This is a genomic window from Klebsiella sp. RHBSTW-00484, from assembly GCF_013705725.1.
Taxonomy (GTDB): Bacteria; Pseudomonadota; Gammaproteobacteria; order Enterobacterales; family Enterobacteriaceae; genus Klebsiella.
On the sequence record NZ_CP055481.1, the window covers coordinates 4,245,605 to 4,706,977 of the forward strand.

A 461,373-nucleotide genomic window follows, 5' to 3' on the forward strand; every position below is an offset into this window, starting at 1 on the left:
GCTGCGGCGGATATCCTGCGCAGCCTGTATGTCGATACTGCACCGATGCGCGGCGAACTTCAGGATATTGAACCAGAACAAATTCACCTGGCGATCAAAGAAGCCCGCGTGCTGGAGCAAAGCGCCGAAAGCGTGCCGGACTTCGGCAAGGCCATCAATATCAAAACTAAGCGTGGCGTGATCAAACCGCGCACGCCGAATCAGGCGCAGTATATTGCCAATATTCTTGACCACGATATTACCTTCGGCGTTGGTCCTGCCGGGACCGGGAAAACCTACCTTGCAGTTGCTGCTGCGGTCGACGCGCTGGAGCGTCAGGATGTTCGTCGTATTCTGCTGACCCGTCCGGCCGTTGAAGCTGGTGAAAAGCTGGGCTTCCTGCCTGGCGACTTGAGTCAAAAAGTCGACCCGTATCTGCGCCCGCTGTACGACGCGCTGTTCGAGATGCTCGGTTTTGAGAAAGTCGAGAAGCTGATTGAGCGCAACGTGATTGAAGTCGCGCCGCTGGCCTATATGCGCGGTCGTACGCTGAACGATGCTTTTATCATCCTTGATGAGAGCCAGAACACCACCATCGAACAGATGAAGATGTTCCTGACCCGTATTGGTTTTAACTCCAAAGCGGTTATTACCGGCGACGTGACGCAGATTGACCTGCCGCGTAGCACCAAATCCGGCCTGCGCCACGCGATTGAAGTGCTGGCCGAAGTCGATGAGATTAGCTTCAACTTCTTCCATAGCGAGGACGTGGTGCGCCATCCGGTTGTCGCCCGCATCGTTAATGCCTATGAAGCGTGGGAAGAAGCGGACCAAAAACGTAAAGCAGAACAGGCCGCCGAGCGCAAACGCGAAGCCCAGGAGCAGGAACACAAATGAGTCAGGTTATTCTCGATTTACAGCTGGCTTGCGCAGATAACAGCGGTATGCCGGATGAGGCGCAGTTTCAACGCTGGGTCGATACCGTTATCCCGCAGTTCCAGGAAGAGTCGGAAGTCACGATCCGTCTGGTCGATGAAGCGGAAAGTCATGAGCTGAACATGACCTATCGCGGGAAGGACAAGCCGACTAACGTGCTGTCTTTCCCGTTCGAAGCCCCGCCGGGCATCGAATTACCACTGCTTGGCGATCTGGTCATCTGCCGTCAGGTCGTCGAGCAGGAAGCGAAAGAGCAAAACAAACCGCTGGAAGCGCACTGGGCGCATATGGTTGTCCACGGTAGTCTGCATCTTTTAGGCTACGACCATATCGTTGACGAAGAAGCGGAAGAGATGGAATCCCTCGAAACAGAGATAATGCTTGCTCTGGGCTATGAGGATCCGTACATTGCCGAGAAGGAATAACCTGCCGCCGGCTTTGCCGGCGACTGGCCGCTATGCCGGACGCTGAGTATACGCGTGACGAGCGACTATTTAACCAACATGAGAACCCATACGACGCCATGAGCGACGACAATTCACACAGTAGCGACACAGTAAACAGCAAAAAGGGATTCTTCTCCCTGTTACTCAGCCAGCTCTTTCACGGTGAACCCAAAAATCGTGACGAACTACTGGCGCTGATCCGTGATTCCGGGCAAAACGATCTTATCGACGAAGACACGCGCGATATGCTCGAAGGGGTAATGGATATCGCCGACCAACGCGTCCGCGACATCATGATCCCTCGCTCGCAGATGATTACCCTGAAACGCAACCAGACGCTGGACGAGTGCCTCGATGTCATCATCGAATCAGCCCACTCGCGTTTCCCGGTGATCAGCGAAGATAAAGATCACATTGAAGGGATTCTGATGGCCAAAGATCTGCTGCCGTTTATGCGCAGCGACTCGGAAGCCTTCAGCATGGAAAAAGTGTTGCGCCCGGCGGTTGTCGTGCCTGAAAGCAAGCGGGTTGACCGCATGCTGAAAGAGTTCCGCTCCCAGCGTTATCATATGGCTATCGTTATTGATGAGTTTGGTGGCGTCTCGGGTCTGGTGACCATTGAAGACATCCTTGAACTGATCGTCGGCGAGATCGAAGACGAATACGATGAAGAAGAAGATATCGATTTTCGTCAACTGAGCCGCCACACGTGGACGGTACGCGCGCTCGCCTCAATCGAAGACTTCAACGAAGCCTACGGAACCCACTTCAGCGACGAAGAGGTCGACACCATCGGCGGACTGGTGATGCAGGCATTTGGTCATCTGCCAGCCCGCGGCGAGTCTATCGAAATTGATGGTTACCAATTCAAGGTCGCAATGGCTGACAGCAGACGTATTATTCAGGTACATGTAAAACTTCCTGATGACGCGCCTCAGCCGAAGCTGGAAGACTAATCCAACGGGACGATTAACCTAAATGGTATTTGCCTCTCTTATTGAACGCCAGCGCGTACGCCTGCTGCTGGCGTTGTTATTCGGAGCCAGCGGAACGCTGGCTTTTTCACCTTATGATTTCTGGCCAGCGGCGATTATTTCGCTAATCGGTTTGCAAGGTTTAACCCTTAATCGTCGACCGGTGCAAAGCGCCGCTATTGGTTATTTCTGGGGGCTAGGCCTGTTTGGTTCCGGGATTAACTGGGTCTACGTCAGCATCGCCCAGTTCGGCGGGATGCCGGGGTCGGTCAACGTTTTGCTGGTTGTTCTGCTGGCGGCTTATCTGTCCCTTTATACCGGGTTATTCGCCGGTATTCTTTCGCGCCTGTGGCCGAAAACCAGTTGGATACGCGTGGCTGTCGCTGCACCGGTAGTGTGGCAAATTACCGAATTCCTGCGCGGTTGGGTATTAACCGGTTTCCCATGGCTGCAATTTGGCTACAGCCAGATTGACGGGCCGCTGAAAGGGTTGGCCCCTGTTATGGGCGTTGAGGCGATAAACTTCCTGCTGATGGTTGTCAGCGGCCTGCTAGTGCTGGCGCTTCTGCATCGTAGCTGGAAACCGCTGATCGCCGCCGTAGTGCTGTTCGCCCTGCCCTTCCCGCTGCGTTACATTCAGTGGTACCAGTTGCTACCGGAGCGAGCCACTCAGGTCTCGCTGGTACAAGGGGATATTCCTCAGGAGATAAAGTGGAATGAGGGCCACCTGGCCAGAACGCTGGAAACTTATCTGGATCTCACCCAGCCGCAAATGGGCAAATCTCAGCTCATCATCTGGCCGGAGTCGGCAATTCCGGATCTGGAAATTAACCAGCAGCGGTTCCTCAGCACGTTGGACGATCTACTACGGTCAAAAAACAGCTCACTGATCACCGGCATCGTCGATGCGCGTCTGAACGCGCAAAATCGCTACGATACCTACAACACCATTATTACCCTGGGCAAAGACAATCCTTACAGCTACGACTCGAAGAATCGCTACAACAAGAACCACCTGGTACCGTTTGGCGAGTTTGTGCCGCTGGAATCGATCCTGCGCCCGCTGGCTCCGTTCTTCGATCTGCCGATGTCCTCTTTCAGCCGTGGTCCTTACGTGCAGCCACAGCTTATCGCGCATAACATGCGTCTGACGGCGGCCATTTGCTATGAAATTATTCTTGGCGAACAGGTGCGCGATAACTTCCGCCCGGATACTGACTTCCTGCTGACCATCTCTAACGATGCGTGGTTCGGCAAATCAATCGGTCCGTGGCAGCACTTCCAGATGGCGCGGATGCGTGCGCTGGAGCTGGCCCGTCCGCTGCTGCGTAGCACAAATAATGGTATTACCGCCGTCATCGGTCCACGCGGTGAAATTCAGGAGATGATCCCGCAGTTCACCCGTGCCGTTCTGACCACTAAAGTCACGCCAACAACGGGCCTGACTCCGTACGCTCGCACAGGTAACTGGCCGCTATGGGCGCTGACTGCGTTATTTGGCTTCGGTGCGCTGTTGATAAGCCTGCGAGTCCGTAGGCAGTAACCTAAATGGGGGGAAGTCCCCCCATGTTCCATTATTCAACGTCAGGAAGACAGGCGACATTGCCAAAGTGAGGATGTCGAACGAGATCCCTCGGAGCAAGCGACTTGTCTCTATCCAACACCGTCAGCGCTTTTGCCCCCAACACATATATCTGCTTACCATCGACTGAAAACCGAACTTGCCTTGCGCGGCTGACAGGGTAAACCCCCACAACCTGGCTCGCATCCACGCTGAGCAGAACGATATATCCTTCCAACCCATAGGTCGATAGCGCGATATATCGACCATCCGGGCTTATCGCTTCAGCAGAATAGATACTTCGGCTGCACCATTGAGCCAGTCGTTTCGGCTGCTGCGATGCCCGGTCAATACGTGAAATCCCCAAGCTATCGGCAAAAATAACATCGCCGTTTTCCGGGCGAAAACCGACAACGGTCGTTGTCCCGTGAGCATCCCCTGCTGGGTAGTCCACCTTCTGCCGGGTATCGGTGTCAATGCGCTCAATATTGCGACTCACCATACCGAGGACCAATAGTGTTTTTTCATCCGGCGAGAGAATTGGCCTTATATTATGACCTCTGCCGTGACCTGACCCACCATAATCTTCCACGGGAATATCGCCAAGCAACTGATATGACGTCAGGTCAATGGCCGAAATGCTGTTGCTGGTGCGATTCATCACCCAGACGCGTTTGCCGTCGCGAGAGATCGCCATCGCGTCCGGGCTACGCCCCGTTGCGATAGTCTGAATGACTTCCCCCGTCGCAACCCGGATCACCGACAGTGAATCCGATTCAAACCCGGTCGCATAAAGCAGCGTTTCATCCAGACTAAGCTTCAGCGCTCTGACCCCCCGATCGCCACAATCGCTACAGCGCCCTTTGTAATTTGCAGCCCTTACCGTACCGGTAAACGTTCTCAGAACCTTACGTTGCTCGAGACTGTATACCGTGATGGTGTTTTTATCCTCAACCGCTGCGTATAGCGTCTTTCCATCCTTACTCAGCGCGATGTCATTGATGCCGGGTATCTCAGCCAGTGTCGTGCCACGGGCCTCTTCATTGCTTACCGGCTCTGGCAGCCTGACCATATACTTTTCGCGTTCATCGGCCAGAACCTGCCTCTTTTGCTGCCGCTCTTTCTCAACGCTGAGAGGATAAAATTCATTGCGCAGGCTCGCTCTGACCTCCAGGTCCGATTCATCAATCTGCTGCTGCGCAAGCCAGGTTCCCCCGAGTAACAAAACGCAGGCGGTACAGAAGAGCAATGTATTCAGAAGTAGCTTGTTACGCGACCCCATCTGAATCAGGACTATCGCAAAACCAATCACTGCTCCGGCGCACAGGCCGCCGACGTGGCTGGCATTATCAACCTCCTGCTGAGTACCGTACAAAAGTGTTAGCACGACCATGCCCAGCAGGGAATATAGCGTCCGGCGATCGTTTTCACTGCGCGTGCCTGGTTCCGCAAAAACCAGCGAGACTATTGATGCACCGGCCAGCCCCATAATGGCGCCGGACGCACCGATGCTGATAACCGCTTGCGGCGGTAAATAAAGAAAATGGAAAACAGTCTCACTACCCGCCCCGCGCTCACTGAGCGCATAGCTGGCGCTCACCAGCGAGCCAAAAGTACCAGATAATAAATACACCGCTACCAGGCGCCACCAGCCCAGTAATCTTTCTGCGCAAGCGCCGATGACCGCCAGAGCGAGCATATTCAAGAACAGATGAGAAAAAGAGCCATGGAGAAAAAGGCTGGAGACCAGGCGCCAGGCTTCACCAGTTAATGTCAGCGCCGCAACATTTGCGCCTAAGTGAATTAGTGTTGTGTTACCCACATCACCACCCACAGATGCCCGAGAAAAATAGCCAAACCAGACCACGTTCAGCGCAATAAGGATAAATGTGACATAAGGGATTTTAACGACAGATAAAATTGTCGATTTGATATGTTGTGAAGGCATTGCGATTTTCTTCCATGAAAAATATAAGCGGGGCTATTTTAACTTAGTTATTAACAAAGACCTATCTGAACATGATGATATTTTACTCACTTTCGCACTCTTCAACTGATTCTGGCACGTCAATTGCAAAATAAATCTTAGAGATGAATCACTTTCGTCTACTGGCAACACGTTCGCACCAACGCAGAGCAAGCGTGGCACGAAAACGGTGCAAAGAAGGATTTACGCCTCTTATTGGTGCGGTATGCTTCGCAAAAATCAACAATATAAGAGCAAAATATTTACATTAAGCCAAACTAAATGCTAACAAGCATATACAAATACTGCACACAAAGATGGCAGCAATAAAAAGCACACACATTCACAATGGGCATCAATAGCGTCAATGACGCTGAGGATAAGGAGTCGGATATGCAATTACGTAAACTCGCCGCAGCAATGCTGGCCATAGGTCTGACCGCCAGCGCGGCGCATGCAGAAGATGCTGCACCTGCCACCGGGCAGGGCACTCTGGATAAAATTGCCAAAAACGGCGTGATCGTCGTTGGCCACCGTGAATCCTCCGTTCCGTTTTCTTACTATGACAACAAGCAGCAAGTCGTCGGCTATTCTCAGGACTACTCCAATGCCATTGTTGATGCTATCAAGAAGAAACTGAACAAACCTGACCTGCAGGTAAAACTGATTCCGGTCACCTCGCAAAACCGTATCCCGCTGCTGCAAAACGGCACTTTTGATTTTGAATGCGGCTCCACGACTAACAACCTCGAACGGCAAAAACAAGCGGCCTTCTCCGACACGATCTTTGTTGTCGGTACGCGCCTGCTGGTGAAAAAAGGCGGTGCGATTAAAGACTTCGCGGACCTGAAGGATAAAGCCGTTGTTGTGACGTCGGGAACGACCTCAGAAATTCTGCTGCATAAGTTGAACGATGAGAAAAAAATGAATATGCGCATCATCAGTGCGAAAGACCATGGCGACTCTTTCCGCACCCTGGAAAGTGGTCGAGCAGTGGCCTTTATGATGGATGACGCGCTGCTGGCCGGTGAGCGAGCAAAAGCGAAGAAACCGGATAACTGGGAGATTGTAGGCACCGCTCAGTCTCAGGAAGCCTACGGCTGTATGCTACGTAAAGACGATCCGCAGTTCAAAACGCTGGTAGACGAAACCGTCGCACAGGCCCAGACCTCTGGCGAAGCGGCAAAATGGTTCGACAAATGGTTCAAAAACCCAATTCCGCCGAAGAACCTGAATATGAATTTCGAACTCTCTGAAGAGATGAAAGCGCTATTCAAATCACCAAACGACAAAGCTCTTAACTAATTAAAAAAACAAGGGGCGGGAAATCCTGCCCTCCCGATTGTTACTACAGCACGGACAGACTATACGGTGGCTGGTCGTTCCCCAGCCGCCGTGAATACCGCAACAAGCTGAGCAACAATCTTCGAGGGTAGCGCTGCTACCCTTTTTTTTCCAGGAGTCATTTATGTCAATAGACTGGAACTGGGGCATATTCCTGCAACAGGCCCCGTTCGGCAACACCACCTATTTAGGCTGGCTTTGGAGCGGTTTTCAGGTCACCGTCGCACTGTCGGTAACGGCCTGGATTATCGCCTTCTTCGTCGGTTCACTATTCGGTATTTTACGCACCGTTCCCAATCGCCTGTTATCAAGTATCGGTACCTGTTACGTTGAACTCTTCCGTAACGTCCCGCTTATTGTGCAATTCTTCACCTGGTATCTGGTGGTACCCGAACTACTGCCGGAAGACCTTGGCATGTGGTTTAAGTCCGAGCTGGATCCGAATATTCAGTTCTTTGTCTCTTCCATGTTGTGTCTAGGATTATTCACCGCCGCTCGCGTCTGTGAACAGGTCCGCTCCGGCATTCAGTCGCTGCCGCGTGGACAGAAAAACGCCGGGCTGGCGATGGGGCTGACGCTGCCGCAAACCTACCGCTATGTTCTGCTGCCTAACGCCTACCGCGTTATCGTGCCACCAATGACTTCTGAAATGATGAACCTGGTGAAGAACTCGGCCATTGCCTCCACCATCGGACTCGCCGATATGGCCGCGCAAGCGGGTAAGCTGCTGGATTACTCTGCTCATGCCTGGGAATCATTTACCGCGATCACCCTCGCCTACGTTTTCATCAACGCAATTATTATGCTGGTAATGTATGTGGTGGAACGTAAAGTTCGCCTGCCAGGCAATTTGGGGGGCAAATAATGTACGATTTTGACTGGAGTTCCATTGTTCCCTCCATGCCATACCTGTTGGCTGGCCTGGTTATCACGCTAAAAATCACCGTTATCGCGATTGTTATCGGGATTGTCTGGGGAACAATTCTGGCCGTTATGCGCCTGTCGAGCTTCCTCCCGCTAGCATGGTTTGCTAAAACCTATGTTAACGTTTTTCGCTCTATCCCGCTGGTAATGGTCCTGTTGTGGTTCTATCTGATTGTTCCCGGGTTCCTGCAAAACGTGCTGGGCCTGTCGCCGAAAACCGACATTCGCCTGATTTCAGCGATGATTGCGTTCTCCATGTTTGAAGCGGCGTACTATTCGGAAATTATTCGTGCCGGTATTCAGAGTATCTCACGCGGCCAGTCCAGCGCTGCGCTGGCACTGGGGATGACTCACTGGCAATCCATGAAACTGATTATTTTGCCGCAAGCATTTCGCGCCATGGTGCCACTGCTGCTTACCCAAGGTATCGTCCTGTTTCAGGATACCTCACTGGTCTATGTCCTGAGTCTGGCAGACTTCTTCCGCACCGCCTCTACTATCGGCGAGCGCGACGGAACCCAGGTTGAAATGGTCCTGTTCGCAGGGGCCGTATATTTTGTTATTAGTCTCAGCGCATCGCTGTTGGTCAGCTGGTTGAAGAAAAGGACTGTGTAATGATTACCCTGAAAAACGTTTCAAAATGGTATGGTCACTTTCAGGTGCTGACCGATTGCTCCACGGAAGTGAAAAAAGGCGAAGTTGTGGTCGTTTGCGGGCCATCGGGTTCGGGCAAATCAACGCTGATTAAAACCGTTAACGGTCTGGAACCCATTCAACAAGGTGAAATCATCGTTGACGGAACCAGAGTTAATGATAAAAAAACCAATCTGGCCAAACTTCGCTCGCGCGTTGGGATGGTGTTCCAGCACTTTGAACTGTTCCCACATCTGTCAATTATCGAAAATCTGACGCTGGCTCAGGTCAAGGTGCTTAATCGCGATAAAGCCGCTTCCCGCGCCAAAGGGTTAAAATTACTGGAGCGTGTAGGTCTCTCAGCTCATGCAGATAAATTTCCAGCCCAGCTTTCCGGCGGCCAGCAGCAGCGTGTGGCGATCGCCCGGGCGCTATGTATGGACCCTATTGCAATGCTGTTTGACGAACCCACTTCTGCGCTTGACCCGGAGATGATTAACGAAGTACTGGACGTCATGGTTGAACTGGCTAATGAAGGAATGACCATGATGGTGGTGACTCACGAGATGGGATTTGCCCGTAAAGTGGCCAACAGGGTGATCTTTATGGATGAAGGGAAAATTGTCGAAGATGCTGATAAAGAAGCCTTCTTCGCTAATCCTCAATCCGAACGAGCTAAAGATTTCCTCGCGAAAATTCTGCATTAAATTTCAGGCGTGTACGTAAAGTACACGCCCTCTCCCCCAGTCATATTCAATATGATTGAATATTAAAGTCAAAATAACCACATTCTATATATCAAATCTCATCTGCAATAATTCACAAACTGAAATAACCAATTCAAATAAAATTCAGGTTTTGCATCGTAGCCTGAATAACCTCGTGTAGCTAACATAGCGCAACTTTTTACAAAGACGCTGAGTATGTCGTTAAGTGATTTATTTTGGTGTTTTATAAAAAATAAAATTTTTAAAGAGTGAGCACCCAATTCGCCTTACTGACAAAATAGCTCCCGAGTCTGAGATAGACAAAACGGGGTATACTTACCAAATGAAACAAATGGACATTGCTTCATGGAAAAAAACCAAAAAAGACTACTCAACGCTATTTTGATTTATCTATTTCTGTCTGCATCCACCTTCGCGAATGTATCCACCAGCCATACCAACCAGACTGAGCAGGATAAAGCACGCCAAAGCGCATTAAAACCTGAGCAACAAGAATATCAGTCATCACGATCTGGTTCCTATAAACATAAATTAGTCTTTCCATCTGAAACAACGTGCCAATATATCAATAAGGTTGACATCATTTCCGAGGATGAAAAACTAACCCAGCGTCTATTAGGTGGCATTGCTATCCAGGCGGAACACCAATGCCTGGGCATTGCAGGTATACGCATACTCACTGCAACCTTACAAAACGAATTAATTACTCAGGGTTATATCACTTCGCTTATTGATGTTCCTTCACAATCTCTGAATAGCGGTATCCTAAAAATTACGCTCACCTATGGTCACATTGGTAACATCACATGGTCTGCGGACAATAAAGCAGCAACCAGCCTATGGAACTCTATGCCCTCTGCCAGCGGAGACATACTAAAGCTGACCGCTCTAGAACAAGGAATGGCTAACCTGCAGCGTACCCCAGGTTCATCAGCTCGAATGAAAATTGTTCCCGGACAAAAAAACGCTGAGAGTGATATTCAACTCGCGCGTAATTTGACAAAGAAATGGCAAGTCGGCGCCTGGCTGGATGACGCCGGAAGTCGCGCCAGCGGACGTTATCAGGGTGGTGGTGCACTTTATCTTTATGATTTAACCCCCCTGAATGACATTTTGTACTTCTCAGCCGGCGGTGACGTTGAATTCAATCAACATGATGATGGTAACCAGAATAGCAGCCTTTATTACTCCATCCCCTTCGGCTACTGGTCATTAAGTCTCTACGGCTCACAGAGTGAATATCTTCAACAGTTTAAGGGTAACTACTCGGTTACTGAATATAAAAGTAAAAACCGTTATGCCAGTGCAACGCTGTCGCGCCTGCTTTCACATACTCGGCAACAGAAAACAACGCTGGATGCCCGCATAGCAAAGAGCACATCGCACTACTATTTTGGCGGTAGTGAACTCAACGTAATGCGCAAGCAAAATCCGGTTTGGGAGCTAACCTTACGCCAGCAGCGTTACTTTGATAAAAAGATCGTCGATGCCAGCCTGGGCGTACAGCGTAGTTTGCCCTGGCTAAGTTCCACGCCCACTCCGGAGGAAAAAGCCGGGCTCTATAGCAAACTTTCACGCGTGGTCCATATGGATATCCAGGCCTTTATGAAATTTGACCTGACAGGCGATCGATTCAGCTACGCTCCGCATATCAGTGCCCAATTTAGTCCTGACATATTATCTACCGATAATAAATTCAATATTGGTAACCGTTGGACTGTACGTGGTTTCGATGGCGAGAATACCCTTTCTGGTAACCAGGGTTGGTACTGGAGCAACGATTTTATTTGGGACACTCCCCTCCCCGGCCAGCAGTTTTATTTAGGCCTGGATATTGGCCATATTATCGGCGAGGAACAATACAAAAAAGGGAAAGTCATATCAGGTGCAGTAAGCGGGCTCCGTGGAGAATTATTATCCACTCAGTATGATTTTTTCATTAGCACGCCGCTCATCAAACCCGATAGCTTTCATACCGATCCGTTTAATCTCGGCTTTTCATTAAAATGGAGATATTAGCACTGTTATTTATTTAAACCCATTGATAGTTAATTTCCTCATCCAATAATATTAAAAGGTATAAACTTAATGTTTAAATTCAAATTTTCTTACGTCATGCTGGCGGCAGCGCTTAGCTCAAGCTTTGTTTACGCCGACCCAACTACCTATACCCACTCTTCTGGCACTAAAGTCATTGATATTGAAAAACCCAATGCGGCCGGTGTCTCACATAACATGTATCGTGATTTTAATGTTGACAGCAAGGGCCTCATTCTCAACAACAGCGCTAACGATCTTAATCACGATTCGCTGGGTAACATTGCAAAGAACAACAATCTGACTGATGGTAACGCCTCCGTTATTCTTAATGAAGTTATCTCAAACAAATCCAGCGCATTGAACGGTTTTATTGAGGTTGCCGGGCAGAAAGCTGACGTCATCATCGCTAACCCAAACGGCATTAGCTGTTCAGGCTGTAGCTTTATCAACACCAATAAAGCGGTACTCACTACCGGCAAGGTTAATCTAAACGACAGTGGAGAAATCAGCAGTTATACCGTCACCGGAGGTGAGTTGACCATTGGGCAAAACGGAATGGATGCCACGAATAGTTATGCTGTTCTGCTCGCAGACGCTATAGCGATTAACGGCACAATTAATGCAAAAAACGCCATAGTCGGTGGTGGAAATTTTACATTTGATAATAGTACTGGCGCAATGACCTCTGCCGGGAAATCCGCCACGGTAATGCAAACATTGTTCCCTGAATACAGCGTCGACATCAGCAATCTCGGCGGTATCAAGGCGAACAGTATTAGTATGATAGGAAACAACTTAGGTTTCGGCGTGCGTAACAAAGGGGCAATCGTAGCGAACAGTAGCCTGGCAATGACCAGCAACGGTTTGCTAACCAACGAAGGTTCCATCACCAGTAATGGTATGATTACTCAAATTGCCTCTGCTGGTAATCTAAAAAATACGGGGAATATATCCACAAAAAATATGACGTTGTTGAATAGCTTGAGTTCGTTAACCAACGAAGGAGCTATTTCCAGTACTAAACAGTTGTTGGTCAGCGCATCGGGAAACATTGAAAATGCTGGAACGATCAAAAGCGAGACAACGCTAAACGTTACCACCGCCGGTAACCTGAAAACAACTTACGGTTCCAATTTGCTCTCCGACAACCAGTTGGTCGTAACCGCTCTTGGCAACATTGATAATGGCGGTTCCACTCGAGGAAAAAATACAATGATGACCTTCGGTGGCAACTCTCTTAAAGTAACTGGAAATATTTATGGTTATGACACCCTGCTCGTTCAGGCTATGAAAAGTAACGAGATGACCTCTGGAGAAATCACCAACTCAGGTACTATGTCAGGAAAAAATGTAACAATTCAGACAAAAGGTACTCTGGCGATAAATGCAGGTCACCTACTTGCCTCTGAGTCGTTAACTACCAATAGCTACTGGTTAAATAACGCCAAAGGTAATATTCGCGGTAATGACGCAACGATAAACTTAAATAACACGGTAACCAATAATACCGGTCATATCATTGGCGACACACTAAATATAACAACGAAACTGGATCTGCTTAATGAAGGTCTTATTCAATCTATGGGGGATTTGAATATTAACACTCAGGGTCGCGGTAATATCATCAACCGTAGCGTGATCTCAGCTGCTGGAACCATGACCCTGGATGCCACTAGGGTCATAAACGGTGGCTATAGCTGCGGTTGGTTCTATCTGAATACTTGTGGAAAAGGTACGCTAAGAGCTAATAAACTGATTCTGAACTCCACCCATCAATATGCCAACAATATGGGCGGAAATCAGTACTTCAAAGTAACCGAAGTCAACACCAAGTAATACGATTCATTAACTATATCTGCTGGCGTTTATCACGCCAGCATTTTTACCTATTCAACCGTATGTGCCGAAAATGACTATCTCCGTAGAGGAGATCCCACTCTGAACCTCTTAATTTGACTAAGATCACGATATACAAACACAGCTACCTTATCCTGCTACTTCTTTTCTTCTACATCGATGAACGCAATGGATAATGCTAACCTTGCTATTGGTATCGATCTCGGTACCACCAATAGTTTAATCGCCGTCTGGCAAAATGGTGCCGCACAGCTCATCCCAAATAAATTTGGTCAATACTTAACACCATCCGTAATTAGTCTTGATGATAACAATCAGATTCTGGTGGGAAAACCGGCAGTTTCACGTAGAACTTCTCACCCCGATAAAACAGCAGCATTATTTAAGCGGGCAATGGGTAGTAATACGAACTGGCAGCTCGGTGATGAGTCCTTTTCCGCACCAGAATTATCTTCGTTGGTATTGCGCTCATTAAAAGAGGACGCAGAAGAGTATCTACAGCAACCGATCTATGATGTCGTCATCTCTGTCCCCGCTTACTTTAGTGATGAGCAGCGCAAACATACGCGCCTGGCGGCTGAACTGGCGGGCCTGAACGCAGTTAGATTGATAAACGAACCGACCGCCGCAGCTATAGCCTACGGGCTACATACTCGCCAGAATACGCGTTCACTCATTTTCGACCTCGGCGGCGGCACCTTTGACGTCACCGTACTGGAATACGCTTTTCCTGTGATTGAGGTCCGTGCTTCTGCGGGTGATAACTATCTTGGCGGGGAAGACTTTACTCGATTGTTGCTGGAGGATGCACTCAAACGCTGGCAACTCGATCCGCTAGAAATCAGCCGTAACGCACGCTCTGCACTCTATAACGAGCTTGAAAGTACCAAGTGCAGTGGACTATTCCCGCTCAGTTGTACATGGCAACATCAGGAACGTTTGCTGGAAATCAGCTGGCACGAAGAGGAGCTGGAGACGCTATGGCTACCGCTGCTCAACCGCCTGCGCGCCCCTATTGAACAAGCGCTTAGAGACTCACTGCTGACGCCAGAACAAATCGACAGCCTGGTGCTGGTTGGTGGAGCGTCCCAGCACGCGCTAGTGCAACGCATCGCCGTGCGCCTGTTCGGTAAAATGCCGTATAAAAACTTCGATCCCAGCACGATTGTCGCCCTCGGCGCAGCCACGCAGGCAGCCTGTCGTCTGCGCCACGAAGATATTGACGAGGTAATCCTGACCGATGTTTGCCCCTATACCCTGGGCGTTGAGGTGTGTTCAAACGGCACTGACGGGGTGTTCTCGCCGATTATTGAGCGAAACACCACCGTGCCAGTATCAAAGGTCGAAACCTATTACACCCAACATCCGGAACAGAAATATATTGAAGTCAGCATCTACCAGGGCGAAAGCCATAAGGTGAAAAATAATATTCTGGTTGATGAGTTGTCTATTGAGCTGACTAAAACAGGGGGCATTCAGGCACTGGATATCCGCTTTAGCTACGATATCAATGGTCTTCTGGAAGTAGACGTTATTTTCCCCGATTCTGGTCAACGGGTATCAAAAGTCATTAACCGTAGCCCTCTACAGCTCAGTCAGGAGCAAATTGACACCAGTCGTGAACGCCTGGAAGCGTTAAAAATTTGCCCCAGAGACCTCTTGATCAATCGGACATTTAAAGCCCAGTTGGAAGAAAAATGGTCCAGAGCATTGAGCGACGAGCGGCAACGTATCGGCCATATCATCACCGAATTTGAAATCGCACTGCGGGAAAACGACGCGCAGGCCGCCGAGAATATTCGCCGGAAAACCTGTGCGGAGCTGGGTATCGTGCAACACCTCGATGTCCCCTGATTTAAGGCGTCTTATCTATATTATGCTGGAGCACACGCTCCAGCAGATTTATAGATCAGCCAAAAAGGTGCAAAATCCGACTCAGTGCCCCAGCGACCAGAAAAATGTAGAAAATCACTTTAATAACGCTGAATACATTGAACGGTTTCGCATTACTGCTGGCACTATCCAACTCATCATTGCCCTCCGCGTCAGCCTCATCAGAGGATGATATTTCTGCGCCCGATGGCATCAGGGCACCAATAATCAGCGCCTCAAAGGGACAAAGATCGTTCGCCATCTGTCTTTCAACCAACGGAAGGTAGTGCTTTGTTGCCAGCGTTTTCTGACGAACTAATAACTCAGCGACCTGGTACAGTGGCCAACGCGGATGCGAACAGTACTGTTTATCAATCTCCGGGAATTTATTTTGCAAAACACGCGTCACAAAACAACGGCTCAATGGCGATAATATCCCGCTATGCAGGGCTTCAGCCCACAGTAAACGCGTGCGGGCGCTGGTGCCGTGGAAGTAAGCCAACTCTTCACCCTCGCTATCCCGCTGCTCATGCCTTTCAACTGCCAGGACCACCAGCGGATAGTCGTCAGGGCGATTCTGGCGGCACCATTGCAGCAGCAGATTATCCATCTGCGTAGACGGCTCCTGTTTCCACAGGGCGCAAAGCCCAGGCAGCAGGCTGTCGCCTTCACCACAATAAACACGCTGAGCATATTCATAATATTGTGGACTAGTATTGTCCGGTTCATCCTCTCTCCACGCTTTTGCGACGGGAATCAGCTCCGGGATCCCCCATTGCAGCGAGCTGTACCAACGCAGCAAACGTCGCTGAAAATTAAGATCATCCGGTACAATCGTTACACCATGCTGATTGATAAAGTGGGAAAAAAACGAGGGATGATTGAAAAAAGATCCTTCCAGAGCAGCATAAAATGCGATGGTCTGATTTTGCACTTCAGCCGGTAGTGCCAATAGCCGCGAATAATCAAATAGATCGCCACGACGAAGGCTATGCAGAAAGTTATCCAGCGTTTCGTTATCAATCTCTTCGCCGCCGTCCTGACGCTCCCAGCCTAACCGCTCCGCCAGTAATCGTAGACAGGTATAAGAAACCGGCCAGGCTTCTTGTGCAATCGCGTACAGCGACCAGCGCAGTCTCTCCACTTGCTTAATAGAAAGCATATTGATCTGCTGGATAAAACGCTGCCAGGCTGCGGGTTGAAAGCGGCGTTCATCGCAGGCCAGCAAATCATGAAACGCCGCCAGCATATCGTTGACTTGCTGCGTATTCGCATCCAGCGCCACCACTGGCGCTGCGGGTTTTTTAGCTTCCTGCAAAGCGCTTTCATAAGCCTGACGCAGCGCTTTAAACCCCTGAGGATCGCTTTCCGGGTGAAACGACGGTAGCAGCGCCAGGTAGGCCTGACGAATAGCATCTGCATCGTTGGTATACTCGATACCAAGAACTTCCCAACATGTTTTCATAGATCGCTAACGTCCTTGAGCGTTTCCGGGCATTCGGGATAATCCACTAATAGCCGCCACGGCAGCGTGGCGTAAAAACTATCCTCTTGTGACACCAGGTCCCGAAACATGCGTTCACCCGCTTTGTCATACTCTTTGCGCGCTAAAAATATTTTCAGCGCCTTCAGATCATCCTCTTCTGGCGATTGCCAGTACAGTCGTCCCAGCGAGTAGGCGGCGTAATACTGCACCCAGCCGCTATAAAAATGCAGCGCCCGAAGATGCACCCGCGATTGCAGCCACAGACTCTCCTCTTGCGTTAACCATTTATTGAGTACACCCACTCGGCACAGAAACCCCATACGAACATAATCCCAGGCGCGTATCCCCCCTTCGCCACAGCACATCGCCGTTTCGGCAACAAACTGCGCGAAAGCGCGCCCTTTGTCACCCAGCCCATCACAGATAAGCGCCTGCCACTCCTGCGGCGAAAAGCGAAACCAATTGCAATAAAAACCAGCCAACTGTGTCGCATGACCATCATCCGTCATGCGATAAACGGTTTGAATTAATTCATCGCGATTTTCAATACCCCAGGAAGAGGCGAGATCGAAAAACTTCATTCCTTCATACATTTTTGGTGACGTGTGTGATGGGGAACAATCGTGGTTCAGAATTTCCATTGGAGTAGAAAGTGCAAATAATAAATATTGATCGTCTTTATTCATAAAGCAGCATCCATTGCTATCGAATTTATATTTCAATCGATAATGATATTTTCATCGTGTTATTCAGCCGTAATATACGGTGAGTATAAATGCAATGGAGATGAAAAGAACGAGCGGCATTTTCTTAAAAATAAAGGCCAATATATTGACGGGAATTATATTGACCTTCTAATTTATTCTGAATTCTACTCAACAACACCCGACGCATATTTATCACGCCGGGCCTCATTATTTATGGCTCGAATGGCCGACGCTGGAACTGATCGTGCCCGCATTTTGGGCAGCGTGGCAGTACATCTGGGGTATAAACCGGCAGATGATAATGGCACTTTTCACATACCAAATTTCCCAGTCCCACCACTTCACCACTGTGGTAAACGCCGTGATGGCTGAGATCCTGAAACACCTCGCGCCACTCAAGCTGAGTTTTATCCGTAATATCCGCTAACTCCTGCCACAGGCTTTCTTTAATCACGCGCATAAAGACGCTATCGGTGAGCTCATCCTGACTCTCTTCATAGCTGAGCGCGAACTCCTCCAGGTCACGTCTGACAGCGCGGATAACGTTCTCGATTTCGCTCTGCGTTAACTCGCCGGACTGGCTGATTTTAACCCTGGCCTGCTCCACCAGCGCATCAATATCGCGTTCTCCATTGCGTAACCGCTCGCTAAGCGTCGACACCAGCTCTCGGTAGAATTGAGCAACCTTGTTCATCATTTCGCCTCCGGTGTGGTTAACTTCTTCTAATAATAGACGTTATTTTCCCGGTGCTTTGCCAGTTAGCCCACATAGTCGTGAAATTTTCTCCGCCGCTTTCATCCATGGAAAGTGTGCGAAAGGCTGTTTTGACGTTGGCGTTTGGGCTATGCTATGCCGATCTGAAATAACACATCCATTGGCTACGCTTTGTAGCTGTATTGAACACAGGACCACTGGCTGCCATGCAAGAGCAATACCGCCCGGAAGAGATAGAATCGAAAGTCCAGCTTCACTGGGACGATAATCGTACATTTGAAGTAACTGAAGACGAGAGCAAAGAGAAGTATTACTGCCTGTCGATGCTTCCTTATCCTTCTGGTCGACTACACATGGGCCACGTGCGCAACTACACCATCGGCGACGTGATTGCTCGTTACCAGCGTATGCTAGGCAAAAACGTGCTTCAGCCTATCGGCTGGGATGCATTCGGTCTGCCTGCTGAAGGTGCGGCGGTAAAAAATAACACCGCTCCGGCCCCGTGGACCTACGACAACATCGCCTACATGAAAAACCAGCTGAAAAAGCTGGGATTCGGCTATGACTGGAGCCGTGAAGTCGCAACCTGCACCCCGGAATATTACCGCTGGGAACAGAAGTTCTTCACCGAACTGTATAAAAAAGGTCTGGTCTATAAAAAGACCTCAGCCGTTAACTGGTGTCCGAACGATCAAACCGTTCTCGCCAACGAACAGGTCATCGATGGCTGCTGCTGGCGCTGCGATACCAAAGTTGAGCGTAAAGAGATCCCGCAGTGGTTTATCAAAATCACCGCCTACGCTGACGAGCTGCTGAACGATCTGGATAACCTGGATCACTGGCCGGACACCGTGAAGACCATGCAGCGCAACTGGATTGGTCGCTCTGAAGGCGTCGAAATCTCCTTCGACGTGAACGAGTATGCTGACAAGCTGACGGTCTATACCACCCGTCCTGACACCTTTATGGGTTGCACCTACCTGGCCGTTGCAGCGGGTCACCCGCTGGCGCAGCAAGCTGCTGCCAACAACCCAGCGCTGGCTGCCTTTATTGACGAATGCCGCAATACCAAAGTTGCCGAAGCGGATATGGCGACCATGGAGAAAAAAGGCATTGATACCGGCTTTAAGGCAATTCACCCGCTGACCGGCGAAGCCATCCCGGTATGGGCGGCAAACTTTGTACTGATGGAATACGGTACTGGCGCAGTGATGGCCGTTCCGGGCCACGATCAGCGCGACTACGAGTTCGCCAGCAAATATGGTCTGAACATTAAGCCGGTTATTCTGGCTGCTGACGGGTCTGAACCTGATCTGTCCGCTCAGTCGATGACTGACAAAGGCGCGCTGTTTAACTCTGGTGAGTTCAGCGGTCTTGATCACGCAGCGGGCTTCAACGCTATCGCTGACAAACTGGCTTCTCTCGGCGTTGGCAAACGTAAGATCAACTATCGTCTGCGTGACTGGGGTGTATCCCGTCAGCGCTACTGGGGCGCGCCGATCCCAATGGTCACCCTGGAAGACGGTACCGTAATGCCAACGCCGGAAGATCAACTGCCGGTTATCCTGCCGGAAGATGTAGTGATGGATGGGATCACCAGCCCAATCAAGGCCGACCCTGAGTGGGCGAAAACCACCGTCAACGGTCAGCCTGCGCTGCGTGAAACCGATACTTTCGACACATTTATGGAGTCTTCCTGGTACTATGCGCGCTATACCTGCCCGCAGTATGACGAGGGAATGCTGGACCCTAAAGCCGCGAACTACTGGCTGCCAGTTGATATTTATATTGGCGGTATCGAACACGCCATCATGCACCTGCTCTACTTCCGCTTCTTCCACAAGCTGATGCGCGATGCGGGCATGGTGAACTCCGACGAACCAGCTAAACAACTACTGTGTCAGGGGATGGTGCTGGCGGATGCCTTCTACTACGTCGGCGAAAACGGCGAGCGCAACTGGGTTTCCCCGAAAGACGCGACCGTGGAACGTGACGAGAAAGGCCGTATCGTTAAAGCCTTCGACCCGCAAGGCCGCGAGCTGGTGTATACCGGCATGAGCAAGATGTCTAAGTCAAAAAACAACGGCATCGACCCGCAGGAAATGGTTGAGCGTTACGGCGCGGATACCGTGCGCCTGTTTATGATGTTCGCCTCTCCGGCAGACATGACCCTCGAGTGGCAGGAGTCTGGCGTAGAAGGTGCTAACCGCTTCCTGAAGCGCGTCTGGAAACTGGTTTACGAACACACCACCCAGGGTGCTGTTGCCGCGCTGGATGTTGCCAGCCTGAGTGAAGATCAGAAAGCGCTGCGCCGCGACGTGCATAAAACGATTGCCAAAGTAACCGATGATATCGGCCGTCGTCAGACCTTCAACACCGCCATTGCGGCGATTATGGAGCTGATGAACAAGCTGGCGAAAGCGCCGCAGGAAAGCGAACAGGATCGCGCGCTGATGCGTGAGGCTCTGCTGGCGGTCGTACGTATGCTCAACCCGTTCACCCCTCATGCCAGCTTTACTCTGTGGCAGGAGCTGGGCGGCGAAGGCGACATTGACAACACGCCGTGGCCGGTCGCTGACGAAGGCGCGATGGTTGAAAATACCACCCTGGTCGTCGTCCAGGTAAATGGTAAAGTTCGTGGTAAAATTACCGTTGCGGTGGATGCAACCGAAGAGCAGGTTCGTGAACGTGCTGGTCAGGAACATCTGGTCGCGAAATATCTTGACGGTGTGACCGTGCGTAAAGTCATTTACGTTCCGGGTAAACTGCTCAATCTGGTCGTTGGCTAAGCGCGGGAGGAAGCGTGCGATATCTGGCAACATTGGTGTTATCTCTGGCGGTGTTAATCACCGCCGGCTGCGGCTGGCATCTACGTAGTACTACGCAGGTTCCAACCGCAATGAAAACCATGATCCTCCAGTCGGGCGATCCGAATGGTCCATTAAGCCGTGCGGTCCGTAATCAGCTGCGTCTGAACGGTATCGAACTGGTCGATGCCAGCACTTTGCGCAAAGATATTCCTTCTTTGCGTCTGGAATCATCGTCGATTCAGAAAGATACAGCATCTATTTTCCAGGATGGCCGTACCGCAGAATATCAAATGGTGATGACGGTGAATGCCAGCGTGCTGATCCCGGGCCATGATATCTATCCGATCACGACCAAAGTCTATCGCTCGTTCTTCGATAACCCGCAGGCGGCATTAGCGAAAGATGCTGAGCAGGACATGATCATCCAGGAAATGTACGATAAAGCCGCGGAACAACTGATCCGTAAGCTGCCAAGCGTTCATGTCGCGGATGTCGAAGCCACAAAAGAGGATGAGAAGCCGGTCGCCACGACCCCAGCATCTTCAACCTCCGGCAACCGCGTCTCCACTACGCTGGGTAACTGATGATTCGGTTGTACCCGGAACAACTCCGCGCGCAGCTCACTGAAGGGCTGCGCGCGGCCTATCTGCTGCTTGGCAACGACCCACTGCTGTTGCAGGAAAGTCAGGACGCAATACGCGAAGCCGCTGCTGCCCAGGGCTTTATCGAACACCACTCCGCCACTATTGATGCCAGCACCGACTGGTCAGCCCTGTTCTCTCTGAGCCAGGCGATGAGCCTGTTTGCCAGTCGTCAAACGCTGCTGCTGATACTGCCGGAAAACGGCCCTAATGCCGCCATCAATGAACAGCTGGCGACGCTTGTCGGCATGCTTCACGACGACTTATTGCTGATTGTTCGTGGCAATAAGCTAACAAAAGCTCAGGAAAACGCCGCGTGGGTGACAACCCTTGCCAATCGTGCGGTACAAGTGAGTTGCCAGACGCCGGAATATGCCCAGCTACCGCGCTGGCTCGCCGCACGCGCAAAACAAAATAATCTGCAGCTTGATGACGCAGCCAGCCAACTGTTGTGCTACTGCTATGAAGGCAATCTGCTGGCACTGGCGCAGGCCCTCGAGCGTCTGTCATTACTGTGGCCTGACGGCAAACTGACGCTACCGCGCGTTGAACAGGCGGTGAATGATGCCGCTCATTTCACCCCTTATCACTGGGTTGATGCGTTACTGGCAGGCAAAAGTAAGCGCGTCCTGCACGTGCTGCAACAACTGCGTCTGGAAGGCAGCGAACCGGCAATTCTACTGCGAACACTCCAGCGTGAGCTGCTGCTGCTGGTGAACCTGAAACGACAGTCTGTTCATACGCCGCTGCGTTCGTTATTCGATAAGCATCGGGTATGGCAGAATCGCCGGCAACTGGTCAGCGATGCTCTCGCTCGCCTCAGCGCCGACCAGTTGCGCCAGGCCGTCACGTTACTGACCCGCGCAGAACTCACCTTCAAGCAGGATTACGGACACTCCGTCTGGCCCGAGCTGGAAAGTCTCTCTTTGTTGCTCTGCCATAAAGCGCTGGCAGACGTTTTTATTGATGGTTGATATGACTCAGTTGCAGGCTATGTACGGCGGCACCTTCGATCCGGTGCACTATGGTCACCTTAAACCGGTGGAAATTCTGGCTAACCAAATCGGTCTGAATAAAGTCATTATTGTACCCAACAATGTGCCGCCGCACCGCCCGCAGCCCGAGGCCACCAGCGACCAGCGTAGGCACATGCTGGAGCTTGCCATCGCCGATAAGCCTTTGTTCATCCTTGACGATCGTGAACTTAAACGTGATACACCGTCATATTCGGCGCAAACATTGCGGGAGTGGCGTCAGGAGGAAGGGCCGAAACGACCGCTGGCCTTTGTTATTGGCCAGGATTCGCTTCTCACCTTTACCACCTGGCACGACTATGAAAGCATTCTTGATAACGTTCATTTGATCGTTTGCCGACGTCCGGGCTATCCGCTGGCAATGGATTGCGAACAAGATCAGCTGTGGCTGGACAAACATCTGACCCACGATGTTGAGCGCCTGCACAGCAGCCCGGCAGGCGTTATCTATCTGGCCGAAACGCCATGGTTTGATATCTCTGCGACAATAATCCGCCAGCGTCTTGAGACGGGTGAATCCTGCGCCGATATGCTGCCAGCAGCAGTACTGGACTATATCCGCCAGCAAAAGCTTTATTGTTGACCCGGCGCTGGCGATGCCGCTGATAAACAGAGTATCGTTGTGCTTCGTCTCTTTCCTCATTAGCGAGGTTAATCATGAAATTATGGTTAGTTCGTCACGGTGAAACCGAGGCCAACATCGCGGGCCTGTACAGCGGGCATGCTCCTACTTCATTAACCGAACGTGGTGTCAGTCAAGCGCACGCCCTGGGAAAGCGCCTTCATGCTGTCCCCTTCCAGCGCGTATTTTGTAGTGAACTCGAACGAACCCAACGCACGGCCAGCCTGCTGCTTGGCGAACGAGAAATTCCCCAACAATATTTTCCCGAACTCAATGAAATGTTCTTTGGCGACTGGGAAATGCGCCATCATAGGGATTTACAGCACGAGGATGCGGAAAACTACGCCGCCTGGTGCGCCGACTGGCAGCACGCCGCCCCCACCAACGGTGAAGGCTTTCAAGCGTTTGCCCAGCGGGTCTCCGGCTTTACCGCCACTCTCCCCCGATATCAACAGCTTGAGCATCTGTTAATCGTCGGTCATCAGGGCGTCCTTAGCCTGTTGATTGCCCAATTGCTCAACATGCCGGCGGCCTCAATGTGGCACTTCCCCATCGAGCATGGCGCATGGAGCATGGTCGATATCCAACCAGATTTCGCCACGCTTCGGGTGCTAAATAGCCAGGCCGTCTGGCTAGCGGAAGAAGAATTGCGCGCAGACCATTGACAGACCAAAGCAGGCTGTTATTCTCCGCAGCCAGGCTGCACCCGCCATTTGAACTTTGCAGAAATTGTTTTACAAAAATGGCGATGCAATCATCGGCGATGGATGGGATGATAGCCGCCTTCACCGCCTGTCTATCGACATTTATCCCGACTTTGTCACCAGTTCGGGTATACTGTCAGGCTGTTTATTATTATCACACTTCACACTCACCCAGGGGGAACTCTTGCAGGGTAAAGCACTCCAGGATTTTGTTATCGACAAAATTGATGACCTGAAAGGTCAGGACATCGTAGCCATTGACGTTCATGGCAAATCCAGCATTACAGATTGCATGGTTATCTGCACAGGCACCTCCACACGCCATGTTATGTCCATCGCCGATCACGTTGTGCAAGAATCTCGCGCCGCCGGTATGCTGCCGCTGGGCGTTGAAGGTGAAGCCGCTGCCGATTGGATTGTTGTGGATCTTGGCGACGTTATGGTTCACGTCATGCAGGAAGAGAGCCGTCGTTTGTACGAGCTGGAAAAACTCTGGAGTTAATGCGTGAAGCTGCACCTGGTGGCCGTTGGCACCAAAATGCCGGACTGGGTTCAGACCGGCTTTAGCGAGTATCTGCGCCGTTTTCCAAAAGATATGCCGTTCGAACTGGTGGAGATCCCCGCCGGTAAACGCGGTAAAAATGCTGACATCAAGCGCATCCTTGAAAAAGAAGGGGAAATGATGTTGGCGGCCGCAGGAAAAAACCGCATCGTGACCCTGGATATCCCGGGGAAACCGTGGGATACGCCACAGTTGGCGCGCGAACTGGAGCGCTGGAAACAGGATGGCCGCGACGTCAGCCTGCTCATCGGCGGCCCGGAAGGCCTTTCTCCAGCTTGTAAAGCGGCAGCGGAACAAAGTTGGTCGCTCTCAACGCTCACATTACCTCACCCGCTGGTTCGCGTACTGGTGGCCGAGAGTCTTTATCGGGCGTGGAGCATTACCACCAACCACCCTTACCACCGTGAGTAATGATGACCAGGGTAGACTAAGCAGCGAATGAAATTACAGAATTCTTTCCGCGACTATACGGCTGAATCCTCGCTGTTTGTGCGCCGGGCGCTGGTCGCTTTTTTGGGGATTTTGCTGCTTACCGGCGTACTGATCGCCAACCTCTATAACGTGCAAATTGTGCGTTACACAGACTATCAAACACGCTCGAACGAAAACCGCATCAAGCTGGTCCCTATTCCGCCGAGTCGCGGCATTATCTACGATCGCAACGGTACGCCGCTGGCGCTTAACCGCACAATTTACCAGTTGGAAATGATGCCGGAGAAGGTCGATAACGTACAGCAGACGCTGGATGCGCTGCGTGACGTCATCGATCTGACCGATGACGATGTGGCGAACTTTAAAAAAGAGCGCTCACGCTCGCATCGCTTTACCTCTATTCCGGTGAAAGTGAACCTTACCGAAGTCCAGGTGGCTCGTTTCGCGGTTAACCAGTACCGCTTCCCCGGCGTGGAAGTCAAAGGCTATAAACGCCGTTACTATCCCTATAATTCCGCCCTTACCCACGTTATCGGCTACGTCTCTAAAATTAACGATAAAGACGTCGATCGCCTGGATAAAGAGGGGAAGCTGGCTAACTATGCCTCGACGCATGACATCGGTAAACTCGGTATTGAGCGCTACTACGAAGATGTGCTGCACGGGGAAACCGGCTATGAAGAGGTCGAGGTTAACAACCGTGGTCGCGTGATTCGTCAGCTTAAGGAAGTCCCACCGCAGGCCGGGCGCGATATCTATTTAACGCTCGACCTGAAACTACAGCAGTATATTGAAACGCTGCTCGCGGGAAGCCGCGCGGCCGTCGTTGTAACCGACCCACGAACCGGCGCGATCCTCGCATTGGTATCGACTCCAAGCTACGATCCGAATCTGTTCGTTGACGGCATCTCCAGTAAAGATTATTCAGGCCTGCTCAACGATCCGAATACGCCGCTGGTCAACCGCGCGACTCAAGGGGTATATCCTCCTGCCTCGACGGTTAAACCCTACGTTGCTGTCTCAGCGCTCAGCGCGGGCGTGATCACTCGTAATACCAGCCTGTTTGACCCCGGCTGGTGGCAACTGCCAGGTTCAGATAAACGCTATCGCGACTGGAAGAAGTGGGGCCACGGGCATCTGAACGTCACCAAAGCACTGGAAGAGTCCGCTGATACCTATTTCTATCAGGTTGCTTACGATATGGGTATCGATCGCCTGTCCGAATGGATGAGCAAATTCGGGTACGGTCACTATACTGGCGTTGATCTCTCTGAAGAACGCTCCGGCAATATGCCTACCCGTGAGTGGAAGCTCAAACGCTTCAAGAAGCCGTGGTATCAGGGCGATACTATTCCGGTCGGCATCGGTCAGGGCTACTGGACCGCAACGCCGATTCAGATGAACAAAGCGCTGATGATCCTGATTAACGACGGTGTCGTCAAAGTGCCGCACCTGCTGCAAAGCACGGTTGAAGATGGCAAACCAGTACCATGGGTACAGCCGCACGAACCGCCGGTCGGCGATATTCACTCTGGTTTTTGGGAAATCGCCAAAGACGGAATGTATGGCGTAGCCAACCGTGGAAACGGTACTGCACATAAATATTTCGCCAGCGCGCCGTATAAAATTGCGGCGAAATCGGGCACCGCCCAAGTCTTTGGCCTGAAAGCCAATGAAACCTATAACGCGCACCGAATCGCAGAACGCCTGCGTGACCACAAACTCATGACGGCATTTGCCCCTTATAACAACCCCCAGGTTGCCGTTGCAATCATTCTCGAGAACGGCGGCGCAGGGCCTGCAGTTGGTACCATTATGCGCCAGATTCTCGATCATATAATGCTGGGCGATAACAATACCAATCTGCCGAGTGAAAATCCGGCGGTCACGGCTGGGGAGGATCAATAATGACGGATAATCCAAACAAAAAATCGCTATGGGATAAAATCCATCTCGATCCCACCATGCTGCTTATCCTGCTGGCGTTACTGACCTATAGCGCGCTGGTTATCTGGAGCGCTAGCGGTCAGGACATGGGCATGATGGAGCGCAAAATCGGCCAGATCGCCATGGGCGTCGTTATCATGATCGTCATGGCGCAGATCCCGCCGCGTGTGTATGAGGGCTGGGCTCCCTACCTCTACATCGTCTGTATTATCCTGCTGGTGGCGGTGGATGCCTTTGGCGCAATTTCCAAAGGGGCGCAGCGCTGGCTGGATCTCGGTATCGTCCGTTTTCAGCCCTCGGAAATCGCGAAGATTGCCGTACCGCTGATGGTGGCGCGCTTTATCAACCGCGATGTTTGTCCACCATCGCTAAAGAATACCGCCATTGCGCTGGTGCTGATTTTCCTGCCCACGCTGCTGGTTGCCGCGCAGCCTGACCTCGGAACTTCGATTCTGGTAGCGTTATCCGGCCTGTTCGTCCTGTTCTTGTCTGGGCTGAGCTGGCGTCTGATCGGCATTGCGGTGGTGCTGGTCGCCGCCTTTATCCCCATCTTGTGGTTCTTCCTGATGCATGATTATCAGCGCCAGCGCGTGATGATGCTGCTCGACCCGGAAACCGATCCGCTCGGCGCGGGCTACCACATTATTCAATCAAAAATCGCTATCGGATCCGGTGGATTACGCGGAAAAGGCTGGCTGCACGGCACCCAGTCGCAGCTGGAATTCTTACCGGAGCGCCATACCGACTTTATCTTTGCCGTTCTGGCTGAGGAGCTGGGGCTGATTGGCGTACTGATCCTGCTGGCGCTGTATATTTTGCTTATCATGCGTGGGTTATGGATCGCCTCCCAGGCGCAAACCACCTTTGGTCGGGTTATGGCTGGGGGTTTAATGTTGATTTTATTCGTTTATGTCTTCGTAAATATTGGTATGGTAAGTGGTATTTTACCAGTGGTGGGGGTACCTTTGCCGCTGGTCAGCTACGGGGGCTCAGCCCTAATCGTATTGATGGCCGGGTTTGGTATCGTCATGTCGATCCATACTCATAGAAAAATGTTGTCGAAAAGCGTTTAAGGGGTTCGCGATGCGTAAGCAATGGCTGGGGATCTGCATAGCAGCAGGGCTGCTGGCGGCATGTCAGAGTGATGACGTTCAACAGAAAACGGTCAGCACTCCACAGCCGGCCGTTTGTAATGGACCAACTGTGGAAATCAGCGGTGCCGATCCACAGTACGAAACGCCTAACGCAACGGCGAATCAAGACTACGAACGCGATGGCAAAAGTTATAAAATCGTCCAGGATCCCTCTAACTTCACCCAGGCTGGTTTTGCCGCTATTTACGATGCAGAGCCGAACAGCAACCTGACCGCCTCAGGGGAAGCCTTCGACCCGACGCAGCTCACCGCCGCGCATCCGACGTTACCGATCCCAAGCTACGCGCGGATAACAAACCTCGCGAACGGGCGAATGATCGTGGTACGCATTAACGATCGCGGACCTTACGGCAACGATCGCGTCATCTCGCTTTCACGTGCCTCAGCCGATCGTCTGAATACCTCGAACAATACCAAAGTGCGTATCGATCCGATCGTTGTCACCCCAGATGGATCACTTTCCGGCCCCGGCATGGCCTGTACGACCGTTGCTAAACAGACCTACGCTCTGCCTGCACGTCCGAATCTCGATGGTGATAACGGCGCGGCCATCGGTCAACCCGCACAAACTGATGTTCATGCCATCAGCAACTCAACTTTAAAGCCAGAAGATAGCACCGGTGCGCCGGTAAACAGCGGCGGGTTCCTTGGCGCGCCAACGCCGCTGAACAGTGGGGTGCTGGAAAGCAGTGAGCCAGTTGTACAAACCGCGCCGGTTACTGCTCCAGGTTCGGTCCAGGGCGGCGTAGCGCCTGCCGTAGCAGCGACTGCTGCGGTAACACCAGCGGCTGCCACCACCAGCGGTGACTTCGTCGTACAGGTGGGTGCCGTCAGCGATCAGGCCCGTGCGCAGCAGTATCAGCAGCGCCTGAGCCAGCAATTCTCCGTACCCGGCCGCGTGATGCAAAACGGCGCGGTATGGCGTATTCAATTGGGCCCATTCAGCAGCAAAGGGCAAGCCAGCACGGTTCAACAACGCTTGCAAAGCGAAGCTCAGCTGCAATCATTTATTACTCGCGCCAACTAAACGCGTCGGGCTGTTGTCCTCCGCTCACCACGCATGACAAAGTCATTAACAAAGTCATGCGCAATGTCGGATGCTGGCCCGCAGTGCATTTGCTATAGTAAGGCACTTTTTTTTAACTCCATCACGGATGCCGTTGTTCAGACCATGAAGACCTCTTTCACCGCTCGTTTACTTGTTACGGCGCTCTCCGTGGCAGCGCTATCCTCAGCTGCCCGCGCCGATGACCTGAATATCAAAACTATGATCCCTGGCGCCCCGCAGATTGATGCCGAATCCTGGGTTCTTATCGATTACAACTCAGGCAAGGTATTGGCTGAAAATAACGCCGATTCCCGCCGCGACCCGGCGAGTCTGACCAAGATGATGACCAGCTATGTTATTGGTCAGGCGATGAAAGCGGGCAAGTTTAAAGAATCCGATCTGGTCACCGTTGGTAACGATGCGTGGGCGACCGGTAACCCAGTCTTTAAAGGCTCCTCACTGATGTTCCTTAAGCCTGGTATGCAGGTACCGGTTTCCCAGCTGATCCGCGGTATTAACCTGCAATCAGGTAATGATGCCTGTGTAGCTATGGCCGACTATGTCGCTGGTAGCCAGGATGCCTTCGTCGGCCTGATGAACAACTACGTTAACGCTCTGGGTCTGAAGAACACCCATTTCCAGACCGTTCATGGCCTGGATGCCGATGGTCAGTTCAGCTCGGCGCGTGATATGGCGCTGATTGGCCAGGCGCTGATCCGCGATGTGCCGAACGAATACACCATCTACAAAGAAAAAGAGTTCACCTTTAACGGGATTCGCCAGCTCAACCGTAACGGCCTGCTATGGGATAAAAGTCTGAGCGTCGACGGCATTAAAACGGGCCACACGGACAAAGCGGGCTATAATCTCGTGGCTTCGGCAACCGAAGGCCAGATGCGCCTGATCTCCGCCGTGATGGGTGGACGTACCTATAAAGGCCGTGAGTCCGAGAGCAAAAAACTGCTGACCTGGGGCTTCCGCTTCTTTGAAACCGTTAACCCGATTAAAGCCGGGAAAGAGTTCGCCTCTGAACCCGCCTGGTTTGGTGATAACGATCGCGCCTCCCTCGGTGTGGACAAAGACGTTTATCTGACTATCCCTCGTGGTCGTATGAAAGACCTGAAAGCCAGCTATGTCCTGAACAATGCCGAACTGCACGCGCCGCTGCAGAAAAACCAGGTTGTTGGCACCATTAATTTCCAGTTGGACGGTAAAACTATCGATCAGCGCCCGCTGGTCGTACTGCAGGAAATTCCGGAAGGCAATTTCTTCGGCAAAATCATTGATTACATTAAGTTAATGTTCCATCACTGGTTTGGTTAAAAATCGAACACTTGAAAGTGTGATTTGCGTCCCCATATACTAGGTATCCTGATAACTCCCACACGTCGTGGGAGTTATTATTTTTTGTTGTAACACCGGAGCTGACATGAAAACCAAACTTAACGAACTGCTTGAATTCCCTACTCCTTTTACTTACAAAGTAATGGGACAGGCGTTGCCGGAGCTGGTTGACCAGGTGGTTGAAGTGGTACAGCGCCATGCACCAGGTGATTACTCTCCGACGGTAAAGCCCAGCAGCAAAGGCAACTACCACTCGGTCTCCATCACGATTACCGCCACACATATCGAGCAGGTAGAAACCCTGTACGAAGAGTTGGGCAATATTGAAATCGTGCGAATGGTGCTGTAAACCGATTCCTTGACCCGGCCTTTGTGCCGGGTAATCCTCTCTTTCTCGCTGTGATATACTCCCCACTCAAGTTATTCTCTCTCTGCGGAGACGTTGTTTTGCAGCACAATAAAATTCTCATCCGCCAACTCGGCCTGCAACCTTACGAACCTGTCTCGCAGGCAATGCATGAGTTCACCGACACTCGCGACGACTCCACCCTGGATGAAATCTGGTTGGTCGAGCATCATCCTGTGTTCACTCAGGGTCAGGCCGGAAAAGCCGAACATGTTCTCGTTCCTGGCGATATCCCAGTGATTCAGAGTGACCGTGGCGGGCAGGTTACCTATCATGGTCCCGGGCAGCAGGTGATGTACGTCCTGCTGAATCTTAAACGCCGTAAGCTGGGCGTACGTGAGCTGGTCACCCTTTTAGAGCAAACCGTCGTGAACACGCTAGCAGAATCTGGCATTGAGTCGCACCCCCGCGCCGATGCTCCCGGCGTCTATGTCGGCGAGCAAAAAATCTGCTCTCTGGGCCTGCGTATCCGTAAAGGTTGCTCATTCCACGGTCTGGCGCTGAATATCGCCATGGATCTGTCACCATTCCTGCGAATTAACCCGTGTGGTTATGCTGGTATGGAAATGACCCAAATGCGTCAGTGGCAGCCGAATGCTCGTCCAGAAACCGTTGCTCCGCAATTGGCCGCGAATCTGTTGGCGCTGCTAAATAATCCACCGTACGAATACATTTCAGTCCGGTAATTATTACGTCCCGTGGTCGCGGGACGTCACATTTCCCTCTCACAACAAATTAAGTCTTTATATTTGCTGTGTATTATCACGAACCAGAATGAGTCTGGTCGCTATAATGATGCTACTCACCATTATCGGAAATATAGAGTGGAAGAAAATAACGCTCCAGCAGAATCAACTGACCCGCAAGACGATCGCCACGGTCGGCAGATGTTCCGCATTTTGCGTAACATAGACCTGAATTTATTGACTATTTTTGAAGCCGTATATGTGCATAAAGGCATCGTTAATGCAGCAAAAGTGCTCAATATCACCCCCTCAGCAATCAGTCAGTCAATCAATAAACTGCGCGCACTCTTCCCCGATCCGCTGTTTATTCGCAAAGGCCAGGGCGTAACGCCTACCGCCTATGCGACGCATCTTCATCAGCATATTAGTCAGGGAATGGAGGCTTTTCTCAACGCGCTGGATTTAACCGGTGATACGCACCAGGAGAGAGTGATAACCATCGCGACCTCTCCGGCTATCGGAGCGTTGATAATGCCGGTAATTACCAAAAAACTGAGAGCCGCCTTTCCTCAGGTATTGCTGCATAATATCGCCATCAACGACGCCGTCAGCCAGCTGAATCAGCGTCAGGTCGATCTGTTGATCGACAGCTTCGCGCACGCCGGGCTGTCGATTACGCATCATGTGTTATTTCAGGATAGTGTGCACATATACTGCCGGGCAGGCCATCCAGCGTTAAAAATGCCGGCAACTCCAGAAAACCTTCGCCAATATGAATTCGCGCTGCTGCAACCTGAGCATCATCGCTATGCGACAATTCTGCGTCGCCTGCATGAACACCTGGGCGAGCGTCGCTGCGGCTTCAGTAGCTACAATTTGTTAACTCAGGCCGCACTGGTCAGCGAAAGCGAGATGCTGGGGCTGATTACTTCCGGGATGTTCTCCCTGGTAGAGCGCATATGGCCGTTAAAAATGCTTGATTTCCCACCTTTACAGGCGGAAAAAATTGATGTTTCGCTACATTACAATAAGCTCAGCGCGCAAGAGCCCTTATTGAAAGAGATTGTAGAGACCATTCGCCAGGCCTTTTAGGTGATAAAGCACGTGAGGGAAAAGCATAAAACAACAACTATTTTACAATTTGCCGTGTTACCAGGCTGCTTTCTGCCCCGCATCAATGGTATACTGCCTGCGCTTAATTCAAAAATAGTTGATAAATACAACATTTTCTTGAATTAATTCGCTTTCCTTCGTGACTTGCAACTGGAACACGCACGCTATGAGTAAACCCATTGTGATGGAACGTGGTGTTAAATACCGCGACGCCGATAAAATGGCCCTTATCCCGGTGAAAAACGTGGCAACTGAGCGTGAAGCTCTGCTCAGAAAACCGGAATGGATGAAAATCAAACTTCCGGCTGACTCTTCCCGTATCCAGGGGATCAAGGCAGCGATGCGTAAGAACGGCCTGCACTCCGTGTGCGAAGAAGCCTCTTGCCCGAACCTCGCGGAATGTTTTAACCACGGAACGGCGACTTTTATGATTCTGGGTGCCATCTGTACCCGTCGTTGTCCGTTCTGCGACGTGGCGCACGGGCGCCCGGTCACTCCAGACGCCAACGAACCGCAAAAGCTGGCGCAAACTATTGCCGATATGGCCCTGCGTTACGTTGTGGTGACCTCCGTTGACCGTGACGATCTGCGCGATGGCGGCGCTCAGCATTTTGCCGACTGCATCAGCGCTATTCGCGAGAAAAATCCGACCATCAAAATTGAAACCCTGGTTCCGGACTTCCGCGGTCGTATGGATCGTGCTTTGGAAATCCTCCAGTCGACACCGCCGGATGTGTTTAACCATAACCTGGAAAACGTGCCGCGCCTGTATCGCCAGGTTCGTCCGGGAGCCGATTACAACTGGTCTCTGAAGTTGCTGGAGCGTTTTAAAGAAGCACATCCGGAGATCCCGACTAAATCGGGTTTGATGGTTGGTTTAGGTGAAACGAACGCCGAAATCGTTGAAGTGATGCGCGATCTACGTCGTCACGGCGTCACAATGCTAACTTTAGGTCAATATTTGCAGCCAAGCCGTCATCACCTGCCGGTACAGCGTTATGTTAGCCCTGATGAGTTCGAAGAGATGAAAGGTGAAGCCATGGCAATGGGCTTTACCCACGCCGCCTGCGGGCCGTTTGTTCGCTCGTCCTATCATGCTGACCTGCAAGCCAAAGGTATGGAAGTGAAGTAATCCGTACCTCGACTGCTGCGTGAAATCTGGTAGCGCAGCAGTTTACTTTTCTGTTCTGCTACTCCCGAAATTCCCCATTGAAATGAATTAACCCAGCGCAGTAACAGTTGGTTGCATCTTTTTAGGCGAAATAACGTATATATAACAAAAAGAGGCCGCAACGACTAACGCTGCGGCCTCTTTGCCGTCCAGGTTCACACCTGTCGGCAGCGTGCTCCCCTCCACCGGGAAGCACGAAGTGAATTACTCTTTATGAGAGAGTTTCTGTGCCGGGATCTCTTCCTCTGCACTGGTTTTCTTCGCACTATCATCGTCATCGTTCATGGCCTTTTTAAAGCCTTTGATGGCCGAGCCCAGGTCTCCACCCAGCGTGCGTAATTTTTTGGTACCAAACACTAAAATAATCAGCGCTGCGACTACCAGCAGTTTGGTAATACTAATCTCACCCATAGCTAACCTTCTTCTCTAATACAAGCTGCGAATACGCCATCATACACGCATACAATTAACGGCTATTTGACGCGCGGACACAATAGCAATCTGTAACAAGGTGAATCAAGCCTTGTTTAAAAAAACGTCATAATAATTGCGGTGGCGCAAAGCGACGATTCTGCAACACCGGCAAGCGTTCCCGAACCAGCTGAAGATAATCAGCTGAAACCTCAGCAAAAATCAACTGCGGCTGTTCTCCCGCCCCAGCGATCGTCGTTCCAAGAGGATCAACAATACGACTCTGTCCAATATTGCGGGTTCCGCACTCACCTGCCGCGATAATATAACAGGTAGTATCCAGCGCCCGCGCCGCCAGCAACGCCGACCAATGATGTTCCTTCAGCGGCCCTTTCACCCACGCAGTGGGTAATATTAAGAGTTGCGCCCCGCTGAGCGCTAGCGACAGCGCCAGTTCAGGAAAACGCAAATCGTAGCAGGTCATCAGCCCGACGCGCATCCCATCAACCTCAATAAGAGGCGGAATTTGCTGTCCGGCATCGACCAACCGGGATTCCTGAATATTGAAAGCATCATACAGGTGTAGCTTCTGATATTGCGCAATAATCTTACCCTGACGTAAAGCCACCAGCGTGTTAGTTGCCCGCCCCTCGCCTGAAGGCACGTGCAAAGTCAGCACCGTCGTCAACACGCTGTTTTTACTTTCCGCCAGCAGTAACTGTAAAAAGCCACCATCCAGGAGTTGGGCTGATTTAACCGATAAATCCGCATCGTTGTCATCTCGAGCAAGTAGCGCTTCTGGTAATACCAATAACGAAGCCCCCCTCCCGACAGCCTGACGCATCAGCACGACGCAAGTCTGCGCATTGGTCATCCAGTCCGGCGTTACGGCAAATTGTCCGGCAGCAACAAGCATCTTTTCTCTCCCATCAGGTAATTCATAGCCAGCAAGGTATTTCGCGCGCTACACTCGAAGTTTAGTATCAATCAATAAACAGGGAATGACCGTGTTGCAACTCCTTTTGGCTGTATTTCTTGGCGGCGGCACAGGCAGCGTTTTACGCTGGTGGCTGGGTATGAAGCTTAATCCCATGCACCACGCTCTCCCCATTGGTACTCTTACTGCTAACCTGCTAGGGGCATTTATTATCGGAGCCGGTCTGGCCTGGTTTAATCGACTGACGGGTATCGATCCGATGTGGAAACTGCTTATCACCACCGGCTTTTGCGGCGGACTGACAACCTTCTCCACATTTTCCGCCGAAGTGGTGTTTCTTCTGCAGCAGGGGCGCTTTAGCTGGGCATTACTGAATATCGTCGTCAACTTATTAGGCTCGTTTGCCATGACGGCAGCGGCATTCTGGCTATTTTCTCAGACAGCAAGCCGCTAACTACAGGCAAAAAAAAACCCGCTAAGAGCGGGTTTTTATATTCTACTGACGCGTTGCTTAGATAGGCATTACGTTTGCAGCAGAAGGGCCTTTGGCACCGTTAGTGATTTCGAACTCTACACGCTGACCTTCAGCCAGAGTTTTGAAACCGTTGGACTGGATTGCAGAGAAATGTACGAATACATCTTTGCTGCCATCTTCCGGAGTAATGAAACCGAATCCTTTGGACTCATTAAACCACTTAACGTTACCTTTAATCTTAGACATCAAAATTACCTTTATATGAAAAAATCGACACTAATACTGTGTCGGGCATCAGTACACCAATTGTGGTACCTTTTGTCCAGCGCAACTTTGCTAAAAAGTGATAAAAGTCTCTATCTTTTTGTAGACATATAACTTTAGTCATTGTTTTTTCAGAATATAGTCCGCTTATCACTTTTGTTGCAATGCAATGCTGTGCTGGTTAAAACTGGATGCGCGCCCACGCAAAGTAAACGTTACCGTTGTTATAGGTACCTGGAATATAGGTCATTTGGAATGTTGCAGGACCGTAACCAATGGAGGCCAGAGGCAGCACAACTGGAATAGGGATATAGTTCCAGTTATCACGCGCCGTTACGCCAAGGGTATAGCCTAAACCAAGATGGAAGTTATCGTCAGCCAACGGACGCCAGGTTTTTTCCCAACCGTAGCCGCCAATGGGCTCCCATTTGTTATAGGAGTCTTTGAAGGCCATGAGGTAAATACCATTCCAGTTCCCTTTATCATCCCAACGCGAAATGCCAAAGCCCGCCCCCCAGGGACGTTCGTTATACTTATCCGTTTTTTCTTTATCGTAGGCGAAACGAGCATGCCAGGTCACCGCCGGTATGAAAAGATCGTACTGCTCAGGTTCATTCCAGGTCTGCGCAACGTTATCACTTAGCGTGTTGTAACCATCGCGCAGCGTTGAGCTAAACGATGCGTTAGCAGTAGCGGATGAGAGCAGCAGTCCCAGGCATCCAAGAAAAAACCATGTAAATCGACTCAGCATTAACACTTCTCTATTACCAGTATCATTTTTAAAGCGGGTTAAGATAGCAAAGATAAACTTAATAATACCTTAACGGAATTAGGCAAACTCTTGATTTGTCCGGTACAAAAATCTGAAAATCATCACGACTGGCGTTTTGGCCACGTCCCCATTGTACGGCAATTAGGGTATTCTCACCGCTTTATTGATTTGCATCAGCGAGTTCTGCCCGTTTTTTAGGCACATTCGCTCACTTAATTTTTTCTTCGCTTTGTTTATCAGCAGATTCTTTGGGTTAATGGCTTAGGGGTAAAAGATGCTTACGCTAGTAGAGATCCTCATCGGGATTGTGGTCATTGTGGGCGTCGCCCGCTATATCATTAAAGGCTATTCTGCCACCGGCGTGTTGTTCGTCGGTGGTTTGGTATTACTCATCGCCAGTGCGGTTATGGGGCATAAGATTCTACCTGGTGATGCAAAGAGCACCGGTTACTCCGCCACAGATATTATCGAATACGTCAAGATTCTGCTCATGAGCCGCGGCGGCGACCTCGGCATGATGATAATGATGCTCTGTGGTTTCGCGACCTACATGACGCATATTGGCGCCAACGACATGGTAGTGAAACTGGCCTCAAAGCCGCTGCGCTATATTAACTCTCCATACCTGTTAATGATCGCCGCCTATTTCGTGGCCTGCCTGATGTCGCTGGCAGTCTCTTCAGCGACCGGTCTCGGCGTGCTGTTGATGGCAACCCTGTTCCCGGTGATGGTCAACGTCGGCATTAGCCGCGGCGCAGCGGCCGCTATTTGTGCCTCTCCGGCAGCGATTATTCTCTCCCCCACTTCTGGCGACGTGGTGCTGGCCGCCAAAGCCGCCGAAATGCCGTTGATAGACTTTGCCTTTAAAACCACCCTGCCTATTTCCATTGTGGCCATCATCAGCATGGCTATCGCCCACTTTTTCTGGCAGCGCTATCTCGATAAAAAAGAAAATGCCTCGCACGAAATGCTGGATGTGAACGAGATAACCACCACAGCCCCTGCTTTTTACGCCATCCTGCCGTTTACACCGATCATTGGCGTACTGATTTTCGACGGTAAATGGGGTCCGGAGCTACACATCATCACGATCCTCGTTCTCTGCATGCTGTTGGCCGCAGTACTAGAATTCTTTCGCGGCTTTAATACCAAAAACGTGTTTAATGGTCTGGAAGCCGCTTACCGAGGTATGGCGGATGCTTTTGCTGGCGTAGTCATGCTGCTGGTTGCCGCAGGCGTCTTTGCCCAAGGGCTGAGCACCATTGGTTTTATCAATGGCCTGATTTCTATCGCCACCTCATTTGGTTCAGCCAGCATTATCCTGATGCTGGTATTGGTTATTCTGACGATGCTAGCGGCGATGACCACCGGTTCCGGCAACGCACCATTCTATGCCTTCGTTGAGATGATCCCGAAGCTGGCACACTCTTCCGGTATCAATCCCGCTTATCTTTCCATCCCGATGCTGCAGGCGTCTAACCTTGGACGAACTATTTCCCCCGTCTCCGGCGTGGTGGTCGCGGTTGCCGGGATGGCAAAAATATCACCTTTTGAAGTGGTTAAACGCACCTCAGTACCCGTTCTGGTTGGGCTGTTGGTCGTTATAGTCGCTACCGAAATTTTGGTCCCGGGCAGTGCTATTCACTAGCCGTGAAACCACGCGAAAAGGCGCCTGTTGGCGCCTTTTTTATGCTTTAATAACTCAATGTTATTAATGACCGTCAGTCATCAGGAATAAAAATGTTCAGGAAGGATTTCGTCGCCATTGCTCTGTTGCTTATTTCTACTCAGGCCAGTGCAGACCCGCTAATAGCAACGCAATACGGCGATTTCGACCGCTACGTGCTGGCCCTCTCCTGGCAAACGGGATTCTGTCAAAGTATGCATGACAAAAACCGTAGCGAGCCGGATGAGTGTCGTTTACAGCAAGAAATCGCAAATAAAGCCGATTTCCTGACCGTACACGGGTTATGGCCCAGCTTGCCAAAATCCATCGCCGCACGCGGCGTAGACGAACGTCGCTGGATGCGTTATGGCTGCGCGACACGTCCACTCCCTAACATGCCAGAAGCCAAAGCCGGAAGAAAATGCCAGGCAGCGGAAACCGGTCTGTCGCTAGAGATGGCGAATAAGCTCAACGGCGTGATGCCAGGTTCCGGTGGCAATTCGTGCCTTGAGCGCTATGAATATGCCAAACACGGCATTTGCTTCGGTTTTGATCCTGATAACTACTTCGGCGCTATGGTTCGTCTGAACGGTGAAGTCAAACAGAGTGCTCTGGGGGTATTCCTTGCACAACACTATGGGCAGACCGTGAGCCGTGAGGGTTTCGATGCCGTAGTCGCGCAAGCCTTTGGAAAACAGAACGTTAAAGCGTTTAAATTAACCTGTAGCGGCAACCCTGCCTATCTGACCGAGATGCAAATCTCGATCAAAGCCGCAGCCATAAATGCCCCACTTTCCACAGATTCATTTTTGCCTCAGCCCCATCCGGGTAATTGCGGTAAGCAATTTGTATTAGATAAAGTGGGTAGCTAAGGGAAGCAAACTATGATGCCGTTATCATAAATTTCATATGGCTCAGCTATTGATCATTGATGAATGTGCGTTTAATCACTTCAAACCGTCGACAAGTCTCAGTATGATGAGAGGACATTAACCCTTGCCATTTTCGGCGAGGGTTTTCTTTTACGGATAGGTTCCTGGATAACATGGAGTATGCGATGACCAGACCCGCAATCATCATTAATGAACTCGATGCAGAACGCATCGACCGACTGCTGGAACAACCGGCTTTCGCCAACTCTCCGGTGGCGGATGCATTGAACGACGAACTGGACCGGGCACAGATGCTCGCCCCGGAAGCCATGCCGCATGATGTCGTCAGCATGAATAGCCAGGTCAGATTTCGCGATTTAACAACGGGTGAAGAACGCGTACGCACGCTGGTTTTCCCCTCTCAGGTCACGGATAGCGCTACGCAGCTATCGGTCATGGCCCCGGTCGGCGCAGCCCTACTGGGCCTGAAGGTTGGTGGTACCATTCACTGGGAATTACCCGGCGGCACCTCAACGCATCTTGAAGTACTGGAACTGCTGTATCAACCGGAAGCCGCAGGCGATTATCACCGTTAATCTCCCTACTGCCTGAGGCGTTTCGCGCTTTATTCAGAGGATGTACTCGCATCCTCTTTCTGCATATTTCACTGTCCTTGCTGCTTTTGACAAATTTTTACGCCCTCCCCTACCCGATCTGACAGTTTTGCGACCTGAATGGCACAATATTCTCCTATAATATGTTGATATAGAAACCAACGAACAAGGAGGAAGCATATGTACAAGACGATCATTATGCCTGTTGATGTTTTTGAGATGGAGCTGAGCGATAAAGCCGTCCGCCATGCGGAGTTTTTAGCCCAGCAGGACGGGGTTATCCATCTCCTTCACGTACTTCCCGGTTCATCAAGCTTCACAATGAGTCGCTTCACAGCAGACCTGCGTCGCTTTGAAGAACATTTACAGCATGAAGCAGAAACCCGTCTACAAACGATGGCCGGGCATTTCAGCATTGACCCGTCGCGAATCAAGACGCATGTCCGTTTCGGCACCGTGCGTGATATGGTCAATGAACTGGCAAATGAAATTAAAGCCGATGTGGTGGTCATTGGTTCACGCAACCCTTCAATCAGCACGCATCTGCTGGGTTCCAATGCCTCAAGTGTGATTCGCCACGCCCATATCCCGGTAATGGTTGTTCGGTAAGTTGAACGTAATTGAGATAAAAAAGAGGCTACCCCAGGGTAGCCTCTTTACTTTGCAGGTTTGGTCTTACTTTATTATGAATTATGCAATCGTAGTGCGAATCAGGTAATCGAACGCGCTCAGGGACGCTTTCGCACCTTCGCCCGTGGCGATAATAATCTGTTTGTACGGTACGGTGGTGCAGTCACCGGCAGCAAAGACGCCCTTCACGTTGGTTTCACATTTCGCATCAATGATGATTTCACCCATGCGGTTACGTTCAACTGCGCCTTCCAGCCAGTTGGTATTCGGCAGCAGACCGATTTGCACGAAAATCCCGGACAGCGCCACGTGATGCTCATCACCGCTAACGCGGTCACGATACTGCAAACCGGTTACCTTACTACCGTCACCCACCACTTCCGTGGTTTGTGCATTCAGAATAATATCGACATTCTTCAGGCTGCGAACCTTATCCTGTAATACCTGATCCGCCTTCATTTCCGGCGCAAACTCGAGCAGAGTCACATGTTCAACTACTCCGGCGAGATCAATCGCCGCTTCAACGCCTGAGTTACCGCCGCCGATAACCGCAACGCGCTTACCTTTAAACAGTGGGCCGTCGCAGTGTGGGCAATAGGTTACACCTTTAGTACGATACTGATCTTCGCCTGGTACGTTCATGTTACGCCATTTCGCACCGGTCGCAATAATAACGCTACGCGCTTTCAGCACCGCGCCGGAAGCGGTCTCAACCTGATGCAGCCCCCCTTCAACGGTAGCCGGAATCAGTTTAGATGCGCTTTGAGAGTCAATAACATCGACATCATATTCATTGACGTGCGCTTTCAAAGCGCCAGCCAGTTTCTGGCCTTCGGTTTTCGGCACTGAGATATAGTTTTCGATATCTACGGTATCCAGCACCTGGCCGCCAAAACGTTCCCCCATCAGGCCAGTACGAATACCTTTACGTGCCGAGTACACCGCCGCCGCCGCACCTGAAGGGCCGGAGCCGACAATCAGCACATCATAAGCTTCACGTTTGTTCAGCTCTTCCGCCGCGCGTTTTTCCGCACCGGTATCGACTTTGGCAACGATCTCGCTCAGCGTCATACGACCCTGGCCAAATTCCTGACCGTTCATAAATACTGCCGGAACGCCCATCACGTTGCGATCGGTGATTTCGTTCTGGAACGTGCCACCATCAATTGCTGTATGCTTGATGCGCGGGTTCAGTACCGCCATCAGGTTCAGCGCCTGAACAACATCCGGGCAGTTATGGCAGGTCAGTGAATAATAGGTTTCAAACTCAAAATCGCCGTCGATATCGCGTATCTGCTCCAGCAAAGTCTGTGCTTCTTTTGAAGGATGACCGCCCATCCACAGCAATGCTAAAACTAAAGAGGTGAATTCATGTCCCAGCGGAGAACCGGCAAAGCGCGGCCCCTGCTGTGAACCCGGATTCGTAATCAGGAAAGAAGGCTTGCGCACCGACAGGCTATTTTCTTCTTTAAAGGTGACTTTGTCTGACAGTTCAGCAATTTCAGCCAGCAGTTCCCTGATTTCTGCCGATTTAGCGCCGTCATCCAGCGTGGCAATCAGCTCAACAGGTTTAGTCAGTTTCTCAAGATAAGCCTTGAGCTGGGTTTTCATGTTGGTGTCGAGCATTTTTAATCTCCTGGGCTTAAAACATCATCATGCAAGCGGCCTGGTCCAGGCTGCCTGAATGCGCTTGCATCATAGTGTTGGAATAAAACGGGCGCGGCGCACCCGCTTGAGGATTAATTCGCCAGTATTTCGCGTGACAGGAAGGCAGCAAGCTTATGAATCCCCGGGAGCTTACATAAGTAAGTGACCGGGGTGATTAAGCGAAGCCAACACACCTGTAGCGCGAAAGACGCTGCGAATTTTAGATCTTACCGACCAGATCTAAAGAAGGAGCTAAAGTCGCTTCACCTTCTTTCCACTTAGCCGGGCAAACTTCACCTGGGTGAGAAGCTACGTACTGAGCAGCTTTGATTTTACGCAGCAGGTCAGACGCATCACGGCCGATACCTTCAGCGGTAACTTCGATTGCCTGGATAATACCCTGCGGGTCGACAACGAAGGTTGCACGATCTGCCAGACCTTCATCTTCACGCATATTCTCGAAGTTACGGGTCAGGGCGCCAGTCGGGTCACCGATCATCGCGTATTTGATTTTCGCGATGGTATCAGAGCTACCGTGCCATGCTTTGTGGGTAAAATGAGTGTCAGTAGAAACGGAGTACACATCGACACCCAGCTTCTGCAGCTCTTCGTAATGGTCCGCAACGTCGCCTAATTCAGTCGGGCATACGAAGGTGAAGTCAGCCGGATAGAAGAAGAAGACGCTCCAGCGGCCTTCGGTATCTTTCTCGGTAACTTCGATGAATTCACCGTTTTTGAACGCCTGGTTTTTAAAAGGTTTGATTTTGGTATTAATTAAGGACATCTATACTTCCTCCGTGTTTTCGTTGAGGTCTAAGTTAACGAATTTTTCCTGACTCGACCAATGCGTTTGCATTATCAAATCAATAAGCGTTATCTAACAACCGGAACAAGACAACTTTGTGAACCTATCAACGCGATCGCAGCCTTACGCCGCTTTTCACATCATATGTTGCTGAAAAGTAAAAAGGCCGCCCAATCAGGCGGCCCCGTTACCTGAAATACCCGCAGGTAGATTCAGCGCCAGGCTGACTGGCTATGTGTTGCGCTCTACACCTTAATGTAACAGCATAGGGATTACATCACCCGCTGGCTTAAAGGGCAATCTCCCCAGCTCCAGGTCCTACCTATGGCTGCAATAGGTTTTACCACTATACTTACTCTTCCCATTGATTTAACAAGGAATGATCATGTTAAAACGTCTGTTTTTCCTCAGTCTTTTACCCTTATGCAGCTATGCCGAGGATCTTCCCGCCCCCGTAAAAGCAATTGAAAAACAGGGTATTACCATCATTAAGTCCTTTGAAGCGCCTGGCGGAGTTAAAGGTTGGTTAGGAAAATATCAGGATATGGGCGTCGCCATCTATCTGACGCCTGATGGCAAGCACGCCATTTCAGGCTATATGTATGATGAGAAGGGTACCAACCTCAGCGAACAGTTATTTCAGAAAGAGCTTTATACGCCCGCAGGCCAGGTGATGTGGAAAAAGCTAGAGGGAGCCAACTGGCTTCTTGACGGCAAAAAAGAGGCCCCTATTGTCCTGTATGTTTTTGCCGATCCGTTCTGTCCCTACTGCAAACAATTCTGGCAACAGGCTCGTCCGTGGGTAGACGCGGGAAAAGTTCAGTTGCGCACCCTCTTAGTCGGTGTCATCAAACCTGAAAGCCCAGCCGCGGCGGCAGCGATTCTTGCTAGCAAAGATCCGGCGAAGACCTGGCACGACTATGAGCAATCCGGTGGTAAAATGCAGTTGGATGTGCCAACGTCCATTCAGCCAGAACAAATGAAGGTACTTAATTTCAACCAACAATTAATGGATGAACTCGGTGCTAACGTGACTCCGGCCATTTACTATATGAATAAAGAAAATACACTTCAGCAAGCGATCGGGCTTCCAGATAAAGAAAAACTACAGATTATGATGGGTGCAAAGTAAGCGTTCTTAAACTAACGCATTCTGCCTGGTTTGCCAGTACACAAAAGGATCTGGCGGAATGCTCTTCTGTGGTATATATTTAGATAAACTTAATGCAATACTTAGTTTTAAATAATAAAAAAAATGAATAATCACACAGTGAATATCATGCAGGCACATAATACTCCCTTTTTTACTCTCGCCAACTTAACAGGACGTTGATAATGGCTAATCTTTACGATCTCAAAAAATTTGACCTTAACCTATTGGTTATTTTCGAATGCATTTACCAGAATTTAAGTATCAGTAAAGCAGCGGAAACGCTCTTTATTACCCCTTCAGCGGTCAGTCAGTCGCTACAGCGTCTGCGAAATCAACTTAATGACCCGCTGTTTGTCCGCTCTGGTAAAGGGATAACGCCCACGACGGTAGGCGTTAACCTGCATCATCATCTGGAAAAAAATCTTAACCAGCTCGAACAAACCATCAATATCACCAATCGTTCCGAGTTAAGAAAACGCCTCGTTGTTTATTCGCCGCAACTTTTTATTACCCCAAAAACAACAAATTTAATTCATATGTTATTAGATGATTCACATCTTCATGTTGAACATCACGATCTTCTGGCGTCGGGGGAATCCGTCGAGAGCTTGCTATCCTACCGTAAAGCCGATCTGATATTTAGTACCTCGTCGCTGTCATCCCGAGCTACTGTGTGCAAACCTGTTCAGGAACTCGAGATTTCGCTTGTTTGCAATGAGAATCACCCGCGATTAGCGTCGCTAACGACAACTAAAGCCATACTTCAGGAGAGCTTCACGTATTATCTTTCTAATGACCTGGGGGCTAAATCCTTTCAGAGTCAGGCCGCTGGTCTTCTGGCTGATAGAAAAATCTCTTTCAGTAGCGACTCCTATATCGCAATTCTTAATGTTATTCAGCAAACTAATTTAATTGGTTTTGTACCCACCTGCATTCTGGAACATATAAGTTTTAGAAATAAATTTAAAATTATAAATACTTCATTCAAAATTCCAACAGTCATGATTTACATGCTCTACAATCGCGTTAACCTTGATGACCCTAATTTCATGAAATTCATCAATGATTGTGAGGCAAATAATATTTTTGCATGATTAACAATTAATCATCATCAATATGAATGACAACTAATATCTTGATTAAGAAAGAAATATAATGTAACTACACAGTATCTTTGATATCAAAGGAATAATGGCTGTGTCTTTTATAAAACTTCCATTACCAGAATCCGTTCTGCAAGCCAGTCAGCAGCGAATAGAGTGGGTAATGGAAAACTTCTCTCGCATTTGCGTCTCCTTTTCCGGCGGAAAAGACTCGACAACCATGCTGCACCTCACCGCGCGGCACGCTCGCCAAGCGGGCAAAAAGATTTGCGTTCTATTTATTGATTGGGAAGCGCAGTTTTCCTGCACTATTGCCCATTGTGAAAAGATGCGCGAAGAATATCGCGACGTTATTGAACAATTTTATTGGGTGGCGTTACCTTTAACGACCCAAAACTCCCTCACGCAATTCAATCCAGAATGGCAATGCTGGGAACCTGGCGCTGACTGGGTACGCCAGCCTCCAGCAGATGCAATTACCGACCCGGATTATTTCCCGTTTTATCAGGTGGGGATGAGTTTTGAAACGTTTGTCCGCGAATTTGCCGACTGGTTCTCGCAAAACCGGCCGGCCGCGGTCATGGTCGGCATTCGTGCCGATGAATCGCTTAATCGATTTATCACCATTTCCTCGCAGCGAAAACTGCGCTTTGCTGACGATAAACCCTGGACCACCTCAGCACCCGGCGGTCACGCGTGGTACATCTACCCTATCTACGACTGGAAAACCGCCGATATCTGGACCTGGTTTAGCAAAAGCGGTCTGACCTACAACCCACTCTATAACCTGATGTACCAGGCAGGCGTCCCGTTACGCTATATGCGGATCTGCGAACCCTTCGGCCCGGAACAGCGTCAGGGGCTATGGCTTTATCATGTATTAGAACCCGAGCGCTGGGCCGCGATGTGTCAACGCGTCAGCGGCGTGCACTGCGGCGGCGTCTACGCCGGGCACGATAATAAGTTCTACGGGCATCGCAAGCTGGATAAACCCGAGCATCATACCTGGAAAAGTTACGCCCTGTTTTTGCTCGATAGCATGCCGGAGAAAACAGCGGAGCATTATCGCAATAAAATCGCCGTCTATCTCCATTGGTATCAAAAGCAAGGGATGATGGATATTCCCGACACCCAGGCGGCAGATATCGGCTCCAAAGACATTCCTTCATGGCGGCGCATCTGCAAGGTGCTATTGAACAATGATTACTGGTGCCGCCAGCTCTCTTTTAGCCCAACCAAGTCTAATCAATATAAACGCTACCGTGAGCGTATGAATCAAAAGCGCCAGCAATGGGGGATATTATGCAACGACAATTAATTCAAGAAATTGAATGCTATCTTCAGTCATTGAGGGGAGAGGAGGAAAAGATTGCGGCACTTAACGCCTTTCGCCAAATTTTACATGAATATAGCCCATTCAAATCACAACCCGTCGATTGCGTATTGTGGGTCAAGCAGGAGACCGTTACGCCTAATGATTACAACCCAAACAACCTTGCTCCGCCGGAAAAAAGGCTGCTATTCACCTCCCTGGAAACAGATGGTTTTACTCAGCCCATCGTGGTGCTGAAACAGGGACAGGAACACTACTCGATTGTCGATGGTTTTCATCGCCACGAGCTAGCCAACGGCAAAGCAGCGCTGAAAAAACGACTGAAAGGCTATCTCCCCGTCACCTGTCTGGAAAGCAGTACCGCTAAGCGCGACTCCCTGATGGCTGCCACCATTCGCCACAACCGGGCGCGTGGGCGTCATCAGATTCATGCGATGTCGGAGATTGTCCAGGAGCTGGCGCATCTCGGCTGGTCTGACGATAAAATCGGCAAAGAATTAGGAATGGATTCAGATGAAGTATTACGCCTGAAGCAAATCAACGGTCTGGTGGAAATGTTCGGCGACCGTCAATTCTCTCAGGCATGGACCGTTAAATAGCTACAAACGACACAGGCGTTCTGCCGCAGCCAGCAGCGTTGCTGGCTGTTTCGCAAAGCACAGGCGAATCAGCTTATGCGGGAACGGGTCAGCGCAGAATACCGACAGCGGGATCGCCGCCACGCCAATTTCAGTGGTTAGCCAGCGGCAAAAACTCACATCATCCAGATCCGAGATTGCGCTGTAGTCCGCCAGCAGGAAATAAGTCCCTTCACAAGGCAGAATTTCAAGACGGCTAGTACGCAGCGCATCAATAAACAGATCCCGACGCTCGCGGTAAAACTCCGGCAACTGACGATAGTGCTCCGGTTCGCTGCGCAGCATATCGGCAATCGCCAGCTGAGCAGGCGTATTGACGGCAAACGTCAGATACTGATGCACTTTACGCAGTTCGGCGCTAATGACGGCAGGCGCCACGCAGTAACCCACCTTCCAGCCGGTCATGTGAAAAGTTTTACCGAATGAAGAAACCGCCACCGCCCGTTCGCGCAGCTGCGGATGCGCCAGCACGCTGGCATGTCCTTCGGCGGCAAAGCAGATATGTTCATAAACTTCATCGCTAATCACATAGATTTCACGATCGGCAATCGCCTGCCACAGGGCGGCAAAATCTTCATGTTGCCATACCGTCGCCGACGGGTTGTGCGGAGTATTGAGGATCACCAGCCGGGTTTTATTGCTGAGGGTCTCGGTGAACTGCTGCCAGTCAACACGAAAATGCGGCGGCTGGAGAGCAATACGCTTGAGCACGCCGCCCGACAGCTCAATCGCCGGGGCATAGCTGTCGTAGCTCGGGTCAAAGCAGATAACTTCGTCACCGGTGCGTACCAGCGCGGTAATCGCCGCATACAGCGCTTCCGTCGCCCCAGCGGTGACGGTCACGTCGCTGTTAGCATCGGGGCGATAGCCATACAGCTCTTCGGTTTTGTCGACTATCGCTTCGCGTAGCGCTGCCACGCCGGTCATCGGGGCGTACTGATTGGCTCCCTGCGCAACATGATACGCCAGCCGCTCCTGCAAAAAGCGCGGGCCATCAAAATCCGGAAAGCCCTGCGACAGGTTAATTGCCTGATGCTGCTGAGCCAGGGCGCTCATCTGGGTAAAAATAGTGGTGCCTAATGAAGGGAGTTTACTCTCAGGAATCAGTAGCTTATTGCTCATTCTTTTTGTACCGTCTGTGATGCTGTTGTTGAAGCCACTATAACACGATGCTAATATTTGGCAATCAAGACGTTTAGACGTCTATACCCGTCATACTTCAAGCTGCTTACGCGTTGGCTACGCTCGTTCACCCCAGTCACATAGTTATCTATGCTCCTGGGGACTCACTCACTTGCCGCCTTCAAGCAACTCGAATTATTTTGGGTATAAATGATAATGTTATTTCGCTTATGATTTAAATGCAGCTATCAACACAACGCCACCGTCAGCACGACCCACCGCTCACTCTGGAGAACTCATGATCCGCGCTATCGTGACCGATATTGAAGGCACCACCAGCGACATTCGCTTCGTCCATAACGTCCTGTTCCCCTACGCCCGCGAACGCCTGGCCGGCTTCGTCACCGCTCAGCAGTTTGTCGAGCCGGTAAAAACCATCCTCGATAACCTGCGCGAAGAGATAGCCGAGCCTGGAGCCAGCACCGCGCTGCTTATCGACACACTATTTGCCTTTATGGATGAAGACCGCAAATCTACCGCCCTGAAGGCGCTACAGGGAATTATCTGGCGCGATGGCTATGTGAACGGCGACTTCACCGGCCACCTTTATCCGGACGTTCTCCCGGCGCTGGAAAAATGGAAATCACAGGGTATTGATCTCTATGTATATTCCTCAGGCTCCGTTGCCGCGCAGAAATTGTTATTTGGCTACAGCGATGAAGGTGATATTACTCATTTGTTCAACGGCTATTTCGATACCCTGGTAGGCGCTAAGCGTGAAGTGCAGTCCTACCGCAATATTGCTGAGCAACTGGGGCACCCTCCTGCCGCGATCCTGTTCCTGTCCGATATCCATCAGGAGCTGGATGCCGCAGAAGAAGCCGGTTTCCGTACCGTACAACTGGTGCGCGGCGACCGTGACCCGGCCAGCCATCATCCGCAAGTTCAGCGTTTTGACGATATTCATCCGGAGCAGATCCCAGCATGAGCGCATTAACCATTTTTTCCGTGAAAGACCCGCAAAACCCGCTCTGGCACAGCACCAACGCCGAAGAGATCCAGCAACAGCTCAACGCCAAAGGCGTACGTTTCGAGCGCTGGCAGGCCGACCGCGATTTAGGCGCGGCACCTACTTCAGAAACGGTCATTGCTGCCTATCAACATGCAATTGATAAGCTGGTTGCTGAGAAAGGCTACCAGAGCTGGGACGTGATCAGCCTGCGCGCGGATAACCCGCAGAAAGAGGTGCTGCGGGAAAAATTCCTCAACGAACATACTCATGGAGAAGACGAAGTGCGCTTCTTCGTCGAAGGCGCCGGTCTGTTCTGCCTGCATATTGGCGACGAGGTGTTCCAGGTCTTATGTGAAAAGAATGATTTGATTTCCGTCCCTGCGCACACGCCGCACTGGTTTGACATGGGGTCAGAGCCGAACTTCACCGCTATCCGCATTTTCGATAACCCGGAAGGCTGGATCGCCCAGTTTACCGGCGACGATATCGCCAGCGCCTACCCGCGCCTGGCATAAGGCCAGAATTTAGTTTCCCGGAGGCGGCAGGCAATTCCGGGCTACCCACCCCGTAGGCCGGGCAAAGCGCCAGCCGCCGCCCGGCAATTCCGGGCGCCTAAGCCCGAATAAACCTTGGCGGATCGAAAGCGGTCACCGGCGGCAGCACCTCGCGCCACGGCTCAATTTCCACCCAGCAACTTTGGGCGCTACAGCCCTGCCCCAGCCGCGAGCTTCCGCGATCTTCAGTTAACACGTTAGGATTACCGTGCTTATCCAGCGACCCCTTTTCATTTGGGTCCAGCGGATCGTACCAGGCCCCGGTCGACATCTGCACTACGCCTGGTAAAATCTGCTCGCTAAGATGCACCCCGGCCAGAATTGCCCCACGGGCGTTATAAACCTTCACCACGCTGCCTTCGCTAATGTCCCTCGCCTGCGCATCCAGTGGGTGCATCCACAGCGGCTCGCGCCCCTGAATTTTTGTCGCCCGGCTCACGCTGCCGTGATCGTACTGACTATGTAACCGGGTACGCGGCTGGCTTGAGAGCAGATGCAACGGCCAGCGCGCCGCTTCCTGCCGCTGCCATGCCGCCTCCGGCTCATCCCACCACGGGTGACCGGGGCATTCACGATAGCCAAATCCGGCGATGGTTTCGGAAAATAGCTCAATCTTGCCGGACGGCGTAGAGAGCGGATAACGCTGCGGATCGGCGCGAAAATCGGCCAGAAATACCTGCGGTTTTTCAGGCGCGCTATATTCCAGTACCCCTTGTTGCCAGAACGCCTCGAACGACGGCAGCTCAATTCCCTCTTCCCGGGCGCGTGGTCGCGACTCTTCATAGATTTGCCGTAGCCACTGTCCGGCATCACGTCCTTCGCTAAAGCACTCGCCGCAGCCCAGCCTTTCTGCAAGGTCGCAGAAGATGGTGTAATCGTCGCGCGCTTCGCCTACCGGCGGGATCTGCGCGCTCATGGCAATCATAAAGCCGTCGTGGCCGCCGCTGCCGATATCTTCCCGTTCAAGCGAGGTGGTGACCGGCAGAACGATATCGGAGAATTTGGCCTGCGCGGTCCAGTACTGCTCATGAACCACGACCGTTTCCGGTCGCCGCCAGGCTTCGCACAGGCGGTTGATATCCTGATGATGATGAAATGCGTTGCCGCCCGCCCAGTAAACCAGGCGAATATCAGGGTAATGCAAATGCTGACCGTCAAACTCATAGGCTTCGCCCGGATGCAGCAGCATATCGGAAAGTCGCGCCACCGGGATCACGCTGTTCACCGCGTTTTTGCCAGCCGGAAGGCGTGGGCCGGAAAACGCTTTACGCGCCGCTCCCGCCAGATTGGTGCAGGCATAGCCAAATCCCAGCCCGCCGCCCGGCGTACCAATTTGCCCCAGCAGCGCGGTGAGCGCTACCGTTGCCCAGTAAGCCTGCTCGCCCTGGCGCGCCCGCTGAATCGACCAGGAAATATTCACCATCGTGCGCTTACTGGCCATCTCACGCGCCAGCGCAACAATCTGCGGAGCGTCAATACCGGTTATCGCCGCCGCCCACTCCGGCGTTTTCGCGACGCCGTCACTCTCCCCCATCAGGTAAGTACGATAAGCGGCAAAACCCACCGTATGGCTGGCGACAAAGCCGCTGTCGTACAGAGATTCGTTAATCAGAACGTAGCACAGCGCCAGCAGCAGTGCGGTATCGGTCCCCGGAAGAACGGCAAGCCACTCGGCGCTCTCCACGGCGCTCAGATCATTACGCACCGGACTGATATTGACGAAGCGTGTTCCCTGCTCCTGCATCTTCTCCAGCCAGTATTTCAGCATATGGTCATTGGCGCCGCCGCCGTTGACCTGCGAATTACGCAGCGGCAGGCCGCCAATCGCCACAAACAGCTGACACTCCCGCGCCAGCTCGGAGAAATGGGTGTGCTGACGGTGCAGCGGGCTTAGCGGCCCGAGAATATGCGGCAGAATACGCTCACCCGCCGCGCTGCTGTAGGTGTTGGTGCTGGCGGTATAGCCGCCGAAGGACTTGAGGAAACGGTGCAGCTGGCTTTGGGCATGGTGAAAACGCCCGGCGCTGGCCCAGCCGTAGGAGCCGCCGAAAATGGCTTCATTGCCGCAGCGCGCTTTGACCGACTTCAGCTCGCGGGCCAGCAGGTCGAGCGCCACCTCCCAACTCACTTCTACAAACGGCTCTTTGCCACGACCCTCTCGCGAAGCCGGGCCATTTTGCAAGCAACCCGCACGCACCGCCGGACGACGAATTCGCGTCTTGCTGGTAATCGCATCGGGGAGCGACTGACCGATACGTGAGGGATTTTTATCCCAGGGTACCGGCGTCACCGTATCAATCTTGCCGTCGCGAGCCTGTACTTGCCAGGTTCCCCAGTGCATCACGGTCAGATTATGTTGTTTTCTCATATTGCCTGTTTTCTTCTTACCCGATAAAGGTCGCCATAATAAAACGCGCGAATCTTGGGAATAAAATACGTATCACCATACAATCTGCTACAGAGAAAGGATTCTCCACGCAGAATAAGTCTGCGTTATTCCAGGATGCGATATATTACAGCGACAGAATAATTATAATTAAGTAGCAATATTTATTTGAATAAATAAGACTTGCAAGCAAATTAAATCCACAAAATAAAAATGGATAAAATCACATCATGAAATATTTTCAGGTTGCAGATGACAAATTTACGTTTTCCTCAGGCAAATCTGCGATATAACATTGTTGATATAACTTAGACATATTTCGTATTTGAGGTTGCATGGCTGTTATTGTCATGCTACTGCTCCGCAGCCACCTCCATCACAGGACCATAATAAGAATGTCGCAGAAAATGAAATTATTGCCCATCGCGCTGGGTCTGCTCTCGCTCGCCTCCGTTAACGCCCTGGCGGCCGATGCCTTATCGCTTCAGGGGAAAACTATCGGCGTCGCCGTTGTCGGCACGCAGCACTTCTGGGATCGTGAAGCCTATAAAGGTGCGACCGAAGAGGTAGAGAAACTGGGTGGTAAAGTGATCGGCGTCGACGGTGGTCGTGACAACCAGGTTCATGCCAATAACCACGATATTTTGCTGTCGCGAAAAGTCGATGCAGTAATTAGCATTCTGGGCGATAGCGCTGTTGAGCCTAAATTCAAAGCGCTGCGCGATGCGGGCATTCCGGTATTTACCGTTGACCACGTTTCAAAATACTCCGTCAATAACACCACTTCCGATAACTACACATTAGGCTCGACCATTGGTCGTTATATGGCCGATGAGCTAGGCGGCAAAGGCAACGTTGCAGTATTTAACGCCTTCTCCAGCTCCCTGCGTATTTGCGGCATTCGTTATGACCAGTGGAAATATGTCCTTAAGGATTACCCGGATATTCATATTATTCAACCAGAGCTGGCTGAACAGTTTGCCAACTCGCCGGAAGATGCGCGTAAGAAAACCCTCGAACTGCTGAGCCAATATCCAAAAGGTAAGCTCGACGCCATCCATGTTGCCTGCTGGGATCAGCCCGCTATCGGTATTGTCCAGGCGCTGGAAGAGACCGGTCGCGATAAAGACGTCAAAGTCACCGCCATCGATGCCGGCCCGGAAACGCTGGAAATCATGGCCGAGCCGGGCAGCCCGTTCGTTGCCAACGTCGCGCAGCAGCCGCACCTGATCGGCCAGACTTCCGCCGATAACGTCGCCCGCTACTTCGACAAGCAGAAACTGCCGGTACAAACCTTTATCCCGGTCGTCCCGGTGAAAGGTCCGCAGGAGGCGAAAGCGGTCTACAAACAGCTGGGATATGGCGAACTGCAGTGATCACTCAATCCACCGGCGGGGCCAATCCCGCCGCTGGTCTGGCGATGAACCAGATCAGCAAAAGCTTCGCCAACGTGACTGCATTAAATGCGGTCACGCTGCTTCTGAACCCTGGCGAAATTCACGGCCTGATCGGCGAGAACGGCGCGGGAAAATCGACGCTAATTAAAATTCTTGCGGGCGTCTATCAGGCCGATAGCGGCAACGCCACGCTCGACGGCGCACCTCTGCCGCTCGGCAATCCGGCGGCTATTGAAGCGCTGGGCATTCGCGTCATTCACCAGGAGCTCAACCTGATCCCGCACTTTACCGTCGCGGAATCGGTGTTCCTCGGCCAGGAGTACCGCACCCGCTGGGGCGCGCTGGACCGACGGCGGATGAATGCCGCGACCGAGACGTTTTTCCGCGACAGCTGGCAGCTGGAAATCAATCCGCGCCGCCTGATCCGCGATCTCAGCCTTGCCGAGCGCAAGCTGGTACAAATCGCCCGAGCGCTGATTGACGGCGCGGCAAAGCTGGTAGTGTTCGACGAACCCACCGCGCCGCTGGAAGCACAGGAAGCCAGCCTGGTCTCCTCTGCCATCTTGCGCCTTCGCGAGCAAGGGATCGCGATTCTTTATATTTCCCACTATCTCAACGAAATCGCCGCCCTTTGCGATCGCGGCACGGTGCTGCGTAACGGCGAGGTTGTCGGCTATCCCGACCGGGACCTCCTGCAGAATACCGATGCGCTAATCAAAATGATGGTCGGGCGCGATATCGAACAGCTCTATACCCCGCGTCAGAGCAGCGCTCAGGCAGTCGATACCGCCGTACCGGTGCTGTCGGTTCGCCATCTCAGCGACGGCACGCAATTAAACGATATTAGCTTTGATATTCAGCCCGGCGAGATCGTCGGCGTGGCGGGTCTGCTTGGCGCAGGGCGCGACGTGCTGGTCGATCTTCTCTACGGCCTGCGCCGCGCCCGTAGCGGCACGATTAGCATCGACGGTGAGTCGAAACGACTGCGCACGCCCTATCAAGCCACCCGCGCCGGGATGGCGCTGGTCCCGCGCGACCGTCGCCATCAGGGACTGATTCTCCCCTTCTCTACCGCCGACAATATTAACCTTGCCTCGCTGCCGGATACCGCCACCTTCGGCTGGGAACACCGAGGGCGGGCACTGGAAAAAGCGCGCAGCTGGATTGAACAGCTCTCCATCCGCCCCGGTCGCCCGGAGCTGCCGGTGCGCTTTATGAGCGGCGGCAACCAGCAAAAGGCGATTCTCGCCCGCTGGCTGGGCACAGACGCGCGGCTATTTATTCTTGATGAACCCACGCTCGGGGTCGATATCGGCGCGCGCAGCGATATTTATCAGCGCACCCGCGAACTGGCGGACCGCGGTCGCGGCGTGCTGGTCTCTTCCAGCGACGCACCGGAACTTCTGGGCCTTTGCGACCGCATTCTGGTGATGTGGCGCGGCGAGCTGGTGGCCAATCTTCCGACCCAGGGGCTGACGCTGGACGCGCTGCTGGTGACGATCAACGGTGGACAGGAACAACAGGTATGAGTGCAGGTATCCAGCGCCGCCCACTTACGGGCATAACGACGCTAATCGAAAAATTCCCCCTGATTCTCTTTTTCGCGCTGCTGGTCTGGCTCAGCCTCCAGTCGCCGTTTTTTTTAAGCTGGCAAAATATCAGCATGATGCTGGTGCAGAGCGTGCCGCTGGCGATCCTCTGCTTCGGCCTGGTCTGCGTCATCGCCGTCGGCGGCGATGATGTGGTCTCCGGCGGCATCGACCTCTCGCTGCCCGCCATCGCAGTACTCGGCGTAGCGCTGCTGAGCCTCGGCATGGCGGAGTGGAATACCCCCTATTTGCTGCTGTTTTTACTGCTGATTGCCGTCTGTCTGGCCTGCGGTGCGGTCAACGCCACCCTGGTGCTGGCGGCGGGCCTGCCACCGCTGCTGGCAACCCTGTCAACCTCCGTCGCCTTCACCGGGCTGACCGACCTGCTGACCGGGCAGCGGCGCATCGCGGTAAACGATCCGCTGATGGTGGCCTTTCGCGATAACGACCTGTTCGGTATTCCCTGGCCGCTTATCTATCTGCTGGCGGTCTTTGCGCTGTTTCAGTTTCTGCTCCACCACTCCCGCTTCGGCCAGCATTTACAGGCGGTAGGCGGCAATCGCGATATGGCACAGATGAGCGGACTCAATGTGCGCCGTTTGACCATCATCGTCTGGCTGCTGGCGGGGATCGCCGCCGGTCTGGCGATTTTACCGCTGCTCAGCCAGGGCTCCGGCAGCTCCAGCGGCACGGCAACGCCATTGTTGCTGGAAACCGTCCTTGCCACCTTTATCGGTGCGGCGTTCTCGCGGCGTCGCGTGGTCACCATCTGGGGCGCGCTGCTCGGCGCGGTGCTGGTCAACGCGCTCTCTAACGGGCTCGGCCTGCTGGGGGTGAACATATTCTGGATGGGCGCGATTAAAGGCGGCCTGATCCTCGTGGTGCTGGCGGCTTCGGCGGTCAGACATAAAGGAGGCAACTGATGAGCCAGTTGACGCTCAAGACCCCATCAACGGGGCAAACCGCAGCGAATCCGCTGGCGTGGCTGTCGCGGGCAGGATTCGGCGTGATTACTCTGCTGGCGATTGCCCTGTTCGGCTGGGCAAATCCGGTTTTTTTGACCTTTGATAACTGGGCGAATCTGCTGCAGGGCAGCGCGATCCTGCTGATTGTGGCGATGGCGATGACCCTTATCGTCAGCGCCGGGGCGATTGATCTCTCCGTCGGCGTGGCGCTTGATTTTGGCGCGGCTTTTGCGCTGGTGGCGCTGAAAACCTGGCACCTGCCGTGGCAGGCTGCGGTCGGCTGCGCGCTGCTCGGCGGGGTGATTATTGGCCTGCTGAACGCCTTCCTGATCCTTATCTGCCAGATTCGCCCGTTCCTCGCCACCCTCGGCACCTGGTTTATCGCCAGCAGCGCCGAGCGCATTTATACCGACGGCGGCGGCTCCATCTCTTATCGCCGGATGGCACCGGAATATCACGATCTGGCAGTCGGCAATATCGCCGGCATTCCAACGCCGGTGGTGATTGTGCTGGTGCTGTGGCTGGCGGCGTGGCTGATTACCGAACGTACACTGTTCGGCAAATACGTTCGCGCTATCGGTCAGAACGGCGAAGCGGCGCGTATCGCCGGAATTCGCGACCGCCGTACCATGCTGTGGGTGCTGGTGGCGGCCTCCGCCCTGTGCGCCGTCGGCGGCGTTATTCTTTCCGCCAACTTGCGCCAGTTTACGCCGCTGGCCGGTCAGGCCTATCTGATGGACGCTATCGCCGCGGTATTTATCGGCACCGCCTTTAACCGACTGGGCCGGGTCAGCATCGCCGGAACCCTCGGCGGCGTGCTGTTCCTCGCGATTATTGATAACGGCCTGAACCTGATGGGGCTTAACTATCTGGTGAAAGATGCGCTGGTTGGCGTGATTCTGGTCGTTGCGCTGGCCCTCTCCTTCTGGCAGGCGCGTCTGCGTCAAACCCATCGTTAAGTGGAGCTCTCATGGCAACCTTTGACGCCGCCTTTGTCGGCCTGACTATTCTTGATATCGCCGGTCGCCCGGTTATCGACATCCCGCCGCGCGGCGGGGTAGCCTTTATTGAACAGATTCGCCTTAATCCCGCAGGAACCGCCGCCGGGGCCAACATTAACGCAGCCAAGCTGGGGATTCGTACCGCAGCGGTGGCCTGTCTGGGCGAAGATGAAAAAGCTGATTTTATCCTCGCCAGCTATGCGCGGCTGGGCATCGACTGCTCGCGGGTCCAGCGCACGGCACTGAAGGAAACGTCAGCGACCATCCTGCCGATTCGTCCTAACGGCGAGCGCCCGGCGCTGCACTGCCGGGGAGCTTCAGATGTCCTTTTCATCCGCGAAGAGGAGTTCGACGCGATTCTTGACTGCCGCTTCCTGCACCACGGCGGCACCGGCCTGCTGGCGGCGATGGACCAGGGGCAAAGCGCCCTTTTGCTGCAAGCGGCAAAGGCTCGCGGCGTCACCACCAGCTTTGATTTAATCGCGCCCAATGAGCACACCCTCGATCTGCTGCGCCCGCTGCTGCCGTCGGTGGACTACTTTATGCCTTCTCTTGAGGAGGCCGCGTATCTCTCTGGACAGGCGCAGCCGGAAGCGATCGCCCGCTTCTTCTTCGAACTTGGCGTCGGGACCTGCATTCTGAAAGAGGGTGAAAACGGCTCCTGGCTGCTGACCCGCGACGGCGCAGTCGAGCATATCGCGCCGTACCGGGTCGATGCTGTCGACACTACCGGCTGCGGCGACAGCTACTGCGGCGGCTTTATTGCCGCGCTGGCCCGTGGGTTAAGCGTCAAAGAGGCATGTGAGGTGGCTTCAGCCGTCGCCGCGCTGGTGGCGACCGGCATGGGATCGGATGCGGGCGTGGTCGATTGGCAGCATACTCAGGCATTTATGGCGGCTAACCGTCGCTGACAAAAAGCGTCGCCGCCGCGAGATGCGGCGGCTAAAAAGGCTTAACGCCACTGATAGAGCAGCGGCTCCCCGGCAACATAACGCTGGAGGTCGGCGGCAATCATCGCCGTATGTTTAGCGATGCTTTCTCTCGTCGCCCCGGCGATATGCGGGGTGATAATCACGTTATCAAACTCGGTGACAAACGGATGGTCACGCCACAGCGGCTCGCGATGGTATACATCCAGCGCCGCGCCGCCCAGCGGGCCATGGCGCAGCGCGTTAATCAACGCTTCTTCATCCACCACCGCAGCGCGAGAGGTGTTAATCAGCAGCGCCCCCGGCTTCATGCTATTCAACAACTGCGCGTTCACCAGGCCATCGCTATGCGCGCCGCTGCTCAGATGCAGGCTGACAATATCCGCCTCACGGAACAGACCCTCAAGCGTCGTTTTCTGTAGCCCCGGCTCGTTGATATCCTCGGCGGCGACAAACGGATCCACCACCAGCACCGCCATGCCAAAGGCGCGGGCGATACGCGCCACGCGGCGGCCAATATTGCCATAGCCGATCAGCCCCAGGGTTTTATTGCGCAGCTCGCTGCCTTTAAACACTTCATAAGGACTTTCCGGGCTGACGTCCCACACCACATCACGGCGCAGCCCGCTCTGGGTGGCCTGGGCGGCGTTCTCGGCGTTAGTGAATTCACCGCGCTTCAGCGCCGCGTGCGATTGCGGAATATGCCGCGCCAGGCTCAGCATCAGCCCCAGCGTCAGCTCTGCGGCGGCGTCCGCGTTGCGGCCCGGCGTATAGAGTACGCGGATATCGCGCGCCTGCGCGGCTTTGGTATCGATATTCACCGGGTTGGCGCGGGTGCAGGCGATAACCTGCAGACGCGGACAGGCGGCAATCACCTCTTCCGTCACATCATCGTAGCTGGTCACCAGTACGTCAGCGTCGTGGGCCAGCTCAATCAGTTGGCCTGCGCTCAGCTTCGGTTTACCCAGCGCCCAACCTTCCACCCGCAGTTCACCCAGTTGCTGAAATGCGCTGAGATCGCCGGCGTGTTCGGCGGTAAAAACAATTTTCATATGCGTTGTTCCTGAGAAATACGTTGAAGCACCTCGTGGCGGGCCTGCCAGACCGGGAGCATCTGCTCGCGCAGCAGGCGATAAACCGGATACAGAGCAGCATAACGGCTATGCGCCTGCGGATTAGGTTGATAACGAGTCTGCTCAAGTGCGGGGTAGCGAGTCAGCGCATCGACGCTGCGCGCCGCCAGAATCGCCGCGCCGCGCGCACTAAGCTCGTTAAAAGTACTGGAGACCACCGTTCTGCCGGTGCAGTCGGCGATAATTTGCAGCCAGGTCGCTGACGCCGCCCCGCCGCCGGTCAGGTACAGCTCACCGCCCTGCGGATAACCCTGAAGCGAGTCGACGATAGCGTAAGCCAGCCCTTCAAATACTGCCCGCTGTAGCTCCGCGCGAGTGGTGTGTTGGCTAATGCCAAAATACCCGGCCCGCGCTTCGGGGCTAAAGAACGGCGCGCGTTCGCCGTTGAGATAGGGCTGCCAGAAGACGCCGCCGCTGCCCGGCTCAACGCTGGCGATGTTCTGTTCCAGTTGCTGTAAATCGGGGTTTAGCGAAATCTGCTGCTGGAGCCAGTCGATGTTTGGCGTTCCGGCCTGCATCGGAAAAAGGTTAATAAAGCTGCCCGCCTCGGTGTGAGTGACGTAGCGCGTCCCCTCGTTGACCGTTTGACGACCGTGGCAAACGATGCCGGTACAGCAGGTAGTGCCGAGAATGGTATAGATGTCGCCGTCGTTCACCGCTCCGCAGCCCAGCGCCGCGCTGCACACGTCGAGCGCGCCAGCCGCCACCGGCGTAGCAACGGGAAGCCCGGTCAGCGCCGCGACCTCTTCCCGCAGCGTACCTGCCTGCGCGTCCGGTGCCAGCAGCGGCGGGAACAGATGGGCTAAATCCGCCAGCCCCATCTCACTGAGCACGACCCCGGATAATGTTCCGCTCTGCTGGTTAAGCAAAGAGGTGCTGGCATCGGTGAGATCCAGCGCCGCAACGCCGGTGAGGCGAAAGCGGATCCAGTCCTTAGCGAAAAACAGATAGCGGGCCGCCGCCAGCCGTTCGGGCTGATGATGTTTGAGCCAGCATAACTGCATGCTGGTGTTGCAGGGTTGCAGATGGGTGCCGGTATCGTCAAAGAAACGGCGGTCAAAACCGGGGCGGTTGAGCAGTTCACTCATAAGCTCGCGGCTGCGGGTATCGCTCCACAGGATACCCGGCCCAACCGGTTCGCCCTCGGCGTCGCTAAGCCAAACGCCTTCGCCCTGCCCGGCAAGGCCAATTGCGCGTAAACGCCCTTTTTGCAGCGCCGGATGCTGAGCAATCTCGCGCAGAATCGTCACCACCGATTGCCACAACTGGGCCATATCCTGCTCAGCGTGACCGTTGGCGGACAGGCGCGGGCCGGTATTCTGCGCCGCGCTGGCGCACGCCTGAAAATGTTCATCAAACAGCACCGCTTTGACCCGCGAGGTGCCGATATCGATTCCGAGATAAAAATCCATGCCTGACCCGTTAGTGGAGAGAAATTTAGTCGCGCTCGTAGCGGCGACGCATCAGCTCGCACTCGAACAGAAATTCCAGTCCTTCCAGCTGACGACGGGCCTCGTTAATGTCTTTGCCCCAGCAGGTCAGGCCGTGGCCGCGCAGCAGGAAGCCGTAACGCAGCGGGTTGGTCTGCGCATAGTCTTCAATGCGCGCCGCCAGGGCGTCGATATCCTGGTCGTTATCGAAAATCGCCACCGGTACGGTATCAAGGTGGCTATGCTGACCGGTCAGGGTTTTCTGCATCTCATAACCCTGCAGCGCCAGGGTGCCGCTTTTTTCAATGCGCGACAGCACGGTGGCGTTGACGGTATGCACGTGCAGCACAAAGTTGGCCTCCGGGAACAGGCGATATACCAGGGTATGCAGGCCGGTTTCGGCGGAAGGTTTACGCCCGGAAGGCGCTTTATTGCTGGCGATCTCAACCTGGAGAAAATCTTCCGTCGTCAGGCTGCCTTTATCGCGTCCCGACTCGCTGAGCCAGCACCAGGTCTCGTCCTGACGCACCGACATATTGCCGCCGGTGGCCGGTGCCCAGCCTTTCGCGCCGATCCAATGACAGGTGGTGACCAGTTGCGCGAGTCTTTCTTGCCACATAGCAGTTCCTTAGTTTAGCGATGTTGATTTGAGAACCTTCACGATCAGGCGTTATTGTTGCAGGCAGTTTGGACACGGACAGCGCGGAACACCCGGAACGTACACGTAGTACGTGAGGAGTGTGAGCACTGCCCAGGTCCAAAATGGCCAATGAAATAGCCTGGAGAAAGGTTCTTTAGCCGTCTAAATGGCTATTTACCCGATACTAACACCACCCGCTCAAGTGAACAATATTTCAGAAAAGACTTACATTAGTAATGGTTATAATGGAATTGCATATGAAATTACTTTTTTAACAATAAAGAAATTGAATGTCTTCATGATGCCAACATTACCGACTACACGTTGCCAAAAAGATAGGGGATCGTTCCGCCAGGAAACGACGCAAAATTGGCATCATTTGTCGATTCAGCCCTCCCAGTAGCTACCGTCTTGAACGTCAAGCGGTAGGTGCGTCGGGTAAAGCGCCAGCCGCCACCCGACAGGAATGCGCGCAATAGCTCAATCCCTCTGCCCCACGGCGGTGCAAAACATGTCACTGTGCACACACTTATGGCAAACATCGGCTAAATAACACCTTTTTATGTGCATAGTGCCCATATATCAGTGTTACCCCTGCCCCGATTTTGTTGGCATATCTCTTGCTACCCCTCTGGCATCGCCATTCGGATAGCCACTTAGAGGTTCCACAATGTCAAACAGCAATGATTTTCCGCTCGTCGAAGCGCCTGCCTCAGGGCGCAAAGGCGTATTTTCGATCTCCATGGTCCTGTTCAGCTTCACCTTTTTTACCGGCACGATGTTCGCGGGCGGTAAGCTTGGCGTCTCTTTTTCGATTGTGAACCTGCTATGGATTGCGGTTATCGGTAACTTTCTGCTGGCGCTATACGCCGCATCGCTCGGCTGGATTGCCGCGCGCAGCGGGCTGAATACCGTGCTGATGGGGCGCTTTTGCTTTGGGGAAATCGGCAGCAAGCTCGCCGATTTTATTCTCGGTTTCGCCGAGCTGGGCTGGTACGCCTGGGGTACCGCGACGGTCGCCATCTCGCTGGTCAAAATCCTCGCCCTGCCCGAGGCGATGACCATTCCGCTGATGATCCTGTTCGGGATCCTGTTCTGCGTCACCGCGCTGGTGGGCTATAAAGGGCTGGATGCGCTGTCGCGTATTTCGGTGCCGCTGATGTTTATTCTACTGGTGATTTCTATGTATCTAGCCGCCCATCACGCCGGTGGCTGGCAGGCGATGACCAAAATCGAACCGGGCGAAACCATGACCTGGTCGGCGGCGATCACCATGGTGTTCGGCACCTTCGCCAGCGGCGCAACCCAGGCGACGAACTGGACCCGACTGGCCAACTCCAGCCGCACCGCTATCGTCGCCAGTATGAGTAGCTTCCTCGTCGGCAACGGGTTGATGATTGTTGCCGGGGCGTGGTGCGCTATCGTCTACCAGCAGGCCGACATTGTAGAAGTGCTGATTTTGCAGGGGCTGTCCGTCGCCGCGGTGGTGATGCTGTGCCTCAACCTGCTGACGATTCAGGGGCCGACTATCTATAACGTCTCGGCTGCCGCCTGCCATCTGCTGCGCAGCGAACGCCGCCGTACCCTGACCGTGGTCGCCGCTGGCGTCGGCATTCTGCTGGCCATTGGCGGGATGTACGAAATGCTGATCCCGTTCCTGGTGCTGCTAGGTAGTATCATCCCGCCTATCGGCGGCGTCATTCTCGCCGACTATTGGTTCTATCGCGGCGGGCGCTATCCGCTGCTGCAAACCGCCCGTTTACCGCGCTTTAACTGGTTGGGGCTCAGTGCCTACGCCGTCGGCGCGGTGGTGGCTTACCTGTCGCCGTGGATTGCACCGCTGGTGGGGATTTCCGTCTCCGCGCTGGTCTACATCGCCCTGACCCGCCTGAGCAAACGCCAGCCCGCCGCTGACTCAGTTGCGGAACAGTAACCATGAGCCTGACGGTCAATGAAATCCTCGCGCTGGACGGACTCTCCGCCATGCGCCTGCGCGCGGGTAAACAGGGCCTCCAGCTGGCAGTTCGCTGGTACTACGTGGCGGAAAATGAAAATATCGCCGAGTGGATCATGGGCGGGGAACTGGTGTTTATCACCGGGATCAACCATCCCCGCGATGAAGACAACCTGATTCATTTACTGATGGAAGGCAAGCAGCGCGGGATCGCCGGGATGGTGATCCTGACCGGCGACGCTTATATCCACACGATCCCGCCGCGGCTGATCGCGCTGGCCGACGAACTGGGCATTCCGCTGATTGAGCAGCCCTATCTGCTGAAGATGGTGATCGTGACCGAGCGCATCGGCACCGCGCTGGTACGCAGCGAGAATGCCCTGCAATCACAGCGCGATATTCTACTGCAGCTGCTAACCGGCGATTATCCCGACCTGCAAATCCTGCACCAGCGCGCGCTCCACCAGCAGCTGGATTTTACCCGCCCGCTGCGGGTGGCGGCACTGCGCCTTGAGGGGATAGCGCGCCTGTTTCGCCAGTTTCCGCCCGAACAGGCCGAAGCCTGGCTCCAGCAGGCCCGCCGCACCGTGCGCCAGCGCTTGCAGCAGCAGCTCAATCAGCAGGGCAACCCTTTTCCGCTGGTCGAGCGCAGCAATATGTTTCTCTTCCTGCTCCCGGATGAGGAAGGCGAGTTTTATCAACAGAAAAAGTGGTTAGAACAGTGGTTGCTGGCGCTGGCGGAAAGCGATGATAAGTTATCGCTGCTGTGCGGCCTTTCCGCACCGGTGCAGCAACTACAGGGCTATCCACGCGCGCTGTCGCAGGCGCGTCAGGCGCTGGATCTTAGCGATACATTGCGGCCGGCCCAACGCATCAGCGACTACCAACAACTGGGCTTTATCAAACTGCTTTCCGCCGTCGGCGACCCCACCCTACTAACCGACTTTATGCATGACACCCTCGGCTGCCTGATCGAACCCGATCGCAAAAGCCCGTGGTTGTTAATGGAGACCCTGGAAACGCTGCTTCAGGAGAGCGGCAACGTAGTCAGGGCCGCCGAGCGGTTGGGGATTCACCGCAACACGCTGCATCAGCGCATCCAACGAATCGAAAAGCTGACCTGCTATCCGGTCAGCCATCCGCAGTTTCATCTCAACGCCTCGGTCGCCCTGGCTATCTGGCGTATGTCGCAAAACCATTTACGGGAACAACCATGAAAATTATTAACGCGCGCCTGCGCCATAAAGAAGCGCTCTATACCCTTGAATTACAGGACGGCCTGATTAAAAGCATCACCGAGCAGGCCGCAGCGCAGGCGGTTGACGCCAGTGATATCGACGCGCAGCAAAAGCTGGTGATCCCGCCGTTTGTCGAACCGCATATCCACCTCGACGCCACCCTGACGGCGGGCGAGCCGGAGTGGAATATGAGCGGCACGCTATTTGAGGGCATAGCCCGCTGGAGCCAGCGTAAAGAGAGCGTCACGGTTGAAGATACGCGCCAGCGCGCGCTGAAAACTATTGGTATGCTGCGCGATAACGGCGTACAGCACGTGCGCACCCATATTGATGTCACCGACCCCTCTCTGACGGCGCTGGAAGCCATGCTGAGGGTAAAAAAAGAGGCGGCCCATCTTATCGATCTGCAAATCGTCGCCTTCCCGCAGGAGGGCATCGAATCCTTCCCCGGCGGGCGCGAGCTGATGACCCGCGCTATCGAGATGGGAGCTGATGTGGTCGGCGGCATTCCGCACTACGAAAATACCCGCGACAAGGGCGTTAGCTCAGTGATGTTTTTGATGGATCTGGCCCAGCGCCACGGCTGCCTGGTGGACGTGCACTGCGATGAAATTGACGACCCGCAGTCGCGCTTCCTGGAAGTGCTGGCGGAAGAAGCCCGGGTTCGCGGCATGGGCGCGCAGGTGACAGCTAGTCATACCTGCGCGATGGGCTCTTACGATAACGCCTACTGTTCGAAGCTGTTCCGCCTGCTAAAAGCCTCGGGGATCAGCTTTATCTCCTGCCCGACCGAAAGCATTCATCTGCAAGGTCGCTTTGACAGCTGGCCGAAACGGCGTGGCGTGACGCGGGTAGCGGAGCTGGACCGCGCCGGGATCAACGTCTGCTTTGCTCAGGATTCCATTCAGGACCCGTGGTATCCACTGGGCAACGGCAATATCATGCGCATCCTCGACGCCGGACTGCACATCTGCCATATGCTGGGGTATGAAGATTTGCAGCGCTGCCTCGATCTCATTACCGATAACAGCGCCCGGGCGCTGTGCCTGGGCGATAACTACGGTATTGCCGAAGGACGTCCGGCGAACCTGCTGATCCTTGATGCGGAAAATGATTATGAAGCCGTGCGCCGCCAGGCCAAAGTGCTGACCTCCATTCGCCACGGCAACATCATTTTGCAGCGCCAGCCGGAACAGATTTGCTATCCAAACTGATGTGTTAAACACCCGGCGGGTTAATCTGCCGGGCTAAAAATCACTGATGCGCTCCGGCCCTGCGCCGCTCACCTTCATCATGGCGGAAAAATGCTGCTGGATAAGCTGCGCCTTGAGCGGCTTAAACTTCGGGTCGTGCCAGTGGTCATGAAATTCATGCGGATCGTTATCTAAATCAAACAGCTCCCCCTCTTCAGCATCGTGATAAACATTCAGCTTATAGCGGCCATCAAAATACATACTGCCGCGCGAACCGATGCTGCCGGGAAAGCCAAGCGCGTCAAAATATTCGCTCAGCACATAGGGCTTATGCTGATGCAGCGCGCTGTCGCCATTGAGCAAAGCGTACAGTGACAGTCCCTGGTTCTGCGCGGGTATCGGTAGCCCAGCACTCTCCAGCAGCGTCGCTGGAATATCTACCAGCTCGACTAAGGCATTCGAGCGCCTCTGCGGCGCGAAACGCTGCGGCCACGAAACGATCAGTGGCACGTGCACCAGCCCTTCATAAAAGCGGCAGCCTTTGTAGAGTAGGCCGTGATCGCCCAGCATCTCTCCGTGATCGCTCATAAAGATAACCAGCGTATTCTGCCGCTGCCCGCTCTCATCAAGCAGCGAGGTCAGGCTGCCGACCAAATCGTCTATCTGAGCTATCATGGCGAAATAGGCCGCGCGAATGGCCTTCGCATCCCAGGATTCCGGCGGCGTGTCATGGCTGCCTTGCAGGCTTTCCCCCTCTACCGCCACGTTCGGATTGACAGCCTTTTTGGTCTGCTGGTCGACCCGCGGAAAGCGCGCCTGATGGGCCAGATCGCTTTCGGCAAACAGCGGTGGGCGAATGGCATCCGCATCAATACGCTGCAAATACGCCTGCGGCGGGTCAAACGGCGGATGCGGATCGTAGAGGTTAATGCTGAGGAACCACGGCGACTGCTGATGGCGGGAGATAAATTCCCGCGCCCGCTCTGTCGCCCAGGTGGTCTGGTGAAATTCCGCCTCAACTCCCGGATAAATCGCGCCCTGCGCGTGGGCGTATAGCGCCTGCGGATCGACGCCTTTCTCTTCCAACCATGTCTGATAATCGTGGCCCTCCGACCAGTCCGGGTGCGGGTGTTGGCTCCAGTAAAACTCATCGTAGCCATCGTCGGGGCGCTGCTCTACGCCGTGCTGGCTGGCGGAAAGATGCAACTTACCAATCAGCCCGGTGCGATATCCCGCCTGCTGAAATGAACGAGGCAACAGATGCAGGTGCTCGGGAAAGCGGCGGTTGCCGTTGCGCTGTATTTGATGCGCAATCGGATACATTCCGGTCAGAAAAGATGCCCGGCTGGGGGTACAGATTGGACTTTGCACATAGGCGCGTTCAAACAGCACTCCGGCAGCGGCAAGGTTATCAATGTGCGGCGTCTGTGCGCCGGGCGTCCCGAGGCAGGAAAGCGTATCCCAACGCTGCTGGTCGGTACATATCCATAAAATATTCGGCTGATTCATGGGCTATCGCTTACTGTTTATGGCCCGCATGTCTGCGGGCTGTCGCTCCGTGGGTTAAACCTCGGAAGAAACATCCTGGGGCGCTAACCCCAGCCGCTCAAATGCTTCCGGCGGCGCATCGTTTTTCGCCATCAGATCACCCATTAACTCGCTAAGCTGCTGCTCAACCACCGGGTCGTACAGCGGGGCGAGCTGCCCCGGGTCCTCAGCCAGGTCGTACAGGCGGGTCTCTTTTTCCAGGAGCGACCCCGGGCCGTAGTTGTTATACATCGGCGAGGTATCGATAACCGGCACTTTCAGCAGTGGAACACCTTTGGTGAAGGGGAAAGGTGCAGCCAGCGTGGTATCCGCCAGCTCTTCGGTGCTAAAACGCGCGGTGATATGCGTCGGCATCAGCGTGTATTGGTAAATCTCCTGCTCGCTGAGGTTTTCCGGGTAGCGGTGGTAGGTATAGCGGCCATCGGTCACGTTGACCGCCCCGCCGAAATAACCAAAGAGAATACCCTCCCGTAGCGCCCGATCCTGCGCCACAACCGGCAGCAGCGAGTGTCCTTGCATCTCCGCCGGCCTTTTCGCGCCGTGAATATCAAGGAAGGTGGCGGCAAGGTCAGGCGTCTGAGTCAGAGCCTGCCTGCGCTGCCCGGCAAAGTGCGCGTACTCAGGATGGTGAATAAACAGCGGAATATGCGCCACCTCCTCGTACATATTCATGCGGTTTTTCGCCCAAAAGTCATGCTCGCCCAGCAGGAAACCGTGGTCGGTGGAAAGCACCAGTGCGGTATCTTTCCACAGGTCGTGTTGATCAAAATAATCCAGCACATCGCCAAGCAGCGAATCGCACAGCGCAATTAGCCGATAGTAATTGGCGCGAAGTTCCTCGCCCTCTTCCGGTAATTCATCGACGCGACCATAGCGCGGCCAGTCAAGAACCGGCCCGGTCCAGTCGGTGTTAATCACATTATAAAAACGCTCCGGGGCGGTAAATGGCTCATGCGGATCGAAGGTTTCAATTTGTAGGAACCAGTTGTCGGCATGACGGTTAGTATCCAGAAACTCCAGGCCACGGGCAAAGCATTGCACCGAGGGAAAGTCTTTCTCTTCGCGGATATACTCCCGGTTGATGATATTGCGCGCTTTTAAATCCCGCCGTCCGTTTGAAAACTGCGAGGGATGGTATTTTTCCCGCAGGCGCTCCCAGTGCGGCTGCACCATCGCCTTCCACGGGTCGCCCTCCTGGCCGCGAATAAACTCAAACGAATCATAACGGTTATGATAGGTCGCGCCGCCATCTTCGAAATAGTGGTTATGATCGGTGATCAGATGGCTGTAGACCCCCTGCTGATACAACAGCTCAGGGAAAGAGTTATCAAAGGGCTCTAGCGGCCCCCAACTACGGTGCAAAAAACTCAGGCGACCGGTCTGCATATCGCGTCTGGCGGGCATACACGGCATGCTGCCGACATAGTGGCGATCGAACGCCACTGAGTGCCGCGCCAGACGGTCAAAGTTCGGTGTTGGCACATGCTGGCCGCCGTAAGGCGACAGAGCCAGACGGTTCAGTGAATCAAACAGCAGGAAGACGGTACGCATTATTGCTCCTTAGTCAGGGGAATTCTTTCGCCGCTTTCGGCATCAAACAGGTGAATGTGGCGAACATCCGGCAGCAGACGGATGCTATCGCCCGGCTGGAGTTCAAGCCGCTGGCGGAAGGTGCAAGTCAGGGTTTCGCCGCCCAGACGGGCGTTGATCAGGGTTTCCACACCGGTGGGCTCGGTAACGTCAACCTCAGCAGGCAAACCATCAGCAGAATTGAGGACAAAGTGCTCCGGTCGGATGGCGTAAATCAGCGCCCTTCCGGCAAGATGTGCCAGGTTATCCGCCAGCGGCAGAAGCAGACCGGAATCGCTGACAAAACCTTCGCCATCGTCAGAAATGCGACCGGCTACGCGGTTGATCTCCGGCGAACCAATAAATGAGGCAACAAACAGGTTACGCGGCTGGTCGTACAGCTCCAGCGGGGTCGCCACTTGTTCAATACGCCCCTGATTCATAATGGCGATCCGATCGGCGAGGGTCATCGCTTCTATCTGATCGTGGGTCACGTAGACCATCGTGGCGTCCAGCTGTTGGTGGAGTTTTTTGATCTCAAGGCGCATATCCACCCGCAGCTTGGCATCGAGGTTCGACAGCGGCTCATCGAACAAAAAGACCTCGGGGTTGCGCACCATCGCCCGACCTATTGCCACCCGCTGGCGCTGACCACCGGAGAGCTCACGCGGATGACGCGCCAGCAGCGGCGTAAGCTGTAGCGCTTCGGCAGTAGCGTTAACCCGCCCGGTAATTTCCTGCTTTTTCACTCCTTTGATCTTCAGCGAAAAGCCCATGTTCTCCGCCACGCTCATATGCGGATAAAGCGCATAGCTCTGGAAAACCATGGCAATATCGCGCTCGCTGGCAGGTATCTCATTGATATCGCTCCCCTGGAGCAAAATTCGCCCATTCTCAACTTCCTCCAGCCCGGCGATCATCCGTAATAGTGTGGATTTTCCGCAGCCGGAAGGCCCGACGAGGACAATAAACTCCCGCTTTTCAATATGCAGATCGATATTCTGCAAGACCGTGACGTTGCCGTATTTCTTATTGACGCTTTCGATTGCAACCGCGCTCATTGGATTTTCCTTTTTAATGTCATGCCTTCACCGCGCCGGACAGTAATCCTTTGACGATAAAGCGCTGGCCCACCACGAGCAGCAGCAGTACCGGAATCGAAACCAGCAGGGATGAAGAGGCCATTTCCGCATAGCGAATCTGTTCATTTTGCGAAAAAGCAGTGATGTATACGGGCAGAGTTCGCGCCTGCTCCGAACTGAGAATTAACGCTATCGGAAAGTCATTCCACACAAACAGCAGCACCAGAATCGTCGTTGCGGTCATACCGGATCTAATCAGTGGTACGAAAACGTAGCGAAAGCGTTGCCAGTGGCTACAGCCGTCAACGCTGGCGGCATCCAGCAGCTCTTTGGGGATCTCGCGGGCAAACGTCACGCCCAGCCAGAGCGCCATGGGTAGCCAGGCGGCCACGCTGGCGATAATGATGGCAATCCGCGTGTCGTAGAGGCCCAACTGGCGAAAAAGATTGAACCAGGAACCCACGAAGGTCACCACCGGCAAAAGGTTGAACAGCAGGCACCAGCCAAGCAGAACCGCCCCTAACGCGGGAGGCAGCTTACGTACGGTGGTTAGCGCGTAGGCGGAAAACAGCGTCACGGCGACGATAATCGCGGTCGTGGTCAGCGTAATCACCACGCTGTTGACGAAATAAGCGCTAAACATCGAGCCGGGGTCGAATAACAGCTCACGCAAAGTATTCAGCGTCGGCGTAAACACAAAACGGGCGAGCAGAATATCGATTTGCTTTTTAAATGCGGTGCTCAATAACCAGATAAAAGGAAACAGCACCAGCACGGCGTACAACGTGATTGCGGCGCCACGACCAGCCGTAAACAACCGGGCGCGCCCGCGTAGCGATAGCAGCATCAGCTTATCCTCCGCTTACGTAGGCTCATCAATACCACCAGCAGCAGAGCAATAATGAAGAAGGTAAACAGGGACATCACTGCTCCCAGCCCCTCACGGTCCTCAATAAAAAAGGCGCGATAAATGGAGTAGCTGACCATCTCGGTGGCAGTGCCTGGCCCGCCTTTGGTCAGCAGATAGATTTCATCAAAGACCTTGAACGAGAAGATGATGCGCAGCATCAGGGTTATCAATAACGCTGGCCACATCATGGGTAAAATAACGAAACGCAGGCGCTGCCAGCGGCTGCAACCATCCAGTTGGGCAGCCTCCAGCACCTCGCGGGGCAACGCCTTCAGGCCCGCAAGCAGCAACAGGAAGGAAAACGGCGTCCAGTGCCAGACATCAACTACAATCACCGATAGAAACGCCAGCGATGGTGTTCCCAGCCAGTCAGGCGGCGTGATATCCAGTTGGCTCAGCACCACGTTAAGCACCCCAGAGTCGTTGTTGAGGATCAGTCGCCACATCGCACCGATTACGATGGGAGAAATCACAATCGGCAGCAGCAGGATGGTAGTCAGTAAACGCGGCTCTTTCTTCATATCGTTAACCGCCAGCGCCAGCGCAAAACCGATAACAACTTGCAGCGTCACGGCAATAACGGAAAACGCCAGCGTATTGACCAGCCCCGGCCAGTAGTAGGGATTGACGAGAAAAGCGCGAATATTATCCAGTCCGACAAACCGGGTGACGGCGCGTCCATCCTGCCAGCTCACCTCCTGGGTGATCAGGCTGAAAAGATGGATCACTGGGGTAACCATCAACGCGGCAATAATGACAATCAGCGGCGTCAATGCTAGCCACGGCCACCAGTCACGACGTTGATACCGCGAATGGGCTATGGACCGGGGCACGGAGAGCGGTTGTCCAGACATAGCGATTATCCTTTGCTCGCGGCATCATCAGGCAGATCCGGCGGAAGCTGCGTTTGATAACCCGCCGCCGACAGCAGCTGATACACCTGATGTGCGGCGGTATTCAGCGCCTTCTCCGCCGACTGTTCACCACTTAGCGCTTTGTAAAGCTGGAGCCCCAGCAGCGCGTTGATCTGGGCGGACTCCTTAACCGGGCTAATAATCTGCGCCTCGGCGGTCGCTTCCGTCAGCGCAGGTAAGAAGTTGAGCGGGTCTTTTGCAACGCCCACCAGGTCGGAACGTACCGGCACACCGCCAGATTCATACAGATATACCTGACTGGCCTGTTCTTCATACCATTTGAAGAAATCCAGCGCCGCCTGCTTGTTTGCCGCCGGAATATTCTGTGGGATACCGCCGACCCAGTGTCCTGCGGCATAAACACCCTTCGCTCCAGCGGGGTGAGGAATAACCGTGACGCCATACTTATCCGTGACGATAGAGCTATCCGGATTGCTCAGCGGGCCCCGGGCCGCCGCCACAATATTCGCCTGCGCGGCTTTCCCGGTGGCGAAAAGCTGAATTAATTCTCCTTGGGTTAACGCACCTGGATTGCTGTAACCGGCTTTTGCTATGGCGATATAGTATTTAAGCCCACGCAACGTTTCCGGGCTATTGAGGATAATATTAAAATCACCTTCGCGCGGATCCTTAAATATCCCACCACCAGCAGAGAGCAGGAAGGGGGAAATATCAAAAACGATATCCTGCGGACCACAGCGAATCAAAAAACCATATTGTCTCGGCGGCTGATGCAGTTTTTTTGTATTCTCGGTTAACTCTTCCCAGGTTTTCGGTGGGGTCAGTCCGGCCTTCTGGTAAATATCTTTGCGATAATAAAACAACTGCGGATTCGCGGTAACCGGGAAGGTATAGAGATCGCCGGATTGTTTATTGAAAACCTTGCGCGCATTGTCCCAATAAAGCGCATCGCCAAATGTCAGCACCTGCTCAGGCAGGCGATAATCGGCCTCAATGCTTTTAATCGGCGTCAAAAAACCGCCACCATAGAACTCACCTAACCAGTTGATATCTATCATAGTGATATCATAGACCCCCTCCTTCGCCCGCACCGAACTGCGAATTTTATCGAGTAATCCGCCGTAGGGTACCGCATCGATACTGACGTTATTTCCGGTGTCTTGATTATATTTTTCGACCGTTTTTTTAAAGCCATCGAGCCATGGCGACTGGTTGATAACGATTTTAACATTGGCCGCATAGGCCGTAGATAAGGAAGGCAACGCCAGCATAGTTAATATCGCCGCGCCGGAAATACGCAAAAAATGGTTTCTTGCCACTGGTTTTACTCCGCAAGTTACAAATCGAACAATATCTATATTCACCCCTGGTAATGCAGATAAAACTATCTTGCGGAAATAATTGCTGTCCATAACGCAGATAGCATAACTTATGCGTCACATGAATATGCTAAAAAAAGAGAGTTTAGCTTTTTGTTTTATAAAGAATTTTTATTTTAGTCGCACACATATCCATATTATTACAATGCTTAGTGAAATAAATGATTAGGAATAATATATATCAAAAGCTGACAGGGAAAGAGCGCCAACCCTCTGCTCGCCCGGGGATTTATGTGGTACCTTCTTACTACTTTTCTATGCCGACGATGGGCTCCAGAGTCGGCATTGGCTCCCTGAGAACAACCCGTACCCTGACACTATGAGCGAAAAAAAATGGATTAAGGCTGAGGACGTTGCCCGACTCGCAGGCGTCTCTCGTTCGGCGGTTTCCCGCACTTTTACGCCCGGCGCGTCGGTAGCGGATAAAACCCGGCAGAAAGTTCTCGCCGCTGCGGAAACGCTCGGCTATCAGGTCAATATCATCGCCCGCACGATGATTACCGGTAGCAGCAATTTTATCGGCATCGTCACCGCCGGATTTGATAACCCGTTTCGCAGCAAGCTGCTGTCGCCGCTGGTTCACCAGCTAGCGCTCAACGGCTTTATGCCGCTGCTGATGAACGCCGACGATCCGCAGCAGCTTGCCCCGTCGCTTAAACAGCTGCTGAGCTACCACGTCGCAGGGGTCATTATCACCTCCGGGGCACCGCCGCTGTCGCTGGCGGAAGAGTATCTGGAGCGAAAAATCCCGGTGACGCTTATCAACCGTCACGCCGACTTAACCGGCTGCGACCGCGTTTGCAGCGATAACGCCCAGGGAGCGAAACTGGTCGCCGATTTATTTACCCAGCGTCAGTGGCAACAGGCCGGGTTTATTGGCGAAAGTCTGGATAACTTCAGCACCCGGCAGCGCTACGAAGCGTTTGTCGCCCATACTCAAGGTATGGACGTTGCTGCGCATTTCTGCGAAAGCGGCGGTTATCAGGCAGGCTTTGCCGCCGCCAGGCAGCTGCTCGCCGAACATCCGCAGCTCCAGGCACTATTTTGCGCCACTGACATGCTGGCGCTCGGCGCGCTGGATGGCCTGCGGGCAGATAACCCCTCCGCGCCCCTGCCGGCGATTATTGGCTTCGATGATATCCCTCAGGCCGACTGGCAACCCTACCAGCTCACCACCGTGCAGCAGAATACCGCCCTGCTCGCCCATCACGCGGTGGATCTACTGGTCACCAGGATCGCCAAATTCAGCCTGCCCTCGCGCCACCGCGAAGTACCAGTGAAATTAATCATTCGTCAAAGCGCAAAATGAAAATTTCATTTTATGCAGATGCGATCACAGAATAATCTTTAAGATCCCTCCACACTCATTTCGCCCTTCGGGGCTATTTTTTACACGCAAAATGCACACGTGTGCAAAATGGAGAATAAGCATGAAACCTCTGGAATCAGACGCTCTGCAAGCCCGCTATCGCCTGGCCTGCGAGCTGGCTAAGGCCGGTGCGGAACTGGCTTTCGAATACTATCAACAGCGCGATCGGCTGGCGGTAGATCATAAAGGCAATGATCTACAGGACGTGGTCAGCGTCGCCGATAAGCGGGTCGAAGAGTTTGTTAAGCAACGCATTATCAGCGCGTTCCCGCAGGATGGTTTTCTTGGCGAGGAGAGCGGAACGCAGATGCCCGACGCTCGCGTGCTGTGGGTGGTCGATCCTATCGACGGCACCAGCTGCTTTCTTAACGGCCTGCATACCTGGTGTCTTTCGCTGGCTATCGTCGCCGACGGCGAACCGGTTATCGGCGTGGTGTACGACCCCAACCATCGCGAGCTGTTCCACGCTCTGAAAGGCCAGGGCGCGTGGCTCAATGACGCGCCTATCACGCCGCATCCGGCAGCCACGGTCAAAGAGGGAGTCATGGGCGTCGGCACGTCGCACCGCGTGACGCCTGCTCTCTTCCTGCCTTTCCTCGATGCGTTGCTCAGCGACGGCGGCATGTTTATCCGCAACGGCTCCGGGGCATTAATGAGCGCATGGGCGGCGGCGGGACGCTTAATCGGCTACTACGAACCGCATATGAACCCGTGGGATGGCCTGCCGGGACTGGTGCTGATGCGCGAAGCAGGCGGCCTCACCAATGACTACCTGGCAGCGGATGGCATTCGCAATGGCAACCCGCTGCTGCTGGCCAGTAAAACGCTCTACCCACAATTAAAAAACATGCTTTGCCACCCATTACCTTAACCCGTATGGGGTCAGGCTTTATCTGATTATGTACTCTACACAACGACAATTTACCCTCAAGGATGAACCACACTAATCAGTCAGGCCTCCGACCTTCGGAGATAACACAATGTCTGGAATTATTGCGTTTTTTCGGGCCTTACCGCCCAAAGCAGGCGTGCAATTTGATGAGAAACGTTTTCGTTTTGTGCGCTGGCAAACCTTTATTGCCATGACCCTGGCGTACGTCACGTTCTACGTGTGCCGACTGTCGTTTACCGTCGCCAAAAGCGCACTGGTTGAGCTTGGCATCACTCCGACCGAGCTTGGTATGATCGGCTCAACGCTGTTTTTTAGCTACGCCATCGGCAAGCTGGTGAACGGTTTTATCGCCGACCATGCCAACGTGGTGCGCTATATGAGCCTCGGACTGCTGCTCAGCGCTGGGATGAACCTGATGATGGGGATGACCAGCAACGCCATGCTGCTGGCTATCTTCTGGGGGATCAACGGCTGGGCGCAGTCGATGGGCGTCGGCCCGTGCGTGGTATCACTGGCGCGCTGGTACGGCCGTAAAGAAAGAGGCACCTTTTACGCCATCTGGTCGACGGCGCATAACATCGGCGAAGCGATGACTTACATGGTGATCGCGGCGGTGATTGCCGGATTCGGCTGGCAGATGGGCTATCTCTCGACCGCCGCGCTCGGCGCTGCCGGGGTGGCGCTAATGCTGCTGTTCATGCGCGACTCCCCGCAAAGCAGCGGCTTTCCGTCGATTAACGTGATTCGCGATGAACCGCTGGAGGAGACCGAAGCGCGTGGCTCGGTGTTTAAAAACCAGCTGCTGGCGCTGCGCAATCCGGCCTTGTGGACGCTGGCGCTAGCCTCGGCGTTTATGTATATCGACCGCTATGCGGTGAACTCGTGGGGGATCTTTTTCCTCGAGCAGGATAAAGGCTATTCCACCCTGGAGGCCTCGGGCATTGTCGGGGTCAACGCTATCGCCGGGATTGCCGGAACCATTATCGCCGGGATGCTCTCCGACCGTTTTTTCCCGCGTAACCGCAGCGTGATGGCCGGGTTTATCAGCCTGCTCAACACTGCAGGCTTTGCGCTCATGCTCTGGTCGCCGCACGGCTACTACACCGATATTGTGGCGATGATTATCTTCGGTGCCACCATCGGCGCATTGACCTGCTTCCTTGGTGGACTGATTGCTGTTGATATTTCGTCACGCAAAGCCGCAGGCGCAGCGCTCGGCACCATCGGTATCGCCAGCTACGCGGGGGCCGGCCTCGGCGAGTTTCTGACCGGGATAATCATCGACAAAACGGCGATTATTGAAAACGGCAAAACGCTATACGACTTCAGTACGCTGTCGCTGTTTTGGGTGGGCACCGGCCTGATGTCCGCGCTATTCTGTTTTACCACCGCCGCGATTGTCGCCAGGCGACACGCGATAGAACGTCAGACTTCATTCTCTTCATAACCCTTTAACCATAAGGAAGATCTTATGATGCCTGTACGACATCAGGTTTTGCTACGCCTGCTGCTTGCCTGTGCCCTGCCGCTGCTGGCGGCCCCGGGCCACGCTGCTGCGCAATATCAACTGGAAAAAGTGGTTGAACTCAGCCGCCATGGTATTCGCCCGCCAACGCCAGGCAACCGTGAGGCCATCGAAGCGGCAACCCAGCGCCCGTGGACTCAGTGGGCAACTCACGACGGCGAATTGACCGGACATGGCTATGCCGCGGTAGTGAATAAAGGCCGCGAAGAAGGCGCACACTATCGGCAGCTCGGCCTGCTGGCGACGGGCTGCCCGGCGAGCGGGGAGATTTACGTTCGCGCCAGCCCCTTGCAGCGCACGCGAGCCACCGCACAAGCGCTGGTTGATGGCGCATTTCCCGGCTGCGGCGTAGAGATTCATCACGTCAGCACCGACGCCGACCCGCTGTTTCAGACCGATAAGTTTGCCGCCACGCAAACCGACCCCGCTCGCCAGTTGGCGGAGGTGAAAGCGAAAGCCGGAGATCTGGCAAAACGTCGGCAGGCGCTGGCTCCGGCAATTCAGCTACTGAAAAACGCGGTCTGCGTTCCCGATAAGCCCTGCCCGGTGTTCGAGCTGCCGTGGCAGGTCGAGCAGAGCAAAAGCGGCAAAACGTCGATTAGCGGGCTGAGCGTGATGGCTAATATGGTCGAGACGCTGCGCCTGGGCTGGAGCGAAAACCTGCCGCTCAGCCAGCTGGCGTGGGGCAACATCACCCGCGCCAGCCAGATAACCGCCCTGCTGCCGCTGCTGACGGAGAACTACGACCTGAGCAACGACGTTTTTTATACCGCGCAAAAACGCGGGTCGATTCTGCTCAACGCCATGCTTGAAGGGGTAAAAGAAGACGCAACGCCGAACGTGCGCTGGCTGCTGCTGGTGGCCCACGATACCAATATCGCCATGGTGCGCACGCTGATGGATTTTAGCTGGCAGCTACCGGGATACAGCCGGGGTAATATCCCGCCGGGCAGCAGCCTGGTGCTGGAACGCTGGCGCGATAGCCAAAATGGTGAGCGCTACCTGCGCGTCTATTTCCAGGCGCAAAGTCTGGACGATTTACGCCGTCTGCAAACGCCAGACAGCCAGCACCCGATGCTGCGCCAGGAGTGGCGTCAGTCGGGTTGCCAGACGACTGATGTCGGGACGCTGTGCCCTTACCAGGCGGCGCTGACGGCGCTGGGTCAGCATATCGACCGGCAGTCCGCTCCGGCGGTAGAGATGGTGCTGCCATAAGTTGAACGCAAAGCTATGGGGGTAGCTTCGCGTGATGCAGATGACAGTATCGTAGGCCCGGTTAGGCGCTAGCCGCCACCGGGCAATTGAGAGAGGTGCGCTTTATCCATCAACGGACGCGAAGCCCTGGAGGCCGCTTCGCGTTTTAACTTAAGCTTTTTCTGCCGCAAACGCCCCGGCTGCAACCTGCGCCGGGGTCACCACGCCAGTATCCAGCACCCAGCCGCTAATCAGCGCCGCAGGCGTCACGTCAAACGCTGGGTTGTAGACCGCCGCGTCTTTCGGTGCCCACTGCACCGCGCCAAAGCTGCCGGCCACGCCGGTCACTTCCGCCGCCGCCCGCTGTTCAATAGGGATCGCCGCGCCGTTCGGGCAATGACGGTCAAGGGTGGTCTGTGGCGCAGCCACGTAAAACGGGATCTGGTGATACTTCGCCAGCACCGCCAGCGAATAGGTGCCGATTTTATTCGCCACATCGCCGTTGGCCGCAATACGGTCAGCGCCGACCCAAACCGCATCGACCTCTCCCTGCGCCATCAGGCTGGCGGCCATCGAATCGGTGATCAGTCGATACGGCACGCCCAGCTCACCCAACTCCCAGGCGGTGAGGCGTCCGCCCTGTAACAGAGGACGCGTTTCATCCACCCATACGTTCGCCACTTTCCCCTGCTCGTGCGCCAGCGCAATCACCCCCAGCGCGGTACCCACCCCCGCCGTCGCCAGACCGCCGGTATTACAGTGGGTTAACAGGCGGCTGCCCGGCGTGACCAGCGCGCTGCCCGCTTCGGCAATATGGGCGCAAAGCTGTTTATCTTCTTCGATCAGGCGCAGCGCTTCCGCTTCCAGCGCCTGGGGATAGTCCTCTTCCGCCAGCGCCAGCTTCATGCGATCGAGATTATTCATCAGGTTTACCGCCGTCGGACGCGCCGCGCGCAGCGTCTCCAGCGCCTGAGAAAGTTCATCGCGGGTCAGACCTCGCTTCCCCAACAGCGCCAGCAGCAGGCTGGCGGAAAGACCAATCAACGGCGCGCCGCGCACCCGCAGGGCGTGAATGTGGTCCACCAGCAGCGCCACGTTATCCGCCGCCAGCCAGCGTTTCTCCTGCGGTAGAGCCTGCTGGTCAAGAATAAAGAGCTGATTTTCGCTTACCCGCAGGCTGGTGGTCTGTAGTGTCTGCATTTAGTTAAATCCCTGTTGCGTTGTTGTATCACATTGTGTCAGGATGGAATCCAGAAGTATAGACGTCTGAACGGCTTAATCAGAATTTTGAGGATCAAGGCAATGTCGCAATACCATACTTTCACCGCCAACGATGCGGTGGCTTACGCGCAACAATTTGGCGGTATCGATAACCCGTCAGAACTGGTGTCCGCACAGGAAGTGGGCGACGGCAACCTCAATCTGGTATTTAAAATTTATGATACCCAGGGCGTCAGCCGGGTTATCGTTAAGCAGGCCTTACCCTACGTGCGCTGCGTCGGGGAGTCCTGGCCGCTAACGCTCGACCGCGCCCGCCTTGAGGCGCAAACCCTGGTCGCCCACTATCAGCACTGCCCGCAGCACACGGTGCAAATTCTGCATTTTGATCCCGAGCTGGCGGTGATGGTGATGGAAGATCTCTCCGATCATCGCATCTGGCGCGGCGAGCTGATTAACAACGTTTACTACCCGCAGGCCGCCAGCCAGCTGGGGGAATATCTGGCCCAGGCGCTGTTTCACACCAGCGACTTTTATCTGCATCCGCATGAGAAAAAGGCCCAGGTGGCACAATTTATTAACCCGGAGATGTGCGAAATCACCGAGGATCTGTTCTTTAACGACCCGTATCAGGTTCACGAACGCAATAATTACCCCGCTGCGCTGGAAGCCGATGTCGCCGCCCTGCGCGACGATGCACAGCTAAAGCTGGCGGTTGCGGTGCTAAAGCACCGTTTCTTCTCCCATACCGAAGCGCTGCTGCACGGCGATATCCATAGCGGCTCGATATTCGTCGCCGAAGGCAGCTTTAAGGCTATCGACGCCGAGTTCGGTTATTTCGGGCCGATTGGTTTTGATATCGGCACCGCCATCGGCAACCTGCTGCTCAACTACTGCGGCCTGCCAGGGCATTTAGGTATTCGCGATGCCGCCGCCGCACGCGAGCAGCGCCTGAACGATATTCAGCAGTTCTGGAATACCTTCGCCGAGCGTTTCCAGGCGCTGGCGGCGGAGAAAACCCGCGATGCAGCGCTGGCTTACCCCGGCTATGCCTCCGCGTTCCTGAAGAAAGCGTGGGCCGATGCCATTGGCTTCTGCGGTACCGAGCTGATTCGCCGCAGCGTCGGGCTGTCGCACGTAGCGGATATCGACACTATTCAGGACGAAGCCATGCGCCATGAATGCCTGCGCCACGCCATCACGCTGGGTAAAGCGCTGATTGTGATTGCCGATCGTATCGACAGTGTCGATGAGCTGATTGCGCGAATTCGCCAGTACGGTTAATCGTTCCCGGGCCACGACGCTAATGCGTCTTGCCCGGGCTACCTGGTCATAGCCGACCGCAAACTTGTAGCCCGGGTAAGGCGTTTACGCCGCGACCCGGGAAGGCAATAAACCACAATCCCCTATCCCAGATACTCAATCACCGACAGCCCGCCGTTGTAATCGGTGCTGTAGATAATCCCCTGCGCATCAACAAACACATCGCAAGACTGAATCACCCGCGGGCGGCCCGGGCGGGTATCCATCATTTTTGCCGGAGCGGCAGGCACCAGCGCCCCGGTTTCCACCGGTCGATAAGGGTTAGAGATATCGTAAGCGCGAACGCCCGCATTCTGGTACGTGGCAAAAATCAGCGTTGAACTGATAAAGCTGCCGGGACGGTTTTCATGCAGGTTATGCGGGCCGAAATGCGCCCCTTTCGCCACATAGTCGGTCTCATCCGGCTGCGGGAAAGTCGAAATACTCACCGGGTTTGTCGGGTCGCGAATATCAAACAGCCAGATCAGCTTCTCGCCATCCTGCTGGTTATCCAGCACCGCTTCATCAAGCACCACCAGCAGATCGCGGTCCGGTAGCGGTAGAGCGGTGTGGGTACCGCCGCCAAACGGCGGGCTCCAGTTGCGATGGCTAATCAGCTTCGGCTGTGCGCGGTCTTTGACATCCAGCAGCGTCAGGCCGCCGTCGCGCCAGCTGCCGTAGGCGGTGTCCCCGGCGATAATCGCGTGATGCAGGGCATAGCGCTTACCTTCGGGCCAGTGCGGAGTTTCCCCCGCCGCCTGATTCATCCCCGGCAGCCACCAGCGCCCGGCGACTTCAGGTTTACGCGGATCGGCCAGATCGATGGTCAGGAAAATATAATCGCTAAAACCGTCGATCAGCGCGGAAACGTAGGCCCAGCGTCCACCGACGTACCAGATCCGATGAATACCGATCCCGTTGAGCGACAGGAAGCTGATTTCGCGCGGTTTATCCGGCGTCGAAATATCAAAAACCCGCATTCCGGCGCTCCAGCCTTTATCCTGCACGTCGCTGACCGTCTCGCCCACCGAGCGGGTGTAGTAAACCTTTTCGTCGGCAAAACGGGTATCGGCAAACAGATCCCGGGCGTTGATCACCAGCAGCAGATCGTCATGGGCCTGCAAGTGGACGTTCCAGGTACCGGGCGGCGCGGCAATGTAATTGACCGTTCGCGGATTTTTCGGATCGCGCACGTCGACCACCGAAAAGCCTTGCGACACCATATGGCCGATGTAAGCAAAGCCGCGGTGCACCATCAACTGGACGCCATCCGGGCGTCCCCCCTGTTCGCTATGCCCAATCAGCCGCATATTGCGGCTATATTCGGGGGTGGGTAATGCCGTCACGTTAGCTCCTGTTGCCGGGTGGCGCTGGTTTTCCCCCTCTCCCCGTGTGAGAGGCCGGGGTGAGGGCACCAGACAGCCACCGGACGCTATTATTTGTTTTTCGCTTCCAGAGTGGCGAACCACGGGGCGATAAAGTCTTCGGTCTGGCCCCAGCCCGGAATAATTTTACCCAGCGAGGCGACGTTCACCGCTCCCGGCTGCGCCGCCAGCAGCGCCTGTGGGATCGCCGCGGCTTTAAAGTCGTAGGTGGCCGGAGTCGCTTCACCAGCAATCTTATTGGCGATCAGACGCACGTTGGTGGCGCCGATAAGCTTCGGATCCACCGCCACGCTCACCTTCCACGGGCTGCCGGATTCGCGCATCAGTTGCAGATCCTGGTTAGAAATATCGATGCTGTAGAGCTTGATCTCGGTGCGGCCATTCTCTTTCAGCGCTTTATAAGCGCCCTGGCTGAAGGCATCCCAGGTGCCCCAGATAGCATCAATTTTGCCTTTCGGGTATTTGGCTAAGATCGCGCCGACTTTGTTGGCGGTATCGCCCTGCACGTCAGAAGAGACGGCGCCAATCGACTCCAGCTCCTTGATGCCGGGATTTTGCTTAAGCAATGTCTGGTAAGCGGCCTGACGGCGCTCCATCGGCGGGAAGCCTGCGACCCACAGCTTGACGATATTGGCTTTGCCGTTGAAGTCTTTCACCAGTTGGCCAAAGGAGAGTTCGGTCAGCGAGGCATCGTCCTGCTGGGTGACGGTCACGCCCGGAATTTCGCCGTTGACTGCGGTATCAAAGACCGAGACTTTGATCCCCGCGTCCACGGCTTTTTTTACCAGCGCGGTGGCGTAAGGGTCGCGTCCCTGGGAAAGAATAATGCCGTCATATTTCTGACTAATCGCCTGGTTAACGAAGTCCTGAAACTTAGCGTCATCACCGTTGCTGAGGAAGGTGCTGATTTTAAAACCGAGCTTTTTACCTTCCTGAATCGCCCCGGAGACAAACTGGGTGGTGTTATCGTCAGAGCCCAAATTACGGATCACCGCGATGCGAATCGGGCCGCTATGTTCGGCAATCGCCGCCGGAACCGGCGTCGGGGTTTCAGCAAAGGCCGCCGCAGAGTTGAATAACCCCAGTGCGATGAGTGACAGCGTTATCTTTTTCATAGTGTTTACCCTGTAAAGTATTAGGTGCGGCGCTGAAAATAAGTCAGTGCCAGCGCGCCAGCCAGCACCAGCCCTTTAATAATGTCCATGGCGTAATACGGCACCGAGAGCATCACCAGGCCGTTGGAGAGCACGCCCAGAATCACCGCCCCCACCAGCGTACCGAGTGCGTTTGGTTTACCGGAACCGGCCAGCGAAAAGCCGATCCACGCCGCCGCGACCGCATCCATCAGATAGCCGCTACCGGCATTCACCTGCGATGAACCGATGCGCGAAGCCAGAAGAATGCCGCCCAGCCCTGCCAGCAGAGAAGCAATGACGTAGGCCGCCACTTTGTAGCGAGTGTTCCGCAGGCCAGACAGGCGCGCCGCTTCCGGGTTGCCGCCGATGGCGTACATCCGCCGTCCGTGAGTGGTAAAAGAGAGCGCCAGCTGGGCGATAACGGTCACCACCAGCATAATGATCACGATAGTCGGCACCTGCCCCAGTAAACCAAACGCTGCCGGAATCGCACCTTCCGCCATATCGCCGCTCGGCAGCACCATGTTTTCGGTGATTGATCCGCCGTAGCTGTAGGTCATCGCCACCCCCTGAATCACGAACAGGCTGGCAAGCGTCGCCAGCATGTCGGGAATACGCAGGATCACGATCAGAAAAGCGTTAAATAGCCCGACTAAAGTACAGAGCGCGAGGGTGATAAGAATCGCCTCGGTAGTACCAAAGCCGTGCCAGACGAACAGCGAAATCACCAGCGCGTTGGCCAGCGAGGCGGTTGATCCCACCGACAAATCAAAGCCGCCAATAGTCAGCGATATCGACACGCCGATGGCGATCACCGTCACGATGGCGATGGATCGCAGGATGTTGATGATGTTAAACGGGTCGAGGAAGTTGTCCGAGGCGAGGCCAAAAACGGCGATCAGCAGAACAACGGTCAGCAACATGCCCCATTTGTAGAGAAAATCAAAAAATCGCTGACGGCCCGATACCGTCGCGTTAACTGTCAGGGCCTTACTCACGCTGCTGCTCCTCCGGTGGAGTAATAAAGAATGTTCTCTTCCCGGGCCTCAGCGCCGGGAATTTCCGCCACGATGCGTCCGTCCCACAGCACGCAGATGCGATCGCACAGGCCGACCAGCTCAGAGAATTCGCCTGAGGCGTAAATCACCCCTTTGCCTTCCCGCGCCAGGCCATCAATCAGATTGAATAGATCCGTTTTGGCTTTCACATCGACGCCTTTGGTCGGCTCATCGAAAATCAGCACGTTGGCGTTGCCGCGCAGCCATTTACCAATCGCTACCTTTTGCTGATTGCCGCCGGAGAGGCGGCGCAGGGTCTGCGCCGGTCCGGAAGTGCGAATACCCACCCGCGCAATGACTTCTTCCGCCCAGCGCCAGGCCTGACGATGACCAAACAGGCTCCAGCGGGAAAAGCTGTTATCGGCGCTGACTGCCAGATTCATCGCCACCGGCTCCTCGATAAAAATCCCCTCTTTGCGCCGCTCTTCCGGCACCAGCGCCAGACCGCGTGCCACCGAATCCGCCGGATCGCGCGGTCGCCAGGGCTGGTTGTTCAGCTCTCCATGCGTCAGGCGGCTTTTGCTGGCACCAAACAGCGCCTTGCACAGTTCCGTTTTCCCGGCCCCAGCCAGCCCGGCAATACCGAGAATTTCCCCCTTGCGCAGGCGCAGGGAGATATCCTGCAACAACCCTTCGTCGTGCAGCCCTTCAACCTGCAGCAGCACCTCATCGCTGTGCGGCGGACGCTTCGGCGGAAAGATATCGCTCAGCTCATGGCCGAGCATCTTCTCGACGATCTGCTCACCGCTCAGTTCAGCCATCGGCCCGCTCTCAATCAGGCGACCGTCGCGCAGCACCGTTAGGGTGTCGCAAATCGCCTTCAGCTCATGAATACGATGCGAGATAAACACTACGCCAATCCCCTGCTGCTGCAGGCGGCGAACCACCGCAAACAGGCGTTCACTTTCGTTTTGGTCCAGCGGCGCGGTGGGTTCGTCGAGGATAAGAAAACGGCAATGGTGCGACAGGGCGCGGGCCAGCAGAATTTGCTGTTTTTCCGCCAGCGTGCAGCTATCGATTGAACGCCGCACGTCGAGGGTGACGTCCAGCTGGGTCAGCGCTTCGCGCGCCAGTTGACGCAGTCGTCCCCAGCGAAAGGCGATCCCGGGTTCCGCCAGCCTGTCGAGCATAATGTTTTCGGCGATGCTCAGGCCCGGAACCAGCGCAACATCTACCTCCTGCTGCACCAGATGAATACCCAGCTGTTTGGCATCGCGCGGCGAGCGAATACTCACCGGCTGATTGTTGATCACCACTTCGCCTTCGTAATGCGCGTGCGTACCGCACAGCACCGCCATTAGCGTCGATTTACCCGCGCCGTTAGCCCCGGTGAGCGCATGCACCGAACCACCCTTCAGGGTGAATGCCACGTTGCTCAGCGCCCGGAAGCCAGAAAAGGCCAGGCTAATGTTTTGCATCTCAAGGCGATTGCCGGTCATCCCCTGTACCCTGTCGATTAATCTTCTGATTTAATGAATTTTTCATAGCCGCCCTTGACTGACAAATGCATAAAAGGCATAAGATAAAGCGAAATAATATTAGCCATCCGGATGTCCAGACATAACATCAGGTTAGCGAAACACAACAAGGACAGCATTTATGAGTCACAGCGATATCCGCGTGGTCCCCGGCCCCGCCAACTACTACTCCCATCCCGGCAGCCTGGCCCGACTGCATGATTTTTACAGCGAAGAGCAGCTTTCACGGGCGGTATGGGTTTACGGCGAGCGGGCTATCGCTGGCGCGCAGGATTTCCTGCCGGAAGCGTTTAACGCTCCTGGAGCCAAAAGAATCTTATTTAAAGGTCATTGCAGCGAAAGCGACGTCAGCGAACTGGCCCGTGAGTCTGGTGACGATCGGTCGGTGGTGATTGGCGTCGGCGGCGGTGCGCTGCTGGATACCGCGAAAGCGCTGGCCCGCCGCCTCGGCTTGCCGGTGGTGGCGATCCCCACCATCGCCGCCACCTGCGCAGCGTGGACGCCGCTGTCGGTGTGGTACAACGATGCCGGTCAGGCGCTGCAGTTTGAAATCTTCGACGACGCCAACTTCCTCGTGCTGGTGGAGCCACAGATTATCCTCAACGCACCGGCGGAATATCTGCTGGCGGGTATCGGCGATACGCTGGCGAAGTGGTATGAAGCGGTGGTACTGGCCCCGCAGCCGGAGACGCTGCCGCTCACCGTGCGCCTGGGCATCAACGGCGCGCTGGCGATCCGCGATGTGCTGCTGGAAAGCAGCGAAACCGCGCTGGCCGACCAGCAGCGCGGCGAGCTGACTCAGGCTTTCCGCGATGTGGTAGACGCGGTTATCGCCGGCGGCGGTATGGTCGGCGGATTAGGCGAGCGCTACACTCGCGTCGCCGCCGCCCATGCGGTGCACAATGGCCTGACGGTGCTGCCGCAGACCGAGAAATATCTGCATGGGACCAAAGTCGCCTACGGCATTCTGGTACAGAGCGCCCTGCTTGGTCAGGAGGATGTGCTGGCGCAACTGGTGCAGGCGTATCAGCGCTTTAATCTGCCGACCACGCTGGCGGCGCTGGAGGTCGATATCAATAATCGCGAAGAGCTGGATAAAGTTATCGCTCATACCCTGCGCCCGGTGGAGTCCATCCATTTCCTGCCGGTTGAGCTGAACGCCGAAACCCTGCGCGCGGCGTTCGAAAAAGTCGAACGCTTCGCCGGTTAATTCCCCCGTTATATTCGCCTCTGCCACCCGGCGGAGGCGCTTTCGAGTCGTCCCGCAAAGCCGATGCTTCTGTCTTCGTAAGATGATGACTCTGCGCTATCGTACCCTCATAAGAAATTCAGAACTTATCTAATAAACTTATTATTTTCTTATATTCAATCAAGGTGTACAGTGGAGGTACATAGCATGATCATCTGGTCAAAAGTTGCAAAAAAGGAACTGGCAAACATCGATTATCGCTATCAGGAGCGAATCAAAAGCAGGTTAGCTGATTTAGGTGACCGCTCAGGTCCGCGGCCCGATGTCAGAAAGTTGACTATACCAGTGAATCACTACCGCCTTCGGGTGGGGGATTATCGGGTCATCTTCACACGTCAGGGGCTGACGCTTAGAGGCCTGTTTATCGTGTCCGTAAAGCGCAGAACCTCAACGACCTATTTGCATGAGGAGAATATGCCATATGGCTGTTCAGATAATTAAGGATGATGAAGGGAAAGCGCAGTACGCCGTGATCCCCTACGACGAATACTTCCATATGTGCTTGCAGCTAGCCGAACTGGATGATGAAACGGAAGCGGATCTAGAAGATATTCCTGTCGAACACGATATCTATGACGACGTGATGCTGCCAGGTAACGTCTGCGACATCATGGATAAAGAGAAAGTCAGCCTGCAGGCTGCCTGGCGTATCCTGCGTGGCCTGTCACAGCAGGAAGTAGCCGATAAGCTCGGCGTGAGCCAGTCTGCGGTTTCCCAGCTGGAAGCTATCGACTCCCGCCCGCAAAAGCGCACCCGCGAAAAGCTGGCGGCAATATACGGCTGCACGCAGGAACAAATCAGCCTGTATCTGCCGAAAGAGGGTTAATTGCAGCAGGTCGTATTCCGGCGTGAAGATTAACGGCTCAAGCTTGGGCCGTTAATCTCATTCATAGCAGAGAAACTATTTCTTGTCTGAACTACAGCTCTGCACCCGCTCCGGGAAAATAGTCTGCAAAGTACTGGAGAGCTTAGTCCATTCGCTGCTCATCTGCTGCGCCTGTTCAGCAGTTAACACTGCGCCCTGTTTCTTAATCAGGTCTGATTCTACTTTGGTGTAATGCACCAGAACGGAATCGACGTTTTTATATTTGTCGCTCGCCAGCATATTCTTCATGGCGTTGATATTGGCAATACCATCGTCGACAAAGACAACGGACTGATATTGACGCTGAGTTTTATCGAGCAAGAAATCCAGAATCACGCCTTTATACTGTCCGGATGACAGCATGATGCCGTTGCCATAAATATAAGAGCGTTTTAGTCGGCCCTCATACAGAGGTGCATCGGTTTCATTGAGCGGTTTAAGCGGTGAAACGCTAAAATTGATACCGTTCTTTTTCAGCTCACGCTCGGTAGCATAACGAGTATCCGGGGCGCGAGAGGTTAGCGCGAAAACGCTGTGCTTTTCTTGCCAGGATTTCATCTGCGCCGCTAACCCAGGATCAGTCAACGTCATGGTGCCGATATTATAAAGCAGCGCAATGGAATCTTCATATAAGCAAGAAACTTTCTGTTCAGCGCTGGGTTTCAGTGGCAACTTATTCGTTTGCCATTGATACCAGATATCGCCACCCACTTCGAGTTGGCTGGTCAGGACCGTATTATCGATATCAAAGACCAGTAAGACATTTTCTGGCTGATAGCGAGAGTCTTTCTCTTGAATAATCTTACCGACGGTTTCATAGGAATCAGATTCAATCGTCGTGACTTCTGCCAGAGAAAAAGGAATATAGCTTAATAAAGATAAAGCAATAGCATACCTGTAGACTTTAATCATAACAGTCCCTTATTTAGTAATATTTAATTTTTCAGCTTAGAATGTATATGTCAAACCCATACGATAACGACCCTGGCGCTCATCGGTGGTTTTGTCGGTACCGCGATAATCAGCAATACTGACGTAAGGTACCCATGAACCAAACTTATAACCGACTTTAAATGACGCGGTATAGTTTTCGTTACCGTTATCCCAGGTAATATAGCCATTGTTATAATAAACAAGGTTCAACTGGTACTGGAAATTGCTATTATCGGGGCGATAATCAACCCAAAGATCGTAACGGCGGTTATTGCGGTCATCGTTACCATAGCCTTTTGATTTGCTGGTAGCTTTATCCATGTCATAACGGAAACGACCGGAAACGCGCCATTCTTTGCTGAAATTATATCCAGCAGATAAACCATACTCGTAGGTGGTCCAGTATTCGGTAGAATCCAACCAGAACATCGGTTCCAGCCAGAAGTTTTTATCATCCAGCGGCTTAAATCGATAAACAATAGAAAGGCCGGAACCGTTGTTATTAAACTGTGACGGATCCCATTTATCTTTATTGCCTTCCTGAGTATTGTAACGCAACTCACCCATTAACCCGATACCATTACTAAAGAAGGTTCCGAATTCAACGCGATCGGCATGGGTTCTTTTCTTATCTAAATATTCGTGACGATAATCGATGAAACCATGCGGTTGTTCAGCATAAACGCTGTGCGCCGCCAGGCCGGTCAATACTAATGCTGTAACTGGAATTATCCTTTTCATTATCTACCCCTTATCATAATTGTCTGGTCGAAGTAAGTTGTTTGTATCGTGTAGCAAACCTGGCGCGGAGCGCTGGCGAATGAGCGGCTTCTCTGCCTTTAGCAAAAAAGGCCACATCATCCTCCGTCACCACTGAGCACACTTTATCTAAAAGCGTTTTCTGTATATCCTCAGTCACAAAAGCGGCTTCAATCGCCATCATCGAAATATCAATCAGTTCTGCACGCTGAAAACCAAATGCGTTCATGGCAAATTGATATTCTTTTGATATATCCGTAGAACAAATACCGGCATCGTCCGTATTAAGATTTATTCTCACGCCGCTATCATAAAGCGCTCTGACGGGATGAGTGCTATTCCCCTGTCGGATATCATTAATCAGCAAATGATTACTGGTTAATGAGACTTCGAGTAATATCTCTTTCTCAACAAGCTCCGCGATAAGCTCCGGACACTCGATAGCGCGAATACCGTGACCAATACGCGAAGCCCCAGCGGCCAGCGCCTTTTTTACACTTTGTGCACCGCAGATTTCCCCGGCATGTAAAGAGCCGCGCAAACCTTGCTGATAGAGCCTGTTAAGAGAAGGAACATAATCACTAAAACGATGTATTCCTTCATGCCCGGCGACATTGACACCAACAATATAAGGGTCAGGGTGGTTCAGAAAAAGATCCACAACCGCAGCCGCTCGTTCTACTCCATCATGTCTGATAAGAACAGCATGCAGGCGGGTGACCGTACCATATTGTTCCTCAGCGTCTTTTATTGCCCGTGCCACCTCACGCAAACAGGCAAGATAATTGCTCTCACCATCGCCGTCGCCAACCTTCATCATATGGTCCGGTGAAATAAGCAACTCACAATAGATCATCCCCGCTTGCGCATTGCGTGAGATGAAATCCGTCGCCAGCAGATAATAATCCTGCGGAACCTGAATTAATGATGAGATAAAGTCATAAATATTAATAAAATGACCGAAGTCTGACTTATCCCAGACATACTCATAATCTCCGGGGATGGCACACTGTTTTATATAATCATTTAATAAAGCAATTCCATTCTTTCGCGACAGGTGGACCGCTAAATTAGCCGTCACCGATCCTTCCAAATGTTCATGCAAAATAACCTTTGGTATTAATAACACTGATATCATCCTTAAATACTACATCATCCAATATATTGCATAATAACGTGATAACCTTTACTACCAAGATAGACACCAACAATACCGATAATTCCCGGCAGCACTGGCGGCGCAGGTATTGGCAGTTTAAAAATGCTAAATATAAGACCTGTGACAATACCGACCAAAAGCGCAATAAACACTTCAGACATACAAAACCCTTGTGTAAAAATAAAGAACCACCGTCCTTAATAAAGGAAAGAAATCCTATGCGTTCAGTTAATCATCTCTACCAGGATTGTTCATTATAAAAAGTATACAATGAAAAATTGGTAGATACCACTACATCGACAGCGTAAGTCGTGACAAAGTTCACATTCAGGAATAAAAGCAAAAAGTACTTATAATACAGTTCATTGACGCTAGTCACTTTTCCATGCTCGGGCTTCAATTGCATCAAAAACCAAAAACCACTACAGTTAATGCATTATTGGTACCAACCACGGAACGAAAAGCATATGTCAGTTTTGTCTTCCCCATCGAGCAATGATTCACAGTCACTAAAATATCTGGATCTGTTCACCATCATTAAAGAAAAAATCGATAACTATGAATGGCCAGAAAATGAAACCATTCCCACCGAACGCGAGTTAGCGGAGCGCTATCAAACCAGTCGTACCACCGTGCGCAAAGCTATCGAACATTTACGCCAAAAAGGGTATCTACATAGCGAACACGGTCGCGGGACATTCGTTCTTCCTGAACTCAGCCGTCGTTCCCAGCGCCAGCTGCATGGATTCACTGATGATATCCTCGCGCGTAAAGGCACGCCGAAGCAGCAGATCCTCGAATTCGGTTTCGTTGCGGTGAATGAACCTATCCGCAATGCGTTGCAACTCTCCAGCCATACCCGGGTTTTGCGTATTAAGAGAGTTCGTTTCGACAATACCACTCCGATGGGCATTCAAACGACCTATCTTCCTATCGATGAAAACAACGCGTTTACCGAGGAAGAGCTACTGGAATTTGGCTCTCTGTATAAGCTCCTCGCCGAGAAAATGGGGCTTGAACTGCTCGAAGCTTATGAAACCATTAGCGCTCGCCAGCCCTCTTCTGCCGAAGCCTCGCTGCTGGAACTCTCCGTTCACGATGTCATTCTGACCTGCACCAGAGTCACGCTATCCATCAATAGAAAGCCGATGGAATATGTCGAAATGATCTATCCAGCCAGCCGCTACTCTTACGAAATCAAAATCACCAAAGACAGTTTTAACCGTAAATAAACCGTCCCCCCTGAGAAATTAGTTGTATTCCCGGGGGGGGGATACTTCGGCTACTTCAGAATATCGTTTACATCCTGGAACAGATAAAACTTAGTGTTCTGATGCGGCTGAAAATTATTATCGGAAACAAATATCAACGTCTTTTTGCCATCAATCAGCGGACCGAAGGTGACACCTTCAATACAATCCGGCGCATTCGTCACATCGGAGAAATCAATCAGTAACTTTTTCACCGCCGGTTGAATAATGCTCCGCTTCTCAACCTGCGCCAGCGATTTAATCTCTTTGATATCCGAGCTTGCCGTCGTGTCAGCCAGCCACACTTTGACGGAGAAATCCCAGTCGTTAAACCCTTCTGATGCATTGCGCCCGGAACGCTCAACCACCAGCAGTTTATTTTCATTAAGTGCTAAAACTTCCGACACGCCGTTATCGTTGATACCAAATTTTGAAATATGTGAAACAGGGTCAACGTTGTAGTGAAAGGATTTTTCCAGCTCGGGCTTCTTATCGCCGCCGTTGTAGCGGAACTTTAAAATCCGCGCCGGGCTTGAGTTCATTGGCGAGGCCAGCGGGCCATCTTGTTTTAACGCCCCTTCTGCCGCGACGAACAGATATTGGTTATCCGGGGTAAACGAAAGTCCTTCCCAGGAAATACCGCTGCGGAACCCTTCCGGGTCCTCTTTTTTACTATCAACCGAATACCCCTCGGGGAAGATAGCACTCAGGTCTTCAACGAATTTGCCGGTTAGCGTGCTTTTACGCAGCGGACTTCCGGCTTCAGAAGTCCAGAGCAGCTGATTTTCTGGCGTAATGACCATCCCTTCCGCATCAACAAACCCTTTTTTAAACGCTTCGCCACCCGCATCAAGAAGATCGTACTGCTGCTCAACGACAACATCCTTAATACCCGCGGCGGAGAGATCGACTTTCAGTTTATAGAAACGCGGCTTACCTTCCGTCGGGGTATTTCGGCTGTCAGAAATCGCATAAAAACGCTGCTCGCCTTCATGCCAGCGAATAGCAGACAACCCGCCAAAGGGCACATTCTTCCAGGCAAACGACGTCGGTATTGTATATTCGCCAAGAAATTTAAGATCGGACTCATTGGCAATGGAGTGCGTTGAAAAACCCAGTAATATTGAAAGTGTGGCACCGGATAATAAAATATTTTTAATATTCAAAACCTACTCCTTTCCTTTTTCGGATGAAATAAATTGGCTAATTTCTTCAATGCTGGCCAAATGTCCCCTGGCACCTATCTGCATAATATTCAGCGCGGCGGCAGCGCTGGCAAACTCAATCGCTGGCGCTAATTTATAGTTATTAGCATAAGTGTAAATAAAGGAGGCGTTAAAAGTATCGCCTGCACCGGTGGTATCAACAACAGGGATTTTAAAGCCCGGATGGCGCGCTTCTTCCTGCTCGGTTACGGCAATCACCCCTGCTGCGCCACAGGTCACCACCAGCGTCGACAGCGAGTATTTCCGGCGTAGTGCATGCAGCACAGGCCATTCAGGGTCGCAATTACAACTGGCGGTAAAACCGTCCTGGTTGAAAATAGCAATATCAGCGAGACTTAATATTTTCGCCAGCTGCTCTTTATCGCTGGCAATGTGTGGCTCAATGTCGACCGCCACCAGGGTATTATGCGCATGAGCATATTGTGCCTGAATCGCATATTTATCGAGATCGCCCGGCATGGTGTACATAATTTTACTTTCAGCAATCGCGGTAAACGCCGTCTGCTGATCCCATTCGCAATTATCCCCCGGAGCATAGATTAATGACTTCTCTCCGCTCTCATCGAGAATAATTATCGCCATATTGGGGTCCTGGCCTGGGTTGATTTTGATATAGCGGGTATCAACACCGTGACGATTAAAGTCATCGACAATCAACTGACCATAGCGATCGTCGCCAGCGCTGGATAATGAAACCACCTTCAGCCCCAGCGTTGACATCATGCACGCGCTATTCGCTACAGTGCCGCCCACATTTTCGGATATTTTTTTGCCAACGACTTTGTCATCATTTCCCGGCAGCCTGGGCACCCGAAAAACCAAATCAATGTTGCCACTTCCGACCGCAACGACATCATATTTTTTCATCATTTCATATCCTCGAATGTAACGCGCTCTCCACCCATTGCGACATAACGCTCCGCCAGTGTTAAAGAGAGTTGGAAAAGCAGCAGCATATTTCGCTGTAAATAATCATGTGCCCTGAAATGCTCAGGAGGCGCAAAGCAATATGACAATGCCCCCTGGCGAGTCAAACGCTGCTGAATAGAGGCGCACAGTAGCTGGTCTTCCTCTTTTTCGGGAAACATGACCACAAGGTGCTGCTGGTTGGCCTGGTTAAGCCTTAGTGCATGGCAATACTCTTCAATCGGCAAAAAATGGGCCTCGATCTGCGGCCCGCAGGCCATCAGATTTGATGCCAGATACGCCATCCCCCAGGTCATTCCATTACCCAGAAAAACCACCCGCCGGGAGAAAAATGCCTCAGCGTGAGTACCCAGCCATGCCTGCCACTGTGCGTTTTCCCAATCCTGAGACAAATGTGGGATATCCACATTTGTCATCTCTGACGCCACCGTTTTCGCCTGAAGAATCCGCTCAGCCAGCCGCATGAGTAAAAACAACGTTGCTGAGCTGCTTTGGGTCGGCATCCCTTTTTTACATGCCTGAGTAAACAGCATTCGCGACGATAATTGAGCAAACGGACTTCCCGGCGAGTTGGTCATCCCTACCACCCTGGCTTTCGTCGTGAGCGCATGAGCAAACGCATCGAGAACCTGGGAAGGTCTGCCGCTGGCGCTAATAACGACAACCAGCGAACCGGCGCTGAAGCGATCCGTCGCTAAACCCAGAAACGTAAACGACTGTACGGCACGACACTGAATCGCCCCACAACGATTCAGATATGCCTCCACCATCAACGCAATAGCATACGAATCACCAGATCCCACGAGGTACAGCTGCTCCAATGAGGCAAAATCAATATCCGCTAATGCCTCCAGGCCATTGGGCTGAAGCTGCATCGCAGATAGCAGACCGGAGATCCCGGCAATTTCTTGCCGGGTGCAGGATAATGGCATGATGACCTTCTCTTCCCTATCCGCTCTCATTTTCCGTTAACCTTTCAGCGATTCCGCAGCCAACTTCGTCAGGCCAGTGGCAATCTCCGGCAGATTAAAGTCGCGACTGTTTACGGAGTTGAAAAACGCATACTGCTCTTTCGGCAAAGCATCGAATCCCTTCCAGGCACCCGCAATTGCCCCGGCCATCGTAGCAATGCTGTCCGTATCGTTACCGACATTACTTGCGGCGACAATGGTCTCCCACGGACGCCCTTCACAGAAGGCCAGCAGGCCAATAGCCGCTGGGATAGACTCATGCGCGGCCACGGAGTTACCGATATAGCCTTCAATCTCATACAGACATTTTTCCAGTGAATCCGCTTCGCGGGCGATTTTTACCGCCAGTCGGGTGCGCATTTCAATGGAAGGACCGGCGACGCAGCGCGCATGTTTTTTCGCCAGCGATTCACCGTAACGCGCGCCTTCCAGGCTGGCATCAATAATCTCATCCAGCGTGGTATCAACCACCATCGCCTGAGAAGTCGCGCCCGCAATCGCACAGGCGCTGGCAATGGCGATATTGGTATCATGCGAGGGGATGCAGGTCAGCAGAGCAAGGTCACAGGCTTTAGTGAGCTGACCCGGATAGATCAATCCAGCGGGGGCCACGCGCATTCCCGCGCCGTTAGTGGTGCCAACATTTGGTGCCTGACGGGTCGAGGTGCCAATACGCCCGATAGTATTGGTCGGATATCCTTCACGTAGCGCTTTGACGACCTGTTCTGTGGTTGGCCCTTTGTACATCGCGTAAGGCATCATATCAGCCCAGCGCAGCAGTGCGGCTTTCCAGTCATCATTGGTAAATTGCCCGTAGCCCGCAGCAATCAACGCTTCCGCTAAAACATACATCTGACTTGAGTCATCGGTGATTAAACCCGCTACACCCTTTAGTGAACCGGCGAAGGTATCCAGTGGCGGCTCGACAAACTTGTCTAACCAACCGCCCCATTTCTGTTTAATCTCATCGATACTATACAATTCCGTCGCCGCACCGAGCGCATCGCCCATCCCCGCACACGCCAGCGCCCCTAAAATCTTGTTGTAAACCACCGAATCACATCCAACTGAAGCCATATAAATATCCTTAATAGTCATAGAGGTAAGAGCCCGATCCGGCTAACTGACCGGTTACTGATTTTGCGCTAGCAGAATCAGGCTCTCATTCATCAATATCGAACCCAAAACGAAAATTGGTAGATACCAATAGAACCAACAATTCTAAGCAATAAGAATGAAAAGTGCGTAATTCTGTGACAAAGTTCAAAATAAATTTCAATATAATTAATTAAATCAATATATTAACAAAATAACCCCTCAATCTCTCAAAAGACATTTATTTTGATTGTGGTAGATACCAATTTGGTGATATTACTTTTAGTGAACTGCGGCGACGCCTCAAAAATTCTCGTATCAGGACATGTGAGACTATGAAACTTTCAATCGGGGAAAAGATTGGCTTTGGTGCTGGTGATATGGCTATTGCTATCGTAATGATGTCGATGGCGATGATTATCACCTATTTCTATACGGACGTTTACGGCCTGACCCCTGGCGATTTGGGGATTCTGCTGATTGGCGTACGCTTTATTGATGCGGTAATCGACCCGCTGATTGGCATGATGACCGACAAAACAGAGAGTCGCTGGGGAAGATACCGTCCCTATCTGCTGTTTTTCTCGATACCGTTTGGGATAACCATCTGGATGATGTTCACCACGCCAGATTTCGACTATACCGGCAAGCTCATCTGGGCCTGGGGCTCCTACATTGCGCTGACGCTAACCTATACGTTTATCTCAATCCCTTACGTTTCATTAATCGGCGTGATTACCGACGATCCTAAAGAGCGCCTGAGCGCGAACAGCTATCGCTTTGTGATGACCAAAATCGCCATGTTTTTAGTCACCATTATCGTACCGATGGCGGCGCTGTACTTTGGCAAAAACAACCTGGCCAGCGGCTACCAGTTGGCAATGGGCTCCATGGGGATTGTGTCGACGCTGCTGTGTATTTGCTGCTTCTTCACGGTAAAAGAGCGCATTACGCATAAAACCGAGCACATCCACTTTCCGACTCAGTTCAAGAATCTGATGAAGAACGACCAGTGGTTGATCCTCGGCGTATCGATAGCGTTAATCATGTTTGGCGGCATCGTGCGTAACTCGGTCGCGGCTTACTACGCCAAGTACTATCTGCACGGCGGCAACGAGTTGATCTCTCCGTTCCTCACCACCGGCGTTGTGGCGTCCGTCATGGCGATGCTGCTGGCCGGGACCATTACCCGCTACTACGACAAAATCAAAATGTTCCGTTATACCCAGTTGCTGACCTTCGTCGCCGGGGTTGCCATGTACTTCGTCGTTGGCGAGCAGAACATTTATCTGGCATTTGTTTTCTTTTTCATCATTACGCTATTGGGTGACATGCAGCTGCCGGTGTACTGGGCCTCTATCGCAGAAGCGGTGGACTATGGCGAAGTGAAAACCGGCACCCGCGTTTCCGGGCTGGCGTTTGGCGGGATCCTCTTCTTCCAGAAGTTGGGAATGGGGCTGGCGGGCGGATTTATCGGCTTTTCGCTGAGTTTTTTCGGCTATCAGGCAGACATCGAGCAGTCGCCGTCATCATTGCTGGGCATCACGTTGATGATGACGCTGATCCCGTCCGTATTTAACCTGATCGTCGGTCTGTTTATGAAGAAATACGTAATTAACGATAAGTATTACGAAGGCATTAAACAGAAGCTGGCGCAGGATGAGTCGGCGTAAAAAAGAAAAGGTGAGACTGATGACAAACCAGGTTTAAAGATTGTGCTCGCGTTTCTGCCGGGCGGCGGCTGACGCCTTGCCCGGCCTACAAAACCCACAATATCAATAAATTGTGCATTTTTCGTAGGCCCGGTAAGGCGCTAGCCGCCACCGGGCAATTCCAAAGAGGTGCACTTTGTCAGCAATCTGAGGCTTCAGAATCTGAAGCCCTTTTTATTAACAGCACTTCGCCCCACCTTTGCCGCCGTAGCGTGCGTCCTGGCGCTCGCGGAAAAACTCTTCGTAAGTCATCGGCGTCTGCTCGGGGTGAGTGGCGCGAATATGCTCGACGTAGTTGTCGTAATCCGGGACGCCGATCATCATTTTCGCCGCCTGACCTAAATATTTCCCTGCTTTCGAAAGGGTATCGAACATATTTACCTCTAACCATTGCCCCTTTCCCATTCAGGAAAGGGGCTAACTCTATTAATGCGCGCGCTTGGCCTGAGTCACCAGGCTCTCAGCATTAGCAGGCATCGCTTCGTACGGTGTCTCTTTCGCCGTCGGTTTGTCCTCTTTCAGCGCCGCCATGGCGGTTTTAATTGAGAACAGCGCCAGCACCACCACAACCACCATAAAGAAGATGGTCAAACCAGCGTCCAGACGGTTGTTAAACACCAGCTGTGCCAGCTGCGATTCGGTGTACTGCGGTGGGATATTGCCACTGTCGATCATCGCCTGGAACTTGTTGGCAATCGCCAGGAAACCGACTTTAGTATCGGTGCTGAACGACTTCTGCCAGCCTGCGGTCAGGGTGCAAATCAGCAGCCAGGAGGTCGGCAGCAGCGCCACCCACGCATAGCGCTGGCGTTTCATCTTAAACAGTACCACCGCGCAGAGCATCAGCGCCATCCCTGCCAGCATCTGGTTGGCGATACCAAACAGCGGCCACAGGGTGTTGATGCCGCCAAGCGGGTCGACAACGCCCTGATGCAGGAAGTAACCCCACGCCAGCACGCACAGCCCCGTCGCCAGCAGGTTAGCCGGAAGCGAGCTGGTTTTCTTCAGCCCCGGGCTTATCACTCCCAGCAGATCCTGGAGCATAAAGCGCGCTGCACGCGTCCCGGCGTCCACCGCCGTGAGGATAAACAGCGCCTCAAACAAAATCGCGAAGTGATACCAGAAGGAGACGTCCATCAGCCCACCCAGCGAGCCGTGCAGGATGTAGGCCATCCCCACCGCTAGCGTCGGCGCGCCGCCCGCACGGGAGATAATCGACTGCTCGCCCACTTCTTTAGCTATCTGGCTGAGGGTATCAGGCGTGATGGTAAAGCCCCAACTGCTCACCACCTGCGCCGCTGACGCCACCACATCGGTGACGCCTGCCGGAGCCAGCACTGCCATCGGGCTGTTCATGGCGAAGTAGACGCCCGGGTCGATAATACAGGCTGCCACTAGCGCCATAATCGCCACGAAGGACTCCATCAGCATGCCGCCGTAGCCAATGAAGCAGGCCTGACCTTCGTTGGCCAGCATTTTCGGCGTGGTGCCGGAGGCGATCAGGGCATGGAAGCCGGAGACCGCGCCGCAGGCGATAGTGATAAACAGGAACGGGAACATACTGCCGCTCCAGACCGGACCGGTGCCATCAATAAACTTGGTCAGCGCGGGCATCGTCAGGGTTGGGCGCATAATCAGGATACCGATCGCCAGACCGACGATGGTGCCGATTTTCAGGAAAGTGGAGAGGTAGTCGCGCGGTGCCAGCAGCAGCCACACCGGCAGGACGGCGGCGATAAAGCCATAGCCCACCAGAATCCAGGTCAGCTGTACGCCGGTATAATCAAACCACGGTGCCCAGGTTGGGCTTTCCGCCACCCAACCGCCAGAGATAATGGCGAATACCAGCATCACCAGGCCAATCACCGACACTTCGCCAATGCGTCCGGGGCGCAGATAGCGAATGTAGATCCCCATGAAAATCGCCAGCGGGATGGTGAAGGCCACGGTGTAAGTCCCCCACGGGCTGTGGGTCAGCGCTTTCACCACGATCATTGCCAGCACCGCGAGGATAATCACCATGATCATAAAGCAGGCCACCAGCGCCAGTACCCCGGCGGTTGGCCCCATCTCCTCTTTGACCAGCTCGCCAAGCGAACGCCCGTCGCGTCGGGTAGAGACGAACAGCACCATAAAGTCCTGTACCGCCCCGGCCAGCACCACGCCCGCCAGGAGCCAGATCATCCCCGGCAGGTAGCCCATTTGCGCCGCCAGCACCGGTCCGACCAGCGGGCCTGCTCCGGCAATCGCCGCAAAATGGTGACCGAACAGCACTTTCTTATCGGTCGGGACATAGTCGAGACCGTCGTTGTGACGCACCGCTGGCGTCATCCGCGTCGGGTCGACCGCCAGCACGTTTTTTGCGATATACAGGCCATAGAAACGATAGGCGATCAGATACACGCAGACTGCCGCGACGACAATCCATAGCGCGTTGATCTGTTCACCCCGGTTTAACGCGATATAACCAAGGGCAAAGGCTCCGATAACGGAGAGCAGTGTCCAGATAAGGTATTTCCCTGAATTATTCATCATTGTGTTCCACAGGTAGGGTAATCAGGATGTTACAATTTGTTTCTAGAACACAATATGGATTTTAACAACTTAGAAACGATGCAGATGTCGCCTTTCGGCAAGGATTTATCTCACATTGCTAGCGAGATCACTTCTGGCAGGAAAATGAATGAAAATGGAGATCGATATTCTGTAGCTGCACCGCGATGTGTTTCCCGGAGGCGGCGCGTTGCGCCTGTCCGGGCTACCCTACCGCAGACGGTTGCAAACCCGTAGCCCGGCTAAGGCGTTCACGCCGCAAGCCGGGAACCGGCGTCCCTCAGCCGAGGACCGCCGTGCCCAGACGGCAGGTGCAGCAGCGCCGTCCACGTTCGTCGAACACTGCAATTTCCCAGCTCTGGCCCTGGCGTCCCAGGTGCAGCGGGCGGCACTCGCCGCGCACTTTGCCGCTGGAAACCGCCCGGTGATGGGTGGCGTTGAGCTCGGTCCCCACCACGCACTGGCCCTCTTCGGTCATCAACCACCCGGCCATTGAGCCGAGGGTTTCCGCCAGCGCCGCCGATGCGCCTCCGTGTAACAAGCCAAAAGGCTGATGAGTACGGCCGTCGACCGGCATTTCAGCCTCCAGCACACCCTCCTCAATCCGGGTATAGACGATACCCAGATGCGCCACCATCGTATTCGCGCTGGTCGCGTTAAGCTCATCCAGCGTTAGCTGACGTTTCCAGGCCATTTATGCCCCCAGCGTTGAGCCACCGTCCACCACGATATCCTGCAGCGTGATGTGGCTGGCGTGACCAGAAGCAAGGAACAGAATCGTATTGGCAATTTCCTGCGGACGGGCGATTTTCCCTAGCGGAATGCCCAGCTTAAACTGCTCGCCGAAACCGCGAATACGCTGCTGTTCAGCGTCGTCGCTGACCCACAGCGTCCGCTGCATATCGGTATCGGTCGATCCAGGAGAAACCAGATTACAGCGCACGCCGCTGCCCGCCAGCTCCAGACCGACGGTCAACGCCAGGCTCTTCAGCGCCGCTTTCGAAGCGCCGTAAGCGCTCATGCCGATACGCGGGGTATGTGCGGCGTCGGAAGCCACGGTGACAATCGCTCCGCCCTTCTGGCGGCGAAACTGCGCCATCGTCTGCTGGAACAGGTTAAACGCCCCGCCGACGTTGACGGCAAAGGTCTGCTGCCAGTCTTCCAGACTCAGCGTATCGGTCGCCCCCATGCGCAAAATTCCGGCGGCATTGACCAGCACATCCAGTCGCTCGATATTATCCAGCAAGCGACCGCAGACCTGCGCCACCTGCTGCGCATCGGCAACGTTCAGCGTCTCGGTGGCGAAAGGATAATTGTCGCCTTCAAACGCCAGGTCAAAACCGGTCACCGTCGCGCCAGCCTCAACAAACGCCAGCGCGGTCGCATAGCCGATGCCTTTGCCCGCACCGGTTACCCACACGTTCTGTCCGTGAAAATCTAATCCAGCCATTATTTCACCTCGCGGGAAAGCAGCGCCCACCAGGCATCAATGGTCGGATTTTTCGCCAGCACCACGAAATCGATATCGCCGTGCACTTTACGCCAGCGGGCGGCGAGCGCCATCATGCGCACCGAATCCAGACCGTAGTCGATCAGGTTTTCATCATCCATTGGCTCGTCGGATTCGTCCAGCAGCGGCAGCACCAGCGCGCGCAGCGCGGCTTTCGACGCCGGTAGCGGCAGCAGCTCTTCGGTCATCACCACCCGACCGGAGCGGCCCGCGACGTATTTCAGCGCCATCAGGTGCTCTTCACGGCTGAAATCAGCCAGCGCATCGGCAACGAAGAACGGCTTAATATCGCGCATAAACGCGTCGGTCGCCGTCGTCATACAGCCGATATGGGCGTAAACACCGGTGATGATCAGCTGGTCACGACCGGCTTCTTTCAGCATATCTTCCAGCGGCGAACGATGGAATGCGCTGTAGCGCCACTTCACCAGTACGGTGTCGTTGTCGTCCGGCGCAAGCGTAGCGATCACCTGCTGCTGTTCCGGCGAGCGGGTCAGGCCCGGCCCCCACATATCGTTCAGCAGTGCGCGGTCCTCATCGCTCTGCTCTTTTGGTTGCGCGGTGTAAAACACCGGAATGTTATTCTGTTTGCAGAAATCGCGCAGGGCAGCGATGTTGGCCACCACTTTCTCCATCATTGCGCTGTTTTCGCCCCAAAAATTGAGGAAGTACTCCTGCATATCGTGGATTAACAGTGCGGCACGTGACGGCTCAAATGCCCAGTTCACTTTGTTCGCCGGGATATCGCTGGCTTCCGGCAGCGCGTAAGCCTGTAATTTAGGAATTGCCATTCTGTCTTCTCCTTCAGCCCAGCTTGCGTTCAGCCAGCCACTGACGTAATTGTTTTTTATCGACTTTGCCCACCGGCGTCAGCGGCAGCGCGTCAACGCACTCCACGCGGTCCGGAAGTTTAAATTCAGCGACCCCTTGTTCACGCAGGAAGCGGCGAACCGCCACCGCGCGCAGAGGTTCTTTGACCACCAGATATGCACAGCTTTTTTCGCCCAGCAGGCTGTCTTCCATGCTGACCAGCGCAACGTGGATCACCGCTGGGTGGCGCAGCAGCAGGTTTTCGATCTCTTCCGCCGCAATCTTTTCACCGCCGCGGTTGATCTGATCTTTTTCCCGGCCCTGCACGGTGATGTAGCCATCCTCGTCAACTGAAATCAGATCGCCCGAGCAGTAGAAACCGTCGGCATCAAACGCTTCGGCGTTGTGCTGCGGGCTTTTGTAGTAGCCGCGGAAGGTATAGGGTCCACGGGTCATCAGACGCCCCACTTCACCGCGCGGCAGCGGATTACCCTCGGCATCGGCCACCCACACTTCATCATCCGGACACATAGGGCAGCCCTGGGTGTTGATAATGCGCTCTGTACTGTCGTTGAGGCGGGTGTAGTTCACCAGCCCTTCAGCCATGCCGAAGACCTGCTGAAGCTGGCAGCCAATTTCCGCCGGAATACGGGCGGCGAGCGTCGCGGACAGGCGCGCTCCGCCAACCTGTAAAAGCTGCAGCGATTGCAGTTGGGCATTGCTGCCGGAGTCATGGATCTCCTGTAGCCACAAGCTCACCGCAGGCGGCACCAGCGAGGTCAGGTTGATTTGGTGTTTTTCAATCAGCGGGAAACACAGCGTGGCGCTCGGATCATGCGCCAGCACCACCACGCCACCAGCAAGGAACACACCTAATGAACCCGGAGAACTCATCGCATAGTTGTGGGCGGCGGGAAGCGCATTCAGATAGCGCGTTTCGGCGCTCACGCCGCACAGTTCATTGCTGCGGCGAATGCTGTAGTCATAGTCGTTATGCGTGCGCGGGATCAGCTTCGGCGTGCCGGTACTGCCGCCGGAAAGCTGGAAAAACGCCACTTCATCGGCAGGCGTCGGATTCGCCACGAAATGATCGGCAGGCTGCTCAATGGCCGCCGTCAGGCTCTGCTCGCCGTTATCGTTCAGCAGCAGCGCCACGCGTACCGACGGATGCTGCTCAACAAAAGCGTTAAGAAAAACATCATCAGCAAACAGCGCATGTTCGCGGTCGGCAATCAGCAGCGCGGGTTCAATCTGGGTGGCATAGGCATTCAGCTCGCTACGTTGATGGCTGAACAACGCGTTAACCGGCGCAACGCCAATACGCAGTAGCGCAAACAGAGTGATATAAAATTCCGCAACGTTACCCAGCTGTACCAGAGCCGTTTCGCCGCGCTTCAGGCCCTGACGTTGTAGCGAGAAGCCAAGGTTATCCACCAGACGGTTGAATTCGCGATAGCTGTACTGTTTGTCGCCTTCGATAATCGCGATGGCGTCGTTTTCCGCATGACGAGTAATCAGATTGGTGAGCGGCAGATCCTGCCAGTAACCTTTTTGCCGATAGCGGGCCGCAAAATCTTCCGGCCAGCGATTAAATTCGATCATCATAGTCCCTTATTGCAAGCCGAATACGTTCAGCATGGTAGTCAATTTGACGCCGGTTTCGCGCCACTCGCCCAGCGGCGAAGAGGCCGGGACGATGCCTGCGCCAGCAAACAGGCGCAGCGTGTGCTGATGCAGACGGGCGCAGCGAATCGTCACCACCCACTCGCCGTTACCTTCGTCATCACACCAGCCGACAATGCCGCCAAACAGCTGGCGGTCAAACGGCTCCAGTTCGTTAATCAGGCGTTTCGCCACCTGATGCGGGAAACCGCTCAGCGCTGGCGTCGGATGCAGCAGGCAGGCCAGCGACATGGCGTTTTCTTTTGCCAGCGCGGTGCCCTGAATCTGCGTCGCCAGATGCCACAGGGTTGGCGTAGTGGTCAGTTGCGGGAAGTCCGGCAGAGAGAGTTCGCTGCTGCGCGGCGTTAATACGGCTTTCATCGCCTGAGTCACCAGGTCGTGCTCATGGCGGTCTTTTGCCGACGCCAGCAGCTTATGCCCCGCTTCGCGATCCAGCACATCGTCCGGCTGACGGCGGGCCGAACCGGCCAGCGGCACCGAGCTAAAACGCGCCCCTTCTTTACGCAGCAGCAGTTCCGGGCTGGCGCCCAGCAGCACGCCGCCGTCTGATAACGGCACGTGGAAGTTAAAGCTGGCCGGGTTCTGGGCGATCAGGCGCTCAAGCAGCGCCCCGCTATCAACCCGTTCACGGGTGGTGATATCAATCAGGCGTGACAGGACAACTTTGTCCACTTCCGGTGTCGCGGTCAGGGCCGCTGCGCGCTCAACCATCGCCATAAAAGTGTCCTGCTCGGGGATTTCCCGACGCTGCACCACGTCCATTGGCGTCTGGCTTGATGCATAACGCGCGGACTGCTGTTTTTCGGTACGAGAAAAATCTTCCCAGCGCTCGGGGATGAACAGCTCGGACGGCTCGTTGGTATCAAACGGGATAGCGCCAACCATCACCGGCTTTGCAATCCCCGCAGCACGCGCCTCTTTAAACGCAGCCGTCATCTTGCTCTGGAACTCACCGGCCAGATTGTCGCCATCGGCGGCGGGATGCGAAAAGCGGCTAAAGCAGCCAGACGTTCTGAAACTGCGGTACGGCGACATAAAGAAGAAGCTTTCCGGCGGCAGGGTCATTTTTTTCTCCCGAACATCCTCAGCCAAAGACGTTTCCATATCATCCTCCAAAAAAACGATAAAGATATTACGAATAATTATCATTTATATTTTGGTTGGCTAACCTAAAAGGTATTGCTCTACATGTCAACCGTACAGATAGCATGTTGTGCTACTTAGACTTGCATCCACGCGGCGCAAAGCTGAAAATGAGAAGCATTTATCACAACTTAATCAGGATGCGAATACGTGAATTTCTCCACCTTTTGCCGCCGTACTCTCCTTGCCAGCGGTCTGGCGATTTTAGGAATTAGCTCAGCGCTGGCGGCAGACTGGCCGCGCCAGATTACCGACAGCCGCGGAACGCATACGCTGGAAAGCCAGCCGCTGCGCATTGTCTCCACCAGCGTGACGCTAACCGGCTCACTACTGGCAATTGACGCGCCGGTGGTCGCCAGCGGGGCCACCACGCCCAATAACCGCGTCGCCGATAGTCAGGGTTTTCTGCGTCAGTGGAGCGATGTGGCGAAAGAACGCAAATTGTCGCGACTTTATATTGGCGAGCCGAGCGCCGAAGCCGTTGCAGCCCAGATGCCGGACCTGATACTGATTAGCGCCACCGGCGGCGATTCGGCGATGACGCTCTACGATCAGCTTTCCACCATCGCCCCGACGCTCATCATTAACTACGATGATAAAAGCTGGCAGGCGCTGCTGACCCAACTGGGGAATATCACCGGCCATGAAAAACAGGCCGCCGGGAGAATTGCTGAATTTGATAAACAGCTGGCGGCGCTAAAAGAAAAGATGAAGCTACCGCCGCAGCCGGTCACCGCGCTGGTCTACACCGCAGCGGCTCATAGCGCCAATATCTGGACCAAAGAATCCGCTCAGGGACAGATGCTTGAACAGTTGGGATTTGACATTGCCACCCTGCCCGCCGGTTTACATGCCAGCCAGAGCCAGGGAAAACGCCATGATATTGTGCAGTTGGGTGGGGAGAATTTAGCCGCCGGGCTTAACGGCAAGAGCCTGTTCCTGTTCGCCGGTGACCAAAAAGACGCCGATGCGATTTACGCCAACCCGCTGCTGTCGCACCTGCCTGCGGTCGAAGGAAAACGCGTTTATCCGCTAGGGACCGAAACCTTCCGCCTTGATTACTACAGCGCCCTGCTGGTGCTGCAACGGTTATCAACGCTCTTTGGTTAACATCATCGTCCCGGCGCATGCCGTCGGGATATCATCAGGCATCATTTCCAACATCATCTCTTTGTTATAAAAACATTTTCTTATTTACATCCAGCCCAAACACCTCATTGCCATCACTCTTTCCTCAGCCGAAATATCATCGTTTTTTGTGTTGTTTTGTGATTAGCCACGGCCGCTGCGTTGCCCGATTATCTGCTCCACACCACTCACGGTGAGCATTCACAGCAAAAGGAAATTAACGTGGCAACCAGCAAACTGATTAAAGGCGATACCCTTACTGAAACCAGCAATGCAGCTGATGGTTTTAACCCGGCAACAGAAGTCAGCGCATACAGCTATACTTCTGCCCGCGTCACCAAACCGGTTTATAACCAATACAAATCCTCTACCACTAAACCAAAGGTATTCGGTTACTACACCGACTGGTCCCAGTACGATGGCCGCCTGCAGGGTGGTGATTCAAAAGATAACCGTGGTCGCGGTTACGATCTGACCAATGTATCCCCTACCGCTTACGACAAAATCATTGTCGGTTTCGTCGGCGTGACAGGCTTCCATAAAGTGGATGGCGCATGGCGTGACGTGGTTGCTGAAGGCGCAGAGCTGTGCGGTAAAGTGCAGTACGAGCCGACTTTCCTCGACCCGTGGGGCGATTTCCAGTCCTACGTTAACGTCGGCCACGATGTCAGCGGTTGGGACGTCGATCCGAAAACCGTCACTCAGTCGAACACCAAAGGCCTGCTTGGCGGCCTGCGTGACCTGCAGGCAAAAGCTAAACAGCAGAACCACGATCTGGTGCTGTCCATGAGCATCGGCGGCTGGACCATGAGTAACGGTTTCCACGAAACCGCTGCTTCTGACGCTGCGCGTAAAGTCTTCGCCAAAGGCGTGGTGAAACTGTTCAAACAGTTCCCGATGTTCAGCGAAGTGGATATCGACTGGGAATACCCGAACCATGAAGGCGCGGGTAACCCGTGCGGTCCGGAAGATGGTGAAAACTATGCCCTGCTGATTGGCGAGCTGCGTAAGCAGCTGGATTCCGCAGGCCTGAGCAACGTCAAAATTTCCATCGCCAGCTCCGCTGTGGTTAAAACGTTCGACTACTCCAACGTGAAAGCGCTGCTGAACGCCGGTCTGTACGGCATCAACCTGATGACCTATGACTTCTTCGGCACTCCGTGGGCTGAGACCGTTGCGCACCACACTAACCTGAAAGCGCTGGAAGAAGGCGGCTGGGCAGTGAACACCATTGTTGATCACCTGTTGTCCGAAGGCTTCCCGGCTGACCGTATCAACGTTGGTTATGCAGGCTACACTCGTAACGGCCGCAACGCCGAACTGGAATCCCTGTCTCCGCTGAAAGGCACCTATGATGCAGGCACCGGTACCACCGTGGGTACTTTCGAATCCGGCACGACCGAATGGTATGACGTGATTTATAACTACCTGGATCTGGAAAACCAGAAAGGCCGTAACGGTTTTAACGTTTACACCGACAAGGTTGCCGACGCTGACTACCTGTACAATCCAGAAACCAAACTGTTTATGTCTCTGGACACCCCGCGTTCAGTGAAAGCCAAAGGCGAATACGTAGCGAGCCTGGGTCTGGGCGCTATGTTCACCTGGACTATCGATCAGGACAACGGCGTGCTGGTTAACGCCGCGCGTGAAGGTCTGGGCTACGAGATCTCTTCTCAAGTCGTTGATATGGCGCCGTTCTACTTTGAAGGTATCAACGTTGAACCGACTGATGAAGAAGAGCAAGAAGAGCAGGAACAGGATCAAGATGAAGAGCAGATTGAACCGTCAGTAAACCATGCGCCAAAAGCGGCTATTGAGCTGATGGTAGTTGGCGGCTCCCGCGTTCGTCTTTCCGGCGAAAAATCGTCTGATGAAGATCAAGACGACCTGACCTACAGCTGGGGCGTGCCTGCGGCTATCGATCTGGCGGACAAAACCACTGCGACCATCGAGTTCAATGTTCCGGAAGTGACCGTGGATACCGAATTCACCTTCACCCTGTTCGTTCGCGATACCTGGGGCGAGCCGTCAACACAGCAGCGCTTTGTGCTCTCCGTTGTCGCCGCTGCTTCCCAGCAGGACGAAGACCAGTCCGAAGAGGATTACGATGATGAGTCAGAAGAAGAGTTGGATGACGAGTCTCAGCAGGAAGAGGATGTGGTACCGGCTGACGAAACCGCACCTAACCCATGGTGGGATGCCAATACCGTCTACGGTGCAAACTGGGGTTCTTTCGAAACCGTAAGCTGGAAAGGCCATAACTACCAGGTGAAATGGTGGTCTCAGGGCAACCAGCCGGACGAGAACTGCGGCCAGGGCGGCATGTGGACCGACCTCGGTGCGTACTGAGCGTTAACCCTCACTGACGAGTGATAACAAGCCCCGGAGCAATCCGGGGCTTGTTACTAATATTGTGCTCGCATTTCTGCCGGGCGGCGGCTAGCGCCTTGCACGGCCTACAAATACTATTGATGGTTTTCCCGGTGGCGCTTCGCTGACCGGGCTACGGGTTCACAGCCGTCTGCGGTCCGGTAGCCCGGGTAAGGCGTTTACGCCGCGACCCGGGGTTTGCAGGGTGCGGGTTTGGTAGCCCGGACAGGCGCAACGCGCCACCTCCGGGAAATGAGCCTAATCTGATACATCGGCGCTGTTTCTTCCCGGCTCGTGCTGCGCTTAGCCGGGCTACGGGTTCACCGCCGTCTGCAGGTTGGTAGCCCGGGTAAGGCGTTTACGTCGCGACCCGGGGTTTGCGGGGTGCGGGTTTGGTAGCCCGATGTGATGGACACCTCCCACCTTACGGCATCAGAACGTGCCAGACTGGAAGTGTTACCTGCAGTCCACAGGAGGAGGTGTCCACCATGAATATTAAACGTATCGGTCTTGACCTGGCAAAAAATGTCTTTCAGATCCATGCTGTGGATCACCATGAACATGTCGTCGTACGGAAATCTCTCCGCCGCGCCCACATGCACGCTTATTTCTCTCAGCTGGCTCCCTGCACCGTCGGGATTGAAGCCTGCGCGTCATCCCACTACTGGGCCCGCGAACTCACCCGCATGGGACATACCGTGCACATTATTCCCCCGAAGTTTGTTAAGCCCTACCTCAGGGGCAACAAGAATGATGCCAACGATGCCGAAGCCATCTGTGAAGCCATCAGCCGCCCCGCCATGCGCTTCGTCGCGGTTAAGACAGAGCGCCAGCAGACTCTTCAGGCTGAGCATCGCGTGCGGGCCAGAGTGATAAAAAGCCGCACGGCGCTGTGCAACGAGATACGGGGCTTTCTGGGCGAATTCGGCGTGGTGCTGCCGGTCGGCATCAGCCAGTTGCGTAAGGCGCTGCCGGAGATACTGTCACAGCAGGAGCAGTGGGATGACCGGTTTATGCGCCTGCTGTGCGAGCTGGCCGAAGAGCTGCGGATGCTGGATGACCGGGTGGCGGGGCATGACCGGCGGCTCGCAGAGGCGGCGCGGGAAGATATCTGCATCCAGCGGCTGATGAAAATAGAAGGTATCGGCGTGATAACCGCCAGCGCGATGGTGGCGTTGTTGGGTGACGCGACGCAGTTTAAGAACGGTCGGGAGATGGCGGCTTATGTGGGGCTGGTTCCCCGGCAGCACTCAAGCGGCGGTAAGCAGCAGCTGGGGCATATCAGCAAGCGGGGTGACAGCTACCTGCGTACGCTGGTCATCCACGGGGCACGGTCAGTTCTGAAGACATGTGCAGGCAAAGAAGACCGGCGGAGCCAGTGGCTGCAGTCGGTGGCGGAAAGACGGAACCGGAATATCGCGACGGTGGCGCTGGCGAACAAGAATGTGCGGATAGCGTGGGCGGTGATGAGTCGCGGAGAAGATTACCATGGCTCACGGGTCGCCGGTTAACCGACGCCCCGTGAGCCATGCAGTAAAAAGAGCAGTAACCCTGTCGTGAGATTGCGAAGCGATTTAGCGTGATGAGTAACCGGTAAGACCAGCACCTGAGAAATCCGGCCTGTCCGAAGGCTCCCTGCGAAGCAAAGCCGATAGCCCGAAAGGAAGCAGGTGCGCAGAACACATCATGGCCCGGGTACGACGGTACCGAAAGAGAGGCCGGATATACGAACGCAACTTACCCTGGTGACTCACACAAAAAATAGCTTGCATCACGGGAGGTGTCCATATACGGACAGGCGCAACGCGCCGCCTCCGGGAAATGAGCCTGATCTGATGCATCGGCGCTGTTTCTTCCCGGCTCGCGCTGCGCTTAGCCGGGCTACGATTTCACCGCCGTCTTCAGGTTGGTAGCCCGGGTAAGGCGTTTACGCCGCGACCCGGGGTTTGCGGGCACGGATTTAACTTTCGCTGACTATCTCAGGGCGCTGAAAACGGCGCAATTCACGCAACAGGCCCACCAGCACAACGCCCACAATGACCAGCGCCCAGCCGCTGGCGCTCGCCGAAGCCACTGGCGTCAGAATTGCACCCAGACCACCGAGCAGCGCCGCGCCAATCGCATCGCCGGTCACGTTCTGCGCCGTCCACAAGCCATTGATGCGTCCGAGCATATTTTCCGGGGTTTGGCTCTGAATCAACGTATATTGCAGCAGCGAGCTTATCGCGCTCAGCCAGCCAAACACCGCCAGGCACAGCGCGCCAAGTTCCCACATCGGCATCAGACTGAACAGCGCAATCGCCACAAACGACCCCACGGTAGACGCCAGCATCAGCGCCCCAGGCTTCGCCGTCTGCGCCAGTTGCCCGCTGGTCAACGCCCCCAGCGCCGCCCCCAGAGGGATCGCGGCGTACAGCAGGCCAATCTGCGATGTCGACATCTGCCAACTTCCGGCCAGCGCCGGATAGAGCACGCGAACCGCGCTCGCCATCGTTAGCAAACCGCCGAGCAGCGCAATGCCGCCGATAAGCGGGCTGTTAAACAGGAATTTCACTCCCGCCAGCAGCGATTTCAGCGGATGTTCACGCGGCTGCGGAGGCGGCGCTAACTGCGGTAAACGCAGCAGCGTCAGAGTGGTAATAAAGGTCCCGGCCGCCGCCAGACCGTAGTTCCAGGCTACCCCACCGGTGGCCAGCAGCAGGCCACCGATCATCGGCGAAATCACCGAACCCAGGCGCACCGTCAGCATGGTGATCGCCCCCGCCTGCATCAGGTTTTCCCGCCCGACCAGCGCCGGAGTCGCCGCCAGCAGCGCAGTCACGCCAATGGAGGCAAACAGGCCGTCCCATATACCCAACAGATAAATTGCAATTAGCGACGGCTCCGGCAGCATGGCGTTCAGACACAGGCCGACGAAGCCGATCCCGCAGGTACCGCGCGCCAGCAGAATCAAGCGCTTGCGCTCATAACGGTCGGCCAGCACGCCGCCCACCATCAGGCCAACAAACATCGAGGCACCGGTTAAGGTGACCGACAGCCCAACCTGCCAGGTCGAGTGGGTCATCATCTGGATTTGTACCGGGATCGCCACGCCCAGCAGGCCAAGCGACAGAATTGAGATAAAGCGGGCGATAAAGACGGCGCGAAAGGCCGGATGAGTTTTCAGCAGGCTGAGATTCAGCAGCCGGGATTGTCGGTTCATGACAGCGCCTTGTTATTATTTTCCATACCATTTTTATGGGTGCACATGCTAACATAACCGAATAGAATCGATAACGATAATTACTATCATTATCATGTCAGGGATGTAAGCCATGTCGTCTTCCATGACCACGGCGCGCGCCTTTGCCGTGCCGGGTCTTTTGATCGTTTTAACCATCGCCGTTGCGCTCAGCCTGTTGATTGGCGCGAAGCCCTTGCCGTTTAGCGTCGTCGTCGATGCTTTTACCGGTACCTGCCAAAGCGCCGATTGCACCATCGTCCTTGATGCCCGACTGCCGCGAACCCTCGCCGGACTGCTGGCGGGTGCCGCGCTGGGCCTCGCCGGGGCGCTGATGCAAACCCTGACCCGCAACCCGCTGGCTGACCCGGGGATCCTCGGCGTCAACTCCGGTGCCAGCTTTGCTATCGTGCTCGGCGCGGCGCTGTTTGGCATCTCTTCGCCACAAGAACAACTGCTGATGGCCTTTTGCGGCGCGTTCGGCGCATCGTTATTGGTGGCCTTTACCGGCAGCCAGGGCGGCGGTCAGCTTAGCCCGGTGCGCCTGACCCTAGCGGGCGTGGCTCTGGCGGCGGTGCTCGAAGGCCTTTCCAGCGGTATCGCCCTGCTTAACCCCGACGTCTACGATCAGCTGCGCTTCTGGCAAGCGGGTTCACTGGATGTGCGCACGCTGCAAACCCTGAAAATCGTCCTGATCCCAGTGTTGATTGCCGGTCTCGTTTCGCTGCTGCTCAGCCGGGCGCTCAATAGCCTCAGTCTCGGCAACGATACGGCGACCGCCCTCGGCAGCCGGGTCGCGCGTACTCAACTGATTGGGCTGCTGGCGATTACCGTCCTGTGCGGTAGCGCCACGGCGGTGGTTGGGCCGATTGCCTTTATCGGCCTGATGATGCCGCATATGGCTCGCTGGCTGGTGGGAGCCGATCATCGCTGGTCGCTGCCGGTCACCCTGCTGGCCACCCCAGCCCTGCTCTTGTTTGCCGATGTGCTTGGCCGCCTGCTGGTTCCCGGCGAGCTTCGTGTCTCGGTGGTCAGCGCCTTTATCGGCGCGCCGGTTCTGATCTGGCTGGTGCGCCGCCAGCCGCGCGGAGATGGAATGTGATTGCCCCTTCTCGCCGCCTGATTTTTAGCTGCCTGCTGCTGGTGATCGCCAGCGTGCTGGTCTCCCTATGGGGGCTCGGCACCGGCCTCGTACCGTTAAGCGTTGAGCAAGTTATCTCCGCGCTGATTGGCGATGCGCCGCGCAACGTCACCATGGTGGTGACCGAATGGCGTCTGCCGCGCGTGCTGATGGCGCTGCTGATCGGTGCCGCGCTCGGCGTCAGCGGGGCGATTTTCCAGTCGCTGACCCGCAACCCGCTGGGCAGCCCGGACGTCATGGGCTTTAACACCGGTGCCTGGAGCGGCGTGCTGGTAGCGATGGTCATGTTCGGCCAGAACCTGGCAGCCATCGCCATGGCGGCAATGGCTGGCGGCATCCTCACCGCGCTGGTGGTCTGGCTGCTGGCCTGGCGCAACGGCATTGAGACCTTTCGCCTGATTATTATCGGCATCGGCATCCGCGCCATGCTGGTGGCGTTTAACACCTGGCTGCTGCTGCGCGCCTCGCTGGAAACCGCGCTCTCAGCCGGGTTATGGTATGCCGGTTCCCTTAACGGCCTGACCTGGGGCAAAACCTGGCCCTCCGCGCCGCTGATTCTGCTGATGCTGGTTTTTGCCGCGCTGCTGGCGCGACGCATGCGGCTGCTGGAGATGGGCGACGATACCGCCTGCGCGCTGGGCGTGCGGGTTGAGCGTTCGCGCCTGCTGATGATGCTGGTCGGGGTGGTACTTACCGCCGCCGCCACCGCGCTTGCCGGGCCAATTTCATTTATCGCCCTGGTAGCGCCGCATATCGCGCGCCGCCTTAGCGGTACCGCTCGCTGGGGCCTGACTCAATCAGCGCTGTGCGGCGCGCTGGTATTGGCGCTCTCTGACTACTGTGCTCAGCGCCTGTTTATGCCTTATCAGTTACCGGTGGGCGTGGTGACCGTCAGCCTCGGCGGTATCTACCTCATTGCGTTGTTAATTCAGGAGTCCCGCAAAAAATGACCGCTGTAACTTCCCGTTTGCGCGGCGACCAGTTGACCCTGGCGTACGGCAAAAAGACCATCGCCGAATCGCTGAACGTGACCATTCCCGATGGACATTTTACCGCCATTATTGGCCCTAACGGCTGCGGTAAATCGACGCTGCTGCGCACCCTTAGTCGTCTGATGACGCCGACCAGCGGTCATGTCTGGCTCGATGGTGAGCAGATCCAGCATTACGCCAGTAAAGAGGTCGCCAAACGCATCGGCCTGCTGGCGCAAAACGCCACCACGCCGGGTGATATCACCGTCCAGGAGCTGGTGGCCCGCGGGCGCTATCCGCACCAACCGATGTTTACTCGTTGGCGCAAAGAGGATGAAGAGGCGGTCAGCAAGGCGATGAAAGCCACCGGGATCACCGACCTGGCGCTGCAAAGTGTCGATACGCTCTCAGGCGGCCAGCGTCAGCGGGCGTGGATTGCCATGGTGCTGGCCCAGGAGACGGCCATTATGCTGCTCGACGAGCCGACTACCTGGCTCGACATCAGCCATCAGATCGATCTGCTGGAACTGCTGAGCGAGCTGAATCGGGAGAAGGGATATACGCTGGCGGCGGTGCTGCATGACCTGAACCAGGCCTGCCGCTATGCCACCCATTTGATTGCCCTGCGCGATGGCAAAATCATCGCCGAGGGCGCGCCGAAAGAGATTGTTAACGCGGAGCTGATCGAGAAGATTTACGGCCTGCGCTGTACGATCATTGAAGATCCGGTGGCCCATACGCCGCTGGTGGTGCCGCTGGGACGCCGGTAATTCCTTTCCCCTCACCCCGCCCCTCTCCCACAGGGAGAGGGAGAAAACCAGCGCTCATTTTTGACATTGGCCCCCAACCACAATTCACAGGTGGAAAGCCACTGCCCGCGCCCTGCCGATCTGTCCCCTCTCCCTGTGGGAGAGGGTTAGGGTGAGGGCTACCCGGCGTTCAATTACCCCAAAATCTCCCTGACTACCGGGCCGATCGCCTCGAAGGCCTGTGGAGAGATAATGTCCACATGGGCGCAATCCTGGCTAAAGACCTCCAGCTCACCAACCCATGGCCCCCAGACCACCTGCGGATCCATTCCAGCCTGACGGGTTTTCTCCGCCACGAACAGCGTCGCTTTACCGTCAAACTTCGCGCTGTGCGCGGTAGTCAGCAGACGTACTGCATCGGCATAGTTGCCTTCGATAACGCTGAATAGCTCGCCGGAAGCCTGCCCCTGCTGAGCGGCAAGAAACGCCTCACGTTCCCGTTCGATCTCCGCCAGCACCTCAGGATCCAGACCGTTAGCCTCTTTTTCCGCCCAGTTCTGCGTTTCCGGCGGCCAGGTATCCAGCAGCCCGAGGAATGCCACCGCTTCACCGCGCTGGCGTAAACGGGCGGCAATACCCTGCGCCAGCGTGCCGCCGAGCGAATAACCGAACAGGTAATAAGGGCCGTGCGGTTGCTGCTCAAGCAAGGTTTGCAGATGATGCTCGCAGACCGCATCCAGATCCGCCGCCGTCGCCATTGGTCCCTGCGGTCGCGGCGACTGAATGCCGGTGATAGACCAGCGCGGGCTTAAGTAGCGCGCCAGCACGCTGAACTGCCAGGCAAAACCGGAAGCAGGATGGAAGCAGAACAGCGTCGGGCCATCGCTCGCTCGCAGCGGCAGGATCGTGTCGAAGCCCAGGCGCTGCGCCTGCTCATCGCTGAGATCCGAAGCCAGCAGCGCGCTCAGCTTGCCGACGGTCGAGGCGACCATCACCTGCCCCGGCGTCACCTGCCGTTCCAGCTCGCGGCCGAGCTGCGCCGCCAGGCGCATTGCCAGCAGCGAATGACCACCTAAAGCGAAGAAATCAGCTTCAATATCGTTTACTTCGCAACCCAGCAGCTGACTAAACGCCATTGCCACGGTGCTTTCAATCCCCGGCTCCGGCGGACGACCGCTGCGCTCGCGGCTTAGCGTCGGCAGCGGCAGCGCTTTGCGATCCAGCTTGCCGTTGGCGCTCAGCGGCAGCTCCGGTAATTGAATCAGCACTACCGGCACCATATGCGGTGGCAACTGTTCCCCCAGCCGCGCTTTGAGCGCTGCGGTATCCAGCGGCAGACCGGATTCAGAAACCAGATAGCCCACCAGCTGACGGGCGTCACCGCCGGTCGCCGCCGCCTGATTAAAGACGCAGGCATGAGTCACCGCCTGCGCGACGTCCGGCAACTCCGACATCACGCGGTCGATTTCGCCCAGCTCAATACGCTGACCGCGAATTTTCAGCTGATCGTCGCTACGCCCGAGATACTCCACCGCGCCGAAATCCCGCCAACGGGCAATGTCGCCAGTGCGATACATGCGCTCGCCCGGTGCGTAAGGATCGGCAATAAAGCGGCTGGCGGTTAAATCAGGACGCCCCAGGTAGCCCTGCGCCAGCTGAATGCCGGTCAGGTAGAGATCTCCCGCCACGCCCGGCGGTACCGGGCGCATCGACGCATCCAGAATACGCAAACCGGTATTCCACACCGGCCAGCCAATCGGCACGCTGGTGCCGGTGACCGCCGCCAGCTCAGGCCCGCAGGCCGGATACCAGCTGACGTCCACCGCCGCTTCCGTCGGGCCGTACAGGTTATGCAGCGGCGCGCCGGTCAGCACCTCCCACTCCCGGCACAGCGCCGTCGGCAGCGCTTCACCGCTGCAGAATACCCGGCGCAGGGTTTGACAGGAGGCAACATTTTCCGCATCCAGCGAAGCAACGAACGCCGCCAGCATCGACGGCACAAAGTGGGTCGTAGTCACGTCGTAGCGGGCGAAGAACTGCTGCATCGCCAGCGGGTCGCGATGGGCCTCCGGCTCGGCCATCACCAGCTGCGCACCGGCAATAAACGGCCACCAAAACTCCCAAACCGAGACATCAAAACTGCACGGCGTTTTCTGCGCCACTACGTCGTCAGCACAGAGCGGATAGTGGTCCTGCATCCACAGCAGGCGGTTGACGATGGCGGTTTGCCCGACCATCACCCCTTTCGGTCGCCCGGTGGAACCGGAGGTAAAGATGATATAAGCGGTATGGTCAGGCTGAGATATGGCCAGCGGTGCAGCGTCACTCGCTTCCAGCGGCTGCTGGTAACAGAGACTTTCCAGGTTAGGGATATCGCTAAAGCGCGCCAACTGATCCTCAGAAGTAATCAGTAGCGATGGACGCGCATCTTCCAGCATCATCCGCAGACGATCGTCAGGATAACCGGTATCCAGAGGCAACCATGCGGCCCCGGCTTCGACAATGCCGTGCAGCGCCAGGGTCAGGAACACCGAACGTGGCAGCGCCACCGCCACGCTATCGCCGGGTTTGACTCCGCGTGCGCGGAGTAATTCCGCCAGCGCCACCACCTGCTGGCGCATCTCGCGGTAGCTAAACTGCCAGTGGGCATCCGCCAGCGCCGGGGCATCCGGGGTTTTCGCTGCCTGCTCCGCCACCAGCGCGCTCAGCGTGGTGAGTGGCAGGTCGATCGCGGTATCGTTCACCTGTTTCAGGTGTTCAGTTTCCGCCGTTGACAGCATATTCGCGTCGCCGCAGCGCAGAGTCGGGCTATCAGCAAACTGCACCAGCAACGCGGAGAGCCGGGCGATATGCCCGCGCAGCGTCTGTTCATCGTAACGCTGCTTATTAGCCAGAATCTCCAGCGACAGACCGCCCGCTTCGTCCGGGAACAGCGCCAGTTCCAGATCATTGACCGGTCCGGTCGCCAGAGTGTGGGTTATCGCCTGCACGCCGTCGATATCCAGCTGATAATCGAAAACTTTTATATTGAGCACCGGGCCAAATAGCGGCTCATCACCCGCCGCCTTGCCGCTGTCGCGAACGATCTGCTCGGCGTCATAGCGCTGGTGGCGGCGCATTTTTTTCAGTTGCCCGGCAAGGCGCGTTGCCAGCTCCGGCAGCGTCTCCTGCGCGTCAATATTGACCGCCAGCGGCAAGACGTTCAGTACCGGTCCGGTTGCGGTTAGCGCCGCAGAACCCATGCGGCGCATAAAGATAAAGCCCGCCGCGTAATCCATTCGGCTGCACAGTCGCCCCAACCACAGGGTGGTCAGCGCCAGCGCCAGATCCGCACGCTGACACTGCGGAGCACTCGCTGCCAGACGGCTAAAGACGCCAGAATCAACCTCCAGCTTCATGCGCCAGATATCGGTGCAGCTCGCCCTTCCCGCCAGCGGCGCGGCAGACAGCGAAGCCGGAGACGGTAGCGCTTTACGCTGCTCCTGCCAGAACTGTTTGTCACGCTGCCAGGCATCGCTACCGTAGTAGCGTTGATACTCATCCACGACTTCCGCAAAAGGAGTAAACGACGAAGCAGGCGTTTCTTCACCCCGCTGCCAGGCGCGATAAATTGCAGCGATCTGGCGAGTAATCGCCGGGAAACTGAAGCCATCGACCAGCAAATGGTGATAACGCTGATACCAGTACCAGCGATTATCTCCTACCCGTAGCAGTTGATGGCAGACCAGCGGATTGCCGCCGTCTACGCGCAGATTCTGCCCGAGATCGGCCTGCATCAGCGCCAGCGCGGCGGCGTGCGGGTCGCTCGCTGCGCGCAGATCCTGATAATCCGGTTCGGCAAACACATGAGTTTCATCGACCCACTGCCAGGCTTCGCCGTTATCTTCACAAAAACGCATGCTGAGGGTATCGGCCTGCGACAGTCCAGTAACAATCGCCCGTCCGAGCAGAACCGGGTCGATCTCACCGCGCAGTTCTACATAGTGGGCGACGCTCCAGGCACCGGGCAGCGTCGAGAGGCGCTCTGCCATCCAGATCCCCGGTTGTGCCGCAACCAGCGGTAAACGAGTGGTCATCATCAGTTCCTTAGGACGCGTGGTGCGCGGGAGTGAGGGTTGACCAGTTCGCCGCCAGCCAGGCATTGCACGCTTCCAGCGACTGCGGCGGGCACTCCACCGCCCAGCCTTCCGGCAGCGAGCAGTGATGTGGCCACAGGCTAAACTGCTGTAATTCATTGCGCAGAATGTAAAACTGCCCTTGCGGATTGTCGAAGGGGTTACTGAATTGCATTTCAAATTCCTCGTAAAGCGCGCTTTGCTACTCTTCGCGGCATAAAGGCTGCCACAGCTGGATTAACCCCGCCGTCAGCCCGCCGCGCCAGCAAAGCGCATCATGCCCGCCGTCAACCTGACGCCAGAAAATCGTCTGCTGTTCCAGATGCGCGAGAAGCGCCTGGTTCGCGCGAAAAATAATCGGCTCGCGAATACCGGCTTCCAGCCAGATTCGCAGCCCTTGCGGGTGTAACTCGCCGCGGCTTAGGCAGTCAATCAGCAGTCCCGTCTGCGCCCCACCGCGATGCGGCCACCAGTAGGAACCGGACTGGCTAAGCACGCAGCCAAAGCGCTGCGGCCAGTAGAGCGCGGCGAACATTGAAGCCAGGCCACCAAAGCTCTGGCCTGCCACCACGGTTCGATCGGCGCGATCGCTGAAAGGGGCCATCTGACGAACTAACGGCAACAGCTCTTCCTGAACCGCCAGCCAGAACGTTTCATTGCAGGGGAGCTCTTCGCCGCGGTGCTGGTTATCAATCACGTCAATCAGCAGATAAACCGCCTGCGGTAGTCGCTCTTCACGGGTTAATCCTGCCAGCGGCGACCATATCGGCATGCTTTCGGCCCAGAACTGGCCATCAAGCAAGACAGCCAGCGGGCGCTCTTGCGGATTCCCATCACCGGTAGCATAAACCCAGATCCGTCGCGTATTGCCCAGGCGCTGGCTCTGCCACTCAATGCAGACCGGCGGCTGATAAGGTTCATCGCGCAGCGCCCAGCCCGGCTGCTCCGGGGCTTCAGGCAGCTCCAGCGCAGACACCGCATGACCGCGGCCGCCCTTCCAGCTTTGTGGATTGAGCGGGTCGGAGATCGCGCGCGGCAGCAGTTTGCGCCAGCCTTCACGCAGCAGCGTGCGGTCCGGGCTATCGCCGTTAAAAAGCTCAGGGGAAAAATCGTTATCGCGCTCGGAGGGAACAAAACAGTAGCTCCCGCGCCAGGTGGGCGAGAGTGTGGTTTGCCAGAACCAGGCATCGGTACCGGGAACGCGTTGCAGCGTCTGCGGCAGCGAATTTTTATGATGATCGGTGACGCCGGTGATGTAAATCCATACCCGCTGGATCGTCGAAGAGGCCTCGCTGCCCGCCGGGTCTCGCCACCAGAACGTCACCCGATACGCGTCGTCAACGGCCTCAATCTGCGGGCCGGAGAGGCTTTGCCACCAGTCGTCACTTCCTGTCTTTTGCATTCCTTTTTTAACCTTATGTTTATCGTGACATTTATCAACAAACGTATCAATAAACGTAATATTTATTGATAATATTATTGATAACTATTTTCATTTGCAATAGCGTATTAGCGCGCTGTGGGAAGCGCGTCTTTCAAAATTAAACATGTCAGAGATGGCTTATTGAGTCAGCGACGGAGTGCCTGTGCCCTCTACTGGCAACATTGATACCGCCTCCCCTCCCGACGGGAAAGGGCTTTTGGGGAAGGTGGCGACGAAAAGCAGGATGTACAATGAATAACAGGATCAAATCCCTGGCCTTGCTGGTCAATCTGGGAATCTATGGGGCTGCTTTTCCGCTGAGCGCGGCGGAAACCTCCTCTGATAGCAAAGCCGCAACCGCTGACGAAACCATGGTCGTTACCGCCGCCGAACAGAACCTTCAGGCTCCGGGCGTCTCAACCATCACCGCCGATGAAATCCGTAAACGTCCGCCTGCGCGCGACGTATCTGAAATTATCCGCACCATGCCGGGCGTTAACCTGACTGGCAACTCCACCAGCGGCCAGCGCGGCAACAATCGCCAGATTGATATTCGCGGCATGGGCCCGGAAAACACCCTGATCCTGATTGATGGTAAGCCCGTAACCAGCCGTAACTCCGTGCGCCAGGGCTGGCGTGGCGAACGTGATACCCGCGGTGATACCGGCTGGGTTCCGCCGGAAATGATCGAGCGCATTGAAGTCCTGCGCGGTCCGGCTGCCGCACGCTACGGTAACGGCGCGGCGGGCGGTGTCGTGAATATCATCACCAAAAAAGGCGGCGATGAGTGGCACGGTTCATGGGACACATATTTCAATGTACCAGAACATAAAGATGAAGGTTCCACCAAACGAACCAATTTTAGTCTTAATGGGCCGATGGGTGGGGATTTCAGCTTCCGGTTGTACGGCAACCTAGATAAAACCCAAGCCGACGCATGGGATATCAACCAAGGGCATCAATCTGCACGAGCAGGAACTTATTCCACTACACTCCCTGCTGGGCGAGAAGGTGTGATTAATAAAGATATCAATGGTTCCGTCCGTTGGGATTTCGCTCCAATGCAGTCTCTAGAGTTTGAGGCTGGCTATAGTCGCCAGGGCAATCTGTACGCGGGAGATACCCAGAACACTAACTCTGACGCGTATACTCGCTCCAAATACGGCGATGAAACAAATCGTATGTATCGCCAAAACTATTCTTTGACTGGATTGGCCCCTATATTTCCATACACTTTTTATCACTTAACCCATGACTGGTTCGTCGCCGCAGATATTCCCGTGGCGAACGATACCCCAGTGCACTATGCGGATGCCATTCGTTGTAATGTTCGAAGGCCTCCGCAAGGTTCTTTACCGCTGTTAACCCGTCGGGTTTCGGCATGATGCTGATGTAATCGCGCTTCATCGTTTTCACGAAGCTCTCTGCCATCCCGTTGCTTTCCGGGCTACGTACCGCCGTATGTTTAGGCTCCAGTCCTACCATTCTGGCGAACTGACGCGTCTGATAAGAACGGTAGGCTGAACCGTTGTCTGTCAGCCACTCAACTGGGGATGTCGGCAGGCTGTTACCGAAGCGACGCTCCACGGCACCCAGCATGACGTCCTGCACGGTTTCACTGTCATATCCACCGTTACTGGCCGCCCAGTAAAGTGCCTCGCGATCGCAACAGTCCAGAGCGAACGTGACCCGCAGTTTTTCACCGTTATCACAGCTGAACTCGAAGCCGTCAGAGCACCACCGCTGGTTACTTTCTCCAACGGCCACTTTCCCTGTATGCGCCCGCTTCGATGGCGGTATTTCCGGTTTACGCTCAAGCAGCAGCGCATTCTGACGCATGATGCGGTATACGCGTTTGGCATTGATCACCGCCATGTCGTCAGTTTCTGATTGTCTGCGCAGCAGTGCCCATACCCGACGATAACCATAGGTGGGCAGATCGCCGATAACGGTATGGATACGGGCCAGCGCGTCAGTATCATCAGGCTTGCGCTTGCACCGACGATCCTGCCAGTCCTTCGACCGACGGGCCATGGCATGCAGTTGCGCACGTGAGACCCGGAGGCAACGACTGACAAGGCTTATTCGCCATCCTCCGGCAACAAGGGCACGTGCGCTATCCACTTTTTTTGTCGGCCATATTCAACGGCTTCTTTTAGCAGCTCGTTTTCCATGGTTTTCTTGCCCAACAGGCGCTGCAGCTCTTTAATTTGCTTCATCGCAGATGCCAGCTCCGACGCGGGCACAACCTGTTCTCCTGCGGCAACGGCTGTAAGGCTGCCTTCCTGATACTGCTTACGCCACAGGAACAGCTGACTGGCAGCAACGCCATGCTGACGGGCGACCAGCGACACGGTCATTCCGGGCTCAAAACTCTGCTGAACAATGGCGATTTTTTCCTGAACACTTCGCCGTCTGCGCTTCTCTGGACCTAAAACATCAATCATTCGGACTCCAACGACTAGTCTAAAAACTAGTATTAAGACTATCACTAACTTAAGTGATACCAACTGTCTGGAGATTCAGGGGGCCAGTCTATTGACATGGAATGGTGGCTGGAATAACGGAGTTACAACCAGTAACTGGGTACAATATGAACACACGCGTAACACGCGAATTCCTGAAGGACTCGCCGGGGGGACAGAAGGCAAGTTCAATGAAAAAGCCAGCGAATCTTTTGTTGATACCGATCTTGATGACGTTATGCTGCACAGTGAAATCAGCATACCTTTCGACCTTTTGGTGAACCAAAATCTGACGCTTGGAACTGAATGGAACCAACAGCGGATGAAAGACTTGAGCTCCAATAGTCAGCCGCTAACCGGTAACAATACTGGCGGTGCGATTCCCGGCGTAGATTCAACAAATCGCAGCCCATACTCAAAAGCAGAAATTTTTTCTCTGTTTGCAGAGAACAATATGGAAGTAACCGAGAGCACCATGCTAACTCCGGCGCTGCGCTTCGATCACCATAGCATCGTTGGTAATAACTGGAGCCCGTCACTAAATCTGTCTCAAGGTCTGGGCGATGACTTTACTCTGAAAATGGGTATCGCTCGCGCTTATAAAGCACCAAGTCTATACCAGACCAACCCAAACTATATTTTATACAGTAAGGGCCAAGGCTGTTATGCCAGTGCCGGTGGCTGCTATCTACAAGGTAATGATGATCTGAAGGCCGAAACCAGCATCAATAAAGAAATCGGTCTTGAGTTTAAACGTGATGGTTGGCTGGCTGGCATTACTTGGTTCCGTAACGATTACCGGAATAAAATTGAAGCGGGCTATGCTCCCATTGACAAAAATGACAGTGGAACCGATCTGTATCAATGGGAGAATGTGCCAAAAGCCGTTGTTGAAGGCCTAGAGGGGACATTAAACGTACCGGTAAGTGAAACGGTGAACTGGACCAATAACATCACCTATATGCTGAAAAGCGAGAACAAAACAACCGGCGATCGCTTATCGATTGTTCCAGAGTATACGTTGAATTCGACCCTTAGCTGGCAGGCTCGTGATGACCTTTCAGTACAATCCACCTTTACTTGGTACGGTAAACAACAACCCAAAAAATACAACTACAAAGGACAACCCGCAGTTGGTCCAGAAACTGCTGAAGTTAGCCCTTATAGCATCGTTGGCCTAAGCGCGACGTGGGATCTAACCAAAAATGTCAGCCTGACCGGCGGCGTGGATAATGTCTTTGATAAGCGTCAGTGGCGCGCAGGTAACGCACAAACAACTGGCGATCTTGCAGGTGCAAACTACATAGCTGGCGCAGGTGCGTATACCTACAACGAACCGGGCCGTACCTGGTATATGAGCGTCAATACTCACTTCTAATTGCTTAGCTTGATCTCCTCCGCCCTCTTCTCATAGAGGGCGGACGGAAGAATCTGCTAACATTCCACGATGCAAATCCAACACTCAATCATTAAGCTTGCCGATCATTCACTTCAGCGGGTGGATTTCGACCCTGCAACTTTTCAGCCTGAAGATCTATTCTGGCTCCCGCATCACGCCCTGCTAACCGACTGCGCCCGTAAGCGGCAGAGCGAACATCTTGCCGGGCGTATTGCAGCGGTTTATGCGCTACAGGAAATGGGAGAGAAAAGCGTTCCTGCCATTGGCGATCAGCGACAACCCCTATGGCCCGCCCCGTGGTACGGCAGCATCAGCCACAGCAAACAGACTGCGCTGGCAGTGGTTTCTGCCCAGCCGGTCGGCATTGATATCGAAAGGATCATGACGCCTTCGCTGGCGGCAGATCTGGAAAGCAGCATCGTCAACGCAGCGGAAAAAAGAGTTCTGGATGACAGTGGTTTACCGCCTGAGCTGGCGCTGACGCTGGCGTTTTCGGCGAAAGAGAGCGCGTTTAAGGCCTGCCATGTGGACGTACAATCCGGAAGAGGTTTTACCGATTTTGAGTTGGTGTATATAAAGGAAGGAATTTTGCTTCTTCGGCTATCCGCTAAAGAGTTTCGGCTGCAATGGATTAAGGCCGGAGAATTTGTTATTACGCTCTGTACGTCATAAAAGGTGCCGTTTTAGACACCGTGCTCGTATTTCTGCCGGGCGGCGGCTGACGCCTTGCACGGCCTACAAACACCACGACATCATCATGTTGCGCATTTTTTGTAGGCCCGGTAAGGCGCTAGCCGCCACCGGGCAATTTCAGAGACGCACATGAAATCAACGCATCTTCTGCGCCAGTTCAGCAACAGAGGCCGCATCAAAACCGTGATGTTTACGCAGCCAGCCGCGATCTGCCGCAGCCGCATATTCACCATCCGGGATCCCCAGGCGCTTGAGCTTAATACCGACGCCCGCTTCCGCCAGCACTTCCGCCACCAGGCTACCCAGTCCGCCGTTGACGTTATGCTCTTCCACCGTAATCACCGCTTTGCATGGCTTCAGAGCTGCCAGCAGCGCGGCGGTATCGCAAGGGCGGATTGAAGGCACGCTCACCACTTTAGCCTGAACCCCGGCATCGGCCAGAATTTGCGCCGCATCGACAATTTCATGCACCGTAGAGCCTGTTGCTACCAGCGCGATATCTTCGCCTTCGCGCAGCGTCACTACCGCACCGGGCACAAACTGATAATTTTCGTCGTGCAGCTCCGGCAACGCCTTGCCATCGAGGCGAATATAAACCGGCCCCTGATAGCGAATGGCGTAATCGATAATCTGCCGACATTCACGCGGTGAAGAAGGGGCAAAAATCTGGATATTACCGAAGCCGCGCATCACCGCCAGATCGTCAATCGCGTGGTGGGTACTCGCCAGCGGGCCGTAGCTGGCCCCGGCGTTGAGGCCAAATAGCTTAACGTTGGTGTTGTTGTAGCAAACGTCGACTTTAATTTGCTCGTTAGCGCGGGAAATCAGGAACGGCGCGGCGTTACAGGTCACCGCAACTTTTCCGCCCAGCGCCAGGCCAGCTGCTGTGCCGACCATGCTCTGCTCGGCGATGCCCACGTTAACCAGGCGGCCAGGGAATTGTTTAATAAACGGGGCGATTTTTGCCGTCGAGGTTGAGTCAGCTACCACCGGCACCAGATCAACACCGCTTTCAACTGCATCAATAAACGCTTCAACCATCACGCTCGCCAGGTGTTCTGCATTACTCATCTTTCAATTCCTCCAGTGCCAGTGCAATTTCTTCGCCTTTCGGTACCCGGTGGTGCCATTCCGGACGCCCCTGGATAAAGGAAATACCGGCACCTTTCGTGGTGTTGGCGATAATAACGTTCGGTTTACCTTCCTGCTTCAGCCCTTCCAGAGTCGCCACCACCGACGCCATGTCGTTGCCCTGGCACTCGGTTACCGTCATGCCGAAGGCTTTCCATTTGTCAGCCAGCGGGTCGGTATTCATGATTTCACGGGTCGGCCCTGCCAGCTGGAGGTTGTTCTTGTCATTAATGATGACGAGGTTATCAAGCCCATAGTGCGCCGCGGCCAGAGCCGCTTCCCAGTTGCTGCCTTCAGCCAGTTCGCCATCGCCGGTAATTAAAAAGATGCGGCGGGAGCTGTTGCTTTTCTTCGCAGCCAGCGCCAGCCCCACCGCAACAGGCAAACCGTGGCCCAGCGCGCCGGTGTTGAGTTCGATGCCCGGCGTTTTTTGACGTACAGGGTGGCCAGGAAGATGAGAGTTGGCATGCTGATAGGTATCCAGCCAGTCAACGGGGAAGAAACCCGCTTCGGCCAACACGCAGTAGTAGCAACCCACCGCGTGGCCTTTCGACTGAATGTAGATATCACGCTGATCGTCAGCAATACGGTCCGGCGCAACGTTCATAATGCGGAAGTAGAGCGCGGTAATCAGTTCAACCTGAGACAGGTCGGCTCCGGTGTGCCCACCCGCTGGGCTGTTGGCATTCAATCTGACGATATGGCGACGAACGGCGCGGGCTTTACGCTCAAGTGCCTGGACATCATAGCTATAGGGATTCATTTAATACCTCTGAATTTATTTTCAACTTGGAATATTTATTCCGTCAGGGACTAAAAAAACCAGACATCCCCAGGCAACGCATCGCAAGGCTTACGCCGCTGCATCATACTCAGGAACATTCTGCCTCCTTACCACCAGGCCTGACTGCGCCTGGGTACTTTTCAGTTGACCTGAAATCACCATGAATATATATTCAATAATGATTCTTTATTCAATTATGCAGCCACTGTTCTGTTTTTGTCCATAGCTGTTTTTGAGGATTGGCGAAAGTTAGATATCCATCACACTTAACTGTCTTTTCTTTTCGCGTATGATGATGAGCTCTAAGATAATGGCTGCACGTAAATGATTTTCGGGGAAATATATGGCTAAGCAGGATGAACAACGGCTATTAGTTAAGATTGCCACTCTTTACTATCTTGAAGGACGAAAGCAGTCCGATATCGCTCAACTTCTCTCGCTTTCTCAGTCATTTATCTCCCGAGCGATTACCCGTTGCCAAAAGGAAGGCGTGGTCAAAATTAGCGTTGTTCAGCCATCCAATATTTTCCTCAACCTTGAAAAAGGTCTCGAGGATCGCTACGGAATTAAACAAGCCATCGTGGTAGATACCGAAGAAGACGCGAACGATCACAACATCAAGCGCGCCATTGGGTCCGCCGCCGCCCACTATCTGGAAACGCGATTACGCCCGAAAGACCTGATTGGCGTCTCCTCCTGGAGTTCGACCATTCGTGCGATGGTCGATGAAGTTCACGCGCAAAATCTGAAGGCCAACGGCGTGATTCAACTGCTGGGTGGTGTAGGGCCGAACGGTAATGTCCAGGCAACGATCCTCACCCAGACCCTGGCGCATCATCTTAACTGCGATGCCTGGCTGCTTCCTTCCCAAAGTATCGAAGGCTCAACGGAGGAGAAAAATCGTCTCATTGCCAGCAAAGATGTCGCCGATGTCATTGCCCGCTTTGACGAAGTCGATATCGCCATCGTCGGCATTGGCATCCTCGAACCTTCGCAACTGCTCAAAACGTCCGGGAACTACTACCACGAAGATATGCTTCAGGTGCTGGCTGCACGCGGCGCGGTCGGAGACATTTGCCTGCACTACTACGACAAAAACGGCAAAGCGGTGTTACGCGATGATGAAGATCCTGTTATCGGCATGGCGCTGGAAAAAGTGAAGAAGTGCCCCAACGTGGTGGCCCTTGCCGGCGGCAGCGATAAGGTTGCGGCTATCAAAGGTGCGCTATCAGGCGGTTATATCGATGTGTTAATTACTGACTACCCCACCGCACGCCTGCTTATCGCGGGTTAACTTCCTCATTCCAACACTTTCCCACAGCCTTTACGCTTTCCCGGAAGCGTAAAGGTAATGCAAATAAATATTTATATTTCAATACGATAAATGCATTAACCTGCTCTCTTTTTCACTCATTGTCAGATGCTCCACCGAACGGATAAGTGTGATTGCCAGCACAATTGATAACTTTTCCTGTAGCCCGATGGGAAGTTTCTGGCTAAGGTATCAAATAAATAATCACTATCGAATATATATTCAGTGATTAAAAAAGTGAAAACGAATTGTCACATCATGGCCTGCTAAGAAGCAATGCGATAAAGAGGAATGCCGACTCTTCCCCCTCCGCGCCAGGACGAAGTGTGACTCAGGAGACTACCTAATGCAGGCAACACGTAAAGAGTTCATCATTGCACTGGACGAAGGCACCACTAACGCCAAAGCCGTCGTGCTCGATAGCCGCGGTGACGTGGTAGTGAAATTCTCGCAGCCGCTGGCGATTCAAACGCCGCGCGATGGTTGGGTCGAGCAATCGGGAGAAGTTCTGGTCGAAGCCTCACTCGACGTTATCGCTAAAGCGGTTGAACACGTGGGTGCAGAGAACGTCGCCGCATTGGCCATCAGCAACCAGCGCGAGACCGCCATCGGTTGGTATCGCCAGAGCGGTAAACCCATTAACGCCGCCATCACCTGGCAGTGTACCCGCAGCGCCTCATTTTGCGATGAACTGCGCCGCGACAACAAAGAGCAGCAAATCAAAACCACCACCGGCCTGCCGATCGCGCCTCTGTTCTCGGCCTCAAAAATGCGCTGGCTGCTGGAATCCATTCCTGAAGGCCGCATGTTGGCAGAGCGCGGAGAAATCTGCCTCGGCACTATCGACAGCTGGCTGCTGTGGAACTTAACCCAGGGCGAAGCGTTCCATTGCGATCACTCCAATGCCGCGCGCACTCAGTTGCTGAACCTGCAAACCGGACAGTGGGATGACGAGATGCTGGCACTGTTCCAGATCCCTCGCGCCGCGCTGCCGGAGATTAAACCTTCCAGCGGATTATTTGGCTATACCCGCGGGCTGAACAATATCCCTGACGGTATCCCGGTGATGGCGATGGTGGGTGATTCCCACGCCGCGCTGTTTGGTCACGCGCTTGGCGAACTGGGCTGCGTTAAAGCCACCTACGGCACGGGGTCATCAGTGATGGCGCCGGTAAAATCCGCACAGTGCGATATCGACGCACTGGCCACCACCATCGCCTGGCACGACGGCGACAGCATCACCTACGGACTCGAAGGTAATATTCCGCATACCGGCGATGCGGTTGCGTGGATGGCCGACAGCACCGGCTTAAGCGAGCTTTCTGATGCCGAACTGGCTCACGAGCTCAATACCCTCCCCGCCTCCGTGGACTCTACGCTGGGCGTCTATTTTGTGCCAGCCCTTACCGGACTTGGCGCACCATGGTGGGATGACAGCGCCCGCGGCGTAATTTGCGGCCTAAGCCGTGGCGTTAAACGCGCGCACCTGATTCGCGCCGCGCTGGAGTCCATCACCTATCAAATCGCCGATGTTGTTGTCGCCATGCGTCAGCAGGATGACTTCCACCTGGCGGCATTAATGGTCGACGGCGGCCCAACAAAAAATGATTGGTTAATGCAGTATCAGGCCGACCTGCTGGGATGCCCGGTGATGCGCAGCGATGTTGCCGAACTCTCGGCGATTGGCGCAGCCCTTCTGGCCCGCAAAGCCCTGACCCCAGGCTCGGTAACCGACCTGAAAGCCTTCTTAACCGAACATAGCGAATTTATCCCCGATATGGCCCGCCACCAGCGCCTGCAGAAAAGATGGCAGGAGTGGCGCCATGCGGTGAACAGAACATTATGGAAACCGGCAACGTCCGCCTGACGCCCACCAGGGAATCTCGTGTGTGACGAACCTTAGAGCCTATCCCAGTAGGCGTTATTGGCGCAGGCAGTTTGAACACGGACAGCGCACAGAAACCGGAGCGTACGCGGAGTACGTGAGGATTTCGAGCACTGCCCTGGTTCAAAATGGCAAGTAAAATAGCCCTAATGGATAGGCTCTTAATCATCAACAAAAGGAGACCCCCGGCCCATAAACTTGATTTTCAGGCCTTACGTTGTTTCACCGTACCCGACAATAACAACCAAGAGAGAAAATTGTCATGAAATTACGTTTAACGCTTTTAACAGCCGCTACCCTGACCGCTTTTTCTTTTGCCGCCCAGGCAGCAGAAAAAGGCACCATCATGATCATGGTAAACTCGCTGGATAATCCGTATTACGCTTCTGAAGCCAAAGGCGCCAGTGAGAAAGCCAAAGAGCTGGGATACCAGACCACCATTCTTTCGCATGGCGAAGATGTAAAAAAACAGAATGAACTGATCGATACCGCCATCGGTAAAAAAGTTCAGGGCATTATTCTGGATAATGCTGACTCTACCGCCAGCGTCGCGGCGATTGAAAAAGCGAAAAAAGCCGGTATTCCAGTGGTATTAATCAACCGCGAAATCCCTGTCGATGACGTCGCCCTTGAGCAGATTACCCATAATAACTTCCAGGCCGGTTCTGAAGTCGCCAACGTATTTGTTGAGAAGATGGCGGAGAAAGGAAAATATGCCGAACTGACCTGTAACCTTGCGGATAATAACTGCGTTACCCGCTCTAAATCTTTCCACCAGGTTATCGACCAATACCCGGATATGGTCAGCGTGGCGAAGCAAGATGCCAAAGGGACGTTGATCGATGGCAAACGCATTATGGACAGTATTCTGCAAGCACACCCTGACGTGAAGGGCGTAATTTGCGGCAACGGTCCTGTCGCTCTTGGCGCAATTGCCGCGCTGAAAGCCGCCAATCGCACCGATGTCGTGGTTGTTGGTATCGATGGTAGAAACGACGAACGCGATGCGGTGAAAGCCGGAACCCTGCAGGCCACGGTGATGCTCCAGGCCCAGGCTATCGCCGCTCAGGGCGTGACCGATCTGGATAACTACCTGCAAAAAGGTGAAAAACCAGCGAAGCAGCGCGTGATGTTCCGCGGGATTCTGATCACTCAAGACAATGCAGACAAAGTTCAGGACTTCAATATCAAGTCCTGAGTTCGGGTTGTTGCGCCCCTACGGGGGCGCATAGGAGAGTATTATGTTTAAAAAAACCTGGCTGGCACTGGCCGTTCTTACGCTTGGAGGCTGCCGTATTGTCTCTCAGCAAGAGCTGGCCGATCTTAAATCCCCGCCCAATCCGCACATGACGAGTATTGATAAAACGTGGCAGGACCAGATCGTTCCGCAGGTCGTTGCCAGGGCTCGTCCCGTTGCCGAGTTGATGACCACCCTGCGCGCGGCGAAAGATTTCGACAGCGCCTGCAAAACGTTAGGCTATCGCGCTCAGGATGAGAATCCATGCGTTTTTTACGTCAAAGTTGAAGGTAATATCAGCAAAATTGATTCTGCTTCCCGTAGCGGAAAAATGACCATTCAGGATCTCAGCGGCAGCAACGTGGTGGTGCAAATTGGCCCAACGCTGCGCGGTACGTTATTACGCGACGGCTATCAAGGTGCCAGCTATCAGGACTTTAACGACCAGGTACTGTTTGGCGAATATGGTCGGGCGATTAACGAACATGCGGTCAATATGATTCAAGCGGCACAGGTGAAAACCGGCGAAACGACACAGGTATATGGCGTGTTTTCAGCCTGGGATATTCCGCAGACCATTCCTGATATTACGCCAGCGAAAATTGTTCGTGCGGGAGGACAATAACATGCAGCGGCAAGAACTCGTCAATTCCCAACCAGTCGAATCTGAAGTTATTATCGAAACCCGCGGATTGTCTCGCGTTTATCCAGGCGTTATTGCCTTAGATAACGTGGACTATCGGGTCTATCGAAATAAAGTAAACGTTCTGATCGGTGAAAATGGTGCGGGTAAATCCACCATGATGAAAATGCTTGCTGGCGTTGAAACCCCCTCCTCCGGTCAAATTATTCTTGATGGTACTCCGGTTACCCTTAGCTCGACTCACCAGGCCGAAAAACAGGGAATCAGCATCATTTTTCAGGAATTAAATTTATTCCCGAATATGAACGTCATGGATAATATTTTCATGGCTAACGAGTTCTTCCAGAAAGGGAAGATCAACGAAAAATATCAATATGAGTTAGCCAAAAAATTACTGGAAAGGCTGGAGCTCAATGTCGATCCCTATACCCAACTTGGTGAATTAGGTATCGGTCACCAGCAGTTGGTTGAAATTGCACGCGCACTTTCAAAGGACACGCGCGTATTAATCATGGACGAACCTACTTCTGCACTCAGTCAGTCGGAAGTCAAAATCCTGTTTAACGTCATTGAGCAGCTTAAACGTCGCGGCGTCACCATTATTTATATTTCCCATCGACTGGAAGAGCTGATGGAAATTGGTGACCACATCACTATTTTCCGCGACGGACGCTTTATCAGCGAGCGCGATGTCAGTGATGCCAGTATCCCGTGGATCATCGAACAGATGGTCGGCGATAAGAAAAAACATTTCGACTATCAGCCCGCACCGAAGGGCGAGGCGGTACTTGCCGTTGAAGGTCTGACGGCGTTACACCACAGCGGCGGTTATAAGCTCAACGATGTGACCTTCACATTAAGTAAAGGGGAAGTGATTGGTATATACGGCCTGCTGGGCGCCGGGCGCACGGAGCTGTTTAAAGGCCTGGTCGGGCTGATGCCTTGCCAGAACGGCAGCGTCCATCTTAACGGTGAAAATATTGGCAAAACTCAGTTTCAGGCGCGGCTTAAAAAAGGGCTGGCGTTAGTTCCTGAGGACCGGCAGGGCGAAGGCGTGGTGCAGATGATGTCGATTCAATCGAATATGACCTTATCTGATTTCAGCCTGAAAGGTTTTCGCCAGGCATGGAAGTGGCTGAACCCGCAAAAAGAGATTGTCAGCGTCAAAGAGATGATCCGCGAACTGGCTATTAAGGTCAGCGATCCTGAACTGCCAATCACCTCTTTAAGCGGCGGCAACCAACAAAAAGTGGTGCTGGGCAAAGCGTTAATGACGCAACCACAGGTTGTTTTTCTCGATGAGCCAACGCGCGGCATCGATGTGGGTGCCAAAACTGACGTTTATCACCTGATTGGCAAAATGGCCCACCAGGGTCTGGCAGTGATGTTCTCTTCATCGGAACTGGATGAAGTCATGGCGCTGGCGGATCGCATCCTGGTGATGGCCGATGGCCGTATTACCGCCGATTTACCGCGTCATGCGGTTACCCGCGAAAAATTAATCGCGGCTTCAACACCTCAAGATTAATCAGGCTGGAATCCATCATGAACCAGAAATATATGATTTATATGTACCTGCTGAAGGCCAGAACGTTTATCGCTCTGCTGCTGGTTATCGCGTTCTTCAGCGTGATGGTACCGAATTTCCTGACCACATCTAACCTGCTGATAATGACTCAGCACGTGGCCATCACCGGCCTGCTGGCCATCGGCATGACGCTGGTTATCCTGACCGGAGGGATCGACCTTTCCGTCGGTGCCGTCGCCGGGATCTGCGGAATGGTTGCGGGGGCATTATTGACCAATGGTCTGCCCTTATGGAACGGCAGCGTCATCTTCTTCAATGTGCCTGAAGTGATTCTGTGCGTGGCTATTTTCGGCATCCTCGTCGGCTTTATTAACGGCGCGGTGATCACCCGCTTCGGCGTCGCTCCTTTCATCTGTACGCTGGGCATGATGTATGTCGCCAGGGGTTCCGCACTGCTGTTCAACAACGGCAGCACCTATCCTAACCTCAACGGGATAGAAGCGCTGGGCAACACCGGTTTCGCCACCCTGGGGTCCGGGACGTTGATGGGGATTTATCTGCCCATCTGGCTGATGATCGGCTTCCTGCTGCTGGGCTTCTGGCTGACCACCAAAACCCCGCTGGGCCGCTATATCTACGCTATCGGCGGTAACGAATCCGCTGCTCGCCTGGCCGGTGTCCCAATCGTTAAAGCAAAAATATTCGTCTACGCCTTCTCTGGCCTGTGCGCTGCGTTCGTTGGCCTGATTGTCGCTTCGCAGCTGCAAACCGCGCACCCAATGACCGGCAATATGTTCGAAATGGATGCTATCGGTGCCACCGTACTCGGCGGAACCGCGCTGGCGGGCGGCCGTGGTCGGGTGACTGGCTCAATTATTGGTGCTTTCGTTATCGTCTTCCTTGCCGACGGCATGGTGATGATGGGAGTCAGCGATTTCTGGCAAATGGTCATTAAGGGCGTGGTTATCGTCACCGCCGTCGTCGTCGACCAGTTCCAGCAGAAACTACAGAACAAGGTCATCCTGATGCGCCGCCATGAAGAGAAACTGGCGACGGCAGGAGCCACCAGCTAATAACGTCTTCATTACCCCGCCGGACGCACTTGCGTCCGGCCTATACAAGGGAAGAAAAAATGCAAAGAAATTTCAAAAACAAAACGGTTGTTATCACTGGCGCATGCCGTGGAATTGGTGCCGGTATTGCTGAGCGCTTTGCTCGCGACGGCGCAAATCTGGTGATGGTTTCTAACGCCGAGCGCGTTCACGAAACGGCGGAAACCTTACGCCAGCGCTATCAGGCTGACATCCTGTCATTACAGGTTGATGTGACCGATGAAGCGCAGGTGCAGTCACTGTACGAGCAGGCGGCAGCGCGCTTCGGCACGATTGATGTCTCTATTCAGAACGCAGGCGTGATCACCATCGACTATTACGATCGCATGCCGAAAGCCGACTTTGAAAAAGTGCTGGCCGTTAACACCACCGGCGTTTGGCTGTGCTGTCGCGAAGCCGCCAAGTACATGGTGAAACAAAACCACGGCAGCCTGATTAACACCTCTTCCGGCCAGGGCCGTCAGGGCTTTATCTACACTCCACATTACGCGGCCAGCAAAATGGGCGTTATCGGCATCACCCAGAGCCTGGCTCACGAGCTGGCACAGTGGAATATCACCGTCAACGCCTTCTGTCCGGGCATTATTGAAAGCGAGATGTGGGATTACAACGACCGCGTATGGGGCGAAGTCCTCAGCACCGAGCAGAAACGCTACGGCAAGGGTGAGCTGATGGCGGAGTGGGTCGAAGGCATTCCGATGAAGCGCGCGGGCAAACCAGAAGATGTTGCCGGACTGGTGGCTTTCCTGGCGTCTGACGATGCACGTTATCTCACCGGGCAGACCATCAATATCGATGGCGGCCTGATTATGTCGTAATGCCATTCCCCGGGTTGCGGCTGGCGCCTTACCCGGGCTACCGGTCGGCACGGTTTGGTAGCCCGGATAAGGCGTTTACGCCGCAATCCGGGAACATCCTCCTGACGTACCACAGGATATTTATTCAGAGAGTAATAACTATGATCGCAAAAGATTTTGCTCAACAACTGTTTAATCTGCAGGACCGCGTGGCCTTCGTGACCGGCGCGGGCAGCGGTATCGGTCAGATGATTGCTTACGGCCTCGCCAGCGCAGGCGCTCGGGTAGTCTGCTTCGATCTCCGCGAAGACGGCGGCCTTGCTGAAACCGTTAAAAATATTGAAGCGATTGGTGGGCAGGCCTGCTTCTATACCGGTGATGTACGCCAGCTCAGCGATCTGCGCGCGGGCGTTGCGCTAGCCAAAAGCCGCTTCGGTCGCCTTGACGTCGCCGTTAACGCTGCCGGTATCGCCAACGCCAACCCGGCGCTGGAAATGGAAACCGAGCAGTGGCAGCGGGTTATCGATATTAACCTCACCGGCGTGTGGAACTCCTGTAAAGCAGAAGCTGAACTGATGCAGGAATTCGGCGGCGGCTCGATTATTAATATCGCCTCCATGTCCGGCATTATTGTTAACCGTGGCCTTGAGCAGGCGCATTATAATTGCTCCAAAGCCGGTGTTATCCATCTCTCCAAAAGCCTCGCCATGGAATGGGTCGACAAAGGGATCCGCGTTAACTCTATCAGCCCGGGCTATACCGCTACGCCAATGAACACTCGCCCAGAGATGGTCCATCAAACTCGCGAATTTGAAAGCCAGACACCAATTCAGCGCATGGCGAAAGTTGAAGAGATGGCCGGGCCAGCGCTGTTCCTCGCAAGCGATGCCGCATCATTCTGTACTGGCGTTGACCTGGTGGTCGATGGTGGTTTTGTCTGCTGGTAAAACCAACTTTGCGTACAAAAATGCGGGGAACCCTCCCCGCATTCTCCCGCCTTAATAACGACTTCAGCAAACAGGCAACAGTTATGTATAGCCACTACCACGGCCTTATTTTTGATATGGACGGAACGCTTTTTGACACCGAACCTTTGCACCGCCAGGCCTGGTTAAGCGTATTCGCCGCTGAAAATATTGTGATTACTGAAGAAGAACTCATCCCGTTTAACGGCTCAGCCCCCTGGCAGGTCGCCAGTCAGGTTGTCGCCTTAAAAGGATTAACCGCCGATCCGTTCTTACTGGCCGATCGCAAAAAGCAGGCCATTGAAAAATTGCTACAGACGGCGGAAATCCAGGCTTTACCCGCGATGGACATTTTACTGGCGTGGCAGGGTAAAAAGCCCCTCGCACTGGGCACCGGCAGCGAGCGCAGTACCGTGGACATTCTGCTTAACCGCTTTAATTTAACCCAGCGTTTTGCCGCTATCGTCTCCGCAGACCGGGTTAAAAACCACAAACCCGCCGCCGACACATTTTTATTGTGCGCCAACGAAATCCAAGTACAGCCAGAACACTGCCTCGTTTTTGAAGATTCCCGTTTTGGGATTGAGGCGGCGAAAAATGCGGGTATGGACGTGATTGACGTTAATACTCTGAGCTAAAAATTATGCGGGGTGGCGGCGCTATTACTTTTAACCGGTCGATTTTCTCTCGCCGTCCATCCTGCTCCCCATCAGCAGAAAAAAGGTGCCTTAAGGTTCCTTACCCAGCCTGCGGATAGGCGGGGATTGCTCCCCGCATACCGGCTACTTCTTCGTTTCGTAAGCGAGAACGGCCTTAAACTCCATACTACGTTCTTTGATACTCAGCTCGCACAGCGAGTCGCGTACCATTAACGTGAATCCCAGCGCTGTCAGACATAACACTATGACAGCCACCAGAGCGTACTTTGTCAGCATCTCGTTGCCTCCATGCGAAGAAGAGGCTACTATCCAACTGCTAGGTTTGGATTGTAGGCCTCAGGTTGATGGGAACATCTCCTGGGGCTTCGTCTTTCTGGATCCTCACCTAATAAGCCTGAACTCAGAAAGCCTCAGGCACCCGCAGTCATCATACCCTTCCCTGCTCACACTACTGTATATTTAACCAGCTAAAATCATTTTTCAGAAAACGTTTAGATTAACTAGATTTCAGGGAAGATCTCATCTTTACGAGAGAAGTGGAAAACTCAATAAAGGCTATTTACGTTAGCGAAAATCTTCCAGTCGCTTCAATTGCCGACCTTCACCATCAAAATTCTCCACCGCCAGCCACGCCCGGCATAATTATCCTTAATAACCCATTGGCATTGGTTATGCTTTTTAAGCATAACCTTATCCGCATTTTGACTTTACGCCTTGGATTAAGCGGCCTAACGTAGCGAAACATCAATAATCACAATAACTCTTTTCAGGGATCGCTCATGACTAAAAAACTGCTGCCGCTGCTGATACTGACCGCATTATCCGCCGCCGTTCACGCCGCCACGCCGCCTGGTACTCTGGTGGTTGCTCAGGGCCTTGATGATATTGTCAGCCTTGACCCGGCGGAAGCCAACGAGCTTTCCAGCATCCAGACGGTACCGAGCCTCTATCAGCGCCTGGTGCAGCCTGACCGCGATAACCCTGAAAAAATCACGCCAATTCTGGCCGAAAGCTGGCAGGCAGATCCGGCGGCAAAAACGCTGACCATCAAGCTCAAGCCCGACGCCAAATTCGCCTCCGGCAACCCGCTGCGCCCGGAAGATGTTATTTTCTCGTATACCCGCGCGGTGACTCTGAATAAGTCCCCGGCGTTTATTCTCAACGTTCTCGGCTGGCAGTCGGATAACATCGCCAGCCAGTTGAAAAAAGTGGATGACCACACGCTGGAACTGCACTGGACCGCCGACGTCAGCCCGGCCGTGGCGCTGAATATTCTCTCCACACCGATCGCCTCTATCGTCGATGAGAAGCTGATCGCGCCGAACGCCAAAGATAATGACTTCGGTAACGGCTGGCTGAAAATGCACTCTGCGGGCAGCGGCGCGTATAAGATGCGGGTCTATCAGCCACACCAGGCCATCGTATTGGAAGCCAACGACAGCACCCCTACCGGTGCGCCGAAGTTAAAAAGCATCATTATTAAAAACGTGCCCGACCCGGCTTCCCGCCGCCTGCTCATCCAGCAGGGTGATGCCGACGTAGCGCGCGACCTCGGGGCCGATCAGATTGCCGCCCTGCAAGGCAAAGCGGGCGTTAACGTTCTCAGCATCCCTTCCGCCGAGCAAAACTATCTGGCCTTTAATACCGCCAACAGCGCCAACCCGCTGCTGAAAAACCCAGCCTTTTGGGAAGCGGCACGCTGGCTGGTGGATTACGATGGCATCACTAAAGACCTGCTGAAGGGCCAGTACTTCGTCCATCAAAGCTTCCTGCCGGTCGGCCTGCCGGGTGCGCTGGACAATAACCCGTTTAAATTCGATCCGGCAAAAGCCAAAGAGATCCTCGCCAAAGCGGGCATCAAAGATGCGCATTTCACTCTTGATGTGGAGAACAAGCCGCCGTTTATCACCATCGCCCAGTCTATGCAGGCAAGCTTTGCCCAGGGCGGCGTGAAGGTGGATCTGCTGCCGGCTGCCGGTAGCCAGGTGTATGCCCGCGTGCGCGCTAAACAGCACCAGGCGGCGATTCGTCTGTGGATCCCGGACTATTTCGACGCCCACTCTAACGCCAGCGCCTTTGCCTACAACGATGGAAAATCCAGCACTGTCGCCGGGCTTAACGGCTGGCAGATCCCGGAGCTGAATAAAGCGACCCTGGCGGCAGTGGCCGAGCCGGATTCCGCTAAACGCCTGGATTTGTATAAAAAAATGCAGGAAGAGCTGCAGCGCAGTTCGCCTTACGTGTTTATCGATCAGGGTAAAACCCAGATTGTGGTTCGCGATAACGTCAAAGGCTATCAGCAGGGCCTTAACGCCGATATGGTCTGGTATGACCGGGTAACCAAGTAACGCCTGGGGCAGGAGCGATCGGGTAGCCCGGACAGGCGCAACGCGCCGCCTCCGGGAACGCAGGCCCCGGTGGCGCTGCGCTGACCGGGCTGCAACAACAGATCGCACCAGCTGATAACACTGTACTTTTATCGACGGAATAACCATGTCTGCTGTTTTACCCACCAGAGCAGAGCGGCGCGCAAAACGCCCTCTGCTCGCGCTATTTCAGGGGCTGCTGACGCTGGCACTGACCCTGCTCGGCCTGCTATTGGTCACCTTCACGCTCTCGGCGCTGTCGCCGGTTGACCGGGTGCTGCAAATCGTCGGCGACCACGCCAGCCAGTCCACCTACGACCAGGTACGCCACCAGCTCGGCCTCGACCAGCCGCTGCCGGTGCAGTTCTGGCACTATCTGGTGAATCTTGCCCACGGCGATCTCGGCGTCGCCAGTTCGACCGGGCAGCCGGTGCTCCGCGACCTGCTCGCTGCCTTCCCGGCAACGCTGGAACTGGCGACGCTGGCGCTAATTATCGGCGCGCTATTCGGCGTTATCGCAGGCGTCCTGTGCGCCCGTTTCGTCGGCTCGCCGTGGGATCTGGCGGTGCGCACGTTTACCCTGCTCGGCAACTCGGTGCCGATTTTCTGGCTCGGTCTGCTGATGCTGGCGCTGTTCTACGCCAAATTGCAGTGGACGCCAGGACCAGGACGGCTGGACGATATTTATCAGTACACCGTTGAACCCCGCACCGGCTTTGCGCCGATTGACACCTGGCTTTCAGGCGATAAAGAAGCGTTTAAAAATGCCGCCGGACACCTGCTCCTGCCAGTGCTGCTGCTGGCCTATTACTCACTAGCAAGCATCACCCGCCTGACCCGCTCCGCCTGCCTGAGCGAAATGAACAAAGAGTACATCCTGCTCGCGCGCGCCAAAGGGGCCAGCGAGATGACCATCCTGCTGCGCCACGTGCTGCCGAATATTCGCGGCACGCTATTAACGGTGATCGCCCTGGCATATACCTCAATGCTGGAAGGCGCGGTGCTGACCGAAACCGTTTTCTCCTGGCCGGGAATTGGTCGCTACCTGACCACCGCGCTATTTGCTGGCGATACGACGGCGATTATGGGCGGCACGCTGCTTATCGGCGCAAGCTTTGTGCTGATTAATAACCTCACCGATCTGCTGGTGCGGCTGACCGACCCGAGGGTGCGCTGATGCCGACTTATCTGTTTTTACGCCGCCTGCGCCGCTCCCCCGCCGCCTTTTGCGGCCTGACGATTGTTGTTTTGCTGCTGATGGTCGCCCTGTTCGCACCGTGGCTGGCCCCGCTCGACCCGAACTGGCAGGACGCCGCCGCGCGTCTGCAAGGGCCGAGCGCACAGCACTGGCTCGGCACCGACAGCTACGGGCGCGATCTGCTCTCGCGGCTGATTTTCGGCGCACGCCCGGCACTTGGGCTGGTGGCGCTGGTCACCGTGATTACCTTGCCCGTTGGGTTGCTGGTGGGGATCCTCTCCGGTTATTACGGCGGTTGGATCGAACGCGTACTGATGCGATTTACTGACGTGGTGATGTCGATGCCGCGGTTAATTCTGGCCTTCGCTTTCGTCGCCATGCTCGGTCCGGGGCTGGTTAACGGCGCGCTGGCGCTGGCGCTCACCACCTGGCCCGCCTACGCTCGCCAGGCGCGCAGCGAAATTCAGCGCCTGCGCCACAGTGATTATCTGGCGGCGGCGGAGATGATGGGCATTCGCGGCTGGCGACTGCTGATCGGCCATATTCTGCCGCTGTGTCTACCATCAGCTATCGTCAGGCTGGCGCTGGATTTGGCCGGTATTATCCTTGCCGCCGCCGGCCTGGGCTTCCTCGGCCTCGGGGCGCGTCCGCCAATGGCAGAATGGGGGGCAATGATTGCCGACGGGATGCAGGTTATTTTCGACCAATGGTGGATAGCCGCCGCCCCTGGCGCCGTCATTCTTATCGCCAGCCTGGCGTTTAACCTGCTGGGCGACGGCCTCCGCGACGTTCTGGAGCCGCAACATGACTGATACCCGACTGACCGTTCAGGGACTCGCCATCGACTACCCCGCCGCCAGGGTAGTAAACAATTTAAGCTTTACCCTCGGCAACGAGCGGCTGGCGTTGGTCGGCGAATCCGGCTCTGGCAAATCGATGACCGCCCGCGCCCTGATGGGGCTGGTGCGCAAACCCGGTGTCGTCAGCGCCGATGCGCTCAACGTGCTCGGGCGCAACGTGTTGACGCTTAACGATCGCGGCTGGCGCGACCTGCGCGGCAACGATATCGCCATGGTGCTCCAGGACCCGCGCTACGCGCTCAATCCGGTGAAAAATATTCAGGCACAGCTGGAGGAGGCATTAACGCTGCATCAGCGCCTCAACCGCCGGGCGCGACTGGAGGCGGTCAAAGCCGCCGTTGCCGCCGTGGGGCTGGATTTACCGGTGCTCAGCCGCTATCCGGGAGAGCTCTCCGGCGGGATGGGCCAGCGGGTGATGATCGCTATTGCCTTGCTCAACAATCCGCAGGTGCTGATCGCCGATGAGCCCACGTCGGCCCTCGACGCCCGGCTGCGTAATCAGATCCTCGAACTGCTGGTGGAACAGTGCGAACAGCGACAGATGGCGATGCTGTTGATTAGCCACGACCTGCCGTTGGTGGCGGAACACTGCCATCGGGTACTGGTGATGTACCAGGGCGAGAAGGTCGATGAGATGGCGGCGCGGGATCTGCCGACAGCGACCCATCCCTATACCCGGACCCTGTGGACCTGCCGCCCGGACGCGCAAACCTACGGCCAGATGCTGCCCACCCTCGACAGAATCCTGGACTTTACGGAGGCGGCGCATGGCGGTCGTTAATCTCAAGGATTTGCAGGTTATTTTTGCTGAAAAAACGGCGGTGTCAGCGGCCAGCTTTGCCGTGGATACCGGGGAGACCTTCAGCCTGATCGGTGCATCCGGCTGCGGAAAATCAACCATTCTGCGGGTGTTAGCAGGGCTACAGCGCGACTGGAGCGGCAGCGTCGAACTGTTTGGCAAAGCCATTACGTCGGGCGTACGTTTTCAGGGCGAGCTGCGGCGCAACGTGCAGATGGTGTTTCAGGACCCGTACGCCTCGCTGCATCCGAACCATACCCTGTGGCGCACGTTGGCGGAGCCGCTGAAGATTCACGGCATCGGCGAGATTGAGCTGCGGGTAACCACGGCGCTGGAACAAGTCGGCCTGCCCGCCGACGCCGCGCGCCGTTATCCGCACCAGCTCTCCGGTGGCCAGCGCCAGCGCGTGGCGATAGCGCGCGCCCTGCTGCTGCGCCCAAAGGTCCTGCTGCTGGATGAGCCAACGTCGGCGCTGGATATGTCAGTTCAGGCGGAGATTCTTAACCTGCTCAACCGCTTAAAGCAGGAGCACGGGATGACCTATCTGCTGGTCAGCCACGATGCCGATGTGATTGCCCATATGTCAGACCGGGCGGCGTTTATGGCGGAGGGCGTGATTCAGCGCTTCTTCGACCGCGAAGCGCTGGTGAACGGTGAACACCGTATGGGATGAGGTTTTCCCCCCTCTCCCTGTAGACTGAAGTATCACTGGAACGGCGATTTTCCCCTCTCCCTGTGGGAGAGGGTCGGGGTGAGGGCATCAGAGCGCACATTTTCCCCTCACCCTAACCCTCTCCCCAAAGGGGGAGAGGGAACTGTCCCTCTGCGAATTGATTCCTACTTCGCCAGGCTCGCGAAACGGGTGAATACTGCATCAAAAATCGCCAGGCCTTTTGCTACCTGCTCGGCGCTGATAGTGCACGGCGGCACCACGTGAATGCGGTTCTCCACCACAAACGCCAGCAGACCGGCCTCGGTTAACGCGCCCTTAATCGCCGCCATATCCCCAGCAGTCAGCGGCGTTTTCTGTTCGCGGCTGCTGACCAGTTCCAGTGCCTGGAACAGACCACGACCGCGGACGTTACCAATAATTGCATGTTTCTCCGCCAGCGCTTCCAGCCCCGGGCGCAGCACCTCGTTGCCCATCATTGCCGCATTCTCCACCACTTTCTCTTCTTTCATCGCGTCAATGGTGGCGACAATCGCCGCCATCGCCAGCGGATGTCCGGAATAGGTCAGCCCTCCGGCAAAGAAATGGTCGTCAAAATAGCGGGCAATCGGTTCGCTAATCAGTACGCCGCCCGCCGGAACATAACCGGCGTTAACCCCTTTGGCAAAGGTCACCAGATCCGGCACGATGCCATCCTGCTCGAAGGCGAACCAGCTGCCGGTACGCCCAAAACCGGCCATCACTTCATCAAGAATCAGCATGATGCCAAACTCGTCGGCCAGCGCCCGCACGCCCTGCATATAGCCATCTGGCGGCACCAGAATCCCGGCGGTGCCCGGAATAGACTCCAGCAGAATTGCGGCAATCGCGGTCGGGCCTTCGCACTCGATCATCCGCCGCAGATGCGCCAGCGCGCGCTGGCACTCCTCCTCTTCCGTCGTCGCGTTAAACTCGCTGCGATAGAGGTACGGGTTGAAGAAATGAACGTGACCGCGCGAATACTCGTTCGGCACGCGACGCCAGTCGCCGGTAGCGGCAATCGCGCTGCCGGTATTGCCGTGATAGGAACGATAGGCAGAGAGCACTTTATCGCGCCCGGTATAGAGTCGAGCCATGCGGATAGCGTTCTCGTTGGCATCCGCTCCGGCGTTGGTGAAGAACACTTTACTAAAGCCTTCCGGCGCCAGCTCGACGATACGCTTCGCCGCTTCGCCACGGGCGAGGTTGGCGGTGGCAGGCGCGATGGTTACCAGCTCTTCCAGCTGCGCTTTCATTGCCGCCAGCACCCGAGGATGCTGATAGCCAATATTGACGTTGACCAGCTGGCTGCTGAAATCAAGGTACGTATTGCCTTCGTAATCCCACAGCTCGCAGCCTTTGGCCCCGGCGATCACCAGCGGATGTAAATTGCCCTGCATCGACCATGAATGAAATACGTAGGCGCGATCCAGCTGCCGAACTTCATCATTGCTTACCGCTACATCGTTCTGTATTGCCAGCTTCATACCCTGCCCTCTCTCATGTCGTTGTTGTTGGCATCATCATTGGCTGCGCCTGAGAAAAACGGATAGAGCCAGTACGGCGAAAATGATGTGACACCGTGTCACATCGCCGCGAGCCGACTGGCCCTGTGCCCACGCGCGCGGCGTTTTTATAGTGGGAGCGACAACCTGCACAGGAGAATGAAATGGCAACGAGCAAAGTGGTGTTTATTACCGGGGCGACCTCGGGTTTTGGGGAAGCGGCGGCGCAGGTTTTCGCCGATGCGGGCTGGTCGCTGGTGCTGAGCGGACGCCGTGTTGAGCGGCTGAAGACGTTAGCGGATAAGCTCAGCGCTAAGGTACCGGTGCATATTATCGAACTCGACGTGCGCGATAGCGATGCGGTCGCCGCGGCTGTGGCAGCACTGCCCGCTGAATTCGCTGATATCACCACGCTGATTAACAACGCCGGGCTGGCGCTGTCGCCGCTGCCGGCGCAGAAAGTGGAGCTGGAAGACTGGAAAACGATGATCGACACCAACGTCACCGGTCTGGTCAACGTGACCCACGCCCTGCTGCCGACGCTGATTCACCACGGCGCGGGCGCGAGCATCATTAATATCGGCTCTATCGCCGGGCAGTGGCCCTATCCGGGCAGCCACGTATACGGCGCCAGCAAGGCTTTCGTGAAGCAGTTCAGCTACAACCTGCGCTGCGACCTGCTCGGCACCGGCGTGCGCGTTACCGACCTCGCGCCGGGGATTGCCGAAACGGAATTTACCCTGGTGCGTACCAAAGGTGACCAGGCAGCGTCGGATAATCTTTATCGCGGCACCACGCCGCTGAGCGCGCTGGATATTGCCGAGCAGATGTTTTATATCGCTACGCTGCCGGACCATATGAATATCAATCGGGTGGAAGTGATGCCGGTACGTCAGGCCTGGCAGCCGTTCGCAATCGACCGGGATTGAGGTTTTGGTAGCCCGGACAGGCGCGCCAAGCGCCGCCTCCGGGATATCTTCATACAGCTGCGGGAATATCTCTGAAACTGCGATATATGCAGCGATGCCCTGGTGCCCGCTGAAATCGGCGAACCGGAGGTCCGAAGACAAGGGCTGGACGCCATGGATGGCGGACAGAGGCGAATCTAGACATGGACAAAATTGCCCGGAGCAATTTTGAACAGCGCTTGCGCTGGCCCCGGAGGGGCGAGTCCCAGGGATGGGACGAGTAGTGTCGAGTTGAGCCGACCGCAGGCTGAGGACCGGGAGGTGAGCGCAGTGCGCAGCACCGATTTCTTTGCGGGACCGCGGGGATTGTAAAGGGGGAGACGGTTTTCTCCCCCTTTACCCGTTCACGTACCGCGGTGAGACATTTTCTGCGAAATAGTGGTGAACGGAACCCCTATAACACCGTCCCGGAGGCGGCGCGTTGCGCCTGTCCGTATATGGACACCTCCCGTGATGCAAGCTATTTTTTGTGTGAGTCACCAGGGTAAGTTGCGTTCGTATATCCGGCCTCTCTTTCGGTACCGTCGTACCCGGGCCATGATGTGTTCTGCGCACCTGCTTCCTTTCGGGCTATCGGCTTTGCTTCGCAGGGAGCCTTCGGACAGGCCGGATTTCTCAGGTGCTGGTCTTACCGGTTACTCATCACGCTAAATCGCTTCGCAATCTCACGACAGGGTTACTGCTCTTTTTACTGCATGGCTCACGGGGCGTCGGTTAACCGGCGACCCGTGAGCCATGGTAATCTTCTCCGCGACTCATCACCGCCCACGCTATCCGCACATTCTTGTTCGCCAGCGCCACCGTCGCGATATTCCGGTTCCGTCTTTCCGCCACCGACTGCAGCCACTGGCTCCGCCGGTCTTCTTTGCCTGCACATGTCTTCAGAACTGACCGTGCCCCGTGGATGACCAGCGTACGCAGGTAGCTGTCACCCCGCTTGCTGATATGCCCCAGCTGCTGCTTACCGCCGCTTGAGTGCTGCCGGGGAACCAGCCCCACATAAGCCGCCATCTCCCGACCGTTCTTAAACTGCGTCGCGTCACCCAACAACGCCACCATCGCGCTGGCGGTTATCACGCCGATACCTTCTATTTTCATCAGCCGCTGGATGCAGATATCTTCCCGCGCCGCCTCTGCGAGCCGCCGGTCATGCCCCGCCACCCGGTCATCCAGCATCCGCAGCTCTTCGGCCAGCTCGCACAGCAGGCGCATAAACCGGTCATCCCACTGCTCCTGCTGTGACAGTATCTCCGGCAGCGCCTTACGCAACTGGCTGATGCCGACCGGCAGCACCACGCCGAATTCGCCCAGAAAGCCCCGTATCTCGTTGCACAGCGCCGTGCGGCTTTTTATCACTCTGGCCCGCACGCGATGCTCAGCCTGAAGAGTCTGCTGGCGCTCTGTCTTAACCGCGACGAAGCGCATGGCGGGGCGGCTGATGGCTTCACAGATGGCTTCGGCATCGTTGGCATCATTCTTGTTGCCCCTGAGGTAGGGCTTAACAAACTTCGGGGGAATAATGTGCACGGTATGTCCCATGCGGGTGAGTTCGCGGGCCCAGTAGTGGGATGACGCGCAGGCTTCAATCCCGACGGTGCAGGGAGCCAGCTGAGAGAAATAAGCGTGCATGTGGGCGCGGCGGAGAGATTTCCGCACGACGACATGTTCATGGTGATCCACAGCATGGATCTGAAAGACATTTTTTGCCAGGTCAAGACCGATACGTTTAATATTCATGGTGGACACCTCCTCCTGTGGACTGCAGGTAACACTTCCAGTCTGGCACGTTCTGATGCCGTAAGGTGGGAGGTGTCCATCACATCGGGCTACCGCCCCGCGACCCGGGATTCACTGTTATCGGCTGCTCTGCAAAAACTGCCTGACGCGCTCGGAATCCGGATTGGTGAAAAACTTCTCCGGCGGCGCTTTCTCAATCAACAACCCCTTCTCAAGAAACACCACTTCATCCGATACCTGACGTGCAAAGTCCATCTCGTGGGTCACCACCACCATGGTGTAACCTTCGGCCGCCAGCGCCTTCATCACGCCCAGCACCTCGTTGACCAGTTCCGGATCGAGGGCCGACGTCGGCTCGTCGAACAAAATCACCTCCGGCGACATCGCCAGCGACCGGGCAATCGCTACCCGCTGCTTTTGCCCGCCGGAGAGCGTAATGGGGTAAACGTCGGCTTTATGCGCCATCCCCACTTTCTCCAGTTGCTGCATGGCAATAGCTTTCGCTTCATCACGCTTCATCCCCTTCACGTGCAGCAGCGCTTCGCTAACGTTCTGCTGCACGGTCAGGTGCGGCCACAGGTTAAAGCTCTGAAACACCATCCCGACCCGCTCGCGGATTTTCGACAGCTGGCGATGGGACATGGCCCGGCCATTATCTTCATCAATACCCAGCCGCTGGCCACTGATGCGCACCTCGCCGCGATCCGGCTGCTCCAGCCAGTTCATGCAGCGCAGCAGCGTCGATTTACCGGAACCTGACGAACCGAGGATGCTCACTACGGTCCCCTTCTCTACCGTCAGGTTGATATCGCGCAGAACTTCAACGTTATCAAACTGTTTAGAGACATTTTTGACGCTTACAGCAGTCGTATCATGCATGGCTCATTCCTCTTCTGGCTCCCCAGGCGCTCAGACGTTTAATCAGCAGTTCCAGCAGAATGCTGACAGCCCAGTAGAGCCCAATCGCGACGATAAAGGCATTAAACGGGATAAAATAAGTGGCCTGCACGCTGTTGGCCGCAGCGGTTATCTCCTGGACGGTGATAATGCTGAGAAAAGCGGTGTCTTTCAGGCAAATTATCAGTTGGTTACCCATCAACGGTAATGCGGAAGACAGGATATTGGGCAGAATAATGCGGCGGAATATTTTGTAGCGTGAAAAGCCCTGCGCCACCGCGGCTTCTATATAGCCACCGGAAAATACCCGGCGCTGACTGCGCAATATTTCAAAGAAATAAGCACCGTGGTAGATAATTAAGGCGATTAATCCGGCGGTCCACGCCTCCATACTGATACCGACTTCCGGTAGACCGTAATAGAGCAAATAGGCCAGTATCAAAAACGGAATGGCCCGCATTAAACTGACAAAGCCAATAATAAGCCGGTTAAGCGTTTTCTTTTGATATTCGGTTAAATAGCACAGCACAATACCGATAATTAAACCGGCAATGGCTGCGGTAATAAATAGCTCAAGGGTGGCGAGTAAACCGGCAATAAAGCTGTCGCGCACCGACCAGATAACGGCCCACTGATTCATAGCACCTCCTGTATTTATCGCGCCAGACGCTTCGCTTTACGCTCCGCCATCCCCTGCAGTTTCAGCAGCAAACCAATAATCACCACGTACAGCAGACCCGCCGCCAGAATCGGCGAGAGAGGCTCATAGGTGACGGAGGAAATTCGGTTGGTGACGCGGGTGAGATCAACTACGCCAATCACCGCAATCGCCGGGCTGCCTTTAATCAGAAACGACATCTCGTTGACCAGCGCGGGCAGGCTCTCAATCCACATTTGCGGCAGCATGATATAGCGGAAGTAAGCCCAGCGACGCATCCCCACCGACTCCGCAGCTTCCCGCTGCTCGCGGGGGAAAGTACGAAAAGCGTTGCGCCAGATTTCGGCGTTGAAGGCCGAGGTATTGAGCGTCAGCGCCACGATCGCCGCGACGTTTTTATCGAGGTTAATCCCGACCGTAGGCAGAGAAAGAAACAGGAACAGCACCAGCGTCACCAGCGGCGTAGCGCGGGCCAGGCTGATATAGACCACCAGCAGCTGATCGATAACCGGTACGCGTAGCATTCGCACCAACGCAATCAGCAGGCCAATCACCACGCCAAAGGCGATGGCGATGGCCGAAATCCAGAGGGTCGTCCATGCGCCTTCAATCAGTAACTGCCAGGAAATTGCATCCATGAAACCCTCCTTCACCTTAACAGGCGGCGGTGACCCGCCGCAGAACACATTACAGACCGGCTAATTTATGAAACTGTTCCGGGCTGGTAATCGCTTCGGTCGGCAGGTCGTCATAGGTTTCGCCAAACCACTTTTTCTGCAGCTCGGCGAGCTTGCCGGTTTCCTTCATGTGGTTCATAAATTTGGTCATATAAGCCAGCAGCTGCGGCGAGTTTTTCGGGATCGGCCATGCCATATAGCCCGGACCAGAAACCGCCAGACCTTTGGCGAATACCTTTGGCTTGGCCTTCGCCAGGTCGTTGACCGAAATAACCACGTTAATCACGTAATCGAGGCGTTTGTTGGCAAGGTCAGCGTAGGCTTCAGGGTAGGAAGGATATTCCACCACCGGCCCCAGCTTGCCGCCGGTTTTCTCCAGCATCGCTTTCAGTTCCGGCAGACGCGCCAGCAGCGCGCTGCCCGCCTGAACGCCCACTTTTTTGCCGCTCAGACTCGCAATCGTATCCAGTGAATTATCGCCAGCGCGTTTGACAAAATAGTGCTGCGCTGACGCCCACGGCGGCGTGAAATCAAAGACTTTCAGACGGTCGTCGGTAATCACCGCGCCGGTTAACGCCATATCGTACTGGCCGGTGGAGACCGCCGCTAATAATCCGGTCCACGGCAGAATGCTCTGATCGACATTGAATTTCGCGTATTTACGTAATTCATCGAGCATATCTTTGTTAAAGCCATCTGCCTGGCCGTTATTCATAAAGTTAAACGGCGCGTAATCATCTTCGGTCGCGACCTTCAGCGTGCCGGATTTTTCTATTTCCGGAAGATCGGCGGCAACTGCGTGATAAGAAAAGGCCATCGCCATAACGGCCCCCAGACACATTGAACCTAATGATTTTTTCATCAATCCACCCCTAATTAATTCGCCAGACGTGTTCATTCCAGAACATGAAAAGGTTTTGCAAAATATGTGCCGACGGAAGTTCCGGTCCGCGACTGATGAATGCGTTTTTACTGTAGGGAGCGTTTTTAATTTCCGGATAGAGCCAGATTCACCGCGTGGATGTGTCAGTCATTTTCAGGATGGTATGGAATTTGCTCCAGTTCATGCACAGAGCGTTCGCGTAAGGAGCTAAGCATGATCCGACACCTGTTACACGTTGATTTCGATCCGCGCCGCGGTTTGCAGGAGCAGGTGCGCGAGACGCTGATTAACGCCATTCTGGGCGGCATTTTTTCCGCCGACACGCCGCTCCCCTCCTGCCGTCAACTGGCCAGCCAGCTGCGGGTATCGCGTAACACCACGGCGCTGGTTTTTGAGGGGCTGGTGAACGAGGGGTATCTGGTAAGCCGCCCGCGCAGCGGGTATTACCTGCACCCGGATTATCAGCACGCTTCCCCTTCCACTGCGCCGGAAGCTGCACCGCATGACGAGAGTTTTGCACCGCGCTGGGGCACGCGGCTGCAAATCACCCCCAGCCAGCAGGAGTCGATTCTGAAACCAGCAGGCTGGATGAACTACCGCTACCCGTTTATCTATGGTCAGCCGGATACCCGCCAGTTTCCGCTGGCGACCTGGCGTTCAGCGGCTAACTGGCTGCATGGCGGGGTGCGCGATCCGGCGTGGGTGGTGGACCATATCGACCAGGACGTGCCGATGCTGATTGAGCAAATCCGCACCCGGGTGCTGCCCAAGCGCGGCATCGTCGCCGCGCCGGATGAGATCCTGATTACCCTCGGTTCGCAAAACGCGCTCTATCTCCTGACCCGCCTGCTGATGTCGTCGAAGACGCGAGTCGGCGTGGAGAACCCCTGTTTTCGCGAGGCCATCAACACCTTCCTGCTTGCCGATACGGATATCGTGCCGCACCCGGTGGATGAACAAGGGATTGTCCTCAACGATACGCCCTGCGATTACTACTACGTGACCCCCGGCCACCAGGTACCGACCGGCGTGGCGATGAGCAAGGCGCGACGCAGTCAGCTGCTGGAGCATGCTGCTCGCCATGACGCGGTCATTATTGAGGACGATTACGACTCGGAAAGTAACTTTATGCTTAACCCGCTTCCGGCGCTGAAGGCCAGCGATCGCAGCGGACGGGTGGTCTACGTCAGCAGCCTGTCAAAGGCGCTGTCGCCAGGTCTGCGGCTGGGCTTTATGGTCGCCGACCCGGACCTGATTGATGAAGCGCGGGCGCTGCGCCGTCTGATGTATCGTCATCCGCCGACCAACATTCAGTATCAGATGGCCCACTTCCTTGCCCAGGGCCACTATGAAACGCATCTGCGGCGCTACCATTACGACTCGGCCCAGCGCTGGGACAGGCTCAACAACGCGCTGCAACATCACCTGCCGGAGTGCCGGATTATTCCCGGCAGCGAGCACGCCAATGCGTTCTGGCTATCCACGCCGGAGCAAATCAATACTCAGCAGCTCACCTGGCGCGCCGCTCATGCGGGGGTGTTGATTGAACCCGGCGCGCGGCATTTTCTCAGCAACGCGCCGCCGGGTAACTTCTTCCGCATGGGGTTCCATGCCATTAACCCCGACGCTATTGAGCAAGGGGTTGAAGTGCTGCGCGGTCAGCTGGCGCAGATGGGTTAGCGGTATTGCTCAAACTCCACGGCGTCGCGAACTTTAAGCAGCGCCGCACGCAGGTTATCGAGAGGAACGGATCCGAGGGCGATACGCAGCGCCTGCGGGACGTGGGTGGAAACACAAAACGGCTCGGCCGTCGAAACGGAAATATTACGCTCCATCAGCGTTTTCACCAGCCGGTCGGCCCGGCTCTCCTCACCCAGAGGCAGCCAAAGAAAGTACGAATCCGGATGGCTTACTAAGGGAAGCGCACCGAGAACCTCACGGGCAACCCGCTGCCGCTGCCGCGCGTCCTGTCGTTTCTGCGTTTCAAAGCGTGCAACCGTGCCGTCTTCAATCCAGGCGCAGACCAGCGAACTCATCAGCGAAGGGGTATTCCACGTCGTGGCGCGGATAGCGCGCTCAATCTCGGGCCGGTAGTGCGACGGGCAGATAACCGCCCCCACGCGCAGACCAGTAGCCACGTTTTTTGAAAAACCGGTGACATAGACCGTTCTTTCCGGCGCATAGCTGGCCACTGGCGGAGGTGGATTAAGAACCAGCCAGGCGTAGGCCGTATCTTCAATAATCAGCAGATCGTGCTGGCGCGCGAGATCAGCCAGCGCCTGTCGTTGGCGGTGATTCAGTACCCAGCCGAGCGGATTATGCAGCGTCGGCATGGTATAAACCGCCCGCACGCGCCGCTGTTGGCATAGCTGATGAAGCGCATGGAGATCCGGTCCCTCGGCGCTACAGGGAATCGCCACCAGCTCCAGATGATAAAGCGCCGCCAGGGCTTTAAAACCTGAGTAGGTTAGCGCATCTACCGCCACTACATCGCCCGGTCGCAGAAGCCCCATCACGGTCACCGCCAGCCCGTGCTGAGCGCCGTTGACGATCAGCACATTTTCCGCGTCAGGAGCAAAGCGGTTGCCGGTCAAATGACGAGCGATAATTTCACGCTCTGCGACCCGCCCGGCATGGGGTTGATAGCGCAGATGAGAGTCAATATCCCCCGCCATCGCAAGCTGCCTGAGCGCCTCGCGCAGCGCATCCCCCTGCCCCGGCAGCGAAGGATAGTTGAAGTTCAGATCTACGACATCGGCAGCTATCACCTGCTGATCGACGCCGTGCCCCGGCGGGAGCGAGATGTCGCGTACAAAGGTTCCGCGCCCGGTTTCACCGCTGACCAGCCCCATTGCTTCCAGTTCGTGATACACGCGCGTGGCCGTGGCCAGCGAGATATGTTCATCTGCCGCAAGGGAGCGATGCGTGGGAAGACGGGTTCCGGCGGGCATCTTCCCGCTATGAATCGCCTGCGCGTAGCGATCAACAATGGCTTTGTATCGGGCTTTCATCGGTGAATGTATCTATGACAATAATTTGATTGTATTATATTGGGCACACTACCATCGCCTCAGACATTGCTCAAGTCAGTACAGCACATCCAATATAGCGAGGTTAGCGTGGTAGATTCAGCGGTTCACAAAATAGATCCGGGGTCATGGTCGGGATGGCTCAACGGTTTACTGGGGGTCATTATTTTTAGCGGCTCGCTGCCCGCGACGCGTCTGGCGGTGCTGGATATGGACCCGTTCTTGCTGACTTATCTGCGCGCCTCTATCGCCGGGATTCTGGCCATCATCCTGGTGGTGAGTTTTCGCCAGAGACGCCCGCGCCTGTCGCAGCTTTTCCCGCTGGTGATTGTCTCATTGGGCGTGGTGATTGGCTTTCCGCTGCTGACGGCACTGGCGTTACGGCACGTTACCTCGGCTCATTCGATCGTTTTTCTTGGCCTGCTGCCGCTAACGACGGCCATTTTTGGCGTGCTGCGCGGCGGGGAACGTCCACGTCGCGCGTTCTGGGCCTTTTCTATTATTGGCAGCCTGTTGGTGGTGGGGTTCGCGCTGATGCAAAATGCGGCAGCTTCGCTCAGCGGCGATCTGCTGATGCTGGCGGCGGTTATCGCCTGCGGCCTGGGCTATGCCGAAGGCGCAAAGCTGACCCGGGAATTAGGCGGCTGGCAGGTGATCAGTTGGGCGCTGATTATTGCGCTGCCTTTTATGCTGATCGCCTCGTTGATGACGCAGCCCGAGTCCTGGCGCGCGATATCAATTTCAGCCTGGGCCGCGCTCGGCTATGTGTCGCTATTTAGCATGCTGATTGGTTTTATCTTCTGGTACAAAGGGTTGGCCATCGGCGGTATCGCCGCCGTCGGACAGCTTCAGCTACTACAACCGTTCTTCGGGCTGGCTCTGTCGGCGGCGCTTTTGCACGAAACCGTGAGCCCAGTGATGTTGGCGGTGACGTTGGGAGTGGTTCTGTGCGTTGTCGGCTCGCGTAAATTTAGCCGCCAGAAGGGGGCCTGGTAGCCCGAACAGGCGCGTCAAGCGCCGCCTCCGGGGTAAATCACCGGTAGCGACAAATATCTTTCTGAAACAACAGAACTCACAGCGATGCCCTGGCGCCCGCTGAAATCGGCGAACCGGAGGTCCGAAGACAAGGGCTGGCCGCCAGGGATGGCGGACAGAGGCGAATCGAGACAGTGATGTCGAGTTGAGCCGACCGCAGGCTGAGGACCGGGAGGTGAGCGTAGTGCGCAGCACCGATTTCCTGGCGGGACCGTGGGGATTGTAAAGGGGGAGACGGTTTTCACCCCCTTTACCCGTTCACGTTCGACAGAAATACATTTTCTGCGGGATAGCGGTGAACGGAATCCATATACATTCCCGGAGGCGGCGCTTGACGCGCCTGTCCGTATATGGACACCTCCCGTGATGCAAGCTATTTTTTGTGTGAGTCACCAGGGTAAGTTGCGTTCGTATATCCGGCCTCTCTTTCGGTACCGTCGTACCCGGGCCATGATGTGTTCTGCGCACCTGCTTCCTTTCGGGCTATCGGCTTTGCTTCGCAGGGAGCCTTCGGACAGGCCGGATTTCTCAGGTGCTGGTCTTACCGGTTACTCATCACGCTAAATCGCTTCGCAATCTCACGACAGGGTTACTGCTCTTTTTACTGCATGGCTCACGGGGCGTCGGTTAACCGGCGACCCGTGAGCCATGGTAATCTTCTCCGCGACTCATCACCGCCCACGCTATCCGCACATTCTTGTTCGCCAGCGCCACCGTCGCGATATTCCGGTTCCGTCTTTCCGCCACCGACTGCAGCCACTGGCTCCGCCGGTCTTCTTTGCCTGCACATGTCTTCAGAACTGACCGTGCCCCGTGGATGACCAGCGTACGCAGGTAGCTGTCACCCCGCTTGCTGATATGCCCCAGCTGCTGCTTACCGCCGCTTGAGTGCTGCCGGGGAACCAGCCCCACATAAGCCGCCATCTCCCGACCGTTCTTAAACTGCGTCGCGTCACCCAACAACGCCACCATCGCGCTGGCGGTTATCACGCCGATACCTTCTATTTTCATCAGCCGCTGGATGCAGATATCTTCCCGCGCCGCCTCTGCGAGCCGCCGGTCATGCCCCGCCACCCGGTCATCCAGCATCCGCAGCTCTTCGGCCAGCTCGCACAGCAGGCGCATAAACCGGTCATCCCACTGCTCCTGCTGTGACAGTATCTCCGGCAGCGCCTTACGCAACTGGCTGATGCCGACCGGCAGCACCACGCCGAATTCGCCCAGAAAGCCCCGTATCTCGTTGCACAGCGCCGTGCGGCTTTTTATCACTCTGGCCCGCACGCGATGCTCCGCCTGAAGGGTCTGCTGGCGCTCTGTCTTAACCGCGACGAAGCGCATGGCGGGGCGGCTGATGGCTTCACAGATGGCTTCGGCATCGTTGGCATCATTCTTGTTGCCTTTGAGGTAAGGCTTGACGAATTTCGGGGGAATAATGCGCACGGTATGCCCCATGCGGGTGAGTTCGCGGGACCAGTAGTGGGATGATGCGCAGGCTTCAATCCCGATGGTGCAGGGAGCCAGCTGAGAGAAATAAGCGTGCATGTGGGCGCGGCGGAGAGATTTCCGTACGACGACATGTTCATGGTGATCCACAGCATGGATCTGAAAGACATTTTTTGCCAGGTCAAGACCGATACGTTTAATATTCATGGTGGACACCTCCTCCTGTGGACTGCAGGTAACACTTCCAGTCTGGCACGTTCTGATGCCGTAAGGTGGGAGGTGTCCATCACATCGGGCTACAAACCGCAGACGATGCCAATCCCTGGCCCTCTACACCGCTCGCGCGTACTGCAACATCACCTGCAGCAGCACGTTGGCTCCGGCCTCAACATGTTCCGGCGAGGCGTACTCAATTTCGTTATGGCTGATGCCGTCCTTGCAGGGGATAAAAATCATCCCGGTCGGTGCCAGATAGCTCATATACACCGCGTCATGACCGGCACCGGATACAATCTCCCGCGCCGGATAACCGAGGCGCTGGGCGGCTCCGGCAATCGCCGCCTGGCAATCCGGGTGGAACGGTGCTGCCGGATAGTGGCTCACCTCTTTCAGGGCCACCTTCAGGCCGCTCTCCTGCTCGACGCAGCCGATAAACTCGCGCAACTGGCGGTCCATCGCATCCACCAGCTCATCGCTAAGATTGCGCATATCAATCGAAAAGGTCACCTCGCCCGGCACCACGTTGCGGCTGTTCGGATAGACCTGCACCATCCCTACCGTGCCGCGCCCCTCTTCGCTGCGTCCGGCAATCGCCACCACCTCCTGCATAATGCGGGTCGCGACCTGTAACGCATCCTTGCGCAGGCGCATCGGCGTCGGCCCGGCGTGGGACTCCTGACCGCTTACCACGCAGTCGTACCAGCGAATACCCAACACGCCCTGCACGATACCAATGATTTTCTCTTCATCTTCCAGAATCGGCCCCTGCTCAATATGCGCTTCGAAGTAAGCGCCAATTGGGTGGTCGCCCGGCGTCTGGCTGCCGATATAGCCAATACGCGCCAGCTCCTCACCCACGGTTTTGCCTTGCGCATCCTTCACGGCGTAGATAGTCTCCAGCGGAAATACCCCGGCAAACACCCCGGAGCCCATCATCACCGGCACAAAACGCGAACCCTCTTCATTGGTCCAGAACACCACTTCAATCGGCGCGTCGGTTTCAATCTCCAGATCGTTCAGGGTACGCACCACCTCCAACGCCGCCAGCACGCCGTAGTTACCGTCAAATTTGCCGCCGGTTGGCTGGGTATCAATATGGCTACCGGAGACAATCGGCGGCAGAGCTGGGTTACGCCCTTCCCGACGCATAAAGACGTTGCCGACTTTATCTACGGTGACGCTCATCCCGGCCGCCTGCGCCCAGCTAATGACCAGATCGCGCCCCTGCCGGTCGAGATCGGTGAGCGTCAGACGACAGCAGCCGCCCTTCGGCGTCGCGCCGATTTCCGCCAGCGTCATTAGCGAATCCCACAGGCGCTCGCCATTAACACGGCAATCGGTGGTCTCTGTCATCGGGGTAAAAAGGACATCACTGCTCATTTCGGTCTCCTTGCATAAACGCGGCGGCCAGCTCAACCAGCAGACGATCGCTGCCGCGTGGCCCTAAAAATGAAATCCCCAGCGGTAAACCGCCCACCTGAGTAACCGGCAGCGTCACCTGCGGACGCTGAGTCATTACGGAAATTAACAGCAGGTCGTGGGACAGGCGGCGAACCGCTTCTATCTCTTCAGCCTGCGCCGTCAGCAGCGGCGCGCCGTCGGGGACCGTTGGCATCACCAGCACCGCATCGCCGAGCTGCGCGTCCCACCAGGCGCTAAAACGCTCGCGCAGCTGACAGGCGGTTTCAAACTGCTCGCGAGTCACCGCTTTGCCCCAAAAGAAGCGTTCGCGCACATCCGGGCCCAATTGCAGGCCGTAGCGCTCAATAGTTTCACCCTGCGCCTGCCACGCTTCGTAGCCCTGAATCTGGCGGAAGGCGAGATAGATCTCGTCCACCTCCGGCAGCGATTCGCTCAAGGGTGAAACCATGCCAAAAAAGTGCTCCAGCCGCTGACGAACCGGTCGCAGGGCCTGCTGGCTGCGCGGCGGCAGACGGGAAAATAGCCCATCATGGCTGGCCAGCCGAACGCGGCTAATATCCACTCTCTCATCACTGAACAGGCAGGCGGCAACGGCAGAAAAGACCTCTGGCGAGCGGGCGAAGAAGCCGCAGGTGTCCATGGTGGCACACAGCGGCTGACAGCCGTCGAGGGAGATTCTCCCGTGGGTCGGACGCTGGCCGTACAATCCGCAATAGCTGGCGGGAGTGCGTACTGAGCCGCCGGTATCGGATCCGATGGCAAAATCACAGGCATCGTTCGATACCGCCGACGCCGAGCCGGACGAAGAGCCGCCGGGAATATGATTGGGCGCGGCCCCGTTGCGCGGGGTGCCATAATGCACGTTGTGCCCGCTCATCGAATACGCCAGCTCGCTGGTATGGGTTTTACCGATAAAGCGCGCACCGTTATCCAGCAGCGTTTGCACCACCGGGGCGGTACGTTTTTTAATTCCGGACAGCGCCAGCAGGTGCGGGTTGCCGCCGCCGGTCGGGTAGCCCGCCACGTCGAACAAATCTTTGACCGCAAAGGTCAGCCCGCTCAGCGGCCCGCTTAAGGCATGCGCCACCGGGTGCGCCGGATAGGGCATAAAGGCGCGAAGGTCATCCTGCATGTTGGTCTCCTCTGTGATTCAGGCGTAAAGCGCCTGGTTTTCAACGGACGCATTCAGCTCCCGCCAGCGATGGCAGCTCACCACATGACGCGACCCTACCTGTTCTGTCGTTGGTTGGCTCTCGGCGCAGGCTGGTCGCGCGTGCGGGCAGCGCTCGGCAAAGGCACAGCCTGGCGGCAGGCGCGAGAGATCGGGCGGCGAACCGGGGATGCAGTGCAGCGCGTCGCCCTTTTTCAGCCCCTCTTTCGGGCGGCTGCCTAACAGCACCTGGGTATAGGGATGACGGGGGCGGTATAAAATATCCTCAATCGACGCCTCTTCAACGATGCGCCCGGCGTACATCACCGCCACCCGGTCGGCAATCTCCACTGCCGCGCCGATATCGTGAGTCACGAAGATAATCGACAGGTCGCGCTGCTTTTGCTGCTCGCGCAGCAGGATCAGGATCTGGATTTGCACCGTCGCATCCAGCGCGGTGGTCGGCTCATCCGCCAGCAGCAGCTGCGGATTGCAGGAGAGCGCAAGAGCAATCATCGCCCGCTGGCGCATCCCGCCGGACATCTCGTGCGGATAGGCGTCGAGCCGCCGCTCGGGGCTGGGAATGCGCACCTGGCGCAGCGCTTCCAGCGCCCGCTCCCGCGCAGCCTGACGCGACAGCCCTTCGTGGCGGCGCAGCCCCTCAACAATCTGTTGTCCCACGGTATAGACCGGGTCGAAGGCCAGCAGCGGCTCCTGAAAAATCATCGCGCAGCGCGCGCCGCGATAGCGCCGTAGCTGCGAAGCGCTCATGGTCAGCACCTCTTCCTTCCCCACCCGCATTGTGCCGGAAAGCACGCTGCTTTTCGGCGGATGCAGGCGCATCAGGGCGCGTAGTGTGACGCTTTTCCCGGAACCGGATTCACCGATCAGCGCCATCACTTCGCCCTTTTGCACATCAAAGGAGACGCCGTTAACCGCGTTGACCGTCTGGCCGTCGCGGCGAAACTCCACCCGCAGATCGCGGATATGGACATAAGCTTCATGCGACATGGCTCACCTCCTGGATGGCGATATTCTGATGCCAGGGCGACGCGGGCTGCGCCATCAGGCAGGCGCTTTGATGTCCTTCACCGACGCTTTCAAGCTTTGGCTTCACCTGCGAGCACACCGCTCTGGCATGCGGACAGCGGGTATGAAACCGACAGCCGGAAGGGGGTGAAATCGGGCTGGGCGGATCGCCGCTCAGCGGGGAGATTAAGGTGCGATGTTGCGGATCCATCGACGGCATCGAGCTTAACAACGCGCGGGTATAGGGATGGGCTGAAGCGGTAAACAGCTGCTCCGCCGGGCCAATCTCCACCACCTCGCCGAGGTACATCACCAGAATGCGATCCGACAGCCAGCGCACCACGTGCAGATCGTGACTGATAAACACATAGGTCAGCGCCAGCGTTCGCTTAAGCTCCTGCAACAATTGCAGCACCTGGGCTTCAACGGATTTATCCAGCGCCGAGACCGCTTCATCAAGAATGACCAGCCGGGGCTTCATCGCCAGCGCGCGGGCGATGTTGACGCGCTGGCGCTGGCCGCCGGAGAGCGCATGCGGATAGCGATGGGCAAAGCGCCCAGGCTCGAGGCCGACGTGCGCCAGCAGATAGCGTGCATATTCGCTGGCCTCTTTGGCGCTAACGCCGTGTACCCGCTGGCCGAACGCGATGCTCTCTTCCATGGTCATGCGCGGATTCAGCGACGCGTAGCTATCCTGAAAGACCATCTGCACCTGACGGCGATACTCTTTCATCGGCAGGCGCGATGAACCGACCTCCAGGCCATCAAAAATCAGCTCGCCGCTATCCTGCTTAAGCAGTTGCATCAGCAGCCGGGCGGTGGTTGATTTACCGCAGCCCGACTCCCCTACTACGCCAAGGGTTTCGCCTTTGACCACCGTAAAGCTAACGTCATCCACCGCCTGCACCACTTCGCGCTTTTTGCCGCCACCGGCAGGAAAATGTTTCAGCAGATTGTTGACCTTCAGCAGCGGCTGAGCCGGTCCGCCAAGGTCGATATTGATAAAGGGTTGCATCGCTTACTCCTTAATCGCCATTGCCGCGCGCAGGCGGTCCGCGAGGATATTGAACGAAATGGAGGTGATAAAAATCATCAGGCCGGGCAAGGCCGCCACCCACGGCTGGGTATAGATTGCCGTGCGCAACGTGTTGAGCATCAGCCCCCACTCCGGCTCAGGCGGACGAACGCCAAGGCCCAGAAAAGAGAGACCGGAAGCGAGGATCATGCACACTGAAATCAGCCCGGTAGAGAAGACAAAAATCGGCCCTAAAACGTTGCCCAGCACCTGCACGCGAATAATAGTGAACGCGCTGGCCCCGGTGGCGCGGGCAGCGTCGATATAATCCATATGCCGCACCTGAGCGGTGACGCTTTCGGCGATACGCGCCACCTGGGGGACAAATACCAGGGTCAGCGACAGCAGCGCATTACCGATGCCTGCGCCCAACGCGCCGGAGAGCGCTATCGCCAACAGAACCGACGGGAAGGCGTAAAACACGTCGACGGTACGCATAATAAGGGTGTTGGTTTTACCGCCCGCGTATCCGGCGATAATGCCGATCGCGCCGCCGATAAAAAAGGCGAACACCACCGGGACAATGCCCATAAACAGCGACAGACGGGTGCCGAGAATCAGCCTTGAGAGCATATCGCGTCCCAGCTCATCGGAGCCCAGCACAAAGCCGTCGGTGCCAATCGGTTTAAGGCGTAAAAACATGGAGGTCTGATAAGGGTCTTTAACTATCAGCCAAGGACCAAACAGCGCCAGCGCCAGCAGGATCAGAATGATCGCGCCGACAAAGACGCCGCCGGGGTCGCGCAGCAGTCGGCTGAACACGCCGCGCCAGTAGCCTTGTCTGGCGACCGTCGTTGCAGAAACGGGAATGCCTTTGGTTGTCACGGTATCCACCATCGTCAGCTCCTCTTAATTCGCGGGTCGAGAGTGGTTTGCAGAATATCCACCAGCAGATTGAGCAGCACAAAGAACAGCGCCAGCACCCAGATGGTGCCCTGCAATAGCGGCAGGTCGCGCTGGAAAATGGCGGTGTTCAGCAGCATCCCGGTACCGGGCCAGGAGAAGACCGTTTCCACCAGAATGGAACCGCCCATCAGATAGCCCACCTGTAACCCCATCACCGCCAGCGCGGTCGGGGCAGCGTTTTTCACCACGTGCAGAAAGATTCGCGACTCGTTGAGCCCCCGGGCGCGCAGGCCGACGATAAACTCCTGGCTAAGAATGTCCGCCACTTGCGAACGCACGGTGCGGGCAATAATCCCGGTTGGGATCACCGACAGCGTAAAAGCAGGCAGCAGCATAAACTGCAGATGTTCCCAGTCCCACTGCCAGCCGACTTCGCCAATCGGCCCGCCGCCGGTCGCCGGCAGCAGCGCGAATTTGACGCTAAAAATGATGACCAGCAGCATCCCCAGCCAGTAGTGCGGCACGCTAACGCCAAACACCGACAGTACCGAAGCCAGGCGGTCGATAATGCTGTTGCGAAAGTATCCGGCGACAAAACCAAACAGGCTGCCCAGCACAAAGCCAATCACCGTCGCCAGCAGCGCCAGGCGCAGGGAGTAAGTCACCGCCGTCATCACTTCGCCAATCACCGGGCGCCCGGTGGCAACCGACATGCCCAGGTCGCCGTGCAGCGCCCGCCACAGCCAGTGAACAAACTGTAGCGGCAGCGGTTTATCAAAGCCGTAGGCCTGCATTAAGGTCTGACGCAGCGACTCCGAGGCGTCCGGCGGCATCACCGACACCAGCGGGTCGCCCGGTGCTATTTGCACCAACATAAAACAGATTACCGCCACCCCAAGCATGGTGGGGACGGCCAGCAGGATGCGATATAGCAGCGTATTGATCATCTCTTGCTCCCGTGACGATTACTCTTTTTTGCTCACCAGACTGAGGTCGATAAACCAGCTTTGCGGCTGTACCACCCCGGTGACGGCAGGTGATATCGCCCGTGGCCCCACGTCGTGGGCAACGAAAAGGAATGGCACCTGATCGACCAGCGCGGCGTGCAGTTCACCGGCAGCTTTATCCATCTCAGCCGGAGTAAACGCGTGCTTCACCGCCGTGGCCAGCTTTTCGGTTTCCGGCGTCGAGAAGTAGCCCCAGTTCGTCGCGACCGGCGGGAAGGCTTTGGCGGTAGAGAAGCGGATCATGCCGAAATAGGGGTCGTTCACCGCGGCGCTGACGTTGATCGCGTCAATCCCCTTCGCGGACGGATCTTTCGCTCCGAGACGCCAGTTGGTAAACAGGGTGTTCCATTCGTTAACTTTGATATCGACGTTAAAGAAGCAGCTTTTCAGGCTCTGCTGGATGTACTCGTTCATCGGCAGCGGCTGCATCTGCCCGGAACCGGATGCCGAGGTGGCGACGGTCACGTGCAGCGGCTTACCAGCGCTATATCCGGCTTCGGTCATCAGCTTGCGGGCGGTGTCCGGGTCATACTTAATCTGAAAAGTAGGCTTACCGTGCCACGGGCTGTCGGCCTCATAGACGCCGGTCGCCTCGGTCATATAGCCGCCGAGATAGCTTTTCAGCTCAGCGCGGTTCAGGCACAGGTTGGCGGCTTTGCGCACGCGAATGTCTTTCCACGGTGAGCCCTCTTCGAAGGAGAACTGCCACGGCCACAGGTGCGGCTGGGTGTTGGCGTAGATTTTAAAGCCCTGGGCCTTGATTTGATCGACCGCGTCCGGAGCCGGGGCCTCAATCCAGTCCACCTGCTTTGAGAGCAGCGCCGCGGTGCGGGCGTTGGCTTCCGGCAGCGGGATCAGCACCACTTTATCCACCCGAGGAATGCGATCTTTGTTCCAGTAGTCGGGGTTTTTATCGAGGATCAACTGCTGGCGGGGAACCAGTTTTTCCATTTTAAACGGGCCGCTACCCACCGCATGGGCGGCGAATTCGGTCCACGCCAGCTTACTGCGCGCGGCGGTATCGCCGCTGCTTGCCGGTACCGCGTCATACAGCTTCTGCCACGCCGTCGGAGAAACGATAAACAGGTTAGTGATATTGTACGGCAGCAGCGCGTCCGGCTCTGACGTGGTCAACACCACGGTGTGGTCGTCAATCTTCTGCGCGCCGGTCAGGGTCGGCATACGCGAGAGCGTGTTGCCAATCTGGCCCGGAGCGTACTGCGGCGCGGCTTTATTCAGTACTTTATCCACGTTCCAGACGATAGCATCGGCGTTGACCTCCGAGCCATCGTGAAACTTCACTCCCGGGCGCAGGGAGAAAATCCAGCGACTTTGATCTTGCGGGTCAACGTGCCACTCGGTCGCCAGCCCTGGAACCAGACCGCTGGGCTTTTCACCTTGCGACAGATCCCACTCAACAAGAGCGTCGTAAAGCGGGATACCGGTAAAACGGTTTCCCTCAAAACCCTGATCGGGCTGGCCGAGGGTTAAAGGGATGTCGGCGGCGGTCATCGCTATCCGCAACGTTGAGGCATGAGCCGGCAAAGCGGCAAACAGCACCAATGCCCCGCTAACAGCAACGGCGAGATGGCATTTACGTGAGAGTAATTTTTTCTTCAGCATCACATTGTCCCTGTTAAATAAAAGTCGTTATTTAACAGGCAAGATGCATACCAGTTCTGAATCTGCGGGAAATAAGTGTGAAATGGCTTATAAAATAAGAATGGCTTATATTATCTCAATGATTTTAATTGAAAAAATAAAACAACCTTATCTATTTGCACCACCAGCGGGAATTGTGTTGCAGGATTGCACCAGCCTTAATATTCCCGGGAGATAATAATCACGCCGCGTCATTTTTTATAAATTAAATTCATAATTTCCGGTAAATCATCAGTTTGGATCGTTCTCTTCTATACTCTTCTTATAGCGATAATCCGGGAGTCACCATGCCGTTACCCGATTTTCACCGTTCAGAGCCTTTTACCCTCGGCATCGAGCTGGAACTCCAGGTCGTCAATCCACCGGGCTACGATCTAAGCCAGGACTCTTCCGCGCTTATTGATGAGGTGCAAAACGCGCTGAAAGCGGGCGAGGCCAAGCATGACATCACCGAAAGCATGCTGGAAATCGCGACCGGTATCTGCCGCGATATCCACCAGGCCACGGCGCAGCTGGGCGCCATTCAACAGGCGGTGCTGCGCGCCGCCGCCCGCCATCATGTGCAAATATGCGGCGGCGGAACCCACCCGTTTCAAACCTGGCAGCGCCAGCAAATCAGCGCTAACCCGCGCTACCTGAAAACCGTCGAGCACTTTGGCTATCTGGCACAGCAGTCAACGGTGTTCGGTCAGCACGTTCACGTGGGATGTCAGAACGGCGATGACGCGATTTATCTTCTGCACGGCCTGTCGCGCTTTGTGCCGCATTTTATTGCGTTAAACGCAGCATCTCCCTGGCTCGACGGGGCGGATAGCGGCTTTGCATGCTCGCGACTCAATCTCTTTTCTGCCTACCCGGACAACGGCCCAATGCCGTGGGTCGACAGCTGGCAGGCCTTTATCGGGCTATTTCGTCGCCTCAGCTATACCAGCATGATCGACAGCATGAAGGATTTGCACTGGGATATTCGCCCGAGTCCGGGTTTTGGTACCGTCGAGGTGCGGGTGATGGATACGCCGCTGACGATAGTCCAGGCGGTGAATATTGCCGGGTTTATCCAGATAATCGCCTGCTGGCTGCTGACGGAGCGTCCGTTTAAGCATCAGCCTGAGGATTATCTGCTCTACCCCTTCAACCGCTATCAGGCCTGTCGTTATGGGCTGGATGGCATCAATACCGATGTTCACACGGGTAAACAGCAGACGTTTCGCGAAGAGATTTTACAGCTGGCGGATAAACTGACGCCCTTTGCCCATAAGCTTCAGGCCGACAGCGCACTGGATGCAGCCGTCCGCCAGGCAAAGCAGGATCGCAGCGAATCTCAGCGGATGCGCGAGTTTGTCGCTAACGGCGGATCGCTAATCGGGCTGGTACAGAAGCATTGCGAGATCTGGACGGCGTAGCGGCGATAAAACGGTATACTGCACGCCATCGTTGTTGCCTGGAATTCTATCGCCGTGCGCTTTTCATCTCTCCTGCCGCTGCTGTTTTTATCTCTGCCCACGTTCGCCAGCGGGACATGTTCACTAACCGACCCGTCGTTGACTCTGCAAAGCTATACCGTTAATCCGCAGCGCGAGCGCATTGTCATGTACTGGCAAAAAGCGGACGGCGAAGCCTGGGGATCGCTGCGTTCGCTGCTGGCGGATATCAACCAGAATGGGCAGGTGCAGATGGCGATGAACGGAGGAATTTATGATAAAGCGTATGCGCCGCTGGGGCTGTATATCGAGAAAGGCAGGCAGTTGACGCCGCTTAACCGCGCCTCCGGCGGCGGCAATTTTTTTATTCGCCCCGGCGGAGTGTTTTATCTGAAAGGGCAAAAAGCGGCGATCGTGAGCATCGATAAATTCAAGCCGTCACCAGCCATCCAGTACGCCGTGCAGTCCGGGCCGATGCTGATTGAAAACGGCAAGATCAACTGGCGGCTGAAGCCCTCTGCCAGCTCGCGCAAGCTGCGTAACGGCGTGGGGATAACCCGTGAGGGCAAAGTGGTGTTTATGCTTAGCGCGCGCGAAACCAATTTCTATGATTTCGCCTGCTATGCGCAGTCAAAGCTCAACGTGCGCCAGATGCTGTATCTCGACGGCACCATTTCGAAGATGTACCAGAAAGGCGGTAGCGTGCCGTGGCAGTACCACCCGTTCGTGACCATGATCGCGGTGGAGAGCAGGTAGTCGGCATAACATCGCCTGCGGTTTTGTAGCCCGGACAGGCGCATTAAGCTCCGCCTCCGGGACGGTGTTATAGGGGTTCCGTTCACCACTATTTCGCAGAAAATGTCTCACCGCGGTACGTGAACGGGTAAAGGGGGAGAAAACCGTCTCCCCCTTTACAATCCCCGCGGTCCCGCAAAGAAATCGGTGCTGCGCACTGCGCTCACCTCCCGGTCCTCAGCCTGCGGTCGGCTCAACTCGACACTACTCGTCCCATCCCTGGGACTCGCCCCTCCGGGGCCAGCGCAAGCGCTGTTCAAAATTGCTCCGGGCAATTTTGTCCATGTCTAGATTCGCCTCTGTCCGCCATCCATGGCGTCCAGCCCTTGTCTTCGGACCTCCGGTTCGCCGATTTCAGCGGGCACCAGGGCATCGCTGCATATATCGCAGTTTCAGAGATATTCCCGCAGCTGTATGAAGATATCCCGGAGGCGGCGCTGGCGCGCCTGTCCGGGCTATCAAATCCGCCCTCACTCCCCGGAAATCCCGGGTCGCGGCGTAAACGCCTTACCCGGGCTACCAAAACCGCACCGTGCCCGAGCCACCTACATCCGCCGATGCCCCCACTCGCGCAGGCGCTGGAACAGCACGTACAGCGACGGAATAAACAGAATGCCAATCACCGTCGCTACCAGCATACCGCTGAATACGGTAGTGCCGATAATCCGTCGACTCTGCGCCCCGGCGCCGGTGGCGAGCATCATCGGCATAATCCCAATGATGAAGGAAACCGCCGTCATCATCACCGCCCGGAAGCGGCGGGTTGCCCCTTCGCGGGCGGCATCGACTATCGACATCCCTTCTTCCCGCTTTGCCCTGGCAAACTCGACGATCAAAATCGCATTCTTCGCCGCCAGCGCTATCAGCAACACCAGGCCAATCTGCACGTAAACATCGTTGGCGTAACCAGCCCACCATAACCACAGCAGCGATCCGCCGATGGCGAACAGCACCGACAGCATCACGCTCGCCGGAAGCGTCCAGCTCTCATACTGGGCGACAAGAAACAGCCACGCCATCGCCACCGCCGCCAGCACAATCCACACCGCCTGGTTGCCGGTCTGCTGCTCCTGCCACGAAATTCCGCTCCAGGCGTAGTCATACCCTTGCGGCAGGTTCGATTGCAAAATCTGCTCCATTACCGCCATCGCCGTGCGGCTGCTGACGCCTTCTGCCGCCGAGCCGCTCACCGATACCGATGGAGACTGGTTATATTGCTGAATAAACGGCGCGCCCACCGTCGGCGTAATCGTCACCAGGTTGCTCAGACGAACCCGCTCGCCGTTGTCGCTACGCACGTACAGCTCGCTAATCTGCTCCGCCCGTTCACGCCACTGCATCTCGTTTTGCATCACCACATGGTAAACGCGATTGTTGATGCTGAAATCCCCGGCGCGAGTACCGCCAAACGCGGTTTGCAGGCTGCTGAAAATCCTGGCGACCGGCACGTTCAGCCGCGCTGCCTGGTCGCGATCAACGTTGAGCGTGAGCTGTGGGACGTTGCTGCTCCAGGTGGTAAATACCCGGCTCAACTGCGAATGCTGGTTCGCCGCCCTCAGAACCTGATGCGTCACCTGCTCCAGTTCCGCCGGAGATTGTCCGGCCTGGGCCAGAATGCGTAAATTAAACCCGGAGGCGTTGCCCAGCCCCGGCAATGTCGGCGGCGCAAAAGTCATAATTGTCGCTTCCGGCAGCCCCATCAGCTGGCCCTGTAGTTTCTCCATTACCGAATCCAGCGGCGGTCGCTGATGCCAGTCTTTCAGCATTACCGAGATAAACCCGCCGTTTGAGGCGCTGGTGCCGTTGAGAATATTGAAGCCGGACACCTGAATCACATCCTCAACCGCCGGATTTGCCAGCAGCAGCTCGCGGGCCTGGGCCATCACCGCTTCGGTACGCTCCAGCGAAGCGGCTTCAGGAAGCTGCACGCTGGCAAAGAAGTAGCCCTGATCTTCCTGTGGCAGAAAGCCCTTCGGCATAGTGGTGAAGCTAAAGACCACCAGCCCGGCAGCCGTCGCCGTCGCGGCCAGCGCCAGCCAGGGACGACGATTCATACCTCCCACCAGACGCCCATAGCCATCGCGCACCTTATCCAGGCCGCGGTTAAAGCCGCGCCAGATAGCGGCAGGCCTTTCCGGACGCGGGCGCAGCAGCAGCGCGCACAGCGCTGGGGTCAGCGTCAGCGCCACCACGCTCGATAGCGTCACCGCCGTCGATAGCGTCACCGCAAACTGGCGATACAGCTCGCCGACGATCCCCGGCAGCATCGCCACCGGAACAAATACCGCCAGCAGCACTAAGGTCGTCGCGATCACTGGGCCAGCGATTTGCCGCAACGCCTCGGCGGTAGCAGCCCCGCGATCCAGTCCCTCCGCCATTTTCGTCTCTACGCTCTCCACCACCACGATGGCGTCATCCACCACCATGGTCAGGGCGAGAATAATCGCGAACAGGCTAAACGTATTGGCGCTGTAGTCCAGCGAATAGAGCACGGCAAAGGTGCCGATAAGCGATACCGGGATTGCCAGAGCCACGATCAGCGTTGCCCGCCAGCTTTGCAGGAACAGAGACACCACGACCACCACCGCCAGCAGGGTCAACGCCAGTGACACACCGATCTCTTTGATCGTCGCCGCCACAAAGCGGGTGGTATCAAACTTCACCTCCCAGGTCAGATCCGCCGGAAAACGCACGTGCAGCCGGGTCAACTCGGCGCGCACCGCGCTGGCAACCTGTAGAGAATTGGCGGTTGGCGTCGGGTAGATGCCAAGCCAGGCGGAGTCTTTACCGTTGAGCTGTGCGCCAGAGCTGTAGCTACGCGCGCCCAGTTCAATGGTTGCCACGTCCGACAGGCGCACCAGCTGACCGCGTTCACCGCTGCGCACCACAATCTGCCCGAAGCTGGCGGCGTCGCTCAGCCGACCGATACCGTTGATGGTCAGGGTCTGCTGCTGGCCGTTAAATACCGGCGGCGTCCCCACCTGCCCCGCCGCGCCCTGCACGTTCTGTTCGCGTAGCGCCTGGGCAATATCATCAGTGGTGATATTGAGCGCATTCATGCGGTCAGGTCGCAGCCAGATGCGCATGCTGTAGTCGCGCGCGCCGAACATCTGCACTTCGCCAACGCCCGGCAAGCGCGCCAGCGCTTCGCGCACCTGGGTGCTGGCGTAGTTGCTGACAAACAGCGGCGATAGCGTACCAAGCGGCGAATAAAGGCTCACGCCCATCAGCAGGTTGGTTGCCCGTTTGCGCACCTGCACGCCGTTCTGCTGCACTTCGGCAGGAAGCTGCGCCACCGCCTGGGAAACGCGATTCTGCACATCAATCGCCGCTAAATCGGCATCGGTGCCGGCAGCAAAGGTCAGGCTCAGGCTGTAGGTGCCTTCATCGGAGCTGGTAGATTCCATATACAGCATATGGTCAACGCCGTTGAGCTGGGTCTCCAGCGGTGCGGCGATGGCTTGTGCCACGTCCGCCGCGCTGGCCCCCGGCCAGCTGGCGCTAACGTTGATGACCGGCGGCGTAATCTGCGGATATTGCTCGACCGGAATCAGCTTTAGCGATACCGCGCCGATAAAAGTCATCAGCAGCGCAATCACCATCGCAAAACGCGGGCGACGGATAAAAAACGTCAACATCCCTTCCCCTTCTTTATTTCAGCAACTGAACGGCCGCACCGTCACGCAGGCGCTGTACACCTTCCGTTACCACGCGCTCGCCCGCATTAATACCGTCTAACACTGCGAACTGCTGCCCCTGCTGGCCACCAGAGGTAAAACGTCGCAAGGTGACGGTGTTATCCGCCATCAGCACCCAGCTGTAAAAGCCCTGCGCATCCTGCTGTACCGCAGACGCCGGGATCATCGGGCTTTGCGCAAGCTGCTGCGGGCGGAAGAAAACCGCCACGTTAGCACCGGGCAGCAGACGGTGCTGCGGGTTTGCAAATTCAGCACGCAGCGCCACGCTGGCGGTGCGGCTATCAATGCGGTTATCGACGGAAGTCAGTACGCCGTTTTGCCGCTGCCCATCAACATCGACCTGCGCTATCCACGCCTGCTTCAGCGCGACAATATCCGCATGCTGGCCCGCTTTGTCGAAAAAGGCGGTTTCATCGAGTGAGAAGGCGACGCGAATCGGATCAAGCTGGACCACGTCTACCAGTACGCCGCTAGAAGGGTTGACCAGGCTACCGACGTGAAACGCGCTATGGCCGACGCGTCCGGTGACCGGCGAAGTTATACGGGTATAGCCGAGCGTAATTTGCTGGGCGGCAATGCGCGCCTGCGCCTGCTCCACGGCGGCGGCGGCGACATCACGCTGCATCTGGGCGGTATCCACGTCGTTGCGGCTGATCGAGTGGTTATTTTTTAACTGCTGGTAGCGGCTTAACAGCTGCTGGGCCTGGCGGAGCGAAGCCTGCGCACTTCTCAGCTCGGCCTGTGCCAGCACCAGCGCGGCTTTGGGCTGGGCGTCATCAAGGGTAAACAGCAGATCGCCTTTATTGACGTACTGCCCATCCTGAAAATGGCGCTGCACGATCGCCCCTTCGGTACGGGCGCGAATATCAACGGAGTGGATGGCCTCAACGCGACCAGAAATTTGCCGCTCGTTGGCATGCGGCGCATGCTCAACGGTGGCGACGCGCACCGGAATCGCCGGAGCGGCGGCGGTCGTCAGGGCGTAGCCTGCCAGGCCGCAGACCAGCAAGGCGGAGCGGATGATCTTTTTCATGGGGGGAATTCCTTACGACGATGCGTCGTCCCTTCTCCCGCAGGAGAAGGGACGCAGGACAGACTACGCGGTTTTGCGGAAACGGCGGGTCAGGCGTTTCTCAACTTCGACCACCAGGAACATCGCAATACCGATGACCAGAGTGATGAACCAGTAGCGCAGCGGCAGCCCTTCGGTGCCAAACATCGTCTGCATCACCGGTACGTAGATGATGACCAGCTGCATCAGCAGCAGCACGCCGCTCACCAGCCAGATGCCTTTATTACGCAGCAGCCCCATGTTCAGCGAGAAGCTGTTGCTGCTGCGGCAGTTAATCATGTACACCCACTGCGCGGTCACCAGCATCTGCAGCAGCACGGTGCGGATAAACTCCGGGCTGTGGCCACGCGGCGCCAGCCAGGCCTCAAGAATAAAGGCGGCGACGGCAATCATCGTGCCGACGAAAGCGACGCGCCAGACGGCAAAGGCATCCATCACATGCTGGCCGGTTTTACGCGGCGGGCGGTTCATCGCGTTGCGCTCGGCGGCTTCAAAAGCGAGGCCGAAGGAGAGCGTGGCGGAGGTCGCCATGTTCATCCACAAAATCAGCACCGGCGTCAGCGGAATAATGTTCCCCGCCAGCAGGGCGATGATAATCAGCAGCCCCTGCGCCAGGTTGGTCGGCATAATGAACAGAATGGTTTTCTTCAGGTTGTCGTAGACCCGACGCCCCTCTTTGACCGAACTGGCGATGGTGGCAAAGTTGTCATCGGTCAGAACCATGTCAGCGGCCTCTTTGGTCACTTCGGTTCCTTTGATACCCATAGCGATGCCGACATCGGCCTGACGCAGCGCCGGAGCATCGTTGACGCCATCGCCGGTCATGCCAACCACTTCACCGTTATCCTGCAGCGCTTTCACCAGGCGCAGCTTATGCTCCGGGCTGGTGCGGGCAAAAATATCGTATTCAACGGCGGCTTTCGCCAACTCGGCGTCGTCCATATGCTCCAGCTGGTAGCCGGTCATCGCCTGGCGGCTGTTAGTGATCCCCAGCATCTGGCCGATGCTCATCGCCGTCTGCGGGTGGTCGCCGGTAATCATCTTCACGCGGATCCCCGCATTCTGGCAGGCGTGGATAGCGTCAATCGCTTCCGGGCGCGGCGGGTCCATCATCCCGGCAATGCCGAGGAAGACCAGACCTTCTCGGAGATCGTCGTGAGTCAACGTGGTGCTGCCAACGTTAGCCGGTTTGTAGGCGGCGGCAACCATGCGCAGGCCCTGACGGGCAAAGCGCGCCATTTCCTCTTCCCAGTACTGCGGCTCGAACGGCACTGCGCCCTGCTTGCTCATCTGCTGGCGGCACATGGCAAAAATCACGTCCGGCGCGCCGGTAATCAGCACCTGCTCGACGTCGCCCATTTTCTGATGGGTCGCCATGTACTTGTACTGCGAGTCGAACGGAATTTTCGCCACCAGGCGCGCATCAACAGGCACCAGCTGCGCTTTCGCTGCCAGCACCTTCAGCGCCCCTTCGGTCGGCCCGCCGGTAATACCCCACAGGCCGCGCTCATCCTGAATCATCTGGCTGTCGTTACACAGGTCGATGGTGCGCAGGTAAGTTTCCAGTACGCTGCCCGGTTTAATCTGCACCGGCTCATCGCTGCCTTCCAGGCAGATGTTGCCCTGCGGCTCGTAGCTGTCGCCTTCAACGCGGTAGCAGCAATCGGCGGTGATGATCGCTTTGACGGTCATCTCGTTCATCGTCAGGGTGCCGGTTTTATCCGAGCACACCACGGTCATTGCGCCCAGGGTTTCCACCGTCGGCAGCTTGCGGATAATCGCCCGCTGACGCGCCATCGCCTGTACGCCGAGGGAGAGAATAATTGAGATAATCGCCGGTAAACCTTCCGGCACAGCGGCAACTGCCAGGCTAATCAGGGAGAGCAGTAGCTCGCCAAGAGGAATGTCGCGCAGCGCCAGGCTGAAGACGAACAGCGCGGCCATCATCGCCAGGATAATGACGAAAATCGCCTTGCCGAGCTTGTCCATCTGCACCAACAGCGGCGTGCGGTGCTTCTCAATGCCCGCCATCATCTGGTTGATGTGGCCAAGTTCGGTCTCCTGACCGGTTGCGGTCACTACGCCAACGCCGCCACCAGCGCTAATGGTGGTGCCGGAGAACAGCATATTCGTGCGATCGCCCAGCGGCAGTTCACCTTCCAGCGCGTCGGTAGTTTTATCCACTACCGTCGACTCACCGGTCAGAATCGCTTCTTCCACCCGCAGATTGTGAGTTTCAATCAGGCGCATATCGGCAGGCACACGGTCTCCCGCACGCAGAATGACGATATCGCCCGGTACCAGGTCGCGGGTCGGGATGGTTTCATGCTTACCGTTGCGCTGCACGCGGGCGTCGCTGGAGAGCATATTGCGGATGCCCTGTAGTGATTTTTCGGCATTACTCTCCTGGATATGGCCGATCAGGGCATTGATCACCGTGACGCCAAGGATAACCAGGGTATCAACCCAGTGGCCCATTACCGCCGTAAGCGCGGCAGCAGCCAGCAGGACAAAAATCAGTACGTCGTTAAAGTGGGCGAGAAAGCGCAGCCAGGCGGGCTTGCCTTTCTTCTCTGGTAACGCATTCGGGCCGAAGGTCTGCAGACGCTCTGCGGCTTCAGCAGCGTTCAGCCCGTTAATATGGCTGTTTTTTTGCGCCAGCACCGCATCAACGGTCTGCTGATATGCCCGGCGTGGCGCGGTATCCCCTGAGGGGGTGGTATTATTAGTTTTGATCATTTTGGTCAAAATATATCTCCCTTAAAATTCCGTGAGGCGGAAAGCCTGGAATCATTCCGGGCCAATGAGAAAATTAAAAAAACAGGCGGGAGATAATTTGAGCTTGCGCAATATTTAGTCTCTCGCAAATACAAAATTTGTGGTAAGTTAATTCTATAAAACAATAATTGCAAAATATTAATAAACCAAAACTAAACGAGGTCTACTATGTTTGGAATCTACCGCGGACGCCGTCTGGTGCTGTACATCTTGCTGGCCATTATTATCGCTACTCTGGTGGGTTATAGCACCTATACTTTTGTAAAAGCGCTGGCTTAATAATGACGTTAATTTACAGTCCGGTGCAATTAATTTAATCACAAATATGCCCAAATTAATTAACATGGTAATTTATTCGGGATATTTAATATAATACTAAAGGTGTAATCTAATTCCCTGCGAAACTATATTGCATTGATTCACCTTTTACCGGACAATATGTTTTTAACTGATGATTAACAAATAATGAAACATCCGCTAGAAACGCTCCTCAGCGCCGCTGGCATTCTTCTGCTGGCTTTGCTCTCCTGCCTGCTGCTGCCAGCGCCGTCTCTTGGCCTGACGCTGGCGCAAAAACTGGTTGAGTCTTTCCACCTGATGGATCTCAACCAGCTTTATACGCTGATCTTTTGCCTGTGGTTCTTAGCGCTGGGCGCTATTGAATATGTGGTGTTGCGTTGGGTCTGGCGTCGCTGGTTTTCCCTTGAGCGTTAAACCGGTCAAGTCACGCATACCGTTGACCAGCGCCTCGCACCAGGCGGCGTAATCGTGACCGCTGGAGGAGGGGTGGAAGCTCACCGCATAGCCCTTCTCTCTCAGTACCCGCTCAAATTCGAGGGTATTGGCATAAATGCCGCCGTCCGGCCCGCTGGTTTCGAATTTACCCGCCTGTAGCCAGAAACGCACCGGATAGCGCGGCGATTGCTGGTACTGCCGCGTTAGCCAACTGGCCTCTTCTCCTTTCGGTGCCCACCAATACGACCCGGACAAGCTCAGCACGTTGCCAAACTGTCGCGGATAGCGCAGCGCCACCCAGGATGCGGCCAGCCCACCGTAGCTAGAACCTGCGACCACGGTTTTTTGCCGGGTCAGGTTGAGACCCTGCCGGTTCAGCCACGGCAGCAGTTCATGGGCCATAAAGTCGGCGAAGTGGGGGTTTGGCGGCAGCTCTTTTGCCCGTCGCGGATGATCAAGGCTATCGATAAACACCACGTTAATCGGCGGCAGCACATGGCTGGCGATCAGGGAATCCAGTACGTTGGCAAAGTGATATTCGTCCTGATAGGTCTTTCCATCGAACAGCATTAAGGTCCAGCGTGCGGGCTGCGGCAGACGCGGGCGGTAAAGCATCACTTCACGTGTATTTTGCAGGAAGTCGCTACGTAGCTGATGGCGGGTTAAGGTTCCGTAGCGCAGCGGTTGCGTCATACGCTGCGCCGAGCAAAAACGTGCAGGATTAAGCGCCAGCAAAGAGTAGCGACTCCAGCGCTCCTGGGCGGTGTTGACGCTGTTGGGGTTGAGCGGATCGGCCTGGGCGCTGACCAGGATCGCCCGCCGCTGATCCCGCGCGCTGCCCGCAATCTGCGGCACATCCGGGGCCAGCTTATATTGCATTAGGGTATCGGCGGGCACCACGTAGCTGCGAAACCAAACATCGGAGTCGCCGAGGCGAAACAGCGGATCGTGATCTCCCGCCGGAGAACCCAGAATAAACACGTTCTGGCTCGCCCCGCGCCACAGGAAAGTCACTCGTTTATGGCTAACGTCCACCGGTTCCACCATGGGAGTCCCTTCCAGTTCACGCTCCTGCCAAAAATTCGCCGTTGAACCTCCCGCCGCCAGCTCGCGCTTGAGCTGCTGCAGACGCGGGCTGACCGGGTCCAGTGCCTGGTTTTTTGCCAGCGTGGTGGTTTCTCGCATCTGCCATTGAAAACGCCAGCGCGCGCCCTCTTCACCGTGCAGCACCAGTGAGGAGGCACGGTTTACCGGCAGAGAAAATAGCAAAGTTTGTTCTCCATCTGCCGGGCCGCCTGCTAATAACGTACGCAGGCGACGATTGTTCTCATCCAGCAGTCGGGCATCGGTGACGCCGGAGAGAGTCGCCGCAACATAGTTCTCGCCCAGCTTTGGCAGGTCAAAACAGACCTCGCCGCTGGCATCAAACTTCCCCTGCAGTTCACCTTGTAACGAAGGTGATTCACAGTTCATCGCCGCTGCCGGTAAGGCACTCATGCCAATTAGCAGGCCGCTCCACGCCGTCTTCATTGCCCGATATTTCCTTGTAAAAATTTGTTAATAACGCCAATGCAAATAATAACTATTTGCAATAACATTGACGCCGTTAATGACAGCCGCTGGACGATTCATCTCGAAGATGGCGGTTTTTTTGATGGCGACTTAACCAAGGAAAAATCATAAAAATGTTTAAATATAATAAGATAACAGCACTCTGGGCCGCGAGCTTCGCGGTATCCACCTTCGGCGGGCAGGCGCTGGCGGCGGAGGAAACGATCGTTGTCACCGCAGGCAGCGGCGAAGATCCAACAGCTCCGCTAAAGGGAATTGTCGCGACAAAGACACTGTCGGCAACGAAGACTGCCGCAGAGATCGTCAAGACGCCGCAGTCGGTGTCGGTGGTCACCCGCGATCAAATGCAGGCGCTGGATGTCACCTCGGTTTCCCAGGCGCTGCGCTATAGCGCGGGCGTCTTTACCGAATATCGCGGTGCCTCGAACCGCAACGACGAAGTTTTCGTGCGCGGCTTTAGCTACGTGCCCAAATTTCTCGATGGCCTGAGCTACGGGGCCACCGCCTCCTCGCAGACCGGGACTTTCGACCCGTGGCTGCTGGAGCGCGTTGAGCTGGTGCGCGGCCCGGCCTCGGTGCTGTTTGGCCAGGTTAACCCCGGCGGGCTTATCAGCATGACCAGCAAACGCCCTACCAGCCAGCCGATTCATGAAGTGCAGTTCCGTACCGGCAATAACAACCTTGCCGAAGGGGCTTTCGACTTTGGCGGCCCGCTGAGCGATGACGGCCACCTGCTCTATCGCCTGAACGGGATCGCCCGCAGCCAGAATAATCAGATAGATGACTACAAAGAGACGCGGATGGCCATTGCCCCGGCACTGACCTGGTATCCTAACGACGCCACCCGCTTTACCTTGTTAACCAGCTATCAGAAAGACCCGGATGCCGGTTACCGTAACTTCCTGCCGCGCTACGGCACCGTGGAAAGCGTAGATGGCAGCTATATTCCGCGCGATTTTAACGTCAGCGACCCTAACTACAATCAGTCGTGGCGCGAACAAACGATGATTGGCTATGAGTTTGAGCACCAGCTAAACGATACCTTCACCCTGCGCCAGAACGCCCGTTATGCCACCATCAAACAGAAATATCGTTATCTGGTGTACACCACCAGCGCCGCCAACAGCTCAGTACTCTCGCGCCGCGCCCAACATGAAGAGCGCCAGACCGATGAGTTTGGTATTGATAACCAGCTTGAGGCGCAGTTTGCCAGCGGCCAGGTGGCACATACGGTGATTGGTGGTCTGGATTACAAAACCAGTAAAGATAAACAGTACCTCGGCCGCGCCGGCGGCTCACAGTACGATATCGACTGGCGCAGTCCCTCTTACGGCGTTAGCGTTGATGAAAGCACCTTCAGCACCGCCAGCGATGAGCAACAAAATCTCGACCAGGCGGGAATTTACCTCCAGGATCAGCTGAGCTGGCAGAATTGGGAACTGCTGGTTTCCGGACGCTACGACTGGGCGGAAGTGCGTACTACGGATTTCACCGACGCCAGCAGCACCCAGCAAAATGACAGTAAGTTCACCTGGCGTACCGGATTACTATACGCCTTTGATTTCGGCCTCTCGCCCTATATCAGTTACAGCACTTCGTTCGAACCTAATCTACAAACCAACCGCGCGCCGGGCGTCGGGCCGTTCGATCCAAGCGAAGGCAAGCAGGTAGAAGTGGGCCTGAAATATCAGCCGAACCCAAACGCGTTAATGACCCTCGCACTGTATGACCTGACGCAGAGCAACGTCGCCACCTACAACAGCGCGGCCGGATGGTTTGAAAATAGCGGTAAGGTTCGTTCGAAAGGGGTGGAAGCCGAAGCGCACGCGACGGTCTTTGAAAACCTCAATCTAATTGCTTCATATACATACACCGATGCGGAAACCGTCAATACCACCGTGGTAGATACCGAAGGAAAAACCCCAGCACGTATTCCGACCCATATGGCCTCGGCGTTCACCAGCTATACCCTGCCGGACGGCGCGCTAAAAAGCCTGACGGCGGGCGTTGGCGTACGCTATATCGGCACCAGCTATGGCGATGCGAAAAACACCTTTAAGGTTCCGGCGGTGGATTTGTATGACGCGATGGTGAGCTATGAGTTAGGCGAACTGAGTTCGAGCCTGAAAGGGGCGAAAGTACAGTTCAACGTCAACAATATTGCGGATACCAAATACGTAGCTTCATGCGCCAGCGACAGCGCTTGTTTCTACGGTATTGGCCGGACGGTCACGGCAACGATAAACTACGCCTGGTAAGAAAAAAATGTCCGCCGGTCTCCCCCAGCGGACATTTTTCAACTCTTCAGTGCGCGCGGCTGTGATTCTCTTTGCGATAAGCACCCGGCGGCTGGTTGAACGTGCGGGTGAAAATGCGGGTAAAAGTTTGCTGCGAGTCAAAGCCGTATTTCAGGCAGATATCGTAGACCCGCTGATCGGTATCGCGCAGATCGCGCGCCGCCAGCAGCAGCTTACGCTCGCGAATATAACGCCCCAGACTCTCCCCTTTATAATGCAAAAACAGCCGTTGCAGATGCCATTTCGAGTACCCCGAATGACGCGCAATATCGTCAATGCGTAGCGGTTGATGCAAATTATCATCAATCCACTCGACGATTGTATCAATGACCTGAGCGGAAATAGTCATAAGTCCTCTCTCCTCTTGAACCACTCTCATCGTGACCGCCACCAGGCGTTAAATGATTGCGTGTTATCCGCGACCCAAACCGGCTCACCCAACATTGGCGTCAGCAGTCGCCACGGTCGCCCTGCGCTGGCCTCCGCCAGCCTTTTATACGGATCGTCCCATGTATGTTTTGCCAGCACGAAGCGCCCGGCGTGGCCCGGCAACACCGCACGGGCGTGTAAATCATCAGCGGCCTGCGCCGTCTCTTCCGGCATCATATGGATGAACTTCCAGTCCTGGTCGTACTGACCGTTTTCCATAATTGCCAGATCCACTTCACCGAATTGCTCGCCAATGGCTTTAAAGTGCGGGCCGTAGCCGCTATCGCCGCTGTAGTAAATTTTCTGCTGCGGGGTGACGAACATAAAGCTGGCCCACAGCGTCTGGTTACGCTTGAGGCCGCGGCCGGAGAAGTGGCGCGCGGGTAGCGCGTGAACCGTTAGCTCATCGCTAACCTTTACTGATTGATTCCAGTCCACTTCGTTAATAATGGCGCTATCGACGCCCCAGTAGCGCAGGTGTGAGCCGACGCCCAGCGGCGTCACCACGCGCTTGATTTTCGGCATCAGCGCTTTGATGGTGGCGTAGTCAAGATGGTCATAGTGATCGTGCGAGATAATCAGCAGGTCGATATCCGGCATCTCTTGCGCATGCCACGGATAGTCGCCGGGGAAGGCCTTGTTAAGAAACGAAAACGGCGCGGCATAGTTGCTGAACACCGGATCAATCAGAATCCGTTTGCCCGCCAGCTGTAGGTACCAGGAGGAGTGTCCCAGCCAGACCATAGTGTCCTGCCCTAACGGCAGGCTGGCGAGATCGGTTTTCACCAGCGGTAGCGGCTGGGCCGGTCTGGCATTTTCCCGTTTGGTGACTAAAAAATCCCACCATGCAGCCAGCATATTTTTTTGCCCGGTAAACCCTGGCGTGGGCAGTTGATTGTGAAACTGGCCGTCATGATAGTGCGGCGACTGTTCGACCAGGCTGAGCTGTTCGCCCTGCGGTGCCTGACCAAATCCGGCATTTAACACAAACGGCAAAGTTGTTGCTGACGCTAATAACATGATGACGACCACGCTTAAGATGACACGGTTCATATCCTGACCTGGCGAAATCCTCCTTCCTGGAGGTTTTTGTTATAAGACTTGATTATGAGTGAGTAAGCACTCATTATTAGGAAGAAGCTGAAAGTCGTCAAGACGATTTTCAAATTTTGACAGTCGGCGTTGCAGTGCCCATGCCAGGCATGCTTAGATCAGGTTTTTATAACGTGTGAGGTAAAGTGTAGTGGCTCGTCCTAAGAGTGAAGATAAAAAGCAAGCGTTACTGGAGGCCGCAACCGCCGCCTTTGCCCAATCGGGAATCGCCGCCTCAACCTCCGCTATCGCCCGCAGCGCCGGGGTTGCTGAGGGGACGCTGTTTCGCTATTTTGCCACCAAGGACGATCTGCTTAACGAGCTTTACCTCTCTATCAAATCGGGTTTAGTTCAGGTGATGGTGTCTAAATAGCTGCGCCTAATACCGCTACACTTTTGCCTGACCATGTTTTCCTCCGGGGAATGGGCTGGCGGTTTCCATAAAATGGCGGACCTTTTTCAGTAACTGCCACATTGAGCGGCACTGATGATTACGGGTTATCGTGTCATGAAGTGCCTGCCATAGCCGTTCCACATGATTCACCCACGGCGAGTAAACCGGCTGGTAAATTACCCTGAACTTGGGATTTGCTTTCAACCAGCGCTGTGTTTCGCGGCTTTTATGGATAATGTAGTTATCAACGATCAGCGTGATTGTTTTCGCCCGCCGGTAAGTGGCTTTCAGGTGCTTCAGCAGAGCGATAAACAGCGCTGAACTTTTGCTGTTGCCGCCCACGTAGCTGACTTTACCCGTGCCACTGTGCAGTGCGCCGGCCAGATAGTATTTTTCGTTCTGCCCCGGCGTCACTACCCGTTTCTGCTGTCCGCGCAACTGCCAGTCCGCACCGATTTTAGGATTAAGGTGGATATCCACTTCATCTTCATAAAATACCGGATGCTCTGCGCTGCATTCATCCAGCGCTTTGTGGATTACCGCCATCTTTTCATCTTTATGTGGGTCACGGATACGCAGAGTTGGCGCGGCCCTGCGCCATACAAGCCCCGCAGATGGCAACCAGCGGCGAACGGTTCCTGCATGTAACTGGCAACCGGTTATCTCATTGATTTTTATTGCCAGTAATTCGGTGCTCCAGCGTGAACGTTGATAACCAAAATCGCCGGGAGAATGCTTTATCAGCTCACGTAACAGGGTGCAGATATGTTCAAAAGGCCAGCGTCGGGAGCGCCCTGCGGGTAAGGATTTCAGGCCTTCAATACCTGAGTGCGTAAACCAGTTAATCCAGCGACCAACGGATGAACGGGCACAACAGAGAGTTCTGGCAACATCGCTGACCCGTTCACCCCGATGAAGCATCAGCATGGCCGTGAGTCTGCGGGCATGATTTTTATCACGCGTTTTATGAATAGCTTTCTGCATCAGGCGTCGTTCGCCACGGGGTATTGGTACTATGATCGGCATCGCTCAGTCCGGTTGGTGATTTTGGTTGGTTTGGCGATTGATCAGATCGCACAATCCGGGCTGAGTTCCCTTTCAGTGATCTACTATTCCGCGCAGCTATTTAGTCTTGTCCCAAATGAAACCCGCCCGAAAGAGAATGCACGTAATATCTGGAACAGCTATATCGACTGGGGCATGCGCAAGCCGATGGAGCATAAAGCCATCCGCCGCATGGCTCTCAGCGAAAGAATTACCGATGAAACGCGTACTCGGGTCAAAGAAATGTTCCCCGAGTTAAACGAGATATGCCAACTTTCGGTAAAACCCATTTTTCTTAGCGATGCGTATCGCACCTTTGGTGATGCGCTATTTTTGTCACTGGCAGAAACCACAATCGAGTACGCCAGCAACGATCCGCAGCGCGCCAGGGAACTCATTGCATTAGGCTTTGAGGCAATGTGGCAGGCGCTACATGAGGAAACTATCTGATGGACCACCGCTCGCTGCATGACCACGCGCATCGTATCGCGCTGGAGCTGCCCTTTACCGAACACTGCTGGCCGTTTGGCCCGGAATACGATGTGTTTAAAGTCGGCGGGCGAATTTTTATGCTGAGCATGACGATACGCGGCCGTGCGCTGATCAACCTGAAGTGCGATCCGCAAAAATCGCTGCTTCATCAAGAGATTTACCGCAGCATCGAGCCCGGCTATCACATGAACAAAAAGCACTGGATCACTGTGGTTCCCGGCGAGGATATCAGCGAGGGCCTGCTGGCGGATCTGATCGATGATTCGTGGAATCTCGTAGTCGATAAGCTCAGCAAAAAAGAGCAGCAGCGCCTGCGCCCGGCGTGATTTTCAGCGCAGCGCGATAAGTGTTATCGCATTTTTGCCCCTTATCATTTCCCCAACATCGCTGTACTCTTCCATCACGAAACGCACCCGCAAGGGGTTGTAAACAGTGAGGAAGAGTATGGATATCGTATCGGTTGCCTTAAAGCGCTACTCCACCAAGGCATTTGACGCTACTAAAAAGCTGACTGCTGAACAGGCGGAAAACCTGAAAACGCTGTTGCAGTACAGCCCGTCAAGCACCAACTCCCAGCCGTGGCACTTTATCGTCGCCAGCAGCGATGAAGGTAAAGCGCGCGTCGCTAAAGCGGCGAGCGGCACCTACGTCTTTAATGAACGTAAAATTCTTGATGCGTCCCACGTGGTGGTTTTCTGCGCGAAAACCGCGATGGATGATGCCTGGCTTGAGCGCGTGGTGAATCAGGAAGAGGCCGATGGCCGCTTTGCTAATGCCGACGCCAAAGCCGCGAACCACAAAGGTCGCACCTTCTTTGCAGATATGCACCGCAAAGACCTGCACGATGACGACCAGTGGATGGCGAAGCAGGTTTACCTGAACGTCGGCAACTTCCTGCTTGGCGTCGCGGCGATGGGTCTGGACGCGGTACCGATTGAAGGCGTCGATTTCGCGATTCTTGATGCCGAGTTCGACCTGAAGGCCCAGGGCTACACCAGCCTGGTGGTGGTGCCGGTCGGCCATCACAGCGTTGAAGATTTCAACGCCGCCCTGCCGAAATCACGCCTGCCGCAGGCGACGACGATCACCGAGATTTAATTCTCTGGTTTTCTTTTACGCCAGGATAATTCCCGGATTGCGGCTGTCGCCTTATCCGGGCTACAAAACACCGACTGTACTAACCCGTAGCCCGGGCAAGGCGCGTCGAGCGCCGCCCCCGGGGATAGACCGCAGTATTTTGCAGCCGGGATACCCCACCTTAACTACCGCTCCCCCGCGTGCCAGATACGCTCCGCATAGCGGCCAATCACCACCAGCGAAACGGCAAGGATCAGGAAGAACACCACCTTGTGCATCCCGTCCCAGAAAAACTCGAAGAAGCGGGTATAGAGGTTGATAGCCAGGAACGTCAGGCCGAAACCGCGCAGCATGCCATCGTCGGTTTTCAGGCTGATATAAATACAGATCCCCGCAGCCGCGGCAAACAGTAGTCCCCACGGCAGCAGCTGTCTTTGCGACATACTGGACCAGCTATCGATATCGTAATTGCCGAAAATAGACAGGATCCACAGGGCGATAAACAGATACGTCAGGCCCATCGCTTTGCTGACGGTAAACAGCTGGCGCTCGCGTAAATATTTCTGCGCGCCATAACAGAGCGCGAGCAGCGCGCCGCCGAACAGAACAAAGCGAATCGGATAGCTCATCCCCAGCCAGTAGGCTCCCCATCCCGATGCATAGCCCGTTTCTGCACCAAACCAGTTACCCAACGACAGCAGAAAAAATAGCCACACCAGTCCAGAGCGGGCAAAGAAGCCAATCGCGCCGTAAATCACGCATCCGGCCAGGAACAGCGGCGCGATATGGCCGCTGCCGGTATCCAGGCGCTCACCCAGTTGCCATAGCGCCACGGCGGTAAAGACCACACCAAGAAACAGAATCGCTTCGGTACTGTAGTGCCACTGGGTTTCCCGCCGCTGGCGACGAAATCCCCAACCGTAGCAGGCCGCTGCAAGCAGCGTGGGCAGAATTATCCGCGTCAGCGCCGAGCTGCTGAACAGGCTAAGTAGATACTCAATCAGGTCGCTGTCGGCAAACAGGCTACCCAGCGCCACCAGCACGCAGGCCAGCGCAGTCCAGAAAGCGTAGCGACTCAGACGCTGCCAATCGAAGGGAGAAACATGCAGCGTTTGTGCCAATCGCTGGCTATCCTCCGGTGTTAACTCGCCGCTGCTCTGCCAGGCGTCCAGCGTGCGCTGAATGATGCGTTGCTCTTTACGGGTAATGTTCATAGGCATTCCTTGAGACTGATGACAAACCTGTTTTAGCTATTGTGCTCGTATCTCTGCCGGGTGGCGGCTTGCGCCTTACCCGGCCTACGAAAAACCGCAATATCAACCTGTTATGCAATTCTCTGTAGGCCCGCGCAAGCGCAGCGCCGCCGGGCAGTACCCGAAAATTGCACTTTGTCAGCAATCTGTTTCCTTGTGGTTATTGTTTATCCAACCACGCCAGCGCTTGTTCGCCCGCGTCATCCATCGGTAAATAGACCAGCAGGCGCGAGCCGTTGCGCGGGGCCGAGTACCAGTACATCTGCTGTAGGCTGAAACGTCCAAGCTGCGGATGGTTAAAGTTTTTCACCTGATTCTCCACTCCGCGCACTTCATAGCGCTGATGCCACAGCGCCTCAAACTCAGCCGAAGCGGCGAAAAAGCGCGCCAATTTATTCTCCCACAGCGGGTCGCCGCGGTGCTCCGCCATCGCCGCGCGAAAGTAAGAGACAAACGTCGCCAGCACGTCACGATTTTCAATGCGGCTACGCCAGGTTTCATTGGTCAGATACAGATAAATGCAATTGCGATCCTCTTCCGGGATCGTGGCGAAGTCGATACCCATCAGCCGACAAAAGCTGTCGTTCCACGCCACAATATCGAAGCTCGGCTTCTGAATACTGGCGGGCTGCGGCATCAGGCTGTCGAGCATCCGTCTCGTTCCGGGGCTGATACCTTCGCATACCGTGATCTGAGTGGCCTCCGGCGGAGTCAGCCCGGCCAGTACAAACAGATGCCGGGTCTCAAGCGGGCTACACTGGAGCGCATTCGCCACCCCCACCAGCACCGCCTCAGACGGATTCACTTCCCGCCCCTGCTCCAGCCAGGTGTACCAGGTGACGCCAACGTCCGCCAGCATCGCCACCTCTTCGCGACGCAGGCCCGGCGTGCGTCGCCGTCCGACGCGCGGCAGCCCCAGGCGCTGCGGGTCGAGGCTTTCTCGCCGGGCACGTAGAAAAGCACCCAGTTGCTTACGGCTATCGTCGGGCACGATCGAAAGCGCTTCACGTTGCGGCATCGTCGTCATAAAACCTCCAGCATGGTAGTACCAATACCAGTATAGGCAGGAACTGGTACCCGTTTAAATTATCGGTGATGCTACGGCCATCCGCTGAATGACGCAATGGAGAGATCCGATGAATTCGTCTGCTGTTTCACCCGGCCGCGCCGGTTTATTCCTGCTGTTGACCGGCCAAATGCTGCCGTTGATCGACACCTCGATCACCAACGTCGCGCTGGATTCGATCACCCAATCGTTGAACGCCAGCGCCACCCAACTGGAGCTGATTGTCGCGCTGTACGGCGTCGCCTTTGCCGTCTGTCTGGCGATGGGTAGCAAACTTGGCGATAACTATGGTCGCCGTCGTCTGTTTATGTGGGGCGTAGCGATTTTTGGCGTCGCCTCCCTGCTGTGCGGGATGGCGAATTCCATTCATACCCTGCTGGCGGCACGCACCTTACAGGGTGCCGGTGCGGCGCTGATCGTGCCGCAGATCCTCGCCACTTTGCATATCACCCTCAAAGGCACCGCCCACGCTCGGGCCATCAGCCTGTACGGCGGCATTGGCGGTATCGCGTTTATCGTCGGTCAGATGGGCGGTGGTTGGCTGGTATCGGCGGACATCGCCGGTTTAGGCTGGCGAAATGCGTTCTTTATCAACGTGCCGATCTGCCTGCTGGTGCTGGCTTTTAGCCCGCGCTACGTCCCCGAGACCCGGCGCGAAGCGCATTCGCGTATCGACTGGCAGGGCACTTTCAGCCTTGCGCTGATCCTCTGCTGCCTGTTGTTCCCAATGGCGCTGGGGCCGGAACTGCACTGGCCGTGGGCGCTCCAGCTAATGTTAGTCGCCGTGCTGCCGCTGCTGCTGTGGATGCGAGCCAGCGCGCTGGGCAAACAGCAGCACGGCGAACAACCGTTATTACCGCCCCGCCTGTTGAAGCTCACCAGCATTCGCTTTGGCATGGCCATCGCCCTGCTCTTTTTCAGCGCCTGGTCCGGGTTTATGTTCTGTATGGCGCTGACCATGCAGGCAGGTTTGGGTATGGCGCCGTGGCAGTCCGGCAATAGCTTTATCGCCCTCGGCGTGGCCTATTTCATCTCTGCGCTGTACGCGCCGAAGTTGATTGCCCGTTACAGCATGGGGCGCATCCTACTGATTGGCCTGTCGGTGCAGATTGTGGGCCTGTTGCTGCTGAGCGCCACGTTTTATCACCTCGGAACGCAAACCTCTACTCTGGCTCTGGTGCCGTCCACTGCGCTGATCGGCTATGGCCAGGCGCTGATCGTCAATAGCTTTTACCGCATCGGAATGCGCGATATCAGCGCCTGTGACGCCGGGGCCGGGAGCGCGATTCTCAGCACCCTGCAACAGGCAACGCTGGGCCTTGGCCCGGCGATCCTCGGCTCGCTATTTTTAACCCTCGCCCACCGCAGCGGCGGCGACTATCCGCAGGCGTTAATCGATTTTCTGGCGGTTGAGGTGGTGATGATGCTGATATTGGGCGCCATCGCGCTATGCCTGCGCCATCATCTGAACGTGCATCCGGCGGTAGCAGCTTCATAATTCACATCGGCGTAACCTGTGATTTGCATAATAGACATCCAGCGGTCATCATAACCGCTGGATGTAAAGGAGACGTTATGCAGGAATTAATATCGCAAATCGCCGCGTTAGGCATCGAAATAACCCCCACCAGCTCACTCATTATTATCTTCGGCATTATTCTTCTGACGGCAGTTGTCGTTCACCTTATTCTGCACAAAGTGGTGCTGCGTACCTTCGAAAAACGGGCGCAGGCCAGTAGCCATTTGTGGCTGCAAATCATCACGCAGAACAAACTGTTTCACCGCCTGGCCTTTACCCTGCAAGGGATTATCGTCAACGTACAGGCGGTTTTATGGCTGCAAAAAGGCAGCGAGGCTGCGGAAATACTCACCACCTGCGCACAGCTGTGGGTGATGATATACGCTATGCTGTCCTTCTTCTCACTGCTGGATGTGGTGTTCAATTTATCGCAGAAATTCGCCACCGCCTCTCAGCTTCCGCTTAAGGGGATATTCCAGGGAATAAAGCTGGTTTGCGCGATTATTGTCGGCATTCTGGTTATTTCATTATTGATAGGCCAATCCCCGGCGATTCTGATTAGCGGCCTCGGCGCGATGGCTGCGGTATTAATGCTGGTATTCAAAGACCCGATTCTTGGCCTGGTGGCCGGTATTCAGCTCTCCGCCAACGATATGCTCAAGCTCGGCGACTGGCTGGAAATGCCGAAATACGGCGCTGACGGCGCGGTGATTGACATCGGCCTGACCACGGTGAAGGTGCGCAATTGGGATAACACCATCACCACCATTCCAACCTGGTCACTGGTGTCCGACTCGTTTAAAAACTGGAGCGGCATGTCCGCATCCGGCGGTCGACGCATAAAGCGCAGCCTGAATATCGATACCACCAGCATTCATTTTCTCGATGAACAAGAGCAGCAGCGCTTAATTCAGGCCAAACTGCTGAAACCGTATATGGATTCACGTCACCAGGAAATTAGCGCCTGGAACCAGCAAAACGCCACCGACCAGTCGGTGCTGAACCAACGCAAGATGACCAATATCGGCACCTTCCGCGCTTATTTGCAGGAGTATTTACGCAACCATCCGCGCATCCGTAAGGATATGACCCTGATGGTGCGCCAGCTGGCCCCGGACGCCAGCGGCCTGCCGATTGAGATTTACTGCTTCACCAACACCGTGGTGTGGGCAGAATATGAGAGTATCCAGGCGGATATTTTCGACCACGTGTTCGCGGTGGTTGATGAGTTCGGCCTGCGGATTCACCAGTCCCCCACCGGCAACGATATTCGCTCGCTGGCGGGCGCGGTATCTCAGTAAGGTTCTCAGGCACTGGCGCGGGATATCACGCGCCAGTGCATCATCACCCGCTCAACGGCGGCGTCAGGATTATCGATTCTCTTCATTAATAACGTCACCGCCGTGCGGCCTATTTCGCGCGATGGCTGTTCTACGGTTGTCAGCTGTGGTGATACGACTTCCGCCAGCTCGGTGCCATCAAACCCAATCAGCGCAATATCTTCCGGCACCCGCAGTCCGGCCTGAGCGATAGCCCGCAGCGCGCCCGCCGCCAATGAGTCAGAAACGGCAAATACCGCATCGGGCTTTTCGTCCAACGCCAACAGCTGTTCCATCGCCTTTTTACCAGCAGCGGCGCTCAGATCGCTGGCGTAGGTCACCTGTTGATAATTCAGTTCGCGTACGTGCAGCACGCTTTTGTAGCCGCGCTCGCGCAGGCGCGCGTAACGATAGCTGAGATCGTGGTTGATGAGGGCAATTCGTCGACGCCCACTGTCGACCAGCCGGGAAACCGCCCCCTGCGCCGCATCAACATCGTTAATACCGACGCAGGAGATGCTGCCGGTATCAGCATATTCCGCGCACTGGACCCACGGCGCATCGCCAATCATGGTGGTGAGTTCCGGCAGACTGGAGAGCGCGTTCATGGTAATAATGCCGTCGACCATTTTGCCGGAAAGCAGTTGCAGGCCAGAGGTAGAACGCGCCAGGTCCGACCCGGAGTTACACAGCAGGATCCGGTAGCCGTTCTTTTCCGCTTCTTCTTCAATCCCCTTGACCACTTCAGCGCAAAAGGGATTCGCAATGTTAGAGACCATCACCAGAATCATGTAGCTACGAGCCGTTCGCAGCTGACGGGCCAGCAGATTAGGCTGATAGTTACTCTCTTTAATGGCCTGCAGTACGCGCTCGCGATTCTTCTCTTTGACGGTATCGCTGTTATTCAGCACCCGCGATACCGTCGCCACCGAGACGCCCGCCAGGCGAGCGATTTTCTGAATTGACATAGAGACTGCATTTCCTGCAATAGACGTTATATTTCGCAGGCTATCATAATTCTCTGGTTCCTGTGGTCAATTACCCTTTCACCGCCGCCGGAAACGTCTCCACAAGCCATTCAACAAATACGCGTAGCCGGGACGTAACGTGTCGATTCTGCGCATAAACAATGTGAAATGGATAAGAGGCCGGACGCCATTTGCTGAGTATTTCCACCAGTGTTCCGTTCGCCAGCTCATTTCTCAACGAGTAGGAGAAGGTCTGCACAATACCCAGCCCAGCCTCCGCTGCCGCAATATGGGCATTGCTCTCATTTATACCCAGGTGATATTCCGTTTTGATCTCCTGAGTGATGTCGTTGTCCTCAAAGCGAAATGGAAAGGCTCTTCCGCTGGCGGGAGACAAATAGCTGACAAGCCGGTGTCCGTTCTTCAATTCATCAGGATAAGCGGGAATACCGTAGAGCTTGAGGTAGCCCGGCGTGGCGCAGGTAATTATCGTCGCTTCACCGATTTTTCGGGCAATAAGCGTCGAGTCATCCAGCGGCCCTCCTCTTATCGCACAGTCGATGTTGCCGCTGATAAGGTCCATGGGGCTGTCAGCTACCGCCAGATCAATGCGGATATCCGGATAGGTCGCCATAAAGCCAGCCAGCAGAGGGATCAGAACATCGCGGGCGGTTGATCCTCCTACCGAGACGCGCAGATGGCCCTTTGGCTTGTTGCGAGAAGCTCTAAATGAGGCGTCAATCTCGTCCAGGTCCTTAAGAATACGTACCGCTTTTTCATAGTACTCGCGCCCTTCCGGCGTGACGGTAATGCGTCGGGTTGTACGTTGCAGCAAGCAAACGCCAAGATGAGATTCAAGCTGTTGAATCGCTTTACTAAGGGTGGCATTGGGCATATTCAACGAGTCTGCGGCCCGGGTAAAGCTGTTGGCTTCGACAACGCGCGTAAAGACTTTGAGGGCTGAAAACCGATCCATTATTCGCTTTTTCCTGATAGCAGTCGGCGATTATTCATAGGTGTGAAGAGTGTTTTTCACATTACTACGTTTTTTGCACCCGTGGCTGACGGTACAGTGACAACCGTACTTAGCCGCCAGGTTATCACTGTAAGTCGATGACTCAATTGGCATATTCATACTTTAGTTAAGGAAGTGCATCATGAGTAAAAAACTTTCGGCAAAAATCGCGTTAGTCACCGGCGGCAGCTCGGGTATCGGCCTTGCGTCAGCACAGGAACTGGCAAATCAGGGTGCGACGGTGTACATCGCCGGCCGCCGCCAGGAGGAGCTTGACGCTGCGGTAGCGTTAATCGGTCCCGCAGCCAGAGGGATCCGTGCTGATGCCTCTGTTTTAAGCGACCTGGATAGCGTGTTTTCGACCATTGCCAGCGAATCGGGACGACTGGACGTGCTTTTTGCCAATGCGGGCGGCGGCGACATGATGCCGCTGGGTGCCATAACAGAGGAGCACTTCGATCGTATTTTCGGCACCAACGTGCGCGGCGTGTTGTTTACCGTTCAGAAGGCCTTGCCACTATTGACGCAGGGAGCCTCCGTCATCCTTACCGGCTCTACGGCGGCGGTCAAAGGAACTGCGAATTTCAGCGTGTACAGCGCCAGTAAGGCCGCCGTGCGTAATCTTGCCCGTTCATGGGCGCTGGACCTGAAGGATCGCGGTATCCGCGTTAATGTGGTCAGTCCGGGGCCAGTGCGTACACCGGGCCTGGGAGGGCTTGTCGCACAAGAGCAGCGCCAGGGACTCTTTGATATGCTGGCCGCCGACGTACCGCTGGGGCGCATTGGCGAGCCGGAGGAAGTAGGGAAAACTGTCGCGTTCCTGGCTTCTGACGACGCGAGCTTTATTAACGCATCTGAAATCTACGTTGATGGCGGGCTGGCGCAGATCTAAAAAATACGATACCTGAAGCCCCCTGGATAAATGGGTCTTCGGGTGCTACCGTGCTGTTTTTCCTGTACTCAAATTATCCAGAGTGCATATTCTAAATAATTAGGGATGATGTCATCAATGAAACTAAAAATAGCGATTATTGCATTCAGCTGTTCCCTGGCCGCACTCTCCGGCTGCACCTCCTCAAAATCTTCGCCGGAGCGCCATGCTTACTATTTTGTCTCACACCGCACCGATTTTGTCGGCGGTAATTTCGCCACTAACCGTCAGGAAAATTACCGTTTAAATCTGCCAAACTTTACCGAGATATATGCTCAGGGCCAGAAAGACAAGGCGTCAGGCATGAGCGAAAACGATGCCCGCCGCACCGCTGATTCCATCAAGCAGCAGGCAGCGCAAGGCACAAAGACGCAACACTCTTTCAACGGCAACGCTAACGATAAGTGGGACAACGCAATGGAGGATAAAGACGCCGTGCTGTTCGGCAACGAGCTGTCCGGAGCGTATCTCGATGGCTATCTTGGCGTGAAGTAATTCAGCCGGCGCGCGAAATGCGCACCGCAGTCTCTCCCGTTACCTTGCCACCTTCACCCAGCGCTGCTGCTGATGGCTTTTCACTATCGCATCAACGATGTACATCACATCTGCGCCCTCATAAAACGACGCAAAGCGCCGCGACCGCTCTTCCGGCATCTTTCCGGCACGAACCGCCTGATAAAAGCTCAGCATCATATTTTTAAAGGCATCGGGCCAACCTTCGATATGCCCGCCAGGAAAATGAGCGCTGGCGGCGACCTCACCCAGCATCAGGCTTGGGTCGTCGCTCAGCAGTTGGTTTGGCCGCTGACGCTGACCAACCCATAACCGCTGCGGTATCTCCTGATCCCAGGCCAGCGAACATTGGCTGCCGTTGATCTCTACCGTCAGGCCGTTCTTTCTCCCGGCGCTCACCTGCGAGACGGTAAAACAGCCTTTGCTGCCATCATCAAAACGGAACAGTACCGACCCCATATCTTCAGTATCGACGGGACGTTCTTCATAACGCACATCGTCACTATGCTGGCTAAAAGTGGCATCCCCGGCAACGGGCGCTTTGCGCGTCGGCCAGACAATAGACAGATCAGCCATCACCTCTACGATGCGTCGGCCGGTCATAAACTGCACCGTATCGCACCAGTGGGAGCCGATATCCGCCACCGCCCGCGATGCGCCGCCCTGCGCTGAATCGACCCGCCAGTTATAGTCGGTTTCCAGCAGCATCCAGTCCTGGAGATAGCTGCCGTGTACGCCAAACAGCCTCCCGACATCGCCATTGCGCATCATCATCGCCGCCTGCTGCACCATGGCAAACTGGCGATAGACAAAGCTGACCCCGTGGACCACCCCGGCATTTTCCGCCAGCGCCACCAGCTCACGCGCCTCTTCCGGCGTCATGCATAGCGGCTTTTCAGAAAAGACGTGCAGCCCGGCGGCCAAAATCTGCCGGTTAATCTGTGCGTGCAGGTGGTTCGGCGTGCAGTTATGCACCACCTGTAGACCCGGATGCGCCAGCATTGCCTCCACGCTATCGTAGGCGTTAGCCACGTTAAGCTGTCGCGCTTTTTGCTGGGCCAGCTCCAGGCTACTGTCGCACAGCGCGACCACCTCAATATCGCCCACTCTGCGTAGCGCTTCCAGATGCGCCGGGCCAATAAATCCGGAGCCAATAATGCCAACCTGAATCATCCTCAATCCTCCCCGCCCGCAGCAAAATCATCAAACGCCCGTCCGGAAACCGGGATGATATGACGACGGATAAACTCGCTGCCTTCGCGCGCACCAACCTCTGCGTCCTTCAGGCAGCATTCCCACTCCAGCACCGCCCAGCCGTCAAAATCGTATTCGGTAAGCTTGCTGAAAATCGTTTTGAAATCGATCTGCCCGTCGCCCAGCGAACGAAAACGCCCTGCCCGCTGCTGCCAGTTTTGATAGCCGCCGTAGACCCCACTGCGCCCACTACGGCGGAATTCCGCGTCTTTGACGTGAAACGCTTTTATTCGTGAGTGATAGATATCGATGTACGCCAGATAGTCTATCTGCTGGAGGTGCAGGTGACTGGGGTCGTAGAGCATATTGCAGCGCGGATGGTTATCAAGGCGTTGCAGGAAACGCTCAAAGGTCACGCCATCATGCAGGTCTTCGCCGGGATGAATTTCGTAGCATAAATCCACGCCCTGCTCGTCGAATACATCAAGCAGAGGCCGCCAGCGCCGAGCCAGTTCGTCAAAAGCTTCATCCAGCAGCGGCTGGTTATGCGGCGGCCACGGATAAAAATAAGGCCACGCCAGCGCTCCGGAAAAGGTGGCGTGCGCTTTTAGCCCCAAACGCGCGGAAGCCACCGCTGCCTGACGTACTTTCTCCACCGCCCACTGCTGGCGCGCCCGCGGGTTACCGCGTAGCGCGGCGGGAGCAAAAGCGTCAAAGGCCTCGTCATAAGCCGGATGCACGGCCACCAGTTGCCCTTCGAGGTGTGTTGAAAGCTCGCTGATCGCCAGCCCCTGTTCCGCCAGTTTGCCGTTCACCTCATCGCAATAGGTCTGGCTCGCCGCCGCACGTTCGACGTCGAAAATCGCCGGATGGTTGCAGGGGATCTGTAATGCCTTATAGCCTAAATCAGCAGCCCATTGCGCTACGCCCTCCAGAGTATTAAACGGTGCCTGCGCGCCGATAAACTGCGCCAGAAAAATGCCCGGTCCCTTGATCGTTTTCATACCACCTCCTGAAAAATTAATGCTGCTCTTTATCGTTGTACTGGAAAGAGAAAAGGAAAATCAGTGCGATAACCGCCGCGGCCACCGCCGGGATCCACCAGAAAGTCACCCACGCCTGCGGTACCGTTTGCCCCGCAACAAGTTGGTTATATAGCGCGCCGGAAATCTGCGAGCCCAGCAGCATTCCGATGCCGTAGGTGAACATCACGATCATGCTCTGTGCCTGACCTTTGACCTTCTCGCCCGCCACGCGGTCGGTATAGATAAAGCCAACCACGAAGAAAAAGTCGTAGCACACGCCGTGCAACAGGATGCCAAGATAGAGCAGGAACCGTCCCTCTTCGCTGACGCCCAGCGCAAAGAAGGCGTAGCGTACGAACCACGCCGCCATGCCGATCAGCAACATGTATTTGACGCCCAGGCGGCGGAACAGCAGCGGGATCACCAGCATAAAGAAGATTTCTGACATCTGACCGAAGGACATGGCGGTGCTGACGTCCGCGACCCCGGCATCCGCCAGATAAGAGGCGGTATAGGCGTAGTAGGTGCCCAGCGGAATAGAGATCAGCGTCGCGCACAAGGAGAAAATCAGGAAGTGGCGCGTTTTCAGCAGCGCGAAAGCGTCAGCGCACAGCAGGTCGCGAAACTGCACCGGGGTCCCTTTCGCCGGGGCCGGCGTGTGCGGCAGCGTCAGGCTATAAACCGCCAGTACCACTGAACACAGCGCCGCGAGGGTGAAAATCCCGGTGGTATCGGAAATACCGGTCACGCCGATGAAGATACCGGCGATAATCCAGCCGATGGTGCCGAAAACGCGGACCACCGGAAAAGTCTTGTCAACGTTCGCCAGGCTGTGGAACGCAATATTGTTAGTCAGCGCCAGCGTAGGCATATAGCACAGGGTGTAGCCGAACAGCAGGCCAATCAGCAGCGCGCCGTTTTGCGCCACCAGCGCCTGCGGCACAAACCACAGAATCACCGCCCCGGCCAGGTGCATGACCGCCATCACCTTCTGCGAGGCAAAGAAGCGATCGACCAGCATTCCCAGCACAAACGGCGAGAGAATCGACGCAATCGGCCCGGCGGAGAAAGCATCGCCAATCAGCAATGACATCTCGTAACGAGTCATCACCAGGCCCAGCGTGACCGACCAACTCCCCCAAATAAAGAACTGCATAAACATCATTAACGACAGCCGCGGCACCAGAAAACGGTGCGTTACGCGGGCACTTTCACGACCTTCGGTTGTTGTTGTCATGTTGACCGCCTTAAAAAAGTAATCGATTACAAAATAGATTCAAATGAAAAGTAATCGATTACAAAAAGAAGATCGCGGGAAAAATGCGCTAAGCGCGAAGAAGATCACAATAAAAGATGATTATGCCCCGCCGGACGGCGGGGCTGTCACGCACTACGCCGGGCGGCGCAGGGTTTTAAAGGCCACAAACAGGAACAGGATCCACACCGGCAGCAGAATCGCCGACAGACGCATACCGTCGATCGTGCACATCAGCACCAGGATCAGCCCCAGGAAGGCGATGCAAAAATAGTTACTGCCAGGCGACAGCAGCGCTTTAAACTTCGACTCACGCCCCTTGCGCCGCTGGGCAGCACGGAATTTCAGGTGCGCCAAGCAGATCATTATCCAGTTCAGCAGCAGCGTCGCCACCACCAGCGCCATCAACAGGCCGAGTGCGCTCTGCGGCAGGAGGTAGTTAAGCAGCACCACCAGCGAGGTGATAATCCCGGAAAGCATCAGGGAGTTGACCGGTACGCCGCGCTTGCTGACGCGAGCAAGAAACTTCGGCGCGTTGCCCTGCACCGACAGGCCGAACAGCATCCGGCTATTGGAGTAAACGCCGCTGTTATAGACCGACAGCGAAGCCACCAGAATCACGAAGTTCAGCGCTGAAGCCACCACGTTACTGTCGAGATTATGGAAAATCATCACGAACGGACTGCTGTCGGATTTGATTTCCACCCACGGATAAAGAGCTAGCAGAACCACCAGCGAACCGATATAAAACAGCAAAATACGGTACACCACCTGGTTAACCGCTTTCGGAATGCTCTTCTCTGGATTGTGCGCTTCGGCGGCGGTAATGCCGATAAGCTCCAGCCCGCCGAAGGAGAACATGATCACCGCCAGCGACATAATCAGCCCGTGCCAGCCGGTGGCAAAGAAGCCGCCGTATTTCCACAGATTATCGATTCCCGCTTTGCTGCCGCCGTGGCCGCCAAACAGCATCCACAGGCCAAAGCCAATCATGCCGATAATCGCCAGCACTTTAATCAGCGCGAACCAGAACTCCGCTTCGCCGTACAGGCGAACGTTAACGAGGTTAACCGCGTTGATAATAATGAAGAAGACGGCGGCCCAAATCCACGTCGGCACGTCCGGTAGCCAGTACTGCATGTAGATCCCGGCGGCGGTCAGCTCCGCCATCCCCACCAACACGAACATCACCCAGTAGTTCCAGCCGGAAAGAAAACCTGCGAACGGACCCCAGTATTTATAGGCAAAGTGGGCAAAGGAGCCAGAAACCGGCTCTTCGACGACCATTTCACCAAGCTGGCGCATAATCAGAAAAGCAACGATCCCGGCGACGGCGTAGCCGAGCAGTACGGCCGGTCCCGCCATTTGAATCGCTGGCCCAATGCCGAGAAACAGGCCGGTACCGATGGCGCCGCCAAGAGCGATAAGTTGGATATGTCGGTTCTGTAAACCGCGGTGAAGCGTCGGGCCGCTTTCCTCTACGGCATCCGACGACGTTGACGCGTCTTTCACGTCGATCCCCTGTGTGTTTATATGAAGGGGCACCTTGTAACACTTATCCCCGTCATACTTCAAGCCGCAGATGCCCTGGCTTCATACGTTCATTGATTTATCACAAGGGGCGAGCTGACCTGCCCGCCCCAGCGTTTTGCTTAGAACTCGTAGCCGACCGAAACCTTGAACGTCCGCGGCTCACCGCGGAACAAATAGGTTCCACTGTCATCAGCACCGGACCAGTAGTTCTCATCCGTCACGTTATCCACCCCCGCCCGTACCGTCATCTGGTTCTGATTCTCGTTAAGCGCCAGGCGATAGCGCACGCCGAGATCCAGGGTGGTGTAGCTATCAATCTTCTTGGTGTTCGCCTGATCGGCATACTGCGAACCGGAGTGATTGAGGCGCGCGGTGGCGGTCAGGCCATCGATAGGCTTGATGTCATACTCCGCGCCAAGCACCGCATAGAACCCCGGCACGCCAATCGCTGTTTTACCATCGTTGATGCCATCTTTGGTTTTCGACAGCTCGGCTTCCAGCCAGGTAGCGCTGGCGTTAAGACGCAGACCGTACAGCGGTTCACCGAAGACATTGAACTCAACGCCGCGGTTACGCTGCTCGCCGTCAAGACCATAGTGTTTCTGGCTGTCGAGGAATGCTGACGGCATTTTAATTTCAAACAGCGCCAGCGAACCGCCGATTCGGCCAAAATCAGCCTTCACCCCTACTTCGTTTTGTTTGGAGTGAATGATCCCAATACTTTCACCGTAGTTAGTGGCGGAGTTCGGCGCATTGCTGCCCGGCTGAAGAGCTTCGGTATGGTTGGCGTATAAAGAGATAACCTCCCACGGCTTGTAGACCACCCCATAGGTTGGCATCCAGCGACTGTCGTCATACGCATCGCTTTGCAGACCGGTGGTTTTATCGTAGTTACGCACAACCACTTTTTGATGGCGCGCGCCAGCGGTAAACAGCAGCGTATCGTCCAGCACGCCCAGGGTATCGCTCAGCAGCCAGCCCTGTGAACGGGTACGCCCGCTGGTGAGCGGATCGTAATAGTCACCGCCGAACGAAGAGTTAGCCGGAGGCGCAACCTGCTGAGTATCATAGATATTCACCAGCGGGTTAACCTTAGACATCCGCCACGCCGTTTTATCGTTTTGGGTTTTCGCCGAATAGCCGACGTTCACTTTGTGCGAGACAAAACCGGTAGCGAACTCGCCGCGTATCCCGGCCATACCGCTGGCGGTATCAATATAGCGGTTGGTATCCAGACGACCCGCCGTGGCGTTACCTTCTCGATCGATAAGCTTCGAAGCGCTATACAGGCCGATTTCATGGGCGTGCTGAGCGCCCAGCGACGCATAGGCAGTCCATTTATCGACAATGTCGTATTCCATTCTCAGCATACCGAACTCATTTTCGATATCGCTGTAAGCCCATTTTTGCGTGTAGTTATGGGTATTGCCCGGCAGACGCGGAATAAAATCAACGGCCGAAATATTGATGCCCATCGGGCCGCCGTGGAACGTTTTCTTCTGATAGCCAAAATCAAAAGAGCTGCGCAAGCGCTCACCGCGATAGTCGAGGCCAATAGCGGCCAGAGTGGTTCTGCGCTTGTCATTCTCGACCGCCGCCTCGCCTTCGCGATGTACCAGGTTCACCCGCGCGCCGAACTGGTTATCGTCACCAAAGCGACGGCCTAAATCCAGCGAACCGCCGACCTGAGAATCAGAGGTATAGTCCACGCCAACGTTGGCGGTCGGGGTATCTTCCGCACGCTTCGGCTCCAGGTTAATCATCCCGCCGACGCCGGAGCTGGCGGCTCCGTTGAGCAGGGCGTTTGCGCCTTTAAAAATTTCGACCCGCTCGAGCATCGCGGTATCCACCACCTGACGCGGCACCACGCCCGCCAGTCCGCTCAGGGTCATATCATCGCCGTCGAATTTGAGGCCGCGAATACGATAGGTTTCGGCATAGTTACCGTAGCCCTGCACCGGCTGAACTCCGGCATCGTTGCTCACCACGTCGGTAATGGTTTTCGCCTGCTGATCCTGAATCAGCTTCGAGGTATAGCCGATGATGCTAAACGGAACGTCCATCGCGTTTTGCTCGCCGAGCATCCCGAGACGACCACCGTTCGCTACCTGGCCGTCCAGATAGGCAGGAACGACCAGATCGCCGCCGGATTTAAAATCGCTGTCGGAAGTCGCCCGGACAACCATGGTTTCTTCGGTTTTTTTACGTTCAGCGTCGCTTTCCGCCGCCGTTGCCGAGTGAGTGATAGCGCCAATAGTTAACGCCAGCAGCGTTTTCCGTAGCGGGAAAGCCGGATAGTGAGAGGTAAGCATAATGAGTCCCATAGGTGAGAAAAGTAAAACAAAGGGCCCGTTACCGGGCCCGAATTTCTTATTTCGCGGTCAGGTCAATGCGGACAACGCTGTCCGGCCCTTTCGTCGAATGATCTTTATTAAACGGCTGTTTAACGGTGACAAACAGCGTCTGGCCGTCGGCGGAAATCAGCAGGCTGTTAGGGTTAGCCGGAATATCCCACGACTTTTTCAGCGCGTAGCTGGTGCCATCGAGGCTGATAACCTTGCCGGATTCGCGCTGAGAGATATAAATCTCGTTGCGCTTAGGATTGAACTGCACCGCCAGCGAGTCGCCCACCTCCAGTTGCTTAATCACCTTACCGCTGTGAATATCGAGTACCAGGGTGGTTTTAGCTTTGGAGTTATCGGTGACGAACAGACGACCGGTGGCGCTATCTTCAGCAATGTTCAGCAGCAGCGCCGGTTTATCGCCCAGCGGCTTCCAGCGGTGTTCGATACGGTTATTGCGCGGGTTAATCACCAGAATTTCACCGCCGCCGTTTGCCGCGTACAGCCGTTCGGTTTGTGCGGAATAGTGCAGGCCGGTCATCCATTTGCCGGTATTTTTAATCCGCGTTTTCAGCTTCAGTGTGTCGGCATCGACCACCCAGATTTGCGCTGGATCGGCAACTGCGCCAACGTAAAGGGTGTTATTGAGCAGCAGGATTTGACGCGCACCGTACGGGAAACCTTCTTTATTGCGTTCGCTAAACAGCAGGCGTTTTTGGACTTTGCCGTTGGCCGTATCAATAGCGCTAATGCCGCCGTCCAGCGAGTTGGTGACAAACAGCGTACTGCCGTCAGGGCTGAGCTGTACGGCAAAGTTTTTCAGATCGGTGTGGGTCATGCCAATAGTTTTCAGGGTTGCCGGATCCAGCTTATAGACCGCGCCGCCCTGCACATCTTTAAAGCCTTCAGCGCTGGCAACGTAAAGTGCATCGCCTTTCGGACTGAGCGCCATTTCATACAGGCCTTCCGCCAGCTCGCGCTTGAGCGGCTGTACGGCGGTTTCCGCTTTTTGTTCGGCAACAGGTTGAGAAACAGGAGAGGTGTGAGTCGTGGCGCAGCCGCTTAAGACCGCAGAGATAGCCAGCGCCAACGCCGGGAGAGTGTATTTCATAAGATCAATCCTGAACAAAATCAATGATCCGATGGTGACTCCGCCGCCGATGTTCTCTTTTTCGGTCTTGCGTTAGCGAGCCCCACCCTACGCCTTCGAAGTTTCCCTGTGAGCACGCCACTAATGCAGGTTATTCCCTGACAAGCCCGCAAACAAAAAGAAGAATGAGAACTATACGCATTATCTTATCGTAATCAAGCCTGTCTTTTTCCGAATGGAAAAACGTTTCATTTTTCGGTGAAAGGTATTCAGAGCAGTGGTATTGGCTGAGAGTGAGGAAAAATGGAATACAAAACGCTGATGGAAAAGCGCCGAAACTCGACAGGTTCCGGCGTCGAAAACTACGCGCTGGCGGTATCCAGACGCGCCAGCTGTTCAGCGCGGAGGTTCAACGCAGCGGCACGGGCAAAGCTCTCCACCTGAGCGATACTGGTGGCGCTGGCAATCGGGGCCGTTACGCCTTCACGACTCATTAGCCAGGCCAGCGCGACTTCGGCAGGTTTGGCATTCTGTTGTTCCGCCACCTCAACCAGCGTATCGACGATGCGCAGCCCGCGCGGATTGAGGTATTTACCGATGCCGCCGCCGCGCTGGCTTTGCGCCAGATCGGACTGCTGACGGTATTTACCGGTCAGGAAGCCGGACGCCAGGCTGTAGTAGGTCACCACGCCGATATCGCGGCTGATGCACAGGTCACAGAGCGCGCCTTCAAAGGCCGAACGATGATAAAGATTGTATTCCGGTTGCAGCACCTGCCAGGCCGGTAGACCGCTTTTGCGCGACACTTCCAGGGCGCTCGAAAGCTGCTGTGCATCGAGGTTAGAGGCCCCCATCGCGCGGATTTTTCCCGCCTGCTGTAAGGCATGGAACGCGTCGAGGGTTTCGGCAACCGGGGTTTCCGGGTCCGGCCAGTGGGAAAAGTAGAGGTCGATATAATCGGTGTTCAGGCGGCGCAGCGAATCTTCCACCGCCTGCTGGATCCAGGCTTTTTTCAGTCCTTTATGGCCGGGAAGGCCTAAATCGGAACCAACTTTAGTGAAAATTTTCACCTTATCGCGCATGCCTGGCCGCGCCTGCAGCCAGCGACCGATAATGGCTTCGGACTCGCCGCCCTGGTTACCGTCCGCCCAGCGGGAGTAAACATCCGCCGTGTCGATAGCATCAAAGCCGTGGTCTACAAACGCATCAAGAATGGCAAAACTGGTTTTTTCATCGATGGTCCAGCCAAAAACGTTGCCGCCAAACACCAGCGGGGCGATGGAAAATCCGGTTTTGCCCAAGGGACGTGTCATCATGCCGTTCACTCCTTATTTACCCGTCATACTTCACGCAACGCGAATTATATAGGGTAACGCTTATATTCTGTGTCCTTTCAGGAAATGCCAAAGGTCAGAAATGATAGTAAGAAAAGGAAGCTTGAAGCGGGCTTTCCATGCCCGCTGAATGCATAACAACATTATGTCCCGGAATAAACATCAAAGCTAAAATATTTCCCGGCTAACTTTTTATAGGTGCCGTCGGCGAGAATTTTGGCAATCGCGCCGTTAATTTCCTGACGCAGGGCTTCATCGTCTTTACGCAGACCAATCGCCGCCCCGGCGCCGAACAGCTTGTCGTCCTGCAAATGCCCACCAACGAAGGCAAAATCTTTGCCCTGCGGCTGTTGCAGGAAGCTGTAGTCGGCCATCATCCCGGAAAGCACCGCGCCATCAATACGCCCGGACTCCAGATCCTGTACCACGCGATCCGCCCCCTGATAGGCGACGATATTGATTCCCGCCGTGCGCCAGTGCTGGTTGACGTACGTTTCCTGCGCCGAGCCCTGCTCTACGCCGATGGTTTTGCCCTTCAACTGCTCGACGGTATTCCCGGCCAACGTGTTTTTACGCGCCACGAGGAACACCGGGCCGTTATACAGCTTATCGCTAAAGCCAATCTGCTCTTTACGCTTCTCGGTCATATACATTCCGGAAAGGATCGCGTCGAACTTGCGCGCCTTCAGCGCCGGAATAATGCCGTCGAAGTTGCTTTCCACCCACACGCACTTCGCCTGGAGTTGCTCGCAAATTGCGTTCCCCAGGTCAATATCAAAACCCGCCAGCTTACCCTGTGGGTCTTTCCATTCAAACGGCGCGAAAGTCGGGTCAACGCCAAAGCGAATTTCCTTATTTTCTGCGGCCAGGGCTGAAGTTGAGGCCATCAGCGCGACCCACAGCAGAAGAGATTTTTTCATTATTTACGGACTCCAGAGATCAACGGCAGTGTGTTTCAACTAACCGGGCGAACAGCGTCGCGCCGGTGGAAATAATGTCATCATTAAAGTCGTAGCCGGGGTTGTGCACCATGCAGCTGCCCTTCCCGCCTTTTTCGCCATTGCCCAGCAGGAAGTAGCAGCCGGGACGCTCCCGCAGCATAAAAGCGAAATCTTCGCTGGCGTTCATTGGAGGTATCGATTCCAGAACGCCCTCTTCGCCAAACACTTCCAGCGCCAGCGCTTTAGCGAACTCAGTTTCCTCAACGCTGTTGGTCAGCACCGGGTAGGAGTCAAAAACCTCGACTTCACTGCTGGCGCCGTAGCTTTTGGCGGTAAACTCGGCGAGCTCCTTGATACGTTTGATTAGCAGGTCGCGGATTTCCGGCTTCATCGCCCGCACGCTCAGCTCCATCACCACGTTTTCGGGAATCACGTTAGACGCGATACCGGCCTGGAAAGTCCCCACGCTGACCACTGCGGTTTCGCCCGGCGGTACGTTACGCGCTACGATACTTTGTAGACTCATCACCAGCGCTGCACCGGTCACGATCGGGTCGACGGTGCGCTCAGGATGCGCGCCGTGACCGCCATAGCCGGTAATGGTGATTTTGACCGTATCCGCCGAGGCCATAAAATTGCCGGCATAGAAGCCGAGTTTCCCCACCGGCAGGCCCGGCATATTGTGCAGACCGAAGATGCGCTCACAGGGGAAGCGCTCAAACAGGCCGTCTTTAATCATTAAATCCGCGCCGCCAATAGCTTCTTCCGCAGGCTGGAATATCAGATGTACCGTGCCGTTAAACTGACAGGCCGGAGAGGCGATATATTTCGCCGCCGCCAGCAGAATCGTGGTGTGACCGTCGTGGCCGCAGGCGTGCATTTTTCCGGCAACGGTGCTTGCCCAGGGAAGATCGGTCGCTTCGAAAATCGGCAGTGCGTCCATATCGGCGCGCAGGCCAATGGTGCGTGGAGAGTCGCCCTTGCGCAGCGTCCCCACCAGGCCGGTTTTTGCCAGCTCACGAGTTACCGTATAGCCCCACTCGGTCAGTTTCCCGGCCACCAGCTCACTGGTATTAAACTCTTCGAGGCTTAATTCCGGATTGGCATGTAAATAATGACGGATCGCAATCATCTCATCTTCAGTGGCTTTAATTTCAGGAATAACAAAATCGGTCATGCCGGTCTCCGGGATATAAAAATAGATGCTCAGTTTTAATAACTTAACTTGGTAGAGGTTTAATGCAAGCAGCATTTCTTATTCCGGAGGCGGTTTTCATCTGATTTATTCATATACCCGTCATACTTCAAGTTGCATGTGTGTTGGCTGCATTCGTTCACCCCAGTCACTTACCAGTGTAAGCTCCCGGGGATTCGCTCACTTGCCGCCTTCCTGCAACTTGAATTATTTAGGGTATAGCGATTTAACGATGAAGCGAATTTTTTTACCATCTCGCGGACTAAGGCACTTCTTAAAATATCTGCTTTTCGCGACTCATAAAGCATAATAATAATTAATAAAGCTAAAGAAGCAGATAAAAAATCGAGAAAGAACCGCCAGAATGATATTTTTATCTTTGCGATTTTTAAGCGAATTTGACTGGATAAGCCTACTGACTGTATGACCGGGCTACCGTCCCTCAGACGATGCGGAACCTGTAGCCCGGACAGGTGCGCAGCACCGCCTCCGGGGATAAGATCAACGTTAGTGGTTCAGCGCGCCGTTAATCAGGATTGACGTAATAATCCCGGTCGCGGCGGCAATCAGTACATAGTTACCGTCAATATACGACCAGTGTTGCCCACGCGGCGGTGCCGGAAGCCCGCGATCGTTCCAGTCGTTTACTCGATAGTCATTACCGCGGAACCGTTCCGGAGCCGGCTGGCCTTTACGGAAATCATGGCCACTCCACGCGAAGTGATCCTGCTCGTGGCGCTCCTGATGGCGATTATCGGACGAATGATTACCACCGCGATCGCCACCGTTCCCCTGATGATTATTACCCTGCGGCCCCTTACCCGGTCCCTGCTGATGGTTACCATCCGGACCACCGTGACCGGAATCGTTCTGCCAGACCTGCTGCTGACCACGATTGTTACCGCCTGGACCATCAGCCCATGAAACGGATGTAAAAGCACAAGATAAAATAATCGCCAGTGAAAGAATCTTTTTCATAGTACACCTCCTGATATATTTCCTTTTTACCGGGAAAATGTGGAGGAATAGTGAGTAATAATATAACCAGGATTATTCCTGGCTTATACCCGTCATACTTCAAGTTGCTTATGTGTTGGCTTAGCTACTCGGCTCATCCATGAGCCTCACCCTTGCGGGCCGCCGCTCCACGGCGTTCAAATCTGTTCCTGACAGATTTGTCGCTCACCCCAGTCACATAGTTATCTATTGTTCCCGGGGATTCACTCCCTTGCCGCCTTTAAGCAACTCGAATTATTTAGGGTATATACCCTTCGTCTTTCAAGCCGCATTTTTGTTGGCCACGTTCATTAATGTAACTCGAAATCCATTGGGTGTAGCGTTCTAACATATTAAAAATATTATTCCGACGCTGAATAAATCACACATAACAATAAAGGCCGCTTTCGCGACCTTATTTTAAAGAATTGTCAGTGATTATTCAGTGACTTTATTTTTTAATTCTTCAGCACCTTGCTTGGTTTTATCCCAACCTTCTTTGCTGACCTCTTTGGTCTTATTCCAGCCTTTTTCAGTGCCTTCTTTGGTTGCGTTCCAGCCTTTCTCGGTGCCTTCTTTGGTTTTATTCCAGGTTTTCTGCGCGCCTTCGCTGACTTCGCTACCTACGCTGTCGCTTTTCCCTTCCGCCGCGTGTTTGGCTTTGAGCTGCTGTTCTTCGCCCTGGTGCTGAGTTTCATGCAGTTTTTCCTTCGCGGTGTTCGCCCCTTCGTGGGCTGCCGCGACGGTATCATCAGTTGCGTGTGTTGTTGCAGCAAAAACAGGAGCTGCTACCAGAATCGCAGATAACGCAATCATTGCTTTTTTCATAATGTCCTCTCTCTAACGAACTTAATGTTACGAGTCGCATTTAGCATGGCACAAGATTTTGCCGTTTGGCTTTAGGGATTGTTCTTAAAACTAATTTCAGAATTTTCAATCGACTTTTCACCTGATAAAAAAGAGTATTTCCCTGCGTAAGTAAATTCTAATTAGATTTCCCCGGGGGCGGCGCAAAGCGCCTTGCCCGGGCTACGGTTCAGTATCGCCTGCCGGTTTTGTAGCCCGGACAGATGCGCAGCATCGCCTCCGGGAAATCCTGCAACACTCTGCGGCCTTTCTCCCGGAGGCGGTGCTTGACGCGCCTGTCCGGGCTACTGTCCTTCAGACGATTGAAAACCCGTTGCGCGATCAATCGGGACGCCCTAATTTTCACCAACGGATTCTCGTTTTTACGCCCTGGCTCGCACTTTTCCGTATGTGACGTTCCCCTCATTCTGTTGCTATGTTTTAATAAGCTAAACCGGTTTAATTAAGTTTAGCTATGGAGAATTTTCAGCATGAATGCAAAAGTTTGGGTTCTGGGAGATGCGGTAGTCGACCTGCTGCCGGAAAGCGAGGGCCGCCTGCTGCAGTGTCCCGGCGGCGCGCCGGCTAACGTGGCGGTGGGTATCGCTCGCCTTGGCGGCAACAGCGGCTTTATCGGGCGCGTCGGCGACGATCCGTTTGGCCGCTTTATGCGCCATACCCTGCAACAGGAGCAGGTCGACATTAGCCATATGCGCCTCGATGGCCAGCACCGCACCTCCACCGTAGTCGTCGACCTTGACGACCAGGGCGAGCGAACCTTTACCTTTATGGTGCGTCCCAGCGCGGATCTGTTCCTGGAGGAAGCAGATCTCCCGCAGTTTGCCGCCAGACAGTGGCTACACGTCTGTTCCATCGCGCTGAGCGCCGAACCCAGCCGCAGCACCACCTTCGCGGCGATGGAGAAAATCAAACTGGCCGGTGGCCGCGTCAGCTTTGATCCCAATATCCGCCCGGACCTATGGCAGGATCAGGACCTGCTGCACGCCTGCCTCGATCGCGCCCTGCGGCTGGCAAACGTGGTGAAACTGTCCGAAGAAGAGCTGGTATTCATCAGTGGCAGTGATGATTTAGCGCAAGGAATCGCCAGCGTCACCGAGCGCTACCAGCCTGAATTACTGCTCGTCACTCAAGGCAAAGCGGGCGTGCTCGCGGCATTCCAGCAACAGTTCATCCACTTCAACGCCAAACCTGTCGTGAGCGTAGATACCACCGGCGCGGGCGATGCTTTTGTCGCCGGGATGCTCGCCAGCCTTGCTGCCAACGGGATGCCGACGGATATTGGCGAACTGGAACCCACGCTCACCCTGGCACAAACCTGTGGCGCGCTGGCGACAACGGCGAAAGGCGCGATGACCGCGTTGCCTTATCAGCACGATCTTAATCGCCAGTTTTGATCCATTAGGCCGCCCAGCGCGGCCCACTTTGTTGCATCCATCACAATTATTAAACCGGTTTAGCAAATTCATTTTAAAAATGTTAAAGGTCATGCTTAACATAGCACCTAAACCGGTTTAGCAAAAAACACACTATTTTTAATTTTCCTTTTGGGATGCAACCAGCATGTATAGAAAAAGCACACTCGCGGTTCTTATCGCTTTGCTAACCGGCGCCGCCTCAGCCCATGCGCAAACGGACCTCAGCAGTATTGAAGCCCGTTTAATAGCGATGGAAAAACGCCTGCAGGATGCGGAAAACAGAGCACAAACGGCGGAAAACCGCGCCGAGTCGGCGGAGAAAAAAGTCCAGCAGCTCACGACACAGCAGCAAAAAACCCAGGACAGCACCCAGGAAGTGGCTCAGCGTACCGCCAAACTGGAGAAGAAAGCCGATGAGAAAAGCGGCTTTGAGTTCCACGGCTACGCCCGCTCCGGCCTGTTGATGAACGACGCAGCATCCAGCAGCAAAAGCGGCCCCTACCTGACGCCAGCCGGGGAAACGGGCGGTGCCATTGGTCGCTTAGGCAACGAAGCCGACACCTACGTCGAGTTGAACCTTGAACATAAACAGACGCTGGATAACGGCGCGACCACCCGCTTTAAAGCGATGCTGGCCGATGGACAAAAAACCTATAACGACTGGTCGGCCGACTCCAGCGACCTCAATATTCGTCAGGCGTTCGCTGAGCTTGGCAGCTTACCGAGCTTCGAAGGGCCATTTAAAGGCACCACGCTATGGGCAGGTAAACGCTTTGACCGCGACAACTTTGATATCCACTGGCTCGATTCCGACGTGGTGTTCCTCGCGGGCACCGGCGGCGGTATTTACGACGTGAAGTGGAACGACAGCATTCGCAGCAACTTCTCCCTTTACGGGCGTAACTTCGGCGATCTGGAAGACATTGATAACAATGTGCAGAACTACATTCTGAGCATGAACCACTTTATCGGCCCGGTGCAGGTGATGGTCAGCGGCCTGCGGGCGAAAGATAACGACGACCGTAAAGACGCCAACGGTGATGCCATTCAGACCGACGCCGCCAATAACGGCGTACATGCGCTGGTTGGCCTGCATAACGACAGTTTCTACGGCCTGCGTGAAGGCAGCAGCAAAACCGCCCTGCTCTATGGTCACGGCCTGGGCGCGGAAGTTAAAGGCATCGGTTCCGACGGCGCGCTGCTCTCTGATGCCAATACCTGGCGTTTCGCCACCTACGGCACCACGCCGCTTAGCGAACGCTGGCACATCGCCCCGGCGGTGCTGGCACAAAGCAGCAAAGACCGCTATGCCAAAGGCGATAGCTATGAGTGGGTCACCTTCAACATGCGCCTGATCCAGGAGATCACCCAGAACTTCGCCCTCGCTTACGAAGGCAGCTACCAGTACATGGATCTGCATCCCGAAGGCTACAAAGATCGCAACGCGGTGAACGGTAGTTTCTATAAACTCACCTTCGCCCCGACGTTTAAAGTCGGCGACATCGGCGATTTCTTCAACCGTCCCGAGCTGCGCCTGTTCGCGACCTGGATGGACTGGAGCAAAAAACTGGATAACTACGCCAGCGACGACGCCTTCGGCAGCAGCGGTTTCAACGCGGGCGGCGAGTGGAATTTTGGTATTCAGATGGAAACCTGGTTCTGATAGCTAACACCTGACGACAGACACCTCCGGGGCAACAAGCCCCGGACACAATAACAACGCAGAAACTGCACCCCGTAACGACGGGAACAAAACACGCATATAACGACGTATTCAGAGGGTACTATGGATTTTGAACAGATTTCCCGCTCGCTGCTTCCGCTTCTGGGAGGCAAGGAAAATATCGCCAGCGCCGCGCACTGCGCCACGCGTCTGCGCCTGGTGCTGGTCGATGATTCGCTGGCCGATCAGCAGGCTATCGGCAAAATTGAAGGGGTTAAAGGCTGTTTCCGTAACGCCGGGCAGATGCAAATTATTTTCGGCACCGGGGTGGTGAATAAAGTCTACGCTGCCTTTATTCAGGCGGCAGGGATTGGTGAATCCAGCAAATCGGAAGCCGCCGACATCGCAGCGAAAAAGCTGAATCCTTTCCAGCGCATCGCTCGCCTGTTATCAAACATCTTCGTGCCGATTATCCCGGCTATCGTCGCCTCCGGCCTGCTAATGGGCCTGCTTGGGATGGTCAAAACTTACGGCTGGGTCGACCCGAGCAACGCCATCTACATCATTCTGGATATGTGTAGCTCGGCGGCATTTATTATTCTGCCGATCCTGATTGGCTTCACCGCCGCCCGTGAGTTTGGCGGTAACCCTTATCTCGGTGCGACGCTCGGCGGCATACTGACCCACCCGGCGCTGACCAACGCCTGGGGCGTGGCCGCAGGTTTCCACAGCATGAACTTCTTCGGCCTTGAGATTGCCATGATAGGCTACCAGGGCACGGTGTTCCCGGTGCTGCTGGCGGTGTGGTTTATGAGCATCGTTGAGAAGCAGCTGCGTCGCGTGATCCCCGATGCGCTGGATCTGATCCTCACGCCGTTCCTGACGGTGATTATTTCCGGCTTTATCGCTCTGCTGATTATCGGCCCGGCCGGTCGTGCCCTCGGCGACGGTATTTCGTTTATCCTTAGCACTTTGATTACCCACGCCGGTTGGCTGGCAGGACTGCTGTTTGGCGGTCTCTACTCGGTTATCGTGATTACCGGGATTCACCACAGCTTCCACGCCATCGAAGCCGGGCTGCTGGGCAATCCGTCCATCGGCGTCAACTTCCTGCTGCCGATTTGGGCGATGGCCAACGTCGCCCAGGGCGGTGCTTGTCTGGCGGTATGGTTTAAAACCAAAGACGCCAAAATCAAAGCTATTACTCTGCCCTCAGCGTTTTCTGCGATGTTGGGCATCACTGAAGCGGCGATTTTTGGTATTAACCTACGCTTTGTGAAACCGTTTATCGCGGCGCTTATCGGTGGCGCAGCGGGCGGCGCGTGGGTGGTATCGGTGCACGTCTACATGACCGCGGTAGGCCTGACGGCGATTCCCGGCATGGCTATCGTACAGGCCAGCTCGCTGCTGAACTATATTATCGGGATGGTTATCGCCTTTGGCGTTGCCTTCGTCGTCTCCCTGCTACTGAAATACAACACGGACGCTGAATAATGTCACTTCCATCACGCCTGCCTGCAATTTTGCAGGCCGTTATGCAGGGCCAGTCGCGCGCGCTGGCCGATAGCCACTACCCGCGCTGGCACCACGCGCCGGTCACCGGGCTGATGAACGACCCCAACGGCTTTGTTGAGTTCGCCGGGCGCTATCATCTGTTTTATCAGTGGAATCCCCTCGCCTGCGATCATACGTTCAAGTGCTGGGCGCACTGGAGTTCAGCCGATCTGCTGCACTGGCAGCATGAACCGATCGCCCTAATGCCGGACGAAGAGTACGACCGCAACGGCTGCTACTCCGGCAGCGCGGTGGATAACGACGGCACGCTAACGCTGTGCTACACCGGAAACGTCAAATTCGATGATGGCAGCCGCACCGCCTGGCAGTGTCTGGCGACGGAAAATGCCGACGGCACTTTCACCAAGCTCGGCCCGGTGTTACCGCTGCCGGAGGGCTACACCGGCCACGTGCGCGACCCAAAAGTCTGGCAGCATGAAGGCCGCTGGTACATGGTGCTGGGCGCGCAGGATCGGCAAAAGCGCGGCAAGGTGCTGCTGTTCAGCTCCGCAAATCTCCATGAGTGGACGAGCGAAGGCGAAATCGCCGGTTACGGCATCAATGACCTGCACGACGCAGGCTATATGTGGGAGTGCCCGGATCTGTTCCCACTCGGCGACCAGCATATTTTGATTTGCTGCCCGCAGGGCATCCCCCGCGAGGAAACGCGCTTTCTTAACACCTACCCGGCAGTGTGGATGGCGGGTGATTTCGACTATGGCCGCGCCGCTTTCAAACACGGTGAACTTCACGAGCTGGACGCCGGATTCGAGTTTTACGCGCCGCAAACCATGCAGACCAGCGATGGCCGCCGTCTGCTGGTAGGCTGGATGGGCGTGCCGGACGGCGAAGAGATGCGCCAGCCGACGCTGGCTAACGGTTGGATCCATCAGATGACCTGCCTGCGCGAACTGGAGTTTGTCGACGGCAAGCTCTATCAGCGCCCGCTGCGTGAACTCACCGCCCTGCGCGGCGAAGCGCGCGGCTGGCAGGACAGCCCCCTACCGCTGGCGCCGATGGAAATCAGCCTCGAAACCGCAAGCGACGACGCGTTAAGCGTCGATTTCGGCGGCGCATTGACGCTTGAGCGCGATACCTGCGGGATCCGTCTGGCGCGATGCAGCCTTGCCAGCGATGAAACTCACTATCGCTACTGGCGCGGCGAGGTGCACTCGCTGCGAATTTTCATCGACCAGTCGAGCGTGGAAATTTTCATCAATGATGGTGAAGGGGTGATGAGCAGTCGCTACTTCCCGGCCAATCCGGCGCAGCTGACTTTCACGGGCAGCAAGCCGGGCGCATTCTGTTACTGGTCGCTGCGCACATGCATGATAGAATAAGCGTTTTGCTTTCAGGCTCATGGCGTCGTGATGAAAACCAAACGCGTTACCATTAAAGATATCGCCGAACTGGCGGGCGTTTCCAAAGCGACCGCCAGCCTGGTGCTGAACGGGCGTGGCAAAGAGCTGCGCGTGGCGCAGGAAACACGCGAGCGCGTGCAGGCGATTGCCCGCGAGCAGCACTATCAGCCGAGCATTCATGCCCGCTCGCTGCGCGATAACCGCAGTCACACCATCGGGCTGGTGGTGCCGGAAATCACCAACTATGGTTTTGCGGTCTTTTCCCATGAGCTTGAGATGCTGTGCCGCGAGGCGGGCGTCCAGTTGCTTATTTCTTGTACCGACGAAAACCCCGGTCAGGAGAGCATGGTGGTGAACAATATGATTGCCCGTCAGGTCGACGGGCTGATTGTTGCCTCCTGCATGCATAACGATGCCGATTATCTGAAACTCAGCGAACAGCTGCCGGTGGTGCTGTTTGACCGCTGTCCTAATGAAAGCGGCCTGCCGCTGGTGATGACCGATTCAATTACCCCGACGGCTGAGCTGATTTCTCGTATCGCACCTTCGCATAGCGATGAGTTCTGGTTTTTAGGCGGTCAGCCTCGCCTGTCGCCATCACGCGACCGTCTGGCGGGATTCACTCAGGGCCTGACCCAGGCGGGTATCGAACTGCGCCCGGAATGGGTGATCAACGGCAACTATCATCCCAGCTCCGGCTATGAGATGTTCGCCGCCCTCTGCGCCCGTCTCGGTCGGCCGCCAAAGGCGCTGTTTACCGCCGCCTGCGGGCTGCTGGAAGGGGTACTGCGCTACATGAGCCAGCACCATTTGCTGGATTCAGACATCCATCTGGCGAGCTTCGACGATCACTATCTCTACGATTCGCTGTCGCTGCGTATTGATACCGTACAGCAGGACAACCGCCAGCTGGCCTGGCACTGCTACGACCTGATAAGCCAGCTGATTGACGGCAACACGCCTGAGCCACTACAGCGCTACCTGCCCGCAACGCTGCAGTTTCGTCATCGTTGATATTCATACAGAGAAAATAAGACAGTGTTGAGAACAACAACAATGCCATCGATGGAGGATCCCTGATTCTGAATTTTGGATGTGACGTTACGGAAATCAAGGTTGTGAGAATAGAATAATATGGTGCAGATAGCTTATATCAGGGTATGGCGGTAGCGTATTAGTCATAATTTATTAATTTCACAAATGAATGAGCAAAACAGAGAATATAGTAAAGCATAATGTTACTTCATAAAATTAAAAGGAGGGAAAATGGCCACCGCTAACTTATATGTATTTTGCACCCCTCAAGAATTATCAGGATGGATACAAATAATCCCTGGCCATATGATTCAGCATAACGAAAATCACTTCTTGCTAATGACCGAAATTCACACATCAGATTCCCTTGATAAATCAATTTGTTTATCAAAAGCAGTTAATTGGTTACAAAGGAAAAGAAAACCATCAGCATTTACTGGGGTAACGGGAAGAAACACAATTACAGGGGGTTAACTCACAGGGGTTGCCAATCCAACTGGAGAGTGAAGTAGTCACCAGCCTGACGGCCAATGACCATCCAGCCATACCACTTGAACTGACAGCAGCAATATCCAATGCGAAAGGGACGCTTCTCCTACGACAAACCTCAAGATAGCCCGTCGCGAGACATGGAAGAATGAGGTTAAAGTGAATGATATCTTGAGGTAACGCTAATGGAACGAGTAGAGATTTTTTCTTTAGCTGCTATTGATAATGCAAGAGAAATTCCTGAGCTATGCCACTCAGAGCTTTTCATGCATGGAAAGGAGACTGGAACCATTATATGGGGAGCAGTGCTTGAAGCTGCCGTTTGGGTCGATAATAATCGATATCTTCTGTTCTTAACCGATGGTCTTTTATACGAAGATACTCTAAATATTTATTTATTCGATATCAAAAAGGGTATCCAGGAGACAATAAAAATGGGAGCAACATATGCTGATGGTTATTTTGAGAATTTAGAAATAAACACTGACTCAGTTAGCTTTGATTTTTTAGGGAACTATAGATGGACAGTAAATATTTTTAACAAGCCAGTTATCAGAATTCCTTTTACCGAGTCATGGGTAATATCCAGAGATTTTAGGTTCACAACTTATCTTAAGGTGACAAAAACAAACATATACAAGTGATTTTATTTACCCATGAGAATATCATTACACTTTACAATTAACATTTACAACATTAATTTCAGCACTCTGATTATTCAACGATTGGAGGTTAAGGGGATTTTTAGATTTTATTAGTACATATAAAACAACAAATGAAGATGAGCTTCCTGATACCATAGAGTATTTTATGACAACGGATACTAAAAAATAAATCACATACCAACCTGAGCTGTTTACTATGTTTATATACACTCCAGTTTTTTCATAATCAACCACCTCTCAAGATAAAACTGATGGAGTTCGATCTTTTTTTCTCTTATCACAAAAGCAGTTAAGACAGAAACATCCACAAGTTACTTTACCTTGTGCCGAATGGTGTTATGTTTTATTACCAGGTAGAATAGGAACAGATAATTGGATGTTGGTGCTATCGAAAGGATACCATTGTCTTTACCGTCAACCGGAAGTTCCTTTTGCAATAATTCTTCATCCAAAAGATAACTTCTTCCCGGTAGTTACTGATATCTTATCAATTCAGAGTGAATTCCTTTATTTTATTGCGTTTGCAATGCCTTCACCACAGGAAGACGAACAATTGTTAACATGGATTGATATATTAATGAATAACAAACCTGTAAATACATCACCTCCCTATACTTTACTAACATTTGAATCAGGCGAATTAGTATTGTGAGTACACATAAAATAACGATTGAGACTAAAAAATTATCATATGCAATCCTACACCACCGAAGATACATTTCCATAAAATACAGGAGATGTAAAAATTAATAAAAAAGAAACAGTACACCAACAAAAAAAGAGCCAACCATTTAATTAAATACTGAATAGTTGGATTTAAAAGACATTTTAAATAAAATCGGAATAGATACAAGCGAAGAGCAGATTATTTACTTTACCGCGTTGAAAAACGCGGCGTCGGACACGCTGAAACAGTTACTGACGAAATCTTATAATCGTTTCTGGGTACCTTCAAAAATGAACGGATTGAGAACATCCTTCCCCAGAATAACTTGCGTTCAACCTCACTCAACTCAACCTCATCGCAAATTGCTTTCCAGCTCATATGAACCGTTTCGAGATAATGAGAAATAAGCTCAATGGCTTCGCGCTCGCTCAGCAAAAATTTAGCAGCAGTATGGTGAAAAAGGACAGGGGCAACATTCAACCCAACGCAGGCAGCCAGACCCAGACATACACTTGCTTAACGCTATTCTCAGAAGTCATCATTTATCACCTTCCTTGAGTGATGAACTGCACGTGGCATTAATGACAGGGTTTTCTCTGCATTGGCAATATGTACCGCCATAGCTGAACGATCCTGTGTAAACAGCGATACGCCCACAATAGTCGCCAGTTCAAACACAGCACAAATCGCACATCCCATATCCCCTTCTTCGGCACGATAGACCAGTCCGCGCGACACGCCGGCACGTTCCGCCAGTTCCTCAATAGTGAGTTTGGATTCAATGCGTGCGGTGCGGATCATCATTCCCAGCAACCGTGCTGCATCGCGACTGTAACGAGAGTAGGTTCGGGTTGACGACTTTGCCATAATGCTTCTCTTGTCTTATTAATAGAGCGTAATTAGCTGGTATTACCTGTTTATGGAACACTACAAATGAATCAACTCAGTAGGTTTAAGACGACCACGTTCCATAAAAGAATCAAAAATAGGTATTACGCCCCGTTAATAGAACACATTCACGCATCCAGCCCGCTGATTCGCACCAGGTGCACGGTGAGCCATAGCAGCTCGTTACCGGCGAGGGTGATATCGAGCTGGGCTTTGACGTAATCGCGGATCAGCAGCGCGCAGCGGTAGGCTTCCGGATACTCCTTAATCACCTGCACCAGCAGAAAACTGTCCCGTGCGCCGTCCAGCTCCCCCTCTTGCAGACGCTGGAGGAAGAACTGCATATGGACCAGAAAGCGCGAATAGTTAATCGATTCGGTGTCTATCTGCTGCTTAAAGTGGTACTGCACAAGATTAAAAATATCCTTCAGCATTTTCACCGACTGCATGGTCTGCGCCACGTCGTCGCCCTCGCTCTGGCCGTTGACCAGATGAAACGCGATATTCCCGGCTTCCTCTTCCGGCAGCTCAATCCCGTACTGCTGGCGAATAATCGTCACCGCTTCGCTGGCAACGCGGAACTGCTGCGGATAAAAACGCCTGACTTCCGGCAGCAGGCGGTTTTGAATGGCGATCCCTTTGCGACTGCGTTCAATAGCAAACGTCAGGTGGTCAGCGAGGGTAAAGAAAATTTGCTCGCGAACCTTACTGGCAAGCTGCATATTGGCGCGGGAAATAATCATCGCCGCCATTTCGATGACCTCATTCGGAATGGCGGAGAGCGCTTCAAGATAACCGCTGCGCGCGCCGAGCGTCTGGGTCACAAACAGCTTCTCTATCATCTGCGGGGCAATCTCATCCCCCGGTCGGCTGTTGAAGCCAATGCCTTTCCCCATGACGATAACCTCCCTGTTATCGTCATCCATGGAGAGCACCAGACTATTATTGAGCACCTTCTGAACAATCATCACTGAGACTCGTCGTGGTTACCGTTTTGCGTAATGACATCCTTATACCACCAGAAGCTGCGTTTGCGGATCCTTTGCAGACTCTTCAGGTCGTCCTCGCCACGATCGACGTAGATAAAACCGTAGCGCTTGGCGTAGCCCTGATGCGTGCTGACCACGTCAATCGCCGCCCACGGGCAGTAGCCCATCAGCTCGACGCCATCAGCAATCGCCAGGCGCATTTGTCCAATATGCGCCTGTAAGAACGCGATACGATAATCATCATTCACCGTCCCGTCATGCTCCAGCTTATCCGGCGCACCCATGCCGTTTTCGCTGATCAGAATCGGCAGGCCGTAGCGCTCGCACACTTTACGCAGCGTCAGGCGTAGCCCCACCGGGTCGACCACCCAGCCGTAAGGCGTTTTACCCACCCACGGATTTTCCGCTGGCCGATAAACCCCCTCTTCGCCCAGCATAATTTGCTGGTCGCCCGCGCGCGGGGCAACGTCGGCACCGTCGCCACGACTGGCGGCAATCGTCGCGGTGGAGTAGTAGTTAATGGCGATAAAATCCGGCCGCCCCTGCTGCAAAATCAACGCATCTTCTGGCTGCATTTCCGGCGCGAGGCCCCGGTCCTTTAAATATGCCCACGCTAAGGCGTTGTAGCGGCCATGTACCGCCACATCCAAAAAGCTCCAGCAGCGCAGCGTTTCCCAGTTATGCGCGGCGATGGCATCTTCTGGTTTGCAGCTTTCGGCGTACATCGAAGTGGTATTTATCGCCGGACCGATGCGCACCCCGGGAAACTCGCGGTGGCAAAGGGCGAAGATCTGCGCCTGGGCCAGCATCATATGGTGATTCTGCTGGTACAGCGCTTTCTTGTCCGGCAGCTCACGATCCGCAGGCACGCCAATCGCGCCGGGGTGCAGGATCATGGTGTTCTGCTCGTTAATCGTCAGCCACAGCGGGACTTTATCGGCAAACTCGCTGAACAGCAGCCGGGCATAGCGCACGAACGCCTCCCCGGTTTTGCGGTTTAGCCAGCCGCCTTTTAGCTCCAGCGCCCAGGGCAGGTCGAAGTGGTACAGAGTGACAATCGGCGTAATGCCATGGCGCGTCAGGGCGTCAATCAGGCGGCGATAAAAGGCCAGCCCGGCGGGGTTCACCGCACCGTCGCCGTCCGGGATGACCCGCGACCAGGCCACCGAAAAGCGATAGGCCTTCAGCCCCATTTGCGCCATCAGCGCGACGTCCTCTTCTACGCGATGATAGTGGTCGCTAGCGATACAAAAGTCCGCCGTTCCCGGCGGGTGGCTGAGCATATCGACCACCGACGGTCCTTTACCGTCTTCATTCCACGCGCCCTCGACCTGATAGGCCGAGGTGGACGCGCCCCACAAAAAACCGTCCGGGAACTGCGCTTTGTTTTGATAAATCATACCTGCGCCTCCTTAGCGGATTGCACCATCAGTTGCTCGCCGTAATCGACCTGCGCGGCGGCGGTCAGGCGCAGTGAGTGCCGATCGTCACCGTTGACCACAATCACCGGAGTAATCAGGTCATACCCTGCCTGTTCGATAGCGGGAATATCAAAGCGGATCAGTTCCTGCCCGGCTTCCACCTTATCGCCCACTTTCAGCACGGAGCTAAAGTGCTGGCCGTTAAGATTAACTGTGTCGATACCAATATGGATAAGCAGCTCAAGCCCGCTTTCGCTTTGCAGACCTACCGCGTGACATGATGGCAGGAACATCATCACCGTGCCGCTAAACGGCGCGCGCAGCACCCCTTCCTGTGGACGAATCGCCAGCCCCTCACCCAGCAGACCGCCAGAAAAGACATCATCATTCACTTCACTCAGTGCCACCACCTGGCCACGCAGCGGGCTTAACACTTCAACTTCACCCTCAATTTTCGGGCTAACGGCAGGCTGTGGAGCCTCGCTCACCTCTTCTTGATCCTCAGGCGTATCTTTAAAAGCGATAAACCAGGTCAGGGTAAAAGTCACTACGATAGAAATCGCGCAGGTCACCAGCGCATGGACGATGTTCATCGGGTTTTCGCCGATAAACGCCGGCAGCGCCGCGAGGCCTGGAGAGACAAACGCGTAGCGCACCAGCCCGCTCACCCCGGCATAAACCCCGGCGCAGCCGCCGCCGATCATCGCGGCAATCAGCACGCGGCGGAACTTGAGCAGCACCCCGTACAGCGCCGGTTCGGTGATCCCCAGCAGCGCGGTAAAGCCCGATGAAGAGGCCAGCTGGCGCAGGTTGCTATTTTTGGTTTTCAGCGCCACGCACAGCGTTGCCGCGCCCATCGCCACGTTTGACGCCAGCATCCCCGGTCCGTTAATCATCTCATAACCGCTTTTGCTCAGCTGTCCGGTAGCGATTGGCGTCATCGCCCAGGCGGTGCCGGTAATAATCAGGAAGGGTTGCAGGGTGCCCATCAGCATCGGGATCAACCAGCTGGCGTGGCGGTCGATTGCGCCCGCGCCTGCGGCGACCAGATCGTTGAGCAAAATACCCGCCGGGCCGACAACCACCAGCGCCAGCGGCGCGGTGATCAACAGAATCAGCATCGGCTTAACGAAGAATTTGATAATCGAGGGCGAGACCTTCTCAGCGAAGCGCTCAACCCACGACATCAGCCACACCGTCAGAATAATCGGCAGCACCGATCCGGCGTAATCGGAAAGCAGAACGTTGATGCCGGCAAAATCGACCGCTTTACCGGCAGCCATCATCTGGCCGATGCCCGGGTGCAGCAGCACGCCCGCAAGGGTCATCGCCAGAATCGGGTTACATTCGAACTTCAGCGACGCCCCGTAGGCCAGCAGCACCGGCAGGAAGAAGAACGCGGCATCGGCAATAATGTTGAGCAGCTGATACGTCGAACTGGTTTCGCTAATCACGCCCGTTAGCTTAAGAATGGCCAGCAGCGCCTTGATCATCCCCGCGCCGGTAATCGCCGGGATCACCGGGGTGAAGGTGGTCGAAATAACGCTGATAATGCGTGCGAAAATGCCGGTCGGTTTGGCGTTTTTGTCGCCGCTTGCCGGACTTTTCTTCTCCGGTAGCGCCTTATTGAGAAGGCGATAAACCTGCTGCACCTCATTGCCGATCACAATCTGGAACTGGCCGCCCTTCTCCACCACGCTTATCACGCCGGGGATAGTGCCAATTTGCGCATCGTTAACCTTCGCGCGGTCGTTGAACTCCATGCGCAAGCGGGTCGCGCAGTGAGTGAGCATTCGGATATTCTCCGCACCGCCCACCGAGTGGAGGATTTTGTCTGCTGTTTCGTTATAGTTCATAATGTTCCCTGGTGTTGAGGCAAAAAAAAGACCAAAACGGAGACGCTCCCCTTAACGGGAGAGCATTCCTATTTTGGTCTTGCCTGCTTTCGCAGTAGCACGCCATCATAAAAATGGGTTATTTCGGCGGATTATCTAAGCGGCTTTGCTGTATTTCAATCACCAGCGGCTAAAAATGTGATCTTGATTGAGTAAATTCTTAAGTAAATATCAACCGAGAGCCTGCTGACGCAGCCAGCTCTGCAATAGCTTAGCGTTAGGCGTCATATCGCTATCCTGACGTACGCAGAGGTAGTAATCCCGGCCATCATCTATCGCCGAATCGAAGATTTTCACCAGCTCGCCGCTCTTCAGATAGGGAGCGATCAGCGGCTCGCGCATCAGAGCGCAGCCCAGTCCGGCCTGTACGCCCGCCAGAGTCAGCAGGCCATCCTCAAATAATGGCCCCGTCGAGCGCGGTGGACGCTTTACCCCCTGCTGCACAAACCACTGGTTCCAGGTCGTGCGCTCCTCGTCGTGCAGCAGCGGCATCTGCAATAGCTGCTCCGGGGTATCAATATGCCCATGCAGGCGCAAAAAGGCCTGGCTGCATACCGGCACCATTCTGCCGGAAATCAGCTTTTCGCTCTGATAACCCACCCAGTGGCCGTTGCCAAAGCGGATCGACATATCGGAGGCGTCGCTAAGGTAGTTACGGTGGTTGGCGTAAACCACGTTGATTTCAGTGTTCGGATTGGCATGCACGAACGACGGCAGGCGGGGAATAAACCAGCCCATACCAAACAGCGGGATCAGGCTGATCGTCACCTGCTGGGTTTGCACCTGATCGACCAGATGCTCAGTGGCCTGGCGCAGCACGTTAAACGCCGCGCGGATCGAGCGGTAATACTCCCGCCCCTGCTGGCTGAGAGTCAGCCGCCGCCCCTGGCGTTCGGTGAGCGGGATCTGCAAATAACCTTCCAGTACCTTCAACTGATGGCTTACCGCCGAGGGTGAAATCGCCAGCTCCTGCGCCGCCAGGGTCACGCTGCCCAGCCGCGCAATCGCCTCAAAGGCGCGCACTGCCCGCAGCGGCGGATCGTTGGCTAAAGTGCTCTCCGACCAGCTAACCGGCCCTGCTGATTGTTCTGTTTTTTTCATATGTTGATTTTCTTAGCGCATTTCCCGATCCGACACATTCTTTAATTATATTTAAAATCATAAAGATAGTTAACCACACTTTTATAATAAGAAAGAATATATGCGTATTTTACAATTTAATTCATTTGTTGGATGGTAGCTGTTATTTGAGCATCTTGTCGGAAGAATCAGTTGGACACACTCATACAACAAATTATCAACGGGGTCATGCTCGGCAGCATTTACGCCCTGATTGCGCTGGGCTACACCATGGTGTACGGCATTCTGCGCATTATTAACTTTGCCCACGGCGATATTCTGATGGTCGGCGCGCTGACCACGCTCTCCGGGATGAACGCGCTTAATACCCACTTTCCCGGCCTGCCGCCGCTGGCGCAGCTGGGGCTGGCGCTGCTGCTGGCCATGGCGGTGTGCGCCCTGCTGGCGATGGCGGTCGAGCGTTTTGCCTACCGTCGCCTGCGCAACGCGCCGCGCCTGGCGCCGTTGATCTCCGGGATCGGCGTTTCAGTTCTGCTGCAAACCGTGGCGATGATCGTCTGGTCGCGCAATCCGCTGATGTTTCCGCAGATCCTGCCGATGGACCCGATCGCCGTGACCCACGGCAGCGAAGCGCATCCTCCGGCTCTCGTGACCGTCACCGGCATGGTCACCGTCGCGCTGGCCCTGGCGGTCATGCTCGGCCTGTGGCTACTGGTGGAGTACACCCGCTTAGGACGCGGCATGCGTGCGGTGGCGGAAAACCCACGTATCGCCACGCTGATGGGCGTAAACCCTAACGCCATTATCGCCCTCACTTTCGCCATTGGCGGCGTATTCGCCGCGCTGGCCGGCGTGATGATGGCCAGCAACTACGGCAATGCCAGCTTCTCAATGGGATTTCTGCCCGGCATTAAAGCCTTTACCGCCGCGGTGCTCGGCGGCATCGGTAATATTCGCGGCGCGATGATCGGCGGCCTGCTGCTGGGGCTTATCGAATCCCTCGGCGCGGGCTATCTCGGCGACCTGACCAACGGCGTTTTCGGCAGCAACTATCAGGATATCTTCGCCTTTATGGTGCTGATTCTGGTGCTGGTTTTCCGCCCTGCCGGTTTACTCGGCGAACGCGTCGCTCATCGGGCCTAGGAGATAACAATGACAACAGCACAACTCGACATTCCTGTCGTCTCCCGCCGCTTCTGGTCCGGGATGACCCTGTTCGTCTGCGCGCTGCTGGTAGCGCCGATGGTCGCCAGCCAGCTTGGCGGCAACTACTGGGTACGGGTTATCGACTTCGCCCTGCTCTATATCATGCTGGCGCTGGGGCTGAATATCGTGGTCGGCTACACCGGCCTGCTGGATATGGGGTTTATCGCCTTCTATGCCGTCGGCGCGTATCTGGCGGCGCTGCTGGCCTCGCCGCACCTGCTGGACGTGTTCCCGATTTTAAATAACTGGTTCCCGGACGGCATGCATACCTCGTGGCTGGTGATTATTCCGATCGCCGCGCTGGTGGCGGCGGGCTGCGGTATCGTGCTGGGCGCGCCGACGCTGAAGCTGCGCGGCGACTACCTGGCGATTGTCACTCTTGGCTTCGGCGAAATTATCCGCATCCTGATGCGCAATCTCGACCGTCCGGTCAACATCACCAACGGCGCAAAAGGCATCTCCGGTGTCGACACCCTGAGCCTGTTCGGCCTCAAGTTTAGCGGCGTCTATCATTGGTTCGGTTTTAAAGTCCCGGCACTGTGGTTGTGGTACTACCTGCTGATGCTGGTCATCGTGGCGATTATTTTTGTCTGCCTGCGACTACAGCATTCGCGCATTGGCCGCGCCTGGCACGCCATCCGCGAGGATGAAGACGTCGCCCGGGCGATGGGGATCAATCTACGTAACTACAAGCTGCTGGCTTTCGCTATCGGTGCTTCTTTTGGCGGCGTAGCGGGCGCGCTGTTCGGCGCATTTCAGGGCTTCGTTTCGCCGGAATCCTTCACGCTTCAGGAGTCGATTGCGGTGCTGGCGATGGTGGTGCTCGGCGGGATGGGACATATCCCCGGGGTGATCCTCGGCGCGGTGCTACTGACCGCGCTGCCGGAACTGCTGCGTAGCCAGGCCGCGCCGTTACAACAGGCGCTGTTTGGCGAAGTGCTGATTGACCCGGAAATATTGCGCCAGCTGTTTTACGGCCTGGCGCTGGTTGGGGTGATGCTACTGCGTCCTCAGGGCATCTGGCCCGCACGTCATAAAGGAGCAAAAGCATGAGCCTGCTAAGCGTGCGCCATATGACGAAACGCTTCGGCGGCCTGACGGCAGTCGACAACGTGTCGCTCACCATCAACGAGGGTGAAATCTACGGCCTGATCGGCCCAAACGGCGCGGGAAAAACCACCTGTTTTAACCTGATTACCGGGCTTTACCCAGCGGACAGCGGCGAATTCGCTATCGGCGGGGAAGCCTATTTCCCGAAGAATATTGAGAAAGTGACCGCCGCAGGCATCGCCCGCACCTTCCAGAACGTGCGGTTGTTTAACGAAATGTCGGTGCTGGAAAACGTGATGGTGGGCCGCCACGTGCGCACCCGCAACGGTCTATGGGCCGCGCTCTCCCGCCATAAACGCGCTCGCGCCGAAGAGGCGCAGACCCGCGAGCTGGCGTGGCACTGGCTGGACTACACCGGCATCGCGCAGTTCGCCCACTATCGCGCCTGCGACCTCGCCTACGGCCACCAGCGGCGTCTGGAGATTGCCCGAGCGCTGGCTACCGACCCGCGCCTGCTGGCGCTGGATGAACCGGCTGCCGGGATGAACGCCGCCGAGAAAATGGCCCTTGGCGAACTGCTGCTGCGCATTCGCGATGACGGCAAAACGCTGCTGATGATTGAGCACGACGTCAAACTGGTGATGGGGATCTGCGATCGCCTGATGGTGCTGGATTACGGCAAAACGTTAACCAGCGGCACGCCGGATACCGTACGCCGCGATCCGGCGGTGATCGCCGCCTGGCTGGGAGGCAACGTCCATGTCTGATTTATTAACCGTTAGCCAGTTGAGTGTTCATTACGGCGGCATCCAGGCGGTGCGCGACGTCTCTTTCAGCGTGAAAGAGGGTGAGCAGACCACGCTTATTGGCGCCAACGGGGCGGGCAAAAGCTCAACCGTCCGCGCCATTACCGGGCTGGAACCCTTTAGCGGCGACATTCTGTTTAACGACAAGCCGATACGCAAACGCCGGGCCGAATCCCTACTGCGTGCAGGGCTGGTGATGGTGCCGGAAGGTCGCGGCATCTTCGCGCGCATGACGGTGCTGGAAAACCTGCAAATGGGCGCGTGGCTACGTCGCGATGCGGTGGCGGTCAAACAGGAGATGCGTGCCATTTTCGAAAACTTTCCGCGCCTCGCCGAACGTCAGCATCAGCTTGCGGGGCTGCTCTCCGGCGGCGAACAGCAGCTGCTGGCGCTTAACCGCGCCCTGCTCAGCCAGCCGCGTCTGCTGATCCTCGACGAACCCTCGATGGGCCTGGCGCCGCTAATGGTCGAAAACATTTTTCGCGTCATCGCCACCCTGCGCCAGCGCGGCGTCGCGCTGCTGCTGATTGAGCAGAACGCACGCCTGGCTCTTGAGGCCACAGACAGCGCCTGGGTGATGGACAGCGGCAGCATCGTCGAGCGTGGTCCGTCGCAGACGCTGCTGGCCGATGACCGTATTGCACAGATTTATTTGGGCGAAATGCCCGTTTAACACACCAACCAGCATCAGGGAAAAACAATGAAAACAGTAAAAATCAGTGCGCTCAGCGCCGCTATTCTGCTCAGTGGTTTTGCCTCATCCGCCGCGTGGTCTGCGGCCAGCGAAACCGTCATTATCGGCCTGGCAGGCCCGCTGACCGGCCCTTCCGCGCGTATCGGCAAGGACCTGGAAAACGGCGCGCAGCTGGCGATTGACGATATCAACAAGCAGCACCCGACCATCGGCGGCAAGGCGGTAACCTTCAAACTGCAATCGGAAGACGATCAGTCCGACCCGCGCACCGCCGTTGCCGTCGCCCAGCGTCTGGTCGATAGCGGCGTCGCGGGCGTGGTCGGTCACTGGAATACCGGCACCAGCATTCCTGCCGCGCGGGTTTACCACGATGCGGGTATCGCCCAGGTTGCGCCGGTCGCCACCGGGCACGCCTATACCAAACAGGGCTTCGACACCAGCTTTCGCGTGATGGGCCACGATGATGACGGCGGCCAGTTTGCCGGTCAGTACGCGGTGCAAACCCTGAAGGCCAAACGCATTGCGGTTATCGATGACCGTACCGCCTTCGGCCAGGGGCTGGCAGATGAGTTTATTAAGTCGCTGGAAGCGCAGGGAATCAAAATCGTTGACCGCCAGTACGTCGATGACAAAACCGTCGATTTCAGCGCGGTACTGACCGCGATCCGCAGCAAAAACGCCGACCTGATTTTCTTCGGCGGCGTCGATAGTCAGGCCGCTCCGCTGGCGCGCCGCATTAAACAGCTGGGCATGAACTCCACCCTGATGGGCGCGGGCGGCTTCGTTAGCCAGACATTCCTCCAGTTGGCGCAGAAAGAGGGCGACGGTGTGGTGGCGCTGGAGCCGGGACTGCCGGTCGAACAGATGCCGGGCGGTAAGGCCTTTGAGCAGGCTTACCAGTCGCGCTATCACACCCATATCGAGCTGCATGCGCCGTTCGCCTATGACGCCACCCGCGTGCTGGTTGCGGCGATGGAAAAAGCCGACTCCGTCGACCCGGCCGACTATCTGCCCGCACTGCGCGCCATTAGCTATTCCGGGGTCACCGGACAAATCGCCTTTGATAAAGAGGGAAACCTCAAATCGCCAACCTTTACCGTCTACAAAGTTGTCGACGGAAAATGGCAGCCGCAAACCGTACTCGGCGGCGCAACAACGAAGTAACGCAGTGAGGCAATGTAATGAGTGATAATAATGAGCTGGGCATTCTCGCCCGCCGCAAAATTGAAGCAGAAATAATCAAGCCGATTTACGACATCCTGGTGCGCGAGATAGGTAAAGCTCGCGCCCAGGCCGTTATCGGCGAAGCGATTGAAAACGCCGCCATTGAGGCGGGAAAAGCGTTTGCCAGCCAGGAGCCGAACGGCGCGGATATCCAGAGCTTTGTCGCCCTGCAGTATCTGTGGGAGAAAGATAACGCCCTGGAGGTCAAGGTGCTGGACGCCGACGACCAGCAGTATAACTACAACGTCAACCGCTGCCGCTACGCCGAGATGTACCACGAAATGGGGCTGGGCGAAATTGGCCACCTGCTCTCCTGCGCCCGCGACGACAAGTTTATCGTCGGCTACGCCCCGGACGTGGAGCTGACCCGCACCACCACCATTATGCAGGGTGGAAAGTGCTGCGACTTCCGCTATCGCGTGAAAAAGGACCAGCCATGATAACCGTCAACGGCGAACGTCTGTGGTCGACGCTCAACGCGATGGCCCTTATCGGCGCAACGCCGGCGGGCGGCGTAACCCGGCTGACGCTGAGCGACGAGGACCGCCAGGCGCGCGACCTGCTGTGCCAGTGGGCGCAGGAAGCCGGTTTTCCCTGCGAAGTCGATAGCATGGGCAATATGTTTATCCGCCGCACCGGTAAAAATTCGCAGCTTGCTCCGGTACTGACCGGTTCGCACGTCGACTCTCAGCCGCTCGGCGGCCGCTATGACGGGATTTACGGCGTGCTGGCCGGACTGGAGGCGCTGCGCACGCTAAACGATCTCGGCGTTGAGACCGAACGCGATATCGTGCTGGTGAACTGGACCAACGAAGAAGGGGCGCGCTTTGCCCCGGCAATGCTGGCATCCGGCGTCTGGGCTGGACAGTTTAGCGAAGCCTATGCGCTCGCCCGTGAAGATCGCGACGGCATCAGCGTCGGCGAGGCGCTGGAGGCTATCGGCTATCGCGGCGAAAGCCCGACGGACGCCTTCCCGCTGCACGCCTGCTACGAAGTGCATATCGAACAGGGGCCGATTCTGGAAGAAGAAGGCGTTGATATCGGCCTCGTCCACGCGGCAATGGGTCAGCGCTGGTTCAACGTCACGCTGGAGGGCTTTTCCGCCCACGCCGGAACCACGCCGATGGGCAGCCGCCGCGATGCGCTGACCGCTTTCGCCGAGCTGGCGCTGGCGGTTGAACAAATCGGCATCGCGCACAACCCCGACGGCCGGGCGACGATTGGCATGGCGCAGGTGATACCGGGATCGCGTAACGTGGTGCCGGGCCGCGTGATGTGCAGCGTCGAGTTTCGCCATCCGCAAACCGCAGCGCTGGAAGCCATGGAGCAATATCTTCATGGCGCTGCTGACGCGCTGGCGGCACGCGGCGTGACGGCAAACGTCGAGCGTATTTTCGATTACGCGCCGATTGCCTTTGACGCCGGGTGCCTGGCGCGCAGCCAGCGAGCGGCAGAAGCATTGGGCTACAGCGCCAGGACCATGGTTTCCGGTGCTGGTCACGATACCTGCTATATCAGCAAGGTCGCGCCCGCCAGCATGATTTTCATCCCCTGCGAGAAAGGGATTAGCCATAACGAGGCGGAGAATATTCTGCCCGCGTGGGCGGAGAAAGGGGCCAACGTACTGCTCAACAGTTTGCGCCTTGCTGCCGATGAGCAGGAGCCGGGTAGCGCGTAAACGGGCAACCAGCCCGCAGCCATTCACGCCGCGGGCTATCTTTGAGTTAATGTTTCTTGCGGTTACGCCGCATATCGATGGTCACCGCCGCGACGATAATGATGCCTTTGATAATATCCTGCACGTAGGCGTCGACGCCGACAAAGGTAAATCCGCTTTTAATCAGGCCGAGGATCATCGCGCCGATTAAGGTCCCGGTAATACGCCCCACCCCGCCCATCAGGCTGCTGCCGCCAATGACCGCTGCGGCAATCGCATCCAGCTCATAGGACATTCCCATGCTCGACTGCCCGCTGCTGACGCGTGCCGCCAGCACCACGCCCGCGAGGCCGGAGAGCGCCCCGGCGATGGTATAAACGATCACCAGGTACTTATTCACGTTAATACCGGAGACCTTCGCCGAGGTCATATTGCCGCCGATGGCATAGACGTATTTGCCGTAGCGAGTATGTTTCAGGGCGATATGAAAAATTGCGGCGATGACGAAGAAAATAATCACCGGCATCGCCCCCTGGCCGATAGCGGTAAAGCTGTCGGATAAGAAGCTAATCGGGTTGCCCTGGGTGTAATACTGCGCGAGGCCGCGAGCCGACACCATCATCCCCAGCGTGGCGATAAACGGCGGAATACCGGTGCGGGTGACGAGAAACCCGTTGGTTAATCCGCACAGCAGGCCGACGCCAATCCCGGCACCAATCGGAATGACCGCAGGCATGTTGACCAGCGACGGGAACATCGGCGTCAGGCTGTCGGAAGTTTGCGCGAGGCTTGCCGCCACCACGGCGGCAAGGGCAATGACCGAGCCTGAAGAGAGGTCAATCCCGGTGGTAATAATGACCTGCGTCACCCCCACCGCGATAATGCCGATAATCGCCACTTGCAGAACAATTAATATCAGGCGGTTGGTATTCATTAAAAAGGACTGGTCGCGCACGTACCAACCGGCAATTTCAAAAGTCAGGGCAATCACCAGCATGACGATAAATATTCCGGTATCTTTCGGCAGTCGGTGGCGTAATTGCCCAAAGAAAGAGGGTTTCTCATTGACCGGGGTCGCCGTTATTTTCATATTGCTCATTCTCTGTGCCTCAATGGGATGCCAACGACAAAATGGTTTCCTGGTCGGCGTCCTCTTTATCGAGGATGCCGGTAATACGCCCTTCATGCATCACCATCACCCGGTCGCTCATACCGAGAATTTCAGGTAATTCAGACGAGACCATAATCACCGCTACGCCGCGGTTCGCCAGTTCGCTAATCAGATGATAAATTTCCGCTTTCGCCCCGACGTCGATTCCGCGCGTTGGCTCATCGAGAATAAGTATTTTCGGCTGGGCTAAAAGCCAGCGGGCAATCAGCACTTTTTGCTGATTACCACCGCTGAGGTTATTAATAATCTGATCCATCGTTGGAGTTTTAATATTCAGGCGGCGGATTTGCTCCATGCAGTCTTCGGCCATTTTGAGATGCTGAACAAAGCCGGTTTTACCGATATATTCTGGCATTTTAACGATGCTCATATTCTCCAGTACCGATAACACCAGAAACAGACCGGACTTTTTGCGGTCTTCGGTGAGCAGCGCCATGCCTTTTTCAATGGCCGTTGACGGCGAATCGATATTAACTGGCATACCGTCTATCAGTACTTCGCCGCTATCGGCTTGCTCCATGCCGAACAGGCTCTCCATCACTTCGCTGCGCCCGGCCCCCACCAGCCCGGCCACGCCGAGGATTTCGCCGCGCCGCACGCTAAAGTTAATATCGTGAAAGACCCCTTTACGCGTCAAATTGCGCACCGTCAGAACATCTTCGCCAATGGTGTTATTAAACTTGGGAAAGAGCTGGGTTAGCTCCCGGCCAACCATCTGGGTAATCAGCGACTGGCGGGTAAACTCGGTGGTATTTTGACTGCCAACCCAGGTGCCATCGCGAAATACGCTGATTTCATCGGTAATCGCGAATATCTCGTCCATCTTATGGCTGATGTAAATAATGGCTTTTCCCTGCTGGCGCAAATCGCGAATGATGGTAAACAGGTGCGCCACTTCGCTCTCGGTTAATGCCGAGGTCGGCTCATCCATAATCACAATATCCGCGTTCCAGGAAACCGCTTTAGCAATTTCCACCATCTGCTGGGCGGCGATACTTAACTCCCCCACCAGCCGGTCAGCGGATAAACGGATATTCAGTTTATTCAGCAGTTCCTGAGTCTGGCGGGTAAGCTGGCGATGATCGACAAAGCCATATTTCATCGGCTCACGTCCCAGCCAGATATTTTCCGCCACCGTCATATGCGGCACCAGATTAAGCTCCTGGTGGATCATAGAGATCCCGGAGCGCAGCGCGTCCATCGTATCCTGAAACTGGACCGGCTCTCCTTTGACGCGGATCGCGCCTTTATCGGGGCGATAGATCCCGATAAGGCATTTCATTAACGTCGATTTCCCGGCGCCGTTTTCGCCCATTAGCGCGTGCACCGTCCCCGGGCGCACGCGTAATGAGACATTGTCGAGCGCCTTCACGCCAGGGAAGAATTTGCTGATACCTTCGGCTTCAAGTGCAAAAGCGTTCATACGTCCACCTCCAAACCACTGAGCAATTATTTCTGGTTGCGGTTCACAAACTCAGCCATGTTGTCTTTGGTGATCAGTTGGTAAGGAACGTCGATGACCTTTTCCACTTTCTCGCCGTTGGCGAGCTTAACGGCAGCATCAACCGCCCCTTCGCCCTGCCCTTGGGCATCCTGGAAAATGGTGGCGATCATCTTGCCGTTTTTGAGCATTTGCAGCGCATCGGGCGTGCCGTCCACCCCAGCGATAAGAATGTGGTTCGGGTTTTTACCCAGCGCCTGCAGCGCACCGATGGCCATTTCATCGTTGTTGGAAGCGATGGCCTGAATATCATCGCCGCTGGTCATCCAGTTGCTGACCACATCAACGGCGTCGTTACGCATAAATTTGGCGGTCTGTTTTTGCACAATTTTGATATCCGGGTACTTCGCCACCACCTCTTCGACGCCTTTGGTACGGTCGCGAGTCGATTCATTCGCCAGGTCGCCGAGCAGAATGGCGACGTTGCCTTTTCCGTTCATCGCCTTGGCTAACGCTTCCATCTGTAAGCGCCCCGCCAGCACCGAGTCGGAGCCGACGTAGGCCATTTTGTCGGTCAGCTGCGCCTGCGGGCGGCGGTTCACAAAGACCAGCGGGATCCCCGCTTTGGTGGCCTGGTCCATAATCGGCTTCACCGCGTTGGTGTCGACCGGGTTGACGATAATCACATCGACGCCCTGGCCAATAAAGTTCTGCACCTGCTGTAGCTGCTGCGAGACGTCACCTTTGGCATCCTCTACCTGCGACTTAACGCCGTCTTTTTGCATCTCTTTTTGCATGGCGGTGCGCAGAATCGTCAGGAAGTTGTCATCGAATAGCGCCATGGAAACACCGACCGAAATATCTTTCGCCATCACGACCGCTGGCAGCATGCAGGCTATCAAAGAGGCAACAACCGTTTTCTTGATATTCATAGTTGATCCTTTATTTACAGGTACATCGGTTAGGTAAGATAAAATGAAAAATTAGTTTCATTAATTGTGCATTAAGCGCCTGCTTTTTCAGCTTTTCGAAAAAACGGACCGCGCTGACGCATTTTTCACTGTTGATCGGAATCACAAAATTCAGTTGTTTTAGCATGTATTTTTGAAACATCAGTCCATTTATTACGGAAGAAACACTTCAGACCATTTATTTCATTAACAACACATATGAAACTTTTATAAGTAAATAACTGAAATGAAAATTTTAAAACTGCGCGTTAACAGAATTTTGACACACATCTAACATTGACGCATAAATGCGCAAAAAATGAGAGGCAGGCGACGATTTGGGGCGCGGTGAGATAAGCCTTGCGGGGAGTTCAAAAAGAAGAATAAGAGCGTTCAGTCGACGTTTTCAGCGCTATAGAGGATAAATTCGACCCTACCATCGCTAAAAACATCCGGTTGATAGCCGGTCTCAAGATGGCGCAGAGCCAGCTCCACCGCCAGCTGGGCGTGCTGGCGAGGGTTTTGATCTAGCGTCAAGGCCATTCCACCCTGCGCCAGCTGTTCACGGGTGGTGCTGTATCGTTCATGGGTAATCCAGCAGCATTCGCCGTAGCGACGATGGCGGGCCAGCGCCTGCGCCACCTGCGTATTGCCAAGGCCAGTATTGTAGATGCCGACGACATCGCGGTTGCGGTTCAGGGCTTTCTCCAGCAGGCGGTCGATTTGCTGTCGGTTATCCTCCCCCGCCAGTACTTCACCCAGTTGTAGATGAGGAAAACGTTGGCTAATCACATCGCGAAAGCCCTGAATACGCGAGCGATGGGCGCTGAAGTCCTGGCGACCGCTGATCATCAGCACTTCGCCGGAACGATGGGCCATCAGTCCCATCATCATGCCTGCGGTTCGCCCCGCCTGCTGCTGATTAATCCCCACGTGACAGAGCCTCTGCGCTTGCGGAAGGTCGGTGACCAGCGTAATCACCGGCACGTTCGCCTCCCGGCACTGACGCAGCGCCTCGTAGACTCGCGGATGTTCGTTGCCAAAGACAATGATCGCATGGCGCTTTTTACTGCTGCGGATAATGCTTTTCGCCAGTTTTTCTGGCTCAGATTCCGCCACCAGCGTGCGGTGCAGCGTAAGACGACGATAGCCAAGACTATCCGCCACGTCGGCGAAATCCTGCGTCAGGCGGGAGAAAAACAGCGAATCATTAGCACTCAGGAGTACTTCGATTTGCCACGGTAGGCGACGCTCTTGTGGCAAAATCCGCTTCAGCCCGGCTTCGCGGGCCGCCTGCAACACTCTGCGGGTGGTTTCCGGCGATACGCCGCCGCGCTCGTTGAGCACCCGATCAACGGTCGCCACGCCAACGCCAATCTGCTTAGCCAACTCCTCCAGCGAAATGCTTTTCATCACTCCCCTCACTATGATGGAAATCCATCAAAACGCCTGTGTCGGTCAGTGTAGCAAACGGATTACTTTGGCAGCGGTAAATCCCTTTTGCTGGAGAAGAAAAATGACCTGCATTCGTTTTGCACTGTTAGGCAGCGGTTTTATCGGCCAGGTTCACGCCGCCAGCCTTGCTCGCCATGAACATACCGTTCTGACCATGGTGGCTGATGCCGACCCCGATCGGGCGAAAGCGCTGGCCTCCCGTTACGGCGCGCGGGCGGTCACCGTCGCTGACGCCATCAATAGCGATGCGATTGATGCAGTGCTGATCGCCAGCTCAACCCCATCACACGCGGAGCTGCTGGAGGCCGCGGCGCGCGCCGGGAAAGCCGTCTACTGCGAAAAACCCATCGATCTTTCGCTGGCTCGCGCACGTGAGGTTGTCGAGAAAGTGCTGCCGCTTAAAGTGCCGGTAACCGTGGGCTTTAACCGCCGCTTCGACGCCAGCCACCAGCAGCTGCGCCGCCAGGTTGAGGCCGGAGCTATCGGCAAAATCGAGCTGGTACAGATGGTGTGCAGGGCATCGGTTATGCCGCCGCTGGAGTATCTGCGCAGCTCCGGCGGCCAGATGCGCGACCAGGCGATTCACTTTTTTGACCTGCTGCGTTTTCTTACCGGCGATGAAGTGACGACCGTTGCCGCCATGGGAGGTGCGCTGGCGCTGCCGGAGATCGTCGGATTCGATGATGTCGACACCTCCATTCTGCTGCTGAGAATGCGCGGCGGCGGGCTGGCACAGCTGGACAATACCCGGCGTACCGGCCACGGCTACGATGAACGCGTTAGCCTGCTCGGAGTGGATGGCGTGGTAGAGTCCGGCAGTCAGACATCACGCGGCGTGACGCTATGGCAAGGAGACCGCTGTATTCAGCCCGGGCTGTATCCAGACTGGTTCAGCCGCGTCGAGGGTTCTTACTATCAGCATCTGGATGCCTTTGTCCGGTCGCTGCGCGGGGAAAACGTACCGGACCTGCCGGGGCTGCTGGACGGTTTGCAGGCACAGGCTATCGCTGAAGCCGCCGTTAATTCATTGCAACATGGGCAATTTGTTAACGTTGAACAACTGGCGTAAACAAAGCCCCGTATGCTCGCAAGCGTATAGGGCCGTCCCGCGCTATCGCCGCTCTTCGTTAAACACGACGCCAATCTGCCGCCGCACTTCGTCCATCACGCGAAGATTGTTCAGCACCTGGCTTAGAGGACGAATCGGCGAATTCGTTAAACCCTGCCCGACGCACCAGGCAAAATGCTCGGCCTGATAAAACAGCTGGTCATAGCGATTACGCGGCTCTTCCCAGCTCAGCACATTGCCGCCCTGGCTGGCGGCGAGGGTAAAATTCCCCGGCGCGTAAAACTGCCCGTCAAGGGTCAGGGTCGCATCGCGCCCGGCCACCACCGCGCCGCCCGGCGTATTGCTGAATAAAGTCGTGTTCAGCAATCCTTGTAAGCCGTTCTCCCAGTTGCAAAGCATTGAAACTTGACCATTAACGCCGCCCTGAGCGGGACGACCACGGGCAACAATATCCTGCGGCACGCCGCCAACCATCACGCTAAATGAGGTCAGATAGCTGCCGAGATCCATCATCGGGCCGCCGGCGAGGTCGGCGTTAAAAATGCGATGATCCGGCGTAAAGAACTCCCCGTGATCGGCGAGCAGCGTATGCAACTCGCCCAGAACGCCATCATCCAGCAGTTGGCGAATCACGTCATATTTCGGCGCGTAGTCGCACCACATCGCCTCCATCGCCAACTTGCCCCGCTTCGCCGCTTCGGCTTGTAGCGCGGCCCCTTCCCGCCGGTTCAGCGCAAAGGGTTTCTCAATCAGCACATGTTTACCCGCTTTTAGCACCCGCAGCCCATCGGGGAAATGATGGTTGTGCGGTGTGGCGATATAAACCGCATCAATATCCGGACGCGCCAACATCTCATCCATCTGAGCATAGGCCTGAGGGATCGCCCACTGTGCAGCAAAGCTGTCGGCCTTTTGTTGCGTGCGCGAGGCCACGGCGACAACCTGCTGACGGCTGTGCTCTTTTAAAGATTTCACAAAACGCTCGGCAATCCATCCGGGGCCAATAATCCCCCAGCGCAGAATAGGGACAGATTGCGCGGCGTGATGGCGCGGTTTCGGTAACTGAGACGGGAACATAGCGGCTCCTTGTTTTTATGGGGTATACGCAGAGGACACTATAAGCAGGCGCTAAGGGTGAGGAATAACGAATTAATGATGGAATTCCATCATCGAATTACCACTTGTCAAAATACAAGATGTCGCGGATAGTCCGGGCAGCTAATCACTATCAAGGAGCCAGAGATGATTAAATGTTCGTGGCGTAAAACCGCCCTGATTGCCGCCGCCTTGCCTTTATTGCTCTGTAGCAGTTCATTATGGGCCAATGCCGATGCTATTCAGCAGAAGCTGACTGATTTAGAAAAAAGCTCCGGCGGCAGGTTGGGCGTGGCGCTGATTAATACTACAGATAATTCTCAAATCTTATATCGCGGAGATGAACGTTTTGCCATGTGCAGCACCGGTAAAGTGATGGCCGCCGCCGCGGTGTTAAAGCAAAGCGAAGCCGATAATCAAGTATTGAATAAAAGGCTGGAGATTAAGAAATCAGATTTGGTGGTCTGGAGTCCGGTGACCGAAAAACATCTGCAGAGTGGAATGACGCTGGCGGAATTAAGCGCCGCAACCTTGCAATATAGCGACAACACCGCGATGAATAAGATGATTGGTTATCTTGGCGGACCAGACAAAGTGACCGCATTCGCCCGCAGCATTGGCGATGTCACTTTTCGTCTTGATCGTACGGAGCCTGCACTAAACACCGCGATTCCGGGTGATGAACGCGATACCACCACGCCGCTGGCGATGGCCGAAAGTCTGCACAAGCTGACGCTGGGTAATGCTCTGGGTGAACAGCAGCGCGCACAGTTAGTGACATGGTTGAAAGGCAACACCACTGGCGGGCAGAGCATTCGTGCGGGGCTGCCTGCAAGCTGGGTCGTGGGAGATAAAACCGGTGCTGGTGATTACGGCACGACCAATGATATCGCCGTTATCTGGCCGGAAAATCATGCCCCGCTGGTGTTAGTCACTTATTTCACCCAACCACAGCAGGATGCGAAAAGCCGCAAAGAGGTATTAGCCGCAGCGGCAAAAATTGTGACCGAAGGGCTGTAGCCGGACAGCCGCGTCACACGCCGCCTCCGGGGATAACACCCTCACCCCAGCCCTCTCCCTCAAAAGGGAGAGGGAGCAGGCCGTACCCGCGATTTATTTCGGTGTCTGACTTCCCTGGTGGCGCTGCGGCTTCCCGGGCTACGGGTTCACCACCATCTGCGGTCCGGTAGCCCGGACAGGCGCGTCACGCGCCGCCTCCGGGGATACCACCCTCACCCCAGCCCTGCGAGTTAAAATATTAATTCGTAATTTTAAACGTCAGTGCATAGGTGCTGGTTTTACCTTCATCACGCGCCCCCCCCATCTGATAAACCCGCACGGTATATTTTCCACCAGCAGTAAGACGTTGCTCAAAAGCATCACCACTCATTGATCCGTTATAAATCACCTCGTTAGCCGGTGTGATCACGTTAAAATAAGGATGCGGCCATTGGCTCTTCATGCTGATATGCATCATCTGGCCCGCTTTTGCTATCAGCGTAAAATCATGACTATCATCACCGGTCACGGTACTTTTTATTATCGTGCCGTTGCTTCCTTTATCAAAACGAACGGCATTGCTGTTTATTTTATCACTCGCTATTAATGATACTGACGTTAATAAACAACTAACACAGATCATGCCACCAACAATTAACTTTAAATTTTTCATTTAATTAACACCTTATGTTTTTTATGCGCGCTGTTATAGCACATAAGGTGTCAGGAGTATGCTGCTTCGAAATATTATCCACCGTTTTTACGGTTTAAAATCCAGAGCGGCATTTTTTAAATTTTGATATGCCCGTTCATTCGGAAATGGTGGAAACTTCGTACGTAATACAGCATCGTACATCACCGCACAAAACTCTGAACGCTCGCCTTCTACCTTCAAACCTGTCAGCTCTGCTCGACGGTTTAAAGACATACGCAAAGTACAGACGTCACCGCGATATTTTTCCCAATCAGGGATGTGCTCCCTAATAGCCTGTTGCAAGGCAAAAAGATAACCACTTATATTTTCGCTACTTGCATCATCAGGCGGAAGAGTCAGGGTATCCGACTGCGCAGCGCGCTGATTCATCTCCTGAATAAGCTGCGTTTGAGAGGGACTTTGTTTCTGCGCCCCCTGACAGCCGGAAAACAGCCATACGCCAGTCACCAGGCCGAGTAGATAGGTTACTTTTTTCATAATGTATCCTTACATAAAAGAGGCCGCTTCAAATCATCAGCGGCGAAACACTATTCTCGGGTCTCCTGACGATGGAGTAAATCCTGATAAATCGTCGTTAATATCCCTCCCGGACGAAACCCTTTTTTGATCCATTGCGTCACCTGGCCGGTCGCGGCGTGCTGGGTCGCCAGCAGCATTCCCGAGTCCTGTCGCGGGTTGTGGATCTGGCGGGTCACCAGCAATTTCTTCTCCATCGCTTCATGCGCCATATAATCCGGCAGAAATCCGATCCCTTCACCGAGGATCTGGCACTGGCATTTGGTATTAAAGTCCGGCACCAGGATCGCCTCCTGACCGTGCAGCAGCCAGCCCACCTTTTTATTAATGGTGCTGGCGGTATCCTCAACCATGATATTGGGGTAAAGGCGCAGCTGGCTTTCGGAAATCGGCTCCGGCATAAACGCCAACGGATGATCCGGAGCAATAGCAAACACCCAGCGGATCGCACCGATCTCGGTGTAATCAATCCCGCCGCCGTCGAGCAAGGTATCCGGCGCGCCGATAGCGATATTCGCCTGATTATTAATCATCGAGTCCCAGACACCGTTATAGACCTCGGTGGTCACGGTTATCTGGCAGGTAGGAAACTGCTTTTTCAACACCTGCAACAGCCGTGCCGTGTGGCGCGGCGTATAGAGCAACTGATTAATACAGATGCGCACCCGCGCTTCAATTCCCTGAGATATGGTATCGATGCTGCGCTTGATAGCGTGAAAATCATTCAACAGGTCAGTGGCTTTGCGAAAAAGATAAAAGCCGGATTCGGTCAACTCAATGCTGCGGGTATTGCGGGTAAAAAGCACCACGTCCAGCCCCGCCTCCATCCGTTTGATGGTATAGCTGATGGCTGAGGTGGTCAGCCCCAACTCATCCGCGGCTTTACTAAAGCTGCCAAAACGTGCCGCCGTGGTAAACGCCAGCAGGTTCTCTTCAGTAAAAATGGAATTCATGTGCTGCTCCTGCTTTTATTTACCCATACAGCTGAGGAATGTATTGGCAGTACTGATGCCAGGGCAACCATTTTTGAATATCTTTTAAAAACTCTCGGCTTATTACACGTTCTCCTTCGACGTCGCCTCGCTGAGTTTTCGCCCGCTATACTCGGAAATAAAGCCCACGCAGTTACCCGCCAGGAACCCCAACAACGTCACCGTCCAGTTCAGTCCGGTGGCGAAAAATAGCGTCATGCCCAAGAAACCGCCGGGAATAAAAGAAGTCAGGGCAAACCGCCCCTGCCAGACGATAACCGCCGAAAACGGCACTGTGGTTATTACGCTGGCCCAGAAGCCCGAAATTCCCGTGGCTGAAGCAATCGCCCCCGCGGCCAGCGCGGCGAGATACGCCCAGATGGCCCCGGAATAGTTAACGAAGAGGCTTTTTACCCAGCCTTCTTTACCGCCGCCCGCCGCGTAAAAACTGCAAAAGGCAACAAAGCCAATGGTACCGAGTAATTCCCAACCGTGTTGCAGCCCAACGTGCGAGGAAATCAGCTGCCAGACGCCAGCGCAGATGCCAACCGTAATCCCCGTAGCGGTGAGTCCGTTCATATCTTTCTCCTCTTAATAAAATGGCCTGATGAAGTATTTCAGCGAGGAAACTATATCGAAACAAAACCCGATTGAGTTAAGGGACAAAGAGGGAAAGAAACAAACGTTGCACCAACGCACAGTCCGTGTCGATTATTAAATAATATTCAACAATCAACCTGATTATGGCGAATAAAATTTAAGCGGGTTCTTTTCTCATAATTTCGTTGCTATTCTCAGACCATCAATAAACAGCCACAAAAATCAGGGGAATGATAATGAGCACACCAAATCTGCTGAATGAATATCTACTGGCTGCTGAACTGGGTAATTTACATCAATTAAAAACCTGTCTAACACAAGGTGTCGATATTAATGCCAGCAATCGCCAGGGACAAACGGCCATTACGCTGGCAAGTCTTAATCAACATTATGACTGCATCTCTGTGTTAATTTCCGCTGGAGTCGATATTAATCAGCAGGACAGGACCTGCCTCAATCCTTTTTTACTCAGTTGCCTGAATAACGATATTAAATTGCTGCAATTAATACTCCCCGCAAAGCCGGATCTGAACTGTTTAACCCGGTTTGGCGGCGTGGGCCTGACGCCTGCCTGCGAAAAAGGCCATATTGAGATCGTTAAAATACTGCTGGCCGAGACCGACATTAACGTCAACCACACCAACTTTGTTGGCTGGACGCCGCTGCTGGAAGCGATCGTTCTCAATGACGGCGGTCCGACGCAGCAGGCCATCGTTAAGCTGCTGCTGGAGCACGACGCCAGCCCGCATATGACCGATAAATATGGTAAAACCCCGCTGGAACTGGCTCGGGAGAAAGGGTTTGAAGAGATTGCCCAGTTGCTAATTTCTGCGGGAGCATAAACAGGAGCAGCGCTATCGACACCTTCACACCACGATGTGTGCAAGCGCTAACTGCGGATGAGGGTTTTCTCTGTGCGCGCGGTAGCGGACGGATTGAACAGGTCTTTTCCCGGGCGGTCAATATCTGGCTCCCGACAGAGCAGCAGCTCCTGACGCTGCTTGGCGAAGGCTACGATAACGCCCCCAACAGCGGTAGGTTAGCGCTCACACACTTAAACACCCTGTTCCGGCCAGGTGAAACGGTCGAATTTAGTGATTCGGGCATCAGCGTTGGCAAGAATATCTGGATAAATACCGGTACCTGCCTTCGCTGGCAGACGCCTAAAACGACGCTGAATACCGCGCGATTTGGGGCTATTCCCTGGTCACGCTGGCAAGAGTTTATTCACCTGCAACTCCATGAGGATGAAACGTTATTTCTCTATCGCGGCGACAATCCTTTTTATCGGGAGCTCGCCAGAGAATTGCAAGAGCGACGGAAAAGATTACTTAACGCCATTACGCAAAAACACAACATCACTCAGGCGGTTAGCCAGATGATTGGGTTAGGAATTGGCCTGACGCCGTCAGCGGATGATTACCTGGTAGGGCTAAGTATTATTTTATTTATTACCGGCCACCCGGCAGAAAAATACCGGGAAGCATTTTTAACCGCACTGCAACGTGCCAAAAATAATACTACGCAGCTGAGTGCAATAACGTTAGAAGCTGCTTTACAGCAGCGTTATCGCGAAAGTATTGCCATCTTGATTAACCAGATAATTAATCAGGTGGACCATTTTTCTATTCAGACCATTGCCGAGATTAAAAATATTGGCTCAAGTTCCGGCTGCGACATGCTGTATGGCATAGCGGACGCCTGCGCGCTGAGCCAAACCTACGGAGGGAATTATGTCAGTCAAAATAGTTATTAAAAAGAACACGTATTTTGATTCCGTGTCGCTGATGTCGATATCGACACGCGCCAACCAACTCGACGGCGTCGAGCAGGCGTTTGTGGCGATGGCGACCGAGATGAACAAGGGCGTGCTGAAGAATCTCGGGCTGCTGACGACAGAGCTTGATGAGGCGAAAAACGGCGACCTGATGATCGTTATCAACGGCAAAGACAGTGCCGATAACGAGCAGACGCTGGCGGCTATTGAAGAATTATTCACTAAAAAGGCCGACAGCGGCTCGCACGAAGCGCGCTACGCCACCCTTGCCAGCGCCAAAAAGCATATACCCGAAAGCAATTTGGCGGTGATTTCGGTCAACGGCCTGTTCGCCGCCCGCGAAGCGCGTCAGGCGCTGCAAAATGACCTCAACGTGATGCTGTTCTCCGACAACGTGTCGATTGAAGATGAGCTGGCGCTTAAGCAGTTGGCGCATGAAAAAGGGTTACTGATGATGGGCCCGGACTGCGGCACCGCCATCATTAACGGTGCGGCGCTGTGCTTTGGCAACGCAGTGCGGCGCGGCAATATCGGCATTATTGGCGCATCCGGCACCGGCAGCCAGGAACTGAGCGTGCGCATTCACGACTTCGGCGGCGGCATCTCACAGCTGATCGGCACTGGCGGACGCGACCTGAGTGAAAAAATTGGCGGGCTGATGATGCTCGACGCCATCGCCATGCTGGAAAACGATCCGCAAACTGAAATCATCGCGCTGGTCTCTAAACCGCCCGCCCCTGCGGTGGCACATAAAGTACTGGAACGCGCACGAAGCTGCCGTAAACCGGTGGTCGCCTGCTTCCTTGGTCGCGCTGAGCCTCCGGCGGATGAACAAGGGCTACAGTTTGCGCACGGGACCAAAGAAGCGGCGCTGAAAGCGGTTCTGCTGAGCGGCGTAAAAAAAGAATCTTTAGACCTGCACCCGATGAACGAAAAACTGATTGCCGAGGTTCGTGCGCAGCTCACGCCACAGCAAAAATATATTCGCGGTCTGTTCTGCGGCGGCACCCTGTGCGATGAAACGATGTTTGCGGTGATGGAAAAACACGCTGACGTTTACAGCAACATTCAGCCCGACCCAGCCTTCCGTCTGACTGACATTAACCGCAGCGTCAAACACACCTTCCTCGATTTCGGTGATGACGACTTCACCAACGGTAAGCCGCATCCGATGATCGACCCGACCAACCGCATCAGCCGTCTGCTCCAGGAAGCGCGCGATCCTGAAGTCGGCGTCATCGTGATGGACTTCGTGCTCGGTTTTGGCTCGCACGAGGATCCGGTTGGCGTGATGCTAGATGCAATCAAAGAGGCGAAAGCGATCGCCGCCGCCGAAGGGCGAGAGCTTGCGATCCTCGGCTACGTGCTGGGGACCGATCTTGATACGCCATTGCTGGAAAAACAGCGCCAGATGTTAAGCGACGCGGGCGTCATTCTGGCCAGCAGCAGCACCAATACCGGATTGCTGGCGCGTGAATTTATCTGCAAAGGGGAGAACGCCTGATGAGCCAGTTATTTAACCAACCGTTGAACGTGATTAACGTCGGTATCGCCATGTTTAGCGACGATCTGAAAAAGCAGCATGTTAATGTCACCCAGCTCGACTGGACGCCGCCGGGCCAGGGCAATATGCAGATTGTTAACGCACTGGATAGCATCGCCGACTCGCCGCTGGCGGAGAAAATCGCCGCCGCCAACCAGCAGGCGCTGGAGCGTATTATTCAGTCCCACCCGGTGCTGATTGGCTTTGATCAGGCGATTAACGTCGTTCCTGGCATGACGCCGAAAACGATTCTCCACGCCGGTCCGCCGGTGAAGTGGGAAAACATGTGCGGCGCAATGAAAGGCGCGGTCACCGGGGCGCTGGTGTTTGAAGGGCTGGCGAAGGATATCGACGACGCGGCGGTACTGGCGGCTTCCGGCGAAATCACCTTCTCGCCGTGCCACGAGCATGATTGCGTGGGGTCGATGGCGGGTGTGACCTCCGCTTCGATGTTTATGCATATCGTCGAGAACAAAACCTACGGCAACATCGCTTATACCAACATGAGCGAGCAGATGGCGAAGATCCTGCGCATGGGGGCAAACGACCAGAGCGTGATCGACCGTCTGAACTGGATGCGTGACGTACAGGGCCCGATGCTGCGCGACGCGATGAAAATCATCGGCGAGATCGACCTGCGCTTAATGCTGGCGCAGGCGCTGCATATGGGCGACGAGTGTCATAACCGCAACAACGCGGGTACCACGCTGCTGATTCAGGCGCTGACGCCGGGGATTATTCAGGCCGGTTACTCCGTTGAGCAGCAGCGCGAAGTGTTCGAGTTTGTCGCCAGCAGCGACTACTTCTCCGGCCCGACGTGGATGGCGATGTGTAAAGCGGCGATGGACGCAGCGCACGGCATCGAATACAGCACCGTGGTTACCACCATGGCGCGCAACGGCGTTGAGTTCGGCCTGCGGGTCAGCGGCCTGCCGGGGCAATGGTTTACCGGTCCGGCGCAGCAGGTGATTGGCCCAATGTTTGCCGGATATAAGCCGGAAGACTCGGGTCTGGATATTGGCGATAGCGCGATTACCGAAACCTACGGCATCGGCGGTTTTGCGATGGCGACGGCCCCGGCAATTGTGGCGCTGGTGGGCGGTACGGTGGAAGAGGCTATCGATTTCTCCCGCCAGATGCGCGAAATCACGCTGGGCGAGAACCCGAACGTCACCATCCCACTGCTCGGTTTTATGGGCGTGCCAACGGCTATCGACATCACCCGCGTCGGCAGCAGCGGCATTCTGCCGGTGATCAACACCGCTATTGCGCATAAAGATGCGGGCATCGGCATGATTGGCGCCGGGATCGTGCACCCGCCGTTCGCTTGCTTCGAGAAGGCGATTTTAAGCTGGTGCGAACGCTACAACGGATAACGGACGGTCCCCTCTCCCCTTTGGGGAGAGGGAGCAAACCCAACAACAATAATCACATCACCTTCTGCACTGGAAACCTACACCATGAAAGAACTTGTGGTCGTTGCCATTGGTGGCAACAGCATAATCAAAGACAACGCCAGCCAGTCGATTGAACATCAGGCGCAGGCGGTGAAAGCGGTCGCCAATACGGTGCTGGAGATGCTGGCGTCCGATTACAACGTGGTGCTCACCCATGGCAACGGACCGCAGGTGGGGCTGGATTTGCGCCGCGCCGAAATCGCCCATGAGCGCGAGGGTCTGCCGCTCACCCCGCTGGCCAACTGCGTCGCCGATACTCAGGGCGGGATCGGCTATCTTATTCAACAAGCGCTGAACAACCGTCTCGCCGAACGTGGCGAACAAAAAGCGGTGACGGTGGTGACGCAAGTGGAGGTGGATAAAAACGATCCTGGTTTTGCCCATCCGACCAAACCCATCGGCGCGTTCTTTAATGAAAACCAGCGTGATGAACTTCTGCTGGCCCATCCAGACTGGCGATTTGTCGAAGACTCAGGACGCGGTTACCGTCGGGTCGTGGCTTCTCCTGAGCCGCAACGCATCGTCGAGGCCGCTGCTATTAAAACCCTGACTCAACAAGGTTTTATCGTGATTGGCGCAGGCGGCGGCGGTATTCCGGTGGTGCGCGGTGAGCAGGGGGATTATCAGAGCGTCGATGCGGTGATCGACAAAGATCTCTCCACCGCCCTGCTGGCCCGAGAGATCCGCGCCGATATTCTGGTTATCACCACCGGCGTTGAAAAAGTCTGTATCCATTTTGGTCAACCCAATCAGCAGGCGCTGGGCACAACCACCGTCAGCGAAATGACCCGCTATATGCAGGAAGGCCATTTCCCGGCGGGCAGTATGCTGCCAAAAATCGTCGCCAGCCTCGCGTTCCTGCAACACGTCGGCAAACGGGTCATCATTACCACGCCGGAACGCCTGGCCGCCGCGCTGCGCGGGGAAACTGGAACCCATATCGTGCATGACTAAGATAGGCTCTAAAACAAAAGGAAGAGAGATGAATAGAGACAATAGCCGCCGGGAGTTTCTCAGCCAGAGCGGTAAGATGGTCACCGCTGCCGCCCTGTTCGGTGGGGCGGTTCCGGCCGCCTATGCCGCGAACAGCCAGACTCCGGCGAGCACCTGCGAAAATAAAAGCATCAATCGCATCGCCAACAACCACTACTATCTCGACAACGTCCTGCTGGAAAGCGGCTTTGAGTATGAGAACGGGGTTGCGGTGCACACCCGCACCGAACGGCAAACGCTGGAGATTCGCGACGGCAAAATAGCGGCGCTGCTAAGCAATAAAAGCCACCCCGATGCTGCCCTTCCCCACTATGACGCAGGTGGTAAGCTGATGCTGCCGGCGATGCGCGATATGCATATTCACCTGGATAAAACCTTTTACGGTGGCCCGTGGCGATCGCTGAACCGCCCGGCGGGCACCACGATTCAGGATATGATCAAGCTGGAGCAGAAGCTGCTGCCCGAGCTACAGCCTTACACGCAAGCCCATGCCGAAAAGCTGATCGACCTGATCCAGTCTAAAGGCTCCACCATCGCCCGCAGCCACTGCAATATTGAGCCGGTATCCGGGCTGAAAAATCTCGAAAATCTTCAGGCGGTGCTGGCGCGACGTCAGGCGGGTTTTGCGTGCGAGATCGTCGCCTTTCCACAGCACGGGCTACTGCTGTCGAAATCTGAACCGCTGGTGCGTGAAGCGATGCAGGCCGGCGCGCACTATGTTGGTGGGCTGGATCCGACCAGCGTCGACGGCGCGATGGAGAAATCGCTCGATACCATGTTCCAGATTGCGCTCGATTACGATAAAGGCGTCGATATTCACCTGCACGAGACCAGCCCGGCGGGCATAGCGGCGGTGAATTATATGGTGGAAACCGTCGAGAAAACGCCGGAACTAAAGGGCAAGCTAACCATCAGCCACGCCTTCGCGCTGGCGATGATGAATGAGCAGCAGGTAGATGAAATCGCCACGCGTATGGCGGCGCAGCAAATCACCATTGCCTCCACCGTGCCCATCGGCACGCTGCATATGCCGCTCAAACAGCTGCGTGATAAAGGCGTCTTTGTGATGACCGGTACCGATAGCGTTATCGATCACTGGTCGCCCTATGGCCTCGGCGACATGCTGGAAAAAGCTAACCTTTACGCCCAGCTCTATATTCGCCCCAATGAGCAGACGCTGTCGCGTTCGCTGGCCATCGCCACCGGCAACGTGCTGCCGCTCAACGATAAGGGCGAGCGCGTCTGGCCTAAGGCGCAAGATGAAGCCAGCTTCGTGCTGGTTGACGCTTCCTGTTCCGCCGAGGCGGTGGCGCGAATTTCGCCGCGTACCGCGACCTTCCATAAAGGCAATATGGTGTGGGGCAGCGTCGGATAAATGCCCCTGTAGACGCAAAAACCCGGCACCAGGCCGGGGTTGAGACTGATGACAAACCCTAAAAAGAGTACGGGCGATTCCCTCGCCCCTCCGGGGAGAGGGTTAGGGTGAGGGGTAAATATGCTGATTAATCAGATTGTTACAACCCTCACCCCGGCCCTCTCCCTGAAAGGGAGAGGGAGAAAAACGAACCCTCATTCACTTTTAAGCACGTTTGTCAGCAGTCCCAACCCCGGCACCAAGCCGGAGTTGGTTTTATTGCGCTAGCGCTTATTTTACCGGACGCATGGCCGGGAACAGGATCACATCGCGGATAGTGTGGCTGTTGGTAAACAGCATCACCATACGGTCAATACCAATCCCCAGACCGGCGGTTGGCGGCAGGCCATATTCCAGCGCGGTGACGTAGTCTTCGTCGTAGAACATCGCTTCGTCATCGCCCGCCGCTTTGGCGTTAACCTGATCGAGGAAACGCTGCGCCTGGTCTTCGGCATCGTTCAGCTCGCTAAAGCCGTTGCCGATTTCACGCCCGCCGATAAAGAACTCAAAGCGATCGGTGATTTCCGGGTTCACATCGTTACGGCGCGCCAGCGGCGAAACTTCTGCCGGATACTCGGTGATAAAGGTCGGCTGGATCAGGTGCGCTTCCGCCACTTCGTCGAAGATCTCGGTGACAATACGCCCCAGCCCCCAGCTTTTCTCCACGTGAACACCGATGGATTCCGCCAGCGCTTTCGCCGCGTCGAAGTTATCCAAATCCGCCATCTCGGTTTCAGGACGGTGTTTCTTAATCGCTTCGCGCATGGTCAGTTTTTCAAACGGCTTGCCGAAGTCGAACACCTGGTCGCCGTACGGCACTTCGGTTTTACCCAGTACGGTTTGCGCCAGAGTACGGAACAGCGATTCGGTCAGTTCGATCAGATCTTTGTAATCTGCATACGCCATATAGAGTTCCATCATGGTGAACTCTGGATTGTGGCGCACGGAAATGCCTTCGTTACGGAAGTTACGGTTAATCTCGAACACCCGTTCGAAGCCGCCGACCACCAGCCGTTTTAGATACAGCTCCGGCGCGATGCGCAGGTACATGTCCAGATCGAGGGCATTATGATGGGTGATAAACGGACGTGCCGAAGCACCGCCGGGGATCACCTGCATCATCGGGGTTTCCACTTCCATAAAGCCGCGCGCGACCATAAATTGACGCATAGTCGCGAGGATCTGCGAACGCACCTTAAAAGTGTGGCGCGACTCTTCGTTGGAAATCAGATCGAGATAACGCTGACGATAGCGCGCTTCCTGATCCTGCAGGCCGTGGAATTTGTCCGGCAGCGGGCGCAGCGCTTTGGTCAGCAGGCGCAGCTCGGTGCAGTGGATAGAGAGTTCGCCGGTTTGGGTTTTGAACAGTTTACCGCGGGCCGCGATGATGTCGCCGAGGTCCCATTTCTTAAACTGCTCGTTATAGACGCCTTCCGGCAGATCGTCGCGGGCGACGTATAGCTGAATGCGGCCGCCGACATCCTGTAAGGTGACGAAGGAGGCTTTACCCATGATACGGCGGGTCATCATACGGCCAGCAACCGAGACTTCGACGTTCAGGGAGACGAGCTCTTCGTTGTCCTTACCATCAAATTCAGCATGGAGCTGGTCAGAAGTATGATCGCGACGAAAATCGTTCGGGAACGCCACGCCCTGCTCACGCAGCGCAGCCAGTTTTTCACGACGGGTTTTCAGTTCATTATTAAGGTCAATTGCCTCATCGGCACCTTGTGCTTGTTGTTCAGACATGTTGGTTCCTCATAACCCTGCTTGCAAACTTGCTTCGATAAATTGAACCAGGTCACTATCCAGCGCGGCCTGTCTCGGGTGGCAGCACCGGAGAACAATCTTAACGAACCTGGTTTCACTTCCGGCTGAATTCACTCAGCCATCGTTTCACTAACGATTTTTTGTCTTCGGCTTCCGCGCTCGCCAGAATATCCTCCTCCTGATTATTGAACGGTGCAAGGAGCGGTTTTCGCTCCGCTGTTGAGAATGCTTAGCCAACTCCCCCGGTCGCGCTGCGCTTACCGGGGATACAAATCGCGCCGGCCGGTAGCCCGGCTAAGGCGTTTACGCCGCGAGCCGGGACGAACATCAGGCACCGCCTCCGGGAACTTCACCGGCAGCCGCGCGACGCCTGCCCACGCTAAAGGCGGTGACGAAGGCGATAATGACAATCACCGCCACGCAGCCCAGCGTCCACTCGCCCATTTGCGCAAAGAAATGCTGATACGCGACAATCGCCGTATCGCTGATTTGCGACTCTGTGGTCTGCTGCGCCACCACGCCCGCCAGCCAGTTGGCCACCGCGCCGGTCGCCAACATATAAATCCCGGTCAGCACGCCGGTCACGCCGGGCATATTGAGACGGGTGATTTGCGCCATCGCCACCGGATCGATAAACAGCTCGGCAAAGCCCATCAGCGCCAGGCCAGCCACCATCATGCCCATCGATGCCTGCCCTTGCGCCGCACCATGGCGCGCGTTAAGCGCCAGCAGCATAAAACCGCAGCCCATCAGCACCAGACCGAAGGCGAACTTCAGCCATACACGCAGTGCAGAACGGGTGCTGCCTTCGGGACGCATCAGCCACGCCAGCGCGACGCCCGCCGCCATCACCGCGACGGCGTTGACCGACTGGAACAGCGCGGTAGGCACTTCGGTATTCAGCAAGCGACGATTAACAAAGTGGTCGATAAACAGGCTTATCGAGCTACCGCCCTGCTGCGCCAACACCCAGAACAGCGTGCCGGTCAACATCAACAGAACGATTTGCCACAGCGCGCGGCGGTGTTCGGGGGATTTGATCATAATGCGCGCCACCATCTGGGCGGCGAAAACGCAGACAATCGCCAGCAGATAGCCGGACCAGTTATTCTCCAGCAGCAGAGTGAAAAACACCGGCGCGACGCAGAGCATCACCCCCAGCCAGCCCCAGGTCGGCAGCACAAACTTCACCGTTCGCAGCGCCTGTTTATCGACGCCGCGCGTATTGCGGAAGTAGCGGCTACCGCTTAAGAAAATCATCAGACCGGCAAACATACCGATCCCCGCCAGCGCAAAGCCGATATGCCAGCCGTACCACTGCGCCGCCAGCCCGCAGGCGATGGGCGCGGCGATGGAGCCGACGTTACCGGCGGCGTACAGCAGCGAGAAACCGCCGTCGCGACGAGGGTCATCAACAACGTAAAGTTCGCCCAGCAGGCAGCTAATATTGGATTTGAACAGACCGTAGCCGCAGATGATGATCGCCAGCGCGAGATACAGGCTCCAGATGGAATCGGATTCGACGCCCAACACTACATGGCCGAGGGTCATCAGCAGCGCGCCGGCAATCACCGCCGTGCGGTTGCCGAGCAGGCGGTCGGCAAGCCAGCCGCCGAGAATGGGGGTAACGTAAACCAGGGAGGCGTAAGCGCTGAACAGGCTGATGGCGTGGCTGTCATCAAAACCAAGCTGATGGGTGAGATAGAGGATGAGTAAGGCACGCATGCCGTAAAAGCTGAAATATTCCCAGATTTGGATCGCTACGATGTAGTAAATCGCGCGCGGCTGTGAGGGTGTTTTCATGGGTTCTCCTTGCAGCGTGAAAAAAAGGGAAGTGGCAAGCCACTTCCCTGTTGTGCATCGATTATTTATTGTTTTCGTCTTTCAGCACTTTAACGGTGTAACGACCATCAGCCTGGCGATAGGCACCGTGGATATCGGTTTCGAAGCCCGGATAGTGAGCGCCGATTTCACACAGCATCTGCAGGAACTCCAGCACCGGACGGCTCTCTTCGGTGATCATCTCACCCGGCATCACCAGCGGAACTCCCGGAGGATACGGCAGGATCATGTTGGCGTTAACGCGACCGACCATCTCTTCGAGATAGACCTCTTCAGTCTGACCGTGCAGCTCTTTTTGGAACGCAGCGTATGGCGTGATCATCATCGCTGGCAGCACTTCGAATGCGCGGAACATCAGGTCCGGCAGGTTGTGATGCTCAACCAGTTTGTGAATGTTCTGCGCCAGTTCCTGAACACGCATGTTTTCATAGAACTCAGGATCTTCACGGTACAGCGACGGCAGCATGTTTTTCACCCGCAGGTTCAGGTCGAACGCGCGTTTGAAGTCGGTCAGCGCGCGCAGCAGGCTGAGTGCTTTGGTTTTGTCGATACCGATGCTGAACAGGAACAGCAGGTTGTACGGACCGGTTTTTTCCACCACGATGCCGTGTTCGTCGAGGTATTTCGCCACGATGCTGGCCGGAATACCAAACTCGTCCATGGTGCCGTCTTTCTTCATCCCCGGGGTCAGCAGCGTGACTTTGATCGGGTCGAGGTACATGTGTTCGTTGTCGATGTTTTTGAAACCGTGCCATGCGCTGTCGGAGCGCAGCGGCCAGCATTCAGCGCCATCGATATGTTCTGGCTGCCAGACGTCGAAGAACCACCCTTCAGACTCGCCTTTCAGACGTTTAATCTCTTTACGGAACTTGATAGAACGCTCGATAGAACCGTCGATCAGGCGCTTACCGGCGTTGCCTTTCATCATCGCCGCCGCGGTTTCGGTAGAAGCCACCACACCGTAGTGCGGAGAGGTGGTGGTATGCATCATGTAGGCTTCGTTAAAGGTTTCTTCGTTAACGTCGCCTTTAATGTGGATCATCGAAGCCTGGGAGAACGCCGCCAGCAGTTTGTGCGTGGACTGGGTTTCGTAAATCACTTTCCCTTCAACGCGACCGCCGCTCATCCCGCATTTACCGGCGTAAATCGGTGAGAAGTTGGTGTAAGGCACCCATGCTGAGTCAAAGTGGATGGATTTCACATCCAGGGTTTTCTTGATGAAGTCGGTGTTGTACAGCAGACCATCATAGGTGGAGTTGGTGATTACCGCGTGCACCGGCCAGGTGGCGTTAGGGGTCTCTTTCACGCGTTTGGCGATAGTCGCATGCTGGAATTCGCTCTGCGGGATCCCGCCGAGGATGCCGTAAGCGTTACGCGTCGGGCGGAAGTAGATTGGCGTAATGTCGCTCATCATCATCAGATGGGTCAGCGATTTGTGGCAGTTACGGTCAATCAGCACGGTGCTACCGGCCGGCGCGGAGTACATCCCGACGATTTTGTTGGCGGTAGAAGTGCCGTTGGTCACCATATAGCTGCGTTCAGCATTGAAGACGCGAGCAATATACTCTTCCGCTTCTTTGTGTGGACCACTGTGATCGAGCAGAGAACCCAATTCAGAAACCGAAATCGAGACATCGGATTTCATGGTGTTGGAGCCAAAGAAATCATAGAAGATGCTGCCGACCGGGCTTTTCTGGAACGCGGTACCGCCCATGTGGCCTGGGGTACAGAAGGTGTATTTGCCTTCACGCACATATTTGAACAGCGCTTTGGTCAGCGGCGGCAGAATGGTGTCGATATATTCGTCAGTGTTCTGTTTGATTTTGTCGGCGATATCATTCGCCGCGCCCAGCGCATATTCGAAGAAGCGCACCTGCATACGCAGATCGTTGAGGCTCACGTCCAGAGTGGAGTAAGTGTTAGCGAAGGCGTACAGCGGCATGTATTCGTTCAGTTTGCTGATTTCTTCGCACAGTTCGAGATTGTATTTATCCCAGTCGAAGATAACGCCGCACAGACGCGCATTGTTTTCGATAAGTTTTAATAAGTCGTCACGGTCGTTCGGGTAGACAATACGGAAGTCCAGACGTTCGAGGGCGCGATGCAGTTCACGGATGGGCTCTTCTTTGAAGTAAACACCCATGTGATTCATGATTGCGATAACGTTCATAGTCAAATCTCCAGATAAAGAAAGCCCCTCCCGCCACGTCGTGACAGGTGATGGAAGGAGCCTCAGGAATAGGGTTACTGATTAATGTGCGTTGGCGGTGTTGTTATCAGCGGAATCGTTGTTGCTCTGGCGCTGGTGCATTTTGCGACCGTAGAACATCAGGATGATCAGGCTGACGATAAAGGTACCGGCCAGTTCGAAGGAGCTTGCACCCATCAGGGCGATGAAGCAGAACCCGCAGCCAAGGACTGAACAAATCAGGCTGACGAAGTTACGAATGTTGATGCCTTCGAAGCGAATCAGGTCAACGCAGGAGTAGAAGTAAGGCAGCATGGTCAGCAGAACCGCGATACCGGTCAGCTCACCGAACAGGTCGGACGCTTTACCACCGCTGGAGTTCATCAGGGTAATCAGCACCATCAGAACAGTCATTTTCACTGCGGCCAGCAGCAGGCCTTTTTTCGGGTTACCGTTTTTATCCAGCTCGCCGTAGATTTTCGGGAAGTTGCCATCGTTAGCCGCACGTACACCGGCCTGGCCGACCAGCATCATCCAGGAACCGAGAGAAGTCAGACACGCAAAGGCGGTGAAAGCGGAAACCAGCGGAGCAGCCCAGCCGCCGAGTATAGTCGAAGCACTCACGGCAAACGGTGCGCCGGAAGCGGCCATTTCAGAGGCAGGGTACATACCGGCGATAACCTGAGTGGCGGCGATATAAACGATACCTGCCAGCGCGGTTCCCAGCATGGTGGCCAGCGGAACGGTACGTTTCGGGTTTTTCACCATCCCGGTGCTCACGGCAGCGGATTCAACACCCACGAAGGCCCACAGGCAGAGCAGGATACTTTTGATAACCGCGTGGCTATCTGTCGTAGTAGAGGTATTCCAGTTCGCCTGATAGGTGGCAACGTCAAACCAGTGCCAACCAATAACCGCCGTCATAACTACCGGAATAAGTACCAGTACCAAACCAATTGTCGTCAGGCGGCTCACCCAGGTCCCACCGAGCATATTCACAAAGGTAAATATCCACACGATGGCAATACAGGCGATACCGGCGGGAATTGGGTTATTCAGTACCGGGAAGAATGTAGAGAGATAAGATACGGCGGTAATCCCGATTGCCAGATTACCAATCCAGTTTGCGTGATAATAAAGGACGCCGGTTTGAAAACCGAATGCCGGAGATATTTCGCCCGCATAGGCAATTGGACCACCCTGCTGCGGGTTTTTGGTCGCCAGTCGGGCATAAACATAAGCCAGAGACATTGCGCCAATAATAGATATCACCCAACCCCAGATGGCGATAGAACCGATACTCGCCAGGTTCGCAGGTAATAGTGCAATACCGCTCCCCATCATATTACCAGCGACGACGCCGGTACAGGCAAATAGCCCGATCTTCTTGGCAGAACTCATGTTTGCTTTTCTCCTAAGTTTATTTGGGAGGTACAGATCATGATGATGAACCTTTTATTGACCCGACCAACTGCCAACAAGATTACGGATTCGTACGAGATAAGTCCTAAAGATAAAGTGAAATAACAACAAACATCAGACAAATGATATTTTGACCTTTTTCGCGCAACATATCAGGATGACAAGTTGATATCAAAAAAAGATAAACATTGAATATTTACAGTAAGTTAGAACAACACATGTATGTTGAAATTGTGTTGCAAACAGGCTGAAAATTGCTATAGATATATAACAACAGAGATGCTCATGAGAAACATAAGATTAACCTCACCATACTTAAAACCACGAGCATGGTGAGGGTTTACTTATTCTGAAGAGAGGAAGTTATCGAGATAGGGAACAACGCGGGTCACTGAGGTCTGAAATACCGCATTTTCAATCCAGTAAAACGTATTCTCACCTGGACGTAAATTGAACGCAGTGAGATAAGCATCAGCCGCTTCCCGGTTTTGGCCTTTCATTTCGTAGACCTTACCGAGCAGCACATAGTTCATCCACGACATTTCCAGGTCAATGCCGGTATTAATGGCATTGTAGGCTTCATCCACCTTTCCTTTGCCCAGCATATCGACTGTTTTAATTTGATAGAATACTGCCATATCTTTAATCCCGGGCATATTACCCACTCGGGTTATTTCGCTATAAAGATCGGCCAGTTGTTTTTCATCCAGCGGCTGTTGTGAATGGCGTAATACATCTACCAGCGCTTTTTCCGCATAAGCATAAGTAAAGTCCGGCGACTGTTTATTCACATCTTCGAGCAGAATGCTGGCCTTGCCGAGGGAATCGACATCGCCGTACATTAATAGCTGATGGGCCTGATAGAAATGCGTGAGCGCCATACTTTGCGAGGGTTGATATTGTTTCAACATCTCCTGCATTCGCGCTGGCCACGGCTGTTTCAGCGCCTCCGACAGGCTGCTCAGCAGGTCGTTTTGAATCGACAGCTGGTTGTCGTTGGTGACGAAGTAGCGCTTATCCATCATCGTTGAGCCGTCGGCGTTATCCACCACTTTGACCGACATAAAGCACTGCTGAGCGCGATAGTGGCGCTGGTTGACAAACTCAATGGTCAGCGTTTTTCCGGAACTGCTCGGCTCATTAATGTTGTAGTTGGTTTTATCGTGCACCATAAAGGTGGAGAAGGTGTTCAGCGAGGTGGTGATCAAGCTCCCTAAGCCAATGGCGTAGGAGTGTTGTGATGCCCAGTTGTTGCAGGTATTGCCATTGATCAGATGAATATCGACATCGCGCGGGTTAAGCAGCAACCGCGTTTTAGTCACCGGGGGGCGCGACTCAAGGGTCGATAGCGCCACCAACGCCACGCAGCTGCCGAGGGCCAGCAGGAACAGCCCCCAGACGATAAAGGTGCTAATCCGCTTACGTTTTTCAGGTTTTGCGGGCGGCGCAATCTCCGGCGTAACCGCATCCGGTTGTGGAGAGTGCGTCGGCGTTTCCGATATCGCCATCGCGGTTTCTGCAGGAATCACCGGCGTCAGTTCCTCCCCCTCTTCCGTACACCAGATAACCGGCACCGTCAGCTTATAACCACGTTTGGGCACGGTAGCAATGTATTCAAGGCTGCTATCGTCGCCATCTTTTAGCGATTTACGTAACTCGGAAATGCTTTGCGTCACGACGTGGCTGGTAACAACGTTACGGGTCCAGACGTTGTCGATAAGCTCATCCCTGCTGAGCACTTCACCAGGGTGACGGGCAAAGAAAACCAGAAGATCGATTAAGCGCGGTTCGAGAGTTAGCTGACGCCCCTTGCGGCTAATTTGGTTAACAGAGGGAGTAACCAGCCATTCTCCAACGCGAACAACAGGTTGTTGCATAAAAAAAAGCCCCAGGACGAAAAGGGAAAGGCGCGATGATAACACATTTGTCTTATCTATTTATGCCGGAACGTATAAGCCAATCCGCAATGGCAATAAACCTAAAGCAAACCGTCAACATAGAGTAAATGTAGCAGACCCGGCAATCCTCTCGCCAATGTCGCCGAAATCGTTTGCATATAATCAATAACAAAACGCCCCTACCATTAGTGAAAAAATAATTGAAGCTGATCACATAAACAGAACCAAAGATGCTTTTTTTTAGGTATGTTTATGCACGGCACTGCATAAACATTCGTGATTATTCTTTTCGTCTGCACAGGCCGTCGTTAAAAAATGTTTCATCCGATGACGGTTTTTTATCCATTACGCTGAGTAGTCATACTCATAGCGCCCCTATATCGCATGCTTAACGATGTTTTGTATGTGCAAACATTTATATTTATTTCAGAACAACCTCATTTTGATTCATGCAATAAACCCTGCATAACATCTATTTTGATTATTCGTGCGCCGTTTTTTTATTGATTAAAATCAATAAACCCTGGAACTATTAGAATCAGAATGCACGCAAATCTTCTTTGAGCCGATAAATATGGAAAACAATAGCCGAGCATGGCCACATATTAGACGCATCACGCATATCATGATGGTATGCCAACGTAGCTGCTTTGATTTTCATATCTTCAATTCTAAATAACCCTTCTTTTATGGTGTGAACTGGACATCAGCTCCGTCGCACGCTGCTTTCTTTATTCTTACTATACAAACAGTTATCAGAATAGAAAATGCACCTCGCTGCACCCTTTGCGTGATGTTTTTTCAGCGTAGCCAGGATCTTTCAATATCCTGAGCCATTCTGCTGTGCTTATTTTTGTATCGAAAAAATAAAGTAGCCCAATAAAAAATGATCCCGTTATTCCCTTTTCCGGCGACCAATAAGCCGGAGGCACCTTTTTATCTAAAATACTGATTGAGATTGTTTATGAACCCGTTTAATAACAAAATCGCCGTTAGCCCCGCTATGACATCCTGCTTTGCCAGCCGCAGAGAAACCTGCGATGTTCGCAGTACGGATTTTACTGACGTCTCCGCCGTGGTTCTCTCGGTTGCCGATGCCACCAACGGTATTCTGAAAACCATCGAAGGTACGGGTTTCGGCCTGCCGGTGTTCGTCGCCGTGTGCTGTGAAGATACGTTACCGGCAGATATCCTGCCCCGCGTGACCGGCGTTTTTGAACTTTGTGACGACAATGCGGAATATTACGGTAAACAGCTGGATGCCGCCGCCGATCGTTATGAAAGCGAAATGCTGCCGCCGTTTTTTAGCCGCATGGTCGATTATGTCGGTAAAGGCTACGCCGCATTTGACTGCCCGGGGCACCAGGGCGGGCAGTTCTATCGCCGCCACCCTGCCGGTCGCCAGTTTTTCGACTGGTTTGGCGAAACGCTTTTCCGCTCCGATTTATGTAACGCCGACGTCGCTCTGGGCGATCTGCTGATTCACGAAGGCGCAGCCTGCGCAGCTCAGCAGCACGCGGCAAAAGTCTTTAACGCCGACAAAACCTACTTCGTCCTCAACGGTACTTCTTCCTCAAACAAAGTGGTCCTGAATGCGCTGCTGGCGCAGGGCGATCTGGTACTGTTTGACCGTAATAACCACAAGTCAAACCACCACGGTGCGCTGCTGCAGGCAGGCGCGACGCCGGTTTATCTGGAAACGGCCCGTAACCCGTTTGGCTTTATCGGCGGTATCGATTCCCACTGCTTCGAAGAGAAATATCTGCGTAAATTAGTGGAAGAAGTGGCTCCTGAGCGTAAAAACAATCAGCGTCCGTTCCGCCTGGCGATTATTCAGTTGGGGACTTATGACGGCACGATTTACAACGCTCGTCAGGTGGTCGATAAAATCGGTCATCTGTGTGACTACATCCTGTTTGACTCGGCGTGGGTGGGTTACGAACAGTTTATTCCGATGATGAAAGAGTGCTCCCCGCTGCTGCTGGAGCTGAACGAAAACGATCCGGGCATTCTGGTCACTCAGTCGGTGCACAAACAGCAGGCCGGTTTCTCTCAGACGTCGCAGATTCACAAAAAAGACAGTCATATCAAAGGCCAGCCTCGCTACGTTAGCCATAAACGTATGAATAACGCCTTTATGATGCACGCCTCCACCAGCCCGTTCTATCCGCTGTTCGCCGCGCTGGACGTCAATGCCAAAATGCACGCCGGCGAGAGCGGTAAGCGCCTGTGGCTGGATTGCGTGAAGTTTGGTATCGAAGCCCGCAAGCTGATTCTGGAACTGTGCCAGCACATCCGTCCGTTTGTGCCGCCGATGGTTGAGGGTAAAAAATGGCAGGATTATGATACTGAAGTCATGGCCAATGACGTCCGCTTCTTTAACTTTATCCCGGGCCAGCGCTGGCACGCTTTTGACGGTTACGCCGAAGATCAGTATTTCGTCGATCCTTGCAAGCTGATGCTAACCACGCCGGGTATCAATGCAGAAACCGGGGAATATGAATCCTTCGGCGTTCCGGCAACCATTCTGGCGAACTTCCTGCGTGAAAACGGTATTGTTCCAGAAAAATGCGACCTGAACTCGATTCTGTTCCTGCTTACTCCAGCAGAAGACATGGCTAAAATGCGTCATCTGGTGGCGCAGATTGCCCGCTTTGAGCGTTTGCTGGAAGAAGATGCACCGCTGTCTGAGGTTTTACCCGCGCTGTATGCGAACTATGAAGAGCGTTATCGCGGCTATACTTTACGCCAGTTATGCCAGGAAATGCATGACCTCTACGTCAGCTACGATGTGAAACAGCTGCAAAAAGAGATGTTCCGTAAAGATTATTTCCCACGGGTGGCGATGAACCCGCAGCAGGCCAATATGGAATTTGTTCGCGGCAACGTTGAGCTGGTCGCGCTAAAAGATATTGAAGGCCAAATTGCGGCTGAAGGCGCACTTCCTTACCCGCCGGGCGTATTGTGCGTAGTGCCTGGCGAAATTTGGGGCGGCGCGGTTCAACGTTATTTCCTCGCGCTGGAAGAGGGAATTAATCTGCTGCCTGGCTTCGCTCCTGAATTACAGGGCGTTTATATTCAGGAAGATGCCGATGGCCGCAAACGCGCTTATGGGCATGTTATCAAGCGTTAATACTGAACCAACACCAGTAATGAGTTTATTACCGTCGTGATATTTCAATCCGGCGGTAATAGCTGCCCGTACAACATATTTAGAATATATACCCTAAATAATTCGAGTTGCTTAAAGGCGGCAAGTGAGTGAGTCCCCAGGAGCATAGATAACTATGTGACTGGGGGGAATGTGCGTAGCCAACACATAAGCAACTTGAAGTATGACGGGTATATATACCCTAAATAATTCGAGTTGCTTAAAGGCGGCAAGTGAGTGAGTCCCCAGGAGCATAGATAACTATGTGACTGGGGGGAATGAGCGTAGCCAACACATAAGCAACTTGAAGTATGACGGGTATATCACTGTACCGATAATGAGGTTATAGAGTTATGAGTACGTCAAAGAATAAAATGGGCGTGGTTCAGCTCACTATTCTGACCGCCGTCAATATGATGGGGTCAGGGATTATTATGCTGCCAACGAAACTGGCGGAAGTCGGCACGATCTCTATCGTGTCATGGTTGGTGACGGCCGTCGGTTCAATGGCGCTGGCTTATGCCTTCGCCAAATGCGGCATGTTCAGCCGTAAAGCGGGAGGCATGGGCGGATACGCGGAATACTCCTTCGGTAAATCCGGCAACTTTATGGCCAACTACACCTACGGCGTCTCGCTGCTGATCGCCAACGTCGCGATTGCGATTTCCGCCGTCGGCTACGGTACCGAGCTGATGGGGGTGAGCCTCTCACCCTTTGCGATTTGCCTGGCGACGATCGCCGTGCTGTGGATTTGCACCGTCGCTAACTTTGGCGGCGCGAAAATCACTGGCCAGATCAGCGGCGTCACCGTATGGGGCGTGATTATCCCGGTTGTCGGCCTGTCCATTATCGGCTGGTACTGGTTTAGTCCGGAAATGTATGTTGCAGCCTGGAACCCGCATCATATCCCGACCTTCGGCGCGGTTGGTTCTTCTATCGCCATGACGCTGTGGGCGTTCCTTGGCCTGGAGTCCGCCTGTGCGAATACCGATGTCGTGGAAAACCCTGAGCGTAACGTTCCTATCGCGGTTCTCGGCGGCACCCTCGGCGCAGCCGTTATCTATATTGTTTCCACGAACGTTATTGCCGGTATCGTGCCGAACCTGGACCTGGCAAACTCCAGCGCGCCGTTTGGCCTGGCGTTTGCGCATATGTTCAATCCGACCGTGGGTAAAGTCATCATGGCATTGATGGTGATGTCCTGCTGCGGCTCTCTGCTGGGCTGGCAGTTCACCATTGCCCAGGTATTTAAGTCCTCTTCTGATGCGGGTTATTTCCCGAAAGTGTTCTCCAAAGTGACCCGAACCGAAGCGCCGGTGAAAGGCATGCTGGTTATCGTGGTGATTCAGACCGTCCTGTCGCTGATGACCATTAGCCCGTCGTTAAATAAGCAGTTTAACGTGCTGGTAGACCTGGCCGTGGTGACCAATATTATCCCGTATATTCTTTCCATGGCCGCGCTGGTGATTATTCAGAAAGTCGCGAAAGTCGAATCCGGCAAAGCGCGTATTGCGAATATCATTGCCTTTATCGGCGCGCTATACAGCTTTTATGCCCTGTACTCTTCCGGCGATGAAGCGATGATGTACGGCGCGATCGTCACCTTTATTGGCTGGACCCTGTACGGCTTTATTTCTCCGAAATTTGAAATGAATAACGCTGCTTAATTCTCTCTCGCCGGGGTATGCCCCGGCCCGCTCATTTTTAAGGATTAAGATATGGCTCTATGGCAGGCAACGTTTATTTTTGAAAAACGCGAATACGATGATGAGTTCTATGCGCTGGATAAGCAAATTGAGCAGGCGACGCTGCAATCAACAGGCTATCTGGGAATGGAGAGTTTTCGCAGCGCCGATGGTAAACGCCTGATCAATAACTATTACTGGTCAGAGAGAGAAGGCATGGATGCGAGCATTAACGACGCTCACCATTTGCAGGCCAAACAGAAAAGCGCCCAGTGGATCGCCGGGTATCAGGTGATTATCGCGCAAATTGAATCAACCCATAACCACCTGCTTGAGCACCCGCTGCAATCCTTTTCCCATCGTTAACTGGCGGTTGGCGATTCATCGGCAAATTTGTGACCGGGGCAAGGGTTAGGCATGACAACCATCGCCCATTCCCCGGAATATGCTACTTTTAGGACGCCTGACAGAGATCGGGCCGCCGAACAGAGGGCCGGAACATGAGCGCCTCACCCGTAGCGTAAAAGGAATGCCGACGATGACCTACAAATTAGTTACGCAGATTGTGCACAATGACGTCTTAAGAAATAGCTTTATTGACCTGGCGATAAAAACTTTCGATCTCTCCTTTAAAGAGTGGTATCGCAAGGGATACTGGAGCGACGCCTATATTCCCTATGCTTTGGTGAGCAACAATAAAGTGATTGCCAACGCCTCCGCCAACATTATTGACCTGGTCTGGCAAGGTGAACCCCGGCGCTATATTCAAATCGGTACCGTGATGACCGATGTCGATCACCGTAATAAAGGTCTGGCCGGGCAGTTAGTTAATCAGATTCTGACTGACTGGCAGGATAAAGCCGAGGCATTTTTCCTGTTCGCCAACCCGACAACCGTTGATTTTTATCCGAAATTTGGCTTCGAGCGCACCGATGAACATCAGTATATTATGCCGGTGATGCCCGCTGCGGGCGATTTTCGCAAACTGGATATGGACCAACCGGAAGACGTGGCGCTATTGCAGCAGTACTATCAAAAATCGAATCCGTTCTCACAGTTGCGGATAGAGGATAACTTCGGTTTATTGATGTTCTACTGCTCCGCCTTTATGAAGCACTTTGTCTATTACTCAGAGAAAAATCAGGCCATCGCCATTGCGATGCAAAACGGCCCGGCGCTGATCTGCTTTGATATTTTCTGCGATAGTGGATGCTCTCTTTCGACCATTATTAATCAGCTTGCTGACAAAAATACCTACCAGGCGATTCTCGGCTTTACGCCGAAAGAGAATCGGGTTGGCGAATACGAAACAATTGAAGGAGAAGATATTTTGTTTATCTACGGACAAAAAGAAAATATCTTCAAAGAGAATAAACTGATGTTCCCGCTGTTATCCCACGCCTGAGCCCTTGCCACAGCAGCAGTCATCCGGGGATGGCTGCTGCTCTTCCCTTATCTGCTTCGACGAAACATATCGATTTCATTGCGACTAGCTACAAATTATAGCGACTGGCATATGATAATGAAAATCGTTATCATCAGAAACAAATAATTACATCTGGCATTAGATTTTAATTAAAACATCACAATAAGAGCCAGAATGCGCTAACAACGGCGCGATCGCCCGTTAGCCGTGAGCACTGTCATCAATTTACCTTATGGATAAAGGAGAGATGACACATGGGCACGCATACCGCCGCTCAACAACACGTTTTAGCCGACCAGCCAGAACAGGCTGAGTCAGAATACTTTTCAGGGATCCCCGCCCTTCTCGTCGGCCTGTGCTGCCTGCTTCCGCTCAGCGCAATTGCCGCAGAAACTGAAGAGCAGGAGAAAAAACGCGCAGAGAACAGCTATCAGGATCAAGAGTTAATGATCGTCACCGGCGAGAAAACCGCCCGCTCGTTGCTCGATACCGGCTCCAGCGTTGAAGTGTTCGATAGCCGACGCATCGACAGCATGCCGGGAGCCGAAACGGTTTCTGACCTGATGCGCATGACCGCCAACACCGTCGATATCGGCATCGGTAACGATCTGCCCACCGTGCGCGGGGTGGATGGTTCCGGGCCCAGCACCGGGGCCGGGGCGTTTCTTAGCGGTACCCGCCCGCGCCTGGGGCTTTCTCTCGATGGCCGTTCTCTGACCTATAACGAGCAGGCTTACGGCCCGCAATCGCTGTGGGATATGGAGCGTGTGGAGATTTTCCGTGGGCCACAGAGCTATATTCAGGGACGCAACGCCATCGCGGGGGCCATCGTGATGACCTCGAAAGACCCGGATTTTGGTTGGGAGAGCGCCTTCAAAGGCGGTGCGGGTAATCAGCATTCTTCTCAGCTTGCGGCGATGGTCAACGCCCCGCTGATTGAAGAACAGCTGGCCTTGCGCGCCAGCGTCGATCGCCAGCGGCGGCGCAGCGATATCGATTTACCGGCTTACGATCCGGTTGGCGACCCGAGCGAGGTACAAACCACTAACGCCCGTGCCAAACTGCTGTTTAACCCGGCAGGTCTGCGCAATCTCACGACCAAGCTCACCTTCAACCACTCTGATAGCGGAGCGCCACAAAACGAAAGTCTTAACCCAATGCCGCACCCAACCAACCCCCGCCACGACTGGCGACGGGCGGTGTTTAAAAGCAACGTCAATAGCGGTATCTGGGATCTTGCCTGGGAAGGCGATGACGGCCTGCGGCTGGAAAACCGCTTTATTTACACTGGATTCCACATTAACCGCTACGTCGCCGACGGCCTGCCAAAAGCCAAAATCGATGGTACTGAAGTGCACGTCGAACCCGTCGTGCACTTCGGCAATAGCGACAGCCGCCTGCGGGGCTTTGCCGGATTACGCTATTTCGACGCCTCGCAGGATGAGTCAGTCTATATCTTTGGCGGTTCCACCTTCACCGATGACACCCGCACCAGTTCCGCCTACGGCGAGCTGACCTGGGCCGTCACGCCGCAAGTGGATATTACAACCTCCACCCGCCTGGAGCGCGAACATCGTAAACGCCTCGGCGGCAGCCAAAGCGTGCGCATTGATTTTGACGAAACCTACAACGTCTTTTTACCGAAACTGGACGTCGCCTGGAAACCGGAGGCCAATCAGACCTGGGGGGCACGCGTCGCGCGCGGTTATAACGCCGGGGGCGCTGGGATCACGCTGAGCGCGCCAATCACCAGCTACACCTATGACTCGGAATACGTCTGGAACTATGAGCTTTATACTCGCCACGCCCTGAACGATGGCAACGTAGTCTTAACCGGCAACCTTTTCTACAACGACTACAAAGATATGCAGCTCCCCTATTACCTCGCCGCCAACTCTACGGTGATCCGTAATGCCGATAAGGTTGAAACCTGGGGCGCAGAGATGGGAGCCACCTGGACACCGCGTTGGGATCTGGAGCTTTCCAGCAATATCGGTTTACTGAAAACCAAAATTGCCGAATTCCCCGGCAGCGGCGTTGAAGGTCATGAATTAGCTCGTGCCCCGGCGTATACCGCCAACGTCGGCGCAGCCTGGCAGGTCGCCAGCGGCTGGGAGCTGAGCGGCAACGTCGCCTTCTCCGACTCCTACTACTCCGCCTACGACAACGACTCACGCGGTCGTATTGGTTCTTACTGGTCAGCGAACGCCCAGCTGGCTTACACCTTTATGTACGGTCGGGCGACGCTGTTCGCGCAAAACCTGTTTGATTCCGATCGCAAGGTGATGGTCAGCGGCAACGACGCTTATACCGCGATTCAACAGCGCTCTCGCCTGGTCGGTGCCGCCGTGGAATTACGCTTTTAACGAACACCTTAACTGGAGATAACAGGATGTCTGGGATCCACTTTCGTTTATTTACCGCCTTGCTGATGGCAACGGCGACATTCGCTCAGGCGCAGGAGACGCTTATCAAGCCGGAAGATATTCATCGCGCCGCCGTCGCGCCAGCGGTGGTTGAGCTGGCCTGGAGCGCAAAACAAAATGCGCTATTTGTCAGCTCGCCGGACTGGAAAGATGAAAAGAAATCGACCGTCCTGCGCCTTGACCCGCAAACCCTGGCAAAGCAGGCCGCCATCCCGATGGATGTCAAAGGCTTTGGGGTCGCGCTGGATGACGAGCATAACCGCCTGTATCTGACTGAAGGCTTCAACGGCAGCGTAGGGATAGTCGATACCGCCGCCAACCGCAGCCTCGGGTCGATAAAATTACAGGATGAGGTCAATATCGAATCCGCCTGGCGTAAAGCGGGCATGAGCGGCGAACGCCTCGATTTTATGCTCGCCGAGCTTAAACGTTTCAAAATCAGCGAAGGCCATCTGTATAAAGTGCGCGAAGCGCGATTCGATGCGCAAACCGGACGCCTGTTCCTGCCGGGCCTCGGCTACGGCGTGGATAGCGTACTGTTCGTCGTCGATACCCGCAGCGGCAAGCTGGAGAAAACGCTTCCCGGCTTCGGTTTCTATGCTGTCGGTATCGCGCTGGATGAAAAAGGACGCCGTGTGTTCGTCTCGAACATGCAGGGTCAGTTGATGACCGTCAATGCCGATACTCTGGAGATCGCTGGCAAGCACGAGATCCAGGCCGATCAGTTGCTGAACCTGGTATATGACCGGAAAAACGATCGGATTCTCGGCGTTGACCAGGGGATCGATCGCGATAAATACCGTAACTATCACCTGAAAGAGGCGTACACCCGCCGCAGCAGCGGGCATCGCCTGTTCGCCCTGAATGCGCAGGACGGCAAACTACTGACCAGCGTCGAGACCCAGGAAGTACCGATTTCACTGCTGCTGGATGAAGAAGCTGGACGGGTTTATGTGACCAATCGCGGCGGCGTGCGGGTGGAAAAAGGCGCGGGCTCGCTTTCCGTCTTTGATAGTAAAACGCTGGCTCATCTGCAAACCCTTCCGCTGCTTCCACACCCAAACAGCCTGGCGCTGGATAGCAAAGCGCACGCGCTGTTTGTCACCGTGAAAAACGACGGTGCGGCGGCAAAAGCCAATACCGAAGAAAGCGTAGCGCGAATTCCGCTGCGTTGATCCCTTCTGTGGCCCGGCTTGCTGTCGGGCCTTTTATTGCGCCACCAGCCACTGTTCAAATACCTGTAGCGCCGCTTCATTGATCCCGTTTGCCAGCGGCTTCACCAGACAGAAGCGCTTCCTCAGGCTGCTGGCTATCGGCCACGGAGCAACCAGTAACCCATTTTCCAGTTCTTTTTCGATATAAACATGCGGCACCAGCGCAACGCCCTGTCCGGCCAGCGCGGCGGCAATCGCCATTTCATGCAGATCGTAACGTACACCCTGCGCCGGATTATCCAGCGCGATGGCGCACTCTTCAGCGTAGCGAGGCCAGGCGTCGGGGTTCTGCCGTCGATGAATGCGCGGTAGTTCATTCAGCAGGCTGGCGATATCCCCTCTCATCAGTAACGCGGGATGGCATACCGGAACCAGTCGTTCCTCAAACAGAAATTGCATACGCATTCCGGCCCACGCCGGGTGTTCAAAGTGAACCGCCGCATCAAAACCGCTGCCGGTGATGATAAACGGATCGGTTCTGACCGCGATATTCAATGTGATATCAGGATTTTTTTGCTGAAAGTCCCCTAAACGAGGGATCAGCCAGCGGCTGGCAAATGTCGGCGGCGCGGCAATCTCCAGACTTCGGCTGCCGTTCGCTGCGCCCATCAGATACTGGGTATCTCGTTCAAGCCGCTCCAGAGTTTCGCGCACATGGTGCGCATAGCGCGCACCGTTCGGGTTCAGCCGCACCCGGCTTCCCGTCCGTTCAAAAAGCTGGCAGTTCAACAGAGACTCCAGCCGGGCAATTTGTCGACTGATAGCCCCTTCGGTGAGCGACAGCTCGAGCGCCGCGCGGGCAAAATTGCCGTGCCGGGCCGCAGCCTCAAAGGCCTGAAGAGAAGCGCTACTGGGGAGTTTCTTTCGCATTCTGGCAATCTCGGCTTTTCGGTTTTATACCCGTCATACTTCAAGCTGCTTATGTGTTGGCTGCGCTCGCTCACCCCGGTCACATAGTTATCTATGCTCCCGGGAACTCACTCCCTTGCCGCCTTTAAGCAACTCGAATTATTTAGGGTATAGTGACTAAATATCATTGAGCAGTGAAAGAATATCGCTTCCGACCGCTAAATACAGAACGTAGCATGATCAAACGTCACTCTATTGATTTTTTTATCCTGCAAAAGGTATTTATGCACAATCCCTCATTTATTTCCCGTCAGATTGGCGATTTTCTGGTTACCGCCCTTAGCGATGGCAGCATGGCCGCCAGCCTGGCGCTGCTGTCCGGTATAGATAGCCATGACGCCGGGGAAATCCAGCGCTCCGCGGGCATAACCGACCCCGGTAATATCGACATTAATGGTTATCTTATCCGTGGGAGAGGACGAACCATTTTGGTGGATGCCGGTACGGGAGGACTGAATAATGCGGGCGGCGTATTGCTGGAAAGTCTGCAGGCCGCAGGCGTCGCGACGAAAGATATTGATACCGTGCTGTTGACCCACGCGCACCCGGATCATATCGGCGGCCTGCTGGATGCGAGCGGGGCGCCAGTCTATCCCAACGCCCGACTGCATCTTCACCCTCTGGAAGCCGAATACTGGCAGGATGACTGCATGCTAAAACGGGCCAATGAACGGGGGCAGCGTAACTTCGCCCTCGCCCGCCGCACGCTTGACGCCTGGGCGCACAACCTCAGTTTTCTGGATAATCGTGAAGTGGTCGAGGGTATTCGTCCGCTCTGGCTACCCGGCCATACCCCCGGGCACAGCGGATTTCGCATCGATTCGGCTCATCAAAGCCTGCTGATTTGGGGCGATATCGTCCATTTTCCACATATTCAGGCCGCACAACCCGCAGTCGCTATTGCTTTCGATTGCGATCCTTCACAAGCGCAAATGACGCGAGAGAAGATCTTTGCTCAGGCCGCAAGCGAAAACCTGCTGATTGCCGGTATGCATCTGGGGCCCGCTGGGTTTGCCCGCATCGTGCCGTCTTTGAGGGGATATCGTATCGCATACTCTGCCCCCCAATAATGGGGGATTTTTTACCTTTCTCCACTCACTTTTTCTTACTGACGAAATATTTTTTTCAGCTGGCGAAAGATTGACCTTACTCGCGTTTATTTTACAGTGAAAATATAAAATATGATTTCATTTTAAATGAAGTTTGGTTTTGTTTTTCCATAAAATATGACATTAAGGAAAATCCATGCGCAATAGCTTCAAACCTTCACGCTGTATGCTGGCACTCACCCTCGCTCTGGCCGGGGTGGCAAGCGGCTGTAATGACAACAGCGGCGCGAATGATAACCACCAGGATGCGCCCGCTTCCGCGCCGCAGAATGTGATGGTTCCGATACTTTCTGCCGATGAAAACAGCCTGGTGCTGGTCTGGGAAAAACCGGAGTCAGAGACGGAGCAGGTCGTGGACTACGTTATCTATCGTGACGGCGAGCGGCTGGGTAGCGCAAGAGACAATCAGAACCACTATTCCCCGGCAAAGCCCTATATCGATAACTTTTACCAGCGCGTTGCCAGCGACGGCTGGCAGCAGCAAATCGACCTGCGTACTTATACCGTCGGCGGCCTGAAGCCGGATACGGAATATGAATTTACGGTACGCGCGGTCTATGCCGAGGGTAAAGAATCCCCGGATAGCGCCGTAATTAAAGCGCGAACCAGCAAAACGCCGCACATCATAGAGGCCAAAACGTTCGGAGCAAAGGACGATGGCACGACGCTAAACACCCAGGCGTTGCAGCAGGCGATTGATAGCTGCACCGTCGCGCAATATCCGCAGGGCTGCAAAGTGGTGATTTCCGGCGGCGAATTCAAAACCGGCGCCCTCTTCCTGCATAGTGACATGACGCTGGAGATTGTCGCAGGAACCACGCTCCTCGGTTCGGAAGATCCGGCTCAATATCCGCTGGAAAAAGGCTATTACCTCTATCCCTACAGCGATCATCCGCAGCCTCGTCGCCCGCCATCATTAATTAACGTGCTGGAAAGCAACGATAAAGGCGAATCCCCTGCCGGAACGTTTCGCAATATTCGCATTGTCGGTAAAGGCACTATTGACGGCAACGGCTGGACCCGGGGCGTAAAAAACGGCGGCGAGGCGACGATTACCGATGAACTGGGTAACGAGTTGCCGCAGTACCGCGCGAGCAATGCTAAAAAAGTCAGCACGGACGGCATTCTGGCAAAAAATCAGACCGAGGAAGCCATCGGCGAAGGTGTTGAAAGCAATAGCGCCTATAAAAACCGCCGTTCCAGCCTGATGACCCTGCGCGGCGTGCAAAATCTCTACCTTGCCGGACTCACCATTCGTAACCCCGCCTTCCACGGCGTGATGGCGCTTGAGTCGGAAAACATTACCCTTAACGGGCTGATCCACCAGACTTTTGATGGCAATAATGCCGACGGCGTTGAGTTCGGCAATAGTCAAAACGCTTTAGTCTTCAATAACTTTTTCGATACCGGAGATGATTGCGTCAACTTTGCCGCCGGGTTTGGTAAAGGGGCGGAAACCTTCCATCAAAAACCACAGAGCGGGGCCTGGATCTTTAATAACTATTTCCGCAAAGGCCACGGTGCCGTGGTGACCGGCAGCCATACCGGGGCATGGATCGAGAAAGTTCGCGCCGAGGATAACGTGATGTATATGACCGATGTCGGCCTGCGTATGAAGAGTCGCCCCTACTATGGCGGCGGCGTGCGCGAGGTACTGTTCCGCAATAACGCGATGCAGGATATCGCTAAAGAACCGTTTGTTTTTACGATTAAATACAGCGCGGATGTGAATGATACGACGCCAGCCGATGAGCCCGCTCAGTTCCGCGATGTTCAGGTACAGAACATCACCGTTGACGGTACTTCGGCGAAAAACAGCATTCTGGTGGATGGGATGACCATCGCCGAAATGGCGGAGTCATTTGGGTTAACTTACTCTCGCGATGCTTATCACCAGAATTTGCGTTTTTCCAACGTCAAATTCCGCAATACCAAAGCCACCAGTATCTCTTTCCTCCACGACAGTCAGTTTGATGAAGTGACGTTCGCCAACACTCCGCAGGCCTGGGAATTCTTCGCGGTAAATGACGTCACGCTCGCCGATAGCCTTCATCAGCAGACCATCACCAGCGGGGAGAATGACAAAGTGACTCTGGAAGGGGCAACGAAGTAATATCGTTCCCGGCGGCGCGAGTCGTCGGGGATTTATACCCGTCATACTTCAAGTTGCTTGTGCGTTGGCTTTCCTCGCTCACACCAGTCACTTACTGATGTAAGCTCCTGGGGATTCACTGCGTCGCCGCCTTCCTGCAACTCGAATTATTTTGGGTATATAAATTTAAAGCTGACTTATATTTGTTGAGATTGACGCCAGTCGTTAATCATTTCTTTGGTCACCTCTTTTTTGTAGCAAACGGGCGCATAGCCTCCTGCTTTGCTCCAGGCACTGCGCCTGCCGCAGGAACTGCCGTTTCTGGCCCGATTAAACGGACAGGCGCAAACCCCGGGATAAGAGGCAATTGAGTCATCAATAATTTGCTGCTTAACCTGATCATCGGTTAATTGCGTTGATTTAGCGACGGCGATATCCGACATAAAAATACATACCGACACCAGCACGGCGATACCCAGTCGCTTAACGTCCATGGTAATTTCTCTGAGGGAAGGTGAATACTTAAACTACGCGGCGGAAAGCAAGATAGTGTTGATCTTTCTCAATGGAGTTAAATATCTATTTGAAACGGATTGTTGACGATACTTCCTGCTTATGAAGCGTACAAACAAATTTATTTTATGAATCATTATTGAGACAGAGAACCAAATTAATTGATTAGACTAAAGCCCTGACTTTTCAGCCAGGGCTTTGTCGGCAGTCTGAGCCTATAAGAAAAAGGCCAGACCCACAGGATAAATAGAAATTAATCACGCTAGAAAATCACGAAAACTCCGCTATAGCCTCGATTTCCAACAGCGCATCCTTGGCGATACGCCTGACTTCTACAGAAGCTCTGGCAGGTTTATGGGCACCAAGATAATCAGCATATACCGTGTTGAAACCACTAAAGTCATCCCAGTTTGCGAGGTATACGGTTGTTTTAACGATGTTATCCAGTGTTAAGCCAGAAGAATTGAGTATAGAGACAAGATTTTTCATTGTCTGGGTTGTTTGTTCAGATATGTCGCTACCCACAACATTACCTGTTGCAGGGTCAAAAGGAACCTGCCCTGAGATAAATAAAAAATTACCGCTTCTGACCGCATGTGAATAGGCACCACAAGGTGCCGGGCTCTGTATATCGTTAATAAATTCCATTATATATTCCTTGAATGCTAAAATGCGGGATGACTAATATTATTTTTCATCGATTGAATGAAGCACAATTCTGGCATCAACAATATCAATCCCCTTCTCGGTCGCGAATATAGGATTCAGATCGACCTCAGCAACATCAGCAAGCTCCGCCACCATCCAGGAGAGTCGGGATACCGCACTGGTGATAGCGGAAATATTCACACCTTGCTGACCACGAACGCCCTCCAGCAATGGATAGCCTTTTATTTCACGGATCATACGCTCTGCTTCTGGGGCATTTACCGGGGCAACACGGAAGGCAACATCTTTCAGCACTTCCACAAAAATCCCCCCTAAACCAAACATAATGGTTGGGCCAAAAGTCACATCATAACTGCTACCAATAATACATTCCACGCCGCCAGCCAGCATTGGCGTCACCATTACACCGTAGATTTCAGCACGCGGATCGTAACGTTTGGCATTAGCAATCAGCGTATCAAAAGCGGCACGCGCTTTTTCCGGTGAATCGATGTTGAGAAGCACACCACCCGCATCAGTTTTATGAAGAATTTCCGGCGAGACGATCTTCATCACCGCTTTACCGCTTGCGATTTCCTGGAACATTCTGGCTGCTTCATCAGAATTTTTTGCCAGCCAGTGCTGCGGAAGCGCAAAGCCATAGGCCCGTAAAACATCACGCGCCTCCGTTTCAACCAGGTTAACGCGACCTTGCGAACGGGCTTTATCAAAAATCGGCTGTACAATAGCAAGGCGATCTTCCGGTAGCGCTGGTGGAACGGCGGCCAGTTCTTCGCGAATTTTATCCTGTTTATCGGCATACCCCAGCAGTGCTCCCATTGCACGCATAGTGGCGTCAATCGAACCGTAAACAGGGAAACCATTTTCAGCGATATACTTCAGACTCTCAGGCTGCTGCGGTTGATAGATAGAGTGCATAACGACAGGTTTGTCGCAAGCAGCAACCCTCTTCACCAGGCTTTTTGCAACATCTATCTCCAGTTGCCGAAACTCTTCAGAAAGATCGGCATAACCACCGTATAAGCCAACGATGACCAGACCATCAACATCAGGGTCAGCCAGCAATACTTCGGCGCAGCGGTCGAAAACCCACATGTCGCCTTCAGGTGTACCGGCAAGATCAACCGGATTTTTGATCGGGCAATGAGGCTTGAGGATGGCGCGAATTTTTGTTTGTGTCTCTTCGGATAACACGCAGGCATCAAGATTAAAGCGTTCCGCCATATCGGTCGCCATGACGCCGTGGCCGCCGCCATCGGTGAGGATAGCAATACGATTGCCTTTCGCCGGTTTGCAACGAGCAAAGGCTTCCGCAACATCTAATAACTCGTTTGGACTATCAAGCCGGATAACCCCCGCCTGGTTTAACGCGGCATCAAAAACTTGTTCGCTGCCAGCTAGTGAGCCTGTATGAGAAACTGCGGCACGGGCACCAGCTTCACTTCGCCCAATCTTAATAGCCAGAACAGGTTTGCGCAGCGTCGCCTGGCGGGCTTTCTCCAGGAAGGAACGCCCATCATCAATGGAACCAACGCGTAATCCTTCCATATACATCATCACAACGCGAGTCGCTTCATCCTGCCCCAGATACTCTACGAAGTCGGCAAAACGCAGATCAATCTGATTACCAATGGTCGCCCAACAGCTATAGCCTAGGCCACGGGTTTTGGCATTAAAGTTCACATCAATACCGAAGTTGCCGCTTTGCAGCACCAGTCCCATATGCCCTTTATCCAGGTCGATGATGCTGGCATTCAAATTGATTACTGAGCTGAATAAGCCCATGCAGTTTGGCCCCATAATTCGCATTCCGCTTTTGCTGGCTATCGCCAACATTTTCTGCTCAAGCGCTTTCCCTTCTTCATCCACTTCGCCAAAGCCTGTTGCAACAACAATCGCGGCCTTAACCCCCTTCATTACGCACTCTTCAATAACGGGTAAGATTGCTTTAGGGGCAACGCTAATGATTGCCAGGTCAACATCACCAGGAACATCAGAAATCGAGGGCCAGGTTTTATGACCCAGAATAGATCCCACAGGTGACTTAGAGACCAAGTAAAGTTCCCCCTGAAAGTTGTTATCAATCAGGCTTTTTGTCGTCCAGTAACCATATTTCGTTGTATTAGAAGATGCGCCAATGAGGGCAACGCTTTTCGGCTGAAAAAGAGCGGTCAAATCTGACATGGCTTAATCCTTAAAAAAGTACAATTAGCAATTAACAACGCCAATAGCGACGTCGGGGCAAACAATTCGGCAAATGTTGCATTTAATGCATTTTTCCGGAGCCGACTGAACCACAAATGCGTAACCTTGCGCATTGAGGTTTTCTCCGACGGATAATGTTTTACTCGGACAGATGGAAATACACATGCCACATGATTTACAGCGCTCACTGAGGATCTGCAGGGTTCTGGTATCATTACTCATACACGGCCTCCTGGTCGGCTATTTCGAGGCCTTTATTTAAAGCAGCAATATTGATTTCAAGCAGCGCAGGTTTTTTCTTACCAAGAATCTCTTCAATGGCGGAAATTATTGATGCAGGCTTCAGCATTTTAGTTTTGCCGATAATAGCACCGAGAAAAATAATGTTCGCCACGCGAATATCGCCAATCTCTTGCGCCAACGCTGATGCCGGTATAGCTATCTGCTTAACGCCATGTCTTTCAGATTGTGTTTCAATTAAAGAACTATTTATAAATAACTTCCCGCCCGGCTTCATTCCTTCGACAGCGTTTTGGTATACGCTTTCGCTTAGCGCTACCCCAATATCTGCATCCGACTCTACGATAGGACTTCCGATAACCTCATCAGACAGAACAACATAGCCCGTTGAATCTCCACCGCGCTGTTCAATGCCGTAGGTTTGAGTCATGACAACCTGTTTTTCATCTTTAATACAGGCAAGACAGATTAGCTTTGCAATCATGCCGGCCCCCTGTCCACCGGACCCGGAAAAGGCGCACTTATATTTCATCGTGTTGCTCCCACTTTTAGGTTCATTTATTTTTTTACATTTAAACAACATTTATCCAGTGAAGAGAGGGGCAAGCATTCTGCCCTCCCCAAAAAGGAATTCATCTCCTGCCCATATCGCCATGAAATGGATACCCAGCCCCTGCCATTACGCAGTCTCTCTTCAACATCGAGATATCGAAACCATTCTGGTATGCCTCATTCAGCCACATTGCGACTAACCCATTAACAAATCTCAGTTATATCAAAACCGCCAAATACCGTATTAAGTTACGACGTTCCGTTTTATTTATACTCCTCCGCACTTTTGACAATGTCAAGAGACGATACTTTTGGTTGAGATAAATATCTCGTTAAAAATTTCACTGGCTTACTACGGCAGAAAATCCATGAAACCCACGCCAATTGTGAATAAAATGTTTAAATAACTATCCTAAAAAAATTATTCACAGAATTAAATTCACTCTTTATTCACATATTCAAAACCCTGACTCCCTTCAATATCGCGACTTATGCGTGTCATCACAAAAACCACATTAATCATATTGACAACCTCAGTGCCGGAAGAGCTAAATAATCTCACCGTAACTCATTTCGGAACTCCGTAACTCATAATGGCATGAGGATAAAAAATTAACTGTATAAGCAGGGACCGATTCAACCTGGTGGCGGTAAAAATTGCAGTTCGTGGTTAATTCTTGTCGGGGACGAACAAGAATGGCGGCGGGCTTCTGAGTACTCTTGTTTAAAACTGAAAGAAGCTAAAAGGAAAAATTATGAGCTTTAAAAGAATGTTTTACGCTGTAGAAACTCATGCTGGCGAACCTATGCGCGTAGTGACCGGCGGGGTACCTCATATTCCAGGTAACACCGTTTATGAGCAGATGCAGTGGCTGAAAAAAATGATGACCAGATCCGCAAACTGATGCTGCGCGAACCCCGCGGTTACCCGCCGCTGTGCTGTAACCTGATTGTGCCGCCGAAGCATCCTGATGCAGCCATGGGCTACATTATTATGGAACAGGTTGAATACCCGGTTATGAGCGGCGGTAATACCATTTCTGTCGCTACGGTTTTGCTGGAAACGGGCATGCTACCAATGCAAGAGCCGGTCACCGAGTTCATGCTGGAAGCGCCTGCCGGATTAATCGGCATCCGAGCTGAATGCCACAATGGCAAAGTCACTAACGTCACGTTCAAAAACGTCCCGGCTTTCGCTGCTCATCTGGATGCCGTTATTGATGTACCAGAGCTGGGTAAAGTCACTGTTGATGTTGCCTGGGGTGGCATGTTCTATGTCATCGCAGATGTTCGCCAGTTCGACTGGATCAAGCTGGTTCCTGATCAAGGCGCTGAAATTGCACGCGTATCTTCTTTAATACTGAGAGCCGCCCAGGATCAATTGCCTGTCGAGCACCCAGACTATCCAGGCGTCGGTATTACCATTTCTCAGCTATCTGGCCCTGCAGATAACCCAGATTCAGACTGGAAAAATGCGGTTACTGTAGCCAGCGGAGACGTCGATTTTGCCAATCCGGCAACCTGGACCGGCGCTATTGACCGCTGCCCATGCGGAACTGGCACCTGCGCCAAAATGGCCGTACTGCATGCGAAAGGCAAGCTGGGATTGAATCAGGCATTCCGCCACGAAGGTATCCTGGGGAACGTCTTCACCGGCCACCTTGTTGAAGAAGTACAGATCGGCAAATACAAAGGCGTCGTTCCAACCGTAGGCGGGCAGGCCTGGATTTATGGATACAGCACCTATGTTCTTGACCCAACAGATCCGTTCACTGAAGGTTTTACCGTCGGAGATATTTGGGCCTAATCCTCGCTAAGTCACAAAAATCGTTACTTATTAATAGACTCTCACCTCTCGTGTAGAGAGGTGAGTTGTCAGGGTTTCCTTTTTCGCCTGGGGGCATTTTTATCGTGAGCTATTTATTTATCGCCGGGATAAGTTTTGAAAAAGGTCAGGCCAAATAACGTAACCATGAGGTTATTTATAATGAACACCGGTCAACATTCGGGCATCAATTTTGAAGATGCGCCGCTATCCCCAGTCCATAAAAAAGTCGCTACGGGCGTATTTCTGGGGCAAGTCACTGATGGTTTTACGCTTAGTATTGTCGGAACAGGTATTGGTTATGCCACGAAGTCTTTAAACCTCACTGATTTCTGGGTGGGGTTAATCAGCGCAGGGGCTTTTATCGGGATTCTGTTTGGCAGCCTTTGTATTGGACCGATAACGGACAAAATAGGAAGAAAACTGCTTTTCAGCGTAACCATGTTGATATTCGCAGTTCTGTCCGTACTACAATTTTTTATCTCCGACCCTTTATTACTCACCATTGTACGTCTGGCAATAGGGGTAACTATCGGTATTGACTACACCGTTAGCGCAGCGCTTCTGACCGAATGGACACCTAAGCGCTCGCGAGCCCGCATGCTAAGCTCGTTATTAATCTTCTGGATCGTTGGATTTGCCGTTGCTTACGCCGCTGACCTGATTGTTATCGGTATGCCTCACCTGGGTGAAGATAGCTGGCGCTGGATCATGTGTTCATCTGCCATCCCGGGAGCTCTTGCTTTTATATGGCGCGCCAGCACAGGCATTCCTGAATCCCCAAGCTGGCTGGCAAGAAAAGGCCGTAAAGAAGAGGCATTGGCATTAATTCATAATCATTTAGGTACTCAGTATTGCCTGCCCCAAGATGAACAGGGTATTTCAACCGAAAAAGGAGCTACATCCGTTTCCTGGTTCACGCTATTTGGCCCGGAATTACGTCATAAAACGTTAGTCGGTGGAATTTTCTACGCCTGCCAGGTTTTTCCTTTCTTTGGCATTGGGATATTCCTACCTCTGGTACTGGCAAATCTGAATATTGAAAACCCACATGCGCCGGGCATTCTTTATAACGTTAGCATGGTTATTGGTGTGGTATTTGGCGTCTGGCTTGTTGATAAAATTTCACGCAGATCTTATCTGATGTGGACATTTTATATTTCAGCCGTGATTCTGACGATTATCGCACTTTGGCACGGTATGCCTCCTCTGCTCCTGGTAATCATGCTGTCTGCTTTCGCACTGGTACTTTCCTGCGCGGCGGTACTGGAAAATACCTATCCACCTGAACTTTTCCCTACAGAACTTCGCGGCTCAGGCGTTGGTTTTTCTATCGCCGTAAGCCGTCTTGGTGCTGCAGCAGGGACATTCTTACTCCCCGTAATTAATACAAATTACGGTATTTATGCCTCTCTGGGGAGTTGTGTCGTCGTTCTCTGGTTTGGCACGTTTGTTTGCCAATTTTGGGCACCAGAAACATCTGTACATTTTCAAAAAGCCCCAGAAGGGAGTAGCAGCGGAGTAACAGAAAAAGTCCATCCCTAATTGTGGAAAGCTAATTATCAACAGCAAATATGCAATGTGAGATTTTATTGTGAATCGCTCCGCCAATAATGGCGGAGCAAATAATGAATAAAATGTGAGACAACAGGATGAGCGAAACATTATTTTTAAAAAATACTGAAACATTTGCCGAAAGCATGCTCCGATGCGGAGTTCGTTGCCACTTTGCCTATCCTATTACTCCGGCAACAGATGCCATGAAGTATTCAGCATGGCGTCAACCGCAAAAAAATGGCCGCATGGTGCAGATGGAGAGTGAACTGGCCGTGGCGAATGCGCTGGCGGGCTATGCGTGCACCGGTAAACTGGGCGCAACAACGACCTCCGGACCAGGGATGACGTTGATGCAAGAGACGCTCTCCTTTATGGCCGCAGGTGAACTCCCCGCGTTGTTCCTTGATGCTATGCGCGTGGGGCCGGGGGACGGCGATATTCTTGGCGCGCAAAGTAACTACTTCCAGGCAACCCGAGGAGGGGGTCACGGTGATTACAGAGTTATCGTACTCGCCCCATCCAGCGGTCAGGAAATCGCCGATCTTATGCCGCATGCGGTAAAACTTGCCTACACCTGGCGAACCCCGATCTTGTTTGTCGTCGATGGCGTGACCTGCCAAATGACGGAATCAACGACCTTCCAGGATGAACACGATTACAGCGCCGAATTTGATACGTCGAGTTGGGCTATAACAGGTACAAAAGATCACACCAAACGGTTCCTGCTTACCGGTAGTTATAACCATGAGCAGGGATACGACATGAACGAACGACTGCGGCATAAATACGAAAAAATCAAAACGCAGGAACAACTCTGGCAACAGGAAGAGGTGGAAGACGCTGAAGTGCTGGTTGCTGCTTTCGGCATTCACGGGCGCATGTCAAAAGACCTCGTCTCTTCTCTGCGCGCAGAAGGGAAAAAAGTGGGCTATATCCGCCCAATTACCTTATGGCCTTTCCCTGATAAAGCCTTTGAATCACTGCCCTCCTCAGTCAAATCGATCCTCGTTGTTGAGATGAACCATGGTCAGATGGTGGAAGACGTTCGTCTTGCCGTTAACGGGAAAGTTCCGGTCCATTTCCTGGGTAAGACTGGCGGAAATTTCCCGATGTGTACGCTCGCGGACATGACGCGTGAAGTGAACAAATTACTTGATGGAGAATAAAATGCAGTCACTAAAAGACATTTATGGCCAGACCCTCAAGTTTGACGAAAACTTCAGTTTTTGTCCCGGCTGCGGGCATGGCATTGTGACCCGCCTGGTAGCAGAAACCATCGAACACTTCGGAATCAGAGAGAAAACAATAGCTGTTGCCGGGATAGGCTGCGGTGGTTTCTCTCATCATTATCTGGATATCGATGCAATTGAAGCCATGCATGGCAGAGCCCCTGCCGTCGCCATCGGTTATCAAATGGCTATGCCTGATAATATTGTTTACACCTATCAAGGCGATGGTGATATGAGCAGTATTGGACTTGCCGAACTTTTACATGCCGCAAACCGGGGGGTTCCTATCACCTGCATCATGGTGAATAACTCACTTTATGGGATGACCGGGGGGCAGATGTCCCCAGCAACCCTTCCAGGACAAATCACCACAACCACACCAAAAGGACGCGATCCGTCAATTCACGGTAATCCGCTACTGGTGCCGGAAATGATGCGCGCAATGAAAGGCGTAGCGTATCTGGCAAGGGAAACCGTTGCTGATTTTCAGGGGATAATGAAAGCAGAACAAAGCATACGCAATGCTTTTGAATGTCAAATCAAAGGATTAGGGTTCTCCTTCGTTGAAGTCATCGTTCCGTGTCCCACAGGGTTAAAAATGACGGCCACGGACGCCTATGCATGGTCAGCAAAGAATGCTCTGGAGTGCTTTACTCCGCAGGTCTTTAAAAATTGCCTCGAACAACAAAAAATACCTGTTGCATAAGCATTAAACGCACATAGCTCATTTTGGAGAAAGTCGCATAATGCGCTAACGTGTTGTTCCGCTTCAGCGTCGTGAAAACGACGCTGAATTCATTCATAATCAATTGCTAACATACTGAAGTACAAGCACTAACAATTTCCATCAAAAGGGCTTTTCAGTTTATTTACCCCTCTAAATGCAATAAAATAGGGAAAGGCTAATGAGGGAAGCGTATCTTGATTGCTTGTCGACACCATGATTTTGAAGGATACCCAGGTCATGTCAGAAGAAGATAAAAAATATTACGAAATTGGTTCTATAACGAAAGTCTGTACGCTAATCGAAATGCTTTCGACAAGAAAATCATGGGAACTTTCAGAGTTATGCCGTGCAGTCGGCATGCCGAAAACAACGGTACACCGAATGCTGCTGACGCTTGCCGATAACGGATACGTCGTACAAGAAAAACAGCGGGGGGAGTACTCTCTTTCGTTTAAATTATTTTCGATCAGCAGTAGGGTGATTAATCACTCTCAACTGGTGGATATCGCGCGTCCATTCTGCAAAGATCTGTTGGCGGCAATTGATGAAACGGTAAACCTCTGCGTCGTTTCTGGTACAGAGATGCTGATTATCGACAAACAGGTCACCACCCAAACGCTTCGCCAGGATTCCATTATCGGTAGCTCTTTCTCCCTTATTCAGTCAGCTTCCGGGCGCGTGTTTCTTGCGTTCAGTGATGAGAATGAAGTCAATAAAACGCTTCAGCTAATCGATAATAAAAACATCCCCATCCCTGAGCGTGAATCTCTGCTCAAAGAAATTGAGAAAATTCGTAAAGTCGGCATCGCTCACGATTATGAAGAGGTTTTCCAGGGCGTCCGTTGTATCGCAGCACCGGTCTTTAATTATGAAGATACTGTAGTTGCAACGCTCAGCATTTCGATACCCGTTGTTCGTCTTGATAAAACAACTGCGGCGAATATTGAGCAACAGCTTCTCACGACCGTTGGTCGAATATCACAACGTCTTGGAGCCTCAACGGCTGTTTTATCAAAACTGTTTATGTGAAAATAACAGCCTCCCTTTATTATCGGCAATCATCTATTTTGATTGCCCTCCCTTATTGCATTTCGAATATCGCTACGCTAGCCCATCCCTCCAGGTGTACTTTAAATACTTCAGATAATCGCTTCTCTAATGAGATGCAGAATACCTAATTACTAATCTACAACTGAATACATTTCCAAAAGCTTTCTCCACCGGAGAAATCAATAAAAGCATGATTAAAATCAAAAAATCATTTATGTATACAATCCTGAACAAATAAATAGCGATCAAGCTCAACACTGTATATTTCAAGTGTTGACACCTCTGAAATATTAGAAATATACTATCATTAATTCGGGACGTCGTAACACAATACGGAATATGATATGATTTTCATTGGCGAATATGCTCCACCAGATCCGCCATTCTTGAGTCATATCATGTATGCATAACAACATAACCTTGATAAGAGCAAGATTATCAGATGGTTATACAAATTTATGACTATTGTCTAAGGAAGCGCTATGTTATCAGCACCACATGCACTCTGTACTTATCGTATGCAAGTCCACCACATCGATCAGGAAACGGCTGATGTATGGACCTTATTTCTGAGCTGCCATGAAGGCTATGAGTATGAACCAGGACAATTTGCATTAGTCAGTATAAATAACAGCGAAACCTTACGAGCTTATACAATTTCCTCCACCCCGGGAATTAGCCCTTATATTGCCTTAACTGTACGACGTTTACCTGATGGGTTAGGTTCTCGTTGGCTCACCGAGCAAGTCAAAGCAGGGGATAACATTTGGTTATCGCAAGCTCAGGGAGATTTCACCTGCGCCCATCACAAGGACAAACGTTATTTGTTTATGGCGGCTGGGTGTGGCGTCACCCCAATTATTTCAATGTGCAGATGGCTGGAGGCTAATCGCCCGCAAACAAACGTACAGGTTATTTACAGCGTACGTTCCCCTGACGATATTATTTTTAATGAGGAGTGGCGGGATCTTCAACGCTGGTTAAAGCTCACGATTTTTGCTGAACAAGGCGCGGAGGGAGATATTTTGTCTGGCCGCGTAACGCAGGAAAAGCTTGCCGAATTAGTCCCCGATCTTGACCAACGTCGGGTCATGGTTTGTGGCCCAGTCCCTTACATGGACCAGGTCGCCGCTGATACTGCTGCGCTAGGTGCCACACAATACGAACAAGAGCAATTTCATGTTCCAGCACTGGCAACTCCTAGTACAGGCGAGAAGCTGTTAAACGTCACCGTCGCTCATCTGGCACAAGAGTTTCACGTACCAGCAGGAGTAACGTTGCTGGAGGCATTAAAGGGAAACAACGTACCGGTCATGGCCATTTGCAACGCAGGCTTCTGTGGTAGCTGTAAAACCCGTGTAATACAGGGCAAACACAGCGTCAGTAGTACAACAACGCTGAGTGCGGACGAAATTGAACAAGGTTATGTTTTAGCCTGTGCGTGCCGCCTTGAAGGGGATGTCGTCGTAGCCTGAATTATTTCGCGGGAGAGTCGCTGCCCTTATTGGGCAATAATTCTACTGTTCAGGCATGCGTAAATTTTATGGCATAGGGAAAAAGGCTAATCAGCTATTTTAAAACTATTCGACACCTGCATTCCCTGCGTCATCGTATTGAAACCCAGGAAGAAAAATGCTGTTAATCAATGAAAAACAAGTCCAGGAAGTCGTGACAATTAAGATGACTCTCCCGGTGTTAAAAAAAGCCTATGAGGATTGTGTAAAAGGTGAGATTTATGCCGGGAATCGGGTTTTTATGCCCGTACGAGGGCAGGAAAACGTAGGCCAGTGGCTGATCGCCAATTTCACCAACGCCCCCTACTTTGGTTCTAAATTCTCGTCGGTATTCCCTGGCAATATTTTTAAGGGCATGCCAAGCGTTATGTCAAAAGTTAGCCTGTACTCAGCTGAGACTGGAGATCTACTGGCCTTAATTGATGCGAACTATCTTACTGCAATAAAAACCGCAGGTAGCGCAGCTATTGCAACCGATGTTCTGGCCAGAAAAGATGCCTGCCGTTTGGGAATTATTGGCTCTGGATTGCAGGCATTCTCACAGGTTCTTGCCATCCAGGAGGTCCGAGAAATCAAAGAGCTATATATTTTTGATATTGCATCAGAAAGAGTTAAGTCATTCATTGAGCATATTAAAAAAGTACAAAACAAGCCTTATCGTATTATTGAGGCACGAACAGCCGACGATTGCGTATCATCCTCCGATATTCTGTGTACCTGCACGACGTCCCTGACCCCCGTATTCTCTGGGTCAAACGTTAAACCGGGTACGCATATTAACGCAATTGGTTCCTTTACCTCTTTCATGCAAGAAATTGATGAGGAAACAGTCGTCAGGTCGGACAAAATTATTACTGAACACGTAGAAGGATTATGGGAAGCAGCTGGAGATATCATCATCCCTTTTGAAAAGGGATTAATAACAGAAGATAAAATCGATGGTTCAATTGGCGATATCCTGACTAACAAAATCTCAGGTCGTGATAATAATCAGCAAATTACCCTCTATGAAAGTGTCGGCTCCGGGGTGCTTGATATTGCGCTCTCCATCGCCGTTTACGATTACTATCATGGAAGCGCTCAGCCCCTCTGCGAACAGTAATGGTATGGATCGAGTTCAGCCCAAATGTAAGCACCTCACTTACTTGCATCATCTGAGTAACGGACGGGCATTGTCTAACAATTGAACAGGCACTGAAGAGTTCCGTTGTCAGACTTGTAGGAAATCAGCGATTGGAGGGATTTGATAACTTATTGATTTTTAATGGTCCCTACAGGATTCGAATATAAGCCTTGCAACCCTTGCTATAACTGGATATTTTTCTGTTCGAAAAACTCAGGAGCCCCCAATTAGGCCCCCAATCGTATTTCGCTGAAAAAACAAACGATTTCGAATCTGATGATTATAACTGTAAATCACTGTGCTGCCAGCATCCCCGGATAGTGCTTCGCTACGATGTTGTTCATCTTATCTACCAGATCCATACGCTTAAACGAGATATGACCACTACCCTTTTGGAAAAGGCGAATAGTGAAGAGATCATCTCCGAATACCTGCAGTAGTGGATTATCGCGAATGAAATCCATCAGTCGGATAGTCACATCGTGCCGGTTATCGGGAATGGTTTTACCATCCAGCAGGAACAACATGCGCTCCAGATCGGCTAACTGGTCACGCCGCCAGCCCCAGCTCAGGCTATAGCGCCATTTATCGTACTTCACCAGATTGTTAACGATAATCTTCTTGCCGAAGTAACAGGGGTTATTGGTTTTGTAATCCCAGCTTAATCCCCTGAACACATTGATGATGCCACGCTCGAAGACCTCCTGTTTGTTGAGATGAAGTTGCTCAAAGGTACTCAGGATATTCGCTTCGCTGATTGCCGGGAGATCGCCCTCTTCGAGGTTTTTAGCCCACTGGCTACGCGCCTCAGCATCCATCAATGTCAGCATCCCTGACTTCAACATCAGATCGCGCCAGATGCTGCAGTCGATATTGCGGGTGATGACTGGCATCGCTTTATCTACAGGTTGCACCAACCAGCAGTCGAAAGAATGGCCCTGCCGCATCGCCCAATGATTAGCTACGTCGCCACCAATCCCGAAAGTAAGTTGGGAAACGTCATCAAGCTGACGAATTAGCGCCTCAATCCGTGTCAGCGCAGCATTACGGCCAGTGACAATACGTTCAATGCTGGTGGAACAAATCACACCGGTGTGCCCGGTTAATACTTCGGGTTCATTAATATTATTTCCGGACATTATTTCTCTCCTTTATAGTCAGAAAAATACCAGCCGGTCAGGGCTGGTGTTTATGTGCTTGCGGGACGCGGTTTGTTTCGTCCAGCTCATCGCTTGCCTGGAGCGCTGACCTGCGGATGTTGCCCTCTGGTAATAGCCGTCACCTCTTTATACGTGTCACGGTTCATCAGCCCCGTTGCTTTCCTGGCCCGGAGGATATCTATGGGTGTGATAAACGGAGACTGCGTCAGGATGCTGAAGCCTGGGCGGTCAGTGCGGACCAGTTCATACTTCTCAACGATAAAATTCAGGGCATCAACCAGCGAGATACCGGCATCAATATGTTGCTGAATGACCTGTTCATCACTGAACGGCGTATCGCTAAGCGTGAGGCCATAGTGTTGTGCCAGCAGGCTGGTCAGCAGGGTCTGCCAGACACTCACCGGAGACGGACGTGACGATGCCGCCCGCATGAGGGGGGATGATTTGGTTTGCATAAGCGTTATCTCTTTAGTGGGAAGATATGTGCGCTGAAGTGCGAAGTATTACGGTGTTATGCCGTGGCGACAGGAGTGGGATAAATCGCGATATAAACATAGCCGTGCGAACCGAGCGTATCGGCCTCGCAGGTCAGACCTTTTGCATACAGCGTGACGCAGTGCTGATGACGGGGATTCAGTTCACCGCTGGTGAGCATTAACTCCAGCTGTTTGAGCAATATCGGGAAAGCCTGGTCAAGATGGCGTAAATCCGCATCACAGAACTGTCCGCTAACATTCGCCCGGTCAGCCAGGTAATGCAGGCGGTTTCCCTCCTGGACCAGACGGGCCCCAAAACACGGGGAGACACTTCGCCTGAGCCCCCACCAGGGTTCGCTGATATCATGCGTTGCTATCGTGGTGTTCTTCGACAAAATGTCGCTCTCCTTAATCGTGAATTAATTCAGGCTTACGCTGCGTAATACGACATACGGGCCGTTGCGGTCCTGGCGGCGCTCTGCGAATACGGCCAGTACACCGCTGATATCTTCCACCTCGCGACCGGCATAGTGGCAGATGCTGCCGGACCATTTATATTTGCCGGTACAGAAGCGAAACAGCCTGGACTGCGAATGCTGTCGGTATATCGCCATTGCCTGACGTTTACTGATAATTTTCATTAATACTCCTCCCTTATAACCAGCCCCGTTCGGCAAACGAGACGATATCCATTCCGCCGATAACGAGGTGGTCCAGGAGACGCACCCCCACAAGGTCCAGAGCATTCTTCAGACGCTCTGTCACCCGTCTGTCAGCCTGACTGGGTTCGGCATGGCCTGAGGGATGGCAGTGCGCGACAATCACCGCTGCCGCATTGTATTTCAGGGAGGCTTTCACCACTTCCCGTGGATGGACTTCGGTATGGCTGATGGTGCCTTTGAACAGCGTTTCGTGCGTAATCATGCGGTGCTGGTTGTCCAGCAGCAGCAGAACAAATGTCTCTCTTTCCTCCATGGTCAGTTGAAGCCGTAACCAGTCACGTACTGAACTGCTGGACGTAAACGATGCGCCGGGCTCGCGTAACTGGCGCTCCAGAAGAGTCAACGCCTCGCGGATGGTCTGTTGTGCGGAGGCTGTCAGTTCATATGCAAACAACGGTAACTGTTTTTCCATGGTGCAGGACCTCAGTCGATGATGTGCATAATGGCGTTGCACTCAGGGTGGTTCAGCGCATAGTCGCGCAGACGGTAATAATGCTCTGTCATGGCATCGCACTCCGTGCGGCAGGCATGGTGGCTGTAAGCCATCAGACAGGCCGCAATACCCGCAGCTTCAGCACTCATTTCAGCGCCGTTACCATTCAGGATATTGAACAGCGACCAGGGACCGTCACTCTCTTCCGGAGCCATGAAAGCACCACCGTTGCTGAGAGTGTAAAAAGCCCAGACGCCACCGCTGTAATCCGCACACAACCGGTCCATCCAGGCAAAGATGCGGGGTTCGAGGGTTATCCACTGCGGGATACGACCAAAATGCTGAGGCCAGAAACGAAGGCGCTGTTCATCTTTAACAGGTATGGCACAAAGAGTGTCTGTCGGAATGGTGTTATCCGTTAATGCGTTGTTCATGATTAATGACTCCGGAAATAAAAAAGCCAGCCGGTCAGGGCTGGCGGGAAAGGCTGAGACTGAAGTCTGGTAAGGTTGGTCAGGACCTGCGGATGCCATAACGTGCGATGTAGCGATTCAGCATCACTCCGGCTTCAGGTTCAAAGTTCCATGCCCGCCAGACCATCACACCTTCGCAACGAATAACCAGACGAAAATGCGTTCCCTGGTCGTCTTCAATGGCGACGTTGTCATATTGCGCTGCGATGCCTGAGGCCTGCTCACGCGTAAACGGGCCGGAGGGAAGGTGTGGGTGAGTTTCGGTGTTCACGGGTATGTCTCTCCTCGTCGAAGTCATTCCTGTCCCAGCAGTTCGAGCATATTCTCTGCCATCACCCACAGCGCACGATTAAGTTTCACATCGCCGTCGATACCGTTCACAGCACGGGTACGGTTGCTTCGTCCTTGTGCAGTGCGTCCCGCCAGTCCTCCCTTCATCAGGTTCTCCTGCACCCGCTGGTACACCGTCCAGAGGTCGTCACTGCGGTCTTCGTAACGTCGTGGCGTCAGTATCTGAGCGGTAGTGACGGGCTGGTGGTCTTCACCAAAACGATAGTGGAGAGCAGCCCTCGCCATCGCCTGCTGCGCTGGTGGTGGTAACAGAGCCGACTGCATGGCATCACGTTTCTCCTCAACCCGGTCAAATATCCCCAGTACCTCGTAAGCCCCTTCAATAACTTTCTCCACCACATCCCCTTTATGCGGCACCCGTACTTCGCCGAATGACTGCCCGCAGACCAGTCCGTTGGTACAGACGCCACGAAACAGTCCCGGCAACATCTGATAGCTGGATGAGCCATCGTGTGAATTGAGGAGGATAATTTCGGGAACCTGCTGGCCGGTGAGTTGTCCGGCACGACGCAGGCGCAACATGTGTTTGGTGTGCTCCCGTCTGCTCTGGTCACGTACGCGGGTCTGGCAGGCAAAAAAAGGCTCAAAACCTTCCCGCTGCAGATTATCAAGAATAGTGATGGTCGGTATCCAGGTATATCGGTCACTGCGGGATTCGTGTTTATTCTCACTAAAAACACTGGGGACGTAATGCATCAATTCTTCACGGGTTAACGGGCGGTCGCGCCGTACCTGATTTACCCGTCCAAAACGACTGGCTAGTTTCATGATGAGCTCCTTAATTTATCTGTTTGTACCAAACCGCTTAACCTTCAAGAATAGATATATCCTTCGAGGGATAACGGATTTTCGCCAAAGTAATATAGGTTCAAACTCATCCATAACTTAATAAAAAGCCCAAACATTATATGTGATAAGTCCAGAGCAATTTGATGGCTAAAAAGGTATAAAAATCATGAATATCGTTAATTCCTTCCTTTATTGCAATTTCAACCCCTGACTAAAGAACAGTGGCGTTTGTCTATGTATGTATATAGATGTGTATATAGATTACTGATACATATCAATGCATTTAAATTAACATCTGTAGATTAATAAACATGAGAACACATGTAATTCAATACATTGAAACCAACAAACATTTCATCACTAATAAAACAACGCTCATGCATATAACTCGGCAAGTAAACATATACCGTATGTATAATGCATATGAACAATACAAGCGTAGAGAAAGTGATTTAATTAAATAATCAGCTCTACTACGACTAACACTTTCGAAATATAAAAAAGGAAACAAATAGTATGTACGAATATATCACCTCTCACGGAAAATTGAATCAATACCATTTAAAGAAAATAGAACAAACTATTGATAAAGCATTGAGTGAACACCCAAGAGTATTGGCTGTAAGAATAGATTTACATACTCCTGCTCTCAAGCCATTAAATGACATGCCTGATGAGGCTAATTTCGCAAGGACAGATTCATCAGTAATATCCCGCTTTACGGATTCTCTGAAAGCAAAAATTTCACATTATCTTAACAAGCGGGAGAAAGAGGGAAAGCGAGTTCGTAAGACATCATTACGCGTTGTCTGGGCCAGAGAGTTTGCACCTGATTCACATAAAAAACATTATCACGTATTACTTTTACTCAACGGGGACACTTTCAATACACTGGGAGCGTACGATAGTAAAAAAGGTACACTCCTCCGCCTTATACGTGAGTCATGGATGAGTGCTGTCAGTTTCATTTATCCCCCCGATAAAGAGTTAGTCCACACACCCAGCAATCCTTGTTATTACCTGAATGCAAAGGATGGCAAGAAAAGTGAGTCATATGGCTCACTGATTTACCGGACAAGTTACTTTGCAAAAAAGAAAAGCAAATGCTTTACAGATGGTGAACGTAATTTTGGATGTAGCTTTAAATAATGGCATCACAAATTATCTATTTCCCCATGGGTAAAACAGACCAGAACAGAGCTGTTCATGACTCATATCTGTACAGTATCAGGTAGCAAAGCAATCCTGACTAAAAATAATATCAATCCAAATAAAACCAATTTAGTCCAATGGTCTGCCGGAGTATTCCAAATAGCAGATGGGTATCATATTCTTGGTCCTGCAGTGTACCTGCCAGTAAAAATTAACATATGAGAGGTCGAATATGAGTGTTGGAGTTGTAAAAGACAAAAAGGCTACTTACCCAGTAGAATACTTCCCTCAAATAATGCGGAATGCAATTGAATCTGTAGTAAGGGATGTTCAGGCTCCTCCGGAACTTGTGGGTACCGCTATATTGGGTATTGCATCACTTGCGTTGCAGGGGTTAAAAAAAATTCGTTATCCTGACGGGCGAGTCAGGCCCCTCTCCTTATATCTTACCGTGATTGCAGACTCAGGAGAGCGGAAAACTGCTGTATATAACGTGGTAGGTCAACCTGTCTTTGCATTTGAGAAAGCCTGCCGAAAGAAACATGAAATGCTAATAGTTGATTACAATGCAGAACTTCAATCATGGAAGGTACAGGAACAATCCATATTGAAGAGTATCTGACCTGCTCCCCGTTGATTAGTACACCCCGATGTTAGTAATGTCTTCATAAGCCACATGAGGACATCCCCATGAAGAAGCGTTTTTCCGACGAACAGATCATCAGTATTCTCCGCGAAGCCGAAGCTGGGGTACCCGCCCGTGAACTCTGCCGCAAGCATGCCATTTCCGATGCCACGTTTTACACCTGGCGTAAGAAGTATGGCGGTATGGAGGTGCCTGAAGTTAAGCGCCTGAAGTCGCTTGAGGAAGAGAACACCAGACTCAAGAAGCTGCTTGCCGAAGCCATGCTGGATAAAGAGGCGCTTCAGGTGGCTCTTGGGCGAAAGTACTGACGACAGACCAGAAGCGGGAAGCCGTGATGTTGATGTGTGATGCGACCGGTCTGTCGCAACGTCGTGCCTGCAGGCTTACAGGTTTATCCCTGTCGACCTGCCGCTATGAGGCTCACCGTCCGGCTGCTGATGCGCATTTATCAGGGCGCATCACTGAGCTGGCACTGGAGCGCAGGCGTTTTGGCTACCGTCGTATTTGGCAGTTGCTGCGCCGTGAAGGGCTTCATGTTAATCATAAGCGCGTGTACCGGCTTTATCACCTCAGTGGCCTGGGCGTAAAACGCAGAAGACGTCGTAAAGGGCTGGCAACAGAACGTCTGCCGCTGCTCCGTCCGGCGGCGCCCAATCTGACCTGGTCGATGGATTTCGTCATGGACGCACTTTCCACCGGTCGCAGGATCAAGTGTCTTACCTGCGTCGATGATTTCACAAAGGAATGCCTGACGGTCACTGTTGCCTTTGGGATTTCAGGCGTTCAGGTCACGCGTATTCTGGACAGCATTGCACTGTTTCGAGGCTATCCGGCGACGATAAGAACTGACCAGGGGCCGGAGTTCACTTGCCGTGCACTGGATCAATGGGCCTTTGAGCATGGTGTTGAGTTGCGCTTAATCCAGCCGGGCAAGCCAACGCAGAACGGATTTATTGAGAGCTTTAACGGACGATTTCGCGATGAATGTTTGAATGAGCACTGGTTCAGCGATATCGTTCATGCCAGGAAAATTATTAATGACTGGCGGCAGGATTATAACGAATGCCGCCCGCACTCCACGCTGAATTATCAGACACCGTCTGAATTTGCAGCGGGCTGGAGAAAGGGTCATTCTGAGAATGAAGATTCCGACGTTACTAACTGAGTGTTGTATCTAATCGTGGGGGCAGGTCATATCCGCAAGAAAACGGAGAAAGGTGTCAGCATTGAAAGTGAAAATGAGCGGCTGAAGCTCCATTACAGAATAAAACCGAAAAGTCCTGTTCTGCCTAAGATGATTTACAACGATACTACCCCTGAGGCTTTACAGTCGGGATTATACAACAATATACCTTCTGCGAGCCTGATGTCAGATGAAGCAGGGGTATTCTTTAAGGGAAGAGCTAAGAGTAATTTAGGTTTTTTAAACCAGTTATGGGATGGCTCTTCATTCGATGTAGAACGCAAAACAGGCAGTTTCACTGTAGATGATTGCATGTTCACCATCTTACTAATGATCCAGACAGATGAATTCGAAAAATATGTTAAAAAACAAGGGGATTATGCAGTGGGTTCCGGTTTTTTCTCTCGATTCATGATTACCGGAGTCACCTCTATGCAAGGGCGCAGGGACACGAAGACAGTACAAAATGCAGGAGGAGATAGCCTGAGATTATTTCATGAAAAAATCGAAGAGGCGCTATCCAGTTTTGAAGAAATGTGTAACAGTGGTACTGTTACACATGATTACTATACACTCTCAGAACAAGCTCAGACTGCTTTATCCGAGTACCAGAAAAAGGCTGAAGACGCTATAATTCAACACAAAGACAAATCCCCTCTTTTTGAAGGCATGTTTTCTAAATTCTCAGAAAACCTTATAAGAGTGGCTGCCTTATTTGAATATTTCGACGGTGACAATTCAGGAGTTATTTCCTCAAAGAATGTTGTAAACGCCTCAAAGATTGTGATTTTTTATTATTCTTACTTACTAACTTCGGGTGGTTTACGTAGTGAAACAGTGGATCAGAATGCTGATTTACTCTATGCCTGGCTGGTCTCTCGCAAAGATAACTACTATAGTTATACCACCCATATAAACAAAATGGAAATAAGAAGAAAAGGACCTTATAAATTGAGAAATAAAATCAAACTCAACGCCGCTTTAGAATTCCTTGAACAAGAAGGAAAAGTGGGTATTCAGAAATTGAGAAACAACAATGGAACTATGGGCGAAACAATCGTTATCAATCGATAACCACAGATAAAGGGCTGCTATTGTCTGCTACTGGTAGCAGACAATAGCAGTAATTCACTCATATAAAAAACATCACCAGTTATAAACATTTGACTCTTAGTGACTCCCCAGCATTGAGGTGTTGATATTTATATGTTCTATTTTCTCAACCCCCTCCTTTCAACTCATTTATTTTCATCATTGAATAATAGGCCTCAAATGACAGCTGACAATGAGTCGTTTTATTATCGAGTTCGGTGACCGCCCGAGCAATCACCTTTAATACGATGGCAGTTACACAGAATTACGGACAGGCTCCACATCTAACACTCTGAAAATCATTTTCATTCGCTTATTTTCATCAGTTATCTCTTTACAACATCAGCGAAAGCATTCTTCAATTCGATGTCATTTCTAGACCAGTCGCTAATGGTCCTATATAATTTATCCCATGATGTCCAATTACTATTTTTATGGAAATCAAGTTCAATAAACTTAGAAATCTCTTCCTCTAAAGAATTAATAGCAGCAGCTTTACTTTTCCACCCGTCTTCAGGCTTATTTTTCTTTAATAGCCTAATGACTTCATCCTTGACTGGCCTGTAGTTCTGCGACTTTCTTTTACCACCGAGGCTTGCTGCTTCTCGTTTTAACTTATTAGACTCTTCTTTAAATTCTACCATTTCCAGAGCCCAGCAGGCTCCATTCCACATGTTTATCAAATTTAGTGCCATCAAAACATATTTACGGCCTTCAGCTTTGCGGCCCTGTCTGTACCGAGATATTCCCCATTTATGCGATGCAAAAGCGCATTCCAGAAGCTTGCTGGGTGTACCCGTCCACATAGCTTGAGACTTCATACTGCTTATGTACTCTTCAACAGTACGTTCCCTGTAAGCATGTTTGTAAGGCTGAATCCTGCATTTTTGGTAATCAGTAATGGCAGTATGGGCATCTTTCTCGAGCTTACGCACCATCTCTTCGCCAGAACACGGCTCAAAGTGAGTGGAAGTTTTCACTTTCACTACCGCTTTCTCAAACTCATTTAAAACCTCTTCAAAAAGGATATCAAAGTCGTTATTTTTCATTTAGTTACCAAAAAGTGAATGTGAAGTAGTAAAGCTAAAAAAATACTTTATGAAGACAGCTTTTTCGATACTAACCCTCGCATTAATATAAGAACCAATCTAAAGCAATCAAGAGCAATGAACCATGTCTACACAAGATATGAAGATTTTAAGGTTACCTGAAGTAGTCGAGAAAGCCGGGATCAAAAGATCCACCATATACGACTGGCTGAATCCAAAATCACCGCGATATGATCCAACTTTTCCAATCCAGCGTCGGCTGGGCACTAAATCAGTGGGCTGGCTGGAGTCAGAACTGGACGACTGGCTAAATAATCGCCCGATATCAATCTGATATTGTAGATGTAATGCTTACACAATCTATTCAATTTTTATTGCTGTTGTCAGAGCAACTCACGTCAGCATATGGGTAGATTAAGGCTAGATACAAAAATAACTGTTAATTCATAATCCATCATGAATGATGAGATTTATAATATCCGAATATTATTTTTCTTCGCACAGTTATATTTTAAAGGTAAAGTTTAGAAAAAAATCAGTCTAAGCTTCAAACAAATCCAGATATTGTATATTTACCGAAAGAGAGTTAATAATGAAAGAACATGCATCAGTATTTAATCATAAAAATAATAATCACATGTCAGATACAGACCTCACAAAAGATCGCCTCGTTAATATGACCTTTATTACTGCTTACACTGGATTAACAGACAAATGGTTTTATAAACTCATCAAGGACGGTGAATTCCCGAAGCCGATTAAATTGGGCAGCAGCTCTCGCTGGACTGAAAGCGAAGTAAAGTCGTGGTTAAAACAGCGTATGGAAAAATCAAGAGGAAACTAACCATGCATGCAAAACGTATTGACTACACTAACCGACGGACTCACTCCACTCAAGATACTACCGCAAACAAACGGTCCCGTTGTATCTGTAACCAATGCAAACGTCAGTATTGTGGGGCTAAGCCCTGCCCATTTTGTTATCGGATAATAGGAGAATCTCACTAAATTCCTTTGATGCCCACTAAGCAGCCCAACACTTAATCACAATAGGTTTAACATACATCTGAGGTGTCATTCAAGATGGCTCAAATATAAATACCTGTGAGTATTAAGCGTTATCCAGAATAGTTTAAAGTTGAAGCAGTCAGACAGGTTGTTAATAGCGGTCATTCTATTTCCGACGTTGCAATACGTCTCGGTATCACCACCCAAAGTTTTCACGCCTAGATAAAGAGGCACCTTCAACGCCACAGAATGATGCTAATGCAGGTTCGTTTTTCATGCGTTCGGGGTTGTCACCTGCAATTGTCCCTAGTGTTGCTGCCGTCAGTGGCACTACACCAAACTGACAGCGGAGGTTACCGGCACTCGCCAACGGTACTGCCATCCTTCTCAGTTAGGGGTAAAGACGGTTTACAAATACTTTACGGCGACCATTAGCCATCCAAAACATAGGTAGTTTTGCAGAGGTACGATGTTTAGGATAATAAGCGTTTTGGTTATGGGAATGGTCTGGTTGTGAAAGGCAAGAAAGCAATAAGTTTCAAGAAATTTTTAACTATTAATAGCAATCTGGTTCATGTATCGGATACCTGGTCTGATTTACGGGCGGTAATTTTTTATACTGGTCAAAGTGTTGGTAGATTGATTGATCTTCGTTATACAGACATTGAAAGAGGTTCTGCTTATCTGCGAGTGAAAGGAAGAATAAAAGCAAAACGGATTGAGTTAAGCGCGCCTGTTTGCGCGATACTGGAACGTAGAAGAGAGACGTATCCTCAAGATGTTTTTGTGTTTCAGAGCCATTCAAACCGCGTTAAAAACCGTGACAGCCCAGTTACCGTGATTGCTTTTAATGCTGCTTTAAGAAAGGTTAGCAAGTTAGCTACTGGTGAACTTGTCAGTAGTAAAAATGCTCGTAAGGTTGTCGTTTGATCGCCTCACCCGATAGCGCATGCAAAAAATACCGAGCAAGGAGTGATTAAGTATGCTCATGCAAGGTAATTTGTGCCAGGACACCCAGCAGTTTATGAGAGCGTAATTCAGATGTTCTTTTACCGCTCGGGGAGAGCAAAATGAACATCAAACGAGGCTGTATCCCTTAATTACATAACCTTCTGTAAAACAGCCGGATACACCCCTGTTTCACCATCGCCAGATAATTCCTCGCCATTTTGACGTAACGTGTGGCAATGCAGCGGTATTCTTTCAGGCACCCAAAACACCGCTCAACAACGTTGCGATTGCGGTAGGCATCTCGATTAAGTTGTGAACGACTATCTGCTGCCATTATTTTATTGGTTTTTCGGGGGAGACCGTTTTTTATCCCCTTTCTTTTCAGTTCTTGATGTAATATATGTTCGGAGTAAGCTTTGTCAGCCAGCACTGCATGGCCATGACGCTTCATGCTGCCGTTCTGGTGTTGTATACCAATACCGTCCAGAAGACGTTGTGCAAGCTGGCTTTCGTGAGCCTGACCGGGACTCAGTATGATATTTAACGGCAGACCACTTCCGTCTGTCGCCAAATGGATTTTGGTGCCAAAACCACCGCGAGAGCGACCCAGCCCATTATCTCCGGCGATATCGGAATGTTTATTTTTGCACCGGCGGCGCACCTGAGTACCCGGATATTACTGCCATCCAGCGCAGTCGTGGACCAGTCAACGAGACCATGAGCATCAAGAGAAGAAAGTAATCTGTTGAAAATAATGTTAATTGCTCCCGATTTAGACCATCGGTTAAAACGGTTATAAAAGGTCTTCCTTGGGCCATATCGCTCAGGCAAATCGCGCCAGCAATGGCGCGAGGGAAAGCTGCTATTATCTTCTTCAGAGAGTCTTCAGCTACTTCCTGTGACTCTCGATACTGCTGCCGTCGTTGCATAACCCTGTTTCCGGACACGATAAAGACAATGAACGCCTACTGACGCTCATCCTAAATAAGCGTTCCAAATAGTAGATCACTTTAGGGGAACTCAGCCCGGATTGTGCGATCTGATCAATTGCCAAAAAGAAACAAACCACCAACCGGACTGAGCGATGCCGATCATAGCACCCATCCCCCGCGCTGAACGACGCCTGATGCAGAAAACTATCCATAAAACGCGTGACAAAAATCATGCGCGCAGACTCACTGCTCTGCTGATGTTGCACCGGGGCGATCGTGTCAGTGACGTAGCCAGAACACTCTGTTGTGCCCGTTCATCCGTCGGCCGCTGGATTAACTGGTTCACGCTGTCGGGAGTTGAAGGCCTGAAATCATTACCCGCAGGACGTTCCCGTCGCTGGCCATTTGAGCATATATGCACATTATTACGTGAACTGATAAAACACACGCCGGGCGATTTTGGTTATCAGCGTTCCCGTTGGAGTACGGAACTGATGGCAATAAAAATCAGAGAGATAACAGGCTGCTGCCTGCATGCTTCGACGGTGCGTCGCTGGTTACCCGCCGCCGGTCTGGTGTGGCGCAGAACCGCGCCCACACTGCATATTCGCGACCCGCACAAAGATGAAAAAATGGCGGCAATCCACAAAGCGCTGGACGAATGTAGTGCAGAGCATCCGGTGTTTTACGAAGATGAGGTGGATATCCATCTCAATCCTAAAATCGGTGCAGACTGGCAGAGACGGGGCCATCAGAAACGCGTTGCCACACCGGGGCAGAACGAAAAATATTATCTAGCGGGAGCACTCCACAGCAGTAGCGGCCGGGTCAGTTATGTGGGTGGCAGCAGTAAAAGTTCGGTGCTGTTCATCGCCCTACTAAAACACCTGAAAGCGACTTACCGGCGGGCAAAAACCATCACGTTAATCGTTGATAACTATATTATTCACAAGAGCAGAGAAACGCTGCGTTGGCTGAAGTGCAACCCGAAGTTCAGAGTCATTTATCAACCTGTTTACTCGCCGTGGGTTAATCACATTGAAAGGCTATGGCAGGCGCTGCACGAAACCATCACCCGGAATCATCAGTGCCGGTCAATGTGGAAACTGTTGAAAAAAGTACGCCACTTTATGGAAACCGTCAGTCCATTTCCCGGTGGCAAACACGGACTGGTAAAAGTGTAGCGATATTAGGATCACTTATTTAGACTCAGAATGGCTGTTGGATCCGCTATGAGCGAGATATAATCATTTGCACCCTGGGAATTACACTTTGAAGTGATTCAGGATATGTGCTTACTGGTTACGGATATTGAGCGAGAATCATGTGATGATCGCCGCTTTTCTTTCGAACCTGTACCAGTATCATGCCGAAACCTGACAGGTTAACGGCAGTGAAGCACCTTGCGGAAACCTTCGAACACTATAACGAATGGCATCCGCCCAGTGCGCCGGGATATCGTTCGCCACGGGAATATATACAGCGTCGGACCAGTACTGGGTTAAGTGATAAAAGATCTATGGAAATATAGGGGCCAATCCGCTGAGTTACATTCGAAAAATCAGCACCCTGTGTTTAAAAGTATTCTTTCATCACGGATTTTCTTTTCAGTCTGTGAGTTTTGTAATAAACCAAATAGGTTAACAATATGAAATCTGGTATAATCTTAGAGTAAACAGAAGGAGGACATGATGATCTATCTATGGACTTTTCTTACAATTAGTATATTGTCCGTGAGTGGCTACGTCTGGCAGGTCATGGGGGTTGTCGCATCTGTCAGCTCTTTTATTGGAATGGTCATTCTGGCAATATTAATATATTATACTACCTTATGGTTGACTGATGGAAATGAAATGATCACGGGTTTTTTCCTTTTCCTGTCACCAGCCTGTGGTTTGATTTTCCGGTTTATGGTGGGATATGGTAAGCGGTAAAATGAGTGCTGCAGCCTGGTAAAGCATTCAGCCACTGCTTGTCTCCTTTATTATTTCAAGATTCATTGAGTTAAGTGCTGCTCCACCTGATTTTTACGGCTTGCATCCCCTTTACTCCTCCCGGCAGGATTTAATGTTCATTTTTGCGTTATTGAATAAATCATTTCTGGAGCAGTTTTCCCCGTTTAGATGGTTGTCTGCCCGGAGCCTATAATTACAGGTCCTGAGCAGAAACCTCAGTTAATGTGGTATTTCACTGGAATTTTTTATTCATAACTAATCCTTCTTTAATTATCCAGCTCACTCATGTTAGTAATCTGATCACGATTTATCTGCTCGGTTTTCCCTGTCTGGGCATCCTTGTAAGAAACCAGTCCTGTATCGTTATCAATACTTGGTTTTCCGTTGGTTACGATAGTACGCCCATCGGTAGTCTTTATAGCCTGATTAGAAGAGCAGGCTGTTATGGCGAAAATAGTAAATGAAGCTAAAAAAATGGCCAGCATAACTTTTTTCATAAAAACTCCTTGTATCAGTCTGTCATCGTGCAGCATATTTAGTGTAGCTTGTTTTCTGACCTTAAAAGACCTAAGTTTAAAAAAATTGATCTAACTCATTCAATCCGTCCGGACTTAATCAACAACGGAAACTATTTGACCTGCTCCCCATTGATTAGCATATGCTGAGACTAGGCTGTGTCCCTTAATCATCTGAGCTATAGTAACTGTCTGTTTCCACGACATATTGAACTATGGCTCGCTACGACCTTCCCGATGAAGCATGGACCATCATCAAGCCCCTGTTGCCTCCTGAACCTGCTACACGACCAGCCGGACGCCCATGGGCTGAGCATCGTAAAATTATTAATGGCATGTTCTGGGTGTTGTGTTCCGGTGCTCCATGGCGTGATTTGCCCGAACGATATGGGCCATGGAAAACGGTTTATAACCGCTTTAACCGGTGGTCAAAGTCAGGCGTGATTAACATTATTTTCAACAGGTTACTTTCACTACTTGATGCGAACGGCTTTGTTGACTGGTCTGCCACCGCGCTGGATGGCAGTAATATCCGGGCGCTGAAATGTGCCGCTGGTGCTCAAAAAAGCATCCTGATATCGACGGAGATAATGGGCTGGGTCGCTCTCGCGGCGGTTTCGGCACCAAAATCCATCTGGCAACAGACGGAAGCGGTCTCCCGTTAAATATCGTGTTAAGCCCCGGGCAGGCTCATGAAAGCCTGTTCGCGCAACGACTTCTGGACGGTATTGGCGTTCAGCGTCAGAACGGCAGCATGAAACGCCGTGGTCATGCAGTACTGGCCGACAAAGCGTACTCCGGACACGCATTACGCAATGAGCTGAAAAACAACGGCATAAAGGCAGTTATCCTCCGAAAATCAAATGAGAAAATGGCATCGGATGGACGTGCGAAGCTTGATCGTGATGCGTACCGAAATCGTAACGTCGTTGAACGGTGCTTTGGCCGCCTGAAAGAATATCGTCGCATCGCTACTCGTTACGACAAAACGGCGAGAAATTATCTGGCAATGGTGAAACTGGGCTGCATCCGACTCTTTTATCAACGGTTACGTAATTAAGGGACACAGCCTAAATCGATTTGCAGGTAGATCTGTTCCCTGGCCTTTTTTATCCGGCGTTCCCACATGTTTTTAAGCGCAGGATTAATCTCACGACCTGTGTTGGCTGATTGTTCAGCCCCTTTTTTTAAACTTTCCAGGTTAAATCGGGTAAACGACATTTCAAGCATGTCTGTTTGTTCTGGTGCCAGGGTATTGTGCTTGTCGGATTGCACACCCGCCACTTTTTTGATATTGCGTATCAACAAATTTACCCGCTTAACTGTAAGCGGTTTTACATGAAAATCCTCAAGCAAATCCTCTGACTCAATGAAATCAACATTTTTGATAAGTATCGGGTTACCACCAAAAATCAGCTTTTCCTGACTCTTGTTCACATCTGGCAGCAGCCACTCAGCATCCGGGGACTCAGCCGCTTCCTGATAGCGTTCGTGCATTTCACGCCGAAGAACGAACTCATAGTACAGTTCCCGGAGGGTCAGGTCTTTCAGCGCCAGATAGTTGCCAGGTTTAAACCACCTGGTCAACTCTACCTTTTGTTTTTGGGTTATCTTTGGCATCAACGATCTCATGATCAACAGACAGGTAATCACTATATGCAACAACCGGATTTCAGCCAATGGTCAACTGTCCCGACAAAATATTAGGGGTTTACATGACTTACAAGCGCGACAGATATCTGCTTCTCGCTCATTGCGGGGTTTACATGGTGCGAATCGTTATACCGTCCTACATGAAGCCTTACTTCAACTGTAAGCGCTACAACATGAAATCCATAGCCACGAAAGATATCAGGCAAGCAAGGCTTTTCAGAGAAAGTATACGCCTCGTTAACACTCGACATTGTTTTGTTCGAGTGTTACTTTAAATCTCTCCTTCATTCTGTACGTTTTTTAATCCCACAAGAAGTAACCCATAAGTAACTCAAACTTCCTTACAAATATTATTCCTATTTTAAATCAATGTGTTAAAAAACATAAAAAATACTGCTGCATTATTCGTCAAAAGACGTTACCGGGTTAGCGTCCATACAGGCCATGCACCCTTATCTTTTTATCAAATTTAAATTAACTTAAACCAGCTCAAGTTAACAAAGTGTTAATGATGCTAAGAGCCTATCCCAAAAGGGATTGTCAGGTAATAAATGATGGAAATTTCTGAGATCAAAGTATGGCGGGCAACAAGTGGCAGATCAGCGATGAACTCTGGGAGAAAATGGCCCGACTCATCTTGGAACGCAAAATTCACCCCCCACTGTGTACGCATCGCAAGCGCGTTGATAATCGTGCGGCATGAATGCCATTTTCTTTATGTTCAGAAAGATTGCCAGTGGAATGCCCTGAATGCCACAGGGATTTGTTCGTCCAACTCCGCTCACCGGCGCTTTCAGGAATGGCGGGATGCCGGAGTATTTGAACGCTTCTGGCAGAACGGCCTGCTTGCCTGTGAACATCTGGATGCTATTGACTGGTCGTGGCTGTCGCTCGATGGATGTATGACCAAATCACCACTGGCTGGTTCAAAAAAACAGGCCGCAACCCCACAGACCGCGGTAAACAGGGAGTAAAACGCAGCCTGATGACTGACGCGAACGGGCTTCCGCTTGCACTGGCTGTCGCCGGTGCAAATACCCACGACATAAAGCTGGTTGCAGATACCCTCGACGCTCTTCAGGCGGGCAGACCCGGCAGAAGACTCCGCCTTTGCATGGATAAGGGGTATGAAGCCGGATAGCTGGAGGCGTATCTGAAAATCCGGTGCTATGAACCTCATATCCGGTCACGGAAAGAGGGAGCAGAAACCATTAAAAACACAGATTTTAAGGCTCATCGCTGGGGTGTGGAGAGAACACACTGCTGGATGAATTGCTACCGCCGCGTCCTGACGCGCAGGGAACAGAAAATCGAAAATTATGAAGCGATGCTATATTTTTCCTGCGGCGTCATTGTCTGGAATAAAATCCGACTGGGATAGGCTCTTAATGAAAAACGATGAAGATTGTATGAGCAAGGCCCGGAGCATTAAACCCAATAAGCATCATGGGTAATATTGCCTCACCGTGCCTCAGCTGTTTTTTTATGTTAACTCTACGACAAGTCCATGTTTTGTATATGGACATATTTGTTGCGGGTGTTAGTATTGCATTGACAGTAGCAATAAATATGCGTGTTTCATTTAAGGCGAGGATTGCTGATGATGACCACATTAATCGCACCTCTTTCTGACCGGTTAGCAGCGCTGAAGGCGTCATGCGCCGGTTGGCCTTATCCCCCATACCTTCCTTTCCTGGAGAGACGATACTTCGCTATGCGGAGGAGAAACGCGCACCACTCAGCAAATGGAACAAAGCGAGTCGCGTATGGACAAAATCAAACGGCGTTGGGCAGTCTACGTTATTGGTTTACTGGTGGTGATTGCCGCCGCCGCATGGTGGATGCTGCGCCCACCGGGACTCCCGGCAGGCTTTGCCAGCAGCAACGGTAGAATTGAAGCCACAGAGGTCGATATCGCCACCAAAACCGCCGGACGTATCGATACCATTCTGGTCAAAGAAGGGCAGTTTGTCCGCCAGGGTGAAGTCTTAGCCCGCATGGATATCCGGGTGCTCAACGAACAACGGCTGGAAGCCGCCGCACAAATTAAAGAAGCTGAAAGTTCGATTGCCGCAGCGAAAGCGCTGCTCGATCAGCGTCAAGGCGAAATGCGCGCCGCTGAGGCGGTCGTGAAGCAGCGGCAGGCTGAATTAAACTCCGCCGCCAAACGCTACGGCCGTTCCAGCACACTCTCACAGCGCGGCGCGGTCTCCGCTCAGCAGCTTGATGACGACCTGGCGGCGGCGGAAAGCGCCAGAGCAGTGCTGGAATCAGCAAAAGCCCAGGTCTCTGCCGCCAGAGCGGCTATTGAGGCGTCAAGAACCAGCATTATTCAGGCACAAACCCGCGTTGAAGCAGCTCAGGCCACGGAGCGTCGGATTATCGCCGATATCGATGATAGCGAACTGAAAGCGCCCCGCGATGGTCGTATTCAGTATCGCGTTGCTGAACCGGGAGAAGTGCTGGCGGCAGGCGGGCGGGTGCTGAATATGGTCGACTTGTCCGATGTCTACATGACCTTCTTCCTGCCTACTGAACAAGCTGGCCTGCTGGCGCTGGGCAGCGAAGCGCGAATTATCCTTGATGCCGCACCCAATCTGGCCATTCCTGCCAATATCAGTTTTGTCGCCAGCGTGGCGCAGTTTACCCCCAAAACGGTGGAAACCAGCGATGAACGGCTGAAGCTGATGTTCCGCGTCAAAGCCCGCATTCCGCCGGAGCTGCTGGAACAGCACCTTGAGTATGTGAAAACCGGCCTGCCAGGTATGGCCTGGGTGCGTCTGGATAACCAGCAGGCGTGGCCTGAAGCGCTGACGGTGAGGTTGCCACAATGAACACGATCGCCCGCCTGGAGAACGTCAGTCAGCACTTTGGCGCAACCACCGCGCTAAAAGACATTACGCTGAGCATTCCCGCCCGCTGTATGGTGGGCCTGATCGGGCCAGACGGCGTCGGCAAGTCCAGCCTGCTGTCATTAATTTCCGGCGCACGGGTCATTGAGCACGGCAATGTGGTCGTGCTCGGCGGCGACATGAGCGATGTTCGCCACCGCCAGGATGTGTGCCCGAAAATTGCCTGGATGCCTCAGGGGCTAGGGAAGAACCTCTACCATACCCTGTCGGTCTATGAAAACGTCGACTTCTTTGCCCGCCTGTTCGGCCATGATAAGGCCGAGCGTGAGAGCAGAATCAATGAGCTGCTCCAGAGCACCGGACTCGCGCCGTTTCGCGACCGTCCGGCGGGGAAACTTTCCGGCGGGATGAAGCAAAAGCTCGGCCTGTGCTGCGCGCTCATTCACGATCCGCAGCTGTTAATCCTTGATGAACCGACCACGGGCGTTGATCCTCTCTCCCGGGCACAGTTTTGGGATCTGATCGACAGCATTCGTCAGCGCCAGCCGGAGATGAGCGTGCTGGTCGCCACCGCCTATATGGAAGAAGCGGAACGTTTTGACTGGCTGGTCGCCATGAATGCGGGGGAAGTACTGGCGACCGGCAGCGCAGACGAACTCAGGGCGCAAACGAAGAGCCAGACGCTGGAACAGGCGTTTATCGCCCTGCTTCCTGAAGCCCAGCGCCTGGCGCATAAAGAGGTGATCATTCCACCGCGCAACGCAGAGGAGAGCGAAATCGCCATTGAAGCTCGCGGCCTGACGATGCGCTTTGGCAATTTTGTCGCCGTTGATCACGTGAACTTTCGTATCGCCCGTGGCGAAATCTTCGGTTTCCTCGGCTCCAACGGCTGTGGTAAATCAACAACCATGAAAATGCTGACCGGGCTGTTACCGGCCAGCGAAGGCGAGGCCTGGCTATTTGGCCAACCGGTCGACCCGAAGGATATTGAAACCCGCCGCCGCGTTGGCTATATGTCGCAGGCCTTTTCCCTCTACAGTGAACTGACCGTTAGGCAAAACCTCGATCTACATGCCCGTCTGTTCCATATTCCGGATGCGGAGATCCCCGGTCGGGTCGCCGAGATGAGTCAGCGCTTTATGCTGGAAGAGGTTGAAGACACCCTGCCCGCCTCGCTGCCGTTAGGTATTCGTCAGCGGCTATCGCTGGCGGTCGCGGTCATTCACCGTCCGGAAATGTTAATTCTTGATGAACCCACCTCCGGCGTCGATCCCGTGGCCCGGGACATGTTCTGGCAATTGATGGTCAATCTGGCCCGCCAGGATCGGGTGACGATTTTTATCTCCACCCACTTTATGAATGAAGCCGAGCGCTGCGATCGCATTTCACTGATGCATGCTGGCAAAGTGCTGGCCAGCGATACGCCGCAGGCGCTGGTCGAACAGCGCGGGTCGGCCAGCCTCGAAGAGGCCTTTATCGCCTGGCTACAGGAGGCAGCAGATGCCGCACAGCCGCCTGCTGCTGAGGCTGCGCCGATTCCCATGATTGAACACAAAACCGAAACCATTGCTCCGCGTCAGGCGTTTAGCTTGCGCCGCCTGTTTAGCTACAGCCGTCGCGAAGCGCTGGAGCTACGTCGCGATCCGGTACGATCGACTCTGGCATTGCTGGGCACGGTGATCCTGATGTTTATTATGGGATATGGGATCAGTATGGACGTCGAGGATCTGCGATTTGCGGTACTCGACCGCGATCAAACCGTCAGCAGCCAGGGCTGGTCGCAGAATATCGCCGGTTCACGCTATTTTATCGAACAGCCGCCGCTGCAAAGCTACAGTGAACTGGACCGGCGGATGCGCAACGGCGAGCTGGCGGTGGCTATCGAAATTCCGCCTAATTTTGGCCGCGACATCGCTCGGGGAACGCCAGCGCAAATCGGCGTGTGGGTGGATGGCGCAATGCCAAACCGGGCGGAAACGGTGCGCGGCTACGTGCAGGCGATGCATTTGGCCTGGCTTCAGGAGATGGCCGGTCGCCAGGCCAGCCCCAATCGCGATACCTCACTGATTTCTATTGAAACCCGCTATCGCTATAACCCGGACGTGAAGAGTCTGCCAGCGATTGTTCCAGCAGTTATTCCGCTGCTGTTGATGATGATCCCGGCAATGCTCAGCGCGCTCAGCGTAGTGCGTGAGAAAGAGCTGGGCTCGATCATCAATCTGTACGTGACGCCGACCACCCGCAGTGAATTTCTTCTGGGCAAACAGGTGCCGTATATCGTGCTGGGGATGTTTAACTTCTTTCTACTATGTGCACTGTCGGTGTTTGTCTTTGGCGTACCGCATAAAGGGAGCTTCCTGACGCTTATGCTGGCCGCACTGCTCTATGTCACGATTGCCACCGGGCTTGGCCTACTGATCTCAACCTTTATGAAAAGCCAGATTGCGGCGATTTTCGGTACCGCGATTATTACGCTTATCCCGGCGACGCAGTTCTCGGGGATGATCGATCCCGTCGCTTCTCTGGAAGGGCCGGGCCGCTGGATTGGCCAGATTTATCCAACCAGCCACTTTCTGACCATTGCGCGAGGAACGTTTTCCAAAGCGCTAAATCTGACGGACCTGTGGGCATCCTTCATACCACTGCTTATTGCGGTTCCGCTGGTGCTGGGCCTGAGCGTGTGGCTGCTGAAAAAACAGGAGGGATAATGCGCGGATTACGCAATATTTATAATTTAGGCATGAAAGAGCTACGCAGCCTGCTTGGCGATAAGGCGATGCTGACATTAATTGTCTTCGCCTTTACCGTCTCGGTTTACTCCTCCGCTACCGTTATGCCGGGGTCGTTACATTTAGCCCCTATCGCTATTGCGGATATGGATAAATCGCAGCTCTCATCGCGCATTATCAACGGTTTTTATCGCCCCTGGTTTTTACCCCCTGAGCTGATTACCGCTGATGAAATGGACGCAGGGCTGGATGCCGGGCGATATACATTCGCGATCAATATTCCCCCTAACTTCCAGCGTGATGTTTTAGCCGGACGCCAGCCGGAGCTGCAGGTAAACGTTGATGCGACGCGAATGAGCCAGGCGTTTACCGGCAATAGCTATATCCAGAATATCGTCACTGGTGAGGTAAATAGCTTTGTCGCCCGCTATCGGGATAACAGCTCGTTGCCAGTCGAGCTAGCCGTCAGGATGCGTTTTAACCCGAATCTGGAACAGGAACGTTTCGGGGCCGTAATGGCGATTATCAACAATATTACTATGCTGGCCATCGTGCTTACCGGTTCGGCGTTGATACGTGAACGAGAGCATGGAACCGTGGAGCACCTGCTGGTGATGCCGGTGACGCCGTTTGAAATTATGATGGCAAAGATCTGGTCAATGGGTTTGGTGGTGCTGGTCGTTTCTGGATTATCGCTTATATTGATGGTCCAGGGAGTGTTGCAGGTGCCGATTGAAGGCTCTATACCGCTGTTTATGCTTGGAGTAGCCCTGAGCCTGTTTGCTACTACCTCAATTGGAATATTTATGGGAACCGTGGCCCGCTCGATGCCGCAGTTAGGGCTGTTGATGATTCTAGTGCTGCTACCACTTCAGATGCTATCCGGGGGATCAACGCCACGAGAAAGTATGCCGCAGGCGGTGCAGGACATCATGCTCACCATGCCGACAACTCATTTCGTCAGCCTGGCGCAGGCAATTCTATATCGAGGCGCAGATTTTGCGATTGTCTGGCCGCAGTTTCTGACGCTGCTGGCTATCGGTGGCGTATTTTTTACGATTGCACTGCTACGTTTTCGTAAGACGATTGGAGAGATGGCTTGAACGATGCCGTTGGAACTGCCACGGTACATGGCTGGCGAAAACAACTGGAACTTGAGGGCTTGATCATCCGAAAAGTGAAACCCGGTGTGGAACAATAGGCAGAGCAAATTTTTACTATTCTGCTTGAAACAGCTGCACTTTCTAAGCATGAGCTGTCTGAATACTGCCGTAAAAATGGCCTTTATCCTGAACATGTCGCTGAATGGAAGCCAAACTGTCTGATCGCCAACCAGCCGAAGCATCGCCAGTTGGTCGACGAGCAACGAGCGACCCGCACAGAGAAAAGCCGCATCCGGGCGCTTGAAAAAGAGTTACGCCGGAAAGATAAAGCACTGGCGCAAATGGCAGCGCTGCTGGTTCTTCAGGAAAAGTTGTCAGCCTGAAATCTCTCCAGGATTCACGGGGTGGTTCATTTTTGCCGACCATACTCAACGGCTTCCTTCAGCAGCGCATTCTCCATGGTCTTTTTACCCAGCAAGCGCTGTAGCTCTTTGATTTGTTTCACCGTCGCCGCAAGTTCTGAGGCGGGAACAACATCTTCGCCAGCCATGATCGCGGTGAGACTACCTTCCTTGTACTGCTTTCGCCAGGCGAAGATCTGGTTTGCATTCACACTATGAAGCCGTGCAACATGGGAAATGGTCATGCTAGGCGATGCGTTTCCTGAACGATGGCAATCTTTTCCTGTGGACAACGGCGCCTGTGGCGCTCTGGTCCCAGCAACTCTTCGATCATGCTTATCTCCCGACTAGTCATTAATTTAAAGTGGGTCGAAGTGTCTGGTGATTCATGGGGCCAGTCTAATCTGCATTACGACCCAAAAGTGACGGTTTACTCACAGAAAAAGATTAAGAGATAATTAATCTAAAGATAAATATTAAAAACATCATTTACTTATTGGGGTTGTTCACGCAGGCTGTTAGCAGCCATATATTTACAGATAGCCGATAAGAGATGATAGTAGGGAGGCATGATGAAAAAAAAAGTGATTGAAGCACTTTTTACTGGTTGCTGTTCGGATCCATTCTCTACACTTGGTATGCATTGTACCGACGCCGGACTGGAAGTTCGTGCATTATTACCTGATGCCACCGATGTGTGGGTCATTGAACCAAAAAACGGGCGCAAAGTCGGCAAGCTGGAATGCCTTGATTTGCGCGGTTTCTTTAGCGGCGTTCTGCCGCGTCGTAAAAATCCTTTTCGCTATCAGCTGGCCGCCACCTGGCACGGACAGCAGCATCTGATTGATGACCCGTACCGTTTTGGCCCACTGTTACAGGAACTGGACATTTGGCTGCTGTCGGAAGGCACGCATCTTCGCCCCTATGAAACGCTGGGCGCGCATCCCGATACGATAGACGATGTTGTCGGTACGCGCTTCTCGGTCTGGGCACCTAATGCCCGCCGGGTGTCGGTCGTTGGCCAGTTTAACTACTGGGATGGTCGTCGCCATCTGATGCGACTACGTAAAGAGTCCGGCATCTGGGAGCTGTTTGTTCCCGGCGCGTTTAACGGTCAGTTGTACAAATTCGAGCTTATTGATGCCCACGGCAATCTGCGGGTGAAGTCCGACCCTTACGCCTTCGAAGCGCAAATGCGCCCGGAAAGCGCCTCGCTTATCTGCGGGTTGCCGGAAAAGGTCGAGCAGCCTCCAGCGCGCAAGCAGGCTAACCAGTTTGATGCGCCTATATCGATTTATGAAGTGCACCTCGGCTCCTGGCGCCGCCACACCGATAATAACTTCTGGCTGAGCTATCGCGAGCTTGCCGACCAGTTGGTCCCGTATGCCAAATGGATGGGCTTTACTCATCTGGAGCTGCTGCCGGTTAACGAACATCCGTTTGACGGCAGTTGGGGCTATCAGCCGACCGGGCTGTACGCGCCCACCCGTCGCTTCGGCACCCGGGAGGATTTCCGCTACTTTATCAACGCCGCGCACGCCGCGGGGCTTAACGTTATTCTGGACTGGGTGCCAGGCCATTTTCCGGCGGATGACTTTGCGCTCGCCTCGTTTGACGGCACCTCGCTGTATGAACACTGCGACCCGCGCGAAGGCTACCACCAGGACTGGAACACCCTGATTTACAACTACGGCCGCCGCGAGGTCAGCAACTTCCTGGTTGGTAATGCGCTGTACTGGATTGAACGCTTTGGCATTGATGCGCTGCGGGTCGATGCGGTGGCATCAATGATTTATCGCGACTACAGCCGCAAAGAAGGTGAGTGGGTACCGAACGAATTTGGCGGCCGGGAAAACCTTGAAGCCATTGAGTTCCTGCGTAATACCAACCGCGTGCTGGGCGAACAGACGCCGGGGGCGGTAACGATGGCGGAAGAGTCGACCGATTTTGCTGGCGTTTCTCGTCCTTCCTCCACTGGCGGTCTGGGGTTCTGGTTCAAGTGGAACATGGGCTGGATGCATGATACCCTCGACTATATGAAACTGGATCCGGTATACCGTCGTTTTCATCACAACAAGATGACCTTCGGTATGCTCTACAACTACACCGAAAACTTTGTCCTGCCACTCTCTCATGATGAAGTGGTGCACGGCAAAAAATCCATTCTCGACCGCATGCCGGGCGATGCCTGGCAGAAGTTCGCTAACCTGCGAGCCTACTACGGATGGCTGTTCGCCTTCCCGGGTAAAAAGCTGCTGTTTATGGGCAATGAGTTTGCACAAGGACGTGAGTGGAATCACGACGGAAGCCTCGACTGGCGTCTGCTTGAGGGCGTAGACAGCTGGCACCACGGCGTTCAGCGACTGGTGCGCGATCTCAACCATACCTATTGTCGCCACAAAGCGCTGCATGAGCTGGATTTCGACCACTACGGTTTCGAATGGCTGGTGGTCGACGATCATGAGCACTCGGTGTTTGTCTTTGTGCGTCGCGACAGGGAGGGTAACGAAATTATCGTCGTCAGCAACTTCACCCCGGTACCGCGCCATGATTATCGTTTCGGCATCAACCAGCCTGGCCGCTGGCGCGAAGAGCTGAACACTGACTCAATGCACTATCATGGCAGCAATACCGGTAATGGCGGCATCGTTGAAAGCGATGTCATTGCCAGCCATGGTCGCGAGCATTCCCTCTCCATTACGCTACCGCCGCTGGCGACGATCTGGCTTACAAGGGTGCCTGATAATCAATAAACTTCGGAGGTTTCTACTACCCGGCGGTGGGGTTATTCATTTAAATAGTAGTGCCATGGTAGTTGAGTTATTCCCGGAGGTGGTCTCTTCTGAATTAATTTACAGAAGAATATTTTTTATTCGCTGTTTCCTTTTGTTGTTTTTATTTTAATGGCAGGACATCACTATGAGTAAACATGAATATAATGACAATGTCATGCTGGCACGCCAGTTACCGCTTAAATCTGTGGCGCTGATCCTAGCGGGAGGTCGAGGGACACGATTAAAAGACCTGACAGCAACCCGGGCAAAACCGGCGGTACATTTTGGTGGCAAGTTCAGGATTATTGATTTTGCTTTATCAAACTGTATTAATTCCGGGATAAGACGGATTGGGGTCATTACACAATATCAATCACATTCCCTGGTTCAGCATATCCAGCGCGGTTGGTCTTTCCTCAATGAAGAGATGAATGAATTCGTCGATTTATTACCCGCCCAGCAACGCGTGCATGGTGAGAACTGGTACCGGGGTACTGCCGATGCTGTCACACAGAACCTGGATATTATTCGACGCTATGGTGCGGAATATGTCGTTATTCTAGCGGGTGATCATATCTATAAACAGGATTATTCCCGGATGCTGATTGACCATGTTAAAAAAGGAGCCCGGTGTACTGTGGCCTGCCTTCCTGTACCTGTGGAATACGCAAGTGCTTTTGGTGTCATGGCTGTGGATGAAAATGATAAAATCATTGATTTTATTGAAAAACCTTCTAATCCTCCTACTGTGCCGGGGGATAAAACCAAATCGCTTGCCAGTATGGGGATCTATGTATTTGATGCTGAATACCTCTATCAGCTACTGGATGAAGATGGTCGGGATGAACAGTCCAGCCACGATTTCGGCAAAGATATTATTCCAGCAATTACGGTATCCGGAGAAGCCTGGGCACATCCTTTCCCGCGCTCCTGTGTGCAGACAGATAATAATGCAGAACCGTACTGGCGTGATGTCGGAACTCTGGAGGCCTACTGGAAAGCGAACCTTGATTTAGCTTCCGTGGTACCTGAACTAGATGTTTATGATCGCAACTGGCCGATCCATACTTATGTAGAGTCTTTACCGAGCGCAAAATTTGTTCAGGACCGCACAGGCAGTCATGGAATGACCATGAATTCACTGGTCTCCGGCGGCTGCATTATATCTGGTTCTGTCGTTGTTCATTCAGTTTTATTCTCCAGCGTACGGATTAACTCTTTTTGCAATATTGATTCGGTTGTTTTATTACCCGGTGTGTGGGTAGAACGTTCCTGTCGGTTACGACGCTGTGTGATTGATCGTGGATGTGTGATCCCTGAAGGAACGGTCATTGGTGAGAATGCTGTCGAGGACGCCCGTCGTTTTTATCGTTCTGAAGAAGGGATCGTTCTTGTCACTAAAGAAATGCTGAGGAGGCCTGAATAATGAACGGATCTCCTGAAAGGCATTCCGCAGAGATCATGGTGACAATCTCTAGCCCGGACTGATCTTACCCTGCCATCCCCGGACAGCTTTTGTATCTTAAGTTAACGATGCCCGCTGTCGCCGGTATTCCCCAGGGGAGTAATATCCCAGCGCACTGTGCGGGGTTCATTGTAATGCGTGAACGCTGCTGCTGCAGGGTTTTGCAGGGCTGTTCTCACATTCGGTTTTGGCATGAACGCGATATAGTCTTCCTTCATCGTCTTCACGAACTGTTCGGCCATGCCATTACTCTGCGGGCTGCTCACCGCTGTTGTGCAGGGCTCCAGATTCAGCTCTCAGGCGAACCTCCGCGTTTCATGCGCGGTATACGCGGAACCGTTGTCCGCCAGCCACTGCACCGCTGTGTCCGGCAACTTATCGCCGAAGCGCTTTTCTACCGACCTCAGCATTACATCCTGCACGGTCGAACTGTCGTAGCCACCGGTACTCGCCGCCCAGTCTATGGCTTCTCTGTCGCAACAGTCCAGCGCGAACGTTACCCGCAGTTTCTCGCCATTGTCGCAGCCGAACTCGAAGCCGTCAGAGCACCAGCGCTGATCGCTCTGCGCCACCGCCACCTTACCGTTGTGTTCCCGACCCGGCACCGGGCGCGGCGGCCTGTCATGCAGCAACAACAGGCTGTTTTCGCTCATCACCCGATAAACCCGTTTAGCATTCACCGGCGCAAGCCCCTCATCGCGGGCCTGACGCCGCAGCACCGCCCAGACCCGGCGGTAGCCATAACACGGCATATCGGCGATAACCACCAGTATGCGCCATAGCAGCGCCGCATCCGCTTCTTCATCGCGCTGGTTACACCGCCCATCCTGCCAGTCGGCGGAACGATTAACCCGAAGTGATAATTGCGCACGCGACACGCCCATGGTGCGGCTGACCTGTGCTATTCCTTGTCCTTTGGCAACAAGGGCGCATGCGCTATCCATTTTCGGGATACACCGTACTCCACGGCTTCTTTCATGATCTCAACTTCCATCGTCTTCCTGCCCAGAAGGCGCTGAAGCTCCCGGACCTGCTTCAGAGCAGCAGTAAGCTCTGAAGCTGGAACGACTTCCTCTCCGGCCGCAACGGGGGTAAGGCTGCCTTCCTGGTATTGCTTCTTCCACTTGAACAGCAAACTGGGCTGAATACCGTGCAGGCGTGTGACGTGGGAGACATTCATGCCCGGCTCCATCGTCTGCTGGATAATGGCGATCTTCTCCTGAGGAGTTTACGTTTACGGACTTCTTGCCCTAACAGGATTCTGGTCATCTCAAAATTGGCGTTAGTGTTAGACATATATTCAAGCCTATCTCTTATCTGGGGATACAGCTACAGTCTGGGGTTTCAGGGGGCGACATCACTCGGGTGAATAAATCCCAAGGGTAGAACGAGCTCTTTTTGATGCTATATCAATACCAGTTCCTGGACGTTCTTGCTCCCATGAAAAGAACTGATTTGTTGCCGCTTTTTTATTTTTTGAAAAGTTCCAGTAATTTATAAAGCAATTTACGGCCCATTCTATTTGATTAGTCGATGCTAAAACTAATCCAAGGTTATTCCATGATGAACCTCTACGTGGAGCTAGTTTAAGTGATGATGTCAGATTCATTTGTGCTGCAGTATAATCGCCGATCATGTAATATGCATATCCAAGGTTCCCTAATACTTCAGCATCTGACGGGTATATTTTTTTTGCTGTTTCAAGATTAGCTATAGCAGAAATGAACTGATTTGACCTAATTTGTATAATAGCCTTTTGATTTAGCGCTCTTGATTCTGAACGATCTTTTTTAGTGATTATTACCCGTGGTGCTGAGATTCCAGAGTTTCTATACGATGTATCAACCTGCTTAGTATTTGAGTATGTCGTTGATATGTTCTTTTTGTCTATTGTTGTTAGATAATATACGTCATTAGGGGGCGTCGTTAACATTTTGTATTTAATGTTTTCTGGGAAGTTCATTGCGGTGTATACAGTGTCCATATCAAGTGATAATGATCTTGCTTGGTCATTATCAATTTCATTAATGCTTATACGATGAACACCAATTATACTTTCGGGAAAAGCATGGCGTCGTATTCCCGCGCCAAATAAAAGAACGCAAGCACTAACACACTCCCATCTATTTGGCACTACCGTTGTTAAATTATTACTTGATATAATCAATGACATCTTTAAGGCGTCGGCAACATTACCACCAAGACTATTTAACCAAATCTGACTGAGTGGCATGTTATCTTGCTTAAATGAGTCGATTTGTTTTGCGAAAATGTATGCATCTCCTGAAGAAATACTTCCATTTACGGTAAGTAGAAACGTTCCATCCTCCATTGCTCCTGCTTGGAAGTTTAAATTTCCATATGCAGACCCTAAAGTCTGAGTAAATATTGCAGCCGCGATTATCCATTTTTTTATTTTTCTTAAGGATTTTTTTTCCATTTTACTCCTCCTAAAAATACCTCTCATCCAGTAAACCTGAGTGCGACTAATAGCTAGGACCACGAATCTTCTCTATGCCATGCCCCTAATATTATCACTAAATAATGATTTTAGGAATGCGCAAATCATTTAAAAGGAAGGTTCAGTCTAATACAATAGACTAATATTGATACATTTTTCCGATCAGTGCTTCTCACTGAGTATTTCGCTCTATTCGGTTACGGATTGGCATTGAAGTTCTATCAGAGTTTCTCATCCATTCTATCAACTGGGAACTTAACTTTTCATTCTACTTTTTAACCTGTTTTTTCGCCGCTTTCCACTACTGGCGGTTTTTTCTCGTAAATTTACCCTGCAGAACCACTCTTTGCGCGTTATGCACCAGTCTGTCCAAGATTGTGTCTGCCGTTGCTGGGCAAGATCAGTAATGGCAGACTCATCAAGCCAGACCGTCAGCGAACCGCGCTGCCTGAGCACTTTGTTGTAGGCAGACCAGTTGGTGATTTTAAACTTTTGCTTTGCCATGGGGACCTGATGCTGAAACGTCTGTAACGATCAGATCCGCCCATCTCCTGAAAGTTCGATTTATTCAACAAAGCCGACGATACAGTCAAGGTAAACAATGGGATCCTCCATCTCGAGAATGAATTATCTGTTGTTATCTACCATATTTCTCAACCTGAAACTTTGCCAGTGACTATGCCATTGGGCTTTATAACAACTAACAAAAAGTCGGTTAAGATTATTGGAGCGCTGATTACTGAATATCTGAAAAGTAGCTCTGGTTTTGATAAGCCACATGACTGTGGATTTCTTTCTTCGATAGTTGAAAAATGCTGATAGAATGGTCAGTTACCCTTTTAGTTTTCTTGACCACCTCCATAGGAGGTGGTTATTAATTGCCACTATTAAACCGTTACCTAAGTTGATATTTCTATATTTTGTACCAGTTAACACTCATGTGAACTGGTACAGTACATATCAGATACATCACTCTGACTCATCGGGGATACCATGCATCATATTGCTGTCACCCAGATGTTGTTCCCAGACATCATCGCATTTTATCGTACTGATTTCTTTTCCCTGTTTTAAAACAGTTATTTCCCCATCAGTATTTTTTCCATCATCGATATAGGAAACAGAGTAAGTATACTCGTTTTCTGGTATGTTCAATGTATGTATCGACACACCCTCAGCCCTACTGTAATTCCAGGCCTGACTTAACTGGCTCACATTTTTCACCAAAGTGATTTCAGGAATAACCCCACCATCTCCGTTAATATCCGACTTACCGAATAAATAAGCGACCTCATTATTATTTCTTAACACAGCCACCTCTTTAGTGGTTTTACCTTTTATGACACATCCGAACAGAACATCTGAATCTCCATAAGGTGATGCCATTACTGAACAGGAGATAGTAATTACTCCCAGAGCAGTCACATATTTAATTCCATTTAAAAACCTCATACAAATCCCCTCTAAAAATAAATAATAAATAAAAAGCACTTACCCCAAAGGTAAGTACTTTGCCTCAAAAATGCCTATTCAATATATACAACAATCTTACCATCTGATTGTTCTGTCACGGTAATATCTTTAGTTGTACCATCACTAAGTTGAGCAAATCCATAGTGCTGTTTCCCTTCACTTTCAGTTAACGTTACGTTCTCACATTGCTGTGAGTATTGACGTAACTGTTTATGATAGATATCCGTTACCACCTCGCATGCTGTACGTTCCAGCATCGCTTTGCTACCATTGAACGCAAAGTTCCCGATGCCATATACAACCCAGATCCCAAGCCAGACCAGCAACAGCATTTTCCCCTGACCAACGGCTTTACAACGTTTAGCAATATAAACTGGCGAAAAAAGAATCCACCATTTTGAAAAACTTGCCTTACCATGTTTATCCAGTAGCTTCCAGTCCATATAGAACAAAATAACCAGGGCAATCATAACGAACAGATTAACCGTATAGTTGACAGCTAAACTAAACAAACATGCGGATAAAACGCCGACAACAAACAATCCCGTTGCAATCCAGATATATTTTTCATGTAAAGACGAGCTGTCTATATTTAATAATTTACGGATATTCTCAGCGCTTACAAAATCAGACTTTTTTCTATCGCCAACAATAAAAGAAATCAATTTATTATTATACAGTACCCTGGCTTCATCGTTTAACAAAATGGACTTCATTTCACGGATTAATTTTAAATCTGCATCATCACGCTCACTTACTTTTTGTATCGCATGGTTTAATTCATCAAAGCTGACATTCATATCCAGCTCAAGATATTCATAATAGTTTATCATGATAATTCCTTATCTTTACATAATAGCCAAAATATTACAGAGAACGTTAAACTGATATACTTCAAGAGTGTTGAACAGGAAGTGAGTATAGCGGTAGATATAAAAGAATTATTAAAATACGTAATCACTTCCCTTATAAACATAACAAAACAACAATCCCTATACAAACAAGCAACATGAATAAAACACCAATGCCTAGATAGGCTTTAAAAAGCCTCTTAATTCTTTCTGGCTTCATTTTGACCTCACGACTACAGCAAAAAGAATCGCACCAAATATGGGGTCTATAAGCATACTGATAACAAACCATATGAAGAACGAACGGCCACTGGCCTGAGCCAATTTACCAATAACTATCGATGCTCCGATCCACAAAAGTAAAAGAATAAATGCCATCGTTGGCTCCTTGAAAAATAGCAATAAATGATTGAAGTGGTGGTTTAATGCCGTCACTTTGTCCGATAAACATGTTGAATGGATGGGCAGACTTATACCTGCCGCATTGAAACATCCTTGCTATAGGCGCATGGTGCATCTCCTAATTGTCACCCGATGAGAATCCTGGCCTGATTCTAATCAAATCCTTTCTAAGATAGGGAGGTTACGAGTGCAGGTAAAATTGTTATTACCGATCGAATTTCAATAATTGATCTGCGTAATCTATCGATATAAACGATCAATTTTATATATTTGATAGCTTGCAACTATCATTATAATGATATCGATCGTTTTTGTAGATCGGTTTATGCGGGGCATGTGGTGTATTAAAATTGATGAGGCAAGTAGTGGGTATTTTTTATTCATTAAAAACATAAGGATATGACATTTCTCATAACCTTCTAGTCAAAGGTATGACCACAATCGCCACACTCATATCTGTCAAACACGAGTCCATCAAGGGCTGAGCCGGTAACTGCTCCTGCAGTTGCACCAGCCACAAATCTCCCAAACACAGCACCAATAACGGCCCCGGCCGCAGTCCCCAGAACTGGCACAACAGAGCCGATTGCAGCCCCTGTACCTGCGCCGCTAAGTGCTCCAGCCACACCTCCAGCGATACTTCCTGCCTTCCTCCCAATATTACGTTCACTTACACGGTCAGAACCACATTCCGGGCATATCGTAGTCATTTCTTATTCTCCTGATTTACAGTTGTTAAAAGCAAAAAGGCATCCGAACGTTACTGAACGGATGCCTTCTCATAGGTAATTTTATCGTTAATGGTTATTTAGTAATTAAATAATCAATTGGGTTTTCACGCTGTTTTATCAAACACTCCTTGCATCACAGTCCTGTTTGCTAAAGAGTCAATATAATTTGCATACCACTGCAACATCTCCCTACGCTGCTCCAGATATTGAGCATGGTTGTAAGTACCACGGATAGTGTTCTTATCAACATGTGCAAGCTGTAACTCGATCCACGCCGTGTTATAGCCCTTTTCGTGCAAGATCGTACTCATCGTATGCCTGAAACCATGCCCGGTAGCCCTTCCGTGATAACCAACTCTTTTTAGTACTTGATTGATGCTCGCTTCACTCATTGGTTTTGTGATGTCGTTACGACCAGGGAAAACCAGATTGTAACGACCAGTAACTGCCTGAATTTCACGAAGTGACGCCACAACTTGATCAGATAAGGGGACCAAATGCGGGCGGCGCATCTTCATCCTTTCTACTGGCACCTCCCACACTCGCTTACCGAAATCAAACTCCTTCCACTCTGCCTGACGAAGCTCGATAGTGCGAACGCCAGTCAGCATCAAAATGCGTGTGGCAAGCCGAGTTATCGGGCTACCTGAATACGCAGCAAGAGCTTGTAAGAAATCAGGTAATTCACCAGCTAGCAGGTGGGGATAATTGGTAGACTTAGGCGCAGTCAGTGCGCTGGCTAGTTCAGAGGCTGGGTTTGTTTCAGCCCTGCCAGTGACAATGGCATAGCGAAAAACCTGATTGCAGGCCTGACGAATTTTACGCAACTTATCGAGGACGCCTCGCTTTTCTAATTTACGGAGCGAATTGAGCACTTCTAGCGGCGTAATCTCAGCAATGGGTCGTTTACCGATATCAGGAAAAATATCGTTCTCAAACGCTTCCATCAGATCTTCAGCGTAGCCTTTCGACCAGTTAGGACGCTTGTATTCATGCCATTCCAGCGCAATCGCTTTGAAGGTATTTTCAACACTGGCTTTTTTAGCCAATTTTTCTGCTTTCTTTTCTTCTCCCGGGTCACCACCCAAAGCAATAACCTTCCGTGCTTCTTCTCGCTTCAGGCGAGCATCAGCCAAAGAGATATCTGGGTAAACACCGATAGAAAGCTTTTTCTCTTTCCCAAAAAATCGGTACTTCAAACGCCAATACTTTGCGCCGTTAGGTTTTACCAGCAAATACAACCCACCACCATCAGTAAGTTTGTATTCCTTCTCCTTTGGTTTTGCAGTGTCTATCTGTCGTGCATTTAGTGGCATATGGGGCCCCTAATTTCCATTGAACGAGATGAGCCCCCTCAAAGGCCCCCAGCTACCACTTGATTTAGGTAGAACTGAGTTGACTTCGATAGAACTCGTGACAGAAAAATCCAGTAATATCAGGGATTATAAAGGATAAAAAGAGAATTCAGTAGAGGTGTGTTGACTTGAAAATGGTACGCCCTACAGGGCTCGAACCTGTGACCTACGGCTTAGAAGGCCGTTGCTCTATCCAACTGAGCTAAGGGCGCACTGAGAAGTGAGAACTTCATGATGTGCAATCGCCGGGAATTATACGGTGCACGCCTGATGAGTCAATATATTTTGCCGTGAAACTGCGCTTGTCTGCATAACCTGTCTGGTTATGCAGCTAAAGCAGTACAAAGTTTATCCAGGTGCATGTTTCTGCACGCTAACTTCAGCACAGGCTCAACGCCGGTCAGGCCAAAAGAAAGATAAAATCTCAAACGAAGACTGACAGCGGGGCTGGCTTCTGACAAAATATCGCCATCCCCCTTTCGTAAAGATACAGATGGAATCCTCTCTCTGATGGCAGCAAAAATTATTGACGGTAAAACGATTGCGCAGCAGGTACGCTCTGAGGTTGCGGAAAAAGTGAAGGCTCGCGTTGCGGCAGGAAAACGTGCGCCAGGGTTAGCCGTCGTACTGGTCGGCAGCAACCCGGCCTCGCAGATTTATGTCGGCAGCAAGCGCAAAGCGTGTGAAGAGGTAGGCTTCGTCTCCCGCTCGTACGATCTCCCGGAAACCACCAGCGAAGCGGAGCTGCTGGAGCTTATCGACACGCTGAATGCCGATAACGCCATCGACGGCATTCTGGTCCAGCTACCGCTGCCTGCCGGCATTGATAATGTCAAAGTCCTGGAACGCATTTCGCCGGATAAAGACGTCGACGGTTTCCATCCGTACAACGTCGGTCGCCTGTGCCAGCGCGCACCGCGCCTGCGTCCGTGCACCCCGCGCGGCATCGTAACTCTGCTTGAACGTTACAACATCGATACCTACGGCCTGAACGCGGTTGTGATCGGCGCATCCAACATTGTCGGACGCCCGATGAGCATGGAGCTGCTGTTAGCAGGTTGCACCACGACCGTGACCCATCGCTTTACCAAAAACCTGCGCCATCACGTCGAAAATGCCGACCTGCTGATCGTCGCGGTCGGTAAACCGGGCTTTATTCCGGGCGAATGGATTAAAGAAGGCGCGATTGTGGTCGATGTTGGCATTAACCGCCTGGAAAGCGGCAAAGTGGTTGGCGACGTGGTCTATGAAGATGCCGCCGCGCGCGCGTCTTACATCACGCCGGTTCCTGGCGGCGTCGGCCCGATGACCGTAGCCACCCTTATTCAGAACACGCTACAGGCGTGCGAAGAGTATCACGATATTAAGGAGGCCTAAGATGGCGAACTTCTCTCTGGGCAAACACCCGCACGTTGAACTCTGCGACCTGCTGAAGCTGGAAGGCTGGAGCGAAAGCGGCGCACAGGCGAAAATCTTCATTGCTGACGGACGAGTCAAAGTCGACGGCGTGGTCGAAACCCGCAAGCGCTGCAAAATCGTCGCTGGTCAAACGGTGAGCTTTGAAGGTCAAAGCATTACCGTTACCGAGTAAAAAGCTCAAGACAAACCCTAAAAAGAGCACGGACGATCCCCTCGCCCCTTCGGGGAGAGGGTTAGGGTGAGGGGTAAATCTGCTGATTAGTCAGCTCGTTATCTCCCTCACCCCGGCCCTTATGTCTTGACCTTCTCCGTTCCGGCGGAGAAGATCCCCGACTGATCATCGGGAGGTTACCGGTGAGCATCACCCAGCCCTGGAGCCCCTGAGCCCGCGGGAGAGATTATGCCCCGGTAACCTGTTTCCCTGTCGCCTCAAGACCGAACGGTATCCTGTGCCCTGAGCACCCACATATAAGGATGGTCCGGCGATAATATTCATAAGGTTACGGAGTACCATGATGAATCTTGTCCCTGTCGGCGTTGATATCGCCAAACTCAAATTCGACGTTGCTGTCCTGCTGCCAAACCAGAAGTACAAAACCAAAAAATTCGCCAATACCCCAGCCGGATGCCGCGAATTTCTGAACTGGCTGGCGCGTTTTGGTCACTGTCATGTCTGCATGGAGGCAACAGGTTGCTACAGCACTGAACTGGCCACCCTGCTGGCCGATAATGGCTGCTGCGTCAGCCTTGAAAACCCGGCACGTATCCATGCGTTCGCAAACACTGAACTGACCCGCAATAAAACGGACAAAAGCGACGCGGCGCTGATAGCGCGCTACTGCGCTCTGTATCAGCCGGCCCCCTGGCATCCTGCGCCGCTGAGCGAACGACAACTGACGGCTCTGGTACGCCACCTGCGTAACCTGGAAGAGATGCGTCAGATGGAGATGAACCGCCTTGAGGCAGCAGATGAAGTCATCGTTCCTTCCCTGAATGAACACGTTACGATGCTGGATGAGCTGATTGAAGAAACCCGCAATAAAATCAACCGGCATATCGATGATAACCCAGACCTGAAGCGGGACCGGGAGCTACTGAAAAGTATCCCCGGAATAGGAGACATGCTGAGTGTGAGCCTGCTGGCGTTCGCAGGAAATCTGCGACGGTTCAGCAACAGCAAGGCACTGGTGGCGTATGCTGGTTTGAATCCTCGTCGTTGTGAGTCAGGGATGTGGAAAGGGAAAAGCAGGCTGTCGAAAGTGGGCCATGCAGAGCTGCGTAGCGCACTGTATATGCCAGCGGTAGTGGCAGGAAGATGCAATAAGGTGGTGAAAAACCTGATGGAAAGGCTTGCAGCCCGGGGTAAGACAGGGAAAGAGCGAGTGTGTGCAGGAATGAGGAAATTACTGCAGCTGGCTTATGGTGTGGTGAAATCCGGGCATGAATTTAACGCTGAAATACCACTTGCAGGATAACCGGCAAGACGGTATCTCTCCCTGGAAGGGAGAGGGAGAAAAATGAACCCTCATTCACTTTTAAGCACGTTTGTCAGCAATCTGAAGGCGCCACAACCGGCGCCTTAATTTTATCCCCGCCCGACAAACGGCATCTCGTTGGCCATGATCGTCAGCTCCAGTACGTTAGTCGTTGGCGGCAGCGCGGCAATCATCTGAATCGCCGCCGCAACATCGGCCACATCCATCATCGCCTCTGGCGCAATCGTGCCGTTAGCCTGATAAACACCTTTGCGCATCCGCGCCGAAAGCTGCGTCTCGGCATTACCGACGTTAATCTGCCCGCAGGCGATATTATATTGACGGCAGTCGAGCGCTATCGATTTGGTCAGCCCGGTAATCGCGTGCTTCGAGGCGGTATACGGCGCGCTATACAAGCGCGGGGTGGTTGCAGAGACAGAAGCGTTATTAATAATCCGCCCGCCCATCGGCTGCTGCTGTTTCATTATCTTGATAGCTTCTTTGGCGCAAAGGAAGCTAGCGTGCACGTTGAGATTAAACACCCTCTGCCACTCATCAAACGAGATCTCTTCAATCGATTTTGCCGGGGTGTTATTGCCTGCATTGTTAAACAGCAGATCCAGACGACCAAACTGCTCGTGGACGCGCTGAAAAAGCGCCTCAACCTGCAGTGGATCAGTGACGTCTGCGGCAATCGGAATAAATCGCTCAGCGTCCAGCCCCTCTGCGCACTCAGTGAGCTGCTGCTCATTACGTGCCACCACGATGACCGTGTAGCCCATCTGATACAGGGCCTGCGCCGCCGCATAGCCAATGCCTTTACTGCCCCCGGTAACCAACGCCACCTTCTGCATACGTCTTCTCCCTTATGATATTTAGCTTCACGCTAGCGCGTTAGCGAACGAACAGGAATGGTCGCAATGCAAAAAATCAGCACGCCGATCCATTCATTTGCCCAAAATCAGAATCCGGAGGGAATGCCTTTACCGGGTACAGAGGCGATAATGGCAATTATTTGCTCAGGATAACGGGATATGCCAACCATCATTACCCACGCCGCCGTGCCTTTATGCCTTGGAGCCGGGCTGGGGCTACGGATTATCCCGCCACGTCTGTTGCTGGCTGGCGTCGTACTTGCCATGTTGCCGGATGCCGATGTGCTGTCATTCAAATTCGGCATCGCCTACGGCAACGTCTTCGGCCATCGCGGCTTCACCCATTCACTGCTGTTTGCGTTTATCGTGCCGCTGCTGTGCGTATTATTTGCACGGCGATGGTTTCGCGTCGGTCTGGTACGTAGCTGGCTGTTTTTGACGGTTTCGTTGCTGTCGCATAGCCTGCTGGATTCAATTACCACAGGTGGGAAAGGCGTAGGCTGGCTGTGGCCGTGGCTGGATGAGCGTTTCTTTGCACCCTGGCAGGTCATCAAAGTCGCTCCTTTTGCATTAGCGCAATACACTACGCCATCCGGCCATCAGGTTATTATTTCAGAACTACAGTGGGTCTGGCTGCCGGGAGCCGTTCTGACGCTGTGTTTGTGGGCATACAGAAGCCGGAAAATAAATGTAACGAATTGAATTCAGAGAATTTGTGCTTATCGGGGTTTATTAAAATGATAAGGCCGCAGCAAAGCGGCCTTAATTTCAATAAGAGCCTATCCCAGTAGGCGTTATTGGCGCAGACAGTTTGAACACGGACAGCGCGGAAGAACCGGAGCGTACACGTAGTACGTGAGGATTCTGAGCACTGCCCAGGTTCAAAGTGGCAAGCAAAATAGCCCTAATGAGATAGGCTCTAAGAGATTACTTACGCCGCCAGGTGGTGCCCTGCGGGCCATCTTCCAGCACGATGCCCATCTCGTTGAGACGGTCACGTGCGGCATCCGCCGCCGCCCAGTCTTTCGCTTTACGCGCATCCAGGCGCTGCTGGATAAGCGATTCGATTTCCGCCACTTCTCCGTCGTCCACCTGCGCACCGCTTTGCAGGAAGGCATCAGGCTCCTGCTCCAGCAGGCCCAGCACCGAGGCGAGCTTACGCATATGCGCTGCCATGGCGTTGGCTGCGGCGGCATCTTCGCTCTTCAGACGGTTTACTTCACGCGCCATATCGAACAGTGCAGAGTAGGCTTCCGGGGTGTTGAAATCGTCGTCCATCGCTTCGATAAAGCGCGCTTCGAACGCCTCACCACCGGCAGGCTGCGCAGTTTTGTCAGTTCCGCGTAGCGCGGTGTACAGGCGCTCCAGCGCAGAACGCGCCTGCTTTAAGTTCTCTTCGCTATAGTTCAGCTGGCTGCGATAGTGGCCGGACATCAGGAAGTAGCGAATGGTTTCCGCATCGTAGTATTTCAGCACGTCGCGCACGGTGAAGAAGTTGCCCAGCGATTTTGACATCTTCTCGCGGTCAACCATCACCATCCCGGAGTGCATCCAGTAATTGACGTACTCGCCATCGTGGGCACAGGTGGACTGGGCGATTTCGTTTTCATGGTGCGGGAACATCAGATCCGAACCGCCGCCGTGAATATCAAAATGGTTGCCTAGCTGCTTGCAGTTCATCGCTGAACACTCGATGTGCCAGCCCGGACGGCCCGCGCCCCACGGCGACGGCCAGCTCGGCTCGCCCTCTTTCGACATCTTCCACAGCACGAAATCCATCGGATTATGCTTGACGTCAACCACATCAACGCGCGCGCCAGCCTGTAGCTGGTCGAGGTCCTGGCGCGACAGCTGACCGTAGTTCGGATCGGTCGGGACGTCGAACATCACGTCGCCGTTGTCGGCGACATACGCATGGCCTTTGGCGATCAGTTGCTCGGTGATCTCAATGATTTCCGGGATATGGTGCGTTGCACGCGGCTCGAGATCCGGGCGCAGAATATTCAGCGCATCGAAGTCTTTGTGCATCTCGGCAATCATGCGATCCACCAGCGCGACAAAGCTTTCACCGTTCTCATTAGCGCGCTTAATGATTTTGTCGTCGATATCGGTAATGTTGCGCACGTATTTCAGCTGATAGCCGAGAAAACGCAGATAGCGAGCAACCACGTCGAAGGAGACAAAAGTACGGCCATGGCCGATGTGACAGAGGTCGTAAACGGTAATACCACACACGTACATGCCAACTTCCCCGGCATGGATAGGTTTAAATTCTTCTTTTTGGCGCGTCAGTGTATTAAAAATTTTTAACATCGAAGATTCCGTGTAGACGTGTGTGGTTATAAGTCGCGTATTCTAACCTTAATTCAACCCCGAAGCAGCACACATTGCAAGGTGATCCAACCCCGCGGTTATGCTATAACAGCCCCCTATATCTCGCCCGACTCCGGGTGCAGGCACCACAATCATCGGAACAGGATGCACAAATGGTAACTTTCCACACCAATCATGGCGATATCGTAATCAAAACATTTGACGACAAAGCGCCGGAAACAGTTAAAAACTTCCTGGACTACTGTCGTGAAGGTTTCTACGACAACACCATTTTCCACCGTGTTATCAACGGCTTTATGATTCAGGGCGGCGGTTTTGAGCCGGGCATGAATCAGAAAACCACCAAATCCCCGATTCAGAACGAAGCGAACAACGGTCTGAAAAACACCCGCGGTACCCTGGCGATGGCCCGTACTCAGGCGCCTCACTCCGCTACCGCACAGTTCTTTATCAACGTCGCCGATAACGACTTCCTGAACTTCTCCGGCGAAAGCCTGCAGGGTTGGGGCTACTGCGTATTCGCAGAAGTCGTTGAAGGTCTGGACGTGGTCGACAAAATCAAATCGGTCTCCACTGGCCGCAGCGGCATGCACCAGGATGTGCCGAAAGAAGATGTTGTGATCAAAAGCGTCACCGTTAGCGAGTAATTCGTGGCGACACTTTTTATTGCGGATTTGCATCTGCAAACGGAAGAACCGGCGATTACCGCCGGTTTTCTGCGCTTTTTACAGGGGGAAGCCCGCAAGGCGGACGCCCTGTATATTCTCGGCGATCTGTTTGAAGCCTGGATTGGCGATGACGATCCCAACCCGCTGCATCAGCAAATCTCCTCTGCAATCAAAGCATTAGTCGACTCCGGCGTCCCCTGCTATTTCATCCACGGCAACCGCGATTTTCTCGTCGGCCAGCGTTTTGTCCGCGAAAGCGCCATGACCCTGCTGCCGGAAGAGAAGGTTCTCAACCTCTACGGGCGCAACGTGCTGATTATGCACGGCGATACCCTTTGCACCGACGACGCGGGCTATCTGGCGTTTCGCGCGAAAGTCCACAATCCCTGGATCCAGCGCCTGTTTCTGGCCTTACCGCTGTTTATCCGCCGCCGTATTGCCGCTAAAATGCGCGCCGACAGCAAAGCCGCCAACAGCAGCAAGTCGATGGAAATCATGGACGTGAACCCGCAAGCGGTGGTTGATGCAATGGAGAAACATCAGGTTCAGTGGTTGATTCACGGGCATACGCACCGTCCCGCCGTCCATCAGTTAGACGCCAACGGCAAAGCCGCTTATCGCGTGGTTCTTGGCGCGTGGCATAGCGAAGGTTCAATGGTCAAAGTAACGCCAGAAGACGTTGAGCTGATTCATTTCCCCTTCTAACCCCTGCAAGCACTATTCCGAAAAACACTCTCCAGGCAACAGAATTGCTGTATTAACATTTAACCGCCAGGTTAATTTTCAGCCAAACCACTTTCAAGGAATGAAAATGCAAAAATGGAGTCAGCCCCTGATTTGGGGAATGATCATCGCGATCCTCAATCCGTTAGGGGTGAGTTATATCGCCTTAATCGGCGTCGCTATCGGCAACACGCTGACGTTTGTCTGGTGTGCGATGCTGGCGTGGGCCATCTATTTCTATGCCATTTATTTGCTCTGTACCCGGCCCCATGATGACCGTTTCGTGCAGATATACATGCTGATTATGAGTATTATTATGCTGCCCTGGGGGCTGGTGCTGATTTTTACCTTTTTCGCCAGCGCGACCAAAGCTTATAACCAGCGGGTTTCATCAGATACCGATGAGACAAAAGACGGCTAACCACGCGCACGCAACCGTTTTCCTTACCGGGAGTTCATGCTATTCTCTGTGGCCTCTAAAGCAGTGTGAAACACACCCACAGGAGTTTTAAGACGCATGTCTTCCCGCAATAATTCGGCGCGTATCGCCATCGTGATGGGGTCCAAAAGCGACTGGGCTACCATGCAATTTACCGCAGAAATCCTTGATGCCCTGAACGTTCCGTACCATGTCGACGTGGTCTCCGCACATCGCACTCCCGATAAACTGTTTAGCTTCGCCGAAAGCGCAGAAGAGAACGGTTTTCAGGTGATTATTGCCGGTGCGGGCGGCGCGGCGCATTTGCCGGGCATGATTGCGGCGAAAACCCTGGTGCCGGTTTTAGGCGTGCCGGTTCAGAGCGCGGCATTAAGCGGCGTTGACAGCCTCTACTCCATTGTTCAGATGCCACGCGGCATTCCGGTTGGCACGCTGGCGATAGGTAAAGCCGGAGCCGCCAACGCTGCCCTGCTGGCCGCACAGATCCTCGCCCAGCATGATGCAGAACTGCACCAGCGCCTCAGCGCCTGGCGCCAGGCGCAGACCGATGAAGTGCTGGAGAATCCGGACCCGCGGGGTGCGGCATGAAGCAGGTTTGCGTTCTCGGTAACGGTCAACTAGGCCGAATGCTGCGTCAGGCCGGTGAGCCGCTGGGTATCGCGGTCTGGCCGGTCGGTCTTGATGCCGACCCGGAAGCGGTGCCGTTTCAGCAAAGCGTGATTACCGCTGAAATCGAACGCTGGCCGGAAACCGCCCTGACCCGCGAACTGGCGCGTCATTCCGCCTTCGTCAACCGAGACGTCTTCCCGATTATCGCCGATCGTCTGACGCAAAAGCAGCTGTTCGATAAGCTGGGGCTCGCCACCGCGCCGTGGCAGCTTCTGGCGGATAAAAGCGAGTGGCCAGCGGTATTTGCCCGCCTTGGCGAGCTGGCTATCGTTAAGCGCCGCGTCGGTGGCTACGATGGTCGCGGCCAGTGGCGCCTGCGGGAGAACGAAACTGCTCAGTTGCCGGATGATAACTACGGCGAGTGTATCGTCGAGCAGGGGATTAACTTCTCCGGCGAAGTGTCGCTGGTTGGCGCTCGCGCCCACGACGGCAGCACGGTCTTCTATCCGCTGACCCGCAACCTGCATCAGGACGGCATTTTGCGCACCAGCGTCGCCTTCCCGCAGGCGAACGCGAAGCAGCAGGAGCAGGCCGAATCGATGCTGTCGGCGGTTATGCATGAGCTAAGCTATGTCGGCGTGATGGCGATGGAGTGCTTTATCACTCCGGAAGGGTTGCTGATTAACGAGCTGGCGCCGCGCGTGCATAACAGCGGCCACTGGACGCAGAACGGAGCGTCGATTAGTCAGTTCGAACTGCATTTGCGGGCGATTACCGACTTGCCGCTACCGCCGCCGGTGGTGAATAGCCCGTCGGTGATGATCAACCTGATCGGTACCGATCTGAATTATGCCTGGCTGAAGCTGCCGCTGGTGCATCTGCACTGGTACGACAAAGAGGTGCGTCCGGGCCGTAAGGTCGGGCACCTGAACCTGACCGACAGCGATACCGACCGCCTGAGCGCGACGCTGGAAGCGTTAAAGCCGTTGCTGCCGCCGGAGTATATCAGCGGTATCGTTTGGGCACAGGCGCAGCTCGCATAATCCAGCCCGTCATCCCGGCTTGCGGCGCGCTGCGCCTTAGCCGGGCTACAAAACCCTCTATGCGCACGGATTCTTCGGGTATTTCCCCGGAGGCGATGCTACGCATCTGTCCGGGCTACCACCCTGCAGACAACTATGAACCCGTAGCCCGGGCAAGGCGCGTCTGGCGCCGCCCCGGGGAAAGCGCGCACGATAGCCACGCATCAGGGCTTGATGCAGGTTCCCGCCAGCCCGGCCAGGGTGTCATCGATGCGCGACAGCGCGCCAATCCACGCTCGCTTGCCCCGACGGCGCACGTAGCCGCTTACCGCCGCGATTTTGGGCCCCATCGCGCCATCGTCGCGGGCAAACGGGGCCAGCTCTTCCGGCGTTGCTTCACGGATCGGTCGCTGCATCGGCGTGCCCCAGTACTCATACACCGCGTCGGCGTCGGTGAGGATCACCAGGCCATCAGCATTAATCTGCTCTGCCAGCAGCGCGGCGGCGAGGTCTTTATCAATCACCGCCTCCGCGCCCTGCCCGCTCTCCAGCACCGGAATTCCGCCACCGCCGCAGCATATCACCGCGTGACCTTCGCCCAGCAGGCGCTCAATCGATTCGCTCTCCTCAATCCTCACCGGCGTCGGCGAAGGAACCACCCGACGCAGATACTTGCCATCGCGCTTCATCGTCCAGCCGTACTCGGCTTCAAGCTGTTTCTGCAACTCCGGGTCATAAACCGGGCCAATAAATTTTTCCGGGGACGAAAAAGCCGGATCGTTCGAGGCTACCGCAATGCGCGTCATCACCGTCGACACCGGCGGCATCAGTGATTCCTGCGCCAGACGCTGCGCCAGCATATAGCCAATCATCCCCTGGCTCTCCGCCACCAGCACATCCAGCGGATAAGGCTCAACATCGCCATAGGCCAGGTTTTGCAGCGACAGCAGGCCCACCTGCGGCCCGTTGCCGTGGACAATCGCCAGCCGGTACTTCTGCGCCAAACGCGCCAAGGCCGGAACCGCACTATCAATATTGCGATACTGATTTTCCACCGTCAGCGCTTCCCCGCGCTGCAATAAAGCGTTGCCGCCGAGGGCAACCACCAGCGTTTTCATGATTTTTCCTTAGATAATGTGTTGCGCCAACCAGAATCCCAGCAGGGTATCCGCGCCGGAGGTGTGGCCCATCGCCAGCAGAGCCTCGACGGCGGGTTCAATGCGGCGTCGGCGTTGAAGAGCATGCGCGAAATGCATCAGCGGCGAGGCAAAAAGCCCCTCGCTGGCGTAGCGTAAATAGTTGACGCTCACCTGGGTCGTCGTCGCATGCAGATCGCCGGAAGCACGAAAGAACGTGCGTCCGCCATGGCGCGACATCTGCCCCGCGCACCACGACGCCAGCATCATGCCAATCAGCATGTCGTCCAGGCTCGGCGTCAGGCCCGGCCCTTTGCCCAGCCATAATCGCCAGTCGACGGCGCTCCCGGTCAGGGCGGAGGCAAAACAGTGGCGCAGTTGACGCAGCTCAGGGTGCTGCGGCAGACGGGTCGCCTGCGACAGCGGCCCGAACAGCCCGGTTTCTTCCGGGCGATTCACCAGCGCTTTCGGCAAGTGAGCGCCATCGGGCTGAGAGCGAGGCCGCAGGGTGCAGCGCCGGCGCGGCGGCGACAACAAAAGGCTATCGACCTGAATGCCGTTATCCCGCGCGAGCGGCAGCGCCCCCGCCCGCAGAGCCGCGTGTAAGCGGATAAAATCGCGATGGCGTAATACCCATCCGCCAGGGCTCACCCCCTGCCCCTGATGATGAAGCGTCAGCAGCGCGCCGCCTTCAACATAGAGATTGATAGTGCGTTGCCAGAGGCCGCCGGTTCGCCAGGGCTGGCGATGGTCCGGCGCATCAACGCTGCCTATCAGCGGACGAATAGTCTCCATCGCGCCTCCTCAGCTCACGCCCAGTTCGTCTGCGAGCGCTTCCAGCGCCAGTTCGAAACAGGCCAACGGCGCTCTGACGGTCCCGGCGCCAATCTGGCCGATCCCCGCCTCTTTATGAGCAATACCGGTGTTGATAAGCGGAGTGATGCCGGTCTCGACCACCCGACGAATATCCAGCCCCAGGCAAGCGCCCTGGAAATCCCAGCCCGGAATTTGCAGCTGCATATTGCGATCCAGGAAGATTTCCGCCATCTCCTCGGAAACGGATTTTGCCGCCTCCATGCCGCCCGCACCAACGAAGCGGGTCACGCCCGGCGCCGCGATCATTGCCGCGCCACCGATACCGAAGGTTTCGGTAATCGCGCTATCGCCCATATCCGGGTTGGCCTGCTCCTGAGAAAAACCGGTGAAAAATAGCCCCTGTGGCGTATTAACCGGCGCGGTAAACCAGCGGTCACCCAGCCCGCTGACGCGGATACCGAACATGTCGCCATTGCGGGTCATTGCGGTGACGATACTGTCCGCACGAATTTGCGCCCCGCTATCCATCGCCGCTTTGCAGTAGGCCATCGCCAGGTTAAGGAAGAACTGATCGGTAATGGCGAGGAAGTCCATCACTTCAGCAATCTGCTGTTTATCGTGGTTGAGGCGCGCCAGATGCGGCGCCAGCGTGCGCATTAGCAGCGCGGAGGTGGCGATATTACGCTGGTGGAACTCATCCCCCATGGTGATGCCCTGCGCCATCATCGCGGTCAGGTCGATACCGCGATCCATCTGTTTCAGCGCCGCGCTCAGAACCGGCATCAGCACATCGCGCATCCAGCGCAGGCGCTGCTGAACGTCTTCGCCGTAAGCGCCGAAACGCATCACCTTGCCAATCCCTTCATTCAGATTGCAATACGCGCGGTTGCCTTCGGCGATGTTCTCCACCACCAGCATCGGCATATTTGGCGAAGTAATGCCGCCCATCGGCCCCACGGCGTTAACGTGGTGGCAGGAAATAAAGGTAATCTCGCCGCTTTCCAGCATCGCATGGGCCGTTTTTTCATCCTGCGCCCAACCTTCGAATAAGCACGCGCCAATGCACGCGCCTTTCATCGGGCCGGTCATCTCCTGCCAGCGCATCGGCGGCCCGGCGTGGAGCAACGTTTTGTTCTGATTCAACGCCCCGATTAAAGAACCCGCTGGCTTCACATCCAGCCAGTGCGGACGTGCATTACGAATTCGTTCTATTACTGCGTCATTGGCCTGCGCCACTGATGTAAACATAGAGACCTCTTATTGCAAACGTTCTAATAAACGAGCCAGTTTCTTATTCCCCCCGGCGATCGGTGCCCACTGATAGTGGACAACCGGCGTTCCGGCGGACTGTAAATCGAGCGCGAAGCTGCGCAGGCCAGCGTTGATCACCGCCACGCCGTCCAGCAGGCTGGCGCGCGGGGCCAGTTCGGCCATCCGTTGCGGGCTAATCAGCGCGCTGGCGAGCAGCGTGGCTTCGGGAAGGCTATCGACCACCACAATTCCCGCATCTTCGAGGGACGCAATCTGCCGGGAGCGGCACTGCGGGTCGGTTTCGGTGCCGGTCACCGTGGCGATGATATGCAGCGGATGGCGCTCGTCTCTGACGGCCCACGCCCGCAGGCAGGCTGCCACCAGCGATTCGGCAGGATCGGCGGTCGCGCCGTAGCCAATCACCACGTCCAGCAGCAGCACGCCGACCTGATTTTCCTCGCCCAGTTCGGCAATCAGTTGATTACGCAGGGAGGGGTCGATCATTGGGTGTGGGCGACCAACGGTGTAAAAATCATCGCCGAGGTCGATAACCTGATGGCCCTGCGCATTGAGCATCATGCCCTGCGGATGATGTTCGTCTGGGGTGATATTCAGCCGTTCAGCGAGCAGTCCGGCGGATTCAGCGGCCAGCGTGCCACCGGTGTACAAACCGCGAATCTGTTTTCCCGCGACCGCGGTCAGGGTTTCCTGATGACGTACCACCCGCGCCAGCAGGCAGGCCAGGCGTCCGGCCTCATCCAGCGTGCGGGCAAACCAGACGTTCTCATCGCGGGTAGCTTTCGGCGCATAGCCGAGAAACAGCGCCACCACCGGCTTGGCGCTGCGCTTCATGGCGCTAATTACCTTCAGGCGCACCGCCTCGGCGGGCGGTTTCGAGACAAAGGCCAGCACCTGGCTTTGCCCGTCCTGGGTCAGCATTTCCAGCGCCGTCTGCGCGCTGATGCCGCCCACCTCGGCGCTCAGATCTCGTCCGCCGAGACCAATCGCATGGCTTATCCCTTCTCCACCAAGGACAATTTGCGAGACCAGTTCCTGAATGCCGGTACCGGACGCGCCAATCACGCCGATATTGCCGTCCGGCGTGACGTTGGCGAAAGCCAGCGGGGTTCCGGCGATCATAGCGGTGCCGCAGTCCGGCCCCATCACCAGCAGCCCTTTATCGCGAGCACGTTTTTTGAGGGCGATTTCGTCCTCCAGCGTGACGTTGTCGGAGAAAATCATCACGTTTTTCTCACTGCTGAGCGCCTGGTGGGCTAACTCCGCAGCATACTCTCCGGCGACGGAAATCAAGGTCATATTGGCCTGTGGCAGCTTTTGCGTGGCGCTTTGCCAGCGACGAACCACGCTGAGGCTTTGGCTTTGCCCACTCCCCTGCGCCAGCGCGGTTAACGCTTCATCCAGACGGGCGACAATCATTTCCGTTACCGCCGTATCGGCGCAATCGGTGCGGATCGCCACGCAAATATCGTTCGGCGTCGCCGTGGCAAAATCGTCGTGCCAGAAACCGGTGGTTTCCAGCAGCGATTTATTGGCCGGTGTTCCCATCATGACCGAAACATCGTCGACATTTTCTGACTCACTCAGTTTTCTTGAAATAATCATTAAACTGACTGAATCCTGAAAACAGCCCTTTTTAATAAAGGCATGGATCATAATAACTCCCCAATAATTGCACCCATTGCAATTGAATGAGCATGGTTAATCTGCAATCAGGCTAGCGATATAAAATTATTGGTGGCGTGACCAATATCACATGGAAATTATTACACGACGCTTTCAAACAAACCCCAGGACATTAGCGCGTAATTTTCAATGAATAGATTAATCGGGTCCCTTCTGATAAACCCACGGTGATTATCAAATAAAATCTAACTAACTATTTTTACCAGTACAGATCACAATTTAAGTTTATTTTCCCCGTATTTTAGTCGTCAGTCAGGCTCTACACCGTCGTTAAAAGGAAGACAGATGAAAGTCAGTCGGGAAACACTTCATCAGCTTATTGCCAATAAGCTGAACACAGCAGGGCTTACTCATCATCACGCGGATATTATTGCCGACGTGCTGGTTTATGCCGATGCCAGGGGAATTCATTCGCACGGCGCGGTTCGCGTTGAATATTATGCGGAGCGTATTTCAAAAGGTGGAACCAATCGTAACCCCACCTTCACCTTTGAAAAAAGCGGCCCCTGCAGCGGGATTTTGCATGCCGATAACGCCGCCGGTCAGGTTGCCGCCAAAATGGGCATGGAGCACGCGATAGACATCGCCCGGGAAAACGGCGTGGCCGTGGTCGGCATTCGGCGCATGGGGCACAGCGGCGCGATCTCTTACTTCGCGCAGCAGGCAGCCCGCGCCGGGTTTATCGGGCTTTCGCTGTGTCAGTCAGACCCGATGGTGGTCCCTTTTGGCGGCGCGGAAATCTATTACGGCACCAATCCGCTGGCCTTTGCCGCACCCGGTGAGGGCGACGATATCATCACCTTCGATATGGCGACCACCGTGCAGGCCTGGGGGAAAATTCTCGACGCCCGCTCGCGTCATGAAACCATCCCCGATAGCTGGGCGGTGGATAAAAACGGCGCGCCGACCAGCGACCCGTTTGCCGTTCACGCCCTGCTGCCGGCTGCGGGTCCAAAAGGCTACGGCCTGATGATGATGATCGACGTGCTCTCCGGCATTTTGCTCAACCTTCCCTTTGGCCGTCAGGTCAGCTCAATGTACGACAACCTGAGCCAGGGACGCGAACTCGGCCAGCTGCATATCGTTATCAACCCGGAATTTTTCTCCTCCAGCGCGTTATTCCGCCAGCATATCAGCGACACCATGCGCGAATTAAACGCCATTACGCCAGCCCCCGGATTTAACCAGGTTTATTACCCGGGGCAGAACCTGGATATCAACGAGAAAAACAGCGCCGTCGACGGTATCGAGATCGTTGATGAGATTTATGACTATCTGGTTTCTGACGCTTTATATAACCGCTCTTATGAAACCAATTCCCCTTTTGCTCAATAAATTAAGATACAGGAGTTGCGTATGGCTAATTATTTTCGACAGGCAATTGAAGAGACGTTGCCGTGGCTTTCCTCTTTCGGCGCTGACCCAACCGGGGGCATAACCCGCCTGCTCTACTCGCCGGAATGGCTACAGGCACAACAGGCGTTCAAGCAAAAGATGAGCGAAAGCGGGCTGGAGACGCGCTTTGATGAGGTCGGCAACTTGTATGGCCGCCTGCCCGGTACGCGCTTTCCCGACGAAGTTATCCTTAGCGGCTCGCATATTGATAGCGTGGTCAACGGCGGTAATCTTGACGGCCAGTTCGGCGCGCTGGCTGCATGGCTGGCGGTTCGCTGGCTGAAAGAGACCTACGGCGAGCCGCTGCGTACCGTCGAAGTGCTGGCGTTAGCGGAAGAAGAAGGCAGCCGCTTCCCTTATGTGTTCTGGGGCAGCAAAAATATCGTCGGCATCGCCAACCCGGCGGACGTTCGCGATATCAAAGACACCAAAGGCGTGGCTTTTGTTGATGCCATGAAGCAGTGCGGCTTCACGCTGCCCGCAGCACCGCTGGCTCCGCGCCGCGATATTAAAGCCTTCGTTGAGCTGCATATCGAACAGGGCCGCGTACTGGAGACCAACAAGCAGTCCATCGGCGTGGTCAACGCCATCGTCGGACAGCGCCGTTACACCATCACCCTCAACGGCGAATCCAACCATGCGGGCACCACCCCAATGGGCTACCGCCGCGATACCGTCCACGCCTTCAGCCGCATCTGCTGTGAATCTATCGCCAAGGCGAAAGCCCACGGCGACCCGCTGGTGCTGACCTTCGGTAAGGTCGACCCGCAGCCGAACACCGTCAACGTAGTGCCGGGTAAAACGGTCTTCACCATGGACTGCCGCCATACCGATGCGTTTGAATTAACGGCATTTACTGAAGTGATCGAAGCCGATATGCGACGAATCTGTCAGGAAATGGAGATCGGCATCGAGATCGATCTGTGGATGGATGAAGCCCCGGTACCGATGGACAAAGCGCTGGTCACTCAGCTCACTGCGCTTTGCGAAAAAGAGAAAGTTAACTTCCGCGTGATGCACAGCGGCGCGGGACACGACGCGCAAATTTTCGCCCCCTGCTTCCCGACCTGCATGATCTTTATGCCGAGCATAAAGGGTATTAGCCATAACCCGGCGGAAAGCACGCATATCGACGATCTGGCGGAAGGCGTGAAAACCCTCGCATTAATGTTGCATCAACTGGCCTGGACTGAATAAGGAAAAAATAATGGGATATTTAAATAATGTAGTGGGTTATCGCGACGATTTACTGGCCAGCCGTTCCATCGTGCGCCACGGTAATTATGCGCTGCTAACGCCGGATGGCCTGGTCAAAAATATTATTCCGGGATTTGATAATTGCGATGTGACGATTCTGTCGACGCCAAAATTAGGCGCGACCTTTGTTGATTATCTGGTGACGCTGCATGACAACGGCGGTAATAAAAGTGGCTTTGGCGGCGAAGGAATTGAAACCTTCCTGTATGTGATTCAAGGTGAAATCACCGCCCAGGCGCAAGGCAAAACCCTCCCGCTGACCGAGGGCGGCTATTTGTATTGCCCACCAGGCGAGAAAGTGACGTTCGTTAATAACTATGCAGGCGACAGCCAGCTATTCCTTTACAAGCGCCGCTATATTCCGGTTGAAAATCATGCGCCTTATCTGGTCACTGGTAACGTCAGCCAGCTTGAGCGGATTCATTATGAAGGGATGGAAGACGTTATTCTGATCGATTTCCTGCCGAAAGAGCTGGGCTTCGATATGAATATGCACATTCTCTCTTTCGAACCGGGTGCCAGCCACGGTTATATCGAAACCCACGTGCAGGAGCACGGCGCTTATATTCTTTCCGGCCAGGGCGTTTATAACCTCGACAACAACTGGGTACCGGTGAAAAAAGGCGATTATATCTTTATGGGCGCTTATTCACTGCAGGCGGGATATGGCGTCGGGCGCGAGGCGTTTAGCTATATCTACTCGAAAGATTGCCATCGCGACGTTGAGATCTGATAGTCGCTAAAATGTCCGATCGTTGAATTTGTTTTTGTTTAGCTATGTTGGATTTTGCCACGGTGAGAACCGTGGCATTTTTTATACCCTAAATAATTCGAGTTGCATGACAAAGCACTTGTGCTTTGAACAGCGCTTGCGCTGGCCCCGTAGGGGCGAGGCCGTAGGCCGAGTAACGCGGCAAGAGAGCGAATCCCCAGGAGCTTACTAAAGTAAGTGACTGGGGTGAGTGAACGCAGCCAACGCACATGCAACTTGAAGTATGACGGGTATATCAGACTGGAATGTTCTGGCCGAGTTTGATTACGCTGGCAATATTGCGTGCGCTGGCGTAAAGGTTCTGCTCTCCGCGATCCAATACTTCGGACAGCGGCGCGAGTGCGGGGAGAATGCTAAATACCGCATCAATACCGTGCTGATGAACCGCTTCGACGCCATCGCCCAATACGCCCGCAATGCCGATAACCGGGATACCGTGCTTTTTAGCAATCCGCGCCACGCCGATGGGCGCTTTACCGCCAACGGTCTGCGAATCAATCCGCCCCTCACCGGTAATCACCAGATCCGCATCGCGCAGCGCCTCCTCCAGATGAACGGCTTCAATAACGATATCGATGCCCGGCTTCAGCGCCGCGTTGAGGAACACGCAGGCCGCCACGCCCATCCCCCCAGCCGCGCCGCCGCCGACAATCGTCGTCACATCCTGACCGGTTGCCGCCAGCAGCACCTGAGCATAGTTTTCTAATCCGCGTTCAAGGGCTTCGACCATCCGTGCGCAGGCTCCTTTCTGCGGCCCAAACACCGCCGCCGCGCCGCGTGCGCCAAGCAGCGGGTTATCGACATCGCAAGCGACGTCGATCCGGCATTCGCTAAGGCGCGGGTCAAGATCGCGCAAATCTATCTGCACCAGCCGCTCTAATGCCCCGCCGCCGAGTCCGACGCTCTCGCCGATGTTATCGAGAAAGCGCGCGCCCAGCGCCTGGGCCATACCCATTCCGCCGTCAACCGTGGCGCTGCCGCCAATACCGAGGATAATATGGCGAACCCCAGCGTCGAGCGCATGGCGAATCAACTCCCCGGTGCCGTAACTGGTGGCCCGCATAGGGTTACGCTCCCCAACCGGGACCAGCATCAGTCCGCTGGCTGCCGCCATTTCAATAAATGCGGTTTGACCGTCACCGCTCAGGCCATAGAAGGCTCCAACAAAATCCCCCATCGGCCCCATCACCGGCAGCATTACCATTTTGCCCTCGGTGGCCTCAACCATCGCCTCAACCGTTCCCTCGCCGCCGTCGGCAATCGGCAGGCAGACGTACTCCGCCTGCGGAAAAATAGAGACAAAACCCGCTTTAATCGCCTGGGCGCAGCGGCTGGCGCTGACGCTTTCTTTGAAAGAGTCCGGTGCAATAATAATTTTCATGGTTCATCCTTTATTGATGTCATCATTTAATACGATCCCAGGGAATGAGATTTTCCATAACCACCGCCAGCAGCACGCCAATTAATAAGCCGTTACCCAATAGAGGGCGGATAGTCAGAGGCAGCGTCTGGAGATAGACCGGCGGAAGACCCATTAAAAAAATGCCGACAAATAGCGGCAGAGCCAGCCGGTAGATATTTCGTGCAGTGAAGGTAATTTGCTTGCTGAAAGATAAACTGGAATATAACAACGGCAGATAAGAGACCAGCATCACCGCGCTGCTAATTGGCAGCGGCAGGGTGGTAAAAAAATGGGTCAGCGGCGTAAATAACCCAACCAGCAGACAGCACAAGCAGCCGATAATAAACGGCTGGCGCGAGGTTTCTCCGGTTTGGGTTAATAAACCAATTGATGAGACAAACGGCGAAAACGGCACAACGCTAAGCGGCACCGTAATGAGCGTCATCAATCCGGAAATAATAAAGCTACGTCGATAACGGGTATTACTGGCTCCCTGTTCAGGGTAAAAAACGTCGGTGCCACGAATGGCCCCGTAGGTGTTGGTGATATTCACCAGCCCCGCCAACAATGCCGTCAGGATAATACCGGGACGTAATTCGCCGCCGTAGCCCAGCGGGAACCATTGCCAGTGAATCGGCCCGGATGCCGTTGTGGCAGGAGCCGTGCGGAACAGCAGATACCAGCTTGCCCATCCCACCAGGGTGCCCATCAGCAGGGCATAACGGGCAATGCCGTCCGGGAGGAAAATAATCATCCCCAGCACCAGAATCATCACCGCCAGCGCGAGGCCGAATGGTGCCAGCTGAATCGCCACGTTGGCCTGCGTCGAGCTAAAAGGCAGTCCGAGCATGCCTTTGAAAAAGATAGTCGTGAGCTGTGCGCCGAGCAGCAGCATAAAAAAGACCATTACCGTCGGGCTGAAGAGTTTAGCCAGGCGATGGCCGATGCCGCTGACGCCAATGATGATAGTTAACACAGCTGAAAGAAATATGCCGACCGCGAGGCTGGTCGCAATGCTGTCGAACGCGGTGCCGCGCGCGGCTTCGCCGACGGTAACGGTGAGGATCGTGCTCCACCAGAGTCCCGTCGGGCCCTCCATAATGGCACGCCGGTGACCTGATATCGCCTGCGCCAGGCAGGCCAGCCCGGTGGTGATAAAACCATATTGGGTGAGAGTAATCAGCGCGCTGGCCGGAAGCTGAAAAGCGGATTGTAATGTCGGCGGTACCACAACGGTGTTGCAGAAGATAAAGAAGAACCATTGAAATCCCGCCAGGGTGTTTCGTTTATTTAGCGGAAATACCACCATGATGAAATCCTGAAAAAGCGCCTGCCGTTAAACAGGCGCTAAATATGGAATGGGGCGAGGAACGGTCCCCTCTCCCCTTTTAGGGAGAGGGTTAGGGTGAGGGGAAATATGCCCACAAATGCCCTCACCCCGGCCCTCTCCCAAAGGGAGAGGGAGAAAACCATCCCCAACTTTTTATTCGCCCATTACTGCTGATGCTTAAGGATAAATTTTCCTTTTGGCGCGTGCGGGAAGCCCTGTTCGATGTCATAAATCACATCGCCGCGCAGGATGGTTTTGGTGATACGCGCGCCAATCTTACGGCCCACGTACGGGCTGACTTTATGGCGATACTCAAGGTCTTCCGCCTGCAGGACGTAGCTGCTGTTCGGCTGGATAAATACCAGGTCGGCATCTTTGCCCGGAGCAATACGACCTTTATGCTTAAGACCGAAAATATCAGCAGCGTTAGTCGCCATCAGGCGAGCAAACTGTGACAGAGGCATGCCGCGCTTCTGCACAGCTTCGTCGAACATCACGTCCATGCAGCTTTGCAGACCGGCAATCCCGCCCCAGGCCTGCATAATGTTGCCAGCCTTCATTTCCGGCGGGCACGGAGAGTGGTCGGACACCAGGCAGTCGATTTCGCCGTTGAACAGCTTCTCCCACAGGCCTTTCTGGTTTTCCGCATCGCGGATCGGCGGAGAGCACTTCGCCAGGGTGCCAATCTCTTCGAACTGATCGGTATCCAGCACAAAGTAGTGCGGGCAGGATTCGCAGGTGACGTCCTGGCCTTCCTGACGAGCGCGAGTCACTTCAGCCACGCCTTCCGGACTGCTGACGTGGCACACGTGCAGGCGGCAACCGGCGACTTTCGCCAGATACAGAATGCGGCGGATGGCTTCAACTTCGGTAAACACCGGGCGCGACGCGACGTAATCATGGGCGGTCACGCGGCCTTCCCTTTTCGCCTCTTCGCCCAGCTCATCGCAAATCAGCGCGTTTTCGCAGTGCACCAGCACGGTTTGCTTCATCTCGGCCAGCTTTTGCACGCCTTTGAAGAACTGCCAGTCGTTAACATCGCGGAAGTCATTGTCGATTCCACGGTCGCCGCAGGTAGCAACGAAACATTTAAAGCCGACCACGCCCACTTCATCCAGCTCGTGCAGGCGATCCAGATTGTAGGAAACCAGGCCGCCAAGCTGCGCGGCATCAATGGTCAGCTTGCCCTTCGCGGCATCGAATTTCAGTTCGATGGTTTCGCGGTCGGTGGTCGCCGGCAACTGGTTCAACGGCATTTCAATCATCGTGGTGATGCCGCCTTTTGCCGCCGCGCGGGTGCCGGTCTCATAACCTTCCCAATGGGTACGGCCCGGTTCAGAAATATGCGTATGCGCATCGACCATCCCCGGCGAAACGATCAGGCCCGAAGCATCCATCACCTGCTTCGCCTCGCCGAGGTTTTCACCGATAGCAGCGATTTTGCCGTCGGTAACCGCGATATCCACCACCCGAGATTCGTTTTCCAGAATAACGGTGCCGTTTTTAATGATTAAATCAAAAGACATATAAAACTCCTTGTATGTGTACAGATAAGTAACCCGCCATACTTCTGCTTGTGGCTTTGGGTATTGATTCTTCATCCCTGAAATAAACTTTCCTGGTAATAATAAATTCAGCTAACAGCATTCGGACGCGGTAAATTATTCGGCAGCGCCCGTTTTTTCAGTAAAGAGTACGCAACGAAAGCGACAATAACGCCAACAAACCATGACACCCGTGAGAATGGCTCCAGCAGCGGGATAAACTTCCCACCCAGCGATAAAATAACCGCCACAATCGTGACAATGAATGCAGTAACGTTAAAGCCATTATCAAAATATTTATAATCACCGGCAGCGGTATACAGCTCATCAAGATTAATTTGCCCGCGCATTACAACAAAATAGTGTGCCATCATCACCCCAATAACCGGGCCAAGCATGCCACCGATAATATCGAGGAAGAGATAAATACTGTCCTGATTCTCCATTAATTTCCACGGACAAATCAGCAGGCTAATAATACTGGCGATCAGCACACCGTTTTTGTACGTCAGTTTGCTCGGGGCAATCGCCGCGATTTGATAACCCGCCGGAATAATATTACCGGTAGCGTTGGTGGAAATCGTGGTCATCAATATCACCAGTACCGCAAAGAATGAGGCAAACAGGCTGTCCCATTTCTGCACAATATCCAGCACGTTCCAGGTATCCATGCCGTAATGGATACTGGCCCCGGCGATAATGCATACCCCGGCCACCGCGAACAGTATATACGCCACCACTAAGCCAAGGGTTTGCCCGAGGGCCTGATCGCGAAACGAGCGCGCGTTCTGGGTAAAGTCCGAGGCGCTCACCGCTGGTGCCGCCCATACGGCGACGACCGCATTAATCACCACCAGGAACAGGAAACCGCTGTTTTCCGCTTTTGCCACCCCGGTCGGTAAATAATCCAGGATCGGTCCAATCCCCACCAGCGAAATAGCCCAGATAGCCATGCCGCCGAACACAATATAGATACAGGGGTTCAGTATCGCGGTGAATTTATTGAGGACTTTCCCGCCGCCAAACCCAATCCCAACGTTTATCAACCAGAACACCAGAAAGGCGATCAGTCCGGGTAGCGACAGTCCCAGCAGCTTAAAATCACCGCCGAGCGTCAGAAACGACGGCCACAGTTTTCCTAACAAAATCAAGAACGCCAGCGATCCGGCATAGCATTGCAAACCAAACCACATAATCGCCGCAATGCCGCCTCTGAGCAGCCCAGGCAGTAATGCCCCGCGTACGCCATAAGAGGCTCTTAATATCATGGCAAACGGCACGCCATATTTACTTCCGGCGGCACCATTAAACACCATCACCAGCGCAATAATAAATGCACTTAATATTATTGCCATCATAATACTAAACGTCGACAGGCCAAGAATAAAGAACCCGCCAACCATCACATAATTAGGTACGTTATGTACCGAACCCATCCATAAGGTAAAATAGTTAAATGTCTTCCAGTTACGCTGTGATTCTACTTTGGGTAATAGATCGTCGCTGTAACCTCTGGCTTTATATAGATCTTGAGTTTGTTCCATAATTCCCTCTTAATACGCATCGGATTACGTTTGTAAATAGGTTTAGCTATGTGGAACAAAAAATTATTATACTTATTTATACCCTAAATAATTCGAGTTGCAGGAAGGCGGCGACGCAGGGAGTCCCCAGGAGCTTACTCCAGTAAGTGACTGGGGTGAGCGAGGAAAGCCAACGCACATGCAACTTGAAGTATGACGGGTATATATTTATTATACTGGGATTGTCTTAGGCCGTATTTTGTTCTTACGCAAAGTAATCAGCGCAAACACTAATGTTCCGGTGATAACTAACCCGGCAGACATCACAAAACTAATTTCTTTTGATCCGGTCAGGTCGGAAATAAAACCGGTGAGCGTCGGTGCAACCACTGCTGAGCTCATACCAAAGAAATTAAATAAGCTGAAGGCGCGACCTAATGTTTTCGCTGACGCCTGTTCGGAGACAAACGAGATAAGAATCGGGTCGACGGCCATTTTGCCCAGCAGGCCGTAGAGCACCAGGCTAATCATCAGCATGGTGGTATTCGGCGACAGAACGGTAAACATCAGCATTGCTGCAGCGACGATCTCCAGCCCGAGGATCACTTTGACTTTACTGTCACGGAATTTATCCGAGAGATGACTAAAGAACAGCGCGCCCGGAACCCCGACCACCGCCACCAGCGCTGAAGCAAGACCAATGGCGCCACCGTCAAACCCGCGTTCGGTTTGCAGATAAGAAGGCAGCCAGGTGACGATCAGATAGTAGCCGTAGCAGGTGCAAAAATAGAGAAAGTAGACGCTACATAGCAGCGGGGAAAACAGCGGTGCTGATTTATCCTCAACGGGTGCTGACGCCACGGCGCTATTTTTATTGACCTCTGCGGCTGGCTCTTTCAACTTACGACGAATCACCAGGGTAAAGACGCACAGCATCACCACCAGAATCGCGGCGACGATAAACAACACGTTTTGCCATGCCATATGCATACTTTTGACCAGGATGCTCGAGCCAATCAGGCCAATCCCCATCCCAATGGCGGAGCCGCTGTTGATGATGGCGTTAGCCAGCGCCCGGCGCTCCTGCGGTACGTTAGCTGACGACAGCGAATAGGCGGAGCTAAAGAAGGAAGCGCAGCCCGCACCGGCCAGTAACGAACCGATATAAATCAGCGTCAGATTCCCCGCATTAGCGATACTCAGCGTGCCGATAATAAACAGCGAGAAACCACACATCAGCATAATTTTCTGGCCCAGCTTATCGACCAGAATCCCGCAGGGAATTTGCATTCCGCAGTAGGCGAGAAAATAGAAGCTGGCAATCGCGCCAATTTCAGCATTGCTGACGTTGCCTAACGAGGCCTGAATTTCAGGATAAATAGGCGTTAATACGGTTCGGTAAATCCATATCGCCACCCAGCCCAGACTCATCACTACGACTATTTTCTTCCAATAGTCGATACCCGTTTTATTGATAGTATCCATAAACTCACCACAGAGGTTTAGAAATGCTGCCTGAACCGGCAGCATTTTCTCATTAAGATATTTTATGATTCGCCATTAATTCCAGTGCCTGAACCAAAGACGAGTGATCTAATTCACTGCCACCATTGGCGGCACAGGTATTAAATAGCTCCTGACAGGTTGCGGTATTCGGTAAATTAATCGCCAGCGCTTTCGCACTTTGCAGCGCAAGATTAAGGTCCTTCTGGTGCAGCGAAATTTTAAAGCCCGGATTAAATGTCCGATTCAACATTCTTTCGCCATGCACTTCCAGAATACGCGACGAAGCGAAACCGCCCATCAGCGCCTGACGCACACGAGCAGGATCGGCACCGGCTTTCGAAGCAAAAACCAGCGCTTCAGAGACCGCTTCAATATTCAGCGCGACGATAATCTGATTGGCGACTTTACAGGTTTGCCCGTCGCCATTACCGCCGACGAGGGTGATATTTTTCCCCAAAATATCGAACAGCGGCTTCACGCGATTAAACACGCTTTCTTCACCGCCAACCATAATCGAGAGCGTGCCTTCGCGCGCGCCGATTTCGCCGCCGGAAACCGGCGCATCCAGATAATCCGCGCCTAAATCCCGAATCTGCTGCGCAAAGCGTTTGGTTTCAATCGGCGAGATAGAGCTCATATCAACAAGCGTTTTTCCCTTCAGCGCCGCTTTGGCGCAGCCGTGTTCGCCAAACAGCACTTCGGCAACCTGCGGGGTATCCGGGACCATAATAAAAATAATCTCAGATTGCTCCGCGACCTGCTCTGCGGTGGCCAGATGCTGTGCGCCCTGCAAAAGCAGCTCGTCGGCAACCGGGCCAATGGTGGTGACATGCAGAGCGTGGCCTGCTTTAGCGAGGCGAATCGCCATCGGGGTGCCCATAATACCCAGACCAATAAATCCCAGTTTCATAAGTGTCCTCTTAGAATTTCTGTTTCGATTTATTTGGGCAATAGTTATCCCTTCCATTTTTTGGAATAATAAATACTGCCCAACGATATATACCCTAAATAATTCGAGTTGCATGAAGGCGGCAAGAGAGCGAATCCCCTGGAGCTTACAGAAGTAAGTGACTGGGGTGAGTGAATGCAGCCAACGCACAAGCAACTTGAAGTATGACGGGTAAATTAAGAATTAACGGTAGTGATTAAACCATGTCAGTCCCGCTTCAGTGGTGGTCAACGGTTTATATTCACAGCCAACCCAGCCGTCATAACTTGATTTATCGATAAATTTAAAAAGATAATCATAATTAATTTCACCGGTACCCGGCTCGCCGCGATGTGGGTTATCGGCAATCTGTAAATGGCCAATACGATTGGCATAAGTTTGCATAGTATGGGTTAATTCCCCTTCCATGCGCTGCATATGGTAAATATCGTACTGGATTTTCAGATTATCGCTGCCCACTTCATCAATCAGCGCCAGCGCCTGATGAGTGGTATTCAAATAAAAGCCCGGCATATCGAAGTAATTAATCGGCTCAATCAGCAGAAGGATGCCTTCCTGGGCCAGCGCAGCGGCGGCAAAGCGTAAATTCGCCACCAGCGTCGCGCGAATATGCTCTTCGCGATAGCCCATCGGCGTTTTACCGACCAGACAGTTTATTTTGCGATTGCCCAGCGCTTTGGCATAGCGGATAGCGGCATCAACGCCTTCGCGGAATTCCGCTTCGCGACCGGGAATACAGGCAATGCCGCGCTCCCCTGCCGCCCAATCGCCAGCGGGTAGGTTATGTAAGGTATGCTCAAGCTGGTTGTCGCTCAGCTTTTGCTTTAATACCTCGGGCGCATAGTCATACGGGAACATAAATTCAACGGCGCGAAAACCGCAGGCTGCCGCTTTCTCAAAGCGATCCAAAAAATCATATTCCAGAAATAACATTGATAGGTTGGCAGAAAAGCGCAACATAGGTTCACCTCATTTATTCATATTTCATAAAGCAGGTTTCGGTCGGCGCATCAATGGCGCTGTCGGCAACGTCTTCGAATTCCATGACGTTATCCAGCTCGCTGCCCATCGAGATATTGGTGACGCGCTCAAGGATCACTTCCACAACTACCGGGACGCGATACTCTTTCATCCACGCTTTCGCCAGTTCAAACGCGGGCGCGATGTCTTCAGGTTTGATGACGCGGATCGCTTTACAACCAAGGCCTTCAGCGACCTTCACGTGGTCAACGCCATAACCGTTGACTTCGCTGGAGTTAATATTTTCAAACGCCAGCTGGACGCAGTAATCCATGTCAAACGCGCGCTGCGACTGACGAATTAAGCCCAGGTAGGCGTTGTTCACCAGCACGTGAACGTAAGGGATATTGAACTGCGCACCTACCGCAAGCTCTTCAATCATGAACTGGAAGTCGAAGTCGCCGGAGATCGCCACTACGTTGCGTTCAGGATCGGCGGCACACACGCCCAATGCGGCAGGAAGCGTCCAGCCCAGCGGCCCCGCCTGACCACAGTTGATCCAGTGGCGGTCTTTAAATACGTGCAGCATCTGCGCAGCAGCGATTTGCGACAAACCAATGGTGGTGACGTAACACACGTCGCGGCCAAAGGATTTGTTCATCTCTTCGTAGACGCGCTGCGGTTTAACCGGCACGTTATCGAAGTGCGTTTTACGCAGCAGCGTGCGTTTGCGTTGCTGGCACTCATCTACCCAGCTCTCACGGCGCGGCAGGCGGCCCTCTTTTTGCATCTGCTGCGCGATTTCCACCAGTTGGGTTAACGCGGCTTTCGCATCGGAGACAATGCCTAAATCCGGACACAGTACGCGACCAATCTGCGTGGGTTCGATATCAATGTGGATGATTTTGCGCCCTGCAGTGTACTTCTCTACCGAACCGGTATGGCGGTTAGCAAAGCGGTTGCCGATACCAAACACCAGGTCGGAGGCCAGCAACGTGGCGTTACCGTAGCGATGCGCGGTCTGTAAACCAACCATTCCCGCCATCAGCTCGTGGTCGTCCGGGATACAGCCCCAGCCCATCAGCGTCGGGATCACCGGCACATGGGTTATTTCCGCAAATTGCTGCAACAGCGCTGCGGCGTCGGCATTAATCACCCCGCCACCGGCGACAATCACCGGGCGCTCCGCCATCAGTAACATCGCCAGCGCACGTTCAATTTGTGGACGCGTGGCAACAGGTTTATAAGCCGGGAGCGGCGAATACAGCTCAGGATCGAACTCGATTTCCGCCACCTGGACATCATAAGGCAGGTCGATCAGCACCGGACCCGGTCTGCCGGAACGCATCAGGTGGAAAGCCTGCTGCAGCACGCCCGGCACCAGCGCCGCTTCACGCACGGTCACCGCCATCTTGGTGACCGGCTTGGCGATAGACTCAATATCCACCGCCTGGAAATCCTCTTTATGCAGACGAGCGCGCGGTGCCTGACCGGTAATGCACAGAATGGGAATGGAATCGGCGGAGGCAGAGTAAAGAGCGGTAATCATATCCGTACCCGCCGGGCCGGATGTTCCCAGGCATACGCCGATGTTACCGGCAGTGGCGCGCGTATAGCCTTCCGCCATATGCGACGCACCCTCTACGTGGCGAGCCAGGATATGACGAATACCGCCGTGCTTGCGCATCGCTGAGTAGAAAGGGTTAATGGCCGCGCCAGGCACGCCAAATGCAGTATTAACCCCTTCTTTTTCAAGTATATACATTGCCGCGTCGACGGCTCTCATTGTTGCCATTTTCACTACCTCACTATGTTGGAAAAATTTTCCAAATTTGAATACAGCCAAAAAAGTCCCGCTCCTGCGAGCGGGTCGAATCTGCTATCAATCCGCCTGAGTTTTAAGGCCCAACGCCGTACTGATATTCCTTGCGGTCTCCCTCACCAGCTCTCCCTGGCTGACAAAGCGGTCCGCAGTGAGTCTGGAAGCGGGCCCGGAAATCGAAATGGCCGCCACTACGCTCCCCACATCATCGTAAACCGCTGAAGCAATACAGTTTAATCCCGTCACGTGCTCCTCCTGGTCGATGCAGTAGCCGCTGACTTTTGCCTCATCCAGATTGCGCTGTAGCGCGGGTAAATCGACAATGGTCGTCGGCGTAAATTGCTGCAACCCGGTCTTCACGATGACATCTATCAGCTCTTCTGCTGACAGCGGATACAGCAGCGCTTTCCCCGCCCCCGACGCGTGCAGCGGCAATCGGCTTCCCAGCGGGGCACACATTCGCACCATCGATTTGCACTCCTGCTGACCAATCAACACCGCTTCGTTACCGTTGCGAATAGCCACGTTGACCGTCTCGCCCGACATCAGCATCAATCGGCGCATAAACGGCCCGCCTACTGATAAAACATCCCGGTTGTGGATATACGCCGAGCCGATGTTAAATGCGCCAAGACCGATGTGCCACCAGCCTAACTGACTGTCCTGATACACAAAATCTGCGCCTTCCAGCACCTTCAGCAGGCGAAAGGTGGTCGATAACGGTAAGTCCAGATTCAGGGAAATATCGCTAACCGACGAGCTGCCGCCGCTCTTTTCAAGGTATTGCAGTATCGCGATCCCTCTCTCCAGCGCCTGTGCGCCTTTTTGCGCGGTCGGCTCCTGCTGGCCCGGCCTTCCGCGCCTTCTAACTTCTGTCATACCTCGATTATCTCCGGCTCAAAACCTGAGCATAAATAGTGTGTAAGCGCCCACATGTTATGCAAGATAATCGGCAGCGTCACGTGCAACCTCACGCAAAGCTCAACTCCACGGTCGGGATCTCCACGACATCGCAGTTATCTTTTCCGCCACGATCGACGGTTAAAAAATCGGTTTCGGTTTGCCAGGCAAACAGTGGGTGATGCCAGACATTGCGGTGATAATTGACGCCCTGACAGCCGTTAGAGATAAAGGCCCGCAGGGTGTTCATATCCGGCTCATCGCCCCCCGCCGCGACCACCACGACAAAGGCTTCGCCATTCATCGGCACAAACGCCTGGGTGCCTAACGGATGGCGTTCCAGCTCGGTCACCACAATCGGTAGCACCGCTGGCTGGGCGCGATTAATGCTGATCAGCGTCCGATCCTGCTGGAGCGTCTCGACCTTCGCCAGATCGTGAAAGCGCTGCACTTTGCCATCATTAATATGGAAAAAATCTTGTCCTTGCGTTTCGATAACATCTCCATAGAGGCGGAATGCTTCACGCGTCAGCGGCAATACTTCAAGCTTCATTGCATTTTCCTTAGTCATTAAAAACTGTTCTACCTTCTTACACATCACGGGTAATGTCAGTAGCGGTCAATCCAGAGTCATCTAAAAGTGACATCAACTATAAGTTGGAATAATTTTCCAAAACCTGATTTAAGCCACATTATTGAAAAGGATATTATGAAAAAATACTTAAAAATCAGGGGTGAATTATTAAATAACGAGGAAATTGGCGATGCTAGATCCCGAAACACTGCGCACATTTGTGAGCGTCGCGGAGACCGGTAGCTTCTCCAGAGCAGCGGAAAAACTGTACAAAACCACCGCCACCATCAGCTATCGCATTAAGCTGCTGGAAGATAACACCGGCGTGGCGCTCTTTAGTCGTACCACCCGCAGCGTCCTGCTAACCCCGGCGGGAATGCACCTGCTGGCGCAGGCCAGAGAGTGGCTGGGCTGGATTGACAGCATGCCTGGAGAGCTGCAGCAGATTAACGACGGCGTTGAGCGTCAGGTCAATATCGTCGTGAATAACCTGATGTATCACCCTCAGGCCATTGCGCGACTGCTGGCCTGGCTCACTCAGCGCTACCCTTTTACGCAATTTCATTTTTCACGCCAAATCTATATGGGCGTCTGGGATACGCTTCTGCACGATGACTTTTCGCTGGCGATTGGCGTGACCGGCACCGAACCCTTATCGGAAAACATTGCGGTTAATCCGCTGGGCGAGGTGACCTGGCTGTTCGTGATGTCGCCGCATCATCCGCTCAGCCAGCAAACCGACCCGCTATCAGAAGCCCAGTTGCGTCGCTATCCGGCGGTGAATATAGAGGACAGCGCCCGCCGGTTGACCAAGCGCGTCGCCTGGCGTCTGCCGGGGCAAAAAGAGATTATTGTTCCGGATATTGAAACCAAAGTCGCGGCGCATATCGCAGGCGTCGGCATTGGTTTTTTACCCGAGCCGCTGTGCCAGCCGCTTATCGCCCGCGGCGAGCTTATTGCCCGGCAAATTCCGGCCATGCGCCCTCCCTCTCCTCTGAGCCTCGCCTGGCGTAAAGATCATCCCGGTAAAGCGGTGCAGGATGTCGCTTCGCTGTTCAGCCATTCGGCCCCGGAAATTCAGGGGTTTCTGACGCTATTCAGCGATACACCGTGAAAAATCAATCCAGCATTCCGTTCACCGCGTACAATAGACGGATTATCGCGTCGAGCGACGCGTCAGGATTGATTAACGGTTTGGATGATGGAATTAGTACCACAGAATATTCGACAGATTCTTGCCAGCGATACGCCGCTGATTGACGTACGCGCCCCCATTGAGTTCAGGCAAAGCGCAATGCCTGCGGCTGTCAATTTGCCACTAATGAACGATGACGAACGCGCAGCCGTCGGCACCTGCTACAAGCGCCAGGGAGCGGAAGCCGCGCTCGCGCTGGGCCACCAGCTGGTGAACGGCGAGGTTCGCGCCAGCCGCCTTGCAGCCTGGAAAAAGGCCTGCGCGCGCCATCCCGATGGCTACCTGTGCTGTGCCCGCGGCGGCCAGCGTTCGCATATCGTGCAGCAGTGGCTGAAAGAAGCGGGCGTTGATTACCCGCTGATCGTTGGCGGTTATAAAGCACTGCGCCAGGCGGCTATTCAGCTCACCGAAGAGCTGGTGCAGCGCCCTATCGTGCTGATCGGCGGCTGTACTGGCAACGGTAAAACCCAACTGGTTTGCGCCCAGCCCGACGGTATCGATCTCGAGGGCCTCGCTCATCATCGCGGCTCCTCGTTTGGCCGGACTTTGCAGGAGCAGCATCAGCAGGCCACCTTTGAAAATCACCTGGCGGTAGCAATGCTCAAAAAGTCACAGCAGCAGACGCGCTGGGTGCTGGAAGATGAAGGGCATATGATCGGCGCAAATCATCTGCCGGAGTGTATGCGCCTTCGTATGGCGCAGTCGCCGCTGGCGGTGGTGGAGGACCCGTTTGAGATCCGTCTTGAGCGGCTGCGCGAGGAGTATTTCACACGGATGCATCGTGAATTTATTGGCGCATACGGCGAGGAGCAAGGGTGGCAGGAGTACAGCGAATATCTGCATCATGGCCTGTTCGCCATTCGCCGCCGCCTGGGGTTACAGCGTTTTGCCCAGCTCACCGCTCTGCTTAATGAGGCACTGGCTGAGCAGCAGCGCACCGGTAGCACAGAAACCCATTTTGGCTGGCTGGTTCCCCTGCTGAACGAGTATTACGATCCGATGTACCGCTATCAGCTCGGGAAAAAGGCGGAGAAGATTATCTTTCGCGGCAGCTGGCAGGAAGTCGCCGCCTGGCTAAAAAGTGCAGAGGAGTGATCCCCTCTCCCTTTTGGGGAGAGGGTTAGGGTGAGGGGGAAAAGTCTCCCAATGCCCTCACCCCGGCCCTCTCCCACAGGGAGAGGGAGAAAACCGGCGCACAGCGCCACCGGGAAGCTGTGACCGCTTAGAAGTCGTAACGCAGACGTACCAGGTTCATATCACCCAGGTTGTCAGTGCTGGACGTGAAGACGTGTTCATAATCAACGCGGAAGCCGTAATCCAGCTGGAAGCTTACGCCGACGCCGTTATCAATGCGCTGGTAGTTGCGGCCATTCACGTACTGCAGGCGGTCGCCCATAAAGTACGGCTGAATAGATTTCAGCGCATACTGACCAATCGGGAATTTATAACCGGCAAAGTACTCAATCCCCCAGGCATCGCCCGCGAAGTAGTTGTGTACATCGGTTTTCCTGGTGGTCAGGAAGTTTTGATACCAACCGCCGCCGAAGGAGAAGGTCCAGTTATCCGGCGTCCAGCTCAGCGCGGTACCGACGATATTCTGGTCGTAAGATTTGCTGTCCGAATTTGACGGGTTACGCATATCGGCGCGGGTATAGTTCCACGCGGTGCCCCAGGTCAGGTCCTTCATGATGTGGTAATCCGCACCGATGGAGCCGCCGCCTTTACGCTTATAGCGCAGACCGTTGCCCGGCAGATATTCGCTGTCTTCAAACAGATAAGAAGCGTAGAGATCGACGTCACCGACGGTTTTCTTATATTTCAGCATATTGCGTGAACGGTAAGATCCATCGTAATCGCCGTTGATCCCGTTGCCCGGGGCCTGGCCGACCATGTCGTAATCCCAGATATCGGTTTTCACGCCCACTACATCGTAATAAACGCTGTTCTGCTGACCGTAAGTTAACGTCCCCCAGGTATCGCTTTTCAGGCCGGTGTAGAGCATACGGCGGCTGGTGTCGTTTGCGCCTTCGGCATAGTGGTTATCCCAGTCGAAGAGCGCCGGAATATTGACACCCAGCTCGTAGTAGCTGATCCAGCTAATATCATCAAACAGATAGTAGTCAGCCGCGAAGCGGAAACGGGTGCCGCCGTCAAAACCGTTACGTTTATAAGAGCCTTTATCGCCATCGCCGGACATCATATTGAACTGCGGACGAATACTCCCGCCGACGGTGAAGTTCAGTCGACTTAACGGATAGCCCGCTTGAGGGTCTTGTTTTAATAGCGTAATTTCAGCCTGGGATGCAAAAGAGGTTAACGCCAGGGCTGCGCCGATCGATATCGCCAGCGCTTTGATTTTATGTGCCATACTTTTTCCTTGATTAATAAGCAACCTTATATTTTCCAGTTGAATATTAACTGCGATTTAGTATGCCGTGTTGTTGGGTTTTTAATGTTTTGTGCGGTTAAAAATCAGTGAGTTATCATTTTGTGTCGTTAAAATATTGATGGTTATAATTTCATCGCATTGTCATTAAAATGAAGTATTACCGCTGTACACCATCCAAGGAGGAATTATGTCAAAAAAACTACTGCAGCTGCACTTTGCCTTTAACGGGCCCTTCGGCAGCGAGATGTCCCGTCAGCTTGTGGAGCTGGCCGAGTCAATTAACCAGGAGCCGGGGTTTATCTGGAAGGTTTGGACTGAAAGCGAACAGAATCATGAAGCAGGCGGAATTTATCTTTTCCAGGATGAAGAGACCGCGCTTGCTTACCTCAATAAGCACACCGCGCGTCTGAAGTCTCTGGGGGTGGATGAGGTTATCTGCAAAATCTTCGACGTTAATGAGCCGCTCACCATCCTGAACCACGGTCATCTGTAATAGCAACTCGCATCCGTACCGAGTACACCCCGGGTTGCGGCTGACGCCTTACCCGGGCTACTTTCCGCAGAGAGCAGTGAAACGGTAGCCGGGTGAAAACTCCCGGGTTGCGGCTAGTGCCTTACCCGGGCTACATGATGGCATAACTTGCTGGGGCACTAACCCTATCCCTGGCTAAACTGGCGGAACAGCGCCTTACCTTTCAACAGACGCAGCCCCAGCCAGCCGCCGCACAGCGACAGCAGTATCGCCCCGCAGAGCGGCAGCATTACCCACAGCCGCCAGTCCGGAGGCCATGGGAAATCAAAGATTTTGGTTTGCAGCAGCGCCAGCGCCACCTCTGCACCAATCGCCGCCACCACGCCGGAAACCACGCCCAGCAGGGCAAATTCGGCCCACAGCGTCGTGCGCAGCAGAGACTTCCCGGCACCCAACGTACGCCAGACCACCAACTCCTGATAGCGCTGACGCATTCCCACCTGCACCTGAGCCAGAAGCAGCAAAATGCCGCAGGCAGTCACCAGAATCACCATCACCTCCAGGGCGCGGCTGACCTGGGTCAGCACCTGGCCAATCTGCTGCAAAATCGCCCCAATATCCAGCAGGCTGACTGTCGGGAACTCGCGGTTGAGCTGCGTCAGCATCCCGTTGCCGTTATCCCAGCGGAAGCTGGTCAGCCAGCTTTGTGGCTGTCCGTCGAGCGCCCCCTGCGGGAAGATAAAGAAGAAGTTCGGCCGCAGGCTCTCCCAGTCAACTTTGCGCACGCTGGTCACTTTGGCGCTAAAGTCCTGAGTATCGCCAGTAAAGGTCACGCTATCGCCGAGCTTAACGCCCAGCCGCTGGGCCAGCCCCTCTTCAATCGAGACCTCGCCCGCTTTCGGCGGCCAGCTTCCAGCCACCAGCGGGTTATGATCCGGTCGCTCGCTGCTCCAGGTGAGGTTCAGCTCGCGATTCAAAGCTTCATCTTTATTACCTACAGCTTCCTGACCGTTAATTTTCGTCAGGCGGGCACGCACAATCGGGTAGAACTCGGTCGCGCGAGTCTGATGCTCGGCGAGGAACGTTTTCACCGGCACCACCTGCTCCGGCGCGATGTTGATTAAGAAGTAATTAGGGCTTTCCGGCGGCAGCTGTTGCTGCCAGCGGTCAAGCAGATCGCCGCGCAGCACCAGCAGCAGGGCCAGCAGCATAAACGACAGCGAGAAGGCCGCCAGCTGGCTTAGCGTCGACCACGGCTGACGCAGCAGGCGGTTGACCGCCAGACGCAGCGGCAGCGCTTTCAGCGTCACGCGCTTCAGTAACCACAGGACGCCCCACCCCGCCAGGCCACACAGCAGCGCCAGCACCACCGCACCCGCCAGTACCGCCCACAGCAGTGGACTGCCACCCATCAGCAACGCCAGCAGCCCGACAACAATTACGCAGACCAGCGGGATATAGAACTTCAGCGGCCAGACGTTAGCCACCACATCCTGACGCAGCACCCGCAACGGCAGCGTCGCCAGCAGCAGCCGATAAAGACGCAGCCCGACCAGCAGGGATATCACCACCATCGCGCCAATCGCCCACAGCCACGGCCAGCCGCTTGCTGCCGGGAGCGCCGCCGGGAGCACCGGCTTAAGCATCACCAGCAGGATATTTTCCAGCCCGACTCCCATCGCCCCGCCGGCAATCACCGCCAGCGCCAGCAGCATCAGCCATTGTCCGACAATGAGCTTGCGCAGCTGTGTCCGCCCGGCACCGAGGGTTTTAAGGATCGCCACCAGATCGTAACGGCTGCGGCAGTAATGGCTCATCGCCACCGCCACCGCGGCAACCGCCAACAGCAGCGTTAACAGCGCCGAGAGCAGCAAAAACTGCTGCGAGCGCTCCAGCGATTTACCTAATGCGCTATCGTCCTGCTCGAGGCCGATCCAGCGATGTTCCGGCCCCAGCTTTGGCAGCAGCCACTTTTCATAATCCGCCAGTTGCTGCGGAGTTCCGGCATATTTATAGCGCCACGAGACACGACTACCGGGCTGCACCGCGCCGGTTTTCGCCACATCAGCGGTATTCATCATCAGCCGCGGCGCCATCTGGAAGGGGTTAAACCCGGCATCAGGCTCCTGAATGACCTCCCCGGCAATGCGCAGCGTAGCGTCCCCCACGTCAATGGTGTCGCCGGTTTTCAGATTCAACAGCGCCATCAATCGCGGTGCCAGCAGCACGCTTCCGGCCTGCGGCTTCAGACCCGGCGGCTGGGTTTGCAACTGACCATATAGCGGATAGGTGTCGTCAACCGCTTTCACCTCCGCCAGCTGCGGCGTATCGCCGGAAAAGGTCATAGTGGCGAAGTTCAGTTGTTCGCCAACGGTTAAGCCGAGCCGACGCGCTTCGTCAATCCATGCGGCAGGGACCTCGCGCGAGCTACGCAGCGTGCGGTCTCCAGCCATAAATTCGCGGCTCTGTTGGCTAAGCCCTTTCTCCATGCGGTCGCTTATCGAACCCAGCGCCAGCACGCAGGCCACCGCCAGGCTCAGCGCCAGCCAGACAATCAGCAGCGACGGCGAGCGCCATTCTCGCCAGAACCAGCGGGCAATCATGCTTCCTCCTGCAACAGACCATCCACCAGGCGCAGCCGCCGGTCGCAGCGCGCCGCCAGCAGCGGGTCATGGGTGACTAAAATCAGCGTGGTACCGTGCTCGCGGTTCAGTGAAAACAGCAGGTCGGCGATTTTATCTCCGGTGTGTCGGTCAAGATTGCCGGTGGGTTCATCGGCGAACAGCAGTTCCGGACGACCGTTAAACGCCCGCGCCAGCGCGACACGCTGCTGTTCGCCGCCGGAAAGCTGTACCGGCAGATGATGCAGACGTTTTCCCAGCCCCAGCTGTTCCAGCAACGCGCGGGCGCTACCGCGGCTCTGGCTGTCGCTTTCACCGCGCAGCAACGCCGGAAGCTCGACGTTTTCGAGGGCGTTGAGGGTGGGTATCAGCATAAAAGATTGAAAAACAAAGCCGACGTGCTTAGCGCGCAGCTTCGCTCGCGCCTCTTCGTCCATCTGATGTAGCGGTTGTCCGAGCAGCGAGACTTCACCGCTGCTGCCGTCGTCCAGCCCGGCGAGGATCGCCAGCAGCGTCGATTTACCGGAACCCGACTCGCCAATCAGGGCAATGGTCTGCCCCTGTTTGACAACCAGCTCAACTCCGGTAAGGATGGAAAGCTGATGCTCACCCTGACCGACGGACTTCTTAAGATGATGAACTTCAAGTATGTTTTCCGCTGGCATTTGCCTTTCCTGTTTCTGGTCCTGTTTACCTGCCGCGCGATGGCGGCCGACACGCTGTTGGTTCTCGGCGACAGTCTGAGCGCCGGTTATCGAATGGCGGGCAATACCGCCTGGCCTGCGCTGCTTAACGATAAGTGGCAGACCAAAACGCCAGTGGTTAACGCCAGCATCAGTGGCGATACCTCACAGCAGGGGCTGGCAAGGCTTCCGACGTTGCTCAAACAGCATCAGCCGCGCTGGGTGCTGGTTGAGCTGGGTGGCAACGACGGTCTGCGCGGTTTCCCGCCGCAGCAGACAGAGCAGACCCTGCGTACCATTATTCAGGATATCAAAGCGGCGAACGCCGAGCCGTTACTGATGCAAATTCGCCTGCCCGCTAACTATGGTCGCCGTTATAATGAAGCCTTTAGCGCAATCTATCCGGCACTGGCCAAAGAGTTCGATATTCCTCTGCTGCCCTTTTTTATGGAAGAGGTTTATCTGAAACCGCAGTGGATGCAGGACGATGGAATTCACCCTAATCGCGATGCCCAGCCGTTTATCGCCGACTGGATGGCCACGCGTTTGGCTCCCTTAGTTAATCATGACTCCTGACAGCCGGGAGTCGTTTGCAGGTAAAGTTATGCAAAAATCGGTTTTAGTTACAGGATGTTCCAGCGGAATTGGCCTTGAAAGCGCGCTGGATTTAAAGCGCCAGGGCTTTAACGTGCTAGCCGCCTGCCGCAAAACGGACGATGTCGCGCGGATGCAGGAGCTGGGACTGACCGGTGTTTTGCTGGATCTTGACGATCCGCAGAGCGTGGAGCGCGCCGCCGCAGAGGTTATCGCCCTGACAGACAATCGCCTGTATGGCTTGTTTAATAACGCGGGATACGGCGTCTACGGCCCGCTGCCAACCATCAGCCGTCAGCAGATGGAGCAGCAGTTTTCCGCCAATTTTTTCGGCGCACATCAGTTAACGATGCTGCTGCTTCCGGCAATGGAGCCGCACGGCGAAGGGCGTATCGTGATGACATCATCGGTAATGGGGATTATCTCCAGCCCGGGTCGCGGCGCCTACGCCGCCAGTAAATATGCGCTGGAAGCCTGGTCAGACGCCCTGCGCATGGAGTTACGTCATAGCGGGATTAAGGTCAGCCTGATTGAGCCGGGGCCCATCCACACCCGCTTTACCACTAACGTTAACCAGACTCAGGCCGACAAGCCCGTGGAAAATCCCGGTATTGCCGCCCGCTTTACCCTTGGGCCGGAAGCGGTAGTGGAAAAGGTACGCCATGCATTTGTCAGCGATAAACCGAAACTGCGCTACCCGGTGACCCTGGTGACGCACGCGGTGGCCCTGCTTAAACGCCTGCTGCCGACCCGCGCGATGGACAAAATTATCCAGGGCTGAGTTGAAGCACCTGGCGCTGCCCCCATATATCCATATACACAAAATCATTCAAGATGCATCGAGGCGGCAAGTCTGCGAATCCCCAGGAGCTTACTCAAGTAAGTGACTGGGGTGAGAAGACGTAGCCAACAAAGAGGCAGTTTGAAGGATGACGAGTATAAGTATCGACTAAAGAGATCCGCTCATGTCCGCACAAAATATTATCAATATTACCGAAGCCAACCTACACCAGACGCTGCAGCAATCCGCGACTACGCCAGTGCTGTTCTATTTCTGGTCCGCGCGCAGCCAACACTGCGAACAGCTGACGCCGGTGCTGGAAAGCCTGGCCGCGCAGTACAACGGTCTGTTTACTCTGGCAAAAGTTGATTGCGACGCCGAGCAAATGCTGGCTTCACAGTTTGGCCTGCGCGCGATTCCTACGGTATACCTGTTCCAGAACGGTCAGCCGGTGGACGGATTCGAAGGCCCGCAGCCGGAAGAAGCTGTTCGTGCGCTGCTGGATAAATTCCTGCCGCGCGAAGAGGAGTTGAAGGCGCAGCAGGCCATGGCGCTGATGCAGGAAGAGAACTACGCCGAGGCGCTGCCGCTACTGAAAGATGCCTGGCAGCTGTCTAACCAGGAGAGCCAAATTGGCCTGCTGCTGGCAGAAACGCTGATCGCGCTGCACCGTTCAGACGAAGCAGAAGCCGTGCTGAAAACCGTGCCGCTGCAGGATCAGGATACCCGTTATCAGGGACTGGTGGCGCAGATTGAGCTGCTGAAAAAAGCCGCCGATACGCCGGAAATTCAGCAGTTGCAGCAGCAGGTTGAACAAAACCCGGAAGACGCGGCGCTGGCTTCCCAACTGGCATTACAGCTGCATCAGGTTGGGCGCAACGAAGAAGCCCTGGCGCTGTTGTTCAGCCATCTGCAAAAAGATTTGGATGCAGGAAACGGTGAGGTTCGTAAGATGCTTCAGGAGATCCTCGCCGCACTCGGCACCGGAGACGCGCTGGCAGCGAAGTACCGCCGTCAGCTCTATTCACTGCTTTATTAATAGTAAATACCCCGGTGGCGCTGACCGGGCTACGGGTTCACCGCCGTCTGCGAGCCGGTAGCCCGGACAGATGCGCAGCATCACCTCCGGGAAATGTGCCGGAGCGGATGCATCGCCGCTGCTTCTTCCCGGCTCGCGCTGCGCTTAGCCGGGCTACTGATTCACCGCCGTCTGCGGGCCTGTAGCCCGATGTGATGGACACCTCCCACCTTACGGCATCAGAACGTGCCAGACTGGAAGTGTTACCTGCAGTCCACAGGAGGAGGTGTCCACCATGAATATTAAACGTATCGGTCTTGACCTGGCAAAAAATGTCTTTCAGATCCATGCTGTGGATCACCATGAACATGTCGTCGTACGGAAATCTCTCCGCCGCGCCCACATGCACGCTTATTTCTCTCAGCTGGCTCCCTGCACCATCGGGATTGAAGCCTGCGCATCATCCCACTACTGGTCCCGCGAACTCACCCGCATGGGGCATACCGTGCGCATTATTCCCCCGAAATTCGTCAAGCCTTACCTCAAAGGCAACAAGAATGATGCCAACGATGCCGAAGCCATCTGTGAAGCCATCAGCCGCCCCGCCATGCGCTTCGTCGCGGTTAAGACAGAGCGCCAGCAGACTCTTCAGGCTGAGCATCGCGTGCGGGCCAGAGTGATAAAAAGCCGCACGGCGCTGTGCAACGAGATACGGGGCTTTCTGGGCGAATTCGGCGTGGTGCTGCCGGTCGGCATCAGCCAGTTGCGTAAGGCGCTGCCGGAGATACTGTCACAGCAGGAGCAGTGGGATGACCGGTTTATGCGCCTGCTGTGCGAGCTGGCCGAAGAGCTGCGGATGCTGGATGACCGGGTGGCGGGGCATGACCGGCGGCTCGCAGAGGCGGCGCGGGAAGATATCTGCATCCAGCGGCTGATGAAAATAGAAGGTATCGGCGTGATAACCGCCAGCGCGATGGTGGCGTTGTTGGGTGACGCGACGCAGTTTAAGAACGGTCGGGAGATGGCGGCTTATGTGGGGCTGGTTCCCCGGCAGCACTCAAGCGGCGGTAAGCAGCAGCTGGGGCATATCAGCAAGCGGGGTGACAGCTACCTGCGTACGCTGGTCATCCACGGGGCACGGTCAGTTCTGAAGACATGTGCAGGCAAAGAAGACCGGCGGAGCCAGTGGCTGCAGTCGGTGGCGGAAAGACGGAACCGGAATATCGCGACGGTGGCGCTGGCGAACAAGAATGTGCGGATAGCGTGGGCGGTGATGAGTCGCGGAGAAGATTACCATGGTTCACGGGTCGCCGGTTAACCGACGCCCCGTGAGCCATGCAGTAAAAAGAGCAGTAACCCTGTCGTGAGATTGCGAAGCGATTTAGCGTGATGAGTAACCGGTAAGACCAGCACCTGAGAAATCCGGCCTGTCCGAAGGCTCCCTGCGAAGCAAAGCCGATAGCCCGAAAGGAAGCAGGTGAGCAGAACACATCATGGCCCGGGTACGACGGTACCGAAAGAGAGGCCGGATATACGAACGCAACTTACCCTGGTGACTCACACAAAAAATAGCTTGCATCACGGGAGGTGTCCATATACGGACAGATGCGCAGCATCGCCTCCGGGAAATGTGCCGGAGCGGATGCATCGCCGCTGCTTCTTCCCGGCTCGCGCTGCGCTTAGCCGGGCTACTGGTTCACCGCCGTCTGCGGGCCTGTAGCCCGGGTAAGGCGTTTACGCCGCAACCCGGGGGAAAGCTTACGGGCGCTTTTTCAACTGCGTTACCACCAGCTGATGGCGAGCGTTGAAGAACTTGAGGTAGGTCAGGTACCCGGCGATAATCGTTGACAGGCTGGCGGTCGATAGCAGCATAAACGTCACCATAATCTGATACTTAATCGCTTTTACCGGGTCAATTCCGGCAAAAATCAAGCCTGACATCATCCCCGGCAAACTCACTAACCCAACCGTTTTCGCCGAGTCCACCGTCGGGATCAGCGCGGCGCGAATGCTATCGCGAATCAACCTTGCGGAAGCCATCTTCGGCGTCGCCCCCAGGCTCAATTTCTCCTGAATCTGCTGCTGTTCGCTGCTAAAACGCTGGCCCATATTGTTGTAACATAGCCCCACTGCCACCATCGCGTTTCCGGCGACCATCCCGGCAATCGGAATCACCTGCATCGGCACAAAAGCAATCGACCCGGAAAAGACCAGTACCGACAGGGTTAACCCGGCCCCGGTAGTTATCGCAATAAAAGAAGACAAAAAAGCTTTATCGATATATTTGCTGCGTTTTTTCGCATTCCACGCCGCGTTAAAACAGATAAACAGCACCATCAGCAACGTCAGTACGGCATGATTAACGTTAAAGATATATTTCAGCACGTAGCCGACGATAATCAGTTGCACGATCGCCCGACAAATACTCCAGATAATATCTTTTTCCAGCGCTAGCTTTTCCCGATAGCTGACCACAATCGCCACCAGCACCAAAACCATGGATAACGCCAGCGACTCATTGGTAATATTATGCCCGTTCATTTTTCACCTCCTGAACTTTCCCTGCGGCAGGCTGGAGCGTAATCACTTCATCCGCATGAGCAATTTCATTTTGATCGTGAGTCACCCACAGCACGGCAATATTTTTTTCCGTCACATAGCGATGAATAATGTCATTCACATTGCTTTTATTGCTCTCGTCCAGCGCGCTGGTAATTTCATCAAGCAACAACACCTGCGGTAAAAATTGCAGATTACGAATCAATGACACGCGCTGTTTTTCGCCGCCGGAAAGTTCATTGATTGATTTTTCCAGCGTGTTTTCCGCCAGTCCAAAGCGCAGCAGATCGGCCACCAGCAATTTCTGATCCGGCTGTTTATTGCGGATTTGCCACGGAAAGACCAGATTGTCATATACCGAATCACCAAATAGCGCGGGAGTCTGCGCGCAGTATGAAACCTGCTGGCGGTAGATTTCCGGCGATAAAGTATTAATATCCTTACCTTCGAAAAAAATCTGCCCTGATGTTGGGCTGAGCAGCGAGGCGATAATTTTTAATAACGTGCTTTTCCCACAACCGGAAGGTCCGGTAATCAGTTTAAATTCCCCTGCCCTGAGCTGAAGATTAACCTCATTGAGAATCACCACATCGTCAGCCTGAAACCCCACACCTTCAAGATGCAAAATAGCGTTATTCTCCGTCATTATTGTTTCCGTTTTTCCCATAACGCGGTTAGTTTACTCCAGTTTTCTTCCACCGGGATGCCCGGGAAGATATACTCTGATTATACATGCGCCACGCTACGGGCGCGTCAACAGCAATAAAACAGGAGGTTTTTGATGCTAATTTTTATCCCTATTCTCATCTTCGTCGCGCTGGTTATCGTTATTGCTGGTGTAAAAATCGTCCCTCAAGGCTTCCAGTGGACCGTCGAACGCTTTGGCCGTTATACGAAAACGCTGCAGCCAGGCCTAAACCTTGTGGTGCCGTTTATGGATCGCGTCGGGCGCAAAATTAATATGATGGAGCAGGTCCTCGACATCCCTTCACAGGAGGTCATTTCGCGCGATAACGCCAACGTCACTATTGATGCAGTGTGCTTTATTCAGGTTATCGATGCGCCGAAAGCTGCCTATGAGGTCAGCAATCTGGAGCTGGCGATTATCAACCTGGCGATGACCAATATTCGTACCGTACTGGGCTCTATGGAGCTCGATGAAATGCTCTCCCAGCGCGACAGCATCAATACCCGCCTGCTGCATATCGTTGACGAAGCGACGAACCCGTGGGGGATTAAAATTACCCGCGTTGAGATCCGCGACGTGCGCCCACCGGCTGAACTGATCTCCTCAATGAACGCCCAGATGAAGGCCGAACGAACCAAACGCGCCTATATCCTTGAAGCCGAAGGGGTGCGTCAGGCTGAGATCCTGAAAGCGGAAGGTGAAAAGCAATCACAGATCCTTAAAGCCGAAGGTGAGCGCCAGTCGGCGTTTTTACAAGCTGAGGCCCGCGAACGTTCTGCCGAAGCGGAAGCACGCGCCACGCAGATGGTTTCTACAGCGATTGCCGAAGGCGATATTCAGGCGATCAACTACTTTGTCGCGCAGAAATATACCGACGCGCTACAGCAGATTGGCTCCGCCAACAACAGTAAAGTGGTGCTGATGCCGCTGGATGCCACCAGCCTGATGGGCTCCATCGCCGGGATTAGCGAGCTGATTAAAGAAGGCGCTGGCGACCGGAAAAAATCATGATTGAGATGATTATTGCCCATCCGCATATTTTCTGGCTCAGCCTCGGCGGGCTGCTGCTGGCGGCGGAAATGCTTGGCGGCAACGGTTATCTGCTGTGGAGCGGCATCGCCGGGGTCATTACCGGCTTGTTAATCTGGATGCTACCGTTTAGCTGGGAGTGGCAGGGAACACTGTTCGCCGTGCTGACCCTGCTGGCAGCCTGGCTGTGGTCACGTTGGTTGCGTAACAGCGTCAAGCGCCAGAAACCCGCAGACACCCAGCTCAATCAGCGTGGGCTGCAGCTGATTGGCCGTCGTTTGACTCTCGACCTCGCGCTGGAAAACGGTCGCGGCCATGTACGCGTCGGCGACAGCTCCTGGCCGGTGATCGCCGATGAAGACCTCGCGGCGGGTAGCAAGGTTGAAGTGGTCGCCGTCGAAGGGATAACCCTACATATAAGAGCCATATCACGATAATAATGCCACAGGACACCCGTTATGGTCAGGAAGACAACGTTTACCTTTTCGCTCTGCGCCCTGCTGGCGGCAGCCCCCCAGGTATTTGCATCTTCTGATATCGAAGATTGCTCGTGGAGCGACAAGTTATGCCTGTTAAAAGGCGACCCGACCCTCACCCCTGAAAACGATTCTCGCGATAATCTGTTGCGCCTGCTGAGCGAAGCGAAATCATTCGCCCTTCCTGTTCAGGCCATTTCCGCTGATGTCAGCCGTACCCGCGATGTTTACTTCGACTGGCATCCTGAGTGGGATAGCGCGCCGCCGCCTCCCGCACCGCCTGCGCAAAGCGAAGACGAAACCTTTACCCGACAAATGGCGGCGCTGAATATCGATCCCGCGCAGGTGATGCCAGCCGATTCGGCTGAACGGCTGGGAACATCCGACTATGAACTGGAAAACCGTTTTGTCAGCAACACCCTTGCCGCCGTCAGCCAGTTCAACGCCGCCCTACTGGCCGCACCCTCTGTGACCCCACAGCAGCGTCATGACCTGGCGCTGGCGCGGCTGAAACTATTTTATGGCGCCAATATCACCGCAGTCGCTGATATCCTCAATAGCTTCCCGGCAGATGCGGACGCCGACTTATTCGCTTATTACCTCTCCGGCATCGCACACTTCTATGGTGGAGATTACACCGCCGCGACTCAAGCTTTTACCTTGTTGCTGGAAAGTAAGCAGCCCTGGCTGACCGAGACCGCGCAATATATGCTGATGCGCACGGCGCTCAATAAAAGTAGCCAGTACAGCGTCGGGCAGTATGGCGATTTTGATATCGCGCGGATCAATCGTGATGATGCCTCACTGGCGCAAAAAGAAGCGCAAACCTATTTGCAGCGCTGGCCGGAGGGGCTTTATACCGACTCCGCGCGCAACATGTTGCGCCGCATTAACTGGTATCTGCAGGCGTGGCCGCAACTGGCCGGATTATATGAGCAGGCCTTCCTGCGGGCTGCCGATGCCGGGGAACTGCGTAGACTGGTGAGTGAATATGATAATGTCTTCGGCATGCCGTTCTACGAGCAGCCCGTTCAGGCAGCATTTCCCGACGCGCCGCAGGTCAGTTATGTCGAACTTCTCCGCGCCCTGCGCCTGAACGCCGACAATAAACCGACCTTAACCCAGGCGCAGTTGGACGCCAGCAAAGAGGTGTTTGAGAAGAGCGGAAAACTACCGCTGTGGCGCGACTTACAACTGCAACTGTGGAACGTGACGGGCAACGATACCGCCATCCTTCAGGCTGTCACGCCAGCGAAAACGCTGCTGGCGAATGATATTCTCGCCTTCAGCGAACAGATACTCTACGGCGAAGCGCTGATGGGACAAAAACAGTGGCCCGCGGCGCGCGATTTTTGGCAGCAGCTGTTACAACTTAGCCAGGACCACGAGCAACAGCAGTATATCCAGGCAAAACTGGCGGCAACACTGGTCTACAGCGGTAACGCAGAGGCCATCTTTGCCGCCGATAGCCAGGTGACCAACCTACGCTTTCGCTCCCGAGTGCTGAAAACCCAGGCCTCACCTGAACTGCTACGCCAACAGGCTGCCAGCGGTCCCAACGATGAAGAGCGCACTATCGCTCTGCATACGCTGCTAGTGCAGGATCTCACGGAAAGCCGCTTCAGCGACTGGCTGAATGACAAAAAGCTCGCCACCGCCATTACCCAACCGGTAATCAGCGAGGCCTTTAGCGACGTCAACCTTAGCCGCTTCGACTGGAATGGCGAGACAACCGAAGCCAATTATGCCTGCCGCAGCCTGGATGACACCGTCACCGTGCTCAGTAAAAACGCCGACGATGCCCATGCGCTTAACTGCCTGGGCGAGTTCTTCCGCACCACGCAAACGCATGTTGATCTATGGAAAGATGAAGCTGGCAACGACATGCTCGAGGCCGCCATCGACCGCCAGCAGCCTCTGGGGCAGTACGATCGCCAAAGCTATTACCAGCAGATTATCACCTCGCCGAAAGCGGAGCCGGAAGATAAAAGCTATGCGCTCTATCGGGCGATCCTCTGTTACGCCCCCTCCGGTAGCAACGAATGCGGCGGCGAAGATGTCGATAAACTGCAGCGTAAGGGCTGGTTCACGCAGTTGAAAACGCAGTATCCAGGAAGCCCGTGGGCGCAAAAACTCAAATATTACTGGTAATCGCGCTGCTGGCCGGGTCAGCACAGGCGGCGGAGCGTGTGGATGCCCACCAGCATTCCGCCTTCTGGCTGTGGTCCGGGGTGAAAGCCAGCAATGACCTGCGGAACGCGCAGACGGTGTACTTGCATCAGGGTGAGGTGCTGACGCGAGCGGGCGAGGTGGTATTCCAGCGTCTTGGCCTGCCGGTCAGCCGCCTGACGTTTCCCTCAATCTGGCTTACCGTCAGGTTTACCACACTTGAAGTGCCGCAGACGATTGTGCCGCGGATCGTACGCCTGATGCAGCGTTGGCGGGCAGCGGGTAATCAGGTGGTTGGGCTGCAGGTTGATTTTGACGCAGCCACTTATCAGCTCGCCGACTACGCCCAATTTTTGCAACAGCTTCGCCGGCAGCTACCGCCTGAGTTCGCGCTGGGGGTAACAGGCCTGCTGGACTGGGCCAAAACCGGTGATATTGCCACACTGAACGCGCTGGCGGTTGATGAACTGGTGGTGCAAAGCTATCAGGGACGCCGCACGGTGGCGAATTATCAGGATTATCTGCCCGCGCTCAGCCGACTGCGTATCCCGTTCAAACTCGGGCTGGTACAAAACGGCAGTCGCGATCGACAGGCGGAAAGGCAGTTGCAAGACTCCTCTTACTATCGCGGCACGGTGGTCTTTATGCTCAACCCGGCGCGGCGCTAAGCCTGCGCCTTGCGGTGACAGCAGCCTGAGAGATTATCAATTATCGGGCAATCCGCGCTGTCATCGCCGGGGCAGGACTCCGCCAGCGCCAGCAGCTGCGCACGCATGCTTTGCAGCTCGTTGATATGGCGTTCAATCTCCGCTACCTTCTCCAGCGTCCGGCGTTTCACGTCGGCGCTGTGCCGGGAGGGATCGTTGAACAGAAATACCAGCTCGCGGCACTCTTCGAGATTAAATCCTACCTGGCGGGCCTGCCGTAGCAAAGTCAGTTCATCCAGATGCTGCTGGCTGTAGCTGCGGTAGCCGTTATCACTGCGCAGCGGCGGCGTCACCAGCCCCTTCTCTTCGTAAAAACGAATCGCTTTACTGGTCAAACCGGTTTTTTTGGCTACATCGCTAATATTCATGTTTCCTCCTGACGGAACAGCCAACGGTGCTACTCCGTCATTCTAGCGCCAATCATCATAAAAACTATAGCGCAGTCTGCTGGCATATCAGGGAGAAGGAAACCGGCAATACGCGAACATCATTATTGTAATCATTAATATAGCGATAAATCATGGCACCATCGGCCGGAAAAAACGTACTGGCATCCATGTAATTCCCAATATGCGGGCACATAATGCTCCAGGGATTTTGGCCATTATACGCGGGGCTATTATCGACAATCGTTTTCGCCACAAATGCCGCTGGGTTTAGCGTAATATTTGCACTCTGAGAGTAGTAATGAATTTCATAGACCAGTGAATGACCATCAATGAAAATATCGCCTAAGCTCAGGCCTTTATTTTTATAGGAAGAGCCGGCTTTTTGCCTGACCTCACCTTCATTACTCAGCAGCGAGCGCATAAAATTATTACTGGCCGTTTCCTGGCTAATAACCGGTGCTGGCGTATTTACCACGCTTTCAACTGCCGTTTTACTGACTTCACGGCCAATCACTCTAATCACCCCAATGATAATAAGCAGCACCACCAGGCCAAGGGTGAATTTGAAAATTCGCACGATCAGTCTTTTTCCGGCACTCACCACCGGCGCGCCTTTCTGTTTAACAAAATCTTTGCCTTTACCAAATATCTCTTCCGCCGCGGTATAGGCTTCACTGGCTTTCGCCTGGTAAGAGTAATCAGGATCCTGCTTGCGTCGTTGGTGCATCCACTCCTCTTTACGCTTTTGCAGTTGATACTCTTCTTCCCATTCGGCTTCCATCTTCTGCCAGAAATCACGATAGGCGCGCTCTTCCTGCTGGCGTTCACGCTGGCGATCGTGTTGTGTGAATGCGCTGTTTTCCCGATTCTCCTGCTGAGCAATCCACGCATCGTGCTGGGCGCGCAGTGCCGGATCGGCAAGGGTACGCCAGGCTTCATTTAATAGCTGGATGATTTTGGTTTTTTCATCTTTTAGTTCAGGCGGATGGCGATCCGGATGATGAATAAAAATAAGGCGTTTATACGCTTTCTTAATCTCCTCCACCGACGCGGTGCGAGAAACTTTAAGATTATCGTAATGAGTTTGCACTTCTCTTCTCCCGGGATACTGCGTGAAACACCTTCCCTTTTCCTCAATCAGGGTCGGCATCCGGCTCGCCCTGTAAATAAGCTCTTTCTGCAAACAAAAAACACTGAGGCCGTACATTCATATTTGAGTGTTATGGGGTTGGCCTGGGGATAATTATCAGCGAACAAGCCTGCCATTTTACGCTGGTCGCTCTTTTATCCGCTATTCCTTATTTAACGTGGGGGGCAGGCGATAAAAATCACCAGGATTAACGCTTGACCTTCCAGTTGCTGGAAGGTTTAAGCTTAAGCACAGTTGTTAAACCAAGGAGTCAAAACTATGTCTCATACTATTGACCTGGCGCTTGATGGCCTCTCCTGCGGCCACTGCGTTAAACGCGTGAAAGAAAGTCTGGAACAGCGTCCTGATGTAGAACAGGCGGACGTTACCGTTACCGAAGCCCACGTCACGGGCAGCGCCAGCGCTGAATCGCTGATTGAAACCATCAAACAGGCCGGATACGGCGCGGAGCTCAGCCACCCAAAGGCTAAACCGCTGGCAGAATCATCAATCCCGTCGGAAGCGCTGACAGCGGCCACCTCTGAGCTTCCGGCAGCCCGTGACGAGGATGACAGCCAACAACTGTTAATCAACGGCATGAGCTGCGCCAGCTGCGTCTCCCGAGTACAAAACGCGCTTGCCGCGGTACCGGGCGTGTCGCAGGCGCGGGTCAACCTTGCGGAACGCACTGCGCTGGTGATGGGCAGCGCGTCCGCAGCAGAATTAGTGCAGGCGGTGGAGAAAGCAGGCTACGGCGCGGAGGCCATAGAAGATGATCTCGAACGTCGCGAGCGCCAGCAGGAGACCGCCGTCGCCACCATGAAACGCTTCCGCTGGCAGGCCATTGTCGCCCTACTGGTCGGTATCCCGGTGATGGGCTGGGGGATGATCGGCGACAACATGATGGTCAGCGATGACAACCGTTCGCTGTGGCTGGTTATCGGCCTTATCACCCTGGCGGTGATGGTCTTTGCTGGCGGTCATTTCTACCGCAGCGCATGGAAAAGCCTGAAGAACGGTACTGCCACCATGGATACGCTGGTGGCGCTGGGTACCGGGGTCGCCTGGCTCTACTCGATGAGCGTCAACCTGTGGCCACAGTGGTTCCCGATGGAAGCCCGCCACCTCTATTATGAAGCCAGCGCAATGATTATCGGCCTGATTAACCTCGGCCATATGCTGGAAGCGCGCGCACGCCAGCGTTCTTCTAAAGCGCTGGAAAAATTGCTCGATTTAACCCCGCCGTCAGCGCGGGTCGTCACCGACGAAGGCGAAAAAGATCTACCGCTGGCGGAAGTTCAGGCGGGAATGACCCTGCGCCTGACCACCGGCGATCGCGTCCCGGTCGACGGCGTGATTAGCCAGGGCGAAGCGTGGTTTGATGAAGCTATGTTGACCGGTGAACCAATACCTCAGCAAAAAGGCAACGCTGACGCCATTCACGCCGGTACCGTGGTGCAGGACGGCAGCGTGCTGTTTACCGCCAGCGCCGTCGGCAGCCAGACCACTCTGGCGCGAATCATCCGTATGGTGCGCCAGGCACAAAGCAGCAAACCGGAAATTGGCCAACTGGCAGATAAAATCTCCGCCGTGTTTGTCCCGGCGGTGGTCGCGATTGCGCTGTTCAGCGCCGCGATCTGGTACTTTTTCGGCCCGGCACCGCAAATCGTTTATACCCTGGTGATCGCCACTACGGTACTGATTATCGCCTGTCCGTGTGCGCTGGGGCTGGCGACGCCGATGTCGATTATCTCCGGCGTAGGTCGCGCAGCGGAATACGGCGTGCTCGTTCGTGATGCCGATGCCCTACAGCGAGCCAGTACCCTGGATACGCTGGTCTTTGATAAAACCGGCACCTTGACCGAAGGTAAGCCGCAGGTGGTGGCGATAAAAACCTTTGCCGCGATTGATGAAGCAACCGCTCTGCGCCTGGCCGCCGCGCTGGAGCAAGGTTCCAGCCATCCGCTGGCGCGGGCGATTCTCGATAAAGCTGCTGGCAACTCGCTGCCGGTGGTTAATAATTTCCGCACTCTGCGCGGGCTGGGCGTCAGCGGTGAAGCCGAAGGTTATAGCCTGCTGCTCGGCAATCAGGCGTTACTCAATGAGAACAATGTGCTGACCGCCGAAATAGAAAGCGACATGACCGCCCAGGCTTCACAAGGGGCAACGCCGGTGCTGCTGGCCGTCGATGGTCAGGCGGCGGCACTATTCGCCATTCGCGATCCACTACGTGAGGATAGCGTGGCGGCACTCGCCAGACTGCATCGTCAGGGCTATCGGCTGGTGATGTTGACCGGGGATAACCCGACCACCGCCAACGCCATTGCCAAAGAGGCGGGCATTGACGAGGTGATTGCCGGGGTGCTACCGGACGGTAAAGCCGATGCCATTAAGCGTCTGCAAAGTCAGGGGCATCAGGTGGCAATGGTTGGCGACGGTATCAACGATGCACCTGCGTTGGCGCAGGCCGATGTCGGTATCGCCATGGGCGGCGGCAGCGATGTGGCCATTGAAACGGCGGCGATCACTCTGATGCGCCATAGTCTCAACGGCGTAGCCGATGCGCTGGAGATTTCAAAAGCGACGCTGCGTAATATGAAGCAGAACCTGCTGGGGGCGTTTGTTTACAACTCGCTGGGCATTCCGATTGCCGCCGGGATCCTCTGGCCGCTGACCGGTACCCTGCTTAACCCAGTGGTGGCGGGGGCGGCCATGGCGCTCTCCTCGATTACCGTGGTGAGTAATGCTAACCGGTTGCTGCGTTTTAAGCCGAAAGAGTAGATGTTGCCCCCCATACGCGCTAGCATGAGTTCTTCACACTACGGAGCACGTATGGGCCTGTTAAACCGAATAAAAATGCTGTGGCAAGCCGCTGTCGGCTCGTCTTATTCCTGGCCCGCGCTGGATGTCACTCTTCCCGGCGAACGCTATTTGCACCTGGTCGGCAGTATTCATATGGGCACCCGCGATATGTCGCCGCCTCCAGCACGACTGCTGAAGCTGATTCGCCAGGCCGATGCGCTGATTGTTGAAGCGGATATTACCGGCAGCGAAACGCCGTTCAGCAACCTTCCCTCTTATCCACCGCTGGCGGAACGCCTGAGCGCATCCCAGCTTGCTGAACTGGAAGAGCGAGCGGGAGAGATGGGCCTGTCTATCGCGCTATTTGATAGCCAGCCGCTGTGGCAAGTAGCAATGGTGTTGCAGGCCACCCAGGCGCAAAAGTTGGGGCTAAGAGCGGATTATGGCATTGATTACCAACTGCTAATGGCGGCCCGCGAGAGCAATATCCGGGTGATGGAACTGGAGGGGGCCGACAGCCAAATCGCCCTGTTGCGCAACCTTCCAGATGGCGGAATGGCTCTGCTGGAGGATACGCTGACCCACTGGCGCACTAACGCCCGTCTGTTACAGGTGATGATCGGCTGGTGGCTGGAGCAGCCGCCGTCAAAAGGCGCAACCGTGCTGCCGACGACCTTTAGCCAGTCGCTATATGATGTGCTGATGCATCAGCGCAACCTGGCCTGGCGCGAAACGCTGCTGGCGCTGCCGCCGGGGCGTTACATAGTAGCCGTAGGGGCGCTGCATTTGTACGGAGAAGGGAATCTGCCGGATATGTTGACGTAAAAAAATGGCCAATATTTCTATTGGCCCGTCAAAGAGGAATTTCATCATTATTATTATCCCGAGATTTGCACCTCGGATCGCTTGATTGTCGCTCAAAGTGACCATCACTGCCAACACTATTGCGCAAGATGATACTATTTTTTAGACAACCGTCGGGCGTATGCTTATGCCACATCAAATCGGTTGGTAAGAAGGATAACGATGACTCCCGCCGTTAAGTTACTCGAAAAAAACAAAATCGCTTTTAACATCCATAGTTACGACCATGATCCTACCGAAACCAATTTTGGTGACGAGGTCGTACGTAAGCTGGGGCTAAACGCCGACCAGGTTTATAAGACGCTGCTGGTCGCGGTCAATGGCGATATGAAGCATCTTGCCGTCGCGGTGACCCCGGTTGCCGGTCAGCTGGATTTGAAAAAGGTGGCGAAAGCGTTAGGCGCAAAGAAAGTGGATATGGCGGACCCGATGGTTGCGCAACGCGTCACCGGCTATCTGGTGGGCGGTATCAGCCCGCTTGGGCAGAAAAAACGCCTGCCGACGGTAATTGACGCTCCGGCCCAGGCGTTTGCCACCATTTTTATTTCCGGCGGCAAGCGCGGGCTGGATATTGAGCTGGCGGCCAGCGATCTGGCGAAGATCCTTGACGCGAAATTCGCCGATATCGCGCGGCGCGATTAGTCACAACTCACTGTACATGGATGTATATACATGAAAAGAACAAGAGAAACATTATTGATCCGGGAAGCTGGAGATATCCCTCCCATTGATCTGCTGAGAAAAATACCCAGGACAAAGAAGTTACGTCTGCTATTTGAAGGCTCGGTGACAGAGCAAAGAGAAGCTGTGGGCGAGCAGCTAAAAGAGCAGTTGGAAGATTTTTTAGTCGGCATCCATACCCAGGATCCGGAAATCAGCATTGCCAGACTCATCTCAGCGGAAGAAATCGCCCCATATCAGGATTTTTTTGAAAGCTGCGCCAAAGACTACCGTAAGCTAGCGACCGAACTCATTTACGCCCTGGCCCACAAGCTGAACGTTAATATTGCAGAAAACTATCCGCTATTAACCTTTAATGCCTTTAAAGCCGGGCGCAAGCAAACCGGCAAAATGGGTGACTGGCGATACTTTCTACATGGATATCATTGTGGGTTCGAAAACCAGGTTACCGGACAAAGTATAGAAGTTCCGCTTATTTACGGTTTAGATTTTGGCGATCTGGATCCATACTTTTTCTCACACTTCATAAAATCAACAAACCAGTATCAGCCTTTGCCCGTGGCAATCTACGAGGACTTCCATGACGGCGTAATAATAAATCAAACAATGCTGGAGTTCGGTAAGTTTGAAAAAATAACAGCCTCAATTCCAGGCTATGTTGGTATCGCCGCTTCAGACAGAAGCAACGTTGATATTGCACGTTTTCAATCGGCGCAGCGTAAAGTAATACGCCGGTTTAGCCTGATGAGGCTTCTTGGCAAAAAAGATATTTAGATGTGGATTGCAGGAAAAGCGCGATCTATGGCGTTGCCGGGCGGCGGCTAACGCCTTGCCCGGCCTACGGTTCACAGTTGTCTGCGAGCTAGTAGCCCCGGTAAGCGTAAGCGCCACCGGGGAGTTTCAGACGTTACTGCCAGCTCACCTCGCCTTTCGGCTCAAATGCTTCAACATCCAGCGGAGAGTTTTTCTGGATGTACTCCTTCAGCACTTCGGCGTCGATAAAACCGGTATTGACATAGCCTGGTTTAGTATCGATGTGCGGATAACCATCGCCGCCGGTGGCGTTAAAGCTCAGCGTCGCCATCCGGTAGGTTTTCGCTGGGTCTACCGGTTCGCCTTTGATGGTCAAATCGTTAAGTTTGCCGTCTTTGGCAACAAAACCGACGTTGGCAAACTGCGGATACGCGCCTGAATCTGGCTTCATTTGCGCCACGGCAGTCAGATACTCTGTCACTTCCTTGCCGCTCATATCGACATACACCAGCACGTTGCCGAAGGGTTGCACCTTCATCACGTCTTTATAGGTGATATCACCCGCTTCGATAGAATCACGCACCCCGCCGCCGCTCATCACCGCAAAGTCGGCATTACTACGCGCCATTTGCGCTGCCAGCAGCAGACGACCCATATTGGTTTGCACGAAACGCACTTTGCTGCGATCACCCTCCAGATGCCCGTTCACGCTGCCAATTTTCACCTGCAGCTGTGCTTTGCCTTTATTCTGGAACGGCGTCAGCAGAGAGAGCATCTGTGGGTTTTCGGCGATTTGCGGCGTATAGAGCACACGCTCGCTCTCACCGTTATCGTAGGTGACCTTTTTCTTCAGGTTGACCGGGATCAGCTGATAGTGCACCAGCTTCATTTCACCATTGCGGAATTCAAAGTCGGCACGACCAACATATTTACCCCACTCGTGGGCCTGGACTATCCAGATACCGTTCTGTTTGTCCGGCGCGCACGGGCTGCCCGGCACATAATCCACCTGTTTTTTATTCTCAGACGCCATACATACCGGATCCTGAGAGTGGCCGCCGACGATCATTGCCAGCGATCCTGCGGGCAGGCTGCGCGCCATCTCGACATCGCCCGGCGCATTGGAACCATGGTCGCCGTTGTCATAATGGCCCATATGAGTGGTCGCCAGAATGACATCCGGCTTTTCATTCTGCTGAAGTTCTTGAATCACCAGCTTGGCTTCTTCCGCCGGTTTGCGGAATTCGATATCCGTAAAATACTCAGGATTACCAATTTTCGCCGTATCGTCGGTCGTCAGGCCGATGACCGCAATATTCAGCCCACCGCGTTTAAACAGCGCCCACGGTTTAAACAGACGCTCACCAGTGCTTTTCTGGTAAATATTGGCGGAGAGGAACGGAAACTTCGCCCATTTTTCCTGCTGACGCAGTACGCTAAGCGGATTATCAAACTCATGGTTACCCACCGCCATCGCATCGTAGCCAACCAGGTTCATACCGCGAAAATCGGGCTCCGCATCCTGTAAATCTGATTCCGGCACGCCGGTATTAATATCGCCGCCGGAAAGCAACAACACGCTGCCGCCCTCTGCAGTCACCTCTTTACGAATACCGTCCACCAGCGTTTTTTGTGCCGACAGCCCATATTCACCGTAATCGCTACGCCAGAAGTGACCATGATGATCGTTAGTATGCAGGATGGTAATTTTGTAGGTTTTATCCTGCTCATAAGCCTGTGCTGACAGGCTTCCCAGCGATAGCGCGGTGAATAATGCCAGCGCAACGCCCCGTTTGATCAATTGCATATTTCTCTCCCTGACAAAGTAACAAGTGCCGAAAGTATAGCGAGTTGGTGAATTAGACAACTTTGTTTTCAGAAATGAGACTTTATTCAAACCTTAGGGGCAGGTATGTTAGGCAGATAATAATTCCACCTGCATCCTCTATAAAAAACACTTAAGTGAACCTATGGCAATGAATCAGACCGCACAACCCTTATCCGGCCCCGCTGCTGCGCCGCAAAAAGCACGCACCTCGTTTCGCATTCTGGGGGCCATCAGCCTCTCTCATTTGCTAAACGATATGATCCAGTCGCTCATCCTGGCTATCTACCCGCTGCTACAGGCCGAGTTTTCCCTGTCCTTCGTACAGATTGGGATGATCACCCTCACCTTCCAGCTGGCATCATCACTTTTGCAGCCGGTGGTTGGCTATCTGACCGACAAGCACCCGATGCCGTGGTCGCTGCCCATAGGCATGTGCTTTACGCTTTGCGGTCTGGTGCTGCTGGCGATCTCCGGAAGCTTCGGAATGGTTCTGTTGGCCGCTGCGCTAGTGGGTACCGGTTCGTCGGTGTTTCACCCGGAATCTTCTCGCGTTGCGCGAATGGCCTCGGGTGGACGCCACGGCCTGGCGCAGTCAATATTTCAGGTTGGCGGTAATTTTGGTAGCTCGTTAGGGCCGTTACTCGCCGCTCTCATTATCGCCCCGTATGGCAAAGGTAATGTTGGCTGGTTTGTACTGGCTGCGCTGCTGGCCATCGTGGTGCTGGCGCAAATTAGCCGCTGGTATTCCGCCCAGCATCGTATGAACAAAGGTAAACCAAAACCGGTAATTGTTAATCCGTTGCCGAAAAACAAAGTGATTCTTGCGGTTAGCATCCTGTTAATGCTGATTTTCTCGAAATACTTCTATATGGCGAGCATTAGCAGCTATTACACCTTTTATCTGATGCAAAAATTCGGATTATCGGTGCAAAACGCCCAGTTTCACCTGTTCGCCTTCCTTTTTGCTGTAGCCGCCGGGACGGTAATTGGCGGGCCTTTGGGCGATAAAATTGGGCGAAAATATGTTATTTGGGGCTCCATCCTTGGCGTCGCACCGTTTACCCTTGTTTTACCCTACGCCACATTGGAATGGACCGGTATTTTGACGGTGATCATTGGTTTTATCCTCGCATCAGCCTTTTCCGCCATTTTGGTCTACGCACAGGAGCTACTGCCGGGCCGTATTGGCATGGTTTCTGGTCTGTTCTTCGGTTTTGCCTTTGGCATGGGCGGACTCGGAGCCGCGGTACTGGGGCTGTTAGCTGACCATACCAGTATCGACCTGGTCTATAAAATCTGTGCTTTCCTGCCTCTTCTCGGCATCCTGACGATATTTCTTCCTAATAACCACCAAAAATCGTGAATATCCGGCAGCCAAAGTGAAACTTTGGCTGCCGCAACCCCTTACCCCATCAGCATCACCCCGCATTATCTTCTGCCATTTTGCTGTCTGTGCTTTTTTGCGGATTAATTCCATTTTTCTGCAAAATTCAACAATTATTCATAAACAAAACCACTGAAACTGTCATAAACTATTACTCGGTTTTTTGGTTTTATACCCTAAATAATTCAAGTTGCGGGAAGGCGGCGACGCAGGGAATCCCCAGGAGCTTACTGAAGTAAGTGACTGGGGTGAGCGACAAATCTGTCAGGAACAGATTTGAACACCGTATTGCGGTGGCCCGTAAGGGCGAGGCTCATGGATGAGCCGAGTAACAAAGCCAACGCCCATGCAAATTGAAGTATGACGGGTATATGCCGAAAATGGATCAGCTCACCACTGCAAGGAGACGGAATGCACCACGCAACACCGCTAATCACCACCATTGTCGGCGGCCTTGTGCTCGCCTTTATTCTCGGCATGATTGCCAATAAGCTACGTATTTCTCCTCTGGTGGGATATTTATTAGCGGGCGTGCTGGCCGGACCTTTTACCCCTGGCTTCGTTGCTGATACCAAGCTGGCGCCTGAACTGGCCGAGCTTGGCGTGATCCTGCTAATGTTCGGCGTGGGTTTGCACTTCTCCTTAAAAGATTTGATGGCGGTAAAGGCCATCGCCATTCCCGGCGCCATCGCCCAGATAGCTGTGGCGACGCTGCTGGGTATGGCGCTCTCGGCAATGCTTGGCTGGTCGCTGATGACCGGCATCGTCTTTGGTTTGTGTCTTTCTACCGCCAGTACCGTGGTGCTGCTGCGCGCGTTGGAAGAACGACAGCTTATTGATAGCCAGCGGGGGCAAATCGCCATCGGCTGGCTGATTGTTGAAGATCTGGTGATGGTGCTGACGCTGGTCCTGCTACCGGCTGTCGCAGGTATGACGGAGAAAGGCGACGTTGGCCTGGCTTCTCTGGCTGTCGATATGGGTATCACCATTGGGAAAGTCGTCGCCTTTATCGCAATTATGATGCTGGTAGGCCGCCGCCTGGTGCCGTGGATTATGTCACGTAGCGCGGCGACCGGCTCACGCGAGCTGTTTACGCTGTCAGTGCTGGCACTGGCGCTCGGCATTGCCTTCGGTGCAGTCGAACTATTTGACGTCTCCTTCGCCCTGGGTGCCTTCTTCGCCGGGATGGTGCTCAACGAATCCGAGCTCAGCCACCGCGCGGCCCATGATACGCTACCGCTGCGTGACGCGTTCGCCGTGCTGTTCTTTGTCTCTGTCGGCATGCTCTTTGACCCAATGATCCTGGTAGAGCAGCCGCTGGCGGTACTGGCGACGCTGGCTATTATTATCTTTGGTAAATCGGCCGCGGCCTTCTTCCTGGTGCGGATGTTCGGTCACTCGCCGCGAACCGCCCTGACTATTGCCGCTAGCCTCGCACAAATCGGGGAGTTCGCCTTTATTCTCGCCGGGCTGGGCATGGCGCTGAATCTGCTACCGCAGGCCGGGCAGAATCTGGTGCTTGCCGGGGCGATAATCTCGATTATGCTCAACCCGATTCTGTTTACTCTGCTGGAAAAATACCTCGATAAAACCGAAACACTGGACGAGCAGACGCTGGAAGAAGTTCTGGAAGAAGAGAAACAGATCCCGGTCGATATTTGCAACCATGCGCTGCTGGTCGGTTTTGGTCGCGTTGGCAGCCTGCTTGGCGAAAAACTGATGGCCCAGGGGATGCCGTTGGTGGTTATCGAAACCTCACGCACTCGCGTAGACGAGCTGCGCGCACGCGGCATTCGCGCGGTTTTGGGCAACGCTGCCAATGAAGAAATTATGAATCTGGCGCATCTGGACTGCGCCCGCTGGCTGCTGCTGACCATACCTAACGGCTATGAAGCCGGGGAAATCGTGGCTTCGGCACGCGAGAAGTGCCCAAATATCGAGATCATCGCCCGCGCCCACTATGACGATGAAGTGGAATACATTATTGAACGCGGCGCGAACCAGGTGGTGATGGGCGAGCGTGAAATTGCCCGCGCGATGATAAAACTGCTGGAAACACCGCCAGCAGGTGAGCTGGTTACTGGTTAATAGTTTTATCCCCGGTGAGCTGTCCAGGCGCTTACCGGGGCTTATTTCTTCTATTCGCCTGGCGTAAATTAACGCTCCCAGTAGGCCTCTTCCAGGCTATCTTCACGCTCCGGCAGGCCGCGGGTCAGGCGCGGCGAGTGCTGATTCAGCACCTGATAACTCACGCGGTTAGCGTATTTGCATACCTGGGCCAGCGATGAATAGGTCAGCCACTTGCACTTGTGCTTACTGGAGTTCGGCACGTTATTACGGTGATAGTTATTGGCGGTAATATCGTGCAGCAGTGCCGCCAGCGCGCCGTCGCCTGCGCCGTTGGTATTCATGATCTTCTCCGGCCCGCCCATATACGGGGCGATGTGCGAGAAAATACGCAGCGGATTTTCGCAATCCTGGTGGCGCATTGCGCGGCTGAATTCATACTGGTTGAACTCAGCAATGGCCCCCGGCAGTAGCGGATGCTGAGTTTTGCGCTTAGCCTCTTCCTCGGTAAAGCTCGCCATATAGAGCCCGGCAGGACCGGCGGTACACAGCACCAGGTCAACCCACTCCAGCGCCTTATCCGAAGCCAATAGCGGATCAGAGATCCCCGTCAGCGCTTGCGCTTCTTCTTCGTTCATCGCCAGAATGGAAACATGTTCTTTCAGGAACTGCTGCCACCACTCTGGGTTATCGACAATTACATATTTGGTACCCAGCGTCAGGACCACCGGCACGTCATGCTTTTTCGCATACTCGATGGCTTTCATCGTCGCGTCCGGCATCGGCTCGCCCGGTTTGCAGCGCACGAGATATGAGGTCAGAACCAGCGCGGATGCTCCGGCAATGACGGCTTCCGGGATACTTTCCGGACGCAGCTTATTCATATGGCCGGGACTAATCGCAAAGGTTCGCTCGCCGGAATCGCTAATCAGCGTAAAGCAGCGGCCAATCGCGCCCTCTACGCCTTGCAGATAGTTCAAATCGGTTCGGCTGGAGGTATTACATAAATAGCGATAGGCGTAACCACCAATTTCTATATTGCTGCACATGACGCCAAGCAAAACCGAGCGGTCATCCGCCAACACCGAGTAGTTGTGCATGGTGTTACCAATGGTGCCGCCGGCAAACTGATGGGTGATCAGGTCATTGCGTACCAGCTCCTGATACAGCGCCTCAGCAACATCATCTTCAATCACCAGCGAATGACCGGCGCTCAGACCGTAGCGTACGATAAACGACTCATCCACTTTCGCCTCGATATCCACCAGCGTTTGATCGATACCAACCACCCAGGCGACGTTAGACTCATTTTCTGGCTGAATTTGTTGCAGCAGCGGATCGCGAGCGTTGACGGGAAAGTAGTGTTTAGACTTGCGTTTACCGGGAAATTTCATAGTGATGGTTTATGGACAGTGAACAAGCGGGAAATAGTAGCATACTCCCCGCGACGGGCGCGATCAGCGATAGGTTGCTGTCAGGTTAACCATCATTTCGATATGCGCGGAGTCCGCGTTAAGTGCAGGAATATATTCATATTGCTGCCCACCGGCTTCAAGGAAAAATTCCCGGTTCTGTACCGCTATCTCTTCCAGCGTTTCCAGACAATCAGCGGAAAAGCCCGGGCAGATAACCTGAACATGCTTCACGCCCTTCTCACCAAGCATTTTCAACGTTTCATCGGTGTAGGGTGTCAGCCAGGGTTCACGGCCAAAGCGCGACTGAAAAGTCATCATCACGCGGTCCGGAGGGAGCCCCAGAGCCGAAACCAGCTCACGTGTCGTGTCGCGACAGCGCTGCGGATAGCTATCCCCTTCATGGGCATAACGCTGCGGTATCCCATGATAGGAGAGCAGTAGTAAATCCGGTTCGCCATGCACTGCAAACGAAGCGCGAACGCTGGCGGCCAGAGCGTGGATATAATCCACATCGTCGGCATAATCGCGAATAAAAGAGATGCCTGGAATCAACCGCTTTTTAGCAAGAATTCGCGCCAGTTCATCCCACACGGCCGCCACGGTGGAGCAGGAGTACTGCGGATAGAGCGGGAGCACCACAATATGGTCAACGCCCTGCTCCATGAGTTCATCCACTGCGCTTTCCAGCGACGGCGAGCCATAGCTCATCCCCAGCGCAACGGGTGTATCCGGAAGGCGTTCTGCCAGCGCCTGCTGCTGACGACGACTGTAGACCATCAGCGGCGACCCTTCTTCCATCCAGATAGACTGATAGAGTTTGGCAACTCGGGGCGCGCGCAGAGGCAGTATCACACCGCGCAGCAGCGGCCACCACAACAGACGAGAGGTATCCACCACCCGCTTGTCGCTAAGAAATTGTCGCAGATAGCGCTTCACCGCATCGGGCGTGGGCGCATCGGGGGTGCCTAAATTGGCTAATAAGATACCTGTTTTCGTCTGATGCATTACCGCCTCTTAACCATTTGAATCGCTGACAATTGTAGCTGAAATGGCGCTAAACGGAACCAATCATAGAAAAAGGTAATATGAGAGGAGTTCTCATCCCACAGTTGCAGGATGAGAACGGACTGGATTAACCGAGGATTTTTTCCAGTTCTACGCGAACGTCAGCCACCGCTTTGGTGCCGTCGACTTTCGCGTATTGGGTGTTGCCCGCTTCGGCTTCTTTCTGATAGTAGCCGATCAGCGGAGCCGTCATCTGATGATACTCAACCAGACGCTTACGCACGGTCTCTTCCTGATCGTCTTTACGGGTGGTCAGCTCTTCGCCGGTCACGTCGTCTTTGCCTTCAACTTTCGGCGGATTAAATTTGATGTGGTAAACGCGGCCGGAAGCGGCGTGGACGCGGCGACCGATAATACGGTCAACGATCAGCTCGTCGGGAACGTCAAATTCCAGAACGTAATCAACGGCGATGCCTGCTTCTTTCATGGCGTCAGCCTGCGGAATAGTGCGCGGGAAGCCATCCAGCAGGAAGCCGTTACGGCAATCTTCCTGAGTAATACGCTCTTTGACCAGGGCGATAACCAGTTCGTCGGTCACCAGCTTACCGGCATCCATGATGTCTTTTGCTTGTTTGCCCAGCTCGGAGCCAGATTTCACCGCGGCACGCAGCATGTCGCCGGTGGAGATTTGCGGAATACCGTATTTCTCCATGATGAACTGAGCCTGAGTTCCTTTACCCGCGCCCGGAGCGCCAAGCAGAATAATACGCATTACGAAAATCCCCTCAAAAGTTGATTCAATTCTTCAAAAAGCGCTAAACCATACCACCAGAACGCGGATGGCTCAAGGAAGGTGGGGCGGCTGAAACGGTTAATGGTGAGATATTTTACGTAGAGTGCGGTTGGATGCCCTCACCCCGCCCCTCTCCCACAGGGAGAGGGAGAAAATCAGCCCAGTGCCAGCAAGCCAGCGCCGGGCAGTCCCCTCTCCCTTTTCAGGGAGAGGGTTAGGGTGAGGGTAAAGATTACGACGCCAGCAGCTGATTCATACGGCGGATAAACTGGTTCGGATCTTCCAGCGTCCCGCGCTCGGCCAGCAGTGCCTGATCGAGCAGCAACTCAACCCATTCGCCAAACTGAGCGTCATCCTGAGTGTCCGCCGCGCGTTTCACCAGCGGGTGGACCGGGTTCAGTTCAAAGATATATTTCACTTCCGGCGCAGCTTGGCCCGCAGCGGCAAACAGTTTTGCCATCTGGGTACTCATTTCATCTGCATCAGTCGTAACGATAGCGGGTGTATCGGTCAGACGATGGGTCAGACGGACTTCTTTCACTCGATCGCCCAGCAGCGTTTTCGCTCGCTCAACGAACGGCTCCAGCGCCTTCTCGGCTTCTTTGGTGGTTTCATCCACTTCATCCGTCAGCTTATCCAGCGACTCATCAGCTTTCGCGACCGACTGGAACGGTTTACCGTCGAACTCGGTCAGATAGCTCATCATCCACTCGTCGATGCGATCGGAAAGCAGCAGAACTTCGATGCCTTTCTTACGCAGCAGCTCCAGATGCGGGCTGCTCTTCGCAGCGGCGTAGCTGTCGGCAGTGATGTAATAAATCTTCTCCTGCCCTTCTTTCATGCGCGATACGTACTCTTCCAGCGACACGGTCTGCGCAGCGGAATCGGTATGCGTGCTGGCGAAGCGCAGAAGTTTGGCGATAGTCTGCAGGTTGGCGTTGTCTTCCGCCGGGCCTTCTTTCAGCGCCAGGCCAAACTGCTGCCAGAAGGTCTGATATTTCTCCGCGTCGTCTTTCGCCAGTTTTTCCAGCATCTGCAGCGCGCGCTTACTCAACGCAGTGCGCAGGTTGCGGGTTACGCTGCTATCCTGGAGGATTTCACGCGATACGTTCAGCGGCAGATCGCTGGAATCCACAAGGCCACGCACAAAGCGCAGGTAATTCGGCATAAACTGCTCGGCGTCATCCATAATGAAGACGCGCTGCACGTACAGCTTCAAACCGTGTTTGTGATCGCGATTCCACATATCCCAGGGCGCCTGCGACGGGATATACAGCAGGCTGGTGTACTCCTGCTTACCTTCTACGCGGTTGTGGCTCCAGGTCAACGGATCGCTGTAGTCATGAGCAATGTGCTTATAGAATTCGTTGTATTCGTCGTCTTTAATTTCCGACTTATTGCGGGTCCACAGCGCCTGAGCTTTGTTAATTTTCTCCCAGGAGATAACGGTTTCGCCGTCAACCTCTTCCTGCTTTTCAATCTCAACCGGCAGCGCAATGTGATCGGAGTATTTGCTGATGATCGAACGCACGCGCCAGTCGTTGAGGAAATCGTCCTCACCTTCGCGCAGGTGCAGCGTGATCTCCGTTCCGCGATCGGCTTTAGCGATGTCGGCAACCGTATAATCGCCTTCACCAGCAGATTCCCAGAAAACACCGTTTTCCGCACTATCGCCCGCCGCGCGGGTACGCACGGTGACTTTGTCAGCGACAATAAACGCCGAATAGAAGCCTACGCCGAACTGGCCGATCAGCTGACTGTCTTTCGCCTGATCGGAGCCCATTGATTCAAGGAACGATTTGGTTCCGGATTTCGCAATCGTCCCCAGGTGATCGATAACTTCATCACGGTTCATACCGATTCCGTTATCGGCGATGGTCAGGGTGCGGTTGTCTTTATCAAATGAAACACGCACGCGCAGCTCGCCGTCACCTTCATACAGATCCGGCTGCGACAGCGCGCGAAAGCGCAGCTTATCGGCCGCATCGGAGGCGTTGGAAATCAGTTCACGCAGGAAAATTTCTTTATTGGAATAAAGAGAATGGATCATCAGGTGCAGAAGTTGTTTTACCTCTGACTGAAAACCACGAGTTTCTTGTCCTTTCATCTAAATCAACCTCAACAATGCCATTGTTAATGGTAAAAAAACCGTTGAGTGTGAGATGGGGACTGAGGGGAGAATTTTCAAGCGGAGGCCCCGAAAAGCACCTCCGTTTGGTTAAAAACGAATCTTATGCCGTCCGGCGAGGGAGTGGGACAGCGTGGTGCCATCAACCATTTCCAGTTCGCCGCCAACCGGTACGCCATGGGCGATACGGCTCGCTTCTACGTCATACTGCGCGCAGAGCTCGGCGATATAATTGGCAGTGGCTTCCCCCTCGACCGTAGGATTGGTCGCGAGGATCACTTCCTGCATCGATTCGTCACGCAGACGCTGTTCCAGACGATCGAGCCCGATATCATCCGGCCCGATACCATCGAGCGGCGACAGATGGCCCATCAATACGAAATAACGACCGGAAAATTGCCCAGTCTGTTCAATAGCGTAGATGTCCGCAGGACTCTCCACCACGCAGAGCTGACCATTTTCCTTGCGGCGCGGGTTGCTGCAAATGTTGCACACTTCCTGTTCCGTGAAGGTGCGGCAATCGGCGCAGTGGCCGATTTCCGACATCGCGCGCGTCAGTGCCTGCGCAAGGCGCATCCCGCCGCTGCGGTCACGCTGCAGCAGGGTAAACGCCATACGCTGCGCCGACTTTGGGCCAACACCCGGCAGGCAGCGCAGCGCTTCCATCAGCTGAGTTAACAGCGGACTGGTTTGCATCAGAACGGCATCTTAAAGCCTGGCGGCAGTTGCATACCGGAAGAGACAGAAGCCATTTTTTCTTTCTGGGTCTCTTCAATGCGGCGAGCAGCATCGTTGAATGCAGCAGCCACCAGATCTTCCAGCATGTCTTTATCGTCTTCCAACAGGCTTGGGTCAATTTCAACGCGACGGCAGTTGTGCGCGCCGTTGATGGTCACTTTTACCAGGCCAGCACCGGATTCACCGGTCACTTCCAGCTTGGCCACTTCTTCCTGCATCTGCTGCATTTTTTCTTGCATCTGCTGGGCCTGCTTCATCAGGTTACCCAGACCGCCTTTTCCACCAAACATAGGCTTCTCTCTCAGTAAGTCGTCGTTAAGGATGATGATCGCAAGTTTAACTTGCAATCAAATGGGGCGAATACTTTCTTCATCCAGGTCCGCATCAAAGAACCGGCGCAGCGTCTGGATGTTGTTATCCGCAATAATCGCTTCACGCGCCTGCGTGAGCTTTTCTTCATAAATTGCCTGCCGCCACTCAAGCGGCGTGCGCATCGCGGGATTATCATCTTCCACGATGGTCAATTCAACCGGCGTACCGTACAAAATACCCAGCGCTTCCGCCAGCTTTTGCTGCGCGCCTGCCGAGTTCAGATGACGCTGGCTCGGACGCAGATGCAGGCAAACGCGGTTGCCGTCCTGCTCTTTCCACGCATTTAGTGCCACCTGCTCCACCAGTTTTGGCACCGCGAGCTGGTTAACTTCCGCCGCCCAGCTATCGCGCTCGACCGCTTCGACTGCCAGCTTCGCCGCCAGTTCCGGGGTTTTTTCGTGCTCCAGTGCTTTTTTCAGCGCTTTAGGTGTTGCAACTTCTTCTTTTACCGTTTCAACAACCATCGTCGATTTCCAACGGTAAGCTTCTTTTTTCGCCGGAGCTTGCTCCAGAGCGGCAGCTGCCGGACGCGCCTGTACGCGCTCGGTAATCGAACTCAGTCGTTCCAGCGCAGCGTTATTCACCGGCCGCGCGCGGGAAGCGGCTGCCGGTTCACTCTTTTTTGGGCTGGGTGCTCCCTGGCTACGCTGAAGCTGACTGCGGGCTGCCAGCACCTGGCTGGTCGTCTGCGGCAGATTCTGCGGTGGCTGCTGAGCGGATACCGGGGCAGCCTGCTGTACAGGTGCGACCGGGATAGTCTGCGCCGGAGGGGCTTCCGGTTCCGGCAACGGCATGCGCGGATGGAATGCCAGCGCCCGCAGAAGCGTCATTTCAACACCCATGCGTCTGTCCGGCGCGTACGGTAGCTCTTTGCGGCCAATCAACAACGTCTGATAGTAAAGCTGTACGTCGGTTGGCGGCACGGTTCGTGCCAGCTCGCGCATCCGCAGCTCTACGGCAGCCATATCCGCGCCGAGCGCCGACGGCGAGAGCTGAACCATTGCAATACGGTGCAGCAAACTTTGCATCTCGACCAACAGGGCTTCCCACTCCACGCCGCGAGCAGCCGCCTCATTGACGCCTGCCATCACGCGTTCGCCGTCGGCAGCCACTAGTGCTTCAATCAACGAGAGCGCCTGATCGTCGTCAAGAGTGCCAAGCATGGTGCTGACAGATTCTGCGGTCAGGTGGCCATCGCCGCTGGCAATAGCCTGATCCGTCAGGCTCAACGCATCGCGCAGGCTTCCATCAGCCGCGCGCGCGAGCAGTTGCAGCGCGCGCGGTTCAAAAGCAATCTGCTCTTCACCGAGAATATGCTCTAACTGATGACGGATCTGTTCAACATCCAGCGCCTTGAGATGAAACTGCAGGCAGCGGGAAAGAATAGTGACCGGCAGCTTTTGCGGATCGGTCGTCGCTAGCAGGAATTTAACGTGCGCAGGTGGCTCCTCCAGCGTTTTTAGCAACGCGTTGAAGCTGTGGCGCGACAGCATGTGGACTTCATCGATCAGATAGACCTTGAAGCGACCACGGGCCGGTGCGTACTGGACGTTATCCAGCAAATCGCGGGTATCTTCGACTTTGGTGCGTGAGGCGGCATCGATCTCGATCAGATCGACAAAACGCCCTTGTTCTATTTCTCGGCAGTTATCGCAGACGCCACAAGGCGTGGCGGTAACGCCAGTTTCGCAGTTTAACCCTTTCGCCAATAAGCGAGCGATGGAGGTTTTACCCACCCCGCGGGTACCGGAAAAGAGATATGCGTGATGAATGCGCCCTAACGATAAGCCGTTCGCCAGTGCGGTCAGCACATGTTCCTGGCCGACGACGTCAGCAAAGGTTTGTGGGCGCCATTTACGGGCTAAGACCTGATAACTCATGGGCTGGCTCTGAAACGCTGGAAGGTGAAATCACGAGGGGGCCATGCTATCACAGCCCCGCCCAATCAGCGAGGCTATGTGTCGGGAAATGCTTAGTGGCCCGGGAAGGGAACCAAGCTGTAGCTGTTGATTCCCAACTTCTCCAGGCGCTGTTCGCCGCCCAGATCAAACAGATTGATAATAAAGGCTGCATCATGTACTTCACCGCCCAGACGACGGATCAGCTTCACGGTCGCATCGATGGTGCCGCCGGTCGCCAGCAGGTCGTCAACCACCAGTACCTTGTCGCCTTCTTTAATGGCATCAACATGGATTTCCAGCTGATCGGTACCGTATTCGAGCTCGTAGCTCTCCGCGATGGTTTCACGCGGCAACTTACGCGGCTTGCGCACTGGAACAAAGCCTACGCCCAGCGCCAGCGCAACCGGTGCGCCAAACAGGAAACCACGCGCTTCGGTGCCCACCACTTTGGTAATACCCGCGTCTTTGTAGCGCTCTGCCAGCAGTTCAATGCTGAGCGCGTAAGCTTTTGGGTCTTCCAGCAAACTGGTGACATCACGGAAAAGGATACCAGGCTTCGGGTAGTCCTGGATGCTTTGGATGCTGTTCTTCAGATATTCAAGCTGCTGTGCAGTTGCGGTCATAAGTTTATGCCTGATTAAAACGGTGTTACTCACGGGCATGACAAACGGGCCAAAGAAACATTTGTTTAACCTTTGACCAGTCGTACCCGCGCTCGAAAACGCCAGAATTTACTGTCTGTCAGCGACAATTGCAACCATCATTATTGCGCATCAGTGCTTTTGTTGCTTTGCATCAACCACCGGAATGCGCCACATAAATATCAGCAGACAGGTGAGAATCACCAGCAGCAAGATGCGCACCCACGTAAGATTAACCAGCCACAGGGAAATGGCAAAGGTCAGCAAAATCATCACCACCGCCCGAGGTTTAGCGCCAGGCGGCATAGCGCGATATTTCTGCCAATGGCGCAGGTAACCACCAAACCACGAACGATACAGCAGCCAGTGGTGAAAGCGCGGCGACGAGCGGGCAAAACACCAGGCCGCAAGCAGGATAAACGGCGTCGTTGGCAATAAGGGTAAAAACACGCCCAGCGTTCCTAATGCTACCGCCAGCCAGCCAATGATGATTAAAATAATACGTGGCATAATGCGAATCGTTATCAAAAAGATAACGCTAATGTAGCACAGTTGTTTATCTGGGTAGGGAGGAGTTATTTGAAAACGGCCCGGCTTTTACACTCGCTGGAAAATCAACTGGCAGCGCTGGCGACGCAAGTTGCGCCACTGGCGGATCACGCGACGCTCAGCCCACGCTTCGATCGCCAACTGTTCCGCACCCGCAGCACGCAAATGCAGGCTTATCTGGATGAAGCCAACGAATGCTTCGCCGAGCTACAGCAGGCTGTCGAACGCCAGCAACTGCCGCAGGTCACCTGGTTGGCGGAACGTCTCGTTGCCCAGATCGCCGCTATCAGCCGGGAAACGGCAACCTGGTCGCTACGCAACTGGGATAGCGCTTCGCCCACTCTAAACCGCTGGCAGCGCCGACGTTTGCAGCATCAGGAATACGAACGCAGGCTGCTGGCGATGAGAAACGATCGCCAGCGTCAGCTCGCGCAAGCCACAACCTTTGATGAACAGCAACGGTTGGCAAAAGAAGTGGACGCCTATGCCGGGCGTCTGGCCCGCTGTCGTGACGCGCTGGAGAAAATCGAAAACATACTGGCACGTTTAACCCGTTAAGTGGAGGAAGAAATATGTCGCTGGAAAACGCATCAGACGAGGTGAAGCTAGCCGTCGATTTAATTATGTTGCTTGAAGAGAATAAGGTCCCCGCGCAAACCGTGCTAGCTGCACTGGAGATTATTCGTCGTGACTATGAAAACAAAGTAAAAAGTGCGGAAGAAGCCTCGCAAAACGCGCAAGAGTAGTCTGTAGTCGCATCGTTGCAGGTGGCAGAGTCATCGCCTGCCCCTTACAACGATGGATGATACTCATGGAACGATTCTCACACACGCCGCACGATGCTATTTTTCGCCAGATGTTGACCCTGAAAGAGGTCGCGCGCGATTTCTTACAACTCTATCTTCCGGCACAGTTTTTACGTATTTGCGATCTGGATACGCTACCGCTGGTGGAGCCGATTCTGTTTTATCACGGCTCCGTTAGTCCTTGGCCGCATACGCTCAACTGGCATCATCTTTTTGACGACCCCGAACTTGCCAGTGCGCTTTACAGCGGCGATTTTCCGCTGGTGGACCTGACCGTTATGCCAGATAATCAAATCGTCCGTCACCAGCGTATGGCGATGCTGGAGCTGCTGCAAAAACATATCCGCCAGCGCGATCTGGCCGAGCTTCAGCCGATGTTAATTACGCTGCTGGCGCAGGGATATCTGACGGAAACGCAGATCAATACGCTCATCAGCTATATGCTGCAGGCGGGAACCACGGAAAAGCCCGGGCCTCTCATTCGCGAGCTGGCGAAACAGTCGCCCAGGCATAAGGAGCTACTGATGACGATTGCCGAATGACTTGAAGAGAAAGGTCGTAAAAAAGGCAGAAAAGAAGGTTTACTGGAAGGCCGTCAAGAAATCTCGCGCAGCATTGCCCTGAAAATGCTCGCCAGCGGGCTGGATGCCGGGATGATAATGGAAATGACCGGACTGAGTCAGGAAGAACTCTCCTCCCTCGCCCCTTAAAACTAAGAGGGGCGGCATGCTTGCCGCCCCGGTAACCTTAACCTATCGCCGGAGCCGCATCGCCCCCATTTGCATCACGCTTCACCTCAGTGATTTCATCGCCCTTCTCATTACGCAGATGAACTTCCAGTTGGTTAAAGGCGATATTGATATCATTCTCCCGACACAAGCGATCGATAGCACGGTTTAATTCATCTACCGCGTAGCTACGATCGCGCAGTTCGCGCACATACAGGCGCAGTTCGTGATCGAGCGTACTGGCACCAAAGGTGGTAAAGAAAACCGACGGCGCGGGCTCTTGCATCACTTTAGGATGCTCGTGCGCAGCCTGTAGCAGAACTTCTTTCACCTTATCCAGGTCGGAACCATAGGCCACGCCCAGGCGGATGACGACGCGGGTCACGGTGTCGGAAAGCGACCAGTTAATCAAACGCTCCGTAACGAAGGCTTTATTCGGGATAATCACTTCTTTGCGGTCAAAGTCAGTGATCGTCGTGGCGCGGATGCGGATCTTACTGACGGTGCCGGAGAACGTACCGATGGTCACCGTATCGCCAATACGTACCGGGCGTTCGAACAAGATAATCAGACCGGAGACAAAGTTACCGAAAATTTCCTGCAGGCCGAAGCCCAAACCAACCGACAGCGCCGCTGCCAACCACTGCAGCTTGTCCCACGAAACGCCCAGCGAACCAAAGACCGTCATCGCGCCAATAACAATAATGGCATAGTTCAGGATCGTGGTAATCGCATATGACGCCCCCTGACGCATATTCAACCGGGAGAGCACCAGGACTTCCAGTAGCCCTGGTAGGTTGCGAATTAACGCCCAGGCCACCATGGACGCCACAATCGCAAACAGTAAGCTGCCCATGGTAACGCTTTTTATGACACTGACCCCGGCCTCTGTACCGTTGTAGTGCCAAAGCGTAATACTGTCGAGATAAGCAAAAACGGTGATCAGATCCGACCAAATAGCCCAGAACAGCACGCCAAACAGCGCGATCATTACCAACATCGTAATACGCAGCGTCTGCTGGTTAACCTGCTCCAGTGCGATCGTCGGTTCCTCCTGTGGCTCAACGCCTTCGGCCCCTTCTTTAACCAGGTGCTGACGGCGCGCCAGCGCCCGACGCCAGGCGATGCGTCGGGCGGCTACGCTCAAACCGCGCAGCACGGTCTGATACAGTAGATTCCACAACATCACCAGATAAACGGTTTCAATCCAGCGACCTGCAAGACGCAGCGTGGTGTAGAAGTAGCCCGTTGCCGTCAGAATCATCAACGCAATCGGCACAATCGACAGCACGGTCACGGTGATTAGACGCAGGCCGTGGGACTCTTTATCTCGCCAGCTTTCGCGAAACATTGGCCAGACGAGCACCGCTATCAGCAGCAGGTTGAGGAAAATAACGAACTGCCCCAGCACATCGTCCATCAAATGCAGCGGCGACAGTTCCGACATCACCGACCAAAAGTTCAGGGGCAACAACGCAAGGCTGACGCGCACAATTTGCCGCCGCCAGTGGCTGGTCAACTGTGACGGCATATTAAAGTGGCTCACCGCCACGCCATCTTTTTCCAGCACCTTCCAGCACAAGCCAAATACCAGCCAGAATATCGCCAGCTTTTTGCTATAGGCCCACAGCAAATCGCTGATATTCAGCTGCATCGTTAGCAGAATCAGACCAATGGCCAGAATCAACAACACTACCGGCAACGCTCGTATCAGATCGATGAGAATCGCTTTCGGCGTATGAAGCTGAGTGTCATTGCGTAGTTGTCCCACCTGTGATGCCAGCTTCGCCTGATACGCTTTAAGCCATTTCAGACGCCAGCGAATCAGCCCGGCAATCAGCAATAGCGGCAAACCGGCGAGAAATGCAATAAATACCGCAGGCCAGGCCTTTTCCCAGTTTACGGTGATTTTCATCGCCTTAAACTGACCTTGCAGCGCTTCCGGGAAGGCTTTAATCCATTCCCAATCCATCGGACGGTTACTGTTGACCCAGAAAATCTGCTGCGTCAGGATGGCTTTGAGGTTGGTCGAGACGCTCATTAACTGCTGCTGGTTGATTTGCAGGTTAATCGCCATCATCAACTGATTGCCAAGCTGTTTATTAAACTGATCGAGCAGCTCCCGGCGCATATCAATCAGCTCCAGCAGAGCATCATGCACTTCGGGGTTAACATCGCTGCTATGCCCTTCTTCCAGCTTCGCAACGTAAGCATCACTCTGGAACAACGCGTCTCGCTGCTGGTTCACCTCAAACTGCTCAAGGCGCAGGTCAGCGATGCGGTTAGTCATATCGCTTAGTTCATCCGCCGAGGGCAGCGTCTGTTGTTGCTGGTAAAGAATGCGCGACAGTAGCAGGCTGCCTTTCAGCACCGAGATCTGCTCTTTAATATCGCGTTCAGACTGTAAAGCACGATCGAGCCAGGTCTTTACCTTGATATTACGCTGGACCAGCTGATTGCCGTTTTCCGTTGCTGAAATAAGTTTTTCACTAAGCTGATGGTTAATATCCAGCTCTTGTTTCACCAGCGGGTTAGTCTGAATCTTTGCTGCTTCATCTGGAGAAACCGCCTCCTGAGCAGTTTTCTCAGTGAGCGTTAAGCGCTTACTGTTGACGGCTTCTTGCAATAACTGAAGCTGATGCTGTAAACGGTTACTATTGGCGGTAACATAATCACGCTGCTTTTGCAGGGTATCCTGCAGCACGGTGTTACCTTCCAGGCTTTTGCGCTGTTGATCGATCTGCGCGTTCAGTAAAGCCTGCTGTACCAGCAGCAAATTCTGCTGAGTGGGGCGCAACGCTTCATCACCTGTCGAAGTGCCATTCAGGCGATTACGGATTTGCTGGAGCTGCTGAGAAGCGGAATACATCGCATTTTGCACGCGCTCCGGCTGCGTCTGCAGGGAGACTAACTGGCTGTTATAAGTTGCCAGATCGTTCTGTGCATTTTGTAGATCGTCCAGCGTCTGAGAAACGCGCGATTCCAGCTGACGCAGTGACAAGGAACTCAACGTTTTTCGCGTCGCCTCATCATCAGTAGCATCGCTCAATGCATTCAGGCTATCGATGGCCTGATTCATTTTCGCAGGAGCCTGAGCGACCTGCTGACGCAGTTGGGCCGTTTCCGACTTTATGCGTTCAATTTTATCGAGAGTTTCCAGTGTCTGAGTCAGGTCCTGCTGAACCAGCTTATCCTGAGGTGTCAGCTCTTTTTGCTTATTCAGCGTGTTGAGTTGGCTTTGGACTTCGGCACGTTCAGGTAAATCAGCCGCTAGCGCCTGGTTGACGCTGATACAGCCGACGAAAAAAATCAGGGTAAAAATAAAAGCGGATATGGCATTTCGCCAACGGATAGTATGCAGCATAGTGTTAACATGAGTGGTTGCAAAAGCCGGAGAATACCGGGGATCGTCGCAGCGCGAAGGATAGCACTTATGACATCGCGCGAATAGCGTCGAAAAGCAGGAAATATTGGCTATTTCTCTGCTGACGCGCTTAAGCTTCGATTCCTTCTGGAGCCCGTAGAGAAGGGCAGAATTGATACATTTCGAGCAGCGTCGCGACGTACTCTCGCGCATCTTTTTGCAGATCAAAGGCATTCGGTGCCAGTAACCAATTTTCCATCAGGCCGGAAAGATAGCTGCGCATCAAAATGGCTGCGCGACGGGTAAGCAAATTGGCAGGCAGCATTTTCGCTGCAATGCAGTCTTGCAACGTTTGTTCGATACGATCGTAGCTCTCCAGACAAATGCTACGCTGTGCTTGTTGAAGTGTGACCATTTCACCTACGAATTCACATTTATGGAAGATGATCTCCATCATCAACCGCCTGCGTTTGTCTGTCACTGTTGCTTCAAGAACATAGACTAAGATCTCACGCACAACTGACAGTGGATCGTTAGGGAATTTTGCCCGATACTCAACTTCGAGGTCACTAATACTGGCTTCAGAAAGTACCCATATTTCATTAAATAAATCTGATTTATTTTTGAAATGCCAGTAGATAGCCCCTCTCGTCACGCCAGCGGCTTTTGCAATTGCCGCCAACGAGGTGGATGATACGCCCTGCTGCGAAAACAAACGCAGAGCAACATCCAGAATATGTTGCCGGGTCTCAAGCGCCTGTTGTTTGGTTTTTCGTGCCATAGGTCGATGAGTTTACAGAGGTTACGTTTACATACATTTGTGAATGTATGTACCATAGCATGACCATAATAGAAACACAGCAGTGGGTTTGTGGTCGATTGAGCCACTGAACAATTTGAAATTGGACACTCGAGGTTTACATATGAACAAAAACAGAGGGTTAACGCCTCTGGCGGTCGTTCTGATGCTCTCAGGCAGCTTAGCGCTAACAGGATGTGACGACAAACCGGCTCAGCAAGGGGCCCAACAAATGCCGGAAGTCGGTATTGTGACGCTCAAATCCGCTCCGCTACAAATCACAACTGAACTGCCAGGTCGCACCAGCGCTTATCGCGTTGCGGAAGTTCGCCCTCAGGTCAGTGGCATTATTCTGAAACGTAACTTCACTGAAGGTAGCGATATTCAGGCTGGCGTGTCTCTTTATCAAATTGATCCGGCGACCTATCAGGCCAGCTATGAAAGCGCAAAGGGCGATTTAGCAAAAGCGCAAGCCGCGGCAAATATGGACCAGTTGACGGTAAAACGTTATCAGAAACTGTTAGGCACTAAATACATTAGCCAACAGGAGTACGATACTGCCGTTGCTACCGCTCAACAGAGCAATGCTGCCGTGGTCGCCGCCAAAGCTGCTGTAGAAACTGCACGCATCAATCTGGCATACACCAAAGTCACCTCTCCTATCAGCGGTCGCATTGGTAAATCCGCTGTAACCGAAGGTGCTCTGGTGCAAAACGGCCAAACCACTGCGCTGGCTACCGTGCAGCAGCTTGATCCTATTTATGTCGACGTGACTCAATCAAGCAATGATTTTCTGCGTTTGAAACAAGAGTTAGCCAACGGCAAACTGCAGCAGGAAAACGGTAAAGCGAAGGTTGAGCTGGTCACTAACGACGGCCTTACCTACCCGCAGGGCGGTACGCTGGAGTTCTCCGACGTCACCGTTGACCAGACTACCGGCTCTATCACGCTGCGCGCTATCTTCCCCAACCCGGATCACACTCTGCTACCTGGAATGTTCGTCCGTGCACGTCTGGAAGAAGGTGTAAATCCTGATGCTGTGCTGGTTCCTCAGCAGGGCGTAACTCGTACGCCACGCGGTGATGCGAGCGCCATGGTTGTTGGCGAAGGCGATAAAGTCGAAGTCCGTCAGATTACCGCCACTCAGGCAATTGGCGACAAATGGCTGGTCACAGAAGGTTTGAAAACAGGCGATCGTGTGATTATCACTGGCCTGCAAAAAATCAAACCAGGCGTTCAGGTAAAAACGCAGGAAGTCGTTTCTGACGAAAAACAGCAAGCCGCAAGCAATGCTCAGTCAGAACAACCCAAGTCTTAACTTAAACAGGAGCCGTTAAGACATGCCTAATTTCTTTATCGATCGCCCCATATTTGCATGGGTGATCGCCATTATTATCATGCTGGCTGGGGGACTTTCGATCCTCAAGTTGCCAATAGCGCAATATCCAACGATTGCGCCACCGGCAATTTCCATCACAGCCATGTACCCCGGTGCTGATGCAGAAACCGTGCAGAACACCGTAACTCAGGTTATCGAACAGAACATGAACGGTATCGATCACCTGATGTACATGTCTTCAAATGGCGACTCTACCGGTACAGCGACGATTACCCTCACCTTCGAATCCGGTACCGATCCGGATATCGCCCAGGTACAGGTACAGAACAAGCTGGCACTTGCAACACCATTGTTGCCACAAGAAGTACAGCAACAGGGTATTAGCGTTGAAAAGGCATCCAGCAGCTTTCTGATGGTTGTCGGCGTAATCAATACTGACGGCACCATGAATCAGGATGATATTTCTGACTATGTTGCTGCCAACATGAAGGATACGATTAGTCGTACCAGCGGCGTAGGTGACGTGCAGCTGTTTGGTTCCCAATATGCCATGCGCATCTGGATGGACCCGAACAAACTGAACAACTTCCAGCTAACGCCGGTTGACGTTATTAGCGCGCTGAAAGCACAGAACGCCCAGGTTGCAGCGGGTCAGTTAGGTGGTACGCCGCCGGTGAAAGGCCAGCAGTTGAACGCCTCTATCGTGGCACAGACTCGTCTGACCAACACCGAAGAGTTCGGTAACATTCTGCTGAAAGTCAACCAGGATGGTTCTCAGGTTCGTCTGCGCGATGTCGCGAAGATCGAGCTGGGTGGTGAAAACTACGATGTCGTCGCGAAGTTTAACGGCCAGCCGGCTTCCGGTCTGGGTATTAAGCTGGCAACCGGCGCGAACGCCCTGGATACCGCCAACGCTATCCGTGCTGAACTGGCGAAGATGGAGCCGTTCTTCCCTTCCGGCATGAAAATTGTTTACCCGTATGACACCACGCCATTCGTGCAGATCTCTATTCACGAAGTGGTGAAAACGCTGGTTGAGGCGATCATTCTGGTATTCCTGGTCATGTATCTGTTCCTGCAGAACTTCCGCGCGACGCTGATACCCACTATCGCCGTACCGGTCGTCTTGCTGGGGACGTTTGCTATCCTCGCGCTGTTCGGTTTCTCGATAAACACCCTCACCATGTTTGGTATGGTGCTCGCCATCGGTCTGCTCGTGGATGACGCCATCGTGGTGGTGGAAAACGTCGAGCGTGTTATGGCTGAGGAAGGGCTACCGCCAAAGGAGGCAACGCGTAAATCAATGGGCCAGATTCAGGGCGCACTGGTGGGTATCGCGATGGTGCTTTCGGCAGTATTTATCCCGATGGCCTTCTTCGGCGGCTCTACCGGTGCGATTTATCGTCAGTTCTCTATCACTATCGTTTCGGCTATGGCGCTGTCGGTACTGGTAGCGCTGATCCTGACCCCGGCGCTTTGCGCCACGATGCTAAAACCCGTCGCGAAAGGCAGCCATGGTGCAACCACCGGCTTCTTTGGCTGGTTTAACCGCATGTTTGATAAGAGCACACATCATTACACCGATAGCGTAGGCAACATTCTGCGCAGTACCGGTCGTTATCTGGTGCTGTATCTGATCATCGTAGTGGGAATGGCCTGGCTGTTCGTACGTCTGCCAAGTTCCTTCCTGCCAGACGAAGACCAGGGCGTGTTCCTCAGCATGGCACAGCTCCCGGCTGGTGCAACGCAGGAACGTACGCAGAAAGTCCTTGATGAGATGACCGACTACTATCTCACTCATGAGAAGAACAACGTTGAATCAGTATTCGCCGTTAACGGCTTTGGCTTCGCGGGTCGCGGACAAAACACCGGTATCGCGTTCGTCTCACTGAAGGACTGGAGCCAGCGTCCTGGCGAAGAGAACAAGGTTGAAGCGATCACCGGCCGTGCAATGGGCTACTTCTCGCAAATTAAAGATGCAATGGTCTTCGCCTTTAACCTGCCAGCCATTGTCGAACTGGGTACCGCTACCGGCTTTGACTTCCAGCTGATCGATCAGGGTGGATTGGGTCACGAAAAACTCACTCAGGCACGTAACCAGCTCTTTGGCATGATTGCGCAGCATCCTGATGTATTAAGTGGCGTTCGTCCAAACGGCCTGGAAGATACACCGCAGTTTAAAGTCGATATCGATCAGGAAAAAGCGCAGGCTCTCGGCGTTTCGATTAGCGACATCAACACCACATTGGGTTCCGCCTGGGGTGGTAGCTATGTCAACGACTTTATCGACCGTGGTCGCGTCAAGAAAGTCTATATTATGTCCGAAGCCAAATACCGTATGCTGCCGGAAGATATTGGCAACTGGTACGTGCGCGGTAGCGATGGACAGATGGTGCCGTTCTCCGCCTTCTCCACTTCACGCTGGGAATATGGCTCTCCACGTCTGGAACGCTATAACGGTCTGCCATCAATGGAAATCCTTGGTCAAGCAACGCCTGGTAAGAGTACCGGTGAAGCGATGAACCTGATGGAGGAGCTGGCGGGCAAACTGCCTTCTGGTATTGGCTACGACTGGACCGGTATGTCCTATCAGGAACGGTTGTCCGGCAACCAGGCACCTGCGCTCTACGCAATCTCTCTGATTGTTGTATTCCTGTGCCTGGCGGCGTTGTATGAGAGCTGGTCAATTCCGTTCTCGGTTATGCTGGTCGTTCCGCTCGGGGTTGTTGGTGCACTGCTGGCGGCAACTTTCCGCGGGCTGACTAACGACGTCTACTTCCAGGTTGGTCTGCTAACAACCATTGGCCTGTCGGCGAAGAACGCGATTCTTATCGTTGAATTCGCCAAAGACCTAATGGATAAAGAAGGTAAAGGCCTGATTGAAGCGACGCTCGAAGCGGTACGTATGCGTCTGCGTCCGATCCTGATGACCTCACTGGCATTTATCCTGGGGGTAATGCCGCTGGTTATTAGCTCTGGGGCAGGCTCCGGTGCGCAGAACGCCGTAGGTACTGGCGTAATGGGCGGGATGGTGACCGCGACGGTTCTGGCTATTTTCTTTGTACCAGTATTCTTCGTGGTGGTTCGCCGCCGTTTTAGCAAGAGAAATGAAGATATTGAGCACAGCCATACGGTTGAGCATCACTAATCTCCCCTCTAAGGGCCGCATTTGCGGCCCTTTCCTTTTCTATCTATATTAAGCGCACTCATTGTCATTGTTTGTTTTGTAGCCTGTTATATAATATTTAATGATGAGTTCTGCCATATATCTCTGTTTTTTTCATCCACCGATTTGTCATTCCGACCTAACTCAGAATATTCTCAATCACTGACATTGTGTATGGTTGTCCGGCAACAACCACTAAAATACTCAGCTAACTCGATGAAATATAAGGTTTGCTTTCATTTTTTCCGTTGAAACTAATGTTGCTATATAATAAAGCGCACAGTGTTTAAGATAAATTAACCGTGATAATTGTAATTTTTCGTAATAGCACGGTGAAATCTTTTTGAGAGTGGATTATAGTTAAAACAGCAAGATTACATTGTATGTGTCAGGTCTGTTAGTCGTGTTCATCCCACAACGGTGCTGTTAGTCGTCGTTTAAACCACTTAAAAGGGGATGTTTTATGGACGAATACTCGCCAAAAAGACATGATATTGCGCAGCTTAAATTTCTCTGCGAAACCCTGTATCATGACTGTCTTGCAAACCTTGATGAGAGCAACCATGGCTGGGTTAATGACCCGACTTCGGCTGTGAATCTTCAACTAAATGAATTGATCGAGCACATTGCCGCATTCGCACTTAATTATAAAATTAAGTATGCTGAGGATAATAAACTGATTACTCAGCTTGACGAATACCTGGATGACACTTTCGTGCTGTTCAGCAACTACGGCATTAACACAGCAGATCTACAGAAATGGCGCAAATCAGGCAATCGGTTATTTCGTTGCTTCGTGAACGCCAGTCGGGAAAACCCGGCAAGTCTTTCTTGTTAGTATTATTACAATCAAAGGGTGAATTTATGTCTGATAAAACATTAACCAAAATAGACTATTTGATGCGTTTACGACGCTGTCAGACAATTGATACGCTGGAACGCGTAATTGAAAAAAACAAATATGAACTTCCCGATAATGAACTGACGGTATTTTACTCAGCAGCCGACCATCGTCTTGCTGAATTGACGATGAATAAACTGTACGACAAGATCCCTCCTTCAGTTTGGAAATTTATCCGCTAATATATTTCAAGTGAAAGACAAGCAACAGGTAGCGCCTCCCCCTTCAACAGCAATAATTGTGATATCAATCACATATATTAGCAAGTGGCGCATATGAAACCGGTTTCTTTTTATACTATGGCGGCATTTACGATAAGGAAAGCCCCATGAGTGAAGAGAAACATAAAATGATTGCCGGTGAGCTGTATCTACCCGGTGATGCTATCTTGCGAGCAGACCGTCTGCGTGCCAGGCAACTGCTGCATCGTTACAATCATTCAGCACCGGAAGAGCGTGAATTACGCAAATCATTACTGGCCGATCTCTTTGGTCAAGCTAATGATGCCTATATTGAACCCACCTTCCGCTGTGACTATGGTTACAATATTTTCCCGGGTAAAAATTTCTACGCTAACTTTGATTGCGTCATGCTGGATGTCTGCCCAATTCATATTGGTGATAACTGTATGCTGGCTCCCGGCGTACATATCTACACCGCAACTCATCCACTGGATGCCAGCGAACGCAACAGCGGTAAAGAGTACGGCAAACCGGTGGTCATCGGTCACAATGTCTGGATTGGCGGTCGGGCAGTCATCAATCCCGGAATCACCATTGGCGACAATGCCGTCATTGCGTCCGGCTCCGTGGTGGTGAAAAATGTCCCCGCGAATGCCGTCGTTGGCGGAAACCCGGCACAAATCATAAAAATGCAGCCAAGCGAAGGACTGTAACTGTTATGCTTTTTCGCAACTGATCTGTTACTTTCCCCTGTGATTTACGCAACATAAAATAGCCTTCAGGCTGAGCCCAAAATCGCATATTGTTCTTCAGGTATGCAGCCGGGCTCTTAGCAGAATTTGGGGAATAAGATGACAGAAATACAGCTGCTGCTGAAGAACACCATTGATGAACTTAATGTGAAGGAGAAACGCGACAACCGTCCGCGTTTTAGTATCAGCTTTATTCGCAATCATCCATGGCTGTTTGTCGCAATGTATGCCGCCTTCCTGGCTACGCTCATCGTGATGCTACGTTCAGAAACATTGGTAGATTCTGTCTGGCTGTTAATCGTGCTGTTCGTCCTGCTCAACGGCTTCTTCTTCTTTGACGTCTATCCGCGCTATCGCTATGAAGACATTGATGTACTGGACTTTCGCGTTTGTTACAACGGCGAGTGGTATAACACGCGGTACGTCCCGGGCCAACTGATCGAGAGAATCCTGCAATCACCGCGCGTCGCCGGTGAACAAAAGGCTCAGTTGCAAAAAATGGTCGATACCAAGGGTGAACTTTCGTTTTACGATGTGTTTTCCCTTACCCGCGCCGGCACTGCGTAATAAGACGATTTAGCGTCCGCACCGCAGGAATGAAATGCGAAGCGGACGTATTACCGTAGCCCAAAACCAGTCCACTTTTCGCATTTTTAGCATCAAGATAAAAACGGCTTAATGCCGCTGGTGCCTGCTGAAACTGGCGAGCCAGCTGAACAAGTGCTTCATCATCAATGCCTTCGATAGCGACCGTCAAATGCAACCCACCTTCTCCACTAAAGAGCTCATAAGGTACCTTAAGCTCCTCTGCCAAAACCTCCCGTAATTGCTGCTGACGTTTACGATACAAACGACGCATAGCCGCAAGATGGCGCGCGTAGTGTCCCTCTTCGATAAATAACGCCAACGCCCGTTGCTCCACCCGGTGTCCACCGCGCAATAGTGCACCAATCGCGCCCTGAGCCGCATCAGCCAACGCTGAGGGCATCACCACAAAACCAATGCGTAGCGCGGGAAACAACGTTTTGCTGAAGGTCCCGAGATACACTACCGGTGCCTGTTTGACCATTCCCAACATTGCCGGAATCGGTTCGCCGCTGTAGCGAAACTCACTGTCGTAATCATCTTCAATAATCCACGTATTATGCTGGCGCGCATACTCAAGCAGCGCCAGTCGTCGCCCTGCACTCATTACCGCGCCACAAGGATATTGATGTGAAGGTGAAGTGAAGATCAATCGCGGGGCCTTACTCTCATCACTCATATCAGGGCGCATACCTTCACAATCCACCGGCATGCCCTTCATATGAAGTCCAGCTTTAAGAAACATGCTTTTGGCCCCCAGGTAGCCAGGCTCTTCCACCCAGGCAGTATCCCCGGCTTCGCTCAGTAAATGCGTGCATAAATTGATACCTTCCAGCGCTCCCTCCGTAATCACAATTTGCCGGGCATCACAGCGAATCCCTCGCGTCAGCGCCAAATGACGGGCAATTGCCTCACGCAGCGCAGGTTCACCTTGCGCATCACCGTAACCCAACAACGCGGTCCCCTCTTCACGCAATATTCTGTCGAGAAGCCGACGCCAGATGGGGAGAGGAAAATAGTTAACCGCAGGCATTCCTGGCGTAAAGATCAGCGTGGGTGAATCACGCCGAGTACCTCCTGGTAACGCCTGTAAGCGCTCGGGAAGCGCGATTGCATACACCTCAACATCACGCTCTCCCTGCGACGTCAAAGGCGCTACGTGTGTCCCCTGACGGCTACGTAGCAAATAGCCCTCGATGGCCAATTGCTCAAGCGCGCTGTTGATCGTGTTACGCGAAAGCCCCAACCGCTGCGCCATCGCACGTGAGCCAGGTAAACGGCTATTGCCCACCAGTCGCCCCTGTAAAACGGCCTCACGCAGCAGTTGATACAGCGTACGCTGCAAGGTTTCATTCCCTCTGCTGCGCAGACCGTGCTCCAGCAAAGTAAAAAATGCATCATCTGGAATATTCATCGCGGCTCCTCGTGGCACCATAAAAATATACTCTTATGGCACTTTTTATGGAACCAAAGAGCTCTTAATCTCATTGCATTCGCCCAAACAAGGAAAATCGCATGAGCCTGCTTAACCAATTTAATCAACCTGTTGGTGTTGCCCTGCCCGACTGGCAACCTCGGCCTCACCCCGAAAGACAAAGCCTGCAAGGGCGTTGTTGCCACCTTGAGCCTTTAAGTACACAACACGCCAGCGCGCTGTTCGCCGCCCACCAGCTCGCCCCAGATACACGCAGTTGGACATGGTTGCTGCGCGAACCAGATAACAGCGTTGAGGAATACCGTACGTGGATTGATAGCGTTGCCGGACTGGCCGACCCCATTCACTTTGCGGTGATTGATGAGCGGACAGGCCGACCCGTCGGGTCGCTGGCGCTGATGAGAATTGACGCAAAAAACGGCGTTGTTGAAGTCGGTCATGTCCACTTCTCACCGTTACTAAGCCGGACGGCAATGGCAACCGAAGCGCAGTGGCTGCTGATGCGTTACGTTTTTGATATTCTCGGCTACCGCCGCTATGAATGGAAATGCAACAGCCTGAACGAACCCTCACGCCGGGCGGCGCTACGTCTGGGGTTTCAGTATGAGGGGCGTTTTCGTCAGGCTCTGGTGATAAAAGGCCACAACCGCGATACCGACTGGTTTTCCATTATCGATGACGAATGGCCACAGATTGATAAGGCTATGCAGCAGTGGCTGGCCGCCGACAACTTCAACGACGGCCAACAGTTGCGCACGCTGGAGAGCTTCCGCAAACGGGTAAGTTAACGTCTTTTCTTACGCCCCTGCACGGCTTTAAAGCGGGGATTGCTTTTGCAAATCACGTACAGCCGCCCTTTGCGCTTAACTATCTGACAATCCGGGTGACGCTGTTTGGCGCTACGTAAAGAGTTGAGTACCTGCATTATTTGCTCCTTTTCGCATCAATAAAACCACCGAAGCGCTGGCGGAAGCGTGCGGTACTGCCTTCATTATTGAAAGCCTTCTGTTTACCGGTGTAATACGGATGCGATTTGGATGACACATCAAGCGTCACGTACGGATACGTCTCACCTTCGAGCTCAATCTCACGCTCGGTCCTGATGGTTGAACCGACTTTAAAGAATTCGTTGGCACTGGTGTCGTGAAAGACCACGGTACGATAGTGCGGATGAATGTTGGGTTTCATGGCGACCTCGATCATTACGTTATAACATAACAATACGGTACGCCGAGTTAATACAAAGATCAACCATGAGAACGAAAAGGGTAATGGGCGACGCAGGCCGCCCGTTGCGGATTAGGGATTCAGCTGATGCGCTAACGCCCGCAGCTGTTCGGCTATGGACTGCAGATCTTTACCGGGCTCTGTTTTCGGCCCCGTAGAGTGGCGAATAACCAGTCGTGCGGGGAGAATCGAAGATGTATGCAGCATTTCGTTATCACCGCTATCAAGGATGCGGCGCACAGCCTCTTTTCCTTGTAAATCGAGGTCTAGCGAAACGGTCGTCAGCGCCGGATAGAAGAATGAACTTTCATAGGTATCATCGTAACCAATCACCGATTTCTCCCCCGGGATCGGCACCTGATGCTGATGAAAAGCGCTCAGGACACCCAATGCCATCTGATCGTTTCCCACCAGCACCGCGGTGAAGTTCGGTGTCTCGCGCAGCATTTGCAGCGCACCGGCGTAACCGCTCTGTGCATCCCAGTTGCCACGAACCACTGTGACAGGTTGCAGGCCATAACCCTCAAGGGTTTCCATCCAGCTTTTCAAACGTAATTTCGCTGACACCGAGCTTTCCGGTCCGGCCAACAGGGCTATCTCACGGTGCCCCATCTCATAGAGATATTTGACGCTGGCTCGGGTGCCATCCGCTGGATTGAACGAAACGTTAAACACCGAGCTATAGGGGTCAACATCCAAAAAGAGACAGACAATGTCGTCGTTATCAGCGGCGATTTTCTGGGCTTCTTCGGTCTCCAGAGGCACGTTGATAATAACCTTGTTCACCAGTTGCGACTTCAGCTCATTGATCGAATCCTGGATACTTTGGTTGACGCTCTCATCAATCATCGAGATGAGTACCTGATAGCCTTCAACATTGGCATAGCGTTTTACCGCTGCCGCAACTTGTGAAGGAGCGTGTAAGGCCAGAGAAATCGTCACCAGGCCGACAGTATGGCTCTGCTTACCTACCAGCTGCTGTGCAAGGCGATTAGGCACATAGCGCAGCTCCTCAATAGATTTCTCCACCTTGCTACGCGTGGCTTTGGATACATTAGCAGACTTATTGAGTACCCTGGACACGGTCTGATAGGAGACGCCCGCGTGGCGGGCAACGTCTTCTAAAGTCGCGCTTTTAGACTTCATGGTCCGGTTCCTTATGTTGTTATCCCTGGATTGTAACAGGGGCAATATGAAAAAACGCTCACAGCAACATTCCCCTGATGACAATCACCATAAAAAGTACGACGCTCACAATACATTGAATTGTGAATGGACTCACCATCCGTAACAAAATACGCCTATTTATTTGCAGTTAATCACACTATGGCGATCATTCAATTGCCTGAATTTAGGTTTAGGCATTTTATGACATCGGTTATGTGAACGTAATACAAAAATAAGAGGATAGACATGAACACTACGCTGCGCACACTCTCCGTTGCGTTGGCCGCTGCGCTGATTTCACCATCCGTGTTGGCTGCTTCCGCCGCTGTCCCAGGTATCGATTTTCATGGTTATATGCGCGCCGGGGTTGGGGTCTCCGGTGATGGTAGTCAGGCTGAATGGCAAAAAAACAAAATAGGCCGTCTGGGTAACGAATCCGATACCTATGGTGAGCTGGAGTTAGGCTCAGAGGTCTACAAGAAAAACGATGTTAGCTTCTACCTCGATAGTATGGTCAGCATGGTCTCTGACGGCTCCAACGATAACGAAACCACGCTGGATGACGATGCGCAGTTTGGTCTGCGTCAGTTGAACCTGCAAATTAAAGGCTTGGTCCCTGGCGATCCAAATGCGGTCATTTGGGGCGGTAAACGCTACTATCAGCGCCACGATCTACACATCATCGATACCAAATACTGGAACATTTCCGGCTCCGGTGCGGGACTTGAAAACTACACTCTCGGTCCTGGTGCCGTCTCCTTTGCCTGGATCCGCGGCGACGCGAATGACGTTGATTACCGCGTCGATGGCGACAGTGATGTAAACATTAACTATCTCGACCTGCGCTATGCTGGCTGGAAACCGTGGTCTGGTGCCTGGACGGAATTTGGTATCGACTATGCGATGCCGAACACCACTAAAAAGCAGGATACCTACGGAGGACTGTATGATGCTGAAAATGGCGTCATGCTGACCGGTGAAATCAGCCAGGACATGCTGGGTGGTTACAATAAAATGGTTCTGCAATACGCCAACAAAGGACTGGCGCAGAACATGGTCTCCCAGGGCGGCGGTTGGTACGACATGTGGAACTACGTCAATGACGCCACCGGATATCGCGTTATTAATACCGGTTTAATTCCGATTACCGACAAGTTCTCTATTAACCATGTTCTGACTTGGGGCTCTGCGGACAACATTACTGAATACACGGATAAAACACGTATGCTGTCGCTGGTCGCTCGCGGACAGTATCAGTTCACCGAATACGTGCGCCTGATTGGCGAAGTGGGCGGTTTCTATCAAAAAGACAGCTACAAGAACAATACCGAATACAAACAGGCCGGTGAAAAATACACCATTGCGCTGGGCCTGGCCGATGGCCCTGACTTTATGTCACGCCCGGAACTGCGTATTTTCGCTTCATATTTGAATGATTCTGAAAATGGCAAACCATTCGAAGATCAGACTGCCAATAATACGTGGAACTTTGGCGTACAGGTAGAAGCCTGGTGGTAATGATATTTAAACGTGTTTTATCTCCAACTGTAAGGTCGTTAATTACCCTCCGGTAATGATTATTGCCATTGAATAACTTGTTATATTTTCGGGATAACCCATTATTGCGTTATCCCATTTTATTTTATTTAAGACTTGCAAAGTACTCGTCAAGTAATTGTCGTAAAGCATCCGACTGCTTACCGAAAATAGCATGCACCTGCTGCCCCAGAATAATAACCCCCAGCGCACCCTGCTGCTGTAATGCCTGAGAATCAACAATCGCCAGGTTATTCACCGTGACGCGTAAACGGGTAATACAGGCATCAACATGAATAATATTCGACTCACCGCCGAAAGCCTGAATCAAAGATTCAATCTGTTGTTGCTCCGCTATACTCAAAGGCACCGCGGGGCGGGGTTGGGAGAAATAATTCAGAAAGGATTTTAAACTCACCATAATAGACTCCTGATAAGCAGATAAAAAAACGCCTGCTCAAAGAGCAGGCGCGGGTAAAGAGGTATTACGCGTTACGGCTAAGGATACGGCAATCCCATGCTGTTAAGGTCAATGGCGCATTCAGCGCCGCACCGGTCAGGATATCCTGGTAACCCTGCGGCAGCGTAATGCTATGTTGCTGCGTACTGTAGTTTTGCAGGAATACATAGGTGGTTTCGCCATCAGTTCGCGCAGTTGCCACGACCCCCGGCGGCAAATCAGCCTCAACGGCACGCGGCAGCGCCAATTCTTTGCATATGGTAGCGAAGAAATCCCGCTGGAAGGCAAGATCGTTACGTGAAGCAACGTGCCAGGCCTTACCTTTACCGAAATGATTGACGGTAACCGCTGGTCTTCCGGCATAAAAATCATCGCGGTATGTCGCCAGCGGCTCCGCGGCTTCAGTATGAATCAGTTCACACAGGTGGCGTACCTGATACGGCCCCTGCAATCCGCCTTTATTCCCCGCCAGTCCTTGCACCAGGTTATGTTCACCATCGTTCAGGCAGTCGATCTCTTCCGCCCAAATGCCCAACAGCTTACGTAATGGGCCAGGGAAGCCGCCGAGATGGCACAGATCAGTTTCGTTAACGATACCCGTCCAGTATGTTGTAACTAACTGACCGCCGTTGGCGACGAAATCTTCGGCGCGCTCGGCGAATCCCTCTCGTACCATGTACAGCATAGGTGCAATAACCAGCTGATAGGCGCTCAGGTCAACATCCGCATCGATAATATCGACGGCGATCCCCTGCTCCCAGAATGGACGATAGTGTTCGTTGACGGTATTTTCATACTCCATCCCGAGATTACGCGGTCCCTGGGCATCATCCAGCGCCCAGCGGTTTTGCTGGTCAAAGATAATCGCCACTTTGGCATCCGTCCGGCAACCCACCACGCCCGGCAACTTGCTTAACATATCGCCGAGCTTAGTCACTTCACGGCCTACTCGAGTATCCAGGTGGCCTACGTGATCGATAATCGCCCCGTGGAATTTTTCTACCGAACCACGGCTTTTGCGCCACTGGAAATACTGCACCGAATCAGCACCGTGCGCGACGGCCTGGATAGAAGAAAGAATATGCATTCCCGGCTTTTTCAGCTTGCTGGTCGGCTGCCAGTTAGTCGAGCTCGGCGTTGATTCCATCAGCACAAACGGTTTACCGCCCTTCAGGCTGCGCATCATGTCGTGATACATGGCGGTATAGCAAGCCAGCGTGGTTTCATCTTTATCACGGTGCCACATGGGATAGCTATCCCATGAGATGAAGTCCAGCGCCTGCGCCAGCTGCCAGTAGTCGTAATCGTAAAAATACTCCATGAAGTTGGTTGTCACCGGCAGTTCAGCATTCGCTGCTTTCAGAGGGGCCACTTCATGGTGGCAGAAGTCAGTCACCTGCGCGGTGTTGAAACGATGCCAGTCAAGGTTAAGACCATGAATTGAGACTTCCCCCTGCGGGGCTGGAGATTCAATCTGCGACCAGTCGCTGTAGGTATGACTCCAGAAAGTGCTCCACCACGCGTGGTTGAGATTATCCAGGGTTTCATAACGCGCCTTCAGCCAGTCACGGAACCGCTCCTGACACAGCCCGCAGTGGCACTCACCGCCGTATTCGTTGGAGATATGCCAGCCCAGCACCGCCGGGTGTTGTGAGTAACGATCCGCCAGCAGCGTGTTGATTTTTAGGGTTTTCTCACGATAAACCGGTGATGACATGCAGTGGTTATGGCGTCCACCGTGCAGCGCAGGCACCCGATCGCGACCAACGCGTAGCACCTGAGGATACTTCTGCGACATCCACGCCGGACGCGCGCCGCTTGGGGTGGCGAGATAGACATGAATTCCGGCGGCATACAGTTTATCGAGAATACTGTCCAGCCAGCCAAACTCAAATACGCCTTCCTGAGGTTCAAGCTTCGCCCAGCTAAATATCCCCACCGACATCACATTACATTTTGCCTGCTGCATCATAGCAATATCTTTGTCGATAATATCGGGATAATTCTCCCACTGCTCTGGGTTATAGTCAGCGCCATGCAATAGCGCATTAACCTTAGGACTTAAAGGCGCAAATTTTTTCATAATAAACATCCTGAAGTTTAAAGCTGAATGATTAATTAAATACCTTCATCGATGGCAATGCTTTTCCCTGGCAATCAAACAGCGCCTGATTTTCCCGGGCATTGCCCTCTTTCCACTCATCGTGGATATATTTCATTCCGGCAGGTGTCGCCCAGGTATTTCCCGGCACAGCGATCCACGTCGGCTCCCAATAAAAAATACCTTTTCCGCGATGTTCCGGCACGTCGATAACGGCCTGCATTAAATCGTGAATATAATTATATTGTCCTTGTACGGTCGCCGGATAACCGCCATCCTTTTCCTCTTTCGCCTGGAAACTATTTTCCGCGTTATCGCAGTTCTCCAGGGTATAAGCGTAAGCGGCTTCAACAACAATCACATCTTTGTTATAGCGCTTGCTGATATCGTCCATATTGGCTTTCAACGCGCTAATCGGGCCATTCCAGTAGGTGTACATCGACAGACCGATAATGTCGTAAGGCACGTTGTGCTTGCTGATTTCATCAAACCACCAGCGGAAGGTATCGTTTTTGGTTCCTTCTGCCAGATGAAGCATAATTTTCACCTGCTCGCCGTCGGTGAGGTTTTCTTTCAGGCCATCAATAGCCGCGTTAAGCAGTCCTGCGAGGCGATCGAACTCACCACCGCCCTGCCCCCAGCTTTTACCCTCCGGCCACAGCATACCGCCGTTAATCTCGTTACCGATCTGCACCATATCCGGCAGCACGCCCTCCTGTTTAAAGCGGGCAATCGTGTCGCGGGTGTAGTCGTGGATGGTGGTTTTCAGCTGTGGATAGTCCATTTTATCCCAGGCTTTCGGCTTGAACTGCTTACCCGGATCGGTCCAGAAATCGCTGTAGTGGAAATCGAGCAGCAACTTCATACCCTGTGCTTTTACACGCTTTGCCAGCGCCAGCGTTGCCGCCAGATCGTTATCACCGCCACCGTATCCCTGGCCCTGAACATCTTTAGGATCAACCCACAGACGCAGGCGAACATAATTCACGCCATCGGCCTTCAAAATCGCGATCGGATCCTGCTGCTGATTATTGTGGTTATAAAACTTTGCCCCGTGCTTTTCCGCATCCAGCAACGTGGAAATATCCGCACCTTTAATAAAATCAGCGGGCATATTGTTGAACGCCTTCGTTTGCAGCGCATCGGCGGCAAACGTACTGGCGGAGAAACAGCATGCCAGAGAAACAGCAAGCCACGCGGGTGTTAATCTTTTCATGAGGTTATCCTTTTGTACTGCCAGAGGTCAGGCCGGAAACAAAGTATTTTTGCAGCGCCAGATAGAGAATCGCGACCGGGACGGCAATCAGCACCGCTCCCGCCGCATAAGTGGTGTAGCTGGCACCCATTTTCTGCGCCACCAGGTTGTACAGGCCGATCGGCAGCGTGTACTTATCCGGGGTACGCAGGATAGTGCTGGAGAGAATAAAATCCCCCAGCGGGCCGGTGAACGAGAACAGCGCCACCACCGCGAGGATCGGCTTTGACAGCGGCATGATGATTTCGAAAAAAATGCGGAAGCTGCTGGCGCCATCCATACGTGCGGACTCATCCAGATCTTTAGGGATCGCATCCAGATATCCCTTCATAAGCCAGGTATTCATCGGGATCATGCCGCCAACGTAGATCAGCACCAGCGCCAGATGGCTGTTGATCAGCCCCAGCAACTGCGACAAAACAAAGATCGCAATTAGCGCCGAGAACTGCGGGATCATCTGTAGTAACAGGAACAGCATCAGCCCATTCTGTCGTCCTTTGAAACGAAAACGAGAGAACGCGTAGGCGGTGAAGCTCACGCTGATTAAGGTCAGCACCATGGTCATGAAACTGATCTTCATCGAATTCCAGTACCAGGTCAGGTAGTTCACATTGCCATTAAACAGGTCGGCGTAATGCTGGAACGACAGGTTCTCTGGAATAATCGACGTACTCAGCAGACTATTCCCGGCGTTCAGTGATGCCCCTACCGTCCATACCAACGGGTAGATGATGATCGTCGACACCAGGATTACCACCAGCCAGGTCAGTGACAGGCGAATCCACTTTTCGCGTTTAATACTCGGTGATTTAGCCATTTTCTTCCCTTACGCCATGTCGTCGTTTTTGAAGGATTTAGTGGCGCGGAACTGCCACAACGCCAGGCCGACAACGAAAATCGACAGCAGGATCGTAATGGTGGCCGCGATGGCGTATTGCGAAGACGACATCGTCAATTTATAAATCCACGACACCAGAATATCCGTACCCCCAGCATTGGAACCCGCCACCGCAGGGCCACCGTTGTTGAACAGATAGATGATGTTGAAGTTGTTAAAGTTGAAGGTGTACTGGGTGATGATGATCGGCGCAATCGAGTACAGCACCAGCGGCAGAGTAATGGTGCGCAGGCGGGTGTACGCGCTTGCGCCGTCCATGGTGGCCGCTTCATAAAGATCGTCCGGTATCGCCTGCAGTACGCCGGTAGTCATGGCGAAAACAAACGGGAAGCCCAGCCAGGTCTGCATCATGATCAGCGCAGTCTTGGTCCAGAACGGATCGGTCAGCCACGCCTTCGGGCTGATGCCGAAGAAGGATAAAATCGCGTTATTAATCACCCCGAACGAATCGTTGAACATCCCGGCAAAAACCAGAATTGTCACGAACCCCGGCACCGCCCACGGCAGAATAAAAATAGTACGAATCATCGGCTTAAAGCGCAGATCTTTCTGGTTGACCAGAATAGCCAGCAGCACACCGACGGTACATTGCAACGTCGTCGCCAGTAAAGTCCACACCACTGTCCACTGCAACACATCAAAGAAGGTTGAGCGCCAGATGGATAATGTGAAGATGTTGATGAAGTTTTTGAACCCGACCCAATCCACCAGCTTCGCCGGCGGCGTGTGGTAAAGGTTGTAGTTGGTAAAGGCAATGGCAAAACCAAACAAAATCGGGAAGATGACGACAAACACCAGTAGAATAAAGCCGGGGCTAATCATCAGATAGGGAAAACCGTCTCTGAGCAGCATCTGATACTGCTTGCGCACGCTATTTAGCGCCATGCCCTCATCGCGCTTTTTGCCATTTACCCAGGCATCGCGCAGCGAGAGAAAATAGACCAGCAGGCCAAAGGCGACAATCAGTACGCTGATAATCCCTTCCGCCAGCAGGAAAATAGAATTATCCCGCGGAACCTCTTCGCCTAAGGTATATAGCCCCCATAAGCCCTCGCTGAGAAAATCATAAAAAACGCTCATAAAGCTACTCAGCAGCACCAGGAAGACAATCCCCTTCAACCACTGACGGTGATAAAACTGCCCAAAACCCGGCACGATAGCCAGCAACAGGCCGCACCACGCATGGCGTCCTGCGCCGCGCACCTCGGCAATATTTTCGCTGGGATTGATAATCACACACGACTCCTTCTGAAAACGGGAGGAGTACCTCCCGTTCTGTTACATCACCTGATTATTGATTGCTGGCCTGCATCGCTTCGATCTGCATCTTGATCTGCTTCTCAGCCCCATCAAGCGCCGCCTGCGGATCCTGTTTCCCGGTCAGACTAAGCTCCAGAGCGGCATTCGCCGGACCCCAGACTTCGCCCATTTCCGGAATGCCAGGCATCGCCGTCGCCCGCGCCGACTGCACGGCCACCGCGCTGGCCTTTTCGTCATTCTTAATCACCGGATCGTCAATCATCGCTTTCAACGGCGGGATTTCGCCGGTCGCGATATAGCGCGCTTTCACGTACTGCGGCTGGTTGATGAATTCGATGAACTGCTGCGCCAGAGCTTTGTCTTTGCTCCACGTCGAGACGACATAACCTTTCACACCGAGGAAGGAGCTCATTGGTTTGCCGTCCGGCAGCATCGGTAGCGGCACGACCCCGTAGTTGATGCCTGCTGCTTCATACGGCTGGAAGGCCCACGGACCGTTAATCACTGCCGCCGCTTTCTTCTCGGTGAACAGTGAATCGATAGCATTAAGTCCGTTATCCCCAAGGATCCCGGCCGGGAAAACCTTTTCGGCATAGAATTTTTTCAGGAAGGTGACCGCTTCCACCGCGCCAGGTTTATTCAGGCCAACGTCCTGCGGGTTAAAACCACCTTTGTCGTTCTTGCCGAAGATGTAGCCGCCCATTGGCCCGATAGCGCCCCAGCTGTAATAGATCTGATCAAACTTCGCCAACAGGCCGTATTTGCCCTCTTCGCGCTGTTTTTTCGAATAGTCGAACCACGCCTGCAGGCTATCCAGCGGCTGGGCAATCAGGTCTTTGTTGTAAATCAGCACCAGGGTTTCCACCGCTTTCGGCACGCCGTACAACACATTATCCATGTGGAAAGCGTTGATTGACGCAGGTGTGAAAACGTCTTGTTTTGCCTTGTCCAGCGTCAAAGGCGATAAAAGCCCCTGTACAACCGCGCCGCCTAGCTGATCGTTCGGGATAACCAGTACATCAGGGCCAATACCCGCCGGGCCATCAAGGCGCAGCTTTTCCAGCTGCTGGGCGTAAGGCATCTCCTGCACATTCACCTTAACGTTGTACTGCTTTTCAAAATCACTCACCGCGGTTTTGATACCGTCAGATTTCTTAATGTCTTCCCAGACGTTGAGCTGCCCAGCCGCGTGCGCCTGCAGACTCACTAACTGCCCGGCAGACAAAGTGGTAAGGATCAGTGCAGCAAGAGTATTCTTTTTCATTATCAACCTCATGTGAAGGTATAACAATTAAATGGTTTTTATTGAGTGGTACGACTTTTTGTAATGTTTAAACCTATTGATAAACGGTGATTCATGATGAAAACCACTGTCACATTGAATTTGTTATACGCTACGCTTTGAATGCGGATAAAACTACTGAAAGCTGCCAGTTGTGTGATCATGATTGCAGAAATGAAACATCACTGTATGGCGCAAAAACGCTGGAAGTTATAGTTATCACATGACTTTAGTGTCGTTGAGCATCGTCAGGCTGAATTGTTATACGTTATACAAAACCACATTACAGCCCTAATCCCAACGGCAAACAACGGCTACTAACCCGGGGAATGTTGATGTCCAATATACGACTGAGGAATGTCACCAAGCGGTTCGGCAGTACAGTGACGCTGCATCAGGTAAATCTTGATATTGAAGATGGTGAATTTGCGGTTTTCGTCGGCCCGTCCGGCTGCGGTAAATCTACGCTACTGCGCATGATTGCCGGACTCGAGGAGGTCAGCGACGGTGAAGTGCTGATTGGCGATGAAGTGATGAACGACGTGGTACCAGCCCATCGTGGCGTAGCGATGGTATTTCAGTCTTACGCGCTTTATCCGCATATGACGGTTGCGGAAAATATGGGCTATGGCCTTAAGGTCAATAAAGTCCCGAAAGATGAAATTCGCCGTCAGGTTGAGATGGTGGCAAAAACGCTGCAGCTTTCGCATCTGCTGGATCGTAAACCTAAACAGCTCTCAGGTGGCCAGCGCCAGCGCGTGGCGATTGGCCGCGCTATTGTGCGCAATCCGCGAGTGTTTATGTTTGATGAACCGCTCTCTAACCTTGATGCTGAATTACGCGTCGAGATGCGTCTGCATATCGCCAAACTACACCACGAACTCAAGACCACCATGGTCTATGTCACCCACGATCAGGTCGAAGCAATGACTCTGGCCGATAAAATAGTCGTAATGAACTACGGCAAAGTTGAGCAGATGGGCTCACCGATGTCGCTGTATTACAATCCGGTCAATAAATTCGTTGCAGGATTCATCGGTTCACCGAAAATGAACTTCCTTCCCGCCACGGTGACCGCCTGGCAGCCAGGCCAGCTCAGCGTGAAGATGGCGCAAGATCACCATCTGACGCTCAATATCACCACCTCGCCGCTGCTGCCTGGTGCCGCGGTTACGCTCGGTATTCGCCCTGAGCATCTCTCAACCAACGTGAACACAGGGACCGTCGTTGAGTTTCAATGTGAAGTGGTCGAGAGACTGGGCAACAATACCTATCTGTTCGGTCAGTGTTATGGCCATGATAACGTCAAAATCCTGCTGCCCGGCGACGTTCATTTCCGCCCATGGCAGAAAATTAGCGTTGCGTTCGACGATCGCTACTGCATGGTGTTCGATGAAAATGACCTGCGGATTAGCGCCGATATCTCTGCACCGGATGCCCATTAAGTACAACATCTGGCTGTCATGATTACGCTTTAGAATATGAATATATGCTGATAACCCTTATTGTCAGCATGCCAGCCCTCGTTTTTCTCCGCATCGCTCAAAGCGTTAAGCGCCGCGGATCATCCACTGTTTGCCCGAAATCGTCGGTATCTCGCGATTCGGGCTTTTTTATCCCGCGCAACTCTGATTTCCTGACCACTACGTTTTTTATCTTTCGCGTATACTCATCGAACCCCTCGATAAATTAAGGAAATACTCATGACGACCCGGCATCAAGTGAGTCTGGTTACAGGGGTCCTAATACTTGCCATTATTTTGCCTATAGTCCTGAGTATCTGGTTGGCAACCCAGCAGGCCAAAATGCAGTTTTACACCGAACTGGATAATTTTTCCGCCCGCGTTCTGGAGCGCGTTCAGCAGGTAGCCAACCAGGCACGAGAAGCGCTCAAGGAAGCGGATACCCACACGGCCGCCACCTGTAGCCCACAGCACTTACTCGAAATGCGGCGCATTGCCTATACCCATCGCTACGTGCAGGAGGTTCTGTGGTTACGCGATGGCATTCCGCAGTGCTCTTCTCTTGAGGATCACCAGGTTTCAGTAACCTTTCCGGTACCTGATCACATCACTAGCGACGGCTATCGTGCCTGGCTTACATCGGTTAACGACCTGGGCCTGCAACATAAAATGACGGCAATGGGCAGCGAGAATCATGTGGTGATGATTGATCCCACTTCGTTTATTGATGTGATTCCATTAGGCCAGGAAGAGATTCACACTCTCTTGTTCGGAACCAAGCGCAATCAGATTATTATCAGCAGTAAGCCGCTCAATGCGGTAGCCTGGGCGAAAATTAAACGCCTGGATGCCGATACGCTGACTATCAATAATACCGTTTATCGTATTCACACCATTCCCGAGCTGGGTCTGGCTATCGCCACCTGGTCATCCACGCTGCCATTACAGAAAAAACTCCATCAGCAGCTGATACTGTGGCTACCGATTGGTCTATTCACTAGCCTGCTGGCCTCGTTCCTGCTTCTTCGCTTGCTAAGAAGATTACGCTCACCGCGCTACGGGATGCTAGACGCCCTGCACTCCAACGCCATTCAGGTGTATTACCAACCCATAATTTCGCTACAAAGTGGAAAAATCGTTGGCGCTGAAGCGCTGGCGCGCTGGCAGCAACCGGATGGTAGCTTTTTATCGCCGGATATTTTTATTCCGCTTGCCGAACAGACCGGGCTTATCACCCGCTTAACGGAAGATATTGTCAGAAAAATCTTTACCGACCTTGGCCCCTGGTTACGCCAGCGTCCGGATATCCATATTGCGATTAATCTGTCGGTCGATGACTTGCGTTCGCCAAAGCTGCCGCAGCTTTTACGCGAACAGCTTCTTATCTGGAATATCCATGCCCAGCAAATCATCCTGGAAATTACCGAACGCGGTTTTGTTGATCCGCAAATCACCCTGCCGGTTATCGCGGGCTACCGCAAGGCAGGGCATCGTATCTCCATTGATGATTTCGGTACCGGCTACTCCAGCCTGAGCTATTTGCAAAAACTGGACGTTGATACTCTGAAAATCGATAAATCGTTTGTCGATACGCTGGAGTACAAACCGCTTACGCCGCACATTATCTAGATGGCGAAAGCGCTTAATCTGGCGACCGTTGCGGAAGGTGTGGAAACCGAAAGCCAGCGCGACTGGCTGCGCGATCATGGCGTGCAATATGCCCAAGGCTGGCTTTACAGCAAGGCTCTGCCGAAAGAGAAGTTTATCCTGTGGGCAGAGAATAACCTCAAAGCACACCCCACAGAGCCTGATGAAAATCGCGCCTGAATTCACTTCAGGTAGGATTTGACCACCTGCATGACCACTTCAAGATCGGCTTCACGCTGGCCTTCTTCTGGTTCTTTAACGACATGGTCCGTTAAGTGTCCCTGGATAACCTGCAACATCATACCGTTGACCGCCCCGCGGATCGCCGCAAGCTGCTGCAACACCTCTGCGCATTCATGTTCCCGATTGAGCATTTTCTCCAGCGCCGCACTTTGCCCCTGAATTTTCTTCAATCTGGTCAATAACATCTTCTTGTGACGAACGGTATGTGACATATCGCGATCCACTCTTGAATGAGTCAATTTTTGCCGCTAAAGGCCTTTGTATGGAATGACAACAGCATAACATGCTCTACTCCCCCGGAGTATTTTTCTACTGGGGGGTAGTATTTATTTACTGGGGGGGAGTAGCATACGATCACTTTTAGCGGGGGCTGGTTATGAACGATTTCACTTCACTTTTGCAGCAAGGCAATGCCTGGTTATTTATACCCAGCGCCATTCTGCTCGGCGCACTGCACGGCCTCGAGCCGGGGCACTCTAAAACAATGATGGCGGCATTTATTGTGGCGGTGCGTGGCACGTTGAAGCAGGCGGTACTGCTGGGGCTAGCTGCGACTATATCGCATACGGCGGTCGTCTGGTTGGTGGCGATGGCGGGTTTATGGTTTGGTCGCGGCTGGGACGCGCAGACATCAGAACCCTGGTTTCAGCTGATTTCAGGGATCCTTATCGTACTGATCGCCTGCTGGATGCTGTGGCGAACCTGGCGCGAATCTCGCCCGCATGAACATGAACATGAACATGAACATGAACATGAACATCATCATGATCACCACCATCCACATGAATACAACTCTCCCCCTCATCAAGGTCCGCTGGTTGCCTCCGACTGGCAGGACGCGCACCAGCGAGCGCATGCAGAAGAGATCAATCGTCGCTTTAACGGACAACAAGTCACCACCGGACAAATCATGTTATTCGGGCTAACGGGTGGTTTAATCCCCTGTCCGGCATCAATTACCGTATTGCTCATTTGCCTGCAGTTGAAAAAATTCTCACTGGGAGCGACGCTGGTATTGGGGTTTAGCGTGGGACTGGCGCTTACCTTAGTCACCTCTGGCGCGATTGCGGCTTTAAGCGTGAAACACGTCGCCAACCGCTGGCCAGGGCTAAACAATCTGTCGCGAAAAGCACCGTGGATTTCCGGCACGCTGATTATCGTGGTGGGTTTCTATATGATGCTGCATGGCTGGAGCAGTTTGTAACGAAGCTATTGCCATCCCCACTGGGAGCGGGGATGGCAGAGATGAATTACTCATCCAGTAGCGGTACGAAACCGCCGAAAATCATTCGTTTACCGTCAAATGGCATATTATCGCCGAACTCTTTCATCCGCGGATCGGCCATCATTTTGGCGTTGGCGGCATCCCTGGCTTCTTTCGAAGCATATTCAATCCAGCTAAACACCACCTCTTCATCATCTTCAGCTTTCACTGCCATACGGAAGTCGGTCAACTTTCCATCGGGGACATCATCCGCCCAACACTCCACCACGCGCAGCGCGCCAAACTCTTTAAAGAGTGGCGCGGCCTTTGCTGCCATTTCGCGGTATGCCTCCTTATTTTCCGCCGGTACGGCAACAACAAAACCATCAACGTACTTCATGAGTTAATTCTCCGAAGTGAACAGCACAGCCGGAGAACCCGGCTATATCTGAATTGATAAGTTTAGTATCTGCTCTTGATGACGGCTTAAAATCAGGAAATAACCTCACTGCGTTTTGCCGACGCTTTGCGCGTAATTGACTGACGAAACCACGGCAAGCACAGCTGAATCAGTGGCCCAATCGTTAGCGCATAAAGTACGGTACCTACGCCAAATTTACCGCCTAACAGCCAGCCAATCAGCAGAACCGATACTTCAATCGCCGTACGAATGCCGCGCAACGACCACCCTGTACGTGCATGCAGGTCAGTCATCAGACCATCGCGAGGACCCGGGCCGAAACCGGCACCAATATACATGCCAGTTGCCAGTGCATTCAGCACGATAGCCCCCACCAGCAGGAGGCTGCTCGACACGAGCGATTCGATAGGCGGCAATACTGCCAGAGTGGCATTTGCTGCCAGCCCTAACACAACCACATTACTCACTGTACCCAGACCCGGCATTTGCCGTAGCGGGATCCACAATAGCAGCACCGCCGCGCCGGTCAGGATCATCACCGTGCCGAAATCCAGACTGAATTGTTTGCCAATCCCCAGATGAAAAACATCCCACGGATCGGCCCCGAGATTGGCATGAACAAATAGCGCGGTCGATACGCCGTACAGGACCAGACCGATGTAAAGTTGCAGTAAGCGACGTACCATTTTTCACCTCAGAGTCATTGCGATTTCCGCTATCATCAGTAAAAATGGATTGATAATTAATGGCCAGTTTTTAAAAAGTGGATTGCTATGTCATCTCGTCGCTTTGGTTCACAATCGCTGGTACGCCTGCTCGGTAACTGGCAAGAATCCACCTCCCGTACGCCGCTCTGGCGTCAGTTAGCTGAAGCTCTACGCCTGCTAATCCTCGATGGTCGCCTGGCTTTGGAAACCCGGCTACCCGGCGAACGTGAACTGGCAGCCGCTCTGAATATCAGCCGCACTACGGTTGCCAGCGCGCTCGGGCAACTGCGAGAGGAGGGCTATCTCTACAGTCGCCAGGGCAGCGGATCGCGGATCGCTCTGCCGGAACGCCCGGTAAATATGGCAGCCAAAACGCCGGATCCGTTGTCAGTCAATCTGGCCGTTGCTGCGCTCAGCGCTGGACCTGAGATCCATCAAGCCTACAGTCAGGCTCTCAAGATCATGCCTCAGCATTTATCCAATACCGGTTACGATCAGCAAGGCCTGCAGCTTCTTCGCGAAGCGATCGCCCACCGCTATAGCGAGCGCGGCCTGCCGACGCGCAGTGATGAAGTGATGATCGTCAATGGAGCGCTAAGCGGATTTGCTCTGGTGCTGCGTTTATTAACCGGGCCAGGCGATCGCGTGGTGGTAGATGCGCCGACTTACCCCATGGCGATCAGCGCAATTCAGGGAGCATCGTGCCGCCCGGTTGGCGTCGCGTTACCAGCGCAGGGATGGGATTGCGACGGTCTGGCAGCGACAATCGCGCAAACGGCCCCGCGACTGGCCTGGCTGATGCCCGACTTTCATAACCCCACTGGTCGTTGTATGGATAGCGCCACGCGCCAGCGGGTTGCCGATATCGCAGCGCAAACCCGCACCACTCTGGTGGTCGATGAGACGATGGTCGATTTATGGTACGACGCCCCACCACCGCCTCCATTAGCGACGTTTAATCCGGACGCGCCGGTAATCACTATCGGCTCCGCGGGGAAAAGTTTTTGGGGAGGGTTGCGCATAGGCTGGATCCGCGCGTCTTCGCGAACCATTGCATCGCTGGTCCAGGCACGCGACTCCCTCGATCTGGGCTCTCCGCTGCTGGAACAACTGGCCTGCTGTTGGTTACTGGAAAATGAAAAAACGCTGTTACCATCACGCCGGACGATGCTGGCCGCCCGCAGGGACATGTGCGGCGAACTGATGGCTGAGTTTTTCCCGCATTGGCGTTTTACGTTGCCCGAGGGGGGGCTCTCTTTTTGGGTGGAATTACCAGGAATGCTGGCGACACTGTTTTCGGTGCGGGCAGAAAGTCGCGGGATTCATATCGGAACAGGAACGCGTTTCGGTCTGGCAGGCGCATTTGACCGTTATTTACGTTTGCCCTTCACGCTGTCTGATGAGGAACTACGCAACGCCTTTAATACGCTGCAGCCGCTATGGCATAGCCTTACGGAACAGAAGGATAATTTTCGCCTGCGGAAAATCATATAATAAAATATCGACGGGCTGGAGCCAGCCCGTCAAAAACCATCATCCATGATGCATATGAGATGTTTTTATAAAATTGCCATTCAATCTTGTCATTACGACATGTCAGTCCGATGACAAAAATGAAATAATTTCATCAATGCTGGCGCGGAATCGCAAAACCTTTTAGCGATATAATAAAACCATCTTCATCTTTTTTAATTTTTGCACCGGTATCACACCAATCGGATGCAATGCGAAAAAACTCATCGCTACCAATATTCCAGTTCAGACGTACATGCTTAACATAGCCGGATCGTAGCATGTCGCAGGCTTCGCTATAGTTGCTGGCTGTAGAGAGTTGTTGTTTCATTTTCTCTTCTTCAGAATTTTACGTAACGCTTTGATTTCTTTAGGGGTTAATGGAGACGTTTCCTCTTCGGTATGCTGGCTATCGATATCTTCCTCCGAAACCCCCGCCTCGTCTGCTGAATCCACTACCTGAAAAGCTAGCAACAGCAGTTTCTCCGTCGTTGTCCCTAAATTCTCGTTATTTTCTTCCGCATACTGACGCAGTTTTTCTTTTAACTCGCTATCAATTTTTACGTTCAGAACCACAGTGGTCATAATCACGCTTCCCGTGAAATAAAATTATCATATAATTAATACACGAAGTTAACATGCTGATCCAGAGATATATCTCCAGCTTATACCCTTAATAATTCTAGTTGCTTAAAGGCGGCAAGGGAGTGAGTCCCCAGGAGCATAGATAACTATGTGACTGGGGTGAGCGAGCGTAGCCAACACATAAGCAACTTGAAGTATGACGGGTATATATCTAACAACATTTTCCCATAACTAATTTGCACGCCATATATGACACGAAAATGACATTAATATTTCAGTTAAATTTCAATTTTATGACACAATGATTTTCTGGCATAAGAACCAAGCATTTTAGGAATAAAATAAAATACACAAAATAACTGTGGATATTAAATATTGAGAGAGGGAAAAGTCACAACTTTACTGTGGGATAGAAAATTTTGAGACCCAGAAATGGGTGGGGGCCCTGCCAGCTACATCCCGGCACACACGTCGTCTGCTCTGGCTGCTTCCTTCCGGATCTGACCTGGTAAACAGAGTAGCGTTGCGGGAGAACCAACAGAGCCCCCATTGAGAGCGCTAGTTACCTAACGCGCTGGCGCATTATCCCTGCTGAGCTAGTGAATTGCAAGCTGCCGCCGATCGGCTGCTGATTTATTGCGCAAAGCCAGCAAATGAGTATCACAGGATACTTCTCGATACACTCCAGCGAGGTGAAATCAAGAGATTGCGAGCGTACTCTCAGCACAATTTCCCGTCGTCATTCATAATACCAGACATGCTTTGTATCCTTTTTAATCAATACGTTATCCCAATGGTACCTGAATGAGTGAATTACCGCGTTTAATCACCACCCTGGCAATGCCCCCTATCGACGAAGTCACCGTTCCTTTCCATGGTTTAAACTTCCTGCGCCCAGAGCTGATGCTGGATTTCATCACGATTAGCGATGCCCAACTGCTGGCTGTGACGTCGGTTGCGCTGCTTTACTCCAGCGTCGGCGTGCTCCAGCACGTTGAACTGCGCAAGTTGCCCATCGAAGTTAGCGGCCGCGTGGTGTACCCGATATCAACGCTTAAGCTCCCGGCAATGCGGGCTAAACTTATCATTAACGCTCAGTCCAAACGCCTGAAGTTTCTTGAAAGCCTGCTGAGCAATACCCCGAACGAAAATATCCATGGTATGCAGATCCTTGGCCTGGCACTGGAATTTACCGTTGCAAAATCGGCTTGAGTCGTCATCTGTACAGTCTGCCGTCCAACGCTTATCCTGAACGTTTTCCGGCAACAGGACGTACCATGGATTCTCACGATACCTTTCCACAGCGGGTCTGGCAGATAATCGCCTCTATACCGGAAGGCTACGTTGCCACCTATGGCGACATCGCCCATCTGGCAGGCTCGCCGCGCGCTGCACGCCAGGTCGGGGGAGTGTTAAAGCGTCTACCGGAAGGCTCTACTCTCCCCTGGCATCGAGTGGTCAACCGCCGCGGGGACATCTCTCTGACGGGTCCCGATCTGCAACGTCAACGACAGGCGCTACTGGCGGAAGGCGTGCAGGTTTCCGGTAGCGGTCATATTGACCTGCAGCATTACCGTTGGATTTATTAGAGGCAAAAAAAGGCCCCTGAACAGGGGCGCTGATGATTTTATTGCGCGACAGGGGCAGCGTTGGCTACCGGAACAGCCGTCTGCTGGACCGGCACCAGTAACAGATCGGCACGATTGCCCCCCTGGTTTATCACCGTTTGCACGGTATCAGTGATAAACATCAACTGGCCATTCACGGTAATTGCTGAACTTAACAAAATGCGTGCGTTAGGCTTAATGTCTGCCTGGTTGTAAGGCAAAACAAAGTTAAACGGCGCCTGCTTCCCTTCCGTCCTTACCGCTTTTTGCGCCAACACGTGCGCTGGAGCATCAGCCAGAGACGCATCTGACAAGGTAACGGTCAATACTGCATCCGGCGGCAACGCCACGCGCTGTCTAATATTGATTGTCCCGGAAACGTTAGGCTGCTGCTGCGAGGAGCTCAGTGAGGCAATGCCATAAGGATCGGGCGCTGCCGTTTGATTTGCTGCATTGCCGTTGTGATTATTCGCACAGGCGGTCAACGTAGCCGCTACGGCTAAGGCACTTAACATATAGGCAAATTTCATTATGTTCTCCTTTTCATCCCTACTGTAACAGGAGTACATCCTGCCAGAATCAGGGACAGGACATTAGTATCGTGAATAAGTGTGGCACAGATCTCAGATCTCTTCCTGGAAAGGAGCTCATATTCAGATTATTACACCCATCGGACCACTTGCGATTCCAGGTTATACTTTGCCTCAATTACGCGCTGCACAAGGCAGTTATCATTGATTGAGGGTCACTATGAGTCAGGCACTATCCAATCTGCTGGCATTGTTAAATCTGGAAAAAATTGAAGAAGGGCTATTCCGCGGGCAGAGCGAAGATCTGGGATTACGCCAGGTTTTTGGTGGCCAGGTGGTTGGCCAGGCATTGTATGCGGCAAAAGAGACAGTCCCCACTGAACGCCTGATTCACTCATTTCATAGCTATTTTCTGCGGCCCGGCGATAGCCAGAAACCGATAATCTATGATGTGGAAGTCCTGCGTGATGGCAATAGCTTCAGCGCCCGGCGAGTCGCGGCCATTCAGAACGGTAAGCCGATTTTCTACATGACAGCCTCTTTCCAGGCCCCGGAGTCTGGCTACGAACATCAGAAACCGATGCCGTCAGCTCCTGCGCCGGACGACCTCCCCTCTGAAACAGATATTGCCCGCAAGCTGTCCCATTTACTGCCGCCGCAGGTTAAAGATAAGTTTCTCTGCGATAAACCACTGGAGATTCGTCCGGCTGAATTCCATAACCCGCTGAAAGGCCACGTTGCACAACCAACGCGTCAGGTGTGGATCCGCGCTAACGGCGCAGTACCGGAGGATCTCCGTATTCATCAGTATTTACTGGGCTATGCTTCAGACTTCAACTTCCTGCCAGTAGCTCTGCAGCCGCACGGCGTGGGATTTCTTGAGCCGGGAATGCAGGTTGCTACTATCGATCATTCAATGTGGTTCCATCGTCCGTTCAATATTAACGAATGGTTGCTTTATAGCGTTGAAAGCACATCGGCCTCCAGCGCTCGCGGTTTTGTACGCGGGGAGTTCTATACCCAGGACGGCACTCTGGTGGCTTCGACGGTACAGGAAGGGGTCATGCGCAACCGCAACGCGTAAAAAACAGAGCCTCCCCTAAGGGAGGCTATGTTGCTTCAGGAGATAACGCTATTTATCAGGCGTTGTAGGCGTTCTCGCCGTGGCTGTTCACATCCAGACCTTCGCGTTCCTGATCTTCCGGTACGCGCAGGCCAACGGTCATATCAGCAACTTTGTAGCCAATGAACGCGACGATGCCGGACCAGACGATGGTGATGGCGATACTTTCCAACTGTACCAGAACCTGATGGCCCATGGTCACGCCTTCTGCGTAACCGACGCCGCCCAGAGAGGTTGCGGCAAAGATGCCGGTCAGGATACAGCCGACGATACCGCAGACACCGTGAACGCCGAACACATCGCACGGGTCATCAACACGCAACCAGCGTTTCAGTACGGTGACGCCCCACAGGCCCGCCAGGCCCGCCGCGATACCGACAATCAGAGAACCACCGACACCGATATAGCCACATGCTGGTGTAACCCCAACCAGTCCTGCGATCGCCCCGGAACATGCGCCCAGCAGAGATGGCTTACCGCGGGTAACCCATTCACCGAAGGTCCACGCCAGGATAGCCGCCGCAGTCGCCACCACGGTGTTGACAAAAGCCAGGCCCGCAATTTCGTTCGCCGCGCCAGCAGAACCGGCGTTGAAGCCAAACCAACCAACGTAGAGGATCGCGGTACCGGTGAAGACCATCGGCAGGTTATGCGGCTTGAACGCTTCTTTGCCGAAGCCAACGCGTTTGCCCATCATGTAAGCACCCACCAACCCGGCGACGGCGGCGTTGATATGTACAACGGTACCACCCGCGAAGTCCAGCGCACCGTGCGTTGCGAGCAGACCACCGCCCCAGACCATATGCGCAATCGGCACATAGGAGAGCGTCATCCACACCACCACGAAAATCAATACCGCAGAGAAACGGATCCGTTCCGCCAGCGCGCCAACAATCAGGCCGACGGTGATACAGGCAAAAGAGCCCTGGAAAGCAACGTGAATATATTGATAGAAGCTGCCCATCAGCGCTTTGAGTTCAATATTCTTCAGCATGACCCAGTCAAAACTACCGAAGAAGCTGCCGCCAGTGCCGAAAGCTAATGTATATCCGTAAACCACCCACAGCACACAGACCAGCGCAAAAGTCACAATAACCTGAGTCAGCATGGAGAGAACGTTTTTACCGCGGATCAGGCCGCCGTAGAACAGCGCGATGCCCGGAATAGTCATAAACAGCACCAGTGCGGTGCAAATCATCATAAAGGCGTTGTCGGCTTTATCTGCTACTGCCGGAGCGGCCATTGCCAACCCCGGAAGAAGCGCCAGCGCTCCCAGACCTGTTTTCATTGTTGCTATCTTCATTGTTTCGTTCCCCATCACTGTGTGGTCTGAAAGTTACAGTGCCGCTTCGTCAGATTCGCCGGTACGGATGCGAATGACGCGCTGCAACTCGGCGACAAAGATTTTGCCGTCGCCAATTTTTCCGGTATAAGCCGCTTTACTAATGACATCGACGACTTCATCGAGCTGATCGTCGGCAATGGCCACGTCAATCTTCACCTTCGGTAAAAAATTGACGCTGTATTCAGCTCCGCGATAAAGTTCCGCATGGCCTTTCTGACGGCCGAACCCTTTTACTTCAGTGACCGTCAGGCCCTGAATTCCCATCGAAGATAATGCTTCACGCACGTCTTCCAGTTTGAATGGTTTGATTACCACGGTAACCAGCTTCATAAGTCCCCTCCAGTCAGAATTCGGTAATGGCCACGGCTAACACATAGGGAATAAAGCAAGGGCTATGCCAGAAATGAAAAAGGACCGCAAAGCGGCCCTTCTGGAGGGAGAAAGAAAAGAAATCGCTTGAAACGAAGCGGAAAAACGCCATGACCGCCTAAAAATGCACCATTTCAGTGCGTGATATGTGACGTTTTTGCACCACCGCAAACCGCCAAACCCGCGCTGCCTGCTCATGGTGCATCAGGCAATAAGCGACTCTTCCTGCGCGCTGGCCGCCAGCTCTTCGCCAGCCAGCTGCAGCTGGTACATCTGCCAGTAACGACCTTTTGCCGCCAGCAGCTGTTGATGATTCCCGCGCTCTACGGCCTGGCCGCGATGCAGCACCAGGATAGTATTGGCCTCAACGATGGTCGATAAACGGTGGGCGATAACGACAAGCGTAGTGTGCTCGCGAACCCGCGCCAGGGCCTGCTGGATCGCCTGCTCAGTACCTGAGTCGATATTGGCCGTTGCTTCATCAAGGATCAGCACCTGCGGGGTATCAACCAGCACCCGTGCCAGCGCCAGCAGTTGCTTCTGACCAACGGAGAGATTGTTCCCCTGCTCGCCCAGTTGCGTATAAATCCCGTCTTCCATTTCGCGGGCCAGCTCTGCCAACTGCACCGCTTCCAGCGCCTCCCAAACCTGCTCTTCGCTGATGTCACGACCGAGGGTAACGTTGGCATAGAAGGTATCGGCCAGCACCACAGGGTCCTGCTGCACCATTGCAATCCCCTGACGCAGCGCGCTGTGGCTTAATGAAGAGAGCGGACGGCCATCGATACGAATTTCACCTTTGGTCAACGGGTAGTAGCCCATCATCAAGCTAGCAAGAGTGCTTTTGCCGCTACCAGTATGACCGACCAGCGCCACGAAGCTGCGGGACGGGATATCAAGATTGATATCCTGCAATACCAGACTGTCATCGCGGTAGGCAAAAGAGACATTATCGATACTGACTGCCCCGCTACGCAGTGGTTCGCTATCCTCTCCCCACGCCTGACGCGGCCTGTCCATCAGTTCGAAAACTCGCTCCCCCGCCACAACTGCCTGCTGTAGCATCGACTGTTGAGTTGTCAGTTCGATCAGCGGTTCGTTCAAACGGCCAAGGTAGCTAATAAAGGCGTAGAGGACCCCCACTTCGATGGTCCCTGTGCTGCTGAAGCCAAACAGCATCAGCAGGCCGCAGAGGATCAGTGAAGAGAACAGGCTCAGCAGCGGGCGTAACAGGAAACCGTCAAGGCGCAAAGTTTGCATCCGCGCCAGGTAGTGCGCATAGCTGGCCTCGCGCATCCGTTCGCCGAACCGCGCCTGCTGGCGGAACTGCTGAATGACGCCCATACCGTTAATCACTTCGTTGAAACCATCGTTGATATCCGCCAGCCAGGCGCGAACCCGTCTGACGATTGGCGTGCTGTAACGCTGATAAATCATCATCACGATCAACACCGCCGGGAAGATAGCGATCGCCACCAGCGCCATCCGCCAGTCAAGGCTGAACATCGCCACCAGCATCGCGCCAATCAGCGCGGCGCTGCGCAACACCGTTGCCACTACGGTCACGTACAGATCGCGGATCACCTCGGTATCGTTGGTGACTCGCGAAATAAGCTGCCCCACCGGTTGAGTATCAAACTCGCTGAGCGGCTGGCGCAGGGCGGCATCCATCACGTCACTACGCAGTTGCTGCACCACGCCAACCGCCGCGCGGTTAAACAGCAGCGACTGGCAGTAATGCAGGCCAGCAGCCAGAAGTTGCAAGCCAAGATAGGCCACCGCAAGACCGCTAACCAGCTTCAGCGGCAGCGAATTTTTCGCCACCATGTTGTCGATGAAATAGCTAATCAGCAGCGGACCACTGACCTCCGCCACCGCCGCCACCCACATAATGGCAACGGCAATCATCAGCTGTTTACGCCACGGGGAACCGTAGGCCAGCAGGCGTTTTAACGTCGGCCAGAGTTGAGTGAAACTACGCACCTGTGACCTCCTCGTGATCCTGCACAACATCATCCAGCGCCGCTTCGAGCTGCTGGTAGCGGTACATATCGCGATACCAGCCAGGCTGTGCGGCAAGGGCTTCGTGGCGACCACGCTGGGCCACGTGCCCATGCTGCATCACCAGAATCTCGCTGGCCTCAGTCAACGCCGATAAGCGATGGGCGCTGATGATCACCGTTCTCCCCTCACCCCACTGTCGCAGGTTATGCAAAATTTGATGCTCCGTACGGCCATCCACTGCCGACAGCGCATCATCAAGAATCAGGATCTCGGCTTCCAGCAGCAGCGCGCGGGCTATGGAAATGCGCTGCTTCTGCCCACCAGAAAGCATCACGCCGCGCTCACCAACTTCGGTGTTATATCCCTGCGGCAGGCGCAAAATATCTTCATGAACGCTGGCAAGCCGCGCAACGTGTTCAATTTGTTCCTGCGTAGCGTCCGGTCTACCCAGCGCAATATTGCTGGCAACGGTATCGGAAAATAAAAACGGCGTCTGATTCACCACCGCCAGCCGGGCGCGCCAGCTATCCAACTGGAGTCGGGTCAGAGGAACGTCATGGAAGCGGATATCACCATCGGTGACATCAAAATGGCGCTGAATCAACGCCAGAATGGTACTTTTACCGGCACCCGTCGGCCCACATATCCCCAGCATTTGACCAGGCTGTAGCGTAAAGTTGACCTTTTCCAGTGAGGATTTATGCGCCTGCGGATAGATAAATTCGCGAACGGCAACGTTGAGCGTACCGCGGCCTTCAGGTGCAGGTTCGCTTCCGTCTTTAACTACCGGGGCCTCTTCCAGCATGGTGCGAATGCGCGAATAGGCCGCACTCCCGCGCTCAACGATGTTAAACATCCACGCCAGCGCCAGCATCGGCCAAATCATCAGGCCAAGGTACATAATAAAGCTGGTAAGCTGACCCAGGGTCATGCTGCCTTGCAGCACCATCCAGCTACCGCCACCGATCGCCAGCAGGTTGGCGGTGCCAATCGCAATATAGATCGTCGGGTCAAAGCGGGCATCAATGCGCGCCACGCGCATATTTTTCGCCCCGGTATCCGCAGCATCGGCGGCGAACTGCGCCGATTGCCGATCTTCAAGGCCAAAGGCTTTGATCATACGGATGCTGGTGAGGCTCTCCTGAGTACGGTCGTTCAGGCTGGAGAATGCCGCCTGCGCTACGCGAAAGCGCTCATGTAGCGCATCACCGTTACGCTTAATTGCCAGAGCCATAATCGGCATCGGCAGCAGCGCCAGCAGAGTTAACTGCCAGCTGATTTGCGTGGACATCACAATCAGCACCGCGCAGCCCATCACCATGGAGTCAACTAACGTCAGCACCCCTTCGCCGGCGGCGAAAACTACCCGGTCAACGTCGTTAGTCGCCCGGGCAATCAGGTCCCCGGTGCGATGACGCAGGTAAAAAGCCGGATGCTGGCGGCTGAGCTGACGATAGAAATCTTCACGCAGCTCGACAGCCAGCTGATAGGAAGCACCGAACAGCAGCACGCGCCAGACGTAGCGCAGCAGGTAAACCATCACCGCAATGACCACCAGCAGGCCGATCCACATCCACACCTTTTCCGCGGTGTAATGTTGTTTCGTGACGCCATCCACCACGATGCCGACCACTTTCGGCGGCACCAGTTGCAGGATGGCTATGATGATCAGCAGAGCAATAGCGCCGAGGTAACGACGCCACTCCCGGCGGAAATACCAGCTAAGTTGAGCAAATAATCGCAAGCAGTTAAATCCCGAGTGTGTAATTCGTAGCGGCAGATGCCGTTAATCAATAGGCAAGGCTGTGGTGTATTTTATCTGTTCCATGGCGAAACTCGAAGTGACATCCGACAGGCCCGGCACGCTGTTAACCAGACGTTTATAAAAATTGTCATAGTTTTTCATGTCAGCGACCTGAACCCGCAGCAGGTAGTCATATTCCCCCGCCATACGCCAGAAGCCGAGGACCTCCGCCATTTGCGTGACCTCGCTGACAAAACGGCAGTACCAGTCGCTACTGTGGTGCTGAGTCTTAATCAGCACAAACGCCGTCAGCCCTAATCCGACCTTTTCAGCATCCAGCAAAGCGACTCGCCCGCGCAGAATTCCTTCGTCTTCCAGACGTTTCAGGCGTTTCCAGCAGGGCGTGGTTGTCAGATTAACGGCATCAGCCAACGCCTGCAAAGAGAGGGTACAGTCGGTTTGTAGTAGAGAAAGCAGCTTGCGGTCAATTTTATCTAACATTATGCGCCTCAGGAGAAAATTTTACTCCTTTTATTGTAATTGAAAGGCTAAATGGCAACAATTTTTCCTTCGATTTCCGTTAAGCTGGGCACAAAATGACAAACAGGAAATCAAGATGAACAGCGCCTGGATAAAACACGCGATTAGTGAAATTAATGCCGATTATCAGCGTTCCGCCGACACGCACCTTATTCGTCTGGCGCTGCCGGGATTCACCGGGATTCAAATCTACCTTAAAGATGAGAGTACTCATCCAACCGGTAGCCTGAAGCATCGTCTGGCGCGTTCGCTGTTTCTCTATGGGTTGTGCAACGGCTGGATTAAAGAAGGGACGACGATTATTGAGTCCTCTTCGGGTTCGACTGCCGTCTCGGAAGCTTACTTCGCTCGACTGCTGGGTCTGCCGTTTATTGCCGTTATGCCCTCATGCACCGCAAAGCGCAAAATTGAGCAAATTGAGTTCTACGGCGGCCGCTGCCATTTTGTCGATAGCGCCTGCGAAATCTATGCCGCGTCCGAAACGCTGGCTCGCGAGCTGAACGGTCATTATATGGATCAGTTTACCTTTGCCGAGCGCGCCACCGACTGGCGGGGCAACAATAATATCGCCGACAGCATCTTCCGCCAGATGACCCATGAACCGCACCCGCAGCCATCATATATCGTGATGAGCGCGGGCACCGGCGGTACCTCAGCCACCATTGGCCGCTATATTCGCAGCCAGGGTTACGATACCAGGCTGATGGTGGTTGACCCGCAAAACTCCGTATTCATGGATTACTGGCAAAGCCGCGATGCCAGCCTGCGCAGCCCGGTCGGTAGCAAAATTGAAGGTATTGGTCGCCCGCGCGTCGAACCTTCATTTATTCCCGATGTGGTCGACGAGATGCTGCGCGTGCCGGATGCCGCCAGCGTCGCCACCGCACTGTGGCTGGAAACGCTGCTCGGGCGTAAGGTTGGAGCGTCAACCGGCACCAATATGTGGGGCGTACTGCAACTGGCCGTACGTATGCGCGAAGAAGGCCGCACTGGCTCCATCGTCACGTTACTGTGCGACAGCGGCGAACGCTACCTGGAAAGCTATTACAACCCGCAGTGGGTAGCAGCCAATATCGGCGATATCGCCCCATGGCAGGCAAAAATCGCCGAGATGCTCCACGTAAAATAAAAAAAGCCAGATATCACAAGATATCTGGCTCGCTGGTAGGGTCTCTCTATTCGGGGGAATAAGGAAGATCAGGATTATCCAGCCAATGCGTCAAAAAATGGGAGACCGCCTGATGGCGGCAGTCGCCAATAATCGGTAGATGAGGTAACTGTGCTTTGAGTTGCGCCATGGCATTGCCCATAATCACGCCGCGCCCGACGCTGCCAAGCATTTCCCGGTCGTTCATAGCGTCACCAAACGCCATGCAGTCCTGCAACGTCAGGCCGAGATGCTGGCTCAGCACCGCCAGCGCAGAACCTTTGTTGCATCCCGTCGGCAGCACTTCCAGGCAATCCATTGCCGAAAAGCACAAATGCGCGCTAGCCCCCAGCGCTTCGTTCAGTTGGATCCGCAACCGACGCAGATCGTCATGATCGCCACAGAAGCAGATCTTGGTTACCTGATGCGCTGGCATGCGTTTCGGATCGCGAAGCTGATAATGGAAGCCGCTATAGACATGCGCCTTCAGCATTTCTGGGATTTCGCGCCCGGTAAACCAGCCATTGTCATTAAAGATATGCATGCTGGCCGTCGTTTCCCAGGCACTATGCAATACCTCTTCCGCCACTTCCGGGGCGAGATCGCGACGATGCAGCTCTTCCCCCTCCAGAGAGTGAATGCGCGTTCCGTTGCCAGTAATCAGAAACGCATCAAGCGAGAACTCACCAATAACATGGCGCATTTCCAGCGCATGGCGACCGGTAGCAAACGTCAGGGTGATATCACGATCGCGCAGGCGTTTGAGCGTCGAAAGCGTTCTTTCCCCCAGACGATGGTCCGGCATCAGTAACGTACCGTCCATATCAAATGCAGCCAGTCTTGCCATATTCTCTTCCCCGAAGCGTGATGGATTTTGCTTGTGTTGCAGTATTGCCTGAGATATACGGAAGTAATAGTGAATAGATGAATTTTATTGTTCCGGGTTTATACCCGTCATACTTCAAGTTGCTTATGTGTTGGCTACGCTCGCTCACCCCAGTCACATAGTTATCTATGCTCCCGGGGATTCACTCCCTTGCCGTCTTTAAGCAACTCGAATTATTTAGGGTATATAGACAAACATCAGGATAAAGCGAAGATGAGGCTATTAAACCGTCTAAATCAGTACCAGCGCCTCTGGCAACCCTCTCAGGGCGAGCCACAGCAGGTCACCGTTGGCGAACTGGCGGGACGCTGTTTTTGTAGCGAGCGCCATATTCGTACGCTGCTACGCCAGGCACAGGAGGCAGGATGGTTAAGCTGGCAAGCCAGCTCTGGTCGCGGAAAACGCGGGCAACTTCAGTTTTATAAAGCGCCGGAGACGCTACGCAATGAGATGATGGAGCAGGCGTTAAATAAAGGGCAGCAGCAGAATGCCCTTGAGCTGGCCCAGCTTGCACCGGTGGAACTCAAAGCGCTGCTCTATCCTTTTCTTGGGGGGCAATGGCAAAACAATACGCCCACGCTACGTATTCCTTACTATCGCCCGCTGGAACCTCTGCGCCCTGGTTTTCTACCCGGACGGGCTGAACAACATCTGGCAGGGCAGATTTTTTCTGGCCTGACCCGATTTGATGCACTAAGTACCGGTCCAATGGGAGATTTAGCGCACCATTGGGAAGTCTCGTCTGATGGCCTACGCTGGAATTTTTATATCCGTTCCACGCTATTCTGGCATAACGGCGATCCTGTTGAGACATCACAACTACGCCAGCAGCTACTCATGCTACTGGAACTCCCCGCGCTGCGAACGCTATTCGCCAGCATCAGCGAGATTAGCGTCACTCATGCCCAATGTCTGACAATCACCCTGCATCGGGCGGATTTTTGGCTACCGTTTCGCCTGGCGAGCTACTGCAGCGTGTTGGCGCATCCGGACAATCCGACCATTGGTAGCGGGCCCTTCCGCCTGAAGCTATTTAGCCCGGAGCTTATACGACTAGAAAATCATCCGCGTTATCACCTTAGCCATCCTTTGATTCAGGCCGTTGAGTTCTGGATCACTCCGCAGTTATTTGAGCGGGATCTGGGCACCAGCTGCCGTCATCCGGTGCAGATAACGATTGGCGACCCCGATGAGTTGGCCAATTTACGGCAGGTCAGCAATAGTATTAGCCTTGGTTTTTGCTATCTGACTCTGCGCCAGAGTCACCGCTTAAGCAAAGCGCAAGCTCAGCGGCTGGTGTCGTTAATTCATCATTCAACGCTACTGGAAACCCTCCCCCTGGACGAAGATCTGATCGCTCCCAGCAATGAGGTGCTGCCCGGCTGGTCTATTCCGCAAGGGCCGGAAAATCTTGATATATCGCTGCCAGAGAAACTCACCCTGCTCTATCACCTTCCCGTAGAACTTCATGCCATGGCAGAGCAGCTCAGGCAACGACTGGCGACATTAGGCTGCGAGTTAACAATTATTTTTCACGATGCTAAAAACTGGGATGGCTGCCAGCAGCTTGCGAAAGCGGACCTGATGATGGGCGATCGTCTGATAGGCGAAGCGCCTGAGTACACGCTGGAACAGTGGTTACGCTGCGACGCACTGTGGCCTAATTTGTTGACCGGGGCACAATATGCCCACTTACAGGCCACTCTCGATGCCGTGCAGGCGCTACCGGACGAACGCAGCCGCAACGAAGCGTTGCGCAATGTGTTTAACAACCTGATGGATGACGCCACCATGACGCCGCTATTTAATTATAATTATCGTATTAGCGCTCCGCCGGGCGTCAACGGCCTGCGTCTGAACGCTCGCGGCTGGTTTGATTTTGCCAGCGCCTGGCTCCCGGCATCAACGCCGTGACAGAGCTGGTCGCCACGCTCATCAGGCGCTACCATATCCCCTTTACATTGATAGTCAGGAATTACCATGAAACGCGCCGTAGTTGTCTTCAGTGGAGGACAGGATTCGACGACCTGCCTGGTGCAGGCTCTGCAACAGTATGATGAAGTGCATTGCGTCACGTTTGATTATGGCCAACGCCATCGCGCCGAGATTGATGTCGCTCGTGAACTGGCGATGAAACTGGGGGCGGTCGCTCATAAAGTGCTTGATGTCACCCTGCTTAACGAACTGGCGATCAGTAGTTTAACTCGCGATAGCATCCCGGTGCCGGATTATGAACCGGATGCCAACGGTATTCCCAATACCTTCGTGCCCGGACGCAACATTCTGTTTTTAACTCTGACGGCGATTTACGCATATCAGGTTAAGGCGGAAGCGATTATTACCGGCGTTTGCGAGACCGATTTTTCGGGCTACCCGGACTGCCGCGATGAGTTTGTAAAAGCGCTGCACCACGCGGTTAGCCTGGGAATGGCAAAGGAGATCCGCTTTGAGACGCCGCTGATGTGGCTGAATAAAGCCGAGACCTGGGCCCTGGCCGATTATTGGGGTCAGTTAGATCTGGTGCGCCAGGAAACCCTGACCTGCTATAACGGCATTAAAGGCGATGGCTGCGGACAATGCGCCGCCTGCCATCTTCGCGCTAACGGGCTGAATCAATATCAGGCTGATAAGCCGGGTATTATGGCGGTGATGAAGCGCAAAACCGGGCTGAAGTAATCAGCTATTTCCCCGGAGGCGGCGCTCGACGCGCCTTGTCCGGGCTACCGGCCTGCTGGCGACTGTGAACCCGTAGCCCGGTCAGCGCAGGGTATGAACCGGAAACATGGGTAACACTTTAGACCGGATACATGGGTAACAGTTATAACTGACATAGAAGAGGAGACTCACTATGCCCTGGACTGAGACCCGACCTATGCAACGTCTTGATTTTATCCGTGCCTGCCATGCAGGTACGGGCTCCTTCTCTGCTCTTTGCCGTCTTTTCGGCATCAGCCGAAAAACTGGCTATAAATGGCTTGAACGTTTTGACCCTTCTGACCTCTCATCTCTCTCTGACCGCTCACGCGCTCCCCACTCCCACTCCCGGACTGTTCCTGATGATATCGTCGGGCATCTGACTGCCCTGCGTCAAAAACACCCTGACTGGGGGCCTAAAAAACTGCGGATGTGGTTGCTCAATCACCATGTCGATTTTACCGTACCTGCTGCCAGCACTATCGGCGATATCCTCAAGCGTGAAGGCCTGGTCCCGGATAAAAAGAGAAAACGCAGAACACCGGGTAATCGCCAGCCCCTGACCCTCATCACTGAGAACAATCAGGTCTGGAGCGCTGATTTTAAAGGCAAGTTCAGGTTGCTGAGCAGAGAGTACTGCCATCCCTTCACTCTGACCGACAATCACAGCCGATATCTGCTGAGCTGCCGTGGAACATTCCGGGAGAGTGAATCCTTTGTCAGAGAGTGCCTGACTGATGCGTTCCTGGAATATGGCCTGCCGGAAGTCCTCAGAACTGATAACGGTCAACCCTTTGCGGGAACAGGTATAGCCGGATTAAGCCGTCTTGCCGTCTGGCTAATCAAGCTGGGCATCAGACCGGAACGTATCAGAAAGGGTCATCCGGAAGAAAATGGCCGCCATGAGCGAATGCATCGCTCCCTGAAAAGTGCGGTGAAATATGGCAACACCTTCATGACGATGGCAGAACAACAGCGGTGGTTCAGTGACTACCGGGAAGAGTTTAACCACGAGAGGCCGCATGAAGCCCTGGCAGGCGCAACGCCCGGAACGGTGTGGCAACCGTCGGGCCGACAATGGGATGGCAGTGTTCCGGAATATGTGTATCCGGCAGGAGGCACGGTCTACAGGGTGAAATCGAGGGGAACACTTTATATGGGTAAAAAGGGGGCGGTGTTCCTGAGTGAAGCGCTGACTGACGAGTACATTATGCTGAAAGAACAAGATGATGGCCTGGAAGCCATCATCTTTAATGGAATAACGCTTGCGTACTATGACCAAAAAAACCAGAGTGTGCTCCGGATAGACTAAAAAGTGTTACCTATGTTCCCGGTCTGATCTGTCACCTATGTATCCGGTCATACACAGCGCCACCGGGAAGAAAGCGGAAGCTATGTTAGCGTAAATTCATTTGATCGAGCTTTTCACGCAGTTCACCTTCAAGCGGCAGCGCTTTCTGCGTTTTTAAATCAATGCAAACAAAGGTGATGAGCGCGTCAGCGACCACTTCTCCGTTAGGGTTCAGAGTCACGACCTGGCTTAATGTCCCGCTTTTCCCATTCAACTGCTCCAGCTTGCTGGTGACAGTAAGAACATCACCCAATACCGCCGGTCGGCGATAGTTGATATTGATGTTCACCACCACGAAGGCGATGTTGTGCGCGGTCATCCAGTGAAAGGCAGCGCTATTTTCCAGCCCATCCCAGCGCGCCTCTTCGAGAAACTCCAGATAGCGTGCATTATTCACATGCTGGTAAACATCCAGATGATAGCCACGAACTTTGATTTGTGTCTGCATAGCGCAAATGCCTTACTTGAATTGTTATTTTGAGGTCAGAGGTCACACCACTTGCGTGACCTCTTCAGTCTGGCAAATATTTACGACTGTGCAAACTTCAACTGGAAATTTATAGCTTCAGATGAGACAGATTTCTCTCCACCAGCGAGTTGCCCATCCCCGGAACCAGTTTAAGATCGTCAACGGTTTTAAACGGCCCGTATTCCTCGCGATAGCTTACGATGGCCTGCGCTTTCTTGATGCCAACACCATTCAATGCCTGAGCCAGTTCTTCCGCGCTGGCGTTGTTAATACTCACCCTGGTCCCTTCACTGTCAGCCGCGTTTATCGCATCAGGGGCTTTCACCTGCGGCGTTTGCACACTCTCCTTACTCGTCGTCACCGACGCTTTACCACTCGAAGGCGCGGCTAAAACCACCTGACTCCCCGCCGCGCAAACCAGTACGGCGGCGGCAATAAGCGTTCTCATTCCTCGTTTCATGCTGTTATCTCCTTGTTTGTTGACAGCAAGGGCACGATAGCGAGTGGAGAAAAAGAGTACAAAAGGCAAAATGCAGAAATGGAAAAGGCCGCGAAAGCGGCCTTTGAGAATTACATCACGTTACTTGCTTTTGCGAAGCTACGCGAAATTATTGCTGCTGATCGATGATGTCACCGAGCTTAATTTTCGCTGCTTTACGCAGGTTACTCATCAGCGCTTCGAAAGCGATTTGAGCGTTATTCTGGGTGATCCCCTGAACCATCGCTTTTTTCTGCTCTTCCGGCATCGTGCCTGCTTTCACTTCGTCCAGCGCCAGCAGTACGACGTTGCCTTGCATATCAGAACTCACCCCGTAGCTCGGTTTGCCCGACTGCGGCAACGGCAGTGCAAATACTGCCTGGCTCAGCGCTTCCTGACCGGTGCGGGACAGCGTCTGCGGAGCGCCGAAGCTCAGGCCAGCGGCTTTCATCGCCTCATCGCCTTTGCCCTCTTTCAGCGCCGCCAGAAGCTTGTCGGCGTCCAGTTTAGCCTGCTGTTCCGCCTTGCTGTGCTTAACGATATCGCTGACCTGCGCTTTCACATCCGCCAGCGGTTTCACCGCTTCTGGTTTATGCTCGCTAATGCGCAGAACAAATGCACGATCGCCATCAACGGTGATGATGTCGGAGTTACTACCAGGAGTACCGCTTTCACCAACCAAACCACCGTTGAAGATAGCGTCAGAAACCGGTTTGAAGTTCAGCTCTTGCGGAAGGTTGTCACGACCAAACCAGCCTGTTTCAACGACTTTCAGTCCGGCAACCTGTGCGGCACCAGCCAAAGACTCGTTATCGTTGCTCGCCGCATCGCTCACTTTCTGCTGTAGCGCGTAGTAAGCGTCCAGTGCTTTTTCCTGTTTCACCTTCGCCGCGATATCAGCGCGCACGTCAGCCAGCGGTTTAACCTGTGCTGCCTGAACGTCATCAAGGCGCGCCACCAGGAAACCCACGGAAGATTTAATTACGCCAGACAGCTGACCTTTGTCTTTCAGGCCCGCATCTTTCAGCTCAGGCACGGTCGCTGCATCTTCCAGCCACCCCATATCGCCGCCGTTACGAGCAGAGATGATATCGGTGGACTTTTCTTTCGCCAGGGTGGCGAAATCAGCCCCCTTCTTCAGCTCATCAAGCACCGCCTGAGCATCCGCTTCAGTCTTGGTCTGAATGATGCTGTAGCGGTTACGCTGCGGCTGAGTGAACTGATCCTGATGCTGGTCGTACCATGACTGAATTTCTTCGTCAGAGACGTTTTCCTGCATGCTCGCGGCATCCATCTGGATGTAGCTTACGCGGAACTGTTCCGGCGACATAAAACGCGCCTGATTCTGCTGATAGTAAGCGTTGATTTCGTCGTCGGTTACGGACTGCTTCGCCGCCAGCGCGTTCACGTCGATGGTTGCTTCACGCACCACGCGCTGTTGGGAAACCAGTGCCGCCAGCTGATCGGACTCGCCCGGCAGCATAAAGTCGGTACCCGCTACAGCGGTAATCAGCTGCTGCGTGGTCAACTGGTTACGCAGCGCTTGCGCATACTGGTCCGTCGTCATACCCATCTGATTAACGATACGGCTGAAGCGCTCGTTATCAAATTTGCCATCAGCCTGGAAAGCCTGGGTCTGAAAGATAGCCTGCTTAACCTGGTCGTCACTGACATTGAGACCGAGTTCACGGGCATACTGATCGAGCAGCGCCTCGTCAATCAGACGGTTCAGCACCTGCTGACGCATGGTCTTCATGTAATTTTCATTGGCTGCCAGTTCAGAGAACTGATCGCCAAGCTGCTGCTGCATGCGATTACGCTCGCTGGCAACAGCATTTTCAAATTGGGCACGACCAATTTCCTGGTCATTGATTTTCGCGGCATAGTTGTTACCACCGCCAATCAGGTAACCACTCACCCCGGTCAAAATGAACGAGACAATAATGATACCGAAAATAATCTTGAGCACGACGCTATTGGCGGCCGTGCGTAGGTTGTCCATCATGGTGTAACAACGCTCCGCTGTAGATGACTTTTGCTCGCGCAGCATAACATGTGATGACTGCTGCGCGTGAGGACGTATTTTGACAACAAAACAGGGTGATTGTCAGCCCACAAGTGCGTATAAACTCACATTAAGTCGCATTCTGGCAAATAAAAAAGGCACATCTCGCGATGCGCCCTTGTACTTCGTCACAGACCCCAATGGGGAAGTCGATCAGTTTACCGCGTCTTTCAGTGCTTTACCTGCACGGAAACCCGGTACTTTAGCAGCGGCGATGGTGATTTCTTTACCTGTTTGCGGGTTGCGGCCAGTACGGGCAGCGCGCTCTTTAACAGCAAAAGTACCAAACCCTACCAGCGCAACGTCATCCCCAGCCTGCAGAGATTCAGTAACAGAAGCGATTAAAGCATCTAACGCACGTCCAGCTGCGGCTTTAGAAATGTCCGCACCGGCAGCAATTTTGTCAATCAGTTGAGATTTATTCACTGTTCTCTTCCTCTCTTTATAATTTATATCGCACCAGAATCCTTCGTGGTGCGACCGCGCAGCAGTTATATCAGGACTGTCATGCCCTTACAACAGCGTTGTAAATGACCCCCCTGCCAGCGATCTAAGTTAGCGATACAAAAAAAGGCTGGCAAGTGCGAATTTACTTACCAGCCCTATTTTTCTTAGCGCTATTTGCGCAAAGTCACTATTTTGCCGTGACGACTTCCATGCCGAACGGTTCGTTCTGCAGCGCAAGTGCCAGAACTTCCTCGATTCGTTTCACCGGATGGATATCTAAATCGGCAATAACGTTATCTGGAATTTCTTCAAGGTCACGTTTATTTTCATCAGGAATCAGAACAGTCTTAATACCGCCGCGATGTGCAGCCAGCAGTTTTTCCTTCAAACCACCAATTGGCAGCACCAGACCGCGCAGGGTAATTTCCCCGGTCATTGCCACATCGGCACGCACCGGATTCCCCGTCAGACAGGAAACCAGCGCGGTACACATCGCAATACCGGCGCTTGGACCATCTTTCGGCGTTGCCCCTTCCGGTACGTGAACGTGGATATCGCGTTTTTCGTAAAAATCTGAGTTAATTCCCAGCTTATCCGCACGCGAACGCACCACGGTCAACGCTGCCTGGATGGATTCCTGCATGACTTCACCGAGCGATCCGGTATAGGTCAATTTGCCTTTACCTGGGACGCAGGCGGTTTCAATAGTCAGCAGATCGCCACCCACTTCCGTCCACGCCAGGCCGGTCACCTGACCGACACGGTTTTCGTTATCTGCACGGCCATAGTCATAGCGCTGTACGCCAAGGAAATCATGCAGGTTGTCGCCGTTAATCTCGATGTGTTTCAACGTCTTATCCAGCAACAGCTGTTTAACCGCCTTACGGCACAGTTTAGAGATTTCACGTTCCAGACCACGCACGCCCGCTTCACGGGTGTAATAACGAATGATGCCAACAATAGCGCTATCATCAACCGTCAGTTCGCCTTTCTCCAGCGCGTTACGCTCGATCTGTTTCGACAACAGGTGACGTTTAGCGATGTTCAGCTTTTCATCTTCGGTATAGCCGGATAGACGAATGACTTCCATACGGTCCAATAGCGGTGCCGGAATGTTCATGGAGTTAGAGGTCGCAACAAACATCACGTCGCTGAGATCGTAATCCACTTCCAGATAGTGGTCGTTAAAGGCCACGTTCTGTTCCGGATCCAGGACTTCCAGCAATGCCGAGGCCGGATCGCCGCGCATGTCCGAGGACATTTTGTCGATCTCATCGAGCAGGAATAGTGGGTTTTTAACGCCCACCTTGGCCATCTTCTGGATAAGCTTGCCCGGCATAGAGCCAATGTAGGTACGACGGTGACCGCGGATTTCCGCTTCATCACGCACGCCGCCCAGCGCCATACGCACGTACTTACGTCCGGTTGCTTTGGCGATGGATTGGCCCAGAGAGGTTTTACCCACCCCCGGCGGCCCAACCAGGCACAGGATCGGCCCTTTGAGTTTGTTTACGCGGCTTTGCACTGCGAGGTACTCAAGAATACGATCCTTCACGCGCTCCAGACCGTAGTGGTCGGTGTCGAGGATCTCCTGCGCCTGACGCAGATCTTTTTTGACCTTGCTGCGGGCGTTCCACGGCACCTGCACCATCCAGTCGATGTAGCCACGAACGACGGTCGCTTCCGCCGACATCGGGGACATCATCTTCAGTTTTTGCAGTTCCGCTTCGGTTTTTTCTTTTGCCTCTTTCGGCATTTTCGCCACATCGATCTTACGCTTCAGCGCTTCGTTTTCGTCCGGGGCGTCGTCCATCTCGCCGAGCTCTTTTTGAATGGCTTTCATTTGCTCATTCAGGTAGTACTCGCGCTGAGATTTCTCCATCTGCTTTTTCACGCGGTTGCGAATACGCTTTTCAACCTGCAGCAGATCGATTTCTGACTCCATCATCGCCATCAGATATTCCAGACGTTCGTTAACGTCGGACATCTCCAGCACGGACTGTTTGTCCGCCAGCTTCAGTGGCATATGCGCAGCGATGGTATCCGCCAGGCGTGCCGGATCGTCGATGCTATTGAGCGACGTCAGCACTTCTGGTGGGATTTTTTTGTTCAGCTTGATGTAGCCTTCGAACTGGCTGATAGCGGTGCGAACCAGTACTTCCTGCTCGCGCTCGTCAATCGCCGGCGATTCAAGATATTCCGCTTTCGCCGAAAAATGCTCGCCGTTATCAGACAGTGCAGAAATACGCGCGCGCTGCAAACCTTCGACCAGTACTTTTACCGTACCGTCCGGAAGCTTCAGCATTTGCAAAATAGACGCCACGGTCCCGACGGTGAAAAGATCGTTTACACCCGGCTCATCCGTCGACGCTTCTTTCTGCGCAACCAACATGATTTTTTTATCATGGTCCATGGCCGCTTCGAGACAACGGATAGATTTTTCCCGCCCTACAAACAGGGGTATGACCATGTGCGGATAAACCACCACATCGCGCAACGGCAATACGGGGATTTCAATGCGTTCAGAACGCTCAGGATTCATAGAGCTCTCTCTTAGTTTAAAGTCCGCCAGGTAGCCGACGACGCAATTCAACGACGCGTCGCCGTTAATATGTAAACCAGTATATGGGGATGTATTCCATACATTCAACGGCGGGAATGCAGGAAAAATAAAAGGGGAGATAAAATCCCCCCTTTTTGGTTAACTGCTTGAGCAAGTTGGCTAATTATTCACCAGATGCTTGTTGCGCTTCCGGTTTGCCGTAAATCAGCAACGGTTTGCTTTGCCCTTCGATAACTGATGCGTCGATAACCACTTTTTCGACATCTTCCATCGACGGAAGATCGTACATGGTATCAAGCAGCGCGGCTTCAACGATAGAACGCAGGCCACGAGCACCAGTCTTACGCGCCATCGCTTTCTTAGCGATAGCATCCAGCGCTTCTTCGCGGAACTCCAGTTCAGCCCCTTCCAGGTTGAACAACGCCTGGTACTGCTTGGTCAGGGCGTTTTTCGGCTCTTTCAGGATCTGAATCAGCGCTTCTTCGCTCAGCTCTGTCAGCGTTGCCACTACCGGCAGACGACCGATGAATTCCGGAATCAGACCAAATTTGATCAGATCTTCCGGCTCAACCTGAGACAGCAGCTCGCCTTCGCTGGCTTTGTCGGATTTAGCCTTAACCGTCGCGCCGAAACCAATACCTGAACCGGTTTCTACGCGGTGGGAAATGACTTTATCCAGCCCAGCAAATGCGCCACCGCAGATAAACAGAATCTTGGAGGTATCAACCTGCAAGAACTCCTGCTGCGGATGCTTACGCCCGCCCTGCGGCGGTACGGCAGCAACGGTGCCTTCGATAAGCTTCAGCAGCGCCTGCTGCACGCCTTCGCCAGAAACATCGCGGGTAATCGACGGGTTATCCGATTTACGGGAAATCTTGTCGATTTCATCGATATAGACAATACCGCGCTGCGCTTTCTGCACGTCGTAATCGCACTTCTGCAACAGCTTCTGGATGATGTTCTCAACGTCTTCACCCACATAACCGGCTTCGGTCAGGGTGGTCGCATCAGCCATGGTGAACGGAACATCCAACAGGCGCGCCAGCGTTTCCGCCAGCAGCGTTTTACCGGAACCCGTCGGTCCGATCAGCAGAATGTTACTTTTACCCAATTCGACGCCGTTGCTGGTGTCGCCATTACGCAGACGTTTGTAGTGGTTGTATACCGCCACTGCCAACACTTTTTTCGCCGGTTCCTGGCCGATAACATAATCGTCAAGATGGTGGCGAATTTCGTGCGGAGTCGGCAGTGCACTGCGCTCGCGATGCGGCGCGACTTCTTTGATTTCTTCGCGAATGATGTCGTTACATAAATCAACGCATTCGTCGCAGATATACACGGATGGCCCGGCGATTAGCTTACGCACTTCATGCTGGCTTTTGCCGCAAAAAGAGCAGTACAACAGTTTGCCCGAACCATCTTTGCGTTTATCTGTCATGAGTCCAAACCTCTTATTAAGTTCTTTGTGCCGCACACGACGACGCAAGTGCCATTCTCAGGCGCAAGCCGCTCGCAAGCGTTGTGCCGCCCTCTTTCAAACAAGTATAGCGGCACCCTTGCGCCAGGGGCATCAATTACGATGAGTCAAAATGGAGTCGACGAGGCCGTATTCCACTGCTTCCGAGGCAGAAAGGAAGCGGTCACGCTCGGTGTCGCGCTCGATCTGCTCAAGGGATTGACCCGTATGGTGCGCCATCAGTTCATTCATGCGCCCTTTCACTTTCAGGATTTCACGGGCGTGGATTTCAATATCCGTCGCCTGGCCCTGGTAGCCGCCCAGCGGCTGGTGAATCATCACACGGGAGTTTGGCAGACAGAAACGTTTATCTTTCGCCCCGGCAGTCAGCAGGAACGCGCCCATTGAGCACGCCTGCCCCATACAGATGGTGCTGACGTCAGGCTTAATAAACTGCATGGTGTCGTAGATAGACATCCCGGCGGTGATCACCCCACCCGGCGAGTTAATGTACAGGTAGATATCTTTTTCCGGGTTTTCCGCTTCCAGAAACAGCATCTGCGCCACGATCAGGTTAGCCATGTGGTCTTCTACCTGGCCGGTCATAAAAATGACACGCTCCTTGAGCAGACGGGAGTAAATATCAAATGAACGTTCGCCGCGTGAGGTCTGTTCAATGACCATCGGCACCAGGGCCATATGGGGTGCAAAGTTATCTCGTTCGCCACTGTATGACATTTCCGTCTCCTGGATTAATTTGAAAAAAACCGCTGCACTGATTGTAACCTTATGGACGGATTATCAGCCAGAATTTCTGCCTCAGGCAGAAGTGCATATATGCATACTTTATGACAAAGCATGATCATGCCGATGCAGTTACGTCTCTCGGTTATGGGGATGGCGTTGCCATAATTCAAGCATAACAACCTTTTGGCGTAACGCTATCACTGAAATCGGCTTTTCGCACTCATCCTAAGGCTATCATTGCAATAAAAAACCCGCCGCCTTTCGGCAACGGGTTTTTGCTCAAACCTTAAACCTTGGGGCGAAATTACGCCTGCTGGTTCATCAGCTCACTGAAGGAAGTGGCCGCTTCAGACACTTTAGCTTTCGCCAGCACGGCTTCAACAGCCTGCTCTTCCAGCGCGACGTTGCGCATGTTGTCCATCAGCTCTTTGTTTTTGCTGTAGAACTCAACAACTTCTTTCGGATCTTCGTAAGCAGAAGCCATCTCTTCGATCAGGCCTTTTACGCGATCTTCGTCAGCTTTCAGCTCGTGGGTACGAATCACTTCGCCCAGCAGCAGACCAACAACAACGCGGCGTTTAGCCTGTTCTTCAAACAGTTCACGCGGCAGTTCCAGAGCTTGTTGCTCGTTACCACCAAAGCGCTGAGCAGCCTGGCGACGCAGAACGTCGATTTCGCTGTCGATCAGTGCAGACGGTACGTCGATATCGTTAGCTTTTACCAGACCTTCGATAGCCTGAGACTTAACGCGGTTACGTACTGCGCCTTTCAGCTCGCGCTCCATGTTTTTACGCACTTCAGCGCGCAGACCCGCTACAGAACCATCTTCAACGCCGAAACGCTTGATGAATTCTTCAGTCAGTTCCGGCAGTTCACGTTCTTCAACTTTCTTCAGGTTGATAACGAATTTAGCCGCTTTACCTTTCAGGTTTTCTGCGTGGTACTCTTCCGGGAAGGTCACGTCGATAGTGAATTCTTCGCCCGCTTTGTGGCCTTTGATACCGTCTTCAAAGCCTGGGATCATACGACCCTGGCCCATCGCCAGTACGAAGTCAGACGCTTTGCCGCCTTCAAACTCTTCGCCGTCAACGGAACCGGTGAAGTCAACGGTGACGCGATCTTCTGCATCAACAGCGCCGTCTTTATCTTTCCAGTTAGCCTGCTGCTTGCGCAGGGTATCCAGCATGGTATCAACGTCAGCGTCAGTGACTTCAACAACCGGTTTTTCAACTTCGATTGCTTCCAGACCCTGCAGTTCAACTTCCGGATAGACTTCGAACTCTACTGCGTAGGTGAAATCTTCACCCAGCTTGTATTCGCCCGGAACGTAGTTCGGTGCGCCAGCCGGATTAATCTTCTCTTTGATGATCGCGTCAACAAAGTTGCGGCTCATCAGGTCACCCAGCACGTCCTGGCGAACAGAAGCGCCATAACGCTGAGCAACGACATTCATCGGCACTTTGCCTTTACGGAAGCCGTCAATGCGAACTTTTTTCGCTACGTTGACCAGCTCGCTTTTGACAGCATTCTCGATGCTGTCAGCGGCGATAGTAATCGTTACACGGCGCCCAAGGCCCTGAGTGGTTTCAACTGAAACTTGCATCTTGTTACCTCAAAAAAATCACAGTGCTCGGTCAACTCTGGAAGCGCGTGTAGGTTGCTTCGCAGAACCGGGATGCCCTCTTCAAATCAGAAACACATTCCCTGTCGTCAGAATCATCCCGAAGACATTCATAATAAAAGACGCGGCATTATAGCGGCATCACTTTTGTGAGTCGAGAACGGTTGTCGCCCACTGTTGCGGCATTTTTCACATTTCCCGAGCAAATCTGCCTGTAAAAACGCTCAAGCTGAATGTTTTCCAGGCAAAACAAAACGGCCCGTAGGCCGTTTTCTGATAAATCTTCACGCAACATACTGGAAAAGCTCCAGCGGTTGCAAATACGATTTCTACGCGATACTTCCAGCTCCACGACAAGGAGGAGAAGCGAAGATGGTATCCTGCAGTCCTTCCCACTCTTTAATCGTATAGGTATGCAGCGCCAGAGCATGCACGGTGCTTGAGAGTTCCTCTGTCAACGTCCCATAAATCATGCGATGACGATTGAGAAAACGCTCGCCAAGGAAGCGATCGCTCACCAACACCACTTTAAAATGACTTTCAGAGCCCGCAGGAACGTTGTGGCGATAACTTTCATCCACGACTTCAAGATACACCGGGTCGAACGCTGCTCTAAGTTTTGCTTCGATCTGTTCACGTATCATCATGAATTTTCTCCTCCGACAACGCTGTATTGCCGCCATTCCCTTTAAATGTTAGCCGCTTTTACCGCTTCCATTAGGCGAAAACAACAAAAAATTAGCATTCCTCCGATATTTTCATTCAAAAGTATCGGGTTTACTCACTCAGTCCGTCAGAACAACCGCCAAAATCATGATAATAAATGAGGCAAGAACAGAAAACGCACAAGACGATGAATTTACATGCGTTGCTACTTCCCCTTGCCGTTGGCGATGTTATGATGACGGGAATTTCCTCATTACACCCCCATGCGTTGAGACCCTGAACATGTTTAAGAAAATTCTTTTTCCTTTGGTCGCGCTGTTTATGCTGGCCGGATGCGCAACTCCGCCGACCACTATTGATGTTTCACCAAAAATCACCCTGCCGCAGCAGGATCCAAGTCTGATGGGCGTGACCGTCAGCATCAACGGCGCCGATCAGCGTCCGGACCAGGCGCTGGCAAAAGTCACTCGCGACAACCAGCAGGTCACGCTGACGGCCTCCCGCGATCTGCGTTTCTTACTGCAGGAAGTGCTGGAGAAACAGATGACCTCTCGCGGCTATATGATTGGGCCGAACGGCGCGGTTGACCTGCAAATTATCGTTAACAAACTGTACGCCGACGTTTCCCAGGGCAATGTGCGTTACAACATCGCAACCAAAGCCGATATTGCTATCATCGCGACCGCAGCAAACGGTAATAAGATGAACAAAAACTATCGTGCCAGCTATACCGTTGAAGGTGCATTCCAGGCCTCGAACCAGAATATCGCCAATGCGGTTAATAGCGTCCTGACCGATACCATCGCCGATATGGCACAGGACACCAGCATTCACGATTTCATCAAACAAAACGCTCGTTAATTAACCGAAGACCCGGCCTCGCGCCGGGTCTTCGCTATATACCTTATGTCCAATCATTACTTACGCATTTTCACACAGCCTAAATCGGCCATTTTGCTGATCCTTGGCTTTGCTTCTGGGTTACCCCTCGCCCTCACTTCCGGTACACTGCAGGCCTGGATGACCGTTGAGAATATCGATCTAAAAACGATTGGTTTTTTCTCCCTCGTCGGCCAGGCCTACGTCTTTAAGTTTCTTTGGTCGCCGCTGATGGACCGCTACACGCCGCCTTTTCTTGGTCGTCGTCGCGGCTGGCTGTTAGCTACCCAGTTCCTGTTACTTATCGCTATTGCGGCAATGGGATTCCTTGAGCCGTCCACGCAATTGCGCTGGATGGCGGCGCTGGCGGTGGTTATCGCCTTCTGCTCCGCCTCTCAGGATATCGTCTTCGATGCGTGGAAAACGGATGTGCTGGCAGCGGAAGAACGCGGTACCGGCGCGGCGATTAGCGTACTGGGCTATCGCCTGGGGATGCTGGTTTCCGGCGGTCTCGCCCTTTGGCTTGCCGATCGCTGGTTAGGCTGGCAGGGGATGTACTGGCTGATGGCCGCACTGCTGATCCCCTGCATCATCGCCACCCTGTTAGCCCCGGAGCCCAGCGACGTCATTCCGGTGCCAAAAACGCTTGAGCAGGCCGTTGCCGCGCCGCTGCGTGACTTCTTTGGCCGCAATAACGCCTGGCTGATTCTGCTGCTGATCGTCCTTTATAAGCTTGGTGATGCCTTTGCCATGAGCCTGACCACGACGTTTCTGATTCGCGGCGTCGGCTTCGATGCGGGCGAAGTCGGCATGGTCAACAAAACGCTGGGCCTGTTCGCCACCATTGTCGGCGCACTGTATGGTGGAGTATTAATGCAGCGCCTGACGCTGTTCCGCGCGCTGTTCATTTTTGGTCTCTTGCAGGGAGTGTCCAACGCCGGTTACTGGCTGCTGTCGATTACCGATAAACACCTTTTCTCGATGGCGACGGCGGTGTTTTTCGAAAACCTGTGCGGTGGGATGGGTACGGCAGCATTCGTCGCGCTGCTGATGACGCTGTGCAATAAATCCTTCTCAGCCACGCAATTTGCGCTGCTCTCCGCACTTTCCGCCGTCGGGCGCGTGTACGTCGGCCCTATTGCGGGTTGGTTTGTTGAAGCGCACGGCTGGCCTACGTTCTATCTCTTCTCTGTGGTTGCCGCTGTGCCGGGGATTTTGCTGCTACTGGTCTGCCGACGCACGCTGGAACATACCCAGCGCTCGGAGAGTTTCATGCCGCGCACGCACTTTTCGCAGACTTATTCGCTGGCATTAATGATTCTGGCGATAGGGTGTTTGATGCTGTCAATATGGCTGCTTTTACTGGTGTTAAATGCGCTGGATTACACCAACTTTTCCTTCCTTGCTGGCCTGCTGGAGATCGCCGTGCTGACAGCCGTTGGCGGTATTTTGCTCGGTGCTTTCCTTGATTATCTGGCGTTACGCAAAACTGAGCTGATGTAAATCATCCAGGAAACGTTAGGGGACGTTGTAATTACGAAACGTAATTATAACGTCTTATTAACGATTTTATATTCATCATACTTCATTTGTTGTTTTGTGCGTTTTAGATTTCTGGAAATTATTGACAACTTTCATTCTGTTTTATAAAAAATTTAACCGATTCAGCTCGCGTGATTTATTTTTCCGCTTTTATCACGTCTTTTATTTGATGCGCAATTGTTAATTATTTGTTTTATTTTACGCATAGTTATACTCATTCCCTTATAAGTCACTCCATTCTTATCTCTTTCGCTATCAATCCCGCATAAATCAAGCTTTGCAAGCTATTACGTCACACTCCGTAACATATGTGACAAACCAAGCAGAAGCCGCTAACACGGAACAGACACAGATCCAATGATGTTTACAGTAATGCAACCTTCCCGTAAAATGCCCGTACACTTTAAGCGCCACCAGATTCCGTGGAATTGAGGTCGTTCAATGAGACTTAGGAAATACAATAAAAGTTTGGGATGGATGTCATTAATCGCAGGTACTGTATTACTCAGTGGTTGTGATTCTGCGCTCCTCGACCCAAAAGGACAGATTGGACTGGAGCAACGCTCTCTGATTCTGACGGCCTTTGGCCTGATGATGATTGTCGTTATTCCAGCCGTCTTGATGGCAGTAGGATTTGCCTGGAAGTATCGTGCGAGCAATAAAGATGCGAAGTATAGCCCGAACTGGTCACACTCCAACAAAGTTGAAGCTGTGGTCTGGACGGTTCCTATTCTGATCATCCTGTTCCTGGCCGTTCTGACCTGGAAAACAACTCACGCATTAGAGCCAAGCAAACCGCTTGCTCACGATGAAAAACCAATCGTTATCGAAGTCGTTTCGATGGACTGGAAATGGTTCTTCATCTATCCGGAACAAGGTATTGCTACCGTCAACGAAATCGCCTTCCCGGCGAACGTACCGGTACACTTTAAAGTGACCTCCAATTCCGTGATGAACTCGTTCTTTATCCCACGTTTAGGCAGCCAGATTTACGCAATGGCCGGGATGCAGACTCAGCTGCACCTCATTGCGAACGAAGCTGGTACTTACGACGGTATCTCCGCCAGCTATAGCGGCCCGGGCTTCTCTGGAATGAAGTTCAAAGCTATCGCCACGCCGGATCGTGCAACCTTCGATCAGTGGGTAGCGAAAGCAAAACAGTCTGCGAATGCCATGGATTCTATGGATACGTTCGACAAACTGGCAGCGCCTAGCGAATACAACAAAGTGGAATACTTCTCTAACGTGAAACCTGATTTGTTTAAAGATGTTGTTAACAAATTTATGTCTCACGGTAAGAGCATGGATATGTCCCAAACTGAAGGCGAGCACGCAGCGCACGAAGGGATGGAAGGCATGGACATGAGCCACGCGGAAACCGCTCACTAAGGGGCCGAGGAAGAAAACGATGTTCGGAAAACTTACACTGGATGCAGTGCCCTACCATGAACCCATTGTTATGGTTACGGTGGCTGCAATTATCCTTGGGGGACTGGCGCTTCTGGCGGCTATTACTTACTTCGGTAAGTGGTCCTACCTATGGAACGAGTGGCTGACTTCGGTCGACCACAAACGTCTCGGTATCATGTACGTTATCGTAGCAATCGTGATGTTGCTGCGTGGCTTTGCTGACGCCGTAATGATGCGTAGCCAGCAAGTGCTGGCCTCGGCCGGGGAAGCAGGCTTCCTGCCGCCTCACCACTACGATCAGATCTTTACCGCCCACGGCGTTATCATGATCTTCTTCGTAGCGATGCCGTTTGTTATCGGTCTGATGAACCTGGTGGTTCCACTGCAGATAGGTGCGCGCGACGTTGCCTTCCCATTCCTTAACAACCTGAGCTTCTGGTTCACCGTTGTGGGCGTGATTCTGGTTAACCTCTCTCTGGGCGTCGGTGAATTCGCGCAGACCGGTTGGCTGGCCTATCCGCCGCTATCGGGAATCGAGTACAGTCCGGGAGTCGGGGTCGATTACTGGATCTGGGCGCTTCAGCTCTCCGGTATTGGTACCACGTTAACCGGTATTAACTTCTTCGTGACGATTATCAAGATGCGTGCCCCTGGCATGACCATGTTCAAGATGCCGGTATTTACCTGGGCATCTCTGTGCGCCAACATCCTGATTATCGCCTCCTTCCCAATTCTGACCGTCACCGTCGCGCTGCTGACCCTGGACCGCTACCTGGGCACCCATTTCTTTACCAACGATATGGGTGGCAACATGATGATGTACATCAACCTGATTTGGGCCTGGGGCCACCCGGAAGTGTATATCCTGGTTCTGCCAGTATTCGGTGTCTTCTCCGAAATCGCTGCAACCTTCTCGCGTAAGCGTCTGTTTGGCTATACCTCGCTGGTGTGGGCAACAGTGTGTATTACCGTTCTGTCGTTCATCGTTTGGCTGCACCACTTCTTTACTATGGGTGCGGGCGCGAACGTAAACGCCTTCTTCGGTATTACCACCATGATTATCGCCATCCCGACCGGGGTTAAGATCTTCAACTGGCTGTTTACCATGTACCAGGGCCGCATCGTCTTCAACTCTGCAATGCTGTGGACGATTGGCTTTATCGTGACCTTCTCTGTAGGTGGTATGACCGGCGTTCTACTGGCGGTACCGGGCGCAGACTTCGTGCTGCACAACAGTCTGTTCCTGATCGCACACTTCCATAACGTCATCATCGGCGGCGTGGTGTTCGGTTGCTTCGCAGGTCTGACCTACTGGTGGCCGAAAGCCTTTGGCTTTACGCTGAACGAAACCTGGGGCAAACGCGCTTTCTGGTTGTGGATCATCGGCTTCTTCGTCGCATTTATGCCGCTGTACGTGCTGGGCTTTATGGGTATGACCCGTCGCCTGAGCCAGCAGATTGACCCGCAGTTCCACCCAATGCTGGTTGTTGCAGCTTGCGGTGCAGCGCTGATCGCCTGCGGTATTCTTTGCCAGCTGATTCAGTTCTATGTGTCCATCCGCGATCGCGAACAGAACCGCGACCTGACTGGTGACCCATGGGGCGGCCGTACTCTGGAGTGGGCAACCTCTTCTCCTCCGCCGTTCTATAACTTCGCTATTGTTCCGAACATCCACGAGCGCGATGCGTTCTGGGAAATGAAAGAAAAAGGCGATGCGTATAAGAAACCAGCAGGCTATGAAGAGATTCATATGCCGAAAAACAGCGGCGCAGGCATCGTTATTGCTGCTTTCGCAACGGTGTTTGGTTTCGCAATGATCTGGCACATCTGGTGGATGGCGATTGCAAGCTTCGTCGGTATCCTGGTAACCTGGATTATTAAGAGCTTTGACGAGGACGTGGATTACTACGTGCCGGTTGCAGTAGTCGAAAAACTGGAAAATCAGCATTTCGATGAGATTAACAAAGCAGGGCTGAAAAATGGCAACTGATACTCTTGCGCATAACGCCCACGCGCACGAACACGGGCACCATGATACAGGACCGATGAAGGTATTCGGTTTCTGGATCTACCTGATGAGCGACTGCATTATCTTCGCCACTCTGTTCGCAACCTATGCCGTTCTGGTGAACGGCACGGCGGGCGGTCCAACAGGTAAAGATATTTTCGAACTGCCGTTCGTTCTGGTTGAAACCGCTCTGCTGCTGTTCAGCTCCATCACCTACGGCATGGCGGCGATCGCCATGTACAAAAACAACAAGAGCCAGGTGGTTTCCTGGCTGGCGCTGACCTTCCTCTTCGGGGCAGGGTTCATCGCGATGGAAATCTATGAATTCCATCACCTGATTGTTGAAGGTATGGGCCCGGATCGCAGCGGATTCCTGTCAGCATTCTTCGCGCTGGTCGGCACCCACGGTCTGCACGTGACCTCCGGTCTTATCTGGATGGCGGTCCTGATGGTACAGGTTTCACGTCGCGGCCTGACCAGCACTAACCGCACCCGTATCATGTGCCTGAGCCTGTTCTGGCACTTCCTGGACGTAGTGTGGATCTGCGTGTTCTCTGTAGTCTATCTGATGGGGGCAATGTAATGAGTCATTCTAGCGATCATAACGGCGCTTCTCACGGCAGCGTAAAGAGCTACATGACAGGTTTTATCCTGTCGATCATTCTGACGGTTATCCCGTTTGCTATGGTTATGAGTGGCTCCGCATCGCATGCGGTTATTCTGGGAACCATCCTGATTACTGCAGTTGTGCAGATTGTGGTACATCTCGTGTACTTCCTGCACATGAACAGTAAGTCGGACGAAGGTTGGAACCTGACCGCATTTATCTTCACCGTAATCATCATTGCTATCGTAGTTGTCGGCTCCATCTGGATTATGTGGAACCTGAACTACAACATGATGATGCACTAAGAGCGGCGAGTATGTTTAAGCAATACCTGCAAGTAACGAAACCAGGCATCATTTTTGGCAACCTGATCTCCGTGATCGGCGGTTTCCTGCTGGCCTCCAAAGGCCACATCGACTATCCGCTGTTCATCTGGACGCTCCTTGGAGTCTCCCTGGTGGTCGCCTCGGGTTGTGTTTTCAACAACTATATCGACCGTGATATCGACAGAAAGATGGAACGGACGAAAAACCGGGTGCTGGTCAAAGGGCTGATCTCGCCAAAAACGTCGCTGGTATACGCCACCCTGCTGGGTATTGCTGGCTTCATGCTTCTGTGGTTTGGCGCTAATCCACTGGCCTGCTGGCTGGGAGTGATGGGGTTTGTCGTTTATGTCGGCGTTTACAGCCTGTATATGAAACGCCACTCCGTCTACGGCACGCTGATTGGCTCTCTCTCCGGCGCTGCGCCGCCGGTGATTGGCTACTGCGCGGTGACCGGTGACTTTGACAGCGGTGCCGCCATTCTGCTGGCAATTTTCAGCCTGTGGCAGATGCCTCACTCTTACGCCATCGCGATTTTCCGCTTCAAGGATTATCAAGCGGCGAATATTCCGGTTCTGCCGGTAGTGAAAGGCATTTCAGTGGCTAAAAACCATATCACCGTTTACATCATCGCTTTCGCCGTCGCGACGCTGATGCTCTCTCTGGGCGGCTACGCTGGGTATAAATATCTGGTTGTCGCTGCGGCAGTGAGCGTCTGGTGGCTTGGGATGGCGCTGCGCGGTTATAAAGTGGTGGATGATAAAGTCTGGGCGCGCAAGCTGTTCGTCTTTTCCATCGTTGCCATTACCGCGCTATCAGTGATGATGTCCGTTGACTTCATGGTGCCAGATTCACATAACCTGCTGACGATGGTCAGATAAGACCACATTCAGCAACCGCTCAACAGCCTCCGTTCGCAAGACCGGGGGCTGTTTTTTTGTCCGCCAGTCTGACTCCCCTCCTCTACCTGAATTCACTTCAGATGAAAAATCACCGACATCATTTCATATCCGGTAAAACCATCATTAGTCGTTCGCTCATTAGGTTCACATAAAAATAATAAATAAATCAGTATCATGCTTAAGTCTCTGGCTGGTTTGCCTTTATTTAACGGTGTTAGTCTTTCACGGTGAGCGAGTGGCTCACTTATAGCAATCCGTTTTATAAGGGAATAAAAATGAAAGAGTTAACATTCAGCGAAATGGAATATGTTTCAGGTGGCTTTAATCTGATGAACGCTGTCACCGGCTTTACGAATTTTGTAGTGAACTCCGGGCTGGGATTTGGTTCTTTTGTCGCCACTTCAGGTGCTGCTTTTGCTAACTTCGTCATTGATAGCGCGGTAGAGTTTGGCAAGTTTGTCATCGGTCAATCAAACTGGAATACCTTTGTGTCAGCCGGTTCGAACAACTGGAATGGCTTTGTTAATACCGCGGCAAACAGCTGGTCCAACTTCGTGAACAACGCAGGCACGGACTGGAACAGCTTTATCGACGGCGCGAAAGCGTAATATTTCGGGCAGGTTCTGAACCTGCCCGTTTCTTCTCTGGGTTATCCCACCAACATTACCTGCGCGCTATAGAGCAAATCGAGATGGTCACGGCATAGCGCCTCAAGGGAAGTACGCGATAGATGGCTGGTTAAGCTCAGTGCTCCCCAGTAAGTCCCCTCCCTGTCAGACAACGGTACCGCCAGCACCAGCATGCCTATTTCAAACTCCTGCTCAATAGAGGCATATCCCTGGCGACGAACCAGGGCGATTTTCTCCATCAGCGCCGCGACGTCCGTCACCGTATACGGCGTTCGCTGCTCGCGCCTAATCCGCTGCAATACGGCTTCGCATTCGGCTTCCGGCAACGAAGCCAGCCACAGCCGCCCTCCGGCAGTACAGTAAATCGGCACCCTCTCCCCCAGCCGCACGGAGGTCGAGTTAAACGGCGTATGTTTGCTGCGAGCGATGTACACCAGCTCATCATCATCAATCACGCCGACCGAGGCATGTTCTTCGGTTCGGCTGGCAATGTATTCAACAATGGGCCGCACCATGCGCGGGAACTGGGCGGAATCAACATACGCCTGCCCCAGACGTAACGCTTTGGGCGTTAGCCAGTAATAGCGTCCATCGGTCTGCAAATAGCGATCGTGCAGCAGTGTGAGAAGAAACCGCCGCGCCGCGCTTTGCGTCAACCCACTCATTTTCGCCGCCTGCGGTACGGTGAGCCTTGGAAACTCTTTAGAGAACAGCTGAATCAACGCCAGTCCTTTTTGCAGGCCGACGATCAGATCGCGGGAATGTATTTCGTTTTGCATAGTTGTTCACACTTTCGCAACAATACAATCAGTTTAGCGCGATTATCGCAGTGATGGTGCGATTAACAACCAATATGGCCGAATTCTGCGTTGCCGCTCTCAGCTTCCGCTGAAATACTTTCACAACATTCATTTAACAAAATGAGGTTTGAAATGGTCAGTGGATTCACGCAGGTTGTCGCCGTTATCGGCCATCCGATTACCCAGGTTAAATCGCCGGAGAACTTTAACCGCTATTTCGCTGACCAGCAGATGGACAGCGTCATGATCCCGGTCGATATCGCTCCCGAAGCCATCGCCGATTATCTAAAATCGCTACGCGGATGGCACAACATGAGCGGCGTGCTGGTCACCGTCCCGCATAAACAGCGTGCAGCCTCGCTGGTGGATGAGCTAACGCCGCGCGCTCGTCACCTCAACGCCGTGAATGTGATCCGCAAGCTGGCAGATGGTCGTTTACAGGGCGATATGCTCGATGGCGTCGGCTTTCAACTCGCCGCTCAGGCGCACGGATTCAATGCCGCGGGTAAAAGCGCGCTGCTCTCCGGCTGCGGTGGCGTCGGCAGCGCAATTGCGTGGGGACTCTGCGAAGCAGGCATCAGCCAGCTGGCGCTTTATGACCAGAATCCGGCAACCCTTCAGTTACTACACAATCGTCTGGCAACCCATTTTCCACAGGTTCATCTCACCGAGCTGCCCGCAACGCTCGCAGACCTTGATTTAGTGGTCAACGGCTCCCCGGCGGGAATGAGCGGTTTTGATCCCTTACCGCTACCGCAGGCGCTACTGGAAACGCTCCAGCCATCGACTCACGTCGCAGACGTAGTCACCGCACCGGTAATGACACCATTACTCACTTTTGCTCAACATCGCGGCTGCGTCATCCAGACCGGGCCGGAAATGGCGCTGGCACAGATGAAGCTGATGGGAGAGTTCATTGGCGCAATCCCGCATGAACAAGGAGCAGCGGCATGAAAAGCTGGGATGTCATTGTCATCGGCAGCGGCGCCGCGGGCTTTGCCACCGCGGTAACTGCCTGCTGTAAGGGACTGTCGGTACTGATGCTGGAAAAAGCCCCTCAGTTTGGCGGTACCTCGGCGATTTCCGGCGGTGCAGTATGGATCCACGATAGCGATCAGGCACGGAAACCGGCCAAAAACAGCCCTTCACAGGAGATTAAAACCTACCTCCATACCATTATCGGCGAACAAAACTATCGCCAGGATCTGGTCGACGCCTTTGTCACTTCCGGTCGCGAGGCGCTGGCGTTTCTGGAAAAAGAGGGAGCGGTAAAATATAGCCTGCGCCCACTCTCGCCGGATTACTACCCGGATGAGCCCGGTGCCGTTGATGTAGGCCGGGCGCTGGAAGTGGTGGAGTATGACGGGCGGGAGCTGGGTGAGCATTTTCGCGACCTGCGCGCGCCGCCACCGGGGATGCTGCTGTTTGGCGGGATGATGGTTAACCGCGTTGATATCCAGCACTTTCTCGATATGCGTCGTTCCCTGCGTTCACTATCGCACTGTAGCAAGCTGCTGCTGCGCTACGGTCGCGACCGCCTGAAGCATCATCGCGGTACCCGACTGGCAATGGGCAATGCACTGATCGCCCGCATGGCGACGCTCGCCTTTCGCAAAGGCATGACCCTCAAGCTCAACGTCAACGTGCTTTTGCTTACCGAACGCAACGGTGAAGTGACCGGCGTCGAGATTGAGCATGATGGTCAGAAGCAAACCCTGGAAGCCCGCTGCGGCGTGGTGCTGGCTGCCGGAGGGTTTGCCGCAGGTGACCTGGCCGGGCAATATCGGCCCAAAACCCGCGAGCACTACACCATGTCGCCTGGCGCCAACGACGGTGCCGCTTTTCGCCTGGCGGCAACAGTTCACGCCCGCGAAGGCGCGGACTTATCCTCCAACTTTTTCTGGGCCCCGGTATCGGTTTTACGTCGTCCTGATGGTACTGAAGAGCGCTTTCCCCATCTCGTAACCGACCGGGCTAAGCCCGGCGTTATCGCCATCAACCAACGTGCGGTGCGCTTCGTCAACGAATCGAACTCCTATCACCACTTTGCCAGCGCCATGCAAAGCCGGGCTGAAAATGCGCCCTGCTTTCTGATTTGCGATGCCCAGGCCATGAAGCGCTACGGCCTCGGCCTGGCGCGACCAGCCCCGGTGAATAACGATGCGCTGGTGAAAGCAGGTTATCTGCACAAAGCCGATTCTCTTGCTGAGCTGGCGCAACAGATCGGGCTGGACCCGCAGGCGCTCAACGACACGGTGACCCGCTATAACCACGATGCCGCCGAGGGACTTGACCCGGAGTTTGCCAAAGGCGGTAACAGCTATAACCGCGCGATGGGCGATCCGAGCCACCAGCCAAACGCCTGTAACGCCCCGCTAACGAACGCGCCATTTTATGCCGTTACGCTCTATACCGGCGATCTCGGGACCTCACGCGGGCTGGTCACCACCGCCGATGCCCAAGTGGTTAATCAACAAGGCCTGCCTATTAAAGGGCTCTATGCCGTCGGCAACGATATGGATTCGATCATGGCCGGAACCTATCCCGGCCCCGGAATCACCCTCGGCCCGGCGCTAACCTTCGGCTACCTCTCAGCCAGCCATATGGCACAACAACACGCACTGTAAACTGGAGAAAACCATGATTTATGAACAACGTACCTACACCATCAATCCGCTGAAAATGGCCGACTGGCTGGCGCTGTACAAAAGCGACGCTTACGCCGTCCAGACCGAGCACCTCGGCAAGCTGATCGGCTTCTTCTTTACCGAAATTGGTGTGGTCAATCAGGTGGTGCATATCTGGGCCTACGAAAGCCTCGACGATCGTCTGGTGCGCCGTGCGCGGATGGCTCAGGACGAACGCTGGCTAACTTTCTCGCGTAAAAACCGCGAGCTGGCGGCCGTCGAACGCCTGGAGTCGGTTCTCCTGCGCCCCACTGATTTTTCACCACTGCAATAAGGAGTCAGGCATGAGCGGGCAGATGAACGTGGATGTTCTGGTGGTCGGCTCCGGCGCGGCGGGTCTCTCTGCCGCCGTCACCGCCGCGCTAGGCGGTGCCAGCGTGCTGGTTGCCGAAAAAGAGTCAGTGATTGGCGGCACCAGCGCATGGTCCGGCGGCTGGCTGTGGATCCCGCACAATCCGCTGGCGCGCGAGGAAGGTATTGAAGAAGATCCCGATGAGCCGCTCACCTATCTCCGGCATGAGATGGATGGGCAACCTGCCGACGCTCGCCTGCTCACTTTTTTAAAGTACGGCCCGGAGATGATCGACTTCTTCCGACGCCATACGGCGGTGCAGTTTCTTTCGGGCAGCAAAATGCCTGACTTCCACGATTCGCCGGGCTATGCGCAGGGTGGACGTTCGGTCACCGCGCAGCCTTTTGACGGGCGCCTACTCGGTGACTGGCTGCATCGCCTGCGTCCACCGCTGGAAACCATCAGCCTCGCCGGCATGGGCATCGCTGGCGGCACGGACATGGCGCATTTTTTTAACGCCACCCGCTCGCCGCGTTCGGCGATATACGCAACCCGCCGCTTGTTACGTCACGGCTGGCAGCGGCTTCGCGCTGGGCGCGGGCAACATCTGGTTAACGGCAATGCGCTGGTTGCTCGCCTGCTGCGTTCGGCGCTGGATGCCGGGGTTAATTTTCAGCTTAACGCGCCGGTAGAACGACTGCTCACTTCCGACAAAGGCATAGAGGGTGCAGTATTGCGCAGCGACAGCGGTGAGATAGACGTTCGCGCCGGGGCGGTGATCCTCGCCTGCGGTGGATTTCCTCACGACAGGCTGCGCCTGGCGCAAAATGTCCCCCACGCCGCCAGCGGCTACGGTCATTTTTCCGCTGCACCGCCGGGTAATCAGGGTGATGGCATTCGGCTCGGCGAATCAGCTGGAGGCCAGTTTGATGGCTCACTCAGACACGCCATGGCATGGGCACCGGTTTCGCGCGTCACGCTCGCTAGCGGTCTGCAACTGGTATTCCCGCATCTGGTTGAACGCGCTAAGCCAGGCTTTATCGCCGTTCTGCCCAACGGCAAACGCTTCGCCAACGAGGCTAACTCCTACCACGATTTTATTGCCGCTCTGCTGGATGCGACTCCACCGGGCGAAGCGCCGCAGGCGTGGCTGATAGCAGACAGTCGTGCGCTGCACCGCTATGGGTTAGGCCACGCGCACCCCTTTCCCTTTTCACCGACAGCCTGGTTACGAACCGGCTACCTGCAAAGCGGCGAAACGCTGGAGGCACTGGCACAACAGTGTGCAATCGATCCGCAGCAATTAACGGAAACAGTAGCCCGCTTTAATGGCTTCGCCAGCAAAGGAGAAGACGAGGATTTTCAGCGCGGCGCCTCTGCATACAACCGCGCACAGGGTGATGCCAGCCATTCCGGCCATCCGACCCTCGGTGAACTGCGCCATGCGCCTTTTTATGCCGTGCGTATTCTTCCCGGTTCTCTGGGCTCCTTCAGCGGACTGCAAACTGATGAAAACGCACAGGTACTGAATGCTCAACAGCAGCCGATTGCTGGCCTTTACGCCATCGGCAACGATATGTCGAGCGTGATGCAGGGATTCTATCCCAGCGGCGGTATCACACTCGGACCGGCCATGACCTTTGGCTATCTGGTCGGTAAAAAACTGGCAGTAAACATAACAAAAACAATGTAGTAAACGACATCTTACCAGGGACGGCAATACACATAACAACAACCACCTGCAACTGTACTGGAGTCCTTTATGAACATGCGAACCCTGTCACTCGCCGCGCTTACCCTACTCGACGTCCCGCCACCGGAACAGGTGCGGATCGCGGCACAAACCGGATTTACCCACGTCGGCCTGCGCCTGCTTCCCGCCACGCCCTCCGACCCGGATTACGACATGCTCGGTAATACCCCTGCCGTGCGCGACACTCTGTCGGCGCTGATGGAAACAGGCATTCGCGTCTCGGACGTCGAAATTGTTCGCCTGACGCCAGATTTTTCACTCAATGCCCGTTTGCGATTATTCCTCGATACCGCCGCGCGACTGGGGGCTAAGCAGGTACTGGTCGCCGGAAACGATGAAAATCAGGCACGCAGCGCAGATAACCTCGCCAGACTCGCCGAGGCCGGCCAGGAGTATGGTTTAACCATGAATCTGGAGCCTATGCCCTGGACCCATTTGCGCACCATCGCCCAGGCCCGGTCGTTGATCAACACCAGTGGTCGCCAGGATATCGGTATTCTGATTGACGCAATTCATTTCTGGCGGGCGGGCGAGTCGCTCTCCACGCTCGCAGCACTGCCGCAAAACTGCCTCAACTATATGCAGCTTTGCGATGCCTCGCCGCAGGTACCCGTTGATGAACAAGAGCTGATTTATCAGGCCCGTGCAGCACGTAAAGTCCCCGGCGAAGGCGGGCTCGACCTACATGGGCTAATGGCGGCGCTTCCAGACACGCTGCCGGTCTCCCTGGAGGTTCCCTTAAGCGGTGACCAGGGCGCGCTGCCTGCGCTTACTCGTGCCCAGTTGCTGTTCAATGCCGCGCAGTCTTATCTGCGCCCTTGCGCATAAGGAGGATCCCATGACACAGACTCAACGCCTGGACGTCAGGGAGTTAATTAACACTAACCCGCTCAGCCGGTTCCAGAAACTGGTGGTATTTTTAGGCTTCTGCGTGATTGCTCTGGACGGTTTTGATATCGCCATTATGGGGTTTATCGCTCCGACGCTCAAACAAGAGTGGGGAGTGAGCAATCACGAACTCGGCTTTGTGATTAGCGCCGCGCTGATCGGCCTGGCGCTAGGCGCTATCTTCTCCGGCCCGCTTGCCGACTGGCTGGGGCGGAAAAAAATCATCATCAATAGCGTATTTTTCTTCGGTTTCTGGACCATTGCCACCGCCTTTTCACAAAACATTGAGCAGATGATGTTCTTTCGTTTTATGACCGGACTGGGATTAGGTGCTGCAATGCCGAATATCGGTACTCTCGTGTCGGAATACGCCCCGGAACGTCAGCGCTCGTTTCTTATCACAGTCATTTTTTGTGGTTTCACTTTTGGCGCGGCGGCAGGCGGTTTCTCCGCATCATGGCTGATCCCACAGTTTGGCTGGCACTCGCTGATGATGCTCGGCGGCATTCTTCCGGTGCTATTCGCTCCGGTACTTATTTGGCTGTTACCTGAATCGGTGCGCTTTCTGGTGGTTAAGCGCGCACCGGCCGAACGTATTCGGACAATTTTACGACGCCTCTACCCCGGGCAAATCGCCGATGATACCCAGTTTACCTTCCCGACACAGTCCGTGAATGGTAACGCGATGCGGATCGTGCTCTCCCGCCAGTACCGATTCGGATCGCTGATGCTATGGCTGGTCTACTTTATGGGGCTGTTTCTGGTTTATCTCCTCGGCAGCTGGCTGCCGACGCTGGTCAAAGAGGTCGGCCTGACGGTCAGCCAGGCAGCGGTCATGACGGCGATGTATCAGGCGGGCGGAACCATTGGTTCGCTGTTTGCAGGCTGGCTGATGGACCGGATCAACCCGCATCGCGCGCTAGGGTTAATTTACGCGGTTGGCGGTCTTTTCACGATGGCAATGGGCTATGCGGCGGCAAGTTTTGGGCTCATCTGCCTGCTGGCATTTATCAGCGGAGCCTGCCTGAACGGCGCGAATACCGGTATGAACGCGCTCTCCGCCCGCTATTATCCGACTGAGGCACGAGCCACCGGCTCCAGTTGGATGCACGGCGTTGGCCGTATGGGCGCGATCCTCAGCGCCTTTGCCGGGGCTGAAATGCTGGCGCTGGATCTCAGTTTCGAGAGCGTATTTTTAATTCTGGGGATCCCCGCCGCGATTACTGTGGCCGGACTCACTGCCAAAGGCATTTTTGCCGCCGACTCGACGACAAAATCCACCACATCCGCAACGGCTATCAGGAGCACGCAATAAAACGTTAAGTTCAGGCAGGCACGCCCCGGCATCGTGCTTGCCTCATCAACTAAAGAAAAATAAATTTCATTTATTTATGAAATGAAAAAATAAACCCACTAGAATTATCGATTCACCTCTCAATTTTCCGCTTAAAAAGCGCCAATTCAATACAGCAAGCAAATAAATAACTCATCAAAAACCTGATTAATAACCTTATCAATCAACTTAATTTAATGGTTGTGAATGTAAAA

399 protein-coding genes, 1 tRNA gene, 1 other RNA gene, 18 pseudogenes and 1 other annotated feature (1 of these 420 running past the window's edge) are annotated in these 461,373 nt (G+C 53.7%); of the genes and pseudogenes, 216 read left to right on the forward strand and 203 right to left on the reverse strand.

The window, feature by feature from the left end; translation table 11 throughout:
- From HV213_RS20130 to lnt, 4 genes are all read left to right on the forward strand, one after another.
- Window positions 1–876, forward strand: the 3' portion of a protein-coding gene (locus HV213_RS20130; RefSeq protein ID WP_181421762.1) for a PhoH family protein. It extends 171 nt beyond the left edge of the window; the window shows 876 of its 1,047 coding nt (coding positions 172–1,047); its start codon lies beyond the left edge, outside the window; it ends in the stop codon at window positions 874–876.
- Window positions 873–1,340, forward strand: a complete 468-nt coding sequence (gene ybeY, locus HV213_RS20135) for an rRNA maturation RNase YbeY (RefSeq protein ID WP_181483041.1) — start codon at window positions 873–875, stop codon at window positions 1,338–1,340. The genes HV213_RS20130 and ybeY overlap by 4 nt, the downstream gene beginning before the upstream one ends.
- Window positions 1,341–1,438: 98 nt before the next feature.
- Window positions 1,439–2,317 carry a CNNM family magnesium/cobalt transport protein CorC gene (gene corC, locus HV213_RS20140; RefSeq protein WP_110273348.1) on the forward strand — a complete coding sequence of 293 codons (879 nt, stop codon included), beginning with the start codon at window positions 1,439–1,441 and terminating at the stop codon, window positions 2,315–2,317.
- 22 nt (window positions 2,318–2,339) lie between these two features.
- Complete coding sequence (gene lnt / locus HV213_RS20145) at window positions 2,340–3,878, forward strand: apolipoprotein N-acyltransferase (protein ID WP_181483042.1); 1,539 nt, start codon at window positions 2,340–2,342, stop codon at window positions 3,876–3,878.
- Window positions 3,879–3,909: 31 nt separating this feature from the next.
- On the opposite strand, the gene HV213_RS20150 is transcribed toward lnt, so the two are convergent.
- Entirely contained in the window at window positions 3,910–5,844 is a 1,935-nt protein-coding gene (locus HV213_RS20150; RefSeq protein ID WP_181483043.1) for a rhomboid family intramembrane serine protease, read from the reverse strand.
- 411 nt (window positions 5,845–6,255) lie between these two features.
- Here HV213_RS20150 and HV213_RS20155 point away from each other — a divergent pair, with 411 nt between their 5' ends.
- From HV213_RS20155 to HV213_RS20185, 7 genes are all read left to right on the forward strand, one after another.
- The gene (locus tag HV213_RS20155) at window positions 6,256–7,167 is read left to right on the forward strand and encodes an amino acid ABC transporter substrate-binding protein (protein ID WP_181483044.1); all 912 of its coding nucleotides are present in this window, start codon (window positions 6,256–6,258) and stop codon (window positions 7,165–7,167) included.
- A 163-nt stretch (window positions 7,168–7,330) separates the two neighbouring features.
- Window positions 7,331–8,071: an amino acid ABC transporter permease gene (locus HV213_RS20160; protein WP_181483045.1), complete on the forward strand. Its 741-nt coding sequence runs from the start codon at window positions 7,331–7,333 to the stop codon at window positions 8,069–8,071.
- The gene (gene gltK / locus HV213_RS20165) at window positions 8,071–8,745 is read left to right on the forward strand and encodes a glutamate/aspartate ABC transporter permease GltK (RefSeq protein ID WP_181483046.1); all 675 of its coding nucleotides are present in this window, start codon (window positions 8,071–8,073) and stop codon (window positions 8,743–8,745) included. The genes HV213_RS20160 and gltK overlap by 1 nt, the downstream gene beginning before the upstream one ends.
- Window positions 8,745–9,470 carry an amino acid ABC transporter ATP-binding protein gene (locus HV213_RS20170; RefSeq protein ID WP_181483047.1) on the forward strand — a complete coding sequence of 242 codons (726 nt, stop codon included), beginning with the start codon at window positions 8,745–8,747 and terminating at the stop codon, window positions 9,468–9,470. The genes gltK and HV213_RS20170 overlap by 1 nt, the downstream gene beginning before the upstream one ends.
- A gap of 366 nt (window positions 9,471–9,836) precedes the next feature.
- Complete coding sequence (locus tag HV213_RS20175; RefSeq protein WP_181483048.1) at window positions 9,837–11,510, forward strand: ShlB/FhaC/HecB family hemolysin secretion/activation protein; 1,674 nt, start codon at window positions 9,837–9,839, stop codon at window positions 11,508–11,510.
- Window positions 11,511–11,579: 69 nt separating this feature from the next.
- Window positions 11,580–13,367, forward strand: a complete 1,788-nt coding sequence (locus HV213_RS20180; RefSeq protein WP_181483049.1) for a filamentous hemagglutinin N-terminal domain-containing protein — start codon at window positions 11,580–11,582, stop codon at window positions 13,365–13,367.
- Window positions 13,368–13,556: 189 nt separating this feature from the next.
- Window positions 13,557–15,242: a molecular chaperone HscC gene (locus tag HV213_RS20185; protein ID WP_181483050.1), complete on the forward strand. Its 1,686-nt coding sequence runs from the start codon at window positions 13,557–13,559 to the stop codon at window positions 15,240–15,242.
- Between the two features lie 55 nt (window positions 15,243–15,297).
- Here the strand turns inward: HV213_RS20185 and HV213_RS20190 are convergent, their stop codons facing one another.
- From HV213_RS20190 to HV213_RS20200, 3 genes are all read right to left on the reverse strand, one after another.
- A complete protein-coding gene (locus tag HV213_RS20190; protein ID WP_181483051.1) occupies window positions 15,298–16,725 on the reverse strand; it encodes a J domain-containing protein in 1,428 nt (475 codons plus the stop codon).
- Complete coding sequence (locus tag HV213_RS20195; protein WP_181483052.1) at window positions 16,722–17,432, reverse strand: DUF1266 domain-containing protein; 711 nt, start codon at window positions 17,430–17,432, stop codon at window positions 16,722–16,724. The genes HV213_RS20190 and HV213_RS20195 overlap by 4 nt, the downstream gene beginning before the upstream one ends.
- Window positions 17,433–17,664: 232 nt before the next feature.
- Window positions 17,665–18,147: a zinc ribbon-containing protein gene (locus HV213_RS20200; protein ID WP_014228404.1), complete on the reverse strand. Its 483-nt coding sequence runs from the start codon at window positions 18,145–18,147 to the stop codon at window positions 17,665–17,667.
- Window positions 18,148–18,374: 227 nt separating this feature from the next.
- Between HV213_RS20200 and leuS the strand changes: the two genes are divergently transcribed.
- The 15 genes from leuS to lipA all read left to right on the forward strand — a co-directional run bounded on the left by leuS (window position 18,375) and on the right by lipA (window position 33,803).
- Complete coding sequence (gene leuS, locus HV213_RS20205) at window positions 18,375–20,957, forward strand: leucine--tRNA ligase (protein WP_181483053.1); 2,583 nt, start codon at window positions 18,375–18,377, stop codon at window positions 20,955–20,957.
- A 14-nt stretch (window positions 20,958–20,971) separates the two neighbouring features.
- Complete coding sequence (lptE, locus tag HV213_RS20210; protein WP_181483054.1) at window positions 20,972–21,562, forward strand: LPS assembly lipoprotein LptE; 591 nt, start codon at window positions 20,972–20,974, stop codon at window positions 21,560–21,562.
- Entirely contained in the window at window positions 21,562–22,593 is a 1,032-nt protein-coding gene (gene holA, locus HV213_RS20215) for a DNA polymerase III subunit delta (protein WP_181483055.1), read from the forward strand. The genes lptE and holA overlap by 1 nt, the downstream gene beginning before the upstream one ends.
- Window positions 22,586–23,236, forward strand: coding sequence for a nicotinate-nucleotide adenylyltransferase (gene nadD, locus HV213_RS20220; RefSeq protein ID WP_181483056.1), 651 nt, complete (start codon window positions 22,586–22,588; stop codon window positions 23,234–23,236). The genes holA and nadD overlap by 8 nt, the downstream gene beginning before the upstream one ends.
- Before the next feature lie 74 nt (window positions 23,237–23,310).
- Complete coding sequence (locus HV213_RS20225; RefSeq protein WP_181483057.1) at window positions 23,311–23,940, forward strand: adenosylcobalamin/alpha-ribazole phosphatase; 630 nt, start codon at window positions 23,311–23,313, stop codon at window positions 23,938–23,940.
- Between the two features lie 223 nt (window positions 23,941–24,163).
- Window positions 24,164–24,481, forward strand: a complete 318-nt coding sequence (rsfS, locus tag HV213_RS20230; protein ID WP_004100162.1) for a ribosome silencing factor — start codon at window positions 24,164–24,166, stop codon at window positions 24,479–24,481.
- Window positions 24,482–24,484: 3 nt separating this feature from the next.
- Window positions 24,485–24,952 carry a 23S rRNA (pseudouridine(1915)-N(3))-methyltransferase RlmH gene (rlmH, locus tag HV213_RS20235; RefSeq protein WP_004100160.1) on the forward strand — a complete coding sequence of 156 codons (468 nt, stop codon included), beginning with the start codon at window positions 24,485–24,487 and terminating at the stop codon, window positions 24,950–24,952.
- A 27-nt stretch (window positions 24,953–24,979) separates the two neighbouring features.
- On the forward strand, window positions 24,980–26,881 hold the full coding sequence (mrdA, locus tag HV213_RS20240; protein ID WP_110273333.1) for a peptidoglycan DD-transpeptidase MrdA: 1,902 nt from the start codon (window positions 24,980–24,982) through the stop codon (window positions 26,879–26,881).
- Entirely contained in the window at window positions 26,881–27,993 is a 1,113-nt protein-coding gene (gene mrdB / locus HV213_RS20245; protein WP_110273332.1) for a peptidoglycan glycosyltransferase MrdB, read from the forward strand. The genes mrdA and mrdB overlap by 1 nt, the downstream gene beginning before the upstream one ends.
- Window positions 27,994–28,003: 10 nt before the next feature.
- The gene (gene rlpA / locus HV213_RS20250) at window positions 28,004–29,101 is read left to right on the forward strand and encodes an endolytic peptidoglycan transglycosylase RlpA (RefSeq protein ID WP_181483058.1); all 1,098 of its coding nucleotides are present in this window, start codon (window positions 28,004–28,006) and stop codon (window positions 29,099–29,101) included.
- Window positions 29,102–29,245: 144 nt separating this feature from the next.
- A complete protein-coding gene (gene dacA, locus HV213_RS20255) occupies window positions 29,246–30,445 on the forward strand; it encodes a D-alanyl-D-alanine carboxypeptidase DacA (protein ID WP_110273330.1) in 1,200 nt (399 codons plus the stop codon).
- Window positions 30,446–30,551: 106 nt separating this feature from the next.
- Window positions 30,552–30,815 carry a DUF493 family protein YbeD gene (gene ybeD / locus HV213_RS20260; RefSeq protein ID WP_095281214.1) on the forward strand — a complete coding sequence of 88 codons (264 nt, stop codon included), beginning with the start codon at window positions 30,552–30,554 and terminating at the stop codon, window positions 30,813–30,815.
- A gap of 98 nt (window positions 30,816–30,913) precedes the next feature.
- On the forward strand, window positions 30,914–31,558 hold the full coding sequence (gene lipB, locus HV213_RS20265) for a lipoyl(octanoyl) transferase LipB (RefSeq protein WP_181483059.1): 645 nt from the start codon (window positions 30,914–30,916) through the stop codon (window positions 31,556–31,558).
- Window positions 31,559–31,696: 138 nt separating this feature from the next.
- Window positions 31,697–32,650, forward strand: a complete 954-nt coding sequence (locus tag HV213_RS20270) for a YbeF family transcriptional regulator (RefSeq protein ID WP_181483060.1) — start codon at window positions 31,697–31,699, stop codon at window positions 32,648–32,650.
- Between the two features lie 187 nt (window positions 32,651–32,837).
- Complete coding sequence (gene lipA, locus HV213_RS20275) at window positions 32,838–33,803, forward strand: lipoyl synthase (protein ID WP_181483061.1); 966 nt, start codon at window positions 32,838–32,840, stop codon at window positions 33,801–33,803.
- A gap of 243 nt (window positions 33,804–34,046) precedes the next feature.
- On the opposite strand, the gene tatE is transcribed toward lipA, so the two are convergent.
- Both tatE and HV213_RS20285 read right to left on the reverse strand, forming a co-directional pair.
- Window positions 34,047–34,253 carry a twin-arginine translocase subunit TatE gene (gene tatE / locus HV213_RS20280; protein WP_110273326.1) on the reverse strand — a complete coding sequence of 69 codons (207 nt, stop codon included), beginning with the start codon at window positions 34,251–34,253 and terminating at the stop codon, window positions 34,047–34,049.
- 127 nt (window positions 34,254–34,380) lie between these two features.
- Entirely contained in the window at window positions 34,381–35,169 is a 789-nt protein-coding gene (locus HV213_RS20285) for a deaminated glutathione amidase (RefSeq protein WP_181483062.1), read from the reverse strand.
- A 91-nt stretch (window positions 35,170–35,260) separates the two neighbouring features.
- Between HV213_RS20285 and crcB the strand changes: the two genes are divergently transcribed.
- Window positions 35,261–35,644, forward strand: coding sequence for a fluoride efflux transporter CrcB (crcB, locus tag HV213_RS20290; RefSeq protein WP_112214589.1), 384 nt, complete (start codon window positions 35,261–35,263; stop codon window positions 35,642–35,644).
- A 57-nt stretch (window positions 35,645–35,701) separates the two neighbouring features.
- Here the strand turns inward: crcB and cspE are convergent, their stop codons facing one another.
- Together cspE and pagP are read right to left on the reverse strand one after the other, a co-directional pair.
- Window positions 35,702–35,911 carry a transcription antiterminator/RNA stability regulator CspE gene (gene cspE / locus HV213_RS20295; RefSeq protein WP_004100146.1) on the reverse strand — a complete coding sequence of 70 codons (210 nt, stop codon included), beginning with the start codon at window positions 35,909–35,911 and terminating at the stop codon, window positions 35,702–35,704.
- A gap of 199 nt (window positions 35,912–36,110) precedes the next feature.
- Window positions 36,111–36,686: a lipid IV(A) palmitoyltransferase PagP gene (gene pagP, locus HV213_RS20300; RefSeq protein WP_181483063.1), complete on the reverse strand. Its 576-nt coding sequence runs from the start codon at window positions 36,684–36,686 to the stop codon at window positions 36,111–36,113.
- 289 nt (window positions 36,687–36,975) lie between these two features.
- On the opposite strand from pagP, the gene dcuC reads away from it, so the two are divergent.
- The 4 genes from dcuC (at window position 36,976) to uspG (ending at window position 40,462) form a co-directional block, all read left to right on the forward strand.
- A complete protein-coding gene (dcuC, locus tag HV213_RS20305) occupies window positions 36,976–38,349 on the forward strand; it encodes an anaerobic C4-dicarboxylate transporter DcuC (RefSeq protein ID WP_181483064.1) in 1,374 nt (457 codons plus the stop codon).
- Window positions 38,350–38,441: 92 nt separating this feature from the next.
- Entirely contained in the window at window positions 38,442–39,239 is a 798-nt protein-coding gene (gene rna, locus HV213_RS20310; RefSeq protein WP_181483065.1) for a ribonuclease I, read from the forward strand.
- A gap of 185 nt (window positions 39,240–39,424) precedes the next feature.
- Complete coding sequence (gene rnk / locus HV213_RS20315; RefSeq protein WP_110273321.1) at window positions 39,425–39,835, forward strand: nucleoside diphosphate kinase regulator; 411 nt, start codon at window positions 39,425–39,427, stop codon at window positions 39,833–39,835.
- Window positions 39,836–40,033: 198 nt separating this feature from the next.
- Complete coding sequence (gene uspG / locus HV213_RS20320) at window positions 40,034–40,462, forward strand: universal stress protein UspG (protein WP_112214531.1); 429 nt, start codon at window positions 40,034–40,036, stop codon at window positions 40,460–40,462.
- An 81-nt stretch (window positions 40,463–40,543) separates the two neighbouring features.
- Here uspG and ahpF read toward each other — a convergent pair whose 3' ends face one another.
- Both ahpF and ahpC read right to left on the reverse strand, forming a co-directional pair.
- A complete protein-coding gene (ahpF, locus tag HV213_RS20325; RefSeq protein WP_112214532.1) occupies window positions 40,544–42,109 on the reverse strand; it encodes an alkyl hydroperoxide reductase subunit F in 1,566 nt (521 codons plus the stop codon).
- 241 nt (window positions 42,110–42,350) lie between these two features.
- The gene (ahpC, locus tag HV213_RS20330) at window positions 42,351–42,914 is read right to left on the reverse strand and encodes an alkyl hydroperoxide reductase subunit C (RefSeq protein WP_052284784.1); all 564 of its coding nucleotides are present in this window, start codon (window positions 42,912–42,914) and stop codon (window positions 42,351–42,353) included.
- Window positions 42,915–43,320: 406 nt separating this feature from the next.
- Here ahpC and dsbG point away from each other — a divergent pair, with 406 nt between their 5' ends.
- From dsbG to HV213_RS20350, 4 genes are all read left to right on the forward strand, one after another.
- Window positions 43,321–44,067: a thiol:disulfide interchange protein DsbG gene (dsbG, locus tag HV213_RS20335; protein ID WP_181483066.1), complete on the forward strand. Its 747-nt coding sequence runs from the start codon at window positions 43,321–43,323 to the stop codon at window positions 44,065–44,067.
- A gap of 203 nt (window positions 44,068–44,270) precedes the next feature.
- On the forward strand, window positions 44,271–45,182 hold the full coding sequence (gene citR / locus HV213_RS20340) for a DNA-binding transcriptional repressor CitR (protein ID WP_181483067.1): 912 nt from the start codon (window positions 44,271–44,273) through the stop codon (window positions 45,180–45,182).
- 103 nt (window positions 45,183–45,285) lie between these two features.
- Window positions 45,286–46,509 (forward strand): phosphoadenosine phosphosulfate reductase, encoded by a 1,224-nt coding sequence (locus HV213_RS20345; protein WP_181483068.1) that lies wholly within the window; start codon window positions 45,286–45,288, stop codon window positions 46,507–46,509.
- The gene (locus HV213_RS20350) at window positions 46,494–47,123 is read left to right on the forward strand and encodes an IbrB-like domain-containing protein (RefSeq protein WP_181483069.1); all 630 of its coding nucleotides are present in this window, start codon (window positions 46,494–46,496) and stop codon (window positions 47,121–47,123) included. The genes HV213_RS20345 and HV213_RS20350 overlap by 16 nt, the downstream gene beginning before the upstream one ends.
- Here HV213_RS20350 and HV213_RS20355 read toward each other — a convergent pair whose 3' ends face one another.
- Entirely contained in the window at window positions 47,124–48,269 is a 1,146-nt protein-coding gene (locus tag HV213_RS20355; RefSeq protein ID WP_181486464.1) for a pyridoxal phosphate-dependent aminotransferase, read from the reverse strand.
- A gap of 313 nt (window positions 48,270–48,582) precedes the next feature.
- On the opposite strand from HV213_RS20355, the gene mtnC reads away from it, so the two are divergent.
- Window positions 48,583–49,272: an acireductone synthase gene (gene mtnC, locus HV213_RS20360; RefSeq protein WP_181483070.1), complete on the forward strand. Its 690-nt coding sequence runs from the start codon at window positions 48,583–48,585 to the stop codon at window positions 49,270–49,272.
- Entirely contained in the window at window positions 49,269–49,811 is a 543-nt protein-coding gene (locus HV213_RS20365) for a 1,2-dihydroxy-3-keto-5-methylthiopentene dioxygenase (RefSeq protein ID WP_181483071.1), read from the forward strand. Before mtnC ends, HV213_RS20365 begins: the two co-directional genes overlap by 4 nt.
- Before the next feature lie 97 nt (window positions 49,812–49,908).
- On the opposite strand, the gene HV213_RS20370 is transcribed toward HV213_RS20365, so the two are convergent.
- A complete protein-coding gene (locus HV213_RS20370) occupies window positions 49,909–52,218 on the reverse strand; it encodes a molybdopterin-dependent oxidoreductase (protein WP_181483072.1) in 2,310 nt (769 codons plus the stop codon).
- A gap of 413 nt (window positions 52,219–52,631) precedes the next feature.
- Between HV213_RS20370 and HV213_RS20375 the strand changes: the two genes are divergently transcribed.
- The 5 genes from HV213_RS20375 to HV213_RS20395 are packed head-to-tail and all read left to right on the forward strand — an operon-like array spanning window position 52,632 to window position 58,099.
- Entirely contained in the window at window positions 52,632–53,612 is a 981-nt protein-coding gene (locus HV213_RS20375) for a sugar ABC transporter substrate-binding protein (protein WP_110273311.1), read from the forward strand.
- Window positions 53,613–53,656: 44 nt separating this feature from the next.
- Complete coding sequence (locus HV213_RS20380) at window positions 53,657–55,162, forward strand: sugar ABC transporter ATP-binding protein (protein WP_181486465.1); 1,506 nt, start codon at window positions 53,657–53,659, stop codon at window positions 55,160–55,162.
- The gene (locus HV213_RS20385) at window positions 55,159–56,145 is read left to right on the forward strand and encodes an ABC transporter permease (protein WP_181483073.1); all 987 of its coding nucleotides are present in this window, start codon (window positions 55,159–55,161) and stop codon (window positions 56,143–56,145) included. The genes HV213_RS20380 and HV213_RS20385 overlap by 4 nt, the downstream gene beginning before the upstream one ends.
- Window positions 56,145–57,146, forward strand: coding sequence for an ABC transporter permease (locus tag HV213_RS20390; RefSeq protein WP_181483074.1), 1,002 nt, complete (start codon window positions 56,145–56,147; stop codon window positions 57,144–57,146). Before HV213_RS20385 ends, HV213_RS20390 begins: the two co-directional genes overlap by 1 nt.
- An 11-nt stretch (window positions 57,147–57,157) precedes the next feature.
- The gene (locus tag HV213_RS20395) at window positions 57,158–58,099 is read left to right on the forward strand and encodes a carbohydrate kinase family protein (RefSeq protein WP_181483075.1); all 942 of its coding nucleotides are present in this window, start codon (window positions 57,158–57,160) and stop codon (window positions 58,097–58,099) included.
- 41 nt (window positions 58,100–58,140) lie between these two features.
- Here HV213_RS20395 and HV213_RS20400 read toward each other — a convergent pair whose 3' ends face one another.
- Genes HV213_RS20400 through HV213_RS20410 form a run of 3 tightly spaced genes read right to left on the reverse strand, consistent with a single transcriptional unit; the run spans window position 58,141 to window position 61,299 of the window.
- Window positions 58,141–59,169 (reverse strand): 2-hydroxyacid dehydrogenase, encoded by a 1,029-nt coding sequence (locus HV213_RS20400; protein ID WP_181483076.1) that lies wholly within the window; start codon window positions 59,167–59,169, stop codon window positions 58,141–58,143.
- A complete protein-coding gene (locus HV213_RS20405) occupies window positions 59,166–60,662 on the reverse strand; it encodes an FGGY-family carbohydrate kinase (RefSeq protein ID WP_181483077.1) in 1,497 nt (498 codons plus the stop codon). The genes HV213_RS20400 and HV213_RS20405 overlap by 4 nt, the downstream gene beginning before the upstream one ends.
- Before the next feature lie 25 nt (window positions 60,663–60,687).
- Window positions 60,688–61,299, reverse strand: a complete 612-nt coding sequence (locus HV213_RS20410) for a methylthioribulose 1-phosphate dehydratase (protein WP_181483078.1) — start codon at window positions 61,297–61,299, stop codon at window positions 60,688–60,690.
- Window positions 61,300–61,990: 691 nt separating this feature from the next.
- On the opposite strand from HV213_RS20410, the gene codB reads away from it, so the two are divergent.
- Genes codB through codA form a run of 3 tightly spaced genes read left to right on the forward strand, consistent with a single transcriptional unit; the run spans window position 61,991 to window position 65,726 of the window.
- Window positions 61,991–63,253: a cytosine permease gene (codB, locus tag HV213_RS20415; RefSeq protein ID WP_181483079.1), complete on the forward strand. Its 1,263-nt coding sequence runs from the start codon at window positions 61,991–61,993 to the stop codon at window positions 63,251–63,253.
- Between the two features lie 2 nt (window positions 63,254–63,255).
- Complete coding sequence (locus HV213_RS20420; RefSeq protein WP_181483080.1) at window positions 63,256–64,491, forward strand: PucR family transcriptional regulator; 1,236 nt, start codon at window positions 63,256–63,258, stop codon at window positions 64,489–64,491.
- A complete protein-coding gene (gene codA / locus HV213_RS20425) occupies window positions 64,488–65,726 on the forward strand; it encodes a cytosine deaminase (RefSeq protein WP_181483081.1) in 1,239 nt (412 codons plus the stop codon). The genes HV213_RS20420 and codA overlap by 4 nt, the downstream gene beginning before the upstream one ends.
- A 33-nt stretch (window positions 65,727–65,759) precedes the next feature.
- On the opposite strand, the gene HV213_RS20430 is transcribed toward codA, so the two are convergent.
- Genes HV213_RS20430 through HV213_RS20455 form a run of 6 tightly spaced genes read right to left on the reverse strand, consistent with a single transcriptional unit; the run spans window position 65,760 to window position 73,008 of the window.
- Complete coding sequence (locus HV213_RS20430; protein WP_181483082.1) at window positions 65,760–67,214, reverse strand: sulfatase family protein; 1,455 nt, start codon at window positions 67,212–67,214, stop codon at window positions 65,760–65,762.
- A gap of 54 nt (window positions 67,215–67,268) precedes the next feature.
- Window positions 67,269–68,804 (reverse strand): sulfatase, encoded by a 1,536-nt coding sequence (locus HV213_RS20435; RefSeq protein WP_181483083.1) that lies wholly within the window; start codon window positions 68,802–68,804, stop codon window positions 67,269–67,271.
- Window positions 68,804–69,883 carry an ABC transporter ATP-binding protein gene (locus HV213_RS20440; protein ID WP_181483084.1) on the reverse strand — a complete coding sequence of 360 codons (1,080 nt, stop codon included), beginning with the start codon at window positions 69,881–69,883 and terminating at the stop codon, window positions 68,804–68,806. The genes HV213_RS20435 and HV213_RS20440 overlap by 1 nt, the downstream gene beginning before the upstream one ends.
- A 19-nt stretch (window positions 69,884–69,902) precedes the next feature.
- Complete coding sequence (locus tag HV213_RS20445; RefSeq protein WP_110273298.1) at window positions 69,903–70,751, reverse strand: carbohydrate ABC transporter permease; 849 nt, start codon at window positions 70,749–70,751, stop codon at window positions 69,903–69,905.
- The gene (locus HV213_RS20450) at window positions 70,751–71,668 is read right to left on the reverse strand and encodes a carbohydrate ABC transporter permease (protein ID WP_181483085.1); all 918 of its coding nucleotides are present in this window, start codon (window positions 71,666–71,668) and stop codon (window positions 70,751–70,753) included. The genes HV213_RS20445 and HV213_RS20450 overlap by 1 nt, the downstream gene beginning before the upstream one ends.
- Before the next feature lie 5 nt (window positions 71,669–71,673).
- Window positions 71,674–73,008: an extracellular solute-binding protein gene (locus HV213_RS20455; protein WP_181483086.1), complete on the reverse strand. Its 1,335-nt coding sequence runs from the start codon at window positions 73,006–73,008 to the stop codon at window positions 71,674–71,676.
- Window positions 73,009–73,387: 379 nt separating this feature from the next.
- On the opposite strand from HV213_RS20455, the gene HV213_RS20460 reads away from it, so the two are divergent.
- The 4 genes from HV213_RS20460 (at window position 73,388) to HV213_RS20475 (ending at window position 78,069) form a co-directional block, all read left to right on the forward strand.
- Window positions 73,388–74,377, forward strand: a complete 990-nt coding sequence (locus HV213_RS20460; protein WP_181483087.1) for a LacI family DNA-binding transcriptional regulator — start codon at window positions 73,388–73,390, stop codon at window positions 74,375–74,377.
- Between the two features lie 121 nt (window positions 74,378–74,498).
- Complete coding sequence (locus HV213_RS20465; RefSeq protein ID WP_181483088.1) at window positions 74,499–75,308, forward strand: inositol monophosphatase family protein; 810 nt, start codon at window positions 74,499–74,501, stop codon at window positions 75,306–75,308.
- Window positions 75,309–75,417: 109 nt separating this feature from the next.
- Entirely contained in the window at window positions 75,418–76,776 is a 1,359-nt protein-coding gene (locus tag HV213_RS20470; RefSeq protein ID WP_181483089.1) for an MFS transporter, read from the forward strand.
- A gap of 24 nt (window positions 76,777–76,800) precedes the next feature.
- Window positions 76,801–78,069: a histidine-type phosphatase gene (locus HV213_RS20475; RefSeq protein WP_181483090.1), complete on the forward strand. Its 1,269-nt coding sequence runs from the start codon at window positions 76,801–76,803 to the stop codon at window positions 78,067–78,069.
- 150 nt (window positions 78,070–78,219) lie between these two features.
- Here the strand turns inward: HV213_RS20475 and mtnA are convergent, their stop codons facing one another.
- Entirely contained in the window at window positions 78,220–79,248 is a 1,029-nt protein-coding gene (gene mtnA, locus HV213_RS20480) for an S-methyl-5-thioribose-1-phosphate isomerase (RefSeq protein ID WP_181483091.1), read from the reverse strand.
- A gap of 102 nt (window positions 79,249–79,350) precedes the next feature.
- On the opposite strand from mtnA, the gene mtnK reads away from it, so the two are divergent.
- Complete coding sequence (gene mtnK, locus HV213_RS20485; protein WP_181483092.1) at window positions 79,351–80,550, forward strand: S-methyl-5-thioribose kinase; 1,200 nt, start codon at window positions 79,351–79,353, stop codon at window positions 80,548–80,550.
- 122 nt (window positions 80,551–80,672) lie between these two features.
- On the opposite strand, the gene HV213_RS20490 is transcribed toward mtnK, so the two are convergent.
- From HV213_RS20490 to HV213_RS20505, 4 genes are all read right to left on the reverse strand, one after another.
- On the reverse strand, window positions 80,673–81,914 hold the full coding sequence (locus tag HV213_RS20490) for an LVIVD repeat-containing protein (RefSeq protein WP_181483093.1): 1,242 nt from the start codon (window positions 81,912–81,914) through the stop codon (window positions 80,673–80,675).
- An 89-nt stretch (window positions 81,915–82,003) separates the two neighbouring features.
- The gene (locus HV213_RS20495) at window positions 82,004–83,068 is read right to left on the reverse strand and encodes a sugar ABC transporter substrate-binding protein (protein WP_110273288.1); all 1,065 of its coding nucleotides are present in this window, start codon (window positions 83,066–83,068) and stop codon (window positions 82,004–82,006) included.
- Window positions 83,069–83,088: 20 nt separating this feature from the next.
- Complete coding sequence (locus tag HV213_RS20500) at window positions 83,089–84,087, reverse strand: ABC transporter permease (protein ID WP_181483094.1); 999 nt, start codon at window positions 84,085–84,087, stop codon at window positions 83,089–83,091.
- Window positions 84,084–85,586, reverse strand: coding sequence for a sugar ABC transporter ATP-binding protein (locus HV213_RS20505; protein WP_181483095.1), 1,503 nt, complete (start codon window positions 85,584–85,586; stop codon window positions 84,084–84,086). The genes HV213_RS20500 and HV213_RS20505 overlap by 4 nt, the downstream gene beginning before the upstream one ends.
- 160 nt (window positions 85,587–85,746) lie before the next feature.
- On the opposite strand from HV213_RS20505, the gene HV213_RS20510 reads away from it, so the two are divergent.
- The 3 genes from HV213_RS20510 (at window position 85,747) to HV213_RS20520 (ending at window position 87,700) form a co-directional block, all read left to right on the forward strand.
- Complete coding sequence (locus HV213_RS20510) at window positions 85,747–86,835, forward strand: oxidoreductase (protein WP_181483096.1); 1,089 nt, start codon at window positions 85,747–85,749, stop codon at window positions 86,833–86,835.
- A 186-nt stretch (window positions 86,836–87,021) separates the two neighbouring features.
- Window positions 87,022–87,315 (forward strand): type II toxin-antitoxin system RelE family toxin, encoded by a 294-nt coding sequence (locus tag HV213_RS20515; RefSeq protein ID WP_181483097.1) that lies wholly within the window; start codon window positions 87,022–87,024, stop codon window positions 87,313–87,315.
- Complete coding sequence (locus HV213_RS20520) at window positions 87,296–87,700, forward strand: helix-turn-helix domain-containing protein (RefSeq protein ID WP_181483098.1); 405 nt, start codon at window positions 87,296–87,298, stop codon at window positions 87,698–87,700. The genes HV213_RS20515 and HV213_RS20520 overlap by 20 nt, the downstream gene beginning before the upstream one ends.
- Window positions 87,701–87,775: 75 nt before the next feature.
- On the opposite strand, the gene HV213_RS20525 is transcribed toward HV213_RS20520, so the two are convergent.
- From HV213_RS20525 to HV213_RS20540, 4 genes are read right to left on the reverse strand one after another with little or no spacing between them, the layout of a single operon-like run.
- Window positions 87,776–88,651 carry a DUF2608 domain-containing protein gene (locus tag HV213_RS20525; RefSeq protein ID WP_181483099.1) on the reverse strand — a complete coding sequence of 292 codons (876 nt, stop codon included), beginning with the start codon at window positions 88,649–88,651 and terminating at the stop codon, window positions 87,776–87,778.
- 36 nt (window positions 88,652–88,687) lie between these two features.
- Window positions 88,688–89,413, reverse strand: coding sequence for an oligogalacturonate-specific porin KdgM family protein (locus tag HV213_RS20530; protein ID WP_181483100.1), 726 nt, complete (start codon window positions 89,411–89,413; stop codon window positions 88,688–88,690).
- A 13-nt stretch (window positions 89,414–89,426) separates the two neighbouring features.
- Window positions 89,427–90,560: an adenosine deaminase gene (add, locus tag HV213_RS20535; protein WP_181483101.1), complete on the reverse strand. Its 1,134-nt coding sequence runs from the start codon at window positions 90,558–90,560 to the stop codon at window positions 89,427–89,429.
- Window positions 90,561–90,583: 23 nt separating this feature from the next.
- Entirely contained in the window at window positions 90,584–90,751 is a 168-nt protein-coding gene (locus HV213_RS20540) for a XapX domain-containing protein (RefSeq protein WP_181483102.1), read from the reverse strand.
- Between the two features lie 306 nt (window positions 90,752–91,057).
- On the opposite strand from HV213_RS20540, the gene HV213_RS20545 reads away from it, so the two are divergent.
- A complete protein-coding gene (locus tag HV213_RS20545) occupies window positions 91,058–91,822 on the forward strand; it encodes a GntR family transcriptional regulator (RefSeq protein ID WP_181483103.1) in 765 nt (254 codons plus the stop codon).
- 50 nt (window positions 91,823–91,872) lie between these two features.
- Here the strand turns inward: HV213_RS20545 and HV213_RS20550 are convergent, their stop codons facing one another.
- From HV213_RS20550 to HV213_RS20565, 4 genes are read right to left on the reverse strand one after another with little or no spacing between them, the layout of a single operon-like run.
- Window positions 91,873–93,006: an esterase-like activity of phytase family protein gene (locus HV213_RS20550; RefSeq protein ID WP_181483104.1), complete on the reverse strand. Its 1,134-nt coding sequence runs from the start codon at window positions 93,004–93,006 to the stop codon at window positions 91,873–91,875.
- Window positions 93,007–93,009: 3 nt separating this feature from the next.
- Window positions 93,010–93,936, reverse strand: a complete 927-nt coding sequence (locus tag HV213_RS20555; RefSeq protein WP_228288560.1) for a carbohydrate kinase family protein — start codon at window positions 93,934–93,936, stop codon at window positions 93,010–93,012.
- On the reverse strand, window positions 93,933–94,925 hold the full coding sequence (locus HV213_RS20560) for an SIS domain-containing protein (protein ID WP_181483105.1): 993 nt from the start codon (window positions 94,923–94,925) through the stop codon (window positions 93,933–93,935). The genes HV213_RS20555 and HV213_RS20560 overlap by 4 nt, the downstream gene beginning before the upstream one ends.
- A gap of 36 nt (window positions 94,926–94,961) precedes the next feature.
- Window positions 94,962–96,041, reverse strand: coding sequence for an ADP-ribosylglycohydrolase family protein (locus HV213_RS20565; RefSeq protein WP_181483106.1), 1,080 nt, complete (start codon window positions 96,039–96,041; stop codon window positions 94,962–94,964).
- A gap of 353 nt (window positions 96,042–96,394) precedes the next feature.
- Between HV213_RS20565 and HV213_RS20570 the strand changes: the two genes are divergently transcribed.
- Entirely contained in the window at window positions 96,395–97,732 is a 1,338-nt protein-coding gene (locus tag HV213_RS20570) for an MFS transporter (protein ID WP_181483107.1), read from the forward strand.
- 216 nt (window positions 97,733–97,948) lie between these two features.
- On the opposite strand, the gene HV213_RS20575 is transcribed toward HV213_RS20570, so the two are convergent.
- The 7 genes from HV213_RS20575 to entC all read right to left on the reverse strand — a co-directional run bounded on the left by HV213_RS20575 (window position 97,949) and on the right by entC (window position 105,431).
- Window positions 97,949–98,146: a YbdD/YjiX family protein gene (locus tag HV213_RS20575; protein ID WP_004130340.1), complete on the reverse strand. Its 198-nt coding sequence runs from the start codon at window positions 98,144–98,146 to the stop codon at window positions 97,949–97,951.
- A gap of 51 nt (window positions 98,147–98,197) precedes the next feature.
- On the reverse strand, window positions 98,198–100,303 hold the full coding sequence (cstA, locus tag HV213_RS20580; protein ID WP_181486467.1) for a pyruvate/proton symporter CstA: 2,106 nt from the start codon (window positions 100,301–100,303) through the stop codon (window positions 98,198–98,200).
- 301 nt (window positions 100,304–100,604) lie between these two features.
- The gene (entH, locus tag HV213_RS20585) at window positions 100,605–101,018 is read right to left on the reverse strand and encodes a proofreading thioesterase EntH (protein WP_142466582.1); all 414 of its coding nucleotides are present in this window, start codon (window positions 101,016–101,018) and stop codon (window positions 100,605–100,607) included.
- Window positions 101,019–101,774 (reverse strand): 2,3-dihydro-2,3-dihydroxybenzoate dehydrogenase EntA, encoded by a 756-nt coding sequence (gene entA, locus HV213_RS20590; RefSeq protein WP_181483108.1) that lies wholly within the window; start codon window positions 101,772–101,774, stop codon window positions 101,019–101,021.
- Window positions 101,774–102,625: an enterobactin biosynthesis bifunctional isochorismatase/aryl carrier protein EntB gene (gene entB, locus HV213_RS20595; protein ID WP_181483109.1), complete on the reverse strand. Its 852-nt coding sequence runs from the start codon at window positions 102,623–102,625 to the stop codon at window positions 101,774–101,776. The genes entA and entB overlap by 1 nt, the downstream gene beginning before the upstream one ends.
- Window positions 102,626–102,638: 13 nt before the next feature.
- Window positions 102,639–104,246 carry a (2,3-dihydroxybenzoyl)adenylate synthase EntE gene (gene entE / locus HV213_RS20600; protein WP_181486468.1) on the reverse strand — a complete coding sequence of 536 codons (1,608 nt, stop codon included), beginning with the start codon at window positions 104,244–104,246 and terminating at the stop codon, window positions 102,639–102,641.
- Between the two features lie 9 nt (window positions 104,247–104,255).
- On the reverse strand, window positions 104,256–105,431 hold the full coding sequence (entC, locus tag HV213_RS20605; protein ID WP_181483110.1) for an isochorismate synthase EntC: 1,176 nt from the start codon (window positions 105,429–105,431) through the stop codon (window positions 104,256–104,258).
- A 189-nt stretch (window positions 105,432–105,620) separates the two neighbouring features.
- On the opposite strand from entC, the gene fepB reads away from it, so the two are divergent.
- The 3 genes from fepB to HV213_RS20620 all read left to right on the forward strand — a co-directional run bounded on the left by fepB (window position 105,621) and on the right by HV213_RS20620 (window position 110,482).
- On the forward strand, window positions 105,621–106,580 hold the full coding sequence (gene fepB, locus HV213_RS20610) for a Fe2+-enterobactin ABC transporter substrate-binding protein (protein ID WP_181483111.1): 960 nt from the start codon (window positions 105,621–105,623) through the stop codon (window positions 106,578–106,580).
- 240 nt (window positions 106,581–106,820) lie between these two features.
- Window positions 106,821–108,950 (forward strand): glycoside hydrolase family 18 protein, encoded by a 2,130-nt coding sequence (locus HV213_RS20615; protein ID WP_181483112.1) that lies wholly within the window; start codon window positions 106,821–106,823, stop codon window positions 108,948–108,950.
- Between the two features lie 509 nt (window positions 108,951–109,459).
- Window positions 109,460–110,482 carry an IS110 family RNA-guided transposase gene (locus HV213_RS20620; RefSeq protein ID WP_181482372.1) on the forward strand — a complete coding sequence of 341 codons (1,023 nt, stop codon included), beginning with the start codon at window positions 109,460–109,462 and terminating at the stop codon, window positions 110,480–110,482.
- 449 nt (window positions 110,483–110,931) lie between these two features.
- Here HV213_RS20620 and entS read toward each other — a convergent pair whose 3' ends face one another.
- Window positions 110,932–112,173 (reverse strand): enterobactin transporter EntS, encoded by a 1,242-nt coding sequence (entS, locus tag HV213_RS20625; RefSeq protein ID WP_181483113.1) that lies wholly within the window; start codon window positions 112,171–112,173, stop codon window positions 110,932–110,934.
- Window positions 112,174–112,285: 112 nt separating this feature from the next.
- Here entS and fepD point away from each other — a divergent pair, with 112 nt between their 5' ends.
- Genes fepD through fepC form a run of 3 tightly spaced genes read left to right on the forward strand, consistent with a single transcriptional unit; the run spans window position 112,286 to window position 115,073 of the window.
- Window positions 112,286–113,293, forward strand: a complete 1,008-nt coding sequence (fepD, locus tag HV213_RS20630; RefSeq protein ID WP_181483114.1) for a Fe(3+)-siderophore ABC transporter permease — start codon at window positions 112,286–112,288, stop codon at window positions 113,291–113,293.
- Window positions 113,290–114,282, forward strand: a complete 993-nt coding sequence (gene fepG, locus HV213_RS20635; RefSeq protein ID WP_181483115.1) for an iron-enterobactin ABC transporter permease — start codon at window positions 113,290–113,292, stop codon at window positions 114,280–114,282. Before fepD ends, fepG begins: the two co-directional genes overlap by 4 nt.
- Window positions 114,279–115,073, forward strand: coding sequence for an iron-enterobactin ABC transporter ATP-binding protein (fepC, locus tag HV213_RS20640; protein ID WP_181483116.1), 795 nt, complete (start codon window positions 114,279–114,281; stop codon window positions 115,071–115,073). The genes fepG and fepC overlap by 4 nt, the downstream gene beginning before the upstream one ends.
- 173 nt (window positions 115,074–115,246) lie before the next feature.
- Here the strand turns inward: fepC and entF are convergent, their stop codons facing one another.
- The 3 genes from entF to fes are packed head-to-tail and all read right to left on the reverse strand — an operon-like array spanning window position 115,247 to window position 120,569.
- A complete protein-coding gene (gene entF / locus HV213_RS20645; RefSeq protein ID WP_181486469.1) occupies window positions 115,247–119,128 on the reverse strand; it encodes an enterobactin non-ribosomal peptide synthetase EntF in 3,882 nt (1,293 codons plus the stop codon).
- Between the two features lie 10 nt (window positions 119,129–119,138).
- Window positions 119,139–119,342, reverse strand: a complete 204-nt coding sequence (locus tag HV213_RS20650) for an MbtH family protein (RefSeq protein ID WP_181483117.1) — start codon at window positions 119,340–119,342, stop codon at window positions 119,139–119,141.
- A gap of 27 nt (window positions 119,343–119,369) precedes the next feature.
- The gene (gene fes, locus HV213_RS20655) at window positions 119,370–120,569 is read right to left on the reverse strand and encodes an enterochelin esterase (RefSeq protein ID WP_181483118.1); all 1,200 of its coding nucleotides are present in this window, start codon (window positions 120,567–120,569) and stop codon (window positions 119,370–119,372) included.
- Between the two features lie 272 nt (window positions 120,570–120,841).
- Here fes and HV213_RS20660 point away from each other — a divergent pair.
- Window positions 120,842–121,798, forward strand: a pseudogene (locus HV213_RS20660) (FepA family TonB-dependent siderophore receptor); the annotation flags it as partial.
- A 10-nt stretch (window positions 121,799–121,808) separates the two neighbouring features.
- Here the strand turns inward: HV213_RS20660 and HV213_RS20665 are convergent.
- Window positions 121,809–123,037 (reverse strand): IS3-like element ISEc36 family transposase gene (locus HV213_RS20665; RefSeq protein ID WP_110129298.1). Its coding sequence is split into 2 segments (ribosomal slippage): window positions 121,809–122,722 and window positions 122,722–123,037, totalling 1,230 coding nucleotides; the frame shifts between segments, so codons are not numbered across the junction.
- 91 nt (window positions 123,038–123,128) lie between these two features.
- Between HV213_RS20665 and HV213_RS20670 the strand changes: the two are divergent.
- A pseudogene (locus HV213_RS20670) lies at window positions 123,129–124,433 on the forward strand (FepA family TonB-dependent siderophore receptor); the annotation flags it as partial.
- A 69-nt stretch (window positions 124,434–124,502) separates the two neighbouring features.
- Window positions 124,503–125,126, forward strand: a complete 624-nt coding sequence (gene entD, locus HV213_RS20675; protein WP_181483119.1) for an enterobactin synthase subunit EntD — start codon at window positions 124,503–124,505, stop codon at window positions 125,124–125,126.
- Between the two features lie 156 nt (window positions 125,127–125,282).
- Here the strand turns inward: entD and HV213_RS20680 are convergent, their stop codons facing one another.
- Window positions 125,283–126,218: a transketolase family protein gene (locus HV213_RS20680; protein WP_181483120.1), complete on the reverse strand. Its 936-nt coding sequence runs from the start codon at window positions 126,216–126,218 to the stop codon at window positions 125,283–125,285.
- Window positions 126,211–127,041: a transketolase gene (locus HV213_RS20685; RefSeq protein WP_110273255.1), complete on the reverse strand. Its 831-nt coding sequence runs from the start codon at window positions 127,039–127,041 to the stop codon at window positions 126,211–126,213. Before HV213_RS20685 ends, HV213_RS20680 begins: the two co-directional genes overlap by 8 nt.
- Window positions 127,042–127,405: 364 nt before the next feature.
- Between HV213_RS20685 and HV213_RS20690 the strand changes: the two genes are divergently transcribed.
- The 9 genes from HV213_RS20690 (at window position 127,406) to yqaB (ending at window position 137,179) form a co-directional block, all read left to right on the forward strand.
- The gene (locus HV213_RS20690) at window positions 127,406–128,356 is read left to right on the forward strand and encodes a sugar-binding transcriptional regulator (RefSeq protein ID WP_181483121.1); all 951 of its coding nucleotides are present in this window, start codon (window positions 127,406–127,408) and stop codon (window positions 128,354–128,356) included.
- 364 nt (window positions 128,357–128,720) lie between these two features.
- Window positions 128,721–130,241 carry an FGGY family carbohydrate kinase gene (locus tag HV213_RS20695; protein WP_181483122.1) on the forward strand — a complete coding sequence of 507 codons (1,521 nt, stop codon included), beginning with the start codon at window positions 128,721–128,723 and terminating at the stop codon, window positions 130,239–130,241.
- 280 nt (window positions 130,242–130,521) lie between these two features.
- A complete protein-coding gene (locus HV213_RS20700) occupies window positions 130,522–131,457 on the forward strand; it encodes a D-ribose ABC transporter substrate-binding protein (RefSeq protein ID WP_181483123.1) in 936 nt (311 codons plus the stop codon).
- 43 nt (window positions 131,458–131,500) lie between these two features.
- A complete protein-coding gene (locus HV213_RS20705) occupies window positions 131,501–132,121 on the forward strand; it encodes a DUF2291 family protein (RefSeq protein ID WP_181483124.1) in 621 nt (206 codons plus the stop codon).
- Between the two features lies 1 nt (window position 132,122).
- Entirely contained in the window at window positions 132,123–133,667 is a 1,545-nt protein-coding gene (locus HV213_RS20710) for a sugar ABC transporter ATP-binding protein (RefSeq protein WP_181483125.1), read from the forward strand.
- A 17-nt stretch (window positions 133,668–133,684) separates the two neighbouring features.
- On the forward strand, window positions 133,685–134,740 hold the full coding sequence (locus tag HV213_RS20715) for an ABC transporter permease (protein WP_181483126.1): 1,056 nt from the start codon (window positions 133,685–133,687) through the stop codon (window positions 134,738–134,740).
- 59 nt (window positions 134,741–134,799) lie between these two features.
- Window positions 134,800–135,597, forward strand: a complete 798-nt coding sequence (locus HV213_RS20720) for an SDR family oxidoreductase (RefSeq protein WP_181483127.1) — start codon at window positions 134,800–134,802, stop codon at window positions 135,595–135,597.
- A gap of 140 nt (window positions 135,598–135,737) precedes the next feature.
- A complete protein-coding gene (locus tag HV213_RS20725; protein ID WP_181483128.1) occupies window positions 135,738–136,523 on the forward strand; it encodes an SDR family oxidoreductase in 786 nt (261 codons plus the stop codon).
- Between the two features lie 83 nt (window positions 136,524–136,606).
- Window positions 136,607–137,179 carry a fructose-1-phosphate/6-phosphogluconate phosphatase gene (gene yqaB / locus HV213_RS20730; protein WP_181483129.1) on the forward strand — a complete coding sequence of 191 codons (573 nt, stop codon included), beginning with the start codon at window positions 136,607–136,609 and terminating at the stop codon, window positions 137,177–137,179.
- A gap of 144 nt (window positions 137,180–137,323) precedes the next feature.
- Here the strand turns inward: yqaB and HV213_RS20735 are convergent, their stop codons facing one another.
- Window positions 137,324–137,476: a Hok/Gef family protein gene (locus tag HV213_RS20735; RefSeq protein ID WP_142981114.1), complete on the reverse strand. Its 153-nt coding sequence runs from the start codon at window positions 137,474–137,476 to the stop codon at window positions 137,324–137,326.
- Window positions 137,477–137,979: 503 nt separating this feature from the next.
- On the opposite strand from HV213_RS20735, the gene HV213_RS20740 reads away from it, so the two are divergent.
- The 5 genes from HV213_RS20740 to HV213_RS20760 all read left to right on the forward strand — a co-directional run bounded on the left by HV213_RS20740 (window position 137,980) and on the right by HV213_RS20760 (window position 143,096).
- Window positions 137,980–139,548 (forward strand): ABC transporter substrate-binding protein, encoded by a 1,569-nt coding sequence (locus HV213_RS20740; RefSeq protein WP_181483130.1) that lies wholly within the window; start codon window positions 137,980–137,982, stop codon window positions 139,546–139,548.
- Between the two features lie 145 nt (window positions 139,549–139,693).
- Window positions 139,694–140,743: an ABC transporter permease gene (locus tag HV213_RS20745; RefSeq protein ID WP_228288561.1), complete on the forward strand. Its 1,050-nt coding sequence runs from the start codon at window positions 139,694–139,696 to the stop codon at window positions 140,741–140,743.
- Window positions 140,743–141,576: an ABC transporter permease gene (locus HV213_RS20750; protein WP_181483131.1), complete on the forward strand. Its 834-nt coding sequence runs from the start codon at window positions 140,743–140,745 to the stop codon at window positions 141,574–141,576. Before HV213_RS20745 ends, HV213_RS20750 begins: the two co-directional genes overlap by 1 nt.
- On the forward strand, window positions 141,569–142,405 hold the full coding sequence (locus HV213_RS20755) for an ABC transporter ATP-binding protein (RefSeq protein ID WP_181483132.1): 837 nt from the start codon (window positions 141,569–141,571) through the stop codon (window positions 142,403–142,405). The genes HV213_RS20750 and HV213_RS20755 overlap by 8 nt, the downstream gene beginning before the upstream one ends.
- Window positions 142,392–143,096 (forward strand): ABC transporter ATP-binding protein, encoded by a 705-nt coding sequence (locus HV213_RS20760; protein WP_181483133.1) that lies wholly within the window; start codon window positions 142,392–142,394, stop codon window positions 143,094–143,096. Before HV213_RS20755 ends, HV213_RS20760 begins: the two co-directional genes overlap by 14 nt.
- 164 nt (window positions 143,097–143,260) lie before the next feature.
- Here the strand turns inward: HV213_RS20760 and HV213_RS20765 are convergent, their stop codons facing one another.
- Window positions 143,261–144,598: an aspartate aminotransferase family protein gene (locus HV213_RS20765; protein WP_181483134.1), complete on the reverse strand. Its 1,338-nt coding sequence runs from the start codon at window positions 144,596–144,598 to the stop codon at window positions 143,261–143,263.
- 182 nt (window positions 144,599–144,780) lie between these two features.
- Here HV213_RS20765 and HV213_RS20770 point away from each other — a divergent pair, with 182 nt between their 5' ends.
- Complete coding sequence (locus HV213_RS20770; RefSeq protein WP_181483135.1) at window positions 144,781–145,545, forward strand: SDR family NAD(P)-dependent oxidoreductase; 765 nt, start codon at window positions 144,781–144,783, stop codon at window positions 145,543–145,545.
- A gap of 753 nt (window positions 145,546–146,298) precedes the next feature.
- On the opposite strand, the gene HV213_RS20775 is transcribed toward HV213_RS20770, so the two are convergent.
- The 5 genes from HV213_RS20775 to HV213_RS20795 form a co-directional block, all read right to left on the reverse strand.
- Entirely contained in the window at window positions 146,299–147,321 is a 1,023-nt protein-coding gene (locus tag HV213_RS20775; protein WP_181482372.1) for an IS110 family RNA-guided transposase, read from the reverse strand.
- Window positions 147,322–147,438: 117 nt separating this feature from the next.
- On the reverse strand, window positions 147,439–148,200 hold the full coding sequence (locus HV213_RS20780) for an amino acid ABC transporter ATP-binding protein (protein ID WP_139538591.1): 762 nt from the start codon (window positions 148,198–148,200) through the stop codon (window positions 147,439–147,441).
- The gene (locus HV213_RS20785; RefSeq protein WP_110273236.1) at window positions 148,193–148,858 is read right to left on the reverse strand and encodes an amino acid ABC transporter permease; all 666 of its coding nucleotides are present in this window, start codon (window positions 148,856–148,858) and stop codon (window positions 148,193–148,195) included. Before HV213_RS20785 ends, HV213_RS20780 begins: the two co-directional genes overlap by 8 nt.
- 14 nt (window positions 148,859–148,872) lie before the next feature.
- Window positions 148,873–149,514: an amino acid ABC transporter permease gene (locus HV213_RS20790; protein ID WP_181483136.1), complete on the reverse strand. Its 642-nt coding sequence runs from the start codon at window positions 149,512–149,514 to the stop codon at window positions 148,873–148,875.
- Window positions 149,515–149,563: 49 nt separating this feature from the next.
- On the reverse strand, window positions 149,564–150,415 hold the full coding sequence (locus tag HV213_RS20795; RefSeq protein WP_110273234.1) for a transporter substrate-binding domain-containing protein: 852 nt from the start codon (window positions 150,413–150,415) through the stop codon (window positions 149,564–149,566).
- A gap of 234 nt (window positions 150,416–150,649) precedes the next feature.
- Between HV213_RS20795 and pdxR (HV213_RS20800) the strand changes: the two genes are divergently transcribed.
- The gene (gene pdxR / locus HV213_RS20800) at window positions 150,650–152,116 is read left to right on the forward strand and encodes a MocR-like pyridoxine biosynthesis transcription factor PdxR (RefSeq protein ID WP_181483137.1); all 1,467 of its coding nucleotides are present in this window, start codon (window positions 150,650–150,652) and stop codon (window positions 152,114–152,116) included.
- On the opposite strand, the gene HV213_RS20805 is transcribed toward pdxR (HV213_RS20800), so the two are convergent.
- Window positions 152,113–153,447 (reverse strand): aminotransferase-like domain-containing protein, encoded by a 1,335-nt coding sequence (locus HV213_RS20805; RefSeq protein ID WP_181483138.1) that lies wholly within the window; start codon window positions 153,445–153,447, stop codon window positions 152,113–152,115. The two genes, pdxR (HV213_RS20800) and HV213_RS20805, sit on opposite strands and share 4 nt — an antisense overlap.
- A gap of 108 nt (window positions 153,448–153,555) precedes the next feature.
- Between HV213_RS20805 and HV213_RS20810 the strand changes: the two genes are divergently transcribed.
- Window positions 153,556–154,461 (forward strand): DMT family transporter, encoded by a 906-nt coding sequence (locus HV213_RS20810; protein WP_181483139.1) that lies wholly within the window; start codon window positions 153,556–153,558, stop codon window positions 154,459–154,461.
- 666 nt (window positions 154,462–155,127) lie between these two features.
- Here the strand turns inward: HV213_RS20810 and HV213_RS20815 are convergent.
- The 8 genes from HV213_RS20815 to HV213_RS20850 form a co-directional block, all read right to left on the reverse strand.
- A complete protein-coding gene (locus HV213_RS20815) occupies window positions 155,128–156,150 on the reverse strand; it encodes an IS110 family RNA-guided transposase (RefSeq protein ID WP_181482387.1) in 1,023 nt (340 codons plus the stop codon).
- A 123-nt stretch (window positions 156,151–156,273) separates the two neighbouring features.
- Window positions 156,274–157,542 carry a Zn-dependent hydrolase gene (locus tag HV213_RS20820; RefSeq protein ID WP_181483140.1) on the reverse strand — a complete coding sequence of 423 codons (1,269 nt, stop codon included), beginning with the start codon at window positions 157,540–157,542 and terminating at the stop codon, window positions 156,274–156,276.
- Entirely contained in the window at window positions 157,532–158,716 is a 1,185-nt protein-coding gene (locus HV213_RS20825) for an amidase (RefSeq protein WP_181483141.1), read from the reverse strand. Before HV213_RS20825 ends, HV213_RS20820 begins: the two co-directional genes overlap by 11 nt.
- Window positions 158,717–158,734: 18 nt before the next feature.
- The gene (locus tag HV213_RS20830; RefSeq protein ID WP_181483142.1) at window positions 158,735–159,745 is read right to left on the reverse strand and encodes an ABC transporter ATP-binding protein; all 1,011 of its coding nucleotides are present in this window, start codon (window positions 159,743–159,745) and stop codon (window positions 158,735–158,737) included.
- Entirely contained in the window at window positions 159,735–160,778 is a 1,044-nt protein-coding gene (locus HV213_RS20835) for an ABC transporter ATP-binding protein (RefSeq protein WP_181483143.1), read from the reverse strand. The genes HV213_RS20830 and HV213_RS20835 overlap by 11 nt, the downstream gene beginning before the upstream one ends.
- A gap of 3 nt (window positions 160,779–160,781) precedes the next feature.
- Window positions 160,782–161,675, reverse strand: coding sequence for an ABC transporter permease (locus HV213_RS20840; protein ID WP_181483144.1), 894 nt, complete (start codon window positions 161,673–161,675; stop codon window positions 160,782–160,784).
- Window positions 161,676–161,677: 2 nt separating this feature from the next.
- Window positions 161,678–162,631, reverse strand: coding sequence for an ABC transporter permease (locus HV213_RS20845; protein ID WP_181483145.1), 954 nt, complete (start codon window positions 162,629–162,631; stop codon window positions 161,678–161,680).
- Between the two features lie 18 nt (window positions 162,632–162,649).
- Entirely contained in the window at window positions 162,650–164,314 is a 1,665-nt protein-coding gene (locus HV213_RS20850; RefSeq protein ID WP_181483146.1) for an ABC transporter substrate-binding protein, read from the reverse strand.
- Window positions 164,315–164,640: 326 nt separating this feature from the next.
- On the opposite strand from HV213_RS20850, the gene HV213_RS20855 reads away from it, so the two are divergent.
- Together HV213_RS20855 and HV213_RS20860 are read left to right on the forward strand one after the other, a co-directional pair.
- Window positions 164,641–165,756, forward strand: coding sequence for a YbdK family carboxylate-amine ligase (locus tag HV213_RS20855; protein ID WP_181483147.1), 1,116 nt, complete (start codon window positions 164,641–164,643; stop codon window positions 165,754–165,756).
- Window positions 165,757–165,810: 54 nt separating this feature from the next.
- Entirely contained in the window at window positions 165,811–166,530 is a 720-nt protein-coding gene (locus tag HV213_RS20860; protein ID WP_181483148.1) for a phosphodiester glycosidase family protein, read from the forward strand.
- A 584-nt stretch (window positions 166,531–167,114) separates the two neighbouring features.
- Here HV213_RS20860 and HV213_RS20865 read toward each other — a convergent pair.
- From HV213_RS20865 to HV213_RS20875, 3 genes are all read right to left on the reverse strand, one after another.
- Window positions 167,115–170,207, reverse strand: a complete 3,093-nt coding sequence (locus HV213_RS20865) for an efflux RND transporter permease subunit (protein ID WP_181483149.1) — start codon at window positions 170,205–170,207, stop codon at window positions 167,115–167,117.
- Window positions 170,208–170,220: 13 nt separating this feature from the next.
- Complete coding sequence (locus tag HV213_RS20870; RefSeq protein ID WP_181483150.1) at window positions 170,221–171,300, reverse strand: efflux RND transporter periplasmic adaptor subunit; 1,080 nt, start codon at window positions 171,298–171,300, stop codon at window positions 170,221–170,223.
- Window positions 171,301–171,363: 63 nt separating this feature from the next.
- Window positions 171,364–174,078, reverse strand: a complete 2,715-nt coding sequence (locus HV213_RS20875; RefSeq protein WP_181486471.1) for a cation-transporting P-type ATPase — start codon at window positions 174,076–174,078, stop codon at window positions 171,364–171,366.
- 504 nt (window positions 174,079–174,582) lie between these two features.
- Here HV213_RS20875 and HV213_RS20880 point away from each other — a divergent pair.
- On the forward strand, window positions 174,583–174,831 hold the full coding sequence (locus HV213_RS20880) for a DUF1158 domain-containing protein (RefSeq protein WP_181483151.1): 249 nt from the start codon (window positions 174,583–174,585) through the stop codon (window positions 174,829–174,831).
- On the opposite strand, the gene HV213_RS20885 is transcribed toward HV213_RS20880, so the two are convergent.
- Window positions 174,760–176,382 carry an alpha/beta hydrolase-fold protein gene (locus HV213_RS20885; RefSeq protein WP_181483152.1) on the reverse strand — a complete coding sequence of 541 codons (1,623 nt, stop codon included), beginning with the start codon at window positions 176,380–176,382 and terminating at the stop codon, window positions 174,760–174,762. The two genes, HV213_RS20880 and HV213_RS20885, sit on opposite strands and share 72 nt — an antisense overlap.
- 155 nt (window positions 176,383–176,537) lie before the next feature.
- Here HV213_RS20885 and HV213_RS20890 point away from each other — a divergent pair, with 155 nt between their 5' ends.
- Window positions 176,538–178,682 carry a TonB-dependent siderophore receptor gene (locus HV213_RS20890; protein WP_181483153.1) on the forward strand — a complete coding sequence of 715 codons (2,145 nt, stop codon included), beginning with the start codon at window positions 176,538–176,540 and terminating at the stop codon, window positions 178,680–178,682.
- Between the two features lie 46 nt (window positions 178,683–178,728).
- Here the strand turns inward: HV213_RS20890 and HV213_RS20895 are convergent, their stop codons facing one another.
- Both HV213_RS20895 and HV213_RS20900 read right to left on the reverse strand, forming a co-directional pair.
- Window positions 178,729–179,070 (reverse strand): RamA family antibiotic efflux transcriptional regulator, encoded by a 342-nt coding sequence (locus HV213_RS20895; protein WP_181483154.1) that lies wholly within the window; start codon window positions 179,068–179,070, stop codon window positions 178,729–178,731.
- A gap of 26 nt (window positions 179,071–179,096) precedes the next feature.
- Window positions 179,097–180,203: an MBL fold metallo-hydrolase gene (locus HV213_RS20900; RefSeq protein WP_181483155.1), complete on the reverse strand. Its 1,107-nt coding sequence runs from the start codon at window positions 180,201–180,203 to the stop codon at window positions 179,097–179,099.
- A 190-nt stretch (window positions 180,204–180,393) separates the two neighbouring features.
- Here HV213_RS20900 and HV213_RS20905 point away from each other — a divergent pair.
- Window positions 180,394–180,609 (forward strand): annotated as a pseudogene (locus tag HV213_RS20905) (TetR/AcrR family transcriptional regulator); the annotation flags it as partial.
- A gap of 21 nt (window positions 180,610–180,630) precedes the next feature.
- On the opposite strand, the gene HV213_RS20910 reads toward HV213_RS20905, so the two are convergent.
- Complete coding sequence (locus HV213_RS20910; protein WP_001395480.1) at window positions 180,631–181,662, reverse strand: IS630-like element ISEc33 family transposase; 1,032 nt, start codon at window positions 181,660–181,662, stop codon at window positions 180,631–180,633.
- A 105-nt stretch (window positions 181,663–181,767) separates the two neighbouring features.
- Here HV213_RS20910 and HV213_RS20915 point away from each other — a divergent pair.
- The 3 genes and pseudogenes from HV213_RS20915 to nfsB all read left to right on the forward strand — a co-directional run.
- A pseudogene (locus HV213_RS20915) lies at window positions 181,768–182,130 on the forward strand (TetR/AcrR family transcriptional regulator); the annotation flags it as partial.
- Window positions 182,130–182,498, forward strand: coding sequence for an MmcQ/YjbR family DNA-binding protein (locus HV213_RS20920; protein ID WP_181483156.1), 369 nt, complete (start codon window positions 182,130–182,132; stop codon window positions 182,496–182,498). The pseudogene HV213_RS20915 and the gene HV213_RS20920, both read left to right, overlap by 1 nt.
- Window positions 182,499–182,616: 118 nt before the next feature.
- Window positions 182,617–183,270: an oxygen-insensitive NAD(P)H nitroreductase gene (gene nfsB, locus HV213_RS20925; RefSeq protein ID WP_181483157.1), complete on the forward strand. Its 654-nt coding sequence runs from the start codon at window positions 182,617–182,619 to the stop codon at window positions 183,268–183,270.
- Between the two features lie 164 nt (window positions 183,271–183,434).
- Here nfsB and HV213_RS20930 read toward each other — a convergent pair whose 3' ends face one another.
- A complete protein-coding gene (locus HV213_RS20930) occupies window positions 183,435–184,463 on the reverse strand; it encodes a DUF2157 domain-containing protein (protein ID WP_181483158.1) in 1,029 nt (342 codons plus the stop codon).
- Window positions 184,464–184,662: 199 nt separating this feature from the next.
- Window positions 184,663–185,529, reverse strand: coding sequence for a helix-turn-helix transcriptional regulator (locus HV213_RS20935; RefSeq protein WP_181483159.1), 867 nt, complete (start codon window positions 185,527–185,529; stop codon window positions 184,663–184,665).
- Between the two features lie 109 nt (window positions 185,530–185,638).
- Here HV213_RS20935 and HV213_RS20940 point away from each other — a divergent pair, with 109 nt between their 5' ends.
- Entirely contained in the window at window positions 185,639–187,066 is a 1,428-nt protein-coding gene (locus HV213_RS20940; protein ID WP_181483160.1) for an MFS transporter, read from the forward strand.
- A 77-nt stretch (window positions 187,067–187,143) separates the two neighbouring features.
- Window positions 187,144–188,388: a mechanosensitive ion channel family protein gene (locus tag HV213_RS20945; protein WP_181483161.1), complete on the forward strand. Its 1,245-nt coding sequence runs from the start codon at window positions 187,144–187,146 to the stop codon at window positions 188,386–188,388.
- Between the two features lie 5 nt (window positions 188,389–188,393).
- On the opposite strand, the gene HV213_RS20950 is transcribed toward HV213_RS20945, so the two are convergent.
- Both HV213_RS20950 and HV213_RS20955 read right to left on the reverse strand, forming a co-directional pair.
- Window positions 188,394–189,374: a LacI family DNA-binding transcriptional regulator gene (locus HV213_RS20950; RefSeq protein ID WP_181483162.1), complete on the reverse strand. Its 981-nt coding sequence runs from the start codon at window positions 189,372–189,374 to the stop codon at window positions 188,394–188,396.
- Between the two features lie 70 nt (window positions 189,375–189,444).
- Window positions 189,445–190,350 (reverse strand): LysR family transcriptional regulator, encoded by a 906-nt coding sequence (locus HV213_RS20955; protein WP_181483163.1) that lies wholly within the window; start codon window positions 190,348–190,350, stop codon window positions 189,445–189,447.
- 181 nt (window positions 190,351–190,531) lie between these two features.
- On the opposite strand from HV213_RS20955, the gene HV213_RS20960 reads away from it, so the two are divergent.
- Both HV213_RS20960 and HV213_RS20965 read left to right on the forward strand, forming a co-directional pair.
- The gene (locus tag HV213_RS20960; protein WP_181483164.1) at window positions 190,532–191,281 is read left to right on the forward strand and encodes an SDR family NAD(P)-dependent oxidoreductase; all 750 of its coding nucleotides are present in this window, start codon (window positions 190,532–190,534) and stop codon (window positions 191,279–191,281) included.
- A gap of 117 nt (window positions 191,282–191,398) precedes the next feature.
- Window positions 191,399–191,815, forward strand: coding sequence for an Exc2 family lipoprotein (locus HV213_RS20965; RefSeq protein WP_110273204.1), 417 nt, complete (start codon window positions 191,399–191,401; stop codon window positions 191,813–191,815).
- A gap of 39 nt (window positions 191,816–191,854) precedes the next feature.
- Here the strand turns inward: HV213_RS20965 and HV213_RS20970 are convergent, their stop codons facing one another.
- The 11 genes from HV213_RS20970 to HV213_RS21020 all read right to left on the reverse strand — a co-directional run bounded on the left by HV213_RS20970 (window position 191,855) and on the right by HV213_RS21020 (window position 205,566).
- Complete coding sequence (locus HV213_RS20970) at window positions 191,855–193,006, reverse strand: Gfo/Idh/MocA family protein (RefSeq protein WP_181483165.1); 1,152 nt, start codon at window positions 193,004–193,006, stop codon at window positions 191,855–191,857.
- A 2-nt stretch (window positions 193,007–193,008) separates the two neighbouring features.
- Window positions 193,009–194,031, reverse strand: a complete 1,023-nt coding sequence (locus HV213_RS20975) for a sugar phosphate isomerase/epimerase family protein (RefSeq protein WP_181483166.1) — start codon at window positions 194,029–194,031, stop codon at window positions 193,009–193,011.
- A gap of 16 nt (window positions 194,032–194,047) precedes the next feature.
- Complete coding sequence (locus HV213_RS20980) at window positions 194,048–195,289, reverse strand: MFS transporter (RefSeq protein WP_181483167.1); 1,242 nt, start codon at window positions 195,287–195,289, stop codon at window positions 194,048–194,050.
- A 153-nt stretch (window positions 195,290–195,442) separates the two neighbouring features.
- Window positions 195,443–196,819 (reverse strand): phenylalanine transporter, encoded by a 1,377-nt coding sequence (gene pheP, locus HV213_RS20985; protein ID WP_181483168.1) that lies wholly within the window; start codon window positions 196,817–196,819, stop codon window positions 195,443–195,445.
- Between the two features lie 140 nt (window positions 196,820–196,959).
- On the reverse strand, window positions 196,960–199,152 hold the full coding sequence (locus tag HV213_RS20990) for a TonB-dependent receptor (RefSeq protein WP_181483169.1): 2,193 nt from the start codon (window positions 199,150–199,152) through the stop codon (window positions 196,960–196,962).
- A 58-nt stretch (window positions 199,153–199,210) separates the two neighbouring features.
- On the reverse strand, window positions 199,211–200,293 hold the full coding sequence (locus HV213_RS20995) for a YncE family protein (protein ID WP_181483170.1): 1,083 nt from the start codon (window positions 200,291–200,293) through the stop codon (window positions 199,211–199,213).
- Window positions 200,294–200,634: 341 nt separating this feature from the next.
- Window positions 200,635–201,588, reverse strand: a complete 954-nt coding sequence (locus HV213_RS21000) for an aldo/keto reductase (protein WP_181483171.1) — start codon at window positions 201,586–201,588, stop codon at window positions 200,635–200,637.
- 161 nt (window positions 201,589–201,749) lie between these two features.
- The gene (locus tag HV213_RS21005) at window positions 201,750–202,526 is read right to left on the reverse strand and encodes an ABC transporter substrate-binding protein (RefSeq protein ID WP_110273196.1); all 777 of its coding nucleotides are present in this window, start codon (window positions 202,524–202,526) and stop codon (window positions 201,750–201,752) included.
- Between the two features lie 19 nt (window positions 202,527–202,545).
- The gene (locus HV213_RS21010) at window positions 202,546–203,724 is read right to left on the reverse strand and encodes a M20 aminoacylase family protein (protein ID WP_181486472.1); all 1,179 of its coding nucleotides are present in this window, start codon (window positions 203,722–203,724) and stop codon (window positions 202,546–202,548) included.
- 525 nt (window positions 203,725–204,249) lie between these two features.
- Window positions 204,250–204,720, reverse strand: coding sequence for an RcnB family protein (locus tag HV213_RS21015; RefSeq protein WP_181483172.1), 471 nt, complete (start codon window positions 204,718–204,720; stop codon window positions 204,250–204,252).
- Window positions 204,721–205,176: 456 nt separating this feature from the next.
- Window positions 205,177–205,566: a hypothetical protein gene (locus tag HV213_RS21020; RefSeq protein ID WP_181483173.1), complete on the reverse strand. Its 390-nt coding sequence runs from the start codon at window positions 205,564–205,566 to the stop codon at window positions 205,177–205,179.
- A gap of 509 nt (window positions 205,567–206,075) precedes the next feature.
- On the opposite strand from HV213_RS21020, the gene HV213_RS21025 reads away from it, so the two are divergent.
- The 7 genes from HV213_RS21025 (at window position 206,076) to HV213_RS21055 (ending at window position 213,766) form a co-directional block, all read left to right on the forward strand.
- Window positions 206,076–206,999 carry an aminoimidazole riboside kinase gene (locus HV213_RS21025; RefSeq protein ID WP_181483174.1) on the forward strand — a complete coding sequence of 308 codons (924 nt, stop codon included), beginning with the start codon at window positions 206,076–206,078 and terminating at the stop codon, window positions 206,997–206,999.
- A 166-nt stretch (window positions 207,000–207,165) separates the two neighbouring features.
- Window positions 207,166–208,683, forward strand: coding sequence for a carbohydrate porin (locus HV213_RS21030; protein WP_181483175.1), 1,518 nt, complete (start codon window positions 207,166–207,168; stop codon window positions 208,681–208,683).
- A 123-nt stretch (window positions 208,684–208,806) separates the two neighbouring features.
- Entirely contained in the window at window positions 208,807–210,177 is a 1,371-nt protein-coding gene (locus tag HV213_RS21035; RefSeq protein WP_181483176.1) for a sucrose-specific PTS transporter subunit IIBC, read from the forward strand.
- Complete coding sequence (locus HV213_RS21040) at window positions 210,177–211,577, forward strand: sucrose-6-phosphate hydrolase (protein WP_181483177.1); 1,401 nt, start codon at window positions 210,177–210,179, stop codon at window positions 211,575–211,577. The genes HV213_RS21035 and HV213_RS21040 overlap by 1 nt, the downstream gene beginning before the upstream one ends.
- 30 nt (window positions 211,578–211,607) lie before the next feature.
- Window positions 211,608–212,612, forward strand: coding sequence for a LacI family DNA-binding transcriptional regulator (locus HV213_RS21045; protein WP_181483178.1), 1,005 nt, complete (start codon window positions 211,608–211,610; stop codon window positions 212,610–212,612).
- Between the two features lie 252 nt (window positions 212,613–212,864).
- Window positions 212,865–213,107 (forward strand): hypothetical protein, encoded by a 243-nt coding sequence (locus tag HV213_RS21050; protein WP_181483179.1) that lies wholly within the window; start codon window positions 212,865–212,867, stop codon window positions 213,105–213,107.
- Window positions 213,108–213,307: 200 nt separating this feature from the next.
- The gene (locus tag HV213_RS21055) at window positions 213,308–213,766 is read left to right on the forward strand and encodes a hypothetical protein (RefSeq protein WP_181483180.1); all 459 of its coding nucleotides are present in this window, start codon (window positions 213,308–213,310) and stop codon (window positions 213,764–213,766) included.
- A 1,216-nt stretch (window positions 213,767–214,982) separates the two neighbouring features.
- On the opposite strand, the gene HV213_RS21060 is transcribed toward HV213_RS21055, so the two are convergent.
- The 5 genes from HV213_RS21060 to HV213_RS21080 form a co-directional block, all read right to left on the reverse strand.
- Window positions 214,983–215,321 (reverse strand): helix-turn-helix domain-containing protein, encoded by a 339-nt coding sequence (locus HV213_RS21060; RefSeq protein WP_181483181.1) that lies wholly within the window; start codon window positions 215,319–215,321, stop codon window positions 214,983–214,985.
- A gap of 149 nt (window positions 215,322–215,470) precedes the next feature.
- A complete protein-coding gene (gene licT, locus HV213_RS21065) occupies window positions 215,471–216,310 on the reverse strand; it encodes a BglG family transcription antiterminator LicT (protein ID WP_181483182.1) in 840 nt (279 codons plus the stop codon).
- Complete coding sequence (locus HV213_RS21070; protein WP_181483183.1) at window positions 216,310–217,731, reverse strand: glycoside hydrolase family 1 protein; 1,422 nt, start codon at window positions 217,729–217,731, stop codon at window positions 216,310–216,312. Before HV213_RS21070 ends, licT begins: the two co-directional genes overlap by 1 nt.
- Window positions 217,728–219,608 (reverse strand): beta-glucoside-specific PTS transporter subunit IIABC, encoded by a 1,881-nt coding sequence (locus HV213_RS21075; protein WP_181483184.1) that lies wholly within the window; start codon window positions 219,606–219,608, stop codon window positions 217,728–217,730. The genes HV213_RS21070 and HV213_RS21075 overlap by 4 nt, the downstream gene beginning before the upstream one ends.
- 210 nt (window positions 219,609–219,818) lie before the next feature.
- Window positions 219,819–220,748 carry a LysR substrate-binding domain-containing protein gene (locus HV213_RS21080; RefSeq protein ID WP_181483185.1) on the reverse strand — a complete coding sequence of 310 codons (930 nt, stop codon included), beginning with the start codon at window positions 220,746–220,748 and terminating at the stop codon, window positions 219,819–219,821.
- Window positions 220,749–220,955: 207 nt separating this feature from the next.
- Between HV213_RS21080 and HV213_RS21085 the strand changes: the two genes are divergently transcribed.
- Genes HV213_RS21085 through HV213_RS21115 form a run of 7 tightly spaced genes read left to right on the forward strand, consistent with a single transcriptional unit; the run spans window position 220,956 to window position 227,385 of the window.
- Window positions 220,956–221,870, forward strand: a complete 915-nt coding sequence (locus HV213_RS21085) for a branched-chain amino acid ABC transporter permease (RefSeq protein ID WP_228288635.1) — start codon at window positions 220,956–220,958, stop codon at window positions 221,868–221,870.
- Between the two features lie 9 nt (window positions 221,871–221,879).
- The gene (locus tag HV213_RS21090) at window positions 221,880–222,986 is read left to right on the forward strand and encodes a branched-chain amino acid ABC transporter permease (protein WP_181483187.1); all 1,107 of its coding nucleotides are present in this window, start codon (window positions 221,880–221,882) and stop codon (window positions 222,984–222,986) included.
- Complete coding sequence (locus tag HV213_RS21095) at window positions 222,983–223,750, forward strand: ABC transporter ATP-binding protein (protein WP_139538536.1); 768 nt, start codon at window positions 222,983–222,985, stop codon at window positions 223,748–223,750. Before HV213_RS21090 ends, HV213_RS21095 begins: the two co-directional genes overlap by 4 nt.
- The gene (locus HV213_RS21100; protein ID WP_181483188.1) at window positions 223,743–224,462 is read left to right on the forward strand and encodes an ABC transporter ATP-binding protein; all 720 of its coding nucleotides are present in this window, start codon (window positions 223,743–223,745) and stop codon (window positions 224,460–224,462) included. The genes HV213_RS21095 and HV213_RS21100 overlap by 8 nt, the downstream gene beginning before the upstream one ends.
- A gap of 27 nt (window positions 224,463–224,489) precedes the next feature.
- Window positions 224,490–225,647 carry a branched-chain amino acid ABC transporter substrate-binding protein gene (locus HV213_RS21105; protein WP_110273177.1) on the forward strand — a complete coding sequence of 386 codons (1,158 nt, stop codon included), beginning with the start codon at window positions 224,490–224,492 and terminating at the stop codon, window positions 225,645–225,647.
- Window positions 225,648–225,664: 17 nt separating this feature from the next.
- Window positions 225,665–226,147, forward strand: coding sequence for an L-2-amino-thiazoline-4-carboxylic acid hydrolase (locus tag HV213_RS21110; protein ID WP_139538534.1), 483 nt, complete (start codon window positions 225,665–225,667; stop codon window positions 226,145–226,147).
- On the forward strand, window positions 226,144–227,385 hold the full coding sequence (locus tag HV213_RS21115) for a Zn-dependent hydrolase (RefSeq protein ID WP_181483189.1): 1,242 nt from the start codon (window positions 226,144–226,146) through the stop codon (window positions 227,383–227,385). The genes HV213_RS21110 and HV213_RS21115 overlap by 4 nt, the downstream gene beginning before the upstream one ends.
- Before the next feature lie 46 nt (window positions 227,386–227,431).
- Here the strand turns inward: HV213_RS21115 and HV213_RS21120 are convergent, their stop codons facing one another.
- The 4 genes from HV213_RS21120 to HV213_RS21135 all read right to left on the reverse strand — a co-directional run bounded on the left by HV213_RS21120 (window position 227,432) and on the right by HV213_RS21135 (window position 232,339).
- Window positions 227,432–228,454, reverse strand: a complete 1,023-nt coding sequence (locus tag HV213_RS21120) for an ABC transporter permease (RefSeq protein WP_181486473.1) — start codon at window positions 228,452–228,454, stop codon at window positions 227,432–227,434.
- A 19-nt stretch (window positions 228,455–228,473) separates the two neighbouring features.
- Window positions 228,474–229,958 (reverse strand): sugar ABC transporter ATP-binding protein, encoded by a 1,485-nt coding sequence (locus tag HV213_RS21125; RefSeq protein WP_181483190.1) that lies wholly within the window; start codon window positions 229,956–229,958, stop codon window positions 228,474–228,476.
- A 26-nt stretch (window positions 229,959–229,984) separates the two neighbouring features.
- A complete protein-coding gene (locus HV213_RS21130; protein ID WP_181483191.1) occupies window positions 229,985–230,908 on the reverse strand; it encodes a sugar ABC transporter substrate-binding protein in 924 nt (307 codons plus the stop codon).
- A gap of 411 nt (window positions 230,909–231,319) precedes the next feature.
- Window positions 231,320–232,339 (reverse strand): LacI family DNA-binding transcriptional regulator, encoded by a 1,020-nt coding sequence (locus HV213_RS21135; protein WP_112215363.1) that lies wholly within the window; start codon window positions 232,337–232,339, stop codon window positions 231,320–231,322.
- Between the two features lie 103 nt (window positions 232,340–232,442).
- Here HV213_RS21135 and HV213_RS21140 point away from each other — a divergent pair, with 103 nt between their 5' ends.
- Window positions 232,443–233,450, forward strand: coding sequence for a Gfo/Idh/MocA family oxidoreductase (locus tag HV213_RS21140; RefSeq protein WP_181483192.1), 1,008 nt, complete (start codon window positions 232,443–232,445; stop codon window positions 233,448–233,450).
- A 42-nt stretch (window positions 233,451–233,492) separates the two neighbouring features.
- On the opposite strand, the gene HV213_RS21145 is transcribed toward HV213_RS21140, so the two are convergent.
- Entirely contained in the window at window positions 233,493–234,527 is a 1,035-nt protein-coding gene (locus HV213_RS21145; protein ID WP_181483193.1) for a Gfo/Idh/MocA family protein, read from the reverse strand.
- Window positions 234,528–234,692: 165 nt separating this feature from the next.
- Between HV213_RS21145 and HV213_RS21150 the strand changes: the two genes are divergently transcribed.
- Window positions 234,693–235,565: an extended-spectrum class A beta-lactamase OXY-12-1 gene (locus tag HV213_RS21150; protein ID WP_181483194.1), complete on the forward strand. Its 873-nt coding sequence runs from the start codon at window positions 234,693–234,695 to the stop codon at window positions 235,563–235,565.
- A gap of 238 nt (window positions 235,566–235,803) precedes the next feature.
- On the opposite strand, the gene HV213_RS21155 is transcribed toward HV213_RS21150, so the two are convergent.
- The 4 genes from HV213_RS21155 to HV213_RS21170 all read right to left on the reverse strand — a co-directional run bounded on the left by HV213_RS21155 (window position 235,804) and on the right by HV213_RS21170 (window position 238,325).
- The gene (locus HV213_RS21155) at window positions 235,804–236,217 is read right to left on the reverse strand and encodes a DNA breaking-rejoining protein (RefSeq protein WP_181483195.1); all 414 of its coding nucleotides are present in this window, start codon (window positions 236,215–236,217) and stop codon (window positions 235,804–235,806) included.
- 87 nt (window positions 236,218–236,304) lie between these two features.
- Entirely contained in the window at window positions 236,305–236,736 is a 432-nt protein-coding gene (locus HV213_RS21160; protein ID WP_181483196.1) for a cell envelope integrity TolA C-terminal domain-containing protein, read from the reverse strand.
- Between the two features lie 50 nt (window positions 236,737–236,786).
- Window positions 236,787–237,728, reverse strand: a complete 942-nt coding sequence (locus HV213_RS21165) for a LysR substrate-binding domain-containing protein (RefSeq protein ID WP_110273165.1) — start codon at window positions 237,726–237,728, stop codon at window positions 236,787–236,789.
- A 102-nt stretch (window positions 237,729–237,830) separates the two neighbouring features.
- The gene (locus HV213_RS21170; protein ID WP_142981137.1) at window positions 237,831–238,325 is read right to left on the reverse strand and encodes a DUF1097 domain-containing protein; all 495 of its coding nucleotides are present in this window, start codon (window positions 238,323–238,325) and stop codon (window positions 237,831–237,833) included.
- Between the two features lie 257 nt (window positions 238,326–238,582).
- Here HV213_RS21170 and HV213_RS21175 point away from each other — a divergent pair, with 257 nt between their 5' ends.
- The 6 genes from HV213_RS21175 to HV213_RS21200 all read left to right on the forward strand — a co-directional run bounded on the left by HV213_RS21175 (window position 238,583) and on the right by HV213_RS21200 (window position 245,491).
- Entirely contained in the window at window positions 238,583–239,188 is a 606-nt protein-coding gene (locus HV213_RS21175; protein ID WP_181483197.1) for an ankyrin repeat domain-containing protein, read from the forward strand.
- A gap of 38 nt (window positions 239,189–239,226) precedes the next feature.
- Window positions 239,227–240,102 (forward strand): oxamate carbamoyltransferase subunit AllH family protein, encoded by an 876-nt coding sequence (locus tag HV213_RS21180; protein ID WP_181483198.1) that lies wholly within the window; start codon window positions 239,227–239,229, stop codon window positions 240,100–240,102.
- A complete protein-coding gene (fdrA, locus tag HV213_RS21185) occupies window positions 240,080–241,627 on the forward strand; it encodes an acyl-CoA synthetase FdrA (RefSeq protein WP_181483199.1) in 1,548 nt (515 codons plus the stop codon). The genes HV213_RS21180 and fdrA overlap by 23 nt, the downstream gene beginning before the upstream one ends.
- Complete coding sequence (locus tag HV213_RS21190; protein ID WP_181483200.1) at window positions 241,627–243,042, forward strand: YlbE family protein; 1,416 nt, start codon at window positions 241,627–241,629, stop codon at window positions 243,040–243,042. Before fdrA ends, HV213_RS21190 begins: the two co-directional genes overlap by 1 nt.
- An 84-nt stretch (window positions 243,043–243,126) precedes the next feature.
- Window positions 243,127–244,077, forward strand: coding sequence for a carbamate kinase family protein (locus HV213_RS21195; protein WP_181483201.1), 951 nt, complete (start codon window positions 243,127–243,129; stop codon window positions 244,075–244,077).
- 28 nt (window positions 244,078–244,105) lie between these two features.
- On the forward strand, window positions 244,106–245,491 hold the full coding sequence (locus HV213_RS21200; RefSeq protein WP_181483202.1) for an amidohydrolase family protein: 1,386 nt from the start codon (window positions 244,106–244,108) through the stop codon (window positions 245,489–245,491).
- Between the two features lie 270 nt (window positions 245,492–245,761).
- Here the strand turns inward: HV213_RS21200 and lysS are convergent, their stop codons facing one another.
- From lysS to cadC, 5 genes are all read right to left on the reverse strand, one after another.
- Window positions 245,762–247,279: a lysine--tRNA ligase gene (gene lysS, locus HV213_RS21205; RefSeq protein ID WP_181483203.1), complete on the reverse strand. Its 1,518-nt coding sequence runs from the start codon at window positions 247,277–247,279 to the stop codon at window positions 245,762–245,764.
- Window positions 247,280–247,627: 348 nt separating this feature from the next.
- Window positions 247,628–249,103, reverse strand: coding sequence for a dipeptide permease DtpD (gene dtpD, locus HV213_RS21210; RefSeq protein WP_181483204.1), 1,476 nt, complete (start codon window positions 249,101–249,103; stop codon window positions 247,628–247,630).
- A 61-nt stretch (window positions 249,104–249,164) separates the two neighbouring features.
- Window positions 249,165–251,312, reverse strand: a complete 2,148-nt coding sequence (gene cadA, locus HV213_RS21215) for a lysine decarboxylase CadA (RefSeq protein WP_110273155.1) — start codon at window positions 251,310–251,312, stop codon at window positions 249,165–249,167.
- Between the two features lie 81 nt (window positions 251,313–251,393).
- Complete coding sequence (cadB, locus tag HV213_RS21220; RefSeq protein ID WP_181483205.1) at window positions 251,394–252,731, reverse strand: cadaverine/lysine antiporter; 1,338 nt, start codon at window positions 252,729–252,731, stop codon at window positions 251,394–251,396.
- Window positions 252,732–253,096: 365 nt separating this feature from the next.
- On the reverse strand, window positions 253,097–254,629 hold the full coding sequence (gene cadC / locus HV213_RS21225) for a lysine decarboxylation/transport transcriptional activator CadC (protein ID WP_181483206.1): 1,533 nt from the start codon (window positions 254,627–254,629) through the stop codon (window positions 253,097–253,099).
- A gap of 649 nt (window positions 254,630–255,278) precedes the next feature.
- On the opposite strand from cadC, the gene HV213_RS33785 reads away from it, so the two are divergent.
- From HV213_RS33785 to HV213_RS21260, 7 genes are all read left to right on the forward strand, one after another.
- Window positions 255,279–255,329, forward strand: coding sequence for a hypothetical protein (locus tag HV213_RS33785; RefSeq protein WP_434664192.1), 51 nt, complete (start codon window positions 255,279–255,281; stop codon window positions 255,327–255,329).
- Between the two features lie 285 nt (window positions 255,330–255,614).
- Window positions 255,615–257,783, forward strand: coding sequence for an ornithine decarboxylase SpeF (gene speF / locus HV213_RS21235; protein WP_181483207.1), 2,169 nt, complete (start codon window positions 255,615–255,617; stop codon window positions 257,781–257,783).
- 371 nt (window positions 257,784–258,154) lie between these two features.
- On the forward strand, window positions 258,155–259,468 hold the full coding sequence (potE, locus tag HV213_RS21240; RefSeq protein ID WP_181483208.1) for a putrescine-ornithine antiporter: 1,314 nt from the start codon (window positions 258,155–258,157) through the stop codon (window positions 259,466–259,468).
- A gap of 51 nt (window positions 259,469–259,519) precedes the next feature.
- The gene (locus HV213_RS21245) at window positions 259,520–259,852 is read left to right on the forward strand and encodes a hypothetical protein (RefSeq protein ID WP_181483209.1); all 333 of its coding nucleotides are present in this window, start codon (window positions 259,520–259,522) and stop codon (window positions 259,850–259,852) included.
- A 172-nt stretch (window positions 259,853–260,024) separates the two neighbouring features.
- Window positions 260,025–260,891: a GNAT family N-acetyltransferase gene (locus tag HV213_RS21250; protein ID WP_181483210.1), complete on the forward strand. Its 867-nt coding sequence runs from the start codon at window positions 260,025–260,027 to the stop codon at window positions 260,889–260,891.
- Window positions 260,892–261,166: 275 nt separating this feature from the next.
- The gene (locus HV213_RS21255) at window positions 261,167–263,278 is read left to right on the forward strand and encodes a TonB-dependent receptor (RefSeq protein ID WP_181483211.1); all 2,112 of its coding nucleotides are present in this window, start codon (window positions 261,167–261,169) and stop codon (window positions 263,276–263,278) included.
- Window positions 263,279–263,304: 26 nt separating this feature from the next.
- The gene (locus tag HV213_RS21260; protein ID WP_181483212.1) at window positions 263,305–264,513 is read left to right on the forward strand and encodes a YncE family protein; all 1,209 of its coding nucleotides are present in this window, start codon (window positions 263,305–263,307) and stop codon (window positions 264,511–264,513) included.
- A 33-nt stretch (window positions 264,514–264,546) separates the two neighbouring features.
- On the opposite strand, the gene HV213_RS21265 is transcribed toward HV213_RS21260, so the two are convergent.
- The gene (locus tag HV213_RS21265) at window positions 264,547–265,422 is read right to left on the reverse strand and encodes a LysR substrate-binding domain-containing protein (RefSeq protein WP_181483213.1); all 876 of its coding nucleotides are present in this window, start codon (window positions 265,420–265,422) and stop codon (window positions 264,547–264,549) included.
- A gap of 263 nt (window positions 265,423–265,685) precedes the next feature.
- On the opposite strand from HV213_RS21265, the gene HV213_RS21270 reads away from it, so the two are divergent.
- Both HV213_RS21270 and HV213_RS21275 read left to right on the forward strand, forming a co-directional pair.
- Window positions 265,686–266,531 (forward strand): MBL fold metallo-hydrolase, encoded by an 846-nt coding sequence (locus HV213_RS21270; protein WP_181486474.1) that lies wholly within the window; start codon window positions 265,686–265,688, stop codon window positions 266,529–266,531.
- 175 nt (window positions 266,532–266,706) lie between these two features.
- Complete coding sequence (locus tag HV213_RS21275; protein ID WP_181483214.1) at window positions 266,707–268,683, forward strand: glycosyl hydrolase family 28 protein; 1,977 nt, start codon at window positions 266,707–266,709, stop codon at window positions 268,681–268,683.
- A 176-nt stretch (window positions 268,684–268,859) separates the two neighbouring features.
- Here the strand turns inward: HV213_RS21275 and HV213_RS21280 are convergent, their stop codons facing one another.
- From HV213_RS21280 to HV213_RS21300, 5 genes are all read right to left on the reverse strand, one after another.
- Window positions 268,860–269,156: a hypothetical protein gene (locus tag HV213_RS21280; RefSeq protein WP_181483215.1), complete on the reverse strand. Its 297-nt coding sequence runs from the start codon at window positions 269,154–269,156 to the stop codon at window positions 268,860–268,862.
- A gap of 289 nt (window positions 269,157–269,445) precedes the next feature.
- On the reverse strand, window positions 269,446–269,823 hold the full coding sequence (locus HV213_RS21285) for a Rid family detoxifying hydrolase (RefSeq protein WP_112216399.1): 378 nt from the start codon (window positions 269,821–269,823) through the stop codon (window positions 269,446–269,448).
- Between the two features lie 39 nt (window positions 269,824–269,862).
- Entirely contained in the window at window positions 269,863–272,028 is a 2,166-nt protein-coding gene (locus HV213_RS21290) for an acetate--CoA ligase family protein (RefSeq protein ID WP_181483216.1), read from the reverse strand.
- A 24-nt stretch (window positions 272,029–272,052) separates the two neighbouring features.
- Window positions 272,053–272,271, reverse strand: coding sequence for a 4Fe-4S binding protein (locus HV213_RS33790; protein ID WP_181483217.1), 219 nt, complete (start codon window positions 272,269–272,271; stop codon window positions 272,053–272,055).
- Complete coding sequence (locus tag HV213_RS21300) at window positions 272,264–272,773, reverse strand: 2-oxoacid:acceptor oxidoreductase family protein (RefSeq protein ID WP_197975046.1); 510 nt, start codon at window positions 272,771–272,773, stop codon at window positions 272,264–272,266. Before HV213_RS21300 ends, HV213_RS33790 begins: the two co-directional genes overlap by 8 nt.
- An 874-nt stretch (window positions 272,774–273,647) precedes the next feature.
- Here HV213_RS21300 and HV213_RS21305 point away from each other — a divergent pair.
- The 7 genes and pseudogenes from HV213_RS21305 (at window position 273,648) to HV213_RS21335 (ending at window position 281,845) form a co-directional block, all read left to right on the forward strand.
- Window positions 273,648–274,648 (forward strand): annotated as a pseudogene (locus HV213_RS21305) (proline racemase family protein).
- Between the two features lie 180 nt (window positions 274,649–274,828).
- Window positions 274,829–276,211: an MFS transporter gene (locus HV213_RS21310; protein ID WP_197975049.1), complete on the forward strand. Its 1,383-nt coding sequence runs from the start codon at window positions 274,829–274,831 to the stop codon at window positions 276,209–276,211.
- Window positions 276,212–276,366: 155 nt separating this feature from the next.
- Entirely contained in the window at window positions 276,367–277,389 is a 1,023-nt protein-coding gene (locus tag HV213_RS21315) for a 3-methyl-2-oxobutanoate dehydrogenase subunit beta (protein ID WP_197975050.1), read from the forward strand.
- Window position 277,390: 1 nt separating this feature from the next.
- Window positions 277,391–278,158 carry a thiamine pyrophosphate-dependent enzyme gene (locus tag HV213_RS21320; RefSeq protein ID WP_181483220.1) on the forward strand — a complete coding sequence of 256 codons (768 nt, stop codon included), beginning with the start codon at window positions 277,391–277,393 and terminating at the stop codon, window positions 278,156–278,158.
- A gap of 258 nt (window positions 278,159–278,416) precedes the next feature.
- Window positions 278,417–279,208, forward strand: a complete 792-nt coding sequence (locus tag HV213_RS21325; protein ID WP_181483221.1) for an IclR family transcriptional regulator — start codon at window positions 278,417–278,419, stop codon at window positions 279,206–279,208.
- Between the two features lie 503 nt (window positions 279,209–279,711).
- Complete coding sequence (gene hcr / locus HV213_RS21330) at window positions 279,712–280,704, forward strand: NADH oxidoreductase (RefSeq protein WP_181483222.1); 993 nt, start codon at window positions 279,712–279,714, stop codon at window positions 280,702–280,704.
- A 157-nt stretch (window positions 280,705–280,861) separates the two neighbouring features.
- Window positions 280,862–281,845: an ornithine cyclodeaminase family protein gene (locus tag HV213_RS21335; protein WP_181483223.1), complete on the forward strand. Its 984-nt coding sequence runs from the start codon at window positions 280,862–280,864 to the stop codon at window positions 281,843–281,845.
- Window positions 281,846–282,159: 314 nt separating this feature from the next.
- On the opposite strand, the gene HV213_RS21340 is transcribed toward HV213_RS21335, so the two are convergent.
- The 8 genes from HV213_RS21340 to HV213_RS21375 all read right to left on the reverse strand — a co-directional run bounded on the left by HV213_RS21340 (window position 282,160) and on the right by HV213_RS21375 (window position 286,249).
- A complete protein-coding gene (locus tag HV213_RS21340; protein WP_065805890.1) occupies window positions 282,160–283,005 on the reverse strand; it encodes a DUF4942 domain-containing protein in 846 nt (281 codons plus the stop codon).
- Window positions 283,006–283,091: 86 nt separating this feature from the next.
- Window positions 283,092–283,481 carry a TA system toxin CbtA family protein gene (locus HV213_RS21345; RefSeq protein ID WP_065805889.1) on the reverse strand — a complete coding sequence of 130 codons (390 nt, stop codon included), beginning with the start codon at window positions 283,479–283,481 and terminating at the stop codon, window positions 283,092–283,094.
- Between the two features lie 56 nt (window positions 283,482–283,537).
- Window positions 283,538–283,897 carry a type IV toxin-antitoxin system YeeU family antitoxin gene (locus tag HV213_RS21350; RefSeq protein ID WP_065805888.1) on the reverse strand — a complete coding sequence of 120 codons (360 nt, stop codon included), beginning with the start codon at window positions 283,895–283,897 and terminating at the stop codon, window positions 283,538–283,540.
- A 24-nt stretch (window positions 283,898–283,921) separates the two neighbouring features.
- Window positions 283,922–284,143: a DUF987 domain-containing protein gene (locus HV213_RS21355; protein WP_065805887.1), complete on the reverse strand. Its 222-nt coding sequence runs from the start codon at window positions 284,141–284,143 to the stop codon at window positions 283,922–283,924.
- Window positions 284,144–284,156: 13 nt separating this feature from the next.
- Window positions 284,157–284,636 (reverse strand): RadC family protein, encoded by a 480-nt coding sequence (gene radC, locus HV213_RS21360; protein WP_065805886.1) that lies wholly within the window; start codon window positions 284,634–284,636, stop codon window positions 284,157–284,159.
- An 11-nt stretch (window positions 284,637–284,647) separates the two neighbouring features.
- Window positions 284,648–285,091 carry an antirestriction protein gene (locus tag HV213_RS21365; protein WP_065805885.1) on the reverse strand — a complete coding sequence of 148 codons (444 nt, stop codon included), beginning with the start codon at window positions 285,089–285,091 and terminating at the stop codon, window positions 284,648–284,650.
- A 79-nt stretch (window positions 285,092–285,170) separates the two neighbouring features.
- Window positions 285,171–285,401, reverse strand: a complete 231-nt coding sequence (locus tag HV213_RS21370; protein WP_087776359.1) for a DUF905 domain-containing protein — start codon at window positions 285,399–285,401, stop codon at window positions 285,171–285,173.
- A gap of 23 nt (window positions 285,402–285,424) precedes the next feature.
- Complete coding sequence (locus tag HV213_RS21375; RefSeq protein WP_044349280.1) at window positions 285,425–286,249, reverse strand: DUF932 domain-containing protein; 825 nt, start codon at window positions 286,247–286,249, stop codon at window positions 285,425–285,427.
- 537 nt (window positions 286,250–286,786) lie between these two features.
- Between HV213_RS21375 and HV213_RS21380 the strand changes: the two genes are divergently transcribed.
- The 4 genes from HV213_RS21380 to HV213_RS21395 all read left to right on the forward strand — a co-directional run bounded on the left by HV213_RS21380 (window position 286,787) and on the right by HV213_RS21395 (window position 290,325).
- Window positions 286,787–287,419 carry an inovirus Gp2 family protein gene (locus HV213_RS21380; RefSeq protein WP_072032909.1) on the forward strand — a complete coding sequence of 211 codons (633 nt, stop codon included), beginning with the start codon at window positions 286,787–286,789 and terminating at the stop codon, window positions 287,417–287,419.
- 235 nt (window positions 287,420–287,654) lie between these two features.
- Window positions 287,655–288,044 carry a DUF3987 domain-containing protein gene (locus HV213_RS21385; RefSeq protein ID WP_181483224.1) on the forward strand — a complete coding sequence of 130 codons (390 nt, stop codon included), beginning with the start codon at window positions 287,655–287,657 and terminating at the stop codon, window positions 288,042–288,044.
- A gap of 68 nt (window positions 288,045–288,112) precedes the next feature.
- Window positions 288,113–289,233 (forward strand): IS3-like element ISSen4 family transposase gene (locus HV213_RS21390; RefSeq protein ID WP_085950818.1). Its coding sequence is split into 2 segments (ribosomal slippage): window positions 288,113–288,371 and window positions 288,371–289,233, totalling 1,122 coding nucleotides; the frame shifts between segments, so codons are not numbered across the junction.
- 15 nt (window positions 289,234–289,248) lie between these two features.
- Window positions 289,249–290,325: a DUF3987 domain-containing protein gene (locus tag HV213_RS21395; RefSeq protein WP_181483225.1), complete on the forward strand. Its 1,077-nt coding sequence runs from the start codon at window positions 289,249–289,251 to the stop codon at window positions 290,323–290,325.
- A 344-nt stretch (window positions 290,326–290,669) separates the two neighbouring features.
- Here HV213_RS21395 and HV213_RS21400 read toward each other — a convergent pair whose 3' ends face one another.
- Complete coding sequence (locus tag HV213_RS21400) at window positions 290,670–291,392, reverse strand: hypothetical protein (RefSeq protein ID WP_080491304.1); 723 nt, start codon at window positions 291,390–291,392, stop codon at window positions 290,670–290,672.
- Between the two features lie 124 nt (window positions 291,393–291,516).
- Here HV213_RS21400 and HV213_RS21405 point away from each other — a divergent pair, with 124 nt between their 5' ends.
- From HV213_RS21405 to HV213_RS21415, 4 genes and pseudogenes are all read left to right on the forward strand, one after another.
- Complete coding sequence (locus HV213_RS21405) at window positions 291,517–291,726, forward strand: helix-turn-helix transcriptional regulator (RefSeq protein WP_080491305.1); 210 nt, start codon at window positions 291,517–291,519, stop codon at window positions 291,724–291,726.
- A 303-nt stretch (window positions 291,727–292,029) separates the two neighbouring features.
- A complete protein-coding gene (locus HV213_RS21410) occupies window positions 292,030–292,236 on the forward strand; it encodes a helix-turn-helix transcriptional regulator (protein ID WP_080491308.1) in 207 nt (68 codons plus the stop codon).
- Window positions 292,237–292,496: 260 nt separating this feature from the next.
- Window positions 292,497–292,619, forward strand: a pseudogene (locus HV213_RS33315) (transposase); the annotation flags it as partial.
- Between the two features lie 294 nt (window positions 292,620–292,913).
- Window positions 292,914–293,330, forward strand: a complete 417-nt coding sequence (locus HV213_RS21415) for a site-specific integrase (protein ID WP_228288562.1) — start codon at window positions 292,914–292,916, stop codon at window positions 293,328–293,330.
- 166 nt (window positions 293,331–293,496) lie between these two features.
- Here the strand turns inward: HV213_RS21415 and HV213_RS21420 are convergent.
- Window positions 293,497–294,191: pseudogene (locus HV213_RS21420) on the reverse strand (IS5 family transposase); the annotation flags it as partial.
- 244 nt (window positions 294,192–294,435) lie between these two features.
- On the opposite strand from HV213_RS21420, the gene HV213_RS21425 reads away from it, so the two are divergent.
- The 3 genes and pseudogenes from HV213_RS21425 (at window position 294,436) to HV213_RS21435 (ending at window position 296,217) form a co-directional block, all read left to right on the forward strand.
- Entirely contained in the window at window positions 294,436–295,467 is a 1,032-nt protein-coding gene (locus tag HV213_RS21425) for an IS630 family transposase (protein WP_031285562.1), read from the forward strand.
- Window positions 295,468–295,631: 164 nt separating this feature from the next.
- Window positions 295,632–295,814: pseudogene (locus tag HV213_RS21430) on the forward strand (IS3 family transposase); the annotation flags it as partial.
- A gap of 160 nt (window positions 295,815–295,974) precedes the next feature.
- Window positions 295,975–296,217 (forward strand): YfdY family protein, encoded by a 243-nt coding sequence (locus HV213_RS21435; protein ID WP_021314401.1) that lies wholly within the window; start codon window positions 295,975–295,977, stop codon window positions 296,215–296,217.
- A 287-nt stretch (window positions 296,218–296,504) separates the two neighbouring features.
- Here the strand turns inward: HV213_RS21435 and HV213_RS21440 are convergent, their stop codons facing one another.
- A complete protein-coding gene (locus HV213_RS21440; RefSeq protein WP_021314400.1) occupies window positions 296,505–296,735 on the reverse strand; it encodes a YgdI/YgdR family lipoprotein in 231 nt (76 codons plus the stop codon).
- 233 nt (window positions 296,736–296,968) lie between these two features.
- On the opposite strand from HV213_RS21440, the gene HV213_RS21445 reads away from it, so the two are divergent.
- Window positions 296,969–297,813 (forward strand): IS5 family transposase gene (locus HV213_RS21445; protein WP_115723444.1). Its coding sequence is split into 2 segments (ribosomal slippage): window positions 296,969–297,311 and window positions 297,311–297,813, totalling 846 coding nucleotides; the frame shifts between segments, so codons are not numbered across the junction.
- On the opposite strand, the gene HV213_RS21450 is transcribed toward HV213_RS21445, so the two are convergent.
- Window positions 297,810–298,373 carry a DUF6387 family protein gene (locus HV213_RS21450; RefSeq protein ID WP_021314398.1) on the reverse strand — a complete coding sequence of 188 codons (564 nt, stop codon included), beginning with the start codon at window positions 298,371–298,373 and terminating at the stop codon, window positions 297,810–297,812. The genes HV213_RS21445 and HV213_RS21450 overlap by 4 nt on opposite strands.
- Window positions 298,374–298,468: 95 nt before the next feature.
- On the opposite strand from HV213_RS21450, the pseudogene HV213_RS33320 reads away from it, so the two are divergent.
- The 6 genes and pseudogenes from HV213_RS33320 to HV213_RS33795 all read left to right on the forward strand — a co-directional run.
- Window positions 298,469–298,636: pseudogene (locus tag HV213_RS33320) on the forward strand (integrase); the annotation flags it as partial.
- A gap of 347 nt (window positions 298,637–298,983) precedes the next feature.
- Window positions 298,984–299,787: pseudogene (locus tag HV213_RS21455) on the forward strand (IS5 family transposase).
- A gap of 385 nt (window positions 299,788–300,172) precedes the next feature.
- A complete protein-coding gene (locus HV213_RS21460) occupies window positions 300,173–301,240 on the forward strand; it encodes an HlyD family secretion protein (RefSeq protein WP_028016386.1) in 1,068 nt (355 codons plus the stop codon).
- Entirely contained in the window at window positions 301,237–303,966 is a 2,730-nt protein-coding gene (rbbA, locus tag HV213_RS21465) for a ribosome-associated ATPase/putative transporter RbbA (RefSeq protein ID WP_021314393.1), read from the forward strand. Before HV213_RS21460 ends, rbbA begins: the two co-directional genes overlap by 4 nt.
- On the forward strand, window positions 303,966–305,090 hold the full coding sequence (locus HV213_RS21470; protein WP_021314392.1) for an ABC transporter permease: 1,125 nt from the start codon (window positions 303,966–303,968) through the stop codon (window positions 305,088–305,090). The genes rbbA and HV213_RS21470 overlap by 1 nt, the downstream gene beginning before the upstream one ends.
- Window positions 305,087–305,291 (forward strand): annotated as a pseudogene (locus tag HV213_RS33795) (IS3 family transposase); the annotation flags it as partial. The gene HV213_RS21470 and the pseudogene HV213_RS33795, both read left to right, overlap by 4 nt.
- Window positions 305,292–305,502: 211 nt before the next feature.
- Here HV213_RS33795 and HV213_RS21480 read toward each other — a convergent pair.
- Window positions 305,503–305,825 (reverse strand): annotated as a pseudogene (locus HV213_RS21480) (transposase); the annotation flags it as partial.
- 235 nt (window positions 305,826–306,060) lie between these two features.
- On the opposite strand from HV213_RS21480, the gene glgB reads away from it, so the two are divergent.
- The gene (gene glgB, locus HV213_RS21485; RefSeq protein ID WP_031285560.1) at window positions 306,061–308,244 is read left to right on the forward strand and encodes a 1,4-alpha-glucan branching enzyme; all 2,184 of its coding nucleotides are present in this window, start codon (window positions 306,061–306,063) and stop codon (window positions 308,242–308,244) included.
- A gap of 166 nt (window positions 308,245–308,410) precedes the next feature.
- Window positions 308,411–309,691 carry a glucose-1-phosphate adenylyltransferase gene (glgC, locus tag HV213_RS21490; RefSeq protein WP_021314389.1) on the forward strand — a complete coding sequence of 427 codons (1,281 nt, stop codon included), beginning with the start codon at window positions 308,411–308,413 and terminating at the stop codon, window positions 309,689–309,691.
- Between the two features lie 96 nt (window positions 309,692–309,787).
- Here glgC and HV213_RS21495 read toward each other — a convergent pair.
- From HV213_RS21495 to HV213_RS21530, 9 genes and pseudogenes are all read right to left on the reverse strand, one after another.
- Window positions 309,788–310,999 (reverse strand): annotated as a pseudogene (locus tag HV213_RS21495) (IS3 family transposase).
- 88 nt (window positions 311,000–311,087) lie between these two features.
- Complete coding sequence (locus HV213_RS21500; RefSeq protein WP_014837235.1) at window positions 311,088–312,170, reverse strand: hypothetical protein; 1,083 nt, start codon at window positions 312,168–312,170, stop codon at window positions 311,088–311,090.
- A 296-nt stretch (window positions 312,171–312,466) separates the two neighbouring features.
- A pseudogene (locus HV213_RS33330) lies at window positions 312,467–312,585 on the reverse strand (AAA family ATPase); the annotation flags it as partial.
- A pseudogene (locus tag HV213_RS21505) lies at window positions 312,582–312,695 on the reverse strand (IS5/IS1182 family transposase); the annotation flags it as partial. The pseudogenes HV213_RS33330 and HV213_RS21505, both read right to left, overlap by 4 nt.
- 465 nt (window positions 312,696–313,160) lie before the next feature.
- Entirely contained in the window at window positions 313,161–313,643 is a 483-nt protein-coding gene (locus HV213_RS21510) for a hypothetical protein (protein WP_047683739.1), read from the reverse strand.
- A 74-nt stretch (window positions 313,644–313,717) separates the two neighbouring features.
- Window positions 313,718–314,497, reverse strand: coding sequence for a hypothetical protein (locus HV213_RS21515; protein ID WP_080490680.1), 780 nt, complete (start codon window positions 314,495–314,497; stop codon window positions 313,718–313,720).
- A 234-nt stretch (window positions 314,498–314,731) separates the two neighbouring features.
- Entirely contained in the window at window positions 314,732–314,893 is a 162-nt protein-coding gene (locus HV213_RS21520; RefSeq protein ID WP_040216727.1) for a hypothetical protein, read from the reverse strand.
- A gap of 859 nt (window positions 314,894–315,752) precedes the next feature.
- Window positions 315,753–316,964, reverse strand: a complete 1,212-nt coding sequence (locus HV213_RS21525) for a tyrosine-type recombinase/integrase (RefSeq protein WP_065806339.1) — start codon at window positions 316,962–316,964, stop codon at window positions 315,753–315,755.
- A gap of 174 nt (window positions 316,965–317,138) precedes the next feature.
- A tRNA-Arg gene (locus HV213_RS21530) sits at window positions 317,139–317,215 on the reverse strand.
- A 298-nt stretch (window positions 317,216–317,513) separates the two neighbouring features.
- On the opposite strand from HV213_RS21530, the gene folD reads away from it, so the two are divergent.
- The 3 genes from folD to HV213_RS21545 all read left to right on the forward strand — a co-directional run bounded on the left by folD (window position 317,514) and on the right by HV213_RS21545 (window position 319,897).
- A complete protein-coding gene (folD, locus tag HV213_RS21535) occupies window positions 317,514–318,380 on the forward strand; it encodes a bifunctional methylenetetrahydrofolate dehydrogenase/methenyltetrahydrofolate cyclohydrolase FolD (protein WP_110273139.1) in 867 nt (288 codons plus the stop codon).
- A gap of 1 nt (window position 318,381) precedes the next feature.
- Entirely contained in the window at window positions 318,382–318,594 is a 213-nt protein-coding gene (gene ybcJ / locus HV213_RS21540) for a ribosome-associated protein YbcJ (protein WP_181483226.1), read from the forward strand.
- A gap of 340 nt (window positions 318,595–318,934) precedes the next feature.
- Window positions 318,935–319,897 (forward strand): IS110 family RNA-guided transposase, encoded by a 963-nt coding sequence (locus HV213_RS21545; RefSeq protein ID WP_197975051.1) that lies wholly within the window; start codon window positions 318,935–318,937, stop codon window positions 319,895–319,897.
- A gap of 110 nt (window positions 319,898–320,007) precedes the next feature.
- On the opposite strand, the gene HV213_RS21550 is transcribed toward HV213_RS21545, so the two are convergent.
- Window positions 320,008–320,751 carry an SDR family oxidoreductase gene (locus HV213_RS21550; RefSeq protein ID WP_181483227.1) on the reverse strand — a complete coding sequence of 248 codons (744 nt, stop codon included), beginning with the start codon at window positions 320,749–320,751 and terminating at the stop codon, window positions 320,008–320,010.
- Window positions 320,752–320,931: 180 nt separating this feature from the next.
- Between HV213_RS21550 and HV213_RS21555 the strand changes: the two genes are divergently transcribed.
- Window positions 320,932–321,474 carry a metal-dependent hydrolase gene (locus HV213_RS21555; protein WP_181483228.1) on the forward strand — a complete coding sequence of 181 codons (543 nt, stop codon included), beginning with the start codon at window positions 320,932–320,934 and terminating at the stop codon, window positions 321,472–321,474.
- A gap of 225 nt (window positions 321,475–321,699) precedes the next feature.
- Here the strand turns inward: HV213_RS21555 and cysS are convergent, their stop codons facing one another.
- Window positions 321,700–323,085, reverse strand: a complete 1,386-nt coding sequence (cysS, locus tag HV213_RS21560) for a cysteine--tRNA ligase (RefSeq protein WP_181483229.1) — start codon at window positions 323,083–323,085, stop codon at window positions 321,700–321,702.
- Between the two features lie 173 nt (window positions 323,086–323,258).
- Between cysS and ppiB the strand changes: the two genes are divergently transcribed.
- The 5 genes from ppiB to purK all read left to right on the forward strand — a co-directional run bounded on the left by ppiB (window position 323,259) and on the right by purK (window position 326,588).
- Window positions 323,259–323,753 (forward strand): peptidylprolyl isomerase B, encoded by a 495-nt coding sequence (gene ppiB, locus HV213_RS21565; RefSeq protein ID WP_110273134.1) that lies wholly within the window; start codon window positions 323,259–323,261, stop codon window positions 323,751–323,753.
- 3 nt (window positions 323,754–323,756) lie between these two features.
- Window positions 323,757–324,479: a UDP-2,3-diacylglucosamine diphosphatase gene (gene lpxH, locus HV213_RS21570; protein WP_181483230.1), complete on the forward strand. Its 723-nt coding sequence runs from the start codon at window positions 323,757–323,759 to the stop codon at window positions 324,477–324,479.
- A 100-nt stretch (window positions 324,480–324,579) separates the two neighbouring features.
- A complete protein-coding gene (locus tag HV213_RS21575; RefSeq protein ID WP_181483231.1) occupies window positions 324,580–324,918 on the forward strand; it encodes a hypothetical protein in 339 nt (112 codons plus the stop codon).
- 96 nt (window positions 324,919–325,014) lie between these two features.
- Window positions 325,015–325,524 carry a 5-(carboxyamino)imidazole ribonucleotide mutase gene (gene purE / locus HV213_RS21580; protein ID WP_181483232.1) on the forward strand — a complete coding sequence of 170 codons (510 nt, stop codon included), beginning with the start codon at window positions 325,015–325,017 and terminating at the stop codon, window positions 325,522–325,524.
- The gene (purK, locus tag HV213_RS21585) at window positions 325,521–326,588 is read left to right on the forward strand and encodes a 5-(carboxyamino)imidazole ribonucleotide synthase (RefSeq protein WP_181483233.1); all 1,068 of its coding nucleotides are present in this window, start codon (window positions 325,521–325,523) and stop codon (window positions 326,586–326,588) included. Before purE ends, purK begins: the two co-directional genes overlap by 4 nt.
- A gap of 203 nt (window positions 326,589–326,791) precedes the next feature.
- On the opposite strand, the gene HV213_RS21590 is transcribed toward purK, so the two are convergent.
- The 4 genes from HV213_RS21590 to HV213_RS21605 are packed head-to-tail and all read right to left on the reverse strand — an operon-like array spanning window position 326,792 to window position 331,444.
- A complete protein-coding gene (locus HV213_RS21590; protein WP_181483234.1) occupies window positions 326,792–327,685 on the reverse strand; it encodes a carbamate kinase in 894 nt (297 codons plus the stop codon).
- A gap of 9 nt (window positions 327,686–327,694) precedes the next feature.
- A complete protein-coding gene (locus HV213_RS21595) occupies window positions 327,695–328,498 on the reverse strand; it encodes an oxamate carbamoyltransferase subunit AllH family protein (protein WP_181483235.1) in 804 nt (267 codons plus the stop codon).
- Window positions 328,499–328,507: 9 nt separating this feature from the next.
- Entirely contained in the window at window positions 328,508–329,767 is a 1,260-nt protein-coding gene (locus HV213_RS21600) for a YlbE family protein (RefSeq protein WP_181483236.1), read from the reverse strand.
- Window positions 329,768–329,776: 9 nt separating this feature from the next.
- Complete coding sequence (locus HV213_RS21605) at window positions 329,777–331,444, reverse strand: acyl-CoA synthetase FdrA (RefSeq protein WP_181483237.1); 1,668 nt, start codon at window positions 331,442–331,444, stop codon at window positions 329,777–329,779.
- Window positions 331,445–331,759: 315 nt separating this feature from the next.
- Here HV213_RS21605 and allD point away from each other — a divergent pair, with 315 nt between their 5' ends.
- From allD to allE, 3 genes are read left to right on the forward strand one after another with little or no spacing between them, the layout of a single operon-like run.
- Window positions 331,760–332,809 carry an ureidoglycolate dehydrogenase gene (gene allD, locus HV213_RS21610; protein WP_181483238.1) on the forward strand — a complete coding sequence of 350 codons (1,050 nt, stop codon included), beginning with the start codon at window positions 331,760–331,762 and terminating at the stop codon, window positions 332,807–332,809.
- A gap of 21 nt (window positions 332,810–332,830) precedes the next feature.
- Complete coding sequence (allC, locus tag HV213_RS21615; RefSeq protein WP_181483239.1) at window positions 332,831–334,066, forward strand: allantoate deiminase; 1,236 nt, start codon at window positions 332,831–332,833, stop codon at window positions 334,064–334,066.
- Window positions 334,067–334,076: 10 nt separating this feature from the next.
- Window positions 334,077–334,859, forward strand: coding sequence for a (S)-ureidoglycine aminohydrolase (gene allE, locus HV213_RS21620; protein WP_181483240.1), 783 nt, complete (start codon window positions 334,077–334,079; stop codon window positions 334,857–334,859).
- A gap of 274 nt (window positions 334,860–335,133) precedes the next feature.
- On the opposite strand, the gene glxK is transcribed toward allE, so the two are convergent.
- From glxK to allA, 10 genes are all read right to left on the reverse strand, one after another.
- Window positions 335,134–336,279: a glycerate 3-kinase gene (gene glxK, locus HV213_RS21625; RefSeq protein WP_181483241.1), complete on the reverse strand. Its 1,146-nt coding sequence runs from the start codon at window positions 336,277–336,279 to the stop codon at window positions 335,134–335,136.
- A gap of 22 nt (window positions 336,280–336,301) precedes the next feature.
- A complete protein-coding gene (locus HV213_RS21630; protein ID WP_181483242.1) occupies window positions 336,302–337,609 on the reverse strand; it encodes a uracil/xanthine transporter in 1,308 nt (435 codons plus the stop codon).
- A 185-nt stretch (window positions 337,610–337,794) separates the two neighbouring features.
- A complete protein-coding gene (gene allB, locus HV213_RS21635; protein ID WP_181483243.1) occupies window positions 337,795–339,156 on the reverse strand; it encodes an allantoinase AllB in 1,362 nt (453 codons plus the stop codon).
- Window positions 339,157–339,263: 107 nt separating this feature from the next.
- Window positions 339,264–340,718: an allantoin transporter gene (locus HV213_RS21640; RefSeq protein ID WP_181483244.1), complete on the reverse strand. Its 1,455-nt coding sequence runs from the start codon at window positions 340,716–340,718 to the stop codon at window positions 339,264–339,266.
- 210 nt (window positions 340,719–340,928) lie between these two features.
- The gene (locus HV213_RS21645; protein WP_181483245.1) at window positions 340,929–342,182 is read right to left on the reverse strand and encodes an MFS transporter; all 1,254 of its coding nucleotides are present in this window, start codon (window positions 342,180–342,182) and stop codon (window positions 340,929–340,931) included.
- Window positions 342,183–342,234: 52 nt separating this feature from the next.
- Window positions 342,235–343,113 carry a 2-hydroxy-3-oxopropionate reductase gene (gene glxR, locus HV213_RS21650; RefSeq protein ID WP_181483246.1) on the reverse strand — a complete coding sequence of 293 codons (879 nt, stop codon included), beginning with the start codon at window positions 343,111–343,113 and terminating at the stop codon, window positions 342,235–342,237.
- Window positions 343,114–343,335: 222 nt separating this feature from the next.
- The gene (gene hyi, locus HV213_RS21655; protein ID WP_181483247.1) at window positions 343,336–344,112 is read right to left on the reverse strand and encodes a hydroxypyruvate isomerase; all 777 of its coding nucleotides are present in this window, start codon (window positions 344,110–344,112) and stop codon (window positions 343,336–343,338) included.
- A gap of 13 nt (window positions 344,113–344,125) precedes the next feature.
- Entirely contained in the window at window positions 344,126–345,907 is a 1,782-nt protein-coding gene (gene gcl / locus HV213_RS21660) for a glyoxylate carboligase (protein WP_181483248.1), read from the reverse strand.
- A gap of 87 nt (window positions 345,908–345,994) precedes the next feature.
- Window positions 345,995–346,813 carry an HTH-type transcriptional repressor AllR gene (gene allR, locus HV213_RS21665; RefSeq protein ID WP_181483249.1) on the reverse strand — a complete coding sequence of 273 codons (819 nt, stop codon included), beginning with the start codon at window positions 346,811–346,813 and terminating at the stop codon, window positions 345,995–345,997.
- A 91-nt stretch (window positions 346,814–346,904) separates the two neighbouring features.
- Complete coding sequence (gene allA, locus HV213_RS21670) at window positions 346,905–347,387, reverse strand: ureidoglycolate lyase (RefSeq protein ID WP_181483250.1); 483 nt, start codon at window positions 347,385–347,387, stop codon at window positions 346,905–346,907.
- A gap of 211 nt (window positions 347,388–347,598) precedes the next feature.
- On the opposite strand from allA, the gene allS reads away from it, so the two are divergent.
- The gene (gene allS, locus HV213_RS21675) at window positions 347,599–348,522 is read left to right on the forward strand and encodes an HTH-type transcriptional activator AllS (RefSeq protein ID WP_181483251.1); all 924 of its coding nucleotides are present in this window, start codon (window positions 347,599–347,601) and stop codon (window positions 348,520–348,522) included.
- A gap of 87 nt (window positions 348,523–348,609) precedes the next feature.
- Window positions 348,610–349,698 (forward strand): tRNA 2-selenouridine(34) synthase MnmH, encoded by a 1,089-nt coding sequence (mnmH, locus tag HV213_RS21680; protein WP_181486477.1) that lies wholly within the window; start codon window positions 348,610–348,612, stop codon window positions 349,696–349,698.
- 127 nt (window positions 349,699–349,825) lie between these two features.
- Here the strand turns inward: mnmH and HV213_RS21685 are convergent, their stop codons facing one another.
- Window positions 349,826–350,971 carry a porin gene (locus tag HV213_RS21685; RefSeq protein WP_181483252.1) on the reverse strand — a complete coding sequence of 382 codons (1,146 nt, stop codon included), beginning with the start codon at window positions 350,969–350,971 and terminating at the stop codon, window positions 349,826–349,828.
- A 208-nt stretch (window positions 350,972–351,179) separates the two neighbouring features.
- Here HV213_RS21685 and HV213_RS21690 point away from each other — a divergent pair, with 208 nt between their 5' ends.
- Window positions 351,180–351,485 carry a monooxygenase gene (locus tag HV213_RS21690; protein WP_181483253.1) on the forward strand — a complete coding sequence of 102 codons (306 nt, stop codon included), beginning with the start codon at window positions 351,180–351,182 and terminating at the stop codon, window positions 351,483–351,485.
- 164 nt (window positions 351,486–351,649) lie between these two features.
- On the opposite strand, the gene ybbP is transcribed toward HV213_RS21690, so the two are convergent.
- Together ybbP and ybbA are read right to left on the reverse strand one after the other, a co-directional pair.
- Window positions 351,650–354,067, reverse strand: coding sequence for a putative ABC transporter permease subunit YbbP (ybbP, locus tag HV213_RS21695; protein ID WP_181483254.1), 2,418 nt, complete (start codon window positions 354,065–354,067; stop codon window positions 351,650–351,652).
- Complete coding sequence (gene ybbA, locus HV213_RS21700) at window positions 354,064–354,750, reverse strand: putative ABC transporter ATP-binding protein YbbA (RefSeq protein ID WP_181483255.1); 687 nt, start codon at window positions 354,748–354,750, stop codon at window positions 354,064–354,066. The genes ybbP and ybbA overlap by 4 nt, the downstream gene beginning before the upstream one ends.
- Between ybbA and tesA the strand changes: the two genes are divergently transcribed.
- From tesA to HV213_RS21720, 4 genes are all read left to right on the forward strand, one after another.
- The gene (tesA, locus tag HV213_RS21705; RefSeq protein ID WP_139541395.1) at window positions 354,718–355,344 is read left to right on the forward strand and encodes a multifunctional acyl-CoA thioesterase I/protease I/lysophospholipase L1; all 627 of its coding nucleotides are present in this window, start codon (window positions 354,718–354,720) and stop codon (window positions 355,342–355,344) included. The two genes, ybbA and tesA, sit on opposite strands and share 33 nt — an antisense overlap.
- Complete coding sequence (locus HV213_RS21710; protein WP_181483256.1) at window positions 355,334–356,143, forward strand: SDR family oxidoreductase; 810 nt, start codon at window positions 355,334–355,336, stop codon at window positions 356,141–356,143. The genes tesA and HV213_RS21710 overlap by 11 nt, the downstream gene beginning before the upstream one ends.
- A 184-nt stretch (window positions 356,144–356,327) precedes the next feature.
- Window positions 356,328–357,182, forward strand: coding sequence for a co-chaperone YbbN (locus HV213_RS21715; RefSeq protein WP_181483257.1), 855 nt, complete (start codon window positions 356,328–356,330; stop codon window positions 357,180–357,182).
- A 274-nt stretch (window positions 357,183–357,456) separates the two neighbouring features.
- A complete protein-coding gene (locus tag HV213_RS21720) occupies window positions 357,457–358,479 on the forward strand; it encodes an IS110 family RNA-guided transposase (protein ID WP_181482387.1) in 1,023 nt (340 codons plus the stop codon).
- 440 nt (window positions 358,480–358,919) lie between these two features.
- Here HV213_RS21720 and fetB read toward each other — a convergent pair whose 3' ends face one another.
- Together fetB and fetA are read right to left on the reverse strand one after the other, a co-directional pair.
- On the reverse strand, window positions 358,920–359,702 hold the full coding sequence (gene fetB, locus HV213_RS21725) for an iron efflux ABC transporter permease subunit FetB (protein ID WP_181483258.1): 783 nt from the start codon (window positions 359,700–359,702) through the stop codon (window positions 358,920–358,922).
- On the reverse strand, window positions 359,689–360,366 hold the full coding sequence (fetA, locus tag HV213_RS21730) for an iron efflux ABC transporter ATP-binding subunit FetA (RefSeq protein WP_181483259.1): 678 nt from the start codon (window positions 360,364–360,366) through the stop codon (window positions 359,689–359,691). The genes fetB and fetA overlap by 14 nt, the downstream gene beginning before the upstream one ends.
- A gap of 135 nt (window positions 360,367–360,501) precedes the next feature.
- On the opposite strand from fetA, the gene HV213_RS21735 reads away from it, so the two are divergent.
- The 4 genes from HV213_RS21735 to HV213_RS21750 are packed head-to-tail and all read left to right on the forward strand — an operon-like array spanning window position 360,502 to window position 364,750.
- Entirely contained in the window at window positions 360,502–361,419 is a 918-nt protein-coding gene (locus tag HV213_RS21735) for an SPFH domain-containing protein (protein ID WP_181483260.1), read from the forward strand.
- Entirely contained in the window at window positions 361,416–361,874 is a 459-nt protein-coding gene (locus tag HV213_RS21740) for an NfeD family protein (RefSeq protein WP_181483261.1), read from the forward strand. The genes HV213_RS21735 and HV213_RS21740 overlap by 4 nt, the downstream gene beginning before the upstream one ends.
- A 21-nt stretch (window positions 361,875–361,895) precedes the next feature.
- Window positions 361,896–364,064, forward strand: coding sequence for a PA5441 family protein (locus HV213_RS21745; protein WP_181483262.1), 2,169 nt, complete (start codon window positions 361,896–361,898; stop codon window positions 364,062–364,064).
- Window positions 364,034–364,750: a DUF3142 domain-containing protein gene (locus HV213_RS21750; protein WP_181483263.1), complete on the forward strand. Its 717-nt coding sequence runs from the start codon at window positions 364,034–364,036 to the stop codon at window positions 364,748–364,750. Before HV213_RS21745 ends, HV213_RS21750 begins: the two co-directional genes overlap by 31 nt.
- On the opposite strand, the gene cueR is transcribed toward HV213_RS21750, so the two are convergent.
- Complete coding sequence (gene cueR / locus HV213_RS21755) at window positions 364,747–365,157, reverse strand: Cu(I)-responsive transcriptional regulator (RefSeq protein ID WP_181483264.1); 411 nt, start codon at window positions 365,155–365,157, stop codon at window positions 364,747–364,749. The genes HV213_RS21750 and cueR overlap by 4 nt on opposite strands.
- A 64-nt stretch (window positions 365,158–365,221) precedes the next feature.
- Window positions 365,222–366,268, reverse strand: a complete 1,047-nt coding sequence (locus HV213_RS21760; RefSeq protein ID WP_181483265.1) for a J domain-containing protein — start codon at window positions 366,266–366,268, stop codon at window positions 365,222–365,224.
- A 318-nt stretch (window positions 366,269–366,586) separates the two neighbouring features.
- Between HV213_RS21760 and copA the strand changes: the two genes are divergently transcribed.
- The 4 genes from copA to HV213_RS21780 all read left to right on the forward strand — a co-directional run bounded on the left by copA (window position 366,587) and on the right by HV213_RS21780 (window position 371,428).
- Entirely contained in the window at window positions 366,587–369,088 is a 2,502-nt protein-coding gene (gene copA / locus HV213_RS21765) for a copper-exporting P-type ATPase CopA (protein ID WP_181483266.1), read from the forward strand.
- A gap of 51 nt (window positions 369,089–369,139) precedes the next feature.
- Window positions 369,140–369,934 (forward strand): TraB/GumN family protein, encoded by a 795-nt coding sequence (locus HV213_RS21770; protein WP_181483267.1) that lies wholly within the window; start codon window positions 369,140–369,142, stop codon window positions 369,932–369,934.
- 201 nt (window positions 369,935–370,135) lie between these two features.
- On the forward strand, window positions 370,136–370,615 hold the full coding sequence (ybaK, locus tag HV213_RS21775) for a Cys-tRNA(Pro)/Cys-tRNA(Cys) deacylase YbaK (protein WP_181483268.1): 480 nt from the start codon (window positions 370,136–370,138) through the stop codon (window positions 370,613–370,615).
- Between the two features lie 30 nt (window positions 370,616–370,645).
- Complete coding sequence (locus tag HV213_RS21780; protein WP_181483269.1) at window positions 370,646–371,428, forward strand: DUF6896 domain-containing protein; 783 nt, start codon at window positions 370,646–370,648, stop codon at window positions 371,426–371,428.
- A gap of 133 nt (window positions 371,429–371,561) precedes the next feature.
- On the opposite strand, the gene ushA is transcribed toward HV213_RS21780, so the two are convergent.
- Window positions 371,562–373,214: a bifunctional UDP-sugar hydrolase/5'-nucleotidase UshA gene (ushA, locus tag HV213_RS21785; RefSeq protein ID WP_181483270.1), complete on the reverse strand. Its 1,653-nt coding sequence runs from the start codon at window positions 373,212–373,214 to the stop codon at window positions 371,562–371,564.
- Window positions 373,215–373,377: 163 nt separating this feature from the next.
- Here ushA and HV213_RS21790 point away from each other — a divergent pair, with 163 nt between their 5' ends.
- Both HV213_RS21790 and ybaL read left to right on the forward strand, forming a co-directional pair.
- Window positions 373,378–374,598, forward strand: a complete 1,221-nt coding sequence (locus HV213_RS21790; protein ID WP_181483271.1) for an MFS transporter — start codon at window positions 373,378–373,380, stop codon at window positions 374,596–374,598.
- A gap of 432 nt (window positions 374,599–375,030) precedes the next feature.
- On the forward strand, window positions 375,031–376,707 hold the full coding sequence (ybaL, locus tag HV213_RS21795; RefSeq protein ID WP_181483272.1) for a YbaL family putative K(+) efflux transporter: 1,677 nt from the start codon (window positions 375,031–375,033) through the stop codon (window positions 376,705–376,707).
- Window positions 376,708–376,775: 68 nt separating this feature from the next.
- On the opposite strand, the gene HV213_RS21800 is transcribed toward ybaL, so the two are convergent.
- From HV213_RS21800 to HV213_RS21840, 9 genes are all read right to left on the reverse strand, one after another.
- Window positions 376,776–378,080 carry an inosine/guanosine kinase gene (locus HV213_RS21800; RefSeq protein WP_181483273.1) on the reverse strand — a complete coding sequence of 435 codons (1,305 nt, stop codon included), beginning with the start codon at window positions 378,078–378,080 and terminating at the stop codon, window positions 376,776–376,778.
- 63 nt (window positions 378,081–378,143) lie between these two features.
- Window positions 378,144–379,106 (reverse strand): ferrochelatase, encoded by a 963-nt coding sequence (gene hemH, locus HV213_RS21805; RefSeq protein ID WP_181483274.1) that lies wholly within the window; start codon window positions 379,104–379,106, stop codon window positions 378,144–378,146.
- Window positions 379,107–379,233: 127 nt separating this feature from the next.
- Window positions 379,234–379,878, reverse strand: a complete 645-nt coding sequence (gene adk / locus HV213_RS21810) for an adenylate kinase (protein ID WP_009653605.1) — start codon at window positions 379,876–379,878, stop codon at window positions 379,234–379,236.
- Window positions 379,879–380,131: 253 nt separating this feature from the next.
- Window positions 380,132–382,006 (reverse strand): molecular chaperone HtpG, encoded by a 1,875-nt coding sequence (htpG, locus tag HV213_RS21815; RefSeq protein ID WP_181483275.1) that lies wholly within the window; start codon window positions 382,004–382,006, stop codon window positions 380,132–380,134.
- Between the two features lie 111 nt (window positions 382,007–382,117).
- Window positions 382,118–382,723 (reverse strand): recombination mediator RecR, encoded by a 606-nt coding sequence (recR, locus tag HV213_RS21820; protein WP_110273691.1) that lies wholly within the window; start codon window positions 382,721–382,723, stop codon window positions 382,118–382,120.
- Window positions 382,723–383,055, reverse strand: coding sequence for a YbaB/EbfC family nucleoid-associated protein (locus tag HV213_RS21825; protein WP_110273692.1), 333 nt, complete (start codon window positions 383,053–383,055; stop codon window positions 382,723–382,725). The genes recR and HV213_RS21825 overlap by 1 nt, the downstream gene beginning before the upstream one ends.
- A 57-nt stretch (window positions 383,056–383,112) precedes the next feature.
- On the reverse strand, window positions 383,113–385,017 hold the full coding sequence (gene dnaX, locus HV213_RS21830; RefSeq protein WP_181483276.1) for a DNA polymerase III subunit gamma/tau: 1,905 nt from the start codon (window positions 385,015–385,017) through the stop codon (window positions 383,113–383,115).
- Window positions 383,716–383,780 (reverse strand) — a sequence feature (DnaX frameshifting element). (Overlaps the previous gene by 65 nt.)
- A gap of 92 nt (window positions 385,018–385,109) precedes the next feature.
- Complete coding sequence (gene apt, locus HV213_RS21835) at window positions 385,110–385,661, reverse strand: adenine phosphoribosyltransferase (RefSeq protein ID WP_110273694.1); 552 nt, start codon at window positions 385,659–385,661, stop codon at window positions 385,110–385,112.
- 150 nt (window positions 385,662–385,811) lie between these two features.
- Window positions 385,812–386,189 carry a DUF454 family protein gene (locus tag HV213_RS21840; protein ID WP_110273695.1) on the reverse strand — a complete coding sequence of 126 codons (378 nt, stop codon included), beginning with the start codon at window positions 386,187–386,189 and terminating at the stop codon, window positions 385,812–385,814.
- A gap of 69 nt (window positions 386,190–386,258) precedes the next feature.
- On the opposite strand from HV213_RS21840, the gene priC reads away from it, so the two are divergent.
- The 3 genes and pseudogenes from priC (at window position 386,259) to HV213_RS21855 (ending at window position 387,744) form a co-directional block, all read left to right on the forward strand.
- Complete coding sequence (gene priC / locus HV213_RS21845; protein WP_181483277.1) at window positions 386,259–386,786, forward strand: primosomal replication protein N''; 528 nt, start codon at window positions 386,259–386,261, stop codon at window positions 386,784–386,786.
- Between the two features lie 14 nt (window positions 386,787–386,800).
- Entirely contained in the window at window positions 386,801–386,974 is a 174-nt protein-coding gene (gene rsmS / locus HV213_RS21850) for a pleiotropic regulatory protein RsmS (protein ID WP_181483278.1), read from the forward strand.
- A 65-nt stretch (window positions 386,975–387,039) separates the two neighbouring features.
- A pseudogene (locus HV213_RS21855) lies at window positions 387,040–387,744 on the forward strand (Rpn family recombination-promoting nuclease/putative transposase).
- 37 nt (window positions 387,745–387,781) lie between these two features.
- Here HV213_RS21855 and mscK read toward each other — a convergent pair.
- Both mscK and acrR read right to left on the reverse strand, forming a co-directional pair.
- Window positions 387,782–391,126 (reverse strand): mechanosensitive channel MscK, encoded by a 3,345-nt coding sequence (mscK, locus tag HV213_RS21860; RefSeq protein ID WP_181483279.1) that lies wholly within the window; start codon window positions 391,124–391,126, stop codon window positions 387,782–387,784.
- Window positions 391,127–391,256: 130 nt separating this feature from the next.
- A complete protein-coding gene (gene acrR / locus HV213_RS21865) occupies window positions 391,257–391,907 on the reverse strand; it encodes a multidrug efflux transporter transcriptional repressor AcrR (protein ID WP_181483280.1) in 651 nt (216 codons plus the stop codon).
- 142 nt (window positions 391,908–392,049) lie between these two features.
- Here acrR and acrA point away from each other — a divergent pair, with 142 nt between their 5' ends.
- From acrA to maa, 5 genes are all read left to right on the forward strand, one after another.
- A complete protein-coding gene (gene acrA, locus HV213_RS21870) occupies window positions 392,050–393,243 on the forward strand; it encodes a multidrug efflux RND transporter periplasmic adaptor subunit AcrA (protein WP_181483281.1) in 1,194 nt (397 codons plus the stop codon).
- A gap of 22 nt (window positions 393,244–393,265) precedes the next feature.
- Window positions 393,266–396,412 (forward strand): multidrug efflux RND transporter permease subunit AcrB, encoded by a 3,147-nt coding sequence (gene acrB / locus HV213_RS21875; RefSeq protein WP_181483282.1) that lies wholly within the window; start codon window positions 393,266–393,268, stop codon window positions 396,410–396,412.
- A gap of 481 nt (window positions 396,413–396,893) precedes the next feature.
- Entirely contained in the window at window positions 396,894–397,268 is a 375-nt protein-coding gene (gene tomB / locus HV213_RS21880) for an Hha toxicity modulator TomB (protein ID WP_181483283.1), read from the forward strand.
- Between the two features lie 26 nt (window positions 397,269–397,294).
- Window positions 397,295–397,513 (forward strand): HHA domain-containing protein, encoded by a 219-nt coding sequence (locus HV213_RS21885; RefSeq protein WP_110273703.1) that lies wholly within the window; start codon window positions 397,295–397,297, stop codon window positions 397,511–397,513.
- 146 nt (window positions 397,514–397,659) lie between these two features.
- Window positions 397,660–398,226, forward strand: a complete 567-nt coding sequence (gene maa / locus HV213_RS21890; RefSeq protein ID WP_181483284.1) for a maltose O-acetyltransferase — start codon at window positions 397,660–397,662, stop codon at window positions 398,224–398,226.
- Here the strand turns inward: maa and HV213_RS33335 are convergent.
- A pseudogene (locus HV213_RS33335) lies at window positions 398,195–398,302 on the reverse strand (hypothetical protein); the annotation flags it as partial. The gene maa and the pseudogene HV213_RS33335 overlap by 32 nt on opposite strands.
- Before the next feature lie 62 nt (window positions 398,303–398,364).
- Here HV213_RS33335 and HV213_RS21895 point away from each other — a divergent pair.
- Window positions 398,365–398,832, forward strand: a complete 468-nt coding sequence (locus HV213_RS21895) for a YlaC family protein (RefSeq protein ID WP_110273705.1) — start codon at window positions 398,365–398,367, stop codon at window positions 398,830–398,832.
- Here HV213_RS21895 and pdxR (HV213_RS21900) read toward each other — a convergent pair.
- Window positions 398,810–400,264, reverse strand: coding sequence for a MocR-like pyridoxine biosynthesis transcription factor PdxR (gene pdxR / locus HV213_RS21900; RefSeq protein WP_181483285.1), 1,455 nt, complete (start codon window positions 400,262–400,264; stop codon window positions 398,810–398,812). The two genes, HV213_RS21895 and pdxR (HV213_RS21900), sit on opposite strands and share 23 nt — an antisense overlap.
- Window positions 400,265–400,365: 101 nt before the next feature.
- Between pdxR (HV213_RS21900) and HV213_RS21905 the strand changes: the two genes are divergently transcribed.
- Window positions 400,366–401,073 carry a GNAT family N-acetyltransferase gene (locus tag HV213_RS21905; RefSeq protein ID WP_181483286.1) on the forward strand — a complete coding sequence of 236 codons (708 nt, stop codon included), beginning with the start codon at window positions 400,366–400,368 and terminating at the stop codon, window positions 401,071–401,073.
- Here the strand turns inward: HV213_RS21905 and ykgO are convergent.
- The 3 genes from ykgO to HV213_RS21920 form a co-directional block, all read right to left on the reverse strand.
- Complete coding sequence (gene ykgO, locus HV213_RS21910) at window positions 401,070–401,210, reverse strand: type B 50S ribosomal protein L36 (protein ID WP_003859006.1); 141 nt, start codon at window positions 401,208–401,210, stop codon at window positions 401,070–401,072. The genes HV213_RS21905 and ykgO overlap by 4 nt on opposite strands.
- Window positions 401,210–401,473: a type B 50S ribosomal protein L31 gene (locus HV213_RS21915; protein WP_110273708.1), complete on the reverse strand. Its 264-nt coding sequence runs from the start codon at window positions 401,471–401,473 to the stop codon at window positions 401,210–401,212. The genes ykgO and HV213_RS21915 overlap by 1 nt, the downstream gene beginning before the upstream one ends.
- Window positions 401,474–401,584: 111 nt before the next feature.
- The gene (locus HV213_RS21920; protein ID WP_181483287.1) at window positions 401,585–402,658 is read right to left on the reverse strand and encodes a LacI family DNA-binding transcriptional regulator; all 1,074 of its coding nucleotides are present in this window, start codon (window positions 402,656–402,658) and stop codon (window positions 401,585–401,587) included.
- Window positions 402,659–402,925: 267 nt separating this feature from the next.
- On the opposite strand from HV213_RS21920, the gene HV213_RS21925 reads away from it, so the two are divergent.
- Window positions 402,926–404,197 (forward strand): maltoporin, encoded by a 1,272-nt coding sequence (locus HV213_RS21925; RefSeq protein WP_181483288.1) that lies wholly within the window; start codon window positions 402,926–402,928, stop codon window positions 404,195–404,197.
- Between the two features lie 124 nt (window positions 404,198–404,321).
- On the opposite strand, the gene HV213_RS21930 is transcribed toward HV213_RS21925, so the two are convergent.
- The 6 genes from HV213_RS21930 to HV213_RS21955 form a co-directional block, all read right to left on the reverse strand.
- Entirely contained in the window at window positions 404,322–404,636 is a 315-nt protein-coding gene (locus tag HV213_RS21930; RefSeq protein WP_181483289.1) for a glucose PTS transporter subunit EIIB, read from the reverse strand.
- Between the two features lie 64 nt (window positions 404,637–404,700).
- Window positions 404,701–406,758: a beta-galactosidase gene (locus tag HV213_RS21935; RefSeq protein WP_181483290.1), complete on the reverse strand. Its 2,058-nt coding sequence runs from the start codon at window positions 406,756–406,758 to the stop codon at window positions 404,701–404,703.
- 31 nt (window positions 406,759–406,789) lie between these two features.
- The gene (locus HV213_RS21940) at window positions 406,790–407,992 is read right to left on the reverse strand and encodes a glycoside hydrolase family 53 protein (protein ID WP_181483291.1); all 1,203 of its coding nucleotides are present in this window, start codon (window positions 407,990–407,992) and stop codon (window positions 406,790–406,792) included.
- A 4-nt stretch (window positions 407,993–407,996) separates the two neighbouring features.
- A complete protein-coding gene (locus HV213_RS21945; protein WP_112214163.1) occupies window positions 407,997–408,848 on the reverse strand; it encodes a sugar ABC transporter permease in 852 nt (283 codons plus the stop codon).
- Window positions 408,849–408,857: 9 nt separating this feature from the next.
- Window positions 408,858–410,165: a carbohydrate ABC transporter permease gene (locus tag HV213_RS21950; protein WP_181483292.1), complete on the reverse strand. Its 1,308-nt coding sequence runs from the start codon at window positions 410,163–410,165 to the stop codon at window positions 408,858–408,860.
- A gap of 55 nt (window positions 410,166–410,220) precedes the next feature.
- Window positions 410,221–411,453 carry a maltodextrin ABC transporter substrate-binding protein gene (locus HV213_RS21955; RefSeq protein WP_181483293.1) on the reverse strand — a complete coding sequence of 411 codons (1,233 nt, stop codon included), beginning with the start codon at window positions 411,451–411,453 and terminating at the stop codon, window positions 410,221–410,223.
- 353 nt (window positions 411,454–411,806) lie between these two features.
- Here HV213_RS21955 and HV213_RS21960 point away from each other — a divergent pair, with 353 nt between their 5' ends.
- Together HV213_RS21960 and HV213_RS21965 are read left to right on the forward strand one after the other, a co-directional pair.
- The gene (locus HV213_RS21960; protein ID WP_181483294.1) at window positions 411,807–412,916 is read left to right on the forward strand and encodes an ABC transporter ATP-binding protein; all 1,110 of its coding nucleotides are present in this window, start codon (window positions 411,807–411,809) and stop codon (window positions 412,914–412,916) included.
- Window positions 412,917–413,174: 258 nt separating this feature from the next.
- A pseudogene (locus HV213_RS21965) lies at window positions 413,175–414,761 on the forward strand (EAL domain-containing protein).
- A gap of 2 nt (window positions 414,762–414,763) precedes the next feature.
- Here the strand turns inward: HV213_RS21965 and HV213_RS21970 are convergent.
- Complete coding sequence (locus tag HV213_RS21970) at window positions 414,764–415,036, reverse strand: metal-sensing transcriptional repressor (protein ID WP_110273719.1); 273 nt, start codon at window positions 415,034–415,036, stop codon at window positions 414,764–414,766.
- A 164-nt stretch (window positions 415,037–415,200) separates the two neighbouring features.
- Here HV213_RS21970 and HV213_RS21975 point away from each other — a divergent pair, with 164 nt between their 5' ends.
- Window positions 415,201–416,028, forward strand: coding sequence for a nickel/cobalt efflux protein RcnA (locus HV213_RS21975; RefSeq protein ID WP_181483295.1), 828 nt, complete (start codon window positions 415,201–415,203; stop codon window positions 416,026–416,028).
- A gap of 46 nt (window positions 416,029–416,074) precedes the next feature.
- Here the strand turns inward: HV213_RS21975 and HV213_RS21980 are convergent, their stop codons facing one another.
- Together HV213_RS21980 and yczE are read right to left on the reverse strand one after the other, a co-directional pair.
- Window positions 416,075–416,428, reverse strand: coding sequence for a DUF1428 domain-containing protein (locus HV213_RS21980; RefSeq protein WP_181483296.1), 354 nt, complete (start codon window positions 416,426–416,428; stop codon window positions 416,075–416,077).
- Between the two features lie 92 nt (window positions 416,429–416,520).
- Window positions 416,521–417,135, reverse strand: a complete 615-nt coding sequence (yczE, locus tag HV213_RS21985; protein WP_181483297.1) for a membrane protein YczE — start codon at window positions 417,133–417,135, stop codon at window positions 416,521–416,523.
- Between the two features lie 87 nt (window positions 417,136–417,222).
- On the opposite strand from yczE, the gene yczR reads away from it, so the two are divergent.
- Window positions 417,223–418,650, forward strand: coding sequence for a MocR-like transcription factor YczR (gene yczR / locus HV213_RS21990; protein ID WP_181483298.1), 1,428 nt, complete (start codon window positions 417,223–417,225; stop codon window positions 418,648–418,650).
- Window positions 418,651–418,783: 133 nt separating this feature from the next.
- Here yczR and HV213_RS21995 read toward each other — a convergent pair whose 3' ends face one another.
- From HV213_RS21995 to ffs, 3 genes are all read right to left on the reverse strand, one after another.
- Window positions 418,784–418,999, reverse strand: a complete 216-nt coding sequence (locus HV213_RS21995; protein WP_110273724.1) for a hypothetical protein — start codon at window positions 418,997–418,999, stop codon at window positions 418,784–418,786.
- The gene (locus HV213_RS22000; RefSeq protein WP_181483299.1) at window positions 418,996–419,253 is read right to left on the reverse strand and encodes a hypothetical protein; all 258 of its coding nucleotides are present in this window, start codon (window positions 419,251–419,253) and stop codon (window positions 418,996–418,998) included. The genes HV213_RS21995 and HV213_RS22000 overlap by 4 nt, the downstream gene beginning before the upstream one ends.
- Window positions 419,254–419,696: 443 nt before the next feature.
- An RNA gene (gene ffs / locus HV213_RS22005) (signal recognition particle sRNA small type) lies at window positions 419,697–419,793 on the reverse strand.
- Between the two features lie 264 nt (window positions 419,794–420,057).
- On the opposite strand from ffs, the gene HV213_RS22010 reads away from it, so the two are divergent.
- Together HV213_RS22010 and HV213_RS22015 are read left to right on the forward strand one after the other, a co-directional pair.
- Complete coding sequence (locus tag HV213_RS22010; RefSeq protein WP_181483300.1) at window positions 420,058–420,465, forward strand: dTDP-glucose pyrophosphorylase; 408 nt, start codon at window positions 420,058–420,060, stop codon at window positions 420,463–420,465.
- 65 nt (window positions 420,466–420,530) lie between these two features.
- A complete protein-coding gene (locus tag HV213_RS22015; protein ID WP_181483301.1) occupies window positions 420,531–420,842 on the forward strand; it encodes an MGMT family protein in 312 nt (103 codons plus the stop codon).
- 38 nt (window positions 420,843–420,880) lie between these two features.
- Here the strand turns inward: HV213_RS22015 and HV213_RS22020 are convergent, their stop codons facing one another.
- Window positions 420,881–421,390: a YbaY family lipoprotein gene (locus HV213_RS22020; RefSeq protein WP_181483302.1), complete on the reverse strand. Its 510-nt coding sequence runs from the start codon at window positions 421,388–421,390 to the stop codon at window positions 420,881–420,883.
- Window positions 421,391–421,610: 220 nt separating this feature from the next.
- Here HV213_RS22020 and tesB point away from each other — a divergent pair, with 220 nt between their 5' ends.
- Complete coding sequence (tesB, locus tag HV213_RS22025) at window positions 421,611–422,474, forward strand: acyl-CoA thioesterase II (protein WP_181483303.1); 864 nt, start codon at window positions 421,611–421,613, stop codon at window positions 422,472–422,474.
- 55 nt (window positions 422,475–422,529) lie between these two features.
- On the opposite strand, the gene amtB is transcribed toward tesB, so the two are convergent.
- From amtB to HV213_RS22050, 5 genes are all read right to left on the reverse strand, one after another.
- The gene (amtB, locus tag HV213_RS22030) at window positions 422,530–423,816 is read right to left on the reverse strand and encodes an ammonium transporter AmtB (protein WP_167492815.1); all 1,287 of its coding nucleotides are present in this window, start codon (window positions 423,814–423,816) and stop codon (window positions 422,530–422,532) included.
- Between the two features lie 33 nt (window positions 423,817–423,849).
- Window positions 423,850–424,188: a P-II family nitrogen regulator gene (gene glnK, locus HV213_RS22035; RefSeq protein WP_004099573.1), complete on the reverse strand. Its 339-nt coding sequence runs from the start codon at window positions 424,186–424,188 to the stop codon at window positions 423,850–423,852.
- Window positions 424,189–424,431: 243 nt separating this feature from the next.
- A complete protein-coding gene (locus HV213_RS22040; RefSeq protein ID WP_181483304.1) occupies window positions 424,432–426,210 on the reverse strand; it encodes a SmdB family multidrug efflux ABC transporter permease/ATP-binding protein in 1,779 nt (592 codons plus the stop codon).
- The gene (locus HV213_RS22045) at window positions 426,203–427,975 is read right to left on the reverse strand and encodes a SmdA family multidrug ABC transporter permease/ATP-binding protein (RefSeq protein WP_181483305.1); all 1,773 of its coding nucleotides are present in this window, start codon (window positions 427,973–427,975) and stop codon (window positions 426,203–426,205) included. The genes HV213_RS22040 and HV213_RS22045 overlap by 8 nt, the downstream gene beginning before the upstream one ends.
- A gap of 42 nt (window positions 427,976–428,017) precedes the next feature.
- Entirely contained in the window at window positions 428,018–428,476 is a 459-nt protein-coding gene (locus HV213_RS22050; protein ID WP_110273733.1) for an Lrp/AsnC family transcriptional regulator, read from the reverse strand.
- Window positions 428,477–428,591: 115 nt separating this feature from the next.
- Between HV213_RS22050 and HV213_RS22055 the strand changes: the two genes are divergently transcribed.
- Window positions 428,592–429,644 carry a PLP-dependent cysteine synthase family protein gene (locus tag HV213_RS22055; protein ID WP_181483306.1) on the forward strand — a complete coding sequence of 351 codons (1,053 nt, stop codon included), beginning with the start codon at window positions 428,592–428,594 and terminating at the stop codon, window positions 429,642–429,644.
- A gap of 46 nt (window positions 429,645–429,690) precedes the next feature.
- Here the strand turns inward: HV213_RS22055 and cof are convergent, their stop codons facing one another.
- Window positions 429,691–430,509, reverse strand: a complete 819-nt coding sequence (gene cof, locus HV213_RS22060; RefSeq protein WP_181483307.1) for an HMP-PP phosphatase — start codon at window positions 430,507–430,509, stop codon at window positions 429,691–429,693.
- A gap of 252 nt (window positions 430,510–430,761) precedes the next feature.
- Between cof and HV213_RS22065 the strand changes: the two genes are divergently transcribed.
- The 3 genes from HV213_RS22065 (at window position 430,762) to HV213_RS22075 (ending at window position 434,554) form a co-directional block, all read left to right on the forward strand.
- On the forward strand, window positions 430,762–432,462 hold the full coding sequence (locus HV213_RS22065) for an SgrR family transcriptional regulator (protein ID WP_181483308.1): 1,701 nt from the start codon (window positions 430,762–430,764) through the stop codon (window positions 432,460–432,462).
- A 66-nt stretch (window positions 432,463–432,528) separates the two neighbouring features.
- A complete protein-coding gene (queC, locus tag HV213_RS22070; protein ID WP_181483309.1) occupies window positions 432,529–433,224 on the forward strand; it encodes a 7-cyano-7-deazaguanine synthase QueC in 696 nt (231 codons plus the stop codon).
- Between the two features lie 172 nt (window positions 433,225–433,396).
- Window positions 433,397–434,554, forward strand: coding sequence for an integrase core domain-containing protein (locus HV213_RS22075; RefSeq protein WP_181482744.1), 1,158 nt, complete (start codon window positions 433,397–433,399; stop codon window positions 434,552–434,554).
- 85 nt (window positions 434,555–434,639) lie between these two features.
- Here the strand turns inward: HV213_RS22075 and HV213_RS22080 are convergent, their stop codons facing one another.
- The 10 genes from HV213_RS22080 to bolA all read right to left on the reverse strand — a co-directional run bounded on the left by HV213_RS22080 (window position 434,640) and on the right by bolA (window position 445,086).
- Complete coding sequence (locus HV213_RS22080; protein WP_142512190.1) at window positions 434,640–435,041, reverse strand: YbgC/FadM family acyl-CoA thioesterase; 402 nt, start codon at window positions 435,039–435,041, stop codon at window positions 434,640–434,642.
- A gap of 109 nt (window positions 435,042–435,150) precedes the next feature.
- Window positions 435,151–435,522: a helix-hairpin-helix domain-containing protein gene (locus tag HV213_RS22085; RefSeq protein WP_181483310.1), complete on the reverse strand. Its 372-nt coding sequence runs from the start codon at window positions 435,520–435,522 to the stop codon at window positions 435,151–435,153.
- Window positions 435,523–435,670: 148 nt separating this feature from the next.
- Window positions 435,671–437,545, reverse strand: coding sequence for a peptidylprolyl isomerase (ppiD, locus tag HV213_RS22090; protein WP_181483311.1), 1,875 nt, complete (start codon window positions 437,543–437,545; stop codon window positions 435,671–435,673).
- Between the two features lie 213 nt (window positions 437,546–437,758).
- Window positions 437,759–438,031 (reverse strand): nucleoid-associated protein HU-beta, encoded by a 273-nt coding sequence (gene hupB / locus HV213_RS22095; RefSeq protein WP_002444653.1) that lies wholly within the window; start codon window positions 438,029–438,031, stop codon window positions 437,759–437,761.
- Window positions 438,032–438,239: 208 nt separating this feature from the next.
- The gene (gene lon, locus HV213_RS22100; protein WP_181483312.1) at window positions 438,240–440,594 is read right to left on the reverse strand and encodes an endopeptidase La; all 2,355 of its coding nucleotides are present in this window, start codon (window positions 440,592–440,594) and stop codon (window positions 438,240–438,242) included.
- Between the two features lie 184 nt (window positions 440,595–440,778).
- Window positions 440,779–442,053 (reverse strand): ATP-dependent protease ATP-binding subunit ClpX, encoded by a 1,275-nt coding sequence (gene clpX / locus HV213_RS22105; RefSeq protein WP_110273742.1) that lies wholly within the window; start codon window positions 442,051–442,053, stop codon window positions 440,779–440,781.
- Between the two features lie 132 nt (window positions 442,054–442,185).
- Window positions 442,186–442,809: an ATP-dependent Clp endopeptidase proteolytic subunit ClpP gene (gene clpP, locus HV213_RS22110; protein ID WP_110273743.1), complete on the reverse strand. Its 624-nt coding sequence runs from the start codon at window positions 442,807–442,809 to the stop codon at window positions 442,186–442,188.
- Window positions 442,810–443,122: 313 nt separating this feature from the next.
- Window positions 443,123–444,421, reverse strand: coding sequence for a trigger factor (tig, locus tag HV213_RS22115; RefSeq protein ID WP_181483313.1), 1,299 nt, complete (start codon window positions 444,419–444,421; stop codon window positions 443,123–443,125).
- Window positions 444,422–444,569: 148 nt separating this feature from the next.
- Window positions 444,570–444,734: a hypothetical protein gene (locus HV213_RS22120; RefSeq protein WP_167492816.1), complete on the reverse strand. Its 165-nt coding sequence runs from the start codon at window positions 444,732–444,734 to the stop codon at window positions 444,570–444,572.
- 34 nt (window positions 444,735–444,768) lie between these two features.
- Entirely contained in the window at window positions 444,769–445,086 is a 318-nt protein-coding gene (gene bolA, locus HV213_RS22125; RefSeq protein WP_110273745.1) for a transcriptional regulator BolA, read from the reverse strand.
- A 301-nt stretch (window positions 445,087–445,387) separates the two neighbouring features.
- Here bolA and HV213_RS22130 point away from each other — a divergent pair, with 301 nt between their 5' ends.
- The 8 genes from HV213_RS22130 to HV213_RS22165 all read left to right on the forward strand — a co-directional run bounded on the left by HV213_RS22130 (window position 445,388) and on the right by HV213_RS22165 (window position 453,384).
- A complete protein-coding gene (locus tag HV213_RS22130; protein ID WP_110273918.1) occupies window positions 445,388–445,966 on the forward strand; it encodes a lipoprotein in 579 nt (192 codons plus the stop codon).
- Between the two features lie 45 nt (window positions 445,967–446,011).
- Window positions 446,012–447,487: a muropeptide MFS transporter AmpG gene (gene ampG, locus HV213_RS22135; protein ID WP_181483314.1), complete on the forward strand. Its 1,476-nt coding sequence runs from the start codon at window positions 446,012–446,014 to the stop codon at window positions 447,485–447,487.
- A gap of 480 nt (window positions 447,488–447,967) precedes the next feature.
- Window positions 447,968–448,915, forward strand: coding sequence for a cytochrome o ubiquinol oxidase subunit II (gene cyoA / locus HV213_RS22140; RefSeq protein WP_181483315.1), 948 nt, complete (start codon window positions 447,968–447,970; stop codon window positions 448,913–448,915).
- 19 nt (window positions 448,916–448,934) lie between these two features.
- Window positions 448,935–450,926: a cytochrome o ubiquinol oxidase subunit I gene (cyoB, locus tag HV213_RS22145; protein WP_181483316.1), complete on the forward strand. Its 1,992-nt coding sequence runs from the start codon at window positions 448,935–448,937 to the stop codon at window positions 450,924–450,926.
- On the forward strand, window positions 450,916–451,527 hold the full coding sequence (locus HV213_RS22150; protein WP_110273749.1) for a cytochrome o ubiquinol oxidase subunit III: 612 nt from the start codon (window positions 450,916–450,918) through the stop codon (window positions 451,525–451,527). The genes cyoB and HV213_RS22150 overlap by 11 nt, the downstream gene beginning before the upstream one ends.
- Entirely contained in the window at window positions 451,527–451,856 is a 330-nt protein-coding gene (locus HV213_RS22155) for a cytochrome o ubiquinol oxidase subunit IV (protein WP_110273750.1), read from the forward strand. The genes HV213_RS22150 and HV213_RS22155 overlap by 1 nt, the downstream gene beginning before the upstream one ends.
- Window positions 451,857–451,867: 11 nt before the next feature.
- Window positions 451,868–452,755, forward strand: a complete 888-nt coding sequence (gene cyoE / locus HV213_RS22160) for a heme o synthase (RefSeq protein WP_110273751.1) — start codon at window positions 451,868–451,870, stop codon at window positions 452,753–452,755.
- Window positions 452,756–453,051: 296 nt separating this feature from the next.
- The gene (locus HV213_RS22165) at window positions 453,052–453,384 is read left to right on the forward strand and encodes a hypothetical protein (RefSeq protein WP_181483317.1); all 333 of its coding nucleotides are present in this window, start codon (window positions 453,052–453,054) and stop codon (window positions 453,382–453,384) included.
- 41 nt (window positions 453,385–453,425) lie between these two features.
- On the opposite strand, the gene HV213_RS22170 is transcribed toward HV213_RS22165, so the two are convergent.
- Window positions 453,426–454,184, reverse strand: coding sequence for an IclR family transcriptional regulator domain-containing protein (locus HV213_RS22170; protein WP_181483318.1), 759 nt, complete (start codon window positions 454,182–454,184; stop codon window positions 453,426–453,428).
- Window positions 454,185–454,337: 153 nt separating this feature from the next.
- Here HV213_RS22170 and HV213_RS22175 point away from each other — a divergent pair, with 153 nt between their 5' ends.
- The 6 genes from HV213_RS22175 to HV213_RS22200 all read left to right on the forward strand — a co-directional run bounded on the left by HV213_RS22175 (window position 454,338) and on the right by HV213_RS22200 (window position 461,140).
- Window positions 454,338–455,159, forward strand: a complete 822-nt coding sequence (locus tag HV213_RS22175; RefSeq protein ID WP_181483319.1) for a shikimate dehydrogenase family protein — start codon at window positions 454,338–454,340, stop codon at window positions 455,157–455,159.
- On the forward strand, window positions 455,156–456,832 hold the full coding sequence (locus HV213_RS22180; RefSeq protein WP_181483320.1) for an FAD-dependent oxidoreductase: 1,677 nt from the start codon (window positions 455,156–455,158) through the stop codon (window positions 456,830–456,832). Before HV213_RS22175 ends, HV213_RS22180 begins: the two co-directional genes overlap by 4 nt.
- 13 nt (window positions 456,833–456,845) lie before the next feature.
- Window positions 456,846–457,166 carry an NIPSNAP family protein gene (locus tag HV213_RS22185; protein WP_181483321.1) on the forward strand — a complete coding sequence of 107 codons (321 nt, stop codon included), beginning with the start codon at window positions 456,846–456,848 and terminating at the stop codon, window positions 457,164–457,166.
- A gap of 10 nt (window positions 457,167–457,176) precedes the next feature.
- Window positions 457,177–458,877, forward strand: coding sequence for an FAD-dependent oxidoreductase (locus HV213_RS22190; protein ID WP_181483322.1), 1,701 nt, complete (start codon window positions 457,177–457,179; stop codon window positions 458,875–458,877).
- A gap of 69 nt (window positions 458,878–458,946) precedes the next feature.
- Window positions 458,947–459,765: a sugar phosphate isomerase/epimerase family protein gene (locus HV213_RS22195; protein ID WP_181483323.1), complete on the forward strand. Its 819-nt coding sequence runs from the start codon at window positions 458,947–458,949 to the stop codon at window positions 459,763–459,765.
- A gap of 10 nt (window positions 459,766–459,775) precedes the next feature.
- A complete protein-coding gene (locus tag HV213_RS22200; RefSeq protein WP_181483324.1) occupies window positions 459,776–461,140 on the forward strand; it encodes an MFS transporter in 1,365 nt (454 codons plus the stop codon).
- Window positions 461,141–461,373 lie beyond the last annotated feature (233 nt).

What these genes read in the sequence shown, in the direction of transcription:
- ybeY (WP_181483041.1), top strand. Translation starts at nt 873, where the DNA reads ATGAGTCAGGTTATTCTCGATTTACAGCTGGCTTGCGCAGATAACAGC.
- corC (WP_110273348.1), top strand. Translation starts at nt 1,439, where the DNA reads ATGAGCGACGACAATTCACACAGTAGCGACACAGTAAACAGCAAAAAG.
- lnt (WP_181483042.1), top strand. Translation starts at nt 2,340, where the DNA reads ATGGTATTTGCCTCTCTTATTGAACGCCAGCGCGTACGCCTGCTGCTG.
- HV213_RS20150 (WP_181483043.1), bottom strand. Translation starts at nt 5,844, where the DNA reads ATGCCTTCACAACATATCAAATCGACAATTTTATCTGTCGTTAAAATC.
- HV213_RS20155 (WP_181483044.1), top strand. Translation starts at nt 6,256, where the DNA reads ATGCAATTACGTAAACTCGCCGCAGCAATGCTGGCCATAGGTCTGACC.
- HV213_RS20160 (WP_181483045.1), top strand. Translation starts at nt 7,331, where the DNA reads ATGTCAATAGACTGGAACTGGGGCATATTCCTGCAACAGGCCCCGTTC.
- gltK (WP_181483046.1), top strand. Translation starts at nt 8,071, where the DNA reads ATGTACGATTTTGACTGGAGTTCCATTGTTCCCTCCATGCCATACCTG.
- HV213_RS20170 (WP_181483047.1), top strand. Translation starts at nt 8,745, where the DNA reads ATGATTACCCTGAAAAACGTTTCAAAATGGTATGGTCACTTTCAGGTG.
- HV213_RS20175 (WP_181483048.1), top strand. Translation starts at nt 9,837, where the DNA reads ATGGAAAAAAACCAAAAAAGACTACTCAACGCTATTTTGATTTATCTA.
- HV213_RS20180 (WP_181483049.1), top strand. Translation starts at nt 11,580, where the DNA reads ATGTTTAAATTCAAATTTTCTTACGTCATGCTGGCGGCAGCGCTTAGC.
- HV213_RS20185 (WP_181483050.1), top strand. Translation starts at nt 13,557, where the DNA reads ATGGATAATGCTAACCTTGCTATTGGTATCGATCTCGGTACCACCAAT.
- HV213_RS20190 (WP_181483051.1), bottom strand. Translation starts at nt 16,725, where the DNA reads ATGAAAACATGTTGGGAAGTTCTTGGTATCGAGTATACCAACGATGCA.
- HV213_RS20195 (WP_181483052.1), bottom strand. Translation starts at nt 17,432, where the DNA reads ATGAATAAAGACGATCAATATTTATTATTTGCACTTTCTACTCCAATG.
- HV213_RS20200 (WP_014228404.1), bottom strand. Translation starts at nt 18,147, where the DNA reads ATGAACAAGGTTGCTCAATTCTACCGAGAGCTGGTGTCGACGCTTAGC.
- leuS (WP_181483053.1), top strand. Translation starts at nt 18,375, where the DNA reads ATGCAAGAGCAATACCGCCCGGAAGAGATAGAATCGAAAGTCCAGCTT.
- holA (WP_181483055.1), top strand. Translation starts at nt 21,562, where the DNA reads ATGATTCGGTTGTACCCGGAACAACTCCGCGCGCAGCTCACTGAAGGG.
- nadD (WP_181483056.1), top strand. Translation starts at nt 22,586, where the DNA reads ATGGTTGATATGACTCAGTTGCAGGCTATGTACGGCGGCACCTTCGAT.
- HV213_RS20225 (WP_181483057.1), top strand. Translation starts at nt 23,311, where the DNA reads ATGAAATTATGGTTAGTTCGTCACGGTGAAACCGAGGCCAACATCGCG.
- mrdA (WP_110273333.1), top strand. Translation starts at nt 24,980, where the DNA reads ATGAAATTACAGAATTCTTTCCGCGACTATACGGCTGAATCCTCGCTG.
- mrdB (WP_110273332.1), top strand. Translation starts at nt 26,881, where the DNA reads ATGACGGATAATCCAAACAAAAAATCGCTATGGGATAAAATCCATCTC.
- rlpA (WP_181483058.1), top strand. Translation starts at nt 28,004, where the DNA reads ATGCGTAAGCAATGGCTGGGGATCTGCATAGCAGCAGGGCTGCTGGCG.
- dacA (WP_110273330.1), top strand. Translation starts at nt 29,246, where the DNA reads ATGAAGACCTCTTTCACCGCTCGTTTACTTGTTACGGCGCTCTCCGTG.
- ybeD (WP_095281214.1), top strand. Translation starts at nt 30,552, where the DNA reads ATGAAAACCAAACTTAACGAACTGCTTGAATTCCCTACTCCTTTTACT.
- lipA (WP_181483061.1), top strand. Translation starts at nt 32,838, where the DNA reads ATGAGTAAACCCATTGTGATGGAACGTGGTGTTAAATACCGCGACGCC.
- tatE (WP_110273326.1), bottom strand. Translation starts at nt 34,253, where the DNA reads ATGGGTGAGATTAGTATTACCAAACTGCTGGTAGTCGCAGCGCTGATT.
- HV213_RS20285 (WP_181483062.1), bottom strand. Translation starts at nt 35,169, where the DNA reads ATGCTTGTTGCTGCCGGACAATTTGCCGTAACGCCGGACTGGATGACC.
- cspE (WP_004100146.1), bottom strand. Translation starts at nt 35,911, where the DNA reads ATGTCTAAGATTAAAGGTAACGTTAAGTGGTTTAATGAGTCCAAAGGA.
- dcuC (WP_181483064.1), top strand. Translation starts at nt 36,976, where the DNA reads ATGCTTACGCTAGTAGAGATCCTCATCGGGATTGTGGTCATTGTGGGC.
- rna (WP_181483065.1), top strand. Translation starts at nt 38,442, where the DNA reads ATGTTCAGGAAGGATTTCGTCGCCATTGCTCTGTTGCTTATTTCTACT.
- rnk (WP_110273321.1), top strand. Translation starts at nt 39,425, where the DNA reads ATGACCAGACCCGCAATCATCATTAATGAACTCGATGCAGAACGCATC.
- uspG (WP_112214531.1), top strand. Translation starts at nt 40,034, where the DNA reads ATGTACAAGACGATCATTATGCCTGTTGATGTTTTTGAGATGGAGCTG.
- ahpF (WP_112214532.1), bottom strand. Translation starts at nt 42,109, where the DNA reads ATGCTCGACACCAACATGAAAACCCAGCTCAAGGCTTATCTTGAGAAA.
- ahpC (WP_052284784.1), bottom strand. Translation starts at nt 42,914, where the DNA reads ATGTCCTTAATTAATACCAAAATCAAACCTTTTAAAAACCAGGCGTTC.
- dsbG (WP_181483066.1), top strand. Translation starts at nt 43,321, where the DNA reads ATGTTAAAACGTCTGTTTTTCCTCAGTCTTTTACCCTTATGCAGCTAT.
- citR (WP_181483067.1), top strand. Translation starts at nt 44,271, where the DNA reads ATGGCTAATCTTTACGATCTCAAAAAATTTGACCTTAACCTATTGGTT.
- HV213_RS20350 (WP_181483069.1), top strand. Translation starts at nt 46,494, where the DNA reads ATGCAACGACAATTAATTCAAGAAATTGAATGCTATCTTCAGTCATTG.
- mtnC (WP_181483070.1), top strand. Translation starts at nt 48,583, where the DNA reads ATGATCCGCGCTATCGTGACCGATATTGAAGGCACCACCAGCGACATT.
- HV213_RS20365 (WP_181483071.1), top strand. Translation starts at nt 49,269, where the DNA reads ATGAGCGCATTAACCATTTTTTCCGTGAAAGACCCGCAAAACCCGCTC.
- HV213_RS20370 (WP_181483072.1), bottom strand. Translation starts at nt 52,218, where the DNA reads ATGAGAAAACAACATAATCTGACCGTGATGCACTGGGGAACCTGGCAA.
- HV213_RS20375 (WP_110273311.1), top strand. Translation starts at nt 52,632, where the DNA reads ATGTCGCAGAAAATGAAATTATTGCCCATCGCGCTGGGTCTGCTCTCG.
- HV213_RS20380 (WP_181486465.1), top strand. Translation starts at nt 53,657, where the DNA reads ATGAACCAGATCAGCAAAAGCTTCGCCAACGTGACTGCATTAAATGCG.
- HV213_RS20385 (WP_181483073.1), top strand. Translation starts at nt 55,159, where the DNA reads ATGAGTGCAGGTATCCAGCGCCGCCCACTTACGGGCATAACGACGCTA.
- HV213_RS20390 (WP_181483074.1), top strand. Translation starts at nt 56,145, where the DNA reads ATGAGCCAGTTGACGCTCAAGACCCCATCAACGGGGCAAACCGCAGCG.
- HV213_RS20395 (WP_181483075.1), top strand. Translation starts at nt 57,158, where the DNA reads ATGGCAACCTTTGACGCCGCCTTTGTCGGCCTGACTATTCTTGATATC.
- HV213_RS20400 (WP_181483076.1), bottom strand. Translation starts at nt 59,169, where the DNA reads ATGAAAATTGTTTTTACCGCCGAACACGCCGGCGATCTCAGCGCATTT.
- HV213_RS20405 (WP_181483077.1), bottom strand. Translation starts at nt 60,662, where the DNA reads ATGGATTTTTATCTCGGAATCGATATCGGCACCTCGCGGGTCAAAGCG.
- HV213_RS20410 (WP_181483078.1), bottom strand. Translation starts at nt 61,299, where the DNA reads ATGTGGCAAGAAAGACTCGCGCAACTGGTCACCACCTGTCATTGGATC.
- codB (WP_181483079.1), top strand. Translation starts at nt 61,991, where the DNA reads ATGTCAAACAGCAATGATTTTCCGCTCGTCGAAGCGCCTGCCTCAGGG.
- HV213_RS20420 (WP_181483080.1), top strand. Translation starts at nt 63,256, where the DNA reads ATGAGCCTGACGGTCAATGAAATCCTCGCGCTGGACGGACTCTCCGCC.
- codA (WP_181483081.1), top strand. Translation starts at nt 64,488, where the DNA reads ATGAAAATTATTAACGCGCGCCTGCGCCATAAAGAAGCGCTCTATACC.
- HV213_RS20430 (WP_181483082.1), bottom strand. Translation starts at nt 67,214, where the DNA reads ATGAATCAGCCGAATATTTTATGGATATGTACCGACCAGCAGCGTTGG.
- HV213_RS20435 (WP_181483083.1), bottom strand. Translation starts at nt 68,804, where the DNA reads ATGCGTACCGTCTTCCTGCTGTTTGATTCACTGAACCGTCTGGCTCTG.
- HV213_RS20440 (WP_181483084.1), bottom strand. Translation starts at nt 69,883, where the DNA reads ATGAGCGCGGTTGCAATCGAAAGCGTCAATAAGAAATACGGCAACGTC.
- HV213_RS20445 (WP_110273298.1), bottom strand. Translation starts at nt 70,751, where the DNA reads ATGCTGCTATCGCTACGCGGGCGCGCCCGGTTGTTTACGGCTGGTCGT.
- HV213_RS20450 (WP_181483085.1), bottom strand. Translation starts at nt 71,668, where the DNA reads ATGTCTGGACAACCGCTCTCCGTGCCCCGGTCCATAGCCCATTCGCGG.
- HV213_RS20460 (WP_181483087.1), top strand. Translation starts at nt 73,388, where the DNA reads ATGAGCGAAAAAAAATGGATTAAGGCTGAGGACGTTGCCCGACTCGCA.
- HV213_RS20465 (WP_181483088.1), top strand. Translation starts at nt 74,499, where the DNA reads ATGAAACCTCTGGAATCAGACGCTCTGCAAGCCCGCTATCGCCTGGCC.
- HV213_RS20470 (WP_181483089.1), top strand. Translation starts at nt 75,418, where the DNA reads ATGTCTGGAATTATTGCGTTTTTTCGGGCCTTACCGCCCAAAGCAGGC.
- HV213_RS20475 (WP_181483090.1), top strand. Translation starts at nt 76,801, where the DNA reads ATGATGCCTGTACGACATCAGGTTTTGCTACGCCTGCTGCTTGCCTGT.
- mtnA (WP_181483091.1), bottom strand. Translation starts at nt 79,248, where the DNA reads ATGCAGACACTACAGACCACCAGCCTGCGGGTAAGCGAAAATCAGCTC.
- mtnK (WP_181483092.1), top strand. Translation starts at nt 79,351, where the DNA reads ATGTCGCAATACCATACTTTCACCGCCAACGATGCGGTGGCTTACGCG.
- HV213_RS20495 (WP_110273288.1), bottom strand. Translation starts at nt 83,068, where the DNA reads ATGAAAAAGATAACGCTGTCACTCATCGCACTGGGGTTATTCAACTCT.
- HV213_RS20505 (WP_181483095.1), bottom strand. Translation starts at nt 85,586, where the DNA reads ATGACCGGCAATCGCCTTGAGATGCAAAACATTAGCCTGGCCTTTTCT.
- HV213_RS20510 (WP_181483096.1), top strand. Translation starts at nt 85,747, where the DNA reads ATGAGTCACAGCGATATCCGCGTGGTCCCCGGCCCCGCCAACTACTAC.
- HV213_RS20515 (WP_181483097.1), top strand. Translation starts at nt 87,022, where the DNA reads ATGATCATCTGGTCAAAAGTTGCAAAAAAGGAACTGGCAAACATCGAT.
- HV213_RS20520 (WP_181483098.1), top strand. Translation starts at nt 87,296, where the DNA reads ATGGCTGTTCAGATAATTAAGGATGATGAAGGGAAAGCGCAGTACGCC.
- HV213_RS20525 (WP_181483099.1), bottom strand. Translation starts at nt 88,651, where the DNA reads ATGATTAAAGTCTACAGGTATGCTATTGCTTTATCTTTATTAAGCTAT.
- HV213_RS20530 (WP_181483100.1), bottom strand. Translation starts at nt 89,413, where the DNA reads ATGAAAAGGATAATTCCAGTTACAGCATTAGTATTGACCGGCCTGGCG.
- HV213_RS20540 (WP_181483102.1), bottom strand. Translation starts at nt 90,751, where the DNA reads ATGTCTGAAGTGTTTATTGCGCTTTTGGTCGGTATTGTCACAGGTCTT.
- HV213_RS20545 (WP_181483103.1), top strand. Translation starts at nt 91,058, where the DNA reads ATGTCAGTTTTGTCTTCCCCATCGAGCAATGATTCACAGTCACTAAAA.
- HV213_RS20555 (WP_228288560.1), bottom strand. Translation starts at nt 93,936, where the DNA reads ATGATGAAAAAATATGATGTCGTTGCGGTCGGAAGTGGCAACATTGAT.
- HV213_RS20560 (WP_181483105.1), bottom strand. Translation starts at nt 94,925, where the DNA reads ATGCCATTATCCTGCACCCGGCAAGAAATTGCCGGGATCTCCGGTCTG.
- HV213_RS20565 (WP_181483106.1), bottom strand. Translation starts at nt 96,041, where the DNA reads ATGGCTTCAGTTGGATGTGATTCGGTGGTTTACAACAAGATTTTAGGG.
- HV213_RS20570 (WP_181483107.1), top strand. Translation starts at nt 96,395, where the DNA reads ATGAAACTTTCAATCGGGGAAAAGATTGGCTTTGGTGCTGGTGATATG.
- HV213_RS20575 (WP_004130340.1), bottom strand. Translation starts at nt 98,146, where the DNA reads ATGTTCGATACCCTTTCGAAAGCAGGGAAATATTTAGGTCAGGCGGCG.
- cstA (WP_181486467.1), bottom strand. Translation starts at nt 100,303, where the DNA reads ATGAATAATTCAGGGAAATACCTTATCTGGACACTGCTCTCCGTTATC.
- entH (WP_142466582.1), bottom strand. Translation starts at nt 101,018, where the DNA reads ATGGCCTGGAAACGTCAGCTAACGCTGGATGAGCTTAACGCGACCAGC.
- entA (WP_181483108.1), bottom strand. Translation starts at nt 101,774, where the DNA reads ATGGCTGGATTAGATTTTCACGGACAGAACGTGTGGGTAACCGGTGCG.
- entB (WP_181483109.1), bottom strand. Translation starts at nt 102,625, where the DNA reads ATGGCAATTCCTAAATTACAGGCTTACGCGCTGCCGGAAGCCAGCGAT.
- entE (WP_181486468.1), bottom strand. Translation starts at nt 104,246, where the DNA reads ATGATCGAATTTAATCGCTGGCCGGAAGATTTTGCGGCCCGCTATCGG.
- entC (WP_181483110.1), bottom strand. Translation starts at nt 105,431, where the DNA reads ATGGAAACGTCTTTGGCTGAGGATGTTCGGGAGAAAAAAATGACCCTG.
- HV213_RS20620 (WP_181482372.1), top strand. Translation starts at nt 109,460, where the DNA reads ATGAATATTAAACGTATCGGTCTTGACCTGGCAAAAAATGTCTTTCAG.
- entS (WP_181483113.1), bottom strand. Translation starts at nt 112,173, where the DNA reads ATGAACCGACAATCCCGGCTGCTGAATCTCAGCCTGCTGAAAACTCAT.
- fepD (WP_181483114.1), top strand. Translation starts at nt 112,286, where the DNA reads ATGTCGTCTTCCATGACCACGGCGCGCGCCTTTGCCGTGCCGGGTCTT.
- fepC (WP_181483116.1), top strand. Translation starts at nt 114,279, where the DNA reads ATGACCGCTGTAACTTCCCGTTTGCGCGGCGACCAGTTGACCCTGGCG.
- entF (WP_181486469.1), bottom strand. Translation starts at nt 119,128, where the DNA reads ATGACCACTCGTTTACCGCTGGTTGCGGCACAACCGGGGATCTGGATG.
- HV213_RS20650 (WP_181483117.1), bottom strand. Translation starts at nt 119,342, where the DNA reads ATGCAATTCAGTAACCCCTTCGACAATCCGCAAGGGCAGTTTTACATT.
- fes (WP_181483118.1), bottom strand. Translation starts at nt 120,569, where the DNA reads ATGCAAAAGACAGGAAGTGACGACTGGTGGCAAAGCCTCTCCGGCCCG.
- entD (WP_181483119.1), top strand. Translation starts at nt 124,503, where the DNA reads ATGCAAATCCAACACTCAATCATTAAGCTTGCCGATCATTCACTTCAG.
- HV213_RS20680 (WP_181483120.1), bottom strand. Translation starts at nt 126,218, where the DNA reads ATGAGTAATGCAGAACACCTGGCGAGCGTGATGGTTGAAGCGTTTATT.
- HV213_RS20685 (WP_110273255.1), bottom strand. Translation starts at nt 127,041, where the DNA reads ATGAATCCCTATAGCTATGATGTCCAGGCACTTGAGCGTAAAGCCCGC.
- HV213_RS20690 (WP_181483121.1), top strand. Translation starts at nt 127,406, where the DNA reads ATGGCTAAGCAGGATGAACAACGGCTATTAGTTAAGATTGCCACTCTT.
- HV213_RS20695 (WP_181483122.1), top strand. Translation starts at nt 128,721, where the DNA reads ATGCAGGCAACACGTAAAGAGTTCATCATTGCACTGGACGAAGGCACC.
- HV213_RS20700 (WP_181483123.1), top strand. Translation starts at nt 130,522, where the DNA reads ATGAAATTACGTTTAACGCTTTTAACAGCCGCTACCCTGACCGCTTTT.
- HV213_RS20705 (WP_181483124.1), top strand. Translation starts at nt 131,501, where the DNA reads ATGTTTAAAAAAACCTGGCTGGCACTGGCCGTTCTTACGCTTGGAGGC.
- HV213_RS20710 (WP_181483125.1), top strand. Translation starts at nt 132,123, where the DNA reads ATGCAGCGGCAAGAACTCGTCAATTCCCAACCAGTCGAATCTGAAGTT.
- HV213_RS20715 (WP_181483126.1), top strand. Translation starts at nt 133,685, where the DNA reads ATGAACCAGAAATATATGATTTATATGTACCTGCTGAAGGCCAGAACG.
- HV213_RS20720 (WP_181483127.1), top strand. Translation starts at nt 134,800, where the DNA reads ATGCAAAGAAATTTCAAAAACAAAACGGTTGTTATCACTGGCGCATGC.
- HV213_RS20725 (WP_181483128.1), top strand. Translation starts at nt 135,738, where the DNA reads ATGATCGCAAAAGATTTTGCTCAACAACTGTTTAATCTGCAGGACCGC.
- yqaB (WP_181483129.1), top strand. Translation starts at nt 136,607, where the DNA reads ATGTATAGCCACTACCACGGCCTTATTTTTGATATGGACGGAACGCTT.
- HV213_RS20735 (WP_142981114.1), bottom strand. Translation starts at nt 137,476, where the DNA reads ATGCTGACAAAGTACGCTCTGGTGGCTGTCATAGTGTTATGTCTGACA.
- HV213_RS20740 (WP_181483130.1), top strand. Translation starts at nt 137,980, where the DNA reads ATGACTAAAAAACTGCTGCCGCTGCTGATACTGACCGCATTATCCGCC.
- HV213_RS20745 (WP_228288561.1), top strand. Translation starts at nt 139,694, where the DNA reads ATGTCTGCTGTTTTACCCACCAGAGCAGAGCGGCGCGCAAAACGCCCT.
- HV213_RS20750 (WP_181483131.1), top strand. Translation starts at nt 140,743, where the DNA reads ATGCCGACTTATCTGTTTTTACGCCGCCTGCGCCGCTCCCCCGCCGCC.
- HV213_RS20755 (WP_181483132.1), top strand. Translation starts at nt 141,569, where the DNA reads ATGACTGATACCCGACTGACCGTTCAGGGACTCGCCATCGACTACCCC.
- HV213_RS20760 (WP_181483133.1), top strand. Translation starts at nt 142,392, where the DNA reads ATGGCGGTCGTTAATCTCAAGGATTTGCAGGTTATTTTTGCTGAAAAA.
- HV213_RS20765 (WP_181483134.1), bottom strand. Translation starts at nt 144,598, where the DNA reads ATGAAGCTGGCAATACAGAACGATGTAGCGGTAAGCAATGATGAAGTT.
- HV213_RS20770 (WP_181483135.1), top strand. Translation starts at nt 144,781, where the DNA reads ATGGCAACGAGCAAAGTGGTGTTTATTACCGGGGCGACCTCGGGTTTT.
- HV213_RS20775 (WP_181482372.1), bottom strand. Translation starts at nt 147,321, where the DNA reads ATGAATATTAAACGTATCGGTCTTGACCTGGCAAAAAATGTCTTTCAG.
- HV213_RS20780 (WP_139538591.1), bottom strand. Translation starts at nt 148,200, where the DNA reads ATGCATGATACGACTGCTGTAAGCGTCAAAAATGTCTCTAAACAGTTT.
- HV213_RS20785 (WP_110273236.1), bottom strand. Translation starts at nt 148,858, where the DNA reads ATGAATCAGTGGGCCGTTATCTGGTCGGTGCGCGACAGCTTTATTGCC.
- HV213_RS20790 (WP_181483136.1), bottom strand. Translation starts at nt 149,514, where the DNA reads ATGGATGCAATTTCCTGGCAGTTACTGATTGAAGGCGCATGGACGACC.
- HV213_RS20795 (WP_110273234.1), bottom strand. Translation starts at nt 150,415, where the DNA reads ATGAAAAAATCATTAGGTTCAATGTGTCTGGGGGCCGTTATGGCGATG.
- pdxR (WP_181483137.1), top strand. Translation starts at nt 150,650, where the DNA reads ATGATCCGACACCTGTTACACGTTGATTTCGATCCGCGCCGCGGTTTG.
- HV213_RS20805 (WP_181483138.1), bottom strand. Translation starts at nt 153,447, where the DNA reads ATGAAAGCCCGATACAAAGCCATTGTTGATCGCTACGCGCAGGCGATT.
- HV213_RS20815 (WP_181482387.1), bottom strand. Translation starts at nt 156,150, where the DNA reads ATGAATATTAAACGTATCGGTCTTGACCTGGCAAAAAATGTCTTTCAG.
- HV213_RS20820 (WP_181483140.1), bottom strand. Translation starts at nt 157,542, where the DNA reads ATGAGCAGTGATGTCCTTTTTACCCCGATGACAGAGACCACCGATTGC.
- HV213_RS20825 (WP_181483141.1), bottom strand. Translation starts at nt 158,716, where the DNA reads ATGCAGGATGACCTTCGCGCCTTTATGCCCTATCCGGCGCACCCGGTG.
- HV213_RS20830 (WP_181483142.1), bottom strand. Translation starts at nt 159,745, where the DNA reads ATGTCGCATGAAGCTTATGTCCATATCCGCGATCTGCGGGTGGAGTTT.
- HV213_RS20835 (WP_181483143.1), bottom strand. Translation starts at nt 160,778, where the DNA reads ATGCAACCCTTTATCAATATCGACCTTGGCGGACCGGCTCAGCCGCTG.
- HV213_RS20840 (WP_181483144.1), bottom strand. Translation starts at nt 161,675, where the DNA reads ATGGTGGATACCGTGACAACCAAAGGCATTCCCGTTTCTGCAACGACG.
- HV213_RS20845 (WP_181483145.1), bottom strand. Translation starts at nt 162,631, where the DNA reads ATGATCAATACGCTGCTATATCGCATCCTGCTGGCCGTCCCCACCATG.
- HV213_RS20850 (WP_181483146.1), bottom strand. Translation starts at nt 164,314, where the DNA reads ATGCTGAAGAAAAAATTACTCTCACGTAAATGCCATCTCGCCGTTGCT.
- HV213_RS20855 (WP_181483147.1), top strand. Translation starts at nt 164,641, where the DNA reads ATGCCGTTACCCGATTTTCACCGTTCAGAGCCTTTTACCCTCGGCATC.
- HV213_RS20865 (WP_181483149.1), bottom strand. Translation starts at nt 170,207, where the DNA reads ATGTTGACGTTTTTTATCCGTCGCCCGCGTTTTGCGATGGTGATTGCG.
- HV213_RS20870 (WP_181483150.1), bottom strand. Translation starts at nt 171,300, where the DNA reads ATGAAAAAGATCATCCGCTCCGCCTTGCTGGTCTGCGGCCTGGCAGGC.
- HV213_RS20875 (WP_181486471.1), bottom strand. Translation starts at nt 174,078, where the DNA reads ATGATCAAAACTAATAATACCACCCCCTCAGGGGATACCGCGCCACGC.
- HV213_RS20880 (WP_181483151.1), top strand. Translation starts at nt 174,583, where the DNA reads ATGAAACATCCGCTAGAAACGCTCCTCAGCGCCGCTGGCATTCTTCTG.
- HV213_RS20885 (WP_181483152.1), bottom strand. Translation starts at nt 176,382, where the DNA reads ATGAAGACGGCGTGGAGCGGCCTGCTAATTGGCATGAGTGCCTTACCG.
- HV213_RS20890 (WP_181483153.1), top strand. Translation starts at nt 176,538, where the DNA reads ATGTTTAAATATAATAAGATAACAGCACTCTGGGCCGCGAGCTTCGCG.
- HV213_RS20895 (WP_181483154.1), bottom strand. Translation starts at nt 179,070, where the DNA reads ATGACTATTTCCGCTCAGGTCATTGATACAATCGTCGAGTGGATTGAT.
- HV213_RS20900 (WP_181483155.1), bottom strand. Translation starts at nt 180,203, where the DNA reads ATGAACCGTGTCATCTTAAGCGTGGTCGTCATCATGTTATTAGCGTCA.
- HV213_RS20910 (WP_001395480.1), bottom strand. Translation starts at nt 181,662, where the DNA reads ATGCCGATCATAGTACCAATACCCCGTGGCGAACGACGCCTGATGCAG.
- HV213_RS20920 (WP_181483156.1), top strand. Translation starts at nt 182,130, where the DNA reads ATGGACCACCGCTCGCTGCATGACCACGCGCATCGTATCGCGCTGGAG.
- nfsB (WP_181483157.1), top strand. Translation starts at nt 182,617, where the DNA reads ATGGATATCGTATCGGTTGCCTTAAAGCGCTACTCCACCAAGGCATTT.
- HV213_RS20930 (WP_181483158.1), bottom strand. Translation starts at nt 184,463, where the DNA reads ATGAACATTACCCGTAAAGAGCAACGCATCATTCAGCGCACGCTGGAC.
- HV213_RS20935 (WP_181483159.1), bottom strand. Translation starts at nt 185,529, where the DNA reads ATGACGACGATGCCGCAACGTGAAGCGCTTTCGATCGTGCCCGACGAT.
- HV213_RS20940 (WP_181483160.1), top strand. Translation starts at nt 185,639, where the DNA reads ATGAATTCGTCTGCTGTTTCACCCGGCCGCGCCGGTTTATTCCTGCTG.
- HV213_RS20945 (WP_181483161.1), top strand. Translation starts at nt 187,144, where the DNA reads ATGCAGGAATTAATATCGCAAATCGCCGCGTTAGGCATCGAAATAACC.
- HV213_RS20950 (WP_181483162.1), bottom strand. Translation starts at nt 189,374, where the DNA reads ATGTCAATTCAGAAAATCGCTCGCCTGGCGGGCGTCTCGGTGGCGACG.
- HV213_RS20955 (WP_181483163.1), bottom strand. Translation starts at nt 190,350, where the DNA reads ATGGATCGGTTTTCAGCCCTCAAAGTCTTTACGCGCGTTGTCGAAGCC.
- HV213_RS20960 (WP_181483164.1), top strand. Translation starts at nt 190,532, where the DNA reads ATGAGTAAAAAACTTTCGGCAAAAATCGCGTTAGTCACCGGCGGCAGC.
- HV213_RS20965 (WP_110273204.1), top strand. Translation starts at nt 191,399, where the DNA reads ATGAAACTAAAAATAGCGATTATTGCATTCAGCTGTTCCCTGGCCGCA.
- HV213_RS20970 (WP_181483165.1), bottom strand. Translation starts at nt 193,006, where the DNA reads ATGATTCAGGTTGGCATTATTGGCTCCGGATTTATTGGCCCGGCGCAT.
- HV213_RS20975 (WP_181483166.1), bottom strand. Translation starts at nt 194,031, where the DNA reads ATGAAAACGATCAAGGGACCGGGCATTTTTCTGGCGCAGTTTATCGGC.
- HV213_RS20980 (WP_181483167.1), bottom strand. Translation starts at nt 195,289, where the DNA reads ATGACAACAACAACCGAAGGTCGTGAAAGTGCCCGCGTAACGCACCGT.
- HV213_RS20990 (WP_181483169.1), bottom strand. Translation starts at nt 199,152, where the DNA reads ATGCTTACCTCTCACTATCCGGCTTTCCCGCTACGGAAAACGCTGCTG.
- HV213_RS20995 (WP_181483170.1), bottom strand. Translation starts at nt 200,293, where the DNA reads ATGAAATACACTCTCCCGGCGTTGGCGCTGGCTATCTCTGCGGTCTTA.
- HV213_RS21000 (WP_181483171.1), bottom strand. Translation starts at nt 201,588, where the DNA reads ATGATGACACGTCCCTTGGGCAAAACCGGATTTTCCATCGCCCCGCTG.
- HV213_RS21005 (WP_110273196.1), bottom strand. Translation starts at nt 202,526, where the DNA reads ATGAAAAAATCTCTTCTGCTGTGGGTCGCGCTGATGGCCTCAACTTCA.
- HV213_RS21010 (WP_181486472.1), bottom strand. Translation starts at nt 203,724, where the DNA reads ATGACCGATTTTGTTATTCCTGAAATTAAAGCCACTGAAGATGAGATG.
- HV213_RS21015 (WP_181483172.1), bottom strand. Translation starts at nt 204,720, where the DNA reads ATGAAAAAGATTCTTTCACTGGCGATTATTTTATCTTGTGCTTTTACA.
- HV213_RS21020 (WP_181483173.1), bottom strand. Translation starts at nt 205,566, where the DNA reads ATGAAAAAAGCAATGATTGCGTTATCTGCGATTCTGGTAGCAGCTCCT.
- HV213_RS21025 (WP_181483174.1), top strand. Translation starts at nt 206,076, where the DNA reads ATGAATGCAAAAGTTTGGGTTCTGGGAGATGCGGTAGTCGACCTGCTG.
- HV213_RS21030 (WP_181483175.1), top strand. Translation starts at nt 207,166, where the DNA reads ATGTATAGAAAAAGCACACTCGCGGTTCTTATCGCTTTGCTAACCGGC.
- HV213_RS21035 (WP_181483176.1), top strand. Translation starts at nt 208,807, where the DNA reads ATGGATTTTGAACAGATTTCCCGCTCGCTGCTTCCGCTTCTGGGAGGC.
- HV213_RS21040 (WP_181483177.1), top strand. Translation starts at nt 210,177, where the DNA reads ATGTCACTTCCATCACGCCTGCCTGCAATTTTGCAGGCCGTTATGCAG.
- HV213_RS21045 (WP_181483178.1), top strand. Translation starts at nt 211,608, where the DNA reads ATGAAAACCAAACGCGTTACCATTAAAGATATCGCCGAACTGGCGGGC.
- HV213_RS21050 (WP_181483179.1), top strand. Translation starts at nt 212,865, where the DNA reads ATGGCCACCGCTAACTTATATGTATTTTGCACCCCTCAAGAATTATCA.
- HV213_RS21055 (WP_181483180.1), top strand. Translation starts at nt 213,308, where the DNA reads ATGGAACGAGTAGAGATTTTTTCTTTAGCTGCTATTGATAATGCAAGA.
- HV213_RS21060 (WP_181483181.1), bottom strand. Translation starts at nt 215,321, where the DNA reads ATGGCAAAGTCGTCAACCCGAACCTACTCTCGTTACAGTCGCGATGCA.
- licT (WP_181483182.1), bottom strand. Translation starts at nt 216,310, where the DNA reads ATGATTGTTCAGAAGGTGCTCAATAATAGTCTGGTGCTCTCCATGGAT.
- HV213_RS21070 (WP_181483183.1), bottom strand. Translation starts at nt 217,731, where the DNA reads ATGATTTATCAAAACAAAGCGCAGTTCCCGGACGGTTTTTTGTGGGGC.
- HV213_RS21075 (WP_181483184.1), bottom strand. Translation starts at nt 219,608, where the DNA reads ATGAACTATAACGAAACAGCAGACAAAATCCTCCACTCGGTGGGCGGT.
- HV213_RS21080 (WP_181483185.1), bottom strand. Translation starts at nt 220,748, where the DNA reads ATGAAAAAAACAGAACAATCAGCAGGGCCGGTTAGCTGGTCGGAGAGC.
- HV213_RS21085 (WP_228288635.1), top strand. Translation starts at nt 220,956, where the DNA reads ATGCTCGGCAGCATTTACGCCCTGATTGCGCTGGGCTACACCATGGTG.
- HV213_RS21090 (WP_181483187.1), top strand. Translation starts at nt 221,880, where the DNA reads ATGACAACAGCACAACTCGACATTCCTGTCGTCTCCCGCCGCTTCTGG.
- HV213_RS21095 (WP_139538536.1), top strand. Translation starts at nt 222,983, where the DNA reads ATGAGCCTGCTAAGCGTGCGCCATATGACGAAACGCTTCGGCGGCCTG.
- HV213_RS21100 (WP_181483188.1), top strand. Translation starts at nt 223,743, where the DNA reads ATGTCTGATTTATTAACCGTTAGCCAGTTGAGTGTTCATTACGGCGGC.
- HV213_RS21105 (WP_110273177.1), top strand. Translation starts at nt 224,490, where the DNA reads ATGAAAACAGTAAAAATCAGTGCGCTCAGCGCCGCTATTCTGCTCAGT.
- HV213_RS21110 (WP_139538534.1), top strand. Translation starts at nt 225,665, where the DNA reads ATGAGTGATAATAATGAGCTGGGCATTCTCGCCCGCCGCAAAATTGAA.
- HV213_RS21115 (WP_181483189.1), top strand. Translation starts at nt 226,144, where the DNA reads ATGATAACCGTCAACGGCGAACGTCTGTGGTCGACGCTCAACGCGATG.
- HV213_RS21120 (WP_181486473.1), bottom strand. Translation starts at nt 228,454, where the DNA reads ATGAAAATAACGGCGACCCCGGTCAATGAGAAACCCTCTTTCTTTGGG.
- HV213_RS21125 (WP_181483190.1), bottom strand. Translation starts at nt 229,958, where the DNA reads ATGAACGCTTTTGCACTTGAAGCCGAAGGTATCAGCAAATTCTTCCCT.
- HV213_RS21130 (WP_181483191.1), bottom strand. Translation starts at nt 230,908, where the DNA reads ATGAATATCAAGAAAACGGTTGTTGCCTCTTTGATAGCCTGCATGCTG.
- HV213_RS21135 (WP_112215363.1), bottom strand. Translation starts at nt 232,339, where the DNA reads ATGAAAAGCATTTCGCTGGAGGAGTTGGCTAAGCAGATTGGCGTTGGC.
- HV213_RS21140 (WP_181483192.1), top strand. Translation starts at nt 232,443, where the DNA reads ATGACCTGCATTCGTTTTGCACTGTTAGGCAGCGGTTTTATCGGCCAG.
- HV213_RS21145 (WP_181483193.1), bottom strand. Translation starts at nt 234,527, where the DNA reads ATGTTCCCGTCTCAGTTACCGAAACCGCGCCATCACGCCGCGCAATCT.
- HV213_RS21150 (WP_181483194.1), top strand. Translation starts at nt 234,693, where the DNA reads ATGATTAAATGTTCGTGGCGTAAAACCGCCCTGATTGCCGCCGCCTTG.
- HV213_RS21155 (WP_181483195.1), bottom strand. Translation starts at nt 236,217, where the DNA reads ATGAAAAATTTAAAGTTAATTGTTGGTGGCATGATCTGTGTTAGTTGT.
- HV213_RS21160 (WP_181483196.1), bottom strand. Translation starts at nt 236,736, where the DNA reads ATGAAAAAAGTAACCTATCTACTCGGCCTGGTGACTGGCGTATGGCTG.
- HV213_RS21165 (WP_110273165.1), bottom strand. Translation starts at nt 237,728, where the DNA reads ATGAATTCCATTTTTACTGAAGAGAACCTGCTGGCGTTTACCACGGCG.
- HV213_RS21170 (WP_142981137.1), bottom strand. Translation starts at nt 238,325, where the DNA reads ATGAACGGACTCACCGCTACGGGGATTACGGTTGGCATCTGCGCTGGC.
- HV213_RS21175 (WP_181483197.1), top strand. Translation starts at nt 238,583, where the DNA reads ATGAGCACACCAAATCTGCTGAATGAATATCTACTGGCTGCTGAACTG.
- fdrA (WP_181483199.1), top strand. Translation starts at nt 240,080, where the DNA reads ATGTCAGTCAAAATAGTTATTAAAAAGAACACGTATTTTGATTCCGTG.
- HV213_RS21190 (WP_181483200.1), top strand. Translation starts at nt 241,627, where the DNA reads ATGAGCCAGTTATTTAACCAACCGTTGAACGTGATTAACGTCGGTATC.
- HV213_RS21195 (WP_181483201.1), top strand. Translation starts at nt 243,127, where the DNA reads ATGAAAGAACTTGTGGTCGTTGCCATTGGTGGCAACAGCATAATCAAA.
- HV213_RS21200 (WP_181483202.1), top strand. Translation starts at nt 244,106, where the DNA reads ATGAATAGAGACAATAGCCGCCGGGAGTTTCTCAGCCAGAGCGGTAAG.
- lysS (WP_181483203.1), bottom strand. Translation starts at nt 247,279, where the DNA reads ATGTCTGAACAACAAGCACAAGGTGCCGATGAGGCAATTGACCTTAAT.
- dtpD (WP_181483204.1), bottom strand. Translation starts at nt 249,103, where the DNA reads ATGAAAACACCCTCACAGCCGCGCGCGATTTACTACATCGTAGCGATC.
- cadA (WP_110273155.1), bottom strand. Translation starts at nt 251,312, where the DNA reads ATGAACGTTATCGCAATCATGAATCACATGGGTGTTTACTTCAAAGAA.
- cadB (WP_181483205.1), bottom strand. Translation starts at nt 252,731, where the DNA reads ATGAGTTCTGCCAAGAAGATCGGGCTATTTGCCTGTACCGGCGTCGTC.
- cadC (WP_181483206.1), bottom strand. Translation starts at nt 254,629, where the DNA reads ATGCAACAACCTGTTGTTCGCGTTGGAGAATGGCTGGTTACTCCCTCT.
- speF (WP_181483207.1), top strand. Translation starts at nt 255,615, where the DNA reads ATGAACCCGTTTAATAACAAAATCGCCGTTAGCCCCGCTATGACATCC.
- potE (WP_181483208.1), top strand. Translation starts at nt 258,155, where the DNA reads ATGAGTACGTCAAAGAATAAAATGGGCGTGGTTCAGCTCACTATTCTG.
- HV213_RS21245 (WP_181483209.1), top strand. Translation starts at nt 259,520, where the DNA reads ATGGCTCTATGGCAGGCAACGTTTATTTTTGAAAAACGCGAATACGAT.
- HV213_RS21250 (WP_181483210.1), top strand. Translation starts at nt 260,025, where the DNA reads ATGACCTACAAATTAGTTACGCAGATTGTGCACAATGACGTCTTAAGA.
- HV213_RS21255 (WP_181483211.1), top strand. Translation starts at nt 261,167, where the DNA reads ATGGGCACGCATACCGCCGCTCAACAACACGTTTTAGCCGACCAGCCA.
- HV213_RS21260 (WP_181483212.1), top strand. Translation starts at nt 263,305, where the DNA reads ATGTCTGGGATCCACTTTCGTTTATTTACCGCCTTGCTGATGGCAACG.
- HV213_RS21265 (WP_181483213.1), bottom strand. Translation starts at nt 265,422, where the DNA reads ATGCGAAAGAAACTCCCCAGTAGCGCTTCTCTTCAGGCCTTTGAGGCT.
- HV213_RS21270 (WP_181486474.1), top strand. Translation starts at nt 265,686, where the DNA reads ATGCACAATCCCTCATTTATTTCCCGTCAGATTGGCGATTTTCTGGTT.
- HV213_RS21275 (WP_181483214.1), top strand. Translation starts at nt 266,707, where the DNA reads ATGCGCAATAGCTTCAAACCTTCACGCTGTATGCTGGCACTCACCCTC.
- HV213_RS21280 (WP_181483215.1), bottom strand. Translation starts at nt 269,156, where the DNA reads ATGGACGTTAAGCGACTGGGTATCGCCGTGCTGGTGTCGGTATGTATT.
- HV213_RS21285 (WP_112216399.1), bottom strand. Translation starts at nt 269,823, where the DNA reads ATGGAATTTATTAACGATATACAGAGCCCGGCACCTTGTGGTGCCTAT.
- HV213_RS21290 (WP_181483216.1), bottom strand. Translation starts at nt 272,028, where the DNA reads ATGTCAGATTTGACCGCTCTTTTTCAGCCGAAAAGCGTTGCCCTCATT.
- HV213_RS33790 (WP_181483217.1), bottom strand. Translation starts at nt 272,271, where the DNA reads ATGAGTAATGATACCAGAACCCTGCAGATCCTCAGTGAGCGCTGTAAA.
- HV213_RS21300 (WP_197975046.1), bottom strand. Translation starts at nt 272,773, where the DNA reads ATGATTGCAAAGCTAATCTGTCTTGCCTGTATTAAAGATGAAAAACAG.
- HV213_RS21310 (WP_197975049.1), top strand. Translation starts at nt 274,829, where the DNA reads ATGAACACCGGTCAACATTCGGGCATCAATTTTGAAGATGCGCCGCTA.
- HV213_RS21315 (WP_197975050.1), top strand. Translation starts at nt 276,367, where the DNA reads ATGCTCCGATGCGGAGTTCGTTGCCACTTTGCCTATCCTATTACTCCG.
- HV213_RS21320 (WP_181483220.1), top strand. Translation starts at nt 277,391, where the DNA reads ATGCAGTCACTAAAAGACATTTATGGCCAGACCCTCAAGTTTGACGAA.
- HV213_RS21325 (WP_181483221.1), top strand. Translation starts at nt 278,417, where the DNA reads ATGTCAGAAGAAGATAAAAAATATTACGAAATTGGTTCTATAACGAAA.
- hcr (WP_181483222.1), top strand. Translation starts at nt 279,712, where the DNA reads ATGTTATCAGCACCACATGCACTCTGTACTTATCGTATGCAAGTCCAC.
- HV213_RS21335 (WP_181483223.1), top strand. Translation starts at nt 280,862, where the DNA reads ATGCTGTTAATCAATGAAAAACAAGTCCAGGAAGTCGTGACAATTAAG.
- HV213_RS21340 (WP_065805890.1), bottom strand. Translation starts at nt 283,005, where the DNA reads ATGTCCGGAAATAATATTAATGAACCCGAAGTATTAACCGGGCACACC.
- HV213_RS21345 (WP_065805889.1), bottom strand. Translation starts at nt 283,481, where the DNA reads ATGCAAACCAAATCATCCCCCCTCATGCGGGCGGCATCGTCACGTCCG.
- HV213_RS21355 (WP_065805887.1), bottom strand. Translation starts at nt 284,143, where the DNA reads ATGAAAATTATCAGTAAACGTCAGGCAATGGCGATATACCGACAGCAT.
- radC (WP_065805886.1), bottom strand. Translation starts at nt 284,636, where the DNA reads ATGGAAAAACAGTTACCGTTGTTTGCATATGAACTGACAGCCTCCGCA.
- HV213_RS21365 (WP_065805885.1), bottom strand. Translation starts at nt 285,091, where the DNA reads ATGAACAACGCATTAACGGATAACACCATTCCGACAGACACTCTTTGT.
- HV213_RS21375 (WP_044349280.1), bottom strand. Translation starts at nt 286,249, where the DNA reads ATGAAACTAGCCAGTCGTTTTGGACGGGTAAATCAGGTACGGCGCGAC.
- HV213_RS21380 (WP_072032909.1), top strand. Translation starts at nt 286,787, where the DNA reads ATGTACGAATATATCACCTCTCACGGAAAATTGAATCAATACCATTTA.
- HV213_RS21385 (WP_181483224.1), top strand. Translation starts at nt 287,655, where the DNA reads ATGAGTGTTGGAGTTGTAAAAGACAAAAAGGCTACTTACCCAGTAGAA.
- HV213_RS21400 (WP_080491304.1), bottom strand. Translation starts at nt 291,392, where the DNA reads ATGAAAAATAACGACTTTGATATCCTTTTTGAAGAGGTTTTAAATGAG.
- HV213_RS21405 (WP_080491305.1), top strand. Translation starts at nt 291,517, where the DNA reads ATGTCTACACAAGATATGAAGATTTTAAGGTTACCTGAAGTAGTCGAG.
- HV213_RS21410 (WP_080491308.1), top strand. Translation starts at nt 292,030, where the DNA reads ATGTCAGATACAGACCTCACAAAAGATCGCCTCGTTAATATGACCTTT.
- HV213_RS21425 (WP_031285562.1), top strand. Translation starts at nt 294,436, where the DNA reads ATGCCGATCATAGCACCCATCCCCCGCGCTGAACGACGCCTGATGCAG.
- HV213_RS21435 (WP_021314401.1), top strand. Translation starts at nt 295,975, where the DNA reads ATGATCTATCTATGGACTTTTCTTACAATTAGTATATTGTCCGTGAGT.
- HV213_RS21440 (WP_021314400.1), bottom strand. Translation starts at nt 296,735, where the DNA reads ATGAAAAAAGTTATGCTGGCCATTTTTTTAGCTTCATTTACTATTTTC.
- HV213_RS21450 (WP_021314398.1), bottom strand. Translation starts at nt 298,373, where the DNA reads ATGCCAAAGATAACCCAAAAACAAAAGGTAGAGTTGACCAGGTGGTTT.
- HV213_RS21460 (WP_028016386.1), top strand. Translation starts at nt 300,173, where the DNA reads ATGGACAAAATCAAACGGCGTTGGGCAGTCTACGTTATTGGTTTACTG.
- rbbA (WP_021314393.1), top strand. Translation starts at nt 301,237, where the DNA reads ATGAACACGATCGCCCGCCTGGAGAACGTCAGTCAGCACTTTGGCGCA.
- HV213_RS21470 (WP_021314392.1), top strand. Translation starts at nt 303,966, where the DNA reads ATGCGCGGATTACGCAATATTTATAATTTAGGCATGAAAGAGCTACGC.
- glgB (WP_031285560.1), top strand. Translation starts at nt 306,061, where the DNA reads ATGATGAAAAAAAAAGTGATTGAAGCACTTTTTACTGGTTGCTGTTCG.
- glgC (WP_021314389.1), top strand. Translation starts at nt 308,411, where the DNA reads ATGAGTAAACATGAATATAATGACAATGTCATGCTGGCACGCCAGTTA.
- HV213_RS21500 (WP_014837235.1), bottom strand. Translation starts at nt 312,170, where the DNA reads ATGGAAAAAAAATCCTTAAGAAAAATAAAAAAATGGATAATCGCGGCT.
- HV213_RS21510 (WP_047683739.1), bottom strand. Translation starts at nt 313,643, where the DNA reads ATGAGGTTTTTAAATGGAATTAAATATGTGACTGCTCTGGGAGTAATT.
- HV213_RS21515 (WP_080490680.1), bottom strand. Translation starts at nt 314,497, where the DNA reads ATGATAAACTATTATGAATATCTTGAGCTGGATATGAATGTCAGCTTT.
- HV213_RS21520 (WP_040216727.1), bottom strand. Translation starts at nt 314,893, where the DNA reads ATGGCATTTATTCTTTTACTTTTGTGGATCGGAGCATCGATAGTTATT.
- HV213_RS21525 (WP_065806339.1), bottom strand. Translation starts at nt 316,964, where the DNA reads ATGCCACTAAATGCACGACAGATAGACACTGCAAAACCAAAGGAGAAG.
- folD (WP_110273139.1), top strand. Translation starts at nt 317,514, where the DNA reads ATGGCAGCAAAAATTATTGACGGTAAAACGATTGCGCAGCAGGTACGC.
- ybcJ (WP_181483226.1), top strand. Translation starts at nt 318,382, where the DNA reads ATGGCGAACTTCTCTCTGGGCAAACACCCGCACGTTGAACTCTGCGAC.
- HV213_RS21545 (WP_197975051.1), top strand. Translation starts at nt 318,935, where the DNA reads ATGATGAATCTTGTCCCTGTCGGCGTTGATATCGCCAAACTCAAATTC.
- HV213_RS21550 (WP_181483227.1), bottom strand. Translation starts at nt 320,751, where the DNA reads ATGCAGAAGGTGGCGTTGGTTACCGGGGGCAGTAAAGGCATTGGCTAT.
- HV213_RS21555 (WP_181483228.1), top strand. Translation starts at nt 320,932, where the DNA reads ATGCCAACCATCATTACCCACGCCGCCGTGCCTTTATGCCTTGGAGCC.
- cysS (WP_181483229.1), bottom strand. Translation starts at nt 323,085, where the DNA reads ATGTTAAAAATTTTTAATACACTGACGCGCCAAAAAGAAGAATTTAAA.
- ppiB (WP_110273134.1), top strand. Translation starts at nt 323,259, where the DNA reads ATGGTAACTTTCCACACCAATCATGGCGATATCGTAATCAAAACATTT.
- HV213_RS21575 (WP_181483231.1), top strand. Translation starts at nt 324,580, where the DNA reads ATGAAAATGCAAAAATGGAGTCAGCCCCTGATTTGGGGAATGATCATC.
- purE (WP_181483232.1), top strand. Translation starts at nt 325,015, where the DNA reads ATGTCTTCCCGCAATAATTCGGCGCGTATCGCCATCGTGATGGGGTCC.
- purK (WP_181483233.1), top strand. Translation starts at nt 325,521, where the DNA reads ATGAAGCAGGTTTGCGTTCTCGGTAACGGTCAACTAGGCCGAATGCTG.
- HV213_RS21590 (WP_181483234.1), bottom strand. Translation starts at nt 327,685, where the DNA reads ATGAAAACGCTGGTGGTTGCCCTCGGCGGCAACGCTTTATTGCAGCGC.
- HV213_RS21595 (WP_181483235.1), bottom strand. Translation starts at nt 328,498, where the DNA reads ATGGAGACTATTCGTCCGCTGATAGGCAGCGTTGATGCGCCGGACCAT.
- HV213_RS21600 (WP_181483236.1), bottom strand. Translation starts at nt 329,767, where the DNA reads ATGTTTACATCAGTGGCGCAGGCCAATGACGCAGTAATAGAACGAATT.
- HV213_RS21605 (WP_181483237.1), bottom strand. Translation starts at nt 331,444, where the DNA reads ATGATCCATGCCTTTATTAAAAAGGGCTGTTTTCAGGATTCAGTCAGT.
- allD (WP_181483238.1), top strand. Translation starts at nt 331,760, where the DNA reads ATGAAAGTCAGTCGGGAAACACTTCATCAGCTTATTGCCAATAAGCTG.
- allC (WP_181483239.1), top strand. Translation starts at nt 332,831, where the DNA reads ATGGCTAATTATTTTCGACAGGCAATTGAAGAGACGTTGCCGTGGCTT.
- allE (WP_181483240.1), top strand. Translation starts at nt 334,077, where the DNA reads ATGGGATATTTAAATAATGTAGTGGGTTATCGCGACGATTTACTGGCC.
- glxK (WP_181483241.1), bottom strand. Translation starts at nt 336,279, where the DNA reads ATGAAAATTATTATTGCACCGGACTCTTTCAAAGAAAGCGTCAGCGCC.
- HV213_RS21630 (WP_181483242.1), bottom strand. Translation starts at nt 337,609, where the DNA reads ATGGTGGTATTTCCGCTAAATAAACGAAACACCCTGGCGGGATTTCAA.
- allB (WP_181483243.1), bottom strand. Translation starts at nt 339,156, where the DNA reads ATGTCTTTTGATTTAATCATTAAAAACGGCACCGTTATTCTGGAAAAC.
- HV213_RS21640 (WP_181483244.1), bottom strand. Translation starts at nt 340,718, where the DNA reads ATGGAACAAACTCAAGATCTATATAAAGCCAGAGGTTACAGCGACGAT.
- HV213_RS21645 (WP_181483245.1), bottom strand. Translation starts at nt 342,182, where the DNA reads ATGGATACTATCAATAAAACGGGTATCGACTATTGGAAGAAAATAGTC.
- glxR (WP_181483246.1), bottom strand. Translation starts at nt 343,113, where the DNA reads ATGAAACTGGGATTTATTGGTCTGGGTATTATGGGCACCCCGATGGCG.
- hyi (WP_181483247.1), bottom strand. Translation starts at nt 344,112, where the DNA reads ATGTTGCGCTTTTCTGCCAACCTATCAATGTTATTTCTGGAATATGAT.
- gcl (WP_181483248.1), bottom strand. Translation starts at nt 345,907, where the DNA reads ATGGCAACAATGAGAGCCGTCGACGCGGCAATGTATATACTTGAAAAA.
- allR (WP_181483249.1), bottom strand. Translation starts at nt 346,813, where the DNA reads ATGACAGAAGTTAGAAGGCGCGGAAGGCCGGGCCAGCAGGAGCCGACC.
- allA (WP_181483250.1), bottom strand. Translation starts at nt 347,387, where the DNA reads ATGAAGCTTGAAGTATTGCCGCTGACGCGTGAAGCATTCCGCCTCTAT.
- allS (WP_181483251.1), top strand. Translation starts at nt 347,599, where the DNA reads ATGCTAGATCCCGAAACACTGCGCACATTTGTGAGCGTCGCGGAGACC.
- mnmH (WP_181486477.1), top strand. Translation starts at nt 348,610, where the DNA reads ATGGAATTAGTACCACAGAATATTCGACAGATTCTTGCCAGCGATACG.
- HV213_RS21685 (WP_181483252.1), bottom strand. Translation starts at nt 350,971, where the DNA reads ATGGCACATAAAATCAAAGCGCTGGCGATATCGATCGGCGCAGCCCTG.
- HV213_RS21690 (WP_181483253.1), top strand. Translation starts at nt 351,180, where the DNA reads ATGTCAAAAAAACTACTGCAGCTGCACTTTGCCTTTAACGGGCCCTTC.
- ybbP (WP_181483254.1), bottom strand. Translation starts at nt 354,067, where the DNA reads ATGATTGCCCGCTGGTTCTGGCGAGAATGGCGCTCGCCGTCGCTGCTG.
- tesA (WP_139541395.1), top strand. Translation starts at nt 354,718, where the DNA reads ATGATGAACTTCAAGTATGTTTTCCGCTGGCATTTGCCTTTCCTGTTT.
- ybbA (WP_181483255.1), bottom strand. Translation starts at nt 354,750, where the DNA reads ATGCCAGCGGAAAACATACTTGAAGTTCATCATCTTAAGAAGTCCGTC.
- HV213_RS21710 (WP_181483256.1), top strand. Translation starts at nt 355,334, where the DNA reads ATGACTCCTGACAGCCGGGAGTCGTTTGCAGGTAAAGTTATGCAAAAA.
- HV213_RS21715 (WP_181483257.1), top strand. Translation starts at nt 356,328, where the DNA reads ATGTCCGCACAAAATATTATCAATATTACCGAAGCCAACCTACACCAG.
- HV213_RS21720 (WP_181482387.1), top strand. Translation starts at nt 357,457, where the DNA reads ATGAATATTAAACGTATCGGTCTTGACCTGGCAAAAAATGTCTTTCAG.
- fetB (WP_181483258.1), bottom strand. Translation starts at nt 359,702, where the DNA reads ATGAACGGGCATAATATTACCAATGAGTCGCTGGCGTTATCCATGGTT.
- fetA (WP_181483259.1), bottom strand. Translation starts at nt 360,366, where the DNA reads ATGACGGAGAATAACGCTATTTTGCATCTTGAAGGTGTGGGGTTTCAG.
- HV213_RS21735 (WP_181483260.1), top strand. Translation starts at nt 360,502, where the DNA reads ATGCTAATTTTTATCCCTATTCTCATCTTCGTCGCGCTGGTTATCGTT.
- HV213_RS21740 (WP_181483261.1), top strand. Translation starts at nt 361,416, where the DNA reads ATGATTGAGATGATTATTGCCCATCCGCATATTTTCTGGCTCAGCCTC.
- HV213_RS21745 (WP_181483262.1), top strand. Translation starts at nt 361,896, where the DNA reads ATGGTCAGGAAGACAACGTTTACCTTTTCGCTCTGCGCCCTGCTGGCG.
- cueR (WP_181483264.1), bottom strand. Translation starts at nt 365,157, where the DNA reads ATGAATATTAGCGATGTAGCCAAAAAAACCGGTTTGACCAGTAAAGCG.
- copA (WP_181483266.1), top strand. Translation starts at nt 366,587, where the DNA reads ATGTCTCATACTATTGACCTGGCGCTTGATGGCCTCTCCTGCGGCCAC.
- HV213_RS21770 (WP_181483267.1), top strand. Translation starts at nt 369,140, where the DNA reads ATGGGCCTGTTAAACCGAATAAAAATGCTGTGGCAAGCCGCTGTCGGC.
- ybaK (WP_181483268.1), top strand. Translation starts at nt 370,136, where the DNA reads ATGACTCCCGCCGTTAAGTTACTCGAAAAAAACAAAATCGCTTTTAAC.
- HV213_RS21780 (WP_181483269.1), top strand. Translation starts at nt 370,646, where the DNA reads ATGAAAAGAACAAGAGAAACATTATTGATCCGGGAAGCTGGAGATATC.
- ushA (WP_181483270.1), bottom strand. Translation starts at nt 373,214, where the DNA reads ATGCAATTGATCAAACGGGGCGTTGCGCTGGCATTATTCACCGCGCTA.
- HV213_RS21790 (WP_181483271.1), top strand. Translation starts at nt 373,378, where the DNA reads ATGGCAATGAATCAGACCGCACAACCCTTATCCGGCCCCGCTGCTGCG.
- ybaL (WP_181483272.1), top strand. Translation starts at nt 375,031, where the DNA reads ATGCACCACGCAACACCGCTAATCACCACCATTGTCGGCGGCCTTGTG.
- HV213_RS21800 (WP_181483273.1), bottom strand. Translation starts at nt 378,080, where the DNA reads ATGAAATTTCCCGGTAAACGCAAGTCTAAACACTACTTTCCCGTCAAC.
- hemH (WP_181483274.1), bottom strand. Translation starts at nt 379,106, where the DNA reads ATGCATCAGACGAAAACAGGTATCTTATTAGCCAATTTAGGCACCCCC.
- adk (WP_009653605.1), bottom strand. Translation starts at nt 379,878, where the DNA reads ATGCGTATTATTCTGCTTGGCGCTCCGGGCGCGGGTAAAGGAACTCAG.
- htpG (WP_181483275.1), bottom strand. Translation starts at nt 382,006, where the DNA reads ATGAAAGGACAAGAAACTCGTGGTTTTCAGTCAGAGGTAAAACAACTT.
- recR (WP_110273691.1), bottom strand. Translation starts at nt 382,723, where the DNA reads ATGCAAACCAGTCCGCTGTTAACTCAGCTGATGGAAGCGCTGCGCTGC.
- HV213_RS21825 (WP_110273692.1), bottom strand. Translation starts at nt 383,055, where the DNA reads ATGTTTGGTGGAAAAGGCGGTCTGGGTAACCTGATGAAGCAGGCCCAG.
- dnaX (WP_181483276.1), bottom strand. Translation starts at nt 385,017, where the DNA reads ATGAGTTATCAGGTCTTAGCCCGTAAATGGCGCCCACAAACCTTTGCT.
- apt (WP_110273694.1), bottom strand. Translation starts at nt 385,661, where the DNA reads ATGACCGCAACTGCACAGCAGCTTGAATATCTGAAGAACAGCATCCAA.
- HV213_RS21840 (WP_110273695.1), bottom strand. Translation starts at nt 386,189, where the DNA reads ATGCCACGTATTATTTTAATCATCATTGGCTGGCTGGCGGTAGCATTA.
- rsmS (WP_181483278.1), top strand. Translation starts at nt 386,801, where the DNA reads ATGTCGCTGGAAAACGCATCAGACGAGGTGAAGCTAGCCGTCGATTTA.
- mscK (WP_181483279.1), bottom strand. Translation starts at nt 391,126, where the DNA reads ATGCTGCATACTATCCGTTGGCGAAATGCCATATCCGCTTTTATTTTT.
- acrR (WP_181483280.1), bottom strand. Translation starts at nt 391,907, where the DNA reads ATGGCACGAAAAACCAAACAACAGGCGCTTGAGACCCGGCAACATATT.
- acrA (WP_181483281.1), top strand. Translation starts at nt 392,050, where the DNA reads ATGAACAAAAACAGAGGGTTAACGCCTCTGGCGGTCGTTCTGATGCTC.
- acrB (WP_181483282.1), top strand. Translation starts at nt 393,266, where the DNA reads ATGCCTAATTTCTTTATCGATCGCCCCATATTTGCATGGGTGATCGCC.
- tomB (WP_181483283.1), top strand. Translation starts at nt 396,894, where the DNA reads ATGGACGAATACTCGCCAAAAAGACATGATATTGCGCAGCTTAAATTT.
- HV213_RS21885 (WP_110273703.1), top strand. Translation starts at nt 397,295, where the DNA reads ATGTCTGATAAAACATTAACCAAAATAGACTATTTGATGCGTTTACGA.
- maa (WP_181483284.1), top strand. Translation starts at nt 397,660, where the DNA reads ATGAGTGAAGAGAAACATAAAATGATTGCCGGTGAGCTGTATCTACCC.
- HV213_RS21895 (WP_110273705.1), top strand. Translation starts at nt 398,365, where the DNA reads ATGACAGAAATACAGCTGCTGCTGAAGAACACCATTGATGAACTTAAT.
- pdxR (WP_181483285.1), bottom strand. Translation starts at nt 400,264, where the DNA reads ATGAATATTCCAGATGATGCATTTTTTACTTTGCTGGAGCACGGTCTG.
- HV213_RS21905 (WP_181483286.1), top strand. Translation starts at nt 400,366, where the DNA reads ATGAGCCTGCTTAACCAATTTAATCAACCTGTTGGTGTTGCCCTGCCC.
- ykgO (WP_003859006.1), bottom strand. Translation starts at nt 401,210, where the DNA reads ATGCAGGTACTCAACTCTTTACGTAGCGCCAAACAGCGTCACCCGGAT.
- HV213_RS21915 (WP_110273708.1), bottom strand. Translation starts at nt 401,473, where the DNA reads ATGAAACCCAACATTCATCCGCACTATCGTACCGTGGTCTTTCACGAC.
- HV213_RS21920 (WP_181483287.1), bottom strand. Translation starts at nt 402,658, where the DNA reads ATGAAGTCTAAAAGCGCGACTTTAGAAGACGTTGCCCGCCACGCGGGC.
- HV213_RS21925 (WP_181483288.1), top strand. Translation starts at nt 402,926, where the DNA reads ATGAACACTACGCTGCGCACACTCTCCGTTGCGTTGGCCGCTGCGCTG.
- HV213_RS21930 (WP_181483289.1), bottom strand. Translation starts at nt 404,636, where the DNA reads ATGGTGAGTTTAAAATCCTTTCTGAATTATTTCTCCCAACCCCGCCCC.
- HV213_RS21935 (WP_181483290.1), bottom strand. Translation starts at nt 406,758, where the DNA reads ATGAAAAAATTTGCGCCTTTAAGTCCTAAGGTTAATGCGCTATTGCAT.
- HV213_RS21940 (WP_181483291.1), bottom strand. Translation starts at nt 407,992, where the DNA reads ATGAAAAGATTAACACCCGCGTGGCTTGCTGTTTCTCTGGCATGCTGT.
- HV213_RS21945 (WP_112214163.1), bottom strand. Translation starts at nt 408,848, where the DNA reads ATGGCTAAATCACCGAGTATTAAACGCGAAAAGTGGATTCGCCTGTCA.
- HV213_RS21955 (WP_181483293.1), bottom strand. Translation starts at nt 411,453, where the DNA reads ATGAAAAAGAATACTCTTGCTGCACTGATCCTTACCACTTTGTCTGCC.
- HV213_RS21960 (WP_181483294.1), top strand. Translation starts at nt 411,807, where the DNA reads ATGTCCAATATACGACTGAGGAATGTCACCAAGCGGTTCGGCAGTACA.
- HV213_RS21970 (WP_110273719.1), bottom strand. Translation starts at nt 415,036, where the DNA reads ATGTCACATACCGTTCGTCACAAGAAGATGTTATTGACCAGATTGAAG.
- HV213_RS21975 (WP_181483295.1), top strand. Translation starts at nt 415,201, where the DNA reads ATGAACGATTTCACTTCACTTTTGCAGCAAGGCAATGCCTGGTTATTT.
- HV213_RS21980 (WP_181483296.1), bottom strand. Translation starts at nt 416,428, where the DNA reads ATGAAGTACGTTGATGGTTTTGTTGTTGCCGTACCGGCGGAAAATAAG.
- yczE (WP_181483297.1), bottom strand. Translation starts at nt 417,135, where the DNA reads ATGGTACGTCGCTTACTGCAACTTTACATCGGTCTGGTCCTGTACGGC.
- yczR (WP_181483298.1), top strand. Translation starts at nt 417,223, where the DNA reads ATGTCATCTCGTCGCTTTGGTTCACAATCGCTGGTACGCCTGCTCGGT.
- HV213_RS21995 (WP_110273724.1), bottom strand. Translation starts at nt 418,999, where the DNA reads ATGAAACAACAACTCTCTACAGCCAGCAACTATAGCGAAGCCTGCGAC.
- HV213_RS22000 (WP_181483299.1), bottom strand. Translation starts at nt 419,253, where the DNA reads ATGACCACTGTGGTTCTGAACGTAAAAATTGATAGCGAGTTAAAAGAA.
- HV213_RS22010 (WP_181483300.1), top strand. Translation starts at nt 420,058, where the DNA reads ATGAGTGAATTACCGCGTTTAATCACCACCCTGGCAATGCCCCCTATC.
- HV213_RS22015 (WP_181483301.1), top strand. Translation starts at nt 420,531, where the DNA reads ATGGATTCTCACGATACCTTTCCACAGCGGGTCTGGCAGATAATCGCC.
- HV213_RS22020 (WP_181483302.1), bottom strand. Translation starts at nt 421,390, where the DNA reads ATGAAATTTGCCTATATGTTAAGTGCCTTAGCCGTAGCGGCTACGTTG.
- tesB (WP_181483303.1), top strand. Translation starts at nt 421,611, where the DNA reads ATGAGTCAGGCACTATCCAATCTGCTGGCATTGTTAAATCTGGAAAAA.
- amtB (WP_167492815.1), bottom strand. Translation starts at nt 423,816, where the DNA reads ATGAAGATAGCAACAATGAAAACAGGTCTGGGAGCGCTGGCGCTTCTT.
- glnK (WP_004099573.1), bottom strand. Translation starts at nt 424,188, where the DNA reads ATGAAGCTGGTTACCGTGGTAATCAAACCATTCAAACTGGAAGACGTG.
- HV213_RS22050 (WP_110273733.1), bottom strand. Translation starts at nt 428,476, where the DNA reads ATGTTAGATAAAATTGACCGCAAGCTGCTTTCTCTACTACAAACCGAC.
- HV213_RS22055 (WP_181483306.1), top strand. Translation starts at nt 428,592, where the DNA reads ATGAACAGCGCCTGGATAAAACACGCGATTAGTGAAATTAATGCCGAT.
- cof (WP_181483307.1), bottom strand. Translation starts at nt 430,509, where the DNA reads ATGGCAAGACTGGCTGCATTTGATATGGACGGTACGTTACTGATGCCG.
- HV213_RS22065 (WP_181483308.1), top strand. Translation starts at nt 430,762, where the DNA reads ATGAGGCTATTAAACCGTCTAAATCAGTACCAGCGCCTCTGGCAACCC.
- queC (WP_181483309.1), top strand. Translation starts at nt 432,529, where the DNA reads ATGAAACGCGCCGTAGTTGTCTTCAGTGGAGGACAGGATTCGACGACC.
- HV213_RS22075 (WP_181482744.1), top strand. Translation starts at nt 433,397, where the DNA reads ATGCCCTGGACTGAGACCCGACCTATGCAACGTCTTGATTTTATCCGT.
- HV213_RS22080 (WP_142512190.1), bottom strand. Translation starts at nt 435,041, where the DNA reads ATGCAGACACAAATCAAAGTTCGTGGCTATCATCTGGATGTTTACCAG.
- HV213_RS22085 (WP_181483310.1), bottom strand. Translation starts at nt 435,522, where the DNA reads ATGAAACGAGGAATGAGAACGCTTATTGCCGCCGCCGTACTGGTTTGC.
- ppiD (WP_181483311.1), bottom strand. Translation starts at nt 437,545, where the DNA reads ATGATGGACAACCTACGCACGGCCGCCAATAGCGTCGTGCTCAAGATT.
- lon (WP_181483312.1), bottom strand. Translation starts at nt 440,594, where the DNA reads ATGAATCCTGAGCGTTCTGAACGCATTGAAATCCCCGTATTGCCGTTG.
- clpX (WP_110273742.1), bottom strand. Translation starts at nt 442,053, where the DNA reads ATGACAGATAAACGCAAAGATGGTTCGGGCAAACTGTTGTACTGCTCT.
- clpP (WP_110273743.1), bottom strand. Translation starts at nt 442,809, where the DNA reads ATGTCATACAGTGGCGAACGAGATAACTTTGCACCCCATATGGCCCTG.
- tig (WP_181483313.1), bottom strand. Translation starts at nt 444,421, where the DNA reads ATGCAAGTTTCAGTTGAAACCACTCAGGGCCTTGGGCGCCGTGTAACG.
- HV213_RS22120 (WP_167492816.1), bottom strand. Translation starts at nt 444,734, where the DNA reads ATGTTGCGTGAAGATTTATCAGAAAACGGCCTACGGGCCGTTTTGTTT.
- bolA (WP_110273745.1), bottom strand. Translation starts at nt 445,086, where the DNA reads ATGATGATACGTGAACAGATCGAAGCAAAACTTAGAGCAGCGTTCGAC.
- HV213_RS22130 (WP_110273918.1), top strand. Translation starts at nt 445,388, where the DNA reads ATGTTTAAGAAAATTCTTTTTCCTTTGGTCGCGCTGTTTATGCTGGCC.
- ampG (WP_181483314.1), top strand. Translation starts at nt 446,012, where the DNA reads ATGTCCAATCATTACTTACGCATTTTCACACAGCCTAAATCGGCCATT.
- cyoA (WP_181483315.1), top strand. Translation starts at nt 447,968, where the DNA reads ATGAGACTTAGGAAATACAATAAAAGTTTGGGATGGATGTCATTAATC.
- cyoB (WP_181483316.1), top strand. Translation starts at nt 448,935, where the DNA reads ATGTTCGGAAAACTTACACTGGATGCAGTGCCCTACCATGAACCCATT.
- HV213_RS22150 (WP_110273749.1), top strand. Translation starts at nt 450,916, where the DNA reads ATGGCAACTGATACTCTTGCGCATAACGCCCACGCGCACGAACACGGG.
- HV213_RS22155 (WP_110273750.1), top strand. Translation starts at nt 451,527, where the DNA reads ATGAGTCATTCTAGCGATCATAACGGCGCTTCTCACGGCAGCGTAAAG.
- cyoE (WP_110273751.1), top strand. Translation starts at nt 451,868, where the DNA reads ATGTTTAAGCAATACCTGCAAGTAACGAAACCAGGCATCATTTTTGGC.
- HV213_RS22165 (WP_181483317.1), top strand. Translation starts at nt 453,052, where the DNA reads ATGAAAGAGTTAACATTCAGCGAAATGGAATATGTTTCAGGTGGCTTT.
- HV213_RS22170 (WP_181483318.1), bottom strand. Translation starts at nt 454,184, where the DNA reads ATGCAAAACGAAATACATTCCCGCGATCTGATCGTCGGCCTGCAAAAA.
- HV213_RS22175 (WP_181483319.1), top strand. Translation starts at nt 454,338, where the DNA reads ATGGTCAGTGGATTCACGCAGGTTGTCGCCGTTATCGGCCATCCGATT.
- HV213_RS22180 (WP_181483320.1), top strand. Translation starts at nt 455,156, where the DNA reads ATGAAAAGCTGGGATGTCATTGTCATCGGCAGCGGCGCCGCGGGCTTT.
- HV213_RS22185 (WP_181483321.1), top strand. Translation starts at nt 456,846, where the DNA reads ATGATTTATGAACAACGTACCTACACCATCAATCCGCTGAAAATGGCC.
- HV213_RS22190 (WP_181483322.1), top strand. Translation starts at nt 457,177, where the DNA reads ATGAGCGGGCAGATGAACGTGGATGTTCTGGTGGTCGGCTCCGGCGCG.
- HV213_RS22195 (WP_181483323.1), top strand. Translation starts at nt 458,947, where the DNA reads ATGAACATGCGAACCCTGTCACTCGCCGCGCTTACCCTACTCGACGTC.
- HV213_RS22200 (WP_181483324.1), top strand. Translation starts at nt 459,776, where the DNA reads ATGACACAGACTCAACGCCTGGACGTCAGGGAGTTAATTAACACTAAC.